The organism is Pseudomonas sp. LjRoot277, assembly GCF_964253845.1.
Taxonomy (GTDB): domain Bacteria; phylum Pseudomonadota; class Gammaproteobacteria; order Pseudomonadales; family Pseudomonadaceae; genus Aquipseudomonas.
In genome coordinates this window covers 171,273-626,444 of sequence record NZ_CAXURI020000001.1, presented here as the reverse complement: position 1 = coordinate 626,444, position 455,172 = coordinate 171,273, and the positions used below count along the sequence as shown (strand labels likewise).

The window sequence follows — 455,172 nt, the reverse complement described above, 5'->3', positions numbered from 1 at the left end:
GCAAAAACGACAGGGGGTTTGCCGAAAGCGTCAATCTGCGACAAAGGGTCGTCGACGGACGTCATGAGCCACCTGTTCAAGGGCCTGCGCATGGGCCAGAATTCGCGCCACTACTGGATGTTTCACTGGATGCTTTACTGGAATAAGGGGCGGCGGCGCAATGAAATCGATCTTCCTGGCTTTGGCACTGATAGCGACCGGCGTACACGCGGCTGAAGAATCCGACGATAACCCCTGCGACAAAGTCGAAAACGAAGTCCAGACCCTGGAATGCTCGGTCTACAGCAAAACCACCGCCGAAGACCTGCTGAAAGCCAACTACCAAAGCCTGACCGAGCGCATGCAAACGCTCTATGGCAAGAACCCGGCGCAACTGACCGACATCACCGCCAAGCTCAAGGCTGCTCAACAGCAGTGGTTGAAGACGCGAGATGCGGACTGTGCGGTTGAGGCGTTTCCGGCGACGAGCGGTAGCAAGGCATTCACGATTGCGCAGAATGATTGTGTCGCGCGGATGAGTGACGAGCGGTCGGAGTTTTTGGAGTCGATTGGGCAGGAGTAGAAACATACACATGGAGAATCATTTGATCCCACACGAAGTAGTCAGTCGCATCGTTGACGGTACTCTACCCATCAGGGCCTGGCGCGAACACCTGAACCTTACCCAGGATGAAGTGGCCAAACGCATGGGCATCTCCCAACCGGTCTTCGCCCAACAGGAGACCGTCGCCATGCCTCGCAAGGCGACCCGTGAGAAAATTGCCGCGGCTTTTGGCATCAACGCCGATCAGCTTGAGCTGTAAGCTGCGCGCCATCAGCCAGTTAAGGAATTCAAATGAAAATCTGCGGCATCGAAATCAAAGGCAGCGAAGCCATCATCGCCGTGGCCTCCCTCGACGATCAGGTCCTGAGCCATGTCGCCCTGGCCACCAAGAAAATCGCCCTCGAAGAGGACGACGAAGCCGCGAACGTCAAAGTGTTTGCCGCTCAGGTGGCGTCGTTTGTGCGCGAGAACGCCATCGACCGGATTGCGATCAAGAAGCGCAGCAAGAAAGGCGAGTTCGCCGGTGGACCGACCACGTTCAAGATTGAGGGTGTTTTCCAGTTGCTGGAAAATTGCGAGGTTACCCTGTTGTCGCCACAGACCATCAATGCGCAGAACAAGAAGTTCGACTTTGCACTGCCGGTTACGCTAAACAAATACCAGCATGAGGCTTACAAGACGGCTTGTTCAGCGTTGATTAGATCAGCTTCGTAACTGCTATTTTCAGCCCATATTGAAACATGGATGTTCACAATGATTGATGACGAAATAGATCGGGAACTTATCAAATTTATACACAACCCTCTTCAACAGGCGAGCTATCTGGATTCTTACATAGCGCAACTGAGCATAGTTTCAAAAAAACTTCTCAAACACCAACGCCTTCAACACCTCATCACATCGGAACAAACGAAGTTCATCATCGCTAAACTGTTGAAAATCCAACTGGAACATCTTCGAACAACCATTCAAGAACACATATTTGAAGACCCACTTCCTCCTGACGAAAGTATTCAGCAGCGATATATGAGAGTGATCAGCGATTACTTCAAGATCGGCATTGCGCTCACATCACGCCCTACTGAGCAAAAACAGGAAATATTAGAGCAGTTCACTGCCTCCAACACTTGGAGCAAACTGGTATATACCTGCAATCGAATATCAGAGAACCTGCATCTGGAAAGCAAACACAATCTATCAATCTTAAATCATAGCAAACTGTGGCTAGCCTACTACCTAAGTGAAGTTTTTTATTTTTTGTCACGCGGCCTGATGACCGCACGCTTTGCCAAGGGTATTATCACGATATCTCCGACCCCCGCTTTTGAGAAAAAGCTAAAAGCCCACTGGATATCAGAAACGTCAGAGTACAGTTCCAATCTATCAGATACTATAACCCTTATAGAAATGGCAAAGATATTTAAAGAATACGGCCATATCCCAACCGCTATCAGAGAACAGCTTATTAACTCAATGATGGATAAATGCTTATCCATACATGCTAATTATCTCTCCGAAAACCTGAAAGAACACCCAACTTATTTTTTCGTCCGCGAACTGGTTTATGTAGCATGCCACATCGAAATCAAGGCGATCCTTGGCAATCGAGAAACATCAAAATATGAACTGCTAAGCTACGTCCGAGCATCTACGATAAATGCGATGACGTCCGCGCTATCGAAAAACGATAAAACGCTATTGAATACAGCAAAGAATTTCATTGAGGTGCGCGCTGACTCATTCCTCCGTGGGGCTCTAGATTTCAAGTACGGGCTTAAAAAGCTTGTAGGATTCATGACAGAGTTCAACAAACAGCCCAAATACAACTTTCAGGGAATGCTCGGAGAAAACTTCGAGAAAGACTACATATCAAACTACATAAAAAACTTAAACAATCAAAATTTAAAGTGCTCGACGGATTCAAAGCCGAAAACAATGCACAAATAACAAGCTACGATATCGACCTCGTACTGCTAGACCAGAAACACAACAACTACTATTTCATACAAATAAAGTACAGATTAACTTCACAACCAACATACCTCTCAGAACAATGCCTATTGATGCAAGACAAAGAATTCAACAAAGGATACATCAAACAACTACTGACACTAAAAGAAAATCTCGACACCGATAGCATCCGGAAGAAACTTGCACGCCACAACCTCGCGGATGCGCGCACTGACAACAGTTTTTTCATACTGCTACACAACCTGCCCTTCCTAAATTTTTTTGAAACCAAAGGTATATATTTTTACGAGTGGAACCTATTTAGAAATATTTTGAAGAACGGGGAATTTGCAATTAAAAAAAATGACAGCTTTCAAACAGCTCACGCACTCACTGACCCACAGCTTCACAGAATAGAAAATATAGCTGACGAATATTTATCCAATATGACCACAAACACATCACTTGAAGAAAATTTCGAAATATATAGAAATGCTCACGCTGTTTTTGAGTTCAGCGATCTAAAATTCATATGCAAACATGTATAACCCGTTACCCAAATGAGTTATTTATGTCATTCGCTTAAAAAACCTTATTTAAGTGCCGATCCTCCCGCGGACACTTTGCAAACTTCGCCCGATAGCTTCGGGTGAAATACGACGGCGATTCAAACCCGCACGCGATACTCACTTCCAACACGCTCATGTCCGTCTGCCGCAACAGCTGCCGGGCCTTCTCCAGCCGCAAGCGCAAGTAAAAATTGCTCGGCGTGTCGTTCAAGTGCAGGCGAAACAGGCGTTCGAGCTGCCGTCGCGTCACCTTGATCGATTCGGCCAATTCCAGCGTACTCAGCGGTGGCTCGCTGTGCTGCTCCATCTCCCCAATCACATGCACCAGTTTCTTGTTGCTGATGCCATAACGCGTGGCGACTTCCATGCGCTGGTGGTCTTTGCGCGGACGGATGCGGCCGAGTACGAATTGTTCGCTGACCTGGATTGCCAGTTCCGGGCCGTGGGCCTGACTGATGAGGTCGAGCATCAGGTCGATGGAAGCGGTGCCGCCGGCGGAGGTAATACGTCGGCGGTCAATCTCGAACAGCTCCTGGGTGACGCTGAGCTGTGGATAGGACTCCTTGAACGCGTCGATGGCTTCCCAGTGCAGGGTCAAGCGGTGGCCGTCGAGCAGGCCGGCTTCGGCGAGGATGAAGCTACCGGTGTCGATGGCGCCGAGGGTCACGCCTTCGTTATCCAGGCGGCGCAGCCAGTGTTCCAGCGCGGGCGTGGCGAATTTCAGCGGTTCGAAACCGGCGACCACCAGCAGGGTTGCACCTTTCTTCAGCGGTTCCAGCGCCGCGTCGGCGTTGACCGACATGCCATTGCTGGCCAATACCGCCCCGCCGTCCGCACTGAGCACATGCCAGCGGTAGAGCTCGCCACGAAAGCGATTGGCGACTCGCAGCGGCTCGATGGCCGAGATAAATCCAATCGCCGAGAAACCCGGCATCAACATGAAGTAGAAATCCTGGGACATGGAGCGCACTCGATGGCAGGTAGCGAGAGGACGGGAAGCGTGTGGACGTTGATACGCCACTTGCCGGCGGCATTCAAGAGCGCAGGTCGCTGCAGTGCAAGAGCTGGTCGCCGCAGTGCGCTTTAGCGGGCCTTAAGCTGCGTAACTTGGCATCACCGGCGCAAAAAGACGACCGGACCCACAATAACGAACTGCCGAGGAACCTGAGATGAAACGACTGATCAGCAGCTGTGTTCTTGCACTCAGCGGTACCGCTTTCCTGAGCGCCAGCGTCATGGCGGCCGAACCTGCTTCATGCCAGAACGTGCGCATGGGCGTTGTGAACTGGACCGACGTGATCGCCACCAGTGCCATGACCCAAGTCCTGCTCGATGGCCTCGGCTACAACACCAAACAAACCAGCGCTTCACAGCAAATCATCTTCGCCGGGATCCGCGACCAGCGCCTGGACTTGTTCCTGGGCTACTGGAACCCGCTGATGACCCAGACCATCACCCCGTTCGTCGCGGCCAATCAGGTCAAGGTGCTTGAAGCGCCAAGCCTGAAAGACGCCCGCGCCACCCTCGCCGTACCGACTTACCTCGCCGACAAGGGCCTGAAAACCTTCGCCGACATCGCCAAGTTCGAGAAAGAACTGGGCGGCAAGATCTACGGTATCGAGCCTGGCTCGGGCGCCAACACCCAGATCAAGGCGATGATCGCCAAGAACCAGTTTGGCCTCGGCAAGTTCCAGTTGGTCGAGTCCAGTGAGGCCGGCATGCTCGCGGCGGTGGATCGCGCCGTGCGACGCAAAGAGGCTGTGGTGTTCTTCGGCTGGGCGCCGCACCCGATGAACGTCAACGTGCAAATGACTTACCTCACCGGCAGCGAAGACGCTCTCGGCCCGAACGAAGGCATGGCCACGGTCTGGACCGTCACCTCGCCAAACTACGCACAGCAATGCCCGAACATCGGCCGTTTGCTGAGCAACCTGACCTACACCGCCGAAGACGAGAGCCGGATGATGCAGCCGCTGCTGGATCACAAGGACGCCTTCGAATCGGCCAAGCAATGGCTGAAAGATCACCCGCAAGACAAGCAACGCTGGCTCGAAGGCGTGACCACCTTCGATGGCAAACCAGCGGCTGACAACCTGAAACTGACCACTAAATAAACCCGATTGAACCACCGACTCGCAGCCCGACAGGGCTGCGAACGGAATCATCACGCCTGCAAGGAACCCGCCTCATGAACCACGACGTCATCATCACCTGCGCACTCACCGGTGCTGGCGACACGACCAGCAAGAGCCCACACGTGCCGGTCACTCCGAAACAAATCGCCGCTGCCGCCGTGGAAGCCGCCAAGGCTGGCGCCACGGTCGTTCACTGCCACGTTCGTAACCCCGAAACCGGCAAATTCAGCCGTGATGTCGCGCTGTATCGCGAAGTGATGGAGCGCATCCGCGAGGCGGACGTCGACATCATCGTCAACCTCACCGCCGGCATGGGCGGCGACCTGGAAATCGGCGCGGGCGAGAACCCGATGGAGTTCGGCCCGAACACTGACCTGGTCGGCCCGCTGACCCGTCTGGCCCACGTCGAAGAACTGCTGCCGGAAATCTGCACCCTCGATTGCGGCACCCTGAACTTCGGCGACGGCGACACCATTTACGTTTCCACCCCGGCGCAGCTGCGCGCTGGCGCCAAACGCATTCAAGAGCTGGGCGTGAAGGCCGAGCTGGAAATCTTCGACACCGGTCACCTGTGGTTCGCCAAGCAGATGATCAAGGAAGGCTTGCTCGACGACCCGCTGTTCCAACTCTGCCTGGGCATCCCGTGGGGCGCGCCGGCTGACACCACCACCATGAAAGCCATGGTCGACAACCTGCCTGCCAATGCGGTCTGGGCCGGGTTCGGCATCGGTCGCATGCAAATGCCGATGGCTGCGCAAGCGGTGTTGCTCGGCGGCAACGTGCGGGTCGGTCTGGAAGACAACATCTGGCTGGACAAGGGCGTACTGGCGACCAACGGCCAACTGGTCGAACGCGCCTCGGAAATCCTCAGCCGTCTCGGCGCCCGTGTTCTGACGCCGGCTGAAGGCCGGGCAAAAATGGGCCTGACCAAGCGCGGTTAATCGACCTTTTCAAATTCTGGAATTGCCATGACTTTTATCACTGAAATCAAAACCTTCGCAGCCCTGGGCAGCGGTGTCATCGGCAGCGGTTGGGTGTCCCGCGCCCTCGCCCACGGCCTCGACGTGGTGGCCTGGGACCCGGCGCCCGGCGCCGAAGCCGCGCTGCGCAAACGCGTCGCCAATGCCTGGGGCGCTTTGGAGAAACAGGGCCTTGCGCCAGGCGCATCGCAGGATCGGTTGCGCTTTGTCGCCACCATTGAAGAATGCGTTTGCGACGCGGATTTCATTCAGGAAAGCGCCCCTGAGCGTCTGGACCTGAAACTGGAACTGCACAGCAAAATCAGCGCGGCGGCCAAGCCCAATGCCTTGATCGGTTCCAGTACTTCGGGGCTGTTGCCGAGCGAGTTCTACGAGAGTTCGACGCACCCGGAACGCTGCGTGGTCGGCCACCCGTTCAACCCGGTTTATCTGCTGCCGCTGGTGGAAGTGGTTGGCGGCAAAAACACCGCGCCGGAAGCTGTTCAAGCGGCAATGAAAGTGTATGAATCCTTGGGCATGCGTCCGCTGCATGTGCGCAAAGAAGTACCCGGTTTTATCGCCGACCGCTTGCTCGAAGCGCTGTGGCGTGAGGCGCTGCACCTGGTCAACGACGGTGTGGCGACCACCGGTGAAATCGATGATGCGATCCGCTTTGGCGCGGGTCTGCGCTGGTCGTTCATGGGTACGTTCTTGACCTATACCCTGGCGGGTGGCGATGCAGGCATGCGGCACTTCATGGCGCAATTCGGACCGGCGTTGCAGTTGCCGTGGACTTATTTGCCGGCGCCGGAGCTGACCGACAAGTTGATCGATGATGTGGTGGATGGCACCAGCGATCAGCTGGGCACGCACAGCATTTCGGCGCTGGAGCGCTATCGTGATGATTGCTTGCTGGCGGTGCTGGAGGCGGTTAAGACCACCAAAGAGAAGCATGGGATGGCCTTCAGCGAATAATAAGCCAGCAGGACCGGCCCCATCGCGAGCAGGCTCGCTCCCACACTAGATCTGCGTCGTTCACAGAACCAATGTGGGAGCGAGCTTGCTCGCGATGAGGCCATCCAGTCACCACACCATTTGGATCCCTCATCATGCCCGCCCTCACCACCTACCAAACCAAAATCATCCCCGACTGGGTCGACTACAACGGCCACCTGCGCGACGCCTTCTACCTGCTCATCTTCAGCTACGCCACCGACGCGCTGATGGATCGTCTGGGCATGGACAGCAACAACCGCGAAGCCAGCGGCAACTCGCTGTTCACCCTCGAACTGCACCTCAATTACCTGCACGAAGTGAAGCTCGACGCCGACGTCGAAGTGCACACCCAAATCATCGGTCACGACAGCAAACGCCTGCACCTCTATCACAGCCTGCATTTGGTAGGCGATGACAAGGAGCTGGCGGGCAACGAGCAAATGCTGCTGCACGTCGACCTCGCCGGGCCGCGCTCCGCACCGTTCAGCGAAGACACCTTGAGCAAGCTGCAAGCCATCGTCGCCGAGCAAACCGACCTTCCCGCCCCCGACTACATCGGCCGAGTGATCGCATTACCCCCTAAAAAATAACAAGGAGATCGCCATTGAACACCGCCGCCGCTTTTGCCGACTTCCGTACCTACCCGTTGATCAGCGCGTTGACCGCCGTACACACCCTGGCGGACCGAATTCAAGTGAAGTGGGCCGATGACCGTGTCAGCCCGTTTCATCATCAGTGGTTGCGGGACAACTGCCCGTGCCCGCTGTGCGTCTACACCGTCACCCGCGAACAAGTGCTGGAAATCGTCGACGTCGCCGAAAACCTGAAGCCCTCGAACGTCAGCATTGATGCCGAAGGCTGCCTGCGTGTCGATTGGCAGGACGGCCATCTCAGCCGCTTCGATCCTGGCTGGTTACGGGCCCACGCCTACGACGATGAGTCCCGCGCCGAACGCCGGGCCGCCAAGCCCAAAAGTCAGCTCTGGAACCATAATCTGAAGCTGCCGGTGTTCGACTACCAGGCGTTGATGAACGACAACGACGCCTTGCTGCAATGGCTGCTGGCCGTGCGCGACATCGGCCTGACTCAGGTCGGCGGTGTGCCCACCGAGCCGGGCTCGCTGAAGCTGATCGCCCAGCGAATTTCCTTCATCCGCGAGAGCAATTTTGGCGTGCTGTTCAACGTGCAATCCAAGGCTGATGCCGACAGCAATGCCTACACCGCTTTCAACCTGCCACTGCACAGCGATTTGCCAACCCGGGAGTTACAACCGGGGCTGCAGTTTCTGCATTGCCTGGTGAATGACGCCGAGGGTGGCGAGAGTATTTTCGTCGACGGTTTTGCCATTGCCGAAGCCTTGCGCGATGAAGATCCCGAGGCGTTCAAAAGCCTTTGCGAAATACCTGTGGAGTTCCGCAACAAAGACCGCCACAGCGACTACCGCTGTCTCGCGCCGATCATCGCGCTGGATGCCTTTGGGCAGGTTTCGGAAATCCGCATGGCGAATTTTCTGCGCGGTCCGTTCGATGCGTCGGCCGAGCAGATGCCCGCTCTCTATCACGCCTACCGCCGCTTTATTGCGATGACCCGGGAAACGCGATTCCGGGTGATGACGCGGCTAAACCCCGGCGAAATGTGGTGTTTCGACAACCGCCGCACCCTCCACGCCCGCAACGCCTTCGACCCCGCCACCGGCGCCCGGCATTTTCAGGGTTGCTATGTCGACCGTGATGAATTGTTGTCGCGCATCCTCGTCCTGCAGCGTTAAACCTCAGGCAAAAAAAACCCCGATCAAGCCGTGACAGGATCGGGGCAGAGGTGGGTACTGTTGAGGAGCCGTTGCGCGAGGGTGACCAAACCTTCGTGAAGCCAGCTGACTCCAGTGTGCCCACTCCTATCCGCAGCAAGTTAGCCGAAAACGACCTGTTCATAGGTATTGCGGCCATTGCGACAAATCGTCCTTGCCGCCACCCCGCACCCCTATGAGAATCGAACCACGACACCGTTCCCTGAAGAAGGATTGCGTCATGATGCACGCCGATTTGATTGACCAGGAAGACCTGTTGGGCCAGCTGAAATCGTTGGGTTTTCAAGTACCGAGTGGCTCTACAGCACAGCAGGCTTGCGAATGTGCAGTGCGAGGCTTGAACGATGAACGGGCGATGACGCTGCGGACCATGGTCAAGCAGATGTACACCAGCAGCGCGACCATTCTGCCGGCCGTGCGCCAGGCCATCGACAGGCAATTGCTGCCCGCGTTGGCGGAGTATCAACAGAGCCGTAGCGCCTGATAAACCGTCTTCGCGAGCAAGTCGAATCGTCGCACCGCCGCTCCCACATTTGACCGCATTCCCCCAGAGAGAACTCGGTTAAATGTGGGAGCGGGCTTGCTCGCGAAGCAGGCGCCTCGGTTTAGAGCCTTACGCTGGCAAACGTCGACTCGTTACGCGCCTGACTCAACGCCGACAACGGCCCGGACAACGGTGACAACACCAGTGCTTGCGGCAGCGGCATCATCGCCACTTGTTGCGTGGTGTTGGAACCTACGCGCTCGTCACGCGGCGGAATGCCGAAGTATTCGCGGTAGCACTTGGAGAAGTGCGGCGTGGACACGAAGCCACAAACAGACGCCACTTCGATGATCGACATCGGCGTTTGCTTGAGCAGCTGCCGGGCGCGGATCAAACGCAGTTTCAGGTAATAACGCGACGGCGAGCAGTGCAGGTATTTTTGGAACAGCCGCTCCAGTTGACGACGGGACACGGCGACATACACCGCCAGTTCGTCGAGGTCGATCGGCTCTTCCAGGTTGGCCTCCATCAGAGCAACGATTTCCTGCAACTTCGGCTGGTTAGTGCCGAGCATGTGCTTGAGCGGCACACGCTGGTGATCCTGCTCGTTGCGAATACGCTCGTAGACAAACATCTCCGAAATCGCGGCTGACAGTTCACGACCGTGATCGCGGCTGATCAGGTGCAGCATCATGTCCAGCGGCGCGGTGCCACCGGAGCTGGTGAAACGGTTACGGTCGAGGGTGAACAGGCGGGTACTCATGGCCACACGCGGGAAAGCTTCCTGCATCGAGGCCAGGCATTCCCAATGCACGCTGCAATCGAAACCATCCAGCAGGCCGGCGCACGCCAGGGCCCAGCTGCCAGTGCAGACCGCTCCGAGACGGCGCGACTGACGCGCTTGGCTTTGCAGCCACGAAACGTGTTCACGGGTAACAGTGCGCTGGATGCCGATACCGCCACAGACAATCACGGTGTCCAGGGGCGGCGCTTTGTGCATGGAGCAATCGGGGGTGATCTGCAGACCGTCACTGGCCCAGACCTGACCGCCGTCGACAGTAAGCGTGCTCCAGCGATACAGCTCGCGACCGGACAACTGGTTGGCCATACGCAGGGGTTCTACTGCGGAGGCCAGAGAAATAAGCGTGAAATTGTCCAGCAGCAAAAAGCCGATGGATTGAGGCGCACGGTTCTGGGGTTGGGCCCCGGAGTTGAACGTCGTCATCGCGGTATCTCCTCACACAAAGCGGGTGATGGCCTCAGGCGGAGGCTCTTGTTATTGCCATCGTTCTCGCGTGGGAGACGGGCTTTGTAATGACAGAGCAATTGCCATGCCTAAAGTTGAATGGCCGTTCAATAACTCCTGAAAACGACGTCGGAATGTGTCTATATATGACGCGCGCGGAGTGGGGGTTATAAGTGCCATTATCGGCGGGAGGCGCTCGGCCCCGTTGGGCGTGAGCAAATCGGTAGCACTTGTGGGAACAGGGCTACAGCGACCTGGTGAAGAGTGTCACCGCAAGCACGGGTGACAGGCGGTAGTGGCCAACCTGGATCCGTGATCCAGGTGAAGCCGCTTGTCTGTAAGCGACGCGCCAAAACGTGGCGCGTTTTGAATCGGGTGTTCACTTAGTGCGCAGTTTTGACTGGTCTGGTCTGGTGTGGCGAGGGAGCTTGCTCCCGCTCGGCTGCGCAGCAGTCGTAAAGATTTTAGGGCCGCTTCGCGCCCCAGCGGGAGCAAGCTCCCTCGCCACAAGTCAACTCGGTATCAGCACTCAACCGCGCTAACCGCCAACCCACCGCGCGATGTCTCTTTATATTTGTCATGCATATCGGCGCCGGTATCGCGCATCGTGCGGATCACCCGATCCAGCGAGATAAAGTGCTGACCGTCGCCACGTAGCGCCATCTGCGCCGCGTTGATCGCCTTCACCGCAGCAATCGCATTGCGCTCGATGCACGGCACTTGCACCAGCCCGCCCACCGGGTCGCAGGTCAGGCCGAGGTTGTGTTCCAGACCGATTTCCGCCGCGTTACACAGCTGCTCCGGTGTCGCCCCCAAAATCTCCGCCAGCCCGGCCGCAGCCATGGCGCAGGCCGAACCGACTTCGCCCTGGCAACCGACTTCAGCACCGGAAATCGAAGCGTTCTTCTTGCACAGAATCCCTACCGCCGCCGCACTGAGGAAATAGTCGACTACGTTGGCGTCGGTCACCACCTCGCTGAACTTCATAAAGTAGTGCAGCACCGCCGGAATGATCCCCGCCGCGCCATTGGTCGGCGCCGTGACCATGCGCCCGCCAGCGGCGTTTTCTTCGTTGACCGCCAGGGCGAACAGGTTGACCCATTCCATGGCGCTCAAGGTCGAGCCGATCACATTGGGCTTGTTCAGTTCTTGAAGGCTGCGGTGCAGTTTGGCCGCGCGACGACGCACATTCAGGCCACCGGGCAGAATGCCTTCGTGCTTGAGGCCTTGCTCCACGCAATCCTGCATGGCGCGCCAGAGTGTCATCAGGCCGGCGCGGATTTCCTCTTCGCTACGCCAGACTTTCTCGTTGGCCATCATCAACTCTGCAACGCGCAAGTTGTGCTGCTTGCAGAGGCTAAGCAGTTCGGCGGCGCTCGAGAAATCGTACGGCAGCACGGTGCGGTCCAGATCGACCACACCGCTGGAAGCCTGTGCCTCATCAACGACAAAACCACCGCCGATGGAATAGTAGGTGTCGCGATGCAGCTCGCCGTCATCACCTTCGACGATCAGCGTCATCGCGTTGGGGTGGAACGGCAGGTTCTCGTCGATCAAGCGCATGTCCCGGGCCCAGATGAACGGGACCGACAAACGACCGTCGAGCAACAGCGTGTGGGTTTCTCGCAGGGTTTCGATGCGAATGCCGATTTGCGACGGATCGATCGCGTCCGGCCATTCGCCCATCAGGCCCATGATCACTGCATTGTCGCTGCCGTGACCGATGCCGGTGGCCGACAACGAACCATAAAGCTGAACTTCGACGCGCCGTACTTGTTCCAAAAGACCCTGCTCACGCAAACCTTGCACGAACAACGCCGCGGCGCGCATAGGCCCCACGGTGTGCGAACTGGAAGGGCCGATGCCGATTTTGAACAGGTCGAAAACACTGATAGCCATTACTGCCGAACTCCTGGATGTGCCAACTCCAGACGCAAAAGCGCCCAGTGACGGAGCTGCTACGCTCAAGCTGCAATCCGCCGAGATGGCCGCATCATCAGGCTTTTGTCATGTCGTTCGACGTCCCACACCGACGCACTCATGCCCGCTAGCGCCGCAGGCCGCTTACGCAGTATTTTCGCCGTTTTTTTGCGGATCAGAGGGTCAAAGGGGGCTGAAAAAAGCTGTAAACGACGTCACCGACACTGGATGCGACCATCCCTGTACTGGTTACGACGCACCCTGTAGGCGTCAGATTTTCACTGGTACATGATCGTATCGACTCGATTGCAAGGCGCCGTGGTAGAGATGTCTCCAAAACGCCATCCAACCGCAACCTATAAGTGCGGTGGTCCAGTCGGAACACTGCCAAAAAAAACACCAAGGAGTCCATCCATGAAAGGTTCCCCGTCGTTGTTGTTGGCCGCCATGCTGAGTCTGCCGTTTCTGGCTCAAGCCGCCGAACCGGCTCAATGCAGCACCGTAAACTTCTCCGATGTCGGCTGGACTGACATTACTGTCACCACCGCCACCACCAGCGTCGTCCTCGATGCCCTCGGCTACAAGACCAAAACCACGATGATTTCCGTACCGGTGACCTACAAGTCCCTGGCCGACGGCAAGAACATGGACGTATTCCTGGGTAACTGGATGCCGACCATGGAAAACGACATCAAGGCCTACCGCGATGCCGGCACCGTGGACACCCTGCGCGCCAACCTGGAAAACGCAAAATACACACTCGCCGTCCCCGAAGAGTTGTATAACAAAGGTCTGAAAGATTTCGCCGACATCGCCAAGTTCAAGAAAGAACTCGACGGCAAGATCTACGGTATCGAACCAGGCAACGACGGCAACCGCCTGATCCAGAGCATGATCGACAAGAACGCCTTCGGCTTGAAAGATGCCGGCTTCAAGGTGGTCGAGTCCAGCGAGGCAGGCATGCTCTCGCAAGTCGATCGCGCCCAGCGCCGCAACACCGCCGTGGTGTTCCTGGGCTGGGAACCACACCCGATGAACACACGTTTCAAGATGAAGTACCTGACCGGCGGCGACGACTATTTCGGCCCGAACTTCGGTCAGGCAACCATCTACACCAACACCCGCAAGGGCTATGCGCAGGAATGCAGCAACGTCGGTCAGTTGCTGAAAAACCTGCAGTTCACGCTGAACATGGAAAGCACCCTGATGGGCAACGTCCTGGACGACAAAATGAAGCCTGACGCGGCCGCCAAGGCCTGGCTGAAAAAGAATCCACAGGTCCTCGATACCTGGCTCGCTGGCGTGACCACCATTGACGGTAAACCAGGCCTGGAGGCCGTGAAAGCCAAGCTCGCGCAGTAATCGCTTACGCCGGGCGAGTTCGCTCGCCCGGGCTGTTTATTTCCTTGCATGCGGACGTTCACTACCATGCTGATTGATCAGAAAATACCTTTAGGCCAGTACATCGCGGGCTTCGTTGAATGGTTGACGCAAAACGGCGCCAGCACCTTCGACGCAATCGCCGTGTCACTGGAAACGATGATCCACGGCGTGACTTTTGCGCTGACCTGGTTCAACCCGCTGGCATTGATCGGCCTCATCGCGCTACTGGCACACTTCATTCAACGAAAGTGGGGCCTGACCGTTTTTGTCATCGCCTCCTTCCTGCTGATCCTCAATCTGGGGTACTGGCAGGAAACCATGGAAACCCTTGCCCAGGTGTTGTTCGCCACCCTGGTCTGCGTGGTCATCGGCGTGCCGTTGGGCATCGTCGCCGCGCATAAACCGATGTTCTACACACTGATGCGTCCGGTGCTCGATCTGATGCAGACCGTACCGACCTTCGTGTACCTCATTCCTACCCTGACCCTCTTCGGTCTGGGTGTGGTCCCGGGTCTGATTTCTACGGTGGTGTTCGCGATTGCCGCACCTATCCGCCTGACTTACCTGGGTATTCGCGATGTCCCGGAAGAATTGATGGACGCTGGCAAGGCCTTTGGCTGCTCGCGACGTCAGCTGCTCTCGCGAATCGAACTGCCCCACGCCATGCCAAGCATCGCGGCCGGTATCACCCAGTGCATCATGCTGTCGTTGTCGATGGTGGTGATCGCGGCACTGGTGGGCGCCGATGGCCTGGGCAAACCCGTGGTCAACGCACTGAACACTGCTGATATCGCCCTGGGCTTCGAAGCAGGCCTGGCGATCGTACTGCTGGCGATCATGCTCGACCGTATCTGCAAACAACCCGAAGCCAAAGTAGGGGGTGACGCATGAGCATTATTCGCTTCGAAAACGTCGACGTAATCTTCTCCAAGGATCCACGCGAGGCACTCAAGCTGCTGGATCAAGGCATGACCCGTAACGAGATCCTGAAAAAGACCGGGCAGATCGTTGGGGTCGAAAAGGCCAGCCTGGACGTCGAAAAAGGTGAAATCTGCGTACTGATGGGCCTGTCCGGCTCCGGCAAGTCCAGTCTGCTGCGCTGCATCAACGGTCTCAACACCGTCAGCCGCGGCAAGCTGTTCGTCGAGCACGAAGGCAAGCAGATCGACATCGCCTCCTGCACCCCGGCAGAACTGAAAATGATGCGCACCAAGCGCATTGCGATGGTGTTCCAGAAGTTCGCCCTGATGCCTTGGTTGACGGTGCGCGAGAACATCAGTTTCGGTCTGGAAATGCAGGGTCGCCCTGAGAAAGAACGCCGCAAACTGGTGGATGACAAGCTTGAGCTGGTGGGCCTGACCCAATGGCGCAACAAGAAACCCAACGAGCTGTCCGGTGGTATGCAACAACGCGTGGGCCTGGCCCGTGCCCTGGCGATGGACGCCGACATCCTGCTGATGGACGAACCGTTCTCGGCACTCGACCCACTGATCCGCCAAGGCCTGCAAGACGAACTGCTGGAACTGCAACGCAAGCTGAGCAAGACCATCGTTTTCGTGAGCCACGACCTCGATGAAGCCCTGAAGCTCGGCAGCCGTATTGCAATCATGAAAGACGGCCGGATCATTCAGTACAGCAAGCCGGAAGAGATCGTGTTGAACCCGGCGGACGACTACGTGCGGACCTTCGTCGCCCACACCAATCCGCTGAACGTACTGTGCGGTCGCAGCCTGATGCGCACCCTGGACAACTGCAAACGCATCAACGGTTCGGTATGCCTCGATCCAGGTGGTGATTCCTGGCTGGACCTGGCCGAAGGCAACACCATCAAAGGCGCTCGCCAGAACGGCGCGAGCCTGGACCTGCAGAACTGGATCCCAGGGCAAGCGGTTGAAGGCTTGGGTCGTCGGCCAACACTGGTGGACTCGAACATCGGCATGCGCGATGCGCTGCAGATTCGTTATCAGACGGGTAATAAGCTGGTGCTGCACGACAACAACAAGGTTGTCGGGATTCTGGGTGACAGCGAGCTGTATCACGCACTGCTCGGCAAGAACCTGGGGTAAAGGCAACACACACAAAAACGCCGCGAGAAGATCGCGGCGTTTTTGTTAGTGCAGATATCAGGCTTGGAATGCTGATAACTGTGGCGAGGGAGCTTGCTCCCGCTTGAGTGCGCAGCACTCACAAATTCTTGGGGTCGCTTCGCAACCCAGCGGGAGCAAGCTCCCTCGCCACAACAGCTTTACCGCATCACTTCTGATCTCAGCTATAGACCCGGCCAAGGAGCTGCCGATGGCTTTCAAACTGATCGAGCACGTCACGGGTGATCTGATCCGAAGTGAAGCCCATCAAGTCGTAGTCCTGGCTGCCGTTGTGCAGGTACACCTCGGCGCGGTAGTAACGTGCACGCGGTTCATCAGCACTTTCCGCCGAAACCATGTCGCTCGCCGCCGCCAGATAGCCGTCCAGACTCACTTCGTAGACAAAAGGGTTGCCCTCTTCCATCTCGATTCGCAGGCCCATGCAACGCTTGGCCTTGCCCAGCAACGTTTGCACGTCCAGACCCTTGCCACGCAATTGCACCACGGCCTCTTCCAGCGCCGGGCTGACTTGCTTGTCCATGAAACGCTGAACAATCGACTGATTCGGCTGCAAGTCCAGCTGCGTCAAACGCTCGCTGAAACCACGACGACCGCGGGCTGCGAGCTCCGCTTGCTCCTGTTCGATCTGCACGTCCTGGCGCATCGCCTTGTGCAGGCCGAACATGAAGAACACCAGCACCACCGAGAACGGCAGACCGGCCAGCACCACCATGGTTTGCATGGCTTCGAAGTTACCGGCGAACAGCAGGCCGATGGTCACCAGCGTGATCACCGCCGACCAGAAGATCCGCAGCCAGTGCGGCGCATCTTCGTCGACGTTGCCGCCCTTGCACGAAAGGTTGGCCATCATCACCGCGCCGGAATCCGCCGGGGTCAGGAACAGCACGAAACCGACAAAGATCGACACGCCGATCACGATTTTCGACGCCGGGTAATGTTCAAGCAATTGGTAGATCGCCATCGACGGCTGTTCCAGCGCCGTCTTGCCAAGTTCCACCGCCCCGTGGTTCATCACCAGGTCAAGGGCCGAGTTGCCGAAGATCGACAGCCACGCCAGGGTGAAGCCCAGCGGGATCAGCAGCACGCCGGCCACCAGTTCACGCACCGTGCGACCACGGGAAATACGCGCGATGAACATACCCACGAATGGGGCCCAGGAAATCCACCACGCCCAGTAGAACAGGGTCCACAGGCCCAACCAACGGTCGGACTTCTCACTGTCGCCTTCGTACACATAGAGGTCGAAGGTCTTCAGCACCACGCCGTTCAGGTAGTCGCCGACGTTTTGCACGAAGCCATTAAGCAGGTGCAGGGTCGGGCCGAACAGCAGCACGAAAATCAGCAGACCACTGAACAGCACGATGTTCAGGTTGGACAGACGGCGGATGCCGTTTTCCACACCGGACACAGCCGCGATGGTCGCCACGGTGCTCATCACGATAATCACGATCAGCAGGTTGGTGTTGTTGTGTTCCATGCCGAACAGGTTTTCCAGCCCCGACGACACTTGCAGCGAACCAATCCCCAGGTTCGTCACCAGACCCAGCAGGGTCACGAACATGCCGAAGCCGTCTACCGCATGACCGGCCGCGCCTTTGACCCAACGCTCGCCGACCAGCGGATACAGCGCCGAACGCAACGCCAGCGGCTGGTTATGACGGTAAGCAAAGTAAGCAACGGCCAGGCCGACCAATGCGTAGATTGCCCAGCCATGCAGGCCCCAGTGCAGGAACGTCAGTTGAACCGCCTGACGTGCCGCGAGGTTACTGCCGGCCACGCCTTCCGGCGGATTGAAGTAGTGGTCCAGCGGCTCGGAAGCACCGAAGTACAGCAGCGAAATGCCGATACCCGACGAGAACAACATCCCCGCCCAAGCGCCGTAGCTGAAGTCCGGGGTGTCGTCCTTGCTGCCCAGTTTGAGCTTGCCGTAGGACGAAAACGCCAGGCCGACCACGAACACCAGATAAGCGGCAATCACCACCATGTAGTACCAGCCGAAGCTGCGGGACAACCAGGCCTGGGCAATACCGAGCAATCTGCCGGCCTCTTGCGGGGCGATGATCAGAATGGCGGTCAACAACAGAATCAACGCGGTAGAGGTGTAGAACACCCAACCGTTGACCGTCACCTTCTCGGGTGGGGTCTTTATTAGAGAGGCAGAACTCATGGCACAGATGCTCCAGGCAGTGCGAGAGAAAAACACAAGGCAACGCGTTACCCGACCAATCGCTTAGTTGGCAGCCGACCAGCGGGTGATATAAAGACAGCCCGAAAAAAGCCCGAAGCCCCTGAACGCCTGAGCGTGTGGGTTTCGAGCGTTTTCAGATGTCGTTTTTCCGCCAACTACATGTAGGAAAAACCTGTAGGCAGCGACGAATTGTCGCAGATCTTATTCTTTGTTGATTGAACGTTCAATCAAAACAAAATAGACTGGCCTTCAATCCGATAGACGTTTCACGTCCGCCGGAAGGCCTAAGGAGATGTGCAAGATGCCCAAGGTCGGTATGCAACCCATCCGCCGCCAGCAGTTGATCGAAGCCACGTTGCAGGCTGTCGATAAGGTCGGCATGGGGGACGCCAGCATTGCGCTGATCGCCCGTTTGGCCGGTGTCTCGAATGGCATCATCAGTCACTATTTTCAGGACAAGAACGGCCTGATCGCTGCCACGGCGCAGTATCTGATGAGTGTCCTCAGCGAGAACGTCACCGCGCGCCGTCAGGCGCTGGAGGACAGCAGCCCGCGGGCGCACCTCCAGGTGATTATCGAAGGCAACTTCGACGCCAGCCAGGTCAATGGCCCGGCAATGAAAACCTGGCTGGCCTTCTGGGCCACCAGCATGCACCACCCGTCTTTGCACAGGTTGCAGCGGATCAACGATCACCGTCTGTATTCCAACCTGTGCTGCCAGTTCCGCCGTGTATTGCCGCTCGATGACGCGCGCAGTGCAGCCCGCGGCCTGGCAGCCCTCATTGACGGTTTGTGGTTGCGCGGCGCGCTGTCGGGAGATGCTTTCGACACCGGGCAAGCGCACCAGATCGCTTACGAATACATGGATTTCCAACTGGCCAAGCAGGTGAGTTAGAGCACACAGAACCGCTCAGCACCTGAACCGCCACTGACCAGCGTTGCCAAGGCTTTACGGCACGCCCGGTGGTTAACGCCAACCAACTTATGCTCTTGCGAGGACTTTATGGCCCGTTTCGAACTGCAAAAACTCTACATCGATGGCGGCTACAGTGACGCCAGCAGCGACGCCACCTTCGAAGCCATCAACCCGGCTAACGGTGAAGTCCTCGCAACCGTACAACGTGCGACCCAGTCAGACGTTGAGCGCGCTGTAGTCAGCGCCGAAAAGGGCCAGAAAATCTGGGCCGCGATGACCGCCATGGAGCGTTCGCGCATCCTGCGTCGTGCCGTCGACATCCTGCGCGAGCGCAACGATGAACTGGCTGCCCTGGAAACCCTGGACACCGGCAAGTCGTTCTCCGAAACCAAGTACGTCGACATCGTCACCGGCGCTGACGTGCTGGAGTACTACGCAGGTCTGGTGCCGGCCATCGAAGGCGAGCAGATTCCACTGCGCACCACTTCTTTCGTCTACACCCGTCGCGAGCCGCTGGGCGTCGTGGCCGGTATCGGCGCGTGGAACTACCCGATCCAGATCGCCCTGTGGAAATCCGCACCTGCCCTGGCGGCCGGTAACGCAATGATCTTCAAGCCAAGCGAAGTCACTTCCCTGACCACGCTGAAACTGGCCGAGATCTACACCGAAGCAGGCCTGCCAGCAGGCGTGTTCAACGTGCTGACCGGCAGCGGCCGTGAAGTCGGCACCTGGTTGACCGAACACCCACGTATCGAAAAAATCTCCTTCACCGGCGGCACCGACACCGGCAAGAAGGTCATGGCAAGCGCTTCCGCCTCGTCGCTGAAAGACGTGACCATGGAACTGGGCGGCAAATCCCCGCTGATCATCTTCGACGACGCCGACCTCGATCGCGCCGCCGACACCGCCATGATGGCCAACTTCTACAGCTCCGGTCAGGTCTGCACCAACGGCACTCGCGTGTTCGTGCCAAGCCACCTGAAAGCCGCTTTCGAAGCCAAGATCGTTGAACGCGTTGCGCGCATCCGCGTTGGCAACCCGGAAGACGAGAACACCAACTTCGGTCCTTTGGTCAGCTTCGCCCACATGGAAAGCGTGCTGGGTTACATCGCCAAAGGTAAGGAAGAAGGCGCTCGCGTGCTGTGCGGCGGCGATCGTCTGACCGACGGCGAATTCGCCAAAGGCGCGTTCGTGGCACCGACCGTGTTCACCGACTGCACCGACGAGATGACCATCGTTCGCGAAGAAATCTTCGGCCCGGTGATGAGCATCCTGACTTACGAAACCGAAGAAGAAGTGATCCGTCGCGCCAACGACACCGAGTTCGGTTTGGCGGCTGGTGTCGTCACCAAAGACCTGAACCGCGCTCACCGCGTGATTCATCAACTGGAAGCCGGTATCTGCTGGATCAACGCCTGGGGCGAGTCCGACGCCAAGATGCCGGTCGGCGGCTACAAGCAGTCGGGCGTGGGTCGTGAGAACGGCATCAGCTCGCTGAACAACTTCACACGCATCAAATCGGTACAGGTCGAACTGGGCGATTACGCCTCGGTTTTCTAAGCCCCGGCTGAAAACCCTGTAGCAGCTGCCGAGGCACGAGGCTGCGTTGCGTGTCCGCAGGACCGCCCTCAGAGGGTCGCTGCGCGACCCAACGCAGCCTCGTTCCTCGGCAGCTGCTACAGGTGACCTGACCAACTTCAAAGAGGGTGCATTCAATGTCCCAAGAATTCGATTACATCATCATCGGTGCCGGCTCGGCCGGTAACACCCTGGCGACCCGTCTGACTGAAGACGAAGGCGTCACCGTCCTGCTGCTCGAAGCAGGCGGCCCGGACTACCGTATGGATTTTCGCACGCAAATGCCGGCTGCTTTGGCGTTCCCGCTGCAAGGTCGTCGCTACAACTGGGCCTACGAAACCGATCCAGAGCCACACATGGACGGTCGCCGGATGGAATGCGGTCGCGGCAAGGGCCTGGGTGGTTCTTCGCTGATCAACGGCATGTGCTACATCCGCGGCAACGCGATGGACTACGACAACTGGGCCAAACTGCCAGGTCTGGAAGACTGGGACTACCTGAACTGCCTGCCGTATTTCCGCAAGGCTGAAACCCGCGACATCGGCCCGAACGACTATCACGGTGGCGACGGTCCGGTCAGCGTGACCACGCCGAAAGCCGGCAATAACCCGCTGTTCCACGCGATGGTTGAAGCAGGCGTACAAGCCGGTTACCCGCGTACCGAAGACCTGAACGGTTACCAGCAGGAAGGTTTCGGCCCGATGGACCGCACCGTGACGCCGAACGGCCGTCGCGCCAGCACCGCTCGCGGTTACCTGGACATCGCCAAGAAGCGCTCGACCCTGACCATCGTCACCCACGCCCTGACTGACAAGATCCTGTTCGAAGGCAAGCGTGCGGTCGGCGTGCGTTACCTGATCGGCGCCGCTGAAGAACGCGTTGAAGCCCGTGCCCGCAAAGAAGTGCTGCTGTGCTCCGGCGCCATCGCTTCGCCGCAGATCCTGCAACGCTCCGGTGTCGGCCCGGCCGAGCTGCTGAAAAAACTCGACATTCCGGTGGTCCACGACCTGCCGGGCGTGGGTGAAAACCTGCAGGATCACCTCGAGTTGTACCTGCAATACGCCTGCACCCAACCGGTCTCGCTGTACCCCTCGCTGCTGCTGCACAACCAACCGGCCATCGGTGCCGAATGGCTGTTCAAAGGCACCGGCATCGGCGCCAGCAACCAGTTCGAAGCCGGCGGTTTCATCCGTACCCGTCCGGAATTCGATTGGCCGAACATCCAGTACCACTTCCTGCCGGTCGCGATTAACTACAACGGCAGCAACGGTGTGAAAGAGCACGGTTTCCAGGCACACATGGGTTCCATGCGTTCGCCGAGCCGTGGTCGCATCCAGGCCAAGTCCAAGGATCCGCGCGAGTACCCGAGCATCCTGTTCAACTACATGGCCACCGAGCAGGACTGGCAGGAATTCCGCGACGGCATCCGCCTGACCCGTGAAATCATGCAACAGCCGGCACTGGACGCTTTCCGTGGCCGCGAAATCAGCCCGGGTATCGACGTGCAAACTGATGAGCAGTTGGACAAGTTCATCCGCGAACACGCCGAAACCGCGTTCCACCCGTCCTGCTCGTGCAAGATGGGCACCGACGAAATGGCGGTGGTTGACGCTGAAGGTCGTGTGCACGGCATGCAGAGCCTGCGTGTGGTCGATGCCTCGATCATGCCGATCATCACCACCGGCAACCTGAACGCACCAACGATCATGATCGCCGAAAAAATCGCCGACAAGATCCGTGGTCGCAAGCCATTGCCGCGTAGCAAGGCTGCTTACTTCGTAGCCGGTGATGCTCCGGTGAAAGGCAAGCCGTTGCGTGATGTGAGCCTGACTGCTCAGTAATACAGCTACACCGCGGTGCTGCCTTCGCGAGCAAGCCCGCTCCCACAGGGGATCTTCAGTGAACACACATTCTGTGAACACCAAAGATCAAATGTGGGAGCGGCGGTGCGACGATTCGACTTGCTCGCGAAGGGGCCCGACCAAACGATACACATCCGCCTGACCCAACCTGGTAATCCTTTCCTACACCGCTCCGCGCTTGATCCTACCCCCCGCGCAGGCCTAATCTAGCGCCACGCAAACGTTTCACCCCCCTCGCAACATCGATACACCGCCACTCCATACCAAGGAGGTTCCCGAATGTTCGATTTCCATCCCCAGCTCAAGCAGCGCTTCGCTGCCTTGCGCACGGGCGCTGAATTCTTTTCGCTGCGTTATGTGCGCGAGTCCGGTCAGTACCTGTCGGTGCGCAAGAATGTCGCCGAACCTCCGAGCCTGAGCCGTGACGAAGGCGCGATGCTGACCGTTCGGGTCAACGGCGTCGAAGCCTATGCCGCGACCAACGACCTGTCGCAGTCCGGGCTGCAAGCAGCGCTGGAGCGAGCCGAGCAGCAAGCCCGCCGACTCAAGCCCCACGCCCTGCTCGACTTGCGCGAGCAAGCCGTCTCCAGCGACCGCGCCGACTACTTTTCGCCGAACTTTGACCAGCCCTTCCCGTCCCTGAGTGATTGCTACCAACTGCTCGGCGCCGAATCCGCGTCCGTGCCCAAGGATGAGCGACTGGTGAACTGGCAGGTGAGCATCGGCATCACTAACGTCGAGCAGATCTATCTCAACAGCGCCGGCGCCGAACTGCGCCAGGCCCAGCGTTTCGTCTACCCGAGCGTGGACGTCACTGCCTACGACGGCAACGACAGCCAGACCCGAACCCTGGGCCGCGAGAACTTCGGTCAACAGGGCGGTTTTGATGTGATCAGCCGCTGCGGCCTGGTCGGCGCCGGTCCGAAAATCGCCGATCAGGCGCTGCAATTGCTGCTGGCGCCGAACACCCCGAAAGGCCCGCGTGACCTTTTGTTGATGCCGGACCAGATGATGCTGCAGATCCACGAATCCATCGGTCACCCGCTGGAACTGGACCGTATCCTCGGTGATGAGCGCAATTACGCCGGCACCAGTTTCGTCAAGGCAGAAGACTTCGGCAGCCTGCAATACGGCTCCAAACTGCTCAACGTGACCTTCGACCCGGACATCCCCGAGCAGCTCGCCAGCTATGGCCATGACGACGACGGTACTGTCGCGAGCAAGCAATTCCTGATTAAAGAAGGCTTGCTGCTGCGCCCATTGGGCGGCGCGCTATCGCAATTCCGTGCCGGCATGGACGGTGTTGCCAACAGCCGCGCCTGCAGCTGGAACCGTCCGCCGATCGATCGCATGGCCAACCTGAACATCGAGCCCGGCGATCAACCGCTGGAGCAGATGATCGGCAACATCGAGCACGGGATTTTGATGAGCACCAACCGCTCGTGGTCCATCGACGATGCGCGCAACAAGTTCCAGTTCGGCTGTGAATGGGGCCAACTGATCGAAAACGGCGAACTCAAAGGCGTGGTCAAGAACCCGAACTACCGGGCGATTTCTGCGCAGTTCTGGAAAAGCCTCAGCGCCGTCGGCGATGCCAACTCCGTCAAGGTCCTGGGTACACCGAACTGCGGCAAGGGCGAACCTAATCAGGTGATCCGCGTCGGCCATGCGTCGCCGGCCTGTGTATTCAGCAATGTGGATGTGTTTGGGGGAGATGCCTGATGAGTACTTCAAAAGGTCAGGCCGATGCGTTCAAGGCCTTGGTCAATTGGCTGCGCGATGCGATTCGCGAACCGGAGCAATTCACTCTAAGTTACGCCGCGGAATCCTCGGCCTTCGTGCGCTTCAACCACGCCAAGGTTCGTCAGGCCGGTCAGGTGCAGCAGGCGAGCGTCGGTTTCAAACTGATCAACGACGGTCGCCATGCCGACCTGAACATCACCCTTTCCGGTGATGCGGAAGTCGACGTTCAGCGTCTGGCCGAAGGTCTGCAACAGTTGCGCGAAACCTTGCCGCTGCTGCCGCAGGATCCGTACCTGCTGCTCAACTACAACGGCTGGCAGAGCAAGAACGTTCAGGCGCATCCGCTACCGGACACTGAGCAAGTGGTCGCTGAAATCACCCAGGCGGCCGAAGGGCTGGACCTGGTGGGTTTCTACGCCGCAGGCCCGATCAGTCGCGGTTTCGCCAGTTCTTCGGGCGCGTTCGGCTGGCATCAGGCCAACAGCTTCAACTTCGATTTCAGCCTGTTCCATGACAACGGCCAGGCGGTGAAAGCCAGCTACGCCGGGCACGACTGGAACAGCGAAGGGTTTGCCAAGCGCTTTGCTCAGGCGCGCGAGCAGTTGGCGTTCCTCGGCAGACCGCAACACACCCTGGCGCCCGGTCAGTACCGCGCCTATCTGGCACCGGCAGCCCTGGGAGAAATCATGGACATGCTGGGCTGGGGTGGTTTCTCGGCGCAGTCGATTGCCAGCAAAAACAGCCCGCTGCAGAAGCTTTACGCGGGCGACAGTGCGTTCAGCCCGTTGGTGTCGGTCGATGAAAAGGTCAGCGGTTCGTTGAGCCCGGCATTCTCCGGCGAAGGTTATCCGCGCAGCGATCTGGGGTTGATCGTCAACGGCAAGGCTGGCGCGCAGATGGTCAGTTCACGCAGTGCAGCCGAGTACGGCCTGACCGCCAACGGTGCCAGCGGCGGTGAAATGCCGAGCGCAGTGAACATGGCGGCCGGCACGTTACCTGACGCAGAGATTCTCAAGCAATTGGGCACGGGCTTGTACATCAGCAACCTGTGGTACCTGAACTACTCCGATCAGCCGGCGGCACGCCTGACCGGCATGACGCGGTTTGCGACCTTCTGGGTCGAGAACGGCGAGATTCAGGCGCCGGTGAGTACGATGCGATTTGATGACAGTGCCTACAGTTTGCTGGGTTCGCAGCTGGAAGCGTTGACCGAGGAACGCGAGCTGATGTTGTCGGCCAGCACCTACAGCCAGCGGGCCACAGCGTCGGCGTTGTTGCCGGGTGCACTCGTCAGCCGATTGACCTTGACTCTGTAAACACAAAACCCTGTGGCGAGGGAGCTTGCTCCCTCGCCACAGAGATGATTGCCAGCCATGACCTTGCAATAACTTCAACCCACAAGAGGTCCCATGCCCAACCGCCCGCCTCTCGACGCTGTCACCGCCCGCTGGGTGCCGTGGGTCGTCGCCATCGCGTTCTTCATGCAATCCCTCGACGGGACCATCCTCAACACCGCCCTGCCCGCCATGGCCCGAGACTTGGCCGAAGACCCGTTGCGCATGCAGGGCGTGATCATCGCCTACATGCTCACCGTCGCCTTGCTGATCCCCGCCTCGGGCTGGATCGCCGACCGTTTCGGTACCAGGAAAATCTTCTTCGGCGCGATACTGCTGTTCAGCCTCGGCTCGTTGCTCTGCGCACTGTCGAGCACCCTGAGCCTGCTGATTGGCGCACGGGTGATTCAGGGCCTGGGCGGTGCGCTGATGTTGCCGGTCGGGCGACTCGTGGTGTTGCGCGCCTACCCTCGCTCGGATCTGGTGCGAATCATGGGTTTCATCACCATTCCCGGATTGCTCGGCCCGTTGATCGGCCCGACCATGGGCGGCTGGATGGTGGAATACCTGACCTGGCACTGGATCTTCCTGATCAACCTGCCGGTGGGCGCCGTCGGTTGTTACGCGGTGTGGAGATTTATCCCCGACCTGCGCGGCACCGAACGCACCCGCTTCGATAGCCTGGGCTTTTTACTGTTCGGCGCGGCGATGGTGCTGATCACCATCGCCATGGAAGGCCTCGGCGAGCTGCACCTGCCGCACTTACGGGTGATGTTGCTGCTGTTCGCCGGCATGGCCTGTCTGGCGGCGTATTGGTTGCGGGCCGGGCACATCGAAAATCCACTGTTCGCACCGTCGTTGTTCAAGACCCGGACGTTTGCCGTGGGCATCCTCGGCAACCTGTTCGCCCGACTGGGCAGCGGCGCCCTGCCGTTTCTCGTGCCGTTGCTGCTGCAAGTGGCGCTGGGTTACTCGCCGTCCCAGGCCGGGATGAGCATGCTGCCGCTGGCGGCGGCAGCGATGGTCGCCAAGTCGGTGGCGCGACCGCTGATCGAACGTTTGGGCTATCGCATCGTGCTGACCGGCAATACGTTGGCGCTGGGGCTAATGCTGGCGAGCATGGGCCTGGTCAGCGAGCAAACGCCGTACTGGTTGCTGTTGGTGATGCTATCGATTCTGGGGGCGATCAACTCCTTGCAGTTCACCGCAATGAACACCGTAACCCTGATCGACCTCGACGACGCCAGCGCCAGCAGCGGCAACAGCTTGCTGTCGGTGGTCGCGCAATTGTCCCTGAGCCTTGGCGTTGCCTGTGCCGGCGCCTTGCTTGGCGGCTTCACGGCGGAGATCGGCAACGACGGCGTGGACACGGTTTTGGGCGCGTTCCAGCTGACCTTTGTAACGGTCGGAATCATGGCGATGCTGGCCGCAACGATCTTTTCTCAGCTCTCAAAGGAAGACGGACGGCGCGTCAAGCGTCCGGAAGAGCACATAGAGCCTTAGGGCGAATGGCCACCGGGCTGGTACACTGCGCGACATTTTGTTTTGCAGGCCAGTCCCGTGACCACCATCGCCACCGCTTTTAATACTTTGCCGCTGTCCGCCGCCATGCTGGCTAACCTCGACTCTTTGGGTTATGCCGAGATGACGCCGATCCAGGCGCAAAGCTTGCCGGTGATCCTCAAGGGGATGGACCTGATCGCCCAGGCCAAGACCGGCAGCGGCAAGACCGCCGCCTTTGGTATCGGCCTGCTGAACCCGATCAATCCGCGCTTCTTCGGTTGCCAGGCGCTGGTCATTTGCCCGACTCGCGAACTGGCCGATCAGGTCGCCAAGGAACTCCGTCGTCTGGCCCGAGCCGAAGACAACATCAAGATCCTGACCTTGTGTGGCGGCGTGTCCTTCGGCCCGCAGATCGGCTCTCTGGAGCATGGCGCGCACATCATCGTCGGCACCCCGGGCCGCCTTCAGCAGCATTTGCGCAAAGGTTCGCTGGTGCTCCATGGCCTGAACACGCTGATCCTCGACGAAGCCGACCGCATGCTCGACATGGGTTTCTACGATTCCATCGAAGAAATCATTGCCCAGTGCCCGGAGCGTCGCCAGACCCTGCTGTTCTCCGCCACGTACCCGACGGGCATCAAGCAGTTGGCCGCGAAGTTCATGCGCAACCCTCAGATCGTGAAGGCCGAGGCGTTCCACGACGACACGCAGATCGAGCAGCGCTTCTACGAAATCTCCCCGGAAGAGCGCATGAGTGCCGTGACCAAAGTCCTCGGCCACTTCCGCCCAGCGTCCACCGTGGCGTTCTGCTTCACCAAGCAGCAGGTTCAGGAAACCGTCAATCACCTGACCTCCAAAGGCATTTCCGCCGTCGGCTTGCATGGCGATCTGGAACAGCGTGACCGTGACCAGGTACTGGCCATGTTCGCCAACCGCAGCACCTCGGTGCTGGTTGCTACCGACGTCGCCGCGCGCGGTCTGGACATCGATGCGCTGGACATGGTGATCAACGTCGAACTGGCCCGTGATTCGGAAATCCACATCCACCGTGTTGGCCGTACCGGTCGTGCTGGTGAGAAAGGTATTGCGATCAGCCTGGTCGCACCGTCCGAAGCGCACCGCGCCCAAGCCATCGAGCAACTGCAGAAGTCGCCGTTGAGCTGGGATCAGATCGACAACCTCACTTCCCAGGGCGGCGCACCGCTGCTGCCGGTGATGAGCACGCTGGTCATCGGCGCGGGCCGTAAAGACAAGGTGCGTCCGGGCGACATTCTTGGCGCACTGACGGGCGATGCGGGTATTCCGGGCGCTCAGGTTGGCAAAATCGCGATTTTCGACTTCCAGGCTTATGTGGCTGTGGAACGCGGGATCGCCAAGCAAGCCTTGCAGCGCCTGAATGACGGCAAGATCAAAGGCCGTTCGCTGCGCGTGCGTATTTTGTAAGGATTCTTCGACCCAACGAAGATCCCCTGTGGGAGCGGGCTTGCTCGCGAATGCAATCTGTCGGTCGGCTTAAATGTTGACTGACACACCGCTTTCGCGAGCAAGCCCGCTCCCACATTAGTTTTGTGGTGAAACAGAGAGGACACCGTTTTGCGCTCTACCGAAGTCGTGATCATTGGCGCTGGCGCCGCAGGTTTGATGTGTGCGCTGACCGCCGCCGGGCGCGGGCGCAAGGTGATGTTGCTCGACCATGCGAACAAGGCCGGCAAGAAAATCCTGATGTCGGGCGGTGGCCGCTGCAATTTCACCAACATGTACACCGAACCGAGCAATTTCCTCTCGCAGAACGAACACTTCTGCAAATCTGCCCTGGCCCGCTACACCCAGTGGGATTTCATCGGCTTGGTCGCCAAACACGGCGTGCCATACCACGAGAAGAAACTCGGCCAATTGTTCTGCGATAACAAATCCAGCGACATCCTTGAAATGCTGCTCAACGAGTGCGATCAGGTCGGCGTCAGCCTGCACCTGGACACCTCGATCCAGCACATCGAGAAAATGGAAAGCGGCTACCTGCTGCAAACCACCCTCGATCAGATCACCTGCGACTCCCTGGTCATCGCCACTGGCGGCTTGTCGATCCCGACGCTGGGTGCGACCGGTTTCGGTTATCAGGTGGCCAAGCAGTTCGGCCACGACTTGCTGCCGACCCGCGCCGGGCTGGTGCCGTTCACCATCACCGATCAGCTCAAGGAGCTTTGCACCGAGCTGTCCGGTACGTCGGTGGATTGCCTGGTGAGCTGCAATGACCAGAGTTTCCGCGAGAACATCCTGTTCACCCACCGCGGCCTCAGTGGTCCGGCGATTTTGCAGATTTCTTCGTTCTGGGAATCCGGCGATACGGTTGAGATCAATCTGATGCCGGACTATGACGTACCGAGCTGGCTGCAACAGCAGCAAGCCGAACGTCCGAACAGCGAGCTGAAAACCCTGCTCGGGGAAATCTTCACCAAGAAGATGGCCAACCTGCTGGCAGACAACTGGTTCGTCTCCAAACCGATGAAGCAGTACACCCACGCGGAAATTGCCGACATCGCCGAAAAACTGGCGAGCTGGAAAGTGGTTCCGGCCGGCACTGAAGGTTATCGCACCGCTGAAGTGACATTGGGCGGCGTCGATACCAACGAGGTGTCGTCCAAGACCATGGAATCACTGAAAAGCCCCGGCCTGTACTTCATCGGCGAAGTACTCGACGTGACCGGGCATCTGGGCGGTTTCAACTTCCAGTGGGCCTGGGCCTCCGGCTACGCTGCCGCGCAATTCGTCTGACCCGCACCGCTCCCCGCATGTAGGAGCTGTGTAGGAGCTGTCGAGTGAAACGAGGCTGCGATCTTTTGACTTTGCTTTTTAAAAACAAGATCAAAAAATCGCAGCCTCGTTTCACTCGACAGCTCCTACAGGGGATTTCATTTCAAGGTAATGTTTGCCAGGGAAGGAACAGATTTTGCTGTCAGATGTGATCGGCGCCATTGCGTCGGCGTCATTACTGGCTCAATTTAGCGTCATTGCCTCGGAAGGCCTTCGCACTTCATGTCATCGACCCCCTTTAGTCAGTCTCTGCGTCGCCTCTGGGCGCTGGATAAATTCAGCTACAGCGTGCGGGTGTTCATCGCCCTGACCGGCAGCATGGCGCTGTGTTGGTACAAGGATGAAATGGGGCTGCTGATCCCGCTGTTCCTCGGGATCATCGCCAGCGCCCTGGCCGAGACCGACGACAGTTGGCAAGGCCGCCTTAACGCACTGGCCGTGACGTTGGTGTGCTTCAGCGTCGCCGCCCTCTCCGTCGAATTGCTCTTCCCCTACCCCGTTATTTTTATCATCGCCCTGGCTATGGCCAGTTTCGGCCTGACCATGCTCGGCGCCTTGGGTGAACGCTATGGCGCGATTGCCTCGGCGACGTTGATTCTGTCGGTCTACACCATGATCGGCGTGGACCAGCGCGGCGGTGCAGTCACCGATTTCTGGCACGAACCGGTGCTGCTGGTGGCCGGTGCGGCCTGGTACGGTTTGCTCTCGGTGCTGTGGCAGGCGATGTTTTCCAATCAGCCGGTGCAGCAAAGCCTGGCGCGGTTGTTCCGCGAGTTGGGTTACTACCTGAAGCTGAAATCGTCGCTGTTCGAGCCGATCCGGCAGATGGACGTGGAAGCGCGCCGACTGGAACTGGCGCAGCAAAACGGCCGTGTCGTGGCCGCACTGAACGCCGCCAAGGAAATCATCCTGCACCGCGTCGGCAACGGTCGACCGGGCTCGAAACTCAGCCGTTACCTGAAGCTGTACTTCCTCGCTCAGGACATCCACGAGCGCGCCAGCTCCTCGCACTACCCTTACAACGCCCTGGCCGATGCTTTCTTTCACAGCGACGTGATGTTCCGCTGCCAGCGCTTGCTGCGCCAACAAGGCAAGGCCTGCCGGGCGCTGGCCGAGTCGATCCAGATGCGCCAGCCGTTCATCTATGACGCCAGCTTCGCCGAAGCCCTGAGCGACCTGCACGCCTCTCTCGAACATTTGCGCATTCAGAGCAACCCGGCCTGGCGCGGGCTGTTGCGATCGTTGCGGGCACTGGCGGCCAACCTCGGCACGCTCGATCGTTTGCTCAGCGATGCCAGCAACCCCGACGCCTTGGCCGATGCCACCGACAGCAGCCTGCTCGACCGTTCGCCACGTAACCTGAAGGATGTCTGGATACGCCTGCGCACGCAGCTGACACCGACGTCATTGCTGTTCCGTCACGCACTGCGTTTGCCCCTGGCCTTGAGCATCGGCTACGGGATGGTGCATTTGATCCACCCGTCTCAGGGTTACTGGATCATCCTCACCACGCTGTTTGTCTGCCAACCAAACTACGGCGCAACCCGCCGCAAACTCGGCCAACGAATCATCGGCACCGCCATCGGCCTGACCGTGGCCTGGGCGCTGTTCGATCTGTTTCCGAATCCCTTGGTCCAGTCATGCTTTGCGATCGCCGCCGGGGTGGTGTTCTTTATCAACCGCACCACCCGCTACACCTTGGCGACGGCCGCGATCACCTTGATGGTGCTGTTCTGCTTCAACCAGGTCGGGGATGGTTACGGGCTGTTCCTGCCGCGGTTGTTCGATACCTTGCTCGGCAGCCTGATCGCCGGGCTGGCGGTGTTCCTGTTCCTGCCGGACTGGCAGGGCCGACGCCTGAACAAAGTGCTGGCCAACACCCTGACCTGCAACAGCATTTACCTACGCCAGATCATGCAGCAATACGCAGCCGGCAAAAGCGACGACCTGGCGTATCGTCTGGCCCGACGCAATGCGCACAACGCTGACGCGGCACTGTCGACGACGCTCGCCAACATGCTGATGGAACCGGGGCATTTCCGTAAGGAAGCAGATGTCGGGTTCCGCTTCCTGGTGCTGTCGCACACCTTGCTCAGTTATTTGTCCGGACTGGGCGCACACCGGGAAACCCAGCTACCGCCCGACGTGCGCGAGCATTTGATCGACGGTGCCGGCGTGAGACTGGCCGCCAGCATCGATGAAATTGCCCAAGGGTTGGCGAGCAAACTGCCGATTGCGATTCAGAGCGATGAGGAAGAGGCACTGGCCAATACGCTTGAACAGATGCCGGACGAACTTGATGAAGGCCAACGGCTGGTGCAGACGCAATTGGCATTGATGTGCCGTCAGCTTGGGCCATTGCGGACGTTGGCAGCGCACCTCATCAAGGAAACGAGTGAGGATTGAGATCTGCGGTGGCTGAGCTTGCTCGCGATGAGGCCATCAGCCACACCTACAATCCGTGCTGTTCCATCAACCGCTGATAACTGCCATCCACTTTCATTGCCGCGATCTCGCGGTCGAAACCGGCGACGATCTGTTCATGCCTGGGGTTCTTCAGGCTGACCAGGATGTGCAGGCTGTTCTCGCTCAATGGCTTGGGCAAAAACTCCACAGCATTGCGCACCTTGGTTGATTCCCGGGCCAGGTAGTAACGCGCGACGTATTCGTCTTCCAGGGTCAATTTGACCCGGTCGGCGGCGACCATGCGCACCGCCATGGAGAAGCTGTGCACCGGGACTTTCTGCAGCGATACATCGTCATCGAACTCTGGCGAATAGGCGTAACCGCGCACCACCGCTATCGGGTAGGTATGCAGTTGTTGCAGGTTGTTGTATTCGATCGGCGTGTCTTTGCGCTTGAGAAAGCGCACACGGTTGAGCAGGTATTCGCCGGAAAACTGGCCAAGCTTCGTGCGCTCGTCGGTGTACCAGGCGTTGACCAACACGTCGTATCGACCCTCGCCAACCCCCAGCAAGGCCCGCGCCCAAGGCACTTGTTCAAAGTCACTGGCATAACCGGCCCGGGCCAGTGCTGTGCTGACGATGTCCGTGGCCAACCCACCGTTGACCAGCGTGGAGTCGGTAAAGGGCGGCCAGGCATCGGCTACCAAACGCAGCTTTTCCGCTGCCGCACTTTGAGTCAGCAACAGCAATCCGATCAAAGCAAAGGCTCGATGTAATCGCGGCATGCTAGAAAATCCTTAGCGGGCGGGACGCCCGACGTGTTTTCAGCCAAAACTCCAAGGCCCCCGTACTGCCAAACACAGGTGCCAACATTAGCTCATCGAAGCCACTGCACAGCGCTTCATCTCAGATTACACAAACAAGACAAGGCCGCGCGAAATGAATGATGGCATTTTGGCCTTTGTCACAGATTTCTCTGCCATAAAGACATCTTTCGCCTGGGCGCTTAGTATCGGAGCAACGATGTTCAAGGAGTGTGAAGATGACAATCGATTGGGTCTGCAAACACCACAGCGATCTGGGCAAAGAGCAGCTGTACGCCATTCTGCAGCTTCGTGCAGAGGTGTTTGTCGTTGAGCAGAAATGCGTCTATCAGGACATCGATGGCCAGGATCTGGAAGGTGACACCTGCCATTTAATGGCTTGGGACGGGGATCGACTGGTGGCGTACCTGCGGTTGCTCGACCCGGAGTTGCAGGGTGGCGACGTGGTCATCGGGCGGGTGATCATTGCCCCACAAGCGCGCGGTACAGGGCTTGGGCATGAGTTGATGGCGCAGGCGTTGAAGCAGGCTGAAAAGCGCTGGCCTGAAGTACCGATCTATCTCTCGGCCCAGGCGCATTTACAGGGGTATTACGCTAAATACGGGTTTGTGGTCGCGGGCGAGGAATTTCTCGAGGATGACATTCCGCATATCGGGATGCGCCGTCCCTGAGGGCCCTATCGCGAGCAAGCTCGCTCCCACAGGGGAACGCGGTCAATGTGGGAGCGAGCCTGCTCGCGATGACGTCAGCTCAGTCACCGCGTCAGTTCAGGGATACTCAAGCACCGCTTTGATCTGCCGAAGATTGCGCTCGATCCACCCCCGATCAATCGCCCCCCACTCACGAATCCGATAGCGCCCGGCATGATTGCGCGCTCCTTCTTCCTGCTGGAACTCGCAAACAATATCCAGATCCGCCAACGCTGCGATGGTGTCTTGCGCCGTGCGGCGGGGCATGCCGGTCACTTCGGTCAGCGCCGGGACGCTACTGGCCAGCCCGCTATCAATCAGGTACGCCACGTACAACCGACGATAGAAGCTGCTCTTGGTCTTGCTTACATCCATCTAAACACTCCCGGCTGCGATATTTTGATCTCTATTGCATATCCCGCCACGTCAGGTACACCCGCACATCGAACTCCACCTGGTGATACCCCGGCAACATGTGTTCGCAAAGCTTGTAAAACGCCTTGTTGTGATCCGACTCTTTAAAGTGCGCCAGTTCATGCACCACGATCATTTTCAGAAACTCGGCAGGTGCGTCCTTGAACAATGAAGCTACACGAATTTCTTTCTTGGCCTTGAGCTTGCCGCCCTGCACCCGGGATATCGCGGTGTGCAATCCGAGGGCGCGGTGGGTCAGGTCCAGGCGGTTGTCGAACAACACCTTATCGATGGCCGGGGCATTTCGCAGGTATTCCTGCTTGAGGTCCAGCGTATAGGTGTACAACGCCTTGTCGCTCTGCACCCGGTGTTTTTCCGGGTAACGCTGGCTCAGGTAGTCGCCCAGCCGACCGTCGGCGATCAGCTGGCGCACTTGGTCCTGCAGTGCTGCAGGATAGGCCTGGAGGTATTTCAACGCGGTCATTGGGGCGGCACGACACGATTCACGAAAAGGTCGCCAGTGTAGCGAATTCAGGCGGTCAGCGTGTTCCAGTCGAACGGCCGCACAAAGTCACCGACGTCCTCGGCCATCATCGGCCGTGCGACCAGAAACCCTTGCACGTACTCGCAACCATTGGCTTGCAGCCACTGATATTGCGCAACGGTTTCCACCCCTTCGGCAATCACCAGCATCCCGTACTCCTTGCACAACTCGATCACATTGCGCACCAGCGCCGCATCGCGTGAGGACTCCAGTAGCCGGGCAATCAAATGCCGGTCGAACTTGAGCGTGTCCAACTCCAGATCGCGCAGATGAGACAGCGAACACGGCCCGGAACCAAAGTCATCCAGGGCCACGCGCACACCCAGGTTACGCAGCAGGCGCAGCTGTTTACGGGTTTCCTCGGGGTTTTGCATCAAGGCCTCTTCTGTGACCTCGACTTCCAGATGGCGCGCCTGCAAACCATGGCGCTCCAGTACCTGGCGCAACTCGGTGACCAGATTGGGCATGCCGAACTGCGTGCTGCTCAAACTGACGCCCAGCACCAGGTCGTCGGCAAACACGGTTTCCCAGGCTTTTCGCTGGCTCGCCCCTTGTTGATAGATCCAGCTGCCCAGGTGACTGATCAACCGCGCCTCTTCCAGCAATGGCAAAAACAGCCCCGGTGGTACATCGCCGACGCTCGGGTGCTGCCAGCGGATCAGCGCTTCGAACCCGCGAGTCTGCCCGCTGGCAATGGCCACCTGCGGTTGATACACCAAATTGAAATCACGGTTCTCGATCGCCGCGCGCACACTTTCTTCGAGCATCAACCGCGAGCGTGCCCGGCCGTTCATTTCGTGATCGTAGAAACGATATTGCTGACGGCCGGCGCGCTTGGCTTCGTACATGGCGATGTCAGATGCGCGCAACAAACCGTCGAGATTGGAACCGCAATCCGGGTACGTCGCAATGCCGATGCTGGCGCCCAAGGCGATATCCAGACCATCGATCTGCTGACAGATCGACACCCGCTCAATCAGCTTCTCGGCGATTTTTGCTGCTTGCTCGGGGAACTCCAGATCCAGCAACGCGGTGAACTCATCACCGCCCATGCGCGCCAGAATGTCGAAGGGCCGCAGACAGGCCTTCAACTGCTCGGACACCCACCGCAGCACCCGGTCGCCGGCATCGTGACCGAGGGAGTCGTTGACCCGTTTGAAGCCGTCGAGGTCCAGATACAGCAGCACCCAGGCACTATCGGAGCGGTCGCCACGCAACAGCAGGTTTTCCGCCGTCTGGTAAAAGCCACGACGATTGAGCAGCCCGGTCAATGGGTCAGTGACCGCCTGGAACTCCAGTTGCTGATGCAGATGGCGCACCACCGACATGTCCAGCACCGTCACCACCATCGCATGTTGCTCGCTGGGCAACGGCGCGCAGGACAGCGCCACGGGCACCTGCTGGCCGGGCGCCGTACGCAGCAATGCATCATGCAGGCGCAGGATTTCGCCGCGTTTGTAACCGGCGAGCAGCTCGGAGTCGGCCCAGATAGGAATGTGCGGCTTTTGCAGGAAATCCAGGAATGCTTTGCCTTGCAGGTCTTGCAACGTGGCATTGAGCAGCCGCGACATCGCCGGATTGGCAAAGCGGATCAGACCGTCCTCACCGACCACCAGGATGCCTTCGGCGGCATTGTCGAGTACCGAGGCATTAAACGCGCGCGCGACCTCCAGATCGTGGCTCAGGCGCTGCAACGCACGGCGATTGCGCTGATGCTCGAGCAGCGCCTGGACTTTGGGCTTGAGAATTTGTGGGTCGAACGGTTTGAACAGGTAATCCACCGCACCACTGGCATAGCCCTTGATCACGGCGTCCTGGGACTGTTCGTTGGCGGTAAGGAAAATGATCGGCGTGAGGCAGGTTCGTTGGCTGCCGCGCATCAGGCGTGCCACTTCAAAACCGTCCATGCCCGGCATCTGCACATCCAGCAGCACCAGGTCGACATCGTGTTCGAGTAACAGACTGAGCGCCTCGAAGCCCGAGGCGGCGGTGATGACCTGCCAGTCCTGGCGCTGCAACAACGCGCGCATGCTGATCAGGTTTTCAGGGTAATCATCGACGATTAAAAGAATTGAACTGTCTTCAGCTGGCGTGGGTTGCGCGCATTCCATGCTGCTTCTCTTATGCGGGACGTCAGGCCGGGTTCTCGTGAAAACCGGACAAATACTAAGCCTTCACTCTAGACCGGGTTCCGCAAAAGCAGAAGCTATCAATACGCCATCATTTAACTAAAGCGTCCATTTGCCGACTAACGGTCGGCGCCACAGGCCCCTGAAACCGGGAAAGATGGCCTTTTAACAGGATTTTGACGTCACCCGTTTGTCATTTACGCATTAACAAATTGAACTTCTGCGATTATAAGGATTGCCCCCAAGGCGCGCGCCAGAGCTTCTGGAACGTGCGTGCAGCAAAAAATCCGTGGAAGCTTTTGTCTATGATCGATCTCGCAACCTGGAACCTCAGCGTTCCCGTCGGCAATCCGCCGTACACCGTTGAAACGTCAAAACTGGTGGATGGCTTCAAGGACCAATACTTCCACTCCGACACCGGCACCTTGTTTTTCTGGACCCCGGTCACCGGTTCTACAACTGAAAACGCAAAGTATCCCCGCACCGAACTTCGCGAAACCTACAGCAATGGCACCCTGAAAAACTGGCTCTACCCGGACGCCGACAATACCCTGCGTGCCACCCTGGCGGTGAACCAGGTACCGACCTCGGGCAAGATCGTCATTGGCCAGATCCACGCCTATGAAAGCCAGAAACCGATGGTGAAGCTCGAGTATCAGTACTCGACCAGCACACAGTCGGGCAACCTCGTCGCCAAGGTTCGTATGCACCCTGATGACGATGCCGCACGGATAATCACCATTGCTACCGGGGTGAAACTGGATCGGGAGTTTTCCTACCTCATCCACCTGAGCCCGGGCGGCGCGCTGGGCATCAGTGCGGCGGGCTACCAGTGGGACACCGAAATCAGCAAGACCTGGAGCGTCAAACCCCTGTACTTCAAGGCCGGGGCTTATGTTCAGGACAACACCGGGTACACCAGCGAAGGCGGGAAAGTGACGTTCAGCAAGCTGGATATTGATCACGACAAGTAACCCCTCACACCCCGGAACGCTCCCAAGAACAACTCGATCTCTGTAGCAGCTGCCGAGCCTGCGAGGCTGCGTCCGAGGACGAAGTCCTCGCAAGCCCGCAGAACCCGGTCTAACCGAATAAATGCGTTGTCTGATTTACGACTGCTCCGCAGCCGAACGCAGCCTCGCAAGCTCGACAGCTGCTACAAATCCCAGCGTCCGCAAAACTCGTAGGACCACTCCGACCGTGGCGAGGGAGCTTGCTCCCGCTGGGCTGCGAAGCAGCCCCAAACCCTGCTACGCAATTTCCTCAGACACACCGCAGTGCCCGGTTTTACGACGGCTGCGCCGCCGAACGGGACGATGCGGCGTTCCGACAAGTTCCCTCGCCACATAACCGGAAAGGCGTCCTACAGCCCGGTTGCGGCTACCCGAATCGCAGCCTAAAGTTGGCCTGTCGCTGACATCGTTGGCAACAGGGTTTCGCAGCCCTTACGGTACGAGTAGCTCTTCTTTAGATTCGAGGAAGATTTACTTATGAAAATGAACAATCCGCCCCGCCGCTTCACCCCCATGTCCCAATTCGCCACCGACTACCCCGTCCTGCTCATCGACAGCGACGCCCCGCTACGCGAACTCCACAATTGTGTCAGCAAACGCCTCACGCCGTTCTCAAATACCTCAACCTCATGGCCTGCACCAGCCTGCCGGACTATGCCGAGAACGACATCAACACCGTCACCAACATCGCCCGGATCATGGTTCAGGATGTAAGCGATGTGTTTCGGGTGATTGAGCAGCGGGGGTTTGATACGCCCAAGAATCAGTAGTCAATTTTCAGGCAATAAAAAACCCGCATCGCTGCGGGTTTTTTAATACCGGTAGTAACGCTTAAGGCTTAGTTGACCTTAGCGTTCAACTCACCCTTCAAATAACGCTGATACATCGCTTCCAACGAGATCGGCTTGATCTTCGAAGCATTACCCGCCGTACCAAACGCTTCATAACGTGCGATACACACATCACGCATTGCCGTCACGGTCGCGCCGAAGAACTTACGCGGATCAAACTCGCTCGGGTTGGTAGCCATCAGGCGACGCATCGCACCGGTGGATGCCAGACGCAGGTCGGTGTCGATGTTGACCTTGCGCACGCCGTGTTTGATGCCTTCGACGATTTCTTCAACCGGTACGCCGTAGGTTTCTTTGATGTCGCCGCCGTACTGGTTGATGATCGCCAGCCAGTCTTGCGGAACCGAAGACGAACCGTGCATCACCAGGTGGGTATTGGGGATGCGTTTGTGGATTTCTTTGATGCGGTCGATGGCCAGCACGTCGCCGGTAGGCGGCTTGGTGAACTTGTACGCGCCGTGGCTGGTGCCGATGGCGATGGCCAGGGCATCGACCTGGGTGCGTTTGACGAAGTCAGCGGCTTCTTCCGGGTCGGTCAGCATTTGGCTGTGATCCAGAACGCCTTCGGCGCCAATGCCGTCTTCTTCACCGGCCATGCCGGTTTCCAGCGAACCCAGGCAGCCCAGCTCGCCTTCTACCGATACGCCACAGGCGTGAGCCAGGGCTACAGTTTGTTGGGTGACGCGGATGTTGTAGTCGTAGTCGGTCGGGGTCTTGCCGTCTTCGCCCAGGGAACCGTCCATCATCACCGAGCTGAAGCCCAGTTGGATGGAGCGCTGGCAGACGTCAGGGCTGGTGCCGTGGTCCTGGTGCATGCACACCGGGATGTGCGGGAATTCTTCGATTGCCGCCAGGATCAGGTGACGCAGGAACGGTGCGCCGGCGTATTTGCGAGCACCGGCCGAAGCCTGGACGATCACCGGGGAGTCAGTCTTGTCAGCGGCTTCCATGATGGCGCGCATCTGCTCAAGGTTGTTGACGTTGAAGGCTGGAACGCCGTAGCCGAACTCGGCTGCGTGGTCCAGCATCTGGCGCATGCTGATAAGTGCCATTGTGTGTGTATCTCCCGGTTGAGGGTCGTTAATCGTGCCAGCCTGCCGTAGCGGCGGCGGCTATTCAAGTTATTGCAGATCGGGGGTCAGCCCTGCCTGCCAATTCGGTGTTGCCTCAATCTTGTGGCGTTACTGCGCTTTGCAACCGCGGCCGATCAAATCATTGGTGGCGACCCAGTACACCAGGCCTTCCTCACCTTTTACGTGAAACGCCAGCATGTCGTTGCTGTACAGCGAACCTTCGGCGCCCGGCTCATGCTTCAAGCGGTAGACCTGATCGGCACCGCCCAGGCGAACGTCGACTTCCTTGCGGCTTTCGTCGGTGTAGCGCCAGAGTACTTTGGCCTGACTGTCGCAGGTCCAGGTGGTCCAGCTGTCCGTCGATTCGGCAGGCTTGAACAGGTTCAAATTAGCGCAACCTGCCAGCAGAGCCAGCGCCGTAACGGCGATAAAACCTTTCATCCATGTTCCTCGACTGACGGCGCACGCCGCCAGCCCTGAGTAAAGTGTCAGACCCGTCAAGGGCAACCATGTTCCTTGGCCGGGGTCTGTGTCTCGTATTTGTCCAGGCCATCAGGCCCGGAACGCTTGTTGATCACCGGGTTGGTTTCGGCCTGCCAGTCGGCCTGGTAGCAGCCTTTTTCCTGTTCAGGCGTCTCGGACACCTTCGGAGCTTTCGGGTTACTCCCGCAAGCTGCCAGCGACCCCGCGATAATCAACAGCGCTAACGTTTTGACCATCTGAACACTCCTTCGCCTGGTCAAATGGGCGGCCTCAGGCCTTGGCCCGGCTTTCCAGGACTTCAACGGCCGGCAGAACCTTGCCTTCGACGAACTCGAGGAACGCGCCGCCACCGGTAGAAATGTAGGAGATCTGATCAGCAACGCCATATTTATCGATGGCGGCCAGGGTGTCGCCGCCGCCCGCGATGGAGAATGCCGAGCTTTCAGCGATGGCCTGGGCCAGCACTTTGGTGCCGTTACCGAACTGGTCGAATTCGAACACGCCCACCGGGCCGTTCCACAGGATGGTCTTGGACGACTTCAACAGCTCGGCGAAATTCGCCGCGGTCTGTGGGCCGATGTCCAGAATCATGTCGTCTGCGGCCACATCAGCGATCAGCTTGACGGTAGCGGTCGCGCTTTCAGCGAATTCCTTGGCAACCACGACGTCGATCGGCAGCGGCACGCTGACCTTGGCGGCGATGGCGCGAGCGGTGTCCAGCAGGTCCGGCTCGTACAGGGACTTGCCGACCGGGTGACCGGCAGCGGCCAGGAAGGTGTTGGCAATGCCGCCGCCGACGATCAGCTGGTTGCAGATCTGACTCAGGCTGTTCAGCACGTCGAGTTTGGTCGAAACCTTGGAGCCGGCAACAATGGCAGCCATTGGCTGAGCCGGGGCGCCCAGGGCTTTGCCCAGTGCGTCCAGTTCGGCAGCCAGCAACGGGCCAGCGGCGGCGACTTTGGCGAACTTGGCCACGCCATGGGTCGAACCCTCGGCGCGGTGAGCGGTGCCGAAGGCATCCATCACGAACACGTCGCACAGGGCGGCGTATTGCCGGGCCAGTTCGTCAGCGTTCTTTTTCTCGCCCTTGTTGAAGCGCACGTTTTCGAACAGCACGATGTCGCCGGCCTTCACGTCAACGCCGTTCAGGTAATCGGCGACCAGCGGCACTTCACGCCCCAGAGCCTTGCTCAGGTAATCAGCGACTGGCTTGAGGCTGTTCTCGGCCGAGAATTCGCCTTCGGTCGGACGGCCAAGGTGCGAGCAGACCATCACGGCCGCGCCTTTTTCCAGGGCCAGCTTGATGGTCGGCAGCGAGGCCAGGATTCGCGCATCGCTGGTGACAACACCGTCCTTGACTGGGACGTTGAGGTCTTCGCGGATCAGTACGCGCTTACCTTGCAGATCGAGGTCGGTCATCTTCAACACGGTCATGGGTCGCATTTCCTACTGTTTTGGAGAGGCAGCTGTTTGCAGATAGTGCTCTGCAACATCCAGCATTCGGTTGGCAAAACCCCATTCGTTGTCGAACCAGGCCAGGATGTTCACCAGCCGTGGGCCGGAAACTCGAGTCTGACTGGCATCGACGATGGCCGAATGTGGGTCATGGTTGAAATCACAACTGGCGTGAGGCAACTCGGTGTAGGCCAGAAGGCCCTTGAGCGGGCCAGCAGTGGCGGCCTCGCGCAAAATCCGGTTGACCTCGGTGGCGTCGGTATCGCTCACGGTCTGCATCGTAATGTCGAGGCAAGACACGTTAACCGTCGGCACCCGCACGGCTTTGGCCTGAATTCTCCCGGCAAGTTCCGGTAACAGGCGTTCGATGCCTCGTGCCAGACCAGTGGACACCGGAATCACTGACTGAAACGCCGAACGGGTGCGGCGCAAGTCTTCGTGATGATAGGCGTCGATCACCGGCTGATCGTTCATCGCCGAGTGAATGGTGGTGATCGATACGTATTCCAGACCAATGGCCTGATCCAGCAGGCGCAACAGCGGCACGCCACAGTTGGTGGTGCAGGACGCGTTGGACACCAGCAACTCATCACCGGTCAGGCAATCCTGGTTCACGCCGTAGACGATGGTGGCGTCGACATCCGCCTCGCTGGCCATCGGCTGGGAAAACAGCACGCGCGGCGCGCCGGCGTCGAGGAAACGCTGGCCGTCTTCACGGGTGTGGTAAGCGCCGGAGCATTCCAGCACCAGATCGACGCCCAGCGACGCCCAATCGATGCCTTCGGGGGTGGCACTGCGCAGGACCTTCACGCAGTCGCCATTAATATGCAGACAATCGCCGTCGACCTTCACTTCCCCGGGGAAACGCCCGTGAGTGGAGTCGAAGCGTGTCAGGTATTCGATGCTGGCCATGTCAGCCAGATCGTTGATCGCAACAATTTCAAACCCGGCCTTATCGCCTCGCTCAAACAACGCACGCAAGACGCAACGACCAATCCGGCCGTAGCCGTTGAGTGCAACTTTGTAAGGACGCGGTTGAGGCATGGGGTTCTCGATTACCGTGGTGAATCCGTTATTGCAGCGTTGCCCGGACTATCGCTTTCGCGAGCAAGCCCGCTCCCACATTGGAATGCATTTCCCTGTGGGAGCGGGCTTGCTCGCGAAGACGTCAGCCCGGACAACGCAACTGTCGGATTTAGTCTTCCAGCAGCTCTTCAGCCTGACCCAGGATGTTTTCCAGGGTGAAGCCGAACTCTTCGAACAAGGCAGGCGCAGGCGCCGACTCGCCGTAGGTGGTCATGCCGATCACGCGGCCTTCCAGGCCCACGTACTTGTACCAATAGTCCGCGTGCGAGGCTTCGATAGCGATACGGGCGCTGACCTGCAACGGCAGAACCTCTTGCTTGTAGCCGGCGTCCTGAGCATCGAACACGCTGGTGCAAGGCATCGAAACAACACGCACCTTGCGACCCTGTTCGGTCAGCTTGTCGTAGGCCTGAACCGCCAGGCCGACTTCCGAACCGGTAGAGATCAGGATCAGCTCAGGCTCGCCGTCGCAGTCCTTCAACACGTAACCGCCACGGGCGATGTCGGCGATCTGGAACGCATTGCGGGTTTGGTGCTGCAGGTTCTGACGCGAGAAAATCAGCGCCGAAGGGCCGTCCTTGCGTTCCAGAGCCATTTTCCAGCACACCGCCGATTCAACGGCATCGGCTGGACGCCAGGTGTCGAGGTTCGGCGTGCTGCGCAAGCTGGTCAATTGCTCGATCGGCTGGTGAGTCGGACCGTCTTCGCCCAGACCGATGGAGTCGTGGGTGTAGACGAACACGACACGCTGCTTCATCAGCGAGGCCATGCGCACGGCGTTGCGGGCGTATTCCATGAACATCAGGAAGGTCGCGCCGTAAGGCACCAGACCTCCGTGCAGGGTCACGCCGTTCATGATCGCGCTCATGCCGAACTCGCGAACGCCGTAGTACATGTAGTTGCCGCTGGCGTCTTCAGCCGTAACACCTTTGCAACCTTTCCACAGGGTCAGGTTGGAGCCGGCCAGGTCAGCGGAGCCACCCAGCAGTTCAGGCAGCAGCGGGCCGTAGGCATTCAATGCGTTCTGGCTGGCTTTACGGCTGGCGATGGTTTCGCCTTTGGCAGCGACTTCAGCAATATAAGCGGAGGCTTTTTCAGCGAAGTCTTCCGGCAGTTCGCCGCTCAGACGACGAATCAGCTCGTTGGCCAATTCAGGGAAGGCAGCAGAGTAGGCAGCGAAACGCTGATCCCATTCGGCTTCGGCCGCGCGACCGGTTTCCTTGGCGTCCCACTCGGCATAGATGTCGGCCGGGATTTCGAACGGACCGTGGTTCCATTTCAGAGCAGCACGGGTCAGAGCGATTTCCGCGTCACCCAGTGGGGCGCCGTGGCAGTCTTCCTTGCCTTGCTTGTTCGGCGAACCGAAACCGATGGTGGTCTTGCAGCAGATCAGGGTTGGCTGATCGCTTTTGCGCGCAGTTTCGATCGCGATCTTGATCTCTTCAGGATCGTGACCGTCGACGTTGCGGATCACCAGCCAGTTATAGGCTTCGAAACGCTTAGGCGTGTCGTCGGTGAACCAGCCTTCGACTTCGCCGTCGATGGAGATACCGTTGTCATCGTAGAAGGCGATCAGTTTGCTCAGGCCCAAAGTACCGGCCAGGGAGCCGACTTCGTGGGAAATGCCTTCCATCATGCAGCCATCACCCAGGAACACGTAGGTGTGGTGGTCGACAACGTTGTGGCCCGGACGGTTGAACTGCGCCGCCAGGACTTTTTCTGCGAGGGCAAAACCAACGGCGTTGGCCAGGCCTTGGCCCAGTGGACCGGTGGTGGTTTCAACGCCTGGGGTGTAGCCGAATTCCGGGTGACCCGGGGTGCGGCTGTGCAGTTGGCGGAAGTTCTTCAGGTCTTCGATCGACAGGTCGTAGCCGGTCAGGTGCAGCAGCGAGTAGATCAACATCGAACCGTGACCGTTGGACAGCACGAAGCGGTCACGGTCGGCGAACGATGGATTGCTCGGGTTGTGCTTCAGGTAGTCACGCCAAAGTACTTCGGCGATATCCGCCATACCCATAGGGGCACCGGGATGGCCGCTGTTGGCTTTTTGCACGGCATCCATGCTGAGGGCACGAATGGCGTTGGCACGCTCACGACGGCTGGGCATCGCTGTTCTCCTGCGGATATTGAATCGAGAGTGAATAAAACGAAACGGAAAAAAGGCGAGCATTTTCCCTCACCCACCCGCCTCGGGGCAATGACAGATAGTCATCTGAGGGCGTTTTTCCGGTGGATAAAGTCGCATTTGCCTGGTGAAACCTTTCCGCTGACGATTTGTAGAGTGACCCTTTCCCCGAGAAGTGCCATCTATCGAGCAATATCAAAACTTTTTGATATTGCTCTTGCGGTGTTTTCTGACCGTCACTAGACTGCTGGCCTTATGAATTTACGTGCGCCTTCCATTCGACCTGACGATTGCGATGAGCTGGCGGCCCTGTGCAAGGCCGGCGGCGATCCTCTGCGGCTGAATGTATTGCGCGCGCTGGCCAACGATTCGTTTGGCGTACTGGAGCTGGCGCAGATCTTTGGCATCGGCCAGTCCGGCATGAGTCATCACCTCAAGGTATTGGCCCAGGCCGATCTGGTGGCGACGCGCCGTGAAGGCAACGCGATTTTCTACCGTCGTGCCCTGCCCCACACCGACCTGCTGGGTGGCAAGCTGCATGCCGCGCTACTGGAAGAAGTGGACAACCTGACCCTGCCTGCCGAGGTGCAGTCGCGGATCGCTCAGGTCCATGGGCAACGAGCGGCGGCCAGCCAGGACTTTTTCTCACGGGTCGCGGAGAAGTTTCGCGCCCAGCAAGACTTGATCGCCGGCCTGCCGCAATACCGCGAAAGCGTGGTGACACTGCTCGACAAGCTGAGTTTCAGCGAAGGCGCCACGGCCATCGAAGTCGGCCCCGGAGATGGCGCATTTTTGCCGGAACTGGCGCGCCGCTTCACCCAGGTCACGGCGCTGGACAACAGCCCGGCGATGCTCGAACTGGCGCGCCAGGTTTGCGAACGTGAAACGCTGGCTAACGTCAGCCTGCAATTGGCCGATGCATTGAACGGTGTCCGCCTCAAGGCTGACTGCGTTGTACTGAACATGGTGCTGCACCATTTCGCCGCGCCGGCCGAAGCACTCAAGCACATGGCCGACTTGCTGCAACCGGGCGGTAGCCTGCTCGTGACAGAGTTATGTAGCCACAACCAGAGTTGGGCCAGGGAGGCCTGCGGTGATCTCTGGTTGGGGTTTGAACAGGACGATTTGGCCCGTTGGGCCACCGCTGCGGGACTCGTTCCCGGGGAAAGCCTCTATGTAGGCTTACGTAATGGTTTCCAGATCCAGGTCCGCCATTTTCAGCGACCGGCTGGCGACACTCACCATCGGTAAATTCAGGAAAAAATCGAGATGAGCGAATACTCCCTCTTCACCTCCGAGTCCGTGTCCGAAGGGCATCCGGACAAAATCGCCGACCAGATTTCCGATGCGGTGCTGGACGCCATCATTGCTGAAGACAAGTTCGCCCGTGTAGCGGTCGAGACCCTGGTAAAAACCGGCGTGGCAATCATCGCAGGTGAAGTCACCACGTCGGCCTGGGTCGACCTGGAAGAGATCGTGCGTAACGTCATTCTGGACATCGGCTACAACAGCTCCGATGTCGGCTTCGACGGCGCCACTTGCGGCGTGATGAACATCATCGGCAAGCAGTCCCCTGACATCAACCAGGGTGTCGACCGTGCCAAACCTGAAGATCAGGGCGCCGGCGACCAGGGCCTGATGTTCGGCTACGCCAGCAACGAAACCGACGTGCTGATGCCAGCACCGATCACCTTCTCGCACCAGCTGGTTCAGCGTCAGGCCGAAGCCCGTAAATCCGGCCTGCTGCCTTGGCTGCGCCCGGACGCCAAGTCGCAAGTGACTTGCCGTTACGAAGGCGGCAAGGTTGTCGGTATCGACGCCGTTGTACTGTCGACCCAGCACAACCCTGACGTGTCCTACAAAGACTTGCGCGAAGGCGTGATGGAACTGATCGTCAAGCACGTACTGCCTGCCGAGCTGCTGAGCAAAGACACCCAGTTCCACATCAACCCGACTGGCCAGTTCATCATTGGTGGCCCGGTAGGCGACTGCGGTCTGACCGGTCGCAAGATCATCGTTGACAGCTACGGCGGCATGGCCCGTCACGGCGGCGGCGCGTTCTCCGGCAAGGATCCATCGAAGGTTGACCGCTCGGCCGCCTACGCCGGTCGTTACGTAGCCAAGAACATCGTGGCAGCCGGCCTGGCCGAGCGTTGCGAGATTCAGGTTTCCTACGCGATCGGTGTTGCTCAGCCGACGTCGATCTCGTTGAACACCTTCGGCACCGGCAAAATCAGCGACGACAAAATCGTCAAACTGGTTCGCGAAGTGTTCGACCTGCGTCCATACGCAATCACCACCATGCTCGACCTGCTGCACCCGATGTACCAGGAAACCGCTGCGTACGGCCACTTCGGTCGCACCCCGGCTACCAAGACTGTGGGCGAAGACACTTTCACCACCTTCACCTGGGAAAAAACCGACCGCGCCGATTCCTTGCGCGCTGCTGCCGGCCTGTAAGACTTCCCCGGCGGTACCAAAAGCCCCGCACGGTTCGCCGTACGGGGCTTTTTATTGCGCGAAAATCTCTTGATCTTCCTGCCTCTCGAAACACACCGAAAAACATCCTCGCTACCGCCGCCCGAAAGCTGACTAACCTTGAAAGCATTCTCCCTGAGCAAGGATGCTCATGATGCTTCTGCGCCTGTTTTTCTGTTTTTTCCTGACCTTTCTTTGCCTGAGTTCAAACGCTGCCGAGTGCCCCGACTGGCCACCCGCACGCGCCCTGGACGAAATCACGTCACTGCAGAAACAAATCGATCTCTGGGACGACAGCTATCACCGGGGCGGCCGCTCATTGGTTGCCGATGAACTCTACGATCAGTCCCGTGCACGATTGACCGAATGGCGCACCTGTTTCGACCTGGCCCCATCCGCGGAACCGTTGCGTACCGCGGGCGGCACGACCGCTCACCCCATCGCCCACACAGGCCTGGAAAAACTCCGCGATGGTCGCGCCGTCGAAGCCTGGCTAAAAGGACGGAGCGATGTCTGGATTCAGCCCAAGATCGACGGCGTTGCGGTGACGCTGATCTACCGCAAAGGCCTGCTGACTCAGGCAATCAGCCGCGGTGACGGAATAAATGGCCAGGACTGGACGGCTTCGGCGCGCCAGATCGCCGCCATCCCCCAACAATTGCCAGAGCCGCTGGACCTGCTGCTGCAAGGTGAGCTCTATTGGCGCCTGACCGACCACGTACAGGCCCGTGCCGGCAGCCTCAATGCACGCGCCACAGTGGCCGGATTGATGGCCCGCAAAAAGTTAAGCACCGAGCAAGCCGCCGGGATCGGCCTGTTTGTCTGGGACTGGCCCCAAGGCCCGGCCAGTTTGCCCGCCCGCGTCGCAGCCCTGGATGAGTTAGGTTTCCCGAGTACCACACCTTACAGTCACTCGATCAAGGTATTTGCCGACGCAGAACGTTGGCGCGATCACTGGTATCGCTCGCCCCTGCCCTTCACCAGTGATGGCATCGTCCTGCGCCAGGATCAGCGCCCACCCGCCGAGCGCTGGCAGGCTAAACCGCCTTATTGGAGCGTCGCCTGGAAATACCCTTTTGCCCAGGCCCTGGCCGAGGTGCGCAAAGTCCATTTCAAGATTGGACGGACCGGACGAATCACCCCGGTACTGGAACTGACACCGGTAATGCTCGATGACCGGCAGATCAAGCGAGTCAGTGTGAGCTCGTTGCAACGCTGGGAAACACTGGACATCCGGCCCGGAGACCAGGTCGCCATCAGCCTGGCAGGCCTGACCATTCCCAGGCTTGACGGTGTCATGCTGCGCAGCACCCAACGCGCTGAATTGAGCGTACCGCTGGCGGAGGACTTTCATCATTTGAGTTGCTGGCAGCCGACACCGGGGTGCGAAAGCCAATTCCTCGCCCGACTGACCTGGCTCAGCGGCAAGCAGGGATTGGCCCTGCCCCATGTCGGCCCTGGCACTTGGGAGAAACTTTTCGAAACAGGCCGTCTGAATGGCCTGCTGGATTGGTTGACCCTCGATGCTCAAGAGCTTGCTAACATTGACGGCTTCGGCGAACGCAGCAGCGCTCGTCTTTTGAACAGTTTCAACAGTGCCCGACAACGCCCTTTCGCTCGCTGGCTCAAAGCCCTGGGTTTACCGCCGACCGGCCAGGCGCGACTTGCCGATTCATGGCAGGAACTGGCACAACGAAATATCGAACAATGGCAGGCAGAAGCCGGCATCGGCCCGGGACGCGCAGCGCAATTGAGCGCGTTTTTTCGCGACCCGCAGGTCCTGGCCTTGAGTGAAACATTACGTCTTGCGGGGATTGACGGTTTTTAGCGGCCGACGATGCCCGCCACCCGGGAACCCAATGGTGCCGCTGGGCTCAAACACCCCATCGCCACATCGACCCGATCGCTTTTTCACATGGAGCTTTTATGAAACTTCTTTCACCGCTCGCCCTGTTGACCCTTTGCAGCGTGCTGGCCGCTCCACTGATGGCCGCCGAAGAAGCTCCGGGCCTGACCGGCTGCGCCGCAAAGAAGCAGGGCATCATCAATCAGATTGAACTGGCCAAGTCTCACGGTAACGCCGATCAGCAGGCAGGCCTTGAAACGGCCCTGAGCGAAATCACTGCTCATTGCACCGATGCTTCCCTGAAGAAAGAACGGGAGAACAAGGTGCTCGACGCCAAGCACGAAGTCAGCAAGCGTCAGGCTGACCTCGACAAGGCCATGAAGAAAGGCGACGCCGAAAAGATCAACAAGCGCAAAGACAAACTCGCCGAGTCCCGCAAGGAACTGCAGAACGCACTCGATGAGCTGGACAAGTAAGGATCAGTTCAGGAATCAATGATCCCGAAACTCTTTATGGCAGGCACTGCAGGCATCTTCGACCTTCTGCACCGCCGGCCCAAGGTTACTGACCTTGTAAGGCTGAACCTTGCTGGCAATCACCAATTCACCGGTGGCGGCTTCAAGGGTGCGGGCCATGTCCTGGAAGTGTTCCTGTTTCTGCCAGACATCGCTCTTGGCGCTGGTGTGATCTTCTTCGCGCACCTGCGGAAAATGTTTCCAGGGTTCACGGGACAACGCATCGAGCTTCACGGCACCGTCAGCGAATTTCGGACCGTCAAACGGGATGCGACCACGCAACATGCCGCCCAGGTCTTCGCCGGTCTTGAGCATTTGCTTGAAGATCGCCTTGCGCTGGCCCAACGGCGAGTTGGGATCGACACCACCGCAGGCAGACAATGTCAGGCAGGCCAGCAATACAACAGAAAGTCTTTTAAGAGTCATGGTGGCTTCAGGTCACGGGAAACGGCGGCCAGTATCCTCGCGTCATCGGCAAAGACCAATAGCCCTATTATCAATACGGGTTGTTTGAGCGCATGGAGCACTCAGGCAACCGACAAAGGAATTACTCCATGATCAGCCGTTTCAAGGCATGGCGTCACAACCTCGCCTGGACCCTTCCGATGGTGGCCGTGCTTGCGGGCTGCACCGGTGGCGACAACAACACACCGAAAACCCACGCCCTGGCGACCTACTCCAGCGCCACCTGGGAAGCACTTCCGACGGTGTCCGACAACGACCTGGTCGCCGGCTTCGGTTCGTGGCGCAGCGCCTGCACCCGACTCAAAGCCGACCCGGTGTGGGGCTCGACGTGTGCGGCTTCCGCCAACGTGCCGCAAACCGCCAGCGACATTCGCGGCTTCCTCAAGCAGAACCTCGACGTCTACGGCCTGCGCGCCGCCAATGACAATCCCAACGGCTTGATCACCGGCTATTACGAGCCGGTCTACCCCGGCAGCCTGACCCAGACTGAAGTGGCGAACATCCCGGTGTACGGTGTGCCCGAGGACATGATCATCGTCTCTCTGGACAGCATCTACCCGGAACTCAAAGGCAAACGCCTGCGCGGACGACTCGAAGGTCGCGTGCTCAAGCCTTACGACGATGCGGCCACGATTGAAACCAAAGGGGTCAAGGCACCGATTGTTGCCTGGCTGACCGATCCGATGAACCTGCAATTCCTGCAAATCCAGGGCTCGGGTCGTATCCAGCTCGATGACGGCCGACAGTTGCGCATTGCGTATGCCGACCAGAACGGTCACCCGTATCGACCGATCGGCCGCTGGCTGGTGGACCAGGGCGAGCTGAAAAAAGAAGAAGTGACCATGGGCGCCATCAGCAATTGGGCCAAGGCCAATCCGACCCGTATTCCGGAACTGCTGGGCAGCAACCCCAGCTACGTATTCTTCACCCGCAACCCGGACAGCAACGAAGGGCCTCGCGGCTCGTTGAACGTACCGCTGACCGCCGGCTACAGCGCGGCGGTGGATCGCAAAGTGATTCCGCTGGGCAGTCTGTTGTGGTTATCGACCACCAAACCGGACGGTACCGCACTGGTACGCCCGGTTGCCGCTCAGGACACCGGCGGCGCAATTGCCGGCGAAGTCCGTGCGGACCTGTTCTGGGGCACAGGTGAGGCGGCCGGGCAATTGGCCGGCGACATGAAACAGCAGGGGCAAATCTGGATGCTCTGGCCTAAAGGCGCAGCGTTGCCTCAAGTGCCTCAGGTGACCGACAAGCTTTAAAGTCAAAAGATCGCTGGCTCGCCGCAAAATCGCGGATGAGCGTAGGAGCTGGCGAAGCCTGCGATCTTTTGAGCTTGCTCTTAAACAGAAACCACAAAAAAACTGACGATCAACCCCAGCCCCACCAACCACACCAGCGACCGCAAAATAGCCCAGTCAGCCAAGTAGCAAATGATGTACAGCAGCCGACTGGTGATGAACAACACCGCCAGCACATTGATCGTCACCAGTTCGGCATTGCCCGCCAGGTGCGCAACGATCACCGCCGCTGCGAACGCGGGAATCACTTCAAGACTGTTCAGATGCGCCGCATACGCGCGTCGGCCAAAACCATTCAGTGACTCAAGAAAGTCACGGGGATCATGGTTGTCTTTCAGCCTGAACCCGCCACTGGCCCTGGCGATGCCCGTGCAGATATAGGGCAGGAATATCGCGATCAAAATGCACCACAGAGCCACCGTCATAACGCATTCCCTTCTTCAAGTTTCAAGAGTCGAGCTCCAGTCAAAACTTCATCACCAGCATGCCGATCAGCACCAGCCCACAGGCCAAGAGCCGTGGCCTGCCAAAAGGTTCTTTCAGGTAACGCATGCCGAACAGCACCACCAGGATTACGCTGATCTCGCGCAATGCCGCCGCTTCGGCAATCGAGCCCAGCTGCATGGCCCACAGCACCAGAGCGTAGCTGAACAACACGCAAAACCCGACCGCCAACCCCAGTCGCCACTGCTCTCGCCAGAACAACATGAAGGCCGGTCGCTTACGCACCAGCGCCAGTAACGGAAACGGCCAAGCGCTGAGCAAGGTGACCCACACCAGGTAATCCAGCGGATGCGACCAGCGCCGCAACGCCTGGCCATCGATGAAGGTGTAGCAGCCGATGCACAGGCCGATCAACGCCACCACAGGCAGCATCGACCACGGCAATCGCGCACCACCGCCGCCCTGCCAGAGCAGGCACAGCATGCCGAACGGGATCAGCAGAATCCCGAAGATCTGCTGGTTCGTCAGCACTTCCCCGGCAAAAATCAGCGTCAGTGCCAGCACTACCAGCGGCGACAAGCCACGCATCAGCGGATAGACCAGCCCGAGATCACCAACCCGATAGGCCTGGATCAGCAAATAGCGATAGAGCAATTCAAACGCCGCCGACGCCAGAATCCACGGCCAGATGTCCAGGGGTGGCAACGCCACGAACGGCAGCATCAGCGCGACAAACAGCATTGCAACGCTGTCCATGCAGGCCACCACCAGCAGCCGTTCCGCACTGAATTTGATCAGGGTATTCCACGCCGCGTGCAACAGCGCCGCGACTAACACCAGTGCTGTTGCAAGCACGGCACACTCCTTATTTTGTCCCGCCCTCTACGAAGTTCAGCTGGATAATTGATTCGCCATAGGTCAGCAGCTGTTTATACTGCAAGCGACCACGCCGCACTCAGTTGCGCACAGGCTAATTCCAATAAATTTTTGCCACCGCCCGCTCTCGTCGAGAACGGGCGTCGGCATGCGCATGCCTGATCAGAGCGTCAAGACTACCGACAGAGACCTTGCGCATGCCACTCGCCTTGCTTGCCCTCGCTGTTGCCGCGTTCGGCATCGGCACCACTGAATTCGTCATCATGGGCTTGCTGCCCGATGTCGCCCGCGACCTCGCCGTGAGCATCCCTCACGCGGGCCTGCTGATCACCGGCTACGCGCTGGGCGTGGTGTTCGGTGCGCCGATCCTCGCGGTCGGCACCGCCAACATGCCGCGCAAAGCCACGCTGCTGGGCATGACGTTGATGTTCATCCTCGGTAACATTCTTTGCGCATTGGCGCCAAACTACGCCACGCTGATGGCCGCGCGAGTGGTCACCGCGCTCTGCCACGGTGCGTTCTTCGGCATCGGTTCGGTGGTCGCCGCCGGTTTGGTGGCACCGAACAAACGCGCCCAAGCGATTGCCATGATGTTCACCGGCCTGACGCTAGCCAATGTGCTGGGCGTGCCTTTGGGCACCGCGCTCGGGCAATACGCCGGCTGGCGCTCGACGTTCTGGGCGGTGTCGGTAATCGGCGTGATAGCCGCGATCGCGCAGTGGGTCTGGTTGCCGAAGGACATCGCCATGGACAAGGCCAACCTCGCCAGCGAGTTCAAAGTGCTGGGCAAGGTCAACGTGTTGCTGGCGCTGGGCATGAGCGTGCTGGCGTCGACCAGCCTGTTCAGCGTGTTCACTTACATTGCCCCTATCCTGCAAGACATCACCGGTGTCAGCCCGCATGGAATCACCATCATGCTGCTGCTATTCGGGGTCGGCTTGACCGCGGGCAGCATGCTCGGCGGTCGCTTGGCTGACAGTCGATTGCTGCCGTCGCTGGTGGGCATGGCGTTGGCCGTGCTGGTTGTGCTCGCCGCGTTCACACAGACCAGTCACTCGGTGATCCCGGCAGCGATTACGCTGGTGTTGTGGGGCATTTTTGCTTTTGCCCTGTGCCCGATTTTGCAATTGCTGATCATCGATCAGGCCCATGAAGCGCCGAATCTGGGTTCAACGTTGAACCAGAGCGCGTTCAACCTCGGCAACGCGGCAGGTGCGTGGATTGGTGGATTGGTGGTCGCCAGTGGTGCGGATCTGGCGGACTTGCCGTGGACCGGCGCGCTAGTCAGTGGCTTGACGGTGCTGACGGCGCTTTTCTACATCTATCTGCAACGTCGCGGCGTTGCTGCGGTCAATGTGTCCGGCTGAAAGATTGCATCATTGCTGAAACCGATCGCAGTCCTCGGCGTACTGCGGACCGCCAACGCATCCAAGCCTCTGAAAACCACCATCGTCGGCGAGTCGCTGTTCAACGATGGCACCGCCGTGGTGGTGTTCACCGTGCTGCTGGGCATCGCGCAACTCGGCGAAACCCCGACTGTCGGCGCCACGGCCATGCTGTTCGCCCACGAGGCGATTGGCGGCGGCCATGGCGAACTGCACGTCTCCGCTCCGATCGACCAAGGATGAGCCTGCGCCAGCGGCACAGGCCGAGCATCACTGACTACTTTTCGGTCTTCTGCGGGTCGGGCTCCTGGCCTTGATCCGTAGACTTCTTCGGTGGGCCACTCTCGCTGCGAATCTGCGCATGGCTGATCAGCGCGAAGATGAAGCTGCCGCCAATGATATTCCCCACCAGCGTCGGCCCGGCGAACACCAGCCAGAAATCCTTCCACGGCAACTCGCCGGCAAACACCAGATACGAGACCTCGGCCGAACCGACCACGATATGGGTGAAATCCCCCAGCGCCATGAGGTAGGTGATGAGGATGATGATCCACATCTTCGCGCTCTCCATGGACGGAATCATCCAGACCATGGTGGCGATCATCCAGCCTGACACAATGCCTTTGGCGAACATCTGGCTGGCGTCGTTCTCCATGATCTTGCGCCCGATATCGAGGAAGGCCAGGTCGGTCTTGCTGTCGAAAATCGGCAGATTCAGCATCACATACGCCACCAGCAACGTGCCGCAGAGGTTGCCCACCAGCACCACCGACCACAGGCGTAGCAATCGACCGAAATTACTCAGCGTGGGCTTGGTCATGATCGGCAGCACCGCCGTCAGGGTGTTCTCGGTGAACAACTGCTGACGGGCGAGAATCACCGCGAGAAAGCCTGCGCAGTAACCGAAACTGGCGATCACCTTGAAGCCTTCGCCGTCCGGCAGACGGGAATTGAGCAGCCCCATGGCCATCAGCGACAGACCCATGGTCAGGCCGGCGGCCAGCGCCGACCACCACAAGGCGGCGACACTGCGCTCGAGTTCCTGATCGCCCTGGGTGCGGATGATTTCGTGCAGCACCGCCGCCCGCGGTGGCTGGCTCTTTTCAACGTCGTGCTGTTCTTCAGGCGAGAGGTTCGGGGTCTTGCCGTCTTTTTGCGCGTCCATAAAGCTCCGGAACCCGTGGTGTGTCATGTAGGTACGACACGCAGGGTTCGGAGCTGTTCAGTGGTCGGCTAAATCATCGTTGACCGGTAGACCGCCTTCGACTTGCTCGCGAAGGGCGCACCGCCGATCTCACTCGCTGACGACATCATCCTTGAACTGGTCTTTGACGTATGTGATCTCGGTCCGGCCGTGCGGCGCTGGCAAGCCGTCTTCGCCCAGATTGACGAAGACAATCTTGTCCACCGTCAGGATGCTTTTGCGGGTGATCTTGTTACGCACTTCGCACTTCAGGGTGATGGAGGTGCGACCGAACTCGGTGGCGGTGATGCCCAGTTCGATGATATCGCCCTGGCGCGAGGCGCTGACGAAGTTGATCTCGGAAATGTACTTGGTGACCACACGCTGATTGCCCAACTGGACGATGGCGTAGATCGCCGCTTCTTCGTCGAGCCAGCGCAACAGGCTGCCGCCGAACAGCGTGCCGTTGGGGTTGAGGTCTTCGGGTTTTACCCATTTGCGGGTGTGGAAATTCATATTCACTCCTGAGCGTCTTGCCGAATGATGGAGGGCATCATGGCAGAGCCCGAACTAGAGCTCTATCAAGCATCGACTATGGTCTCGATTACCGTTCAGACATTGACCAACAGAAACGCTTTGGAAGTATCGCTCACACGGCTATAATCGCCACCGTTTCAAAACGGTCATCTTCGGTTGATACCGTTTTCCCGCCACCTGTCCGAGGGGCGCTGCAGCAGGTTCGACCTGTCAGGCTCGGATGGGGCGTTGCTTGACCGTCATCGGTCAGACACTAAACGCACAACGGCGCCCATTCGCATACATTACGAATGGAGGCTCATCATGAGCGCTGTTATCACGCCTGCAGATTTTACCGATTACAAAGTCGCCGACATGTCCCTGGCTGCCTGGGGCCGTCGCGAAACCATCATCGCCGAATCCGAAATGCCAGCCCTGATGGGTCTGCGCCGCAAATACGCCGGTGAGCAGCCGCTCAAAGGCGCGAAGATCCTCGGCTGCATCCACATGACCATTCAGACTGCCGTGCTGATCGAAACCCTGGTTGCCCTGGGTGCCGAAGTACGTTGGTCGTCCTGCAACATTTTCTCGACTCAGGACCAGGCCGCTGCTGCCATCGCCGCTGCCGGCATCGCGGTTTACGCCTGGAAAGGCGAGACCGAAGAAGAGTACGAGTGGTGCCTGGAGCAAACCATCCTCAAAGATGGCGCGCCTTGGGATGCCAACATGATCCTCGACGACGGCGGCGACCTGACCGAGTTGCTGCACAAGAAATACCCGGCGATCCTGGACCGCGTCCACGGCGTGACCGAAGAAACCACCACTGGCGTTCACCGCCTGCTGGACATGCTGGCCAAGGGCGAGCTGAAAATCCCGGCCATCAACGTCAACGACTCGGTGACCAAGAGCAAGAACGACAACAAGTACGGCTGCCGTCACAGCCTGAACGACGCGATCAAGCGTGGTACCGACCACCTGCTGTCCGGCAAGCAAGCGCTGGTCATCGGTTACGGTGACGTGGGCAAGGGTTCGGCCCAGTCCCTGCGTCAGGAAGGCATGATCGTTAAAGTCTCCGAAGTTGACCCGATCTGCGCCATGCAAGCCTGCATGGACGGTTACGAGCTGGTTTCGCCGTTCATCGACGGCATCAACAACGGTACTGAAGCAAGCATCGACAAAGCGCTGCTGGGCAAGATCGACCTGATCGTGACCACCACCGGCAACGTCAATGTTTGCGACTCGAACATGCTCAAAGCCCTGAAGAAGCGCGCTGTTGTCTGCAACATCGGCCACTTCGACAACGAAATCGACACTGCTTTCATGCGCAAGAACTGGGCATGGGAAGAAGTGAAGCCACAGGTTCACAAGATCCACCGTACCGGCCCTGGCGCATTCGACGCTCAGAACGACGACTACCTGATCCTGCTGGCCGAAGGCCGTCTGGTTAACCTGGGTAACGCAACCGGCCACCCAAGCCGCATCATGGACGGTTCGTTCGCCAACCAGGTTCTGGCTCAGATCTTCCTGTTCGGCCAGAAGTACGCCGACCTGTCGCCAGCCCAGAAAGCCGAGCGCCTGACCGTTGAAGTACTGCCGAAGAAACTCGACGAAGAAGTGGCCCTGGAAATGGTCCGCGGTTTCGGCGGCGTTGTGACTCAACTGACCAAGACCCAGGCCGACTACATCGGCGTGACCGTCGAAGGTCCGTTCAAGCCGCACGCTTACCGCTACTGATTGGACCCGGCGGGCTTTGCGCCCGCCGATCCTGACCAGGCGGACCGGCCATCACCGGCCCGCCTTTTGCGATTGCAAAGGGTATTCCCATGTCCGAAGACCGTCGCTACAGCTTTGAGTTCTTCCCTACGAAGACCGATGCTGGGCATGAAAAACTGATCGCCACTGCCCGTCATCTGGCGACCTACAATCCTGACTTCTTCTCCTGCACCTACGGCGCTGGCGGTTCGACTCGTGATCGCACCCTCAACACCGTGTTGCAGCTCGAAAGCGAAGTCAAAGTCCCTGCCGCACCGCATTTGTCCTGCGTGGGCGACAGCAAGGACGACTTGCGCGGCCTGCTGACCCAATACAAGGCGGCCGGCATCACCCGTATCGTTGCCCTGCGCGGTGACCTGCCTTCCGGCATGGGCATGGCCAGTGGCGAAATGCGCCACGCGAATGACCTGGTTGAATTCATTCGTGAAGAAACCGGCGATCATTTCCACATCGAAGTCGCCGCCTACCCGGAAATGCACCCGCAAGCGCGCAATTTCGAAGACGATCTGACCAACTTCGTGCGCAAGGCCAACGCTGGCGCCAACAGTGCGATCACCCAGTACTTCTTCAACGCCGACAGCTACTTCTACTTCGTCGAGCGTGTACGGGCGAAGGGCGTGAACATTCCGATCGTTCCGGGGATCATGCCGATCACCAACTACAGCAAGCTGGCGCGCTTCTCCGATGCCTGCGGTGCGGAAATCCCGCGCTGGATCCGCAAGCAGCTGGAAGCCTACGGCGACGACACCCAAAGCATTCAAGGCTTTGGTGAGCAAGTCATCACCGAGATGTGCGAACGCCTGCTGCAGGGTGGCGCTCCAGGGCTGCACTTCTACACGCTGAACCAGGCCGAACCGAGCCTGGCGGTGTGGAACAATCTGAAGTTGCCGCGCTAAAAGCCGTCAAAAGCAAGATCAAGAGATCGCAGGCTTCGCCAGCGCCTACATCGGGCGTGTTTAATCCTTGTAGGAGCTGGCGCAGGCTGCGATCTTTTGCTTTTAACGCCCTTTTATTGTGCAACACACACTGAGTTAGAGCTTCTGGATCCCGTTTCTGGCTCTTTCCGGTTTCTCGTCGTAATCTCAAGCCATGCCTTTGATCGCGCAGTTACTGACCGTGTTTCTTTTTACTTGCCTGAGCTTCGCCGCTCGGGGCGAGAAGCTGCGCATTGTCACTGAGCCCTGGGCGCCGTACGTGTATGAGGAAAACGGCAAATCCCTGGGACTGGACTACGAAACCACTGCCATCGTCTTCAAACGCCTGGGCATCGAAGTGGAATGGCAGTTCCTGCCGTGGAAACGCTGCCTGTCGATGCTCGAAACGGGCCAGGCAGACGGCGCGCTGGACATCTTCCACAGCGATGAGCGCGACGCCACCCTGCTTTATCCCGGCGAACCGCTGTCGGAAGTGGAGTTCGTGATGTTCTACGCCAATGAGCGGCCCTACCCTTTTCACACCCTGGCCGACCTGAAAGGGCTGACCATCGGCACTTCCCCGGGCTATCTGTACAGCCAGGACTTCAGCGAATCGACCCTGTTCACTCGCGAGCCGGCACCGACCCATGAGGCCAACTTCGGCAAACTGGTGCGCGGGCGGATCGACCTGCTGATCACTGATCGCCGGGTCGGACAGCACTTGCTCGACGAATTGGGCATCCGCGACAAGATTACCGAGAACCCGACCGTCATCAGTCACCAGAGCCAGTTCCTGGCAGTACGCCGCAACGCCGGCATGGACTTGTTGGTGCAGCGCTTCGGCGCCGAACTCAAACGCTTCAAGCGCGAGCCTGCGTACGCTGAATTGAGCGCCCGTTATGGCGCCGATCCGGCGGCCGAGGTAAAAACCACCAGAGCCACCGCCGCCAGCGGAAAAACCGTTGAGCAGCAGGAAAGCGGCGCGCAGTGATTGCTCTGTTATACTCCGGCCTTCCCGCCAGGCTCACGCCCGGACGCTCGGACTTGTTCAAGGCATCTCGACCCCGCTACAGCGCAGCTTTTCAGCCCGCGCGAGCACTCCAGATAAGCCTTCTTGGCCCAGCAGGACCGGACGGGATTGCGTTCCTCTTAAACGCCATTCGCGCCAGGCAAGACTCCCATTGGGCCAAGCCCTAACTAAAACAGGATTACTCATGTCCTTTGCTTCCCTCGGTCTCTCCGAGGCTTTAGTCCGCGCCATCGAGGCAGCGGGCTATACCGAGCCTACTCCGGTGCAACAGCGGGCTATTCCCGCCGTGTTGCAAGGTCGCGACCTGATGGTCGCGGCTCAGACAGGTACTGGTAAAACCGGCGGCTTCGCCCTTCCGATTCTGGAGCGGTTGTTCCCCAACGGTCACCCGGACAAATCCCAGCGTCACGGCCCGCGCCAACCGCGCGTACTGGTCCTGACCCCTACCCGCGAACTCGCGGCTCAAGTACACGAGAGCTTCAAGGTCTATGCCCGTGACCTGAAGTTCGTCAGCGCCTGCATCTTCGGCGGCGTCGGCATGAACCCGCAGGTTCAAGCCATGTCCCGCGGTGTTGACGTGCTGGTAGCCTGCCCCGGCCGCCTGCTCGACCTCGCCGGTCAAGGCAGCGTCGATTTGTCCCACGTGGAAATCCTCGTGCTGGACGAAGCCGACCGCATGCTCGACATGGGCTTCGTCCATGACGTGAAAAAGGTCCTCGCCCGTCTGCCGAGCAAACGCCAGAACCTGCTGTTCTCGGCGACTTTCTCCAAAGACATCACCGACCTCGCCGGCAAGCTGCTGCACAACCCGGAACGCATCGAAGTCACACCGCCGAACACCACGGTCGAGCGTATCGAACAGCGCGTATTCCGCCTGGCCGCCAGCCACAAGCGCTCGTTGCTGGCGCACCTGATCACCGCTGGCGCCTGGGAACAGGTGCTGGTGTTCACCCGCACCAAGCACGGCGCCAACCGCCTGGCCGAGTACCTGGACAAACACGGCCTCAGCGCCGTTGCAATCCACGGTAACAAGAGCCAGAACGCTCGCACCAAAGCCCTGGCCGACTTCAAGGCCGGCGAAGTGCGCATCCTGGTCGCCACCGACATCGCCGCTCGCGGCCTGGACATCGATCAGTTGCCACACGTGGTCAACTTCGAATTGCCAAACGTCGACGAAGATTACGTTCACCGTATCGGTCGTACCGGCCGTGCCGGTCGTTCGGGCGAGGCAATCTCGCTGGTCGCTCCGGACGAAGAAAAGCTGCTGAAAAGCATCGAACGCATGACCAAGCAGAAGATTGCCGACGGCAACCTGATGGGCTTCGATTCCAGCGCTGTAGAAGCCGAGAAACCAGAAGTCCGCGAGCGTCCGGATGTGCGTAACCCGCGCAACCCACGTGGCCCGCGCGGCGACGGTCCGAACGGCACTGGCGGTGGCGGCGGTCGTAAAGACAAAGGCAAGGACAAGGGCGGCAAGGAAAAACCTGCAGCCACTGGCCGTGGCGATCGCCCGGCGCGTGAACACAAGCCACGTGAAGGCACTCCGGCTCGCGAGCAACAGCGTCCAGCGCCACGCGCTGCTTCTGCAGACCGTGCTCCGGACGAGTTCCTGGACGACGATATCGATAACTTCGGTAACCGCGTCGACTACGTTCCTCAAGCCAAACCGGCTCAGGGCCGTGGTCGTCGTCCGGGTGCTCCGGCACAAGGCACGGCAGCTGGCGCAGGTGCTCCGCGCACCGGCGGCGCCAAGCCTCAGGGTCGTCAAAGCGGCCCTCGCAGCAGCGATGGCGCCACCACCGGCACGCCGCCGGCCAAGCGCAGCGGCCCACGCAACGGTGCTCCACGTGACGGCCAGGCCCGTCGCGAAGAGTCCCGCAACCGCCGCCCGGCTCGTGACGATCAGCCGCGTTCGGAACCGGCCGTGCAAAACCCGCGCGGCCCGGCACCGAAGATCATTCACAAGGAGTCGAAAACCGATCGTTTCCCGACTCCCGAGCAACTTGATCAACTGCCAGGCCGTCCACGCGGCGAGAAACCAGCGTTGCTGACCCGCAATCGCTGATTTAACGCTGATATGAAAAATGCCCCGGATCTCGCGATCCGGGGCATTTTTTTGGGCGCTGCAAACTGCTTTTGTAGGAGCTGGCGAAGGCTCGGGCCGCGTTCGGACGATCTTTATAAGATCAAAAGATCGCAGCCTGCGGCAGCTCCTACGGTCTCAGCATTACTTCGCTTTCACACCTTCAAACGTTACGTACAACTCGACCGCGTCGGACGCTGGACCCAGGTCTTTCTGCTTGCCGAAATCGGAACGCTTGATGCTGGTAGTGCCTTCGAAGCCGGCACGGTAGCCGCCCCATGGATCCTTGCCTTCACCCAGGAAAGTGGCCTTGACCACGACTGGCTTGGTCACGCCCAGCAGGGTCAGGTCACCGGTCACGTCAGCAGTGTCTTTACCCGCGGCGTTTTTACCGGTGGGTTTGACGCTGGTGGAAACGAACGTGGCTTTGGCGAACTTGCTCACATTCAGGAAATCACCGCTGGCGATGTGCTTATCGCGCTCGGCATGGTTGGTGAACACGCTGGCGGTGTTTACGTTGAACTCGATCTTGCTGGCTTCAGGCTTGGCAGCATCGAAGCTGAACTTGCCGTCGATGTCCTTGAAGGTACCGGTGATGAAGCTGTAGCCCAGGTGGCTGATCTTGAAGTCAACGAAGGCGTGCTGGCCTTCCTTGTCGACAACGTAGTCAGCTGCCATCACGTTAGCGGACAGCAGAGCAGAACCGATTGCCAGAGCGGCGAACGTCTTTTTCAACATGCTTTCTATTCCTTTGGAGTCGAGATTGAACATCAGGCTTTGCGCCCCAGCATTCGCGTCAGGGTCGCATCACGATCAATAAAGTGGTGTTTCAGTGCTGCCAACGCATGGAGACCGGAAAAAATTACCAGCGCCCAGGCCAGGTACAAATGAATCACACCGGCTGTGTCTGCCTGATCCGGTAGTCCGGATATCAGTGCAGGAACTTCAAACAGGCCAAACACCGGAATCCCGACACCGTCTGCGGTGGAAATCAGGTAACCGGCAATCATCACAGCGAACAGACTGAGGTACAGGAACGAGTGCCCGAACTTGGCGCCAATGCGCGTCATGCGGTTATAGCTTTCCAGTACTGGCGGCGGCGGGCTGATGAAACGCCACAGCACCCGTAGAACCATGACGGCTAACAACACCAGGCCAATGCTCTTGTGCAAGTCGGGCGCGTCTTTGCGCCAGGTGCTGTAGTAGTCGAGACCGACCATCCACAAGCCCAACGCAAACAGACCGAAGACCGCCAGCGCCACGCCCCAGTGCATGAAGATGCTGACCCAACCGTAGCGCGAAGAAGTATTACGTAGCTGCATTGCCCAAATCCTGTGAGAACTGCGAACAAGACTATCGAGTTATCTATCGAGTAAAAGCGGAAAATTTCGCTTTGAAATATCGAGAAATACGATGAAGAGTCTGAAATAGGCGAGTTAAGGAAAGATTAAAGATCCCTGTGTAAGAAAAAATGAAGTCCAACTAAAGAACACCTGCGCCTCAGGATTTATTCGATTCTTGATAGTGGTTTTTCTTCGGGCATAAAAAAACGCGGCATTTCTGCCGCGTTTTTTTAGTCCCAAAGCTTACTGCGCTTTAGTAACTGTCGCCGGAGTCGCAGCGGGCTTGGCCGCTACTTTCTTCGCCGGTTCAGCCTTCTTCGCCGGGGTCTTTTTAGCCTCGGCTTTGGCCGCAGGTTTTTTCACCGCTGCCTTGGCCGGGGCTTTTTTGGCGGGTTCGGCTTTCACCGGTGCCGCTGGTTTCGGCGCTTCGACCGGCGCTGGTACTGGGGCCGGCTCAGGTGTTGGAGCCGGTGCCGGAGCAACCGGTGCCACTGGCTCTGGCGCCTTGACCGGTGCCGGTTTGTCGTCAGAACCACCGAACAGGTTGGTGAAGAAGTTACCTTTCTTCGCCGCCACCGCGCCGGCCGCCGCAACGGTCGCTGCCGGAACAACCTTCGCCGGTTCAAACGACTTGCCGGCCGCCAGGTCTTCTACCTGACTGGCTGCCCGCTGACCGGTACGCAATGCGCCTTCCAGCGTGCCCGGGTACAAGGTATCAGTGTGTTCGCCGGCAAAGGCTACACGCTGAATCGGACGCTCCCACAGACGCCAGTACTTGCTGATCTGGCCAGGGCCGAACGCCAGGTAAGCGCCGCCCATCGATGGGTCGTTGCTGTAACGGCGGATCTCATAACCGGTGAACGAACCGCGTGCCTGTGGATAAAAGGCGTGCAGACGGATCAGCACCTGATCGGCGATCTGCTTGTCGCCGAAGGCCTGCATCACGCGCGCGTTGTCGCCGGACAGATTGATCACCACGTTGGCGCCGCCCTTCAGCGCCGGCTCAACCCACAACATGCCCAGACCGGTGTTGCTGTAGATCTCGCCGGTCATCCGCGCCTTGCTTTCCCACACGGGCGTCTTGAACTTCAACATGATCTGGTCGCGCCAACCGTAGTTGGTGCCCTTGATCGCGCCCATGTGCTGGGCATCCAGCGACGGCGTCATCTGGATCTTGTTCAGTGCACGCAGTGGCACGGCCACGACGACGTAGTCAGCCTGATAGCCAACGCTGCCGACTTTGACGGTCACACCGTCCTTGTCCTGGGTGATCGCCGAGACCGGAGAGCTGGTCTTGATGGTTTTCAGTTGTTTGACGAACGCCTGAGCCAACACCGGGCTACCGCCGAGCAGACGCGAAGCGCGCAGGTCACGGTCGGCAACGCCACGGTAAACGCGGCTTTGCTGTGCGAAGTACAGCAGCGACAGGCGCGACGGTTCGTCATAACGGGTACGAATCTGCTGATTCACCAACTGACGTGCCGTGGCTGGCAGATTCAGACGGTCGAGCCAGTTGGACACGTTGATCTGGTCCAGGGCGAACAGTGTGCTGTTGGCCGCCGGGTTCTGCGGGTCTTCGATCGAACGCGCCAGATCGTCCAGAGTCTTTTCGTAGCGTTTAAGCGCGTCGCTGGTAGCTGGCTGCTTGGTGGCCAGATCGGCGGCAGTGAAATACTCACCGTCAATCAGGTAGCCCGGTGTCCGCACGAACTCTGGGGCCGGCGTGGTGCTCAGCTTGAAGGTCGATACGTACTTGTTCAGAACCGGTTGGGTCTTGTCGTTGCCGATCCACTCACTGGTGGCCATGCCGGAGCGACCGCCCAAGCTCGGCTTGGCTTCCAGCAGGGTGACCTGCCAGCCCTTGTTTTGCAGTTCGTAAGCCGCGGTGAGGCCAGACAGCCCTCCGCCGATCACGATCGCCGTTTTATCCTTGGCCAGCGCAGACACGCTGAACAGCCCCAACATCACCAGCGCACAGGCGCGCAGCCAACCAGCAGACATTCAGCGAACTCCGGAAATACACGTAGGAAATAGCGGTTTTGCGAGTCAGACGACTCAAAGAACCGCGAAGAATACGTCAGGCATCAAAAGGCCGCCAGCGACGTCTATCCACCTATACAAAGTAGCTCAATCGACACAATGGGTTGTCCCCACGTCACGCATTGCATAGGCTTGCGCGATTGTTTGCCCGCGCACGTCGCGAGCCGCCTCGAGGAGACTGAAAATGGGCCTGAATAATCAGTGGATGCAACGCGATCTCGCGGTGTTGTGGCATCCCTGCACCCAGATGAAAGACCACGAACAGCTGCCGCTGATCCCGATCAAACGCGGTGAAGGCGTCTGGCTGGAAGACTTCGAAGGCAAACGCTACCTCGACGCCGTCAGCTCCTGGTGGGTCAACGTGTTTGGTCACGCCAACCCGCGGATCAACCAGCGCATCAAGGATCAGGTCGATCAGCTGGAGCACGTGATCCTTGCCGGTTTCAGCCATCAGCCAGTGATTGAGTTGTCCGAGCGCCTGGTGAAAATGACGCCGGAAGGCCTGACCCGGTGCTTCTACGCCGATAACGGGTCGTCCTGCATCGAAGTCGCGCTGAAAATGAGCTTTCACTATTGGCTCAACCGCGGCCAGCCGAACAAGAAGCGCTTCGTCACCCTGACCAACAGCTACCACGGCGAAACCATGGCGGCGATGTCGGTGGGCGATGTTCCGCTGTTCACCGAAACCTACAAGGCCCTTTTGCTGGACACCATCAAGGTGCCGAGCCCCGATTGCTACCTGCGTCCGGAAGGCATGAGCTGGGAAGAACATTCGCGCAACATGTTCGCCGCCATGGAACAAACCCTGGCCGAGAATCACGACACCGTCGCCGCAGTGATCGTCGAGCCGCTGATCCAGGGCGCCGGCGGCATGCGCATGTACCACCCGGTTTATCTGAAACTGCTGCGCGAAGCCTGCGACCGCTATGGCGTGCACCTGATCCACGACGAAATCGCCGTCGGCTTCGGCCGCACCGGGACGATGTTCGCCTGTGAACAGGCTGGCATCCGTCCGGACTTCCTCTGCCTGTCCAAGGCCCTGACCGGCGGTTACCTGCCGCTGGCGGCTTGTGTGACCACCGAAGATGTCTACAGCGCTTTCTACGACGACTACCCGACCCTGCGCGCCTTCCTGCACTCCCACAGCTACACCGGCAATCCGCTGGCGTGCGCGGCAGCCTTGGCGACGCTGGATATCTTCGAAGAAGACAACGTCATCGAGAACAACAAGGCGCTGGCTCAGCGCATGGCCAGCGCCACCGCGCATCTGGCCGATCACCCGAACGTTTCGGAAGTGCGTCAGACCGGCATGGTGCTGGCCATCGAGATGGTCAAGGACAAGGCCACCAAGGAAGCGTATCCATGGCAGGAACGTCGCGGCTTGAAAGTGTTCCAGCATGCGTTGGAGCGTGGTGCTTTACTTCGACCGTTGGGCAGCGTGGTGTACTTCCTGCCGCCGTACGTGATTACCCCGGAGCAGATCGATTTTCTGGCCGAAGTGGCCAGCGAAGGCATCGACATCGCGACTCGTGACAGCGTCAGCGTGGCGGTGCCGAAGGACTTCCACCCGGGCTTCCGAGATCCAGGCTAAAGACCAACGCAGTTCCCTGTGGCGAGGGGGTTTACCCCCGTTGGGTCGCGAAGCGGCCCTAAAAATGGGACTGCTGCGCAGTCCAACGGGGGTAAACCCCCTCGCCACAAAAGCAACTCCGATCCAATTTTTTAGAGACCCAGCATGAGACTGTCCCGCTTCTTTATCGACGCCCCCTTGAGCACCGGCGAACACGAGTTGCCTGAGGCCCAGGCCCATTACATCAGCCGCGTGTTGCGCATGGCCGAGGGTGATGCGTTGCAACTGTTCGACGGTTCGGGCCAGGAGTTTCGCGCCACGCTGGTGGAGGTCGGCAAGAAGCGCGTCGTGGTGCAGATCGATGAAAGCTTCGCCGGGCAGGTCGAGTCGCCATTGTCGATCCATCTCGGCCAGGGCTTGTCCCGTGGCGAGCGGATGGATTGGGCGATTCAGAAAGCCACCGAACTGGGGGTGACTGAAATCACCCCGATCTTCAGCGACCGCTGTGAAGTCCGGCTGAAAGATGAGCGCGCCGACAAACGCCTGATGCACTGGCGCCAGGTGGCAATCAGCGCTTGCGAGCAGTGTGGGCGTTCACGGGTGCCGGTGATTCACCCGCCGCTGCTGTTGGCGGATTGGTTGAAGCAGACGGAGGCCGAATTGAAACTGGTACTGCATCCGGTGGCCGAGCCGCTGGTGAGCCATGCGAAACCGGCGACGCTGGCGTTTTTGATCGGCCCGGAAGGCGGGTTGTCCGACGCTGAAGTCGAGCAGGCCAAGGCTGGCGGTTTTCACGCCGCCCGCCTCGGCCCTCGCGTGTTGCGCACCGAAACCGCGCCCGTCGTGGCATTGGCGGTAGCCCAACAGCTTTGGGGCGACTTCTAGGGCCTCTTCGCGAGCAAGCCCGCTCCCACTCTTGATCTCAGGTGTTCACAGATACTGTGTTGACCGCAGATCTAATGTGGGAGCGGGCTTGCTCGCGAAGGCCGGCGACGCGGTTTACAAGACATAAAAAACAAAAAAACTACTGCACCGGATCACTCACCGGTTTAGCGATGATTGCTTTCAGTTCGCTGGTCATCGGGAATTCCAGGTTCAGGCCTTTGGGTGGAATCGGTTGCTGGAACCAGCGCTGATAGATGCCATTGATCTCACCCGAACTGTACAGATCGGCGAGGGTCGAGTTCACCAACGCAAGAAACTGCGGATCATCCTTGCGCACCATGCAGCTGTAGATTTCCCGCGACTGCTCCTCACCCACCACAACCCAGTTATGCGGATCGCGAGCCTTGGCGCGTTCGCCGTAAAGCAGCGCGTCATCCATATAGAACGCCGCCGCCCGACCTGACTGCAGCATCTGGAACGCTTCGCCGTGGTCCTTGGCGCTGATCACGAACATATCGATCTTGTTATCGACGTTGTAGCTCTTCAGAAACCGCTCGTTGGTGGTGCCGGCGGTGGTCACGACGTTCTTGCCACGCAGGTCGGCGAAACTCTTGATGCCGCTGTCCTTCGCCGTGAGCAACTGACCCTTCACGTAGATAAACCCGTAGGAAAACGCCACTTGCTGCATGCGCTCGGCGGTCACGCCGGTGGAGCCGCACTCAAGGTCGACCGTGCCGTTTTGCACCAGCGGAATGCGCGTTTGCGAGGTCACCAGGTTGTACTTCACCTGCAGATCCGGCAGCTCAAGCTTCTGCTTGATTCGCTCGACAATCTTACTCGCCAGGTCCACCGAATAGCCCATCGGCTGCCCCGTGTGATCACCCACGTAAGAGAACGGCACCGACGCATCGCGATAGCCCAGCGTGATGCTCTTGGCATTGGCGACCTTGTTCAGCGTGCCGGTCAATGGCGCTTCGTTGGCCTGGACCTGACTGGCGAGCAGCAGGCCGAGGGTGCAGCCGATCAACGTGATTTTTTGCATTGTTATTCTCCGTTGTGGGTAGAGCGATTAGCGGCGGGCGGCGATCACGGTGATTTCCACCAGAACCTCTGGTCGGGCCAGTTGCGCTTGCAAGGTAGTGCGGGTCGGCGCGTTGCCCGGTGACAGCCACTGCGACCAGACCTCGTTCATGGCAGCGAAATCGCGGCCAATGTCGTTCAGGTAAATGGTCGCGTTGAGCAGATGATCCTTGTCACTGCCAGCTTCGGCCAACAACGCATCGATTTTCGCCAGCACCTCAGCGGTTTGGCCGGTGACGTCGGTGCTGTCACCCGGAACCTGTCCCGAGAGAAACACCAGATCGCCAAAGGTCACCGCGCCAGAGAGTCGGCTGTTGCTGTTGATTCGGTTGATGTTCATCGGTTTTTCCTTTTCAAGTCAGGCAACGCGGGGGGCGAGGCCCTGCATTTCGATTGAAGGTGCGCGCCGGGCGATCAACTCGCTGAGCACCCGGGCGCTGCCACAGGCCAGGGTAAAACCCAGGGCGCCATGGCCGAGGTTGAGCCACAGGTTGCGGTACGCCGTGGCGCCGATCAACGGCACGCCGCTGGGGGTGGCCGGGCGCATGCCGGCCCATTCGATGGCGGCGTCGTAATCGCCGGCATTGGGTAAGGTTTCCTGCGCCTGGCGCTTGATCAGCGCCAGCCGTTTGGGGTCGAGCGCCGTGTCGAAACCGACAATGTCGACCATCGCCGCCACGCGCAGCTGTTCACCGATGCGGGCGTAAACAATCTTGCGGTTGTAATCGGTGATGCTCAGCTCCGGCGCACGATGTTCGGCGCGGATGGGCAAGGTCAGGCTGTAGCCCTTGAGCGGGTACAGCGGCAGGTTCATGCCGGGCAGCGTCAACGCCGGACTGCGATGACCGGCGGCAATCACCAGTTGCTCGACCGCCAGCACCTGCGACCCCATTTCGACGGCCTGCACCGCGCCGTCCGCGTGGCGAATGCCGGTGACCTTGCGCCCGAGCAAAAACTCGCAACGCCCCGACGCCTGAAGCCGAGCCTGCAGTTGCTGGCAGAAAGCATGGCAATCGGCGACCTCTTCGTCAGGGGTATAAATCGCGCCCACAAACGGCGCCTCGGCCAGTGCAGGCTCCAACTGTGCGCATTCGGCCCGCGACAACACGTGCTGCTGTTGCGGATCGGCCAGGCCATGGCGCGCATGCTCAAAACTCGCGGTTTCACGAAATGTCACCAGTTTGCCGTTGCGTCGCCAGTCGAAACCGTCGAGGCGGTCTTCTTCGCGCCAGCCTTGCAGCGTGGCCTGGCTCAGCAGCGCCAGACGCAGCAGGTGCGCGCTGTTGCGCTGATTCACCGAGCGACGGCAGGCTGCCAGGAAGGACGCCATCCAGCGCCATTGCGCCGGGTCCAGGCGCGGGCGCAGCTTCAACGGCGAGTCACCGCGCAGCATCCAGCCAAGCGCCTGCAACGGTACGCCGGCATCGGCCAGTGGCGCGACGTAACGGTAGGACAACTGGCCGCCGTTGGCGAAACTGGTCTCGCTGCCCAGCGAGTCCCGGGCCTCGATCAGCGTCACGTCGATGCCGTCGCGAACCAGTGCGTAAGCCGTCGTCAGCCCGATGACGCCACCACCGATGATGCAAACCCGCTGAGCCATGTCTGTCCTTAACCGTTGTTGAAACAGACCTCAGATTAGGACCAGGTGACAGACCTTGAACAATGCTTAAAGATGCCTGACCCATAAACAAAGGTTATGGACTTGCCATGCGACTGCGACACATCGAGATTTTCCAGGCCATTCGCCAGACCGGTTCGGTCAGTGGCGCCGCGCAGTTGCTGCACGTGTCGCAGCCGGCGGTGAGCAAAGTGCTGCAACACGCCGAGCAGCAACTGGGCTTTCCGTTGTTCCTGCGGGTACGCGGTAAATTGCAGGCTACGCCCGAAGCCCTGGAGCTTGAGCGCGAGGTCGACAAGGTCACCGAAAGCCTGCAAGGCGTGCGACGCCTGGCCCAGAGCCTGCGGCGCGAGCCGGGTCACAGCGTACGGATCGGCGCGATCCCGGCGCTGGCCCTGTCGCTGCTGCCGCCGGCCATCAACGAGTGGACGCAACGCTACCCGGACATCGTCTGCGAATTGTCCAGCGCCCACAGCCGTGAGCTGATGCAGAACTTGTTGATGCGTGAAGTGGATGTCGCGCTGACCTTGCAGCCGCCGGATCATCCAGGCTTGAAGGCGCAAGTCTTGGCTTGCGGAGTTTTGGTGGCGCTGGCGCCGTTGGGCTATTGGACCGACGACGCCTTGGGCCAACCGTTGCCATTGATCGAACTGGCCGGTGCGCCGCTGATCGGCCTGTCCAGCGCCGACCCGTTGGCGGCCAGACTCGACAGCTACCTTGAGGCGGTCGATCCGCCGCCACGGGTTCGCATTGCCGTGCAGACCTATTCGCTGGCGCGGGCGATGGTTGAATCCGGTGCCGGGCTGGCGGTGATCGATCCGTTTACCGCGCTCGGCGCATCCTCCGCCACCACGGCGATTCGACCTCTGGCGCCAGCGTTACCGATCACGTTGTATGCGGTCACCCGCGCCGACGAACCGCCGCCCCACACTCTGAGCGACTTGTTGCAGGTGTTCAGCCGACGGGCGCAGGCACAACTGGACCGCTTGATCCCCTAGAGGCCTCAAAGGACATAAAACAGAATCGCCACGAAGTGCAGCAAACTCCCCGCGATCACAAACAGGTGCCAGATCCCGTGGGCATGGCGCAGGCGATGATCGAGGGCAAAAAAGATAATGCCCACGGTGTACAGCACGCCGCCCGACGCCAGCCAGGCGAAACCTGTACTGCCCAACGCCGCCAGTAACGGTTTGACCGCCACCAGCACGATCCAGCCCATCACCGCGTAAATCACGATCGACAGAATCCGCGCTTCCGAACGCGGTTTGATCTCTTGCAGGATACCGATCAGCGCCAGCCCCCAGACAATCCCGAACAGCGTCCAGCCCCACGGCCCGCGTAGCGTCACGAGACAGAATGGCGTGTAGCTGCCGGCAATCAGCAGGTAGATCGAAAAGTGATCGACCTTCTGCATGATCGCTTTCTTGCGCCCACGCACGCTGTGGTAAACGGTCGACGCGCTGTAAAGCACCAGCAAGGTAAACCCGTAGATCGCCACGCTGACGATCTTCCACGGGCTGCCATCCATGCTGGCGATCACCAGCATCCACACCACTCCAACAACCGCTGCCACCGCCCCGACCAGATGCGTCCAGGCGTTCAATCTTTCCCCGTGATACATGTGTTGCTCACCTCAAGATTCGTTGCAACATCGCGTAAGGCTCACGCCTGAAGGTTAAAAGCGCAATGTTTCAAAACACAAATCCCCCAAGAACCCACATACGTGCACAATCGAGCCATTCGAATAAGAGTCTGCATCATGCTGATCGATGAAGAGTTGACCCTGAAAAAACTCGAGGTGTTCCTGGCCTTCATGCGCACCGGTAACCTGGCCCGTGCCGCCGCCGAGTTGCAGACCAGCAATGTCAGCGTGCACCGGGCGATCCACTCCCTGGAAAGCGCCCTGCGCTGCCCGCTGTTCAAGCACGAAGGCCGCAATCTCACACCGCTGGAAAGCGCTTATGTGTTGGAAGAACGGGCGCAGAAGCTGATTCAGGACGTGGTCGAAACCGTGCGCCTGACCCGCGAAGCCGCCGGGTTCTCCGCCGAGCGCTTCAAGCTCGGCTCGCTGTATTCGCTGACGGTGAAGACCGTGCCGCAGCTGATCATGGGCCTGAAGATCCGCCGCAGCGAACTCAATATCGACCTGATCCTCGGCTCGAACTTCGACCTGCTGTACAAGCTCAAGAACATGGAAGTCGACGCGATCCTGGTGTCGCTGGACGAGAGCGTCAACGACCCGGACTGCGAGCAGATTCCACTGTTCTCCGACGACATCTTTCTCGCCACACCGGCGGATTCAAAGTTTGCCCAACGGACCGAAGTCGACCTTGCCGAAGTGCGCGACGAGACGTTCATTACGCTGACCCAGGGCTTTGCCACGCACCAGGACGGTAATCGGGTGTTCAAGCAGGCGGGGTTCGAACCGAAGGTGGCGATGCAGGTCAACGACATCTTCACTCTGCTGAGCATGGTCAGCTCGGGCGTGGGTTATGCGTTGCTGCCGGGACGGATTGCGGCGGTGTATGAGAACCGGGTGAAGCTGATTCCGTTGCAGGAAAAGTATCGGTTGCAGCAGCACATCGGGGTGGTGTTCTTGAAGGCCAAGGAGCGGGATCCGAATCTGCTGGCGTTGCTGGCTGAGTGTCGGATGTATGCGAATCGGAATGCTGCGGTGTGACTAAGAACCACCCCTCACCCCAGCCCTCTCCCCAGAGGGGAGAGGGGGAAAGGGAGCCGATCTCTAGCGCTTTCAGAACCTGAGTACGACTCAGATTTTTCAGGTCGATGTAGCTCCAAGAACAACTCGGTCAGTCCCCTCTACCCTTTGGGGAGAGGGTTAGGGTGAGGGGTGGTTTTCGAGCCCTACCCCACAATCCCGCGAACAATGAAGTACAGCAGCGAAGGCCCAAGCAAGCACCCAAGCCCGGTGTGAAACGTCGCCGTCAACGCGCCATAAGGCACCAACCGCCGATCCGTCGCCGCCAACCCGGCCGTCACACCGCTGACGGTGCCAGCCAACCCACCAAACACCATCGCCGAGCGCGGGTTATCCAGCCCCATCCAGCGCGCCGCCATCGGTGTGCCGACCATCACCAGAATCGCCTTGATCAACCCGGTGGCAATCGACAACGCGACCACATCCGAACTCGCGCCAATCGCCGCCCCGGTCACCGGCCCGACGATGTAGGTCACCGCACCCGCGCCGATGGTGGTCATGCTGATCGCATCGCGATAACCGAACACCCAGGCCATGCTCGCACCAACAATGAACGGCAGAATCGTGCCCAGCAGCAGCGCAATCACGCCGATCAAACCAGCCTTTTTCGCTTCGGTGGCCTGCACTTCAAACGCCGTGGCGACGATCGCAAAGTCCCGCAGCATGGCGCCGCCCATCAGACCGATGCCGGAAAACAGCGTCAAATCTGCCAGGCCTTTTTGCCCGCCAGTCAGGGTGCCGCCGACCCAGGCCAGAACAAGCCCAATCACAATGGCAATCGCCGAACCGTGAATCCGCCCAAACGTCAGGCGCTTGGACAGCACCACCGACACCCACATGATCACGCCGACGAACGCGAACGCCGTCACCAGACCGTTATGTTCCAGACCTTTTTCAATGAGATCCCACATATCAGCGACCTCCTACTGGAGTGCCAACCGGCGTGATGTCCGCCGGTTCATCGGGCAACGGTTCGCCTTTGTGAGTCCGGCTGATCAGCGCAATGGTGCAGCCGCAGATCACTACCGAACCAATCGCCGCGAGCACCGCCACCGGACCACCGTGCAGGGCGGTGACGACGTTCTGTTGCGCGGCCATCGCGACCACGACGGGAATGTACATGGCGCCCCAGAAACCGACGCCCATCTCGCAATCCTTGGTCATGCCGCCGCGTTTATGCATCCACAACCGCGCGCAGATCAGCAGGATCATCGCGATCCCGACGCCACCGACGTTTGATTTCACGCCCAGCAACACGCCGAGCATGTCCCCCACGATCACCCCTGCCAGCGTACAAATCGCCAACAGCGCCACACCATAAATAATCATTGTTGTTGTCCTCAAAGTGCATCGTCGAATGTTGTTTTTGTTGTTCGAAGGCCTGAGTCGGTGTTCTAGGGTTGGCGGCTTCCCTCCTCACGCAACAGCGCCTGCAAGGTATCGAGCCGCGCACCGTCGAAGGCAATCACGGTGCCCTGCTCGAACACCCGGCGCGCCAGCCCGGTCAGCACCGCACCGGGCGGCAGTTCGATCTGTAGTCGTACGCCGCGCTCGTAGGCGCTTTGTACCGTGCCGCGCCAATCCACCACGCGGCACATGTTGAACGCCAGGTCGTCGCGCAAGGCTTCCGTGTTGATAACAGGCCGGGCGCGACTGCCGCTCAGGTAACCCAGCGTCGGTGTTCTCAACTGCACCTTGGCGAAGGCTTTGGCCAGGGTTTTCGCCGGTGTTTCCAGCAGCGGGCAGTGGGACGGCACGCTGACGGCCAGACGTTTGGCCAGACCTGCACCGCGACTTTTCGCCAACTCGGCCACTGCTTTCATCGCGCCATCGCTGCCGGCAATGACCACCTGGTTATCGGCGTTGATGTTGGCCAGGTAAACCGGTGTTGCGTCGCTGTGAACTTGCGCGAGCAAGCCTTCCACTGTGGACAAATCCAGCCCCATGATCGCGGTCATGCCGTAACCCTGTGGATAAGCCTGCTGCATCAACTCACCGCGCAGGCTCACCAGATGCAGCGCATCGCTGAAACTCAAGGCGCCGGCGACCACCGCTGCCGGGTAAGCGCCGATGGACAATCCCGCCACGTAATCTGCCGTCATTAACAACTGTCGTGAAGCCGCGACGCCGGCGATCAGCAGGCAGAGCTGAACCGCTCTTGTCGACTTCAGCGCTTCGGCAGAATCCAGAAGAAAAGCGTCTTCCCCGAGGACTTCACTTGCCTCGATCACTGTTTCCACAGGCAAACGATGCAGCATGCCCGGCTGCTGCGCGCCCTGGCCGGGGAACACCAGCAAACTGCTCACGCTGCTTGCTCCTGTGGGTTCCAGGGATTGGTGACCAGACAGGCTTCACTGGCGTTTTTTAGCAGGACCCGTTTCGAGGGACCGGCCCATTCGCGCAGGGCGACAGCACCGAAAGGTGTCTGCAATTGCATGTCCACCTTGCAGAAAGACGCATCAAGCACCCTCAGCATTTCCTGTGCCTGAGAACGATCCAACGGCTGCGGTGTACGCAGGATCAAGTCGAGATCGCTGCCCTCATGCAATGCCTGAAAACCGCTGGCCAATTCAAACCCGGCGCTGCCGCTGACACCCCACACCCACTCACAGGAATCGAGCATCGGCCGCAGTTGATTGAGGGCGCGCACTGCCGGCAAGTCCCGATCAATCGAAACATGGCAAAGCGCTTCCGGCCGAACTTGACGCTGGATCGCATCGACCGACATCACCGTTGCAAAACGCTGCTCACGCAAGCGCCCACGCACCCCGACCGCGATGTGATCCGCCGCACTCAACGCACGCCGAACCACCACCGGTTGACCCGCACTGATCGACTCGATCACCCACGAAGGTGTATCCGCAGGCAACTGCTCCGGGGTCAGCCCCCAGAGCAGGTCGTGAGCCAGAAGCGTGTTCACCACTGCTCTCTCAGCAATTGGCGAACCTGACTCGACGCTGCACGGTTGCTCGCGCCCAAGCGGCTACTCAGGTCGCGCCCTTTCGCGGCAACATCGCCAATCGCCTGGTTCAGGCATTCAGTCACCCGCGTCACATCCGCCGCCGTCGGCTGCTCAATCTGTTCCACCGACAAGGTTTCCCAGAGCAAACCAAGGCTCGCGTAACTGTCGATGTCATACGCCATCGGCGGCACGCTGGCGGCCAGTGCTTCGAGTTCTTCGACGCTGCGCAACGTCACCCGCGCTGCCGACGCCTTGCCCATCGCATGAACCATCACGCCGGGATCGCGCAGGGCGATCAGCCGATTGGCCTGATACCCATGAGCCAGAAACGCCCCGGACATCGCCTTGCCCACCAGCAAACCGATCACGGCATGGCCGGCCAGTCGGGCGCGGGCATAACTGTCTGCCGCACCGGCCAAGGCCTGATGAATGCCGAGCGCTTCTTCGCGCCGACCGTAGGCCTGACTCGGCACGTCGACGATGGCGATCAAGGCACGTTTCTGCGGTTTATCCAGATCCGCCGCGATGACTTCATCCACGGCTTTGGCCAGTCCCCAACCTTCCAGCAAACCGACCTCGCCATTGCGGGCGCGGACGAAACGGTTGTCGGGATCAGCCACCACCGCGATAAAACGAACGGGCTGGTCACCCAAGACACCGTCGGCAACCATCAATGAAGCGGGTAAACCATCCACCGGTTTCGCGCCCGCACTCAAGGCGTTGAACCAGTTCAAACCTCTCAGGGAATACGAACTCATGAGCGCTCTCCTTGATACAGATCGCGAACCGTCGACGGCTCGATTTGCGGTTCGGCGTCCAGACGGGCCAGCCGTTGCAGGAACAGCTCGGCCTGACGGCTGCGTTGCTGTTCCGGCAAACCTTGCTTAAGCAATTCGCTGACCTGCTGCTGAACCTGCGCCACGTCGTCAGCGACAAAACGATCCACCAAACCGCTGGCGAAACGTTGCTCGCCACCGGTCAGGCTCCAGATGAAGGGACGATCACGGGAGTCGTATTCCTCAAGCCCGGCTTCCTGTTCGATCACTTGCGGACCGTTCAGGCCAAGCCGCGCTTCCTGAGTCACCAGCAAATAGCTGCACAACCCTGCGGCAATCGACATCCCGCCAAAGCAGCCGACGCTGCCCGCCACCACACCAACCACTGGCTGGTATTGGCGCAGATCGACAATCGCCGCATGAATATCGGCAATCGCCGCCAGCCCGAGATTGGCCTCCTGCAAACGCACGCCGCCGGTTTCCAGCAGCAACACGGCACGCGTGGGAATACCATTGCGGTTGTCTTCGGCGGCGAGTTCCAGCGCACCGGCAATCTTCGCCCCGCCGACCTCACCGAGGCTGCCACCCTGGAATGCACCTTCAATGGCGGCGATCACCACCGGCAAACCACCGATGCTGCCCTTGGCGATCACCACACCGTCATCGGCTTGCGGCACCACACCCTGGCGCGACAGCCATGGCGACATGACGCGCTGAAACGGGTCGAGTAATTCGCGGAAGGTGCCGGCGTCGAGCAAGGCCTTGGCACGTTGCCGGGCACCAAGTTCAACGAAGCTGTGTTTGTGGAGGAGATCAGTCATGGCCGATCTCCTCAAAGCCTTGTTCCAGACGCAAGCGCACCACACCCGGCGTCGCGCCGAAGTCGTGGATATCGATCGCCATCGCGGGCGGTGTCTGACCGTCGAACATCCGCGCAAACAGATGCTGCCAGCGTTGTTCGGCGCCGTTGACCGAGGTCTGCACCTTGATCGTCAGTTTGCCGGCCTGACCCGGTTCGATCAGCACTTCCAGATCGCCCGAGCCGACACAGCCCACCAGCGTCCGGCCGCGTGGCGGCTGCCCGGCGGGGAATTCAAAAGATAAGGTTTCCATCAGAAAGCTCCCTGGATGAGGCCGTCGCCAGACTCGATGCGGTCGATGAACAGGCAGGCTGCGAGTAAGTCAGCAGCACCGCCGGGCGAGGCATTCAACGCGATGAGTTGTTGGTCCAGCTCATGCAAACGACGGCGGCCGGCGAGGCTGGCACTGCCGCCCGCATCGAGCACGGCTTGGGCGCCGAGTTGCATGGTCTGCAGGCCTTGTTCGCCTGCGCGGTAGAGCACGCAGGTGTCGGCCAGATTCGTCATGATCGCCAGCAAGGCATCGAGGCGAGCGTTCTGCTCACCATGACCGGCGGCGCGGCTGCGTTTGAGTTGCGGCAGTGCGCGCTGGATCACTGCCGGGAAGCCGAGCTGGGCTTCTTCACGGGCACCGCGAGCGCCGTAACGTTGGACGACTTGCACACCGTGGCTCAGAGGACGCGGCGCGTAACGGTCGTCGAGCAAGGCCAGACGTGCGGCGCGCAAGGTAATGGCGCCTGCGCCAGTGGATTCAGGCTCCAGCGCAGTCGCCGCGACCAACAGACCCAAGGCCCAGATGGCGCCGCGATGGGTGTTCACGCCGCCCGTGGTGGCGAGCATCACTTCCTCGCCTTCACGACCGATCAGGCCAATCGCTTCGCGCAGCGGCAGACCGACCTCGCCGAACTCGATGGCCGCTTCCGCCATTTCCTTGAACGCAGGCCACAGGGACAGCGCCGAGGCGTGCATCAGCCCAAGGTGCAAATCGGTGTGCGCGCCATTGCCACGACGATCGACCAATGCCGGTTTCGGCGACAGGTCCGCTTCGTCGATCAGCACATCGACGGCCAGATCCGCCAACTGCTCAGCCAGGGACAGGGTTTTCGATTGCAGGTTAAATGCGTGCATTACCAGCTCCTGAACTTGGCGGGCGGGTTGTAGAGGCCACCGGACCACTCGACCAGATCGGCCACGCTTTTCGCCGCCAGCAGTTCGCGGGTGGCGTCGGTGCGGCGGATGCCGAGGTCTTCGGGCAAGGCGATCAGGCCTTCGCGGCGCATGCGCGCGGTGTCTTTCGGGTTGTGGCGCAGACCGATCACGGTGACTCCGGCAACGGCCGCGATCATCGCCTGACGTTCTTCCAGCGAACGCGCTTTGTAGAGATAGGCGATGCCTTCTTCAGTCAGCAGGTGAGTGACGTCGTCGCCGTAGATCATGATCGGCGCCAGCGGCATGCCGCTTTTCTTCGCCACTTCCACGGCGTCGAGGGTTTCGACGAAGGTCGGTTTGCCGCCCTCCTGGAAGGACTCGACCATTTGCACCACGAGTTTCTTGCCTCGCTCCAGTAGCGCTTCGGGCGCATCGTCATGGCGCATATCGAGCCAGGCCGGCGTGCCGTGACGGCGGCCGCGCGGGTCATGGCCCATGTTTGGCGCGCCGCCGAAACCGGCCAGGCGACCGCGTGTCACGGTGGAGGAATGGCCGTCGCCATCGACTTGCAGCGTCGCACCGATGAACAGGTCCACCGCGTATTGCCCGGCCAGTTGGCAGAACATCCGGTTGGAACGCAGGGAGCCATCGCGACCGGTGAAGAACACGTCGGGCCGGGCGGCGATGTAGTTTTCCATGCCCAATTCGGTGCCGAAGCAATGCACGCTTTCGACCCAACCGCTTTCGATGGCCGGGATCAAGGTTGGGTGCGGATTGAGCGTCCAGTTGCGGCAGATCTTGCCTTTAAGGCCGAGGGATTCGCCGTAGGTCGGCAGGATCAATTCGATGGCGGCGGTGTTGAAACCGATGCCGTGGTTCAGGGACTGGACGTTGTGTTTTTCGTAGATCCCGCGGATCGCCATCATCGCCATCAACACGTGCACAGGCTTGATGTGGCGCGGGTCGCGGGTGAACAGCGGTTCGATGTAGAACGGCTTGTCGGCCACCACCACGAAATCGACCCAGGAGGCCGGGATATCGACGCGGGGTAACTCGCTGACATCGTCCACCAGTTGATTGACCTGGACGATGACGATGCCGTCGCTAAAGGCGGCCGGTTCGATCAATGCCGGCGTATCTTCGGTGCTTGGGCCGGTGTAGATGTTGCCGGCGCGGTCGGCCATGAAACCGGCCGAGAGCACGACGTTGGGAATCAGGTCCACCACCAGCCGCGCATAGAGCTCGATGTAGGTGTGAATCGCGCCGATTTCCAGCAGACCATCTTCCAGCAACTGGCTGATCCGCAGGCTTTGGGTGCCGGCGAAAGAGAAGTCGAGCTTGCGGGCGATGCCGCGTTCAAACAGGTCCAGATGCTCGGAGCGTCCGACGCTGGGCATGATCATGTGCAGATCATGCAGCTTCGCGGGATCAGCCTTGGCCAGGGAGCGGGACAGAAAATCCGCCTGCTTCTGGTTATTGCCCTCCAGCACCACACGGTCGCCGGGCAGAATCAACGCCTCCAGCGCCGCAACGATTTTGTCGGTGGGTAAGACCACACCATCGGCGAGACCCCGTACCAGCTCGAGACGCCGCTGCTTTTCGCTGCGCCGCCGCGTCCATCGCGAGTCGGGGGATATTGTTGTTGTCATGACCACTCCACGGGTTCGCTGTCGTGGGAGTCACCTTAGGAGTGTTGGGTGGGGGGCATCAATCAAGCAGAGAGACGGATCGTTACGGTGACCGTAATGGTTTGAGATCTTCGCTGGGTCCCAGATCGACCCCTCACCCTAACCCTCTCCCCAAAGGGGCGAGGGGACTGACCGAGGTGTCTTTCGTTATACATCGACCTGAAAAACCGAGTCGAGCTCAGGTTACGAAAACCATGAAGATCTGCTCCCTTTCCCCCTCTCCCCCGTGGGGAGAGGGCTGGGGTGAGGGGTGGATTTCGAACACGCCTAGTTTTTGTGTTGAAACACCTGTTCTGAGAAAGCTCCACAGCAATCATCGACAAGTCCCAAAAAAGGACCAATCAATCCCTTTTTGGGACACTCTGCGTGGGAGCGATCAGGTCCGCGATGAACTGAAGGACGCCATCTGCTCCTGCACTCGAATCAGAAGCTGTTCAGCACTTTCCAATAGCTGCGCCAACAACGCCGGATCTTCATCCATATAGCCTTCGTACTCCGCCAGGTTTCGTCGCTCATGACACAGGGCGAATAGCCGAACCTGTACTTTGCCAATATCAGCGGTATGAACCAGGCACTGAAACACCAGATATCGCTTGTCTGAACGGTAGCCGCACAAGCGAAGAGCCGTCAGTGCAAGGGCATGGGCAGCGTTGTAAGCCAGGTCGAAACGACTCGCGAAGGAAAGCGAAGACGTTTGCGCGTCTTTCAATCGATCCACAGCCGAACGCATGAGCCCTTCGCATTCCTTGCGATCCGGCGGCTCAGCTTTCAGTCCGCCGCTACGTAACAGATTCTCCAGGTTCTCGTTGCTGCCCATCCTTGGACTCCAAAGGGTTTCCCCCCATCAGATTGATCTTGTCCTGCTGCGCTACCCGCACGACAAAACTATTTTCAGCCGCCAGTTTTGCGGCCCAGTCGCCGGGGGTGTAGAGCGTCGGGTTGAGGACGCGGCCCAGTTGTTCCTCCAGAGGCATGAGCCGCTCCATCACTTCACTGTAGTGGAGGCTTTCGCCGATCAGCATGAGATCAATGTCACTGGATGCGTTTGCCGAATCCTTGGCGATTGAACCGTACACAAATGCCCAGGTGATCTGTTCGGCAAAGGGTTGGAGCGCTTGGCGCAAAGGCTCGGCAATACCAAAGGTTTTGCGGGCGATGCCCAGCATTTCGGCATAGATCGGGCAGTCGGGATTGGCTTGATAGTGGGTCTGGTTGCCCTGACGGGTCATGGTCAGCACACCTGCCCGCTGCAATCGATCCAACTCGCGCATGAGGCTGCCTTTACCCACTTGAGCCCAGCGAGCGATCTCGTTGGCGTAAAAACTGCGGTCGGGTTTGCCGAACAACAAGCCCAGCACTTTTTGCTGAGTAGTCGTGAACAGGGCTTCGCTGAGGGAAAGGTTTTTCACAGTGGCAACCGATGAGTCCCAAAAAGGGAACGATAGGTCCCTTTTTGGGAATCTTCAACCTGTCGCGAGCCGAATGGGGTTTTGTGTTGAAAAGTTTGTCCGCAGGAACGGTGTGAGGCTACGCAGTCTGGCGTCGCTGCCTACAGCAATGCCGGAACCCGCTGACTGGTGCGGTTTTGCGTTGATCTTTATTGTTTCCGGGTCGCTGCCAATTCAGCGACCGGGTCTGGAAAACCCGAAGAACAGGATCAATGCACATGACATACTGCGGCGCTTTTTTTGCTTCGTAGTTCTAAGTTATGGCGGCTGTGCGTGGGAGACCTTCGGGTCTGCCGGGTTTGATCCTTTCTCGGTTTTTCCAGTCCGCGCACAGCTACCACCCTTTTCGTCTGGAAAACGAAAAACGGCAGCTCCATCACTACAAGGATCTTTGCCATGTTCAAACCAACTCCCAACCCGCCGGAAACCGACACCGGTTCCGACGCATCCCTCGAAGCCGAAAAACTCAAGGAAGCCGCCGACCGCGTCTTTTCCTACTACTTCCCACCCCATGAAAAACCGGGCAAGCGCCGCAAACATCACCTCTTCAGCGTTTCCCCCGATATCGACACCGAAGCCCTCCTGACCAATGCCTCCGAAGACCTGCTGTCCATCAGCGCCATTGCTGCCGATCTGGCGGACGATGTGGAAGGCTCACGCCGCTCTGTAGCCTTGGCGCTCAGCCGCATGGCGGATGGGGTGCAGTTGTTGGTGGAGCGGGCGCTGGATCATCATGAGTCGTTGCAGATGAAGGCTCGGGCCGGGGTTTAGCGCAGAAACCCTTGTGGCGAGGGAGCTTGCCCCGTTGGGTCGCGAAGCGGCCCCAAAACCTGTAACCGAGGTGTATCAGGTACACCGCACGCAATGGTTTTACGACTGCTGCGCAGCCGAACGGGGGCAAGCCCCCTCGCCACAGGGATCCGGTCAGACCAGACCCGCACTCACTAGCAGTTCTTCCAGCGCCAACAAATTCGGCACCTTGGCCACTTGCTCCCCCACCTGCACCGCCGCCTGTTCGAGCGAACACAACGGCACATCCACATAGCTCAACTGGCTATCAAGCTTGTAAGACCGCGGAATCCCCTGCACCAGCAGCGCAATGAATTTCAAATCGGGCCGCCCACCGAGAGCATTGAGGATGACAATCCGCGCCCGCTCACCGATGACGATTTTCTGCCCACACGCCGACTCAAAACTCAGCAACGGAATCTGCCGGTTCCGCCACATGACCCGCCCGAGGTACCACGGCGGCGTGTCGAGGTCGAAGGCGCTGGGTTGGTAATCAATAAGCTCCGCAACTGCGACATTGGGCAGGATCAGGTTGCGGTCAGCCAAGGGCAACAGCAGCCCGGTGAGGTTGCTGGTGCGGTGCTCAAGCATGGGTTTTGCTCCACAGGGTGATGCTTTCGAGCAGCACCGATTCCTGGTATGGCTTGCCGAGGTAGTCATTGACGCCGATGGCCATGGCGCGGTCGCGGTGTTTCTGGCCGGTGCGGGAGGTGATCATGATGATCGGCAGGTGTTGCAGACGTTCGTCGGCGCGTACCTGGGTCGCGACTTCGAAGCCGTCCATGCGCGGCATTTCGATGTCCAGCAGCATCAGGTCGGGCATGTGTTCTTCAAGCAACAGCATGGCGTCGACACCGTCCTTGGCGGTCAGCACATTCATGCCGTGACGTTCCAGCAGACGGCTGGTGACTTTGCGCACCGTGACCGAATCGTCGACCACCAACACCAGCAGTGGCTTGTGCGGCTCGACCTCCGCCTCCTGAGTCACTGGCTGTTGCGGCACACGGGCCTGCATGGCGCGGATCGGTGCCAGCAAATCGAGAATCAGCACCACCCGCCCATCGCCGAGAATCGTGGCCCCGGACAAACCCTGCACCGCCGCAAACTGCGGGCCGAGGCTTTTGACCACGATCTCGCGAGTGCCGGCCATGGAGTCGACTTGTACCGCGATGTGCCGCTCGTTGCATTGCACCAGCAACACCGGCAGCGGCAGGCTCTGGCCCAGCAGTTTCGGGCGGTGACTGGTTTTCAGCAGTTCGCCGAGGTAGCACAGTTCATAGTGTTGCCCGGCGTATTTGTAGGTCGGCGGATCGAGCCGGTAATGCCCTTCAAGCTCATTGGGCAGCACGCGAACGATGCCGTCGATGGTGTTCAGCGGGATCGCGTACTGATCATCAAAACACTGCACCATCAGCGCCCGGTTGACCGACACAGTGAACGGCAGGCGAATGCGGAAGTGCACGCCCTGCCCGGCCACAGAGTCGATGCTCATGCTGCCGCCGAGCTGCCGGACCTCTTCATGCACCACGTCCATGCCGACGCCGCGTCCGGAAATCTGGGTGATTTTCTCGGCGGTGGAGAACCCCGGTTGCAGGATGAATTGCAGGACATCGCGGTCGCTGATGTCGCTGTCCGGCGCCAGCAACCCGCGTTTGATCGCCTTGCGCCGCACCGCGTCCAGCGGCACGCCGGCACCGTCGTCGCGGATGTCGAAAATGATGTCGCCGCCCTCTCGCGACAGGTCGAGCGTGATTCGACCCTGAGCCGGTTTACCCGCCGCGATACGCACCTCGGCGGATTCCAGGCCATGATCCACGGCGTTGCGCAGCATGTGTTCCAACGGCGCGGCCATGCGTTCGAGGACGTTGCGGTCCATCTCGCCTTCGGCATTGCCGACGATGAATTCGACGTCCTTGCCCAGCTCGCTGGAGACTTGGCGGACGATCCGCTTCAAGCGCGGCAGCATCCGTTCGAACGGCACCATGCGCGTACGCATCAGGCCTTCCTGCAATTCGGTGTTGATGCGGCCCTGCTGTTGCAGCAGGTTTTCCGCGTCCTGATTGCGTCGGTCGAGGGTTTCCTTGAGGTCGAGCAAGTCGGAGGCGGATTCGAACAGCGCGCGCGACAGTTGCTGCAATTGTGAGTGGCGGTCCATTTCCAGCGGATCGAATTCTTCGTAGCCCAGGCGTTCGGCTTCGACTTGCTGACGACTGAGAATCCGCCCCTGAGTTTCAGTATCGAGACGACGCAACTGGTCGCGCATGCGCTCGATGGTGGTCTCCATCTCGCTCAGGGTCACGCGTGCATCATTGACCTGTTGTTCGATCCGGCCACGGAAAATCGACGTTTCGCCGGCCAGATTGACCAGATCGTCGAGCAGTTCTGCCGAGACCTTGACCATGTCCGCGCCGGCATCGGGTTGCAGTGCGGGCGTCTCGATTTTCGGTGTTGCGGACGCCACGACCGGTGCCGGTGCTTCGGGCACGGCCGGATGACTGAAGTTCTTGATCGCGTCGATCAGTTGATCGGCGGACGGCAATGGCTGACCGGCACGGGTCGCGTCGAGCATCTGCGCCAGTCGGTCGTGGCTGCTTTGCAACAAGCCGAACAACGCGGCGGTGGGTTGCAGTACGCCAGCCGACAGGCCTTCGTAGAGGAATTCCAGTTCATGGGCGAGGTCACCGATCGGCGCGATTTCCACCATCCGCGCGCCACCCTTGAGGGTGTGCAGGTCACGCAATAGGGTTTCCACTTCCTGACGATTCGACGGCTCGGCCTGCCAGCGCACCAGCGCCGCGCCGGAGTTTTCGATGATGTCGAAACCTTCCTCAAGGAAGATCTCCAGCAGCTCCGGATCATGGCCCGGTGAATCCTCGTTCCGTGCCGGTTCGACCGTTTCAACAGCGCTGGCGTTGCCCTGGCGAAACTCGCGAATGGCCTCGATCAGCTCACCCGGATCGCCCAATGGCCGCTGGTACTGCAACTGATCAAGCAGCTGCGCGAGCCGGTCATGACTGTGTTGCAGCAGGTGCGCCAAGGCTTCGTTGTAGGCGTAACGGCGGTCCACCAGCCCTTCGTAAAGGCTTTCCAGTTCATGGGCCAGATCGCCGACCGGCTCGACCTCGGCCATCCGCGCACCGCCCTTGAGGGTGTGCAAATCTCGCTGCAACGACAACAGCGGCGCGGCGTTGTCCGGGTCGCTCAGCCAGCGTTGCAAGGCCTGGCCGGCGCTTTCGAGGATATCCACCGCCTCTTCGAGGAAGATCGAAACGATCTCATCGTCCAGCTCAACCTGGGTCGCGGTCTGTTCCAGCTCAGCCGTGGCGCTGCCCAGTTCCCGGATGCTCAACGTGCGGCTGCCATCGCTGCGAATCAGCCCCATCGCCGACGGATCCAGGCTCTCATCGAGCAACCCGCGCAAGGCCCGAATGCGTTCCGGTTGCGGGCTGACTTCCTGGCCGGCGGCCAGTTCGTCGAGCATGTTGATCAGCGCTTCATGGGCACTTTGCGCCTCGTTGAAAAACGCCTCGCTGACCGCCAGGCTGCTTTCTTCCACCGCGCCGTAGAGGTCGAGCAAGGCTTCGCAGAGTTCATCCACCGGATGCAGATCAGCCAGGTGCGCGCCTTCGCCGAGGGTGGTCAATTCGTCCAGCAATGCGCTGAGTTCCTGCCGCTCGCCGGGATGTTGCTGCCAGCGTTGCAACAGGCTTTCGGCGTCGAGCAGGATGTCCATGCCTTTCGCGAGGAAGTTGTTGATCAGTTGCGGATCACGCTTGATGCGCAACCCGGTATTCGGTGAACTCAGGAGCGTTTCCAGACGCTCGGCCAGCAACGCCTGGGTTCGCTCGATCAATGAGCGGGCGCCGGGAATCTCGGCCAACGGGTCGGTTTTGAGCTGTCGCAACCCGAGACGGAACAGTCCTTCGGCTTCGAGTAACAGTTCGACTTCGTCCAGGTCGAGGGCGAGCAGGTGCGCCTTGTACTCACGGGCCAGTTGATCCAGCGGCGTTGCCAGCTCGGCGATCGGCAATACGCCAGCCATTGAGGCGCTGCCCTTGAGGGTGTGCAGCGCCCGCTGCAACTCGTCGCTGGCCTGCAATGGCACGTGCTCGGCGGCTTGATCGAGGAAGCGGTTGAGGCTGCCCAAATGGGTTTCGGCTTCGTTGCGGAAGATCTCGAGCAGCAGCGGATCGAGGGCGGCGACGTCTTGTGCGTCCTCGTCGGGTATCGGCCCATTGCCCTTGGCCAAGGCGTGGGCGCGTGCGGCCAATTGGTCAACGTCGTTGCGCTGGCGCTGGGCATGGTGGGCAAATTCGGCCACCAGTTCCGGCAGCAGATTCAGCGCATCGCCCAGCAGTTGTTGCACCGCTGGCCCCGGCGGAACGCTGCGTTCCAGCACGCGGTTGAGCAGGTTTTCCACCGCCCAGGCCAGTTCGCCCAGCACCAAAGCGCGGACCATCCGGCCACTGCCTTTCAACGTATGAAACGCCCGGCGCAGTTCGCTCAGGGCCGACTTGCTCTCGGGATCGGCCGACCAGCGCGGCAGGTACTCGCGGAGGATTTCCAGGACTTCATCGGTTTCTTCGAGGAACACTTCCCGCAGCTCATCGTCCACCGGTTCTTCACCGGTGGGCGGCGGCAACAGGCTTCCCGGGGTCGTCAGGGCGGGCGGGTTGATGGAGGACACGGGGCTGGCCAATACATCGGCCAGTGACTGGACGGTCTCAGGGTCATCCAGTTCCTGCAGATCCTGCATGACCTGCGCTTCACTCGGGCTGAGCACATCTTCAAGCACCGGCACCTGTTGCTCGATGGGGAAAAAGCCGAGTGAGGCCAGGCTTTTTTCCGCGACGTCGAGCAACTTTTCGCCCGGCGCTTCGGGGTCGTCGCTGAGGCGCTCCAGGTAATACTCGATGCTGGTGATGACGTCGGCCAGGCTGTCCAGTTCCTGCCAACCGGGATGATCCGGATCGAGCAGCAGGTGCTCGCGGATAAAGTGGTTGCACGTTTCGATCAGGCTCGCCGCACGGCTCAACGGAATCATCGCCAGCGCACCGCGCACCTGGGTCAGCAACGCCGGCAATGGCTGCAAGTGCTGGCGATCCCAGTCGGCGTCAATGTAGTCGACGATCATGTCCTTGGCCTGTTGCAGGCAGATGCGCGCTTCCTTGATCACGATCTGATGGATCTGGGTCAGGTCGGTGGTCGGCAGGCGGCTGTCTTCCTGGCTTTCCGGCTCGACGGTGCCGACCATGCCGGCGAGGGTCGCTTCGACGTAGAGCAAGGCACCGGCGACGTCCATCAGGATCGCGTCGTTGGGCTCACGCTGGCCCTGGGCGAGGCTGAGCACCACCGCCAGTTGGTCGATGATGACCTTGCGTGGCTGGCCGAAACCGAGCACCGCCAGGGTGTCGGCGATTTGCCGCAGGGGCGCCAGCAAGCTTTCGAGGTCCGAGGTGTGCTGGCGGTCGCTGCGCACGAACAGGTCCAGGCGTTCCTTGACCCGCACCAGCTCTTCACACAAAGCGGCCAACACCGAGCGCATGGCATCGCGGTCGGGACCGGCCAGCCGTGCTCGTTCTTCGTCGACCATTGCGCTGTCAGGCAGCGCGTCGTCCAGTCCGTAGCGATCTTTCATGGTCAGCATCTGCCCGGTGGGATGTTCGGCCTTGGCAATGTAGAACAGCAAACTCTTGAGTAACTCTAGCGGTGCTGGCTGATTGATTCCGGGCATGCCCTGTTCGAGCAGGCGCTTCAGTTCTTTGTCAGCCTCCTTGAACAGACTGCGCAACGCCGGACTGTTGGCAATCGAGCCGCCGCGCATGCCTTCGACCAGCGCCGAGGCGACTTGCCACAACGGGCTCAAGGGCGCGTTGCCGCACAGCCCCTCGAGGCGCGCAAAAACCTTGGTCAGGTAACCGAGATTGGTTTCGCCGTCCTGCTCACGCAGCAGTCCGACCAGGGCCATCTGCAACATCTGCCGCAACTTGCGCAGCACATTGGGTAAATCCGCCGGTTCCAGCAGTGCCAGCGACTCTTCGTCCAGGGGCGGCAGGTCCGGCAATTGCGGGCTGAACAGGCTGGTTTCCGACAACAGGCTTTCGCCACGGGCGCTGCGCAGGTCGTTGATCAATGGCAACACCACCAGCGGCAGGTCACGGCGCGCACCTTGCACCCGGTCGAGGTAAATCGGCAGCTGCCCAAGGGCTTGCAGCAACAGGTGGAGCGTCTCATCGCGATGACTGACGCGGTTCTGTTGCAAGGCGGAGGTCAGATGTTCCATCTCTTCGGCGAGCAGCGCCGCGCCGTAGAACTCGACCATCTGCAAACTGCCGTGAACCTGATGGATGCACGCCAGGCATTCACTGAGCGCGTGCGTCGCCTGCGGGTCATCAAGCAACGTTTCAATCGCCTGGTGAGCCACTTTCAGCGTTTCGGCAATCTCGCCTTTGACCCACTCGAGGGCCACATAGTCGTGCCGATCACCCATAACCACTCCACTCATAATTCGCGCGCCTCAAGGCGCATCACACTTTATCCGCAGCCTGCGCCTTGGCGGCCGGCAAGGTGAAACCGGATACCGAACGCCGCAGCTGGCTGGCCATTTTCGCCAGGTTGCCAATGCTCTCGGCGGTGGCGGTGGAGCCGGACGAGGTCTGCGTGGTGATCTGCTGGATCACGTTCATCGTCAGGGAAATCTGACCGGCCGAAGACGTCTGTTGCTGTGCTGCGTTAGAAATACTCTGGATCAACGCGGCGAGGGTCTTCGACACGCCTTCGATTTCTTCCAGGGCCACTCCGGCATCCTGCGCCAGACGAGCGCCACGCACCACTTCGGTGGTGGTCTGCTCCATGGAAATCACTGCTTCGTTGGTGTCGGTCTGAATCGCCCGCACCAGGGTTTCGATCTGCCGGGTGGCGGCGGACGAGCGCTCGGCCAGCCGCTGGACTTCATCGGCGACCACCGCAAAACCGCGCCCGGCATCACCGGCCATGGAGGCCTGGATCGCCGCGTTGAGCGCAAGGATGTTGGTCTGGTCGGCAATGTCATCGATCAGGCTGACAATGTCGCCGATTTCCTGAGAGGACTCGCCGAGGCGTTTGATGCGCTTGGCGGTGTCCTGAATCTGCTCGCGAATATTGTCCATGCCGTGGATGGTGTTGTGCACCACCTCGTTGCCCTTGTTGGCGATTTCCACCGAACGCTCGGCCACCGCCGACGATTCCGCGGCGTTGGCCGAGACCTGATCGATGGACTGGGCCATGTCGTTGATCGCGGTGGAGGCTTCGGCAATCTGCTGTGCCTGATGCTCCGAGGCCTGGGCCAGGTGCATGGCGGTGGCCTGGGTTTCCTGCACGGCGGCGGCGACCTGGCCAGCGGTGAGGTTGATGGTCGCTACGAGATCGCGCAGTTGGTCCACGGAATAGTTGATCGAGTCAGCGATGGTTCCGGTGAAGTCTTCGGTCACCGAGGCGGTCACGGTCAGGTCGCCGTCCGCCAGGTCTTCGATCTCGTCGAGCAGGCGCATGATCGCGTTCTGGTTGCGCTCGTTCTTCTCGGCCGTTTCGCGCAGCTGACGATTGGTTTCACGGACCATCACCAAGCCAATGAGGATGATCGACATCAGCGCCAACAGGCCCAACACATAGCCGCCAATGGTGTCGGTGTTGCGCCCACGGGCCAGGTTTTCGAAACCGCCGGCCAGGTGCGAGGCTTCCTCGAGCAGGGTCTGCGACAGGGTGAAAATTTGGGTGGCCGACTCGCGGACCTTGAACAGCTCCGGCGAGGTTTCGAGGATCTCATCCACCGAACCCGAGACGAACTCGAACAACTCAGAAATCTCGATCAACCGCGCGCGAGCATCGCGGTCTTCGACCTGACTGACTTTCAGTGACGGATTGCCCTGGAGCATGCCGTTGAGTACCTGGCCGAATCGCGCCGCATCACGACCGAAGGCGTCGGCGGCCTGCTGCGAGTTTTCATCACCGGACAGCACGGTGTTCACCGCACCGAGAATCCGCTCAGCCAATAGCGACTGGCGCTGCGCCATGGCCACCTGCGCGGCCGGGGCACCGCGCTGGAGGAGCGTTTCGACGACTTTTTCGTACTCGACCTGCAACTGCGGCACGGTTTCGGCCAGGGTCGCGGCGACTTGATGCAACGACAGCACGGTCTGCTCGCTGGAGAGGATCGCGTCGGTGTTTTTCAACAGACGTTCCCAGTCCAGCTGCACGGCGCGCATTTCCGGGCGCACGGTGGACGGCGCCGGCGGCAGGCCGGTGGCGGGATCGCCTTTCTTCAGATAGCCCCAGCGTTGGGCAAAGTCATTGCGCGCATCGCTCAGCAGCTTGAACGCCGCCGCCTTGCCGGCAGCAGCTTCGGTGGCGTTCTTGGCAATGCGCTGGGACAGCACGCGCAGCTCACCGGCGTGGCCGATGTACTGTTTGTCGTACGTGGCCTGGGTGTTGAGGTACGCGAAGTTGGCGAACAGCAGCATGATGAAGACGATCAGCGCGATGAACAGCGCGATGATCTGTGACCGGCTGCGCGACCCTTCTGGCTTGCCTGTTTTTGCTTTTATCATCGGTCCTCGCCTGTTAACCACACCTGTGAACCTTGCCGAGAACCCTGTGGGAGCTGGCTTGCTCGCGAAAGCGGTCATTCATTCGACATCAATGCTGACTGACCCACCGCCTTCGCGAGCAAGCCCGCTCCCACATTGGATCTGCGTCATTCCGTTTACAGCGCTACGTGCATGAAGCTTTGTGACTGCACCAACGCATACGGGCTGAACACCTGCCAGGTCTGCTCGCGCTGAAACCGGCCTTTGATGAACGGTGCAATCGGGCCGCTCAAGGTATCTACCGGTTCCAGGCTGTCCTGGGCAAAGTGCTGCAAGCCGAAAACCTCATCGACCATCAACCCGGTAAACACCTCGTTATGCTCCACCACCAATACCCGGCGCTGCTTGCGCACGGCTGACAGCTCATGCCCGAAGAAGCCGCACAAATCGATGATCGGCAACAGGCGCCCGCGCAGATTGGCCACGCCCTTGACCCAGGGTCTGACCCCTGGCAGCTGGGTGAACCGAGGCTCGTGCAACACTTCGCTGACCTCGCCCATCGGCGCGACGTACCAGTGCTCGCCCAGACGGAAGCCGATGCCGCTCCAGCTGTCTTGCCGGGTCGGCTGGGACGGCAAGTCCGCCGCCAGCAGACGACAACGCTGGTCGATCTGCAGCAGCAGTTCGAAAGCCGTCAGCGACTCGGTCATGGCTGGACGATCAACCGGCCAGCACGTTGTTCAGGGTTTTGATCAGGGTTTCTTCGTCGACCGGTTTGGTCAGGTAGTCCTTGGCGCCCTGGCGGGTGCCCCAGACTTTGTCGGTTTCCTGATCCTTGGTGGTAATGATGATCACCGGGATGTGCCCGGTTTCCGGGTCTTTGGTCAGTTGACGGGTCGCCTGGAAACCATTGAGGCCAGGCATGACGATGTCCATTAGCACCGCGTCAGGTTTTTCCTGACGGGCCAGGGCCACGCCGTCGGCGCCGTTTTCGGCTTTCAACACTTCATGACCGTGCTTTTCCAGCATGCCGGTCAGTTTGTACATTTCGGTCGGCGAATCATCGACGATCAGAATACGTGCCATGGTCTTCCCCATTCTTGTCGACGCCGGGCCCGCTGGCCGAGCGTCACTGTGCGTGTCCTACTGCGGCAAAACGGCGGCGAAGCCCGGTACATGGGCCTGGATCGCGTTCAGCAGTTCTTCCTTGCTGAAAGGCTTGGTCAAAAACTGGTCGGAGCCGACGATGCGCCCCTTGGCCTTGTCGAACAGCCCATCCTTGGACGACAGCATAATCACTGGCGTGGACTTGAACGCACTGTTGTTCTTGATTAAAGCGCAGGTCTGATAACCATCCAGACGCGGCATCATGATGTCGACAAAGATGATGCCGGGGTGATTGTCAGCAATCTTGGCCAAGGCATCGAAACCATCAATGGCGGTGATCACTTCACACCCCACGTTTTTCAAAAGCGTTTCGGCAGTGCGGCGAATCGTTTTCGAATCGTCGATCACCATGACCTTCAAGGCGCTGGAATGCTGTTCCATAAATGCTCTGCCGTCGCCTTTGCGAATCAAATTGTCCATTTCCGATAACCGGAGGCTCGAAACCCTTGATGTTCAAGGGCCAGCGCGATATGGCAGCCTTTTTAGCACAGTCTCCAAAACCAATCTATCGGCCAACCCTGGCAGTGGTTTTTCCTTGACCGGGAACACACTCAGCGCCACTCTGACGCCACTTTTGCAGGTCACTGCGACCCACCCAATTTCGAGGAAAAACCCATGAGCGTTCGCGTCGGGATTGTCATGGACCCTATCGCCAGCATCTCCTATAAAAAGGATAGCTCGCTGGCCATGCTGCTGGCCGCACAGAAGCGCGGCTGGGAACTGTTCTATATGGAACAGGGCGATTTGTACCAGGCTGAAGGCGAGGCGCGGGCGCGGATGCGTCCGTTGAAAGTCTTCGCCAACCCGGAAAAATGGTTCGAACTCGACGCCGAGACCGACGCGCTGCTGAGCGATCTGGACGTGATCCTGATGCGCAAGGATCCGCCGTTCGACATGGAATTCGTCTACTCCACTTACCTGCTGGAGCAAGCCGAACGCGCTGGCGTGCTGGTAGTCAACAAGCCGCAAAGCCTGCGTGACTGCAACGAAAAACTGTTCGCCACGCTGTTCCCGCAGTGCACGCCGCCGACCATCGTCAGCCGTCGCCCGGACGTACTGCGTGAATTCGCCGATCACCACGGCGACGTGATCCTCAAGCCGCTGGACGGCATGGGCGGCTCGTCGATCTTCCGTCACACCGCTGGCCACCCGAACCTGTCGGTGATCCTCGAAACCCTGACCCTGCATGGCAAACAGCAGATCATGATCCAGGGTTACCTGCCGGCAATCGTCGATGGCGACAAGCGCATCCTGATGATCGACGGCGAGCCGGTGGATTACTGCCTGGCGCGAATTCCGGCCGCCGGTGAAACCCGTGGCAACCTCGCCGCCGGTGGCCGTGGCGAAGCCCGTCCGCTGACCGAGAAAGATCGCTGGATCGCCGCACAAGTCGGCCCGACCCTGCGCGAAAAAGGCCTGTTGTTCGTCGGTCTGGACGTGATCGGCGAACATCTGACGGAAATCAACGTCACCAGCCCGACCTGCATTCGCGAGATTGATAACGCGTTTGGCACCGACATCGGCGGCCTGCTGATGGATGCCATCGATCAGAAGCTCAAGGCCCGTTGATATAGAACAGCCAAGAAACGACCAACATTGCGTTATCATCCGCGGCCTGTGAAAAACGCGATGTTGGTTTTTTTGTCATGACGCTCCCGTCCGATCTGCCCGCTGAACTCGCCCATCGTGGCGTGCGCCCGGCTGATCGCCTCGGTTTTACCCTGTTTCTCGCGGCGCTGATTCACCTGGCCTTGCTGTTGGGCGTCGGTTTTACGATGGTCGAACCCAAGCAAATCAGCAAAACCCTGGAAATCACCCTCGCCACCTTTAAAAGCGAAAAGAAGCCTGAGAAAGCCGATTTTCTCGCTCAAGAGAATCAGCAAGGCAGCGGCACCCTGGATAAAAAGGCAATTCCCAAGACCACCGAGGTCGCGCCTTTCCAGGACAACAAGGTGCAGAACGTCACGCCACCGCCAGCGGCCAAGCCTCAAGTGCAGGAAGCCGCCCCCAAGGCAGCCGTGACGACCGTCGCGCCCAAGCCGAAAAAGGCCGCGGCCAAAACCGAAGAACCCAAGCCCGTCACCAAACCCGCAGTCGCCGCGCCGACGTTCGACAGTGAACAGCTGTCCAGCGACATCGCCAGCCTGGAAGCGGAACTGGCCAACGAACAACAGCTGTACGCCAAGCGCCCGCGTATCCACCGCCTGAGCGCCGCGTCGACCATGCGCGACAAGGGCGCCTGGTATAAGGACGAGTGGCGCAAGAAGGTCGAGCGCATCGGTAATCTGAATTACCCCGACGAAGCGCGACGCAAGCAGATCTACGGCAATTTGCGCCTGATGGTTTCGATCAACCGCGACGGCTCGCTCTTTGAAGTGCTGGTGCTGGAGTCGTCCGGACAACCGCTGCTGGATCAGGCGGCGCAGCGCATCGTGCGGCTGGCGGCGCCGTTTTCACCGTTTACCGGGGATTTGTCGGATATCGATCGTCTGGAAATCATCCGGACCTGGAAGTTTGCCCGCGGGGACAGACTCTCCAGCAACTGACACCCCACAAATCCCTGTGGGAGCGGGCTTGCTCGCGAATGCGGTCAATCATTCAACATTGATGTCGACTGACACGACGCCTTCGCGAGCAAGCCCGCTCCCACATTTGACCTGTGCCGACTGCCAAATTGCGCCATCCTCAGCTTGTCAGTTCGCCCCTCCAACGCCACACTAGCGCTCATGAAGAACGTCAGCCCCAGCTACCTCAAGCATCAATTCCTGATCGCCATGCCTCACATGGTCGACCCGAACTTTGCGCACACCTTGACCTACATCGTCGAGCACACGGCCAATGGTGCCATGGGCCTGGTGGTCAATCGTCCGCAAGACCTCAACCTGGCCGATATCCTCGAGCAATTGCGCCCCGACATCGAACCGCCGGTGCTCTGCCAGCATGTGCCGATCTTCATCGGCGGCCCGGTGCAGACCGATCGTGGTTTTGTCCTGCACCCCTCGGGGCAGAGTTATCAGGCCACCGTCGAGCTTGATGAGAAACTGGCCCTGTCGACCTCCCAGGATGTGCTGTTCGCCATCGCCGACGGCGTCGGTCCGGCGAAAAGCCTGATCGCCCTCGGATACGCTGGCTGGGAAGCCGGGCAGCTGGAAGCCGAACTGGCCCAGAACGCCTGGCTGACCTGCCCGTTCGATGCCGATATTTTGTTCAACACCAGCAGCGAACTGCGCCTGGAAGCAGCGGCCAAGCACCTGGGCGTCAATCTCAGCCTGCTGACCAGCCAGGCGGGACACTCCTGATGGCCCTGCGCCTTATTTTGGGTTTCGACTACGGCACCAAACAGATCGGCGTTGCGGTCGGCCAGGTGATTACCGGCCAGGCCCGCGAGCTGTGCACCTTGAAGGCACAAAACGGTATTCCCGACTGGAATCAGGTCGAAGCCCTGATTAAAGAGTGGAAACCCGATGCCGTGGTGGTTGGCCTGCCCTTGAACATGGACGGCACGCCGAGCGACATGTGCCTGCGCGCCGAGAAATTCGCCCGCCGCCTCAATGGCCGCTACAACCTGCCCTTCTATACCCACGATGAACGCCTGACCACCTTCGAAGCCAAGGGTGAACGGCGTGATCGTGGCGGACAAAAGGGCAGCTACCGCGACAACCCGGTGGACGCCATCGCCGCCGCCCTGCTGCTGCAAGGCTGGCTCGACGAAAACACCGCACTGTTCGAATCCTGAAGAGCCGCAACAAGCGTCTCTACTTAGCTACAACCCGAGCCACCTCTCCAGCAGAACCCGGCTCGGGCCCAAGAAGGAGCAACCATGAGCCTGCCCAATCCCGCCGAACTGATCAGCCAGATGGCGACCCGTCTCAAGGCGCACCTGGAACACCGTGGCATCAGCGAGCCGCGCTACATCGGCATTCGTACCGGTGGCGTCTGGGTCGCCCAGGCGTTGCTCGATGAACTGGGCAGCGATTCGCCTCTTGGCACCCTGGACGTCTCCTTCTACCGCGACGACTTCAGCCAGAACGGCCTGCACCCACAAGTGCGCCCGTCCGCCCTGCCGTTCGAGATCGAAGGTCAGCACCTGGTGCTGATCGACGACGTGCTGATGAGCGGCCGGACCATCCGCGCCGCCCTCAATGAGCTGTTCGACTACGGCCGCCCGGCCAGCGTGACATTGGTGTGCCTGCTGGACCTGGACGCCGGCGAGCTGCCGATCCGCCCGAATGTGGTCGGCGCGACCCTGTCGCTGGCCGCCCACGAACGGGTGAAACTGTCCGGCCCGGAACTCAAGCTCGAACTGCAAGACCTCGCCCTTTAATTCGCCCTATTGAGAGTCCCCCTCGCGATGACGCCTCTAGAAACCAAGCGCCCGCTGCAGCTCAATGATCAGGGCCAGCTGCGCCACTTCCTCTCGCTCGACGGTTTGCGCCGCGAGCTGCTGACGGAAATCCTCGACACCGCCGACTCGTTCCTCGAAGTCGGCGCCCGGGCGGTGAAGAAAGTCCCGTTGCTGCGCGGCAAGACCGTGTGCAACGTGTTCTTCGAGAACTCCACCCGCACCCGCACCACCTTCGAACTGGCCGCCCAGCGGCTGTCGGCGGACGTGATCACCCTGAACGTGTCCACGTCGTCGGCGAGCAAGGGCGAAACCCTGCTCGACACCCTGCGCAACCTGGAAGCCATGGCCGCCGACATGTTCGTCGTGCGTCACGGTGATTCCGGCGCGGCGCACTTCATCGCCGAACATGTCTGCCCGCAAGTGGCGATCATCAACGGCGGCGACGGCCGTCACGCCCACCCGACCCAGGGCATGCTCGACATGCTCACCATCCGTCGGCACAAGGGCGGCTTCGAAAACCTTTCGGTGGCTATCGTCGGCGACATCCTGCACTCGCGGGTGGCGCGCTCGAACATGCTGGCGCTGAAAACCCTCGGTTGCCCGGACATCCGCGTGATCGCGCCGAAAACCCTGCTGCCGATCGGCATCGAGCAATACGGCGTGAAGGTTTACACCGACATGACCGAAGGCCTGAAAGACGTCGACGTGGTGATCATGCTGCGCCTGCAGCGTGAGCGCATGACTGGCGGCCTGCTACCGAGCGAAGGTGAGTTCTACCGCCTGTTCGGCCTGACCACCGCGCGCCTGGCCGGGGCCAAACCGGATTGCATCGTTATGCACCCAGGGCCGATCAACCGCGGCGTGGAAATTGAGTCGGCGGTGGCCGACGGCCCGCACTCGGTCATCCTCAATCAAGTCACCTACGGCATCGCGATTCGTATGGCCGTGCTGTCCATGGCCATGAGCGGGCAGACTGCGCAACGTCAATTCGAGCAAGGCCAATTCGAGCAGGAGAAAGCCCAGTGAAGCTCAGCATTCTCGGCGCCCGCGTCATCGATCCGGCCAGCGGCCTGGATCAAGTTACTGATATCCATATTGAAGCCTGCAAGATCATTGCCCTTGGCGCCGCGCCGGCCGGTTTTGTCGCCGTCGATACCCTCGACGCCAAAGGCCTGGTCGCCGCCCCTGGGCTGGTTGACCTGAACGTCGCCCTGCGCGAGCCGGGCTACAGCCGTAAAGGCTCAATCGTCAGCGAAACCCGCGCCGCCGCGGCCGGTGGTGTCACCAGCCTGTGCTGCCCACCGAAAACCAAACCGGTGCTGGACACCTCGGCCGTGGCCGAATTGATCCTCGACCGCGCCCGCGAGGCCGGCAACACCAAGGTGTTCCCGATCGGCGCCCTGAGCAAAGGCCTGGACGGCGAACAGCTGGCCGAGCTGGTCGCCTTGCGCGATGCCGGTTGCGTGGCTTTCGGCAACGGCCTGGACAGCTTCCGCAATACCCGCACGCTGTGCCGGGCGCTGGAATACGCCGCAACATTCGACCTGACGGTGATTTTCAACTCTCAGGACCATGATCTGGCCGAAGGTGGCCTGGCCCACGAAGGCCCGACCGCCAGCTTCCTCGGTTTGCCGGGTATTCCCGAAACCGCCGAAACCGTGGCCCTCGCGCGGGATCTGCTGCTGGTCGAGCAAAGTGGCGTGCGCGCGCACTTCAGCCAGCTCACCAGCGCCCGTGGCGTGGCGCTGATCGCTCAGGCCCAGGCTCGCGGCCTGCCGGTGACGGCCGATGTCGCCCTGTATCAGCTGATCCTGACCGACGAAGCGCTGATCGACTTCAGCAGCCTCTATCACGTCCAGCCGCCGCTGCGCACCCGCGCCGACCGCGATGGCCTGCGTGAAGCGGTGAAATCGGGTGTGGTCTCGGCCATTTCCAGTCATCACCAACCCCACGAGCGGGACGCCAAACTGGCGCCGTTCGGGGCCACCGAGCCAGGCATCAGCAGCGTTGAATTGCTGCTGCCGTTGGCGATGACGCTGGTGGAAGACGGTTTACTGGACCTGCCAACGCTGTTGGCGCGCTTGAGCACCGGACCTGCCGAGGCATTGCGCCTGCCGGCGGGCAAACTGGCGGTAGGTGGACCGGCGGACATCGTGCTGTTCGATCCGGCGGCTTCGACCGTGGCTGGTGAGACCTGGCTGTCCAAGGGTGAAAACTGCCCGTTCATTGGCCACAGCCTGCCGGGCGTGGTGCGTTACACCCTGGTGGATGGACGCATTAGCCACCAGGCGTAAGAATGTGGCGAGGGAGCTTGCTCCCGTTGGGTCGCGAAGCGACCCCAAAACAGGTCTGCTGCGCAGCCCAGCGGGAGCAAGCTCCCTCGCCACAATTTACTGGAAGGCACCTCTGTTCTGGGCGTTGCGAATCGACACCTGGTCATTCAGCGTCCAGAAGTCATACAGCACCCCCAGAAAGAACACCCCGCCCGTCACCAGGTACAGCAATCCGCTGATCCACTTCCCCTGATACATCCGGTGTACGCCGAATACCCCCAGAAACGTCAGCAGAATCCACGCCACGTTGTACTCGATAGGCCCGGCGGTAAAACGCAGGTCCGCTTCACGATCCATGGCCGGGATCAGAAACACGTCGATCAGCCAACCGATACCCAACAAACCGAAGGTGAAGAACCAGATCGTCCCCGTCACTGGCTTGCCGTAATAGAAGCGGTGAGCGCCGGTAAAACCGAAAATCCACAGCAGGTAACCGATCACTTTGCTGTGCGTGTCTTGATGCGAAACGGGCTGTTGATAGGTGTTCATGAAGGACCTCGATTCACACGATAGATAAATATTCTTTAAATCTTTGTGACTTTTTTACAGGTTGCCGACGTATGGCAAATGCTACCTTGTGTCCCGTCAAAGCCTTGTACCACAAGCGTTGTGTCCGACAATCGCGTCTATTTTCCGCTTATTTGGTTCCGTTGACCCCAAGGTTGAATCGACCAACGGCCTCAGAAGGGCCAAAAAAGCTGTTATAAAGTTGCGCGCTAACTTATATGAGCCTTGCCTAATGCGTCCATTTTTCAAGACATGGCTAACCATTTGCCTTTTGATGCCACTGGCCGCCCACGCCACCAATCGTGAGCAACGTCTTCCTAACGTTAATGGTTACACCCAAAAATCCCATGTTTCTGCTCCTTCGAGCAAAAACAAACAGACCGTAAAACACGCTCCACAACTGAGCAGCAAAAGCAGCCTGGTTCCGCCGATGGCGACCAAGGAAAGCAGCAATGTGCTGAGCCGCGCAGTCAACGTCCTCGGTACACCCTACCGTTGGGGCGGCAGCAGCCCAAGTAAAGGGTTCGACTGCAGTGGCCTGGTGAAATACGCGTTCAACGACGCCACGTTTGACCTGCCGCGCACTTCCAACGCCATGGCCAGCGGTCATGGGGAGAAAGTCGATCGCAAGGATCTGAAGCCTGGCGACCTGATTTTCTTCAACATCAAGAGCCGTCGGGTCAATCACGTTGCCATCTACCTGGGCAACGACCGCTTCATCCACGCACCACGTCGTGGCAAGTCGGTGACCATCGACACGCTGAAGAAACCCTACTGGGAAAGCCACTACGTGGTTGCCAAGCGGGTTATGCCGAAAGAGAAGAACACCCTGCAGGTTGTTCAGCGCTGATTTGAAGCAAGATCAAAAGATCGCAGGCTGCGATCTTTTGCTTTTAAGCCTCAAAAACCATCCGGCGTGCGCGCCTTCTCCCGCGCATGCTCGCGGCTGATCAAGCCCTTGCTTACCAGCTCCTTCAAGCACATATCCAGCGTCTGCATCCCCAGGTTTCCCCCGGTCTGAATCGACGAGTACATCTGCGCCACTTTGTCTTCGCGGATCAGGTTACGGATCGCTGACGTGCCGAGCATGATTTCGTGGGCCGCGATCCGCCCGCCGCCGATCTTCTTGACCAACGTCTGCGATACCACCGCCAGCAACGATTCGGACAGCATCGAACGAACCATCGATTTCTCGTCCCCCGGAAACACGTCCACCACCCGGTCGATGGTTTTCGCCGCCGAGGTCGTGTGCAGCGTGCCAAACACCAGATGCCCGGTTTCGGCGGCGGTCAACGCCAGGCGAATGGTCTCCAGATCCCGCATCTCCCCCACCAGAATCACGTCCGGGTCCTCCCGCAGGGCCGAGCGCAGAGCCGTGGCAAAGCTGCGCGTATCACGATGGACTTCACGCTGATTGATCAAGCATTTGCGTGACTCGTGGACGAACTCGATCGGGTCTTCGATGGTGAGGATGTGCTGATGGCGATGGGTGTTCAGGTGATCGATCATCGCCGCCAGGGTGGTGGATTTGCCGGAACCGGTCGGACCGGTCACCAGCACCAGCCCTCGCGGCGCTTCGGTAATCTTGCGAAACACTTCCCCCATACCGAGGTCGTCCATGCTCAGGACCTTGGACGGAATGGTCCGGAACACCGCGCCAGCACCGCGATTGTGGTTGAACGCGTTAACCCGAAAACGCGCCACGCCGGGCACGTCAAAGGAGAAGTCGGTCTCCAGGTGCTTCTCGAAGTCCACCCGCTGCGTGTCGTTCATGATGTCGTAGATCAGCGCCTGCACCTGTTTGTGGTCCAGGGCTGGCAGGTTGATGCGCCGCACATCGCCGTCGACGCGGATCATCGGTGGCAGGCCGGCAGACAGATGCAAGTCGGACGAGCCCTGTTTCGCGCTGAAAGCCAGCAGCTCAGTGATATCCATAGCGTTCCTCAATTCCAGTAGAATGCCGCGAACCTTCAGCCGCCGGCGCCTCTTGATGTCCACGATAGCAGACAACATTGCTCAGGTTAGTTCACGCATCCACGCCGCTGCCGTCGCCGCAAAACGCGACGAAGACAGCGTCCAGCTGCTGGCTGTGAGCAAGACCAAGCCCGCCGAAGCCCTGCGCGAAGCGTATGCCGCCGGGCTGCGCGACTTTGGCGAGAACTACCTGCAGGAAGCCCTGAGCAAACAGCTCGAATTGACCGACCTGCCCTTGATCTGGCACTTCATCGGCCCCATTCAATCGAACAAGACTCGCGCTATCGCCGAGCACTTCGCCTGGGTGCATTCCGTGGATCGTTTGAAAATCGCACAACGCCTGTCCGAACAACGTCCTGCCGATTTGCCCCCACTGAACATCTGCATCCAGGTCAACGTCAGCGGTGAAGCCAGCAAGTCCGGCTGCACCCCGGCCGACCTGCCGGCCCTGGCCAATGCCATCAGCGAACTGCCGCGCATCAAGCTGCGCGGGTTGATGGCAATCCCCGAGCCAACCGAAGATCGCGCCGCCCAGGACGCTGCTTTTGCCGCCGTACAAAGCCTGCAAGCCAGCCTGAGCCTGCCGCTCGACACACTTTCCATGGGCATGAGCCACGACCTCGAGTCAGCCATCGCCCAAGGCGCCAACTGGGTCCGTATCGGTACGGCCCTGTTTGGTGCCCGCGACTACGGCCAGCCTTGAAAAATGGCTGACTCCTCTCTTTATAAGGACCTGACATGAGCAAGACTCGTATTGCCTTTATCGGTGCCGGCAACATGGCAGCCAGCCTGATCGGCGGCCTGCGCGCCAAAGGTCTGGACGCCGCGCAGATCCGCGCCAGCGATCCGGGCGCTGAAACCCGCGCTCGCGTGAACGCTGAACACGGTATCGAGGCGTTCGCCGACAACGCCGACGCCATTCAGGGCGTGGACGTGATCGTGCTGGCGGTCAAACCCCAAGCGATGAAAGCCGTCTGCGAAGCGCTTCGCCCAAGCCTCAAGCCGAATCAACTGGTGGTCTCGATTGCGGCCGGCATCACCTGCGCCAGCATGAACAACTGGCTCGGCGCCCAACCGATCGTGCGTTGCATGCCCAACACCCCGGCGCTGCTGCGTCAGGGCGTAAGCGGCTTGTTCGCCACGGCTGAAGTGAACAACGAGCAACGTAAACAGGCGCAAGAACTGCTGTCCGCCGTCGGCATCGCACTGTGGCTGGATGAAGAGCAACAACTGGACGCGGTCACCGCCGTCTCCGGCTCGGGCCCTGCGTACTTCTTCCTGCTGATCGAAGCCATGACCGCCGCAGGTGTGAAGCTCGGTCTGCCAGCAGACATCGCCGCACAACTGACCCTGCAAACCGCTTTGGGCGCTGCTCACATGGCCGTGGCCAGTGACGTCGACGCTGCGGAACTGCGTCGCCGCGTGACCTCGCCTGCGGGCACGACGGAAGCGGCGATCAAGTCGTTCCAGGCCGGCGGCTTCGAAGCCCTGGTAGAAAAAGCACTTGGCGCCGCGGCGCATCGCTCGGCCGAGATGGCCGAACAATTGGGTCAATAAGGAGCCTTACATGATTGGATTGAACACTGCAGCGGTCTACGTGCTGCAAACCCTCGGCAGCCTGTACCTGCTGATCGTGTTGCTGCGCTTTGTGCTGCAACTGGTACGCGCGAACTTCTACAACCCGCTCTGCCAGTTCGCTGTGAAAGCCACCCAGCCGCTGCTCAAGCCGTTGCGCCGGATCATCCCGAGCATGTTCGGCCTGGACATGTCCTCGCTGGTGCTGGCGATCCTCGTGCAACTGGCGCTGATGGCCCTGACCCTGCTGCTGACTTACGGCACCACCGGTAACCCGCTGCAATTGCTGATCTGGTCGCTGATTGGCGTGACAGCGCTGTTCCTGAAGATTTTCTTCTTTGCCCTGATCATCAGCGTGATCCTGTCCTGGGTCGCACCGGGCAGCCATAACCCTGGCGCCGAGCTGGTGAACCAGATCTGCGAACCAGCCCTGGCGCCGTTCCGCAAGATCCTGCCAAACCTTGGCGGCCTGGATATCTCGCCGATCCTGGCGTTCATGGCGCTCAAGCTGATCGACATGCTGGTGATCAACAACCTCGCCGCCATGACGATGATGCCGGAAATCCTCCGTTTGCTGATCTGACCCGGTGAGCTACTTTCGCTGGGACGGTGATGACCTGATTCTGGAGTGTCACTTGCAACCGGCGGCCCGCAGCGATGATTTCTGCGGGCTGCATGGGGATCGATTGAAGATCCGCCTGACGGCACCGCCGGTTGAAGGCAAGGCCAATGCGTATTTGATGGCGTTTCTGGCCAAGGCGTTCGGGGTGTCCAAGAGTCAGGTGAGCTTGATTAGCGGCGAGTTGAACCGGCAGAAGCGGGTGCGGATTTGTTCGCCGAAGAAGTTGCCGGAGTTGCCGGGTTTGGTGATGCGTTCGCTTTGATTGTGTGTCGCTTCATTAAGCCACCCCTCACCCCAGCCCTCTCCCCATAGGGGAGAGGGGAAAGGGAGCAGATCGGGGACTTTTCAGAACCTGAGTTCGACTCAATATTTCAGGTCGATGTAGCTTGGCCAAACACCTCGGTCAGTCCCCTCTACCCTCTGGGGAGAGGGTTAGGGTGAGGGGGCGATCCAATGCCGAGCACCCATTTCCCAAACACCCCGGCCTTTGCTTGCCGCTAACCCCACCGGTCTTTAGACTTACGCCTCATTTCAACGAGAGCAGGGTCGATGCCAGCTGCCTTTCCCCCCGATTCTGTTGGTCTGGTGACGCCGCAAGTGGCGCACTTCAGTGAACCCCTGGCCTTGGCCTGCGGCCGTTCGCTCCCAGCTTATGACCTGATCTATGAAACCTACGGCACGCTGAACGCCGCGGCGAGCAACGCCGTGCTGATCTGCCACGCCTTGTCGGGTCACCATCACGCTGCCGGCTTCCACAGCCCCGACGACCGCAAACCCGGTTGGTGGGACAGCTGCATCGGGCCTGGCAAGCCGATCGACACCCACAAATTCTTCGTGGTCAGCCTGAACAACCTCGGCGGTTGCAACGGCTCTACCGGCCCGAGCAGCACCAACCCGGAAACCGGCAAGCCGTTCGGTGCCGACTTCCCGGTGTTGACCGTAGAAGACTGGGTTCACAGCCAGGCGCGCCTGGCAGACCTGCTCGGCATCGGCCAATGGGCCGCCGTGATCGGCGGCAGCCTCGGCGGCATGCAGGCCATGCAGTGGAGCATCACGTACCCGGATCGCATTCGCCACTGCCTGGCCATCGCCTCGGCCCCCAAGCTGTCGGCGCAGAACATTGCCTTCAACGAAGTGGCGCGCCAGGCAATCCTCACCGACCCCGAATTCCACGGCGGTTCATTCCAGGAAGCGGGCGTGATCCCCAAGCGCGGCTTGATGCTGGCGCGAATGGTCGGGCACATCACGTACCTGTCCGACGACTCCATGGGCGAGAAATTCGGCCGGGGCCTGAAGAGCGAGAAGCTCAACTACGACTTCCACAGCGTCGAGTTCCAGGTCGAAAGCTACCTGCGTTATCAGGGCGAAGAGTTCTCCGGGCGCTTCGACGCCAACACGTACCTGCTGATGACCAAGGCGCTGGACTACTTCGATCCGGCGGCGAACTTCGACGATGACCTGGCGAAAACCTTCGCCAACGCCCAGGCCAAGTTCTGCGTGATGTCCTTCACCACCGACTGGCGCTTCTCCCCTGCCCGCTCGCGGGAACTGGTGGACGCGCTGATGGCGGCCAAGAAAGACGTCTGCTACCTCGAGATCGACGCTCCGCAAGGCCACGACGCCTTCCTGATTCCGATCCCGCGCTACTTGCAGGCATTCAGCAATTACATGAACCGCATTACGTTGTGAGAAAGCCATGAGAGCTGATCTGGAAATCATCCAGGAATGGATCCCCGCCGGCAGCCGCGTGCTCGACCTCGGTTGTGGCGATGGCGAATTGCTGACCTGGCTGCGCGATAACAAGCAAGTCACCGGCTATGGCCTGGAAAACGACCCGGAGAACATCGCCGAGTGCGTGGCCAAGGGCATCAACGTGATTGAGCAGGACCTGGACAAGGGCCTGGGCAACTTTGCCAGCAACAGCTTCGACGTCGTGGTCATGACCCAGGCGCTGCAAGCCGTGCATTACCCGGACAGAATCCTCGACGAAATGCTGCGCGTCGGTCGCCAGTGCATCATCACCTTCCCCAACTTCGGTCACTGGCGCTGCCGCTGGTACCTGGCGAGCAAGGGCCGGATGCCGGTGTCCGATTTTCTGCCGTACACCTGGTACAACACGCCGAACATCCACTTTTGCACCTTCGAAGACTTTGAAGCGTTGTGTCGCGAACGTGAAGCCAGGGTCATTGATCGGCTTGCCGTGGATCAACAGCATCGGCACGGGTGGGCCAGTAAGCTATGGCCTAATCTGTTAGGTGAGATCGGTATTTACCGTGTCAGCAGCCCCGGGCTGCAGGATCACAAGGTCGCTGTCTGAACCACGACATTCCAAGGAGAACGAACATGGGTCGTCTAGCGCTGTTTTTACTCACTGCCTGCCTGAGCGTCACCGCCATGGCCGCCGACGTCATCAAAGGCGAGCGCAAGGAAACCTTTGGCGACGTGACGGTGCACTACAACACCTTCAACTCCACCTTCCTGACACCCGACATTGCCAAAGCGGCCGGGCTGACGCGGAGCAAGAACCAGGGTGTGATAAACGTCTCCGTGCTCAAGGATGGCAAACCACTGACCGCTGAAGTCAGCGGATCGGTGAAAGACCTGACCAGCCAGACCGTGCCGTTGAAGTTCAAACAGATCACTGAACAAGGCGCGATCTACTACATCGCCCAGTTCCCGGTCGATCAACAGGAAGTCCGCACCTTCGACATCAAGGTGCAGAACGGCGATAAAATCAACACCATCAATTTCAACCAAGAGCTCTTCCCCGGCGAATGATCAACTTCACGCAACTCGTACTGGCCAGCCACAACGCCGGCAAACTCAAGGAACTTCAGGCCATGCTCGGCGAATCGGTGCAACTGCGCTCGATCGGCGAGTTCAGCAGCGTCGAACCTGAAGAAACCGGCCTGTCATTCGTCGAAAACGCCATCCTCAAGGCCCGCAATGCCGCGCGCATCTCCGGCCTGCCGGCGCTGGCCGACGATTCGGGGTTGGCCGTCGATTTCCTCGGCGGTGCGCCGGGTATCTACTCGGCTCGTTATGCCGATGGTCAGGGCGATGCGGCGAACAACGCCAAACTGCTCGACGTATTGAAGGACGTGCCGGAAGCCGAACGCGGCGCGCAGTTCGTCTGTGTGCTGGCGCTGGTGCGTCATGCCGACGATCCGTTGCCGATTATCTGCGAAGGCCTGTGGCACGGGCGCATCCTGCCGGAAGCCAGCGGCGAACACGGTTTCGGTTACGATCCGCTGTTCTGGGTGCCGGAGCGCGATTGCTCCAGCGCCGAGTTGAGCCCGAGCGACAAGAACCTCATCAGCCACCGCGCCCGTGCAATGGATCTGCTGCGCCAGCGTCTGGGCCTGAAATGATCCATGACTCATCCGCATCGCCGCTGATCTTCGGCGGCGATGCCCAATCGCCTCGGGCCGCCCTGCCGGTACTGCCGCCCTTGGCGTTGTACATCCACATCCCGTGGTGTGTGCGCAAATGCCCTTATTGCGACTTCAATTCCCACACCGCCAGCCCGGTGCTGCCGGAAGAAGAATATGTGGACGCGCTGCTGGCCGACCTCGATCAGGACCTGCATGCGGTTTACGGCCGTGAGCTGAGTTCGATCTTCTTTGGTGGCGGCACGCCGAGCCTGTTCAGCGCTGAAGCCCTGGGCCGTTTGCTCAAAGGCGTCGAGCAACGCATTCCGTTCGCCAGCGACATCGAAATCACTCTGGAGGCCAATCCGGGAACGTTCGAGCAAGAGAAGTTCGTCGCCTACCGGGCGCTGGGCATCAATCGCCTGTCGATCGGCATCCAGAGCTTTCAGGAAGAGAAACTCAAGGCCCTGGGGCGGATTCACAACGGTGACGAAGCGGTACGTGCCGCCGGCATGGCCCGTCAGGCCGGGTTCGACAACTTCAATCTGGACTTGATGCACGGTTTACCCGATCAGTCCCTGGACGACGCCCTGAGCGACCTGCGCCAGGCCATCGCCCTGAAGCCGACCCACTTGTCCTGGTATCAGCTAACCCTGGAGCCGAACACGGTGTTCTGGAACCAGCCGCCGACGCTGCCGGAAGACGACACGCTGTGGGACATTCAGGAGGCCGGGCAGGCGCTGTTGGCCGAGCACGGTTACGCGCAATACGAAGTCTCGGCGTATGCCCAGCCCGGCCGTCCGGCGCGGCATAACCTCAATTACTGGAGTTTCGGCGACTTCATCGGCATCGGTGCCGGGGCTCACGGCAAACTCAGCCACCCGGACGGGCGCATCGTCCGCACCTGGAAGACCCGCTTGCCGAAGGACTACCTCAACCCGGCCAAAAGCTTCAAGGCTGGGGAGAAAGCCCTGACCAATGAAGAACTGCCGTTCGAGTTCCTGATGAACGCGCTACGCCTGACCGAGGGCGTGGAATCGCGGCTGTATCCGGAACGCACCGGGATGACCCTGGAAAGCCTCGCCGAACACCGCCGCGAAGCCGAACAAAGCGGCTTGTTGCAGGTCGAACCGTCACGTCTGGCGGCCACCGAGCGCGGACACCTGTTTCTCAATGACTTGCTGCAGACATTTCTGAGCTGATTTCAGCCTTAAGGGAAAACGAATGGATTTGATACTCGACCTGCTCGCCACCGCGTCCCGCTGGAGCCGTAGCAACCTGTCTGAAATCGCTCTGGCACTGGTGGGCTGCCTGCTGGTGTTGTTTGGCGCCGATATCAAAGGCTGGGTCGACCAACGCCTGGGCAGCATCGCTGGCGCCTTGCGCGTCCCGCTGATGGCCCTGCTGTGCATGATCGGCAGCGGCGTCGCGCTGATCTATGCCACGCCGTGGATCATCAAAGGCCTGAGCCAGTTCAACAACTACAGCCTGGCGCCGGTGTTGTTGGTGGTGCTGGTGCTCATCGGTGTCGTCGCCGATCGCCGCTAAATTTCGAACACACCCAAAAACAAATGTGGGAGCGGGCTTGCTCGCGAAAGCGGTAGATCATTCAACAGTGATGTTGACTGATACGACGCCTTCGCGAGCAAGCCCGCTCCCACATTGGGTATTGCGTAGGGTTTAGGACTGTTTTTCGAACTTCAAATCCCACACGCCATGCCCAAGACGTTCGCCGCGGCGTTCGAACTTGGTGATCGGGCGCTCGGCCGGGCGCGGCACGCATTTGCCATCTTCGGCCAGGTTGCGATAACCCGGCGCCACGTTCATCACTTCCAGCATGTACTCGGCGTACGGTTCCCAGTCAGTGGCCATGTGCAGCACACCGCCGACCTTCAACTTGCTGCGCACCAGTTCAGCGAACGACGCCTGAACGATACGGCGCTTGTGGTGGCGACTCTTGTGCCACGGGTCCGGGAAAAACAGCATCAGGCGATCGAGGCTGTTGTCAGCCACGCAGCGATTGAGCACTTCGATCGCGTCGCAATCGTAGACCCGCAGGTTGGTCAGGCCCTGAGTCAGCACGCCATTGAGCAGCGCGCCAACACCCGGGCGGTGCACTTCCACGCCGATGAAATCCTGCTCCGGCGAAGCCGCGGCCATTTCCAGCAGCGAATGGCCCATGCCAAAACCGATTTCCAGCGAGCGCGGTGCCGAACGACCGAACACCTGATCGAAGTCCACCGGCGCATCGGCCAGAGGCAACACGAACAGCGGCGTGCCCTGCTCCAGACCTTTTTGCTGGCCTTCGGTCATGCGCCCGGCGCGCATCACGAAACTCTTGATGCGGCGGTGTTGGCGCTCTTCGCCTTCTTCCGGCTGGATAGGCGTTTCGTTTGATTCAGTCATCAATGGCTCTTACTTGATCAGACCATCCAGCGGCGAGGAGGCGCTGGCATAGAGTTTTTTCGGCATGCGGCCGGCGAGGTAGGCCAAACGACCTGCAACGATGGCGTGTTTCATGGCTTCAGCCATCATGATCGGCTGCTGGGCATGGGCGATGGCCGAGTTCATCAGCACCGCTTCGCAACCCAGTTCCATGGCGATGGTGGCGTCGGAGGCGGTACCGACACCGGCATCCACCAGCACCGGGATCTTGGCTTCTTCGAGGATGATCTGCAGGTTGTACGGGTTGCAGATCCCCAGGCCCGTGCCGATCAGGCCGGCCAGCGGCATCACCGCGATAACGCCGATTTCCGCCAGTTGACGGGCGATGATCGGGTCATCGCTGGTGTAGACCATCACGTCGAAACCTTCCTTGACCAGCACTTCAGCGGCCTTGAGGGTTTCGATCACGTTGGGGAACAGGGTTTTCTGATCCGCCAGCACTTCCAGCTTCACCAGGTTGTGGCCACCGAGCAGCTCACGGGCCAGGCGGCAGGTGCGCACAGCCTCGGTAGCGTCGAAGCAACCGGCGGTGTTAGGCAGGAAGGTGTAGCGATCCGGCGACAGGACTTCGAGCAGGTTCGGTTCGCCCGGGTTCTGGCCGAGGTTGGTGCGGCGCACGGCGAAGGTGACGATCTCGGCACCCGAGGCTTCGATGGCCAGGCGGGTTTCTTCCATGTCGCGGTACTTGCCGGTGCCTACCAGCAAACGCGACTGGTAAGTACGACCGGCCAGGACGAAGGGCTTGTCGCTACGAACGATGCTCATGGGAAATCCTCTGTAGGGGTGAGGTTCTTGCAGAATTCTGTGCCCTTGCGGGCCGGGCGACTAGCCGCCGCCGATGGCGTGTACCACTTCGACGGAATCGCCGTCATTCAGCGTGGTGTCCGCATGCTGGCTGCGCGGGACGATATCCAGATTGAGTTCGACCGCCACCCGGCGTCCGGTCAGTTCCAGACGGGTCAGCAGGGCCGCAACGGTTTCGCCGTCGGGCAGTTCAAGGGATTCGCCGTTCAACTGAATGCGCATACCGAATGCCGCCATCATTTTTAGGGGCTGGCATTCTAGCCCGATCAGTCTTGGCGACCCAAGCCATTCGTCATGAAATGGACCACCCGGTCAGCTCAACCGCCAGGCGGCAAGCCCCAGGCAGAACCAGCCGACCAGAAATGCCAGGCCGCCGAAGGGGGTGATGATCCCAAGCTTGCTGACGCCGGTCATGGTCAACAGGTACAGACTGCCGGAAAACAGCAGGATGCCGACGACAAACGATACTCCCGCCCAGGTGATCAGGCGCCCGGAAATTTGCGTGGCCAGCAGCGCAACGCCCAGCAATGCCAATGTGTGCACCAACTGATAGGTCACGCCGGTGTGGAAAATTGCCAGGTACTCGGGCGTCAGGCGGCTTTTCAAGCCATGGGCAGCGAACGCGCCAAGGGCAACGCCGGTGAAGCCGAAGAAAGCGGCCAGCATCAGAAAGCCACGCAGCATGAAGAACTCCAGTCAGACTCGATCCACAGGGTCTGTATAATGGCCCGCTCAACGGGTTCGGCCAAGCCATCTCTATGCTGCGTATATTTTTGCGACGATTCACGAAGGCCCTGCTCTGGTTCGCGGGTGGCAGCGTATTGCTGGTGCTGATCTTTCGCGTGGTACCGCCACCGGGAACCGCGTTGATGGTCGAGCGCAAGGTCGAATCCTGGTTCGACGGCGAGCCCATTGATCTGCAACGCACCTGGAAACCCTGGGATGAAATTTCCGATGACCTGAAAGTCGCGGTGATTGCCGGCGAAGATCAGAAATTCCCGGAGCATTGGGGCTTTGACTTTGGCGCGATCCAGGCCGCACTGGCCCACAACGAACTCGGCGGAACGATTCGCGGCGCCAGCACCCTGAGCCAGCAGGTCTCGAAGAATCTGTTTCTGTGGTCCGGCCGCAGCTGGTTGCGCAAAGGCCTGGAAGCCTGGTTTACCGGACTGATCGAAGTGTTCTGGCCCAAGCAGCGAATTCTCGAGGTCTACCTCAACAGCGTTGAGTGGGATGACGGTGTGTTTGGCGCTGAAGCAGCAGCCAGGCATCACTTTGGCGTCGGCGCTCGCTCGCTGTCTCGCCAGCAGACCAGCTTGCTGGCTGCGGTGCTGCCTAACCCGCGGGTGTGGAGCGCCAGTCATCCAACTAACTACGTCGCACGGCGAGCGGGATGGATTCGGCAACAGATGAGTCAGCTCGGTGGCGATAGCTACCTTGTAGGGATCAATGATTCACGCCGCGCACCTTGGGCTCAGTGACCTTTTGATGCGCAAACAAAAACGCCCCGATCAATGATCGGGGCGTTTTTTTATGCCTGAGCTGCGGTTAGGCGGCGATCGACAACTTGAGCTTGTTCATCGCGCTCTTCTCGAGCTGACGAATACGCTCGGCCGACACGTTGTACTTCTGCGCCAGGTCATGCAGTGTGGCTTTTTCTTCCGCCAGCCAGCGCTGGTAGAGGATGTCACGGCTGCGGTCGTCCAGCACTTCAAGCGCTTCGTGCAGGTTGTGGTTCGAGTTGTCGCTCCAATCGGCATCTTCCAGTTGACGGGCCGGGTCGTACCGGTGGTCTTCCAGATAGTTGGCTGGCGATTGAAAAGCACTGTCGTCGTCCGCTTCCGCGGCCGGATCGAAGGCCATGTCATGGCCGGTCAGGCGACTTTCCATCTCACGCACTTCCCGAGGCTCTACACCGAGGCTTTCCGCCACACGGTGGACTTCCTCGTTGTTCAGCCACGCCAGACGTTTCTTCTGGCTGCGCAGGTTGAAGAACAGCTTGCGCTGGGCCTTGGTGGTCGCGACTTTCACAATGCGCCAGTTGCGCAGGATGAACTCGTGGATTTCCGCCTTGATCCAGTGCACAGCGAACGAAACCAGGCGCACACCCATTTCAGGGTTGAAGCGCTTCACGGCCTTCATCAGGCCGACGTTGCCTTCCTGGATCAGGTCAGCCTGAGCCAGACCGTAGCCGGAATAGCTACGGGCGATATGTACGACAAAACGCAGGTGGGCGAGCACCATCTGCCGAGCCGCCCCCAAATCCTGCTCATAATAGAGACTCTCGGCCAGTTCACGCTCCTGCTCCGGCGTCAGCAATGGAATGCTGTTCACGGTGTGCACATAGGCCTCCAGGTTCGCACCCGGGACCAGAGCATATGCAGGTTGCAAAGAATTGGTCATACGAAAAAACCTCCGACTTACATAACTCGTGCAGTTCAGCACTGCGAAAATTGACCGGAAACCGAAAGACAAGTTCCCATAAACGCTGAAAGGTCAATACGAGCAAAATGATATTACTTTGGCGCAAGCTCCCGCAGGTGGCGTGCGACTGCAATCCATGCACCGATATACCCCAACAGCACCGCGCCAAGCAAGAGCGACAGACCGTCGGCAACTGGCACTCCGGCCAGCGCAAAATCACTGCCGTACAAACCGGCCAGCCCAACCACCGCGTCGTTCAGCCAATCAAGGCCGAACGCCAATACGCCCCAGGAAAGAATCCCCGCACCGAAGCCATAAAGCGCACCCATATACAGAAAGGGCCTGCGCACATAGCTGTCAGTGCCGCCGACGAGTTTAATCACTTCTATCTCTGTGCGGCGGTTTTCAATATGAAGACGAATGGTATTGCCTATCACCAAAAGTAATGCAGAAACCAGAAGCACGGTCAGACCGAAGACAAAACGGTCACCCAGCTTGAGGATGGCTGCCAGACGCTCGACCCAGACTAGATCAAGTTGCGCCTGTTGTACCTTCGGCAGTTCGGAAAGTTTTTGTCGTAATGCTTCAAGCGCCGGCTTGTCGACTTCGTTCGGGGTGACCAGCACCACGCCTGGCAGCGGGTTTTCCGGCAGTTCCTTGAGCGCCTCGCCCAGACCGGACTGCTGCTGGAACTCTTCCAGCGCCTGATCGCGGCCGACATATTCAGCATCAGCTACGCCAGGCATGCCTTTGATCTGCTCGCGCAACGACTCGCCTTCAGCGGGGCTGGCCTCGATTTGCAGGTACAGGGAAATCTGCGCCGCACGCTGCCAGGAACCGCCGAGACGCTCGACGTTACTTAGCAAAAGTGACAGGCCCATTGGCAAACTCAGGGCAACCGCCATCACCAGGCAGGTGAAGAAGCTACCGATTGGCTGCTTGCCCAAACGACGCAAGCTATCGAGCAGGCTGGCGCGATGACTCTCGACCCAGGCACGGAACAGTGTGGCGAAATCCGGGCCGTCATCATCGTCGCGTTTCTTCTGCGGTTGCTGATCGGCGGCCTTCGGGGCCACGCGCTCGGAAACCTTGGGGCTACGTGTCGCACTCATACGCCGGCCTCCCCGTCACCGATCAATCGGCCGCGCTGCAGGGTCAGCATGCGGTGGCGCATGCGGGCGATCAGTGCCAGATCGTGGCTGGCGATCAGCACGCTGGTGCCCAGACGATTGATGTCTTCGAACACGCCCATGATTTCGGCCGCCAGACGCGGGTCGAGGTTACCGGTCGGTTCGTCCGCCAGCAGCAAGGCCGGGCGGTGAACGATGGCGCGGGCGATGCCGACGCGCTGTTGCTGACCAGTGGACAGATCGCCAGGGTACAAATCGGTCTTGTCCGACAGCGCCACGCGCTCCAGCGCCGAATCCACGCGCTTGGTGATCTCGGCCTTGGACAGCCCAAGGATCTGCAAGGGCAGCGCGATATTGTTGAACACCGTGCGATCGAACAGTAATTGGTGGTTCTGGAACACCACGCCGATCTGCCGCCGCAAGTACGGGATCTGCGCATTGCTGATGGTGCTCAGGTCTTGCCCGGCCAACAGCAATTTGCCGGTGGTTGGACGCTCCATTGCCAGCAGCAGGCGCAACAAGGTGCTTTTACCGGCGCCAGAATGGCCGGTCACAAACAAAAACTCGCCCCGACGGACTCGAAAGCTCAGCTCATGCAAGCCGACATGACCATTCGGGTAGCGCTTACCGACCTGTTCGAAACGAATCATGAACGCTCCCGCTCGGCAAACAATGCCTGGACAAAGGGTTCTGCTTCAAAAGTACGCAAATCATCGATGCCTTCACCGACGCCGATGTAGCGAATCGGCAGGCCAAACTGCTTGGCGAGGGCGAAAATCACCCCGCCTTTGGCGGTGCCATCGAGCTTGGTCAGCGCCAGGCCGGTCAGTTCGACGGTCTGGTTGAATTGTTTGGCCTGGCTGATCGCGTTCTGGCCAGTGCCGGCATCGAGCACCAACAGCACCTCGTGAGGCGCGTCGGCGTCGAGCTTGCTAATCACCCGACGAACCTTCTTCAGCTCTTCCATCAAGTTGTCTTTGGTGTGCAAACGACCGGCGGTGTCGGCGATCAGCACGTCAATGCCACGGGCCTTGGCGGCTTGCACGGCGTCGAAGATAACTGAAGCCGAGTCAGCGCCGGTGTGCTGGGCGATGACCGGGATCTTGTTGCGCTCGCCCCAGACCTGCAATTGCTCGACGGCGGCGGCGCGGAAGGTATCGCCGGCCGCGAGCATGACTTTCTTGCCTTCGAGCTGCAGCTTCTTCGCCAATTTGCCGATGGTGGTGGTCTTGCCGGCGCCGTTGACGCCGACGACCAGAATCACGAACGGCTTGTTCTGCGAAGTGATTTTCAGCGGTTGCTCGACGGGTTTGAGCATCGCCGCCAGTTCCGCTTGCAGGGACTTGTACAGCGCATCGGCATCGGCCAGTTCTTTGCGAGCGACCTTCTGGGTCAGACGCTGAATGATCACCGAAGTCGCCTCGACGCCCACGTCGGCGGTCAACAGGCGGGTTTCGATGTCTTCGAGCAGCTCGTCATCGATGATCTTCTTGCCCAGGAACAGGCTGGCCATGCCTTCGCCGATGCTGGCGCTGGTCTTGGACAAACCCTGTTTCAGGCGGGCGAAGAAACCGGCTTTGGTTTCTTCTGTACGCACGGGCCCGGCAGGCGCTTCGACGGGAACGACAGGTGCGGCGGCAACGGGAGCGACGGGAGCGATGGCCGGAGCCGGCGCTTGGACAACCGGAGCAACCGGAGCAACGAATGCGGGCACCACAGATTCCGGAACAACCGGCTCAGGCTCAACCACCACTGGCGCAACAACCGGCTCAACCACTGGCGCTTGAACGGGCTCAGGAGCAAAGGCAGTCGGCGCTGGAATCGGCGGTGTAACGTGCGGCGCCAGATCATCTTCAACCAATGCCACCGGCTCTTCCGCCACGGGCAACGTCAGCCATGGCTCGGCAACGGGCGTGAGCGGCACCTGGGTCACGACTTCGGCGACAACATCAGGCTCAGGCTCGATGGCCGTTTGCAGCACCGGCTCAGCGATCGGCAGGACAACCGGCGCGGGCTCTTCTTCTATTACCGGCGCAGGCGTGGGCTCAGGAAGTGGCTGTGGCTGTTCGACGACGGGTTCCTGCGGCTTTTTGCGCAGCCATCCGAACAGGCTTTTCTTCTCGCCAGCCGCAGCTGGGGCTTTCTTGTCGTCGTTGGAACCAAACATGGAGGACGGCTATCTCACGGTAGCGACGCGCCAAAGGCGCCTCGGCAAATAAATTTTCGATGCAGAACAGACTGCGATTGACCCAGCTTGTTCACGCGCAACATTTTGTCGAGGTACAAACAGCACCTCAAAGGTCGACTAATACGAAGGACTGGAACGGCATCGTCGGCGAAAACGCAGAGTTTAGCTGACAAACTCAAAGCTTCAGCCGTAAACCCAAACAACCTGCTGACCGATCAAAGGCCTGATAGGCGTGGCCGCCAGTAAAACGGATCAGTATCCTAGCACCCTCTCGCCCGCCGACGCTAAGACCAAGCGGGCAGCCCCAAAGGTTTAAAAACGAATGAATGCTCTAGCCCGCCGCGCTGCAGGCCTGCTGCTCAGCACAGTTTGTCTGCCCCTCTCGGCCCTGGCTGCCGATCCACAACCCACTCACGAATTCACCCTCGATAACGGCCTGAAGGTCGTCGTGCGCGAAGACCATCGTGCGCCGGTGGTGGTTTCCCAAGTCTGGTACAAGGTCGGCTCAAGCTACGAGACCCCGGGTCAGACCGGTTTGTCCCACGCCTTGGAACACATGATGTTCAAGGGCAGCGAGAAAGTCGGCCCTGGCGAAGCGTCGCTGATCCTGCGCGACCTCGGTGCCGAAGAGAACGCGTTCACCAGCGACGACTTCACGGCGTATTACCAGGTGCTGGCCCGCGACCGTCTGGGCGTGGCCTTCGAGCTGGAGGCCGACCGCATGGCCAGCCTGCGTCTGCCGGCCGACGAGTTCGCCCGCGAGATCGAAGTCATTAAAGAAGAACGTCGCCTGCGCACCGACGACAAGCCGATGTCCAAGGCTTACGAACGCTTCAAGGCCATGGCCTACCCGGCCAGCGGTTACCACACGCCGACCATCGGCTGGATGGCTGACCTGGACCGCATGAAAGTCGAAGAGCTGCGCCACTGGTACCAATCCTGGTATGTGCCGAACAACGCCACGTTGGTGGTGGTCGGTGACGTGACCCCGGACGAGGTCAAAACCCTGGCCCAGCGTTACTTCGGCCCGATCGCCAAACGTGACGTGCCGTCCGCGAAAATCCCGCTGGAACTGGCCGAACCCGGCGAACGGCAGATCACCCTGCACGTGCAGACCCAACTGCCAAGCCTGATGCTGGGCTTCAACGTGCCGAGCATCGCCACCGCCGAAGACAAACGCTCGGTCAATGCCTTGCGCCTGATCTCCGCCCTGCTCGACGGCGGCTACAGCGGACGTATCCCGACACAACTGGAGCGCGGCGAAGAGCTGGTCTCCGGCGGTTCGTCGAGTTACGACGCCTATACCCGTGGCGACAGCCTGTTCACCTTGTCGGCAACGCCCAATACTCAGAAAAACAAAACCATGGCCCAGGCTGAAGCTGGCCTGTGGAAACTGCTTGAACAGTTGAAAACCACCGCGCCGTCCGCTGAAGAACTGGAACGAGTGCGGGCTCAAGTGATTGCCGGCCTGGTTTTCGAGCGTGACTCGATCACCAGCCAGGCCACCGCCATTGGCCAATTGGAAACCGTCGGCCTGTCGTGGAAGCTGATGGACACCGAACTCGCTGACCTGGAAAGCGTGACCCCGCAAGACATCCAGAAAGCCGCCAAGCTGTATTTCACCCGCGAACGTCTCAGCGTCGCCCATGTATTGCCGGAGGAGACGACTCATGAGTGAGCGTAAAAAACCGCGCCTGGTCCTGATGGGCCTGATCGCTGTCGCCTTGATCGGGTCTGCCGCGTTCTACTTCTCAAAGACCGACGAATCCAAGGCCAGCGAAGCCCTCGACAAGGCCAAGGCCAGCCAGAAACTGCAATCGCTGGCCGAACTCGACGGCAAGGCGCCAAGCCACCGCACCCTGGACGTGCAGACCTGGAAAACCGCCGAGGGCGCCAAGGTGCTGTTCGTTGAAGCCCGGGAGCTGCCGATGTTCGACATGCGCCTGATCTTCGCCGCCGGCAGCAGCCAGGACGGCGACGCACCCGGCCTCTCCGTGCTGACCAATGCCATGCTCAACGAAGGTGTGGCCGGCAAAGATGTCGGCGCCATCGCTCAGGGCTTCGAAGGCCTGGGCGCAGATTTCGGCAACGGCGCATTTAAGGACATGGCACTGGCTTCCCTGCGCAGCCTCAGCGCCGCGGACAAACGCGAGCCGGCCCTGAAGTTGTTCTCTGAAGTCGTCGGCAAACCGACCTTCCCTGCCGATTCCTTTGCGCGCATCAAGAACCAGATGCTCGCCGGTTTCGAATACCAGAAGCAGAACCCGGGCAAACTGGCGAGCCTGGAGCTGATGAACCGTCTGTACGGCGATCACCCGTACGCGCACTCCAGCGACGGCACGGCGAAAACCGTTCCAGCGATCACACTGGCTCAACTGAAAGCGTTCCATGAGAAGGCCTATGCGGCTGGCAACGTGGTGATTGCGCTGGTGGGCGACCTGTCTCGTGCCGAGGCGGAGGCGATTGCTGCGCAAGTCTCCAGCGCGCTGCCAAAAGGCCCGGAGCTGGCGAAAATCCCGCAACCTGTGGAACCGAAAGCCAGCATCGGTCACATCGAGTTTCCGTCCAAGCAGACCAACCTGATGCTCGCGCAATTGGGCATCGACCGTGACGACCCGGACTACGCGGCACTGTCCATGGGTAACCAGATCCTTGGCGGCGGTGGCTTCGGCACCCGGTTGATGAGCGAAGTGCGCGAGAAGCGCGGCCTGACTTATGGCGTGTATTCGGGCTTCACCCCGATGCAGGCTCGCGGCCCGTTCATGATCAATCTGCAAACCCGCGCCGAGATGAGCGAAGGCACGCTGAAACTGGTGCAGGACGTGCTCGCCGACTACCTTAAAACCGGCCCGACCCAGAAAGAACTCGACGACGCCAAGCGTGAACTGGCTGGCAGCTTCCCGCTGTCCACCGCCAGCAACGCCGATATCGTCGGCCAACTCGGCGCCATGGGTTTCTACAACCTGCCGCTGAGTTATCTGGATGACTTTATGCGCGAGTCCCAGAGCCTGACGGTCGAGCAGGTCAAAACCGCACTGAACAAACACTTGAGCACGGACAAAATGGTCATCGTCAGCGCTGGCCCGACCGTGCCGCAAAAGCCGTTACCGGCCCCCACTGATAAACCTGCCGAGCGACCGCTCGGGGTTCCGGAGCATTAATGGCCACTCGTCCTAAAAAACCCGTACACAACGTCCATAACGGCGTGAACCAACTGCGCATCATCGGCGGTGAATGGGGCAGCCGAAAGCTGAGCTTCCCGGATGCACCGGGCCTGCGCCCTACCCCGGACCGGGTGCGTGAAACCCTGTTCAACTGGCTCGCGCCTTATGTCGCTGGCGCCAAGGTTCTGGACCCGTTCGCCGGCAGCGGCGCGTTGTTCCTTGAAGCCTTGTCCCGTGGCGCGGCCATGGGTCAGGCACTGGACGCCAGTAACATCGCGGTCGCCAGCATCAAGGAGCATCTGGGCACGCTGCGCTGCACCACCGGCCAGATTCAGACCGCCGATGCCCTGCGCTACCTGGAAACCCAGACAGCGACTGCTTACGACGTGGTGTTCCTCGATCCGCCGTTCAACCAGAACCTGTTGCCGGGTGTTTGCGCATTACTTGAAGAGCGTCAGTGGCTGGCCGACGAAGCTTGGATCTACACTGAAAGCGAGAATGCGCCATCGAGCCTTGGCTTACCAGGCAACTGGCGCCTGCACCGGGAGCAGAAATCCGGGCGGGTGTATTACGCGTTGTGGCAACGTATGGCAGAGATTGCCGGTTAATCAACCGGCCTGAAAAAGGTGCGCGCCTCAAGCGAGGCTCGCACCGCTGCATCGAGAACCATCGTGCCCCAAACGCCAGAACGCTTCACTCCCGCCTTCGGCCTCGGCAACCCGCACTTGCAAACCTTGTGGGGACCGCTGTGGCGCAAAACCACGCACATCGAACGCCAGCGCGAACGCTTGTGGCTTGAGGATGGCGACTTTCTCGATCTCGACTGGCACGGCCCGCACAGCGCCGATGCGCCACTGGTGCTGGTGTTGCACGGCCTGACCGGTTCTTCGAATTCGCCTTACGTGGCCGGAGTGCAGAAAGCGCTGGGTGCCCAAGGCTGGGCCAGCGTCGCACTGAACTGGCGCGGCTGTTCGGGCGAGCCGAATCTGCTTCCACGTAGCTACCATTCCGGCGCCAGTGAAGACCTGGCCGAAACCATCAAACACCTGAAGGCCCAACGACCACTCGCGCCGTTGTATGCGGTCGGTTATTCCATGGGCGGCAATGTGTTGCTCAAGCACTTGGGCGAATCCGGCAGCAATAGTGGCGTGGTCGGTGCGGTGGCGGTGTCGGTGCCGTTTCGTCTCGATCAATGCGCCGACCGTATCGGCCAGGGTTTCTCCAAGGTCTATCAGGCGCATTTCATGCGCGAGATGGTGGCCTACATCAAGAATAAACAGCGCCAGTTCCAGCACGATGGGCGCGAGGAAGGACTGGCGGCACTGGCTGCGCTGGGCTCGCTGGAGAACCTGCGCACGTTCTGGGATTTCGATGGCCGAGTCACCGCGCCGCTGAACGGTTTTGCCGATGCCAAGGATTACTATGACCGCGCCTCAAGTCGCTATTTCCTTGGCGAAATTCGTACGCCAACCCTGATCATTCAAGCGGCCGATGACCCGTTTATATTTCCTCATAGCCTGCCGCACGCCGACGAATTGTCCGCCTCCACTCAATTCGAGTTACAGACCAAGGGTGGGCATGTCGGCTTCGTCGAGGGTTCGTTCCGGCAACCGGGTTACTACCTGGAACGCCGCATCCCGCAGTGGTTGACCGCCGTGGGTCGTCAGTAAAGCCATGGACGTCGATCAGGGCGAGTCGATCCGATTCTGGCAAACAGCGCCGTTGGCCGGCGTCGAGTTATTGTCCGCACGCTACATCGAACACCGTTTCGCGCCCCATGTGCATGACGGTTACGTGATCGGCATGATCATGGCTGGCGCCCAGCGCTATCGTTATCGCGGTGCCGAGCACCTGGCCGGTAGCGGCACGCTGGTGCTGATCAATCCGGACGAACTGCACACCGGCCATAAAGGCACGGAGGAGGGTTGGTTGTATCGGGCGTTCTATCCGGACAGCGGTCAGATTCTCTCGCTACTCGATGAACTGGAACTGCCGACCAACGACTTGCCAGCATTTGGCGCCACGCTGTATCGCGATCCGGATCTGGTGAAGGGTTTCTGCCAACTGCATCGTCTACTGGAAAGTCCGTCCACTGCCCTGCAACAACAAACGGTCTGGCGGGAAATGATGCTGTCGCTGCTGCAACGGCACGCGGCCGTGCCGATTGCCGGCAAGCCGGGCAAGGAACATCGCGCGGTGACGCTGGCCAAGGATCTGTTGCAAGCACAATTGGCGACGCCGCCTTCGCTGGAAGAACTGGCAGCGGCAGTCAATCTTTCGCCCTTCCACTTCGCCCGGGTGTTCCGCCGCGCCACGGGCATGCCGCCACACACCTGGCTGATGCAGCAGCGCATCGCTCGGGCGCGGGCGCTGTTACAGAGCGGTTGTTTGCCGCTGGAAGTGGCGACGCAGTTGGGGTTTGCTGACCAGAGTCATCTGAGTCGGCAATTCAAGCAGGTTTACGGCGTGGGACCGGGCGCGTATCGCAGCGCCCGACTTTAGAATCAAAGGATCGCAGCCTGCGGCAGCTCCTACAGGTGTACACATTCCACTGTAGGAGTTGCCGCAGGCTGCGATCTTTTGATCTTCATTCGCCGATGGCGATGCCGTGCGCAGGATCGTTGATCCACTCGCTCCATGAACCGGCATACAACGAGCCCAACGGATAACCCGCCAGGCACAGCGCGAACAGGTTGTGACAGGCCGTCACGCCAGAACCGCAGTACGCCACCAGATCGGTCGGCGAACGATCACCGAGCTTCGCAGCAAAACGCTGCTTGAGCTGATCCGCCGGCAGAAAACGCCCGTCGCTGCCCAGGTTGTCGGTGAACGCCGCACATTGCGCGCCAGGGATGTGCCCGGCAATCGGGTCGATCGGTTCTACTTCGCCCTTGAAACGCGGCAAGCCGCGGGCATCGAGCAGGGTCAGCGCAGGCTGGCCGAGACGTTTCTGGAGCTGTTCGGCGCTCAAGACCAGCGCGTTGTCCGGCGACCCCGTGAAGGTGCCACGCTCAATCTGCGGCGCATCAAGACTCAGGGGCAAACCGGCCGCGTGCCAAGCCTTGAGCCCGCCATCGAGAATAAACACGCCGTCACGTTTGCCCAGCCAGGCCAGCAACCACCAGGCCCGCGCCGCGTACGCACCCGGACCGTCGTCGTACAAAATCACGTCGCTGTCGGCGTTGACGCCCCAGGCTTGCAGACGTTCGATCAGTTTTTCAGGTTCAGGCAGCGGATGACGCCCGGTCACCCCCTTGACCACTGTCCCGCTCAAATCACGCTCAAGATCGGCAAAGCTCGACCCTGCGATATGCCCTTCGGCATAACTGCGTTGACCGTAATCCGGGTCTTCGAGGGCAAAACGACAATCCAGAATCACCAGCCCCGGCTGCTCCTTTTTCAGGTCCAACGCTTGCGGGCTGATCAGTTGCGCAATGGGCATAACGGGCTCCTGTGATTAAGTCTGTTTTGAATCCTACTGCACTTCTTCCAGCGCTTGGGCCAGCGGCACGTAAAACTCCTCGAACAACGCGTTTACCGCGGCGCGAGATTGATCCGTGACGAAACCGGCCTCAAGCACCAGCACTTGATACACGCCTCGCTTGATGGCCTGTTCGCTCAGGTGATTGGAATTTTCACGCGTGGTGCACAGAAAACGCACCCAGGATGTCAGGATGATCCAGGCATTGAGCGTCAGGGATTCGATCTGAACCTTGTCCATTTGCAGGATGCCGGCCTCGACGAAGCCCGCGTAAATGTGCGTGCCATGGATCAGGCAGCGTTGGGAAAAGCGCCGATAACGGGCGGCCAGTTCCGGATCACTGTCGAGCAAATGCTCCAGATCGCGGTGCAAAAACCGGTAGCGCCACATGGCGGCCAGCAATTCCTGGAGGTAGAAGCGCTTGTCTTCGACCGTGGCGGCACGACCCTGGGGCGGGCGCAGGAAGCTGTCCACCAGGCTTTCGTACTCACTGAACAGCACGGCGATGATCGCCTGCTTATTGGGGAAGTGGTAGTACAGGTTGCCCGGGGAAATTTCCATATGGGCAGCAATGTGGTTGGTGCTGATGCTGCGCTCACCCTGCTGATTGAACAGCTCCAGGCTGTTCTGCACGATGCGCTCGCTGGTTTTGATCCGAGGGGCCATGGCTTGGGCTTTAATTCAAAGTGCGTTGACCGGCATCTTACGACCTATCTGCGAGTGGATAAAACAAAGCTGCACCAGGATGTCATTTGACTTTCTAGAGCATAGACTCTAAAAAGTCCCTCATTACAATAAATCCGGAGCCGACCATGACTGCTGACATCGCCTACCTGCAGAACCTTCAGCAGCCATTGGAAGAGCTCCAGACCCTGTTCGACGCCCAACGCGCGGCGTATGCCGCCAACCCGATGCCGCCCGCCGCCCAGCGCCAGCAATGGCTGAAAGCCCTGCGCGATCTGTTGAGCAATGAGCGTCAGGCATTGATCGATGCCATCAGCCAGGATTTCAGCCATCGCAGCGCCGATGAAACCCTGCTCGCCGAACTGATGCCCAGCCTGCACGGTATTCACTACGCCAGTCAGCACCTCAGAGGCTGGATGAAAGCGTCGAAGCGCAAGGTCGGGATTGCCTTTCAACCCGCGGCAGCCAAAGTCGTTTATCAACCTTTGGGTGTGGTCGGGGTGATCGTACCGTGGAACTACCCGCTGTATCTGGCCATCGGGCCATTGGTCGGCGCGTTGTCGGCAGGCAATCGGGTGATGCTCAAGCTCAGCGAATCGACCCCCGCCACCGGTTTGTTGCTCAAGGAACTGCTGGGCCGAATCTTCCCGCAAGACCTGGTCTGCGTGGTACTGGGCGAAGCCGATATCGGTGTGGCGTTCTCCAGATTGCGTTTCGATCACCTGCTGTTCACTGGCGCCACCAGCATCGGCAAACATGTGATGCGTGCGGCGGCCGAAAACCTGACCCCGGTGACCCTCGAACTTGGCGGCAAATCCCCGGCCATCGTGTCCCTCGACGTGCCGCTCAAGGACGCTGCCGAACGCATCGCCTTCGGCAAGACGCTCAACGCCGGGCAGACCTGCGTGGCCCCGGACTATGTGCTGGTGCCGGAAGATCGCGTAGGCGCTTTCGTCGAAGCCTATCGTCAGGCGGTTCGCGGGTTTTATCCGACCTTGACCGACAACCCGGACTACACAGCGATCATCAATGACCGGCAACTCGCGCGCCTCAACGGCTACATCAGCGACGCCACCAGCAAGGGCGCGCTGCTGATTCCATTGTTCGACAAGGGCCAGGGGCGCCGCATGAGTCACAGCCTGCTGCTCAACGTCAGCAACGACATGATGGTGATGCAGGACGAAATCTTCGGTCCACTGTTGCCGATCGTTCCGTACAAGGATCTGGATCAGGCCTTTGCCTACATCAATCAACGACCTCGTCCGCTGGCCCTGTATTACTTCGGCTACGACAAGCGTGAGCAACACCGCGTACTTCACGAAACCCATTCCGGCGGCGTGTGCCTGAACGACACCCTGCTGCACGTCGCTCAGGACGATATGCCATTTGGCGGGATCGGCGCCTCGGGCATGGGCCATTACCACGGCCACGAAGGTTTCCTGACCTTCAGCAAAGCCAAAGGTGTGCTGATCAAACAGCGGTTCAATGCGGCGAAATTGATCTACCCGCCGTACGGAAAATCCATTCAGAAGCTGATTCAGAAGCTGTTTATCCGCTAACGATCGTCCCCTTCGGGTAATAACAATAATGAGCCCAAGTCTGTCCGATACACCCGCGCTGTCACGGCGCGGCTTGCTTAAGTTCAGCCTGGGAGCCAGCGCGTTTCTCGCCACCGCCGGTTTGGGCGCGAGCCTCAGCGGTTGCTCATCGAGCTTGCCGGCCAGCGGTTTCGCGATTCTGCGCAGCGGTGACTTGCTGTTTCTGCGGGCACTGATTCCGGTGATGCTCGACGGCGCTGTGGCCGTTGAAAAAATGCCGACGGCCGTCGGTGAAACCCTGCACTGCCTGGATAACGGCCTGAATCATTTGTCACCGGAAATGCTCAAGTTGACCCGGCAGTTGTTCGATGTGCTGGGAATGGCCGTGACTCGCGGACCTCTGACCGGGATCTGGGGCAGTTGGGAAAACGCCAGTGCCGACGAGATCCGGCACTTTCTCGATCGCTGGGAAAACAGCTCGTTGAGCTTGCTGCGCATGGGCCACAGCTCGTTGCTGCAACTGGTGATGATGGCGAGGTATAGCCGGGCGGAATCGTGGGCGCATTGCGGGTATCCCGGACCGCCAACGGTCTGAAACCGCAGCGCGCCCTTCGCGAGCAAGCCCGCTCCCACAGGGGACCGCGTATACCCATGTGGGAGCGGGCTTGCTCGCGAAGGCGTCAGCCGCCTCACCACTGCATCCAAAACATAACAACAAGAGCCCCTGAAGATGCCCGTACCCGATCCGTTCCGCGAAGGCCTGGCCCGTGGCTGGAAAACCTATAACGGTTCACAACTGACCCAGGACCTGACCCTCGAAGCGGACGTGGCGATTATCGGCAGCGGTGCGGGCGGTGGCACCACCGCCGAAATCCTCAGCGCCGCGGGCTACAAGGTATTGCTGATCGAGGAAGGCCCACTGAGGACCAGCAGCGACTTCAAGATGCTCGAAGACCAGGCCTATACCAGCCTCTATCAGGAAGGTATCGGCCGCATGAGCAAAGACGGCGCAATCACCATCCTTCAGGGCCGGGCGGTGGGCGGCACAACGCTGATCAACTGGACCTCAAGCTTTCGCACGCCGGACCCGACCCTCGACCACTGGGCCAAGGAACACGGCGTCAAAGGCCACACGCCGGCCGAGATGGCGCCGTGGTTCGAGAAAATGGAGCAACGCCTGGGCGTCGCCCCGTGGATGATCCCGCCCAACGCCAACAACGACGTGATCCGCAAAGGCTGCGAAAAACTCGGCTACGCCTGGCATGTGATCCCGCGCAACGTGCGTGGCTGCTGGAACCTTGGCTACTGCGGCATGGGTTGCCCGACCAACGCCAAGCAATCGATGCTGGTCACGACCATTCCGGCGGCCCTGGAAAAGGGTGGCGAGTTGCTCTATCTGGCTCGTGCCGAAAAGCTCTTGATCAGCGGCGACAAGGTCACGGGCTTGCACTGCGTAGCGATGGACGACCGCTGCGTCGCGCCTACCGGACACACGATCACGGTCAAGGCGCGGCATTACGTGCTGGCCGGTGGCGGGATCAACAGCCCGGCGCTGCTCATGCGCTCCGAGGCACCGGATCCGCACAAACGGCTGGGCAAACGGACTTTTCTACACCTGGTGAACATGTCGGCCGGGCTGTTCGACGAGGTGATCAACCCGTTTTATGGCGCGCCACAGTCGATCTATTCCGACCATTTCCAATGGCAGAACGGCACCACCGGAAAAATGTCTTACAAACTCGAAGTGCCGCCGCTGCACCCGGCACTGGCCACGACCCTGCTCGGCGGTTTCGGCAAGGAAAACGCCCAGCACATGGAAAACCTGCCCCACACCCACGCCATGTTGGCGTTGCTGCGGGACGGCTTTCACCCGGACAGCCCCGGCGGCAGCGTCGAGTTGCGCGGTGACGGCACGCCGGTGCTCGACTATCAGGTTTCACCCTATGCCTGGGACGGATTGCGCCGGGCGTTCCACAGCATGGCCGAGATCCAGTTCGCGGGCGGTGCCAATGCGGTGATGCCAATGCACGCCGACGCTCGCTACGTAAAAACCCTGGCCGAAGCGCGCACGCTGATCGACGGCCTGAACCTTGAGCTGTATCGCACACGCCTGGGCAGCGCCCATGTGATGGGCGGTTGTGCCATGGGTGAGGACCCGAAAAACGCCGTGACCGACAGCCTCGGCCGGTACCATCAGCTAAGCAATCTGTCGATTCATGATGGCTCGCTGTTCCCCACCAGCATTGGCGCAAACCCGCAATTGTCGGTCTACGGGCTGACGGCGCAGCTGGCAACTTCTTTGGCCGAACGTTTGAAAAACCCATGAAAATGGAGAATATTCCAATCGGCTGTAGTGCTTTCTTACCCAAAAGGCGACTTGGCCGACCGGGAAGGCTGCGATACCATCCGACTCCCCAACGGACTCCCGCCAGGACGACGCGATGAACCGAGTGTTGTACCCAGGTACCTTCGACCCTATTACCAAGGGCCATGGCGATCTGGTCGAACGCGCCGCGCGCCTGTTCGATCATGTGATCATCGCCGTCGCCGCCAGCCCGAAGAAAAACCCGTTGTTTCCCCTGGAACAGCGTGTGGCGCTGGCCCGCGAGGTCACTAAACATCTGCCCAACGTTGAAGTCGTCGGCTTCTCGACGTTGCTGGCGCATTTCGCCAAAGAGAAGAACGCCAACGTGTTCCTGCGTGGTTTGCGAGCGGTGTCGGACTTCGAATACGAATTCCAACTGGCCAACATGAACCGTCAGCTGGCGCCGGATGTGGAAAGTCTGTTTCTTACCCCGTCCGAACGTTATTCGTACATTTCTTCGACGCTGGTCCGTGAAATTGCAGCCCTGGGCGGCGATATCACCAAGTTCGTCCACCCTGCGGTGGCGGACGCCCTGACCGAACGCTTCAAGAAGTAACAACCGCTCAAGCGGCGCCCGCGTGCACTGTGGGCGCCAATGCGGCACAATTGTGCGCATTGGTTTATTGCGCCCGGGCCTTCCGCCCTGGCTGGAGTTAGCATGTCCCTGATCATCACCGACGATTGCATCAACTGCGACGTCTGCGAACCCGAGTGTCCGAACGCCGCCATCTCCCAGGGCGAAGAGATCTACGTGATCGACCCGAACCTGTGCACCCAGTGCGTCGGCCACTACGACGAACCTCAGTGCCAGCAAGTGTGCCCGGTGGATTGCATTCCGCTGGACGAAGCGCATCCGGAGACTGAAGAGCAGTTGATGGAGAAGTACAAGAAGATTACTGGCAAAGCTTGAATCTGAGGTTTTTGTAGCGCTTATTCGGGCCTCTTCGCGAGCAAGCCCGCTCCCACAGTTGATCGCGATCTAATGTGGGAGCGGGCTTGCTCGCGAAGACGTCATCAGCCACACCGAAGATCCAACTGAATCACTCCCTCTGCTCAAACCCTTCTCCAATACACCCCAGGCACCGCACGAACGCCGCTTTCGCCGGGTCGACCACCAACGCCTGCCCCGCATCGCCGACACCGCCGCCCAACGCGGTAAATGGCAACGACACCACAAACGCCCCCGCACCGATCACTGTTGCCACGACCAACAAAGGTCGGGCAATCAGCAAATCGCCGAGCATGGCGTACGCCGGGGGATTCTGGATGGTGTAACGCGGGTCGCCGCTGCCCGTGTTTGCTGCCAGCGCTGGCGCACCGACGCTCAGCAGCAAAACGACGACAAGGGTTCGAAACAGGTTCATGGCACGGTCCTTGGGCTAGGCAGTCAGAACACTGACTATAGACCGTAGGCGTATCAGCTCTGGCAGCGCGGGCAAAAGACGCTGGCGCGCTGCCCCAGCTTCACTTCCCGCAACTCCGTGCCACAGACCTTGCAGGGCGCACCGCCACGGCCGTACACGAACAGTTCCTGCTGGAAATAACCCGGCTGACCGTCACCGCCGATAAAGTCGCGCAGCGTGGTGCCGCCGCGCTCGATAGCGGCCGCCAGGATGCGTTTGATCTCGATCGCCAGTTTCAGATAACGCCCCCGAGAGATGCTCTTGGCCTCACGACGCGGGTCGATACCTGCCGCGAACAACGCTTCGGTGGCGTAGATATTGCCCACGCCGACCACCACCGCGTTGTCCATGATGAACGGTTTGACCGCCATGGATCGCCCGCGGGACTGCTGGAACAAGCGTTCGCCGTCGAACAGGTCGGTCAACGGCTCCGGCCCCAGGCGAATCAACAATTCGTGGTTGAGCGGATCGAGGCTCCAGAGCATCGCGCCAAACCGGCGCGGGTCGGTGTAACGCAAGGCCAGACCGGATTCCAGTTCGATGTCCACATGCTCATGCTTGGCCACCGGTGTGCCGATTTCCACCAGACGCAGATTTCCCGACATCCCTAAATGGCTGATCAGCGTGCCGACTTCGGCATTAATCAGCAGGTACTTCGCGCGTCGCTCCACCAGCACGATGCGCTGGCCGGACAGCCGCACATCCAGGTCTTCGGGAATCGGCCAGCGCAAGCGCCGCTCACGCACGATCACCCGACTGACGCGCTGGCCTTCCAGGTGCGGCGCAATCCCGCGGCGGGTGGTTTCGACTTCAGGCAGTTCCGGCATGGTACTCTCGAATCAGGCTGTGCAACGCTCAGCGGTGAGCGCTAAGGTCACGAATTGTTTGTTTGAGGGTCTCGAAGTCGTAGTCCGAGAGCCCGACATAATCGAGAACCAGTGGTGCGATGCTGTTCCATTCGTGGTCATCACGCTGGTTGCCCAGCACCCGGAAGGACGCACAAATGTGCTCGGCCATTTTCAGGATCGCCAGCAGGTTTTTCACCTGACTGTTGCGCGACGACTCATCGCTGAAGATCGCCAATGCATTGTGGTGATTGGCGATGGCGGCGGTCACATGCTCCGGCAGACGCCAGGATTTGGCGGTGTAATAACCCACCACTGCATGATTGGTATTGAACACCCGATTCTCGGTGTCCACCACCCGGCATTCGGCGCTGGCACTGGCATAGGCCTCTTCCAGAACGGTCATGTAGTTGGGGAAACGCTGGAGCATCAGCGGCACGCCGCAGTCATGGAACAGGCCCAACGCGTACGCTTCATCGCCGGCCTGGGTGCCAATGCGCTTGGCCAGGGTCAGGCAGGTCATCGCCACGTCCTGGGCGGTGTCCCAGAAACGATTCAAGGTAACGATGGTGTCGTCGTTCATCTCGCCCTTGATCGACTGCGCGTTGATCAGGTTGATGATCGAGCGGCTGCCCAGCAGATTCACCGCACGCTGAATCGAGGCAATCTTGTTGCTCAAGCCGTAATACGGCGAGTTGACGATTTTCAACAAGGCGCCAGAGAGGCCCGGGTCCTGGGAGATCAGCTTCGCGATCACTTCCAGATCCGGATCGGGCATGTACTGTTCCATCTGCAAATCCACCATGATTTGCGGCTGGGCCGGCACGCTGATGCCTTGCAGGGACTGTTGAATCTGTTCGGAAGTCAGCTCTGGGGACATAAGTACACACTCTGGGACAGGCGGCGATTCTAACCCTTATAAAGTTGGATCCGACACCCTGGCCGGGCCTTCGCCTGAAGTTTCATCAAATGCCTGACCTTCCTCACCGCATGTCCATCCGCCAAACCGTGGCCGTGCGCAACACGCTATACTCCCGCTCTTTTTTCCGGAGCGACGTCATGTCCCTGCCTAGCCTGCGCCTCAAAGCCAACGCCGACCGTCGCCTGCGAAACGGCCACTTGTGGGTCTACAGCAACGAAATCGATGTAGCCGCTACTCCTTTGCACGGCTTCAAGGCCGGCGACCAGGCGATCCTCGAAGCAGCCAGCGGCAAGCCGCTGGGCATCGTTGCCATGAGCCCGAACAACCTGATCTGCGCCCGCCTCTTGTCGCGCGACATCAAGTTGCCGCTGGACAAGTCGCTGCTGGTGCACCGCCTGAACGTCGCGCTGTCCCTGCGTGATCGCCTGTTCGACAAGCCGTTCTATCGCCTGGTCTACGGCGATTCCGACCTGCTGCCAGGTCTGGTAGTCGACCGTTTCGGCGACATCCTGGTGGTACAGATCGCTTCGGCAACCATGGAAGCCCATAAAGAAGACGTGATCGCAGCGCTGACCCAAGTGATCAAGCCTAGCGGCATTCTGTTCAAGAACGACTCCGCTGCCCGTGATGCCGAAGGCCTCAACCGCTACGTCGAAACCGTGTTCGGCCTGGTGCCGGAGTGGGTTGCCCTGGAAGAAAACGGCGTGAAATTCGAAGCACCCGTCATCCAGGGACAGAAAACCGGCTGGTTCTACGACCACCGCATGAACCGCGCACGCCTGGCACCTTATGCCAAAGGCAAGCGCGTGCTGGACCTGTACAGCTACATCGGCGGCTGGGGCGTGCAAGCGGCTGCGTTCGGCGCCAGTGAAGTGTTCTGCGTCGATGCGTCGGCCTTCGCCCTCGACGGCGTCGAGCGCAACGCCGCGCTGAACGGTTTCGCCGACAAGATGACCTGCATTGAAGGTGACGTGTTCGAAGCCCTGAAAGAGCTGAAAGCCAGCGAAGAGCGTTTCGACGTGATCGTTGCCGATCCTCCGGCGTTCATCAAACGCAAGAAAGACATGAAGAACGGTGAAGGCGCCTACCGTCGCCTGAACGAGCAAGCCATGCGCCTGCTCAGCAAGGACGGCATCCTGGTCAGCGCTTCGTGCTCGATGCACCTGCCGGAAGACGATCTGCAGAACATTCTGCTGACCAGCGCCCGTCACTTGGACCGCAACATCCAGATGCTGGAGCGCGGCGGTCAGGGCCCGGATCACCCGGTTCACCCGGCCATTGCCGAAACCCGCTACATCAAGAGCATCACCTGCCGTCTGCTGCCAAACAGCTGATTACGCTGGTTTGACGGGGAGCCAGCCGGCTCCCCGTTCTGTTTTCTGTTATTGAATTCTCCAACTTCCTACTCCAGCAGTCTTAATGACTTGCAGGACGTTTCGCTGTGTCTTTTATTTTAGCGGACAGAACTTACAAGATTCATCCAACCCTCAGATCGATCCGACAAAATTACTGGAACATTCCTACCTGATTCCCCCTTGATAAGAACTCATTACAAACTATGATTAAGTCGTCACAACGGAGTGACACTCACTATCAATTACAAGGAGTTAAAAACATGAAAGCAATTACTCTGGAAGCTAACAAAATCGCTAACCTGGCTTTTCTGGTTGCGCCAAAAGCCCGCTAAGTAAATGAAGCGCTGGGGAGTGCCGGCTACCCAGCGCCTTCTATGGCAAAGACCAGAGTGAATCGCCAATCATGCAGATAAACCCTTATATATTCATACTTCCTCGCACGCCCGACCAAATAGTCTGGGATTACAAGAACCACAAACAGTTCGAATTGAACCTTGAATATTCAACCCGCCTTGCACACCTTATCGACAACCCTGAAAAGTTTGATGACAACAACATAATAGACACGCAACTCCTGAGCGCGGGAATACTCACAACGTCAATACAAGACACCCTTGAATGGGGCTGGGATGAACTGTCGAAGATATTTCATATCGGCACCAAGAACATTCCTTGTGATTATGTCCCCCAAGATATTAATGAATGGTCGAGACACTATCTGGACCATTGCGCCGAAGTACTGGCCACTCCTGCCCCGGAGGTCAGACTCACAGAACGCCCGACAAGCGAGCGGATCGCCCTGCCCCAACCTTCCTGCCTGCCGCAAAGCGCACTTGCAAAGACCTTGATCGACCGAAAGACCTGTCGCTCCTTCACGGGTGAAGGGGTTTCTCTCGACGATGTGGGCACTCTTTTGTATTTGTCCCTTGGCTATCTACGTGAGCGCGACAACGACATCGACGAAACCATCGCGGAAGGTCTTGGCGCGCGGCGCAGCAGTCCATCCGGTGGCGGGCTGAATGCCTGCGAAGGTTTTCTGCATGTTCAGAACGTCAGCGGCCTGAATCCCGGGCTCTACGCCTATCACCCCGACGAACATGCGTTGAGCTTCGTCAATCCGGTGCCTGACTCGCCCTTGGGCCAGTTGTTGTGTGGGCAGCATTTCATCAACAACCTGCCAGTCGGCCTGTTCATCACCGCTCGCTTCGACAAACTGTGGTGGAAATATGAACACTCGCGGGCCTACCGAATGGCTTACGTCGAGGCAGGTCATATTTCCCAGACCTTTCAACTGGTGGCCACCGCACTCGGGTTCAGCACCTGGCTGACCGGTGCGTTGGCGGACGATCAGGTCGAAACGTTGCTGGGGATCGAGGACAGCGCCGAACAACCGTTGTTTTTTGTGGGTTGCGGCCAGAGTGACGGGCAAGTGATGTGCAAGGAATTAAAAGCACTGCTAAGCAGTCGAGGCTCACAACAATGACCGGGCCCCGCACAGACGACCTGTCACTGCCCGACGCCTGGGCACAGCGCTTCACCCTCGGCGACTGGAACACCCGAGCCTCGGTACGCACCAGCGAGCACACCTATCAATTGCCATCAGATCTGGAACGGCAACTGGAAACACGACACTGGTTCCCGCCCGCCTTTCTGTCCTACCTGAATCACCCGGCCATCGAAGCAGCCGGTAGCGCGATCACTCATCGACTATCGGCAAACCATCTGGTGTATTTCCTCGACTACACCACCCGGCTCGAACATCGAATCGTCAACCGCTCCGTGGAAACCATCGTCCACGATGAGCTCGGTGCGTCCATCCCCCGACGGATGAAAACGGCCGCCCTCCAGCTGTACACCGATGAGGGTTATCACGCCCTGTTCTCCAATAGTCTCGCCGAGCAGATAGCCGACCTTTACGGCATGACCCAACGCCCGGCGATGCCACACCGCATTACCCGACTGAACACCCTGCTTGGCCACACCCCAGACAGGCATAAGGCACTGGCCTGGTTTCTCGTCGGCTTCGTGTCCGAGACCATCATCGCCAGGGAGCTGCTCGAGGTTTGTCGCAACGAGCTGGTGTCCAGCGTCCAGGAAATGCTCAGGGACCACCTCACCGACGAGGCCCGACACAGTCGTTTTTTTTGCGAAGTGTTCCATTATCTGTGGCTGACCCTGAACAGCAGCCAACGCACGTTCGCCGCGAAGTTGCTGGTGGACATCATCCTGATGTTCTTTGAGGTCGATGAGCGATGGCTGAAGGAAAGCCTGAACAGCGTGGGCCTCGGGGAGAGTTGCGTCGCACAAATCCTCAGTGCCCTGATCGGCCCGCAAGCCTGCCTTCAGCGCGCCCGATCAGGTGCAGGCGCGACGCTACAGGCAATGGAAAAGGCAGGTTTTTTCGACCTGCCTTTTAACCAGCAGCTCTTCGCACAGGCAGGACTTGTCGATGGATGAAGGAAAATCTGCGGTCAGTGTCAAACACCGCCGCTCTGCGATCACCCTGTTAATGACCATGGTGATGCTCGGGGTCTTCCCTCTGGATGTTCTGTTGCCATCGTTCCCGGCGCTGGCCGAACACTTCCGGACCACGCCAGGCGACATCGCGTTTTCCATCAGCCTGTTTGCCATCGGGATCGCACTTTCCCAACTACTGGTCGGGCCGCTCTCGGATGTCATCGGGCGCAAAAGTCTGCTGTTGGCGGGAATGGCGGTCTCGATTGTCGGTGCGACGGGTTGCGTGCTGTCCACCGACTACGCCTGGTTCCTGATGTTCCGGGTGGTGCAGGCCATCGGCTGCGGTTGCTTCGTACTCTCGCAGGCGCTGGTCCAGGACCTGTTCGACGGCAAGGAGCGGGATCAACTGCGGATTCTGATGGTCACCGCCAGCGGAATCTTCATTTCCGTCTCGCCACTGGCTGGCACCCTGTTGCAACAGGCACTGGACTGGCCCGCAAGCTTCATTGTCTTTATTGCCCTCGCCGCCGCCGTGTTCCTTAAGGCCTGCTTCTTTCTTGAAAACCGGCACACCGCCACAACCCCGCGCCGAAGCATTCTTCAGTCCTACCGGTGCGTCTGTCGCGATGCGGGTTTCCTCGGCTATTGGCTGATCGCCGCAATCGCCTTCACCTGCCACTTTTCCTTCATTGTCATCTCGCCCCTGATCTTCATGGAGCAGTTGCAGCTTTCGGCCTACAAGTTTTCCCTGACACTGCTGCTGTATGGCGTGGCCTACATCGTCGGCGGCATCGTCGCTCGAGTCCTGGCTGGGCGGATCTCACCCAATACACAGATCATTGTTGGTTTGAGCCTGATCTTCTTTTCGGGGCTGGTAATGCTCATGCTCTCAAACACGATGGGGCTGTCGACCCTGACGGTGCTGATCCCGATGATTGTCTGCACCGCTGGCACCACCATCGCCAGGCCAGTCGCCACCTCGAAGGCGATGGAGGTTTTTCCGGACATGGCCGGTACCTCGGCGTCGGCCGGGAACACACTGATATTCATCTTCGGTGGCCTGATCAGCGCCCTGATCAACCTGAGTCCCTTCGAACTGCAACTGACGCTGGCCCTCAGCTTCATCGCCTTGAGCAGCGTCGGGCTGGTCATGATCTGTCGCATCCGCCTACGCAACCCGGCCTTGAGCAAAGCCTGAGGCAGTGGGTCCGGTGTCATTGCTCCTCAGGTTCGGGGACCAGCGAAAGCGTACCTATTTGAACGTTCTTGAAGCGCGGCTCGATGATTTCGACCTCTCCCGCACGCAGCTGGTCAAGGTTCTGCGGCGTGACATTCGCGCCCTGGAGCACGGTGACATATTGCCACTCACCGTCGGCGGCACGTTTATAGAGGAACGTCCTGTGGTCCCACGGCTGTTGATTGAATTGCAGCACTTCGGCTTGACCATCACCGTCCAGGTCGGCCGCCCACATCACGCATCCGTCATCCTGGCACTGACGCTTTTTGCTGTTGAGGCCGACAAATTGCTCGCTGCCGTCCACTTTCGGCCCCACCCATTCAATGTTCACGGGTGTCGGTTCCGCCGGCGGGTACGTAAAGGTGGTTTCACCGGGCGTTTGTTTCATCTGGGCGCGCAGCACCTCTCGCGCGGGCGCATCGAGAATTTCATTGCGTTCAAGCCGCTCGGACAATGCCTCGAATTGCTGCCGTCCAGACACGCCGAGCCCGTTTCGCAAGTAGTTGGTATCGAACGTCAACACCGACGTGCGGCCATCGAGCAAGCGTCGCACCTGATCCCGTGCGCTGAACGATTGCGCATTGAGCCAAGGTGTATTGATCAGCACCAACACCACGCACACTGCCAGGGCAAGGGCCGGGTTACTGCGCCGCAGACCCTCCAGCCATTGGGTCTTGCGTTGCACCACGGCCCACGTCGCGGCCAGGCTATACGCCGCGATGACCGCGACCAGCAACAGGCTGACAAACCGCCGGGGCGACAGGCCGTACTGCTCAACCCGCAGCCAGCTTGAGTACCCGGCCACCGCCACCAGCACCGGCCAGCAAAGCAAACCCGCCTCGACACAGCGCATCAGCCACGCCGGATAAGGCTGAGCCTGACGCCCGTCCTGAAACACCCCATTGAGCAAAAAAAGATACGTCCCCACCAAACACAACAAAATCGGGGTCGAGTAGCCGGTGGCCCAGATCTGTTGCAAGCCGGTAAAGGGAAGCGTCACGGTAAACAAAACGGTAATGAGCGTGATCATCGGCAACAGAAAATGACACGCCGCGAGGAAGACACCCCGCAGCATGCCGATGACTTTTTCGTTGCGCAGCCCCAGGCGCATGGTCAGGGAAAACACCACCGGCCCACTCAGGCAAAAAAACATCGGGGAACTGAACAGCTCGGCAAAGAACCCGATGCCCAGCATGAGAAACAGCTTGCTCCAGAGCAGAAGCAGCAAACCAAATACACTGGTTAGCGTCAGTGCAAAAAACACCACGAACACATGGCTCCAGGCGTACTGGAACAGATCGTCGTAGCGCCAGCTGCGGCCTTCACCGGAAGGCCAACTGGCCAGAAACGCACACACCACGTAACACAGCGGCACGCTGGTCAACAGCCAAGTGTTCGTCAGCCAGTGATTGCCATACTCCATCGCGGACACCAGGACCCAGCTGCTGATTGACATCGTCAACACGCAAAACACCAGCGTCAGCGCCAGAACCCTCGGGTTTCTGAGTTTAGGACCGAGCAATTGCAAAAACAGGCCACCCACCAACACCAGCGTCAGGCTTGCCGCCAGCACCCCCGCGCCCAAGGTCTTGAGTGATTCGAACTGCCAGAACACTAACCCTTGGCACAGGCCGGTCAGCAGGTAAAACCACAACGAACGATTCAACAGCGACATTCCAATTCCTTTTGGTGGGGTTGCGCGAGGCCGGGCAGTTTAGCCAAGCGTCCGGTGCGGTGATATCCCCACAAAGCGATTGCTCACCTACCGATGGTCATCCCACACGTTCCGTCAGCGCTGGATCACCCTTTTCCGGCATTCCCTCCTGACGCCAGCCGTGTAGAATCGCGACATTCATCGCCAGTCATCCCCCGGCGGGTTTATGAGCTCAAGCTGAAGCGCGCGGCGATCCCGCAAAGTTATCGGCAACTTCCGGACACACGGCCATTTCTGAGTGTTCCAGACGTCAATAGAAGCTCACTTCCCTTTTGATACCTGATTAGCCGCCCGGAGTGCTTCATGCCTGATTACCGCTCGAAAACATCCACCCATGGCCGCAACATGGCCGGCGCCCGCGCACTGTGGCGCGCAACGGGGATGAAAGATGACGACTTCAAAAAGCCGATCATCGCCATTGCCAACTCCTTCACCCAGTTCGTACCGGGCCACGTCCACCTCAAGGACCTGGGCCAACTGGTCGCCCGCGAAATCGAACGCGCCGGCGGTGTAGCCAAAGAATTCAACACCATCGCCGTGGATGACGGCATCGCCATGGGCCACGACGGCATGCTGTATTCGCTGCCGAGCCGCGAGATCATCGCCGACTCCGTCGAATACATGGTCAACGCTCACTGCGCCGATGCGATCGTCTGCATCTCCAACTGCGACAAGATCACCCCTGGCATGCTGATGGCTGCCCTGCGCCTGAACATCCCGGTGATCTTCGTTTCCGGCGGCCCGATGGAAGCCGGCAAGACCAAACTGGCCAGCCACGGTCTCGACCTCGTCGACGCCATGGTGATCGCCGCCGATTCCAGCGCTTCTGACGAGAAAGTCGCTGAGTACGAGCGCAGCGCCTGCCCGACCTGCGGTTCGTGCTCCGGCATGTTCACCGCCAACTCGATGAACTGCCTGGTCGAAGCCCTGGGCCTGGCATTACCGGGCAACGGTTCGACCCTCGCCACCCACAGCGACCGCGAACAGCTGTTCCTGCAGGCCGGCCGTACCATCGTCGATCTGTGCAAGCGTTACTACGGCGACAACGATGAGTCGGTATTGCCGCGCAACATCGCCAACTTCAAGGCGTTCGAAAACGCCATGACCCTGGACATCGCCATGGGTGGTTCCACCAACACCATCCTGCACTTGCTGGCCGCGGCTCAGGAAGCCGAGATCGATTTCGACCTGCGCGACATCGACCGTCTCTCCCGTCACGTGCCGCAACTGTGCAAAGTCGCGCCGAACATCCAGAAGTACCACATGGAAGACGTGCACCGCGCCGGCGGGATCTTCAGCATCCTCGGCTCGCTGGCCCGTGGCGGCCTGCTGCACACCGACCTGCCGACCGTGCACAGCAAGACCCTGGCCGAAGGCATCGCCAAGTGGGACATCACCCAGACCGACGACGAAGCGGTGCATCACTTCTTCAAGGCCGGTCCGGCGGGCATCCCGACGCAAACCGCGTTCAGCCAGTCGACCCGTTGGGAAACCCTGGACGACGATCGTGAAAACGGCTGCATCCGTAGCGTCGAACACGCTTACTCGAAAGAAGGCGGCCTGGCCGTTCTCTACGGCAACATCGCGCTGGACGGCTGCGTGGTGAAAACCGCCGGCGTCGACGAGTCGATCCACGTCTTCGAAGGTAACGCGAAGATCTTCGAAAGCCAGGACAGCGCCGTACGCGGCATCCTCGCTGACGAAGTGAAGGCCGGCGACATCGTGATCATTCGTTACGAAGGCCCGAAAGGCGGCCCGGGCATGCAGGAAATGCTGTACCCGACGTCGTACCTGAAATCCAAAGGCCTGGGCAAAGCTTGCGCCCTGCTCACCGATGGTCGCTTCTCCGGCGGCACCTCGGGCCTGTCCATCGGCCACGCTTCGCCAGAAGCGGCGGCGGGTGGCGCGATTGGTCTGGTGCAGGATGGCGACAAAGTGCTGATCGACATTCCGAACCGCTCGATCAACCTGTTGATCAGCGACGAAGAAATGGCCGGCCGTCGTGCCGAGCAGGATCAGAAGGGCTGGAAGCCTGTGGAAAAACGTCCACGCAAGGTGACCACCGCACTAAAGGCCTACGCCCTGTTGGCGACCAGCGCCGACAAGGGTGCTGTGCGTAACAAGGCGATGCTCGACGGGCTCTAAGCGTCAGTCGCAGAAATAAAAATGCCCCGCCAAGTGCGGGGCATTTTTGTTGTACTCGGTTAAATGTGGGAGCGGGCTTGCTCGCGAAAGCGGTCTGACATTCAACATTGATGTTGAAAGTTCTGGCCCCTTCGCGAGCAAGCCCGCTCCCACATTTGGATCTTTGGTGCTTACTGGATTTCTTCTGGCTTCACGATCACCCAGTTCTTGTCCGCCGTGACCTGCAACCCTTCCTTGGCCTGAGCTGCGGCGTGCTTGGCCATCATGCCGTTAATCTGGGTCATGTATTTGTCTTTGCGGTTGACCCACAAGTGGATGCCGCCCTTGGCCACATCGACGCTGTGGAACAGCATGAAGCCATCGCTGGTTGGCGTATCACCGCCGACCAGCACCGGTTTTTTCCACTCATCGATGTAAGTCAGGATCGCCGCCTGCTTGCCCGCCATCCAGGTTGCCGGGGTCCACAGGTATGGAGTCAGTTCAAGGCCGAGGTTAGCCTTCTCGTCATACTTGCCCGCGGTGATCTGCTTGCGCGCCGTGGTCAGCTCGCCGGTCTTCGGGTCCTTGAGCAACAAGCTCACGCCGATCACGTTCTGCGGTTTGACGTTGTAGCCGTACTTAGGATCGGCAGCGACCATCCGCACCAGTTCTTCGGAGGCAGCGGTCATCACGTAGACCTCGATGCCGTTCTCCATCAGCTTGTTGTAGAGCTCTTTCTGGCCGGTGAAGATTTTCGGCGGGTTGACGTCGAGCTTCTTGACCACGTCGCCTTCGTAATACGTCGCCGGCACCGGTTTACCGGACGCCATCAACTCATCGACGTAGCCTTTGAGTTCCTGGAGGGTGAAGCCGGAGAACACTTGGGCGACCCATGGATAGCAGACCATGTCGTCGACTTCGCAGAGGCGATAGTAGTAACTGAACAGGCTTTCCTTGTGGTCGGCAGTGTCTTTGAACGGCATCAGTTTCAGGGAGGGGTCGAGTTTCTCGCGGGTGATCAGGCCCTTGTTTTCCATGAACGGCAGCAAAGACTCTTCGAGGTCGTAGCGGTAACTGGTGTTGTCCATGTCGAACACCGCGTAGTTACCTTTGTTGGCGTTGGCGGCAATCATTGCGTCCAGCGCCTTGGCCTGATCGGCTGGCCAATGCTTCAAATCCGTGGCGAATACCTGGCCGGCAAGGCCCAGGCAGAGTGCAGCGACCAGAAATTTCGGTGCGAGCTTCATCGGCATACTTCCCTTATTAAAAGACCCTGAATCAAAGAGATCGACGCTATCAAATTAATATGACACCTCTCGTCTACCTGCGACCGCTAACGTGCCTATTGCGCCAGCTGCATCTCTGTCAGCGACACTCGCTTATTCCAAAAACGACAGTATTCAGATGTTTTTGATATTAATTCATTAGATATCAAGCTGTTAGGCTTGCCGGTTCGCGGCTGCCCCGGAAGGTAGCTGGCACAAGTCTTTATCGGAGTTCCAATGAATCTGCCGCCGATCCTCAATCTGCTGGTGTTCCTCGCCCTGCTCTTTGGCCTGGCGCAAACCCGTCACACCACCTGGAGCCTGGCGAAAAAAGTCCTGCTCGCGTTGGTGCTGGGCGTGGTGTTCGGTGTGGCTCTGCACACCGTTTACGGTGCCGGCAACCCGGTACTGAAAGCCTCGATCGGCTGGTTCGATCTGGTGGGCAACGGTTACGTGCAGTTGCTGCAAATGATCGTGATCCCGCTGGTGTTTGCCTCGATCCTCAGCGCCGTGGCCCGTCTGCACAACGCCTCGTCGCTGGGCAAGATCAGCTTCCTGACCCTCAGCACGCTGTTGTTCAGCACCGCCATCGCGGCGCTGATCGGTATCGGTTTGACCAACCTGTTTGGTCTGACCGCCGAAGGCCTGGTGGCCGGCACTCAGGAAATGGCGCGTCTGCAAACCATCCAGACCGACTACGCGGGCAAGGTTGCCGACCTGAATGTGCCGCAGCTGTTGCTGTCGTTCATTCCACAGAACCCGTTCGCCGACCTCGCTCGCGCCAAGCCGACCTCGATCATCAGCGTGGTGATTTTTGCTGCGTTCCTTGGGGTCGCGGCGCTGCAACTGCTGAAAGATGATGTCGAAAAAGGTCAGAAAGTGGTCAACGCCATCGACACCCTGCAAGCCTGGGTGATGCGCCTGGTGCGTCTGGTGATGAAGCTGACCCCGTACGGTGTATTGGCGCTGATGACCAAAGTGGTCGCCGGCTCCAACCTGCAGGACATCATCAAACTCGGCAGTTTCGTGGTGGTTTCCTACATCGGGCTGGGCCTGATGTTCGTGGTCCATGGCTTGCTGGTTTCAGCCGCTGGGATCAACCCGCTGCGCTTTTACCGCAAGATCTGGCCGGTACTGACGTTTGCTTTCACCAGCCGCTCCAGCGCCGCGACCATTCCGCTGAGCATCGAAGCCCAGACCAGCCGTTTGGGTATTCCACAGTCCATCGCCAGTTTCGCCGCGTCGTTTGGCGCGACCATTGGCCAGAACGGTTGTGCCGGTCTGTACCCGGCGATGTTGGCAGTGATGGTTGCGCCGACTGTGGGCATCAACCCGCTGGACCCGCTGTGGATCGCGACGCTGGTGGCGATTGTGACGCTGAGTTCGGCCGGTGTGGCCGGCGTGGGCGGTGGCGCGACGTTTGCCGCGTTGATCGTGTTGCCGGCGATGGGTTTGCCGGTGTCACTGGTGGCGTTGCTGATTTCGGTTGAGCCGCTGATTGATATGGGCCGTACGGCGTTGAACGTGAGTGGTTCGATTACCGCCGGTGCGATCACCAGCCAGATCATGCAGCAGACCGATAAAGAGCTGCTGGATGCGGATGAGCATTCGGAGTTGGCTCAGGCTTAAGTAGCGCCTGATAGTCCGCCTTCGCGAGCAAGCCCGCTCCCACATTGGTCCTGCGGTGTACATAGAATTTATGAACACCCGAGATCAACTGTGGGAGCGGGCTTGCTCGCGAAGCTTTTAGGCCTTTTCCCACACTTCGAAGTTGTACGCAGGCTTGTCGCCTTCAGCAGGATTCGGGGTGTTGGACACCAGTTTCCACTGGCCCGGATCAAACTCCGGAAACCACGCATCCCCTTCCGGGCTCAGCGCCACACGCGTCAAATACAGCCGATCAGCCTGCGCCATCCCCTGCGCATACAACTGCGCCCCACCAATCAGCATCAGCTCATCGACGCCCTGTTCCCGAGCCCACTCTTCAGCGCGAACAACGGCAGCCTCCAGCGACGGATAAACCTCCGCGCCTTCCAACAGCAGATCCGTCTGACGGCTGACCACGATGTTCAACCGCCCCGGCAACGGGCGACCGAGGGAATCCCAGGTCTTGCGACCCATGATGATCGGCTTGCCCAGGGTGGTGGCCTTGAAGTATTTGAAGTCCCCCGGCAAGTGCCAGGGCATGCTGTTGTCGACGCCGATCACACGGTTTTCACCGAAGGCTGCAATCAGGCTGAGGGGGAGTGATTTAGTCATGCCGGCGAGGATACCAGAGCCTCCCGTACCCCGATAAGCGCCACAGCGGTTATGCTCACCGTTCAATTGAGCGACGGGATGCCGCGTGACTGAACTGACTCCACTGCAAAACCTCTGGCTGACCGAGACGGTGCGCCTGCGTGAAGAACACGCCGGTCCCCTGGATGATCTGGAAGCCAACCGACTGGCCCGCAGCGCGGGCGGTGATCTGCCGACACGCATTCAACGCCGTGCCCTGTGGCTGGCCGAGCGCGATGGACTGACCAGCGCCCTCAAACATTGGCTGCAAGGTGCGCGGCTGGCACTGTTGGTGCTGGCTGTTCTCGCCGTCGCCAGCGGCGCCGGTCTGGCGTTTGCCGCGTTGGGCGACGGACAAACTCCGGTGAATGTGTTCTGGGCCTTGGGCAGCCTGCTCGGCCTCAACCTGATTCTGTTGCTGAGCTGGGCATTGGGCCTGGTCTTCGCTGGCGAACACGGCACCACCCTCGGCCGCTTATGGATATGGCTCAGCGAAAAACTCGCTCGCGATGCCAAAGCTGCACAACTGGCGCCGGCCCTGCTGCTCTTGCTGCAACGACAGAAACTCAATCGCTGGGCGGTCGGTGTACTGGTCAACGGTTTGTGGTTGTTGGCGATGCTCAGTGCGCTGGTGATGCTGTTGATGCTGATGGCGACCCGGCGTTACGGCTTCGTCTGGGAAACCACGCTCCTGGGCGGCGACACCTTCGTCGCCATGACCCAGGCCCTCAGTGCCCTGCCGACCATGCTTGGTTTCAACGTACCGACGGTGGAGATGATCCGCGCCAGCGGCGATGCCGCGCTGAACATCGAAAGCGCCCGTCAGGCCTGGGCAACATGGCTGGTCGGCGTGCTGGTGGCCTACGGCGTTTTGCCGCGACTGTTGCTGGCGCTGTTTTGCCTGTGGCGCTGGAAAATCGGGCAAGCGGCATTACGTCTGGATTTGAACCTGCCCGGTTATGCCCAACTGCGCGAACGGTTGATGCCGACCAGTGAACGCCTGGGCATCAGCGACGCTGCGCCAGAGCAATTGCATCGTATTGAAAGCGGAGTCAGCGACCTGCAAAGCGATGGCGCATTGTTGGTCGCCATCGAGCTGGACGATCAACGCCCCTGGCCGCCGCAATTACCGAAAACCGTGGGCAACGCCGGGATTCTCGACAGTCGCGAATCGCGGCACAAACTCCTCGAACAGCTGAGCCGCTTCCCCCCGGCCCGTCTGGCCATCGCTTGCGATCCGCGACGTTCGCCGGACCGCGGCAGTCTGGCACTGATCGCCGAACTGGCCCGCAGTGCCAGCGCCACCCGCATCTGGCTGCTGCAAGCCCCGCCGGGCGAAGCGCTGGACGCCGAACGGCTGGGTGACTGGCACGTGGCGTTGCAACAGCTGGACTTGCCGTTCGCCGATTGCGCTCCACTGAATTGGCTGGAAAGCGGTCATGACTAATCCATGGAAAGCGCCCTTGAAGCTCGCGGTAGTCGGCCACACCAACGTCGGCAAAACCTCATTGCTGCGAACGCTGACCCGCGATGTCGGCTTCGGCGAAGTCTCCCATCGCCCCAGCACCACCCGCCACGTCGAAGGCGCGCGGTTGTCGGTGGACGGCGAGCCGTTGCTCGATCTCTATGACACCCCCGGCCTGGAAGACGCCATCGCCTTGCTCGACTACCTCGAACGTCTGGAACGACCGGGTGAACGCCTCGACGGCCCGGCGCGTCTGGCGCGTTTCCTTGAAGGCAGCGAAGCCCGGCAGCGTTTCGAACAGGAAGCCAAGGTGCTGCGGCAACTGCTGACCTGCGACGCCGGTCTCTACGTGATCGACGCCCGGGAACCGGTGCTGGCCAAGTACCGCGACGAACTGGAAGTGTTGGCCAGCTGCGGCAAACCGCTGCTGCCGGTGCTGAATTTCGTCAGCAGCGCCAACCACCGCGAGCCGGATTGGCGCGAAGCGTTGGCGCGTCTGGGCTTGCACGCCTTGGTGCGCTTCGACAGCGTTGCACCGCCGGAGGATGGCGAACGTCGACTGTATGAAAGCCTCGCGCTGCTGCTGGAAAACGCCCGCCCGCAACTGGAACGTCTGATCGCCGATCAACAAGCCCAACGCCAGGCCCGGCAACAGAGTGCGGCGCGGCTGATTGCCGAATTATTGATCGACTGCGCCGCGTGCCGACGTAGCGTGGTCAGCGAAGCCGAGCAAGAACAGCAAGCCATCAACGAACTGCGCAAAGCGGTTCGACAGCGGGAACAACGCTGCGTCGAAGCCCTGCTCAAGCTCTATGCCTTCCGCCCACAGGACGCGGCGGCCAGCGATCTGCCACTGCTCGATGGCCGCTGGGGTGACGACCTGTTCAACCCGGAGACCCTGAAACAGCTCGGCGTACGAGTCGGTGGCGGTATCGCGGCCGGCGCGGCAGCCGGGGCCGGGGTCGATTTGTTGGTGGGCGGCCTGACCCTTGGCGCAGCGGCACTGGCCGGCGCAATTGCCGGCGGTGCCCTGCAAACAGCCCGCAGTTACGGCGGCCGCTTGCTGGGCAAGATCAAGGGCCAGCGAGAGCTAACCGTTGACGACAGCGTGCTGCGGCTATTGGCATTGCGTCAGCGGCAACTGCTGCAAGCGCTCAATGCGCGTGGGCATGCGGCGATGGACAGCATTCAGGTGGCCACACCCCAGGACAAATCCTGGCGCGAAGGCAAACTGCCCGAGGCACTGAACAAGGCTCGGGCGCATCCGCAGTGGTCGTCGCTCAATGCGCATCCGAAGTTGAATCAGGCGGAGCGACAGGAGCAGGTGGAGGTGCTGGCGCAGCAGCTGTAAACCTTGGTGACTGAGGTGTTTGGGCTGGCCCCATCGCGAGCAAGCTCGCTCCCACATTGAAATGCGTTCGTCTGTGGGAGCGAGCCTGCTCGCGAAGGCAGCGCCTCGGTCTCGCTGCGTCAGCTACCAGCCGAGCTTCAAAAATTCTCGCACCAGCGACGCGACTCGTCGCCGATCCGTGCGATCAGCACGCCCGTCGTTGTCCACATCCGAACTCAATATCAGCTCAAAATCCCCATCATTATCAAGATCACGGGCAGCTGCTTTATAGGCAATCGTCTGCCCTTCATGAAAATGCAGTCGCACTGTTTCCGGCGTGCCATCACCGCCTGGATTTTCCGAGAAGATCCGTAAGTGGCGCTCCTCGCCTTGCCCCTCGTTGTACCAGGCACACTTCAAATACGTCTTGCCGAAGGTCTTGAGCCACCGAAGTTCAGCGTCCGTTGCCTCACGCTGTAAATGATCACTTTCAGAAAACCGGTAACGCACGATTCCATCCTGCCCTTGACCGATCGGCGCTTGGGCGATCACTTTCAAGTAGCGCGTCCTCGCGCTCACTTCCATTTGAACTTCAGGTAAGTGGCGCTCAGCAACGACACCAAACCACGGTCCAGTGCATCAATATCGCCATCGTTATCCACATCAAAGTGGATCGACCAGTCCAGTGTGCCGTTGTTATCCGTGTCGTAGGCAGCTGCAGTGTGGGTCAACGTCTTGTCGGTCGGTTTCCCGTTGCCTTCGTGAAAATGCAAACGCACGGTATCCGGGCTGCCATCTTCGGCAAAATCCTCGGCGAAGATCTTCAGATAGCGTTTTGTGGAAGCACCGGGATTGAACCAGTTGAGTTTGAGACAGGCATTGGCGAAGGTTTTCAGCAGACGCTGGTCCACACTGTTTTCCCTGCCGTCATTAGTGACATCGCCCATTTTGTAATCGACGTTGCCATCGGCGTCGAAATCCAGAGCAAAGGCTTTGTTGACCAGAACATCTTCGCCTGGCGTACAAGCAGATTCATAGAACTGCAGTAACACAGAGTCTGCCAAGCCGTTGCCGATTCGATCCTGAACGGTGACTTTCAAATAGCGCATGAGCATTCCTTGCCAATTAAAGAAGCTCAAACACTAACGACTCCACCGCGTTGCGCGCCATGGCGCCAATTCGCCGCGAGGGGTAGGGAATTTCGCTAAACATTGCCCGTAGAGTGATCAGTGAACGAAGGGCATTCCCCCTGGACCAGTAGCGCCGCTGCTTTCACCTTCAGCACTTCAAGATCAATCAGCGGCACGTTCATCTCCTTGGCTTGTTCATCCCACTGACGCATGCGCAAACTGACCCCACATAACGGATCGCGCTCGAACGCCTCAGCCTCGCCAACCGTCATCACCCCACCCTGATACGCCAGCGTCCGGCGGCTGGCTTCGCTCAAGCGCTCGTAATACCCCGATTCCTTCAGCGTCAGGTAACGCTTGGCCTGAACGTGATATTCCACCAGCCGCGCCATGCGCTCGCTGAAACCTGCGCGGCGCAAATAATCCGCACCTAACAGCTCGTGACTGACCACGCCGAAGCCGCCCATGTTCTCGGCACTCTCTGCGCAGATATGCCCGATGTCATGGAAGAACGCCGCCAGCACCACTTCGTCATCGAAGCCCTCGGCCATGGCCAGTTCGGCGGACTGTGACATGTGCTCGATCTGCGACACCGGCTCGCCGATGTAATCGCTGTCGCCAAAGCGCTCGTACAGCGCGAATACCTCGGCGATCACTTGCTCATTGCGGTCCATCAACGCTCTCCCAACAACGCCGCTACATTACGTTCAGCCATCGCCGGCCCGACGCTCATGCCGACACCGGTATGCATCAGTGCCACGCTCACACCCGGCATCGGACGTAGAAACGAGAACGGCCCCGGCCCACGAGAACCATAGACACCCTGCCAGCGTTCCACCACTTGCACCTTGCAGCCCAGGGTGTGTTCCGCGAGCTCAATCATCCAGTTGTCCACCTGTTCGGCATTGAATGGCGACGGATCGCGGCCGTAATGGTGGGAGTCGCCGATGATTAATTCGCCATAAGGTGTTGGGCTGATCAGCAGGTGAATGCCGTTTTCATGCAGGTGCGGTTCGTCTCGCAGAATCTGCGCCTGCACCGCCGCCGCTTCCGGCAGATCGGCGAAGGCGCCGTAGTGCACGCAGCTCAAACCGGTGAGCAACGCGTGTTGCAGGTTGAGGTTGATTTGCGGTCGAGCGCGGAGCATTTGCAGGCGGCAGATTTGCGGGTTGAGTTCGGCGATCGGCTCGGCCAGCAGCGTCTGATAATCGTGGCCGGAACAGACGATGATCTGTTCGGCGCTGAAGGATCCGGCGGTGCTGTGCAAGCGGCCGGGCTCGATGTCGCGCGCCAAGGTGGAGAAGTGAAACGCGACGCCGAGTTCGCGGCGCAGGTAGTCGATCAGCGCTGGAATCGCTTCGCGGGAATACAGTTGCTGATCGTCCATGCCGTGCAACGCGGCGCGGTGATGGCTGAATTGGCCGCGGTACAAATCGCGCAATGCAGCGCCGCGCAGCAGGTCGACGCGGTAACCGTGTTCCACGGCGCGACCGGCGCAGAAGGCTTCCAGCAGGTGTTCTTCGGCTTCGGTGCGGGCGAAAAGGTACGAGCCGTTGCGCTTGAGTTGCAAGCCGGCGAGTTGCGCCCATTGGCCCCAGATTTCGCGACTGGCCTTGGCCAGCTCGAGCATCGGGCCTGGTGGTTGGCCTGTTACCAGAGCCTGACCGAAGTTGCGTACCGATGCGCCTAAGGGGGTTTCGCTGCGTTCGAAAACGGTGACTTTCAGACCGCGCCTGGCGGCGGCGTAAGCGTGGGACAGGCCGAGAATGCCCGCGCCGACGATCAGCATGTCGTTGTTGTGTGTCATGAAGATAATCCCGCTTTTTGTGGCGAGGGAGCTTGCTCCCGCTGGGGCGCGTAGCGCCCACCCTCTCTATCTGAAAAGAAGGGGCCTGCTGCGCAGTCCAGCGGGAGCAAGCTCCCTCGCCACAAGGTGTGAGTCAGTTACTTGGCAGCCACTTTCTCGGACTTGCCGTCATAGCGTTTGCGCCACTCGGTCAGGATTTCGTCGCGATTCTTCGACGCCCAGGCGAAGTCGTTCTTGATCAATCGCTGCTCATAATCCGCCGGCAATTCAGTCTGCGGCTTGGCAATACCCGGTTGCGCGAGCACGGCGAAGTTCTCTTTATAAAGCTCCATCGCCGCTGGACTGGCAGAGAAGTCAGCCAGTTTCTTCGCGGCCTCTTCGTGCGGCGTGCCCTTGATCACAGCAGTCGCTTCGATCTCCCAGCCCAGACCTTCTTTCGGCAGGATGATGTCCAGCGGCGCGCCTTGGCGTTTCAGCTGAACGGCCGGGTATTCAAAGGAAATGCCGATCGGGAATTCACCGGCCGCCGCTAATTTGCACGGCTTGGAACCGGAGTGAACGTACTGGCCGATGTTCTGGTGCAGGTCGTCCATGTACTGCCAGCCCTGCTTCTCGCCGAAGGTTTGCAGCCAGGCACTGACGTCAAGGAAACCGGTACCGGACGAGGCCGGGTTCGGCATCACGATCTTGCCTTTGTACTCAGGCTTGGTCAGGTCCTGCCAGCTAACGGGTTTGCTCAGGCCCTGCTTTTCGGCTTCGACGGTGTTGAAGCAAATGGTCGCGGCCCAGACGTCCATGCCGACCCAGGCTGGCGGGTTGGCGGCGTCGCGGTAGTTGCCGCCGATCTTGCCCAGGTCCTTCGGCGCGTAGCTTTGCAGCATGCCTTGCTGATCGAGGATCGCCAGGCTTGAAGCCGCCAGGCCCCAGACTGCGTCAGCCTGCGGACGGGCTTTTTCAGCCAGCAGTTTGGCGGTGATGATGCCGGTGGAATCGCGCACCCACTTGATCTCGACGTCCGGGTTGGCCTTTTCGAAAGCCTCTTTATAGGTCTTCAGTTGTTCGGCTTCGAGGGCGGTGTACACCGTCAACTCGGTTTTCGCCGCGAAGGCGTTCAGGCTGAAAGCGGTGAGGACAGCAGCGGCCAGGGCCAGGGGCTTGAACATGATCTTTTCCTGTTTTTGAGTTGAGGGGCTTTCTGTTTTAGGAGCAGCGAATCAATTGCCTGGCGCGGTCTGCCGCCAGGCCTGGGAGCGGCGCAACAAACCGCGCGACGCCCAGGCCAGCAGCAGGGACACGCCCGCCGAGGTGAACAGAATCAAAGTCGACATCGCCGCCGCGCCGCCGACGTTGCCGGCATCGTCCATGTTCAGCACCGCCACCGCCGCGAGGATGGTGTCGGGGCTGTAGAGGAAGATCGCCGCCGAAACGGTGGTCATGGCCGAGACGAACAGGTAGCGCACGATGTCCAGCAGCGCCGGCAGACAGATCGGCACGGTGACGCGCAGGTAATGCCGATACAGCGGCGCCTTGAGCGACAGCGCAGCGGCTTCGAATTCGGCATCGAGTTGGCGCAGCGCGGTGGTGGCGGTCATTTGCGCGGTGGTCAAATAGTGAGCAATGGTGCAGACCACCAGCAGGGTCATGGTCCCGTAGAGCACATGCAGCGGGTTGCCGGTGAGGTTGAAGAAGAAGACGTAACCCAGGCCCAGCACCAGACCCGGCACCGCCATCGGTACGAAACTGAGCATGCGCAGTGTCAGATTCAGCCCGCGCTGACCCTTGGTTTTTTCCATCAGGTACGCGCCGGTGAAGATCAGCACGCTGCCGATCAGCGCCGTGCACAACGCCATCTTCACGCTGTTGCCGTAGGCCAGCCAGCCACCGCCCGCCGTGTCGTTGAACTGGTAATGATTGAGCGACAGCGACAGGTTGTACGGCCAGAATTTCACCAGCGACGAATACACCGCCATGCCGAACACCAGCAGCAACACCGCGCAGATCAGCAGCACGATGGCCAGGTAGCAACCGTCCCGCAGTTTCGACGGCGCCGGTTGAAAGACCTGCGCCCGGCCGCTCATGGAGTCGCCGTGACGGCGACGCAACCAGGCGTCGACCCCGAAGCTGAACAGCGCCGGCAGCAGCAGGACCATGCCGATCAACGCGCCGCGACCGAATTGTTGCTGGCCGACCACGGCTTTGTAGGCTTCCAGCGCCAGCACCTGATAATCACCACCGACCACCACAGGCACGCCGAAGTCGGTGATGGTCAAGGTGAACACCAGACAGAACGCCGCGAACACAGCCTGACGGGTTGCCGGCCAAGTGATGCTGCGAAAAGCTTTCGCCGGACTGGCGCCCATGCTGGAGGCAGCATCGAAGAGTCGCGCATCCGCCAGGGACAGCGCCGACAGCAGAATCATCAGCGCGTGTGGGAAGGTGTAGATGACCTCACCGAGAACAATCCCCCAGAAGCCGTAGATATTGTCCGAAAGCAAACCGCGCAGCATGCCTTGGTTGCCGAACAGATAAACCAGCGCAATACCCGGCAACATCGACGGCGCCATCAGCGGCAACAGCGACATGCCGCGCCAAATGCCTTTGCCTGGAATCAATGTGCGTTGCAGCGCGTAGGCAAACAGGTAGGCCAGCGGTACGACAATCGCTGCGACGCTGAGGGAAACCTTCAGGCTGTTGCCCAGCAACCAATGGAAATTGGCACTGGTCACCAGTTCACGGGCGGCCACCAGACCGCCGCCCTGCCCGGCTTCCGAGCTGAAGCCGCGCCAGAAGATCGCCAGCAACGGCATCAGTACCGCAACGCCGAGCAACACCAGCAAAAGGACTTTGCCTCCGACCACGAACACCCGATCGCCGATTTCGGCACGGGAGGTCTGCCGAACCTGCTTGTGCGGTATCGGCAGCGCGAGGTTCGCGCTCATCAGGCAAACACCTGCAGGCTGCGCGGTGGCAAGGCGACCATGATCTGCTGGGCGCCGAGGCGTGGCATGGCTTCTGGCGCCAGTTCCGCCAGCAATGCATGGCCTGGCAGTTGATCGAGTTCGAAGCTCATGCGGCAGCGGTTGCCGAGGAAGGTGATCTCGCGAACCTTGGCCGGGAACAGGTTTTCTTCATGCACGGGCGGGTTGACGTTGATCGCTTCCGGGCGGCAGAACAAACGGCCGGACGCGGTTTTGGCGCTGCCGTCGGCCAGGCGCATGTTCATCCCGCCGACTTGGGCATGGCTGTCGCTGCTGCGCTGGAATGGCAGCCAGTTGCCCTGACCGACGAACTCCGCCACAAACGGTGTGGCCGGGCGATCGTAGATTTCCTGCGGCGTGGCGTATTGCTCGACCTTGCCGTTGTTCATCACGGCAATACGGTCGGCCATCAGCATGGCTTCGTCCTGGTTGTGGGTGACCATCAGGGTGGTGATGCCGAGGTTGCGCTGCAGTTGGCGCAGTTCGGTGCACAGATGCTCGCGGACCCGGGCATCGAGCGCCGACATCGGTTCGTCCAACAGCAGCAACGAAGGCGCCGGCGCCAAGGCCCGAGCCAGTGCGACGCGCTGCTGTTGGCCGCCGGACAATTGGCCGGGGTACTTTTTCTCACTGCCGATCAGGCCGACCAGTTCCAGCATCTGACCGACACGCTTGCGCACTTCATCGCGACCACTGCCGGCGAGGCCGTAGGCGATGTTCGCTTCGACGGTGAGATTGGGAAACAGCGCGTAGGACTGAAACAGAATGCCGTAGTCCCGAGCCTGAGGCGCCAGGTGGGAAACGTCGCGATCGCCGAGGTACAACTCGCCGCTGTCCTGCTTCTCAAGACCGGCGATGCAGCGCAGCAAGGTGGTTTTTCCGCAGCCCGACGGACCGAGCAAACACACCAGTTCGCCGGCCGCCACGTCGAGGGAAACGTTATCCAGCGCGGTGAAGGCGCCGAAGCGTTTCTGCACGCCACGCACTTTCATCGGGGCGCCGGGGTTGGTCAAGGCAGTTGCGATCGAGTGGTTCATGGACAGACCTCATCAAGCAGATGAAGGCCATCCTGGACTTGTAATGCGTCCGTCATGTGGCAGTGAGGCAAAAACGGCTGATAGTGGTATTCAGGGATTTGGGTTGGATGGAACGAACAATGAATAACCTGTGGCGAGGGAGCTTGCTCCCGTTGGGCTGCGAAGCGGCCCCTCTCTCTACCTGAAAAGAAGGGGCCTGCTGCGCAGTCCAGCGGGAGCAAGCTCCCTCGCCACAGGGATCTATGCCGGAGCCATTTCCTGCGCCAACCCCAGAAACGCCGCCGGCAGCCGCGCGCCTTTTCGCTCCTTGAGGCAGTACAAATACTCGGGAATCTGCGGCGCATTCTCGATGGTCAGCACGCGCAGTTGCGGATCATGCGGCACTTCCTGACGGGCAATGATGCTGATGCCGATGTTGCGCAGCACCGCCTCACGGATCGACTCACGGCTGCCAATCTCCAGTAGCGGCCCGAAACTCACCCCGGCGCTGGCCAGCAATTCCTCGGTCAGACGTCGAGTGGTCGAGCCCGACTCGCGCATCAATAGCGTATGCCCGGCCAATGCACTCAGAGGAACATGCTCGTGGACCGCCAGCGGATGATTGCGATGCACCGCCAGCACCAGCGGATCGCTGCCGAGCACCCGGCGAATCAGCCGCGCATCCTCCAGTAACTGCGAAGACGCAGCGATATCGACCCGGTAATCCTCCAGCGCTTCAAGCACCTGCTGGGAGTTGCCGATTTCCACCGACACTTCCACCTGCGGCAAGCGCTCGCGAAAGGTCTTCACCAGATCGAGGATGTAGTACGGAGCGGTAGCGGCGATGCGCAACGTGCCTTGGACCTGACCGCCGTTACGCAGGAAAAACTCAATGTCGGCTTCCTGCTGCAACAGCGCCTTGACCATCGGCAGCAACCGCGCGCCTTCATCGCTGACGCTGAGGCGGCGGCCACCACGGTAGAACAATTCAACCGAGTACTGACTTTCCAGATTGCGAATCTGCGTGGTCACCGTGGGTTGGCTCAGACCGAGTTTTTTCGCCGCCAGGGTAATGCTGCCCAGACGGGCAACCATGTAAAACGCCTTCAGCTCGGCACTCAGCACACCCTTTCCTCATCGCTTATTTGCGCAACAGGCGCAAACCGTTGAACACCACCAACAGGCTCACGCCCATGTCGGCGAACACCGCCATCCACATGGTGGCGATCCCGGCGAAGGTTACCCCAAGAAAGATCGCTTTGATGACCAATGCCAGGGCGATGTTCTGTTTGAGGATGCTCGAGGTTTGCCGGGACAGCCGGATGAAGGTCGGAATCTTGCGCAGATCATCGTCCATCAGGGCGACATCGGCGGTCTCAATGGCGGTATCGGTGCCCGCCGCCGCCATGGCAAAACCGATCTCGGCTCGCGCCAGCGCCGGAGCATCGTTGATGCCGTCGCCGACCATGCCGACGTTATGGCCCCGTGCATAAAGGGCGTCGATGGCTTGCAGTTTGTCGGTCGGCAGCAGATCGCCCTTTGCCTCGTCGATGCCGACTTGCGCGGCAATCGCCTGAGCGGTGTGGACGTTGTCACCGGTGAGCATCAGGGTTTTGATGCCCAGCTCGTGCAGTTGCTGGATCGCCTCGCGGCTGGACTCTTTCACGGTGTCGGCCACGGCGAACAGCGCCAGCGGGCCGGATTTGTCGAGCAGCAGCACCACGGACTTGCCCTGTTTCTCCAGCGCGAACAGCTTTTCCTCCAGCGCAGGCGAACACAAGTTCAGTTCTTCCACCAAACGGTGATTACCCAAATGGTAAACCTGACCGTTAATTTCGCCGCGCACACCGCGACCGGCCAGCGCCTCAAAGTTATCCACAGTCAGCGGTGCGAGTTGTTTATCCACAGCCGCGTTGGCGATGGCCAACGACACCGGGTGATCAGAGCGACCGGCCAGCGCTGCCGCAATCGCCGGAGCTGATGCGTCAGCGGTTGGATCAAGCGACAGGTAATCGGTCTGCACCGGTTTGCCGTGCGTGATCGTGCCGGTCTTGTCCAACGCCAGGTAATCGAGCTTGTAACCGCCCTCCAGATAGACGCCGCCCTTCACCAGAATGCCTTTGCGCGCCGCCGCCGCGAGGCCGCTGACGATGGTCACTGGTGTAGAAATTACCAGCGCACATGGGCACGCAACTACCAACAACACCAGCGCCCGGTAGATCCAGTCGAACCACAACGCGCCCATAAACAGTGGCGGAATCACCGCCACTGCGAGCGCGAGGATAAACACTGCGGGCGTATAGATTTTCGAGAAGCTGTCGACGAAACGCTGGGTCGGCGCCCGCGCGCCCTGGGCCTGTTCCACGGCGTGGATGATTCGCGCCAGGGTCGAGTTGTTGGCCGCTGCGGTTACCGAGTACTCCAGGGAACCGGCCTGGTTGATGGTGCCGGCGAAGACTTTGTCACCGACAGTCTTCTCAACCGGCAGGCTTTCACCGGTGATCGGCGCCTGATCGATGGTTGAACTGCCCGAAACCACTTCACCGTCCAGACCAATCCGCTCACCGGGACGCACTCGAACACGTGCGCCCAGCTCGATGGTTTTAACGTCCTGAGCGATCCAACGACCGTCGGCCTGCTGCACAGTGGCCTGTTCCGGGGTCATCTGCATCAGGCCGCCGATGGCGTTGCGCGCCCGGTCCAGAGACTTGGCTTCGATCAACTCGGCCACGGTGAACAAGAACATCACCATCGCCGCTTCCGGCCACTGGCCGATAAGGATCGCGCCGGTCACCGCGATGCTCATCAGCGCGTTGATGTTCAGGTTGAGGTTTTTAAGCGCGATCCAGCCCTTTTTATAGGTGCCGAGGCCGCCGCTGAGGATCGAGATCAACGCAATGACCGCCACAACCCAGTTCGGCGCGGCGCTGGTGAAGTGGATCACTTCGGCGGCGAGTGCGCCGATACCGGACAGAGCCAAGGGCCACCAGAGCTTTTTCTCGGGGACCGGTGCTGACGGTTCAGCGCCCTGCTCCAGCGACTCGGCCTGCATGCCGAGGGACTTGATGGCGTCGATGATCGGCGCGGTGCTCGGCAAGTCATGGGTGACGCCCAACACGCGGTTGATGAGGTTGAATTCCAGTTGCTGCACGCCCACGAGTTTGCCGAGTTTGTTCTCGATCAGTGTCTGCTCGGTCGGGCAATCCATGGCGTCGATGCGGAAACTGCTCAGCCGCGCGCCAGCCGTTGGGGTTTCGCTGAGTTTGATCAGCGACGGCGCCGCCACTTTTGAGGAACAGCAGGAATCCCCGTGGCCGCCGTGGTCATGTTTCTTCTGCACAGGCTGCAGTTTGAGATCGTGATCATGCCCGTCTTCGGGTTTGTGCGTGTGAAGGGAATCGCTCATTGGGTCGCGTCCGGAAAGGTGCCTGTTGCCAAGTAAAGACCCTGTAGCCACTATAGGGTCAAGCACCTATTTGGAGATTGCCGTCATGAAAATCGGAGAACTGGCCAAACTCACTGACTGCGCCGTGGAAACCATCCGCTACTACGAGCGCGAAAACCTGCTGCCGGAGCCGGCCCGCAGCGACGGCAACTACCGCGTCTACACCCAGGCTCATGCCGAGCGCCTGACTTTCATCCGCAACTGCCGCACGCTCGACATGACGCTGGAAGAAATCCGCAGCCTGCTGGCCCTGCGCGACAGCCCGCAGGATCAGTGTGAAAGCGTGAATGCGTTGATCGACGAACACATTCATCACGTCAAGGCGCGGATCGATGGGTTGATGGCGTTGCAGACACAACTGCTCGACCTGCGCCAACGTTGCAGCGAAGGGCCGGATATTGATCAGTGCGGGATTTTGCAGCGGTTGGAGGTCAGCGGCGGGGTTGTGGCGACGGAGGTTGAGCATTCCCATGTTGGCCGCAGTCACGGGCATTAAGAACGCCACAAAACCCTGTGGGAGCGGGCTTGCTCGCGAATGCGGTGTGTCAGACAACATCTCTGTCGACTGACACTCCCTCTTCGCGAGCAAGCCCGCTCCCACATTTGGTCGGTGTTGAGGGCTAGACCGCCATCGGCGCGGTCATTGGGGCGTGGTGCTCGTAGCCTTCCAGCGAGAAATCGCTCGGCTCGATCAACTCCAGCCATTCCGGCTGATACACACCGGTCTTGGCAAACTCCGGCACACGATCACTAATCACCAGTTTCGGCATCGGGAACGGCTCGCGCTTGAGCTGTTCATTCAGCATGTCCAAATGGTTTTCATAGACGTGGGCATCACCGATGAAATAGGTGAACCAGCGCGGCGTGTAGCCGGTCAGGCGACCGATCAGGCTCAGCAGCGCGGCGCCTTCGGTGAGGTTGAACGGCGTGCCCAGGCCCAGATCGTTCGAACGGATGTAGAGGGTCAGGGAGATTTCCTTCGTTTCGACGTTCGGGTGGAACTGGTACAGCAAGTGGCACGGTGGCAAAGCCATTTCATCGAGCTGGGCGACGTTCCAGCCGTGGAACAAGATGCGGCGGCTGCCCGGGTCTTTGATGATGGTGTCGACGCACTGGCGGATCTGGTCGATCGCCTTGTACAGCACCACATAAGCTTGGCCGTCCTCTTCGCCTTCAGCAATCTGACGATAACCTTGGCTCAGAGTCTGTTCGATGGCGGCCTGGTTGCTGACCAGGATCTGCTTGTACGCCGGCCATTTGCGCCATTGCACGCCGTAGATCTCGCCGAGGTCGTCTTCGCCCTGACGGAACGGGTTGGCCAGCCACTGGGCGTTTTCGTTGGCGTTCTGATCCCAGACCTTGCAGCCCAGCGCACGGAATTCAGCGGCGTTGTTCACCCCGCGCAGAAAACCACACATCTCGCCGATGGCCGATTTGAAGGCCATCTTGCGCGTGGTGATCGCCGGGAAACCTTCCTTCAGGTCATACCGCAGCATCGCGCCAGGGAAGCTGATGGTGTTCACGCCGGTACGGTTGGCCTGTTTGGTGCCGTTCTTGATGACGTGGGCGACCAGTTCGAGATATTGCTTCATGAGTTACCTGTGTCCTTGAACCCGGGACCGTCGCCCCGGGGTTCGAATTTATACGGCCGCCGCCGGAGCCGCCGGTGCACGGTGATACGCCAGCCAGATCAGGTACAGACCGCCGACGATCATCGGTACGCACAGTACCTGACCCATGGTCAGCCAGTTCCAGGCCAGATAGCCCAGTTGCGCGTCCGGTACGCGGACGAATTCGACGATGAAACGGAAGATGCCATAGAACAGCGCGAACATCCCGGACACCGCCATGGTCGGCCGCGGCTTGCGCGAGAACAACCAGAGAATGGCGAACAGCGCGACGCCTTCGAGGGCGAACTGATACAGCTGCGACGGGTGACGCGCCAGTTGCGCCGGATCGGTCGGGAAGACCATCGCCCACGGCACATCGGTGGCCTTGCCCCACAACTCGGCGTTGATGAAGTTGCCGATACGTCCGGCGCCCAGACCGATCGGCACCATCGGTGCGACGAAGTCCATCAGCTGGAAGAACGACTTGCCGTTCTTTTTACCGAACCACAACGCGGCCAACATCACGCCGATGAACCCGCCGTGGAACGACATGCCGCCCTTCCACACTTCAAAGATCAACAGCGGGTTGGCGAGGTAAGCACTCAGATCATAGAACAGCACATAGCCCAAGCGGCCGCCGAGAATGACCCCCATCGACATCCAGAACACCATGTCGGAGAGTTTCTCTTTACTCCAGGTCGGGTCGAAGCGGTTCAACCGGCGCGATGCCAGCAGCCAGGCGCCGCCGATGCCGATCAGGTACATCAAGCCGTACCAGTGGATTTTCAGCGGACCGATGGCCAATGCCACCGGGTCGATCTGCGGGTAAGGCAGCATTGCGACTCCTTGTTAGAGTTGAAACTTTCAAAATTCCCGGGCGACGCTGTCACGTCAGGATTAAGTCAGGATTGCGGTACACGTCAGAGCAAGAAGTTCAGGCCCACGCAGAACAGCAAAGCGGCGAACAGTCTCTTCAGCAATTTCGGCGACAGGCTGTGGGCCAGTCGTGCGCCGAGTCGGGCGAAGAACATGCTGGTCAGGGCGATCCCCAGCAACGCCGGCAAATAAACAAAACCGAGACTATGGGCCGGTAGCAATGGATCGTGCCAGCCCAGAATCATGAAAAATAATGCACTGGACAAGGCAATCGGCAGACCGCAGGCGGATGAAGTTGCCACGGCTTGCTGCATCGGTACGCTGCGCCAGGTCAGAAACGGCACCGTCAGCGAGCCGCCGCCAATCCCGAAAATCGCCGAGGCCCAGCCAATCACACTGCCGGCCACGGTCAGACCGACTTTACCCGGCACCGTTCGGCTAGCCTTGGGTTTGACGTCCAGCGCCAGTTGCGCAGCGATGACCAGCGCGAAGACGCCAATGATTTTCTGCAAGTTGGGCCCGGAGATCGCTTCAGCCGTCAGCGCGCCGAAACCGGCACCAATGAGAATACCGAGGGTCATCCAGGCAAAAATCGGCCAACGCACAGCACCGCGGCGGTGATGTTCGCGGATCGCATTGACCGAGGTAAATATGATTGTCGCCAGGGACGTGCCGACCGCCAGGTGCGTGAGGATCGACGGATCGAACCCTTGCAGCTTGAAGCTGTAGACCAGCACCGGAACGATAATGATCCCGCCGCCGACCCCGAACAGCCCGGCCAGCACACCTGCGCAGGCGCCGAGCGCCAGATAGAGCAGAAATTCCATGCGCATCCCCAAATGAGAGCGGCATGGTAACGGATGCATGGCCTCAAGCTCCACTGGATGGCGATGGATACCCACACGATGACTGAGTAGAGTGGGCAGAAAACACACAAGGACTACCTTATGTGCCTGATTGTTTTCGCCTGGCGACCGGGTCACGCCCAGCCGCTGATCGTGGCGGCCAACCGCGACGAATTCTATGCCCGGCCCAGCCTGCCTCTGGCGCAATGGCCCGAAGCACCGCACGTCCATGCCGGTCGCGATCTGGAGGCGGGAGGCACCTGGCTCGGTGTTGGCGCCAATGGGCGCTTCGCCGCGCTCACCAACATCCGCGATCCGCATCAGCCGCCCGCACGCAAGTCGCGAGGTGAACTGGTGGCGCGATTCCTGACCGGCGACATGTCGATAGATGACTACTTGGCGGACGTTGTCGGACGTTCGCTGGAATATGCCGGATTTAACCTGCTGGTCGGCAATGCCAACGAACTGTGGCACTTCAATGCCCGGGAGACTGAGCCGGTGATGCTGCCACCGGGAGTTTATGGTTTGTCGAATGCGGGGCTGGATACGCCGTGGCCGAAACTGCTCAAGGCACGGGCAGCGCTGGAGGAGGTGCTGGACGATCCGCAACCCCAGGCTTTATTAGCGTTGCTGAATGATCCGCAGACGGCGCCATTTGCCGAACTGCCGGATACCGGGGTCGGGTTGGCGACCGAGACGTTGCTGTCGAGCGTGTTTATTGCCAGTCCGACTTATGGGACGCGAGCGAGTACGGCGTTGATTGTTCAGGCGGATGGGACGCGGTGGATGGTTGAGCGGAGTTTCGGGCCGTATGGCGGGCATTTGGGGGAGGTAGAGGTGCGGGTTTAGATTGTGAGGTGTCAGTTAGAACCACCCCTCACCCTAACCCTCTCCCCAGGGGGTAGAGGGGACTGACCGAGGTGTCTTTCGCTATCCATCGACCTGAAATATCGAGTCGAACTCAGACTTTGAAGACGATAGAGATCGGCCCCCTTTCCCCCTCTCCCCGCTGGGGAGAGGGGTCGATTTTAGAGTCGCCGCAGGTTTAGAGAGTCTTCGCCGAAGCCGGATTAATCATCCGCGCCAACCCAAGGTTCTTCAGCGCCAGTTGCAGCGAGCTGTGGATAACTTGCGGGTTGTCGATGGTCATCAGTTCGGCGAGCAATTCCCTGGCTTTGCTCAGGTTGATCTGACGCAGCATCCACTTCACTTTCGGCAAGTTGGTGGCGTTCATCGACAGGCTGTCGAAGCCCATCGCCATCAACAGCACCGCCGCCGCCGGATCGCCAGCCATCTCACCGCAGATACTCACTGGCTTGCCTTCGGCATGAGCATCACGCACCACGCTCTGAAGGGCTTGCAGCACCGCTGGGTGCAGGTAGTCGTAGAGATCGGCTACCCGCGGGTTGTTTCGATCCACCGCCAACAAGTACTGGGTCAGGTCGTTGGAGCCGACCGACAGGAAGTCCACTTGCCGCGCCAGTTCCTTGGTCTGATAAACCGCCGCCGGAATTTCGATCATCACGCCGATCGGCGGCATAGGCACGTCGCAGCCTTCGTCGCGGACTTCGCCCCAGGCCCGGTGAATCAGGTGCAGGGCTTCTTCCAGTTCGTGAGTGCCGGAGATCATCGGCAGCAGGATCCGCAGGTTGTTCAAGCCTTCGCTGGCCTTGAGCATGGCGCGGGTCTGCACCAGGAAGATTTCCGGGTGGTCGAGCGTGACGCGAATACCGCGCCAGCCGAGGAACGGGTTGTCTTCCTTGATCGGGAAGTACGACAGCGACTTGTCGCCACCAATGTCCAGGCTGCGCATGGTCACCGGTTGCGGGTGGAACGCGGCGAGCTGCTCGCGATAAATCGCCAACTGCTCTTTTTCACTCGGGAAGCGCTGGTTGATCATGAACGGCACTTCGGTGCGGTACAGACCGACGCCTTCAGCGCCACGCTTCTGCGCCCGCGCCACGTCCGCCAGCAGGCCGGTGTTGACCCACAGCGGCATGCGGTGGCCATCGAGGGTCACGCACGGCAAGTCACGCAGTGCATCCAGCCCGAGGGCCAGTTGCTTCTCTTCCTCGACCACTTCGGCGAACTGCTTGCGCAGCACTTCGCTGGGGTTGGTGTAGACCTCGCCGTGGTAGCCGTCGACGATCATCTGGATGCCGTCGACCTTGGAATACGGCAAGTCGACCAGGCCCATCACTGTCGGGATACCCATGGCTCGCGCCAGGATCGCCACGTGGGAGTTGCCGGAACCGAGTACCGACACCAGACCGACCAGCTTGCCTTCCGGCACTTCGCCAAGCATTGCCGGCGTCAGTTCTTCGCTGATCAGGATGGTGTTGTCAGGGTAAACCAGGGTCTGTTGACGCTCTTCCTGCAGATAAGCCAGCAAGCGCCGACCAAGGTCTTTGACGTCGGAGGCGCGCTCACGCAGGTAGGCGTCGTCCATCAATTCGAAACGGTTGACGTGTTCGGTGACCACCTGACGCAACGCGCCCTGGGCCCACTGACCGGTCTTGATCACGGTGGTGATTTCGCTGCCGAGCGAGGCATCGTCGAGCATCATCAAGTAGACATCGAACAGCGCGCGCTCTTCCGGGCGCAACTGGTTCGCCAGCTTGGCGGACAAGGCGCGCATGTCGGCGCGCACGCCTTCGATGGCGGTCTTGAACAACCCAAGTTCGGCGGTGATGTCGGTGATGGTCTTGTCGGGCACCACATCCAGATCGGCCGGCGGCAGCATGACCACCGCAGTACCGACCGCCGCACCCGGTGAACCCGGTACGCCGATGAACTTGGCTTCCTGAATGCCCTTGCCCTGACGCCCCAGGCCCCGGATCGAACCGGTGGCTTCGGCGTGGGCGATAACGCCGGCAAGCTGCGCGCTCATGGTCACGAGGAAGGCTTCTTCACCCTCATCGAACTGCCGACGTTCTTTTTGCTGAATGACCAACACGCCGACGACGCGGCGGTGGTGAATGATCGGCGCCCCGAGGAATGAGGCGTAGCGCTCTTCACCGGTCTCGGCGAAGTAGCGGTAGCGCGGGTGATCCGCGGCATTTTCGAGGTTCAGGGGTTCTTCACGCGTGCCGACCAGGCCAACCAGACCTTCGTTGGGTGCCATGCTGACTTTGCCGATCGAGCGCTTGTTCAAGCCCTCGGTGGCCATCAGCACGAAGCGGTTGGTCTCAGGGTCAAGCAGATAGACCGAGCAGACCTGGCTGCCCATGGCCTCTTTGACGCGCAACACAATAATCCCCAACGCCGCCTTGAGATCCTTGGCGGAGTTAACTTCCTGGACGATCTTGCGCAGCGTATTGAGCATGGCTCGGGGTCGAACTCCGTCGTCAGTCGCGCGATAAAAGGCGCGGGGCAAGCTCTTTGAGAGCGCGTCGATACACTTCGCGCTTGAATGTCACCACCTGGCCCAACGGATACCAATAACTGACCCAGCGCCAGCCATCGAATTCCGGTTTACCGGTCAAATCCATCCGCACCCGCTGCTCGTTGGAGACCAGGCGCAGGAGAAACCATTTCTGTTTCTGGCCGATGCACAGCGGCTGGCTGTGCGTGCGGACCAGACGTTGCGGCAAACGATAGCGCAACCAGCCCCGGGTGCAGGCGAGAATTTCAACATCTTCGCGCTCAAGACCCACTTCTTCGTTCAACTCGCGGTACAAGGCGTCTTCCGGCGTCTCCTGGGGGTTGATCCCGCCCTGTGGAAACTGCCAGGCATCTTGATTGATACGGCGAGCCCATAGCACCTGTCCGGCATCATTCGTGAGAATGATCCCGACATTGGGGCGGAAACCATCGGGGTCGATCACGGCAACAACCTCGCAAACGCATGTCGCCGCATTGTTCCACAAAGGTTGTGATAGCAGCAACGAGCCGGTCTACCTTATGTGCACTCTTGTGAAAAGTCCGTATTCTGGACGCCTTTCTACAGACTTTTCAGCGAGTAACTGCAATGCGGCTGGCTTTATTCGACTTGGACAACACGCTCTTGGGCGGTGACAGTGACCACGCCTGGGGCGATTACCTGTGCGAACGCGGCTTCCTCGACGCCGTCGCCTACAAGGCGCGCAACGATGAGTTCTATCAGGATTACCTGGCCGGCAAGCTGGATAACGATGCCTACCTGAACTTTTGCCTGGAAGTCCTCGGCCGCACCGAGATGGCCACGCTGGATCAATGGCATCTGGATTACATGCGCGATTGCATTGAGCCGATCGTGTTGCCCAAGGGTCTCGAACTGCTGGCCAAGCACCGCGAGGCCGGCGACAAACTGGTGATCATCACCGCGACCAACCGTTTTGTTACCGGGCCGATTGCCCAGCGTCTGGGCGTCGAAACCCTGATCGCCACGGAATGTGAAATGGTTGATGGCCGCTATACCGGACGCAGCACCGACGTCCCGTGCTTCCGTGAAGGCAAGGTGACGCGGTTGAATCGCTGGCTGGAAGAGACCGGGTATTCGTTGGAGGGCAGCTATTTCTACAGCGACTCGATGAATGATTTTCCGCTGCTGGAGCGGGTGACGCATCCGGTTGCAGTCGATCCGGACCCGAATTTGCGCACCGAAGCCGAGAAGCGTGGCTGGCCGGTAATGTCTCTGCGCGACTGATATCGCCTGTAGCAGCTGCCGAGGTACGAGGCTGCGTTGGGCTGCGCAGCGGCCCCCGGGGGCGGTCCTGCGGACACGCAACGCAGCCTCGTACCTCGGCAGCTGCTACAGATTCCGCGCTAAACCGGCTTGGCGCCCATCAACCCCGCAATGGCGATAAAACAGACGAAACTGAACAGTGCGAGTGCGAAGGTGAACTTGCCGTTGCCTCCCGGAGCAGTGCGCAACTTGTTAAGCCGCACCAGCAACCAGAACCAGCCCAACGCCGCGACGGTGTAAAGCACGCTGGACACCAGCAACCAGGTCTGCCCCAGCGGCCAGCCCACCAGATGCACCATCCACCAGCCGGTAAACGGCATGCTCAGCAGCGCCAGCCCCATGACCAGCCAGATAAACACCCGCGGCCGCTGCAACGTACGCGCGTGAGCCGTTGCGTCACCATTACGGCGCGTGCGCCAGACCCAGATCGCCAGACCCAGTGCGCTGACCAGCAGCAACACCGTCGCCACCATATGAGCGACTTTCAGGGCGGTTAACGTTTCCATTGTTCGATTTCCTTATGGTCTGGCCATCAGCGTAGCCGCTCAGCCGAGAAACAGCTGATAGGCCGGGTTGTCACTTTCGTCCCAATACGGGTAGCCGATTTCTTCCAGCGCTGCGGGCACCAGGTGGCGTTCATCGTGAGGCACTTGCAGGCCCGCGACCACACGACCATCCGCCGCGCCATGGTTGCGGTAGTGGAACATCGAGATGTTCCAGCGCCCGCCGAGCTTGTTGAGGAAGTTGAACAGCGCGCCCGGGCGCTCCGGGAATTCGAAGCGCAGAATCACTTCATCAACCACATGAGCCGCACGGCCGCCGACCATGTGGCGGATGTGCAACTTGGCCAATTCGTTGTCGGTCAGGTCGAGCACCGGGAAACCCTGCTCGGTCAGGCTGGCCAGCAGCGCACTGCGCGGATCGTTTTCCGGGTGCGTCTGCACGCCAACAAAGATGTGCGCCTCGCTGCCGGTGTTGTAGCGGTAGTTGAATTCGGTGATCTGGCGCTTGCCGATGGCTTCACAGAACGCCTTGAAGCTGCCCGGTTTCTCGGGGATGGTCACGGCAATGATGGCTTCGCGACCCTCGCCCAGTTCGGCGCGCTCGGCAACGTGGCGCAGGCGGTCGAAGTTGACGTTGGCGCCAGAGTCGATGGCCACAAAGGTGTGACCGGTGACGCCGCGTTGCTCGACGTATTTCTTGATCCCGGCCACGCCCAATGCGCCGGCAGGTTCAGTGATCGAGCGGGTATCGTCGTAGATGTCCTTGATCGCCGCACAGATTTCATCGGTGCTGACGGTGATCACTTCATCGACATAGTCTTTGCAGATATCAAAGGTGTGCTGACCGATCTGCGCCACTGCGACGCCATCGGCGAAGAGACCCACGGTCGGCAGGATCACGCGCTCGCCAGCGGCCATGGCGGCTTGCAGGCAGTTGGAATCGTCCGGCTCGACGCCGATGATTTTGATTTCAGGCCGCAAGTACTTCACGTACGCCGCGATGCCGGCGATCAATCCGCCACCGCCCACCGGGACGAAGATCGCGTCCAGACGGCCAGGGTGCTGGCGCAGAATCTCCATCGCCACCGTGCCCTGCCCGGCAATGGTGTGGGGATCGTCGTAAGGGTGGATGTAGACGTAGCCTTTTTCGTCGACCAGTTTCAGCGAGTAAGCCAGGGCTTCCGGAAACGAATCCCCGTGCAGCACCACTTTGCCGCCACGGGAACGCACGCCTTCGACTTTGATTTCCGGGGTGGTCTTGGGCATCACGATGGTCGCTTTCACGCCCAACACTTTCGCCGCCAGGGCCAGGCCTTGCGCGTGGTTGCCCGCGGAAGCAGTGACGACACCGCGAGCACGCTCTTCATCGGAAAGCTGGGTGAGCTTGTTGTAGGCGCCACGAATCTTGAACGAGAACACCGGCTGCAAGTCTTCGCGCTTGAGCCAAATGTTGTTGCCCAGCCGCTCGGAGAGCTGGCGGGCAGTCTGCAATGGGGTTTCTACGGCAACGTCATAAACGCGCGAGGTGAGGATCTTTTTGACGTACTGTTCGAGCATCGGAAAGCATCACTGAGCGGGTTGGGCAGGGCCAAGGAGTCTAACCCGGCTTTCGGGCGGGCGACCACACGAATCAAGAGGTTTTAGCCCGGCATGGGGCTATAATGCCGGCCTTTCCGTTCTCCCCTTGCCCGCTTCGGAGCCCGCATGACCCAGGATCAACTCAAACAGGCAGTGGCTCAGGCCGCCGTCGACTTCATCCTTCCGAAACTCGACGACAAGAGCATCGTCGGGGTCGGCACCGGCTCCACCGCCAACTGCTTCATCGACGCACTGGCCAAGCACAAAGGCGCGTTCGACGGCGCGGTCGCCAGTTCCGAAGCCACCGCTGCCCGCCTCAAGGGCCACGGCATTCCGGTGTATGAGCTGAACACCGTCAGCGACCTGGAGTTCTACGTCGACGGCGCCGACGAAAGCGACGAGCACCTGAACCTGATCAAGGGCGGCGGCGCAGCCCTGACCCGCGAGAAGATTGTGGCGGCCGTGGCCAAGACCTTCATCTGCATCGCCGACGCCAGCAAACTGGTGCCGGTACTCGGCGCGTTCCCGCTGCCGGTGGAAGTGATCCCGATGGCCCGCAGCCACGTGGCCCGCGAACTGGTGAAGCTGGGCGGCGACCCGGTCTACCGTGAAGGCGTGCTGACCGACAACGGCAACATCATACTCGACGTGTTCAACATGCAGATCACCAACCCGGTGGAGCTGGAGACGCAGATCAACGCCATCGTCGGCGTGGTCACCAATGGGCTGTTCGCGGCACGTCCGGCGGATTTGCTGCTGCTGGGCACCAGCGAAGGCGTGAAAACCCTGCGCGCCCAATAATCAGACACGCAGATAAACCTGTGGGAGCGAGCCTGCTCGCGATAGCGGTCTTTCAGTCAACATCTCTATCGACTGACACGGCCTCATCGCGAGCAGGCTCGCTCCCACATTGGTTTTGGGGCGTTTGTCAGGGTTGTGCTAGTTTTTTGAAGACGTAGAACAGGTTCGGCTCGCTCACCAGGTACATCGTGCCGTCGTCATCCATGGCGATCCCTTCTGCTTGTGGCACTGTCTTCTGCAACCCCTGACGCCCCTTGCTCAGTGACAGGGTACTCAGCGGTCGCCCGCCCACATCCAGTTCCAGAATCAGCCGCGACTCATCCGACAACGCCAGCAAATGGCCGCTGCGCTCGTCGTATTGCAGGCTCGACAGGTCCGTCACGAACATCCCGGCATCGCGCTTGGGGTTGTTCACTACGTGCACTGCGTAGGATTTTTCCGGGTTGTAATGGGGAAAGCCGTGCACTTCGTAGATCAGCATCGGGTCGCGTTCCTTGGCGACAAACAACCGCTTGCCCACCGAGTCGTAAGCGAGACCTTCGAAGCCCTTGTTGCCGCTCATGTGTACGCCAAGGGTCATCTGCTCGGCATCCGCTGCGTCGAGGAACGTTGTGTCGCTCTCCAGATGAATCTTGATCAGCCGCTGCTGACGCTCGTCAGTGATCACGTAAGTGTCGGCGCTGATGAATTCCACGGCTTCAGGGTCGCCAAACCCGATCAGCGCAATGCGTCGAATAATCTGGCCGTCCAGCGACAGTTCGATCAGCTCTGAGTTTTTGTTGGTGACGGTGAACAGGCTTTTGCGCACCGGATCGAAGGTCAGCGCCGAAACATCGTCGGCCAGCCCGACAATGACTCGCGCCTCGACCGCTACCTGGTACTGATCCAGACCGATGGACTGACCGTTCATGGGCTGCCAAAGGGTGTGCAGGTTGAACCAGGCGCGCTCGAACAGGCGCAGGTACTGGCCGGCCGCAACCAGCGCGATCAACGCTATGACCGACAGGATCAAAAGCAGAGGCTTGGGGCGGGCAAGTCGACGCATTCAGGCCTTATTTCTGCTTTTCGAAGCGATAGAACAGGTTCGGCTCACTCACCATGTACAGCGTGCCCGCCTCGTCCATGGTCACGCCTTCGGCGCGAGGAATGGTCTTCTTCAAACCATTGAAGCCGCCCAGCAAGGTCATGAAACTGACCTGCTCGCCCTTCTCGTCCAGCTCCAGCAACAAGTGGGAGTCGGCAGACAGCACCAGGGTATGCCCGGTGCGCGGGTCGATGGCCAGCGCCGAGAGGTTGCGGATGTCCAGTTCATCACTGGTGAGTTTTTGCTTGTCGCCCTTCAGGCTCTGGCTGCCATCGCTTTTCCAGCTAAACAGTGCTGGCGGACGCTCTTCACCCAGCAGGATTTGCTGATTGCGCGAATCCCAGACGATGGCTTCGAAGGCCTTGTTCTGGTCTTTCGAAGGACCGAGGTCGTATTTCGGGAAGTCAGCGATGTTCAGCTCGCGGGTATCGGCATCGACCTTGACGATGGAGAGCATGTGTTCGCGCTCATCGACGATGGCCAGCAAACCGTTGCCCATCACAGTCACGCCTTCCGGGTTGCTCCAGCCCACCAGCGGCATCTTGCGCAGCACGTCACCCTGCAATGTCAGCTCTACGAGGAACGGGTTCTTGCCCATGACCGAGAACAGGGTTTTGGTTTGAGGGTTGTAGGCCAGGTCCGACGCTTCGTCCTTTTCCATGCCCGGCAGCAGTTTGGCGTCGATCACTGCCCGGTAATCCGGTAGCCAGACACTCTGCTGACGTTCGGCGGGGCTTTCGAAACGCTCCAGCACCCAAAGCACACCACGGTCATCCCAATGCATCGCAAACGCGAGGCCATACGCGGCAGCGGCTACCAGCAAAAGCCAGGAATACCAACGCAGGACAAAGCGCGAGCGGCGGGCAGTTTTAAGCTTGGGCAGTGGTTGGGTGACCATCGAGGGATGCGTTCCAGAAATTCAGGCTAAGGGTAATAGCACAATTGGGACCGGCTAAGACGCCGCAAGTCCCGGAATTATCCGGACGAGATGTGAAAAAAACGGGAAATGGCGGGAAAGCCCTGCATGGGCAGCCAAGATCAAAAGATCGTCCGAACGCGGCCCGAACCTGCGGCAGCTCCTACAGAGATTGGTGTAGGAGCTGCCGCAGGCTGCGATCTTTTGCTTTTTTAGCGGACGCTGCTGGTGAAGCTGCTGGCGCCTGGCAATTCAATCACCAGTTCGTCACCGACATTCAGCGGACCGACGCCAACCGGCGTACCCGTCAGGATCACGTCACCGGCCTGCAGCGAGAAGCAGCCGGCCATGTGCTGGATCATCGGCACGATCGGGTTGAGCATTGCGCTGCTGTTGCCATCCTGGCGCACTTCGCCGTTGATGGTCAGGCGGATGCCAATGTCGGTCAGGTCAGCGAACGTGCTGCCGGACACGAACGGCGCAATCACCGCCGCACCGTCGAAGGACTTGGCGATTTCCCACGGCAGGCCCTTGGCTTTCAGCTCGGCCTGCTTGTCGCGCAGGGTCAGGTCCAGGGCCGGGGCGAAACCGGAGATGGCATCCAGCACTTCTTCACGGCTCGGTTTGGTCGACAACGGCTTGCCGATCAACACCGCGATTTCCGCTTCGTAATGAACCGAACCACGCTCGGTCGGAATGCTGAAACCACCTTCCAGCGGCACCACGCAACTGCCCGGCTTGATGAACAGCAGCGGCTCGGTAGGCACCGGGTTGTCCAGTTCCTTGGCGTGTTCGGCGTAGTTACGGCCAATGCACACCACTTTCCCCAGCGGGAAGTGAATACGCGTACCGTCGACATACTGGTGCTGATAGCTCATTACCGACTCCTGTTTCGTAGCTCTTAAATTCAAAAGTCAAACAGCGAAAATTTTGCCCGGGTTCATGATGCCGTTCGGGTCGAACACCGCTTTGACGGCTTTCATGTACTCGATCTCGACCGGCGAGCGGCTGTAGGTCAAGTAGTCACGCTTGGTCATGCCCACGCCATGTTCGGCGGAAATCGAACCGTTGTACTTCTCGACGGTTTCGAACACCCACTTGTTGACGGTCGCGCACTTGGCGAAGAACTCGTCCTTGCTCAGGTTTTCCGGCTTGAGGATGTTCAAGTGCAGGTTGCCGTCGCCGATGTGGCCGAACCAGACGATTTCGAAATCCGGGTAGTGTTCGCCGACGATCGCGTCGATTTCCTTCAGGAACGCCGGGACTTTCGACACAGTGACCGAAATGTCGTTCTTGTACGGCGTCCAGTGGGAAATGGTTTCGGAGATGTATTCGCGCAGCTTCCAAAGATTTTGCAGCTGGGTTTCGCTCTGGCTCATCACGCCGTCCAGCACCCAGCCCTGCTCGACGCAGTGCTCGAAGGTTTCCAGGGCGTGGTTGGCCACTTCTTCGGTGGTCGCTTCGAATTCCAGCAATGCGTAGAACGGGCAATCTGTTTCGAATGGCGCCGGAACATCGCCACGAGCCATGATTTTGGCCAGGGCTTTATCGGAGAAGAATTCGAAGGCAGTCAGGTCGAGCTTGCTCTGGAACGCGTGCAACACCGGCATGATCGAGTCGAAATCGGCCGTGCCGAGGACCATGGCGGTGAGGTTTTTCGGGGCACGGTCCAGACGCATGGTGGCTTCGACCACGAAACCGAGGGTGCCTTCAGCGCCGATGAACAGCTGACGCAGGTCGTAACCGGTGGCGTTCTTGATCAGGTCTTTGTTCAGTTCCAGCAAATCGCCTTTGCCGGTGACCACTTTCATGCCAGCGACCCAGTTACGGGTCATGCCGTAGCGAATCACCTTGATCCCGCCGGCATTGGTGCCGATATTGCCGCCAATCTGGCTCGAACCTGCCGAAGCGAAGTCCACCGGGTAATACAGGCCTTTTTCTTCGGCGACGTTCTGCAGGTGTTCGGTGACTACGCCCGGCTGGCAGACCGCGGTGCGGTCGGTCATGTTCACGTCAAGGATCTGGTTCATGTAGTCGAAGGACACAACGACTTCGCCATTGGCGGCCACGGCAGCGGCGGACAGCCCGGTGCGACCGCCGGACGGTACCAGCGCAATTTTGTGCTCATTGGCCCAACGGACAATGGCCTGGACTTGCTCGGTGGTCTTGGGGAACACGATGGCGGTCGGGGCCGGGGCGAAATGCTTGGTCCAATCCTTACCGTAAGCATTCAGGGAGTCGGCATCGGTCAGCACCTTGCCAGGCTCAACCAGGGTCTTCAGCTCTTCAATCAGGGCAGGATTGGTCATCGACAGAACTCTCGAACAATTCATGGTCATCCTGAGAACGCTTCACGTCGCAGGAATGAGTGTTTAGCGGGGTGCATATGCTAGCATACCGACCCCGCAGGATAGTGCCCAACGGCTATTCTGTGGCGACGGCTTTCCTGCCGTCCGGGTCAGCGTCTGCTGGCTATTTCCTGCCATTTTTCTCCGGGATACAGGTTTACGCAGATGAGCAAGACTTCTCTCGATAAGAGCAAGATCAAGTTCCTTCTTCTCGAAGGCGTCCACCAATCGGCTGTCGACGTCCTCAAGTCGGCGGGCTACACCAGCATCGAGTACCTCACAGGTTCTCTGCCGGAAGCCCAGCTGAAGGAAAAGATCGCTGATGCTCACTTCATCGGCATTCGCTCCCGCACTCAACTGACCGAAGAGATCTTCGATCACGCGAAGAAACTGGTCGCTGTCGGCTGTTTCTGCATCGGCACCAACCAGGTTGACCTTAATGCTGCCCGCGAACGCGGCATCGCAGTGTTCAACGCTCCGTACTCCAACACTCGCTCCGTTGCCGAGCTGGTGCTGGCCGAAGCGATCCTGTTGCTGCGCGGCATCCCTGAGAAGAACGCTTCCTGCCACCGTGGCGGTTGGATCAAGAGCGCAGCCAACTCCTTCGAAATCCGTGGCAAGAAGCTCGGCATCGTCGGTTACGGCTCGATCGGTACTCAACTGTCGGTCCTGGCTGAAGGCCTGGGCATGCAGGTGTACTTCTACGACACCGTGACCAAGCTGCCATTGGGCAACGCGACTCAGGTCGGTAACCTGACCGAGCTGCTGGGCATGTCCGACATCGTCACCCTGCACGTTCCGGAAACCGCAGCGACCCAGTGGATGATCGGCGAGAAAGAAATCCGTGCGATCAAGAAGGGCGGCATTCTGATCAACGCGGCTCGCGGCACTGTTGTTGAACTGCAAGCGCTGGCGGACGCGATCAAGGACAAGCACCTGATCGGCGCGGCCATCGACGTATTCCCGGTAGAGCCTCGCTCCAACGAAGAAGAGTTCGAAAGCCCGCTGCGTGGCCTGGACAACGTGATCCTGACCCCGCACATCGGCGGTTCTACCGCTGAAGCGCAAGCCAACATCGGTCTGGAAGTGGCTGAGAAACTGGTCAAGTACAGCGACAACGGTACCTCGGTGTCCTCGGTCAACTTCCCGGAAGTGGCCCTGCCGGCTCACCCTGGCAAGCACCGTCTGCTGCACATCCACGAGAACATTCCGGGTGTGATGAGCGAGATCAACAAGGTCTTCGCCGAAAACGGCATCAACATTTCCGGTCAGTTCCTGCAGACCAACGAGAAAGTCGGCTACGTCGTGATCGACGTCGACGCCGATTACTCGGAAATGGCCCAAGAGAAGCTGCAGCACATCAACGGCACCATTCGTTGCCGCGTGTTGTTCTGATAGTGACTTGAGCGACAAAAAAAGGAGACCTTCGGGTCTCCTTTTTCATGGGCGCGACTGATGTTACTTAACGTTGACGGTGATTTTCTCCGACACGATCGGCGGATCGAACGGCATGTGGCCGCTATCGCCCAGTTCCAGCTGCAAGGTGTGTTTGCCCGGCGTCAACGTTACTTCAGCCTGGGTCTGCGCCTTGCCGAAATGCAGGTGGTTGGCATCGTTGGGGATCGGCGCACCGGCGGCTGGCAGTTCATCGACATCGATCAGCAAGTGGTGATGGCCGGTGTTCTTGGTGACATCGCCCGCTGGCGCCAGCGCAATGTTCTCGACAGCGAACTTGACGACGACGGTTTGCGGAACACTAGCTCCGTCCGCAGGAGAAACGATGGACACTTCTGCACCTTTGGGAGCCGGTGTAGCAGCCGTTGCCAGCATCGAAGCACCCATCAACAGGCCAGCCAATGCTGCTCGTGACATAAAGGTTTTCATTCTCTTCTCCAGTTTTTCCGTAAAATCCGCGTGGCCATGACAACTTCATGGCCATTCGTTGTCGAAGGCACTCGACAACCATAGCAAAGCGAGCCTGAATCAGAGCATCGCGATAAATGAATTCAAGGAGTGACCATGCGTTTTTTGCCTGGCCTGATCTGCCTGCTACCCCTTCTGAGCCCTTTGGCTCATGCCGAACTGATTGACGATGTAAACGACCGAGGCGAATTGCGTATTGCCCTTGAGGCTAATACACCGCCCTTCAATTTCAAGGAAGACGGCAAACTTACGGGTTTCGAAGTCGAATTGGGGCAACTGCTGGCTGACGAACTGGACGTACGGGCCGACTTCGTCGTTACCGATTCCAGCGATCTGTTGCAAGGTGTTGAATCCGGCAAGTACGACGTCGCCATCAACCACATAGCAATGACCCCGGACCTCGAGGATCGTTTCGACTTCAGCGAACCTTACATTCACACCAACGCGCAATTGATCGCGCAGAAGGAAGAGCCACGCTCAATCCTGCTGGTGCAATCGCTGACTGAAGAAAAGCCAAAAGACCGCTCGCCGGTTAGCCTGGCGATTCCGTTTCAGAAAGGTAACCCGGCGTTTCATGCCAGCCTGGAGAACGCGCTACAGCGGATCAAGGCGGATGGGCGATTGGAGGCACTGGAACAGAAGTGGTTGGGGGCGGATACGGGTGTGGCGCCCAAGCCTTAAGAATTTTGTCGCTCTTTAGATCCAGCCCCTCACCCTAACCCTCTCCCCAAGGGGTAGAGGGGACTGACCGAGGTGTTTGGAGCTATCCATCGACCTGAAAAATCGTGTCGATTATGGATTCAGTAAAAATCGTTCAGGTCGCGAAATTTCTTCAGTTCCCCTCGATCAGTCCCCTCGCCCCTCGCCCCTCGGGGAGAGGGTTAGGGTGAGGGGGATGGATTCTGGATCAGCCCAAAGCATCCAAAGCCACCGCTGCCTCAACCAACTCCAGCTCACTGAAGACTTGTACGCCATGGCGCCTGAGCAACGCCGCAGTCACGCCCTCGCCACTCACCTTCACACCACTGAACGTCCCGTCATACGTCAACAAATTCCCGCAAGACGGGCTGTTGGCCTTGAGCACGGCAATGCGGATGCCGTGCTTTTGCACCAGCTCCAACGCCTGATACGCCCCCGAGAGAAACTCGGCGCTGACGTCCTCGCCCTCGGTGGTGAACACTGAGGCGTGGCCATCAAGCACTTCACCACCCTGCCCGCCCGGAATCTCTGCCGCCGCCCTCGGCGTCGGCAACCCGCCAGCAACTTCCGGACACAACGGCACCACCCGACCTTCATCAAGCCACTGCTGAAGTTGATCGAACGGCCCACTGGCCCCTCCGTCGTAACGTACGCGGTGGCCCAGCAGACAGCGGCTTACCAGAATTTTTTGCATGATCAGAACGGCTCGTTGCCACGCCGCCGGAACCAGCCGGTCAACGACAGGCGATCCCGGGTCGCGGGCAGGACTTCGTGGGGCACTTCACCCGACAGAAACACCACCAGACATCCGCCGGCGGGCACCACATCATGTTCGACGCCTTCACCCAGGTACATACGCAACTGGCCGCCGTGCTCGGGCAGCCAGGCGTCATTGAGATAGACCACCGCCGACACCGTGCGCCGGTCGTCGTCGCGGAAACGGTCGACATGCTTGAGGTAGAACGCGCCGGGCGGGTACAGCGCGAAATGGCTTTCGAAATCTTCCAGGCCCAGAAACAAACCGCGATTCATCGCCTCGCGCAAGCTGTCCATCAAATCCAGATAGCTGTCGCACGCCAACGCCTGGCCGGGCTCGATCCACTGGATATGGTCGCCGCGAATCCCCTCGCGAATCTCGGATGTTGCCCCTCGACCCACGGCGGCCGGGGCCAATTCGCCCTCGGCAGCACGTTTACGGCACTCAGCCGCCAGTTCCCGGGTCAGACCCAGAGGAAGGAAAATATTCTGCTGCGACCAGCCGTGCTCAGCCAGGTCGTCGACGATACGTAACAGCAGCGGGTGATCAGAGGGTATTCGCATGCCGCGCATAGTATTCCTGTGCCTGAAAATCCGACAGAGCCGCGCAGCGGGTTGATACGAATTCTCGACAAGGACGAATGCCACACGGAGAATAGTCGCCTGCTGACAGGAGTCCCTATGCGCCGTTTGCTTTTTTCACTGTTGATGTTCTGTGTATTGCCCGCTTGGGCAGACGGCCACGACCAGTTGTACAAGGTCGCCGGTTGGCCAGAACAACGCGCGCATTTCAATGACGCTCTTTCGGCCGCTCAGCAGCGGTACCAGAACAGCCTGCCGCCGGCAGTGTTCCAGGCGCTGGTGAATAACAGCAATCAGCGCTTTGCCCCCCAAGCGGTGGACCAGCGCGCCGAAGCGCAATTGCGCGAGACCCTCGCCGATCCAAAACCTGCGCTGACGTTCTTTCAGTCACCCTTGGGCAAGAAAATCGTGGCCGCCGAATTGCTCGCGACCCGTCGCGATCAGCTGGCAAAAAACGCCAAGGGTTTACCCAGGATCCAGGCCAGCGACAGCCGCATGCTGATCATCGGCCATCTGGCCCAGGCCTTGCCCGCTCGCGAGGCTGGCGCGGAAGTCAGCCTGGCGATTGCCGGCGTCGCGGCCGACAGCCTCAGTTCGATGATCCCCGGCCTGCTCGGCGGTGGTCAGGCTCAAGGCATGTTGAACGGTCAGCGTCAGCGCTTGATGGACCAGATCGGCAGCGACCTGAACAACACGCTGTTGTATGTCTATCGCGACCTGTCGGATGAAGAACTGGAAGAGTTCGCGACCTTCGCCGAGTCCACCGAGGGCAAGGCTTATTACCAGGCAGCATTGGCAGCGATTCGCGCAGGGCTGGCGGTGGGGCAGGATACTTCAAGTCTTCGCCAGTGATATTCGGCGCCTGAAAGGGCCCCTTCGCGAGCAAGCCCGCTCCCACAGTGACCGAGTACGTCTGAACAACTCGGTCACTGTGGGAGCGGGCTTGCTCGCGAAGGGGCCGCCACAGCCGCTAAAGATTCCGGCCTTTAATCCGCTTCGTCAAAAACCCGAAATACTCCCGCCGCAACGCCTGCGTCTCATTCGCCAGGTGATGCCGCGCCTCAGGCAACATCAACACCTGCGGCCGATCGAACTTGCTCCGCAATACTTCAAGGTTATGCTCCCAGTCCACGGTCATGTCCGCCTGCCCCTGCACAATCAGCGGTCGCCGCATGCTGTACGGTGCGGCTTCGATGCGTTTGATCCAGCGCGCCAACGCACCGACCCAGGCGGTCGGCAAACGGAGCGGCTGCAACGGATCGGCTTGCAGGAACGGCAGAAAATCCGGGTCGTTGGAGTTCTCGCTGAAGCGCCGGGCGATGGCTTTGACGAAAGGCTTGAGCAGGTAATAGCTGAGTTGCGACCAACCCCAGGCCCGCGGCCTTACCAACGGCGACAGCAGAATGACCTGACCTTGCGCCGGACTGCTGGCGCCCTGATTGAGCACATGATCGATCACGATCGCGCCGCCAGTGCTTTGCCCGCACAAGTGCCACGGCTGCGGCAGATCGAGGGATTGCGCTTCGGTGAACAACCCTTGCAGCGTGTCCTGATACTCGGTGAAATCCTTGATGCTGGCCCGTTCGCCACTGGACAGCCCGTGTCCCGGCAGGTCGCAGGCAATCACCGCGAAATTCTGATCCAGCGCCCATTCGATCACATGCCGGTAAAGCCCGGTGTGATCGTAAAAACCGTGGAACAAAAACAGCGTCGCCTTCGCCCGCTCGGGCCACCAGACCTGGCTGACCACTTCATAACCATCGACCGCGAAACGTCCAAGGCCACTGCGCACGTTGCGACCCGCAAAATCCAGCCCGTAGAAACGCTGGTAAGCCAGCGCTTCCACCGACAGCGGCTGCCAGTCGGCCAGCGGCCGCAGGCTGGCACGCAGATGATCGGAGTCGAAAGTGGCAGACATGAGCAATTCCAGAACGCGAAACGGACTTTATGGGCCTGCGATATTCATCTGTTGGGGCAAGCATGGCAAGCTAGCGCACCTTCGAGGACTGAAATCCATGCGCTCGCCCTACCGCGCCACACTGCTTGCCAGCCTGCTCGCCCTCGTGTGTGCCGGCGTGCTGTGGGCTGCTTACGACTGGTTTGAGGGGCGCTACTTGCGAGCATTCAGCGAGCACACCGCGGTGTTCTCCGGCGACCCGCTGCGCCTGCCCGACAATCTCGCCGGCCCCGGCGCCATCCGCCTCGTGCACTTCTGGGACCCGGCCTGCCCGTGCAACGTCGGCAACCAACAACACTTGAGCGAACTGGTTGAGCACTATGCACCGCAAGGCGTGGAGTTTTATGCGGTACAAAAGCCTGGCAGCCACGGTCAGTTACCGAGCACCTTAAGCAGCCTGAAAAGCATCGCCGTCCTGCCAGGCTCCGAACAGATTCCCGCCAGCCCGGCCGTCGCGATCTGGGATCGCAGCGGCAAACTGGCGTATTTCGGCCCGTACAGCGAAGGCCTGACCTGCAATTCGAGTAACAGCTTTATCGAACCGATTCTGCAAGCGTTGAGCGAAGGCCGCGCGGTGAGTGCCACGCACACACTGGCCGTGGGTTGTTACTGCCCGTGGCCCGTCGACGCAGTGAAGTAAGGCGGACAGGAGACGCGAATCCCTCCTAAGTGCGATGGCCATGTCGCCAAGCCGTGTTAAACAGTGGCGCCAGGGAACTGCAGCCACTGATAACAACAAGGAATCACCATGAAACGTAGCCTGACCGTCCTCGCCCTGCTGGTTGCCGCGCTCGCCGCAGGTGCAGGCTGGTACGTTTTCAGCAAGCAGCCGACACGCCAGGGCATGGTGGAGCTGCAACACCTGCAAGGTTCGGTCACCGTGCGCTACGACGAGCGCGGCATCCCGCACATCCGCGCCGAGAACGAAACCGACCTGTACCGTGCGCTCGGGTACGTGCACGCCCAGGACCGGCTGTTTCAGATGGAAGCCCTGCGCCGCCTCGCCCGGGGTGAACTGGCCGAAGTCCTGGGCCCGAAACTGCTCGACACCGACAAGCTGATGCGCAGCCTGCGCATTCGCGAACGTGCCGACATCTACCTGGCGAACATGGACAAACAGTCGCCGGCCTTTATCGCCATGCAAGCCTATCTGGATGGCATCAACCAGTATCAGGACAGCCATCCAAAACCTGCGGAGTTTGATGTACTGGGCATCCCCAAACGCCCGTTCACCGCCCAAGACACCATCTGCATCACCGGTTACATGGCCTACAGTTTTGCCGCAGCGTTTCGCACCGAACCGTTGCTGACCTACGTGCGCGATCAGTTGGGCGCCAACTACCTGAACGTCTTCGATCTCGACTGGCAGCCCAAGGGCGTGCTGGCGAAAAACCGCAGCGGTGCCCTGCCACCCCTCGCCAGTACCGACTGGAAAGACCTCAACGCCCTCGCCCGTCTCAGCGAACAGGCACTGGCCGACAACGGTTTGCCGCAGTTTGAGGGCAGCAATGCCTGGGCCGTCTCCGGTAGTCGGACCAAAAGCGGCAAACCGCTGTTGGCCGGCGACCCGCATATCCGTTTTTCCGCGCCGTCGGTGTGGTATGAAGCGCAGCTCTCGGCGCCCGGTTTTGAGCTCTACGGCCACTATCAGGCATTGATGCCGTTCGCCTCTCTCGGGATGAACCGCGACTTCGGCTGGAGCATCACCATGTTCCAGAACGACGACCTGGACCTGATCGCCGAAAAGGTCAACCCAGACAACCCCAATCAGGTCTGGTATCGCGGCAAGTGGGTGGACATGGTGACCAGCGAACAGCAGATCGCGGTCAAGGGCCAGGCACCGGTGACACTGGTGCTGCGCCAGTCGCCCCACGGGCCGATCGTCAACGATGCGCTGGGCAGCAGCGTCGGTAAAACCCCGATCGCCATGTGGTGGGGTTTTCTCGAAAGCCAGAATCCGATCCTTGAGGGCTTCTACCAGCTCAACCGCGCCGACACCCTGGCCAAGGCGCGCAGTGCCTCCGCAAAGGTTCAGGCGCCGGGTCTGAACATCGTCTGGGCCAACGCCAAGGGCGACATCGGCTGGTGGGCAGCGGCGCAATTGCCGAAACGTCCGGCGGGTGTGCGTCCGGGGTTCATTCTCGATGGCAGCACCGCCGACGCGGACAAGGAAGGTTTTTACCCGTTCAGCGCCAACCCACAGGAAGAGAATCCGGCACGCGGTTACATCGTCTCGGCCAACTTCCAGCCAGTGTCGCCGACCGGCATGGAGATTCCCGGTTACTACAACCTGGCCGATCGAGGTCAGCAGCTCAATCGCCAACTCAGCGACAAAACCATCAAGTGGGATCTGGACGCCAGCCAGAAGCTGCAACTGGGCACCACCACCGCCTACGGCCCGCGCCTGTTGGCGCCTTTGTTACCGGTATTGCGTGAGGTGGTGAGTGATCCCGCCGAACTCAAACTGGTCGAGCAACTGGCCCAGTGGAAAGGCGACTACCCGCTCGATTCCACCAGCGCCACGCTGTTCAACCAGTTCCTGTTCAACCTGGCTGACGCGACGATGCACGATGAGCTGGGCAATGACTTCTTCGAGACGTTGCTGTCGACCCGGGTGATTGATTCTGCACTGCCTCGCCTGGCCGCAACGGCCGATTCACCGTGGTGGGACAACCGCAACACCCTCGGCAAGGAAACCCGCGCCGATACGGTCAAGGTTGCCTGGCAGGCGAGCATTGCTCACCTCAAAACCACCCTCGGCGCCGATTTCGCGCAATGGCAGTGGGGCAAGGCGCACACGCTAACGCATGGCCATCCGCTGGGGCAGCAAAAGCCGCTGGACCGTATCTTCAATGTCGGCCCGTTCGCGGCACCTGGCACTCACGAAGTACCGAACAACCTTTCGGCCAAAATCGGCCCGGCGCCGTGGCCAGTAACTTATGGTCCTTCGACCCGCCGCCTGATCGACTTCGCCGACCCGACCCACAGCCTGACCGTCAACCCCGTTGGCCAGAGCGGCGTACCGTTCGACAGCCACTATGACGACCAGGCTGAGGCGTACATCGAAGGGATCTACTACCAGGCGCATCTCAATGATGAAGAAGTCACCGCCAACACGCGGAGTACGTTGAAGCTGTTGCCGGCGCGGGCTGCGCAATAGATTTTCGTTGGCCGGGCTGACGCCTTCGCGAGCAAGCCCGCTCCCACATTGAACCGTGTCTGCCTGGGCAACTCGGTCAACTGTGGGAGCGGGCTTGCTCGCGAAGAGGCCCTGACAGGCAACAAAAGTAATGGCTCAAACCATCGCCGCAAAGTTCAGCCTGAACTGCTGTGGCGTCACGCCCAGCCTGCGGTTGAACACACTGCGCATGTGCTGGGCATCGCGAAATCCGCACTGATAAGCCACGGTCTTCAGCGGCGAGTGGGTGCTTTCAAGCAGCACCCGCGCTGCGTCCACTCTGGCCCGTTCGACGAATTCCGCCGGGGTGATTTTCGCCTCTTTGGTAAACACCCTGGAAAAGTTGCGGGCGCTCATGTTGGCGGCGTTGGCCAGGTCGGCAATCGTCAGATCGCCCGTCAGGTTGGCCAACACGTAGAGCTGCGCCAACGCCACCGCCGAAGTGGGTTCGGCGTGTGGCGTGAGGAATGGGCTGAACTGTGACTGCCCGCCCGAGCGCTGAGTGAACACCACCAGTCGCTTTGCCACACTCAGCGCTACTTCCGGCCCGTGATCCCTGGCCAGCAGGTACAGCGACAGATCAATCCCGGCCGTGACACCCGCCGAGGTGTAGAGCTCGCCGTCCTCCACGTAAAGGCGATCCGCCTCGACCTGAGTCGACGGGCACAACTGCGCCAGCGCCGCGGCGTCGCCCCAGTGGGTGGTGACCGTTCGCCCTTCCAGCAATCCGGCCCTGGCGAGCATGAACGCGCCGTTGCAGATCGAACCAAAGCGTTGCGCCTGCGCGCAGGCATCGCGCAGCCAGGCATCGAATGCCGCACCGAAATCCATGAACGGCAACTGCGGCCCACCGGCCACCAGCAGCAAGTCATAGGCCTCCAGTGCTTCACTGAAATGCCGATGGGCATTGAGCGACAAACCGTTGGAACACGCCATCATCCCGCGCTCGACGCCGATCACCTCCAGTCGATAGTGATCGGCCGGCTCAAGGAAACGATTGGCTTCGCAAAACACATCCATGGGACCGGTGACGTCCAGAGACTGAACGCCGGCGAAGACCACGATGGCAACGGTTTTACTCATGGCTCAATTGCCTCTATGGATCACGCTTACCTGTGGCGAGGGAGCTTGCTCCCGCTCGGTTGCGCAGCAATCGCAAAACCGCCAGACACTGTGCGCCTGACAAAACTCGGTTGTAAATCTTGGGGCCGCTTCGCAGCCCAGCGGGAGCAAGCTCCCTCGCCACAAAAGCGTGCTCATCGACAGCAACCCTAGCCAATCCGTGACCAACAAGCGAGGTTGGCACGATATGCATGCTCATTGGCCGGGATCGCAGCCATGGATCGATTGTCCGGTTTCGGGTGCGCGGACAGACTGATCCCATCAGCGCCGCCACGGCGTTCCCCACGAGGACAGCACCATGAGCAGCACCATCGCCGGTATCAAAATCCCTGACAGCGCGTTGGCCAAGGCCACCACGGAATACATTCGCGACGTCGAATCAGACCTGTTGTATCACCACTCGCGTCGGGTGTTTCTGTTCGGCGCCTTGAGCGGTGAACGCAAGCAACTGGCCTACAACCCCGAACTGTTGTACGTCGGCGCGATGTTCCATGACTTGGGTTTGGTGGAGGGTCATCGCACTGACGACGAGCGTTTCGAAGTCGATAGCGCCAACGCTGCCAAAGCGTTCCTCAAACCTTACGGTTTGTCCGACGACGATATCGAGCAAGTGTGGCTATCGATTGCTCTGCACACCACACCGGGCGTGCCGCAACATTTGCGGCCAAACGTGGCGCTGGTCACCGCTGGTGTCGAAATGGATGTGCTGGGCATCGATTACGCGGCGTTCCCCAGCGCGCAACGCGAAGAAGTGGTGCATGCCCACCCGCGTGGCGAAGGGTTCAAGGAGTGCATCCTGTGTGCGTTCGCCAATGGCTTCAAACACAAGCCGGACACCACTTTCGGCACCGTAAACGCGGATGTGCTGGTCGACAGTGAGCCGGGGTTCAAGCCGATGAACTTCGTCGAGATTATCCGCAAATCCCCTTGGGTGGCATAAACCAATGTGGGAGCGGGCTTGCTCGCGAAAGCGGTGTGTCAGTCAACATGGATGTTGAATGTCAGTCCGCCTTCGCGAGCAAGCCCGCTCCCACATTGGATCTGGGTTGACCACACTGTTGTGGTCAACCCGGCATTACTTCAAGCAGCTTCCGGCGCCTGCTGGGCGCGACGCACGTCCGGTTGTTTCCAGGAGTCGGCAGCGCCTTCTTCGATCGCCTGCTGAATCGCGCGTTTGCGACTTTCTTCGGCACGACGGCTGAAGAACCAGACCAGGAAGGTCATCAGCGATACCGCCAGCAAAATCAGACTGGCCACGGCGTTGATCTCGGGTTTCACGCCCAGACGCACCGCCGAGAACACTTCCATCGGCAGGGTCGTGGAACCCGGACCGGACACGAAGCTCGCCAACACCAGGTCATCCAGCGACAGCGCGAACGACATCATGCCGCCGGCCCCCAACGATGGTGCGATCATCGGGATGGTGATCAGGAAGAACACCTTCCACGGCCGCGCACCAAGGTCCATGGCCGCTTCTTCGATGGACAGGTCCAGCTCACGCAAGCGCGCCGAGACCACCACCGCCACATACGCCGCACAGAACGTGGTGTGGGCGATCCAGATGGTGATGATGCCGCGCTCCTGCGGCCAACCGATCATCTGCGCCATCGCCACGAACAGCAGCAACAGCGACAGACCGGTGATCACTTCGGGCATCACCAGCGGCGCGGTGACCAGGCCACCGAACAGCGTGCGACCTTTGAAGCGGGTGATACGGGTCAGGACGAACGCGGCCAATGTACCCAGCGCCACCGCCGCCACCGCCGTGTAGCAGGCGATTTCCAGCGAGCGCACCACCGAGCCCATCAGTTGGGTGTTGTCCATCAAGCCGACGTACCACTTGATCGACCAGCCGCCCCACACCGTCACCAGTTTCGAGGCGTTGAACGAATAGATCACCAGGATCAGCATCGGCGCGTAGATGAACAGCAAACCCAGCACCAGCATCAAGCTTGAGAAACGGAAGCGCTTCATTCTTTACCCTCCATTTCTTTGGCCTGACTGCGGTTGAACAGAATGATCGGCACAATCAGGATCGCCAGCATCACCACCGCCAGGGCAGACGCCACCGGCCAGTCACGGTTGTTGAAGAACTCTTGCCAGAGCACTTTACCGATCATCAGGGTTTCCGGGCCGCCGAGCAGTTCCGGGATCACGAACTCGCCCACCACTGGAATGAATACCAGCATGCAGCCCGCGACGATGCCGTTCTTGGACAGCGGAATGGTGATTTTCCAGAAGCTGTTGAAGGTGCTCGAGCCCAGGTCAGATGCGGCTTCCAGCAAGCTGGCGTCGTGTTTCACCAGGTTGGCGTAGAGCGGCAGGATCATGAACGGCAGGTACGAATAAACGACGCCGATGTACACCGCGAGGTTGGTGTTGAGGATCTGCAGCGGTTCGTCGATCCAGCCCATGCTCATCAGGAAACCATTGAGCAGACCGTTGTTGCTGAGGATGCCCATCCACGCATAAACGCGGATCAGGATCGCGGTCCAGGTCGGCATCATGATCAGCAGCACGAGTACCGTTTGCAGCTCTTTGCGGGCACTGGCAATGGCGTAGGCCATCGGGTAGCCGATCAGCAAACAGAGGATGGTGCTGATCAGCGCCATCTTCAACGAGCCGAGGTAGGCGGCGATGTACAACTCGTCGCCGGCCAGCATCGCGTAGTTGCTCAGGTTAAGCAGCAACTGCACTTTTTGGTCGAGGTAGCTGTAGATCTCGGTGTACGGCGGAATGGCCACGTCGGCTTCGGCGAAGCTGATCTTCAGGACGATGAAGAACGGCAACATGAAGAACATGAACAGCCAGATGAACGGAACCCCGATGACCAACTGGCGGCCACCGGGAATTATTCGATTGAGACGGCGTTTGAGTTTGCGCATGTTCATGAGCGAAGTACCACGCCGCTGTCGTCTTCCCAATACACGTAGACCTGGTCACCCCAGGTTGGGCGCTGACCGCGGCGCTCGGCGTTGGCGACGAAAGACTGGACGATCTTGCCGCTCGGCAGTTCGACGTAGAACACCGAGTGGCCACCGAGGTAGGCGATGTCGTGCACCTTGCCGCTGGACCAGTTGTATTCGCAGGTTGGCATGGTCGGCGTCACCAGCAGTTTTTCCGGACGGATCGCGTAGGTCACGGATTTGTCCTGCACCGACGTGCTGATGCCGTGGCCCACGTAAATCTGACGGTCCAGGTCCTTGCAGGTGATGGTCGCGTGACCTTCGGCGTCGTCGATCACTTCACCGTCGAAGATGTTGACGTTGCCGATGAACTCGCAGACCAGACGGCTGGTCGGGGTTTCGTAGATGTCGATCGGGCTGCCGATCTGGGCGATCCAGCCCAGGTGCATGATCGCGATGCGCTCGGCCATGGTCATGGCCTCTTCCTGGTCGTGGGTCACCATGACGCAGGTTACGCCGACCCGCTCGATGATCTCGACAAGCTCAAGCTGCATTTGCGAACGCAGCTTCTTGTCCAGAGCACCCATCGGTTCGTCGAGCAGCAACAGCTTCGGTCGCTTGGCCAGGGAACGCGCCAGGGCCACACGCTGACGCTGGCCACCGGACAACTGATGCGGCTTACGCTTGGCGTATTGCGTCATCTGAACCAGCTTGAGCATGTCCGCGACACGGGCATCGACTTCAGCTGCGGGGATTTTGTCCTGCTTGAGGCCGAACGCGATGTTCTGCGCCACGGTCATGTGCGGGAACAAGGCGTAGGACTGGAACATCATGTTGATCGGCCGCTCGTACGGCGGCATGTCGGTGATGTCTACGCCATCGAGGAAAATGCGCCCCTCCGTGGGCCGTTCGAAGCCTGCGAGCATACGCAGCAACGTGGATTTGCCCGATCCCGAACCGCCGAGCAGGGCGAAAATCTCGCCTTTCTTGATTTCCAGGGACACGTCGTCCACGGCAATCGTCTCGTCGAACTTCTTCGTGACCCGGTCGATTTTGACCAACACCTGTTTAGGTGATTGGTCGCCCTCGAGGGCTTTCTTATAGGCGCCGGAGGCAACTGCCATTTACGAAACTCCCAGAAAAAAAGAGTGCAGTTCGCTCAAGGTGAGCCAACCTTGGATAGTTTGAGCCTTGTAGCTATTTACCCGACTTGACCTTGGTCCAGCTGCGGGTCATCAAACGTTGAATGTTTGGTGGTAACTCGATAGACACGTAAGTCTTGTCGAGAACGGCTTGCGGTGGATAAACCGATTCGTCGGTGCGAATGGACTGTTCCATCAGTGTGTCCGACCCTGGGTTAGGGTTGGCGTAACCCACGGAATCACTGACCTGGGCGATCACGTCGGGTTTCAGCAAATAGTTGATGAAGGCGTGCGCTTCTTTCACGTTGGCCGAGTCTTTTGGAATCGCCAGCATGTCGAACCACAGCGCACCGCCTTCCTTCGGAATCGAGTAGGCGATGTTCACGCCTTTCTTCGCTTCAGCCGCACGATTGCGGGCCTGGAACATGTCGCCGGAGAAACCGATGGCGATACAAATGTCGCCGTTGGCCAGGTCCGCGATGTATTTGGAGGAGTGGAAGTAGGTCACGTAAGGCCGCACTGCCAGCAACTTGGCTTCAGCCTTCTTGTAATCTTCGGGGTTGGTGCTGTTGGCATCGAGGCCCATGTAATTGAGGACGGTGGGCATCATTTCATCAGCGGAGTCGAGGAACGCTACGCCGCAGCTGTGCAGTTTCTTGATGTTCTCCGGTTCGAATACCGCAGCCCAGGAATCGATCTTGTCGACGCCCAGCACAGCCTTGATTTTGTCGACGTTGTAACCGATGCCATTGGTGCCCCACAGGTACGGCACGGCGTACAGGTTGCCCGGATCGTTCTGCTCCAGCCGCTTCAGTAATACGGGGTCGAGGTTCAAGTAGTTCGGCAACTTCGACTTGTCGAGTTTCTGGAACGCACCGGCCTTGATCTGCTTGCCAAGGAAGTGGTTGGACGGCACGACCACGTCATAACCGGTACGCCCGGCCAGCAACTTGCCTTCCAGGGTTTCGTTGGAATCAAAGACGTCATACACCGGTTTGATGCCGGTTTCTTTCTGGAAGTCGGCCAGGGTGGTCTCGCCGATGTAATCCGACCAGTTATAAATATGCACAGTGCCAGCGGCCTGGACACTAACGGCAAGCGTCAGTCCGGCGCCGACCAGCAGTGCATTGCGCAACAAAGAAAAAATAGGCACGTCGAGGTCCTCTAAAATTAGTTGGGCCCAAGTTGCCCCGCGTTACATGACAGCCATGGCTGCCTGGCAACAAAACCGGCGCGCAACTTACCCTCGAAAAACCGTTCCAGCAAAACTTTTATGCAGATACCTGTAGCAGCCTGCGGCAGCTGCTACAGGGTTTTACTTACTTACCGGATTTGATCTTGGTCCAGCTGCGAGTCATGATCCGCTGGGTCGCGGCCGGCAAGTCGGCAATCGCGTACAGCTTGGCCAGCACGTCCGCTGGCGGGTAGATGCCTGGGTCGGCGGTGATTTCTTTATCGACCAATGCGGTGGCGGCCGCGTTACCGTTCGGGAAGCGTACGGCGTTGGTGATCTCAGCCATGATTTCCGGCTTCTGCAGGAAGGTCATGAACTTGTAGGCGCCTTCGACGTTTTCGGCATCTTTAGGGATGGCGACCATGTCGTAGAAGCTACCTGCACCTTCTTTCGGAATGTTGTAGCTGACCTTCACCTTGTCACCGGCTTCAGCCGCGCGGGACTTGGCCTGGTAGATGTCACCCGAGTAACCCACGGCCACGCAGATGTTGCCGTTGGCCAGGTCGGAGATGTACTTGGACGAGTGGAAGTAGCCCACCGAAGGACGAATCTTCAGGAACAGTGCTTCGGCTTCGGCCAGTTGTTTTTTGTCCTGGCTGTCGGTTGGATAGCCCAGGTAGTGCAACGCCACCGGAATCATCTCGGTTGGCGAATCGAGGAAGCTGATACCACACGACTTCAACTTGGCGGCGTTTTCAGGTTTGAACAGCAGGTCCCAGGAATTGGTTGGCGCATCGGCCCCCAGTGCAGCCTTGACCTTCTCGGCGTTGAAGCCGATACCGATCGAACCCCACATGTACGGGAAAGCGTGTTCGTTGCCCGGGTCGCTCACCGATACTGCTTTAAGCAGGTCAGTGTTCAGGTTCTTCCAGTTAGGCAGCTTGGACTTGTCGAGCTTCTGGTAAACGCCGGCCTTGATCTGCTTGGCCAGGAAGTTGTTCGACGGTACGACGATGTCGTAGCCGGACTTGCCTGCCAGCAACTTGGCCTCCAGGGTTTCGTTACTGTCGAATACGTCGTAAACAACCTTGATCCCCGACTCGGCTTCGAACTTCTTGACGGTATCCGGTGCGATGTAATCGGACCAGTTGTACACGTGAAGAACTTTGTCGTCCGCCTGAACTGCGCCCGCCATCACGCCCATCAGGGACATGGCGAGGAGGGTCTTGCCAGCTATCTTCATACCTAATGCCTTCATGGGTAATGCTCCAATTTTTCTTTTTAACCACGTGTTCAGCGGCCTTTCCCGGGCACCCGAACAACCGGTAGTCTGGCAAGATCCAAGGCAGGCTTTCAAGGAAAGACCCATCCTTTGTTTGCGCTGAGCGAAATGCGAACTTCGCACCCCGCTCAGAGCCTAGCACTTAGCCCTGCAATGCACTCAGGGTCAGGTCCAGACACTTGCGTGCCTTGGTCACCAACTCATCGATTTCAGCCGGTGTAATCACCAGTGGCGGAGCAATGATCATGGTGTCGCCCACGGCGCGCATGATCAGGCCGTTCTCGAAGCAGAACGTGCGGCAAATCATGCCAGCGCCCTTGCCTTCGTAACGCTTGCGAGTGGCCTTGTCCTGCACCAGCTCGATCGCCCCCAGCAGACCCACCCCACGCACTTCACCCACCAGGGGATGATCGTTCAGTTCCCGTAGACGCTTTTGCAAATAGGGTGCCGTTTCTGCATGAACGCGCTCGATAATTTTTTCTTCGCGCAGGATGCGGATGTTCTCCAGTGCCACCGCAGCGGCCACCGGGTGCCCGGAATAGGTGAAGCCGTGGTTGAAATCGCCACCTTCGTTGAGCACCGCCACCACTTCGTCACGCACGATCAGGCCACCCATCGGGATGTAGCCGGACGTCAGGCCTTTGGCGATGGTCATCATGTCGGGCTTGAGGTCGTAGAAATCGCTACCGAACCACTCACCGGTACGGCCGAAACCACAGATCACTTCGTCAGCCACGAACAGGATGTCGTACTTGGCGAGGATTTCCTTGATGCGCGGCCAGTAGGTGTCTGGCGGAATGATCACGCCGCCGGCACCCTGGATCGGCTCGGCAATAAAGGCACCGACGTTGTCCACGCCGACTTCCAGAATCTTCTCTTCCAGCTGATTGGCCGCCCAGATACCGAACTCTTCCGGTGTCATCTCGCCGCCTTCAGCGAACCAGTACGGCTGCGCGATGTGGACGATGCCCGGGATCGGCAAGTCGCCTTGTTCGTGCATGTACGTCATGCCGCCCAGGCTCGCGCCGGCCACGGTGGAACCGTGATAACCGTTTTTGCGGCTGATGATGACTTTCTTCTTCGGCTGGCCCTTGATCGCCCAGTAGTGGCGAACCATACGCAGCATGGTGTCGTTGCCTTCAGAGCCGGAACCGGTGAAGAACACGTGGTTCATGCCTTGTGGCGCGATGTCGGAGATGGCCTTGGCCAGTTCCAGCACCGGCGGGTGAGCGGTCTGGAAGAACAGGTTGTAATAAGGCAATTCGCGCATTTGTTTACTGGCGGCATCGGCCAGTTCATCGCGACCGTAACCGATCGCCACGCACCACAGGCCGGCCATGCCGTCGAGGATCTTGTTGCCTTCGCTGTCCCAGAGGTAAACGCCCTTGGCGTTGGTGATGATCCGCGGGCCTTTCTCTTTCAGCTGCTTGAAGTCGCTGAACGGGGCCAGGTGGTGATCGTTGCTCAGGGTTTGCCATTCACGGGTTTTCGGGTTGTTGCTGGTCATGCGAATCTCCTTAAAAAAATCAGGTGAAAGCGCCGCCCAATAACGGCGGCGCCCGGCGCATCAGACGGCGAAGAGCAGGAATTCCCGCTCCCACGAACTGATCACGCGCTTGAAGTTTTCATGCTCGGCCCGCTTGACCGCGACGTAGCCAGTGATGAATTTCTTGCCCAGGTATTTCTCGATGGTCGCGCTGTGTTCCATGCGTTCCAGCGCGTCTTCGATGGTCAGTGGCAGGCGCAGGTTGCGGCGTTCATAGCCACGGCCCACCACCGGCGCACTCGGGTTCAAGCCTTCGACCATGCCGATGTAACCGCAGAGCAGGCTCGCGGCAATCGCCAGGTACGGGTTGGCGTCGGCGCCCGGCAGGCGGTTTTCCACCCGACGGTTTTGCGGCCCGGCATCCGGAACCCGCAGGCCCACGGTGCGGTTCTCTTCGCCCCACTCCACGTTCACCGGTGCCGAAGTGTCCGGCAGGAAGCGGCGGAACGAGTTGACGTTAGGCGCGAACAGCGGCAACAGCTCGGGGATCAGTTTCTGCAAACCACCGATGTGGTTCAGGAACAACTGGCTCATGGTCCCGTCTTCGTTGGAGAAGACGTTCTTGCCGGTCTCCATGTCGATGATGCTCTGGTGCAAGTGCATCGCACTGCCCGGCTCGCCGGTCATGGGCTTGGCCATGAACGTCGCCGCCACGTCGTGCTTGAGCGCGGCTTCGCGCATGGTCCGTTTGAACACCAGGATCTGGTCGGCCAGGGACAGGGCATCGCCGTGACGGAAGTTGATTTCCATCTGCGCCGTGCCGTCCTCGTGGATCAACGTGTCGAGGTCCAGCTCCTGCAATTCGCACCAGTCGTAGACGTCTTCGAACAGCGGATCGAATTCGTTCGCCGCTTCAATAGAAAACGACTGGCGACCGGTTTCCGGGCGACCGGAACGGCCAACCGGCGGTTGCAGCGGGAAGTCCGGGTCTTCGCAGCGTTTGGTCAGGTAGAACTCCATTTCTGGCGCCACAATCGGCTGCCAGCCCTTGTCGGAATAGAGTTTCAGCACCTTTTTGAGTACGTTGCGCGGCGACAGCTCGATCGGGTTGCCTTGCTTGTCGTAGGTGTCGTGGATCACCTGAGCGGTGGGCTCGATGGCCCAAGGCACCAGGAATACCGCGTTCTGGTCGGGGCGGCAGATCATGTCGATGTCGGCCGGGTCGAGCAGTTCGTAATAGATGTCGTCTTCGACATAGTCGCCGGTCACGGTCTGCAACAGAACGCTCTCGGGCAGGCGCATGCCTTTTTCGGCAATGAACTTGTTGGTCGGCGAGATCTTGCCCCGGGTGATCCCGGTCAAGTCGGCGATCATGCATTCGACTTCTGTGATCTTGTGGTCTTTCAACCAATCGGTGAGCTGGTCGAGGTTGTTACTCATAAATGCCTCTTAGGCTGAGTTTCCTGACTCTTATAAGTCAGGCGTTGTTTGACGCATCGGCGTCGCGTTGTAATGCGTGCTTACGGCAGGCATCGCCAAATGCCTGGAAGATCGCAAGGTAATCCGGGTTTGAGCTTACCTGCCATTCGGGATGCCATTGCACTCCTAAAGCAAAACCATTGCCCTGCGGGACCGATACAGCCTCGATCAACCCGTCAGGAGCCAAAGCCTCGACGCAAAGGCCCGGCGCCAGACGTTCAACGCCCTGACCATGAATCGAATTGACCTGTATCTCACTCGCCAGGCCCAGACCTGCAAGCACACCACCCGGTTGAATGTGCACCGGGTGACTTGGCGCATACTGTCCTTCAAGCGGTAGGCTATCGTCTTCACGGTGATCCATGAATGGACCGGCTTCGTGGACTTTTTGATGCAGGCTGCCGCCGAACGCCACATTCATTTCCTGGAAGCCGCGGCAAATACCGAGCACGGGAATGCCGGCCTCGACTGCGGCGCGGATCAACGGGAGGGTGGTGGCATCGCGTGCAGAATCATGAGCAGTGCCCGGCGCGCTGGCTGGGCCGCTATAGTGAAACGGTTCTATATTGGAAGGAGAGCCTGTAAAGAGGATGCCATCCAGACCGTCCAGAATATCGGACGGTGCCAGCAAATCGGCCAGGGACGGAAGAATCACCGGCAGGCCCTTGGCCGCTGAGGCCACGGCGCGGACGTACTTGTCGCCACTGATGTGATAAGCATGCAGACCGATCTGCTTAGAGCAGGCGGTGACGCCGATTAACGGCAGGCGAGACATGAAGCACCCCGGTATTATTGGTGTTATGGGTTTGAATCGAGCTTAGCCTTGTTCATTTTTTTACACAACACCCCCGTAAAAAATACAACACGGCCCGCTCAAGCCCGCAGACGCTAAAGCGCTCAAAGGCATAAAAACGCCCCAAAGTGCCTCAAAAAAGCCCCAAGGGTGCTTTTTTAGGGCAAAAAAGGCCTCGCTTGACTTCGGCATGCCGTTCGGGTTGACTGGAATCCGAAGAGATCAATGATTGATATTTTTAACAACAAAGGTGTTGCATCATGTCGGTACCCCCGCGTGCCGTTCAGCTTAACGAAGCGAACGCGTTCCTTAAGGAACATCCTGAGGTTCTGTACGTTGACCTTCTGATTGCGGATATGAATGGTGTGGTGCGCGGCAAGCGCATTGAACGCACCAGCCTCCACAAGGTTTACGAGAAAGGCATCAACCTGCCGGCCTCTCTATTTGCTCTGGATATCAATGGCTCGACGGTGGAAAGCACCGGCCTGGGCCTGGACATCGGCGATGCTGACCGAATCTGCTATCCAATCCCTGACACCCTGTGCAATGAGCCTTGGCAGAAGCGCCCTACCGCGCAACTGTTAATGACCATGCACGAACTTGAAGGTGAACCTTTCTTCGCGGATCCCCGTGAAGTTCTGCGTCAAGTTGTTGCCAAGTTCGACGAGATGGGTCTGACCATCTGCGCCGCGTTCGAACTGGAGTTCTACCTGATCGACCAGGAGAACGTAAACGGTCGCCCACAACCGCCTCGCTCGCCGATCTCCGGCAAACGCCCGCATTCGACACAGGTTTACCTGATCGACGACCTCGACGAATACGTCGACTGCCTCCAGGACATTCTGGAAGGTGCGAAAGAGCAAGGCATCCCTGCCGACGCGATCGTCAAGGAAAGTGCCCCGGCGCAGTTCGAAGTGAACCTGCACCACGTTGCCGACCCGATCAAGGCCTGCGACTACGCGGTCCTGCTCAAGCGTCTGATCAAAAACATCGCCTACGACCATGAAATGGACACCACCTTCATGGCCAAGCCTTACCCGGGCCAGGCGGGCAACGGTCTGCACGTCCACATCTCGATTCTTGATAAAGACGGCAAAAACATTTTTGCCAGTGAGGATCCCGAGCAGAACGCCGCACTGCGTCACGCGATCGGCGGTGTGCTCGAGACCCTACCGGCGCAGATGGCTTTCCTCTGCCCGAACGTCAACTCCTACCGTCGTTTCGGCGCACAGTTCTACGTGCCGAATGCACCGTGCTGGGGTCTGGACAACCGTACTGTTGCGGTACGTGTGCCAACCGGTTCCGCCGACGCGGTCCGTCTGGAACACCGTGTTGCCGGTGCCGATGCCAACCCGTACCTGCTGATGGCTTCGGTCCTGGCAGGCGTGCACCACGGCCTGACCAACAAGATCGAGCCGGGCGCACCCGTGGAAGGCAACTCCTACGAGCAGAACGAGCAAAGCCTGCCGAACAACCTGCGCGATGCATTGCGCGAGCTGGACGACAGCGAAGTCATGGCCAAGTACATCGATCCGAAATACATCGATATCTTCGTCGCGTGTAAAGAGAGCGAGCTGGAGGAGTTCGAACACTCCATCTCCGACCTCGAGTACAACTGGTACCTGCATACCGTGTAAGCGGTTGCAGTAAAAACAACGCCATCGGTCGCCAAGGCCGATGGCGTTTTTTTATGACCGCCACCTCTCCCTGTGGCGAGGGAGCTTGCTCCCGCTGGAGGCCGAAGGACTCCTTTAATCCGAAATGCGGTTCTGTCAGGCACACCGCATCGACCGTTTTGGGGTCGCTTCGCGAACCAGCGGGAGCAAGCTCCCTCGCCACAGGGGACTGCAGGCACCACAGGGGATATGGAACATCTGCCCGCTCTGCGTACAATGCCCGCTGCCCCGCAGGAGACTTCAATGACGCGCACCGCCACCATTCGCAAACCCCGCGCTCGCAGCCAGGCCCGGATCGATTCAATACTCGATGCCGCCCGCACGCTGCTGGCTGCCGAGGGCGTGGCCAGTCTGTCGATCTATAGCGTCGCCGAACGCGCAGAGATCCCGCCCTCCTCCGTCTACCACTTCTTTGCCAGCGTCCCGGCGCTGCTCGAAGCCCTGACAGCCGATGTCCATGCTGCGTTCCGTGCCTGCCTGCAAGCGCCCATCGACCACGAAGCCCTCAACGGCTGGCGCGATCTGTCGCGACTGGTGGAGCAACGCATGCTCGCGATCTACAGCGAAGACGCCGCCGCCCGCCAGCTCATTCTTGCCCAGCACGGGTTGACCGAAGTCACCCAGGCCGACCGTCAGCACGACATCGAACTCGGCGACCTGATGCACAAACTCTTCGATCATCACTTCGAGTTGCCGACGCTGCCGAACGATGTCGATGTGTTTGCCCTGGCCATGGAGCTCGGCGACCGCGTCTATGCGCGCTCGGTGCAACAACACGGACAGATCACCCCACGCATGGCTGAAGAAGGGATGCGGGTGTTTGATGCTTATCTTGGGCTGTATTTGCCGCCGTACCTGCCCAAGCGCACCGTTTGATTATTCGCTGACCATCCCGGCCTGCTCGCGATAGCCGCACCGCTGATTTACCGGAAAACACGCATAAAAAACCCCGAAGGGCTTACACCCTTCGGGGTCGTTGTTTGCGCACGCGCTTACAACTTGGCGATCGACACCTCGGTGGATTTCACAAACGCGATCACTTCGCTGCCGACCACCAGCTCCAGCTCTTTCACCGAACGAGTGGTGATCACCGAGGTGACGATGCCGGAAGCGGTCTGCACGTCGATTTCGGACAGCACGTCGCCGAGTACGATTTCCTTGATGGAGCCTTTGAACTGGTTACGAACGTTGATGGCTTTGATCGTCATGATGTTGATTCCTGTCGTTGGATAAGGCTTGAGTTATTGAGCCCAACGCAATTGCGTAGGCAATGGTGAAACAGGTTCTGGTGCCGGCGGTTCGCCGGGCAACGCCAGCACGCGATTGAGGACTTCGGTTTCCAGCGCCGCCAGCCGATGGGAGCCACGAACCCGAGGGCGCGGCAGCTCAACGTGCAGGTCGAGGCCGACTTCGCCCTCTTCGATCAGGATCACCCGATCGGCAATCGACACCGCTTCACTGACGTCGTGGGTGACCAGCAACACGGTGAAACCGTGCTTCTGCCAGAGCCGTTCGATCAGCTGCTGCATTTCAATTCGGGTCAGTGCATCCAGCGCGCCCAGCGGTTCATCCAGCAACAGCAAACGCGGTTGATGGATCAGCGCGCGGGCCAGGGCCACACGTTGCTTTTGCCCGCCGGACAAGGCGGCCGGCCATTCATTGGCGCGGTCGGCCAGACCGACCGACTCCAGGGCTTCCAGCGCTTGTGGCCGCCAATTGCCCTTCAGCCCGAGGCCGACGTTGTCGATGACCTTTTTCCATGGCAGCAGGCGTGCTTCCTGGAACATCAATCGGGTGTCTTGCCGCGCCTCACTCAGCGGCGCGGAACCGGCCAGCAATTCACCGCCCGTGGGTTTGTCGAGACCGGCGAGCAAGCGCAGCAAGGTACTTTTGCCGCAACCGCTACGACCGACCACGGCGACAAACTGACCGGCCGGGATGTGCAGGTCGATATCACGCAGCACCTGCCGCGCACCGAAGGTTTTTTGCAGTTTGCGTACCGCCAGCGGAATCCCGCGCAGCAGGCGTGGAGGTTGTTGAGCCGTCATGCCGCACCTCCTTTAACAACCTGATAGGCCGGGTGCCAGCGCAACCACACGCGTTCAAGTCCACGGGCCGCGAGGTCGGCGAGTTTGCCGAGCACGGCGTACAAGAGAATCGCCAGCACCACCACGTCGGTCTGCAAGAACTCCCGGGCATTCATTGCCAGGTAGCCGATGCCGGAGCTGGCGGAAATGGTTTCCGCGACGATCAACGTCAACCACATGAAGCCCAGCGCGAACCGCACGCCGACCAGAATCGAAGGCAGCGCGCCCGGCAGAATCACCTGACGGAACAGGCTGAAACCGGACAAGCCATAACTGCGGGACATTTCCACCAGCGCCGGATCGACGTTGCGGATGCCGTGATAGGTGTTGAGGTAGATCGGGAACAACGTGCCCAATGCCACCAGGAAAATCTTCGCCGACTCATCGATGCCAAACCACAGGATCACCAGTGGAATCAGCGCCAGGTGCGGCACGTTGCGGATCATCTGCACCGAACTGTCGAGCAGGCGTTCGCCCCATTTCGACAGGCCGGTGATGAAGCCCAAGGTCAGACCGATGCTGCCGCCGATGGCGAAACCCAGCGCTGCACGCCAACCGCTGATCGCCAGGTGCGTCCAGATTTCACCGCTGCGCACCAGGCTGACGCCGGCTTCGATGACGGCAATTGGCGCCGGCAGAATCCGTGTCGACAACCAGCCCGCCGACACCGACAACTGCCACACCGCCAGCAGCAACACCGGCAACGCCCAGGGCGCAAGGTTATGGATAAGTTTCTTCATGGCGCGCCTCAGCTCTGCGACGCGGCTTTGGGGAGGATGTCGTTGGCGACCATCTCACCAAACGGGCTGACGTAACCGGCGCTTTTCGGCAACTCCGGACGTTCGATGTCCAAGTGCGGGAACAGCAATTCGGCGACGCGGTACGACTCTTCCAGGTGTGGGTAACCGGAGAAGATGAACGTGTCGATGCCCAGGTCCGCGTATTCCTTCACGCGGGCGGCCACAGTTGGACCATCGCCCACCAATGCTGTACCGGCACCGCCACGCACCAGGCCGACGCCGGCCCACAGATTGGGGCTGACTTCCAGGTTGTCGCGGCTGCCGCCATGCAGCGCGGCCATGCGTTGCTGACCGACCGAGTCGAAGCGCGCCAGAGAAGCCTGGGCGCGAGCGATGGTGTCGTCGTCCAGATGAGAGATCAGCCGATCCGCCGCTTGCCAGGCTTCGGCATTGGTTTCACGAACGATCACATGCAAGCGAATGCCGAAGCGCACGGTGCGACCGAGCTTTGCCGCTTTGGCTCGAACCTGTTCGATTTTTTCCGCAACCGCGGCCGGTGGTTCGCCCCAGGTCAGGACCATTTCGACCTGCTCTGCCGCGAGGTCTTGCGCCGCTTCCGAAGAACCGCCGAAGTACAGGGGCGGACGCGGTTGCTGAATCGGCGGGTAGAGCAACTTCGCGCCCTTCACGCTGATGTGCTGACCGTCGTAATCGACGGTTTCGCCTTCCAGCACGCGGCGCCAGATGCGGGTGAATTCCACCGAGGCTTGATAGCGCTCTTCGTGGGTCAGGAACAAACCGTCGCCGGCCAATTCTTCCGGATCACCGCCGGTTACCAGGTTGAACAACGCACGGCCGCCGGACAGGCGATCCAGCGTCGCGGCCTGACGCGCTGCCACCGTCGGGGAAATGATCCCGGGGCGCAGGGCGACGAGGAATTTCAAACGCTGGGTCACCGGGATCAGCGACGCGGCCACCAGCCACGAGTCTTCGCAAGAGCGACCCGTAGGAATCAGCACCCCGCCGAAGCCCAGACGATCCGCCGCTTGCGCGACTTGTTGCAGATAACCGTGGTCGACGGCGCGAGCGCCTTCGGCGGTGCCAAGGTAATGGCCGTCGCCGTGGGTAGGCAGGAACCAGAAGATATTGAGGCTCATGGAGTGGACTCCTTAGGAAATCAAATTACTGCGCTTGGGCAACGGCCGCCGGTGGCGTCCAGATCACGTCTTTGATGCTCAGCGGCTTTGGAATCAGCTTGAGCTGATAGAAGGTGTCAGCAATTTTCTGTTGCGCGGCGACCACTTCAGGCGTGAGGAACAGCGCACCGTAGCCCTGGCGTTTCATCGAGGTCAGGGTGATGTCCGCTGGCAGGCCAATCAGTGGCGAGACTTGTTTGGTCACGTCTTCAGGATTGGCCTTGGACCATTCGCCCACGGCGCGCACTTCTTCCACCAGAGTCTTGATCACCTCCCGATTTTTCTGCGCATAAGGCTTGGTAGCGAGGTAGAACTGATGGTTGTCGACGATGCCTTGGCCATCGCGCAGGGTGCGTGCCTGCAGCTGTTGTTCGGCGGCGGCCTGGTACGGGTCCCAGATCACCCAGGCATCGACGCTGCCACGTTCGAACGCAGCGCGGGCATCGGCCGGCGGCAGGAATACGGTCTGGATGTCGGTGTATTTGAGGCCGGCATCTTCCAGTGCGCGGACCAACAGGTAGTGCACGTTGGAGCCTTTGTTCAGGACGACTTTCTTGCCCTTGAGGTCCTGCACCGATTTGATCGCCGAGTCCTTCGGCACCAGGATCGCTTCGCTGTGTGGCGCTGGTGGTTCGTAGGCGACGTAGAGCAGATCGGCGCCGGCTGCTTGAGCGAATACCGGTGGCGTTTCACCCGTAACGCCGAAGTCGATGGAGCCGACGTTCAGGCCTTCGAGCAGTTGCGGGCCGCCGGGGAATTCAGTCCATTGCACGTCCACGCCTTGGGCGGCGAGGCGTTTTTCGAGTGTGCCTTTGGCTTTGAGCAGCACTAAAGTGCCGTACTTCTGATAACCGATTCTTAGCGTCTCGGCTTGAGCTTGAGTAATGGCGCCGAAGGTTACAGCCGCAGCAAACAGAGCGACCAGACCACGACGCAAAATGACAGTGCGCATGGCGCTCTCCTTTTTGCAGTTGGGTTTTGGCTGCACCTGCTTGGCCGTTGGCGGCTGAGTAAGGTGAGTACTTCAAATTGGGGTAAGGCTTAAATGCTCCAGCGAGCACTCAACAAACGTTCATTCAACAGGTTCGGATCGATCGGCTTGGGCCGTCGGGCCATGGCGCTGAAAAACAGCTCCAGTGATTCATTCAGTCTTTCTTCCAGCTCCGGTGCCAACTGCGCCTGGACGCTACCTTCGCCGTAAGCGATCTGGCTGTCTACGGCGAAAATCCCGTGAAGCATTTCCTGGGCTTTCAACGCCGACAGTACTGGCTTGAGTGCGTAATCCACCGCCAACATGTGAGCGATGCTGCCGCCGGTGGCCATTGGCAAAACCACCTTGTGGGCCAGGGCACGCTCGGGCAGCAGGTCCAGCACGGTTTTCAATGCGCCGGAGAACGACGCTTTGTAGACCGGCGTTGCGATCAGCAGGCCATCGGCGTTTTCAATCTGTTGCAGCAGGTCGATCACCTTCGGGCTGTCGAAGCGTGCATGCAGCAAGTCTTCGGCCGGGAAGTCCCGCACCTGGTAACTCACCACTTCTACACCTTGCTCCTGCAACCAGCGTTGGGAGCGCTCCAGCAGCACCCCGGAACGGGAGCGTTGGCTGGGACTGCCACCGAGTGAGACGACCAGCATTCAGACGATTCCTTGAACGGTGTTGGCGATTCGCAGTTTGCGATCTCGCCTTGATGGAAGTGACCTTAACAGGTGATTGTTATATCTATAAATCATATTTATTCATTTGGTTATGCGTTTTAGAGATATGCAATTGCCTTTTCCGGGCGAAAAAAAAGGCCGTCGAAACGGCCTGAAATCCCCTGCATCGTGGTTCTGTAGTGGTCGGACTTACGCCATCGCGAGCAGGCTCACTCCTACATTTGAGATGCACTCCCCCTGTAGGAGTGAGCCTGCTCGCGATGGCGGCATCAGCCACACCGTAAATGTTGATGACTTAGCGATTCGGTTGCGGCGTCAGGCGCAGGTACGGTTTCACCGCGCGATAGCCCTTGGGAAAGCGCTTCTTGATTTCGTCTTCGTCCTTGAGCGACGGCACGATCACTACTTCATCACCGTCCTGCCAGTTGGCCGGGGTGGCCACCTTGTAGTTGTCGGTAAGTTGCAGCGAATCGATCACGCGCAGAATTTCATGGAAGTTACGGCCGGTGCTCGCCGGGTAGGTGATGGTCAGCCGAACCTTTTTGTTCGGGTCGATCACGAACAGCGAACGCACGGTCAGGGTGTCGTTGGCATTGGGATGGATCAGGTCGTAGAGGTCCGAGACCTTGCGGTCGGCGTCGGCGAGGATGGGGAAGTTGACGAGGGTGTTCTGGGTTTCGTTGATGTCTTCGATCCACTTGTGGTGCGAGTCCACCGGATCAACCGACAAGGCGATGGCTTTCACGCCGCGCTGCGCAAACTCGTCCTTGAGCTTGGCAGTGAAGCCCAACTCGGTGGTGCACACCGGGGTGAAGTCCGCCGGGTGGGAAAACAGCACGCCCCAGCTATCGCCCAGCCATTCGTGGAAACGGAGGGTGCCGGCGCTGGAATCCTGTTCAAAGTCGGGGGCGATATCGCCCAGTCTGAGGCTCATGGTGCTGCTCCTGGTGAGTGCTTGTTGAGGTCAACTGTGCCTGCATTTCTTATTCATTAAAAAGAATAGATATCGATTTACTTAGATCGTAATTGAATATTAAAAATGTGTTCATTGGACCTCGGCGATGATCGGGAGGACTATCGCTCACAAGGTTCGAGAAGGCCTTGAGTTGCTGCACAAAGAGGGAAATTTCGAGGAGGGTTTACGGGGGTGAGCCTGACTTGAAAACGCAAAAGCCCCGCCCGGCGAGATGCCGGGCGGGGCTTTTTTTCAGCGGTTACGCGAGCGCTATTACAGCAGCGGGATCGAGTAGCTGACGATCAGGCGGTTTTCGTCCTGCGAACGAGTGCTCGGCAGGTCGGTACGCCACATAGCGTTTTTCCACATGACACCAAGGTTTTTCAGCGGGCCTTCTGGTACGACGTAACCCAGAGTCAGGTCGCGTTCCCACTCGGAAGCACCGTTAGCCAACTCGCCACCGCGAGCGTTGACGGTATCAATGTCATCACCTTTCAGGTAGATCAGACCGGCCGTCAGACCTGGTACACCGACCTTGGCAAAGTCATACGAGTAGCGTGCTTGCCAAGTGCGCTCGCCGGCACGGGCGAACTTCTGGATCTGCATGTCGGTAGTCAGGTAAGCCGAAGCGCCGTCACCCTGGTTCAAGTAAGGGAAGTCGCTGCTACCGTTGCTGACCTGATAGCCGCCGCCGAAGGTGTGGCCGGCAACGGTATACAGGAACAGGCCGCTATACAGGTTGTTGTCGACCTTGCCTTTACCGTTTGGCGCATTGTAGTTGCCAGAGGTGAAGTAGTTGGCGTCGTGACCGTTGGCACCGTCATCCCGGCTGTTGAAGTAGCGCAGGTCGGATTTCAGAACGCCCGGGCCGATTGCCCAGTTGTGAACCAGACCCAGGAAGTGCTGCTTGTAGAAATCTTCCAGGTTGCCGTAGTAGTACTGGGCAGTCAGGTCTTTGGTGATTTTGTAGTCACCGCCACCGTAGATGAACTTGTTGCTGTCACGGAAGCTAGTACCGCGCGTGTTCGCACCAGCAATCGACAACTCTTCGTTGTTGCTGGAGTTACGGCCCTTGGCGTGCTCGATCTGACCACCGACCAGTGTAAGGTCCTTGATCTCGCCCGAAGTGATCTGGCCACCCTGGAAGGTTTGTGGCAGCAGACGACCGTCGTTGGTCACGATTACCGGGTTCTTCGGCTGCAGGGTACCCAGCTTCAGTTCAGTCTGGGAGATCTTGGCTTTGGCAGTCAGGCCCAGGCTGGAGAAGTTATCCACCGCTTGGCCGTTGGACTCGCTTGGGAAAACAGTGCCGCCATAAGCGGGACCAGGGGAGCCATTGGCGGTAACGTTGCCATTAGTGCCGCCGCCCGAATCCAGACGCACACCCAGCAGGCCGATGGCGTCGATACCGAAGCCGACAGTGCCTTGGGTATAACCGGAAGTGAAGCGCAGATCGAAGCCTTGGCCCCACTCTTCGTTTCTGCTTGGATCGGCAGTGCCGTCACGGTAATCCGTGTTGATGTAGAAGTTACGCAGCCCCAAAGTAGCTTTGCTGTCTTCGATGAAACCGGCGGCGCCTGCCTGCTGCGCCAAAACCCCTACGGCCACAGCCAGGGCCAAGGTGGACTTGTTCATTTGTTTCGCTCCTATCGTTTCTAATTTTTGAGGTCCTGGGTCGAATGCCCTGGATCCTGAAATGCTCGGTGAGTGCCAGACCGTATGATTACGGAGATGGCCTGACCCTTGTGATTTTGGCCCGCATAATAAACACAAAAAGAATTATTTCATCATTTTTCATGCCATTCAGGAATATAGCTTCGCGTTATTACTCTGAGTCGGGACACAAGGTATCGGCTCTTAAGCCACCCACTTTAGGCGTTTGTCTTAAAAGCTAAAAAGAATAAAAAATTACTATGTAAGCTCTTTTTGGAATATTAAGAAAAACACAAAAAAAACCTCGCCGGCAGGCGAGGCTTTTTCTGACAGCTATTACAAGAAGCTGTAGGTGTAGTTGAAGATCAGACGGGTCTGGTCCTGGCTGGCGATACCGGTATCGCTACCACGGTAAGTGCCATGACGCAGTGTTGTGCCGAAGCCTTTGAGTACGCCTTGCTGGATGGTGTAGTCCACACGCAGGTCGCGTTCCCACTCGGACTGATCAGGGCTGGTACCGTTTTTGGCCTTGATGTTATCGCCATACAGGTAGGCGGCCGAGGCTTTCAGACCTGGCACACCCAACGCAGCGAAGTCGTAGGAGTACTGACCGAACGTGGTGTTTTCACCGGCCCGGACAAAGCCGTTGATCATGGAATCGGTGAACAGGTAGAAGCTCGCGCCACCCGCTTCTTCGCTGCGACGGTTGTCATTCACAACGCTACCCTGGTTCAGGTAGACGAAACCGCCGTCATCATTGACGCGTTGATGACCCAGCAGGAACGCGTTGCCACCCAGGGTGTAGGTGAACATTGCGCTCCAGGTCTTGTTGTCGACCTCACCCGGGGTCTTGGCGTAACCACCGTTGTTGTTGAACTGATAGCCCGCATCGCCGTTCTTGCCATCGGAACCGCTATCGAAGTAGCGCAGGTCCGTCTTGAAGGACTGATTGGTACCAATCGGCCAGACATGTACCAGACCCAGGAAGTCCTGTTTGTAGTAGTCCTTCAGATTCGCATGGTAGTACTGCAGAGTCAGGTCTTTGGTGACCTTCCAGTCGGCACCGGCGTAACGGAACTGGTTGCTCTCCTCGGTACCACCAGCCACGGCCAGACCGGTGCTGTTGGAAGAGGCGCGACCTGCCGCGTGCTCCAACTGACCAACGTTGAAGGTAACGTTGTCGATTTCCTTCGAGGAGATCGTGCCACCCTCAAAGGTCTGTGGCAGCACACGGCTGTCGTTCGCGACCAGAATCGGCATGTTCGGTTGCAACGCGCCGCCCAAGTGGGCCTCGGTCTTGGAGAAGCGTGCCTTTACGTTAGCTGCCGCGCGGCTCCACTCACTCGCCGCCGAACCATCGGAGTCGCTTGGGAAGAATGAGCTCGGGTACGGGTGATGCCCCTTGCCGCCGTCCAGATGGATACCGACCAGTGCTTGAGCGTCGATACCGAAGCCGACAGTACCTTGGGTGAAACCGGACAGATAATCAAATTTGAGGCCTTCAGCGGTCTCTTTCTGATCGGCACCGCCGTCACGGTTATCGTTGTTGAAATACATAGTGCGGGAACTGACGGAAGCTTTGCTGTCTTCCAGGAAACCCGCGGCGCCTGCCTGCTGCGCCAAAACCCCGACGGCCACGGCTACACCCAGAGCCAAGGTGGACTTGTTCATTGTTTCACTCCTCTCGTTTCTAATTCTTGTGTTCCTGGCCCTGGGTCGTATGCCCGGGATCCTAAGATGCGCGATTAGCGCCAGACCGTGACTCACAAGTCAATCGTAACTTTGTGTGTCTACGACCATAGTCTAATCCCCAGTAAATTCGCTCCTTGCCGGGCCATAAACCCAAAAAGAATCACCCAATTCTTTTTCATACCCTTTAGGAATTAAGCTCCGCACTACTCCTTGAGCCGGAACACGGGCGCCGGCTCATAAGCTAATTCCTAAAGGGTATTTGTTAGCCTTTTTTTAGATCGATTGGCGTTGACGCAATTCACGATCAATCCCTATCGAAAGGCAGCGCCATGACGACCAACGCGCACTATCCGGTTCAATTGTTACAGTTTGTGTATCGCTAATACTATCTTTTGGCGCTCACGCGGCGAACCTCACGATCGGTTATCAAACCGGCATCGACCCCAGCAAAGTCCCCAAGCAGACGGACTGTACGAGAAAACCATAGGCCAGAAAATTGACTGGCGTCGTTTCAATAGCGGCCAGGAAGTGGTTACTGCCATTGCTTCCGGCGATGTGCAGATTGGCAACCTCGGTTCAAGTCCGCTGGCAGCCGCTGCTGGTGCGTTTGTGCATAAGGACCGCTGACTCGGTACCAGTGCAAAAATCGCCAAACTGACCGGAGCCAATGTCGTCGATGTGCCGGAGTTGCTAGCCGGCTCCACGTTCCCGGATGCTAAAGCCCAACAGACCACCGCGCTGCTGGACGGCGGCACGGCCAAGGCGATTGGCGAGACGGCGAAGTTCTTGAAGGAACAAGGGAAGGTTGAAACGGTGCTGCCGGATTATTCGCCGTATGTCAGCACAAAGTACGTCACGGAATAAGACGCGAAACCTGTGGCGAGGGAGCTTGCTCCCGCTGGAGGCCGAAGGACTCCCTGTATCAGCGATACGGTTCTGTCAGGCACACCGCATCGACCGGTTTTGGGGCCGCTTCGCAACCCAGCGGGAGCAAGCTCCCTCGCCACAAAAACTTGCGGTTACAGGGTTTTTTCGAAGATCTTCGAATTACGCTGATAGTTGTACAGCGACGCCCGCGCCGACGGCAGGCGCTCTACGCTGCTCGGCACGAACCCACGCTCGCGAAACCAGTGAGCGGTCCGGGTCGTCAGGACGAACAAGGTTTTCAGCCCCTGCGCCCGGGCGCGGGTTTCGATGCGCTCCAGCAACTCATCACCACGACCGCCATGGCGATACTCCGGGTTCACCGCCAGACACGCCAACTCGCCCGCATCCGAATCAGCAATCTGATACAGCGCCGCACACGCGATGATCATGCCTTCGCGTTCGACCACACTGAACTGCTCGATCTCACGCTCCAGCACCTCACGGGAACGGCGCACCAGAATGCCCTGCTCTTCCAGCGGGCTGATCAAGTCCAGCAAACCACCGACGTCTTCGATTGCCGCTTCGCGCACAACCTCAAATTGCTCCTGGGCCACCAGCGTACCGCCACCGTCACGGGTGAACAGTTCGGTCAGCAGCGCGCCGTCTTCGGCGTAGCTGACGATATGACTGCGAGCCACGCCACCACGGCAGGCCTCAGCGGCCGCATCCAACAGCTCAGCCTGATAGTTGCTGCCCAGGCGCTGCAGATGCGCCGGCACTTGTTGCGGGCGCAACTCACGAACCAGACGACCATTTTCATCGATCAGCCCCAGGTCGGCGCCGAACAACAGCAGCTTGTCCGCCCCCAGATCGATGGCGGCGCGGGTGGCGACGTCTTCGCAGGCGAGGTTGAAAATCTCACCGGTCGGCGAGTAACCCAGTGGCGACAACAGCACGATGGAGCGTTCATCCAGCAGACGATTGATGCCCTTGCGGTCGACCCGACGCACTTCGCCGGTGTGGTGATAGTCGACACCTTCGAGCACGCCGATCGGCCGCGCCGTGACCAGATTGCCGCTGGCCACTCGCAGGCGCGAGCCCTGCATTGGCGATGAAGCCATGTCCATGGACAGCCGCGCTTCGATGGCGATACGCAGCTGACCCACCGCATCGATCACACACTCCAGCGTCGCGGCATCGGTGATGCGCATCCCGTGGTGGTAATGCGGGGTCAGGCCGCGCGCAGCCAGGCGGGTTTCAATTTGCGGACGGGAACCGTGAACCAGCACCAGTCGCACACCCAAGCTGTGCAACAGCACCAGGTCGTGGACGATATTGCCGAAGTTCGGGTGCTCCACGCCGTCGCCGGGCAGCATGACGACGAAGGTGCAATCGCGGTGGGCATTGATGTAAGGCGAAGCGTGACGAAGCCAATTAACGTATTCGGGCATGAACCTGGGCCTGTAATAAATAGCAGCCAAAAAATGGGCGAAACAGAAAACGCACAGCGGGCTGATGGTTATCGTCGGAACAGGCTTGGCGACACGCGCGCTCTCCTCATGAATACGGGTTGGGACACGGGCGATTTATACGAGAGGCGCCGGTGTCAGGCAGTAATGTTCAATCAGTTGACGTAATAGATGCACCGTAGGCTGCAAACGTGACATTTCGAGGTATTCCCCCGGTTGGTGCGCACAGGCGATGTCGCCAGGGCCGAGCACCAGGGTTTCGCAGCCAAGACGCTGAAGATAAGGCGCTTCGGTGCCGAACGCCACTGCTTCGGCACGATGGCCGGTGAGCTTTTCCGCGACCCGGACCAATTCGGCGTCCTCAGCCTGCTCGAACGGCGGCACTTCGGGGAACAGCGGCGCGTAATCGATCTTCACCTGATGCCACTCGGCAATGGGCTTGAGCTTCTGCAGAATCTCCGCGCGCAGGGCATTGGGGTCCATGCCCGGCAACGGGCGCAGATCAAACTCCAGCGAACACTGACCGCAAATACGGTTGGGGTTATCGCCGCCATGGATGCAGCCGAAATTCAGGGTCGGCATCGGCACACTGAACTGTGGATTACGGAACTCACGCTGCCACGCCAACCGCAAACCGCGCAGCTCACCGATGGCATCGTGCATGGCTTCGAGGGCGCTGTGGCCGAGGCGCGGATCCGAGGAGTGGCCGCTCTGACCAAGGATGTCGATGCGCTCCATCATGATGCCTTTGTGCATGCGGATCGGCTTGAGCCCGGTCGGCTCGCCGATCACCGCCGCACGACCCAGCGGACGCCCGGCTTCGGCCAGGGCGCGGGCGCCGGACATCGAGCTTTCTTCATCACAGGTAGCGAGGATCAACAGCGGTTGTTTGAACGGCTGATCGAGCAGAGGAATGACGGCTTCGATGGCCAGCGCGAAAAAGCCCTTCATGTCGCAACTGCCCAGCCCCACCCAGCGGCCATCGACTTCGGTCAGCTTCAGCGGATCGGTCTGCCACAGCGCACCATCGAACGGCACCGTGTCGCTGTGACCGGCCAGCACCAAGCCACCGGGACCGGAACCAAAACTGGCCAGCAGATTGAATTTGCCGGAGCTGACCTGCTGGATGTCGCAGGTAAAACCCAGATCGCCGAGCCACGTCGCCAGTAAATCAATCACCGGACGGTTGCTTTGATCGAGGCTGGCCTGCGTACAGCTGACGGACGGCGCAGCGATCAGCGCAGCGAACTGATCTTTCATGGACGGCAAAAGCATCGCTGACTCCCAACTCCCGATTTGAACTCCATCATAGAACCATCCGGCGACAGGAATAAACCGCCGCGGCGCGTAGGACGGATGAGTCCTGTACACTGCACGACCTTGGCAGCCACACATTCCCCCGGCTGCGCTCCCGATCCTGGATTTTCCGGCCATGCAGAAAGAAACCGAAATCAAACTCCGCGTCAGCCGAGAAACTCTCGCTGCCCTGCGCGAGCACCCGCTCCTGAAAAAACGCAACAAAAGTGGCTGGGAACGCCGTGAGTTGATGAACCAGTACTTCGACACGCCCGAGCGCGACCTGGCCCGCGCCAAGGTTGCCCTGCGCCTGCGCCGCGATGGCGAAGAAGTGATTCAGACCCTCAAGACCCGTGGCCATAGCGTCGCCGGTTTGTCCGAGCGTAACGAATACGACTGGAACCTGCCCAAAGCCAAGCTCGACGTGAAGAAACTCGACGGCGAATGCTGGCCCGAAGAGCTGGCCGAGCTGGACAAGAAAACCCTGAAGGCGATTTTCACCACCGATTTCGTTCGCGAACGCGCTGAAATCGCCTGGGGCCGTGGCAAGACCAAAGTGGTCATCGAAGCCGCGCTGGACCTCGGCCACGTGGTGGTCGGCAAGCAGAAAGAAGAAATCTGCGAGCTGGAACTTGAACTGCGCGAAGGCGAGCCGGCCGCTCTGCTGGAACTGGCCGCCGAACTGGCCGCGACCCTGGCCCTGATGCCATGTGACATCAGCAAAGCCGAGCGCGGTTATCGCTTGTACGACGCCAACAGCTATTCGTTGAGCCTGCCGGCGCCACAGATCACCGCTGAAACCCCGCTGGACGATGCTTTCGCCGCGCTGAGCTGGCACTTGCTGAGCAGCAGCCAGCGCCTGGCCGAGCAGTATCGCTTCAATGGCCACTGGCGCCTGTTGCAGGACTGGGTCGAAAACCTGGCTGAATTGCGCGCGTTGCTGAGCAGCCTGGGCCAAGCCGCGCCACGTCAATCGACGCACGATCTGCGCGTCGCGCTGGATGCCTTGCTCGAAGACTGGCGTCCGCTGGTGCAAGCCGGTGTCGACGACGAAGATGTGCGCAAAGCCGCGCCGGAGCAGTTCCTCGAAGAACTGGAAGATCCGCGCTGGGGCTTGTTCTCGCTGAACACTTCGCGCTGGTTGCTGGCCCGCACTTGGGCGGCTGATCGCAACGTCCGTGGCAATCGCCAGGGCGCTGCGCAATTGGGCAGTTGGTTGCCGCGTTTGTTGGGCGAGGAAGCGACTTCCCTGCAACTGCAGCGTTATCAGCAACAGCCGGAAGACCTGGCCGAGCAACTGCCGCGCATCGAGCGCATCCAGGCCTGGCTGCACCATGCCCGCAACGTGCTGGATATCCCGGAAATGGATCGACTGTACGGTGAGCTGAAACTATTGGCGCAACTGGCTAATGAGCCGATCACCGATGAATCGCTGGATGCGCGCAAGCAGCAGGCGATCGCGGTGTATCAGAATCGTGCGTGGAAAATGCTGCTGCGCATGTAAATCCCTGTGGCGAGGGAGCTTGCTCCCGCTGGACTGCGCAGCAGGCCCATATTTTGGGGCTGCTTCGCTGCCCAGCGGGAGCAAGCTCCCTCGCCACAAAAGCACTCTGCCAGCGCTACACCGGCAAACTCGTCGTGGATTTGATTTCCGACAACGCCACGATCGAGTTCACCTCCTGAATCCCCGGCACCATCGACAGCTTCTCGAAGAAGAACCGCTCATACGCCTCAATGTCCGCCGTCACAATCCGCAACAAGAAATCCACCGACCCCATCAGCACATAACATTCCAGCACTTCGGGAAAGCCGCGAATCGCCTCGGTGAATTCGGTGAAGTTCGAACGCCCGTGAGCATTGAGTTTGATTTCGGCGAAGATCTGCGTGTTAAGCCCGATCTTTTTCCGGTCGAGCAAGGTCACTTGCCCGCGAATGATCCCCTCCTCCTTCATCCGCTGTATCCGCCGCCAGCACGGCGACTGCGACAACCCCACCTGTTCTGCAATCTGCGCGCTGGAGAGCGAAGCGTCCTCTTGCAGCAACGCGAGTATCTTGCGGTCGTAGCCATCCAGCTCGCTATGCATAAAAAAACCTTTGATTGATAACTTACCGAATCAAGCAATTCAAACAATCGCCAATAAGCCCAATCATAGATAAGAAATGCCCGGCACCGAATGTAAAAATTCCTCCAGTGATTTTGGAGACCGACCATGCCGCATCTAGAAGCCGTCAACACCCAGCACACCCGCGCCGATGTCTGGAACGTCAGCAACGCCCACTGCCGCGTTCACTATCAAATGCTGGCCGAGGCCGAACCGGATCTGCTGTGCCGAGTGCTCAATCTGTTCGCCTTGCAGTTTCTGACGCCGCAACAGGTCAACGTGCAGCGGATGGACGATCTGCTGTCGATCGACATCGTGATGGACGGCCTGAGCTGGCATCGCGCCCAGGTAATCGCGGAAAAATTACGTAACCTGATCAGCGTCTGTTCGGTTGAGCTGCAAGCGGCTGATTGCGCGTGGGATGAACCGGCTCAGGCGGCAGGCTGAAAAAACTCGACACGGCTTCGTCGCGTAGTGGCCCAACGGTCTGCGGCTCCGCGACTATCCTTTGCGAACTGTTGTTCATGAGGAGCCCGCATGTCCGTTCAACTTGCCATTCAGGACCGCTGGCTGGATCTCAATGATTTGCTGCGTGAACTGGTCGCCCAAGGTTTCATCAGTCAGGACTCGGCCGAACACGCGCTCAATGCTCGACGCCGTCACGCCGCGAATGGCCAGATGCACCCGCTGGAATTCATCGCCAGCCAACTTCTGGACGATCTCAGCCGTCCCGGCAAACACCTCGACCTGGAAAGCCTGACGCTTTGGCTGTCACAGCAGGCCGGCCAGCCTTATCTGCGTATCGACCCGCTGAAAATCAACGTGGCGGCGATTACGCCGCTGATGTCCTACGCCTTCGCCCAGCGTCACAAGATTCTTGCGGTGTCCATCGACCGAGACGCAGTCACCGTGGCCAGCGCCCAGCCCTACGTCACCGGCTGGGAAGCCGACCTGACCCACGTGCTGAAACTGCCGATCAAGCGTGTGGTGGCCAACCCGGTCGACATCCAGCGCTTCAGCGTGGAGTTCTTCCGCCTGGCCAAATCGGTCAGCGGCGCGACCAATGCCGATCAGCAGATGAACACGCTGGGCAATTTCGAACAGTTGCTCAACCTCGGCGCCAGCGACCAGGAACCGGACGCCAACGACGCGCACATCGTCAACATCGTCGACTGGTTGTTCCAGTACGCGTTCCAGCAACGCGCCAGCGATATCCACATCGAGCCGCGGCGCGAACAAGGCACGGTGCGCTTTCGCATCGACGGCGTGCTGCACAATGTCTATCAATTCCCGCCGCAAGTGACCATGGCCATCGTCAGCCGCCTGAAAAGCCTCGGGCGGATGAACGTCGCGGAAAAACGCAAACCCCAGGACGGCCGGGTCAAGACCAAAACCCCGGACGGTGGTGAAGTCGAGCTGCGGCTGTCGACATTGCCTACCGCATTCGGCGAAAAAATGGTCATGCGGATATTCGATCCGGAAGTACTGCTCAAGGACTTTGATCAGTTGGGCTTCTCCGCCGACGACCTGCGCCGCTGGCAAGACATGACGAGCCAGCCCAACGGCATCATCCTGGTCACCGGCCCGACCGGTTCCGGCAAGACCACCACGCTGTACACCACCCTGAAAAAACTGGCGACGCCGGAGGTCAACCTCTGCACCATCGAAGACCCGATCGAAATGGTCGAGCCGGCGTTCAACCAGATGCAGGTCCAACACAACATCGATCTGACCTTCGCCGCCGGTGTGCGCGCGCTGATGCGACAAGACCCGGACATCATCATGATCGGTGAGATCCGAGATCTGGAAACCGCTGAAATGGCGATCCAGGCTGCGCTCACAGGCCACTTGGTGCTGTCGACGCTGCACACCAACGATGCGCCGAGCGCGATCAGCCGCTTGCTGGAACTGGGCGTGCCGCATTACCTGATCAAAGCCACGGTACTTGGCGTCATGGCCCAGCGCCTGGTCCGCACCTTGTGCCCGCATTGCAAGGCGCCGCTGACCCTGGGTGAAGAAGACTGGCAAACCTTGACCCGGCCCTGGCAGGCACCGTTGCCGAACAATGCGCATCGCGCCATCGGTTGCCTGGAATGCCGCGATACCGGTTACCGCGGCCGCGCCGGGGTCTACGAAATCATGCAACTGACGGACGGCGTCAAAGCGCTGATCAACCCCGACACCGATTTGCTGGCGGTGCGGCGTCAGGCGTTCAAGGAAGGCATGCGCAGTTTGCGGCTGTCAGGGGCGCAAAAAGTCGCAGCGGGTTTCACGACGGTTGAGGAGGTGCTGCGAGTAACGCCGCAGAGCGAACAAAAGTAGGCGCGGCCTGTCATGGAACTCGATTGGGGAATTGGCAATCCAACGCCGTAGTTAACCCAGTGGAGTCACCCAATATGCGTTTCAAACTTGCTATCGCTACCATCGCCTTGTTGTCCCTTCCTGTCGGTTCGGCGATGGCCGATAGCTTTTGGCGTAACGTCATCTCATCCGGTGCGACCACCGGTTCGACCTACCTGACCTTCAAGGATAACAAGCTGATCGTCGCCGCCCAGGACGATGCCGGCAGCTTTGTCGCCAGTGACGGCGGCATTCGCGGTCCATACCTGGAGGCCGCGATGCAGAAAGTCCGCGCCGACAACCCTGGCCTGCAAGCCACGGACATGGAACTGGCGAACGCGATCCTGGCGAAGAATGCCGTTGCTTCGAATTAAGATTTACTGCTGAACAAAAATGCCGCTCTCAATGAGCGGCATTTTTTTGAACCAGAGAAATTGCACGGCTATTTCCTACGCACGCTAACGCCAAAACCCTGACATACAGACGAGTTTTCACCGACCTTCTGATGAAAGCTCCGATATGAGCGCCAGACGTGCGAACTCAAACTTTGTCGATTCGGATTACCCCACGAGCGAATCGACTCACATGAAAAAACCAGTCTTATCTTTACTTCTGCTGGCCGCCTACAGTCACGTTTCCCACGCGGAAGGCCTGTACGGCTCGATAAAAATCCAGAGTGTCCAGCAAGACCTTGCCGACGCCCTGCTCACAAGTCCCAGGGTGAACAACCGTATCGTCAGTCCGGAGCGCAACAAAGATGTCGGCGGCTCCGTTGCGCTCGGCTATGAGTTCACAGGTGGATGGCGCCTGGAAAGCGAGTACACCATCAAGCAGGACTCGGAGTTCAAGAGTTACTGGGCGCCATTCAACGCCAACGTCAACAACATGCAGGTCTCATCCAAACGCCTGATGTTCAATGCCTATAAGGACTTCCCCTTGACCCAAAGCCTATCGCTGTACGCCATGGCCGGCGCAGGCGTGGCCCATATCAATTCCGAAGGCTATCAGTCCAACCCTTCACGTCGATTTGCCAACAATACCCAAAACAATTTCGCTTACTCCCTGGGCGTCGGTGCAGACCTCAAATTGACCCGGCAAATTACCGTTGGCACCGGCTACCGCTATGTCGACATGGGTAAGGTTGAAACCGGCTATAACACCTTCGCCAACCGCATCAATGCGCAGGACGAACAACTAAAGGGCAAGCTTCGAGAGCAGAATCTTTACGTTGAAGCGCGGATGTCGTTCTGATTCATGACTCAAAAAAATGCCGCTCTCCATGAGCGGCATTTTTTGCCCGAATACAAAACGGTGTGTCAGCGGTAATCATCCACCGGGACGCAAGCGCAAAACAGATTGCGGTCACCGTAGACGTTGTCCACCCGGTTCACCACCGGCCAGTACTTATGCGCCTTGGTGTGAGCATCCGGCGTCACCGCCTGCTGGATGCTGTAGGACCGCTCCCAAATCCCGGTGATATCCGCCAGGGTATGCGGTGAACGTTTCAGCGGGTTGTCATCGGCCGGCCAGTTGCCGTTCTGCACCTCGGTGATTTCCGCACGGATACTCAGCATCGCCCCGATAAACCGGTCCAGCTCCGCCTTCGATTCACTTTCGGTGGGCTCAACCATCAACGTCCCCGGCACCGGAAACGACATGGTCGGCGCATGGAAGCCATAGTCCATCAGCCGCTTGGCGACGTCCTCCTCGCTGATCCCGGTCAGCGCCTTGAGTGGCCGCAGGTCAAGAATGCATTCGTGAGCCACCCGCTCGTTGCGTCCGGTGTAAAGCACCGGGAACGCACCGGACAAGTGCTGCGCCAGGTAATTCGCGGCGAGGATCGCCACCTCACTGGCATCCGCCAATTGCGGCCCCATCATCGCGATGTACATCCAGCTGATCGGCAGGATGCTCGCACTGCCCCAGGGCGCTGCGCTGACTGCGCCGTTTTGCGCTAGCGGCCCTTCGATCGGCACCACCGGGTGATTGGCCACAAACGGCGCCAGATGCGCCCGCACACCAATCGGCCCCATGCCCGGCCCGCCGCCACCATGGGGAATACAGAAAGTCTTGTGCAGGTTCATGTGGGACACGTCGGCGCCAATGTCCGCCGGGCGCGCCAGTCCGACCTGAGCGTTGAGGTTGGCGCCATCCATGTACACCTGGCCGCCGTGGCTGTGGATAACTTCGCAGATTTCGCTGATGCCTTCCTCGTACACGCCGTGGGTCGAAGGATACGTCGCCATCAGGCAGGCGAGTTTGTCTCCGGCCTCTGCGGCTTTGCCTTTGAGGTCATCCAGATCAACGTTGCCCGCCTCGTCGCATTCGACGATCACCACCCGCATACCGGCCATCTGCGCCGACGCCGGGTTGGTGCCGTGGGCCGAGGACGGGATCAGGCAGATATCCCGCGCGCCCTCATGACGACTCTCGTGATATTTGCGGATCGCCAGCAACCCGGCGTACTCGCCTTGGGCGCCGGAGTTGGGTTGCATGCAGATCGCGTCGAAACCGGTAATCGCGCAGAGCCAGCGCTCCAGCTCTTCGATCATCAACGAGTAACCCACCGCCTGCTCTTTCGGCACAAACGGGTGCAGGTTGGCGAACTGCGGCCACGTGATCGGGATCATCTCGCTGGTGGCATTGAGTTTCATGGTGCAAGAGCCCAGCGGGATCATCGATTGATTGAGCGCCAGGTCCTTGTTCTCCAGTTGCTTGAGGTAGCGCAGCATCTCGGTTTCGCTGTGATGGGCGCTGAACACCGGGTGACGCAGATAAGACGAGGTGCGCAGCAGACCTGCGGGAATGCCGGAAGCAAGGGTTTCAGCGTCCAGTTCATCGACGTTAAGCCCATGATCGGAACCGAGGAACACATCAAACAACTTCGCGACGGTGGACTCGTCAGAGGTTTCGTCGAGGCTCAGCCCCAACTGCCCGCGCCCGAGGATGCGCAAATTGATCTGTGCGGCCTGGGCGCTTTCGATGATTGCCGTCTGAGTACCACCGACCTCCAGCGTCAGCGTGTCGAAAAAGTGTGTGTTGAGGCGGGTGATGCCGTGGCGCTCCAGGCCAGCGGCGAGGATGCTGGTCAGCCGATGGACGCGTTGGGCAATGCGTTTGAGCCCTTCCGGACCGTGGTAGACCGCATAGAAACTGGCAATGTTGGCCAGCAGCACCTGAGCGGTGCAAATGTTCGAGTTAGCCTTCTCCCGACGGATATGTTGCTCGCGGGTTTGCAGGGCCATGCGCAAAGCGACGTTGCCGCGAGCGTCCTTCGACACGCCGATGATCCGCCCGGGAATCGCCCGCTTGTACTCATCGCGACTGGCAAAAAACGCCGCGTGAGGGCCGCCGTAACCCATGGGCACGCCGAAACGCTGGGATGAACCGAACACCACGTCGGCGCCCAACTCCCCCGGCGGCGTCAGTAACAGCAGACTCAGCAGATCGGTAGCGACACACGCCAAGGCTTGCTGCGCATGCAGATGATCGATCAACGGACGAAGATCGCGGATCTCGCCGTGGGTGTCGGGATATTGCAGGAGCGCGCCGAACACCTGGTGCTGTTTCAAGTTATCCACAGTGTCGATGATCAGCTCGAAGCCGAACCCTTCTGCTCGGGTCTGCACCACGGAAATGGTCTGCGGATGACAGTTTTCGTCGACGAAGAACAGATTGCTTCTGGACTTGGCGACACGCTTGGCCAGTGCCATGGCTTCCGCCGCCGCCGTGGCTTCGTCCAGCAGCGAGGCGTTGGCCAGTTCCAGGCCCGTGAGGTCGATGGTCAATTGCTGGAAGTTCAACAGCGCTTCGAGCCGGCCCTGGGCAATCTCTGGTTGATACGGCGTGTACGCGGTGTACCAACCAGGATTTTCCAGCACGTTGCGCACAATGACAGTCGGCGTGAGGGTGCCGTGGTAGCCCATGCCGATCAGGCTGGTCCAGACCTGGTTTTGCTCGGCGTAACCGCGCAGTTTGGCCAGCGCGGCTTCTTCGTCGAGCGCGGGTGGCAGGTCGAGCGGCCTGTTCAGGCGGATTCCCGGCGGCACCGTCTGCTCGATCAACTCGACCCGGCTACCGAGGCCGAGGCTGTCGAGCATCGCCTGTTGCTCGGCGGCATCGGGCCCGAGGTGGCGGCGAAGGAAGGCATTGGGGTCGCGTAACTGGCTCAAGGACGGCAACTGGGACATGACGGGCTCTCTCTTGACTGGCGCTCAACGTCGATGCAACACGGTCAAACCAGCATAGCAGTCGATGCCACAGAGCCCTTGAAGATCAAAAGATCGTGATAATGAAAAAGCCCCGACAAGTCGGGGCTTTGGGGATGACGCTTAAGGCTTACTCGCCGATGGCGGCCTTGTAGGCCATCGCGTCGAGCAGGTTGTTCAGCTCAGAGGTATCGCTTGGCTCGAGTTTGAATATCCAGCTGTCATAAGGCGCGCTGTTGAGCAGTTCCGGGTTGCTGGCCAATTCTTCGTTAACGGCAATGACTGTACCGGAAACTGGCGAATAGATATCCGACGCGGCCTTGACCGACTCGACGACACCCGCAGCCTCACCGGCAGCGAACACTTTGCCGATTTCCGGCAGCTCAACGAACACTACGTCACCCAAGGCTTCCTGAGCATGGTCTGAAATACCCACTTTCACGCCGCCATCATGGTCTAGACGGGCCCATTCGTGACTTTCGGCAAAACGCAGGTCGACAGGGATTTCGCTCATGTTCTGTGTCCTCAAGAAAAATGTCAGCGGTCATTGCCCGCCAAAAAAAGTTAGATCAAGGTTTTACCGTGGCGTACGAAGGTCGGTTTGACCACTCGGACCGGGTACCACTTGCCACGGATTTCCACTTCAGCGCGGTCGGCGGTAGCCACCGGCACGCGCGCCAGTGCAATCGACTTGCTAAGCGTAGGAGAGAAACTACCACTGGTGATCTCCCCTTCGCCAACATTGGCGATGCGGACCACTTGGTGAGCGCGCAAAACCCCACGCTCCTCAAGGACCAGACCGACCAGTTTGTGCTGCACGCCACCCGCCCGCTCGGCTTCAAGAGCGCTGCGACCGATGAACTGGCGAGTGGCCGGTTCCCAGGCAATGCTCCAGGCCATGTTGGAGGCCAGCGGTGAAACGTCTTGGTGAATGTCCTGACCGTAGAGGTTCATGCCGGCTTCGACCCGCAGAGTATCGCGCGCCCCGAGGCCGATCGGCGAGATGCCCGCGCCCACCAGATCGTTGAAGAATCCTGGCGCTTGATTGGCCGGCAGAACGATTTCCAGGCCATCTTCGCCGGTGTAACCGGTGCGCGCGATGAACCAGTCACCATCGGCCTGGCCTTCGAAGGGCTTGAGCATCTGAATCAGGTTGCCGCGGGACTGGGTCACCAGTTCGGAGATTTTGTGCCGGGCCTGAGGACCTTGAATGGCCAGCATCGCCAACTCGGAGCGTTCGTTGAGCTGCACCTTGAAACCATCGAGGTGAGCCTGCATCCAGGCCAGATCCTGATTACGGGTGGAGGCGTTGACCACCAGCCGATAACCATCGTCGAGACGATAGACGATCATGTCGTCGACGATGCCGCCGCGCTCGTTGAGCATGGTGCTGTACAAGGCACGGCCAGGGCTGTGCAGACGTTCGACGTCATTGGCCAGCAAATGCTGGAGCCAGGCCTTGGCCTGAGGGCCGCTGACATCGATCACGGTCATGTGGGATACATCGAAAACCCCGCAATCGCGACGCACCTGATGGTGTTCCTCGACCTGCGAGCCGTAATGCAAAGGCATATCCCAACCGCCAAAATCGACCATCTTCGCGCCGAGGGCGAGATGAAGGTCATACAGAGGCGTGCGCTGTCCCATGGGTTTCTCCTTCCGGGCGTGGCGAAGGTGCGGGCCGGTGCTGCACGGGGTGAAAGCCTTGAAATAAAAGGCTTTCAGCCGATTTCAGCTACCTGGTCCGTAGGACGGACCGCACCGAATGCGGCGCATTGTAGCCTCAAGGTGTAGGACTGGCACCTAGGCGTTTCGATGCGCCGAACGTCGAATCAATCCGATGACCGGTAACAGCCCGACCAAAACCAGGGTCAGTGCCGGCAACGAGGCCCTCGCCCACTCGCCTTCGCTGGTCATTTCGAAGATCCGCACCGCCAGCGTATCCCAGCCAAACGGGCGCATCAGAAGGGTCGCGGGCATTTCCTTGAGCACATCGACGAACACCAGCAACGCGGCGCTCAACGTTCCTGGCAGCAACAACGGCAGATACACTTTGAAAAACAGTCGTGGCCCACTGACGCCAAGGCTACGTGCCGCTTCGGGCAAAGATGGCCGTATTCGCGCCAGACTGCTTTCCAGCGGCCCATAAGCCACCGCGATGAAACGCACCAGATAGGCCAGCAACAACGCCGAGAGGCTGCCCAGCAACAATGGCTTGCCGGCGCCGCCCAACCAACCCGATAACGGGATCACCAGTTCGCGGTCCAGGTAACTGAACGCCAGCATGATCGACACCGCCAGCACCGAACCCGGCAAGGCGTAACCGAGGTTGGCCAGGCTGATGCCGGAGCGGATCGCTCGGGTCGGGGCCTGGCGCCGGGCAAATGCCAGCACTAAAGCAACACTGACGGTGATCAGCGCCGCCATGCCGCCCAGGTACAACGTATGGACGATCAACCCTGCGTAACGCTCATCCAGGTCGAAGCGCCCGCGCTGCCAGAACCACACCACCAGTTGAAGCACTGGAATGACGAAAGCGCAGGCGAACACCAGACCGCACCAACTCATGGCTGCCAGCGCCTTGAAACCGCGCAGGTGATACAGCGCCTTGACCCGAGGTCGTTCGTTGCTCGCACGGTTGGCCCCGCGAGCACGGCGCTCGCCGTACAGCACGACCATCACCACCAGCAGCAACAGGCTGGCCAATTGCGCGGCGGTGGAGAGACTGAAAAATCCGTACCAGGTCTTGTAGATGGCGGTCGTGAACGTGTCGAAGTTGAACACCGACACCGCACCGAAATCCGCCAGGGTTTCCATCAGCGCCAGCGCCACGCCAGCGCCGATGGCCGGGCGTGCCATGGGCAGCGCAACTCGCCAGAACGCTTGCCACGGGGATTGCCCCAGGACGCGCGCCGCTTCCATCAGGCCTTTGCCCTGAGCCAGGAACGCGGTTCGCGCCAACAGATAAACGTAGGGATAGAAGACCAGCACCAGGACCAGAATCACACCACCGGTGGAGCGCACGCGCGGCAACCTCAAGCCCGTGCCGAACCATTCGCGCAACAGGGTTTGCACGGGGCCGGCAAAATCCAGCAGGCCGACGAAGACGAATGCCAGCACGTAGGCGGGAATGGCAAATGGCAGCATCAGCGCCCAGTCCAGCCAACGCCGACCGGGGAATTCGCAGAGGCTGGTGAGCCAGGCGAGGCTCACGCCCAAGAGCGTTACGCCGATACCGACACCGAGTACCAGGTTCAGGGTATTGCCCAGCAGGCGTGGCATCTGGGTATCCCAAAGATGGGACCAGATTTGATGATCGATGGTTTGCCATGACAACAGCAAAACGCTAATTGGCAGCAGGACCAGCGCAGCGATAGCGAAGACCAGGGGATACCAGCGGCGTTGGGCGGGGTGGGCCACGTTAAGGTCTCTGAGACGGTGAGTTTGGTGTCTGGGCTCAAGATCGCCCCCTCACCCTAACCCTCTCCCCAAAGGGGCGAGGGGACTGACCGCGGCGTTTGGTTGAAATCCTGCGACCTGAAATTTCAAAGTCGAACTCAGGAATTGAAAAGCATAAAGATCTGCTCCCTTTCCCCCTCTCCCCCGTGGGGAGAGGGATGGGCGGGCGGCGTTCCGATGAGGGGTGGATCTTGATGCTAACGAAAGAATACCGCCAGAGTCAGTTCCAACCCGCCCGATCCATCATCCGAATCGCTTCAGCCTGACGCTTGCCGGCAATTTCCACAGGCAGCGTATCCGCCACAAACTTGCCCCAGCTCGCCACTTCTGCGGAAGGCTGAACCGCAGGGTTGGCCGGGAACTCCTGGTTCACGTCAGCAAAGATCTTCTGTGCTTCAGGCGTGGTCATCCATTCCACCAGGGCCTTGGCCGCTTCCGGGTGCGGGGCGTGTTTGGTCAGGCCGATGCCCGACAGGTTCACGTGTACGCCACGGTCGCCCTGGTTCGGCCAGAACAGCTTCACCGCCAGATCAGGCTTCTGCTTGTGCAGGCGACCGTAGTAGTACGTGTTAACGATACCGACGTCGCATTGACCCGCGTTGATGGCTTCCAGCACCGCGATGTCATCCGAGAACACATCGGTGGACAGGTTACTCACCCAGCCCTTGAGAATCTTCTCGGTTTTGTCGGCGCCATGGACTTCAATCATGGTGGCAGTGAGGGACTGGTTGTAGACCTTCTTCGCCGTGCGCAGGCACAGGCGGCCTTCCCAGTTCTTGTCGGCCAGACCTTCGTAGGTGGTCAACTCACCGGGTTTCACCCGATCGGTGGAGTAGGCGATGGTTCGCGCCCGCAGGCTCAGGCCAGTCCAGGCATGGGCGGATGAGCGGTATTGCAGCGGGATGTTGGCGTCGATCACCTTGGAAGTGAACGGTTGCAGGATGCCCATTTGCTCGGCCTGCCAGAGGTTGCCGGCGTCGACAGTCAGCAGAAGGTCAGCGGTGGCATTCTCGCCCTCGGCCTTGATCCGCTGCATCAGCGGCGCTTCCTTGTCGGTGATGAACTTCACCTGCACGCCGGTTTTCGCGGTGTAGGCATCGAAGACCGGCTTGATCAGCTCGTCGATACGCGAGGAGTAAACCACCACCTCGTCAACGGCCTGGGCAGCAGTGCTGCCAATCAGGGTCAGGGCGAGTGCGGTCAGTAGACGCTTCGGTACCAGCATGGGAGCGATCTCTCGATTAAAAAATTGAAGCCAAATGATATGGACTCACATTTACCTTCTCAATCGAACAGTTCGCGGAGGAGTTACCAGATGTTGCACAGGTTGGGATGTGTGGTGGATGTACCGACGTCTTCGCGAGCAAGCCCGCTCCCACATGGGAATGTATTTCAACTGTGGGAGCGGCGGTGCGACGATTCGACTTGCTCGCGAAGGGGCCATCAGACGCAGGGAAGATTCAGGCCTTGGCGAGAGCCGGCAAATCCCCGATCAATCCCAGCGCCTCACGCACGAACAGCGCCTTGGCTTCGGGCATCCGGTCGACCATCTTCAACCCGGCATTGCGCAACCAGCGCACCGGCAACGGATCAGCCTGGAACAAGCGTTCGAAGCCTTCCATCGCCGCCATCAACGCCAGGTTGTGGGGCATGCGCCGACGTTCGTAACGGCTGAGCACTTTCACATCCGCCAGACGCTCGCCACGCGTGGCCGCTTGCAACAGCACTTCGGCCAGCACGGCGGCATCGAGGAAACCGAGATTCACGCCCTGCCCGGCCAGCGGGTGAATGGTGTGCGCTGCGTCGCCGATCAACGCCAAACCTTCAGCCACATAGCGCTTGGCATGACGCTGCCGCAGCGGTACGCACAGACGCGGGTCTGCGCTGATCACTGTGCCCAGTCGGCCTTCGAAGGCCCGCTCCAGCTCTTTGCAGAAACCGTCGTCATCCAGCGCCATCAGGCGTTCGGCTTCGCTCGGCGTGGTCGACCAGACGATCGAACACCAATCCTGCTGACCGTCACGCTCCAGCGGCAGAAACGCCAGCGGACCGTTGTCGGTGAAGCGCTGCCACGCGGTCAGTTGATGAGGTTTGGCGCTGCGCACACTGGTGACAATCGCGTGGTGCATATAGTCCCACTCGCGCGTCGCCATACCGGTCAGACGCCGAACGGCGGAATTAGCGCCATCCGCCGCGATCACCAAAGGTGCACGCAAGGTGCGGCCATCGGCCAGGGTCAGCAACCAGTCGTCGCCGGAACGACGCATTTGCTCCAGGCGCGCGTTGGCCAACATTCCGAGATCGCAGTCGTGCAAGCGGTCGAGCAAGGCGTCCTGAACCACGCGGTTCTCGACGATATGCCCCAGCACATCGGCATGCACACTCGCTGCCGAAAAATGGATTTGCCCGGTGCCGCTGCCGTCCCAAACCTGCATGTCGGTGTAGGGACTGCTGCGCCGATTGGCGATGCCGTCCCAGACGCCCAGACGTTCAAGAATCCGCTGGCTGGCAGTCGATAAGGCGCTCACTCGCGGCTCGAACGAAGCCTGGGCATCGAAGGGTTTGACGCTCATGGGGCTGCCGTCCAGCAGCAGGACTTCCAGCCCGCTGTCCTGCAACGCCAGCGCCAGGGCGCTGCCGACCATTCCGGCCCCGACAATCAGCAGATCTGCGCGCATTTCCATGCTTTAAGCCTGTCTCGCTTGCGGCTTGAGCCGCGTATAAAGGGATTTTCCGACCGCCACTTAAGCATCGGGACGCGTACCCAAACCCATGGCCTGCCGCGCGAACCAGCGCTTGGCCGGCGGCAACAGATCCAGCCCAAGCAGACCGATATTACGGCCCAGGGAAACCAATGGTTGAGTGCTGCCGAACAAACGGGTGACCTGATCGGAGAAGCCCACGGTCAGGTTCTGATCCAGACGCTGACGCTCGCGGTAGGCCTGCAAGGTCGCAAAGTCTCCGGGAGATGTTTCGCTGGTCAACAACGCATCGGCCAACGCTTGAGCATCACGCAAGGACAGGTTGAAACCTTGCCCTGCAATCGGGTGCAGGCTGTGGGCAGCATTGCCGAGAATCGCCAGATGCGGACGCACCTGCTCTTCGGCCTCGATCAATGTCAGCGGGTACAAATGCCGCGCGCCAACCTGCTTCAAAGTGCCGAGGCGATAACCGAACACGCCTTGCAACTCGCTGAGGAAGCTCTTTTCATCGAGGGCCGCCAGCCGTTGCGCGTCCATGCCCAATCGAGTCCAGACCAGTGCGCAGCGGTTTTCCGGCAATGGCAACAAGGCCATCGGCCCGTCATCGGTGAAACGCTCGAAGGCCATGCCGTTGTGCGCTTCACTCGGTGTGATGTTGGCAATCAACGCGCTCTGGTTGTACGGGCGCTTTTTGATGCCGATCCCCAGTTGCTCGCGCAGGCCGGAACGGCCGCCATCAGCCAGCACCGCGAGATCGCATTCCAGAGTGGTTTCGTCGTTGAGGGTCAGGCGATAGCCATCGATCAGCGGCTCCATGCGCGTGACTTCCGCCGGGCAACGCCAGCTGATCACGTCCTTGTCCAGACCCTGCCAGAGGCATTGGCCGAGCCAGGCGTTTTCCACCACATAACCCAGCGCCGGAACGCCCTCTTCCATTGCCGACAATCGCGCGGTGGAGAAGCGCCCACGGTCGGACACATGAATTTGCTTGATCGGCTCGGCGCGGCGGGAGATTTCCTGCCACACGCCCAACCGTTGATAAATCTGCTTGGCGCCGTAAGACAACGCCGAAGAGCGGGCGTCGTAGCTCGGTTGATAAGTGTCGCCGGGGGCGAACGGTTCGATCAGCACGATCTTCCAGCCACGAGCCTTGGCTCCGGCCTGCAGTGCCAACGCCAGGCTGGCGCCGACCAGACCACCACCGATGATTGCCAGATTGACTCGACTCATGCCGCTTGTGTCCGCGCGGCGGCCATCAAGGCCTCGATCTCGGCGACCGTTTTCGGCACACCTTTGGTCAGGATTTCACAGCCGGTTTTGGTGACCACTACGTCGTCCTCGATGCGCACGCCAATGCCGCGCCATTTCTTCGCCACGTTCTGGTTGCCCGGGGCAATGTAGATGCCCGGTTCCACGGTCAGCGCCATGCCGACTTCCAGCACGCGCCATTCGCCGCCGACCTTGTATTCGCCGACATCATGCACATCCATGCCCAGCCAGTGACCGGCGCGGTGCATGTAAAACGCTTTATAGGCTTCGCTGGCGATCAACTCGTCGACGTCGCCCTGCAACAGCCCCAATTTCACCAACCCGGCAGTAATCACCCGGACCGTGGCTTCGTGAGCCTGATTCCAGTGTTTGTCCGGGGCGATTTCCGCAAATGCAGCTTCTTGCGACGCCAGCACCAACTCGTAGATTGCCTTCTGTTCCGCTGAATACTTGCCGTTGACCGGCCAGGTGCGGGTGATGTCGCTGGCGTAGCAGTCGATCTCGCAACCGGCATCGATCAATACCAGATCGCCGTCCTTGAGCACCGAGTCATTCTGCTGGTAATGCAGGATGCAGCTGTTGCGCCCAGCGGCGACGATCGAGCCGTAGGCCGGCATTTTCGCCCCGCCCTTGCGGAACTCGTAGTCGAGCTCGGCTTCGAGACTGAACTCATGCAACCCGGCCCGGCAGGCCTGCATCGCGCGGATGTGTGCCTGGGCGGAAATCCGTGCGGCTTCGCGCATCACTTTCACTTCTGCCGCCGATTTATACAGGCGCATGTCGTGAAGCAGATGATCCAGGGCAACGAATTCGTTCGGCGGCTGGGCGCCGAGGTGCGCTTTAGAGCGGATCACGTTGATCCAGTCCATCAGGTGCCGGTCGAATTCCGGGTTGCTGCCCATGGCCGAATACACCCGGTCGCGACCTTCGATCAGGCCCGGCAGGATGTCGTCGATGTCGGTGATGGGGAAGGCGTCGTCGGCGCCAAAGTCGCGAATCGCGCCTTCCTGCCCGGCGCGCAGGCCGTCCCACAGCTCCCGTTCGGCATTGCGTTCACGGCAGAACAGGATGTATTCGCCATGTAAACGCCCAGGCATCAAAACGATGACCGCCTGAGGCTCGGGAAAACCGCTGAGGTACTGGAAGTCGCTGTCTTGACGGTAGACGTGCTCGACGTCGCGGTTGCGGATCGCAACGGCGGCGGCGGGCAGGATGGCAATGCTGTTGGGTTCCATCTGCGCCATCAGGGCCTTGCGGCGACGGCTGTATTCCGATTTCGGGATATGAATCATGGGCAGATGGCTTTCCCTGGCACGCGATTAATGCAACGACGGTTTGGCGGCAGCCGGCGCGTCCGGCTTTTTGTTCTCGGTGAACAGCAGCAGCGGCGCGACGCGCAGGTACTCCATCACTTCCATGTAATCGCTTTCGCCGTCGTCGGACTCTTCCAGGGCGTCTTGCACCTGTGAAATAGCCGCCAGGTCCTGAAGTACTTCCGTGGCCTCGGTGCTCAGCATGCTGCTGTCACGGCAGTTCAGGCCGAAACCGCTGAGGAAACCCTGGCACCATTGGCCCAGTGCGGCGGCGCGGTCGGCCAGTGGCTCGTCATCGGTCGGCAGCAGCAGAACGACAGTCACGTCGTCGCCGGTGAGCTCGCCCTTGACCATCTCCTGCAAGCCGATCAAGGCGTTGCGGACATTATCCTGCGGCTCGCTTTCGAGCAGCTCGGCGGCATCAATCAGCCAGCCTTCGGCATCGAAACCGGCACCGGCGCAACTGCGGCCGAGCAACAGGCCATGCAGTTCGGCAGGCGAGACATTATGACCGCTGGAAGTCAGCAGTTTGGCGAAGGCTTGGTACGGGGAATTCTGAATGGGCATGGGCAGCTAGGCGCCAGACGGCGCTATGTCTAGAATGAAGGCCTTGTATCCTACATCGACAGACTCGCCAAGACTATTAAAGGCTGTCCGCCAGCTACCACCCATCAAGCACAATTTCAGTGGACACAATGGAAGACACCGACCTGCAAGCTCTGATGGCCAGACTCGAACTGCTAATTAGTCGGGTCGAGCAACTAAAGAGTCAAAACGGACTCTTACTAGCTCAGGAAAAGACCTGGCGCGAGGAACGCGCTCACCTCATTGAAAAGAACGAAATCGCCCGGCGTAAGGTCGAATCAATGATTTCGCGCCTCAAGGCCCTGGAGCAAGACTCATGAGTTCAAGCAATAGCGTTACCGTGCAGATCCTCGATAAAGAATATTCGATCATCTGCCCGCAGGAAGAGCGCAGCAACCTGGTGAGCGCCGCTCGTTACCTGGACGGCAAGATGCGCGAAATCCGCAGCAGCGGCAAAGTCATCGGCGCCGATCGCATCGCCGTGATGGCCGCCCTGAACATCACGCACGATCTCCTGCACAAGGAAGAACGCCCGGATGTACAGGCCAGCGGCTCGACCCGTGAGCAGGTTCGCGACCTGCTGGATCGCGTCGATCTGGTGCTCGCCACCGATCCGGACGTCACCAAGGGCTGAAACGCGAAACCGCTTGGGGTATACTCGCAAAACTCCCTGGGGTGCTTGCCAGTTGGCGATGTCCCTGAGCCGATTTGCTATACCCTGGAGGTTGCACGTTGGGCTGGTGTGCATGTCCGCTAGACGGAAAGCCTTAAAGCCTACTGCATCTTCCACCTTGAACTTTCGGGTTCAAGGGCTAAGTCGACAGCGGTACATCCGGGGAGCCTGATTCCAGTCCGATGCCGGTTTAAATACCGGCATCGGCTTTTTTACGGGTACGCTTTGTGTACTTGCCCTTCTGAAGCCCGAATCCATGACCGAACCTGCGCTGCTGCCCCGCCCGCAACTTCGACGCATGCTGCGCAAGGCCCGCCGCGCACTGACACCCAGTCAGCAACGCCAGGCCGCTCGCGGGCTGTACAAGCAATTGGCCCAGCAACCGCTGTTTCGCCGCGCAAAACATATCTCTCTGTATCTGCCCACTGACGGTGAAATCGACCCGCGTGTTTTGCTGCGTGCCGCTCAACGTCGGGGCAAGGCGACTTATCTGCCGGTGCTCAGCGCCTGGCCACGAACCAAAATGGTGTTCCAGCGGATTCGTCCCGGCGAAAAACTCAAACCCAACCGCTTTCGTATTCTCGAACCCCGGCACAACCTCGCCCGGCAACGCAAAGTCTGGGCGCTTGATCTGGTGTTGTTGCCATTGGTGGGATTTGACGATGTCGGTGGACGCCTGGGCATGGGCGGTGGTTTCTATGATCGAAGCCTGGCGTACCTGGCACGACGTAAAAACTGGCGCAAGCCGACGCTATTGGGGCTGGCCCATGAATGTCAGAAGGTCGAACGATTGGCTCAAGCGAGCTGGGATGTGCCGTTGCAGGGAACGGTGACAGACAAGGCGCGGTATTTTGCCGGCTAGACGCCACTGGAATCAGCGGCGTCCGAAGACAGTTTCAGCGTTTGAAGGCCGACGGCTGTTGTTGCTGCGCGATTTCGATCGGAGCGTCGGTCTTGTTGCTCCACAGGCTTTGGGCATAGCCAGTGGTCACGACGCCGAGGCCGAACAAAATAACCAATATCCATAGTAAATCCGGTTTGCGTTTCATCGATTGCCCCCCAAAGGCACATCAACACGATGACAGCAGCGGTTTCCGTTGTAGGTGTAGGCCGTGCAGCAGCGTCAAGCTTAGAAGGCCGGCATTTTGCGACAACGTGAACCGACACGCAAACGCTGGCGTCAACCGACCGTCGGTTTGTCATAAGATTCCCCGACAACTTGCCCACCCACTTCGCAAGGAGCAAAAACCATGGCTTATTGGCTGATGAAATCCGAGCCCGACGAACTCTCGATCAAGGGTCTGGAGACGCTTGGCAAAGCGCGCTGGGACGGGGTTCGCAACTACCAGGCGCGTAATTTTCTGCGGGCCATGGCCGTGGGCGACGAGTTTTTCTTCTATCACTCAAGCTGCCCCGAACCGGGGATCGCCGGGATCGGAAAGATCGTCGAAGCCGCGTATCCGGACCCGACGGCGCTGGAGCCGGAGAGTCATTACTACGATCCGAAGGCCACGGCAGAGAAAAACGCCTGGAGCGCGATCGATGTCGCGCATGTCGAGACGTTTCCCAACGTGCTTAAGCTGGATTATCTGAAACAGCAGGCGGCGCTGGCCGAGATGCCGCTGGTGCAGAAAGGCTCGCGACTGTCGGTGATGCCGGTGACGGCCGAGCAGTGGGCGGCGGTGATTGCATTACGGACTTAAGCCATGCAGTGACTGCATGATTGCCATCGCGAGCAGGCTCGCTCCCACAGGGGATCTTCAGTGAATGCAGATCCATTGTGGGAGCGAGCTTGCTCGCGATGAAGCCGGTCAGGACAACGAAAGCCTTACTGGATAATGAGGTTGTTGAACAACAGATCCTCAACCACCGGCTTGCCGGTTTCGTCATTCATGATTTGCTGGGTCTGCTTAAGGGCTTCCTGACGCAGCTTTTCCTTGGCCTCGACGTTGTTCATCGCTTCAGTCGTCTGCTGGGCGAACAACGCCACCAGTTGATTACGAATCAACGGCTCATTGGCTTTCACCAGTTTGGTCGCCTCCTCACCGGTCACTCGCAATGCCACATCGGCCTTGTAGACCTTGAGCTTCGGCGTGCCGTCCAGCCCGTAGTTGCCCACGAACGGCGGGCTCAGGGTGATGTAATTGACCTTCGGAGCTGCACCTTCTTTGGCTTCTTCGGCCATCGCTGCCACAGGCAGAGACAGGGCCAGCAACAACATGATCCACGCTTTCACAATTCGCTCCTTATCCGGTTTGCGGCCTAGCATAACGACCCGCCGCTCAAGCACAAGCTTATGGCTGACTATCAGGGCCGGGCATGCTCGTTGACCCATCGACTCACACACCTACACTTATCGGCCATCACTCCCAAAGGAATAGCCCTGATGAAAGCCGTGCTGTGCAAAGCCTTCGGCCCTGCCGAATCGCTGGTGCTGGAAGACGTCGCCAGTCCTGTCGCGAAGAAGAATGAAATCCTGCTGGATGTGCACGCCGCCGGGGTGAATTTCCCGGACACGTTGATCATCGAGGGCAAATATCAGTTCAAGCCGCCCTTCCCGTTTTCCCCGGGCGGCGAAGCGGCTGGCGTGGTCAGCGAAGTAGGCGAAAAGCTCAGCCACCTCAAGGTCGGCGATCGGGTCATGGCGCTGACCGGCTGGGGCAGTTTCGCCGAACAGGTCGCGGTACCGAGCTACAACGTGCTGCCCATTCCGCCATCGATGGACTTCAACACCGCCGCCGCGTTCAGCATGACTTACGGCACTTCGATGCACGCGCTCAAGCAACGGGGCAACCTGCAACCGGGTGAAACCTTGCTGGTACTCGGCGCTTCCGGCGGTGTCGGTCTGGCCGCCGTGGAAATCGGCAAAGCCATGGGCGCCCGCGTGATCGCCGCCGCCAGCAGCGCCGAAAAACTCGCCGTGGCCAAGGCTGCCGGTGCCGATGAGCTGATCAACTACAGCGAAACCAGCCTCAAGGACGAAATCAAGCGCCTGACCGATGGCCAGGGCGCCGATGTGATCTACGATCCGGTGGGCGGCGATCTGTTCGACCAGGCCATCCGCGCCATTGCGTGGAACGGCCGCCTTCTGGTGGTGGGCTTTGCCAGCGGTCGCATCCCCGAACTCCCCGTGAACCTCGCGTTGCTCAAAGGTGCAGCCGTGGTCGGCGTGTTCTGGGGCTCCTTCGCCCAGCGCCAGCCTCAAGACAACGCGGCGAACTTCCAGCAATTGTTTGGCTGGTTCGCCGAGGGCAAGTTGAAGCCGTTGGTGTCGCAGGTGTATCCACTGAGCAATGCGGCGCAGGCGATCAATGATCTTGGCCAGCGCAAAGCGGTTGGGAAGGTGGTGGTTCAGGTTCGTTGAGCCGAAGCGGTCTGGGCTCCGAGAGGTTGTTCAGACCGCTTTTTATTGGTTTTTTGCTAGAGCAAATTGCGGATGTCTTGAGGTAAAAAACTCATGTATCTGCGCATAGGGTTGTTCAGGCAGTTCCTGGCGATGGTCGGCGCACGCTTGTTCCGCTTGGCGATCATTTCTAGACGCTGCTCATTTGAAAGTTGCTTTTGGAAGAATGAGTTTGAAAGATAGGCACGGGTGAAGTGAAACGGCGCTGTATCTGCCAACGCATACTCCGGCGCATGAACAAATTTCTCGTTGACCTCCCGACACTTCACTTCTTTGAGCCATTGATTGACGTCACTTGGCATATCCAGACGAAACACCATCGGCGCCCTGACTTCCTGCTCCGCCGGCTTGTTCTCTTCGACCCTCCAAGGCTTGAATCGCCACTGCTCTACCGCAACCCTGGCTGCTTCGGCCAACTCAGGATGATTGCTTTGTAGAATATTCACCTTGGTAACCGAACCGTCGGCCTTGACGATAAAGCTGACTTGGATGTCCCCGATTATCCCGGCCCGTTGAAGCTGGCTCGGATATATCGGCTTGGGATTGTGCTCAGGTATCAGAAAAACCTCACCAGCCCTGCTAACAATGGACACCACAACCAACAGCAAGCACGCCAACCACCGCATAACCTCTCCCTTCGCGACTGAACCGCCAGACTTGGCATCAGCGCATAGGTTAAAGCTCAAGCAGCCAAAACTGAACGCCATGGCTTCCTGTTCCCACGCAGGACATTTCCCAAGCCCTCGCCCTACGTTGCGCGAAAAAAGCCGCATGAAGGCTCGCAAGTAACGATTCCCACAACGCCCTACATTTATACCTGAGCGACATGTTCATAAAAGAACATGCAATCTCCAGCATTTCCGCTATTTGGCCGATGCGAACCGGTGCTATTTTCGGTAACGAAACTGTAACATTCGCATCCGCAGTCAAAACAAGAAATCTGGAGCTCTTGAATGTTTGCTTTCTTTCGTCCTGCCGCACATCAGGCTCCATTGCCTGAAGAAAAAATTGATGACACGTACAAACGCCTTCGCTGGCAGATCTTCGCCGGGATATTCATTGGGTATGCGGGTTACTACCTGCTGCGCAAGAACTTCACCCTGGCGTTCCCTGACCTGATTGCCCAAGGCTACACAAAGGGTCAACTGGGCGTGGCCATGTCGGCGATTGCAATCGCCTACGGTCTGTCCAAGTTTTTGATGGGCATCGTGTCCGACCGCTCCAACCCGCGTTACTTCCTGCCCTTTGGCCTGGTAGTTTCCGCCGGGGTCATGTTCGTGTTCGGTTTCGCACCTTGGGCAACGTCCAGCGTGACCATGATGTTCATCCTGTTGTTCATCAACGGCTGGGCGCAAGGCATGGGCTGGCCGCCGAGCGGGCGGACCATGGTGCATTGGTGGTCGCAGAAAGAACGCGGCCAGGTGGTGTCGGTGTGGAACACTGCACATAACGTGGGCGGCGGTTTGATCGGCCCACTGGCGATTCTCGGCATGGGCTGGTTCAACGACTGGCACAGCAAGTTCTACGTACCTGCCGCCGTGGCGCTTCTGGTCGCCGTGTTTGCCTTCATTGTGATGCGTGATACACCGCAATCGACCGGCCTACCGCCAATCGAGAAATACAAAAACGATTACCCGGACGGCTACGACGCCAGCCACGAAGAGGAATTCAGCGCCAAGGACATCTTCGTCAAATACGTGCTGCGCAACAAAATGCTCTGGTTCATCGCCCTGGCCAACGTCTTCGTCTACCTGCTGCGCTACGGCATCCTCGACTGGGCGCCGACCTACCTCAAAGAGGTCAAGCACTTCGATTTCGACAAGACGTCGTGGGCTTACTTCCTGTACGAGTGGGCCGGTATTCCGGGCACGCTGTTGTGCGGCTGGATGTCGGACAAAATCTTCCGTGGCAACCGTGGCCTGACCGGCATGGTGTTCATGGCGTTGGTGACCGTTGCGACGATCGTGTACTGGCTGAATCCGCCGGGCAACCCGATGATCGACATGATTTCGCTGTTCGCCATCGGCTTCCTGATCTACGGCCCGGTGATGCTGGTCGGCTTGCAGGCGCTGGAGTTGGTGCCGAAGAAAGCCGCCGGTACTGCCGCAGGCTTTACCGGTCTGTTCGGCTATCTGGGTGGTTCAGTCGCGGCCAGTGCTTTGATGGGTTACACCGTGGACTATTTCGGCTGGGATGGCGGTTTCATTCTGTTGGTCGTTGCCTGCCTGCTGGCGATGGCGTTCCTCGCGCCCACGCTGGGCCACAAAAACGTCGCCAGTCAGAGTCGCGAAGCAATCGCCTGATCGGCCTTTGATTTGCAGCGCTTGAGCCGCGCCTCCAGATTCCGGTCTGGCATGGCGTGGCTACGCAGGGCGTGGGCGGTCTGCTCGACATAATCGCGAGTAGTGCCGTAACGCCCGCAAGCGTTTTCGAACACGTGGCTCAGCACGTGATCCGGCAAGTTGCCCGCATAGCTGGGCAGATGCCGCTCCAATACAAACCCCAACGCCTGAACCTGACTTCCGTCTTCAAGACGGCAGTTGAGCCAGTGTGGGCGATAGGACGGGAATGGCATTTCGCGCTGCCAAAGTGCGTAAAGGGAGGCTTCAAGTTGTTCTTCAGGCAAGCGATAGGCGAAGCCGCTGCAAGAACCACCGCGATCCAGGCCGAACACCAGCCCAGGCACTTCGGGTGTGCCGCGATGTTCGTGGGACCACAAATACAAACCGCGATGGTAGCCATGCACACGACCACGCACTCGCTCCACCGCTGCACATTCGGGACGCCAGATCAGCGAACCGTAAGCGAACAGCCACACCGGCCCGCCCTTGTGGCGCGCCATCGTCGACTGCATTGAGCTGAGCAATTGTTCGTGCGTGAGCTGCGGCCCCAGATCGAGCCGCGGAGGGTAAGCCAGATTCAAAAAAGCAGATTCAATGGCGCTCATGGCGATTAGCGTTCAGCTCCCCGCGGGTGAAGAATTACTTAATAGAACGCACCGCTGTAACAATAAGGCACATATGTTTTAAGGCAATTTAAGTGCCATGGCACAGTTCTTAAATATTTGCCTGGATGACATATAACCTACCGGCATTTATATAATTCTATAAATACCGATCGGCTATATAGGGAGTTATAACGATTAGAAGCGGGGATCAAGATCGCGGATCAAGATCGAGGCGCGTATGCAAATACATCCGCGCGCATTTGATGAGCGTCCATCCCGGCTTCGACCAACGCATCCAGCGTGCCGTAGACCATGGCCGGAGAGCCGCTGGCGTAGACATGCAAGGGTTTCAGATCCGGGAAGTCTTCACACACCGCCTCATGCAACATCCCGCAGCGCCCCTGCCAGCCGCATTGATCGCTGACGACTTTATGCAGGAATAGATTGGGCAGTTTCAGCCATTCATCCCAATGTTCGATGGCATAAAAATCTTCAGGACGACGCACACCCCAATACAGATGCACCGGATGTTTGAAGCCCGTTGCACGGCAATGTTCGATCAGGCTATGGATCTGGCCCATGCCGGTGCCCGCAGCGATCAGCACCAGCGGACCCTCCGGCAGTTCCGCCAGATGGGTGTCGCCGAACGGCATTTCGATCCGCACCATCGGGTTGCGTTGCAACTGGTCGATCAGGCTCAGCGCACTGCTTTCGCGCGCCAGCACATGAATTTCCAGATCGCGCCCGCCATGTGGCGCCGAGGCCAGGGAGAACGCGGATTTCTCGCCGTTCTCGCGCTCGATCATCAGGTACTGACCGGCGTGATAGCGCGGCGGCTTGCCGGCCGGCGCTCGCAGACGCACACGCCAGGTATCGCCGCCGACGTCCCTGCATTCAATGACCTGACACGACAAGCTGCGCACCGGCAATTCTCCCAGCGCGAGCACGCCATCCCACAGCACGATGCAGTCTTCCAGCGGCTCTGCAATGCAAGTGTAGAACTCGCCATGGTCGCGCACACCGCCTTCCTGTTCGACCCGCCCTTCCACCAGCAGTGCGGCGCACACGTGGCAATTACCGTTTCGACAGCTTTGCGGGCATTCATAGCCCAAACGCCGCGCGCCATCGAGAATCCGCTCGCCGGGCAGAATCTTTAGCACTGCTCCGGAGGGCTGCAAGGTTACACGCATCAATCTATTCCTAACTGATTCCAGATGGCATCGATCCGCTGGGTAACGGCTTCGTCCTTGACGATCACCCGGCCCCACTCGCGAGTGGTTTCGCCCGGCCATTTATGCGTGGCATCGAGCCCCATCTTCGAACCCAGGCCGGAAACCGGCGAGGCGAAGTCCAGGTAATCGATCGGCGTGTTGTCGATCATCACCGTGTCGCGCTTGGGGTCCATGCGCGTGGTGATGGCCCAGATCACGTCGTTCCAGTCGCGCGCGTTGATATCGTCGTCTGTGACGATAACGAACTTGGTGTACATGAACTGTCGCAAAAACGACCAGACACCGAGCATTACCCGCTTGGCATGGCCGGGATACGACTTCTTCATGGTCACGATGGCCATGCGGTACGAGCAGCCTTCGGGCGGCAGGTAGAAGTCGGTGATCTCGGGGAACTGCTTCTGCAGTATCGGCACGAACACTTCGTTCAGCGCCACGCCGAGAATCGCCGGTTCATCCGGTGGACGGCCGGTGTAGGTGCTGTGATAAATCGGTTTGATCCGGTGGGTGATGCGCTCGACGGTGAACACCGGGAAGCTGTCGACTTCGTTGTAGTAGCCGGTGTGGTCGCCGTATGGACCTTCGTCAGCCATTTCGCCCGGATGGATCACGCCTTCAAGGATGATCTCGGCGGTCGCCGGAACCTGCAAGTCGTTGCCACGGCATTTCACCAGCTCGGTGCGGTTGCCGCGCAACAGGCCGGCGAAAGCGTATTCGGAGAGGCTGTCCGGCACAGGAGTCACCGCGCCGAGAATGGTCGCCGGGTCAGCACCCAGCGCCACGGACACCGGGAACGGCTGGCCAGGATGCTTCTCGCACCACTCGCGGTAATCCAGCGCGCCGCCACGGTGGCTCAGCCAGCGCATGATGACCTTGTTGCGGCCAATCACTTGCTGACGGTAGATACCGAGGTTCTGGCGATCCTTGTTCGGACCTTTGGTGACGGTCAGACCCCAGGTGATCAGCGGGCCGACGTCGCCCGGCCAGCAGGTCTGCACCGGCAGCATCGCGAGGTCGACGTCGTCGCCTTCGATGACCACTTCCTGGCACACCGCGTCTTTGACGACTTTCGGTGCCATGGCGATGATCTTGCGGAAGATCGGCAGCTTGGACCAGGCATCCTTCAGGCCTTTCGGCGGCTCGGGTTCCTTGAGGAACGCCAGCAGCTTGCCGATCTCGCGCAATTCGCTGACCGCTTCTGCGCCCATGCCCAGCGCCACGCGCTCAGGGGTGCCGAACAGGTTGCCGAGTACCGGGATGTCATAACCCGTCGGCTTTTCGAAAAGCAGGGCCGGACCTTTGGCACGCAGGGTGCGGTCGCAGACCTCGGTCATTTCGAGTACTGGGGACACCGGAACCTGGATGCGCTTGAGTTCGCCGCGCTTTTCCAGGCCGCTGATAAAGTCGCGCAAGTCGCGATACTGCATGCGTGAGCCTCGTATTGGCCGTGCCGTTCGGGGGTGGCAGTTTAGCGCCGAACCCCTCTATTCAGAACCACGAACTGCCGGTTCATCAAAAATCAGATAGCAAAAAGCCGGGTTTCCCCGGCTTTTGCTGACTTTCTGCGATTTACTTGCGTTTCATCGACAGGAAGAACTCATCGTTGGTCTTGGTCGTTTTCAGCTTGTCGACCAGGAACTCGATGGCAGCGATTTCGTCCATCGGGTGCAGCAGCTTGCGAAGGATCCACATGCGCTGCAACTCGTCGTCGGCAGTCAGCAACTCTTCGCGGCGGGTGCCGGAACGGTTGATGTTGATGGCCGGGAAGACGCGTTTTTCAGCGATACGACGATCCAGCGGCAGTTCCATGTTGCCCGTGCCTTTGAATTCTTCGTAGATCACTTCGTCCATCTTCGAGCCGGTTTCAACCAGCGCGGTGGCGATGATGGTCAGCGAACCGCCTTCTTCGATGTTCCGCGCGGCGCCGAAGAAACGTTTCGGTTTCTCCAGGGCATGGGCATCGACACCACCGGTGAGCACTTTGCCGGAGCTCGGGATCACGGTGTTGTAGGCGCGAGCCAGACGGGTGATGGAGTCAAGCAGGATCACCACGTCCTTCTTGTGTTCGACCAGGCGCTTGGCCTTCTCGATCACCATTTCGGCAACCTGCACGTGGCGGGTTGGCGGCTCATCGAACGTCGAGGCAACCACTTCGCCGCGCACGGTGCGCTGCATTTCGGTTACTTCTTCCGGACGTTCGTCGATCAGCAATACGATCAGATGAACTTCAGGATTGTTACGCGCGATGTTGGCTGCGATGTTCTGCAGCATGATGGTTTTACCGGCTTTCGGCGGTGCAACGATCAGACCGCGCTGGCCTTTGCCGATCGGGGCGCACAGGTCGATGACACGACCGGTCAAGTCTTCGGTGGATCCGTTGCCGGCTTCCATCTTCATGCGCACGGTCGGGAACAGCGGGGTCAGGTTCTCGAAGAGAATCTTGTTTTTCGCGTTCTCGGGACGATCGTAGTTGATCGTGTCGACCTTGAGCAGCGCGAAATAACGCTCGCCTTCCTTTGGAGGACGGATCTTGCCAACGATGGTGTCACCGGTGCGCAAGTTGAAGCGACGGATCTGACTCGGCGAGACGTAGATATCGTCTGGGCCGGCGAGATAGGAAGCGTCAGCGGAGCGAAGGAAGCCGAAGCCGTCCTGGAGAATCTCCAGCACGCCATCACCGGAGATTTCCTCGCCGCTTTTAGCGTGCTTTTTGAGCAGGGAGAAAATCACGTCCTGCTTGCGCGAACGGGCCATATTTTCTATGCCCATCTGTTCGGCCAATTCGAGCAGTTCGGTAATCGGCTTTTGCTTGAGTTCAGTCAGATTCATATAGGAATGACGTAATCATTTATGGAGGGGGGGAAATTAAGCTTTTGGCTTAATGAGGCCGCGCCGCAGAGAAGGCGACAGGATCGCGTACTTATTCGAAAAGGAGTGCGTCGGCGACGGCTAGCAGGGGGCAGTGGAGAAACCAGTGCGGGGCCGAATGTACCACCTGAGTTTCGGAGCGTCTAGCCCTCAATAACGAAAAGGCCCCGCGATGTGCGGGGCCTTTTTGATGACGCTTTAAACGACGCTTAGATGTTGGCGTCGAGGAAGGCAGCCAGTTGCGACTTCGACAGTGCGCCGACCTTGGTCGCTTCAACGTTGCCGTTCTTGAACAGCATCAGAGTCGGGATACCACGCACGCCATGCTTGGCCGGGGTTTCCTGGTTTTCGTCGATGTTCAGTTTGGCAACGGTCAGCTTGCCTTTGTAGGTTTCAGCAATTTCGTCCAGAACAGGAGCGATCATTTTGCAAGGGCCGCACCACTCAGCCCAGTAGTCGACCAGTACAGCGCCTTCGGCCTTGAGGACGTCGACGTCGAAGCTAGCGTCGGTGACGTGTTTAATAAGATCGCTGCTCATGGAAGTCTCCAGGTTGTAAGCAAAAAAACGTGGCCCATCATAGCCGCCCTTCCCTCGTTCAGGAAGGTGCAGATGATTGAGTCTCGCTATGGTGCCGCATGAGTTTGGGTATAGCCCAAGTCACGAGGTGGCGGGAGCGACGAAGGCAATTCCGGTGCGCAGTGCCGCGTTACGCACATGTTCGTGCATGGCCTTCTGCGCTGCGCCGGACGCCCGCCGGGCTAGCGCACGAAGGATTTTGCGGTGTTCCTGCCAGGTTTCCATGGCCCGCTCGGCCCGGATGAACGGTAGTTTCTGGCTCTCTAGAAAGATGTCGGCGCTGGCAGTCAGGATGCTGAGCATCGCCTGATTGCCGCTCGCCAGCAGGATGCGTCGGTGAAATTCGAAATCCAGTCGCGCCGCGGCCTCGAAGTCGCCGGCCTTCAATTCGATGCGCATGGCGGCGACGTTATCTTCCAGTGCATCGAGCTCGTGAGTACTCAGGGTCACCGCCGCCAAACCGGCCGCAAAGCCTTCCAGGGCATAGCGCAACTGAAAGATGTCCAGCGGCGAGGCTTGCGCCGCAAATGGCCAACTCAGCGTCGCATCACCTCGCGGCAAATCAACCGGCGACTGCACGAACACACCTTTGCCAGGCTGGATGCTGATCACCCCCAACGCACTCAATGACGACAACGCTTCGCGCAACGACGCCCGACTGACCCCCAATTGCACCGCCAAATCCCGTTGCGAGGGCAAGGCATCCCCAGGCCCGAAGCCCTGTTCGGTGATCAGTTTACGGATGGCTTGCAGCGCCACTTCAGGTACGGCGCGGGAGATCGAGTTCATGGTTTTTCAGACGAACCAGGCCAATGAGCGGTTAGTTGTAAAGCTATTCGCGACGCCCGGCAAGTCGTGCCCCATGGGGGTTCGGAGATTTTCATGGATGCGCTATCGGGGTGCGAAACGCCGCTCAACTGTTCAGACCAGTAAGACCGAGAAACATCAGCAAAACCGTGGCCTTGCGCCCCCAAAACCCGATGTTGGCACGGCCCATGCTCTGTCGATCCGCAGAATTCACTTCTCGCCGATTCGGAGATTTGCCATGACCCAGCGTTACAGCGCCCTCCTCGCAGCCCTGTTTGCCAGCCTGATGCTGAGCCAGGCGCCCGCCCACGCCGACGGTCTGGAGGATGTGGTCAAGCGCGGCGTCCTCAAGGTGGCCGTGCCTCAGGACTTTCCGCCCTTCGGCTCGGTCGGCCCGGACATGAAACCGCGCGGCCTCGATATCGACACCGCCAAGCTGCTGGCCGACCAACTCAAGGTCAAACTCGAACTGACGCCGGTCAACAGCACCAACCGCATCCCGTTCCTGACCACCGGCAAAGTCGATCTGGTGATCTCCAGCCTCGGCAAGAACCCCGAGCGCGAGAAAGTCATCGACTTCTCCCGTGCCTACGCGCCGTTCTACCTCGCCGTATTCGGTCCGCCAGACGCCAGCATCAAAAGCCTGGACGACCTCAAGGGCAAAACCATCAGCGTCACCCGTGGCGCCATCGAAGACATCGAGCTGACCAAAGTCGCGCCCGAAGGCGTGACCATCAAGCGCTTCGAAGACAACAACTCGACCATCGCCGCTTACCTCGCCGGGCAAGTTGACCTGATCGCCAGTGGCAACGTGGTGATGGTGACCATCAGCGAACGCAACCCGAAACGCATTCCGGCGCTGAAAGTGAAGCTCAAGGATTCGCCGGTCTACGTCGGTGTGAACAAAAACGAGCCGGCGCTGCTGGACAAGGTCAACCAGATCCTCGCCACCGCCAAGACCGACGGCGCGCTGGAGAAGAACTCCCGGACCTGGCTCAAAGAGCCGCTGCCAGCCGATCTCTGATCGTCGTTGCGGAGACTGAACATGGCTTATCAGTTCGATTTCATACCGGTGGTGCAAAACACCGACCTGCTGCTGCGCGGTGCGCTGTTCACCCTTGAACTGACGGCCATCGGCGCGGTGCTCGGGGTGGGTCTGGGCATCGTCGGGGCGCTGGTGCGGGCGTGGAACATCCGCCCGTTCGCCGGCATTTTTGGGGTCTATGTCGAGTTGATCCGCAACACGCCGTTTCTGGTGCAGTTGTTTTTCATCTTCTTCGGCCTGCCGTCACTGGGTGTGCAGATTTCGGAATGGCAGGCGGCGGTGCTGGCGATGGTGATCAACCTGGGCGCTTATTCCACCGAGATCATCCGTGCCGGCATTCAAGCAATACCTCGAGGACAGCTTGAAGCCGCTGCGGCGCTGGCAATGTCGCGTTTCGAAGCCTTTCGCCACGTGGTGCTGCTGCCGGCGCTGGGCAAGGTCTGGCCGGCATTGAGCAGCCAGATCATCATCGTGATGCTGGGTTCGGCGGTCTGCTCGCAGATCGCCACCGAAGAGCTGAGCTTCGCCGCCAACTTCATTCAGTCGCGCAACTTCCGCGCCTTTGAAACCTACGCCCTGACCACGCTGGTCTACCTGTGCATGGCGCTAATGATCCGCCAGTTGCTGAACTGGATTGGCCGCCGTTTTGTCGCAAGGAGCAGCCTATGAGCGATTTCACGTTCTGGGATGTCGTGCGCAACCTGCTCACCGGCCTGCAATGGACCCTGGCGCTGTCGCTGGTGGCGTTTATCGGTGGCGGACTGATCGGCTTGCTGATCATGGTCATGCGGATCTCGAAAAAATCCCTGCCGCGCAGCTTCGCCCGCACTTACATCGAGCTGTTCCAGGGCACGCCGCTGTTGATGCAGCTGTTTCTGGTGTTCTTCGGCGTGGCGTTGGCCGGGGTGGAGATTTCGCCGTGGATGGCCGCGGCGATTGCCCTGACGCTGTTCACCAGCGCCTACCTGGCGGAGATCTGGCGCGGTTGCGTCGAATCGATCCCCAACGGCCAGTGGGAAGCCTCGTCGAGCCTGGCCCTGAATCCGCTGGAGCAACTGCGTTACGTGATCCTGCCGCAAGCGCTACGGATCGCCGTAGCTCCGACGGTGGGTTTCTCGGTGCAAGTGGTCAAAGGCACCGCCGTCACCTCGATCATCGGCTTCACCGAACTGACCAAGACCGGCGGCATGCTCGCCAACGCAACCTTCGAACCGTTCATGGTCTACGGCCTCGTGGCCCTCGGTTATTTCCTGCTCTGCTACCCCTTGTCCCTCAGTGCCCGCTACCTGGAAAGGAGACTGCATGCCTCTGCTTAGAATCTCGGCCCTGCATAAATATTACGGCGACCACCACGTGCTCAAAGGCATCGACCTGAGTGTCGAGGAAGGCCAGGTCGTGGCGATCATCGGCCGCAGCGGCTCGGGAAAATCCACGTTGCTGCGCACCCTCAATGGCCTGGAATCGATCAACGACGGCGTGATTGAAGTCGACGGCGAATACCTCGACGCCGCCCGTGCCGATCTGCGCAGCTTGCGACAGAAAGTCGGGATGGTGTTTCAGCAGTTCAACCTGTTCCCGCACCTGACGGTCGGCGAGAACGTGATGCTCGCGCCGCAAGTGGTGCAGAAAGCGCCAAAAGCCAAAGCAGCCGAACTGGCGCGGGAGATGTTGGAACGGGTCGGGCTGGGGGAAAAATTCGATGCCTTCCCGGATCGATTGTCTGGCGGGCAGCAACAGCGAGTGGCGATTGCCCGGGCGCTGGCGATGTCGCCGAAGGTCTTGCTGTGCGATGAGATTACCTCGGCGCTGGACCCGGAATTGGTCAATGAAGTGCTGAGCGTGGTCCGGCAACTGGCCAAGGAAGGGATGACGTTGATTATGGTCACCCATGAGATGCGTTTTGCCCGGGAGGTTGGGGACAAATTGGTGTTCATGCATCAGGGCAAGGTGCATGAGGTCGGGGATCCGAAGATGCTGTTCGCCAATCCGCAAACGGCGGAGCTGGCGAATTTCATTGGGACAGTGGAAGCAGCCGGTTAAGGCTTTTGTGGCGAGGGGGCTTGCCCCCGTTGGGCTACGAAGTAGCCCCAAAACCATTCACATCGACTCCAGATAGACCTCGCATGCAGGTTTTACGACTGCTGCGCAGCCGAACGGGGGCAAGCCCCCTCGCCACAGGGGTGAGCTGGATCAAGGCTTTGAACACTGCGCGTTGGCGGCAGCGTTTGATCGTGGCACGATGTCGAGGTTATCGACCGAGACCCCCTGACCATGCCGCAATCCCAAGCCAAGAATCTGTCCCTGATCGCCGCAATCGACCTGGGCTCCAACAGCTTTCACATGGTCGTGGCCAAGGCCCAGAACGGCGAAATCCGTATTCTCGAACGACTCGGGGAGAAGGTTCAGCTGGCCGCCGGCATCGACGATGAGCGTCAGCTCAGTGAAGAATCCATGCAACGCGGGCTCGATTGCCTGAAGCGTTTCGCCCAACTGATCAGCGGTATGCCGACCGGCGCCGTGCGGATCGTCGGCACCAACGCCTTGCGTGAAGCCCGTAACCGTGGCGAATTTATCCGCCGCGCTGAAGAAATTCTCGGCCACCCGGTGGAAGTCATCTCCGGCCGTGAAGAAGCGCGCCTGATCTACCTCGGCGTGTCCCACACCCTCGCCGACACCCCGGGCAAACGCCTGGTGGCCGACATCGGCGGCGGCAGTACCGAATTCATCATCGGCCAGCGCTTCGAACCGCTGCTGCGCGAAAGCCTGCAAATGGGCTGCGTCAGCTACACCCAGCGCTATTTCAAGGACGGCAAGATCACCCCGGCCCGCTACGCCCAGGCGTACACGGCGGCGCGGCTGGAGATCATGAGCATCGAACACGCCCTGCATCGCCTGACCTGGGATGAAGCCATCGGCTCCTCGGGCACCATCCGCGCCATCGGCCTGGCGCTGAAGGCCGGTGGTCATGGCACGGGCGAGGTGAACGCCCAAGGCCTGGCCTGGCTCAAGCGCAAGCTGATCAAGCTCGGTGATGTCGAGAAGATCGACTTCGAAGGCATCAAGCCTGACCGCCGGGCGATCTTCCCGGCGGGCCTGGCGATTCTCGAAGCGATCTTCGACGCACTCGAGCTGCAACGCATGGACCACTGTGAAGGCGCCCTGCGCGAAGGCGTGCTCTATGACCTGTTGGGCCGTCATCATCACGAAGACGTCCGCGAGCGCACCCTCAGCTCGTTGATGGAGCGTTATCACGTCGATCTGGAACAAGCGGTGCGCGTTGAGCGCAAGGCGCTGCATGCCTTCGATCAAGTGGCTGAGGATTGGGATCTGGATGACGGCGTATGGCGCGAACTGCTGGGCTGGGCCGCCAAGGTCCATGAAGTGGGCCTGGACATCGCTCACTATCACTACCACAAGCACGGCGCGTACTTGATCGAGCACTCGGACCTGGCCGGGTTCTCCCGTGAAGACCAACTGATGCTCGCGCTACTGGTGCGTGGCCACCGACGCAATATCCCCCGGGACAAGTTTGCCGACTTCGGCGATGAAGGCATCAAGCTGATTCGCCTGTGCGTGCTGCTGCGTTTTGCAATTCTGTTCCATCACATCCGCGGCACCCAGGAAATGCCTCAGGTCGTGCTGCAAGCCAATGGCGACAGCCTGGATGTGTTGTTCCCGGAAAACTGGCTGGACGAAAACCAGCTGACTCAGGCCGACTTCGGTCTGGAGGCGGAATGGCTGACCCGCGTTGGCTTCGTGCTCAACGTCCGCTAAAAACTGGAGCGAGCACAATCACTGTGGCGAGGGAGCTTGCTCCCGTTGGACTGCGTAGCAGTCGCTCTTTTTGGGGGCGCTTCGCACCCCAGCGGGAGCAAGCTCCCTCGCCACAGGTATGTAGTTAAAACAAAAATGGCGATCCGCAGGGATCGCCATTTTTTTAGCCGATGTTTGCGTTATCGGACCGCCAGAATCGGGCTACCCAAACGCTCCAGCAGTGTTGCCTGGGCGCTGCGCGGGTTCTGGTTGCCGGTCGGCGTGTTGCGGATGTAACGGCCGTCCGCCTGCAAGCTCCAGCTGTGGGTGTTATCGGTGAGATAAAGCTCCAGCTCTTTCTTGACCCGCAAGATCAGCTTCTTGCCCTCGACCGGGAAGCAAGTCTCGACGCGCTTGTCGAGGTTGCGCTCCATCCAGTCGGCGCTGGACAGGAACATCTGCTCTTCGCCGCCATTGAGGAAGTAGAAGACCCGGGTGTGCTCCAGGAAGCGACCGATGATCGAGCGCACGTGGATGTTGTGCGAAACCCCGGCGATGCCCGGACGCAGGCAGCACATGCCGCGCACCACCAGATCGATACGCACCCCGGACTGACTGGCCTTGTACAGCGCGCGGATGATCTTCGGATCGGTCAGCGAGTTGAACTTGGCGATGATGTGCGCCGGTTTGCCGTCGAGGGCGAACTGGGTCTCCCGGGCAATCATGTCGAGCATGCCCTTCTTCAGCGTGAACGGCGCGTGCAGCAGCTTCTTCATGCGCAGGGTTTTACCCATGCCGATCAGCTGGCTGAACAGTTTGCCGACGTCTTCGCACAAGGCGTCATCCGAGGTCAGCAAGCTGTAGTCGGTGTACAGACGGGCGTTGGCCGCGTGGTAGTTGCCGGTCCCCAAGTGGGCGTAACGGACAATCTCGCCAGCCTCACGACGCAAGATCAGCATCATCTTGGCGTGGGTCTTGAAGCCGACCACGCCATAGATCACCACCGCACCGGCCGCTTGCAGACGGCTGGCCAGTTGCAGGTTGGACTCTTCGTCGAACCGCGCACGCAACTCGATCACCGCAGTGACTTCCTTGCCGTTACGCGCCGCATCGACCAGCGCATCTACGATTTCCGAGTTGGCGCCGGAGCGGTACAGGGTCTGACGGACCGCCAATACATGCGGGTCCTTGGCAGCCTGGCGCAGCAGGTCGACCACCGGAGTGAAGGACTCGAACGGGTGCAGCAACAGGATGTCCTGCTTGCTGATCACGCTGAAGATGTTCTCGCTGTTCTGCAGCAGTTTCGGGATCTGCGGGGTGAACGGCGTGTATTGCAGCGCTCGCTGGCTGTCCAGACCGGTGATGCTGAACAGGCGGGTCAGGTTGACCGGACCGTTGACCTGATACAGCTCGGTCTCGTGCAGGTTGAACTGCTTGAGCAAGTAGTCGGACAGGTGTTTCGGGCACGTGTCGGCGACTTCCAGGCGCACCGCATCACCGTAGCGACGCGAGAACAACTCACCGCGCAGGGCGCGGGCCAGGTCTTCTACATCTTCGGTGTCGACGGCGAGGTCGGCGTTTCGGGTCAGACGGAACTGGTAGCAGCCCTTGACCTTCATGCCCTGGAACAGGTCATCGGCGTGAGCGTGGATCATCGACGACAGGAACACGTAGTTGTCGCCCGAGCCGCCCACTTCTTCCGGCAACTTGATGACCCGCGGCAGCAGACGTGGCGCCGGGATGATCGCCAGACCGGAATCGCGGCCGAAGGCGTCGATACCTTCGAGCTCGACGATGAAGTTCAGGCTCTTGTTCACCAGCAACGGGAACGGGTGCGTCGGGTCGAGGCCGATCGGGGTAATGATCGGCGCGATCTCGTCGCGGAAATAGCGGCGCACCCAGGTTTTGATCTTGGTGGTCCAGTGACGCCGACGGATGAAGCGGACCTGATGCTTTTCCAGTTCCGGCAACAGAATGTCGTTGAGGATCGCGTACTGGCGGTCGACGTGACCGTGCACCAGTTCGCTGATGCGCGCCAGAGCCTGGTGCGGTTGCAAGCCATCGGCGCCGGCCTGTTCACGGGCGAAGGTGATCTGCTTCTTCAGGCCGGCCACACGAATCTCGAAGAACTCGTCCAGGTTGCTGGAGAAGATCAGCAGAAACTTCAGCCGCTCCAGCAACGGGTAGGATTCATCCAGCGCCTGCTCCAGCACGCGGATGTTGAACTGCAGTTGCGAGAGCTCGCGATGGATGTACAGGCTGCTGTCATCCAGGCCGGGAATGGCAATCGCTGGCGCCGCTATTACGGGCTCGGCCACCACCGCGGGTGGAGCAGGCTCCAGTTCCGGCGGGGTTTCGGCGATTTGCTCCACCACAGGTTGAGCATCTTTTACGGCAACTTCAGTGAGTACTTCGGTATTCATCGAATGTTCCTGGGAGGGCTATTTTTGCTCTCGTAACAATTGAGCAGCACGGACGGCAAAGTAAGTCAGGATGCCATCAGCGCCTGCACGTTTAAAAGCGGTCAGGGATTCGAGGATAACCCCTTCGCTCAACCAGCCATTCTGGATCGCCGCCATGTGCATGGCATATTCACCGCTGACCTGATAAACAAAGGTCGGCACTTTAAATTCTTCTTTGACCCGGTAGAGGATGTCCAGATACGGCATGCCTGGCTTGACCATGACCATGTCCGCGCCTTCTGACAAGTCCGCTGCCACTTCGTGCAGGGCTTCGTTGCTGTTGGCCGGGTCCATCTGATAGGAGGCCTTGTTGGCCTTGCCCAGGTTCAGCGCCGAACCGACCGCATCGCGGAACGGGCCGTAATAGGCGCTGGCGTACTTCGCCGAGTAGGCCATGATCCGCACGTTGACGTGGTCGGCCAGCTCCAGCGCTTCGCGGATCGCCTGGATGCGACCGTCCATCATGTCCGACGGGGCCACCACCTGAGCGCCGGCTTCGGCGTGGGACAGCGCCTGCTTGACCAGTGCGTCGACGGTGATGTCGTTCTGCACGTAGCCTTCTTCGTCGAGGATACCGTCCTGCCCGTGGGTGGTGAACGGGTCCAGGGCGACATCGGTGATCACACCCAGCTCAGGGAACTGCGCCCGCAATGCGCGAGTGGCGCGCTGGGCAATGCCGTTGGGGTTCCAGGCTTCGGCGGCGTCCAGCGACTTGAGCTCCGGCGGCGTCACCGGGAACAACGCCAACGCCGGAATCCCCAGCTCGACCCATTTGGCCGCTTCTTCAAGCAACAGATCGATGGTCAGGCGCTCGACACCCGGCATCGAGGCCACCGCTTCGCGACGGTTTTCACCGTCCAGCACGAACACCGGCAGGATCAGATCGTCGACGGTCAGAACGTTTTCACGGACCAGTCGACGCGAAAAATCATCACGACGGTTGCGACGCAGGCGGGTTGCTGGAAACAAACGGTTGGCGGGGGTAAAGCTCACGGCAGACTCCTGAGCCCGCGCTGGCGGGCGAGCGTGACAGTTATAAGCGGCCATTATGACCAACGTATGACAGTTGTGTGCATCCCTGCGTCACGTAGCCGCATTCCATTGTCCTTGTAGGAAATGTTCACGTCGAGACACATTTGGACACTTTCATGAATGTTCCCGAAGGGTTAGGCTGCGCGTTCATTTCGCCAGCATCCAGACAATGCTCCAACAATTTCTTCAGGAATTCGGCTACTTCGCCCTCTTTCTCGGCACGTTTTTCGAAGGCGAAACCATTCTGGTGCTCGCAGGCTTCCTCGCGTTCCGCGGATACATGGACCTCAAAGTGGTCATGATCGTGGCGTTCCTCGGCAGTTATGCCGGTGATCAGCTGTGGTATTTCCTGGGGCGCAAGCACGGCCGCAAGTTGCTGGCGCGCAAACCGCGCTGGCAATTGATGGGTGACCGGGCCCTGGAACACATCCGCAGGCACCCGGACATCTGGGTACTGAGCTTCCGCTTTGTCTATGGCCTGCGCACGGTGATGCCGGTGGCAATCGGCCTGTCGGGCTATCCGCCGGGACGTTATCTGCTGCTCAACGGGATTGGTGCCGCGATCTGGGCCGCCGCGCTGGCTGCCGCCGCGTATCACTTCGGTGCGGTGCTCGAAGGCATGCTTGGCAGCGTCAAGAAGTACGAGCTGTGGGTGCTTGGCGCCCTGCTGATACTGGGCTTTTGCCTGTGGTTGCGCCGACGCCTCAAGAACGCCCGTCTGGCGAAGAAGATCTACGCCGACGAGCAGGCCTTGAAAGCAGAACAAGCCAAAACCAACGAACCTACGACGCCAGTCGAGTGAAACGGTTTCTGCAACAGTAGAGACCGATACCGCTGAGCAGGCTGTAACTCAGCAGGCCGACCCAGCCCACCGCGCTGGCCGGCCACAGCCCAACGACTGGCGCCAGCCACACCAGCGGCACATTCGACGCCAGGCGCAGCAGCTCCAGCTTCAGCGCCCACGGGCGATTCTCCAGGGCCACGCCCAACGTAAACAAACCCAGCGCCACGGCACTCCAGCCGAGTACCAGCGCGGCGGTTGGCAAACTCTGCTCCAGGTTCATCAAGTAGCTGCCCAGCGCGATGTAGACGCAGAACTGCAACACGACGTAAAGCTGCTGACGCCCGTCCAGCGGCACCTCGAATTTACGGAACTGACTCAGGTCTGGCTTGTTCATCGGGTACCTGGCCGCCACATCCGTCGGCCGCCAACCGGTGCGCATGAACCAGATGCGCAGCTTGTCCCATTTGCTTTGCGCACGCCGCGCGTCATCCCACAGCTGCGCATAGAACTGCACGTTCGCCCACAACGGATTCCAGCTCGCCAGCGGCGTGGTGACGCCGAAAATCACCGGTTCGTTGTCGTCCTCTTCCTGGAACGAGCCGAATAGACGGTCCCAAATAATGAACACCCCGCCGTAGTTGCGATCCATGTAGAGAGCGTTCTGTGCATGGTGAGCGCGATGATTGGACGGCGTGACGAAGAACCACTCGAACCAGCCGAGCTTGGGAATGTGTTTGGTATGCACCCAGAATTGGTACAGCAAGTTCAGCGAGGCGACGCTGATGAACACCAGCAGCGGCACGCCGAGCACGGCCATCGGCAGGTAGAAGATCCAGCTCAGCAGGAAGCCGGTACTGGTCTGGCGCAGCGCCGTGGAAAGGTTGTAGTCCTCGCTCTGGTGATGCACCGAATGCGCCGCCCAGAGGATGTTGCGTTCATGGCCCATGCGATGCAGCCAGTAGTAGCAGAAGTCGTAGAGGACAAAGGCGAAAACCCAGACCCAAACACTGTCGGCCGAGAGCTCGAACAGCGCCAGGTGCTTGAGAGCAAACGCATACGTCACCAGGCCGACGCCTTTGGTCAACAGGCCGGTGGTCGTCGACAGCACGCCGGTGCTCATGCTGTTGATCGCGTCCGCCACGCGATAATTGCTCACTCCGCGCCAACGGTCGGCCAGCAGTTCGACGGCAATCAGCACAAAGAAAAACGGCACCGCATACAGAATGAAGTCCATGACGCGCCCTGATCGGAATCTTGAGGACAGATCCTAGGTGTAGCCGCGAATTAACCCTATGGCAACGAGTGACAAATTAGTGGACATTTAACGCCATGAATCTGGAGAAAAGCCCATGAGCAAAAAAATTGCAGTGATCCTATCCGGCTGTGGCGTGTACGACGGCGCCGAGATCCACGAAAGCGTGATCACCCTGCTGCGTCTGGACCAGCGGGGTGCTCAGGTGCAGTGTTTCGCACCGAACATCGCGCAGCTGCACGTGATCAATCACCTGACCGGCGAAGAAATGCCCGAGTCGCGCAACGTACTGGTGGAATCGGCGCGGATCGCCCGAGGCAACATCAAGGATATCCGCGAAGCGGACGTGGAAGACTTCGATGCGCTGATCGTTCCGGGCGGTTTCGGGGCGGCCAAAAACCTGTCGAACTTTGCCGTCGAAGGCGCCGGCTGCACCGTGCAACCGGAAGTCCTGGCGCTGGCTGAAGCCTTTGCCGAGGCCGGCAAACCGGTCGGGCTGATCTGCATCTCGCCGGCGCTCGCGGCGAAGATCTATGGACCGGGCGTGACCTGCACCATCGGCAACGACGCCGATACTGCCGCCGCCATGAACAAGATGGGCGCTACCCACGCAGACTGCGCGGTAACTGACATCGTTGAGGACAAAGCACGCAAACTGGTCAGCACCCCGGCGTACATGCTGGCGCAATCGATCAGCGAAGCGGCATCCGGCATCAACAAACTGGTCGACCGCGTTCTGGAACTGACCCACGAAAACGACGCCTGACACAGTTCAAATGTGGGAGCGGGCTTGCTCGCGAAGGCGGAGTGTCAGTCGACATCAATGTTGAATGTCAGGGCCTCTTCGCGAGCAAGTCGAATCGTCGCACCGCCGCTCCCACATTGATCCCAGCTTGGCTCAGGCTTTGCGGGATAGCCGCGTGAGGATCCGGTCCAGCGCATTGGCAAACGCCTGCTTCTCACGCTCGCCAAACGGCGCTGGCCCGCCGCTCATCTGCCCCTGTTCACGGAGATCGGTAAACAGGTTACGCACCGCCAATCGATCGCCCATGTTCTGCGCATCGAACTCTTTGCCCCGTGGATCCAGCGCCGCAACGCCCTTTTTCACCAGACGGTCGGCCAGCGGCACATCGCTGCAGATCACCAATTCGCCGGGGACCGCGTGTTCCACCAGGTAGTCGTCGGCGGCATCCGGACCGCTTGGCACCACGATCAGTTTCACCAGGGCCAAACCCGGTTTGATCTGCGGCTGTCCGGCCACCAACACCACTTCGAACTGGCGCTTGAGGGCGAACTTCACCACCAGATCCTTGGCCGCCCGAGGGCAGGCGTCGGCATCGATCCAGACACGCATTTTTTTACCTCTTGTGGATCACTCGGATCAGGAAACCTGCACCCGCCGCTTCTCAGCCAGCCGACTACGGCTATACAGCACAATGATCGCGATAATCGCCACCGCCTGCGCACTCAGCGAATACGCATCAGCGTGGATCCCCAGCCAGTCGAAGTCAAAGAACGGCACCGGCCGGGTGCCGAAAATCCCGGCTTCCTGCAACGCCTTCACGCCATGCCCGGCAAACACCACGGACAACGCACACAACAGACCGGCGTTGATACTGAAAAACAGCGACAGCGGCAGCTTCGCCGAGCCACGCAGAATCACCCAGGCCAGCCCCACCAACAACACCAACGCCGTCGCACCACCCGCCAGTACCGCGTTATGGCCCGCTGGACCTGCCTGCAGCCACAAAGTCTCGTAGAACAGAATCACTTCAAACAGTTCGCGATACACCGAGAAGAACGCCAGCGTCGCAAACCCGAAACGCCCACCGCCGCCCACCAGGCTGCTCTTGATGTAATCCTGCCAGGCCGCTGCGTGACGACGGTCGTGCATCCACACGCCGAGCCAAAGCACCATGACGGCGGCAAACAACGCCGTCGCACCTTCCAGCAATTCGCGCTGCGAGCCGCTGACATCGATCACGTACGCCGCCAGCGCCCAGGTCCCGAGACCGGCCAGCAGCGCCAGACCCCAGCCGGCGTTGACACTGCGCACTGCTGATTGTTGGCCGGTGTTGCGCAGGAACGCGAGGATCGCCGCCAGCACCAGAATTGCTTCCAGGCCTTCGCGCAACAGAATCAACAAACCGGAGATGTAGCTCAGGGACCAGCTCAAGCCATCGCTGCCCAGCAGGCCGGCAGACGTCTTCAACTTGGTCTTGGCCGCATCCAGTCGCTCCTGAACCTGGGCCACCGGCAAACCGTCTTGCAACGACTGACGGTAAGCCATCAGCGATTTTTCAGTGTCTTTACGCACATTGGCGTCGACGTTATCCAGAGAACTTTCGACCAGTTCGAAACCCTCCAGATAAGCCGCCACCGACAGGTCATAAGCCTGATCGTGATCACCCGCACGATAGGCAGCGATGCTCTTGTCCAGGGTCGCGGCGGTGTAGTCGAGCAACTGCGCCGGACCACGCTTGACCAGCGGCGGTTGTGCCCGCTGCGCACGGAAGGTCGCCGCCGCTTGCGGACCCTCGGCAACCTGCACTTCTGCGGGAGTCTGACGGGCCAGGTCGGCGATGTTGTAGGTCTTCTCGGCTTTTGCAGCAGCCGGATCGGCGCTGAAGCTGGCGATGTAGGTCGCCAGGTCCCACCGCTGACGATCGTCCAGCTGATCGGCGAAGGCCGGCATGTCGGTGCCTTCGACACCAAGGCCCAGGGTGCTGTAGATCGCGTAGAGGCTCAGGTGATCCAGCCGCGCCGCATCACGCAGATTGGACGGTGGCGGCATCAGACCGACACCCGCCGGGCCATCCCCGGCACCCGCGTCGCCGTGGCACACCGAACAATGCTGAGCGTACAACGGCGCACCACGGGTCGGATCCGGCGTAATGATCGGCGCCTGACTGACTTCATAGGTCACCGCCAGCTTCGCGCCGAGTTGCCGTGCCTGACGGCCGACGTCCGCGCCGTCCTGACGCGCAGTGATCGCGTTGCGCAGCGTGCTGACGCCCTGCTCCAGCCCGGCTTTTTCCGGTTTGGCCGGCATTGCGGCGATCAAGCCTTGCAGCGCCTTGATAAATTCCAGCTGCTCTTGGTATTCGGACTCATTAATGACCTTGTCCGCTTGCACCGTTTCCGGGTAATCCGCACCGATGTAATCGAGCAAATGCAGCGCTTGCGGCGCGCCTTCCACGGTGTCGGCCAGCAGGTTGAAACTGCACAGGGCAAACAACGGCAACATCAGCCAGGCCAGAAAACGGGACGGGGCAGTCATGAATGAATCTCAATTGGAAATACGAAGTAACACATTGTTCACTTCCAATGACTTTCACTCAAGCTTTGTATGCGGCAGCCGCTGGAGTACAGGAACAAAGTGCCATCATCCAAGTCTATAAGTTGCCGCCTCATGGCGGCTTGTTTTCAAGGAAGACATACCGCAAATGGCCACCCGCCTGCGCTTCATATTTGTACTCAGTGCCTGTTTGCTACTGAGCGGCTGTCCCACCCTGCGTGACTACAACGCGGAGCTGGGAGAAACACTCGAGTATTTCAAGGCCGGGCAGCTCGACGGTGCGGTTGCCGTACTCGACCGCAACAATCCCATTCCCCCGGGCGACTTGCTTTACCACTTCGAAAAAGGCGAATTGCTGCGCCTCACCGGCAATTTCCCCGACAGTTATCAACATTGGGACTACGCCGACCGGTTGATCGAAGGGTGGGACAATTCGCCCATGTTCGTCCCCTTCAAAAAATTCACCGAGTTCAACAGTTACAGCGCCAACGACAAGGTGCGCTTATACGATGGCTACGATTTCGAGAGAGTCGCCCTGACTACGCAAATGGCCCTGATGCTGCTCTCCGGCTCTGAAACGGAACTGGCGCGCGTCATGATCAAGAAAACCCACGAGCGCGAAGCAACCATTGCCGACAAACGTGACAAGCAATACCTGGAACTGGAAAACCAGGCGAAGGAAGAAGGGGCCGCGATGAAATTCCAGGACCTTCAGGGCTACCCGGTAGCGACCCTCGACGCCCCCGAAGTGATCGCGCTGAAGAACAGCTACCAGAGTGCGTTCAGCCATTACCTCGCCGGCTTCATTTATGAATCGTTGAACGAGAAAGACCTCGCCGCGCCGGGCTATCGCCAGGCCATCGAGCTGCGCCCCAATACGCCGCTGCTCGAACAAGCCTTGCGCAACCTGGCCAAATCCCCGCTGAAGGCGGGCGAGGCCGACGTTCTGCTGATCGTGCAAACCGGCCTGGCGCCGGCGCGCAGCTCGGTGCGGGTGCCGATTTCGGTGGACGTCGAAGGTGAAACCTACATCACCAACATGTCGTTCCCGATCCTCCTCCCCGACACCTCCACGCCACCGGTGGACTTCATCATGGTGGACGGCAAAAAACACAAGCTGACATTGCTCAACAGCTTTGGTGATATGTCGCGTCGCACCTTGCGTGATGACATGCCGGGTATTATCCAGCGCACGCTCCATCGTGCCCGGTCCAATGTCGAATACCTGGCCTATCTGAAAAAGCACAGACCCGAAAAGCTTGAGGAAACGCTCCTGCAGCAGCTTCAACGCGAGGATGCCGATACCCGCGGCTGGCGTACGTTGCCGGACAAGACGCTGGTCGCCCGCCTGCGGCTCAAGAAAGGCCTGCATCAACTGACGCTGCCCAACGCGCCGGACGCTGCACCGGTCAGGTTCAAGCTGGATCAGACACATCAAGCCTTCAGCCTGCGCGCGGTGGGTGACCGCCGATTCGCCGCCGATGTTGCCCTGCAGATCGATACCCTTCCCGCACCGCAGGCTGCAATCAGCCTTGCCCAACCTTGAACGGAGATTTTCATGAGATTGAAATGCTTCGCCGTTGTCGCGCTGGCCCTGTTGGCCGGTTGCGCCACCCCGCCACCTCCGCCGGAACCGGGCAGTGCCGCCAGCAAAGTCATGGCCACCGGACCGATCGAGAACGTGGCCATCGGCCCGATGCGCATGGCCAGGGAAAACGGTTTCCTGACCATCAACACGCAGTTGAGCAACACCGACACCCACAACCGAACGCTGTATTACCGCTATCTTTGGCTGGGACCGGAAGGCTTTCCCGTGGCCGAAGCCGACACCTGGAAAAGCCTGACCCTGTATGCCGAGCAGACCAGCTTCCTGCCGGCCATCGCTCCCGTGCCCCAAGCCGTGGATTTCCGCCTGGAGATCAATACGCCGTGAACCGACCACTTGAGACCTTGCCCATGTTTGTACGCGTTTCGCTCCTTGCCCTGGCTGCGCTGCTGATCGGTGGCTGTGCCGAAAACCGCTCGCCGGTATTGGGCAGTGGCAACATCAGCTATGGCGACCCGAAAGCCGTGGAACTGGTCACCAACGAATTCGGCTCGACCGACCTGCAGATGATCGCGCAAAGCATGACCCGTTCCCTGGCCCAGTCCGGCGTTCTGAAAGGTCGCCCGGTGGTTCAGGTGTACGACGTGATGAACAAGACCAGCGAGTACATCGACACCCGGGAAATCACCACGTCGATCAAAACGCAGCTGATGCACTCCGGCACCGCGCGTTTTGCCAGCGACAACACCGATATGCAAAGCCAGGTTGATCAGCTCAAGCTGCAAAACCAGAGCGGCCTGTACAAGAAAAGCACCGTGGCCAAAACCGGCAACATGATCGCCGCCCGATATCGTCTGGAAGGCTCGATCAGCTCCATCGTCAAGCGCAGCAACGATTACAAGGACGTCTTCTACAAATTCAGCCTGCAATTGATCGACGTCGAAAGCGGGCTGGCGGAGTGGATGGACGAGAAAGAAATCCGCAAGACCACGGAGCGCTGAGCAATGCGTGTATGGATTGGCATCATGGCGCTGGCTTGCGCCGTTGGCGCCCAGGCAGCGCCGAAAATCGCGGTGACCGACTTGGCTTATGAAGCGAGCGTGGATCAATACGTTCACGTGATCTCGGCCCGGGACAATCATCAGCAGGACTATTACGGCACCAGTGGCTCGTCCAGTTATGACGAGTACACGACGCAGAACAGCTATCTGGAACAGACCGAAATCAGGCGTTTCAGTGGTGACATCAAAGGTCAGATGCTCAAGACCGGGATGTTCCAGCTGATTCAGGGCACGCCGTACACCTCCAGCGCTAAAAGCGATGTGTATGACGTGATCAAACGCATCAAGGCCGGCCACTTCAAGGGTGCCGACTACGTGCTGTTCGGCACGCTGTCGGACATCGACTTCACCCAGGACATGAACGAACTGGCCAATACCGACAGCTATTCGGCAGTGCTGGCACTGACTTTGGTGGCCGACTTCAGCCTGATCAACACCAGGACTTACGAGATAACGTCGGCCTTTACCGCCATGGGCGAGGCTCAAGACACCAAACTGGTGAACGACCGGGATATCCACGTTTCATTGAACCGCCCGCGGGTGGTGCGTGAAGTTTCCCGGTCTCTGGGCGAGGATGTGGCCCGACAATTGAGCGAACAGATCGGGGATGGAAGTTATGAGCCGTCAGGACAACCGGAGCCGCGCAATGACCTGCCACCGGATACCGCGCCGGTCATCCTGCGCTGATCCGTAAAACAAAAAAGGCGACCCCAAGGGTCGCCTTTTTTGTGCCCAGCGGTTTTACACCACCGCTTTGCGCAGCGTCGCCATGAATGCCGCCGCACCAATGAACAGTCCGGCAAACGTGCGGTTCATGCGTCTCTGCTGCTTGGGCGTGCGCAACATCCGCAGCACCTTCGATGCAAGTCCGGTGTAACCGGCCATGACGATCAGGTCGACGCAGATCATGGTCACACCGAGGATCAGGTACTGCGCCACCAGCGGTGCATGCGGATCAATGAATTGCGGCAGCACCGCGAGCATGAACACCAACGCCTTGGGATTGCTGACATTCACCAGGAAACCCCGGAACACCAGCGCCATCGGCTTGCCGATTTGCCGGACGGCCGCGTCGTCGCTCATGTCATTGGGCAGTGCGCGCCATTGCTTGACCGCCAGGTAAACCAGATAGGCCACGCCAAACCATTTGATCGCGTAGAAAGCGGTGGCCGACGCCGCGAGGATTGCACCAACACCGGCGGCGACAATCGCAATCTGTAGCGCCAGGCCCAGTTGCAGGCCCAGGGCGTTCCAATAACCGCGCCAGAAACCGTATCGCAGACCGCTGGACATCGACGCAATGGCGCCGGCACCGGGAGACAGACTGATCACCCAGCAGGCGGCAAAAAACGCCAGCCATGTTTGAAGCACCATCGCACACCTCGACTCAGACTCGTGACAGATGTCTAAGCTAATGCGGCTTTGGGCCGATGACTACCGATTTTTTGCAGGACAGAACAGCTGCCGACCAGCGTGGTCGGCATTTCGGCTACTTTTCGAAACCGTTGGAAGGGAATACATCGCTGCCGCGCCAGCGTCGAACCGAGCGCTGGAAGAACAGGCTATTGGGCACTTGCACCATGGCGCTGCCGGTACCGAGTTCTTCGGCTTCGATCAGCGTGGTGTAGAGCAGATTGATCGCAACGACCCGGCCTTTGACGCCAGGCTTGTCGGTGGTGTCCACCAACTCGACCACGTCACCGAGGCGGAACGGGCCGACGGTGAAGATCAGGATTGCGCACAACAGATTCGAGAGCACGCTCCACATGGCGAAGAACGCCACTGCCGCTACCGCGACAAACCCGGACAACGCGGTCCAGAGCACCGTCGCCGATACCCCGAGGCGTTCCAGGACGAAGATCAGCGCGCTGCCCATGATCAGCCAGCGCAAACCACCACGCAGCGGCATCAGAAATTGTGGCGGAAACGGATAGCGCTCGCCCAGACGCGTCAGGCACTTGGCCACGAAGCGCTGAGCGATGTAGCCCGCCAACAAGATCAGCAGGATTTGCCCAAAGAGCCACAGAGGCTCGATCCACACGGCAGGCAATGGCAGCTTGAAGGCTTCCATCAAGACAGCGCCTCCAGCTCCGCCTGCATGCTTTCAAGCAATTCCAGCGCTTCCATCCAGGCTTCTTCCAGCTCGGCTTCACGGACCTTCAGCTTGGCCTGTTCGGCCAACAGATCACGCAAGTCGTTTTTGCGCGCTGGCTCGTAAATGTCGCTGTCGCCGAGGCTGGCATCGATCTTCGCCAGTTTCTCGTGCAGTTTGCCCAGCTCGGCTTCGAGCTTGTCAGCCTCGCGCTTGTGCGGTGCCAGTTGCTGACGCAACGCGGCCGCCGCCTGGCGCTGGGCCTTCTTGTCGGTCTTGTCCGGATTGACCGGCGTATTGCTGACCGGGGCGTTGCGCTGACGGTAGTCCACCAGCCAACGGGTGTAGTCTTCCAGGTCGCCGTCGAATTCCTCGACCTTGCCGTCCGCCACCAGATAGAAATTGTCGGTGGTGCTTTTGAGCAAATGGCGATCGTGGGAGACCACCAGTACCGCGCCGCTGAACTCCTGAAGGGCCATGGTCAGCGCGAGGCGCATTTCCAGGTCCAGGTGGTTGGTCGGTTCGTCGAGCAGCAGCAGGTTCGGCCGGCCCCAGGCGATCAACGCCAGCGCCAGACGGGCCTTTTCGCCACCGGAGAAGTTCAGCACCGGCTCATCGATCCGCGCGCCGCGGAAGTCGAAACCACCGAGGAAGTCGCGCAGGGTCTGCTCGCGCTCGGTCGGCGCCAGGCGCTGCATGTGCAGCAATGGGCTGGCCTTGGAGTCGAGTGAGTCCAGTTGATGCTGGGCGAAGTAGCCGACGACGGTGTTCTCGCCACGGGTCAGTCGGCCGGACAAAGGCTCGAGTTCACCGGCAAGGTTTTTGATCAGGGTCGATTTACCGGCACCGTTCGGGCCGAGCAAACCGATCCGCGCACCGGGAGTCAGTTGCAGCTTGACCTTCTCCAGCACGGCTCTCTCGCCGTAACCCAGTCGGGCGTCGGAGAGGTCAATCAACGGGCTGGAGATTTTCACTGATTCGCGGAAAACGAAATCGAATGGCGAATCGACGTGGGCGGCGGACAGTTCTTCCATCCGCTCCAGCGCCTTGATCCGGCTCTGGGCCTGACGGGCCTTGGTGGCCTGGGCCTTGAAGCGGGCGATGTAGCTTTCCATGTGCGCACGTTGCGCCTGCTGCTTCTCGTAGGCCTGCTGTTGCTGGGCCAGGCGTTCGGCACGGGCGCGTTCGAAGGCGCTGTAACCACCGCGATACAGGGTGATCTTGCGCTGATCGACGTGGGCTACGTGATCGACTACGGCATCGAGGAAGTCCCGGTCGTGGGAAATCAGCATCAAGGTGCCGGGATAGCTTTTGAGCCATTCTTCGAGCCAGATGATGGCGTCGAGGTCCAAGTGGTTGGTCGGTTCGTCGAGCAACAACAAGTCCGAGGGGCACATCAAAGCCTGCGCCAGGTTCAGACGCATCCGCCAACCACCAGAGAAATCTCCTACCTGGCGATCCATCTGTTCATTGGTGAACCCAAGGCCGGCCAGCAACTTGCGGGCCCGGGCGTCGGCGGTGTAACCGTCGGCGCTGTCGAGTTCCGAGTGCAGCCGGGCCTGAGCGGTACCGTCATGGGCCGCTTCGGCTGCGGCGAGGTCGCGTTGCACCTCGCGCAGGCGCAGGTCGCCATCGAGCACATAGTCGACCGCCACCCGATCGAGAGTGTCGATCTCCTGGCGCATGTGGGCGATGCGCCAGTCCGCCGGCAGGAAGCAATCACCCGAGTCCGGGTGCAGGTCACCCAGAAGCAAGGCGAACAGGCTCGATTTGCCGGCGCCGTTGGCACCGATGAGGCCGGCTTTGTGGCCGGCGTGCAGGGTCAGCTCGGCGTCTTCTAGCAGACGTTGCGGGCCACGCTGTAAAGTCAGGTTCTGAAGTCGAATCATAATGGCGGCGGAGTCTACCAGCTTCGCTCGCAACTGGCGCGAGTAGCACTATGTCCTCTGACCTGTGGAGCTTTTCCCTTAGTACTTACGCCCGTCCCGGCGTTGAACCCGCATGCCTGCGATTGCAGTCGGCGGGTATCAATGTGTGCTTGCTGCTCTGCGGGCTGTGGCTGGGAGAACGTGGCGTCGCCTGTAACGAACACCGATTGCAGCGACTGCGTAGCGTGGCCGAGCCGTGGGATGCAGACGTGGTGCGCCCGCTGCGAGCCTTGCGGGTGAATTGGAAAGTCGTCGCCGCCGACGATGGCGAACTGAATGCTTTGCGCGAGCAAGTGAAGGCACTCGAACTGGAGGCCGAGCGACATCTGTTGGTGCGACTGGAACGAGCGGCGTTGAGTTGGCCGCAGGGTGAGGAGACCGATCTATCGGCCTGGCTGGAAGGTGTAGCGGCAGACACCGCCCACCTGCACCGCGACGCGCTGCATCAGCTGCGCGTCGCGGTAAGCAGCACTTAGGAAGCGCTGGTTGGGGTGGTTGCTGCGATCGATGCGGCGGCCGGCGTTGGCGCTGGCGTGGCTGTCGAGGTGGCTGCTGCTAAAGCAGACGTTGCTGCCGGAGCCGGGTTGGCTGGCTTGGCAACTGGCGCGGCAGCCGGCTTGGCAACTGGCGCGGCGGCCGGCTTGGCGGCAACCGGTTTTTTCACTGCTGGTTTTGCAGCTGGCTTGGCGGCTGGTTTTGCAGCCGGTTTGGCAGCGGCAGGTTTGGCGGCTGGTTTCGCTGCAGCAGGTTTTGCAGCAGCAGTTTTGGCAGCCGGTCTGGCTGCAGCTTTTGCAGCTGGCTTGGCAGCAGTTTTAGTCGCGACTGATTTCGCGGCAGGCTTGGCAGCAGGTTTCGCAGCGGCTGTTTTTGCAGCCGGTTTTGCGGCCGGTTTGGCAGCTGCTTTCGCCGCTGCAGTTTTCGCCACCGCCGGTTTGGCAGCAGCAGTTCTTGCAGCCGGTTTAGCGGCAGCTGTTTTGGCAGCGGCTGGCTTGGCGGCAGGTTTGGCGGCGGCTGTTTTTGCAGCCGGTTTTGCAGCGCTAGCAGCGACTGGTTTTTTTGCCGCAGGTTTAGCGGCAAGTTTTGCTGCGGCTTTCACCGGTGCTTTGGCAGCCGGTTTGGCAGCAGGCTTGGCCGGTGCTTTTGCAGCAGCCGGTTTGGCAGCGGCTTTCTTGGCAGGAGCCGCAGCAGGCTTGGCCGAACGCAGGGACAACGCCTTGCCGACAGCCTCTTGTACACGACCGACGCCCTGGGCCAGTTTCAGGCTTTCTTGAGCATCGCGCTTGAGTTGCAGAATGTAGCTGCGAGTTTCGGATTGACGATCCTTGAGGGCATCGAGCAGGTCCTCAAGCTCCTTCACCGCGCCCTTGGCTTTGGCTTGTGCCTTGGCCTTGCCGGCCGCCGCAGCGTCCTGCAATTTGGTACGGGAGTTGTGCAGTTTTTCTTGCGCTTTTCCGCGTTGCTTTTCCAATTTGGCGAGCAGTTTTTCAGCATCAGCCAAGGCTTGGGAACAAGCGTTTTCCAGATGCTCGAGCAAGCTGCCCGAGAGTTGTTGGAGTAAGTGCAACGGAGTATTTACAGGCTTCTTGGTGGCCGACATGGTTTACCTCCTGGCTGACGTGGGTGCGGCTCATACTAGACCTCTGCTGCTACCGCCGCTAGGGCATGTTGACAGTATCCAAAGCGCGACGTTGCAACGGATTGAAATTCTTCTGCGCCTGCGTAAAACCAGTTCACCGTAGAGCACATTCACACTGGCATAATCCCCCGCATCTCAGGTTGGAGAGTGCCCATGTCGCGCTACCTTTTTTTATCACTGTGCGTGTTTTTTTCTGTGGCCCAGGCCGCCGAAAAAACCAAAGAAAATGACACTCATGATCTCTCTTACAGCCTGGGCGCGAGTCTGGGCGAACGCCTGCGCCAGGAGGTTCCAGATCTGCAACTTCAGGCGCTGATCCAAGGCTTGCAACAAGCCTATCAAGGCAAACCCCTGGCGCTGAAAGATGAGCAGATCGAACAGATTCTTGCCGAGCACGAAGCCCAGGTCGCCTTGCAACCGACCCTGCCGCAAAGCGAAGTCGCCCTCGAAAAAGAGCAGGCTTTTCTCGCCGAGGAAAAAGCCAGACCGGGCGTTCGTGAGCTGGCCGATGGAATATTGCTGACGGAGTTGGCGCCAGGCACTGGCGCCAAAGCTGGCCCCAACGGCAAAGTCCAGGTGCTGTATATCGGTCGCCTTCCCGACGGCACGGTGTTCGATCAGAACAGTCAGCCGCAGTGGTTCAGTCTCGACAGTGTGATTAGCGGATGGCGCAGCGCGTTGCAGCAAATGCCGGTCGGTGCGAAATGGCGCCTGGTGATTCCATCGGCCGAAGCCTATGGCGCCGAGGGTGCCGGCGACCTGATTGCGCCGTTCACACCACTGGTATTCGAAGTCGAATTGCGCGGTGCCACAAGCTGAATACCGGACACGAAAAACGGCGCGCATAGCGCACCGTTTTTGGAGGTCTTGCAGGAAGGGGGTTCAAGCCTGAACCGGGTCCTCTTCCTTGTGAGCGGTGTGCAGCACTTCGATCAGGCAGTCTTCCAGTTCGAAGCGCTCGTGCAACAGGCCACCCAGTTCTTTGAATTTCTCTGCCACGCACTGACCTGCATCACACAGGTCATTGAACGCGAGCAGCTTCTCGGTGATGACGTCGATGCGAGGGTAGATGGTCTCGGCCAACTCCAGTCCGCGAGTGTCACCAAAGGCCTTGGCTTCGCCGGTCAGCTGTTCGTAGATCTCGAAGTGCCCGGCAGACACGTAATCTACCAGCACGCCGCAGAACTCCTGCAACGGCTTGCGGTTCTCACCCAGCGCCTCAGGCTTGGCGCCGAGAGCATCATAGGCCCGAACCAGTTCGTGACGCTCCTGCAACCAGCGATCGATCAGCAGATGCACTCCACCCCAACGTTCCTGAGCATTCTGACAACTTTCGAGCATGGTGATCTCTCTTCCCTTGTGGGTCATGCTGCCCTACACCCGTCGCCACACTTGAAGGTCAAGTATCGGCCAGGCAGAGCGTCATTCGAGCAACATAATTCCAATGACACGTGCGGGCCAGATTATGCCCGCGCGACAATGGCTTCAAGGTACGCAGGAGATAAAGTTCATACAAGTGTTTAATCACCCGCCAGCGCCCGGTGCGACGAACCGCCGTTGAGCGGTCGCAGACAGGCTTTCCAGACAACGCGCAGCAGCTGATAAATTCCCAGAATTGTCATCGCCATGAAGAACAGCAGACTCCATTCAGGAATGCTCAGGTCGAACAGTGTCCAGGAAATCTCCGCGCACTCCGCCTCCCCTTTAAACATCTGTGTCACCTGGCAAAACCAGGGCATGTCCTCGTACTGAACAGCCAGATTAGGCGGGCACGTCAACAGCTGATGCGCTGGATCGCTCTGCAGCAATACCTGCCGCCACGCCGTGACCGTACCCGCCAGACTGCAAAACAGCCCGAGCAGCCAATACAGGAAAGACCCGAAGCGGCCCGGCCCATGCACCGAAGCCACCAGGCAGATACCCGTGAACAACGCGAGGCAAAAGCGCTGCAACAGGCACAACCCGCAAGGCTTGAGGCCGACCGCATATTCCAGGTAATAGGACACGCCCAGGGCCAGGGCACCTGCAATGAAAGCCATGAAAAACAAGGAGCGTGAGCAGGCCAAAGACATGGCATTTCCGTAACAGTAGAGACAGGCGGTTACGGTAGAGGAAAGCGCTGCAGCCTTTCAAGGCAGGCCAGCGGGGACACTTCAACAGAAGTGTAGGGAATTCCCGACAGGAACGAGAGGATTAGGTGTAGTCCTCTGTAGGACTCTGCCGTTGACGGACTACAAAGGTAAAATTCCGGCAGTTTGCAGGCGACGGGATCGCTCCTTCGAAGCGACCCGTCGTCCACTCTTCAAGCATGAACAGGAACCGGCAACGGTGCCGCCAGCAAGCGCTCGTCCAACAAGCCCAAGCCCTCCTGGAACAACTGATTGCTGCGTTCTGTGTCACCCAGCTGCGCCAGCAGCCGCGCCAGTTCCGCGCAGGCTTCCGGGTTGCGCTGCACTCGCAGGCTGCTCTCCAGATAGTCCCGGGCCTTGCCCCAAAGGCTGCTTTGCAGACACAAGCGCCCCAAGGTCAGCAACAGGCTTGGGTCGGCCGGATGCTCCTTGAGCCAGCCCTCGGCGGTGTGCAGTTGACGTGCCGGATCACTGCCGCGAACGAGTCCGTAGAGGCGCGCCAGATGACTGTCGTAGTTGCGCTTGAGCGCCGTTCGCAGGATCTCCTCGGCCTCGACCTGAGCACCCAGTTGCCGAAGTTGCTCGGCATAAGCGAGCACCAGTTGCGGCTCCTGACGCTGAGCTGAGGTCAACTGCTGCCAGGCGCGATTGAGCGATTGCAAGCCTACCGTCCCGTCTTCTTCCTGATGCGCCGCCAGGGACAGGTTCTCACCCCAGGCCCGGCGTTCCAGTTCGACCAGCTCGGCCGGCGGCAGGACCTTGTCCTTGCGTAGCTCCGGCAGCAGACGAATCACCGCCGACCAATCGCCCCGCTGTTGGTGCAAGCGCTGCAACTGGCGCAAGGTCTGGACGTTGCGAGGATGACGCTCGTGCATGGCTTGCAGGGTCACCAGGGCGCCTTCGGTATCGCCGCGGTCAGTCTGTAATTGCGCGTGGCTAAGGGCAATCGCCAACTCTGCCTGGGGTTGTCGCTCCAGAGCGCGCTCCAGCAGGTTGTCGCTTTCCTCGTATTGACCTTGTTCGTTCGCGGCCCGGGCAGCGCCGAGGTAGTAAAGCAAAGGCTGGCGCTCGGCTTCCGCTGCCCGATGCAGATGACGCTGCGCACTGGCCCAGCGACCTTCGGCCAGATCCAGCTGACCGTGTTCAATCGCCACCTGCACACGGCGACTGCGATTGCGTCGCGACCAGGGATTGACCACACCGCTGGAGGTCGTCACCAATTCGATCAACGCCTTGATGCCCCAGAACACCAGCCAGAGCACGGCGACCAACGCCAGGGTTGCCCACAGGCTCGACTCATAGCGAAAGCTTTTGTAGGCGATCAGCACGTAACCGGAATGCTCGGCAATCGCCAGCCCCAGCGCGGCAGCCGCGGCGATTACCAGGAAGATGATCACATAGAGGCGCTTCATGGTGCTGCCTCCTGAGCGGTGTCCGAGGCAGGTTTGGCCATCGGTTTGATTGAGTCCTCGGCGTTGACATTACGCCGCTCCAGATACCCCTGAACCGCACTCAGCGTGCCGGTCAGGTCTGGCGTGACAACGGTGACCGGTTGCTTGCTCAACTCGCCAACCTGCTCAAGCATCACTTTGCTCTGAGGGTTGTCCGGGTTGAAGTTGCCCTTGAGCACGTCCCGCGCCTCGGCAAGCGCCTGGGTATAAACCGCGGCCTGGCCATTGAGCGCGGCCCATTGCGCCTGCTCCAGCGCCAGGCTCAGAGCCAGGCGCACCTGGCTCAGGCTCTGCCCGGCCAGCAACGGACGCACATTCTTGTCGGCATTGAAGTCGATGCGGATGTAGCGCGAGACCTGATCCCACCATTGCGCCCAGCGACTGGCGCCGTCGCCATCGGCGGTGAGCCCCAGCAGGGATTCACCACGATCCTTGTACTCGGGCGCCAGCTCGGTGAGGCTGATCACCTGATCGCGCAGCGCCCCAAGTCGCAGGAACAGACCGGTGCGATCCGGCTGTTGGGTGCTACGCAATGCCACCAACGTTTTGGCCACTTGCTCGCGAGCGGCAAAAGAGCCCGGGTCGTTCTGTTCGCGCAGAATTTCATCGGCGCCCTGCACCAAAGCCTGGGCACTGCTGATGTCCTGCAACGCGGAAAGTCGCAGGCTGGCCAGACGCAGCAGATGCTCGGCCTCGGCCAGGCGCCAATCCTTGCGGCTGGCGCCGAGAACCGTTTCCAGACGTTGATTCAAGCGTTGCTGATCGCCTTGAAGTTGAGTAACCAAACGACTGCGTGCATCGAGCTCGGCGGCGGCAGGCATTTGTTCCAGGCGAGCAGTCAGGCGTTGTTCATTGAGCTTCAGGTCCTGCGCCTGATCGTTCAATGCCTGGACCTGACTCAACTGCAGTTGAGTATTGGCTTGCAGGTGACGCACCTGCCAGACTCCCCAACCACCCACCGCAACACCCGCAGCGCCCAGCAGCAGCGCGACGATTGCCAGCCCATTGCCTCGGCGCTGCACTGCAGCAGGTGGCCCGGTTTCAACCGGTGCTTCAACCGGTGCATCGAGCACTGGCTGGACGTCATCTTTAGGCAAGGCTGTTTCGCTCACGTATCCATCCTTTGCATTAGAGAACGGGTCCGGGATGCTCCCGTAACGCCGTCAGCAAAGCCGCGGCACTGGCGCCACGACAATCCACAACTGTTTGGGCCCCGGCGGCACGTGCCAGCTCGGCGACCCTGGGGCTTGGAACAAACAACGGCAACCGCGCCAATTGCGGCCAGGCATCGCCGGCCAATTGATGCAGGTGCTCAAAACCCTGCCCACTGCTGACCACCAGCCCGTTCAAGCGTTCCGCTTCGATCAGGTCAGGCAGCGCTGCCGGCGGGTAGTGCGGCAGGTCGCGGCGGTACAACTCCAGATACTCGACACTAGCACCAAGCTCGCGCAAACGCTCAGCCAGCAACTCGCGCCCACCCTCCCCGCGCATGATCAGCACGCGTGGATCGGGCCGTGCGATTGCCTCGCGCAACTGAGGAAGTTCAAGCAAGGCTTCGCTGTCATCGCCATCCACCGGGAAGCTGATGTCCAACCCGCGATCCTCGAGGATCTGCGCGGTGGCTGCGCCCACGCTGAACCACTTCAAACGAGGGGGTTGCGGCCGATACCGGTCGAGCAGATCCACGGCAATTCTGGCGGCCGGCTTGCTGACCACGATCACCGCGCAGTAGCGATCCAGCCCCAGAATCACCTCGCGCATTGTGTCAGAGGCAGGAATCGGCTCGATCTCCAAAAGCGGCAAACTGCTGCTGAAAATCCCCTTTTCGGTCAAAAAACTGCTCAGCGCCGCCGACTCATCCGCGGGACGCGTCAGCAGCAGGCGCCAGCCCGTCACTCGTGACCTGCCTCGCCGTAGACTGCTTTCAGAATGTCGTTGGCGCCTTGACTCAGCAGGTCTTCAGCCACTTGCACGCCCAGGGCCTCGGCGTCGCTGCGTGGCGCACGAGCCTCGGCGCTGAGCAGCAGACCGCCGTTCGGATCACCGACAAGACCACGCAACCAGATCTGCTCGCCTTCAAGCACCGCATAGCAGGCGATGGGCACTTGGCAGCCGCCATTCAAATGTTTGTTGAGAGCACGTTCGGCGGTCACGCGGATCGCAGTGTCCTGGTGATGCAGCGGTGCCAACAGCGCGTGAATTTCGCTGTCGACGCTGCGGCATTCGATGCCCACCGCGCCTTGGCCACCGGCCGGCAGACTGTCGTCGACACTGATGGCCGAGGTAATCCGATCTTCAAAGCCGAGACGAATCAGGCCGGCAGCAGCGAGGATAATGGCGTCATATTCGCCGGCATCGAGCTTGGCCAGGCGCGTGTTGACGTTGCCGCGCAGGAAGCGAATCTCCAGGTCCGGACGACGGGTCAGCAACTGGGCCTGACGGCGCAGGCTGGAGGTGCCGACGATGCTGCCTTGCGGCAATTCGTCCAGGCTGGCGTAGGTGTTGGAAACGAAGGCATCACGCGGGTCTTCTCGCTCGCAGATGCAAAACAGACCGAGGCCTTCAGGAAAGTCCATCGGCACGTCTTTCATCGAGTGCACGGCGATGTCGGCTTCGTTTTCCAGCAGCGCGGTTTCCAGTTCTTTGACGAACAGGCCCTTGCCGCCGATTTTCGACAGTGGCGAGTCGAGCAACTTGTCACCGCGACTGACCATGGGCACCAACGTCACGAGCAGACCCGGATGGGCCTCTTCCAGACGGGCTTTGACGTATTCGGCCTGCCACAGGGCGAGTGCACTTTTACGGGTGGCGATGCGGATTTCGCGAGAGGACATGGATCAATCCGTACTGAATAGATACGGCGGATAATAACAGCTCAGCCAAATCCACTTTGACTTGTATCAGGTATTGCCTGGCCTCCCTGGCCCCGGATGTCCGGCAATCGGGTGTGAAATACGCCTGTGAGCGGCGAATTAAAGCTGCTGCATCATTTTGCGCACGCCGGCCACATGCCGTCGGCTGACGATCAGGGCGTCGCCGTTCAAGCCTTTGAGGAACAGCTGAAAATGCCCCAGAGGCGTGCGTTGCAGGCGTTCGATGCGTTCGCGGGCGACCAGCGCGTTGCGGTGGATTCGCACGAAGCGATCGCCAAATTCATCTTCAAGGGCCTTGAGTGGCTCATCCAGCAGCACTTCGCCGCCTTCGTGGCGCAAGGTCACGTATTTGTGATCCGCAATGAAGTAGACCACCTGTCCCAACGGGATCAATTCGATACCTTTACGGGTACGGGCGCTGATGTGGCTGCGCGGGCCGCTGCCACTTTCGGCGGCGGGACGGGTCAGGGCCGCGAGCTGGACGCGATTGGGCCGCTCGGCTTTTTTCAACGCTTCATGCAATTGTTCTGTACGCACAGGTTTCACCAGATAGCCTACGGCGCTGGCCTGTAAGGCTTCCACGGCAAATTCATCGGGCCCTGTGCAAAACACCACGGCGGGCGGGGTTTCGCGTTCGCACAATCGTGCAGCCACTTGCAGGCCATCGAGGCCCGGCATGCCGATATCGAGCAGCACGATATCGGGTTTGTGGCTGTCGATCAGAGCCAACGCCTCATCGCCGTTCGTGGCGCTAGGCTCCAGGACACTGTATCCCTCGAGTTCGCCAACCATTCGGCTCAGGCGCTCGCGGGCAAGGGGTTCGTCATCAACGATCAGGACATTCATATTGCGCTGGATTCCTGCGTGAGTCTCGCACAAGGATAGCGTAGACAGGTGAAGTGACGTCCGTCACCGCGATCCACGCTAAGACTAGCGCGAGGGCCAAAAAGTGCCGCCCGACCGACGGCTAAATTTTTATCTGTCGTGCGTTTGGCGGCCCAGGCCCGCGTTGGCGAGGCATCGCCGTAGGGTTTGTTGATACACAATATGAACACCCCCTCTTCTTATAGTCAGCTGCAGCGTCTGGAAGTGCGCTGATCCTACTGTCCAACTGTAGACGGTTGCCGGCACGATATTGCTCAATTGAAAAATATCGTTGCGCGAATCCCCTCGGCGTTGATTCGAGTATGGACCGCCGCCTGAGAAAAAAACGTATCGACCAGTGTCAGCGACAGGATTGGCAACCCTGTTATTATCCGCGACAGCTTTCTACGCCATCTTTCTTCAGCCGACACGAGCGAATTCATGAGCACTGACAAGACCAATCAGTCCTGGGGCGGCCGCTTCAGTGAACCCGTCGACGCCTTCGTCGCCCGCTTCACCGCCTCCGTCACTTTCGACCAGCGCCTGTATCGCCACGACATCATGGGCTCGATCGCTCACGCCACAATGCTGGCCAAGGTCGGCGTGCTGACCGATGCCGAGCGCGACAGCATCACCGATGGCCTGAAGACCATCCAGGGTGAAATCGAGGCCGGCCAGTTCGACTGGCGCATCGACCTCGAAGACGTGCACATGAACATCGAGGCGCGTCTGACCGACCGCATCGGCGTCACCGGTAAAAAGCTGCACACCGGTCGCAGCCGTAATGACCAGGTCGCCACCGACATCCGCCTGTGGCTGCGTGACGAGATCGACCTGATCCTGAGCGAAATCACCCGCCTGCAAAAAGGCTTGCTGGAGCAGGCCGAACGCGAAGCCGGCAGCATCATGCCGGGCTTCACTCACCTGCAAACCGCGCAGCCGGTGACCTTCGGGCACCACATGCTGGCCTGGTTCGAAATGCTCAGCCGCGACTACGAGCGCCTGGTCGACTGCCGCAAACGTACCAACCGCATGCCACTGGGCAGCGCCGCACTGGCGGGCACCACCTACCCGATCGACCGCGAATTCACCGCCCAACTGTTGGGCTTCGACGCTGTTGGTGGTAACTCACTGGACAACGTGTCCGATCGTGACTTCGCCATCGAGTTCTGCTCGGCCGCGAGCATCGCGATGATGCACTTGTCGCGCTTCTCCGAAGAGCTGGTGCTGTGGACCAGCGCGCAGTTCCAGTTCATCGATCTCCCGGACCGTTTCTGCACCGGCAGCTCGATCATGCCGCAAAAGAAAAACCCGGACGTTCCAGAGCTGGTGCGTGGCAAGACCGGCCGCGTATTCGGCGCGCTGATGGGCCTGCTGACCCTGATGAAAGGCCAGCCACTGGCCTACAACAAGGACAACCAGGAAGACAAAGAGCCGCTGTTCGACGCCGCCGACACGTTGCGCGACTCGCTGCGGGCCTTTGCCGACATGATCCCGGCGATCAAACCCAAGCACGCGATGATGCGTGAAGCAGCCCTGCGCGGTTTCTCCACCGCCACCGACCTGGCCGACTACCTGGTTCGCCGCGGTCTGCCGTTCCGTGACTGCCACGAAATCGTTGGCCATGCCGTGAAGTACGGCGTGGAAAGCGGTAAAGACCTGGCGGAAATGAGCCTGGAAGAACTGCGCAAGTTCAGCGACCAGATCGACCAGGACGTGTTTGCCGTGCTGACCCTGGAAGGCTCGGTGAATGCCCGTGACCATATCGGCGGGACTGCGCCGGCACAGGTCAAGAAGGCTGTGGCTCGCGGTCAGGCATTGCTCGCCAGCCGCTAAACCGCCAAAAGCTTCGCGAGCAAGTCGAATCGTCGCACCGCCGCTCCCACATTTGGAATGCGTTCTCCCTGTGGGAGCGGGCTTGCTCGCGAAAGCGGTCTTGAAGACGCTGCAAAAACCTACTTCTTGGACGCGACCATCGCCAAAAACGCAGGCATTGCCGCTTCCTTGTCCTTTGCAATCCGCTGCACATTCGGATTCTGCCCCAGACGCTCCAGCAGCGCCTTGGCCGCCGGCATCTCGGCCAGCAAATCCAGGTCAAACAGCTTCTGCGCCACCGCACAGGCCAGCGGCACGCTGTAGAGGAAATACAAATCCGCAATGCTCAGGCTGTCGCCTGCCACATAAGGGGCGAACTTGCCGTGCCTGCCCAGTGAGGCAAACCCCAGCAGCAACTCGGCTTTGGTCTTGTCCTTGATCGCATCCGGCACCGTCATGCCGAAAAATGCTTCGCCGTAGCAGGCTCGCCCCGGCAATTCGATGTACAGCTCGATTTCCTTGGCCAGTGCCAGGACCTGCGCCCGCTCAAAGGGATCGCTCGGCAACAGCCGCGTGCCTTTCTGGCTGTGCTCGAGGTATTCGAGAATCACGCTGGTTTCGTTGACGAAACCCTGTTCGACGCCCAGCACCGGCACCTTCCCGCGCGGGCTGATGGCTAACGCCTCGGCGCTCGGCCCCGGGTAAAACAGCACCTCTTCAAACGGCAGTCCCTTCTCGAGCAACGCCAGCTTGACCATGTTGTAGTAGTTGCTGACGGAAAATCCATAAAGCTTGAGCATCACATAGCCTCCAGGCCGTGCGGGGTTGGCAGGTGCCTCTTATAGAACGCCGCGACGTTTCTTGCCAGCAGCATCACAGCGCTGAATGCAGGTAAACTGGCCGCCTTAACTTGAGGAGCCTGCCATGAGCGAGCCAACCCCCGGCATCAACAACGACGACATCGACGAAGAAGAGTTCGCCGAAAACACCCTGGTCGAAGCCATCGAAAACCAGATCGAAAGCGACAACCCGCCAGCCGCCAAGGCGACCTTCAACAAGCTGACATTGGTGGGTTACGAGCGTGAAGAAATCCTCAATCTGATGGCCCACGTTCTGGCGGTGGAAATCGACGCGATCCTCGAAGAAGACCGCGCGTTCAACACCGAATGGTACGAAGCTGCGTTGCGTGCATTGCCAGAGTTGCCGCCGGAAAAGAAATAAAATCAAAGATCGCACCTGCTGAAGGTTGCGATCTTTTTCATTTCAGACAACCGTTTCTCAGACCCTGACTACACTGTATCCACCCCGCTGCCGCACCACCCACCGGGGAATGCTTCCCAAGGCGAAAAAACCCTGTCGCGAGCACTGGACATGCCGCCCGAGTGGGATCACCTTAGGGACGCTGTCGTCCAATTCCTAGAAAGTCTGGAGTCCTTATGTCGCTTACCCCTGAGTTGGTTGCCGAACTGGAAATCCTCGCACTCTTCAACCTGGACAGTTCCCAGGAAGGTTTGAAAATTCATCAGACCGCTGCCCCGAAAGCCATTGCCGCCGCCCAACGCCTGTTCGACAAAGAACTGATCACTCAGCCCGATGGCGGTTATCTGACCAGCCTGGGCCGTGACGCCGCGCAAAATGTGCAAACCGTTCTGACCATTCTCAACGTCCGGGAAACTGCCTGAGCATTACCGTAGCGCCCACGGAAACCCCTGCTACGGGATTTCCGCGGGCACATTTCGTTACCTGCCCTGTTGCCTGCCGTCGCCCCGCGATAAAAATCTGACGCCAGAAAAACAAAATCAGCTTAAAAGTCCTGGAGCCGAGGCGCTAAACTGCCCTCATCCGCAGACACCCACGTCTGAGCCCCGCGAGCCGGTTTGAGCTGACATGACCCGCCACCATGAAATCCGCCCCGATCTGGACGAGGGAATCGACCGCAAGGTTCTCAGCCAACTGCGCGCACGTTTTCTGAAGCTCAATGAAGGCCGTATGGCCCGCGCCATGGAAGGGTTGTCGACCCGCCAGCAAGCGGTACTGACCCTGTTGCCGCTGTTTTTCCACGTCAATCATCCGCTGTTGCCGGGGTACGTTTCGGGCAGCACGCCAGCCGGGCTGTCGAATTACGAACCCGATGCCAACACCCTCGCCGAAGCCCAGCGCCTGACCCGCTCGTTTTCCTATAAGCCCCGCCATGGCAGCAATCCGCCGCGACCAATTCACGGCCTGTTCCTGATGGGCAGCCTCGGCACCCTCGCCCAGGCCGACCAAAGCGACATGGACGTGTGGGTCTGTCATGGGCCGGACTTGAGCGAAAGCGAGCTCACTGAGCTGCGCAAAAAATGCCAGCTCCTCGAAATCTGGGCCGCTAGCCAAGGCGCCGAGGCGCATTTTTTCCTGATCGACCCGACCCGTTTCGTACGCGGTGAACGTGATGCGCAACTGAGCTCGGAAGACTGCGGCACCACCCAGCACTATTTGCTACTGGACGAGTTTTATCGCACCGCGATCTGGCTGGCCGGACGCACGCCCATCTGGTGGCTGGTGCCGGTCTACGAAGAAGCGAGCTACGACCGTTACACCCACACGCTGATGTCCAAGCGCTTCATCCGTGCCGACGAAACCCTGGACCTGGGGCATCTGGCCTATATCCCGCCTGGCGAATACATCGGCGCCGGACTCTGGCAGTTGTTCAAGGGCATCGAGTCGCCGTACAAATCGGTACTCAAACTTCTGCTGACCGAGGTCTATGCCAGCGAACACCCCAAGGTTCATTGCCTGAGCCTGCGCTTCAAGCAAGCGGTGTTTGCCAATCGGCTCGACCTTGATGAGCTGGACCCGTACGTCGTGGTCTACCGACGCATCGAGGAATACCTGACCGCCCGTGGCGAGCCGGAACGGCTGGAGCTGGTACGCCGGGCGTTGTACCTGAAGGTCAATCGCAAACTCACCGGCAGCACCAGTCGCACTCAGAGCTGGCAGCGTTCGTTGCTCAAACGCCTGGCCCACGAATGGCAGTGGGACCATCGTCAACTGGCCCTCCTCGACAGCCGCAGCCAGTGGAAAGTCCGTCAGGTCGGCTCTGAACGAAGGGCCTTGGTCAACGAACTCAATTACAGCTACCGCTTCCTGACCCAGTTCGCCCGCAACGAACAGACCGCCAGCCTGATCAACAAGCGCGACCTCAACGTGCTGGGTCGACGGCTGTACGCGGCTTTCGAGCGCAAGGCCGACAAGGTCGAGTTCATCAACCCTGGCATCGCCCCGGATCTGGCCGAAGATACCCTCACGCTGGTGCATGCGCCGAACAAAAAAGAATCGGGTCAAACTCAGTGGGGTTTGTACAACGGCAGCCTGACGGCCCTCGAATGGGAGCATTTCGCACCGATCAAGCGCAGCCGCCAATTGCTGGAACTGCTGACCTGGTGTCACCGCAATGGCGTGATCGACAGCAGCACTCGCCTGGCCTTGCATCCTGGCAGCAGCGATTTGAGCGAGTTCGAGCTGTTCAACCTGCTCGGCAGCCTGCAACAGAGCATCGTCCTGCCGCTGACGACCGTCGCCGAAGAACCGTTGCTGCGCGCCAGCGAGCCGAGCGAAGTGCTGATTCTGGTGAACGTCGGCGTCGATCCACTCAAGCACCACCGCGACCTGAACATCCTGATGACCACCGAGCGCACCGATTCCCTCAGTTACGCCGGCGTCCGGGAAAACCTGGTGCTGACCCTGGATCAGGTCACGCTCAATAGTTGGAACGAAGTGCTGGTCAACCGCTTCGACGGCCCTCACGCGCTGCTCGACTGCGTGCGTGATTACCTCAACAACCTGCCCGGCGGGCTACAACAACCCACGTTGCGGGTTCGGTGCTTCTGCCACAACCGCGCACAGTTTATTGCCCGGCGGGTCGAAGAGATCCTCGACACCGCGCAGAATCTGCTGTTAAGCAAACTCAATCATCGCTACCTGATTCAGGTCCAGCAGCACTACCACGTGCTGGAGCTGGTGCCCGGCCAGGTCAATCATGTCGCCCTCGCCACGCTGCCGGCGCTGGTCGATTACCTGGGCGAAGAGCGGCCAAGCTACAGCCCACTGCACCTGGACCCGATGGCACTGGAAGACCACGACCTGGCGCTGGTCCTGCCGATGGGCCAGCCCGATTGCATTCAGGTGTTCTACCGGATCAACGAATACCACGCCGACCTGTACGTGCTGGATGAATTCAATGCCCTGTGGCAGCAGCGCTTGCCCTACCACGACGAGCAAAGCCTGCTGGTGCCGCTGCAACGTTTCCTGCAATCGATCCAGTACCGTCGCGACGCCTTGCTGCCGATGGACGTCGCCCAGCCGTTGAGCCTGGACACCTTGTATTACCAACTGCTGCCCTCCGGCCCCGTGCGGGCGCGTCGGGTCGAAGCTCGGCCAGCGCCGCAAACCCCGGTCAACAAACCGTTCTACGACGTGCAGGCGATTGTCGGCAAAGCCGCACCGGGACAGGTGCAGGTCACGTTGTATTGCAATCAGCGGGAATTTTCAGAGCTGGAACATGGCGACCAACTGTTCAGCGTGGTCGCCCGGGAAATCGTCGAGCAGCGCCGTGAAACCGAACGCTATCGCTGCTACATCACCGACCTGGACCTGTCGGGCCTGCTCGGTGATGGTCAGAGTTCAAGCATTTTGTATTTGCGCTACAAGGCTGACCTGGAGCGCGCATTGAACGAGGCGCTCGAGCAGGTCTGAGGGGTTTATTCCGGAAAGTGGCCGCCCTCGGCCGGCTGCGATTCGACTTCCAGCAAGGTCAGTTTGAGGGTCTTGCCGCCTGGAGCCGGCCAGTCGATGTGCTGACCCACCTTAAGGCCGAGCAAGGCACTGCCCACTGGCGCCAGAATGGAAATCTTGCCTTCGTCGGCATTGGCATCCTTCGGATAAACCAGCGTCAGGTGATAGTCCTTGCCGCTGCCTTCTTCGCGGCAATGTACGCGGGAATTCATGGTCACGACATCGGCGGGTACTTCATCGTGACCGACCAGGGTATCGGCGCGGTCCAGCTCGGTTTGCAGCGCGATAACGCCCGGCAGCGTGTCATCCAGGCTGTCGATCAGGCGCTCCAGACGTTGCACGTCCAGACGGGTAAGGGTGATTGAAGGTGCGGTCATGATTTGGGCAGACTCCTTTCTTCTGCACAGAAAAAGCAAAACCCCGCCAGAAAAAGGCGGGGTTTTCACGAGCCTCGATGGGTTGAGGCGTTTCTCGACACTATCACAGCTCAATAAATATACAAGTCAGGCCCCGTCGACCTGTTTGCGCTGTGTAGCCTGGGCGCAGATAACCCGCCGCCGATCGTCATCGGCCGAGCGCCATTCGCGGATGTCTTCGACATGGCGAAAACACCCAAGGCAGACCTTCTGCTCATCCAGCCGACACACGCCGCTGCACGGCGAAGCCACCGCCGGGCTGACATTGCTGTAGAGCGGTTTGGGCGGACGAACGGGCACAGGCTGGGTCACGATCTCACAGGCCTTCGAAATCGAGTTCGACGTCAGCCTGCTGCTTGACGATGCGCTCGAGCATCTCGCCGAGTTGTTCGTCGCTCTTGTCACACATCCAGCGCTTGCTCTCTTCGTCGTAATCGAAGTGGAACCCGCCGGACACGGCCGCCAGCCACAGCTGCCGCAGCGGTTCCTGACGGCTGAAGATCAACTGGCTGCCGTTTTCGAACTTGACGGTGAGCACACCGGCCGAGCTCTCCAGATCGATATCCAGGTCACACTCGTCAAAAATATCTTCCAGCGTCTGCTGGGTGGCATCGACCAGGTCGTGGAAACGGGCTTCAGTCAAACTCATTGCGGGAACCTCAAAAAGTGTCTACTCACGCTCAAGCGCCGCAAGATACGGCCGAGCCCCGGTGATTGCAAAGGATAACGACCAAGGGCCCGATAGCGTTACGAAATATCCACGTACGGCGCAGGACAAGTTACCGCGCTACGGTCCAAGCCCCGCCGGACGGGAGCCCCGTCGCATAGGCAAGCTGCCGGGTGGCCGGTATACTCCGGCGCAATTAATGCATTTTCAAGGATTTCGCCATGAAGCGCCTGATCTCTTCCCTTGCTGCGCTCGCTTCGCTCGTCGCTTTTGTCAGCTTATTATCGGCCTGTGGTCAAAAAGGCCCGCTGTACCTGCCCGATGACAGCCAGGATCCTGCCGAGCAGGCCAAGTCGTCACAGCAATCTCCGTCGAAAGCACACAAGCACGACGTCTACCAATAAGGGAACGCCATGGACGCTTTTAACTACCGTGACGGCGAGCTGTTCGCGGAAGGTGTTGCCCTGTCCGCCATCGCCGAACGCTTTGGCACACCGACCTACGTCTACTCCCGTGCGCACATCGAAGCCCAGTACCTGGCATTCGCCGATGCGCTGGCCGGCATGCCGCACCTGGTCTGCTTTGCGGTCAAGGCCAACTCCAACCTGGGTGTTCTGAATGTCCTGGCGCGTTTGGGCGCCGGTTTCGACATCGTCTCCCGTGGCGAGCTGGAACGCGTACTGGCCGCTGGCGGCAGCGCCGACAAAATCGTTTTCTCCGGTGTCGGCAAGACCCGTGACGACATGCGTCGTGCCCTGGAAGTCGGCGTGCACTGCTTCAACGTCGAATCCACCGATGAGCTGGAACGTCTGCAAGTGGTCGCTGCCGAGCTGGGCGTTCGCGCGCCGATCTCGCTGCGCGTGAACCCGGATGTCGACGCTGGCACCCACCCGTACATTTCCACCGGTCTTAAAGAGAACAAGTTCGGCATCGCCATCGCTGACGCCGAAGACGTATACATCCGCGCCGCCCAACTGCCAAACCTGGAAGTGGTCGGTGTCGATTGCCACATCGGTTCACAACTGACCACCCTGCCACCCTTCATCGACGCCCTCGACCGCCTGCTGGGCCTGGTCGACCGCCTCGGCGATTGCGGCATTTACCTGCGCCACATCGATCTCGGTGGTGGTTTGGGCGTGCGTTATCGCGATGAAGAGCCGCCATTGGCTGCCGACTACATCAAAGCCGTGCGCGAGCGTCTCGACGGTCGTGACCTGGCGCTGGTATTTGAGCCGGGCCGCTTCATCGTCGCCAACGCCGGCGTGCTGCTGACCCAGGTCGAGTACCTCAAGCACACCGAACACAAAGACTTCGCCATCGTCGACGCGGCCATGAACGACCTGATCCGCCCGGCGCTGTACCAGGCCTGGATGGACGTCACCGCCGTGCGCCCGCGCAATTCCGCTGCCCGCGCCTACGACATCGTCGGACCGATCTGCGAGACCGGCGACTTCCTGGCCAAGGATCGTCAGCTGGCCCTGGAAGAAGGCGACCTGCTGGCCGTGCATTCGGCCGGTGCCTACGGGTTTGTCATGAGTTCCAACTACAACACCCGCGGCCGTGCCGCTGAAGTGTTGGTGGACGGTGATCAGGCATTTGAAGTGCGTCGCCGTGAGACGGTAGCCGAGTTGTTTGCTGGCGAAAGCCTGCTGCCGGAGTAAAACCATGCTGCTGCGTTTTACCAAGATGCACGGCCTGGGCAATGACTTCATGGTCCTTGACCTGGTCAGCCAGCATGCGCACATCCTGCCCAAACACGCCAAGCAATGGGGCGATCGGCATACGGGTATCGGTTTCGACCAGTTGCTGATCGTCGAAGCGCCCAGCAACCCGGACGTGGATTTCCGCTACCGGATCTTCAACGCCGACGGCTCCGAAGTGGAACAGTGCGGCAACGGTGCGCGCTGTTTCGCTCGCTTCGTGCTCGACAAGCGCCTGACCGCGAAGCGGCAGATCCGCGTCGAGACCAAAAGCGGCATCATCGAACTGGATATCCGCAGCGACGGGCAGATCGGTGTCAACATGGGCGCACCGCGCCTGGTGCCGGCCGACATTCCATTTGAAGCGCCGGAGCAGGCCACGAGCTATCAGGTTGACGTCGACGGCACCCTGGTCGATCTGGCCGCCGTGTCCATGGGCAACCCCCATGCCGTGCTGCGGGTCAGCGACATCAACAATGCACCGGTGCATGAACTGGGGCCGAAAATCGAAAACCATCCGCGCTTCCCGGCGCGGGTCAATGTCGGTTTTCTCCAGGTCATCGACCGAAGCCGCGCGCAGTTGCGCGTCTGGGAGCGCGGGACCGGGGAAACCCAGGCTTGCGGAACCGGCGCCTGCGCTGCCGCAGTGGCCGCGATCAGCCAGGGGTGGATGGATTCGCCGCTTTTGATCGACCTGCCCGGCGGGCGTTTGTCCATTGAATGGGCAGGCCCTGGCCAACCGGTCATGATGACCGGCCCGGCAGTGCGCGTTTATGAAGGACAAGTGCGTCTTTGAGAGAGTCGAATCCATGAAAGATAAGCCCCAGGTTCCCGCCCTACAGCCCGACGAATCCCCTTCCGAAAGCCTTGAGGCGGCGGCGATTGCCGCGTACCTGGAGGCTCATCCGGATTTCTTCGTCGAGCATGAAGAACTGCTCGCCACCTTGCGCATTCCGCACCAGCGCGGCGACACCATTTCGCTGGTCGAACGCCAGATGTCCATCCTGCGCGACCGCAATATCGAGCTGCGTCATCGCCTCTCGCACTTGATGGACGTGGCCCGCGACAACGATCGCCTTTTCGACAAGACCCGCCGCCTGATTCTCGCACTGATGGACGCCACCAGCCTGGAAGACGTGGTGATCAGCGTCGAAGACAGTCTGCGCCAGGACTTTCAGGTGCCTTTCGTCAGCCTGATCCTGCTGGGTGACAACCCGATGCCGGTCGGCCGTTGGGTCACGCATGCCGACGCGCAAACGGCCATCGGCGGCTTGCTCTCGGAAGACAAAAGCGTCAGCGGCAGCCTGCGTGAACACGAACTGGACTTCCTGTTTGGCGAAGAACAGCGCAAGCAGATCGGTTCCACCGCCGTCGTCGCCATCAGCTACCAGGGCATCCACGGCGTCCTGGCCATCGCCAGCCGTGACCCGCAGCACTACAAGAGTTCGGTGGGCACGCTGTTCCTCAGCTACATCGCCGAAGTCATGGGCCGCGTGCTGCCACGGGTCAACACCTCCCTGCGCTCGGTACGCTGATGATGGAACGGCAACTGGACGCTTACTGCGAACACCTGCGCAGTGAGCGGCAGGTGTCGCCTCATACGCTGTACGCCTACCGCCGCGACCTCGACAAAGTGCTGGGCTGGTGCGTCAAACAGAACATCAGCAGTTGGGCCGCCCTGGACATCCAGCGTCTGCGCAGCCTGATCGCTCGCCTGCATTCACAGGGCCAATCGTCCCGCAGCCTGGCACGGCTGCTGTCGGCGGTGCGCGGGCTCTATCACTATCTGAACCGCGAAGGCCTCTGCGACCACGACCCGGCCAACGGCCTGGCACCGCCGAAGGGCGAACGTCGGCTGCCAAAAACCCTCGATACCGACCGCGCGCTGCAACTACTTGAGGGCGCGGTGGAGGATGATTTTCTGGCGCGTCGGGATCAGGCGATACTGGAGCTGTTCTATTCCTCGGGTTTGCGGCTGTCGGAACTGACCGGGCTCAATCTGGATCAGCTGGACCTGGCCGACGGCATGGTTCAAGTACTCGGCAAGGGCAGCAAGACCCGACTGCTGCCGGTCGGCAAAAAAGCTCGCGAAGCGCTGGAGTTGTGGCTGCCGCTACGGGCCATGACCAATCCCGCGGACGACGCGGTGTTTGTCAGCCAGCAAGGCCGGCGCCTCGGCCCACGGGCGATTCAGGTGCGGGTTAAAGCCGCTGGCGAGCGCGAACTGGGGCAGAACCTGCATCCGCACATGCTGCGACACTCCTTCGCCAGCCATTTGCTGGAGTCCTCCCAGGACCTGCGGGCGGTGCAGGAATTGCTCGGCCACTCGGACATCAAAACCACCCAGATCTACACCCACCTGGACTTCCAGCACCTGGCGACGGTTTACGACAGCGCCCATCCAAGGGCCAAACGCATCAAAGGCGATGAGTCATGAGAATTCAATTGATCACCTTCGACCTCGACGACACCCTGTGGGATACCGCGCCGGTGATCGTCAGCGCCGAAGCCGTATTGCGTGAATGGCTGACCGAGCATGCACCGAATCTGGGCGCCGTGCCGGTGGAGCATTTGTGGGCGATTCGAGAGCGGATCCTCAGCAGCGAACCAAGCCTCAAGCACCGCATCAGCGCCCTGCGTCGCCGAGTCTTGTTCCACGCGCTGGAAGAGGCCGGTTACGACCAGGGTCAGGCCTCAGACCTGGCCGATCAGAGTTTTGAAGTGTTTCTACATGCCCGGCATCAGCTGGAAATCTTCCCGGAAGTACAACCGACCCTGGAGACGCTGGCCAATCACTATGCCCTCGGCGTGGTCACCAATGGCAACGCCGATGTGCGCCGCTTAGGGCTGGCGGATTACTTCAAGTTTGCCTTGTGCGCCGAAGACATCGGCATCGGCAAACCGGATGCGCGACTGTTTCATGAGGCGTTGCAGCGTGGTGGTGCGACGGCCGAGACGGCCGTGCATATCGGCGATCATCCGGGTGACGACATTGCTGGCGCCCAGCAGGCGGGATTGCGGGCGATCTGGTTTAACCCGGCAGGCAAGGTTTGGGAAGCCGAGAAGGCACCGGATGCCGAGATCCGCAGCCTGAGCGAGTTGCCGGCGTTGCTGGCCCTTTGGAACGCCCAACACTAACCCTGAGATCACCGATATTCCCCTTGTGGGAGTGAGCCTGCTCGCGATAGCGGAGTGACATTCAGTATTTATATTGCCTGACACACCGCTATCGCGAGCAGGCTCACTCCCACAGGGGATCGACGCAGGCCCAAGATTTTTGTTTCACCCATGAAAAAGCCCGCAGCGACGGCGGGCTTTTTCAGCAAGCAAGTAGCAGGCTCAGATAGGCCGGCTGCCGTACTTGTTGTCAGGCTTCTTGGGCGGATCGGCGACCACATTGGCCTCCACTTCCTGCACCTTGCCGCCCTTGGCCAGGAACTCTTCCATGGCCCGCGCCAGAGCATCACGCTCCTTGTTTTTTGCTTCGACGCTCGGCAGCTCATCGACCGATACCGCTGCCTTGGCTTTGCCTTTGGCGGTCGGAACGGGCGCTTCACCGCCATCGTCGTCAGCAACGTCTTCCGCTGCTGTTTCCAGACCTTCTTCGGTTTCGTCGTCGTCGCCTACTTCGAGGTCGTCGTTTTCCAGATCATCGTCGCTCATGTTCTACCTCATGACTTGCGAAAAGCAGATTAGTTATAGCCCAGCTTCGCCGTCTGTCGAAGGCCGCTGGAAAAAATTCTACAACCGCTGGCAACCAGCGGTTTATGCCTCTTCACCGTGCACGGTGGCGAGGACTTTACGGGCACCGCCAAAATCACGGTGCTCGCCCAGATAAACGCCTTGCCAGGTCCCCAGCGCCAGTCGGCCTGCCGAAATCGGCAAACTGAGCTGACAGCCAAGCACGCTGGCCTTGAAGTGCGCCGGGAGGTCGTCCAGGCCTTCGTCGTTATGCTCATAGCCGTCTGCTCCTTGTGGGATCAGACGATTGAAAAATCGTTCGAAGTCGCGACGTACCGCCGGATCGGCGTTCTCGTTGATGGTCAACGACGCCGAGGTATGCTGCAGCCACAAATGCAACAGACCGACCCGACATGCCTTGAGTTCAGGCAGGCCGGCGAGTAACTCGTCCGTTACCAGATGAAAGCCCCGGGGCCTCGCCCGCAGGGTAATCAGAGTCTGTTGCCACATACAGTTCTCCGCACGTTCGGGGCGCATTCTAGCGCGCTCTGGGAAAAAACAAAGGCCCTAATATTCCTTCAATCATGTAAGCCATTGGCCGCGGAAAAACGCTCGTCGTAAACGCCACTAAACATGTACGAAAAAACCTTTCAGCAGTTCCTTCACTGACAAACTCCAGACAAAAAAATGCCCGGCAAGCCGGGCATTTTTTTTGTGCGTACTTACAAGTTGTAGCCGCGTTCGTTGTGGAGTGCCAGATCGATGCCGACAGCCTCTTCTTCTTCGGTGATACGCAGACCCATGACAGCGTCCAGGACCTTGAGGATGATGAAGGTGACGATTGCGGTGTAGATCACCGTGAAGCCCACGCCTTTGCACTGAATCCAGACTTGTGCGGCGATGTCGGTGACGGTGCCGAAGCCGCCCAGCGACGGTGCAGCGAAGACACCGGTCAGGATCGCGCCGAGGATACCGCCGATACCGTGAACGCCGAAGGCGTCCAGGGAGTCGTCATAGCCGAGTTTGCGTTTCAGGGTGGTGGCGCAGAAGAAGCACACCACGCCGGCTGCCAGACCGATGACCAGAGCGCCCATCGGGCCCACGGTGCCAGCGGCTGGGGTGATTGCAACCAGACCGGCCACAACACCCGAAGCGATACCCAAGGCACTTGGTTTACCGTGAGTGATCCACTCGGCGAACATCCAGCCCAATGCAGCGGCGGCGGTTGCGATCTGGGTCACCAGCATCGCCATGCCGGCAGTGCCGTTGGCGGCTGCGGCGGAACCGGCGTTGAAGCCGAACCAGCCAAACCACAGCATGGCCGCGCCCATCAGGGTGTAACCGAGGTTGTGCGGCGCCATCGGGGTGGTCGGGAAGCCTTTGCGTTTGCCCAGTACCAGGCAGGCAATCAGACCGGCCACACCGGCGTTGATGTGCACCACGGTGCCGCCAGCGAAGTCCAGCACACCCCAGTCCCACAACAGGCCGCCGTTACCGGACCAGACCATGTGCGCGATAGGTGCATAAACCAAGGTGAACCAGACGCCCATGAAGATCAGCATGGCGGAGAACTTCATCCGCTCGGCGAAGGCACCGACGATCAGCGCAGGGGTGATGATGGCGAAGGTCATCTGGAAGGTGACGAACACCGCCTCAGGGAACAGCGCCGCAGGGCCGGTCAGGCTCGCTGGCGTGACACCGGCGAGGAACGCCTTGCCCATGCCACCGAAGAACGAGTTGAAGTTGATGACGCCCTGTTCCATGCCGGTGGTGTCGAACGCGATGCTGTAGCCATAAATGACCCACAGGATGCTGATCAGACCGGTAATGGCGAAGCACTGCATCATCACGGAAAGAATGTTTTTGGAGCGAACCATGCCGCCGTAGAACAGCGCGAGGCCGGGAATGGTCATGAACAGCACGAGGGCTGTCGAGGTCATCATCCAGGCAGTGTCGCCGGAATTGAGGACTGGGGCTGCCACTTCGTCTGCCGCCATAGCCAGGCTGGGCATTACGAGGGACAACAGGGCTCCTAGCCCTGCGAATTTACGCAGAGTCATATTGTTTTCTCCTGGGGCGTTGGGTTTGTGGCGGCTTAGATTGCGTCGGTATCGGTTTCGCCGGTACGGATGCGAATCGCCTGTTCCAGATTGACCACGAAGATCTTGCCGTCCCCGATCTTGCCGGTGTTGGCAGCCTTGGTTATCGCCTCGATAACCCGGTCCAGATCCTTGTCGTCAATGGCGACATCGATCTTCACCTTTGGCAGGAAATCGACCACGTACTCCGCGCCGCGGTACAGCTCGGTGTGACCCTTCTGCCGACCGAAGCCTTTGACTTCAGTAACGGTAATGCCCTGCACGCCGATCTCGGACAGCGACTCGCGTACGTCGTCCAGTTTGAACGGCTTGATGATGGCAGTGACTAGCTTCATGAAAACTCTCTCCCGAATTGGTGGACTTGCCCCAGGAAAACAAACCCGACTCAAGTCTAAGCGCAGTGCCTGGCTTTGTAACGCATCGTCGGCCTTACCTGCCCGTCCGACGCCTGCTAACCACTCCGCACGAAACACTTCCCCCGTTCCGCTTGGCGCACTGCATTCGTCACAGCGACTGCATCAGTGCATGGGTCACTACCGACTAAGCAGAAAGCTTGCCATCTCGCCAAAACCCACTGATTTCAAGCCTTTGGCCGCTGCTGCAAGCTCCTCCGCGCAAATGACCCGACGTATACGCACAACAACAGTGCGCGGCCGCCCGTCCGCATGCGCGAAAAGCGTGCACCCCTGGCGGCGAGATTGACTATAGACACTGCGTGATACACTGCCCGCCATTGTTGACAGGACATTTCCCATGCTCGCACCCAAAGACTTCCTCGATGCCCTGAGCGGCACCGCCTCCCGCCTCTTCAGCGGCGACACCCCACTGCCGAAAAGCGAAATCGAAAGCCAGTTCAAGGCGCTGTTGCAGAGCGGCTTCAGCAAGCTGGATCTGGTGAGCCGGGAAGAGTTTGATAGCCAGATGGTCGTGCTTGCACGGACCCGTGCACGGTTGGAGAGTCTTGAAGCGAAGGTGGCGGAGCTTGAAGCGAAGCTGAATCCGCCTGCCGAGTAACCCTCCCCTCGATCGCGCCTGCTCCGCGTGGGCATCCGCCTGAAAGATCTATGCTGCATTCGATATGCAGGCCGTTTCAAATACTCAGCTAAAGCCCTGGCCGTTGCGACCGATAGCATTGCAACAACGCATAAACGGTGACGACCTTGCAGTCGTTAACTGGCGGAAAGTTCTCATGAGCATGGGTGGGCAATCGACTGGCCAACCTGTGCGAAAAATCAGACTCACTATCAAGTTTTGAGCGACTTCTGACGGCTGCCTCTCCGAGAGCCATGGTTCTGTAAAAGCAAAAGAAGAATGGAGCTTTTAATGTCGTTACCTGAAGATTTTTCCCCCGCTAAATACTTAGAGCTTCACCCCGATGTCAGCAGGGCAGGGTACGATCCGGCCGATCACTACTTGAGATTCGGTTTGATGGAAGGGCGCGCTTACAAGGGTGACGCGCGTTACGTTGCAGAGAAAGAATACAATCCGCTGCATCCGAAAATCGAAGGCGCTTATCAATACGACGGGCTGGCTTCCAAACACAATCATGACTTCATGGTTGATCCCGCCTTTATGTCGGCCTATGGTCGCGGCGTCGCCGCAGCGGGCGGCGATTATAAATGGTTCTGGAGAGTTCATCTGGGGCTTTGGGCCGCAAGGTCAGCAGCCAAGTACACCGGAGACTTCGTGGAGTGTGGCGTGAATCGTGGCTTCTTGAGCTCCGCGATCATGCATGACCTGGATTGGAACAACACCGGAAGAACCTTTTATCTATTGGACACTTTTGCCGGTCTTGATGAACGTTACTTGTCGGATGACGAAAGGACCGCGGGCGTCTTTGAGCGCAATCGCAAAGAGCTCGCGTCTGGTTTTTACACAACCAATCTCGACTCGGTGAAACAAAATTTTGCAGAGTGGCCCAATGCAAAAATTATTCAGGGCAGCATTCCGGATACTCTTTCCCAGATTGAATCAGACCGAATTGCGTTTTTGCACATTGACTTGAACTGCACTATTCCAGAAGTCGCTGCCATTGATTACTTGTGGGATCGCCTGGTGTCTGGAGCATTTGTTTTGCTGGATGATTACGCCTATTTTGGCTATCAACCTCAAAAGGAAGGCATGGATGAATGGGCTGCAAAAATGAACCTGTCGATTGCAAGCTTACCGACCGGTCAAGGTCTATTGATCAAACCCTGAGCAACTGGACAATCTGATGTCCCTTCCATGGAAACCGCCTGACTGGCGGTTTTTTTTCGCCCTGCCGGGCCTTCACAGCGTGCGGTCACGCAGAGCCGACTTTGTCTTGAGATTCGCGTCGAAACATTCAGCGCAAATTTGAAGGCCAGGTTTTCATGCCAGCGCTCTACCTCCCGTCTACCCTTCAAGAAACCGCAGGAAGCGGTCTCGTCAGCTCAAGGAATGATCATGTCTCTGGCCATCGTTCACAGTCGCGCCCAGATTGGTGTGGAGGCGCCCGCCGTCACCGTAGAAGTCCATCTGGCCAACGGCTTGCCGTCGCTGACGATGGTCGGTTTACCCGAAGCGGCAGTGAAGGAAAGCAAGGATCGAGTACGCAGTGCGATCATCAACTCAGGCCTGCAATTCCCGGCACGCCGCATCACCTTGAATCTCGCGCCCGCCGACTTGCCAAAAGACGGCGGGCGCTTCGATCTGGCGATTGCCTTGGGGATTCTGGCAGCCAGCGTGCAGGTGCCGACTCTGACGCTGGATGATGTGGAGTGCTTGGGGGAGTTGGCGCTCTCAGGCGCCGTGCGGGCAGTTCGGGGGGTATTGCCGGCAGCGCTCGCCGCGCGCAAGGCCGGGCGTTCTTTGATGGTGCCACGGGCGAATGCCGAGGAGGCGTGCCTGGCTTCGGGGTTGAAGGTGATTGCGGTGGATCATTTGCTCGAAGCGGTCGCGCATTTCAATGGCCACACGCCGGTTGAACCTTATGTGTCCAATGGATTGCTCTACGCCAGCAAACCCTATCCCGATTTGAATGAAGTGCAGGGCCAACTCGCGGCCAAGCGTGCGCTGCTGATTGCGGCGGCGGGTGCTCATAATTTGTTGTTCAGTGGACCGCCGGGCACGGGAAAAACCCTGCTGGCGAGCCGTTTGCCGGGGCTGTTGCCACCCTTGGCCGAGAACGAAGCGCTGGAAGTCGCGGCGATTCAATCGGTCACCAGTTGTGTACCGCTGAGTCATTGGCCGCAGCGTCCCTTCAGACAACCCCACCACTCTGCCTCAGGTGCGGCGCTGGTAGGCGGCGGATCGAAACCGCAACCCGGCGAAATCACCCTCGCCCACCATGGCGTTCTATTCCTGGATGAGCTGCCGGAATTTGATCGCAAAGTATTGGAGGTTTTAAGGGAGCCTCTGGAGTCCGGGCACATCGTGATTTCCCGCGCCCGTGACCGCGTACGATTCCCGGCGCGATTTCAGTTGGTTGCCGCGATGAATCCCTGCCCTTGTGGATACCTTGGCGAGCCGAGCGGCCGCTGCTCTTGTACGCCGGACATGGTCCAGCGCTACCGCAACAAACTGTCGGGCCCGCTGCTGGATCGCATCGACCTGCACCTGACCGTCGCGCGGGAAGCTACGGCGCTGAACCCAGCGCCGAAAGCCGGCGACGATACGGCCACTGCCGCTGTTCTGGTCGCCGATGCACGAGAACGGCAACACAAACGCCAGGGCTGCGCCAACGCCTTTCTCGATCTGCCAGGCCTGCGCCGCCACTGCTACTTATCCACAGTCGACGAAACCTGGCTGGAAACTGCGTGTGAACGACTGACTTTGTCGCTGAGGTCAGCCCATCGACTGCTCAAAGTGGCGCGCACCCTAGCGGACCTTGAGCAAGTCGACGGCATCACCCGCGAGCATCTGGCCGAAGCGCTGCAATACCGGCCGAGCACAAATTAGCGGGGATTATTCCTTGGTGAGATCCACCAACGGCGTTTGCCGCACCTCAGTCTGCCGCCCGCCCTGAATCTCGTTCACTCGCTTCAACGCGTTATCCACAGCCCCCTTGTCTGCCAGCAAGCTGTAGCTGATCTGGAACTGCTTCTGCTCCTTGGCCGCAATCGTCGGCACCAGATTCAGCGGTCGTTGATACCGACGGTTGTAGGAAAAGCTCGTTCCTGGCTCAAGACCCGTGACATAGCCCTGCCCTTGGGTGTCCGTGTTTTTCCACAGCGAGAACACCGGCAACTGTTGAGTATTGAAACCCACGGAAACCCCAAGGCTGCCCGCCTTGTTATGCAGCACGGTCAGGGTGTCACCCTTGGCATCGGCATACGGCACGACGTTGTAAACCGTCTCGTCGTAGTCCTTGGTCGGCGCGCGATAGGTTTGCCAGTCCGGCAGATCCCCTTTGGCCTTGTCGTTGAACGGCGAGACCTGTTTCACCGGTGCGGCGAAACGGGCGCCCTGCTCCAGGAATGGGGTGCTGAAGTTGCTGTGGTACAGCGCCTGGTATTCCTTCGGATAATCGCCATTGTTGGTGAGGGTATCGTTGAGGGCGAACGCTACGCTGCCGGGCTCGGTGACCAGTTCGGTCGCGACGGAGAAGTCGACTTTCTTGAATGCCTGCTCTTTCAGTTCGCCGCGCAGGGTGATTGCATACGGTGGTTTTTCATCGATGTGCAGGGTGACTTTGTTCGCGGGGATGTTGGCGGCGCGGCCGTGCAGGGTCAGCAATTCACCATTGTCCATGCCGGGGTGGCCGACCCATTCATAGCCACAGCGGGTGACCAGTTCATTGAAACCTTCCAGCCAGCCCAGCCCGCCGCGACCGTTGAGTTCGATGAAGGACGGGTTGACCACTTCCTTGACCGGCGAATCCCAGCCCATGCGCACATTGCCGACCGACGCCTGCAGGACGTTCATCCCGCGGGTCGGCACTACCGAGAGTTTCATGTTGCCGTTATCGATGTCGACGATGCTGACGCCCTCTTGCCGACCGCCGTGCAAGGTGCGAAGGGTCACGGAGAAGGGTTTGCCGGTTTTTACCCCCAATTGCTGGCTGGTGATCTGCCAGTTTTGGGAAGCTTTGTCGGTGTCGAGCAGGACGTAATCCCAGGCCATGGCGTGGGAAGCAGCGGACAACGCGCTAAAGGCAACGACGAGTTTGAGCGGATTCATGGGTAAGCCTTTCTTGGAGTTGTGCATTTTTTATAACGCTGATGAAACGATTCATCAAGCTTAAAAAGCACACCTCTGAGCCTTCCCGAGTCAATTCACATTGACCTCATGCAACCTCCGTACACTTACGCTAGTCTCATACGGTTTTGAACCTCCGGCAGATTGACGGCGACATCATTATGACATTAAGGTCGCCAGCTAATTGCAGGAGCAAGAACAGACACCTTTGTCTGTCATTTTTGCGCAACAGAACATAGGGAGTTTGAATGCGCGGGGCACTATTACGCAGCGGTAAGAGCGGGTCATTCACTGCCCTGGGCGAAACAGGTCAACCGGTATACCGGGCGGCCCTGCAATTGCGCGAAGCCATTCGCCGCAAAAACCCTGAAATGGTCGATCATCTGGCCATCCCTCAAAGCGATGAGCTCGGTAACCAGATCGACTGGTACAGCGGCCTCGACGGCGATGTGATCCCGTGGAGCAGTGCGACCGAAGAAGAACGCGCCCCTGCCCGCCGCCAACTTGAAGCGCTGAAGACCGCGCTCGACGAATTGAGCCAGCGTTTCCTGGGCACTGATTCCGGCGAACAGCAGCAAGGCGACAAAGCCGTGTTCGGCAAGCTGCTCAAGCGTGTGATTCATTTCCCCGACGAAAACTTCGTCTATCTGGTGCAAGGCAAACCGGTGCTGACCTTTTGGGGTTTCGAGCATTCCGGTACCGGCAATCGCGATCCTCTGCACTGCCTCTATCAAGTTCCGCCCGCGTTTACGCTGCCACCCGTGGTCGAAGCCGCGCCCGTGGTTGCGCCCGTCGTGCCGGTGGTTGCTCGTCCGTGGTGGCGGCGCTGGTGGTGGTGGCTGTTGCTGCTGCCGTTCCTGCTGCTGCTTTTGTGGCTGTTGCTCGGTCTGCGTGGTTGCGTCCCGATTCCGTTGGTGGCGGTAGACCTGCTGCCTGAGGGCATTGTGCCGGTGGAAAAACAGCTGGAAGAGCCGCAACTGACCGGCAATGTCACGACGCTCAATGGCGTTCCTGTGACGGGCACCGTTGTAGGCTCCACCACGGGAACCGGCACCGCTGTGACCGGAACGAATGGCGTGGAAGCGCCGGCCGTCGAGGGTAACGAGGCTGATGCCGCACCGGCAGACCTGGCCAAAGACCCAGCCAAAGACCCGGCAGCCGAAGCCCCAACCGCGCCACCCGAGAACAAAACCGCGCCGCCGGATGTCACATCGCCCGAAGCAGAAAAATCCGCCGCCGCAAAACCCGGCCCTCCCCTGAGCATTCCGCCAGACGCCGCCGACGGTGCCGCCAAGTTCCTCGACGGCCAGTTCCGCGCCGGTGCCGGTATTCAGGACCGCCGGACCGGCAAACCCCTGCGTCTGGAATACCAGCTCAAGGACGGTAAGGGCGAAGTCACCGTACATCAGGCCGACGGCACCAAATGCAGCGGGCCGGTGAGCGCTACCATGAAGGGTGGCAGCCTGGCTATCGACAGTCAGGGCCAGGCCGTGTGTGGCGATGGCAGCACTTACGACATGCCCAAGGTCAACTGCCGCAAAGGGGCGACCACAGTCGCAGACTGCACCGGCGGTTACGGAAAAGAACAATTCCCCATGTCCATGCGGCACGTGGCCGAATAAAAACGGAATAACCCGACATGTTGCCTGAAGTCACCCAATTCGAAGACACCGTCACGCTGGTCAGCGACACCGGCATCCAGTTCATGGATTTCGCGCTACGCCTGGATCCTCGCAAGGAACCGGCCGGCGAGTTCGCGCCGATGATCAGCGGGCTGATCTGCCGCTTGGCATACAACGAAGAGAAAGACTTCTTTTTCTACGAACCTGAACCGGAAAAGGTCGAGAAAGCCAAACCTGCGTTCAGCGTCGACATGAAAAGCAGCCTCGAGTTGCTGGACGGTGTCTGGCTGCCGACCCCGTTTTTCCGCTTCATGCCGCCGCATCGTTTCGACGAAGGTCCGACCAACTGGTCGCGCATGCGTCTGGTGAAGCTGGCGACGCCCGACATCGACGGCAACACCCACCGCCTGACGATGGCGTTCGACAGCCGCGTGATGCCCAAGCGTGACGGCACCGCCTACCTGGCGCCGAACGAAGAAGACATCAGCTCCGGCGTGTCTTTCAAACTGGCGACCAAGGCCAGCGAAACCCGCTGGTTCCTGGCGCAGCCGTGGGTCAACGAGTGGCTGCTGGAAGTGTTCAACGAGGGCAATGCCCACCGCTCGCGCGCAGAGCTGGACACCGACATCCGCGCCAACTATCACCTGGCGCACTACCTCAACTTGCTCAGCCTGTTGAGCAAGCCATCAGCCGCCCAGCAGTCGACGGCCCGTGCAAAAGTTGAAATCCCCGAGCTGAAAGTAGTCGCCAACGACAGCAATGGCCTGGTCAAGCCGATTCCGGTGGACCTGGTGCTGGACGTCGGCAACTCGCGCACCTGCGGCATCCTGATCGAGAACCACGGTCAGGCAGGCTCCGGACTGAAGCAAAACTACGTGCTGGAACTGCGCGACCTGATCACCCCCGAACACACTTACAACCTGCCGTTCGAAAGCCGCGTGGAATTCGCCCAGGCGTATTTCGGCAAGGACCACTGCTCGGTCAAGAGCGGCCGTCACGATGCGTTCCAATGGGCGACGATTGCCCGCGTCGGCAATGAGGCCAGCCGCCTGGCCAGCCGTCGTCGCGGCACCGAAGGGTCCACTGGCCTGTCCAGCCCGAAACGCTATCTGTGGGACGAAAACGCCTACGGCCACGGCTGGCGCTTCAACTGTTCGTACATCAAGACCGATAACGAGCCGTACGCCACGGCCGCACCGTTCTCGCACCTGATCAATGAAACCGGCGAGGCGCTTTACAGCCTCGAAGAAGACGATCGTCTGCCGGTGTTCATGCCGCGTTACTCGCGCAGCTCGCTGATGACCTTCATGCTCGCCGAAGTGCTGGCCCAGGCGCTGTCGCAAATCAACAGCCCGGCCCAGCGTTCACGCCAGGGTCATACCCGCGTACCGCGCCAGCTCAACAGCATCACCCTGACCGTGCCGCCGGGCATGCCGCAGGCCGAGCGCAGCATCCTCAACGAACGCATGCTGCAAGCCATCGGCCTGGTGTGGAAAAGCCTCGGCTGGCACGCCGGCGAGGAAGACCCGCATCAGGATCAGGCCGTCAGCCCGCGCACGCCGATCCCGAGCATCCGCGTGGAATGGGACGAAGCCTCCTGCGGCCAGTTGGTGTACCTGTACACCGAGGTCAACGAGAACTTCGCCGGTCACCCGGAAGAGTTTTTCGACACCATCGCCCGCCCCGACAAGACCGACCGCGAACGCATCACCCTGGCAACCATCGACATCGGCGGCGGCACCACCGACCTGGTGATCACCGACTATCGCCTAGACCGCGCCGGCAACACCGGCAGCGGCAGCAACGTGCACATCGTGCCCGAGCAGCGTTTTCGCGATGGCTTCAAAGTGGCCGGCGATGACATCCTGCTGGACGTGATTCAGGACTTCATCCTGCCGAGCTTCGAAAAAGCCTTGCAGAACGCCGGCGTGAAAGCCCCGGACTCGCTGATGTCACGCCTGTGTGGCGATGAATCGGTCAGCGCCCAGGACATGATTCTGCGCCAGCAACTGAACCTGCAGGTGTTCGCACCGCTGGGTCTGGCGCTGCTCAAGGCGTACGAGCATTACGATCCGCAAGTGCCGCAAGAAGTCACCCCGCAAAGCTACCGCCAATTGCTCGGCGACAATGCGATCAGCCAGACCGTGCTCGACTACGTCAACGCCGCCGTGCGCCGCGATGTCGGCGGTCAGAGCGGTTTCGACCTGTATGACGCGCCGATCAGTTTCGACCTGCAGAAGCTCCACGCCGCGTTCCTCAACGACCAAATCAACATCACCAAGATTCTCGGTGCGCTGTGTGAAGTGGTCGCGCATTACCCGTGCGATGTCTTGCTGCTGACCGGCCGCCCTTCGCGCCTGCCCGGCATCCAGGCGTTCATTCGCAAGGTACTGCCGCTGCCACCGGGGCGCATTCTGGCGCTGCAAAACTACCGCACCGGCGGCTGGTATCCGTTCCACAAGAACGGCCGGATCGACGACCCGAAAAGCACCGCGTCGGTGGGCGCCATGCTCTGCCTGTTGTGCGCCAACCACAGCGTGCCGAACTTCTACTTCCGTGCTTCGGCGCTCAAGCCGTATTCGACCGTCAAGCACATCGGCGTCATTGACCTGAACAACGTGATCAAGGATGCCGACGTGCTGTACCGCGACATCCAGTCCGAAGACTACAAAATCAAGCTTCCGGAAATCGGCGTTGGCGATGCCGCCGACACACCACAACTGGAAATGCGCGGCGATCTGCGCCTCGGTTTCCGTCAGTTGGCCGCTGATCGCTGGGCCGCCTCGCCGCTGTATACCTTGCGGTTCACCAAGGCCGGTCGGGAGAAGTTTTCCCGGGCGATCGGTGAAAATGGCAGCGCGCCGCTGCTCAAGGTGCGGTTCGAGGTCAAACCGGCGGACAAATACACGCGCAAGCAGGATCTGGTCAGCGACCGCCTCTCGGTTCGCGACATCGAATCCAACAGTAACAACGTCAACTTCAACCCGCGCAGCGACCTCGAGCTGGAACTCAACACCATGCTCGACGCCGGCCTGAGCGAGACCAAGTACTGGCTCGACAGTGGAAGTGTGAAACGCAAATGAATGATCTGACCCCCGATCAAACTCAGCTCTCTGCCAGTTGGGCCGCTGTTTATAACGGTGCCGGTCAGGCTCTGGACTGGATTGGCCAGACGCGCGGCAACGCGCCGCGCCTGGACAGCGAAGCCGACAACCTGAACATCCGCCTGCACCGTGCCCGCAACCTGGCTCAAAGCCTCGGTCGCGTGGCCTGCACGCCGATGACCATCGGCTTTTTCGGCTTGTCCCAGGCCGGCAAGTCCTACCTGATTTCTGCCCTCGCGGCCGGTCAGAACGGCAAACTGGAAACCGATTTCGGTGGCCAGCGCCTGGACTTCATCAAGCACATCAACCCGGTGGGTGGCGGCAAGGAAGCCACCGGCCTGGTGACGCGCTTCAGCCGTCGCGCCACGCCGAGCCAGGATCCGCAGTTCCCGGTCGAGCTGACCCTGTTCAAGGAAATCGAGCTGGCGAAAATTCTGGCCAACTCCTGGTTCAAGGATTTCGACCTTGAACGGATTTCCTACGAGATCGACGAAGAACGCATCCTGCGCGTGCTGAAACCGTTCGAAGGTCGGGAAACCGGGCCGCTGCAACCGGGTGTCAACGCCGACGATCTGGTGTCGCTGTGGGATTACCTGCGGGACAACTTCCGCAATTCGGTGAAGAAACTCGAACACCTGTATTGGCCCACGGCGTTGCAACTGGCGCCACGGCTGAATTTCCAGGAACGTGCCGAGCTGTTTTCAATCCTGTGGGGTGAGCAAAGCGAACTGACGCGCGTGTACCAGCAACTGGCCGGCACGCTGCACAAGCTGGGCCTGCCCGAGACCGTGTTCGCCCCGCTGCATGCCTTGGTGAGTTTCGAAAACGACACTTACAGCCAGCGCGACAGCATCATGAACGTCGACATCCTCGAGCGCTTCGGCAGCCCGCTGGACTTGCCGATCGACGTGCGGCCCCAGGTCGACGGACGCCTGCAAAACAGTCAGGGCATTGCGGTTGCGCAATTGGCGGCACTGACCGCCGAGATGACCTTCGGCCTGATCGAAGCCCCGGCGGACGACATCGTCAACCAGGTCGACTTGCTGGACTTCCCCGGTTATCGCGGGCGCAAGAAACTGCACGAGATCGCCGACTCCAACGACCCGCAATCCGCCACCAAGGACAACTCCGTTTCGCAGCTGATCCTGCGTGGCAAGGTCGCCTACCTGTTCGAACGCTACACCGATAACCAGGAAATGAACGCGCTGGTGGTCTGCACCGGCTCGACCAAGCAGAGCGACGTCAACGACGTCGGCCCGGTGCTGACGCGCTGGATCGAAAAGACCCAAGGCGCCGACTCGGCCGCTCGCAGCAAGCGCGACACTGGTCTGATCTGGGCGCTGACCATGCTCGACCTGCGCATCACCAACTCCCTGAGCCTGACGCCTGATCAGTACGACGAGAGCTGGAACGGCATGGTCAAGCTGACCATGCTGGAGCGCTTCGGCAGCTTGAGCTGGATGAACGACTGGGCCGGTACGCCGTTCCAGAACACCTTCCTGGTGCGCAAACCGCGCATGGACGCGGCGTTCATCGAACAAGACGCGACGGGTGCCGAAACCGGCCTCAATGCCAGCTACCAGGAGCGCGTCGACGCCCTGGGTACAAGCTTTGCCGGCAACGACCTGGTGTGCAAACACATCCACGATCCTGCCAACGCCTGGAAAGAAATGCTGCGCAACGATGACGGTGGCATCAGCCACTTCAGCGGTAGTTTCAAGGGCGTAGCCAATATCGAATTCAAACTGCAGCGCATCCGCGAGCAATTGAGCGAATGCCTCGAAGGCCTGACCACTCATGGCCTGAGTACCTGGTACCACGCCGACGGCGACGGTGCCGCTGCCGCCAAGAAAGCCCAGGCGCAGATGATTCTGTCCGGCCTGGGACGTCGTCCGGCGGTACTCGGCGAGTTGATCGATCAACTCGACATGCCGAGTGAAGAGGTCCGCGACCTGTACCTCAGTGGCGTGTACGAAACTGATGACGAGTCGGCCGCGAACGATGAGCCAGTCGCCCCGACACCGAGCCAGAGCCTGTATGGCAACGACGCCGGTTTCGATTTCGATTTTGGTGACGACACGAGCCCTGACACGCCGGTCAGCAGCAACACCGGCACCCCGGCACCCGAACTGCAAAGCAACGAGCACCGTTTCGCCAAAGCCGCGTTCAAGGCCTGGATCGCACACCTGCGTGAACTGACCACCCGCCAAAGCCTGCTCAACCTGCTCGGTCTGGAAAAGGCCTTGTTGGAAGCGGTGGTCGACGAACTGATCACCGCCGGTTATCGCCAGGACTTGCCGGGGCAACTGAGCCGCGCAGTCCTCAAACGTGCACAAAGTGGCGCGCGGCGCGATCAACTGGTCGAGCGCCAGGTCCTGGAAGTGCAACGGGTGCTGCGCGATTTCGTGTCGTGGTTCGGCTACCTGCAGAAGCCGGTGAGCGAGCGTCCGAACAGTCGCGCCGGAACCAAGGCGCCGCTGTTCTCGTTCTACACCGACATCAGTCCCGGACAAGTGCCCGTATTGTCGGCGCAACCGGCGAATCAGGCGCAGCGGTATCTCGGCGACTGGCTCTCGGGCCTGGCCTACATCACGCAGGACAACGCCGGCCATGGTGCCGGTCGCGAAATCACCCCTGAACAGAATGAACGGCTGGGCCAAGTGCTCACAGCCTTCACAGCGAGATAAGCAATGCCAATTCGTGTCGACCTGCTCGCGTTAGAGCCCAATGTGCCTGGCCAGGCCCGCCTCACTGTGAAGAAATGGCAGGGTGGCGAGGAACAGCTGGAGTTTTCCATTCAGCGTAACCAGGACGGTTTTTACCTCCAGGACCACAAGGCCTGGAGCAACAATCCATTCTGGTTCAAGGTCTCGCGCTTCAACGTCACGGCCAGCGGCGAAGGGCTGGAAGCGCAGGTCGGCCCGGACGTGGTCGACCCGCTGCTGGAAGGCGGCGCCAACTCGCAATTCCAGATCGAACTGCGCGAACAGAGCCAAGGTCACGCCGACAAAGGCGTGGTTCGGCCAGGTGTTGGCGTGTTGCCGTCCACGGCCGGCGGCCAGACGCGCTCGACCTACGGCGGCGCCGATCTGACGGCGCCGAGTGCACCGGCACCGGAAATCCCGGAAATCCCGGAGCTGCCTGAACTGGTCCTGTCCACCGCCGAGCCCGAAGTGGAATTGGAGTCGGTACTCACCGAGCGCGACTACACGCCGTCTCCCGCACCGGTGAAGAAAAGCAACAAAGGCCTGATCGGCCTATTGATTGTCGTGTTGTTGCTGCTGGCAGCGGGCGGCGGATTCTGGTTTTACAAACGCACTCCGGCGCCAGCCCCGGTGGCCGCAGCCCCTGCCGGCGCACCGGCCGGCGCTGACACTCAAGCCTGCACCCTCGAGAGCATGAACAGCCTGCCCGAATTGACCTTCGTCCAGACCTGCATCAAGGCTGCGCCCGACAGTGCCAAGTTGCTGGAGATCATCAACCAGGCCAAGGCCGGCAAACACTGCGGCGTCGCCCAGCGCTTGTACGCCAACCGTGCCCAGGCCGGTGACGCGCTGATCGCCAACGCTTATGCCCGCGAATACGACCCTAAATACCTGAAAGCCAGCGAGTGTTTCCCAGTCGCGGACAACGCCACTGCCGCCTATTGGTACGAAACGATCCTCACCCAGGACCCGAACAACGCCGAAGCCAAACAGCGTTTCGAGGAGTTGCAGAAGTGATGCGTTCGCCCCTGAGTCGATTCCTGTTGAGCGGTGCCACGTTGCTGGCGCTGTGCATTAGCCCGTTGTCCCAGGCCGATGACAAACCGCTGATCCAGGCCGGTAAAAAGACCTTGTTCCAGCGCGTGCTGACCACCCCGGGCTGCAAGCTCAGCCCGACGGCGGGCGGTGCCGCAGGTGACGCACAACCGGTCTTCAGCCGCTTTTATGTGTACGAGCGTGCTCAAGCGGCGAATGCCGAGTGGCTGAAAGTCGGCCCCGACAGCTACGGCAAAACCATTGGCTGGCTTCCTGCCAGCTGCACCACCGACTGGAAGATGCAGCTGACACTTGCCTTCACCAACCCGGCCAACCGCGACCGGTTGCTGTTCTTCAAGGACCGCGCCACCGTCGAAGGCATCCTCGATGCGCCGGACCCGGTCAGCAAAGTCGCGCCGCTGCGGGCCACGCTGAAAAAGGGCAAACAAGCACCGGGCGTACTGGCCGAAGAACCTGAATACTTCGTCGACCTGCAAAAGCAGTTCTACCTGCTGCCGGTGCTCAGTGGCGAAGAAGTCATGACCGAAAGCGGTTTCCGCACGCGCCTGCTCAATGTCGCTTCGGTCAGCAAGCCGGATGACAAGAACGCCAAGGGCGGCGGTGCTGCCAACAGCGCTGCCGGTGGCAAGGAAGCCGAAGACAAAACGGCCAGCCAACTGAAAGAATTCAGTGCGGCGGTGGTGTTTGTCATCGACTCGACGATTTCGATGGACCCGTACATTGACCGTACTCGTGAGGCGATCCGCAAGGTTTATCAGCGGATCGAAGCGCAGAACCTCGGCAAGCAGGTCAAGTTCGGCATGGTGGCTTTCCGCTCCAACACCCAGGCGGTGCCGGGGCTGGAATACACCACCAAGATGTACGCCGACCCTACCAAGGTGAAAGACAGCGCCGACTTTTTCGCCAAGATCGCCGACCTCAAACAGGCCACCGTCTCGAGCAGCAGCTTCGATGAGGACTCATTTGCCGGCGTCATGGAGAGCATCGACAAGGTCGACTGGAGCCAGTTCGGTGCGCGCTACGTGGTGTTGATCACCGATGCGGGCGCCATCGAGGGCGACGACAAACTGTCGAAGACCGGGTTGAGCGCAGCGCAGGTGCGTATCGAGGCCGCCAATCCGGGCGTAGCTATCTATACGCTGCACTTGAAAACCCCAGCCGGGGCCAAGGACCACACCAAGGCCGAGGCGCAGTACCGGGACCTGTCGACTTACCCTGGCACCAACACCTCGCTGTACTACCCGGTAAATGCGGGCGATGTGCAGGAGTTCGGCCGCAAGGTCGATGCACTGGCCGCCGCAATCACGACGCAGGTGAAAGCCGCCTACATGGGCGAAGACGCCATCGGCAGCGCGGCGAACGCCAAGCAGGACCCGGCCGAGAAGAAAATGCTCGAAGACGCGGCACTGATCGGCCACGCCATGCAACTCGCCTATCTGGGCGAGAAGACCAACAGCAAGGCGCCACCGGTGTTCAAGGCGTGGATCACCGACCGCGACCTGATCAAGCAGAACATCCCGACCACCGATGTGCGGGTGCTGCTGACCAAATCCCAGCTCAGCGACTTGAGCGACGTGATGAAGCAGATCCTCGACGCCGCCAACGAAGGCCTGATTTCGCCGACGGAAATGTTCGAGCGCCTGCGTTCGGTCGCTGCGACCATGGGCGCCGACCCGAATCAGCTCAAGCAGAACAGCAACGCCAAACTGGCGGACATGGGTGTGCTCGGCGAGTACCTCGAAGACCTGCCGTATCAGAGCGAAGTATTGAACCTGGACGAAGAAACCTGGAAGAGCTGGGATGGCCTGGCGCAGGAGAAATTCATCCGCACGCTCAATACCAAGCTGCGGCACTACCAGCGTTACAACGCTGACGTCGACCGCTGGGTTGCTTTAGCCAAGGACAGCGATGCGCGGGACAACGTGTACCCCGTGCCACTCGAAATGATGCCTTAACGAGACGCTGATGCTCGATATCAAGAACTTGCTGGTGCGCCGTGGTGACGGCGCGTTGGCCCATCACGTGCGCCTGCCGCATTTGCAGGTCGGTGCCGGAGAAATCCTCGCCATCACCGGCGAGAGCGGCAGCGGCAAAAGCACGCTGCTCGAAGCCATCGGCCTGTTGCTGGCGCCGGTCGAGCTCGAGCGCTTTCGGCTGGGCGCAACCCACGATCAGGACATCGCCCAACTGCTTGCCAGCGATGACCAGCCAGCCTTGGCGGCGGTGCGCTCCCGGCATTTGGGCTTCATTTTGCAGAGTGGCGGCTTGCTGCCGTTTCTGAGCGTGCGCGACAACATCAGCCTGCCGCGCCGTTTGCTCGGGATGTCGGTGAAGAGCGAGCACATCGACCACGCCGTTGACGTGTTGCGCCTGCAAGGGTTGCTGGATAAACAACCTCAGGCCTTGTCGATCGGCGAACGCCAGCGCGTTGCCTGTGTGCGCGCCATTGCCCATGAACCGCTGCTGCTGTTGGCCGACGAACCGACCGCCGCGCTCGACCCTCACAGCGCCCGGCGTTTGTTCGAATTGCTGCTGAGCCTGGTGTCGAACATGGGCCTGAGTGCCCTCGTCGTGTCCCATGACTGGGCCTTGCTGAAGGATTTCGGCTTGCCGCGCCTCGGCGCTATCAGCCGCCAGGGAGAGACTCTGTTTGAACCGATGGACTGATCGCTTGCGCCTGCTGGGCTCACTGGCGCTGCAAGACCTCTGGCACGACCGCAAGGTCTCGCTGTGCATCGCCGCCTCCCTGGTGGCGGTGATCGCGCCGTTGCTGCTGCTGTTCGGGCTCAAGCACGGGGTGGTCAGCCAGTTGCAGGACGAACTGCTGCGCGACCCACGCAACCTTGAAGTGAAGATGCTCAGCAACGGCAACTACGACACGGCCTGGATCGAGCGTTTGCGCCTGCGCCCCGAAACCGGTTTTGCCCTCGGCCAGACGCGCTCGCTGAATACCCAGGCTGACCTGCTGATCGGCATGCAACGGTTTGTCGAAGGTGCAGAAATAATCGCCACCGAGCCGGGCGACCCACAACTGAACCTGGCGCCGCTCAACCCGGTCGGCAATCAAGTGATCCTCAGCGCCCGCGCTGCGCAACGCTTGCAGGCCAAGGTCGGCGACAGCGTGCAGCTGCGGGCGTTGCGTCGCCTGGAAGGTGTCAATGAACGCGGCGAGATGACGCTGACGGTGCTGGCAGTGCTCGACGGCGCCCGCTTCGGCCGCGCTGCCGGGTTTGTCGCCCCGCCGCTGTTGCTGGATCTGGAGCGCTTTCGCGACGGTTATCAGGTCAGTGGGTTCGGCGTTGACACCGGCAAGCCTCAGGGCAATCTGCAACCGCTGTATGCCCGCGCCCGTGTGTATGCGCGCGACATCGATCAGGTCGCGCCGCTGGAGCACTGGCTCAACGAACAACACATCGAAACCTCGAGCCGGCTGGCCGACATCGATAACGTCAAAGCCATCAACCATGTGCTGGGGCTGATCTTCGGCGTGATCGCCGTGGCGGCGCTGATCGGCTGCGTGGCGTCGATGGTCGGCGCGTTCCTGGCCAACATCGACCGCAAACGCAAAAGCCTCGCGGTCCTGCGTCTGCTGGGTTTCAAGCGCCGGGCCGTCGGCGGTTTCGTGGTCTTGCAGGCGCTGGTGCTGAGCCTTGCGGGCTACGTCGGCGGGCTGGGGTTTTATGCCGTCGGCAGTCATTTGTTCGACTACCTGCTCGGCAGCAGCCAGGCCACCGGCACCTTCGTTTGCCACATCACTGTCTGGCATGGCTTTGCCGCCCTGCTCCTGACCTTTCTGGTCGCCGCATTGGTGGCCGTGATCGGCGCCCTGCGAGCCATCAACATCCAACCTGCGGAGAGTCTGCGTGAGCTATAAACGTTTTGGCTTGCTGTTGCCCCTGAGCCTCGGCTACCTGCTCGACGCCTCGGCGGCGGGCTGGGAAGAGAAATTTTACAACCCGATGCCGGATGCCGCCGACGTGGTGCTGCCGATGCCCTGCGAAGGCTCCATGGTATTTCGCAAGGTGTTCATTCCGGTGGCCGGCCCGCTCGACGACTATCCGATCAACATCGGTCAGGACGGCGCGGAATACGGCTACGTCGAACAGACCCGACCGACCTTTATCGCCGGCAGTTTCACTGGCGCGAAAAACGACAAATCCCGCTACTACCTGATGGCCAAGTACGAAATGAGTCAGTTGCAATACGCTGCGCTGACCGAAGCAACCTGCCCCACCGCCGCCACCAAAATGCGCGTGCCGCAAACGGCGGTGAGTTGGGTGCAAGCCATCGACGCCGCCGACAAATACAACCTGTGGCTGCGCAAAAACGCTGCCGGCAAATTGCCGAAAGAAGACGGCGCGCTGGGCTTCCTGCGCCTGCCGACGGAAGTCGAGTGGGAGTTCGCCGCTCGCGGCGGCCTGGAAGTCGGCGCGGCGGAATTTCGCGACACGCGTTACCCGATGCCCGACGGCATCAACGCTTACGAGTGGTTCGCCGGGGCGCAATCGTCCAACGGCAAAGTGCAGTTGTCCGGCCTGCAAAAACCCAATCCATTGGGCCTGCACGACATGCTCGGCAACGTCGACGAGATGATGTTCGAACCGTTTCGCCTGAACAAACTCGACCGCCAGCACGGCCAGGCCGGCGGCTACGTCGTGCGTGGCGGCAACTACCTGACCGCGCAGGCCGACCTGCGAACTGCGTTGCGCAAGGAAGAGCCGTATTACAACGCCGACGGTCAGGTGAAAAACAAAACTACCGGCCTGCGACTGGTGCTGGTCTCCCCGACCCTCACCTCTCGCGAACGGGTCGCCAGCATCGAAAGCAGCTGGAAGAAACTCGGCACCGGCAGCAAGGAAACCGAATCCGCCGACAAAGGCACCGTGCAATCTCTGAACAGCCTGGCCTCGGGCGTCGAAGACAAAGCGCTCAAGGAAAAACTCCAGGCGCTGGAAAACCAGCTGCGCGCCAGTAACCAGCAGCAGGAAGAAACCCGTGACCAGGCGATTCGCGCCAGCCTCAATCTGGGCGCATTCTTGTGCACCAAGATGCTAGACGACGGCCAGTACGTGGACTTCCTGCAAAAAAACTACAAACTTAATTGCGAAGCCGCGGACAAAGATGCGAGCTGCGACATGCGCAAAGGCAAGCTCGACGAGCAGAAGGATCGCCTGCACAAACTCAGCCGCTACTATGCCAGCAGCCTGGTGGAATCGGCGACCTTGTACGGCCAGCCATTGCTTGAAACGCAGGTCCCGGTGATGGAAGAAATCATCACCCGCAACAAACAGCTGCAAGACCTCAAACCTTACTTGCGCACCCACTGGGCCAATCAGAAGACGTTCCTGCAAAAGCAGAAGATCGACACTGAAGCCTGGCTGAACAGCTGCAAAACCGTCACTCAATAACAACATGCCCACACCGTCACCTAGGAGTTTCACCATGTCGCGCAGCCTTTGGACTCGCTTCAAGCTACAGATCGCTTTCGTACTCGCCGGCAGCCTGCTGCTGACCGGTTGCGCCAACACCGGTAGCTCCATGCTCGGCGACAGCGACGGGACCGACCCGCGCCTGACCCAGGGTCAAGACGCAGAGTTCTTCAGCAAGTCCGGCTACCAGGCCTGCGCCGTCGGTGCCGGTGCCGGCATCCTCGCTTGCGCGCTGTCCAACAGCAGCAACAAAGCCGTGTGCGCCGTTGCCGCCGGTATTACCGCGTGTGGCGTGGCCATGGGCGCGAACTACTACCTGGATCAGCGTCGCAGCGAATACTCCGACACCACCACCCGCCTGGCTAAAATGAACAGCGACGTCGAACGAGACACCCAGAACGTGATCGCCCGTACCGAGACCGCTCAGCAAGTGATCAAAGATGACCAGGCGCAAATCGCCCAGATCAAAAAGGACATCGCCAACAAGAAAGTCGACAAGACCAAGGCCCAGGTGCAAATCGCCGAGATCGATTCGAACATCGCGCGCCTGCGTAAAGACCTCGGCAACATGCGCGTCAAAGTCACCGAGTACACCAAAGTGGCAGACGCCGAGCGTGCACAAGGTGCCGCCGGCGCCGAGATCAAGCAGGTGGACATGAACATTATGAAAATGAACCAGAAAGTCGCTGCCCTGCAGAAGGAAGTCGACGGTCTGTACAGCCAACGCTCCGCAATCACCCTGGGCTAAGCACATGACGCTACGACAACTGGCGGTCCTCACTGCCGTCCTGGCCTTGAGCGGTTGCGCGACCAAGCCGGGCGAATGCGATGCGACCAATCGCGACAGCAGCATGCTGACCAAGATGAACTGCGACTACTCCGGTGGCTACAGCGATCAGGTCAAGCAGAAGGAACTGGCCCTGAGCGAGTCCCGTCAGCAAAACGCAATGTTCCGAAAGGTGTACGAGGACATTCAGGCCCAGCAACTCAGCACGAAAACCGACCTGGCGAGCCAGCAGAAATCCCAGGCGGCGCTGAATCAGTCGCTGGGGCAACTGCTGACCTCACTCAAGGCCCGGCGCGGCAATGAAAGCCAGGTGCAGAAGCAGATTGCCGGCCTCGAGCAGCAGCTCAAGGCTTCGCAAGCGGCGCCAATGGCCAAATCAACGCCAGCGACGCTGGCGGCCAAGCAGCAAGAACTGAAGGCGCTGCAGAAGAAGGTCAACCAGCTGCAATTCAGCCTCGGCTACGAAGAGTAACTTTTCACCCCGCAGGCCTCCCGACGGAGGCCTGCACTTTTTCAGGAATCGTCGTCATGCAGCGGGTCATCAGGGATGCGCAAGCCACACCGGAGGGGATGAGTGCGCTGCAAGCCAAAGTCGCCCTCATCCAGAAACACTTTCCGCCGACCGTCGCCAGCCTGTTTGCCATCCCGCGGATGGGCAGCGGCGACGTGCTGGAATGGTGGACCGAACTGGGTGGCCAACCCACGCCCTACGCCGACCTCAACGAGGACGCGCAACGACGTTTGCTGGAAACCTATGAAGTGCGTCAGACGTCCCTCGGACAGCTGGCGGACGAACTGCAAAAACGCGGTCAACCGACGGAAGCGCAAGACCTGCGCAGCCTGCTCGGCACGCCGGAGCTGGACAAACTCTACAGCCTCAACGGTGAGCCGTTGGTGGTGCGCTGGAACCTGCGTCCGCCCAAACCGATCGTGCCGCCGGTGGTTCCAGTGGTGCCGGTTGTTCCGCCGTCGCGCCGTGGCTGGTGGATCGCGGCGGCCTTGCTTGCGCTGCTGTTGCTGCTGCTGGCGCTGTGGCTCTGGTGGTTCCTGCACCGTGAACCGGTTGTCGTGGTTCCACCGGTAGCGCCGGTAGCGCCAGTGGTGACGCCAGTGGAAAAACCGGTCGAGCCGGTACCCGAGCCTGTCGTGGAACCGGAACCTGCTCCAGCACCAGAACCAGTACCCGCGCCAGAACCGGTACCGCCACCCAAGCCGGTCCCACCACCAAAACCGGTAGTGGCCGCGCCGCCACCGCCACCGCCGCCACCTCCAGCCCCGACGCTGGACAACTACGCGTGCCGTAAAAAAGCGCCTGATGCCGTGCCCCCGCAATTTGTGGTGGTACTCGACACCTCGGGTTCGATGGATTTGAACATCAAGTCGGTGAAATCCGATGAGGACTGGTTCTTCGGCAATGAGATGAACAAGTACCTGGACCCGAACCGCACCATGCAGATCTTCGCCAAGCCCAGCCGCATGGACGTCGCCAAGGACTCGTTGGCCGGCATGATCAATGGGCTGGACCCGAAGATCGACACGCGCCTGATCACCTTCGCCGGTTGCGAAAGAACACCGGACCAGGGCGTGTTCAAGTTTGGCGACCGCCCGCGGCTGATCAACGGGATTCGCGGTCTGGTTCCCAACGATGGCACACCACTGGCCGACAGCCTGGCCTACGCCGCCAGCAAGGTCGACGGGCGCAATAACGATGCAGTGATCGTGATGTTCGTCGACGGCGAGGACGGTTGCGATAAAGACGCCTGCGCCGTGTCCCGCCAAATCGCCAGGGAACAACCGCGTCTGCGGGTTAACGTGGTGAAAATCGGCGCCGGTGGCCCGTCGCGCTGCATCGCCGAAAACACCGGTGGCAGGGTTTACAACAGCACCAATGCGGCTGAATTGGCCAAACAGTTGAAACTGGCGAGCAAGGAAGTATCGAGCAATGCCAAGTGTGACTAGCTTGGGGGCAGATCCTGAATTGAGGTGACCCCATCGCGAGCAAGCCCGCTCCCACATTAGATCGGTGGTGAACACAAAATTTGTGATCACTGGAGATCAAATGTGGGAGCGGGCTTGCTCGCGAAAGCTATTTCAAAGGCGCCTCAACGAAACCGGTCAACCTCGTGACGCAAGTCCGCCGCGAGCTTCTCCAGCTCTTTGGCCGTCACCGCCAGATTGGATACCACTTCACGCTGCTCACTGTTCGCCAGAGCAATGCTTTGCAGGTTGCTGCTGAGCAAGGTGGCGGTACTGCTCTGCTCCTGAGTCGCGGTGGTGATCGCCGCGAATTGCTGACCGGCAGAACGACTTTGCTCATCGATCCGTGCCAGGGCACTGGCGACGTTGGCGTTGCGCGACAGGCCTTCCTGCATCAATACGTTGCCCTGCTCCATGGTGCTAATGGCGTTACCGGTTTCCAGCTGAATGCTCTGGATCATCCCGGAAATTTCATCTGTCGCCTGGCGGGTACGCGAAGCCAGGTTGCGAACTTCATCGGCCACGACCGCAAAACCACGACCCTGCTCGCCGGCACGAGCGGCTTCGATGGCGGCGTTGAGCGCCAGCAGGTTGGTTTGATCGGCAATCGAGGTAATCACACCGACAATGCCGCCGATTTCCTGGGAGCGCTGACCCAAGGTATTGATCACCGTCGCCGTGCTGTTCAGCGCGCCAGCGATTTGCTCCAGGGACGAGGACGCTTCGTCCATCGACGTACGACCGATCTGGGTTTGCTGTGCGTTTTCCTGGGCCAAACGCTGAGTACTGCCCATGTTGTCGGCGATGTTCAGGGACGTAGCGCTGAACTCTTCCACGGCGCCGGCCATGCTGGTGATTTCGCCCGACTGCTGCTCCATCCCTTCATAGGCGCCACCGGAAAGACCGGACAAGGCCTGGGCGCGGCTGTTGACCTCTTGCGAGGCCTTGCGGATGTGCTCGACCATGGTCGACAGCGCTTGGCTCATCTGGTTGAAGGCGCGGGCCAGCTGACCGATTTCGTCATTGCTCGATACGTTCAGACGCACGCTCAAATCACCGGCGCCCAAGGCTTCGGCCTGACGCACCAGATCACCCAGCGGCGCGAGTTTGCTGCGCAACAGCCAGACGGCCGAACCCACAGCGATCAACATTGCCAGCAGACTGCCAATCGCCAATTGAATGCCGACACTCCAGGTCACGGCACGGATTTCAGTTTTCGGCATGCTCGCCACGACCGACCATGGGCCGCCTTCAAACGGTACGGCAATGCTGTAGAAATCTTCGGACTTGTCACTCCAGAACTCGCCCGTGCCCGGCGTCTTCGCCAAGCCAACGATGGTCGGAGCCGCCTGATCCAGCGCTTGTACGCCCGCGATCGGCACCAGCCATTTGCTCTGTTCATCCAGCAGCGCCAGGGAACCGGTCTGGCCGATACGGAAACGCTTGAGGTTGGCGAACTGCGCGTTCTGCGCGTCGGTGTAGTCGAATCCTACGAACAGAACGGCAATCACCTTACCGCCGCTGTCACGTACGGGGGTGTACTGAGTCATGTAGGAGCGTTCGAACAGCAGGGCGCGACCGACGTAGGCCTGCCCCGCCATCAAGCGGGCATAGGCCGGGTTCGCGTGATCGAGCAGCGTGCCGATGGCCCGGCTGCCGTCCTGTTTGCTCAGGGACGTGCTGACCCGGATGAAGTCTTCGCCGCTACGCACAAACACCGTCGCAACGCCGGCGGTCATTTGCTTGAACTCGTCCACTTCCTTGAAATTGTTGTTCAGCACTTCGCTGCCCAGGTGCAGCCCCGGCGTCTGCGCGCCCGCTACCGCCACCGGTTCATCCGGGTGCACGCTCAAACCGGCGCTGAAGCGCTTCTCGAACAGACCGCTGAGGCGCTGCGTGCTTTCACGCAACGTGCCGTGAAAGGTGCTCAACTGATCGGCCAGCAACCGGGCTTCACTGGCCAGGTGCTCTTCGCGCGTGGCGAGGTTGGCGCTGTCCAGCGAACGCAGGGCGAACACGGTACTGCCGCTGATGACAATCGCCAGTATCACGGCAAGCGCAAAACCAAGCTGTGAGGCGATCCGGGCACGAGGTTGAGACATGACAGCTCCTGGCCGAGTGACCGGATCCTCCTTGATCTGGCTGCACACTCAGCAAAATTCTAATAATGGGAATTGCGTCGAACCTGCACGAAGGTTCCACCTGAATTTTCGGCGGAAAATCTGAATACTTGAGTAATTAGCCGGGATATGGCTCAAGGCCGCCATTGCGGCGGCTCTATCGATTCAGCCCAAGTGTTGAACGTCGGGCAATTCCATTGCTCGGGCTTCGCCTTGCAGGAAGTCGCTGAGCCTGCGCAAACGTTCACCACCGGGGCGAGTTTTCGGCCAAACCAGGTAATATTTCTCACCGCTGGCGACGGCCGTCGGCCACGGCAGACTCAGACGTCCCTGAGCCACATCTTCCGCCACCATCAGCAGATCGCCCATGGACACGCCATAACCTCGGGCGGCGGCGATCATGCCCAGTTCCAGCGTGTCGAACACCTGCCCGCCCTTGAGCGACACCTGATCCGCCAGTCCCATGCGTTCCAGCCAACTGCGCCAGTCGCGACGATCCGGTGTCGGGTGCAGCAGTTCGGCATTGGCCAACCGTGCGACATCCCACGGTTGATCCTGCAGAAGATTAGGTGCGCCGACTGGAATCAGCTCTTCCGGGAACAGGAAACTCGCCTCCCAGTCCGGCGGGAAATTTCCGTTGCTGAGAATGACAGCGCAGTCGAACGGTTCATGGTTGAAGTCCACCGAGTCGACGTCCATCCAGGCGCTGGTCAATTGCACCTCGTTGCCCGGTTGCAGGTGCCGAAAGCGGCTGAGCCGTGCCAGCAGCCAGCGCATGGTCAGGGTCGACGGCGCTTTCATGCGCAGGATGTCATCTTCGGCGCGCAAGGTATTGCAGGCCCGCTCCAGGGCGGTGAAGCCTTCTCGAATGCCGGGCAGGATCAGCCGCGCCGACTCGGTCAGTTGCAGATTGCGTCCGCTGCGGTGAAACAGCCGACAGGCAAAATGCTCTTCGAGCGTACGAATGTGCCGGCTGACCGCGCTTTGGGTGATCGACAGTTCTTCAGCAGCGCGGGTAAACGAACTGTGCCGCGCCGCCGCTTCGAATGCGCGCAGGGCATACAAGGGAGGAAGACGACGGGACATCGGGAAAGCTCCTATAGCGAGATTCGGTCACCCTAGCAGAAACTCTCCAGCATGAGTTTGAATCATGCAACCCATCCTTTTTATCCCTTTGTGCAAACCCCGTAGAGCGCCGAGAATCGACGCTTTCCTGTCCCTCTTTAATTATCGAGCGTGATGACCATGCAGCATCCAGCACGTACCGAACTCTGGGCCATCCTGCGGCTGTCGGGGCCGTTGATTGCCTCGCAGTTGGCGCACATGCTGATGGTCCTCACCGACACCTTGATGATGGCGCGCCTGAGTCCAGAGGCGCTGGCCGGTGGCGGTCTGGGCGCAGCGACTTACTCGTTCGTGTCGATTTTCTGCATTGGCGTGATCGCCGCGGTCGGCACCCTCGTGGCCATCCGTCAGGGAGCCGGCGACATCGTCGGCGCCACCAGGCTGACCCAGGCCGGGTTATGGCTGGCGTGGTTGATGGCGTTGGTGGCCGGGCTGCTGCTGTGGAACCTCAAACCGGTGTTGCTGCTGTTCGGCCAGACCGAAACCAATGTCCACGCGGCCGGTCAGTTCCTGCTGATCCTGCCGTTCGCCCTGCCCGGCTACCTGAGCTTCATGGCCCTGCGCGGCTTCACCAGCGCCATTGGCCGCGCGACGCCAGTGATGGTCATCAGCCTCAGCGGCACCGTGGCCAACTTCCTGCTGAATTACGCGTTGATAACCGGCATGTTCGGCCTGCCGAAACTGGGGCTGATGGGCATCGGGCTGGTCACCGCTGTTGTCGCCAACTGCATGGCGCTGGCGCTGGCCTGGCACATCCGTCGACATCCGGCCTACGACGCTTTTCCCTTGCGTCAGGGCCTGTCGCGACCTGACCGTCAATACCTCAAGGAACTGTGGCGCCTGGGACTGCCGATTGGTGGCACCTACGCGGTGGAAGTCGGACTGTTTGCGTTCGCCGCGCTGTGCATGGGCACCATGGGCAGTACGCAAATGGGCGCACACCAGATTGCCCTGCAAATCGTCTCGGTAGCATTCATGGTTCCGGCGGGGATTTCCTATGCGATAACCATGCGCATCGGCCAGCACTACGGCGCCGGGCAACTGCTGAATGCACGGCTGGCCGGACGGGTCGGCATCGCCTTTGGCGCGGCGGCGATGCTGGCCTTCGCCATGGTCTTCTGGTTGCTGCCGAATCAGTTGATCGGTTTGTTCCTGGACCACAACGACCCGGCGTTTCGCGACGTCATCAACCTGGCTGTGAGCCTGTTGGCGGTCGCCGCGTGGTTCGAGCTGTTCGACGGCACGCAAACCATCGCCATGGGCTGCATTCGCGGGCTCAAGGATGCCAAGACCACGTTCCTGGTGGGTTTGGGCTGCTATTGGCTGATTGGCGCGCCAGCCGCCTGGTGGATGGCCTTCCATTTGAATTGGGGGCCGACAGGCGTCTGGTGGGGATTGGCGCTGGGACTGGCGTGCGCGGCGGTGAGCCTGACGCTGGCGTTTGAGTGGAAGATGAAAAAGATGATCCGTCGGGAGCCTGCGCCGCGGAATAGTTTCCCGGTCGCCCAGCCGGACTGAGATCCCTTGTGGGAGCGGGCTTGCTCGCGAAGGCGGTGTGTCAGTCGACATTGATGTTGACTGACACGGCCTCTTCGCGAGCAAGCCCGCTCCCACATTTGTCCGTGGTTAGTTCACGACTTCCAGTGCAGGCTGCTGACTGCTGCCAAAGCTCAAATACTCAACCAGCTCCGCCAGCGGCAACGGCTTGCTGATCAAATACCCTTGCACCTGATCGCAGCCAAACCCGCGCAACAGATCCAGTTGCTCCGGCGTTTCTACGCCTTCGGCGACCACTTCAAGATTGAGGTTGTGCGCCAGATTGATCATCGCGTGGACCAGTTTGCGATTCTCTTCGCGCTGTTCCATGCCGCCGACAAAGCTCTTGTCGACCTTCAACAACGCAATCGGCAGGCTGTTGAGGTGCACAAACGAAGAGAAACCGGTGCCGAAGTCGTCCAGGGAAAAGCGCACACCCAGACGCCCCAACGCATCCATGGTCTGTTTGACCAGATCGCTGCGGCGCATCACCGCGGTTTCAGTCAGTTCGAACTCCAGCCATTGCGCATCGACGCCGCGCTCGGCAATCAACCGACTCAGTGTCGAGAGTAACTGGCTGTCCTGAAACTGCCGGAACGACAGGTTGATCGCCATGTGCAACGCCGGCAAACCCCGTTCACGCAACGCTTGCATGTCGCGCAAGGCGCGGGAAATCACCCAGTAACCGAGCGGCACTATCAAGCCGCTCTGCTCGGCCAGCGGCACGAATTCGCTGGGTGGCAGCAAGCCGCGCTCGCCATGACGCCAGCGCACCAAGGCTTCGAGACCGACGATCTGCCCGTCCTCAAGGTTCAGGCGTGGCTGGTAATGCAGTTCCAGTTCATCCCGGCGCAACGCCCGGCGCAGCTCGCTTTCGAGGTCGGCTATGCTGCGGGCATTGCGATTGATGCGTTCGTTGAAGATGTGGAAGGTACAGCCCTGAGTACTTTTGGCCTGCTGCATGGCGATGTGTGCGTGCCACATCAGCGGGTCGGCGCCGGCCTGGGCCCGGGCGTGGGCGATGCCCAGGCTGGAACCGATCAACAGGCTTTCGCCGTCGACCCAGTAAGGCTCGGCCAGCGCTTCGGTAATGCGCTCGGCCATCCATTCGGCGCGCTGAGGCGCGCGGCGGGTGTCGATCAGCAGGGCGAACTCATCACTGCCCAGTCGGGCCAACTGATCGCTGGCCTCAAGCTGGCTTTTCAGCCGTGCGACCACTTGCAAGATCAACCGGTCACCGGCCTGGTGGCCGAGGGCATCGTTGGCGTGACGGAAGTTGTCGAGATCAAGGTGACCGAGGGCCAGCCCGCGGCCGTCGTTTTCCGCCAGGCGTGCCGCCAGCAAGGTCTGGAAACCCTGGCGGTTGGCGATGCCGGTCAGCGGATCTTGCTCGGCCAGGCGCTGCAGGGTGTTTTCCAGCAGGCCGCGCTCACGCACATGGCGCAGGCACCGGCGCAACATGCCGGGATCAAGGTGATCGCGTACCAGCCAGTCGCTCACCCCATCGGGCGGCGCCAGTGGTTCATGCTCGAGCAGCAATACCGTCGGCAGGCTGCAACGGCCAGGTAGAGGTTGAAGCGCTGGAGTCGTCAACAACACCGCACCGCGGTTGTCATCGAACAGACTGCTGACCGACTCCCAGCTCGGCGCGCTGATCAGCACGGTCGAGCTCCCCATCGGAGCCAGACACTCGCGCAACAACGCTGCCCACGCTGGCTCTTCGGCCAGTAGCAGCAAACGCAAGGGTTCGACAGGCGTAGACAAGCTAGCTCCCTAGACTCTGCAAAGATGTAGGCGGCGGCATTATGCAGCGCCGATAACCAATGACCAAATGACACCGGTTAACAAACGCGGCTTTGTATCCGGAATTACGAACATTAGACGCAAACTCACCGCGCATCCTGCGTGAAAGTATCAAAACCGGCAAATATAGATAGCGTGCTGCGTCACAAGTCGGAGAGAGCAGCACAATTCGCTGAGCCTGTTAAAATGCCGGCCCATTTCGCAAACGACTCCCTGATTTCATATGTCCCGACTCAATCCCCGGCAGCAAGAAGCCGTGAGCTACGTCGGCGGCCCTCTTTTGGTGCTCGCCGGCGCAGGCTCCGGCAAGACCAGCGTGATCACGCGCAAGATCGCCCACCTGATCCAGACCTGTGGCATCCGCGCCCAGTACATCGTCGCCATGACCTTTACCAACAAGGCCGCGCGCGAGATGAAGGAACGGGTCGGCACCCTGCTCAAGGGCGGCGAAGGCCGCGGCCTGACCGTCTGCACCTTCCACAATCTGGGCCTGAACATCATCCGCAAGGAACATGTGCGGCTGGGCTACAAGCCGGGTTTCTCGATCTTCGACGAGACCGATGTCAAAGCCTTGATGACCGACATCATGCAGAAGGAATACTCGGGCGACGACGGCGTCGACGAGATCAAGAACATGATCGGCTCGTGGAAAAACGACCTGATCCTGCCGCCCGAAGCCCTGGAAAACGCGCGCAACCCCAAGGAACAGACCGCCGCCATCGTCTACACCCACTATCAGCGCACGCTCAAGGCGTTCAACGCGGTGGACTTCGACGACCTGATCCTGCTGCCGGTGAAGCTGTTCCAGGAACACGCCGACATCCTCGAAAAATGGCAGAACAAAGTCCGCTACCTGCTGGTGGACGAATACCAGGACACCAACGCCAGCCAGTATTTGCTGGTGAAGCTGCTCATCGGCATACGCAACCAGTTCACTGTGGTGGGCGATGACGACCAGTCGATTTATGCCTGGCGCGGCGCGCGGCCGGAAAACCTGATGCTGCTCAAGGACGATTACCCGTCCCTGAAAGTGGTGATGCTGGAGCAAAACTATCGCTCCACCAGCCGCATCCTGCGTTGCGCCAACGTGCTGATCTCGAACAACCCGCACGAATTCGAAAAGCAGCTGTGGAGCGAGATGGGCCACGGCGACGAGATCCGCGTGATCCGTTGCCGCAACGAAGACGCCGAAGCCGAGCGCGTGGCCGTGGAACTGCTGACCCTGCACTTGCGCACGGATCGGCCCTACAGCGATTTTGCGATCCTGTATCGCGGTAACTACCAGGCCAAGCTGATCGAGCTGAAGCTGCAACACCACCAGATTCCGTATCGACTTTCCGGCGGCAACAGCTTTTTCGGACGTCAGGAAGTGAAAGACCTGATGGCCTACTTCCGCCTGATCGTGAACCCCGACGACGACAACGCCTTCCTGCGGGTGATCAACGTCCCACGCCGGGAGATCGGTTCGACCACGCTGGAAAAGCTCGGCAACTACGCCACCGAACGCAAAATCTCGATGTACGCCGCCACCGACGAAATCGGTCTGGGCGAACATCTGGATACGCGCTTCACCGATCGTCTGTCGCGCTTCAAGCGCTTCATGGACAAGGTCCGCGAGCAATGCGCCGGCGAAGACCCGATCTCGGCGCTGCGCAGCATGGTCATGGACATCGACTACGAGAACTGGCTGCGCACCAACAGCTCCAGCGACAAGGCCGCCGACTACCGCATGGGTAACGTCTGGTTCCTGATCGAGGCGTTGAAGAACACCCTCGAAAAAGACGAAGAAGGCGAGATGACCGTCGAAGACGCCATCGGCAAACTCGTCCTGCGCGACATGCTGGAACGTCAGCAGGAAGAGGAAGACGGCGCCGAAGGTGTGCAGATGATGACCTTGCACGCCTCCAAAGGCCTGGAATTTCCTTACGTGTTCATCATGGGCATGGAAGAGGAAATCCTCCCGCACCGCTCCAGTATCGAAGCCGACACCATCGAAGAAGAACGTCGGCTGGCCTACGTGGGCATTACCCGCGCACGTCAGACCCTGGCCTTCACCTTCGCCGCCAAGCGTAAGCAATACGGCGAGATCATCGACTGCGCGCCGAGCCGCTTCCTCGATGAGCTGCCACCGGACGACCTGGCCTGGGAAGGCACCGACGACACACCCGTCGAAGTCAAAGCCGTTCGCGGGAATACCGCATTGGCGGATATACGCGCGATGTTAAAGCGCTAGAATCGACTACTTTTTAACCAGCCTTAGACGCATAGCCGTCCTTAGAGGAACGCTTCATGGAAGCACTGCACAAGAAAATCCGCGAAGAAGGCATCGTGCTTTCCGACCAGGTCCTGAAAGTCGACGCCTTTCTGAACCACCAGATCGACCCGGCCCTGATGAAGCTGATCGGCGACGAATTCGCCACGTTGTTCAAGGATTCGGGCATCACCAAGATTGTCACCATCGAAGCCTCGGGCATTGCACCGGCGATCATGACCGGTCTGAACCTCGGCGTGCCGGTGATTTTTGCGCGCAAGCATCAGTCCCTGACCCTGACCGAAAACCTGCTGTCGGCGACCGTTTACTCGTTCACCAAGCAGACCGAAAGCACCGTGGCGATTTCCCCGCGCCACCTGACCAGCAGCGACCGCGTGCTGATCATCGATGACTTTTTGGCCAACGGTAAGGCGTCGCAAGCGCTGATCTCGATCATCAAACAGGCCGGCGCTACCGTCGCGGGTTTGGGTATCGTGATCGAGAAGTCGTTCCAGGGCGGCCGTGCGGAACTGGACGCGCAAGGTTATCGCGTTGAATCCCTGGCTCGCGTGCAGTCGCTGAAGGATGGCGTTGTAACCTTCATCGAGTAACCAGCAGCACCGCATTTCCCCTGTGGGAGCCAGCCTGCTGGCTCCCACAGTTGGTTTTGCGTTGGGCGTTATTGCGTGGTGGCTTTCAGGCCGGTGAGCAACAGCCGCTGAAACAAATCCTCTTTTAGCCCTTCCGGGTTGGTCAGCTTCATCCGCTCCAGATGTTCGGGAAACGATGAAGGTTCTGGCGCATCCAGCGCGGCCTTGCCCAGTTCCAGAATCTCCGTGAGCTTGAACTTGCTCTTCAACCAGTTCAGCGCCCGCAATAGGTCCTTCTCCTCAGCGGTGAAGTCACAGCCCAACGGATACTCCGGAAACAACTGCGGATGCCGCGCCTGAATGACCTGCAAACGCTGCGGACTGTTGTCGGCAAACCGTGGATCGATACGGAAATGCTTCGGTAACTTGCCGACGGCCTGAGCCTGTTCGATCAACCCCGGCTGGAAACGTGAGTCGCTGATGTTCAGCAACGCCTCGATCACCGCCGCATCGGTCTTGCCCCGCAGATCGGCGATACCGTACTCGGTGACCACGATGTCTCGCAGGTGTCGCGGGATTGTGCAATGGCCATACTCCCAGACGATGTTCGAACTGACCTCACCACCCGACTCGCGCCAGCTGCGCAGGAGCAGCACCGAACGCGCGCCCTCCAGTGCATGGCCTTGGGCGACGAAGTTGTATTGCCCGCCGACACCGCTGAGTACTCGCCCGTCTTCGAGCTGATCCGATACGGCTGCGCCAAGCAGGGTCATCGTGAAGGCGGTGTTGATGAAACGTGCATCGAGGCGCTGCAAGCGTTTAAGTTCTTCCTGACCGTAGAGCTCATTGATGTAGCTGATGCGGGTCATGTTGAACTCAAGCCGCTTGCTGTGCGGCAGCTCGCGCAGGCGCTCATAGAAACTGCGCGGCCCAAGAAAAAAACCGCCATGCACCGATATGCCGTCAGTCTGCGCGGCTTCGTCCAGCGTGCCGGCATTCGCCTGTTGCTGGGTCGGCACATCCGGATAGACCTTGCGCCGCACGATCCCGGCATCGGCCAGCACCAGCAAGCCGTTGACGAACATTTCGCTGCAACCATACAGGCCTTTGGCGAAAGGTTCGACGCCGCCTTCGCGGTCGATGAGTTGCGCCCACTGGCTGAGATTGACGTCCGCCAGCAACGCCTTGTAACCGTCATTGTCGGCCTGCCGCGCCAGCAGCGCAGCGGTCAGCGCATCGCCCATGGCACCGATGCCAATCTGCAAGGTGCCGCCGTCGCGCACCAGCGTGCTGGCGTGCAGCCCGATGAAGTGATCCTGGAAACCCACCGGCATGTTCGGCGTGGAGAACAGTGTGGTGCTGTCCTTTTCGTCGATCAGCAGGTCGAACGTGTCGATACCGATTTCGGCATCGCCCGGCATGTACGGCAAATCGTTGTGCACCTGGCCCACCAGCAGGATCGTCTCCCCCGCCGCCCTACGCTTGGCGATCATCGGGAACAAGTCGAGGGTGATGTCCGGGTTGCAGCTCAGGCTCAGGCGGTCGGGATGTTCGCTGTGGCTGGCCACCAATTGCGCCACCAGGTTCAACCCGGCGGCGTTGATGTCTCGAGCGGCGTGGCTGTAATTGCTGCTGACGTAATCCTGCTGGGCCTGTGCGCTGTGGAGCAGGCTGCCGGGCTGCATGAAAAATTGCTGGACATGGATGTTGGACGGCAGGCTGTCGCGATGCAGGTCGGCGAGGAAATCCAGTTCCGGATAATCGCCGAAAACCCGCTCGATGAAGGGTTCGAGAAAACGCTTTTGCAAACCGTCGCCCAAAGAAGGACGGCCCAGGCACAGGGCGGTGTAGATCGTCAGCTGCCGTTCGGGCAACTGCGCGATGCGTTGAAACAGCGCGTTGACGAAGTGGTTGGGTTTGCCCAGACCGAGGGGCAGGCCCATGTGGATATGCGCCGGCAACCGTGCCAGGACATCATCGACCGCTTGCTCGATAGAACACAGCTGCACCATCTGATCCTCCCTTACATTCCGTGAATTGGGGTTGGATCGAGCTTGCCGGGTCTTTGCTGCAATGAACAGTCTCAGGCGTAAATCGCAGGCACAAAAAAGCCGCTCGAAAGCGGCTTTTTGATGAAGATGGAGGCTTATTTCAGGCCGGACATCTTCTGGATGGCGCCTTTGAGCTCGGCGTCTGCGCAATCGGCGCAGGTGCCTTTTGGAGGCATTGCATTGAGGCCGGAGATTGCTTTCGCCAGTAAACCGTCAACACCGCCTTCCTTCTTGGCGCGCTCGCCCCAAGCGGCAGCATCACCGATTTTCGGCGCGCCCAACAGGCCGGTGCCGTGGCAAGCGTTGCAATGTTTGGCAATCACTTCGTCAGGAGTTTTGGCACCACCACCGCCGCCAGCAGAAGCAGCGACTTCCATCCCCTTGCACTCTTTACCCTGAACGCAAACCTGGCCGACTGGCTCAAGGCGTTTAGCAATTTCGTCGTTGGTCGCAGCTTGTGCGCTGACTGCCCAAAGGGCCAATACGGTTGCTGGTACGGCCAGCATTTTCATAATTAGATTCACGCGTTCACCCTCAATGGTGGCTAGTCACGCCCACGGCCACGGTTCGCAGGCGGGCGCAAGTATAACGATAAGCCCGCCACACTGAAACAACCCTAAAGTCGAAGGGGTCTTATGCGTGGCGGAAAAACAACTCGGGCACCTCCGCAATGCTCGCGGGACGCCTCTTTTCTTAGAAATTCGCTGGAGTCGCTGCGCTGATTAGTCGCGCTGGCGCATCGAACGGATTACGGAAACGGTGCGGTTTAGTACTTTCAAAGTAGTAGCTGTCGCCGGCTTCGAGCACAAAAGTTTCAAGCCCCACCACCAGTTCAAGCCGACCTTCAAGCAGAATCCCGGTTTCCTCGCCCTCATGGGTGAGCATCTCGTCACCGGTGTCGGCGCCTGGCGGGTAGATTTCGTTGAGGAACGCGATGGCCCGACTCGGATGAGCCCTGCCGACCAGTTTCATGGTCACTGCGCCATCGGAAATATCGATCAGCTCGTTGGCTTTGTAGACGATCTGAGTCGGTTTTTCCTGCAGGATCTCTTCGGAAAAGAACTCGACCATGGACATGGGAATCCCGCCCAGTACCTTCCTCAGCGAACTGATCGAGGGGCTGACGCTGTTCTTCTCGATCATCGAAATGGTGCTGTTGGTGACGCCCGCGCGTTTGGCGAGTTCACGCTGGGAAAGTCCTTTGAGCTTACGGATGGATTGCAGTCGTTCACCGACGTCCAATGCTGGAGCCTCCAGGGATTCAGGTTGTTGGAATATTGAGCGTTATCATGGCGACAGCGTTCAGTATTTACAACACTTGGACCTGAATCCTGTTCGGCGAAGCGACTTTCGGTCGGCGTGCTTTGACCTAAGCCCCGGAATAGAGCATTGGCACCCGGCGCAGGTTGCAGAAGATCTGGTAAGGAATCGTGCCCGCAGCCGCGGCCACGTCACTGGCGAGTATGTTTTTGCCCCACAACTCGACGGTCGAACCGAGGCCGGCTTGCGGCACATCGGTCAGGTCAATGCAGAGCATGTCCATCGACACCCGGCCAATCAACTGGCTGCGCTGCCCGGCAACCATCACGGGCGTTCCTGTCGGTGCCTGACGTGGGTAGCCATCGGCGTAACCCATGGCCACCACGCCCACGCGCATCGGTTTCTGGGTGATGAATGTGGCGCCGTAACCGATCGGCTCGCCGGCCGGCAGTTCACGCACGCAAATCACTTTCGATTCGAGGGTCATCACCGGTTGCAGGCGGGACGCCACGGCGTTGGCTTCTTCAAACGGAGTCGCGCCGTAGAGCATGATGCCCGGGCGAACCCAGTCACTGGGAATCTGTGGCCAACCGAGCACTGCCGGCGAGTTGCGCAGGCTGACTTCAGCCGATAAGCCCTGACGCGCCGCTTCGAACACCGCGACCTGCTCGGTACTGGCCTGGCTGTGCAGCTCATCGGCCCGGGCGAAGTGGCTCATCAGTACAATCTTCGCCACCTTGCCGCTGACCAGCAGCCGTTGATAGCCCGCCTGATAATCCTTTGGATGCAAGCCCACCCGATGCATGCCCGAATCGAGCTTGAGCCAGACCGTGATCGGCTTGCTCAGTGCAGCGTTCTCGATGGCTTCGAGCTGCCACAGCGAATGCACCACACACCAGAAGTCATGCTCGACGATCAGCGACAACTCATCGGCTTCAAAAAAACCTTCCAGCAACAACACCGGCGCACGAATGCCGGCAGCTCGCAGCTCCAACGCTTCTTCGATGCAAGCCACGGCAAACCCGTCCGCCTCGGCTTCCAGCGCCTGGGCGCAACGCACCGCGCCATGACCGTAGGCATCGGCCTTGATCACCGCGAGGGCCTTGGCCCCCGTGACTTCACGGGCGATTTGGTAGTTGTGACGCAGGGCTTGAAGGTCGATCAGGGCACGGGCTGGACGCATGGCGGCAGACTTCTAGGCGGTCATGGGAAGAAAAACCGGCGCTGGCTGACGGCGTGAACCGCCAGTAGCACCGGGAGAGGGATTTTTCAGACGGGTTTATGGCAGAGCGGCGACAACCGACAGCTCAACCAGGATTTCCGGTTCGCACAACTTCGATTCAACGGTGGCACGGGCCGGTGCGACGCCTTTTGGCAGCCACTTGTCCCAGACCGCGTTCATGCCTTCAAAGTGTGCATCAATGTCTTTCAAGTAAATCGTCACCGACAGCAAACGGCTCTTGTCGGTCCCGGCCAGATCCAGCAAACGCTCGATGTTGGCAAGCGTTTCACGGGTCTGCTGTTCAATCCCGGCGTTCATATCGTCGCCGACTTGCCCTGCCAGATACACGGTACCGCTGTGGACTACGATCTGGCTCATGCGCTCATTGGTGAGCTGGCGCTGGATTGACATGTTTTGCAGACTCCTGAAGTTTTTTTCCATAACGGGAAATATCGAGGCCTTCGGCGCTGATTTGCGGCGTTTTCTTCGCCATCAGATCGGCCAGCAAGCGACCGGAACCGCACGCCATGGTCCAACCAAGCGTGCCGTGACCCGTGTTCAAAAACAGATTGCTGAACGGCGTAGCACCCACGATCGGCGTGCCGTCCGGAGTGGTCGGACGCAGACCGGTCCAGAAACTGGCCTGGGCCAGATCGCCGCCCTGAGGATAGAGGTCGTTGACGATCATCTCCAGGGTTTCGCGCCGACGCGGGTTCAGCGACAGGTCAAAACCGGCTATTTCAGCCATGCCACCGACGCGGATGCGGTTGTCGAAACGGGTGATTGCGACCTTGTAGGTCTCGTCGAGGATAGTCGAGGTCGGAGCCATCGCCGGGTTGGTGATCGGCACGGTCAGGGAGTAACCCTTGAGCGGATACACCGGCGCCTTGATGCCCAGCGGCTTGAGCAGTTGCGGCGAGTAGCTGCCGAGCGCCAGCACGTAGCGGTCGGCGGTTTCCAGCTTGCCGTCGATCCATACGCCGTTGATGCGATCACCGGCGTAGTCGAGGCGTTGAATGTCCTGGTCGAAGCGGAATTCCACACCGAGGTTCGCAGCCATTTCCGCGAGCTTGGTCGTGAACATCTGGCAGTCGCCGGTCTGGTCGTTCGGCAGGCGCAGGGCACCGGCGAGGATGTTGGTGACGCTGGCCAGCGCCGGCTCAACGCGGGCAATGCCGGCGCGGTCGAGCAGTTCGAACGGCACGCCGGATTCTTTCAGCACGGCAATGTCTTTCCAGGCGCCGTCGAGTTGAGCCTGGGTGCGGAACAATTGGGTCGTACCGAGGCTGCGGCCTTCGTAGGCAATGCCGGTTTCGGCGCGCAATTCGTCGAGGCAGTCACGGCTGTACTCGGACAGGCGGACCATGCGCTCCTTGTTCACCGCATAACGGCTAGCGGTGCAGTTGCGCAGCATCTGCGCCATCCACAGGTATTGGTCGATGTCGGCGGTGGCCTTGATCGCCAGCGGCGCGTGGCGCTGCAACAGCCACTTGATGGCCTTGAGCGGCACGCCCGGTGCGGCCCACGGCGAGGCATAACCCGGCGAAACCTGCCCGGCGTTGGCGAAACTGGTCTCCATGGCAGCGGCCGGCTGACGGTCCACCACCACCACTTCAAACCCGGCACGCGCCAGATAGTAAGCACTGGTGGTACCGATGACGCCGCTACCCAAGACCATAACGCGCATTTTCATATCCCTCATCGCGGCTTGCCGCTGACGTTCGTAGTTGTCGAGCATTGATGTGCGCAGTGTAAAAAAGATTAGGCAGTGCTTTTCACTATATAAGTGCCTATATTTGGCGAGAATTCTCGGCAAAAACGCTTTTCACGGAGGCGCATCCCCTATGCGTACCAACACTCAGACCAAACGTGAGCTGGACAAGATCGACCGCAACATCCTGCGGATCCTGCAAGCGGACGGGCGTATCTCCTTCACCGAACTGGGGGAAAAGGTCGGGCTCTCGACCACGCCGTGTACCGAGCGGGTCCGGCGGCTGGAGCGCGAAGGGATCATCATGGGCTACAACGCCCGGCTCAATCCGCAGCACCTCAAGGGTAGTCTTCTGGTATTCGTCGAGATCAGCCTCGACTACAAATCCGGCGATACTTTCGAAGAGTTCCGACGCGCGGTCCTGAAGCTTCCCCACGTGCTGGAGTGCCATTTGGTGTCAGGGGATTTCGACTATCTGGTGAAAGCGCGGATTTCCGAGATGGCCTCGTACCGCAAGTTGCTGGGCGACATCCTGCTCAAGCTGCCGCATGTGCGCGAATCCAAGAGCTACATCGTGATGGAAGAGGTTAAGGAGAGTTTGAGCCTGCCGATTCCGGATTGAAGATCTTTTGGCTGGCGACGCCTAAACCAGAACCTGCCGCGTCGAAGCCATGTACTCATGAATCTGCTTCTCGACCCGCGGATGTATCAGCTCAACCGGCCCCCGCCCATTCGGGCACGGCAAGGTCTTGGTGGTGCCGAACAACCGGCAGATCAGCGGCCGCTCGTCATACACGGTGCAGCCGTTCGGCCCGAGGTGCACACAGTTGAGCTCATCCATCGCCGCATCCTGCTCGGCGCGGGTCTTGCGCGGCAGGCGGGACATTTCTTCCGGTGAGGTGGTCACCGGCCCACAGCAGTCATGGCAGCCGGGCACGCACTCGAACGAGGGAATCTGCTGCCGTAGCGTGCGAATTTTCTGACTGTTGCAGCTCATCGAAGCGGTGACCAAAAGCGAAATAGAGCGGGATTCTGACGGAAAAACCCCGATCCAGACAGCACCAACCGACCAGTGTTGCCCGTGTCCGAAGGTCCGGCTTATGCTCCGTCAAATTTTCTAAACACAAGAATCAGGAACACGCACATGAATGCCCGTGCTCAGCAACCGGCCCCGAACCACCAGCACCCTGCTTCTTACTACGCCGCCAGCAGCCTGCCGCAGCCCGATCATCCGGTGCTCACAGCTGACTTGGTGGCTGACGTGTGCGTGGTCGGTGGCGGGTTTTCCGGGTTGAACACGGCGCTCGAACTGGCCGAACGTGGCTTCAGTGTGATCCTGCTCGAAGCCCACAAAATCGGTTGGGGCGCCAGCGGACGCAATGGCGGGCAGTTGATTCGTGGCGTCGGCCATGGCCTCGATCAGTTCGCTAACGTGGTCGGTGCGGACGGCGTGCGTCAGATGAAACTCATGGGACTGGAAGCGGTGGAAATCGTCCGACAGCGCGTCGAGCGTTTTCAGATCCCTTGCGACCTGACTTGGGGCTATTGCGATTTGGCGAACAAGCCCCGGGACCTCGAAGGTTTTGCCGAAGACGCCGAGGAGCTGCGCAGTCTCGGTTACCGTTACGAAACCCGGCTGCTGCAAGCCAGTGAAATGCATTCCGTTGTGGGTTCCGACCGTTACGTCGGCGGTTTGATCGACATGGGCTCGGGGCATCTGCACCCGCTGAACCTGGCACTGGGCGAAGCGGCGGCCGCCCAGCAGTTGGGGGTGAAGCTGTTCGAACAATCGGCAGTCACCCGCATCGATCATGGCCCCGAGGTCAAGGTCCATACCGCCCAGGGCTCGGTTCGCGCCAAAACGCTGGTGCTGGGCTGCAACGCCTACCTCAATGAACTCAATCCCGAACTCGGCGGCAAGGTGCTGCCCGCCGGCAGCTACATCATCGCTACCGAACCGTTGAGTGAAGCGCTGGCTCACTCGCTGCTGCCGCAGAACATGGCGGTCTGCGATCAACGGGTGGCGCTGGATTACTACCGGCTCTCGGCGGACCGACGCTTGCTGTTTGGCGGCGCCTGTCACTATTCCGGTCGCGACCCGAAGGACATCGCCGCCTACATGCGGCCGAAGATGCTGGAGGTTTTCCCGCAACTGGCCGGGGTGAAGATCGACTATCAATGGGGCGGGATGATCGGCATCGGCGCCAACCGTCTGCCGCAGATCGGCCGGCTCAAGGATCAGCCGAATGTGTATTACGCCCAGGCTTATTCCGGTCATGGCGTGAATGCCACGCACCTCGCGGGGAAGTTGTTGGCTGAGGCTATCAGTGGTCAGCAGGGTGGTGGGTTTGATCTGTTTGCAAAGGTGCCGCATATCACGTTCCCTGGCGGCAAGCATTTGCGCTCGCCATTGTTGGCGTTGGGAATGTTGTGGCATCGGCTTAAGGAGTTGGTCTGAAAGAACAGTGGCGTTCTTTCGGACGTCTTCGCGAGCAAGTCGAATCGTCGCACCGCCGCTCCCACATTAGATTCTCAGTGAACACAGATTTTGTGTTCGGCAACGATCAAATGTGGGAGCGGGCTTGCTCGCGAATCGGTTCAAAGAACACCGCAAGATTCAGATCCGCCAGAACGGTTTAAGCCCCTCCTCCCGCGCCTGCTCCCGACTCAACCCGACATCCCTCAGTTGCTCAGTCGTGAGCTCCAGCAACACCTTGCGCGTGTGCAGACGATGCCAGAACAGACCCCAGCGACTCAGGCCGGTCGGTGCGTTGCGCATGACCGCCTCGCGTGCGCCGTTGATTTGCCCTGCCGCCAGTTCCTGACTGTGTAACGTCAGCCGCACATCGCTCAAGCCGTTCATTTTGATTGCTCCTGTTTACTTGGGTAGCTAGAGCTTTCATGATGCGCGGACGGAAAAAAGCATTACAGATTCAACAAGACTGTATTAACCCCATACAGATTTTGCATTTCAGCGTCTGAATTCCCTATTTTCGACCCATCTGTACTGGTAAGCCAAATAACCCACACCGAGACTGCGCCATGACCCTTTACGTCAACCTCGCCGAACTACTTGGTACGCGTATCGAACAGGGCTTCTATCGCCCCGGTGACCGGCTGCCGTCGGTGCGGGCGTTGAGTGTTGAACACGGCGTCAGCCTGAGCACGGTGCAGCAGGCCTATCGCGTGCTGGAAGACAGCGGCCTGGCGACACCCAAACCCAAGTCGGGTTACTTTGTACCGGTGGGTCGCGAACTGCCGGAGCTTCCGGTAATTGGTCGCCCGGCCCAGCGTCCGGTGGATATTTCCCAGTGGGATCAAGTGCTGGAACTGATCCGCGCCGTCCCGCGCAAGGATGTGGTGCAACTGGGCCGCGGCATGCCGGACATCACCACGCCGACCATGAAACCGCTGCTGCGCAGCCTGGCGCGAATCAGCCGGCGGCAGGACATGCCCGGTCTGTATTACGACAACATCTACGGCACCCTCGAACTGCGCGAACAGATTGCCCGTCTGCTGCTGGATTCCGGCTGCCAATTGACAGCCCACGACTTGGTGATCACTACCGGTTGCCACGAAGCGCTGTCCACCAGTATTCGCGCCATCTGCGAGCCGGGGGATATTGTGGCTGTGGACTCGCCGAGCTTTCACGGCGCCATGCAGACCCTCAAAGGCTTGGGCATGAAAGCCCTGGAAATCCCTACCGACCCGCTCACCGGGATCAGCCTTGATGCCCTCGAACTGGCCTTGGAACAATGGCCGATCAAAGCCATACAGTTGACCCCCAACTGCAACAACCCGCTGGGCTACATCATGCCGGAGTCGCGCAAACGCGCGTTGTTGACACTTGCACAGCGCTTCGACGTGGCGATCATCGAGGACGATGTGTATGGCGAACTGGCCTACACCTACCCGCGTCCGCGCACGATCAAATCCTTCGACGAAGACGGCCGCGTCCTGCTTTGCAGCTCGTTTTCCAAGACCCTGGCGCCGGGACTGCGCATTGGTTGGGTGGCACCGGGACGGTATCTGGAACGGGTGCTGCACATGAAATACATCAGCACCGGCTCCACCGCACCGCAACCGCAGATCGCGATTGCCGAATTTCTCAAGTCCGGGCACTTCGAACCGCATTTGCGGCGGATGCGCACCCAATACCAACGCAATCGCGACGTGATGATCGATTGGGTCAGCCGCTATTTTCCGGCCGGTACCCGAGCCAGTCGTCCCCAGGGCAGCTTCATGCTCTGGGTCGAGCTGCCGGAGGGTTTCGACACCCTGAAACTGAATCGTGCACTGCACGATCAAGGCGTACAGATTGCCGTCGGCAGTATCTTTTCCGCCTCCGGCAAATACCGCAATTGCCTGCGGATGAACTACGCTGCCAAAACAACCCCGCAGATCGAAGAAGCAGTGCGCAAGGTCGGTGCGATGGCAATCAAACTGCTAGCGGAAACCGACTGACCTTTCTTCGGGATGCGGCGTCCATATGCTAACTGCCACCACCCGGAATACGCTCCGTGAGAATCAGACAGCCCTTGCTTGCTACTCTGTTACTCGCCTCGCTCCTTGGTGGTTGCACGACACTCAATGTCCCTAGCGAACCGAGTCAGGCCCTACCGGCAACGGACTCGGCCTTCGGCCGCTCGATCCAGGCACAGGCCGCCCCCCATCAGGGCCGATCGGGTTTTCGCTTGCTCTCTGATAGCGCCGAGGCCTTCACCGCCCGCGCCGAGCTGATTCGCAACGCCCAAAGCAGCCTCGATCTGCAGTACTACATCGTCCATGACGGCATCAGCACACGAATACTGGTGAGCGAGCTGCTCAATGCCGCCGACCGTGGCGTGCGAGTGCGGATTCTGCTCGACGACACCACCAGCGATGGTCTGGACAGGATCATTGCGACCCTTGCCGCACATCCGAAGATTCAGATCCGCGTGTTCAACCCGCTACATCTGGGCCGCAGCACCGTCGTTACGCGAACCATGGGCCGGCTCTTCAACCTGTCGCTGCAACACCGGCGCATGCACAACAAACTGTGGGTGGCGGACAACTGCGCGGCGATCGTTGGCGGGCGCAACCTGGGGGACGAGTATTTCGATGCCAAGCCCAACCTCAATTTCACCGACATCGACATGCTCAGTGTCGGCCCGGTTGCAGAGCAGTTGGGGCACAGCTTCGACCAGTACTGGAACAGTGCCCTGAGCAAGCCGATCGAACAGTTTCTCTCGACCAAGCCGACAGCCAAGGATCTGAGAAACACCCGGACTCGGCTGGACGAATCCCTGGAGGAAACGCGTAAACAGAACCACGCGCTTTATCAGCAGTTGATGGCCTACACCACTCACCCGCGTTTGGATGTCTGGCGCCGAGAGCTGATCTGGGCCTGGAACCAGGCGTTGTGGGACTCACCGAGCAAGGTGCTGTCCAAGGGTGAGCCGGAGCCGTACTTGCAGCTGACCACCCAGTTGGCGCCCGAGCTCAATGGGGTCAGCAAGGAGCTGATCATGGTCTCGCCCTACATCGTACCCACCCAACCGGGTCAGGTGTATCTGACCGGTCGCGCCGATGCCGGCGTGTCGGTGAGTTTGCTGACCAATTCACTGGAAGCCACCGACGTACCCGCTACGCACGGTGGTTACGCACCTTATCGCAAAGCCTTGCTGGAGCACGGCGTGCAATTGTTCGAATTGCGTCGTCAGCCCGGCGACAACGGTGGTAGCGGCAGCGGACCGAGCCTGTTTCACAGCAGGAGCAGCTCCTCCCGTAGTTCCGACTCCAGCCTGCACAGCAAGGCGATGATTTTCGACCGACAGAAAGCCTTCATCGGGTCGTTCAATTTCGACCCGCGCTCGGTGCTGTGGAACACCGAAGTCGGGGTCCTGGTGGACAACCCGCAGCTCGCCGGACGGGTGCGCGAATTGGCACTGGAGGGAATGGCGCCGCCCCTCAGCTATCAGGCCCGGCTGGAAAAGGGTCAGATCGTCTGGGTCACCGAAGATGACGGCAAGCTGCACACGCTGACCAAAGAACCGGGAAGTTGGTGGCAGCATTTCAATTCATGGCTCAGCAGCATGGTCGGCATGGAGCGGATGTTGTAGCTTAAATTGCCAGGATCGCAGCCTTCGGACGATCTTTTGATCTATGCCGGCTGCACCACACCAAACGCCCCCTGCCGCGATACCAGAATCACCAACCCCAGCGCACCCGCCGCCATCAGCAGCGGCAACGCATGCCCGCTGATCCACTGACTACCGGCACCGGCCGCCAGCGGCCCGACCAGGCAACCGATACCCCACAGCTGCGCGATATGCGCATTGGCGCGCACCAGTGCATCGTCGCGATAACGCTCGCCGATCAGGATCAGCGACAAGGTGAACAAACCACCGGCACTGGCACCGAACAACACCCACAACGGCCAGATCAACAACGTGTCGATCAACAACGGGATGGCCAGGCTCGATATCAACAGGATCACCGCACACCCGGTGAACAACGTACGTCGCGACAAGCGATCAGCCAGCGCGCCAATCGGTAATTGCAGCAAGGCATCACCGACCACTACCGTGCTGACCATCGCCAACGCAATTTCCGTGGTAAAGCCCTGACGCAGGCAATAAACCGGCAACAACGTCAGGATCATCGCTTCGAACGCCGCGAACAGCGACACCGCCCAAGCAATCGCCGGCAGGCCACGACAGAAACCCAGCAAGTCGCTGAAGGTCACGCTGCTGGCTTCACTGGCCGGTGCGCCGCTGCGACCCAGCAACAGGAACGGTGCCGCCATCAGCAACCCGACACCGACCCAGAATCCGTAATCGTGCTCGGTGCCCACAACGCCAAGCAGCAACGGCCCGGCCAGCTGACTCAGCGCATAGCTGCTGCCATACAGCGCCACCAATCGCCCGCGCCACTCTTCAACCACAAGCTGGTTGATCCAGCTTTCGCCAAGGATGAAGACGAGGGTCAGGATCACCCCGATCATCAGCCGCAGTACCAACCAAATCGGATAGCTCGGCAACAGCGCCAGCAACCCGATGGACAACGCCCCGGCCCACAGGCACAAACGCATCAGATTGGCTGTGCCCAGACGTGCGGCCAGATGGCTGGAGATCTTTGCCCCCAGCAATACGCCAATGGCTGGCATCGCAGCCATCACACCGATGGCGAACGAGCCGTAACCCCAGCCTTCCAGGCGAAACGACACCAACGGCATGCTGACGCCCAGCGCCAGGCCGACACTCAAGACAGACGCCAACACGGCGAAATAAGTCGCCCAACGCATTTCCCACGCTCCTGTGGATTGTTATTTTTTACAGGTCATACAAAGCAAATGTGGGAGCGGGCTTGCTCGCGAAGAGGCCATCACATCCAACATCTTCGTTGGCTGTTACGGCGCCTTCGCGAGCAAGCCCGCTCCCACAAGGGATCTGCGTCGTTCAGGAGTCCGATTGGTTGCCGGGCTCCTTCACTGGCTTACAACTTGATCCAGGTCGCCTTCAGCTCGGTGTACTTGTCGAACGCGTGCAGCGACTTGTCGCGACCGTTGCCGGACTGCTTGAAACCACCGAACGGGGCCGTCATGTCGCCGCCGTCATACTGGTTGACCCACACGCTACCGGCGCGCAATGCCTTGGCAGTCAGGTGGGCCTTGGAAATATCCTTGGTCCACACTGCTGCGGCCAAGCCGTAAGGGGTGTCGTTGGCAATCGCAATGGCTTCTTCGGCGGTATCGAAAGTGATCACCGACAGCACTGGGCCGAAGATTTCTTCCTGAGCGATTTTCATCGCGTTGCTGACGCCGTCGAAAATGGTCGGCTCAACGTAGGTGCCACCGGTTTCCTGAAGAATGCGCTTGCCGCCTGCCACCAGTTTGGCACCGTCGGTGTGGCCGGATTCGATGTAGGACAGCACGGTGTTCATCTGTTGGGTATCCACCAGCGCGCCGACATTGGTCGCCGGGTCCAGCGGGTTCCCCGGTTTCCAGGTTTTGAGGGCCTCGATCACCAGCGGCAGGAATTTATCCTTGATCGAACGCTCCACCAACAGGCGCGAGCCGGCGGTGCAGACTTCGCCCTGGTTGAAGGCGATGGCGCCGGCAGCCGATTCAGCGGCAGCTTGCAAGTCCGGCGCATCGGCGAACACGATGTTCGGGCTCTTGCCGCCGGCTTCGAGCCAGACGCGTTTCATGTTCGATTCGCCGGAGTAGATCAGCAGTTGCTTGGCGATTTTGGTCGAACCGGTGAACACCAGGGTGTCTACATCATTGTGCAGGGCCAGGGCCTTGCCGACGGTGTGACCGTAACCTGGCAGGACGTTCAACACGCCTTTCGGGATGCCGGCCTCAACGGCCAGCGCAGCGATGCGGATGGCGGTCAGCGGCGATTTTTCGGATGGCTTGAGGATCACCGAGTTACCGGTGGACAGCGCCGGGCCGAGTTTCCAGCACGCCATCATCAGCGGGAAGTTCCACGGCACGATCGCGCCGACTACGCCGACCGGTTCGCGGGTCACCAGACCCAGCTGGTCATGGGGAGTCGCGGCCACTTCGTCGTAGATCTTGTCGATGGCTTCACCGCTCCAGCTCAAGGCTTGCGCCGCGCCTGGAACATCGATGTACAGGGAATCGCTGATTGGCTTGCCCATGTCCAGGGTTTCAAGCAGGGCCAGCTCTTCGGCGTGCTGTTTCAGCAGGCCGGCGAAACGGATCATGGTGGCTTTGCGTTTGGTCGGCGCCAGACGCGACCAGACGCCGGAATTGAAGGTGGAGCGAGCGTTTTCAACAGCGCGCTGGGCGTCGGCGGCGTCACAGCTGGCAATCTTGCCCAGCAGACGGCCATCGACCGGGCTGATGCACTCGAAGGTCTCGGCGGAGACAGCATCGGTGTATTCGCCATTGATGTAGGCGCGGCCTTCGATCTTCAGATCGCGAGCCCGTTGCTCCCAATCGGCACGAGTCAGGGTGGTCATACGAGTGTCCTCCTCTTATTGAATACGAACGCTCCACGGTCTTCGCGGGCGCTGTCAGGAATTCTGCCCGGCCAGCCTGCTGTTTCGGCCCAAGGCAACTGCCACCCTAAACCAGTGGCCGGGGTTGTTTCAATATATTTGACACAAGGTCGGCAAACGGCCTTGCGGTGTTCATTTTAATAAACATAGACTTTGGACTTTTCAGGCAATCACGGGAAATTACAACAATGAATATCCAGGATGTCGTCGACTTCAGCCAGGCCACGACCGCGCCCGAGCGCTATCGACCAGACCCGACGAAAGTCCTCAAGGGCGATCCCGAGCAAGCGGTGTACAACCACTACAACAGCCCGTGCGGCCAGCTGAACGCCGGCGTATGGGAAGGCGACGTCGGGCAATGGACGGTGAACTTCACCGAACATGAATACTGCGAAATCGTTCAAGGGGTTTCGGTACTACGCGACAACGACGGCAACAGCAAAACCCTGCGCGCGGGTGACCGCTTCGTGATCCCGGCCGGTTTCCGAGGTACCTGGGAGGTATTGGAGCCGTGCCGCAAAATCTATGTGGCGTTTGAACAGAAGGCTTGAAACCTTTCTCGAGGCCACAAAAAAGGCCCGTATCTCGCGATACGGGCCTTTTTCGTAAGAGGGAAAAATCAATTACTTGATTTTGCCTTCTTTGTAGATCACGTGCTTGCGAACAACCGGATCAAATTTCTTGATCTCGATTTTGTCCGGAGTAGTGCGCTTGTTCTTGTCGGTAGTGTAGAAGTGACCAGTACCGGCGCTCGAAATCAAACGAATCAATTCACGCATGATTAGCTCCCTTAGATCTTGCCAGCTTTGCGGATTTCGGCCAGCACGACAGTGATGCCACGCTTGTCGATGATACGCATGCCTTTGGCAGATACGCGCAGACGCACGAAACGTTTCTCTTCTTCAACCCAGAAGCGGTGATGCTGCAGGTTCGGCAGGAAACGACGACGGGTTTTGTTGTTTGCGTGGGAAATGTTATTCCCAGTCACCGGACCCTTACCGGTAACTTGACATACTCTCGACATGCCTCAGCCCTCTAAAACCACATGCCCAACCCGGCATGGGTTGGCCGCTTAATCTCTCAGTCATTTGGCGCCAGGCGCCGCGTTTCTTTAGAGGTCTTACCGGCTACACCTACAGTGAAGGAACCGGGCCCCTAGAAAAGAGCGCTGCTTTATACCAGAAAGACTGGAGAGCAACAACATTCCGTGTGCACAGACTTAATAAAAACCCCGTTTTTCTGGCTCGGAGCGCCTTGGATAAAGGCTATCGTCGATGAAGACCGCTCGTCGCAGAGAATCGGCCAACAGGCCAATCCAGGGTTTTGCTCAACCGGTACTCACCGAAAACAATCGCCTATAGTCCCCTTAAAATGAAAAAGGGGATAGTCATTTACAAAAGAGCCCACTAGGGTAAGCCTTTTCCAGACTGCACTTGCAGATGGGCCTTCGATCTGTAAAGGAATCCGACCATGCGCCTCGCTGCCCTACCGTTGTTGCTCGCCCCTCTTCTGCTGAGCCCATTGGCCCATGCCGCCGCTCTGAGCGTTTGCACTGAGGCAAGCCCGGAAGGGTTCGACGTGGTGCAATACAACTCGCTGACCACCACCAACGCCTCGGCCGACGTGCTGATGAACAGTCTGGTGGACTTCGATACCGCCAGCGGCAAAGTGGTCGCCAGCCTCGCCGACAGCTGGGAAGTCACGCCCGACGGCCTGACCTATGTCTTCAAATTGCACCCGCAGGTGAAGTTTCACCGCACCGAATATTTCAGCCCGACGCGTGACCTGACCGCCGAAGACGTGAAGTTCAGCTTCGACCGCATGCTCGACCCGGCAAACCCTTGGCACAAAGTCGCCCAAAGCGGCTTCCCGCACGCCCAGTCGATGCAGTTGCCAGCATTGATCAAGAAAATCGACGCGCTGGACCCGCTGACAGTGCGCTTCACCCTCGATCACCCAGACTCGACCTTCCTCGCGACGCTGAGCATGGGCTTCGCCTCGATCTACTCCGCCGAATATGCCGACAAACTGATGAAGGCCGGCACCCCGGAAAAGCTCAACAGCCAGCCAATCGGCAGCGGGCCGTTCATCTTCACGCGCTTCCAGAAAGATGCCTCGATCCGCTACAAGGCCAACCCGGACTACTTCCGCGGCAAGCCTTCGGTGGATCCGCTGATTTTCGCCATCACCCCTGACGCCAACGTGCGTTTGCAGAAATTGCGCCGCAACGAGTGCCAGATCGCCCTGTCGCCCAAGCCTCTGGACGTACAGGCAGCGCTGAAAGAACCGACCCTGAAAGTGGAAAAGACTGACGCCTTCATGACCGCGTTCGTCGGCATCAACAGCCAGCATCCGCCGCTGGACAAGCCTGAAGTGCGCCAGGCGATCAACCTCGCGTTCGACAAGGCCAACTACGTCAAAGCCGTGTTCGAAGACACCGCCGAACCTGCCAATGGTCCATACCCGCCGAACACCTGGAGCTATGCCAAAGGCCTGCCGGGTTATCCGCACGACGTCGAAAAAGCCAAAGCCCTCATGGCGAAGGCCGGGCTCAAGGACGGTTTCCAGACCACCATCTGGACCCGACCTTCTGGCAGTCTGCTCAACCCGAACCCGAGCCTCAGCGCGCAAATGCTGCAATCGGACCTCGCGGAAATCGGCATCCAGGCCGAGATTCGGGTGATCGAGTGGGGCGAACTGATTCGCCGTGCCAAGGCCGGTGAACACGATCTGTTGTTCATGGGCTGGGCCGGCGACAACGGTGACCCGGACAACTTCCTCACGCCGCAGTTTTCCTGCGCCGCGGTCAAATCCGGCACCAACTTCGCACGCTACTGCAACCAGGACCTGGACAAGCTGATCAGCGCCGGCAAGACCACCGGCGAGCAAGGTGTGCGCACCAAGCTCTACGAACAGGCCCAGGCACAGATCCAGCAGCAGGCGCTGTGGCTGCCGCTGGCCCACCCGACCGCCTTCGCGCTGACGCGCAAGGACGTTGAGGGCTATCAAGTGAGCCCGTTCGGCCGCCAGGATTACTCGAAGGTCAACCTCAAGTAATCAGCGTCACCACCAAGCCCGCTCCCACATGGGTTTTCGTCGCTCACTACATCCACCCATACTCAGCCATGGACAGCGGATCGCCGTCACCGATGATGAAATGGTCGAGCACCCGCACATCGATCAGGTCCAGCGCCTCTTGCAGGCGCTTGGTCAGCGTTCGGTCGGCTTGACTGGGGTTGGTATTACCCGACGGATGGTTATGGCAGAGGATCAGCGCTGCGGCGTTGTGGGCCAACGCGCGTTTAACCACTTGCCTCGGATAGACACTGGTGCTGTCGATGGATCCGCGAAACAGCACTTCAAAGGTCAGCACTTGATGCCTGGAATCCAAAAACAGACAGCCGAACACCTCGTGAGGCTCATGGCGCAACATTGACTTCAGGTAATCACGAACCGCCTGCGGATTTTCCAGCGCCGATTTTTGGCGCGCACGTTCGGCCAAATGCCGCCGGCTCATTTCCTGGACCGCTTGCAACTGAGCGAATTTCGCCGGCCCGAGCCCCAACTGCCGGCTGAATGCTGCCTGATCGGCCTCGAGCAGTGAGCGCAGGCTGCCAAACCGACTCAACAGGTGTCGCGCCAGATCTACCGCGCTTTTACCCGACACACCCGTTCGTAAAAAAATCGCCAGCAGTTCGGCGTCCGAAAGGCTCCCCGAGCCCAACTCAAGCAACCTCTCCCGCGGCCGTTCCGCCGCGGGCCAATCACGAATACTCATAGCACCTCCCTGGTCTGTGGGCGCCGCTGTTCCGTAGCGGTCGCTGTGATATCGTAGCCCATCTTTTTTGCGGGCGATTTCACTCCTGGGGAGGGGGTATCGCCATGCAGTCATCAACGAAATGAAAGGCAGACCTATGCAGCGGCTGTATCGGAAACGCATCGTTCTGGGCGTCGGCGGCGGCATTGCTGCCTACAAGAGCGCCGACCTGGTTCGCCGACTGATCGACCAGGGCGCCGAAGTGCGCGTGGTCATGACCCGTGGCGGCAGCGAGTTCATCACCCCGCTGACCATGCAGGCCTTGTCCGGCCACCCGGTCCACCTCGACCTGCTGGACCCTGCGGCAGAAGCCGCGATGGGCCACATCGAGCTGGCCAAATGGGCCGACATGGTGCTGATCGCCCCCGCCACCGCAGACCTTATCGCCCGCCTGGCCCAAGGCATTGCCGACGACCTGCTGACCACTTTGGTGCTGGCCACCGATGCCGTGGTCGCCGTTGCCCCGGCGATGAACCAGGCCATGTGGCGCGACCCGGCGACCCAGGCCAACCTGCAAACCCTCGAAAGCCGTGGCCTGAAAACCTTTGGCCCAGCCTCCGGCAGCCAGGCCTGTGGCGACGTCGGCATGGGCCGCATGCTCGAAGCCACCGACCTCGCCCAGTGCGCGGCGGACTGCTTCCAGCGTCAGGCGCTGACCGGTAAACACGTGCTGATCACCGCCGGCCCGACCCAGGAAAACATCGACCCGGTGCGCTACATCACCAACCACAGCTCCGGAAAAATGGGCTTTGCCCTGGCCGAAGCCGCGGTGGAAGCCGGCGCCCGCGTAACGCTGATCACCGGCCCGGTGCACCTGCCGACCCCGGATCGCGTCACGCGCATCGACGTGGTCAGTGCTCGTGACATGCTTGCCGCCTGCGAAGCCGCGATCCCTTGCGACCTGTTCATCGCCTCGGCAGCGGTCGCGGATTACCGCCCGGAAGTCGTCGCCCCACAGAAACTCAAGAAAGACCCCACGAACGGCGACGGCTTGTTGCTACAGATGGTGCGCAACCCGGACATCCTGGCCACCATCGCCACTCGCCCTGACCGTCCGTTCAGTGTCGGTTTCGCCGCCGAAACCGAACACCTGCTCGACTATGCTGCACGCAAGTTGAAAGACAAGAACCTCGATTTGATCGTCGCCAACGACGTCGCCAACCCGAGTATTGGCTTCAACAGTGAAGAAAACGCCTGCAGCGTGATCGACCGCCAGTTACACGCCACACTTTTCGCCCAGACCAGCAAGAGCAAGATTGCCCGCCAGCTGATCACTTTTATCGCCGAACGTCTGAACCAGGTTTAATTTACATGCACACTTTGCAAGCCAAGATCCTCGACCCTCGCATCGGTACCGAATTCCCGCTGCCGCAGTACGCCACGCCAGGCTCCGCCGGCCTCGACCTGCGCGCCATGCTGGAAAAAGACACCATCATCAAGCCGGGCGAAACCCTCCTGATTCCTACCGGCCTGTCGGTGTACATCGGTGATCCAGGCCTGGCGGCGCTGATTCTGCCGCGCTCGGGCCTGGGCCATAAGCACGGCATCGTGTTGGGCAACCTGGTCGGCCTGATCGACTCCGATTATCAAGGCCCGCTGATGGTGTCGTGCTGGAACCGTGGCCAGACCGAATTCACCATGGTCGTTGGCGAACGTTTGGCCCAGTTGGTGCTGGTACCAGTGGTTCAAGCGCATTTCGAGATGGTCGAAGAGTTCGTTGAAACCGAGCGCGGCACCGGCGGCTTCGGCCACTCCGGCACCAAATGACCCGGTAGAAGCGCTAAACCCCTGTAGGAGCTGCCGAAGGCTGCGATCTTTTGACTTTAAAGACCAAGATCAAAAGATCGCAGCCTTCGGCAGCTCCTACAGGGGACAAGCTTGCTCTCCACAAAATCAAATTGTCATCTGCAAGGTTTAGCCCCGAAAATCAAGGCATTGGCTGGTCATTACCTCGCAAACGCAGGTGTCATGGCCTTTACACACCACGAACTCTCAGTGGAAAACGCCGTCATACCCTTCAGTTTGAACCGGCCGACGAGTTCTTCGCGGCAGGTCCAGCCACTTTCGAGATGGAGCATTCCTACAGATGAGCACCCCAGCCCAAGTCGCACCCAAGTTCCCCGACAGCATCTTCCGCGCCTACGACATTCGCGGCACCGTCCCGGAGTTCTTGAACGCTGAAACCGCTTATTGGCTCGGTCGCGCCATCGGCTCCCAGAGCCTGGCCCAGGACGAACCCAACGTGTCCGTCGGCCGTGACGGTCGCCTGTCCGGTCCAGAACTGGTCGAACAACTGATCAAAGGCCTCGCCGACAGCGGTTGCCACGTCAGCGACGTCGGCCTGGTGCCAACGCCTGCGCTGTACTACGCCGCCAACGTGCTGGCCGGCAAATCCGGCGTGATGCTCACCGGCAGCCACAACCCGTCGAACTACAACGGCTTCAAGATCGTCATCGCTGGCGACACCTTGGCCAACGAACAGATCCAGGCCCTGCACGAACGCCTCAAGACCAACAACCTGAGCAGCGGCAAGGGCAGCATCACCCAGGTCGAGATCCTCGACCGCTACAACACCGAAATCGTCCAGGACATCAAACTGGCTCGCCGCCTCAAAGTCGTGGTCGACTGCGGTAACGGCGCGGCCGGCGTGATCGCCCCGCAACTGATCGAAGCCCTGAACTGCGAAGTCATCCCGCTGTTCTGCGACGTCGACGGCAACTTCCCGAATCACCACCCGGACCCAGGCAAGCCTGAAAACCTCGTGGACCTGATCGCCAAGGTCAAGGAAACCAACGCTGACCTGGGCCTGGCCTTCGACGGCGACGGCGACCGCGTCGGCGTGGTGACCAACACCGGCAGCATCGTTTACCCGGACCGCCTGCTGATGCTGTTCGCCCGTGACGTGCTGGCGCGCAACGCTGACGCGGAGATCATCTTCGACGTCAAATGCACCCGTCGCCTGACGCCGCTGATCAAGGAATACGGCGGCCGTCCGCTAATGTGGAAGACCGGTCACTCGTTGATCAAAAAGAAAATGAAACAAACCGGCGCCCTGCTGGCCGGCGAAATGAGCGGCCACATCTTCTTCAAGGAGCGCTGGTTCGGTTTCGACGACGGCATTTACAGCGCCGCTCGTCTGCTGGAGATCCTCAGCAAAGAAAAATCCACCGCGGAAGAGCTGTTTGCGACCTTCCCGAACGATATTTCTACGCCGGAAATCAATATCCATGTGACCGAAGAGAGCAAATTCAGCATCATTGATGCTCTGCACGACGCGAAGTGGGGCGAAGGCGCCGACCTGACCACCATTGACGGCGTGCGAGTCGACTACGCCAAAGGCTGGGGCCTGGTGCGCGCGTCCAACACCACACCGGTGCTGGTGCTGCGCTTCGAGGCCGATGACGAGGCTGAACTGCAGCGCATCAAGGACGTTTTCCACGTCCAACTGAAGCGTGTTGCACCTGATCTCCAATTACCGTTTTGATTTAACGAAGCACCCGGAGCCCTGAATGACCCTCGAACGCGAAGCCGCCGCCAACACCGCCAAGGTCCTGTCCGAAGCGCTGCCTTACATTCGCCGCTATGTCGGCAAGACGCTGGTGATCAAATACGGCGGCAACGCGATGGAAAGCGAGGAGCTGAAAACCGGCTTCGCCCGCGACATCGTGCTGATGAAAGCCGTCGGCATAAACCCGGTGGTGGTTCACGGCGGCGGCCCGCAAATCGGCGATCTGCTCAAGCGTCTGTCGATCGAGAGCCACTTCATCGATGGCATGCGCGTGACTGACGCGCAGACCATGGACGTGGTGGAAATGGTCCTCGGCGGCCAGGTGAACAAGGACATCGTCAACCTGATCAACCGTCATGGCGGCAGCGCCATCGGCCTGACCGGTAAAGACGCCGAGCTGATTCGTGCGAAGAAACTCACCGTTACCCGCCAGACACCGGAGATGACTCAACCTGAAATCATCGACATCGGCCAAGTGGGCGAAGTGGTCGGGATCAACACCGACTTGCTGAACCTGCTGGTCAAAGGCGACTTCATCCCGGTCATCGCGCCAATCGGTGTCGGCGCCAACGGCGAGTCGTACAACATCAACGCCGACCTGGTGGCCGGTAAAGTTGCCGAAGCGCTGAAGGCTGAAAAGCTGATGCTGCTGACCAACATCGCCGGCCTGATGGACAAGTCGGGCACGGTCCTGACCGGCCTGACGACTCAACAGGTCGACGATCTGATCGCCGACGGCACCATCTACGGTGGCATGCTGCCGAAGATCCGTTGCGCGCTGGAAGCCGTGCAAGGCGGCGTAGGCAGCTCGCTGATCATCGATGGTCGAGTGCCGAATGCGATTCTTCTGGAAATCTTCACCGACACCGGTGTGGGCACCTTGATCAGCAATCGCAAGCGTCACTGATTCAAGAACATCAAAAGATCGCACCCTTCTGCGGCACCTACGGATGTACGAATATTCCGTAGGAGCTGACGAAGTCTGCGATCTTTTTTATGCGCGCAGGAAATGCCTGACCTGATAAAGCGAAACGTCCGACATCACGCCAGCACTAGTCCGCATAGGATCTTCCCTGTATCCACAGGAGATCTTCCCCATGCAAAAAGACCACGCTCCCTACGGCAGTGATGTTTCAGCAGGCACTTACGAGTGCGCAGACTGCGGGCGCGAATACACCAATCAGTCAAAGACTTCGCTTCCGCCGTGTCCAGACTTCAAACCAAGCACCCACGTACTTAATGGCTGGAATATCCTGACCGGCCAAGGTGACGCCGTGGCAGATCCGTATCCAAACAAGCCTTCCAAGTAATCGCGGGGGTCTGAACCATGCAGATCTCGTTCACGATTGACGCCCAGGTATTCGACCTCGAGCAAAGGGAGCCGGTCAAAAAGACCTTGAGGATCTCCGACCACGAAATCGCCCACGCCCTGCAGCGAATCGCCAAGGCGAGCCTGACCGAATACTTGAAAATGCTGGTAGAAGGCGGCATGCCGAGTCGGGCCGATGAAGCGAAACAGGACCGCTTGCTGTATCTGATTCAAAGCTACTTCGGGCAGACATTGCCGACCGAATCCCAGATATCGACGATTTTTCAGCTGACCCAGAGCCAAAGCAAAACCCTGCTGAAAAACACGGTTTCGCGCTTTCGTAATCAGCTGGACGACATTCTGCAGCACAGCATGCGAGCCGTGATCGAGTCTGCGGAACATGCGCAGACGGTGTACCTGGTGGTGATCAGTTCGGACGTCATTCGTGACGAGCTGAACATGCTGATCACACAGAACGAACCGACCTTCAAACCCATCACAAAACGTAAAGGCAGCGCCGGGCAGTTCGAAATCAGTGAGGATTCCCACGACTTGCTGTGCAGGACGCTTGGCCTGAATGCCGTTCAGTGACATTGTCGCGGTCAGCGGTTTGCTGCTGACCCTGACCACTTTCATGTTCAACCTGGCGTGGCCGAGACTGCATGAAGCACTGGAGCTGGATGAAAGCCAAACTGGCCCGCTCGCCAGAAAACGTAGCCGAAAAAAGGTAACGAACGTTTTGTTCGCCTGCGCCCTCCCTCTCACCAGCGCCTTCCTGGCGCTGTTTTACGTCAACCTTCCTGCTGCGGTGAGAATCATGGGCAGCAGCACGCTGGATCTTTGGGACTTTGACGTGGATCGCACACTTTACGTGATGGTTGTGTTTGCACTAATGGTGTTTGCGCTGTTCAACGCCCGGTTAACCCTGCGCCTGTGTGGGAAATGGCGCAGCCTGCGTTAATCGCCAGATGAAAAAAAGGCCCTGTAAAAACAGGGCCTTTGCGTTAAACGCCGAACTGCGCGCGGTAGGCTTCAACCGCCGGCAGGTGTTGCTTGAGCTGCGGATCGTCAGCCAGGAATTCGAGCACCTGGTTCAGCGAAACAATGCTGATCACCGGAATACCGAAGTCACGCTCCACTTCCTGGATGGCCGACAACTCGCCGTTGCCACGCTCCTGACGGTTCAGGGCAATGAGCACGCCCGCAGCCTTCGCCCCTTCCTGGGAAGCGATGATCTGCATCACCTCGCGGATGGCAGTGCCAGCGGTGATGACGTCGTCGATGATCAGCACGTCGCCGGTCAACGGTGCGCCGACCAGACTGCCGCCTTCGCCGTGAGCCTTGGCTTCCTTGCGGTTGAAGCACCACGGCAGGTCACGGCCATGATGTTCGGCCAGGGCCACAGCGGTGGTCGCCGCCAAAGGGATGCCTTTGTAGGCCGGACCGAACAACACGTCGAACGCAATACCACTCTCGACGATGGCTGCCGCATAGAAACGACCCAGCTGCGCAAGGGCCGACCCCGAGTTGAACAGGCCGGCATTGAAGAAGTAAGGACTGGTGCGCCCGGACTTCAGGGTGAACTCGCCGAAGCGCAAAACGCCGCGATCGATGGCAAAACGAATGAAATCGCGCTGATACGCTTGCATGAAAAAAACCCCAAATACCACGGATTTAGCTAATTAGGTTGACGCCGTGTATCATACACGCACGCGATTTTTGGGGCCATTTATGCGGATCATCAGTGTGAACGTCAATGGTATTCAGGCTGCAGTGGAGCGAGGTTTGCTCAGTTGGCTGCAAGCACAGAATGCCGACGTCATCTGCCTGCAGGACACCCGCGCCTCCGCCTTTGAACTGGACGATCCAGCTTTCCAACTGGATGGCTACTTCCTTTATGCCTGCGAAGCCGAAGTTCCCGCCCAAGGTGGCGTGGCTTTGTATTCGCGGCTGCAACCGAAGGCAGTCATCAGCGGTCTCGGCTTCGAGACAGCCGACCGCTACGGGCGCTACCTGCAAGCCGATTTCGACAAGGTCAGCATCGCGACCTTACTGCTCCCTTCGGGGCAGAACGGCGATGAAGACTTGAACCAGAAGTTCAAGCTAATGGACGATTTCGCCCGTTACCTGGATAAACAGCGACGCAAACGTCGCGAGTACATTTACTGTGGCTCGCTGTACGTGGCACAACAGAAGCTGGATATCAAAAACTGGCGTGACAGCCAGCAATCCCCGGGCTTCCTGGCACCTGAACGTGCCTGGATGGACGAGATTGTCGGCAACATGGGCTATGTCGATGCCCTGCGCGAAGTCAGCCGTGAAGGCGACCAGTACAGCTGGTGGCCGGATAACGAACAGGCTGAAATGCTCAACCTCGGTTGGCGTTTCGACTATCAGTTGCTGACGCCGGGCCTGCGTCGCTTCGTACGTAGCGCACGCTTGCCACGTCAGCCACGGTTCTCGCAACATGCACCGCTGATCGTGGACTACGACTGGACGCTGACCATCTAAGCGTCGTTTCGCAGACACAAAAAAGCCGACATCAACTGTCGGCTTTTTTGTGGACAACGATTTATTTGATCAACCGCCAGGTGAACGGATACCGGTAAGGCACCCCTTCATTGGCCTTCACGCCGCCGATGATGGTCAGCACCAGCGCACCGATCGCCAACAGACCGAACAGGAAGAACCCGACGATCACCACCATCAGCAGGAAGCAGATGGCGGAGGCAATGGCGACGGTGATCTGAAAGTTCAGCGCCTCCTTGCCTTGAGCATCAACAAACGGGTCCATCTCGCGCTTCATCTGCCAAAGAATCAGCGGGCCGATCAGCGTACCGAACGGAATCCAGATCCCCAGCAAGGCGGACAGGTGACAAAACATCGCCCACTGCCGAACCTCTTTGCTCGGGGTGGGAAGCAGCTGTTGCTCGTCACTCATGGCGTCCTCCTTGCGTGGTGCGGTCCGATCAGTCGGCCAGTGCAGCCTTTTGCAGCTCGAAGATTTCGCTCATGCCTTTCTTCGCTAACTCAAGCATAGCGTTCAGTTCTTCCGGCTGGAACGGAGCGCCTTCGGCAGTGCCCTGGACTTCGATAAAACCACCCGTGCTGGTCATCACCACATTCAGGTCGGTCTCGGCGGCCGAGTCTTCCAGGTAGTCAAGGTCGAGTACCGGCTCACCCTGATACATGCCCACCGATACGGCAGCGATCATTTGCTTCAGCGGGTCGCCGCCTTTCAGGCCGCCGCGCTTCTTGATCACTTTCAAGGCATCGACCAGTGCAACCATGGCGCCGGTGATGGACGCGGTGCGGGTGCCGCCGTCAGCCTGGATCACGTCGCAGTCGACGTACAGGGTGACGTCGCCCAGCTTGGACATGTCCAGCGAAGCGCGCAGGGAACGACCGATCAGACGCTGGATTTCCAGGGTGCGGCCGCCTTGCTTGCCGCGGCTCGCTTCACGCTGGTTACGCTCGCCAGTGGCGCGCGGCAGCATGCCGTATTCAGCGGTCAACCAGCCCTGGCCCTGACCTTTGAGGAAGCGCGGCACGCCGTTCTCGACGCTGACGGTGCAGATGACTTTGGTATCACCGAACTCGACCAGTACAGATCCCTCGGCGTGTTTGGTGTAGTTGCGGGTAATGCGGATCGAGCGGAGCTGATCGGCAGCGCGACCACTTGGACGTTTCATAGGGAATACCTGTACGGGGGACGGAAAACTGCGGAGCATTATAGAGCCGCAGGGCCACGAGTGGGCACTTCTAAAAAATCCCCCGACGACTGAAGGCCCTGAACAGCGCTTTGCCGACGACCTGCAGCCCTTTGTCACACCGTGTGTTTGGGCGCATTCGCCCCACTGCGCTACAATCCTGCGCCTTTGCTGCCTCTGGGCTTAAATTCATATAGATCAGGCCTGCGAAACCTTTGGTAACGCATGAACCTGCATTGCGAGGTACCTCCATGGTGCACAGCATGACCGCCTTTGCCCGCGTCGAAAAAGCCGGCGCCCAAGGCACCCTGAGCTGGGAACTGCGCTCGGTCAACAGCCGCTACCTGGAGCCGCACCTGCGTCTGCCGGAGTCCTTTCGCGACCTCGAAGGCGCGGTCCGCGAAGCACTTCGCCAGGGAATCTCGCGCGGCAAGCTCGAATGCACCCTGCGCTTTACCGAAGAAAATACCGACAAACCACTGCAAGTGGACCGCGAGCGCGCCGCGCAATTGGTCGCCGCCGCCGAGACCATCGCCGGCCTGATCAAGAATCCGGCCGCGCTGAACCCGCTGGAAGTCCTGGCCTGGCCGGGCGTGCTGGTGGGCGATGCGACCGACCCGCAAGCCTTGAATGCCGAAGCCCTGGCGCTGTTCAACGAAGGCCTGAAAGAACTCAAGGCCGGCCGCGAGCGCGAAGGCGCGGAGCTGGCGCGGTTGATCAATGATCGCCTGACCTCCATTGAAGAAGACGTGGTGACCCTGCGTGAACTGGTCCCGCAGATGCTTGCCACCCAGCGCCAGAAAGTCCTCGACCGCTTTGCCGACATGAAGGCCGAGATGGACCCGCAGCGGCTGGAGCAGGAAATGGTCATGCTCGCCCAAAAGAGCGACGTCGCCGAAGAACTGGATCGCCTGAGCACTCACATCATTGAAGTTCGCCGGGTGCTCAAATCCGGTGGCGCTGCCGGTCGGCGCCTGGACTTCCTGATGCAGGAACTCAACCGCGAAGCGAACACACTGGGCTCCAAAGCCTTCGACCCGCGCAGCACCCAGGCGGCGGTCAACCTCAAAGTGTTGATCGAGCAGATGCGCGAACAAGTGCAGAATATTGAGTAAGGCAAACCCCACATGACCCACAGCACCGGCACCCTGTACATCATTTCCGCACCTTCGGGCGCGGGCAAGAGCAGCCTGGTCAAGGCCCTGACCGACGCTGATCAGGAGATCCGCGTCTCCGTCTCCCACACCACCCGCGCCATGCGCCCCGGTGAAGTGAACGGCGTGAACTATCACTTCGTCGAACGCAGCGAGTTCGTGAAGATGATCGAGCATGGGGATTTCCTCGAGCGCGCCGAAGTGTTCGGCAATCTCTACGGCACTTCGCAAAGCCACCTGCAGCAGACCCTGGATGAGGGCCACGACCTGATTCTGGAAATCGACTGGCAAGGCGCCGAGCAAGTGCGCAAGTTGATGCCTCAGGCCCGTTCGATCTTCATTCTGCCGCCGTCCCTTCAGGCCTTGCATCAGCGCCTGACCAATCGCGGCCAGGACAGCGACGAGATCATCGATGGCCGGATGCGCGAAGCCGTCAGCGAAATGAGCCACTACGTCGACTACGATTATCTGATCATCAACGACGATTTCGCCCACGCACTGCGCGATTTGCAGGCAATTTTCCGTGCCAATCAGCTGCATCAGAAGCGTCAGCAGCAGCGTAACGGAAAACTTTTGGCCGAATTGCTGGGTTAAACAGCTCTTCCCAAAACCGCTGCAAGGGCTTTACATTGGCACTTGCAGCGCGTTGAAGGGCTTGGTCAAAAAATCAGCGCTTCCCTAATCGCTGGTGATTTTTTAAACTGTTGAGTCCGCTCGCCCAACCGGGCAGCGCGCATATTGCATTCGCTCCGAGGAATACCATGGCCCGCGTAACCGTTGAAGATTGCCTAAACCACGTGGAAAACCGCTTTGAGCTGGTCATGCTGTCTACCAAGCGTGCCCGTCAACTGGCCACCGGCGGCAAAGAGCCACTGGTTCAGTGGGAAAACGACAAGCCTACCGTTGTAGCCTTGCGTGAAATCGCTGAAGGCCTGATGAGCTACGAGTTCATCGCCAACGCTGAAATCGTCGAAGACGAACCGCTGTTCGCAGCGTTCGAGGACGAGTCCAACGAGGCAGTCTAAGCCATGCCTGGTCGACGTAGCACGGCGCGGGGTCACAGCGAACGGCAGGATTCATCATGCCGAGCATAGACGCCCTCGCCGATCGCTTATCGACCTACCTCGGCAAGGACCAGGTCAACCTGGTCCGCCGAGCGTACTTCTACGCCGAACAAGCCCACGACGGCCAACGCCGCCGTAGTGGCGAGGCGTACGTCACGCACCCACTCGCGGTTGCGAATATTCTTGCCGACATGCACATGGACCATCAGAGCCTGATGGCTGCGATGCTGCATGACGTGATCGAAGACACCGGTATTGCCAAGGAAGCGCTGCAAGCGCAGTTCGGTGAAACCGTGGCCGAACTGGTCGACGGGGTCAGCAAACTGACCCAGATGAACTTCGAGACCAAAGCCGAAGCCCAAGCCGAAAACTTCCAGAAAATGGCCATGGCCATGGCCCGCGACATTCGCGTGATCCTGGTCAAACTGGCCGACCGCCTGCACAACATGCGGACCCTGGAAGTCCTGTCCGGCGAAAAACGCCGACGGATCGCCAAGGAAACCCTGGAAATCTATGCGCCCATCGCCAACCGGCTGGGCATGCACGCCATCCGCATAGAATTCGAAGACCTCGGCTTCAAGGCGATGCACCCGATGCGTTCCGCACGGATCAACCAGGCGGTCAAACGCGCCCGGGGCAATCGCAAGGAAATCGTCAACAAGATCGAAGAGTCCCTCAGTCACTGCCTGGCCATCGACGAAATCCAGGGCGAAGTCAGTGGTCGCCAGAAACACCTCTACGGCATCTACAAGAAAATGCGCGGCAAGCGTCGGGCCTTCAACGAGATCATGGACGTCTACGCGTTCCGGATCATCGTCGACAAGGTCGATACCTGCTACCGCGTACTGGGTGCTGTGCATAACTTGTACAAACCGTTGCCGGGGCGCTTCAAGGATTACATCGCGATCCCCAAGGCCAACGGCTACCAGTCGCTGCACACCACGCTGTTCGGTATGCACGGTGTACCGATCGAGATTCAGATCCGCACCCGTGAAATGGAAGAGATGGCCAACAACGGCATCGCCGCCCATTGGCTCTATAAATCCAGTGGCGATGAGCAGCCAAAAGGCACTCATGCCCGCGCCCGCCAGTGGGTCAAAGGCGTGCTGGAGATGCAGCAACGGGCCGGCAACTCGCTGGAATTCATCGAGAGCGTGAAGATCGACCTGTTCCCGGACGAGGTCTACGTGTTCACGCCCAAAGGCCGGATCATGGAGCTACCGAAAGGCTCCACGGCGGTCGATTTCGCTTACGCAGTGCACACCGACGTGGGCAACAGCTGCATTGCCTGCCGGATCAATCGTCGTCTCGCACCGCTGTCCGAACCGCTGCAAAGCGGCTCCACGGTCGAGATCGTCAGCGCCCCCGGGGCACGACCGAATCCGGCGTGGCTCAACTTCGTGGTCACCGGCAAGGCGCGGACTCACATCCGCCATGCGCTGAAACTGCAACGCCGCTCCGAATCCATCAGCCTCGGCGAACGCCTGCTGAACAAGGTTCTTAACGGCTTCGACAGCTCGCTGGAGAAAGTCGCAGCCGAGCGCGTCAAGGCGATGCTCACCGAGTACCGCCTGGAACTGATCGAAGACCTGCTTGAAGACATCGGGCTGGGCAATCGCATGGCTTACGTGGTCGCCCGCCGACTGCTTGGCGAAGGCGAACAGCTGCCGAGCGCGGAAGGCCCGCTGGCGATTCGCGGCACCGAAGGCCTGGTACTCAGTTACGCCAAGTGCTGCACGCCGATTCCGGGCGACCCGATTGTCGGCCACCTGTCTGCGGGCAAAGGCATGGTCGTGCACCTGGACAACTGCCGCAATATCAGCGAAATCCGCCACAACCCGGAAAAATGCATCCAGCTCTCGTGGGCCAAGGATGTCACCGGCGAATTCAATGTCGAGCTGCGCGTCGAACTGGAACACCAGCGCGGCCTGATCGCTCTGCTGGCCAGCAGCGTCAACGCGGCCGACGGCAATATCGAAAAAATCAGCATGGACGAACGCGATGGTCGCATCAGCGTGGTCCAACTGGTGGTCAGCGTGCACGACCGCGTGCACCTGGCCCGCGTGATCAAGAAACTGCGTGCCCTGACCGGGGTGATTCGCATCACTCGCATGCGTGCGTAAGCCACTCATTACAAGGAGTCATTCATGACCAAAACAGTTATTACCAGCGACAAGGCCCCGGCCGCCATCGGCACTTATTCCCAGGCGATCAAGGCCGGCAACACCGTTTACATGTCGGGTCAAATTCCTCTGGACCCAAAAACCATGGAACTGGTTGAAGGCTTCGAAGCCCAGACCGTCCAGGTGTTCGAGAACCTCAAAGCCGTGGCTGAAGCCGCTGGCGGTTCGTTCAAGGACATCGTCAAACTGAACATTTTCCTCACCGACCTGAGCCACTTCGCCAAGGTCAACGAGATCATGGGCAAGTACTTTGACCAGCCTTACCCTGCCCGCGCCGCCATCGGCGTAGCGGCCCTGCCAAAGGGTTCGCAGGTTGAGATGGATGCCATTCTGGTCATCGAGTAAATGCGTACGGCGCAGCCTTTAAAGGGCTGCGCTGACCGATCTTGTAAAGAAAGGGTTCTGAAAGGATTCCAAAATGCGCAAAGCGCTAGCTCTCTCGCTGGTCGCCCTACTCTTGGGCGGTTGTGCCAGCAACCCTGCCGACCGCGACATCAGCGGCACCTGGATCAATCAGGTGGCAATCAATGCTGCAGCCAAAGGCGGCCCCCTGCGCGAAGCGCTCCAGGCCTATGGTCCAAACCTGGAATGGGACGTCAACACCAAGGCTGGTCAGGCCCGCTACACCAATGGTTTTGAAAACGTCGACGGCAAGCTGCTGGGTGAAGAGTCCGGCGCCTGGAAAGTCGACTTTTATGGCAGCTCCGCCAGCGAGCTGAAGCGTGACGGCAAGCAACTGAGCCAGGTCGCCAGCGACAATGAGCCGGAGCAAGTCTTCGACCGCGCGCAGGTTACGGTGCCGGACGGCGCACCGGTGGGTGCCAGTTTCGAACGCGCACTGTATTCGGCCTACATGGGCGGCAGCTGGAAAGTCGTCAGCGGTCCCGGTGAAGGCAATACCGTGCAATTCCAGGCTGACGGCCAGGTTGCCGGCCTGCCAGGGGCGGATCGCTATGCCCTGTGTCTGGCGGGCGATTGCGCGTCGATGAGCGGCGGCAACGACAACATGTGGCTGCAACTCAACGGCCAGGGCAATACCTGGATCTTTGCGCGCAAGGGCAAAGAGCTGGAGATCTTCCAGACCATGAACACCGCTCAGGCGGACGAGATGCCACAGTTCACTCCGAGTGAGCGCAAATGGTTGCTCGAAAAGCAGTAACCCGGCCATAAGGCCAACGCATGATCAATGTGGGAGCGAGCTTGCTCCCACATTTGGTTTGTGGTGACAGGAAGTCAGCTGCGGCCTTCAAGGATCGCGGCGTAGCCTTCGCGATAGCTTGGGTACTTCGGCGTCCAGCCCAAGGCTTTCGCCCGAGCATTGCTGCATCGCTTACTGCCAGTGCGACGCACGCTCGCGTCTTCGGCCCATTCGGTCACGCCCAGATACTCACGCAACCAGCCCACCACTTCGGCCAGCGGCGCAGGCGCATCGTCCACACCAATGTAGACGTCATCCAGCGCCACACCGCGACGATCCGCTTCAAGCAGGCACGCCATCAACCCCGCCGCATCGTCGGCGTGAATGCGATTGCCGTACAACGGTGGATCGACGGCCACGCGATAACCCCGACGCACCTGCGTCAACAACCGTTCGCGCCCCGGACCGTAAATGCCGGTCAAACGTACGATGCTGGCCGGGATGCCGCTATCGAGCGCCACTTGCTCCGCCTCTAGCATCAAACGACCCGAATAGCCTGTTGCAATGGTCGGCGAAGTCTCATCGATCCACTCGCCATCCTGCTGGCCATACACACTGCTGCTGGAAACAAACAGCAGGCGATCGGGCACCTGCCCGTAATCGTCCAGCCACTCCAGCACATGCTTCAAGCCCTGAACATAAGCGGCGCGATAACCGGCTTCATCGTGATCGGTGGCGGCCGCGCAATACACCAGGTAATCCACCGCACCGACTGGCCAGGTCGCTGGACAGTCTTCATTGAACAAGTCACCGGCAACGCCAATTACCCCCTTGGGCAGTCGTGAGACGTCACGCCTCAGGCCATGAACCTCCCACCCACAAGCCAGCAATTGCGTAGCCAGACGACTACCAACATCACCACAGCCGGCGATCAAAACAGAAGGCGCGGACATCAGAAAACTCCCATCAGAAAGGCACAGACTAGCGCCGGCAAAGGACGAGCGGCTAGCAATGAAGGAAAAAAAGATACTCTATTACTTTTGTTAACAAGAATTACTTGCAATAATGCCTGCCACTTTTGTTCTCGGCCTCACGAGGCCTGGAAGAACATTTACCGTCTTTTTCTCTCAGGTCCGGCCAGCATGACACGCAATCAATTCCCCGCTTCGCCAACCAAACGACCTCGCGCCTGGAGCGCGGTGGCCGCCCTGCTGCTCAGCCTGATGCTGGCACCGACCGCCGCTTTCGCTGACGCACAAGCGCCAGCCGCTCCGGCAGCCACTGCTGCTCCAGCTCCTGCCGCTCATGTTACCCCGGCTGCGACCGACCCGGCCCAAGCCGTAGACACCACTGCCGAAGACGTTCCGGAAGTCCTCGAAGCCGACAACACCCTGGGCATGGCCCACGACCTGTCGCCGTGGGGCATGTACCAGAACGCCGACATCATCGTGAAAATCGTGATGATCGGTCTGGCCATCGCCTCGATCATCACCTGGACCATCTGGATCGCCAAAGGCTTCGAGCTGATGGGCGCCAAGCGTCGTCTGCGCACCGAAATCGTCCACCTGAAAAAAGCCACCACCCTTAGAGAAGCCAGTGTGACAGCCACCAAGCAAGGCACCCTCGCCAATTTGCTGGTGCATGACGCCCTGGAAGAGATGCGTTTGTCGGTCAACAGCCGCGAGAAAGAAGGCATCAAGGAACGCGTCGCCTTCCGCCTTGAGCGTCTGGTTGCGGCCTGCGGTCGCAATATGAGCAGCGGCACTGGCGTGCTCGCCACCATCGGTTCCACCGCGCCGTTCGTCGGCCTGTTCGGTACCGTGTGGGGCATCATGAACAGCTTCATCGGTATCGCCAAAACCCAGACCACCAACCTCGCCGTCGTGGCTCCCGGCATCGCCGAAGCCCTGCTGGCAACCGCGTTGGGTCTGGTTGCAGCGATTCCGGCCGTAGTGATCTACAACGTATTTGCCCGCTCCATTGCCGGTTACAAGGCGCAAGTATCCGATGCCTCGGCTGAAGTCCTGCTGCTGGTCAGCCGTGACCTCGATCACCTGCCGACCACCGAGCGCTCCGCGCAACCGCACATGGTCAAAGTAGGGTAATCAGCCATGGGCTTGCATTTGAAAGAAGGCGCAGACGACGATCTGGCCGAGAACCACGAAATCAACGTCACACCGTTCATTGACGTGATGCTGGTGCTGTTGATCATCTTCATGGTGGCAGCCCCGCTCGCCACCGTGGACATCAAGGTCGACCTGCCGGCCTCCAGCGCCAAACCGGCGCCACGGCCAGAGAAACCGGTGTTCCTCAGCGTCAAGGCTGACCAACGCCTGTTCCTCGGCGAAGACGAAGTGAAAGCCGAAGCACTCGGCGCCACCCTCGACGCCAGGACCAAAGGCAAGAAAGACACGACGATCTTCTTCCAGGCCGATAAAGGCGTGGATTACGGCGACCTGATGAGCGTGATGGACAACCTGCGCTCTGCCGGTTACCTGAAGGTGGGTCTGGTCGGACTCGAGACGGCAGCCAAGAAATGATCACGACGCGCCAAAAGCTGACGCGTTACAGCGGGAGCCTGGCCGTGGTGCTGGGTGTCCATGCGCTAGCCATTGCGCTGGCGCTGAACTGGACGTCGCGCCCACCGATCGAGCTGCCGCCGCAGGCGATGATGGTCGAATTGGCGCCGGTTCCGGCACCGCCACCGCCGGCACCGCCGAAGGTCATAACGCCGCCACAGCCACCCGCCCCGGTGGAAGAACTGCCGATACCGAAGCTGGCTGAAGTGCCGAAGGCCGAGATCGCCGTGCCGAAACCGGTCAAACCCAAGCCAAAGCCTCAACCGCCCAAGCCTGTGGAGAAAAAGCCGGAACCGCCTAAAGAGAAGCCGTCCGAGGAAAAACCGAGCGACGCGCAACCGACTCGGGCGCCAACGGAGAAATCCGCTCAGCCGGCACCAGGCCCATCACCGGCGCAGCAAGCGGCCAAGGCCAGTTGGCAAGGCACCCTGCTCGCTCACTTGGCCAAGTACAAGAAATACCCGGCCAGTGCACAGGCGCGGGGCAAGGAAGGCATGAACCGTCTGCGCTTCGTGGTGGATGCCGAAGGCAACGTGTTGTCGTTCGAACTGGTGGGCGGTTCTGGTACTGCCGATCTGGACCGGGCCACCCTGGAAATGATCCGCCGCGCCCAACCGCTGCCAAAGCCACCGGCCGACATGTTGACCAACGGCGCCATCGAAATCGTTGCACCGTTTGTTTACTCGCTGGAAAAACGCCGGCGCTAAACCGCCGCAGATCCCCATGTGGGAGCGGGCTTGCTCGCGAAGAGGCCAGAATATTCAGCATCTATGTTGACTGACACACCGCTTTCGCGAGCAAGCCCGCTCCCACAGGGTTATGTATCAACCATAAAAGGCACCCGAAAAGGTGCCTTTTGCATATCCGCCAGCGGCAAACCTGCTTTGCCCTGTGTCACTCAACACACTCAGTCTGATAACGTGCGTCTATCGATTGCAGCCGGTATGCTTGGCTCGCAACTTCATGGACGCTTGCTATGACTCTTACAGAATTACGCTACATCGTTACCCTCGCCCAAGAGCAGCACTTCGGCCACGCGGCCGAGCGTTGCCACGTCAGTCAGCCGACCCTGTCGGTGGGCGTGAAAAAGCTTGAAGACGAACTCGGTGTGCTGATTTTCGAGCGCAGCAAGAGTGCCGTGCGCCTGACCCCGGTCGGCGAAGGCATTGTCGCCCAGGCGCAGAAAGTGCTGGAACAGGCCCAAGGCATCCGCGAACTGGCCCAGGCCGGCAAGAACCAGCTGACCGCCCCGCTGAAAGTCGGCGCCATCTACACCGTCGGCCCGTACCTGTTTCCGCACCTGATTCCACAACTGCACCGGGTCGCCCCGCAGATGCCGTTGTACATCGAAGAAAACTTCACCCACGTGCTGCGCGACAAACTGCGCAACGGCGAGCTCGACGCGATCATCATCGCCCTGCCGTTCAACGAAGCCGACGTGCTGACCCTCCAGCTCTACGACGAGCCGTTCTACGTCCTGATGCCGGCCCAGCACCCGTGGACCCAAAAAGAATCCATCGACGCCGCCCTGCTCAACGACAAGAGCCTGCTGCTGCTCGGTGAAGGCCACTGCTTCCGCGATCAAGTGCTGGAAGCCTGCCCGACCCTGGCCAAAGGCAACGACGGCGCCAAGCACACCACGGTGGAATCCAGCTCCCTGGAAACCATCCGCCACATGGTTGCGTCCGGCCTCGGCATCTCGATCCTGCCGCTGTCGGCAGTCGACAGCCATCACTACGCCCCCGGCGTGATCGAAGTGCGTCCACTGACGCCTCCGGTGCCGTTCCGCACCGTGGCCATCGCCTGGCGCGCGAGCTTCCCGCGGCCGAAGGCGATTGAAATCCTTGCTGACTCCATTCGCCTGTGCTCGGTGGCCAAGCCGCAAGCACCGGTGGTTGCGGCCTAAGTCGCTGCCATGACCGAGTTGTCGCAAGTGTCGGTGACGGCACTCAAGGGTGTCGGCGAAGCCATGGCCGAGAAGTTGGCCAAGGTCGGCCTGGAGAATCTCCAGGACGTGCTGTTCCACTTGCCGCTGCGCTATCAGGACCGCACGCGCGTGGTCCCGATCGGCCATTTGCGACCGGGCCAGGACGCCGTGATCGAAGGCACCGTCAGCGGCGCCGATGTGGTCATGGGCCGCCGCCGCAGCCTGGTGGTGCGCCTGCAGGACGGCACCGGCGGGCTCAGCCTGCGTTTCTACCATTTCAGCAACGCCCAGAAAGAAGGCCTCAAACGCGGCACGCGCATTCGCTGCTACGGCGAAGCACGGCCCGGTGCGTCGGGACTGGAAATCTATCACCCGGAATACCGCGCCATCACCGGCGACGAGCCGCCGCCGGTGGACGAAACCCTGACGCCGGTTTACCCGCTCACCGAAGGCCTGACTCAACAGCGCTTGCGCCAACTGTGCATGCAAACACTGACGATGCTCGGCCCCACCAGCCTGCCCGACTGGCTGCCGAATGAACTGGCGCGGGACTATCAACTGGCGTCGCTGGCCGATGCGATCCGCTACCTGCACCACCCGCCGGCCGATGCCGACGTCGACGAACTCGCCCTCGGTCATCACTGGGCGCAGCACCGTCTGGCCTTCGAAGAACTGCTGACCCATCAACTGTCCCAGCAGCGTCTGCGCGAGAGCATGCGCTCCCTGCGCGCCCCGGCGATGCCGAAAGCCAGCAAGCTGCCGGCCCAGTATCTGGCCAACCTCGGTTTCACTCCGACCGGCGCCCAGCAGCGCGTCGGCAACGAAATCGCCTACGACCTCAGTCAGCACGAGCCCATGTTGCGGTTGATTCAGGGCGACGTGGGCGCAGGTAAAACCGTGGTCGCTGCCCTCGCCGCGTTGCAGGCGCTGGAGGCCGGATATCAAGTGGCGCTGATGGCGCCCACCGAAATCCTCGCCGAGCAGCACTTCATCACCTTCAAGCGTTGGCTCGAACCGCTGGGCATCGAAGTCGCGTGGCTGGCCGGCAAGCTCAAAGGCAAGAACCGCGTGGCCGCACTGGAGCAGATCGCCAACGGCACACCGATGGTGGTCGGCACCCACGCGCTATTCCAGGACGAAGTGCAGTTCAAAAACCTCGCGCTGGCGATCATCGACGAACAACACCGCTTCGGCGTGCAGCAACGGCTGGCGTTGCGGCAGAAAGGTGTTGGCGGGCGGATGTGTCCGCATCAGCTGATCATGACCGCCACACCGATTCCCCGGACGCTGGCCATGAGCGCCTACGCCGACCTCGACACCTCGATCCTCGACGAACTACCGCCCGGTCGAACCCCGGTGAACACCGTGCTGATCACCGATACCCGGCGCGTCGAAGTCATCGAACGGGTGCGCGGCGCCTGTGCCGAAGGGCGTCAGGCCTATTGGGTGTGCACGCTGATTGAAGAGTCGGAAGAGCTGACCTGCCAGGCCGCCGAAACCACTTACGAAGACCTCACCGCCGCCCTCGGCGAGTTGAAGGTCGGACTGATCCACGGCCGCATGAAGCCCGTCGAGAAAGCCGCGGTAATGGCCGAATTCAAGGCCGGCAACCTGCAACTGCTGGTCGCCACCACGGTGATTGAAGTCGGCGTCGACGTGCCCAACGCCAGCCTGATGATCATCGAAAACCCGGAACGCCTCGGCCTCGCGCAACTGCATCAGTTGCGCGGCCGCGTCGGTCGGGGCAGCGCCGCCAGCCATTGCGTGCTGCTTTACCATCCGCCGCTGTCACAGATCGGTCGTCAGCGGTTGGGCATCATGCGCGAAACCAACGACGGGTTTGTCATCGCCGAAAAAGACCTCGAACTGCGCGGTCCTGGCGAAATGCTCGGTACGCGTCAAACCGGCCTGCTGCAATTCAAGGTCGCCGACCTGATGCGCGACGCCGATCTGCTGCCCGCCGTGCGCGACGCCGCCCAGGCGCTGCTGGAACGCTGGCCGGATCACGTCAGCCCGTTGCTCGACCGCTGGCTACGTCATGGGCAGCAATACGGCCAAGTGTGAGCACCGTCGCAGTTTCTGAACCACCGTTCTGAGCAAGCTGGTTATACTCCTGCCATTGTTTTAAAACGGATACAGACCATGACCGAAGTTGCCCTCGCACCCGCCACCCCGCACGCTTCGTCGGTTATTCGGCTGATGCTGGGCAAACTGGGTATCGCCTACGAAGAAGTCCTCGACCATCACGGCCTGAACGCCGCACGCAAAGTGCAGGCTGTTCTGCTTGATGACGCCGTGGGCACGCTCATGGTGCTGTTCCCACAGAGCCAATTGCTGGACCTCAATCGCCTCGCCGAACTGACCGGCCGTCGCCTCACCGCCGTGTCCACCGAACGCCTGGTAAAAATGCTCGGCAAACACAACCTGAGCCTGCTGCCCGGCATGCCGGCGCTCACCAGTTCACCGTGCCTGTATGAAGAAAGCCTGCTGCGCGAGCCGAAGTTGCTGATCAACTCGGGCGAGCCGGGCGTGTTGCTGGAGATCACCAGCGAAGACTTCAAGACCATGCTGACCAAGTCCAGCGCCGCCAACTTCGGCGAAGCGCTGATCAGCATTCGCCCGAACCTCGACCGCCCCCACGATGACCGTGAGGAAATCACCCAGGCTGTTCAAGCGTTCACCGCACGGCGCATCCAGCAACGCCTGGAAGAGACCATCGAGATTCCGCCGCTGGCCGAGACCGCGCAGAAAATCATCAAACTGCGCGTCGACCCCAACGCCACCATCGACGACATCACCGGCGTCGTCGAAACCGACCCGGCCCTGGCCGCACAAGTCGTGAGCTGGGCAGCGTCGCCGTACTACGCCTCGCCGGGCAAGATTCGCTCAGTAGAAGACGCCATCGTGCGGGTGCTGGGCTTCGACCTGGTGATCAACCTGGCGCTGGGCCTGGCCCTGGGCAAAACCCTGAGCCTGCCCAAGGACCATCCGCAACACACCACGCCGTATTGGCAGCAATCGATCTACACCGCCGCCGTCATCGAAGGCCTGACCCGCGCCATGCCGCGCGCCCAGCGCCCGGAAGCCGGCCTGACCTACCTCGCCGGCCTGCTGCACAACTTCGGTTACTTGCTGCTGGCCCACGTCTTCCCGCCGCACTTCTCGCTGATCTGCCGTCACCTGGAGGTCAACCCGCACCTGTGCCACAGCTATGTCGAGCAACACTTGCTGGGCATCAGCCGTGAACAGATCGGCTCGTGGCTGATGCGCTACTGGGACATGCCCGAAGAACTGGCTACGGCGCTGCGCTTCCAGCACGACCCGGGCTACGACGGCGACTACGCCGAGTACCCAAACCTCGTGTGCCTGGCGGTACGTTTGCTGCGTAGCCGTGGCATCGGCTCCGGCCCGGATGAAGACATCCCGGATGCGTTGCTGGAACGCGTAGGCCTGACTCGCGACAAAGCCAACGACGTCGTCAGCAAAGTCCTCGAAGCTGAAGTGCTGCTGCGTGAACTGGCTTCGCAATTCACTCAAGTCTAAAAAGCATCGCGGGCAAGCCACGCTCCCACAGGATTTACGCGATCCCTGTGGGAGCGGGCTTGCCCGCGATGAATCCCCCCCGATCCAACTGAATCACCACAACCCTGTGGCGAGGGGACTTGTCCCCGTTCGGCTGCGCAGCAGTCGCAAATCCATTCAAAGTGGTGTGCCAGATAAAACCGGGATCCCAGGTTTCAGGGCCGCTTCGCAGCCCAACGGGGACAAGTCCCCTCGCCACAGGGTTAGTCATCGACCTCAAGCCTTGGCTTTAGCCTTCGCCTTCCTCGGCTTCAAATACTTGGTCAACCCCTGGAACCAGATCACCAGCGCCGGGTTGCCCTTGATCTGAATCGACTTGTCCTGAATCCCCGTCATAAACGCCAACTGCTTGTTCTTCGCCTGCATCGTGGCAAAGCCATACGCCGCATCTTTAAAGGCAATCGCAAACGCCGGCTCGGCATACACGCCGGACTTGCTGGTAATTCGCTGATTCTTCACAAAGAAATGCCGCGCCACTTTCCCGTCCAGGGTCTGTAGCTGGAACACCAACTCCTTGTCACCCAACTGCTGCTGAAATGCAGGATTAGTCCGACTGGACTTACCCATCAACAAACCCAGCATCCACAGAAGAAAACGAAATTTCATGCGCACAGCCTCAAAAGGAAAATGAACGGCCGGCGCAGTGTAGCGGCTTCAAGCAAGAACGCCACTGTCTGGTTGCGTTAGAAGAAGATGCAGGTCTTTTTGACGCCAATGACTACCAAGTCACGCCAACCTGATCGTTCCCACGCGCAGCAAAGGAATGCATCCCGTGACGCTCCGCGTCACCTCTCGGCACCTTCCCTACACCTGAAGAAACACAATCCTGTAGGAGCTGCCGAAGGCTGCGATCTTTTGATCTTGATCCCCTCAAACCTCTCAGACATTTCCTTCAACACGCCGGGCTGTCCGTGAACTAGGCAGTCTTCGGTATCGCCGATAGTCTTTGGTGGTCGCCGCAAATCGGTGACACGGACGTGCAAGTCCGAATCCAGGTGCGCAATTGCTTATGGCTATTCGTCGAGCGTTTTCCTATGCTCGCGGATCGTTATGGCGGCTGTGCGTCGGAGACCTTCGGGTCTGCCGGTTCCTGGATCGGTCTTGCACACCAACGCACAGCTGCCACCTCTTTCGAAGTGCAAAGCGAAACGGTGTCAGTCTCTTTATTCCAGGAGATACATCTATGATCAAGCCAACACCGAATCCTCCAGAACACGAAGACACATCTCCCTACGAATCCCTCGATTCGAAGAAACTCCACGAAGCCGCCGAGCGCGCCCTAGATCTTCACCTCGGCACACCTTCGGATAAAAAACCTAAGCGTCGCAATGGCGACCTCTTCATCGTCGCTCCCGACCTCCACACCGAAATCCTCCTGGCCAACGCCTCGGAAGACCTGCTATCCATCAGCGCCATCGCCGCTGACCTGGCCGACAGTGTAGAAGGCTCACGCCGCTCCGTCGCACTGGCACTCAGCAGAATGGCGGTCGGTGTGCATCTGTTAGTGGAGCGAGCGCTGGATCACATTGATTCGCCGAATCCGGCGGAGCATCGGGCTAAGGTGTAGAAAAACCGCGAATCGAAAAAGGGGACTTGGCGTCCCCTTTCCTGCATTAACGTTGAGGAAATGTGGTCATGCACGATTTAGCCTCATTCATTTCCCAGTAAGTGCTGACAAGAGCTTTCTGCCTGCTATCTATACGGAGATTGACAAAGCCATCACCACAATCAGGAAGTATTTCCTTGAAAAAAACAGCTTCCGGCTGATACACAAAAATCCGGTGAATGGTATATGTGCCCATCCCATCATCGATCTGCCAAACAGCAAAATCCTTCATACCATCGAAATTAAAATCGTCTACCTGAATATGTAGTTTTTTAAGCGCCTCAAAATCGATTGTCCTAGATTCGGCATGGGTATCACCTTCAACGCCGATCGTTAAAGTTGAACCGTCCAACACAAGAGTTGCTTCGACCTTTTTAACTGGGTTGAAAGTCGTTACTTCGGCATAAGCTGGAGCATTCCATAACAACACAAGCAATGGCATCACAAGATTTTTAAACCGCACTTTATTACCTCACCGAGTTGCATTGAAGACTTTATTTACAGATCAAGAGCACAAATAAATTTTTCACTTTTCGTTCAGACGAGCTAGCGAAACAAATACCTAATCATTCGCCACATCCAACTTTATAGCCTGAAAAGCTGCTTTAATATCAGAAAGCTTAGGATCAGCAATATCAGTTGATCGAGGAACACAAACGGAAAATGTCACAGTTGATTTACCTACACCCGCCAAACCGTAAAAACAGTCAAATCTCAATCCAGAACTGGCAATCGAAAATTTTTCCCTGGCTGCGTTAATGTCCTCTTCCGAACTCCATAGCATAAAAGGCGACATTACTACTCGAAGCGATGCAGTTCCGGATGCAGTCAATTGTTCAAGGCTAACTTTCCCTTCTTCGTTGGTCTGTCGTATCACATCATCTACGGCGTAGTTGTAAATGTAATTACCCTTCCCGTCAAATCGTGCTGTATCTTTAAGTCGCGCTTCAAATGGAACAGGCTCGATAATAAAAACGTTTTCTTCTGTCAAAATATCTGGATTCAATTTTATCTTCGACGCAAACTCACCATAACAAATATTATTCTCAGCCCTGAACTCCACACTAAACCCTGGCACTTCCGGGATTGAAACACCGCATGCGCTTAATGGTTTCGCACTAACTGCACTGGAAAGCAGGATAGATAATGCAAGACCGATACCTACAGCACCTGCCTTCATTACAACCAAACCATTTGAGCTCATATTGCTTTGTTTTCGGAATGATCCATCTGCACGGCTGTCGATCCAGTATAGTTTCTCGCGTACTCAACCAGGTCTCTTGGATAGATCAGATGATCGACTCTACTGTCATCGACTTCGTAAAGAAAAGCGATGGCCGCAGCCTCAAAAGCCCAGTATCCAAAATAGCTACCGTCATCACCATCAATACTTAAGTGCGTATCATGCCAACTTGTTTGCAGTTCGCCGAACGAGGAATACCACTGAGAGCAGTACTCATTTAAAAGTTTTGACGCCTCATCTTTGTTTTCGGCATAAATTGATCGAATCAGCAACGTATATACTGGGTGAAACCACTCATCTATATCCACTCTTCCAGGAAGAGCTTTACGCAGCAAATCCTCATACAAGGTATCTTCGCCGTCAAAGCCTGCTGCATCAGTTAATAATACAAACCGAGCTAGCAGATCGTTGCGATGCAATAAAATGCACAAGCTTAGGATTTGAACGAATTCCTCATAATCACTCGGCGACTCGTCCAGATTCAAAGGTGAGATGTTAGTTATACCTTCGTAGCTGGCCAAGGCCCTTTGATAGGCTTCAAAAGCCACCACCACTTTCTCAAGAGGTTTAATCAAGGCCTCGACGGGCTCGCCTGCCGTATATCTAATTATCAGAGCCTCTAATGAATCCTGCTTAATCTCATAGGCTTTTAAGGAAGCTTCCTGACCCGGAAAATCTTCCTCTATTCCATGAGAAGCCCAATAAACTTCTGAAGCGTCATAAAATTCGACAAGGGTTTTGTAATAGCTTTGCGTAATGAACTGCTGTCTTTTTTTCATTTTTTGTAGGCATCCAGCCCGTTTTCCTGCAAGAAATACCAACCTCAACAAGGGACGTTCGTTAAGTTGGTCGTCACAAAGTTTCGTGCATAGTCGACCAAATCCTTAGGGTAGACGATGACAAAAGCATTTAATTACGGCGCTCTTAAAGTCTGCGTATGCTGCTGTAGAAAAAACGTTACACCCGCGAAGAAAGCTACAAACGCTTTCATTTCAGTTCCCCTTTAATTTTTTTAAGAAAAGGGGGCGGATTTATTTATCGATAGATAACGGGCAAAGTTACCCCAAAAACAAACTTGTCCCATTTTTCTACCCAACTCCCTTTAACCTCACTTATCTTGACTCGCCTTCATACAGCTTCGTGTCTGGATTGAAGCGCCAAAGATGGGGAGTAGTCAGTGGCTTTCCATCTCTGTGCATAATTTGATCTTGCTTATCTCTATTATAAGAATAGATTTGAATGTCTTTATATGGAATGTTTTTTGGATGGCTATCTAGAACTTTTACGCCGGCAAAATAGTCACCTCCCACATTCCTCAGAAAACCTTGGCACTGAACTAAAAACCCGTAAGTAAAATCACCACTAGAACCTGCACTAGAATATGAAAGAAAAATAAAGTCCTTCACTCCATCACCATTGAAGTCTTCGTTATAGACGATTTTCCCCTCCTCAATTGAAAATTTTTCCCCCTCAACCCGTGAAAGCATATCGGTTGTGCGTGAATTCTCGGTCCATTGGGACAAAAAATGCTTAGGCCCTTCCGTGGGATAACAGACATCTACAGGGGCAGCGCGAACAGCGGTAGCAAAGAAAGCAAGCACGAAAAAGTACTTCATATTAATTCTCCAAGACAAACGTATTTCGACCAGTTCTAACCGAGCCTTGAGCTTCACTGGCACCAAAAATTATGGCCCCAGTAATCGTATTGTTCAGCCCCTGTAAAGTCGAAAGCAATTCTGCCGTTAATGCCGATTCGTGCGCGGCTCCCCAGCTAGCAATCGGTAGCTGCCAATTTATCCCAGTGGAACCGTTTATTGTACTTTGAAGGACAGCGCGAAGCCTGTTATTCGGAGGATCACCAACAACATGAGAAGGACGCCAAACATGCCAGCGCAGAAGTATGGCTACTGCCTTTTCGGAAGTGTAGATATTTCCTATAGTACTGTTAACCGTTGCCCCACCAACTTGGAAGCCAATGGGGTCAGTCAATATTTCCTTCAGTCGAAGTTTGGCCATGGACCACATTGCAGCCCTATATCCAGGAATAGTGCGAGCAGCCATACTCAAGCGATAAAACCAATGCCATGTCTTTAAATAGTGAGCCTCATCCTGGGAGTTACCTAAACTCGTAAATTCACTGTCAGCGTGAGTCGATTGGGAAATCGCATAAGAATCATTAGTAAGCTTTACCCAGCCGGAGTAGGTCATGGTATTCGAGTCATACAGGCTAGGATTACTCCATTCTTTAGCTGGATATAAACCAAAATCACCAAATACTTTTTTGAAGATTTCTAGATTATGGTTTTTTAGAAATGCAATGAAGCCAACAAACTCACCCTTTCCGTAAGCGTTTGCTCCAAAATGACCCATGGTCCAATGGCAGGGGCCGCCAGAAATTAGAGCATTATCCCAAGCATTTAGTACGTCAAAACGACCAAAACATTCTGCTTCCGCAACCACCCTTATCGTTCGATAAGTCGACAGGATCGGGCTATTAACTTGCGTCGGATTAAAAGGTGAGCCGGTTATATTTTCTATCGTCATTTCAGTCTGAGATGACCAACTATGCGCTTTTCCCGAATTTGGACCACCATAAGTACCGCTCTGATAGTCGCCCACTGCGTGGTATTCCGCTTGAGCGCGACCATCAGGGAAAGAAAAGTAACTACTGAAGTCCCTGACTACAACTCTGGGCGGTCCCTCGGTAAAGCTATCGTGAGCCCATATATTGCAACCTTTAGGAGCCAAATCAACCCTAGCCCCCGCAGTTATCTTCCAAGCCTCAAAAACAACCGGACATCTATAATCATTGTCCAACCAATACTCTATCGCTGCTCGGGTTTTCTCATTTACCACACCACTTATTGGACCAATATATTTTGCAGCATTCACTACTGACTTAAGACTATCAACATAATAAGTCACAGGCCCAACAGTAGTTCCGCTAACGGACGGAGACTTTCCGGCCTTAGCGACAATACCTGCTGAGCCGTCGTAATAAACATCTAAGTTATTTATTCGTACGGGAGAACCAGCCTGATCCAACAGAAGCTGGCCTTTTTTTTCATCTCTCACACTCGCAATTTGTGTCATTGAGGCATATATCTGAAATTCCCGAACGGCCCATTCGGTTCTAGGCCCGAAGTCCCCAGTGGGTTTTCCGAGAACAGAGAACCCTAAGCTAATCAGGTCTTCTTGAAGCTTTCTCACGTGCTCTGGCACTGCCAAAGCCGCGCTGGTTCCAGAAGTTGCCACAGCTGTTTCGGCAATGGCGACGGTAATTGGTGGATTGTTAATTCCCCCCCAGCGCGGAGGTGTATTCTGGGCGGGTTTTCCGTCGTGATCACCGCGACAAAGATCAAAATTCTCGTAAATCATTGCGTACTCCCTTATGCAATATGCTGTTCTTCGAGACGCTTAATATCGCTGGAAGAAAGATAATCTTTATCTGCCAACTCACACGAGCGATGGAAACACCGGGTTGCGTACTTTGTTTTTGGACCATTATCACCGTCGATTTTTCCATTATAGAAGCCGAGGTTTTTAAGGCGAGACTGAAGCCCTTTGACGTCCGAAGCGTCCGACTGCGCTTTTAAATCGAGCTCCCATACCCATGGCTGCGATTCTGTGCCGAAAGGATAGAAAGTAAGCTTGCCCTTCTTTGCACCCGGTGGAACTGACTGATCTACAAACCCGTCACCCGAAGTCGTGCCCTTATAAGTTATGCCTTCCACCTCCAACGTATAGGGTTGTCCGGCGATTCCTTTTTTGTCATATGGACGTTTCATCTGAATACGGAAACTCTTTTTTTCAGACTCTACGGGTGGCGGTGGCACCGCATTCAACAACGCCTGATCCATCAAACTCCCCGCCTTATCCTTATCCGCAGCCCCCGGCAACACCGGCGGTTTAATCCCGATCCCGGTCCCCGATCCCGCCGAACCGCCAGCGTTGATTTTGATCACCGGCCCAACCACGGTAATTCCACCCGCATCCAGCTTGATAAAACTCCCCCCGGCCTTAACCGTGAGCTCCATCCCCGCCTCAATAACAATCTTGTCCCCAGCCTTCAGATGAATCTCTTTCCCAACGCTAGTCAGCTGCGCAGTCCCCAACTTCACATGCTGGTTCTGCCCAATCGTCAGGTGGTCATCCATCCGCGCTTCAGTCTTGCGATCCGCAATCGTGGTCCGATGTTCCTCAGCCTTCAGCTCGGTGTAGGTGTTCTTCACAACCGTGTCGTGGCGTTCGTTACCCACGCGAATCTTCTGATCATGCTCAATGTTTTCATCCCAATCCCGCTGGGCATGGATGAAAATCTGCTCCGCGCCTTTCTTGTCTTCAATCCGCAGTTCATTAAACCCGCCGCCACCCGGTGAGCTGAGGGTTTTGAACACGGTGCGAGTCTTGTTCGCCGGCAATTCGTACGGAACCTGGTTTTCCTTGTGGTACAGGCAACCGGTCACCAGCGGCTGATCGGGGTCCCCTTCAAGGAAGGTAACCAGCACTTCCATCCCGATACGCGGAATGACGATGGCGCCATAACGATCGCCGGCCCAGCTCGATGAGACGCGCATCCAGCAGCTGGTTTTGTCATCAGCCAACCCTTCGCGGTCCCAGTGGAATTGCACCTTGATCCGGCCATATTGATCGCAGTGAATTTCTTCACCTTTGGGGCCGGTGACCATAGCGGTCTGGCTGCCGAGTACACGCGGCTTCGGATGTTCCAGCGCTGGGCGATAGAACACGTCCCACGGGGTGGCGAGGAAGCGGTTGCGGTAGCCCTGGTGGAAGTCGTCTTTGTTGTCGGTGGTGTCGCTGGTCACCGATTCTTCGAGGACTTGCGGTTGTTTGCCTTCGTGGAAGATTTCGGTGAGCAGCCACAGGTCGTTCCACTCGGTGCGTGGGTGGTCGGACATTTCCAGGAAGTGGCCGCTGATCAACCTCGTTTGATCGCCGTGGCCTTCGGCCTGGCGGTAGTCGGCGCGGTGGCGTTCGAGGGCGCGTTGGCTGAGGAATTTGCCGCGCGCGCGGTCGATGAAGCGGCCGGGGTAGTCGTAGTCTTCGAGGTCCGGTTCGGTGCTTTCACCGTCGGGTTTGTACGCGGCTTCGAGTTGCAGGCGTGGTTTTTCAAAGTCGTAGTCGCGGCGGGTGATGCGGCCGGTGCGGGTTTCCAGGCGCAGTTTGAAGCCTTTGATCACCGGTTCGTCGGCGACCATGCCGCTGCCTTGGACATAGGCGGTGGGCTGGCCGAGTTTCGGGAACACAGTCTGATCGTCGCCGAACACCAACAGATGACCTTTGGAACTGTGCTGGAAGTGGTAGTGGATGCCTTCTTCTTCGCACAGGCGCTGGACGAAATGCAGGTCGGTTTCGTCGTACTGCACGCAGTAGTCGCGATCCGGGCAGGGCTGGCTTAGCTGGAATTTGTAGGCGTTGCCCTTGATGCCGTGTTCATCGAGGATCAGCGCGATGATTTTCGGCGCCGACATCTGCTGGTAGATGCGCTGGTTGGTGCGGTGGTGCAGGTATTGCAGTTGCGGCACCAGGGAGATTTTGTAGCGGGTCAGGCGTTTGCCGGCATCGCCTTGGGCGACGCGGTAGATCTGGCCGTGGATGCCGCTACCCTGTGGATCGAACGCCAAAAAGGCCTGCTTGTGCAGGAGCTTTTCCAGGTCCAGATCGGGGTTTTCGCTGACCAGTTCCAGGTCGAAGCGATACGGCTGGCTGATGCCTTCGGTGCCGGTGAACGACAGCACTTGCAGGTCGCCGACGTAGTCTTCGACGGTCAGGCTGAAATGCGTTTCGTTGGAAGGGTTAAACATTGTTTGCTCCCTGTTCGGTAGTCATCCGTTACGCCCGACGTCGCAGACGTTGCAGCCAAGTCGATGTGGCGCCCATAGCGTCACGCAGTTGGGCGGCAGTGATCGTTCGATCTGCCGCATTGAATGCCAGCGCCGTTCGCAGTGCTGGCCAGCAGTGTTTCGGGAGATTCCTGGGGGCGTGCAGCTCGCGTTCGAGGTGGCCGTCGCGGGCCTCGGTCGAGGGCAAGCGGCGGAACGGGTGTTTGCCGCCCGCCAATTCGTAGAGCACGCAGGCCACGCCATAGACGTCCGCACTGGCCGACAGCGGCTGGCCTTCGAGCAGTTCGGGGGCGGCGTAGCCGGGGGTCCAGGCGTTGAAGCGGTTGCGGCTCAGGTGTGGCAGGCCGGGCAAGATGCCCTCCTCGGCCTGGCCCAGACCGAAGTCGAACAGGCGCACGCCTTCTTCGCTGAGCATCACATTGCTTGGCTTCATGTCACCGTGCAGCACGCCGCGAGCGTGGGCGAAGGCCAGCGCGTCGAGCAGCGGCAGCGCGATGTCGCGCAGTTCTTTCCACGGCAGGCCCAGTGGCCGCTCGCAGAGTAATTTGTCCAGGGTCAGCCCACGCATGAGTTCCATGGTGATGAAGGCGCGCTGGCAGTCGGTGTCCACTTCAAAGCTGTGCAAACGCAGCACGTTGTCGTGGCGCAGGCGTCGGGTCAGGGCGAACTCGCTGTAGAGCAAGGCACTGGCGTCCGGCGATTCGGCAAATTCTTCGCTGAGGATTTTCAGCGCGATGTAAGGGTCGGGGTCGCCGAACTGTTCGCTCAGCAAGTCCCTTGCGCGGTAAACCGCGCCCATGCCGCCGGCACCGAGCAGGCGCTCGATGCGGTAACGGCCTGCCAGCACGTCCGGCATTTCGCCGACGCCGGCCTTGGTAGGCGCCAGTGCGGGCTCTGCTTTGTGCGACTTGGCGAACGCAAAGTAAGTCAGGTTATTGGCTTCCTCGTCGGTCACCAGCAGGTCGTCGAGCGGCGGCATGAGTTCAGTCATTTTCGGATCACCACGGCAGTCAGATTGTCCCGAGCCGAGCCACGCAAAGCGCCGTCGAACAGACGCTCCAGCGCAACGTGCGGCGCGGTCAGGCTCAGGGCGTTGCCCAAGGCATCGGTGCTTAAGCCCTGGTACAAACCGTCGCTGCACAACAGAAACGTATCGCCGGGGTAAACCTCGAGTTCGAGCACGTCCAGCGTCAGCACATCGGCAGCCCCGACCGCGCGGGTCAGGGCATGGGCCGAAGGATGCGCACGGGCGTCCTCGACGCTCATGTTTTGCTCGTCGATGAGTTGCTGTTGCAGCGAATGGTCCTTGGACAGCTGATACAAACGCTGGCCACGCCACAGGTAGCAACGGCTGTCGCCGGCCCAGATGCAGGCCGCGCGATTACCTTCCACCAGCAGCGCCACCACGGTGCTGCCCATGATGCTGTCGTGGCGCCCGGCCGTGACGGTCAACTCCTGACCCAAGCGACGGTTGAGCCAGTGCAGGCACTGGCGGATGCCTTTGAGTCGTTCGTCGAAGTCGTCCTGCACCGGCAATTCCGCCAGGCTGGCGACGATCAACTGGCTGGCGATGTCGCCACCCTGATGACCGCCCATGCCATCCGCGACCACCCACAGCCCCTGCTGTGGACAGTCCAGAAAAGCATCTTCGTTGCGCGCCCGAACCTTGCCCGGATCGGTACGCGCAGCGCTGCGCCAGGGACTGGCAACCAGCATCAGAGCTGCACCGGCATACGGAAGGTACGCAGCACGCCCATGTCGAACGGGTTCGGTGTGCGCTGGCTGCTAAGCAGGTAATTGGCGCGCAGGCCGCCTACGTCAGCTTTGAGCACCAGCACATCGCGACCGCTCAGGTACTCCGTCTGCATCAGGTCGAACAGACGGAACAGCGACCATGGGCCGGTGTTCTTCTCGATGCCGATCGGACGGCCGGCCATTTTGTCGAGGACCAGGCTGGTGCGACCGTCTTCAGCATCGGTCGGCCATTTGAACGACACCGGCACGATCGGGCCGTGGCGGTATTCGATGGTCTTGTCACCAAACTTGAACTCGGAACGGCTGACGGCCGGGTCGAGGGTGTACGGCTCCAGTTTGAACTGCACTTGCGGTTCGGCCGGATTGATTGAGAAGAAGCTCTGGCGAATCACTTGTGCCGCTGCCATCTGGTCGAGGTAGACCTTGGAGATCGGCATGCTGTGACCGTCGATGCTGCGCAGACGGTAGTTGCCTGGATCGCCACTCACGAACGGACGCATGTAGGTATCAAAGAAGCGATCGTTGATGCCCTGCGCCTTGAAGAACTCGCGGAAGTCGCTGATCGCAACGTCGCTGGTGCTGTGGGCGCTGAACGGGTAACGCTTGTTGATCGCCTTGCCGTAGAAGCTGTACAGCTCGGTCTGATAACGCTGGTTCAGGTACTGGTAGGAATCGTTCAGCACCAGACGCCAGGTGTCTTCAGCCAGTACGTTGAACCACACGCTGACCGGACGTGGCAGACGGTTCGAGGCATTGCGCAAGTTGCTCAGCGCATCACGCTGGCCGCTCATACGGGTCTTGGCCATTTCGAACGCAGCCTGTTCCGGCGCGCTGGCACGAGCGAGGCTCGCCAGTTGCAGTTGCAGGTCGTTGAGTGCCGTCAGGGCCGGGGTCAAATCAGCGGCCGGGCCGTTGTTGTCATCCAGCAAACGGTGCAGCGGTTCGAAGCGGCGTTGCAGGGATTTCTTCGCGGTGTCGGGCAGGTTCTTGGTCATGTCTGCGGCTTTGTCAGCCGCAGCCGCCGCGAGTTTGCCAAGCTTGCCGCCCTTCTCGCCCAGTTTGTCCGCCGCCTCGGCCGCTTCATCAGCGCTGTCGGCGATCACCGGGAAACGGGTGTTTTCGCGTACTTCCACCAGCAGTTGCAGCACGGGCGAGTTGGCGGATGTCAGGCCCGCCAGTTGCTCGGCGCCCTCACTGAAGTCGCTGATTGGAGGCAATGCCACCTGGCCGACCGCTTCGCTCCAGAAGTTGGCGTAGTCGCGGAAGTACAGTTGCTCCAGTTCGACCATCAGGCGACGCAAGTCCATGCCGCTGATGCCCGAGCCTTCGCCCAGCACCCAGTTGTCGCGCAGGATATCGGTGACCAGCGCAGAGCCCTGAACCGAGAAGTACTGCTGATAACCCTGTTGGGTGTAGAACCCCGGGATCACATATTCGGTGCCGACAAACAGCGCACCCTGTGGGCCCAAGTGTTGGCTCAAACGGTACTCCGGCAGGTTGCGGGCCTGCTCGCGCAGCATCCGGTAAACCACGTTGGCCAGCGACTCGCTGCGTAACACCTGACGCGCCTGGGCCACCAGTTGATCGTTCAGCGGATAGATAAACGGCTGCTTGAGCAAACGCTCGAAGTGCGTGTTCAAACCGTTCTGCACGGCAGTGTTGCCGGCGTAACGCTGGGACCATTCGGTGGCCACCCAATCCTTGAGCCACGGGCTGTCGCGACGGTCTTTCATGTTCAACATCAGGTACGCACGCAGGCTGTTGAGCAGGCGTTCGCGGTCCTTCATGTTGGCGCGGATCTGCCCTTCCAGCAGGGTCGCAACCTTCGGCAGCAGTTGCTTTTCAAGCTCACGCTCGTAGGCCTCCTTGACCACCGGGTTGACCTCTTCGCCTTGGTACAGGCCGCCACGTTCGTGGTACGACACGTCACCTTTTTTCGGGAAGACCTGAGTCGCCGCGTAGCTGGTGTCGAGGGTTTTGAGTACTGCCATGGAATCATCACGCGCGGTCAGGGCCGAGCGCTGTTGAGTCCAGTTTTGAGCCAGGTTACGCAGGTTTTCCAGACGCTCGTAGTTGGCCGAAAATCCGCCCGCCCACAGCATGCCGAACAGCGCCAGTGCCGCCAAAGCGCCTACGTAGAGGGCACGTTGGCCCCAATGGATGCGGCTGCGTTCGCGCTTGTCCAGACCCGCCAGATCGGCTTCCGGGAAGATAACGCGGCTCAACAAATGGTGGATGAAGCGCGAACGACCGCTGCGCAAGGTCGGCAGCACGCCAGCGTTCATGCCCAGATTGGCGCCGATGCCGGCGGTGGTCTGGTCCATCTCTTGAGTCAGGTGCGGTGCGCTGGTCAGGTAGAAACCGCGCAACTGGCTGACACGCTGGTAACGGTTGCCGGTGAACGCCATGTCGACGAACAGGCACAGGCGCTCGCCGATCTGCCCCAGTTGATGCGGGAAGTCGAGGATGCGGCCACGGCGCTGGGTGTCGCGCTCCTGGTGCATGCGCATGATCACTTGGCTGTTCAGGCGACGCAGCAGCTCTTCAAACTCGGCGCGCAGCACGGCGACGTCGGTGCCGCTCTGCTCTTTGCGGAAACTGGTGCCGAGTACTTGATCGCTTTCTTCGCGGGTCAGTTGATCGAAGAACTCGTCGAAACCGAGCAGCTTGTCAGCCTTGCTCAGCACCAGATAAACCGGCACATCGACGTGCAGTTTTTGATGCACGTCTTGCAGACGGGCACGCACCTGGCGAGCCAGGGTGTCGAGGTCTTGCTCGGTGTTGCCCAGCAGCATTTCCACCGGAATGGTCACCAGCACGCCGTTCAACGGACGGTTGCGGCGACGCTTGCGCAGCAGGTCGAGCAAGGTGCTCCAGGCGCTGCCATCGACTTCGGCATCCGGCTGGGTCAGGTAACGCCCGGCGGTGTCGATCAGCACACCGTGGTCGGCGAAATACCAGTCGCAATGACGGGTGCCGAGGGTGTCGCGGGTCAGTTTGCGGTCGATCTTGTTGATCGGAAACTCAAGGCCCGAGAAGTCCAGCAAACTGGTCTTGCCGCTGCCCTGCGGGCCGATCAGCAAGTACCAAGGCAAATCACTGCGCCAGCGTTCGCTGCGACCGCGATAGAGGCTCGAGGTCTTCAGGGTTTTCAACGCGTCCTTGAAGCGCACGCGAAGCTCTTTCTGCTCTTCGTCGATCAACTCTTCACGGCGGATACGATCCTGGCCGTCTTCGGTGTCTTCGATGGCTTTCTTGCGTACGCCAGCGCGCCAGCTGACGAAGACCATGGTCAGGCCCCAGATCAGGAACAGCACACTGATGGTCAGCAGGCGGGAGGTCGAACCTTCCCAGAACTTGTAGTCATTGACCGCCAGCAGCGGCCCGACGAACCACACCAGCAGCGCGACGAACAGCACCAGCAGCAAGGTCCAGACCCAGGTCTGACGCAAGAATGCGCCGACTTTCTTGAAAAACTTTTTCATCACACGTCCCTGTTTACGGCTGCGACTGCGGCTGGACCGCGGCCGGATCTAGCTGCTGATAAGGTTGCAGAACGGTTTCGCGTTGCTCGCCCAGTACCCAGGCAAAGCCCGAATACATCACCAACAGGCAAACCACGGTGAACAGCACCACCATCCACGCCGGCACGATGCGCACCAGGCTGCGGCGCTGATCGTTCAAGCCTTCCCAATGCGGCGACAGCTCACGTGGCACGTCGCCGCGAAGTTGGCGAATCTGGCGATACAAGGCGTCGCGGATGCCTTCGAGCTCGAGCATGCCGCGCGCTTGCACGCGGTACTTGCCTTCGAAACCCAGCGACAGGCACAGGTACATCAGCTCCAGCATCGGCAGGTGCTTGACCGGGTTTTTCGACAGGCGATCCAGCAGCTGGAAGAACTTCTCGCCGCCGAAAGTTTCGTTGTGGAAGCTGCTGAGCAGGCTCATCTGCGACCACTCGCTTTCGTTGCCCCATGGCGTGGTCACGACGGCTTCGTCGACCACGGTGCAGAGCACGTAACGGGCGGCCATCACCTGGCTGCTTTCGGCGCCGTTGTGCAGCGCCCGCACTTCAAACAGTTTCAGTCCGGCCGTCAGTCGCTCGTTGAGCGCGTACATGTCTTCGCGGGTGTCGCTGTGCTTGAGTCGCACCACTTCCGACAACAAGTCAGACGCCGCTGCGACCAGCGAATTGAGGCTGATGTTGAACGCTTCAGCCGGGCGTAAACGCGCGGCGTAGATCATCCGCTCTTCCAGCTGTTCAAAACGCGGCGGTGCGGCGAAATCGGTCAGCGGGCTCGAAGCAGGGCCGTGGCCCTGGCGGTCGAGCAGGACGGTTTTATCGTCCTGGGTATGTTCCATGTCCTTGATCATGTCGGTCAGTTCCTGATGGCCCAGAATTTCAGTTCAAGCTCGGCGAATTCGCCGGACACGTGGAACGCGAAGCCGCCGGAGCGCTCGAGTTGTGCCAGGTCTTCGGAACTGAGTTCGAGAATGAAATAGGTTTTGTTGGAGTGGAACGCGATCTGCCGCGGGGCCACCGGCAACGGTTTGACCTTGATTCCAGGCAGATGCAGGTTGACCAGTTGGCGGATGCGCTCCACCGGGCCGACCTTGAGGTGCGCCGGCAAACGATGGCGCAGTTCTTCGGAGTCGCAGTTGGCGCTGGCCGCGAGCACGAACGAGGCCGAGCCCAGCAGTTTGTGGTCGTGCAACGGCGAGACGATGATCCCGTACTGACGCGCTTGCAGGACCAGTTCGATGGCGTGCTGTTCGAGCACCATCGACAGCACCTGACGAATCGCTTCCATCAATTTGCGGAAGCTCGCGCCCTGGTCGCTGTGCTGGTAACGGCTGTCCAGACGCGGGCGTTTACTGTCGCTGGAGAAGGTCGCCAGATCGCCGAGCATGGTCAGCAGCGTGCGGTACAACTCTTCCGGGTGAACCTGCTCCAGGCCGAGGTAGTGACGCAGCAGCAGTTCGGTGCGGTTGATCAGTTGCAGCATCATGAAGTCGCCGACTTCCGCGCCACCGACTTTGCCGTTCGAGCGGATGCGTTCAGCGATGGTGTCGCCCCGGTGGCCGAGCATGCTGATCACTTCTTTCAAGCACGACAGCAGGTAGCTGGACGAGTGCGCCTGAATGTAGGTCGGCACGAAATCCGGGTCGAGGCTGATCACGCCGTCGGGCGTGGTGTCGAGCACTTCGCAGATCTTCAGTTTCACGTAGGCCTGGTCGCTCTGCTGCTCGCCGAGCAACAGTTTGAAGTCCGGGCGGCCGCAGCTGACCTGGCTGGCGGAGTCGTCGCCGGCGTTGGAATCGGCGACTTCCGCTTCGTACGCGGTGTAGCGCGCCAGCACGTCGGATTGCTCCGGACGGCGCGACTCGATGTGGTTGCCGGTGACCAGCGGCAGCGCCAGGTAGATCGGCGTGTTACCGGTGTTCGGCGGTACGTCGAGGGCCAGCGGTTCGGTGTTGCCGCCGAGTTCGAACAGGCTGCCGTCCGGCAGAATCCCCGAGGCCTGGCTGATCACCAGTTTGCCCATGTTGAGGAACTGCAGGTCGATGTCCAGGTTCAGGAAGCCCCAGGTGTAGCTGCCCAGCAACTGCGTGCGGGTCTTCATCTGGTGGTCGTAGTAGCGATCGTTGTGCTGGAAGTGCTGCGGGCGCAGCAGCATGCCTTCCTGCCAAATCACTTTATGGGAATTCATGATCAGTCATCCGCCTTGGCGAGCGTTTCGTTGCTGTTGCGAATACCGGCCTGGTCGAGGGTCAGATCAGCGTCGGTGACTTCCACCGGGGTGACTTGCACCGTGTAGCGCCATTTGGTTTCCGGCAGATCGCGGTAGGCGGCGAGGATGCCGACGTAGCGACTGCCCTCCTCCACGCTGAGTTTCATCTCCACGGTTTCACCTGGACGCAACTCGATTTCTTCGCTGGCCACCAGGTCCGGGGCCAGGGATTCCTTGGCGCGCTCGTACAGGCTGAAGAAGTCAGCGTTCTCGAACGTCACCGGGTGCTTGAGCTCGAACAGACGCACAACGATCGGCGACGGACGCCCGTTGAGGTCCGGGTTCAGCTGATCGCTGGCGGTCAGCTTCAGGTTGAGCTTGGTGACGTGGGAATACGGCGACAGCGACGAGCAGCCGGCCAGCAGCACCAGGGCCGCGAACGCCGTCAGCGTCTTGAAAAAAGCGGTCGAGCAGCGAGACATGCGCATCATCCTTGGTGGTCGGTGTGAAGGGTGGAAATCAGGCGGATCTGTTCTTCGTAGGCCTGAGCGAAGTCGCGAGCCAGCAGGCGCTCGCTCCAGTCATCGTCCTGACGCAGGGCCTGGTGATAACGACCGTAGGCTCTCCAGCGACTGCCGGACGTGGCGAGCAAAGGCTTGTTGTCGCGCTCGAAACGCAGGGTCAACTGCTGTGGCGAAAAGTGTTCCAGCGTGCCGCGTACGGCGGCGCGGCTGGCCGTCAGCAAGGCCACCTGATGCGCCTGCAAATCGCGGAACGCACGGGAGATCGCCTGCTCGGCCGGCAACTGGCCCGGCTTGTTCGGCTGCAACAAAATGCCCAACGCTTCGCCGGCATCGACGGCAAATTTCAGCGGGTTCTTTTGGGTGCCTTGCACGGTGGTCTGGGCCAGACGCAGTTCGTTTTTCAGTTCGCTGCGGGTGCGCAGGCTCTGCTGCAAACCGCCGACGCTTTGCTTGAGCAGGCGTGCAGCGTTCAGCGCCAGGGCTTCGCGGGCGTCGTGGTCGAGGCCTTTGAGGTCCACGCCCAGCGCCGCACCGAAGTGTTCCCAGAAACCTTCACTCTGACGCTCGACCGCTTTGGGCGGTGGCGCGGGCGCTGGCTCTGCCGGGGCGTTGATCAGCTCCGGCACCATCAGGCTTTCCATGTCGATGCGCGCATAGTCGGCGCGCTGACGGGTGTCCTCGATAGTCGTACTCGGGGAGATCAGTTCGTCGATTTCCGAATACACGCGCTCTTGCTGATCGAGGGCGTTGAGCGGGTCGAGATCGAGAAACGCATCGTCCGGAATGATGCTGCCTGCTGCTTGCGGACGGCCGACTTCAACGTCGAAGGTCGCCGGGTCGCGCACCAGCCGCGCACGGATCTCGAAGTCACCCAGCACGTAGACACTGCCGTGCTCGATACGCATCGCTTCGCCCTTGCGCAGGCGCGCGCCGCTTTCGCTGTCCTGGATACCGTTGCTGCTGGTATCGGTCAGGAAAAACGTGCCTTCGCGGTAGCTGATCACCGCGTGGTGATTGGACAGGTGACGCTTGCGGTCCGGGATGATCCAGTCGCAATCCTCACCCCGACCGATCACGCCACCGGCCTGTTTGAAGGTCTTCTGGCACAAATCCGTGGGCACGAACTGCTTGGTGTTGAGCATTTCGAAAACCAGTTCCATGGTGATACTCCTTGCGGTCACTTGCCGCGATTGACCGCCTGCGGATCACCCAATGGGCGATAGGTGTTGTCGTTGTATTTGTAATTGCCGCTACAGCCGCCGAGGCCGCATAGAACGACGAGGGTCAACAGGACGGCTTGCCAGTGACGAACAGACATCAGAGGGTCTCCAGGGGTAGACAAAGTACAAAGCGCCGACCCGTTTGGGCGGCGCTGTTAGAAGCGGATGAGGTGAAGCCGAGAGCTCTAGTCCGGGACATTGAGCACTGCCTTTGTGGCGAGGGGACTTGTCCCCGTTGGGTCGCGAAGCGGCCCCAAAACCGGCCACCCCCGTTTATTCAGGTAAACCGCATTTACCGGACTGCGACTGCTGCGCAGCCGAACGGGGACAAGTCCCCTCGCCACAGGAAGCTCGCTCACTGCAGGAAACTTCCTCACCACAGGGAATGCGCTGGCCACAGGTGGCATTCCAACCAAGTTGCAGAAATCGAGATCAACCATCGAAATCACCCAAATTGATATTCAGGCGCCCGAGGCGATACAGCAGCGTGCGGCGTGGCAGCCCGAGTTCGCGGGCGGCGAGGGTCTGGTTGCCGTCGTTTTTGCGCAGGCAATCGAGCAACAGGCTGCGTTCGACCTGCTCCAGGCGTTCGCGCAAGTTCAGGCCGCTGCTGTCTTCCGGCATGGCTTCCATGCGCAGAGAGAAATGTTCGGCCAGTAACTCACCGCCCTCGCACAGCAGCACCGCGCGCTCGACCAGGCCTTTGAGTTCACGCACGTTGCCGGGGAAGGCATAACCGGACAGGTGATCCAGCGCAGCATCGGACCAACTCACGGCGTCCCGTTGCAAGAACGAGCACGCCTTGTCGGCGAAGTGCCGGGCCAGGTCGAGGATGTCGCCTTCGCGCTGACGCAGGGCCGGCAACTCGATCGGAAATTGCGCGAGGCGGTAGTACAAGTCCTCGCGGAATTTGCCTTCGCTGACCAGCACCGACAAATCCCGGTGAGTCGCGGCGATGATGCGCACATCGATCTTGTGGGTGTCGTTGGAGCCCAGCGGGCGGATCTCGCCTTCCTGCAGAACCCGCAACAGCTTGGCTTGCAGGGACAACGGCATGTCGCCGATTTCATCGAGCAGCAAGGTGCCGCCGTTGGCCGCGTCGAACAGCCCGGCACGGTCGCGATCGGCACCGGTGAACGCACCTTTGCGGTAGCCGAACAATTCGCTTTCCAGCAGGTTCTCGGGGAACGCCGCGCAGTTCTGCACGATGAACGCCTGGGAACGGCGCGGGCCACAATCGTGAATCGCGCGCGCGACCACTTCCTTGCCGGTGCCGGTTTCGCCACGCAGCAGCACGGTATACGGGCTGTGCAGGACTTTGCTGATCAGCGAATAGGTCTGGCGCATGGCCGAACTCTTGCCGATCAAACCGTAACCGCTGGCGCTCGGGACGCTGACCTTCGCCGGTCGTGCATCACCGGTCGGCTGACGCAAACGTTGCAGCAAATGCAGTTGGCCAAGCACGAACGAACCGAGTTGCCCAAGGGAATCGGCAAAGCCTTGCAAGTCGATGTGCCGGCGACTGGCGCACAGCAATAAGCCTTCGACAGCTTTCTGCTGATTGACCAGCGGCACGCACAGCAGCGACTGCCAAGGCGTGGCCTGAGGCGGCAGGAAACTGGTTTCGTGCAGGCTGCCGCTCAACTCGCTGAGGCACACCACGCGGTTCTGGCACAGGGCGAATTGCAGCAGTTGTTCACCGTTGTAATCCGCCGGCAGGCTCGCCGCTTCCCGAGGTTGCAGGATGCCGTTGAGGCATTCGGCGTTCATCCCCAGGCACGTGTGAGTCGCGTCCAGCAGGTACAGCTGAGTCAACTCGCAACCGCTGAGTTCGGCCAAGCCGCGCACGAAGTCACCCAGCAGCGCAGCACCGTCCGCCGCGCGCGACAGGCTGGCGAATTGCGCCAGCAAGGCTTCGGCATAGACCAGCGGCTGCGGCACTTGAGTGAACATCACACCCACCTCAGGCGAACTCGCACGTCACGCTGGCGTTGCCGTCGAGCGTCGCGTGGACACGCTTGAGGCTTTCACCCGTGGCCATCGCATCGAGCAAGCGGTCGGCCACCAGCGGCAGCACGTGCAGGTCGAGCAAATGGTCGATCAGGCGCGCGCCACTGTCGCTTTGGGTGCAGCGTTCGGCCAGGTGATCGACGAGGTCTTGCGAGTAAGTGAAATCCAGCTGACGACGGTTCAGGCGCTCGCCCAGACGGCCGAGTTTGATTTCGATCAGCTCGCGCAGCACCGGGCCACCGACCGGGTAGTAAGGCACGACGCGCATGCGCGCCAGCAGCGCCGGTTTGAAGTGTTTGCTCAGCACCGGGCGGATGGTTTCTTCAAGGACTTCGGCCGACGGCCGCGCGCCGTTTTCACAGAGCTCGGCGATGCGGTCGCTGCCCAGGTTCGAAGTCATCAGGATCAGCGTGTTGCGGAAGTCGATCTCACGCCCTTCGCCGTCGTTGGCCACGCCTTTGTCGAAGATTTGGTAGAACAGGTTCAGCACGTCCGGGTCAGCTTTCTCGACTTCATCGAGCAGCACCACCGAGTACGGTTTCTGCCGCACGGCTTCGGTGAGCATGCCGCCCTCGCCATAACCGACGTAGCCCGGCGGCGCACCGATCAGGCGCGAGACGGTGTGTTTCTCCTGGAACTCGGACATGTTGATGGTGGTGATGAAACGATCGCCGCCGTACAGCAAGTCCGCCAGGGCCAGCGCGGTTTCGGTCTTGCCGACGCCGCTCGGGCCGACCAGCAGGAACACGCCGACCGGTGCATCAGGTTTGTTCAGGCCGGCAGCGGTGGCGCGCATCGAGCGGTCCAGTGCGTGAACGGCTTGTTCCTGACCGCGAATGCGCGTGCGCAAGTCGGTGGCGAAGCTCGCGACCTTGGCGTTGTGCTCGCGGGCCAGTTGCGCCAATGGCACGCCGGTCCAGGCGCTGATCACTTCGGCCACCAGACGCGGGCAGACTTCGAAGCTCACCAGACGCTCTTTGACCTGAAGCTCGGTCAGCGCTTTGTGAGTTTCGTTGAGTGCGCTTTCCAGCGTTTCGACGCTTTGCGCTTCGTCCACCGGCAGCGTTTCGATCACGGTGCCCTCGGCATCTTCTTCAACCGTGACAGTAGGATCGACGGCGGCAGCTTCGCGGGCCTTGGCCAGTTGCTGACGCAGGTCCAGCAGGCGCTCGGCCAGTTCTTTCTGTTCGGTCCACAGCGCTTCGAGGGCGACCATTTCATCTTCGGCTTCGGCCAGACGACCTTCCAAAGCGTCCAGCGCTTCGCGATCGATCAGCAGACCGGCCTCGGCATCACGGCGCAGCGCCTGACGCTGACGGCCACCTTCAGCCAGTTCGCCACGCAAGCGTTCGAGGCTTTCCGGGGCAGCGGCGAGGCTGATGCGTACGCGTGCGCACGCGGTGTCGAGGACGTCGACGGCTTTGTCCGGCAGCTGGCGACCTGCGAGATAGCGAGCAGACAACTCGGCCGCCGCAACCACTGCGTCATCGCGCAGGTAGATGCCGTGGCTCTTCTCGTAAACCTGAGCCAGGCCACGCAGGATGGTCACCGCTTCGCTGACGGTCGGTTCGTGCAGTTGCACCGGTTGGAAACGACGGGCCAGGGCCGGGTCTTTTTCGAAGTACTTCTTGTACTCCGCCCACGTGGTGGCGGCGATGGTGCGCAACTCGCCACGGGCCAGGGCTGGCTTGAGCAGGTTGGCCGCGTCGGAACCGCCGGCATTGCCGCCCGCGCCAATCAGTGTGTGAGCTTCGTCGATGAACAGGATGATCGGTTTCGGCGAGGCTTTGACTTCGTCGATCACGCCTTTGAGGCGGCGTTCAAACTCACCTTTGACGCTGGCGCCCGCCTGCAACAGGCCCATGTCCAGCGACAGCAACTCAACGCCTTTCAAGACTTGCGGCACTTCACCGGCCGCGATGCGCGAGGCCAGGCCTTCTACAATGGCGGTTTTACCGACGCCGGCTTCACCGACCACAATTGGGTTGTTTTTGCGGCGACGGGCGAGGATGTCGACCATCTGACGGATCGCGCCGTCGCGGCACAGCACCGGATCGAGTTTGCCGTCGCGGGCCTGTTGGGTCAGGTTGTGGGTGAAGCGCTGCAGCAGCGATTCGCCCGGCACGGCAGGTTTGCCCGTCGCCGGTTGTTCTTTCTGCGACAGGGCGAATTCTTTCAGGCGCTCGATGTTCAGTTTGGCCAGCAACGACTGGTAGCGGCTACCGGCGTAGCGCATCGGGTTGCGCAACAGCGCGAGGATCAACGCGGCTTGCTCGACCTGGCTCTGGCCCAGTTCAAGGTTGGCCACCAGCAACGCATCTTGCAGCCACTGCACCAGTTCCGGAGCGAACACCGGGTTGCGCGAAGCGCTGTGCTCGACCCGCGATTGCAACGCGGCGCTCAGCTCACCGGCATCCACTTCGGCGTCTTGCAGCGCGCGTGCGAGCAAGCCTTGCGGGCGCTCCAGCAAGCCCAGCAGCAAGTCTTCGACGAGGATCTTGCTGCCGCCACGGGCGACGCAGCGTTCGGCCGAACTTTCCAGGTCACGACGGGTTTCGGCATCCAGCGCCTGGATAAGTTGTTGCAGGTCTACGTTGATCATTGGTCATCTGTCCTTAATGAATTTTGCTGCCCAGGGTCACCACGCCGTCCGCTTTTTCGCGGCCGAGCCAACTGGTCCATCCCAGGCGACAGGCGTTCTGCTCACCGATGCGCAGTTCGCGGATTTCTTCCTGTCGCAGCACCAGGCGAATGTCGTAATCGAGCGGGTCACGCAGGGTGAACCGCACCAGCGCGCAGAGCGGCTGGTAGCCGAAACCGATCGGCAGGAATTCGTGGAAACGTTGCCAGTCGAGTTCGCGGATGTGGATACGGAATTTGCCGCTGCGGTCGCGCACGTGTTCGCCCAGCACCAGGTCTTCGCCGAGCAGGCTGTTGGCGCGGCCCAAGCGATTGCGCTGCTCGTCGAGGATTTCGACGCGGCGCTCGATGCATTGCTCGATGGTCAGTTCGGCGTGTTTGAAGTAGTAACGCAGCACCGCTTCGATCAGCGCCGCCGAGTGCGCCCGCAGGCTGAGCAAACCGAGGTACGGCAGCAGGCGTTTCCAGTTGAGTTCCTTGGCCTTGCGGATCTCTTCGCCACCGAGGCCGATCAATGCAAACAGCTGCGAAGAAAACGGGTCGAGGGCACCGCTCTGGAAGCTTGCGCGGTAGCGGTATTTTTTCCAGATCGGCAGCATCAGCCGTTGCAGGCGATGGTGAAACAGGTCGAGGAAGTTGCGGGTCGGGTTGCCGTCTTCGCTGTCGCCCAAAGCCTGCTCGCCGTAGAACGCCGGCAGTGGCGAACCGGAACCGACCAGGCCGATCAGGTTGAAACGCAGACGCGCGCGCATCTGCCCGTGCTCTTCGAAAAACTCCACGCGATCGACGTCACTGCCGGGGAAACCCAGGCTCGGATTGGCCTGGAATTCCAGCTGGTCATACAGATCATCTTCGCTCAGGTACGGGTGCGCCTCGCGCAGCCGGTCAACCACCAGCAGCACGGCCTGAAACAGCGAGTACTCGCGTATTACCCGGGTCAGCCCGCTTAAAGCAGGGGTTGCAGACCCATACGTGGTGTCCATTGGTACACCTCTCCCTGTGTGCTTTTTACTCGCAGCTCGTGGTACGAGTTGAGACTGGCGTAAAGCGCGAAAAACTCGTTAAGAACCGAAGCGAAAACGAACAGGTCGCCCTCGCCGATATACCCTTCCGGGTCGATGGTCAGCTCGGTGCGCAACCCGCGTACCGGCAACCCGCGGTGCAAGCGGTCGACGTGTTGGTGTTTGATCGACTTGAGCCCGCCCAGCAGGCGCTTGCTGACTTTTTCAGCGTGTTGGTCGTAGTAGCGCGGCAGGTCGTAGGTTTCAAGAATCACCTTCAACGCATTGACGTCCGCCAGCGACAGATAGTTAAGCGACATGTTGCTGATCAGCTTCCAGAGGAAGTCACGGTTCAGCGGCGGCGCATAACTGGGCGTGGCCGGTGTGATGTTGCGGAAACTGAGGAACTCCGGCGTCTCTTCGCAGGCCACGCAGATGTCGCCGAGCTTGAGCTTGCGCGGCAGGTTCTGGTTGGTGCACATCAGCTCGATCGACAGGGTTTCGTGGGCTTCGGTGTGGCGAATGCCAAAGCTCAGGTAAGTGTCGAGGCCATCATGCAACAGGGACGAACGCTGACGGATGCTGTAATGCGGACGGCTGTTGGGCACGTCGAAACTCGGGTCGTGCTCGAACGATTCGAACGGCACGTACTCCTGATAACCAAGGCCGCCGGGCTTCCAGCCGGTGACGTTTTCCACCGAAAACACACCGCAGTTCTGCAGATCGTATTCGGCTGGCAGCAGCAGGTATTCGTCTTGCTTGCCGTCGAGGCGGATCGGCAGTGCATCGTGCTTGAACAGGTTGACGATGGGCGTGCAGTAGAGCTTCACGTTGTCCAGCGTCGGACGCATCCGCATGATGCCGCTCTTGCGAATGTCGAAGCGCAATTCGAGGCCGCGCATTTGCTTCAGCGTGTCTTCCGGCAGGGCTTTGAGCAGGTCCAGACCGTTGACGTCGACAAACAGGAATTTATCCTGGAAGGCGAAATATTCCTGCAAGTAGCGGTAGCCGCGGAAGGTGTTCAGCGGATACGGGATCAACGCCTCTTCTTCGGCGAAACCCACCGGCTGCACGCGGTCGCCGGGCATCTTGAACGCCATCGGCGTGCCGTTGACGCCGTTGATGGGCTTGCCGGCGCCGTCCAGCGGGATCAGCTCGATGCCTTCCAGGTTGCGCAACAGGCTCAGGTAAAGCATCTGGCTGATGTAGCGCTCACCGGCGAAGTGCAGACGCAGACGGCTCAGCTCCAGCTCACCGAGGTGACCGTCAGCGCTCATCTCCAGACGCAGGCTCAACAGCGAACCGTCGCCTTTCACCGAGTAATTCAGCGCGGCCAGATCCAGCGGCAAGACTTCAGTCGGGTAGCAGGTACGGAAACGGCAACGCACGTCATCGATCGGCACACTCTCAACCGGCGTGTCGCGCTCGACCATCAACGCCGGCCCGGAACGCTTGAGCGGGTCGAACTGCAAAATGCTGAACGCCGGCAGCGGGCGCATGTAGTTGGGCCACAGCAAATGCATCAGCGAATGGCTGAGCTCCGGCAACTCGTCGTCGAGCTTCTGACGCAGGCGGCCGGTCAGGAACGCAAAGCCTTCCAGCAACCGCTCCACGTCCGGATCCCGCCCGGCCTGGCCGAGGAAAGGCGCCAACGCCGGGCTACGCTCGGCGAATCGACGACCTAACTGGCGAAGTGCGGTGAGTTCGCTTTGGTAGTAGTGGTTAAAGGACACGGGGGGTTACCTGTTTGTCGTTTTTGCAAAATTTTTCAGAGCCGGAACATCCAACAACTGCGTGCGTCATGGGCAAAAAGAACGGTCATCGACAGTCCATGAGCGCACGGCTTTTTCTTCGACCTTCTCAACCCGCGCCAAAGCCGTGCGTAGCGCTTGCCCATCAATGGTTTTGACGGCACTGGCGCTTTTTATCGACAGGCTGTACTGGTCGCTTATCTGGCCCGACACGTCCTTGCCCGCCGACGTGTAGTTGGCGATGGACCGGCGCTCGTCAGGGCTCAACGTAAAGCTGCGGGGCTGATCGTCATAGTTGGAGTCATGGGCCAGGGACAGCTCCAGCGGTACTCCGCAGGTGTTGAGCAGGTACACATCGTTGCGGTAGACCTGCTGCGCAGCGCAGGCCGTCAATGACACGAAGAAGGCAAAAAAACCGGTCCACTTAAACATCGAATCCATCCTTGGCAGCTTCATGGGCAGAACGATGCATCGTTGATTGTCCAGGAGCTGATATCGCCTTGTCTCACCGGTGTTTTGCCTTCAAGGGCCGCTCTTAATGCCTGCGCATGAATGACCTTCGAGACACTAGCGGTGTTGATCAGCAGTTCATAATCATCGGCAATGCGCACCACCGAGTCTTTGTCATACGAGATATAGCTGCCGATGATTTGTCGGGCGCCGACCGGCGCGACATAGTCGCCAACAGACGGTCCCCAGTTCGAAAAATGCGAAACCTTCAGCGTCAGGGGACTAGCGCAGCTGTTCTGCAGATAGATTTCGTCACGGAAAAGCTGCTGCGAGGTGCAGGCAGTCAGCGGGAACAGCAATGCTGCGCAGCCGATGTACTTAATCATCGAATTCGACCCGGGCCAGCCAGAGAAGGCTTTTGACGTCTTGTTCGGAGGCGACGGTGCGGCTCAGCCTATCGGCCGTGGGCGCGCGGTAGTCGCTAAAGTACTCCATGACATCGACTTCACCTGTCAGCGGATCGTCATGATTCGGCGTTGGATTTTGCATCAGGCTTGAAGAGCCTTTGTGCGTCCACGAATAAGTAGGAACTATCCCGCCACCGTATTCGTTGAGAATCAAATGGCCTAACTCATGAGCCGACGTTTCCTTGAACTGTTCTTTGGCGTAGTTCTTCGCGACTTCCAAGGGGCTACGACGTTGAACAACATAACTGTCATAGGCGAAGCCCATGTTGTGATAAAGCTTTCTGGCAATCGCCAGACTGGTAGAACGTCCGAAGTCCTTGGACAACGAATCAATCAGTGGGAAGTTTCCAGCTTTCGGTGTGGCATTGATGTCGGCTTTGACCGTAACTTTGTAAGCACCCTTGCCGGTCGTGATCCCACTGGCAATACCACCGGCCCGCGAGCCATTACGCGACCAATAGAGCTCGATCCCTTCCTTGGCCCAACCCAGTAATGTGTTGAACGGCGTCGGCGCCAGGCCCGGGGTAGAACCACTGCTGCCGCCATCGGAGAAGCTCGGCCGCAACACGACATCAACCGTCTTCGCACTCCGATCAACCCGAACATCAACCCACTTCACTTCTTGCGCCGAGCACTCAAGCGTCAGATCGGTGACCTGTTGTTCGCCGCCCTGAGTCGCGGTCAATCGCACCTTCAGGTTCGGGCTTTTCAGAACACGGGTGTCGAGAATGCCGGCGGTGTCGTAGCCATCCCACTGCCATGAGTGCTCACCAGTCGGCAGGAACGCTGCGGTATTGGGTTCGGCGTAGATCAACTTTTCGCCGTCCAGCACTTCCAGCTTCACGGTGTCGGCAGCGGCCTTGCGGTTGTCGATGAGGAAGTCGATCAGCTCACGGTTTTTCGTGGCACCGCTTTTGATTTCATCGTAATCCGGGACCTCCAGCGGCGTCAGAACCGAGTTGCCGCCAGACTTCAGTTTCAGCAGGTAATCGAGCTTCTTTTCATCAGCGCTGACTTCTGGAATCAGTGCCGCGACCACAGCACCCAGCGCGGTCGCAACAATCCCGGAGAACGACGCCGCCGAATGCGAATTCCCGATAATCACCGTCCCGGACCCGGCCGTAACCTTGTTGCCATGAGTTCCAACGGAATCCACCGTCGCAGCCGGTTTCCCGTTGATCAAAACCGTCGTCGCCAACCCGCCCGACATCGCACCACCACACGCCGAGGCATCGCCTTGGCGGGCGGCCGCGAGGCCGTCGAAGAAGACGTCGCCGGAACCGGCGACAATCGGGTTGGTGCCGTGACCGGGGAGCGGGCAAGCGGTGGGGTCGGTGACGCGGGCTGCGGGTTTGCCGGACATCGGAGTCTCCTTAGTTGACCTTCACTTGACCGCTACCATCCAGGCGCGCGGCGAAACTGACCTGACGCTTGAAACCATCAACTTCCAGCAAGCCTTCGATGCTGAAGGACAGGCGAAGCTGATCGTGGTCACGCGGCAGGGAAATGACACGCACATTGCTCAGGCGTGGCTCGTAGGCTTCGATGAAATTTTCGATGGCCAGACGGGCCTGACTCAGGGAGTCGTGCAGGCTCAGACGCATGTCATTGAGATCGGGTAGCCCGTAATCGGACAGCGTTTGCACGCTGCCCGCACGGGTGCTGAGCATCTTGGCCAGATGGGCAGCCACGGACGCCATGGCGGAGACCTCGCGGCTCCAGCCGACGCGTTTGTCCGCGTCGCCACCCAGGCGTTCGAAAAGGCTGCCGTATCCAGTCATGAGTTAGCCCCGCTTACTCTTTGTCCAGCTTGCCAACCAGCGACAGGGTGAAATCGGCACCCATGTACTTGAAGTGCGGGCGCACGTTCAGGCTGACGCGGTACCAGCCAGGCTCGCCTTCGACATCGCTGACGATGATCTGGGCAGCGCGCAGTGGACGACGGCCACGGACTTCGGCGCTTGGGTTTTCCTGGTCGGCCACGTACTGGCGGATCCACTTGTTCAGTTCCAGCTCGAGGTCGGTGCGTTCTTTCCACGAACCGAGTTGCTCGCGCTGCAGCACTTTCAAGTAGTGAGCCAGGCGGTTGACGATCATCATGTACGGCAGTTGCGTGCCGAGCTTGTAGTTCAGCTCTGCCGCCTTGCCTTCTGCGCTGATGCCGAAGAACTTCGGCTTCTGCACCGAGCTTGCGGAGAAGAACGCCGCGTTGTCGGAGCCTTTGCGCATGGTCAGGGAGATGAAGCCTTCCTCGGCCAGTTCGTATTCACGACGGTCGCTAACCAGAACCTCGGTAGGAATCTTGGTTTCGATTTCGCCCATGCTTTCGAAGTGGTGCAACGGCAGGTCTTCAACCGCGCCACCGCTCTGCGGGCCGATGATGTTCGGGCACCAGCGGAATTTGGCGAAGCTGTCGGTCAACTTGGTGCCGAACGCGTAGGCAGTGTTGCCCCACAGGTAATGCTCGTGGCTGTTGGCGACGGTTTCTTTGTACACGAACGATTTGACCGGGTTTTCTTCCGGGTCGTACGGGTTACGCAGCAGGAAACGCGGCACGGTCAGGCCAACGTAACGGGAGTCTTCCGACTGGCGGAAGCTCTGCCATTTGGCGAATTGCGGGCCTTCGAAGTGATCTTTCAGATCCTTCAGGTCCGGCAGACCGGTGAAGCTTTCCAGACCGAAGAATTTCGGGCCGGCAGCCGCGATGAACGGCGCGTGGGACATGCAGGCAACGCTGGACACGTACTGCATCAGTTTCACGTCCGGCGAGCTTGGGGACATGAAGTAGTTAGCGATGATCGCGCCAACCGGCTGACCACCGAACTGACCGTATTCAGCGGTGTAGATGTGCTTGTACAGGCCCGATTGCATCACTTCTGGCGAATCTTCGAAATCGTCCAGCAGGTCCTCTTTGGAGACGTTGAGGATTTCGATCTTGATGTTTTCGCGGAAGTTGGTGCGGTCGACCAGCAATTGCAGACCGCGCCACGACGATTCCAGGGACTGGAAGGCCGGGTGGTGCAGAATTTCATCCATCTGGCGGCTGAGCTTGGCATCGATCTCGGCGATCATGCGGTCAACCATGGCCTTCTTGACTGGCTCACCGTTGTTCTGCGGCTTGAGCAGCTCTTCGATGAAGGCCGACACACCGCGCTTGGCGATGTCGTAGGCTTCGTCGTCCGGCGTCAGGCGGGTTTCGGCGATGATGCTGTCGAGAATGCTGTATTCGCCGTTCTCGTTGCTCTTTTGCTGTGCTGCGCTAGTGCTCATTGTGTTGGCTTCCTTGGCTGATGGAGACTCAGGCGTCCTGGGCTGCGGCGTTCAAGCCCAGCTCACCCAGTACGCGACCGCGGGATTCGTCGTCGGCGAGCACGCCTTCGATGGCTTTGCGGAACGCAGGCGCGTTACCCAGCGGACCTTTGAGGGCCACCAGCGCGTCGCGCAGTTCCATCAGTTTTTTCAGCTCAGGCACTTGCTCGACCAGGCTGGCCGGGTTGAAGTCCTTCATCGAGTTGACGCGCAATTTCACGGCCAATTCTTCAGTGTCGCCTTCTTCCTGAAGACGGTTCGGTACGCTCAACGTCAGCTGCAGCTCTTGCTTGGCCAGCACTTCGTCGAAGGTCATCTTGTCGATGCTGATCGGCTTGCGATCTTCGACTTTACGTTCGTCCTTGCGGTGGGTGTAGTCACCGATTGCCAGTAGTTTCAACGGCAGTTCAATCTCTTCCTGAGCACCACCGGTGGCAGGTTTGAAAGTGACGTTGATGCGTTCCTTGGGGGCTACCGAGCCTTCTTTGGCCATGGCTATTCTCCTTGCGGTTGTGGCCCTGGGGCCTATTCGAGTACCACTTCGAGATCGAGGTGGCACAGCCTGCGATAAATCTCTTCCTTGCGTTCACGTACGGCATGGTTCTGCGGTAACAACTCGCAGCAGCTATGCAGTAAATGCAGCACTTCCAGCGCAAGATCGGGCTCCCAGGCGTTCAGGCCTGAGTCCTGTAATGTTTGGTCCAGGGTTTCGAGTTGGGTCTTGGCCAGTTCGTATTTCTTGGCCATGAAGCACAGCCGCGCGAGGGCGAACTGCCAGAAGAATCGGACGCGTCCGCCGTGGGCGCTTTGCAGGCCTTGCTTGAGGATCTGCACGGCGGCCTTGAGGCCGTCCTTGCGCAGGATCGGCAAGACTTCTTCCAGGGCCAGTTCCCAGGCCGGCTGACTGTCGGCGACTTCGACCTTGCGCGGCGCACTGGCGCTTTGCAGGTGCGGCATGACGTGGGCGCTGACCCAGGCGCGGGTCGCCGGATCGGCAAACGGGGCGCCGTCATGGAATCGCAATTCGATGATGCCGGGCAGGCGCTGAATCAAAAGCGCGAAGTGGATTTCCACTTCGCGCATAGACATCTCGGCGTTGAGCCCCTGGAGGCACTCCCAGACCATTCGCTGGCCATCGAACCAGAACGGCGCCTTCGCCAGGCTCGCCTCCAGTTCCACCAGCAAGTCAGCGTATTTGGCGTGGTCGTAACGGTCCTGGTAGGCCTTGAGCTTGTCGGCTGGCAACCCGCGCAGAACGGTGATCTGCTCGGCGTTGCGCTCGGGCACCGCATCGATGGGCAACCACAACAGTGTGCGATTGAGGCGCAAGGCGCGCAGGTCGGTGGCTTTCTGCTTGAGCCACCAGGCACACAACGGTCGCGCGCTTTCCTGTTGGGCGCGCAGGGCCTTGTGGGCTTCTTTCTCGTTATCGATCGGTGCGCCGGGGGTGAACAGCTGCGTGGCGACTTGTTTGACCTGGGCCACGGCAGCCCCGACCACGCCGGGTTCTGGCTGGTTGTCGGCGGCGCGCTGAACCATGTTTTTCAAGCGGCGGGAGATCGGCAGCAGCAACGGCGCATCGTCGCCCAAGTGCGCGGTGCAAGCGGCATCGAGACCTTCAAGGTGTTCGACCAGCCGCCGGAACATCGGCAACTGCTCTTTGATCGCGACGTTTTCGGTCAGCACCTGCTCAAGACGCGGTACCAACCAACTGATGGCAGCGGAGCGGGTGCGGGCCTTGTTCGGGTGGACTTCGGCCCAGTGGCTTTCGCACAGGTAGTGCAGCAAACCGAGGCCGGCCAGCAGTCCCTGGAATGATTCGCGCTGGTACAGCGCCCAGGTCAGCCAGGCGCCAACCCGCAAATCCTTGGACTGGGTGCGCAGCAGGTTTTCACTGTTTTCGCGGATTTTCAGCCAGTCGATCTGACCGCTTTCGTGCATGGATTGGGCTTTGCCCAGCTCGCTTTCCAGCGCCTCATATTCGCTCGAAAAGCGAACGTCCTCGCCCGCGAAATTCTCTTTGGAAACAGAGGCTTTTGCGAGTTCGAGGTAATGAGCGGAAAGTTTGCTTGAGTAGGACATCCATGGCCTTTAATTAGGATTACAGTCATACGTCTATTGGAGTTCCAACGACGCGAGACAGTATCAAAGAGCTGCGATGAGTCTCATCCAATTGAGTTCGTGCTCTTTCAAGTGCGCGCATCGTACTCACGATGATGGCCACTAGCAAGCATCTGGTTAAACAACAAGACGAAGCGTCTCTATTGCTCGTAGGTGAATTCCTTATATATCGCAAGGGATTCCCTGATATCAGTTTAATATTTCCTCACCTGACGTATCGATCGGAAAGCACCGACTTAGAGCCGTCGCCGTCAATCAACCGCGGTCGCTGCCGATTGAATCGCTGCCACGCGTCTGAATCATGACAACAATAAAAATTATTAAATGTAGGAGGCTTCCGAAAGTCGCTGTCATCTTTCAACAAATTGGAGCGACAACAGCCCGCATGAAAAGTGCCACTATAATGATGGCACCCCATACACAAAACAAAGTTCCACATTGGAACTTTCGGTATCGCGGAAATTTCATATCGGGTTTTAAGGAGTGCCTACATTTCCGATGGTTAAACACCGCTCAATTGCGCGTGTTTAAAACGCCTCAAGGTTACTTCCTGCAAGCTACAACACCTTGCGCCGTTGCCTACGGCTACGCCAGAATCCGCCGGCTTGTGCGCCTTGGGGCTGGTCGGTAACTTGGTTCCTGTCACTGCCCATCAGTGATCGGGTTTAGCAGCCCGTGGTTGTTAGTGAGGTGCATAGCGTTTCCTTCAGTCAGGTATTCATATCCCTGCACTTGATGGTGGCTGTGCGTGGGGCGCCCTAGGGCGCGCCGGTTTGCTAACTCCCCGGTCTGCTAACCCGCGCACAGCCGCCACCCATCGTTTAGCAGCGACGTGTGAACGGCTCCATTTCAGGAGCTAGCAAATGTTCAAAGTCACACCCAACCCACCCGACACCGATCCGGTCTCTCCCTACGAAAGCCCCGATTCAAACAAACTCAGCGAAGCCGCCGAGCGCGCCCTCGACCATCACTTCCCGCCAGCCGACCCCAAACCACCAAAACGCAACGGCCAGCTCTTCAGCGTCTGCTCGGGCATCAACCCTGAAACCCTGCTCGCCAATGCCTCGGAAGATTTGCTGTCCATCAGCGCCATCGCCGCCAACCTCGCCGACGATGTGGACGGCTCACGCCGCTCCGTAGCCCTGGCGCTCAGCCGCATGGCTGACGGCGTGCATTTGTTGGTGGAGCGAACACTGGATTATCTGGATGAGCCGGAGATGGCGGCGATTTTCGCCAAGCAACAAAGCCGCGTCATTTAATCCGCCACCCATAAAAAAATGGGCACCCAACCTCGTTGGCGTGCCCATTTTTTATCCCGCTCCCGCGCTACGCGGGAAGTCGGTGCGTGTTACGGATTAACGCTGTCTTTCAACGATTTGCCTGGCTTGAACGCAACGGTGTTGCTGGCCTTGATTTTGACGGGCTCACCGGTTTGCGGGTTTTTGCCGGTACGGGCACCGCGGTGGCGTTGCAGGAAGGTACCGAAGCCCACCAGCGTGACGCTGTCCTTGCGGTGCAGAGCGCCGGTGATTTCTTCGAGAACGGCGTTGAGAACGCGGTTGGCCTGCTCTTTGGTGAGGTCTGCTTTTTCAGCAATTGCAGCGGCGAGTTCTGGTTTACGCATTAGTGAAGCCCCTTTGACGGTTTTTTGTTGTTATGTCCGTGCTGTTCTCGTTGGAACAGCGCCCAAAGCGCCGCAGATGCTCTACTCTGCGGCAGACGGGAGTGAGGATGGCACGCAGCGAAGAGCCGCGCCAGTCTCGGCGCGACCTTTGTAAGGGCAAAAGAGGGGTGATTCCGACAGAACGACCGGTATTTACGCCAGCAGTGCCGGAAGCTCTTTGTTCAGGGCCAGTTTTTCCATCACCGCCGCGCCTGTCAGGGCATAACCCAGCAGTTTGCCGCTGGCATCGCGGCACACTACTTTGATGTCCGCGCCCTGCCCTTCGACCGTCCAGACGCCCTCCAAACCCCGTGGCGGCGGTGAAACCACCAATGGGCAGACCGGCGTTTTAACGGTGATGGGCATCGGGCCATAACTCACCGCCGTCGGGTTTCCGGCGAGGGTCTGGGCCAGCGCTCTCGCACAGCTCATGAGGGGCATCACGTACAACAGATTCAGCCCATCGACTTCGGCGCAGTCGCCCAAGGCATAGATATTGGCGTGGGAGGTTTTCAGCTGACGATCGACCACCACGCCGCGATTGACCTGCACACCGGCCGCCGCCGCCAGGTCGATGCGCGGACGCAGACCGATGGCCGACACCACCACATCGCAAGGGATCACCTGGCCATCGGACAAGTGCGCTTCCAGTCCGTCAGCAACGCGCTGCAAGCGATTGAGCACCGGCCCGAGGTGGAAGCGTGCGCCCAGGCTTTCCAGCCCGGCCTGGACCGCAGCGGCCGCCGCCGGGTGCAACAGGGTCGGCATGACCTGCTCGCACGGTGCAACCAGTTGCACCTCATAGCCACCAAGGATCAGGTCGTTGGCGAACTCGCAGCCGATCAGACCGGCGCCCAGCAACAACACCCGACGCTTGCCGGCCGCCGCTGCGCGAAAACGTGCGTAATCTTCCAGATCGTTGATCGGGAAGACTGCGTCAGCCGCGTCGCCTTCGATCGGCACTCGCACGGTTTCCGCGCCCCAGGCGAGGATCAGGTCACGGTAAAACACCGCTTCCTCACCGATCCACAAGCGCTTGTGGCCAGGGTCGATGCCGCTGATGCGCGTGTGCGTACGCACTTCGGCCTTCAATTGCTCGGCCATGGCGCCGGGTTCGGCCATGCTCAGGCCGTCGGCGTCTTTGTTTTTGCCGAAGCCGGTGGAGAGCATCGGCTTGGAGTAGGAGCGTCCGTCATCGGCAGTAATCAGCAGCAGCGGGGTTTCGCCATCGAGTTTGCGAAACTCCCGGGCCAGGTTGTAGCCAGCCAGCCCGGTACCGACGATCACGACAGGTGCGTTCATTCCTTACTCCTCTAATTGTTTTAAGCAGCGATTTCGATCATTTCGAAATCCATCTTGCCCACGCCGCAGTCCGGGCACAGCCAGTCTTCCGGTACGTCTTGCCACAGTGTGCCCGGCGCAATGCCGTCGTCCGGCCAGCCTTCGGCTTCGTTATAGATCAGGCCACAGACCACACATTGCCACTTTTTCATTGGGTTCATCCTCAGGATTCAGGCTTATTGCCGGCGCGAACGGTCGATGGTTGGAGCGCTGCCGTCCGGCTCAGCGCGTTTTGTACTGATCGGGCCCGGCAGATGCAAGCCTGTTCGACGCAATGGCCGGCCGGATCAATCAAAATCACAGGCTGACATGGTAAGCTCGCCGCCTCATTTGCTGCCAATAATGACTCACTGTGCCGCACTCAAAATCCCCTGCCGCGACCCCGCTTTGGCTCCCTCGAAGCCAACTGACGCCCCTCCCCGACATGTCTACGCTCGACTGGCTGTTCGACGAAGGCTCTTTGACCCGACGGCTGATCCGTTTGTCGAATGACGGTTTCAGCGTCACGCCACTCTTCGAAGGCTGGCAACCGCTGCGCGCCGACGAATGTGCCGCGCTGGACTTGGCCGAAGGCAGCGAGGGCTGGGTGCGCGAGGTGTATCTGCGCGGCCACGGCGAAGCCTGGGTGTTTGCCCGCAGCGTGGCGGCGCGCAGTGCGTTGCAGGGCGACGGGTTGCACATGGACGAATTGGGCAGCCGCTCCCTGGGCGAATTGCTGTTTTGCGATCAGGCATTTCAACGGCGCGTCATTGAGGTTTGTCACTATCCTCAGGAGTGGCTGCCGATGGAGTCCCGGGCACCTGAGCTGTGGGGCCGCCGTTCGCGTTTCGACCGCGGCGCCTTGAGCGTGCTGGTGGCCGAAATTTTCTTGCCGACCTTGTGGAACGCTACTCGCGCCCATCCGGAGAATTGCTGATGTATCAGAGCCTGCTCAAGTCCCTGAATCACTTGAATCCACGGGCCTGGGATTTCATTCAGCTGACCCGCATGGACAAACCGATCGGCATTTATCTGCTGCTGTGGCCGACCTTGTGGGCACTGTGGATTGCCGGCAAAGGGTCGCCCTCGTTGGCCAACATCGTTATTTTCGTCCTCGGTGTGGTGCTGACCCGCGCCGGCGGCTGCGTGATCAACGATTGGGCGGACCGCAAGGTCGACGGCTACGTGAAACGCACCGAACAGCGGCCATTGGTGAGCGGCAAGATCAGTTCCAAAGAAGCGCTGGTGTTCTTCGCGCTGCTGATGGGCGTGAGTTTCCTGCTGGTGTTGTGCACCAATGCGGCAACGGTTTGGCTGTCGTTCGGTGGCTTGGCGCTGGCCTTCACTTACCCGTTCATGAAGCGCTACACCTATTACCCACAAGTGGTGCTCGGCGCGGCGTTCTCCTGGGGGATGCCAATGGCGTTCACCGCCGAAACCGGTGAACTGCCGGCGGCGGCGTGGTTGTTGTGGATCGCCAATCTGATGTGGACGGTGGCCTACGACACCTATTACGCCATGACCGACCGCGACGACGATTTGAAGATCGGCGTGAAATCCACGGCGATTCTGTTTGGTGATGCGGACCGGATGATCATCCTGATCCTGCAAGGGTTGGCGTTGGGTTGCCTGCTGCTGGCCGGGTCGAAATTCGAGCTCGGTGGCTGGTTCCACTTGGGATTGTTGGCGGCGGCAGGCTGTTTTGCGTGGGAGTTCTGGTACACCCGCGGCAAGGACCGGATGCGTTGCTTCAAGGCGTTTCTGCACAACCACTGGGCCGGGTTGGCGATTTTTGTCGGGATTGTGCTGGATTACGCGTTGCATTGACCGTTGGAAAAGATCGCAGCCTGCGCCAGCTCCAACAGGGGGATGGAGCGACCGCAGGCTGTGAACTGTTTACGGCACAGGCGAATCGCTTATTTATGCTCGCGCATGACGTGCCAGACGTCCTTCATATTGTCGCCTGCCATGTCACCGGGTTTTTTGTCCTTCATGAACATGTAAAGCGGCTTGCCGTCATAGGCCCACTGCATCTTACCGTCGTCACGCTTGATCGTGCTCCACTTGCCTTCGGGCTTGGCGCCCGCCGGCGCCATCATTGGTGGCCAGTATTCAGCGCACTCGCCGTTGCACATCGACTTACCGCCTGAGTCCTTGTCGTATGTGTACACCGTCATGCCCTTGTGATCGACCATCATCCCGTCTTTCATCATCGCCGGCTCGGCGGCGAAGGCCAGTGTCGGCAGCGTTAGCGCAGCCGTGACCAGCAGAGCCTTCCAGGTTTGAGCAATGTGTTTCATGGAAACCTTCCTTTTGTGGTTGTCAGGATTCGGAATTAGAGCTTAGTTCAGGATCATGACAATCGCCGGGCGACTAAAATACTGTCACACGACTGCAATAATTCCGTTATCTAATGCGGCGCAAGACAGTTAAATGACAAGAGGATTAAGGCATGGTTGGCAGGAGCATTCTGATCGTCGACGACGAAGCGCCCATTCGCGAAATGATCGCCGTTGCGTTGGAAATGGCCGGCTATGACTGCATGGAGGCTGAGAACTCGCAGCAGGCCCACGCCATCATTGTCGACCGCAAGCCGGACCTGATCCTGCTCGACTGGATGCTGCCCGGCACGTCCGGCATCGAGCTGGCCCGACGCCTCAAGCGCGATGAGCTGACCGGGGACATCCCGATTATCATGCTCACCGCCAAGGGTGAAGAGGACAACAAGATCCAGGGCCTGGAAGTCGGTGCCGATGACTACATCACCAAACCCTTTTCCCCACGTGAGCTGGTTGCGCGCCTGAAGGCCGTACTGCGCCGTGCCGGTCCTACCGATGGCGAGACGCCGATCGAAGTCGGCGGCCTGCTGCTGGACCCGATCAGCCACCGCGTGACCATCGACGGCAAACCCGCCGAGATGGGCCCGACCGAATACCGCCTGCTGCAATTCTTCATGACCCACCAGGAACGTGCCTACACCCGTGGCCAGTTGCTGGACCAGGTCTGGGGCGGCAACGTCTATGTTGAAGAGCGCACCGTCGACGTGCACATCCGCCGCCTGCGCAAAGCCCTCGGCGATGCTTACGAAAATCTGGTACAAACCGTGCGCGGCACCGGCTACCGGTTCTCCACCAAGGCCTGATCCGGGCCTTTCCCGCCCGACAAGCTGACAAGGACGCGCGTTCAAGTGAACCAAAACTGGCATGGCACCCTGATCCGCCACATGCTGCTGCTGGTCACCGCCTGCCTGGTGATCGGCCTGATTACCGGCTATTACGGCTGGAGCCTCGCCGCGGGCCTGGGCCTTTATCTGGCCTGGACGCTCAAGCAACTGCTGCGTCTGCACGAATGGCTGCGCCTGCACAAATCCGATGAAGCACCGCCCGATGGCTATGGCCTGTGGGGCGAAGTGTTCGACAGCATTTACCACCTGCAGCGTCGCGACCAACGTGTGCGCGGGCGTCTGCAAGCGGTGATCGACCGGGTCCAGGAGTCGACTGCAGCGCTGAAAGACGCAGTGATCATGCTCGACAGCGACGGCAACCTCGAATGGTGGAACCGCGCCGCCGAAACGCTGCTCGGCCTCAAGACACCACAAGACAGCGGTCAGCCGGTGACCAACCTGGTGCGCCATCCGCGCTTCAAGGAATACTTCGAGCAGGACAGCTATGCCGAGCCGCTGGAAATCCCGTCACCGATCAATGATCGCCTGCGCATTCAGCTGTACATCACCCGCTACGGCAACAACGAACACTTGATGCTGGTGCGCGACGTGACGCGTATCCATCAACTGGAACAGATGCGCAAAGACTTCATCGCCAACGTCTCCCATGAACTGCGCACGCCGTTGACGGTGATTTGCGGCTATCTGGAAACCCTGCTCGACAACGTCGAGGACGTGAACCCGCGCTGGTCCCGTGCCTTGCAGCAGATGCAGCAGCAAGGTGGGCGCATGCAGACCTTGCTCAACGATTTGCTGCTGTTGGCCAAACTGGAAGCCACTGATTACCCGTCGGACAACCAGCCGGTGGCCATCGACGGCTTGCTGCAATCGATCAAGAGCGACGCTCAGCAACTGTCCGCCCAGCGCAATCAGAAGATCACCCTGGAAGCCGACCCGACGATTCTCCTCAAGGGCAGCGAAGCCGAGTTGCGCAGCGCGTTTTCCAATCTGGTGTTCAACGCAGTGAAATACACCCCGGCCGAGGGCAATATCCGCATTCGCTGGTGGGGTGATGAGCAAGGCGCACACCTGAGCGTGCAGGATTCCGGGATCGGCATCGACAGCAAACACCTGCCGCGCCTGACCGAACGCTTCTACCGCGTCGATTCCAGCCGCAACTCCAACACCGGCGGCACAGGGCTCGGGCTGGCGATCGTCAAACACGTGCTGCTGCGCCACCGCGCGCGGATGGAAATCAGCAGTGTGCCGGGCCACGGCAGCACGTTTACCTGCCATTTTGCGCCGGCCCAGGTCACCAAATCCCGGGTCATCAGCGCCGCCGACTGATACCGGCCGGCACGCGCCACTAGTCAATCACTTGGTCAGCCGCTACATTGGCTGACTTGTGCCTGCCCTTCAGGCGCACTTTTTTCTTTCCTTTCGAATACACGGAACCCGCAAAACTCCATCATGGACCCTTCCCCTGGCTTGACCCTCGCGACACTCTTCGCCGATTTCGGCATGATTCTTTTTGCTTTGATCCTGGTTTTGCTCAACGGCTTTTTCGTTGCGGCGGAATTCGCCATGGTCAAATTGCGCTCGACCCGGGTCGAGGCCATCGCTGATAAAAACGGCTGGCGCGGACACATCCTGCGCACCGTTCACAGTCAGCTCGATGCTTACCTGTCGGCGTGCCAATTGGGTATCACCCTCGCCTCCCTCGGCCTCGGCTGGGTCGGTGAGCCGGCGTTCGCGCACATCCTCGAGCCGATCCTTGAAGCCGTCGGCGTGCAGTCGGCCGAAGTGATCAAAGGCGTGTCGTTCTTCGCCGCGTTCTTCGTCATCTCGTACCTGCACATCGTGGTCGGTGAGTTGGCCCCGAAATCCTGGGCCATCCGCAAACCCGAGCTGCTGTCGCTCTGGACCGCCGTGCCGCTGTACCTGTTCTACTGGGCCATGTACCCGGCCATTTACCTGCTCAACGCCAGCGCCAACACGATCCTGCGGATCGCCGGCCAAGGTGAACCCGGCCCTCATCACGAGCACCATTACAGCCGTGAAGAACTGAAACTGATCCTGCACTCCAGCCGTGGCCAGGACCCGAGCGACCAAGGCATGCGCGTTTTGGCCTCCGCGGTGGAAATGGGCGAGCTGGAAGTGGTCGACTGGGCCAATTCCCGGGAAGACCTGGTGACGCTGGAATTCAACGCGCCGCTGAAGGAAATCCTGGCGATGTTCCGTCGCCACAAGTTCAGCCGTTATCCGGTGTACGACAGCGATCGTCAGGAGTTCGTCGGCCTGCTGCACATCAAGGATTTGCTGCTGGAACTGGCAGCCCTTGACCACATTCCCGAGTCGTTCAACCTCGCCGAACTAACCCGGCCGCTGGAGCGTGTTTCGCGCCATATGCCGCTGTCGCAGTTGCTGGAACAGTTCCGCAAAGGCGGTTCGCACTTCGCCGTGGTTGAAGAGGCCGACGGCAACATCATCGGCTACCTGACCATGGAAGACGTGCTGGAAGTACTGGTCGGCGACATTCAGGACGAACACCGCAAGGCTGAACGCGGGATCCTCGCGTACCAGCCGGGCAAGCTGCTGGTGCGCGGCGACACGCCGCTGTTCAAGGTCGAGCGCCTGCTGGGCATCGATCTGGACCACATCGAAGCCGAAACCCTCGCCGGGCTGGTCTACGAAACCCTGAAACGGGTGCCGGAAGAGGAAGAAGTGCTGGAAGTCGAAGGCTTGCGGATCATCATCAAGAAGATGAAAGGGCCGAAGATCATTCTGGCCAAGGTGTTGATGCTCGATTAATCCGCAGATCCGGATCCGCGTCGATCCCTTCGCGAGCAAGCCCGCTCCCACATTGGAATGCATTTCAAATGTGGGAGCGGCGGTGCGGCGGTCCGACTTGCTCGCGAAGGCGTCAGAACAGGCAACACCTCACTGTTTGCCGAGCGCAAAGTTTGGCAGGCTGCCCACCGGTTGATTGAACTGGTACGGGATCGACACCAGCCCCAACCCGGTATTGCGCTGCACCACGAAATGCAGGTGCGGCCCGCTGCTGTTGCCGGTATTGCCCGACAAGGCCAGCGGACTTCCTACCGACACCCGCTGCCCCTCGCGAACGCTCACCGAACCTCGCTTGAGGTGCAGGTACACGCCCATCGTCCCGTCATCGTGCAGCACCCGCACGAAATTACCCGACGGATCGGTGCCGCGCCCGGTCTGGGCATTCTCGGTTTTCACCACCACACCGCCTCGCGCCGCAATGATCTGCGTGCCTTCGGGCATGGCGATGTCCATGGCGTAGCGGTTCTTGGGACCAAAGTGGCTGTATTGACCGTTGGCGCCCTGACTCAACCGAAACGGCCCGCCACGCCACGGCAGCGGGTACCGATAGGCCATGGTGGCGCCTGAGGGGTCGCCCAGGGAGTATTCAAATTTTGGGGTATACGCGAGCGGCCTTTCGGGCTTCGTGGCCGTGAGCAACGCCAGACGAATACTGCTGCGTGCCGGCATCACCCGGCGAATCGGCCGGCTTGGCGCACCACTGACGTTCTTCAGCCCGCCGAAGCTCAACTCGATTTCTACCGGCGCATACAGGTCATTGCGCACGTAAACGCTGTCCACGCCCTTCTTCTTCGTGATGACGACGTACACCTGGCGCTCAAGATTCTCGACCATGCGATCACGAAAAACGAACACCTTGGAGCCCGCCGTGGGGCGGTCGCTGTAGGAGACCACGCCACTGGCGTCGGTGGACTTGTAGATCGTCATGGCCATCGCCGAGGCGGATGCCATGAAAAGACCGCAGAAAAACAGCAGGCGCGCGAGCATGGGCAAGATTCTGTCGAGTAAGGCCTGGGTAGGAGCCTAGCAGCTGCAATGGACCCGGGTAGTCGACAGATGTTTCAAAATGGGCCGTTCAGCGGATGTGCGGTGAATTCGAAGGCCTCATCGCGAGCAAGCTCGCGATGGCGGCCTAACAGACGATACCGAACTTAAGCGCCGGGTACGAAATGCTTCTGCGCCGTACCACGCGCTATCAACCGGGAGATGTAGTCGAGCTTCTGCGCATCCTGGTCGACGAAGCGGAAGGTCAGTTGCAACCAGTCGCTGTCGGGCTTCGGCTCGTGGGCGACGATGGCGTGCAGGTAGCCGTTCAGACGGGCGGTTTCGGCGTTATCGCCCTGTTCCAGGTCGAGCACGGCGCTGTCGAGCACTTGCGGCAGGGAGTCGGTGCGTTTCACCACCAGCAGTGCTTCCTTGAGACTCAAGGCCTTGATCACACATTGCTGAATGCCGTTCGGCAGGCGCAGTTGGCCCTGACCACGACCGCCCGTTGGCGCTGCGGAGGACGCTGGAGGCTTGATCGGCGGGCTGTTGAGCAGACCGCGAGACGGAGCAGCCGCCGGGGCCGGCGCGGCGGCGGCAGGTTTGGCGAACGGGTTGACCGGCGCCGCTGCTGGCGCGACCACGGCAGCCTTGCCGCCGGTCAATGCGCTCAGGGAATCGTTGCCGAACGCCGAGTTCATTTTGGTCGGCGCGCTGTTCATCAAGGTGTCGAGCTTGCCCACTTTGTTCAGGGCCTGCTTGACCTTGGTCAGCAGTTGCTCGTTGGTGAACGGCTTGCTGACGTAGCCTGAAACCCCGGCCTGGATCGCCTGGACGACGTTCTCTTTATCGCCACGGCTGGTCACCATCACGAACGGCATGGTCTTGAGGTTGTCCTGCTCGCGGCACCAGGTCAGCAGCTCCAGGCCGGACATTTCCGGCATTTCCCAGTCGCACAGGACCAGGTCGAACGCTTCCCGAGCCAGCAAGGCCTGAGCCTTCTTGCCGTTAACCGCGTCTTCGATCCGGATCCCCGGGAAGTAGTTGCGCAAGCACTTCTTCACCAGGTCACGAATGAACGACGCGTCGTCCACGACCAACACACTGACCTTACTCATCCATCACCCCTTTAAAAAATCCCGGCAAGCATACCGCTTTGCTGATGGCACATTGCCAAAAACCTTCAGTCACGCCGGGACTTTTCGTTCGCGGGTGCTGCTTTCGAATTCATCAACCACAAACAAAAACGCCCGGCCAAAAGGCCGGGCGCTTTTCTCAGGCAATCTTACTTATCGTCAGCTTTGCCCGGAACATTAGCGGTTTCGCCACTTGTGCCTTCAACTTCTTCTTTCATGCGCTTGAGGCCCAGGTGACGCACGTCGGTGCCGCGCACCAGGTAAATCACCAGCTCCGAGATATTGCGTGCGTGGTCGCCGATCCGTTCCAGCGAACGCAGCACCCAAATGATGCTCAAGACCCGCGAGATAGAGCGCGGGTCTTCCATCATGTAGGTGGCGAGCTCACGCAACGCGGTTTTGTATTCGCGGTCGATGATCTTGTCGTACTGGGCCACCGACAACGCCAGGTCGGCGTCGAAACGGGCAAAGGCGTCCAGCGCATCGCGAACCATGTTGCGGACCTGGTCGCCGATGTGGCGAACCTCGACGTAACCCCGTGGGGCTTCGCCTTCTTCGCACAACTGGATGGCACGACGGGCGATCTTGGTCGCTTCGTCACCGATACGTTCCAGGTCGATCACCGACTTGGAGATGCTGATGATCAAACGCAAGTCCGACGCTGCCGGCTGACGACGGGCCAGAATGCGCAGGCATTCTTCGTCGATGTTGCGTTCCATCTGGTTGATCTGATCGTCGATCTCGCGAACCTGCTGGGCCAGGCCGGAGTCGGCCTCGATCAGCGCGGTCACCGCGTCGTTGACCTGCTTTTCCACTAGCCCGCCCATGGCCAGGAGGTGGCTGCGCACTTCCTCGAGCTCAGCGTTGAACTGCGCGGAGATGTGATGGGTAAGGCCTTCTTTACTAATCATGTTGGCGTCCTTGGAGCGTCCGGTAAGGTGCGGTGGACCGCAGCGTCAGTTCAGTGAGCAACAACAGCTTCCTAGCCGTAGCGACCCGTGATGTAGTCTTCGGTCTGCTTCTTCGCCGGATTGGTGAACAGGGTGTCGGTGTCGCCGAATTCCACCAGTTTGCCCATGTACATGAACGCCGTGTAATCGGAAACCCGCGCGGCCTGTTGCATGTTGTGGGTCACGATGACGATGGTGAACTTCGATTTCAGTTCGTAGATCAGCTCTTCGACTTTCAGCGTGGAGATCGGGTCGAGTGCCGAGCACGGTTCGTCGAGCAGCAGCACCTCCGGCTCCACAGCGATGGTGCGAGCGATCACCAGACGTTGTTGCTGACCGCCGGACAGGCCAAGTGCCGACTCGTGCAGACGATCTTTGACTTCGTCCCACAGTGCCGCGCCTTTCAACGCCCACTCGACGGCTTCGTCGAGTACGCGTTTTTTGTTGATGCCCTGGATGCGCAGGCCGTAGACCACGTTCTCGTAGATGGTTTTCGGGAACGGGTTCGGCTTCTGGAACACCATGCCCACGCGACGACGCAACTCGGCTACGTCTTCGCCCTTACGGTAAATGTTGTTGCCGTAGAGGTTGATCTCGCCTTCGACACGGCAGCCATCCACCAGGTCGTTCATGCGGTTGAAGGTGCGCAGCAGCGTGGACTTGCCGCAACCGGACGGGCCGATGAAGGCGGTCACGCGCTGTTTCGGGATGTTCATGCTGACGTCGTACAGCGCTTGTTTGTCGCCGTAGAACAGGCTCAGGCCCGGCACTTCAATGGCCACGGTTTCCTGTTCGAGACTCAGGCTCTGTTTGTCGCGGCCCAGCGCCGACATGTTGATGCCGTGGGTATGTGCTTCGTGCTGCATGGGAGGCTCCCTGTGCTAACAAATTCGGTTCAGTGAGCGGCTGGCATTGAGGCCAGCAGCCCATTCAATTTTTGCGGCAGCTATCAGCTATCCAGCGCTTTGTATTTTTCGCGCAGGTGGTTACGGATATAGACGGCCGACAGGTTAAGCGTGGCGATCACCAGCACCAGCAGCAACGCCGTGGCATACACCAGCGGCCGCGCGGCTTCGACGTTCGGGCTCTGGAAGCCGACGTCATAAATATGGAAGCCCAGGTGCATGATCTTCTGGTCCAGGTGCAAGTACGGGTAGTTGCCATCCACCGGCAGCGACGGCGCCAGTTTCACCACACCTACCAGCATCAGCGGCGCCACTTCACCCGCGGCGCGAGCCACGGCGAGGATCATGCCGGTCATCATCGCCGGGCTAGCCATCGGCAGTACGATCTTCCACAAGGTTTCAGCCTTGGTTGCGCCGAGGGCCAACGAGCCTTCGCGCACGGTGCGAGGAATCCGCGCCAGACCTTCTTCCGTGGCCACGATCACCACCGGCACCGCCAGCAACGCCAGGGTCAGGGACGCCCAGAGCAGACCCGGCGTGCCAAAGGTCGGCGCCGGCAGCGCTTCAGGGAAGAACAACCGGTCGACTGAACCACCCAACACATAAACAAAGAAGCCCAGACCGAACACGCCGTAAACGATCGCAGGAACGCCCGCCAGGTTGTTCACGGCAATGCGGATCAAGCGAGTCATGGTGTTCTGTTTCGCATATTCACGCAGGTAAACCGCTGCCAACACGCCGAACGGCGTCACGATCATCGCCATGATCAACGTCATCATCACGGTGCCGAAAATCGCCGGGAAGATCCCGCCTTCGGTGTTCGCTTCACGCGGGTCGTCGCTCAAGAACTCCCAGACCTTGCTGAAGTAGAAGCCGATCTTGGTGAAGGTGTTCATGCCGTTCGGCTGGTAGGCGTGAACCACTTTGCCAATGCCGATTTCGATCTCTTTGCCGTTGGCATCGCGGGCCGTCAGGCTGTCGCGGTTGAACTGGGCGTGCAGGTCGTTCAGGCGAGCTTCGATGTCCTGATAACGAGCGTTCAGTTCGGCGCGCTCGGACTCCATGTCCGCTTGCGCGGTAGCGTCCATCGTGCCGGTCAGTTCCAGCTTGCGACCGTGCAGGCGCACGCGCTCGAGGCCGGCGTTGATTGCGCCAATGTCGGTTTTTTCCAGGCTCTTGAGCTGTGCGGCAAGCTGGTTGACGCGAGCGACACGGGCCTGCAGCTCAGGCCATGCAGCTTCACCTTCAGCGATGACCTTGCCGTCCTGTTTGACGTTGACCAGGTAGCCGTAGAAGTTGCCCCACTCACGACGCTCGATGGTCATCAGCTCTGGCGGGGTCGTTTGGTTAGTCAGCCACTCGCCGACGATCCAGGTGAAGTCGGTGCCGTTCAGGTCACGGTTGCCGACCTTGATCAGCTCGCGGGTCATGAACTCCGGGCCCTGATCGGGCACCGGCAGGCCAGCGCTTTTCAGGCGCTCGCGCGGCACTTCTTCTTTCTGCACCACTTCGCCGATGACGAGATGGTTGGCCTGGCCCGGCACGTCGTAACTGGCGTGCACCAGGTCCGCCGGCCAGAAATGGCCCAGACCGCGCACGGCAATCACTGCCAGCAAGCCAATGGTCATGATGACCGCGATGGACACCGCGCCACCGCTGATCCAGACGCCGGGGGCGCCGCTCTTGAACCATCCTTTCAGGGAGTTCTGTTTCACAGACTTCTACCTTTCTTAAAGCGACGAGTATTTCTTGCGCAGACGCTGACGAATCAGTTCCGCGAGGGTGTTCATGACGAAGGTGAACATCAGCAGCACCAGCGCCGAGAGGAACAGCACGCGGTAGTGGCTGCCGCCGACTTCCGATTCGGGCATTTCCACCGCAACGTTGGCCGCCAGGGTGCGCAGGCCTTCGAACAGGTTCATTTCCATGACTGGCGTGTTACCGGTGGCCATCAGTACGATCATGGTTTCACCGACCGCACGGCCCATGCCGATCATCAGCGCCGAGAAAATGCCCGGGCTGGCGGTCAGGATCACCACGCGAGTCATGGTCTGCCATGGCGTGGCACCGAGGGCCAGAGAACCGAGGGTCAAACCGCGAGGCACGCTGAACACGGCGTCTTCGGCGATGGAGTAGATGTTCGGGATGACCGCGAAGCCCATGGCCAGACCGACCACCAGAGCGTTGCGCTGGTCGTAAGTGATGCCCAGGTCGTGGGAGATCCACATGCGCATGTCGCCGCCGAAGAACCAGGTTTCCATGTACGGGCTCATGTACAGCGAGAGCCAGCCCACAAACAGGATCACCGGGATCAGGATCGCGCTTTCCCAGCCTTCCGGCACTTTCAGGCGGATCGATTCAGGCAAGCGGCTGAAGGTGAAACCCGCTACCAGAATGCCTATCGGCAAGAGCATCAGCAGGCTGAAAATGCCTGGCAAGTGCCCTTCCACATACGGTGCGAGGAACAGACCAGCGAAGAAGCCGAGGATCACCGTCGGCATCGCTTCCATCAGTTCGATCACCGGTTTGACCTTGCGGCGCATGCCCGGGGCCATGAAGTACGCGGTGTAGATGGCGGCGGCAACGGCCAGAGGCGCGGCCAGCAGCATGGCGTAGAACGCGGCTTTCAAAGTGCCGAAGGTCAGCGGAGACAAGCTCAGCTTGGGTTCGAAGTCGGTGTTGGCGGCGGTCGATTGCCAGACGTATTTAGGCTCGTCGTAGTTCTCGTACCAGACCTTGCTCCACAACGCGCTCCACGACACTTCCGGGTGCGGGTTGTCGAGCAGCAACGGTTGAATCTTGCCGCCCGCCTCCACGATCACCCGGTTGGCCCGTGGCGACAGACCGAAAATGCCTTGGCCATCGACCACCTGATCCACCAACAAGGTGCGGTGGGCGGTGCTGTGGAACACGCCGAGCTTGCCGGACGCGTCGAGCGCGATGAAGCCTTTGCGACGTTCTTCAGCGGTGATTTCAACGATCGGCGCCGTGCCCATCTGGAAGTTACGAATCTGCTTCAGACGCAGTTCGCCATCGTGGTCGCGGGCCATGAACCATTGGGCCAGACCGCCCTTGGAATCGCCGAGGATCAGCGAGATCCCGCCCACCAGTTGAGTACTGGCAGTGATTTGCGCTTCGCCATCATCCAGCAGTTTGTAGCGACCGTTGAGGCTCTTGTCGCGCAGGCTGAACACGTCGGCCTGGGCGCGACCGTTAATCACGTACAGCCATTGCTGACGCGGGTCGACGAAGATGTTCTTCACCGGCTCGGTCATCTGCGGCAGATCGATGCGCTTCTGCTCGTTGGTGATTTCGCCGGTCATCATGTTTTCTTCGCTAGTCAGCGACAAAACATTGAGCTGCGAACCGGTGGAACCGACCAGCATCAGCGTCGTATCGGTGGCGTTGAGGCTGACGTGCTCCAAGGCTCCGCCCGCCTCGTTCAGCGCAATCGGCGTTTCGCCGTACGGGTATTCGATGGCCGGCGAGATGGTTTTTTTGCCGTCCGGGTAGCTGACTTTATAAGTGTGACGGAACACCAGCGCCTGGCCGTTGGACAAGCCCACCACCACCAATGGATGGCCTGGTTGGTCTTCGCCGATGGAGGTCACGGTAGTGCCGGCCGGAATCGACAGATCGACACGCTTGAGTTCAGCGCCACTGTCGATATCGAAGAACAGGGCCTGGCCCTTGTCGGAAACCCGCATGGCGACCTGGTTCTGCTCTTCCAGGGAGATCATCAACGGCTTGCCTGCGTCTTGCATCCAGGCGGGCGTGATGGCGTCCTTGGCGGTCAGGTCGGCGCCCTGAAACAGGGGCGCGACAACGTAAGCGAGGAAGAAAAAGATCAGCGTGATCGCGCCGAGAACGGCGAGGCCGCCCACAAGGACGTACCAGCGGGTCAGGCGATCTTTGAGCGCGCGGATGCGGCGCTTGCGTTGCAGCTCAGGCGTATTGAAGTCAATTCGCTTGGGGGGATTAGTAGTCATGGTGGAATTGGCCAGATCATTCATTCGCACACCCTAGCGATCCTGTATGACAGAAAGATGACAATGCAGTGACGCAACAAATCCGCCGCCTGTGGGAACTGGCAGCGGACTGAAAATTTGGGGGTATGTGGGAGCGGGCTTGCTCGCGAAAGGGCCGTCACTTTCAACATCAATGTCGATTGATCCACCGCTTTCGCGAGCAAGCCCGCTCCCACATTGAGTCCGGGATTACCCCGGACTCAGGGTTTTACTTTTTTGCGACTTCAGCGCCGCCTTCCTGCAGACCCAGGTCAGCCAGTGCTTTTGCAGCAACCTTGGCCGGCAGTGGGATGTAGCCGTCTTTCACTACAACTTCCTGGCCCTGTTTGGACAGAACCAGTTTCACGAACTCGGCTTCCAGCGGGGCCAGAGGCTTGTTCGGGGCTTTGTTGACGTAAACGTAGAGGAAACGCGACAGCGGGTACTTGCCGTTCAGGGCGTTTTCTTCGGTGTCTTCGATGAATTCAGTGGTGCCTTTTTTGGCCAGAGCCACAGTCTTCACGCTAGCGGTTTTGTAGCCGATGCCCGAGTAACCGATGCCGTTCAGCGAGGAGCTGATCGACTGCACGACCGAAGCCGAGCCTGGTTGTTCGTTGACGTTTGGCTTGTAGTCGCCTTTGCACAGGGCTTCTTCTTTGAAGTAGCCGTAGGTGCCGGATACCGAGTTACGACCGAACAGTTGAACTGGCTTGTTGGCCAGGTCGCCGGTCACGCCCAGGTCACCCCAGGTTTTCACGTCGGTTTTAGCGCCGCACAGACGAGTCGAGGAGAAGATCGCGTCGACTTGTTCCATGGTCAGGTGCTGGATCGGGTTGTCTTTGTGAACGAAGACAGCCAGGGCGTCCACGGCAACCGGGATAGCGGTTGGCTTGTAGCCGTACTTCTGCTCGAAGGCAGCCAGTTCGGTGTCCTTCATCTTGCGGCTCATCGGGCCCAGGTTAGAGGTGCCTTCAGTCAGCGCAGGTGGCGCAGTGGCGGAGCCAGCGGCCTGAATCTGGATGTTTACGTTCGGGTATTCTTTTTTGTAGTTCTCAGCCCACAGGGTCATGAGGTTGGCCAGGGTATCGGAGCCGACGCTGGACAGGTTGCCCGACACACCAGTGGTTTTGGTGTAGCTCGGGATAGCAGGGTCAACAGCGGCAACCGCGTTGGCAGTCGCAACGCCAGCAGCGACAAAAGTCATTGCCGCCATCAAACGCTTCAGTTTCATGCCTTACTCCTAGCAGATAGGTGTGTTAAGTCGGGGCCAAGTATCAGCAGGCCGTGTGAACACTCTATGGCTGAAATATGACAATTGGATGAAAGGCCAGCATTCAAAACGCAGATGCCCTGCCCCGTCAAAGCAAGGTTGACAAATCAAAACTAAAATATAGCATCGTCAACCACGAGAGGAACTCATGATCAACGACCGAATTCGCCGCGCTCGCCTACTGCGCGGCATGTCCTTGGAGGCTCTGGCGCTCCAGCTTGGAGACATCACCAAGCAAGCCCTCAGCAAATACGAGAAGGGGTTAAGTGCCCCGAACTCGGCGCGTCTGCTGCAAATGGCCAAAGTACTGCAGGTCAATCCTGAATACTTCTTCCGTGCGGATGCCGTTCCGCTTGCCCCCCTTGAGTTTCGAAAACTCGCGAAAATGCCGAAGTATCGCCAGATTCAGGTCGAAGAGCAGATTCGCGAGCACCTTGAACGCTATATGGCTCTGGAGGAATGCTTCGACCCAGTCGACATCCAGACTCCAGCCACCCCGGCGCAAATGCTGCCCGTTTCTTCTATCGAAGATGCCGAGCAAGCCGCCGAGTCCCTTAGGAACTTCTGGGGAATTGGTAGCGACCCCATCTCCAACCTGACCGAACAGCTGGAAGAGCACAGCATCAAGGTCGCGATGCTTATGGGACCGGATGACTTCGACGGAGCCTGCGCCGCCACCAGTGACGGCCGCCACGTCTTGATTGCACTGAATACCGAGCGCCCAGGTGAACGCATACGCTTCACCGCAGCACATGAACTGGGTCATTGGGTCATGCAATTACCCGATGACATGCCTGAACGGGATAAAGAAAACTGTTGCCACCGTTTCGCAGGCGCCTTCCTCTACCCGGCCAAAGGTGTAACCAGCGACTTCGGTAACCATCCTCGCTCACGGGTCCATCCTCGTGAGTTGTTGATCGCCAAGCGCCAATACGGGATTTCGATGCATGCAGCATTGAGGCGTCTCAAGGATCTGAACCTCCTTAGCGACAGTGGATACAAATCCCTCACCATCCAGTTCAGCGCGAACGGCTGGCGCAAGGCCGAACCCGAGCCCTTGCCATGCAAACCACCGCAACGTTTTGAATCTTTGGTGTTCTGGGGGCTAGCGGAAGGGTTGATCACCAAATCCCGCGCAGCCGAACTTCTACGCAAACCAGTGAGCGCTCTTGACCCCAATTTTCTGGGCTCACTGGAGAGTGCATGAGTCTGATCTACATCAGCGATACGAATATCTGGATCGACTTCAGAAATGCCGGACTGCTGGAGCAGATGTTCAGACTGCCATTCACTCTTTGCTGCACAGATTTCGTGTTGCATGAACTCGAAGATTTCCCCCATGACGAATTACTCGGTCGGGGATTGATTGTTGAGTCGTTCGACGAGTCAGGGGTTACCAAGCTGTTCAGTCTCAAAATAGAGCACAACAACAGCTCATTAGCCGATGTGTCGTGCTATCTGCTCGCACAAAAAACAGGTCGGCCGTTGCTCACCGGAGATGGCAAGCTGAGGCGTCAAGCGCAGAGGGATGGCTTACAAGTGCATGGCGCACTCTGGCTACTCGATTTGATGGTGGAGCATCAGGTCCTTCAACCGAAGCACGCTGCGGATGCTCTGGACCATATGCTTGAGCATGGAGCACGTTTACCAACGGGCGAATGTGGGGCAAGGCTTTCGCACTGGCGAAAGCCTTAACAACTGGCGGTCTAGCGCTATCGGCCCTTCTTCCAGAGGTAGGCGCCCACCAGAACCCCGACACCGCAAATGATTGCCACATAATAGGCAGGCCCCAACGGGCTTTCCTTGAGCAGCAAGGTGACAACCATCGGGGTCAGGCCGCCGAAGATGGCGTAGGCCAGGTTGTAGGAGAACGACAGCCCGCTGAAGCGCACCACCGCCGGGAAGGCTTTGACCATCACATACGGCACTGCACCGATGGTGCCGACCAGCAAGCCGGTCAGGGCGTACATCGGGAACAGCCAGTCCGGGTGGTTGAACAGGCTGTGGTAGAAGGTCCACGAACTGATCAGCAACGCAGCACTGCCGTACACGAAGATACGACCTGCACCGAAGCGGTCAGCCAGTGCACCGGAGGCGACGCAGCCCAGGCTCAGAAACACGATCGCCAGGCTGTTGGCCTGCAACGCGGTGGTTGGCGAGAAGTGGTAGACAGTCTGCAGCACGGTCGGGGTCATGAGGATGACCACGATGATGCCGGCGGACAGCAGCCAGGTCAGCAGCATGGAAATCAGGATCGCCCCGCGATGGTCGCGCAACACGGCGCGCAGCGGCACTTCTTCAGCCAGAGCCTTGCGCAGTTGCAGCTCGGCGAATACCGGCGTCTCGTGCAACCAGCGGCGCAGGTAAACCGAGAACAGGCCGAATACGCCACCCAACAGGAACGGAATCCGCCAGGCGTAATCCGAGACTTCAACCGGGGTGTAAATGCTGTTGATCGCGGTGGCGACCAGCGAGCCCAGCAGGATACCGGCCGTCAGGCCGCAGGTCAGGGTGCCGCAGGCGTAGCCGATGTGTCGGTGCGGCACGTGTTCGGAAACGAATACCCACGCGCCCGGCACTTCACCGCCAATCGCAGCGCCTTGAATCACCCGCATCAGCAGCAACAGGATCGGCGCCCACATCCCGATCTGCGCATAAGTCGGCAGCAAACCCATGATCAGGGTCGGCACCGCCATCATGAAAATGCTCAGGGTGAACATCTTCTTGCGTCCCAGCAGGTCGCCGAAGTGCGCCATGACGATGCCGCCCAGTGGCCGCGCCAGGTAGCCGGCGGCAAAGATCCCGAAGGTCTGCATCAAGCGCAGCCACTCGGGCATGTCGGCCGGGAAGAACAGCTTGCCGACCACCGTGGCGAAGAACACGAAGATGATGAAATCGTAAAACTCCAGCGCACCGCCCAGGGCAGACAGTGACAAAGTCTTGTAGTCGCTGCGGGTCAGCGGACGTGCGGATTGGGTTGGCTGCGCGATGCTCGAGGGCGCTGTGGTCATGGCAAGGCTTCTCTTATAGTCGGATCTGCAACCCCAACAACGCTGGCTGAGGCTTGGGCAGGTCCGGCACGATAGCAAATTGTTCGAAAAAGCACATAGAGGTGCGTATTTGACGGTCGAAATGAGAACCGGACGGTCGTCTCGGAGTCTACCGATCGATATACTCGCAATCCTGCACCTGCTTGTAAGGGGTTGCTGTGCGAAAACGTCGTTGGCACCCGCCAGCCGATTTCGCAGAGTTTCCCTTTAGGCGCCTTACGAAAAACGTGACGAACGTAGTATGTTCGGGGCTGAATCGTTTTTCCAAGACGGCTATTCACCCGCTACACCTATGAAGAGTCACGGGTCAGAGGCACCCCCGGCATGATAGAGCTCGAACAAGAAGATCCGATCCCGCAAGGCGACCTTGCCCTGCAAATTACCGCGCTCCCCCGCGAAACCAACGGCTTTGGCGATATTTTCGGCGGTTGGCTGGTGTCGCAGATGGATTTGGCCGGCACCGCAATGGCCAGCAAAGTCGCGGGTGGCCGCGTGGCTACGGTTGCGATCGACCGCATGGCATTTCTGGTTCCGGTAGCGGTGGGCGCTCAGCTCTCCTTCTATACCCAGGCGCTGGAAATCGGCCGCAGCTCGATTCAGATGATGGTCGAAGTCTGGAGTGACGATCCGCTGTCCAGCGAATGGCGTAAGGTGACTGAAGCCGTATTTGTGTTCGTCGCCATCGACGGCAGCGGTCGCACCCGTTCGGTTCCGCCTAGAGCTCGTTAAACACTACGACCTTTCTGCGGTCCATTGCAGTCATTGTTCCTGATCGAGAGTTGCCCATGAGTACGCCCAACGTTGAAGCCGTGAAACTGGATGAACTGAACTGCTGGCGCATCCGCCACGGTCAGGCCGAATTGCTGGTTGCCCAGCAGGGCGCGCACATCCTCAGTTATCAAGTGGCCGGGCAACCGCCGCTGATCTGGCTCAACGACGAGGCCGTGTTCAAGACTGGCAAGAGCATCCGCGCCGGGGTTCCGGTGTGCTGGCCGTGGTTTGGTAACTTGCCGCGCAACCCGCAGAGCGTTCAGGCGATGCGCATCAGCAACGAAGCGCCGACCGCCCACGGGCTGGTAAGGGCGATGGACTGGGAACTGGGCGGCATTGAAACCGAGGGCGAAAGCCTGAAGGTGGAGTTTGTTCTGCCTTACCCTGAAGGCGGTTTGCCAGGCTGGCCGCATCAAGTGGATTTGAAGCTGAGCATTCGTCTGGATGAGCAACTGCACATCAGCCTGACCAGCCACAACCAAGGCACTGACAACGTCACCATCAGCCAGGCACTGCACAGCTATTTCGCGGTCAGCGATGTACGCGAAGTGCGTGTCGAAGGACTGGATGGCTTGAGTTACATCGAAACCCTGGACGACTGGAAAACCGTCACTCAGACCGGCGATCTGCGTTTTGTCGGCGAGACCGATCGTATCTATCTCAATACCCCGGCGAAGCTGAGCATTGTCGATCCGACCTGGGAACGGCGCATCGAGCTGACCAGCAGCGGTTCACGCTCGGCGGTGATCTGGAATCCGTGGATTGAACGCGCTGTGGCGTTCAGCGACATGGCCGACGATGGCTGGCAGCGGATGCTGTGCATTGAAACGGCGAATGTGATGGATGATGTGGTGACGCTGGCGCCGGGTGCGAGTCATACCCTGGGTGTCAGCATCGGTAGCAAGCCTCTATAAGCAACACCCCAGAACCAATGTGGGAGCGGGCTTGCTCGCGAAGGCGGTGTAACAGTCAACGATGATGTTGAATGTTATGGCCTCTTCGCGAGCAAGCCCGCTCCCACATTTGGTTTGTGCCAGGCCTACTGGCGCTTTACAGATCCGACTCTTTGACCACCCGCACCTTCGCCGCATCCAGCGCATACGCGGCATCCGCCAGGTCGTTGTTGACCTTCTCGATCTTCAGCGTGCCGGTCACCCACAGCGGTGTATAGATGTCATTCAGCTTCAAACCTTTCGGATAACGCACCAACACCAATTGATTAGGTGGCGGTGGCGGCACGTGGATGCAGGCGCCCGGATACGGCACGAGGAAGAACAGCGTGCTGCGGCCCTGGGCGTCGGACTCCAGCGGCACCGGATAACCACCGATGCGGATGTTCTTGTCGTTCATCGACGGCACGGTTTTGGTCGAATACATCACCGCCGGTAAACCCTTGCTCTGCTTCATGCCACCCTTTTCGGTAAAGGTGCCATTGGCTTCGGGGGAGTTGTGGTCGATTTCGGGCATGGCCTCGAGGGCTTTCTGGTCCGACTTGGGCATCAGTTCAAGCCAGTCGGTTTCCGGCAGTTCGCCGGCATGGGCGAGGCCCGAGCCCAGTAAAAGGAAAGTCAGTAAAAGACGGCGCATGGAGGTGCTCGGCAAAGGAAAGGTCGGTGCAACGCCGAGCATTCTAGCCCGCTCTGCGTGCGGCGCAGAGGGGGCTTTGTCGCTTTGGATCAGTTCTTTTTGATCAAACCGTAGATCACCAGCAACACCACCGCGCCAACCAGCGCACCGATGAAGCCTGCGCCTTGACCGGCCTGGTAGATGCCCAGAGCCTGGCCGCCGTAAGTGGCCGCCAACGAACCGCCGATACCGAGCAGGATGGTCATGATCCAGCCCATGCTGTCATCGCCCGGTTTCAGGAACCGTGCCAGCAGGCCGACGATCAAGCCGATAAAGATGGTTCCGATAATTCCCATGGCATTTCCCTCTGATTGAATGGCAATGCCCAAAGCCTAGTCAGACTTTGGCATCCTGCCATGAGAGAACGGCGGGCCCTGAATGGTTCCGCCGTTGCCAGATGAAACTATTCGGCGATGAGTGCTTCGACCTTCAGGATCTGCGCAGCCAACGTCTCGCGGTCTGCACAGCGCAGATTCGCGTGACCGACCTTGCGGCCGACCTTGAAAGCCTTGCCGTAGTGATGCAAATGGCAGTCGTCGATCGCAATCACTTTTTCTACTGGCGGCACGACACCGATGAAGTTGAGCATCGCGCTCTCGCCGACCTTGGCCGTCGAACCCAGCGGCAGACCGGCAACGGCCCGCAGGTGGTTTTCGAACTGGCTGCACTCGGCACCTTCAGTGGTCCAGTGACCCGAGTTGTGGACCCGCGGGGCGATTTCGTTGGCCTTGAGGCCACCGTCGACTTCAAAGAACTCGAACGCCATCACGCCAACGTAGTTCAGCTGCTTGAGCACACGGCTGGAATAGTCTTCCGCCAAGGCTTGCAGCGGGTGGTCGGTGCTGGCCACGGACAGTTTGAGGATGCCGCTGTCGTGGGTGTTGTGAACCAACGGATAAAATTTGGTCTCACCATCGCGAGCGCGCACGGCGATCAACGAGACTTCACCGGTGAACGGCACGAAACCTTCCAACAGGCAGGCCACGCTGCCCAGTTCGGCGAAGGTGCCGGCGACATCTTCAGGCTTGCGCAGGACCTTCTGGCCCTTGCCGTCGTAACCCAGGGTGCGGGTTTTCAGCACGGCCGGCAGACCGATGGAAGCCACGGCAGCATCCAGATCGGATTGCGATTGAATGTCAGCGAACGCCGGGGTGGGAATCCCCAGGTCCTTGAACATGCTCTTCTCGAACCAGCGATCACGGGCGATGCGCAGGGCTTCGGCGCTCGGGTAGACCGGGACGAATTGCGACAGGAAGGCCACGGTTTCGGCCGGGACGCTTTCGAACTCGAAAGTCACCAGATCGACTTCATCGGCCAGCTGACGCAGGTGATCCTGATCGCCGTAATCGGCCCGCAGGTGTTCGCCCAACGCGGCTGCGCAAGCATCCGGAGCGGGGTCCAGGAAAGCGAAGTTCATGCCCAGCGGAGTGCCCGCCAGCGCCAACATGCGACCCAACTGGCCGCCACCGATTACACCGATCTTCATCGTCAACAACCTCAGGCGATGCGTGGGTCTGGATTTTCCAGGACGCTGTCTGTCTGCTCAGCACGGAATTTTTTCAGCACCGCGTGGAACTGCGGGCGCTTGGCGCCGAGGATGCTCGCCGAGAGCAGTGCTGCGTTGATCGCGCCAGCCTTGCCGATGGCCAGGGTGGCGACCGGAATACCCGCGGGCATCTGCACGATAGACAGCAGCGAATCGACGCCCGAGAGCATCGACGACTGCACCGGCACGCCCAGTACCGGCAGGTGGGTCTTGGCCGCACACATGCCTGGCAAGTGAGCCGCGCCGCCGGCACCGGCGATGATCACCTCGATGCCACGCGCCTCGGCCTCTTCGGCGTACTGGAACAGCAGGTCCGGGGTGCGGTGGGCAGAGACCACTTTCACCTCGTAAGGAATGCCGAGCTTTTCCAGCATATCGGCGGTGTGGCTAAGGGTGGACCAATCGGACTTGGAGCCCATGATCACGCCAACCAGTGCACTCATCGTCGTGCCTCTTCTCTCTGGGCGCCCGCAGGCGCGTCAAAAAACAACAAGCCACGCAAAATGCGTGGCTTGATTGTACGAATTATGGCCGGACGAACCGGCCGAAGGCCGCGCAGTATACCTCAATGAAGCAGATAAACAGCCCCCATAGCGACCATCTGTCATTCGGCGCAAAGTGCCGGTTTTATTGACTCCGAGGTCAGCGAAAGATCAACACAAATCCCCCTGTGGGAGCGGGCTTGCTCGCGAATGCGCTGGATCAGGCAACATTGATCTCGACTGACACACCGCATTCGCGAGCAAGCCCGCTCCCACATTGGATCTTCATTGGTCTCAGATACCCGTCGTGCCTTGGGCTGCGCCGCCTTCCAGCTTGCGCCATAACAACCGCACGTTCGCCTTGCGCACCAACGCGCAGCGGTACAGGCGAATCTCCAGCGGTACATGCCATTGCGGGCCGCCGCAAACCACCAGTTCACCACGAGCCAGTTCGGCACGCACGCTGAGCCGCGGCACCCAGGCAATGCCCAATCCTTCCAGTGCCATGCTTTTAAGGCTGTCGGCCATGGCGGTTTCGTAAATGGTGGTGAAGCGCAGCGCACGCTGGCGCAGCAGCATGTTCACCGAACGCCCGAGAAATGCACCGGCGCTGTAGGCGAGCAGCGGCACACTGCCTTCGCCTTCCAGATCGAACAGTGGCTTGCCCTCGGCGTCCGCCGCGCAGACCGGAAGCATTTCAGTGTCGCCAAGGTGCAGCGACGGGAAGATTTCCGGGTCCATCTGCATCGCGGCATCCGGGTCGTAGAACGCCAGCATCAGATCGCAACCGCCTTCACGCAGGGCATGCACGGCATCACCGACGTTGGTTGCCACCAGGCGCGTCGCGATGTTCAGGCCTTCGTTACGCAACTGCGCGATCCAGCGCGGGAAGAACCCCAACGCCAGGGAGTGAGCGGCGGCGACCTGCATCACCTCGCCCTGCCCGCCTTCCAGGTGATGAAGGTGACGCAACACTTCACCGAGCTGCTCGACCACCGTCCGCGCGGTGACCAGAAACAACTGCCCCGCCGCCGTCAGCTCGATCGGCGTGCGCGAGCGATTGACCAGGGTCAGCCCCAGCGCGGCTTCAAGGCTGCGGATCCGTCGACTGAACGCCGGCTGAGTCACGAAGCGTCGTTCGGCAGCCTGGGAGAAGCTGCGGGTGGCGGCCAGAGCACTAAAGTCCTCCAGCCATTTACTTTCAAGGTTCATCACGGCCTCCCGGACACGCACCAATTTAGGTCACACGCTCGCCGCAGACACGGCGTCACACGGGCATTATGCCGAATGTGCATAGGCTAGTGTTTAACAGCATTGGCCCAAAATTCTCCACAAGCCTAGCATTTGCAGTGTTCCGGCACAGACCGGGTCCATATCGAGATGATTTCTATCATGTCCTCCGCTGCATCTTTCCGCACAGAAAAAGACCTGCTTGGCGTACTCGAAGTACCTGCTCAAGCGTATTACGGCATCCAGACCCTGCGAGCGGTGAACAACTTCCGTCTCTCCGGCGTTCCGATTTCGCATTACCCGAAGCTTGTTGTCGGCCTGGCAATGGTCAAACAGGCCGCCGCTGACGCCAACCGCGAACTGGGTCACCTGAGCGAAGCCAAGCACGCTGCCATCAGCGAAGCCTGTGCACGTTTGATCCGCGGCGATTTCCACGAAGAGTTCGTGGTGGACATGATTCAAGGCGGCGCTGGCACTTCAACCAACATGAATGCCAACGAAGTCATCGCCAACATCGCGCTGGAGGCCATGGGCCACCAGAAGGGCGAATACCAATACCTGCACCCGAACAACGACGTGAACATGGCGCAGTCGACCAACGACGCCTACCCGACCGCGATCCGTCTGGGTCTGCTGCTGGGTCACGACGCGCTGCTGGCCAGCCTCGACAGCCTGATCCAGGCGTTCGCCGCCAAGGGTGTTGAGTTCAGCCACGTATTGAAGATGGGCCGTACCCAGCTGCAAGACGCCGTGCCGATGACCCTGGGCCAAGAATTCCGTGCCTTCGCCACCACATTGAGCGAAGACCTGGCACGTCTGAAAACACTGGCACCTGAACTGCTGACCGAAGTGAACCTGGGCGGCACCGCGATCGGTACCGGCATCAACGCCGACCCGCGCTACCAGCACCTGGCCGTTGAGCGTCTGGCACTGATCAGCGGTCAACCGCTGGTTCCAGCCGCCGACCTGATCGAAGCCACCTCCGACATGGGCGCCTTCGTACTGTTCTCCGGCATGCTCAAGCGCACCGCGGTCAAGCTGTCGAAGATCTGCAACGACCTGCGCCTGCTGTCCAGCGGCCCACGCACCGGCATCAACGAAATCAACCTGCCAGCGCGTCAGCCAGGCAGCTCGATCATGCCCGGCAAGGTCAACCCGGTTATCCCGGAAGCGGTTAACCAGGTGGCGTTCCAGATCATCGGCAACGACCTGGCGCTGACCATCGCAGCCGAAGGCGGCCAACTGCAACTGAACGTGATGGAGCCGCTGATCGCGTTCAAGATCTTCGACTCGATCCGCCTGCTGCAACGCGCCATGGACATGCTGCGCGAGCACTGCATCGTCGGCATCACCGCCAACGAAGAGCGTTGCCGTGAACTGGTCGAACACTCGATCGGCCTGGTCACCGCACTGAACCCGTACATCGGCTATGAAAACGCCACCCGCATCGCCCGTATCGCCCTCGAAAGCGGCCGTGGCGTGCTGGAACTGGTGCGTGAAGAAGGCTTGCTCGACGACGAAATGCTCGCCGACATCCTGCGCCCGGAAAACATGATTGCTCCGCGTCTGGTGCCTCTGAAGGCTTAACCGAACGCAACACCGGCGCTTGCTCTTTTAACGAAGAGCACGAAGCGCCACGCTCACCAGGTCGAGGGACTAGACACCTCTCACCTTTTGAGGGCTTGGGGATGTATTCCCCAAGCCCTTTTTTTTAACCCTTTTGCGGATAGCGAATATGTCTGACACCGCAAAGATCGCAGCCTTCGGCAGCTCCTACAGCATTTGATGTACACCCTGTAGGAGCTGCCGAAGGCTGCGATCTTTTGATCCTGGCAGCACCTCGTTTCGATTCATGCACCACAACCGTGCAGACGGACGACACGCTCATAGGTATAGTGCCGCCCCTCTTCGCGTGAGCGGTCGTCGGTAACGAGGCCCAAACCCATGCGAAACCCGAACTAATAACAAACCCGCAATATGAAATCGGGACGAACCTTCGCCTCACCTGTTTTGCCGCGCGCAATCCGGTGTAACGCGATGTTTCTGACCGCCCAACATTTGCCTACACAAAAAACAGCGAGGAATAATCCATGCTCGAAGTCATTAACGACTTCCTCTCAGGGAAAGTACTGATCGTGCTCATTGTCGGGCTCGGTAGCTACTTCACGATCCGCTCGCGTTTCGTTCAATTGCGCCACTTCTTCCACATGTTTGCGGTGTTCCGCGACAGCCTGAAAAGCAGTGCCGGTCAACTCAGTTCGTTCCAGGCCTTGATGCTCAGCCTCGCCGGCCGCGTCGGTGCGGGTAACATCGCCGGGGTCGGTATCGCCGTAACCTTGGGTGGTCCGGGTGCGGTGTTCTGGATGTGGGTGACCGCGCTGGTCGGCATGTCCAGCAGCTTCTTCGAATGCTCCCTCGGCCAGCTCTACAAGCGCTGCGACTCCGACGGCACGTACCGTGGCGGCCCGTCCTACTACATCCAGCACGGCCTGCAGAAACGCTGGCTGGGCATGATCATGGCGTTCCTGCTGCTGATCACCTTCGGCTTCGCCTTCAACGGCCTGCAATCCCACGCCGTGACCCACTCGCTGAACAACGCTTTCGGCCTCGACACCACTTACACCGGCCTGGCCCTGGCGGTGTTGCTGGGTCTGGTGTTCATCGGTGGGATCAAGCGCATCGCCAAGGTCGCTGACCTGCTGGTGCCGGTGAAAACCCTGGTGTACATCGGCGTGACCATCTACGTGATCGTCCTGCAATTCGACCACGTTCCAGCGATGCTGATGACCATCGTCAAAAGCGCCTTCGGTCTCGACCAGGCCTTCGGCGGCCTGATCGGCAGCGCCATCGTCATGGGCGTGAAGCGCGGCGTGTTCGCCAACGAAGCAGGCCTGGGCAGTGCGCCGAACGTGGCCGCAGTCGCGTCGGTCGAACACCCGGTGTCACAAGGCGTGGTTCAGGCGTTCAGCGTGTTCCTCGACACCTTCGTGATCTGCACCTGCACCGCGTTGCTGATCCTGCTCTCGGGCTTCTACACCCCGGGCTTCGAAGGCGACGGTATTGCCCTGACCCAGAACTCCCTGGCCGCCGTGGTCGGTGACTGGGGCCGGAGCTTCATCTCCGTGGCCCTGTCGTTGTTCGTGTTCACCTCGATCCTCTACAACTACTACCTGGGCGAGAGCAACCTGCGCTTCCTGATCGGTGAAAACCGCAAGGCGCTGATCGGCTACCGCGCATTGGTACTGGCGCTGATCTTCTGGGGTGCAATCGAGAACCTGGGCACGGTGTTCGCCTTCGCCGACATCACCATGACCCTGCTGGCTTTCGTGAACCTGATCGCGCTGTTCCTGCTGTTCAAGGTCGGCATGCGCATCCTGCGTGACTACGATGACCAGCGCGCGGCCGGCATCAAGACGCCCGTGTTCGATTCGAGCAAATTCCCGGATCTGGACTTGGACCTGAAAGCCTGGCCAGCCAATCCGCCAGCGGCCGCCACCAAGGCTGAAGCCGAGTCGCAAGGCGTACCCGCAGCGCAACGCTGATCGGTTAAAGTGCGCAATCCCCTGTGGGAGCGGGCTTGCTCGCGAAGAGGGAGTGTCAGGCGACATTGATGTTGGCTGATACACCGCTTTCGCGAGCAAGCCCGCTCCCACATTAGGAATGTCATCGTTCTCGGAGACCCCCCATGAATTCCTCGACCTTCCCTGCCGCCCAGCACGTCATGGTGCTCTACACCGGCGGCACCATCGGAATGCAAGCCAGTGCTCACGGCCTGGCCCCAGCGTCCGGTTTCGAAGCCCGGATGCGCGAATATCTGCACAGCCAGCCTGACCTTGTCGTGCCGCAATGGCGCTTTCGCGAGATGTCGCCGCTGATCGACAGCGCCAACATGAGCCCGGCTTACTGGCAGCAACTGCGTGAAGCGGTGGTCGACGCCGTCGATGTCCAGGGCTGCGACAGCGTGCTGATCCTGCACGGCACCGACACCCTCGCCTACAGCGCTGCGGCCATGAGTTTTCAGTTGCTCGGCCTGCATGCCCGCGTGGTGTTCACCGGTTCCATGCTGCCGGCCGGCGTAGCCGACAGCGATGCCTGGGAAAACCTCAGTGGCGCGCTGGTTGCCCTCGGCCAAGGCCTTGCACCGGGCGTTCATCTGTACTTCCACGGCGAACTACTGGACCCGACCCGTTGCGCGAAGGTGCGCAGTTTCGGTCGTCATCCGTTCAAGCGTCTTGAGCGTCAAGGTGGCGGTGAGAAGGCTTCTTCAATACCGGCATCGCTGACCTACAACCAGCCCAAGCAATTGGCGAAAGTCGCTGTGCTGCCGCTGTTCCCCGGCATCGGCGCCGAGATACTGAACGGCCTGCTCGACAGCGGCATTCAGGGCCTGGTGCTGGAGTGCTACGGCAGCGGCACCGGACCGAGCGACAATCCAGAATTCCTCGCCAGCCTGGAACGGGCGCGGGACAAGGGTGTTGTGGTGGTAGCCGTCACCCAATGCCATGAAGGTGGCGTCGAGCTGGATGTTTACGAGGCTGGCAGTCGGTTGCGCGGCGTGGGCGTGCTGTCGGGTGGTGGCATGACCCGTGAAGCCGCGTTCGGCAAGTTGCATGGCTTGCTGGGTGCCGGGCTCGAAACCGCTGAAGTGCGGCGCCTTGTAGAACTCGACCTGTGCGGCGAACTAATCTGACACCTCAACGCGCCTGTAGGAGCTGTCGAGTGAAACGAGGCTGCGATCTTTTGATCCTGAAAAACAAGATCAAAAGATCGCAGCCTCGTTTCACTCGACAGCTCCTACAGGGTTTCCCGCTCGGCATGTAACTTGCTGCCGTTCCAGCATCCCAAGGCTGGAACACCCCATGCTCCATTCCCACCTCACCACCCTCAACGCTGTCTCTCTGGTGCTCAACGCCTTTAAGGCCGAGGGCTTGTCCAGCGAAGCGCTGCTGGCCGGCAGCGGCATCAGCGCGGCGGATCTGAGCCGGGCGGACACGCGCATCACCACCAATCAGGAGATGCAGGTCTGCGCCAACGCCGTCGCGCTCAAGCGTGACATCGGCCTGGAACTGGGCCGGCGAATGCATGTTTCGTCCTACGGCATGCTCGGGTACGCCTTACTCACCAGCGCCACTTTAGGTGACGCCTTGCGGCTGGCACTGCACTATCCGGCGCTATTAGGAACACTGTTCGAGTTGAGCCTGGAAGAGGATAACGAGCGCATCTGGCTCACCGCTGGCGACTATCGGGAAAACCCTGCGCTGGCGCCATTCAATGTCGAGTTTTGCCTGGTTTCGATGAAGGTCACTTGTGAAGACCTGCTCGGCCAACCGTTGCCGCTGCTTGGCGCCCGCTTCGAATACCCGGCACCGGACTATCAGGCACGCTACACCGAACGTTTCGATTGCCCCTTGCAGTTCGACGCTGCGTCCAACGCCTTTGCCTTCGACAAAGCCTGGCTGGAGCACCCCCTGCCTCTGGCCGACGCCATCACCCATCAAGCCATGGCCGAACGCTGCCGCAAACAGAACACCGAGTTCACGGGACGCCAGGTGTGGCTGGGACGAATCCGCCAGCTACTCAGCGCGCAGTTGAATGCGGCGCCCGGCCTCGAAGGTTTGGCCGAACAGATGAATTGCTCGGCGCGCACCTTGCGTCGGCACCTGAATGACCTGGGTTGCAGCTATCAGGAATTGCTTGATGAGCTGCGGTTCGAGCAGGCCAAACGCATGCTCTGCGAGGACCAACTGCCGATCTATCGGATTGCAGAAGCGCTGGGGTTCAGCGAGACCGCGAGCTTCCGTCATGCGTTTGTGCGCTGGAGTGGGGTAGCGCCAAGTCAGTTCAGGCCCTGACCCACCCCTGTGGCGAGGGAGCTTGCTCCCTCGCCACAGGGGGGGCGAATTCCGGTCAATTCTTTTGGCCATATCGATCCCCTTTTGGCCTTTCCTGCCGTTCTCTCAAACGCCGCGCGCCGCAAGACTGTGTTCAACCGAAACAGCCTGCGGAGAACAAGAAATGCTGACGATCTACTCGGACGATCACCACCTGCACCACGGCCGTTGCGAATTGATGGACGGGCAACTGATGCCCTGCTTCGAAATGCCTTCGCGAGCCGACCATGTTCTGCAGCGCGTGCAGTACCGCGACCTCGGTCCGGTCGAAGCGCCGCAGGATTTCGGCCTCGACCCGATCGCGCGCGTCCACAGCCGCGACTACCTCGACTTCTTCAAAGGTGCCTGGGCACGCTGGACCGAATTCGGCACCGACGGCGACTTGCTGCCTTACACCTGGCCGGCCCGCACCCTGCGCCGAATCATGCCCACCAGCCTGCACGGCCAGCTCGGCTATTACAGCTTCGACGGCGGCGCACCGATTACAGCCGGCACCTGGCAAGCAGCGTACAGCGCGGCGCAAGTCGCGTTGACTGCTCAAGCCGTCATTCAACGCGGCGCCCGCAGTGCCTTCGCCCTGTGTCGTCCACCGGGACACCACGCCGCCAGCGATTTGATGGGCGGTTATTGCTACCTCAACAACGCCGCCATCGCTGCGCAGGCGTTCCTCGATCAGGGCCACAAAAAAGTCGCGATCCTCGACGTCGATTACCACCACGGCAACGGCACCCAATCGATTTTCTACGAGCGCAGCGACGTGCTGTTCACCTCGATCCACGGGCATCCGGAAGCCGAGTTCCCGTTCTTCCTCGGCTATGAAGATGAGCTGGGTGAAGGGGCCGGCGAAGGCTTCAACTTCAACTACCCTTTGCCGGCCGGTAGCGGCTGGGACAGTTGGAGCGCCGCGCTGGAACAAGCCTGCAAAGAGATCGAAAAGTACGGCGCCGATATCGTCGTCGTATCCCTGGGCGTCGATACGTTCAAGGACGATCCGATCTCCCAGTTCAAGCTCGACAGCCCGGATTACCTGGCCATGGGCGCACGCATCGCCGGCCTCGGCAAGCCGACGCTGTTCGTGATGGAAGGCGGCTACGCGGTAGAAGAAATCGGCATCAATGCCGTGAACGTTCTCGAAGGTTTTGAAAGCGCCCAATGAGGAATTAGAACAATGATCAGTCTCAAGCGTTTTATCGCTCCTACCCTGTGTGCCACGGTGCTCAGTGGCGCCGTTCATGCTGAAGAGCGAACGTTGCGCGTCTACAACTGGTTCGACTACATCACCCCCAAAGCGCTGGAAGACTTCAAGGCCCAGAACACCCAGACCAAACTGGTCTACGACATCTTCGACACCAATGAAGCGCTGGAGGCCAAGTTGCTGACCGGCAACTCCGGCTATGACGTGGTCGTGCCGTCCAACGTATTCCTTGCCAAGCAGATCGAGGCCGGTGTGTTCCAGCCACTGGATCGCAGCAAATTGCCGAACTGGAACCACCTCGATCCCAAGCTGATGAAGCTGATCGAAGCCAACGATCCGGGCAACAAATTTGCCGTGCCGTACATGTACGGGACCATCCTGATCGGCTTCAACCCGGACAAGATCAAGGCTGCGTTGGGTGACAACGCACCGGTGGACAGCTGGGACCTGATCTTCAAGGAAGAGAACATCAGCAAGCTCAAGCAGTGCGGCGTGGCCCTGCTCGACTCGCCGTCAGAGATCCTTCCATTGGCCCTGCAACACCTCGGCCTGGACCCCAACAGCAAGAAACCGGCGGACTACGAAAAGGCTGAAGCGCTGTTGATGAAGATCCGTCCGTACGTCACCTACTTCCATTCCTCGAAGTACATGGCCGACATCGCCAACGGTGACATCTGCGTCGCGGTCGGTTATTCCGGCAGCTTCTCCCAGGCAGCGAACCGCGCCAAGGAAGCCAAGAACGGCGTGATCGTCGACATGCGCCTGCCGAAAGAAGGCGCGCCGATCTGGTTCGACATGCTCTCGATCCCCAAAGGCGCGAAGAACCCGGAAGACGCCTACACCTTCATCAACTACTTGTTGCAGCCGCAGGTGATTGCACCGGTCAGCGACTTCGTCGGCTACCCGAACCCGAACAAGGACGCCACCGAAATGGTCGACCCGGCGATCCGCAACAACCCGAACCTGTACCCGACCGAAACGGCGATGAGCACGCTTTACACCCTGCAACCGCTGCCCCGCGATGCCGAACGGGCACGGACCCGGGCCTGGACCAAGATCAAGTCCGGGACCTGAAACCTGACTGAAGTCCTCGACCTCAGGGCCGCCAGGCCTTTTGCAATCGCCCGAGCGCTGCGATGATCGCCGCCTCGGGCACCGCCGCAAAGCCCAGCACCAGCCCGGCGCGTTGATCCACAGTGTTTTTCGAATCCGGTAGCCAGTAACTGCTCAGGCCATTGATCTCGACATCGACGCTGGCGGCGGCTTCAATCAGTTCGCGTTCTCGGGCCTGAGTGTCGACCGCCACCGTCAGGTGCAGCCCTGCCGCCACACTGGGCAGGCTGCCCACCCCTGGAATATCCGAAGGCCAGTTGGCCAGAAGCGTATTGCGGCGACTCAACGCAGCGCGGCGCATGCGGCGAATGTGCCGCTGGAAATGCCCGGCCGCCATGAACTCGGCCATGACGGCCTGGGTACTCACCTCGGAATGCCGCACATCGACCGCGCGACGCTGGGCGAAAGCGTCCACCAATGCCGGTGGCAGCACCAGATAGCCCAAGCGCAATGCCGGGAAAGCCACTTTGCCGAACGTGCCGACGTAGAGCACCCGCCCGTGACGATCAAGCGCAGCCAGCGGTGCCAGTGGCGCGCCGCTGTAACGATACTCGCCATCGTAATCATCCTCGACGATCCAACCCTCGGTTCGCTCGGCCCAGGCCAACAACTCCAGCCGCCGCGCCAGACTCATCACCACCCCGGTCGGGTACTGATGCGACGGCGTGACATAGGCCAATCGACAATCGTTGAGCCCATTCAATTCGCTGCAGTCGATGCCCTCGCTGTCCACCGCCACCCCGTGCAATCGCGCACCGGCCACGGCGAACGCATGACCCGCCGCCCGATACCCCGGATTCTCGATCGCCACGCCATCGCCCGGCTCTACCAGCAGCTGTGCACAAAGGCTAATCCCCTGCTGCGCGCCACTGGTGATCACTATTTGCTCAGCCGTGCACTGCATCCCCCGGGAGCTGCGCAAATACGCAGCAATCAGGCCGCGCAAGCGCGCATCGCCCGCCGGATCGCCGTAACACAGCTGCTGGAGATCCGGTTTACGCCAGAAAGCCGCATTCAGCTTGGCCCAGACCTCGAAAGGGAACAGATCAAAAGCCGGAACACCCACACGAAATGCGCGGGGCGGACCGATGGGAGGCAGGGCCAAATGGTTCCTTTCAACCCGCCCCAATGCGCCGCTGTGGATAACTTTGCTGGATGAAACCACAGGTAAATCCAACCAGTTTGTGGATAAGGCTGTGGATAACCCTGTTGACAACCCTGTGGATACTTTTGTGGATAGTTTTTTCACCGGTAACACTGATTGAGGCAATTGCGCGACATACGTCCCGTCCCCCACGCGTCCTTCAATAAAGCCCTCGGCGTAAAGCTGATCGTAGGCCCGGACCACGCTGTTTCGGGAAATCGACAACGCCGCCGCCAGATCGCGACTGGCCGGTAATCGCGTACCGCTGGCCAGACGACCGTCGAGCACTCGCACCCGCAAGGCCTGATAGAGCTGACGACTCAACCCCTGACGGCGATCGAGTTCGATACCCGCCGGGTTGAATGACAAGGACAGTGGCTCGCTGGTCATGGCAATGGACCTATGAAATTGGTCGTTAATGGCTCTTACAACAGACCATTAGCCTGCCTAGGATGCAGGCATTCGCCAAGGAAAATCTCCATGTACACGCCAAGCAGCTTTGCCATAGATGATTTGCATGAACTGCACCAGCAGATACTCGGCACCCGCCTCGCTGTGTTGGTCACACACGGGGAACAAGGTCTGCAAGCCAGCCATTTGCCGCTGCTGTTGAGTTCAGACCAGGGCCCGAATGGCACCCTTTATGGACACTTCGCCAAGGCCAATCCGCAATGGAAGGAACTGCAGAACGGCGCCGAAGCCCTGGTGATTTTTACCGGCGCCGACGCTTACGTCAGCCCGGGGTTTTACCCGAGCAAAGCCGAGCACGGCAAAGTGGTGCCGACCTGGAACTACGTCGCCGTGCACGCGTACGGCACGGCCGAAGTGTTCACCGATGCCGATCGCCTGCGCACGCTGGTCAGCGCGCTGACTGATCGTCATGAAGCGGGTCGCGCCAGTCCATGGAAAGTCGCCGATGCCCCCGCCGACTACATTGACGGGATGCTCAAGGCCATCGTCGGTTTTGCCTTGCCTATCCAGCGCCTGGAAGGCAAGCGCAAGCTCAGCCAGAACCGCAACGCTGCAGACATCGCCGGTGTGCGTGAGGGGCTTGCTGCCAGCCCTGATGTGCACGACCAGGCCCTCGCCCACTTGATGCGTTAAGGAACGAACATGAGTCAGATCGACATCCGCCAGGTCACCGACGACGACCACGCCGCCTGGTTGCCCTTGTGGCAAGCGTACCTGCGTTTCTACAACACCGAACTGCCTGAGGACGTAACTCAAAGCACCTGGCAGCGCCTGCTCGACCCGAGCGAACCGACCCATGCCGCGCTGGCCTGGGCCGATGGCAAAGCGGTGGGCATGGTGCACTTCATCTACCATCGTTCGAACTGGAGCATCGAAAACTCCTGCTACCTGCAAGACCTGTTGGTAACACCAGAGACCCGCGGCACTGGCGTCGGCCGACAGTTGATCGAATTCGTTTACGCGACAGCCAAAGAGGACGGTTGCTGCAAGGTCCACTGGCTGACCCACGAAACCAACGCCACCGCGATCCAGCTCTACGAGCGCATCGCCGAACGCCCCGGTTTCATCCAGTTTCGCAAAGCCATTTAAGGTTCAAGGAGAGCAACATGTCGACTTCACTTGCCGACTGGAAAGGCGTTCCGGCACCGTCGGTACAAACCCTCGAAGGGCGTTTCATCCGCCTGGAAAAACTCGACCCGGCGCGTCACGCTGACGGTTTGTGGGAGGCTCTGCAAGGCCCGGGTGCCGACCCGAAACTCTGGGACTATTTGCCTTATGGTCCTTTCCCGGAGCGCAGCGTGTTCAACGATTGGCTGAACAATCATGCGGCCAATAGCGACCCGTATTTCTTCAGCGTGATCGACCGAGCCAGCGGCGATGTGCAAGGCATCCTCAGCTTGATGTCGATTGTTCCTTCACAAGGTCGGATCGAGATCGGCCATGTCACTTTCGGTGCGCCAATGCAGCGCTCACCGAAAAGTACCGAGGCGGTTTATTTGCTGGCCAAGGAATCCTTTGCGCTGGGTTATCGCCGTCTGGAGTGGAAGTGCAACAACGGCAACGCCCGCTCCAAGTACGCGGCCGAGCGTCTGGGGTTCAGTTTTGAAGGCGTGTTTCGTCAGCACATGGTGGTCAAGGGGCAGAATCGGGATACGGCGTGGTATTCGATTCTGGACTCGGAATGGCCGGCGATCGGGGCGGGGTTTGAGCGCTGGCTGTCCGATGAGAACCAGGCGGATTCGGGGCAGGTGAAAACCCTGGCGGAGTGCCGCAGGTGATCTTCAGCGCCTGAACGGACGCCTTCGTCGGAACGCCGCCCGGAGCAAGCCCGCTCCCACACTGGATTGGGGCGGATCACAATTTTGTGGTCAATCCAAAACCCTGTGGGAGCGGGCTTGCTCGCGAATGGCTTCACGCTAATTTCTGGGCCAGCACTGCGATGTGCTCCGGCCCGATCCCGCAGCAACCGCCCAAATGACTGGCGCCGCGTTTTTTCCAATCCGCCGCCCACTGCAAGTAACCCGGCGGATCAAGGTCTTCACGCAACGGGTCCAGACCGTCATTGGCCGTGGCCTCTTTCGGTTGCGGCGGGAAGGCATTGGCGTACGCACCGATGTGAATCTTCACCCCTAAACGCTCGAAGGTTTCCCGCGCGGCATCAATCGCGGCACCGATCACTTCCGGCTGGCTGCAGTTGAACAGCAACGTCTTGACGCCCAGCTCAGCCGCCACGGCTGCGGCGTCAGCCACAGGCTCGCCCGAACGCAAGCGCGGCACTTCGTCCGTGTCCTCATCCTTCAGGGTAAACGACAGCCAGAACGGCTTGCCGTCCGTTGGCAGACCGGCATGGATCGCTCGCGCTTCAACGATCGAACTCTGGGTTTCTGCCAGCCACAGATCGACATGAGGTGCCAGACCCTTCACCAGTGGCGCCAACAATTCAGTCGCCCGAGCAGCGTCGAAAAGGTCCGGACGATAGGACCCAAACAGCGGCGGCAATGAACCGGCCACACGCACCGCTTTGCCCGAAGCCTCTACAGCGCGCCGAGCCAGTTCACCGGCCAACGCCGCGAGCGCCTGCCCTTCTGCTGCAAAACGCTCTTCGCCAATATGAAACGGCACCACCGCATAACTGTTGCTGGTGATCACGTTCGCACCGCTTTCGATATAAGCCGTGTGCACCGCCTCTACCGCTTGCGGCGCTTCGCTCAAGGCCAGCGCCGACCACTCGGGCTGCCTGAACGGCGCACCTCGGCGTTGCAGCTCGCGACCCATGCCGCCATCCAGAATTACTGTGCTTGCTGCACCCATATGCTTTTCACTCATAAGCTTATGAAAATAACTCACTATCAGAGTCGTTCTTATAACTATTTAATACGCACCATCCGGTTAATAACAACCTCTTTTTTATCAGGGATCGACTGTGAAATTCCAACCACTCCTGGCCCTCGGCCTGACGATTCTCGCTGCCTCCACCCAAGCCTTTGGCGGCGCCACGCTGGATCGCGTCGAAAAAAAGAAAGAGCTCGTGGGCGTGTTGATGGAAAGCTATCCACCCTTCTCGTTCCTCAATGATCAGAACCAGCTCGATGGATTCGACGTCGACGTGGCCAAGGCCGTGGCAGACAAACTGGGCGTCAAACTGCGCCTCGAAACCCCGTCCTGGGACGTGATCGCTGCCGGCCGCTGGAGTGGTCGCTACGACATCTGCATCTGCTCCATGACCCCGAGCAAGGCCCGCGCAGAGGTCTTCGACTTCCCGGTCGAGTACTACGCCTCGCCAGCCGTGATCGTGGTCAACGCCAAGGACGACAGCATCCACAGTGCCAAAGACCTGAGTGGCAAGAAAGTCGGCCTCACCAGCGCCTCCAGCTATGAAAGCTACCTGAACAAAAACCTGGTGATCGAGGGCGCCGAAGACACCCAGCTGCAGTACCCGTTCGAGGACGTGCAGATCGCGCCGTATGACACCGACAATGTCGCCTTTCAGGACCTCGGCCTGGGTGCTGGCGTGCGGCTGGACGCGATCCTCACCAACCTTGTCACCGCCCAACCGCGCCTGACCGAAGACAAACGCTTCAAGCTCGCCGGCGAGCCGCTGTACTCGGAGCCGAACTCGGTGGCCATTGAAAAAGGCGATGCCCAGTGGGACGCCAAAGTGCGTGACGTCTTCGCTCAGCTCAAACAGGACGGCACCCTGAGCAAGCTCTCGCAGAAATGGATCGGCGCCGACATCAGCAAATGACTTCTTTCCCCAAACCTCCTCAGCCGCCACAACCGGTGGCTGAGTCGCTATTGCAACGGATCTTCGGTTTCCGCACGCGGCTGTACCTGACGTGGGCAGCGATGCTCGGGTTGTTCGCCAGCTTCTTCCTGAGCTTCGACCTGAAGTTCTCGATCATCCTCGACAAACTGCCGAACCTGATCGGTCTGCACTTGGCACCCAACGGCTTTTTGCAGGGTGCGGCGCTGACGTTGTTCTTGTGCCTGTGCTCGATCGTGACCTCCTCGCTGCTGGGCTTCATCACCGCCCTGGCGCGGCTGTCGAAAAGCGCAGTGGCCTTCGGAATCGCAAGCTTCTATGCCTCATTCTTTCGTGGCACACCGCTGCTGATCCAGATCCTGCTGATCTACCTCGGCCTGCCACAACTCGGCATCGTTCCCGGCGCCATCGCCGCCGGCATCATCGCCCTGTCGCTCAACTACGGCGCGTACCTTAGCGAAATCTTCCGCGCCGGCATCCTCGGCGTCCCCCACGGCCAACGCGAAGCGTCCCTGGCCCTGGGCATGCGCGAAACCGTGATCTTCTGGCGCGTCACCCTGCCCCAGGCCATGCGCACCATCATCCCGCCAACCACCAACCAATTCATCTCGATGCTCAAAGACTCGTCGCTGATCTCGGTGATGGGGGTTTGGGAGGTGATGTTTCTGGCGCAATCGTATGGACGGTCGAGCTATCGCTACATCGAAATGCTGACGACGGCGGCGGTGATTTATTGGGTGATGTCGATCGGGTTGGAGCTGATTCAGGCGAGGATGGAGCGGCATTATGGGAAGGCGTATTTGAGCCGTAGTTAGCGAAAGGCAGATGAGTTTCCGAGTTGCGATAGCCGACCATGTCTCGATTTGTTGTAAGAAAAAGCGTCAGCCCGAACGGGTAAAAACAACCTTCCTCATTAGGCTGGCAATTTTCTACACAACCTTCTGACAACCCCCGCAAGCCTGCGGGAAGCAGCTGACATCGGTACCTATAGCCTCTCTCTTAGAGTTTGGCCTCCTGTCAAAAGAGGCCGTACTCGATGCCCGTTCAACACAAATACCGTCCAAAACACCTGGCGCTGGCCATTGCGCTTGCGCTGGGTTGCGCTGAAATTTCGCTTGCCCAGCAAGTATCCATCGATGACACCATTCCTTCGGGTGCAACGCCGGAGCAGCTCATAGCGGCGCTGGACGCATTTATAAATGATCCAGACACCCTCAAGAATCCCATCAACAGAGCAGCGGATGGTACTGATCGGACATTCGGCGATGGAGATGATCTGGTCATTGTGTCCGGCCGCGGCGTCCTTTCCGGATTTATCGACGGCGGTGACGGTGTCAACTTCCTGCAACTCGATACCGCGAGCGGTGGCACGTTAGGCGAGAGTCGTCGTTTTGAAGGACTGGAGCTCAAACGAAGCACTTGGACCATGAATAGTTCCGGTGATTTCAATACCGGTGTCTTGATACGTCCAAAAGCAACGCTAATAAATAATGGACATATCCAGGGTGGGGCGTTGACCCAAGGAACGCTTGTCAACAACGGAGAGATTGGCGGCGGAGCGACCGTGCAATCAGGAGGTTTCCTGAACAACCCAGGAACTATCGAAGGTGACGTCGTCATCAATGAAAAAGGTGCTTTCGCGGGCAACGGTATAACGGGTTCCCTGAGGGTAAACGGAAAGCTTTCTGTCGACAGTTTGCACGGCGCACCGAAAGTTAAAGGTAACTTGGATCTCTCAAAAACTGCCGAGCTAACCTACGAGGTCAATGCCGACCGCAAAAGTGAAACGATAATAGTCGATGGCACCGCCAGCCTTGGCGGCGCCACACTGAACATCGTTGCAGCACCGGGTGAATACCCGCTAATCAGCGAAAAAAACATCCTTATTGCCAATAAAGTCGAAGGGGAATTTGGAAAAGTCCTCAACAACCTTGCCTTTTTAACGCCCAAGCTCAAATACGAAGAAAAGACTGTCGACCTGATCTTCGTCCGTAACGATGTGACGATCGAGAGTGTCGCAACCACGGATAACGGGAAGGAAGTAGCCCAAAGCATTGAAGAGCCAATGGACATAGCACAAGCCCCCTCCGTCGCTGAAACTCCGAATCCACCTGCAAGTGCCGACACATCCGTTCCGGTCTCCACACCGACAACCACCGCTGAAAAACCTTCGACAGCCGCAATACCACCTACCACCGACCAGCCCGTCACAGCCTCAACTCCACCCCCAGCGACCAATTCCGTCGCCACAGTGCCAAAGGCATCCAGCCCCACAAACGCTGCTGTCGCAGTCCTGCTCAGCGCTGACATACAAACGGCATCTGTTGCCATCGAACAGCTGGCTGGCGGCCAGAACGCCAACCTTGCGAAAGCGACCCTGAACAGTGACAGCCCAATCAGCGCGACCATGCTCTCGGCGATGCGTCAGCTGGACAGCGCCAGTAGCTACAGCAAATCCACCAGGCGCAATGCACCACGCCTGGCCGCCGGCAGCGAAGACAATGGCCGAGTCTGGCTTCAAGCATTGGGTCACGGCGGGACGCTGGATCGCGATTACGACGCTCTGAAACACACAACCCACGGCCTGGTACTGGGAGCGGATTGGGGCATCGAGGAGGACTGGCGCATCGGGGTGATGAGCGGCAAATCCGAAACGCGCCTGGACAGCCGCGGACTCGACGGCGATCTCGACAGCTGGCATTTGGGAGCTTATGCCCTACGTCAAAACGGACCAATGTCCCTGCGCCTGGGCGCGACCTATAGCAGCCACGACGGCAGCACTAAACGCCGGGTTGCCTTCAAAGGTTTCAGCGACCGCCCCGAAGGCCGTTACGATGCCAACACCCAGCAGGCCTTTGCGGAATTGGGTTACAACCTGGGACGGGCGAACGTCAGCATCGAGCCGTTTGCCAGCCTGGGCTACCAACGTTATCAGCGCGACACTTACACAGAAAAAGGTGGCGCCGCGGCACTGAAGGTACACGGTCAAACGCAGAACAATTTGAACAGCGCATTCGGCCTGCGGCTGGCGAAGCTCAACACGCTGGATAACGGCATGCAACTGACGCCGCGGTTCAGTGCCGGCTGGAAACACACTTACGGGGACGTCTATAGCGATACCCGCCAACGATTGGTGACGGGCGGAAAAAACTTCACCGTTTCCGGCGCGCCGCTGGATCGTGACAGTCTGCGGGTCGATGCAGGGCTGGACCTTGGATTGTCAGCAAAACACACCCTGGGAGTCGGCCTCACTGGCGAGATCGGCACCGACAGCCGAAACCACGGCGTCACGGGTCAGTGGCGAATGAGTTTCTAACAGCCACAAACCCGGGGCGAAAAAAAAGGGGAGCACATGCCCCCCCGAGGTTAAAAGCGGTGTATCGAGGCTGTTAACTCAGCCTTCGATCTCGATCAGGATTTCGCCCGGGTTCACCCGGTCGCCCTTGGCCACGTGGATGGCGGTGACTTTGCCGGCGATGGCCGCCTGCACTTCGGTTTCCATCTTCATCGCTTCGGTGATCAGCACGGCCTGGCCGGCTTTCACGGTGTCGCCTTCCTTGACCAGCACGTCGACGATGTTGCCCGGCATGGTGGTGCTGACGTGGCCCGGTGCAGTGGCTTGCTTGCGCTTGCTGCTGCCGCCGCTGACGAATTCGTTGAGCGGTTCGAACACCACTTCTTCCGGCATGCCGTCGATAGACAGGTAGAAGTGACGCTTGCCTTCAGCCTTGACGCCGACACCGGTGATGTCGACGCGGTAGGTTTCGCCGTGGACGTCGATGACGAACTCGGTCGGCACGCCTTCGCCACCGGCCGAGGTCACACCGCCGGCTTCAGGAATCGGCAGCAGCACTTCTGGAGTCAGGGTGCCGGCAGCGCGTTCTTCGAGGAACTTGCGACCGATGTCCGGGAACATGGCGTAGGTCAGCACGTCTTCTTCAGACTTGGCCACGGTGCCGATTTCGGCACGCAGTTTGGTCATCTCCGGCTTGAGCAGGTCAGCCGGACGCACGTCGATCACTTCTTCGCTGCCGATGGCCTGGCGACGCAGTTTTTCGTTCACGGTGCCCGGCGCTTTGCCATAGCCGCCTTGCAGGTAAAGCTTCACTTCGTTGGTGATGGTCTTGTAGCGCTCGCCGGCCAGCACGTTGAAGAACGCCTGGGTGCCGACGATCTGCGAGGTCGGGGTCACCAGCGGCGGAAAGCCAAGGTCTTCACGAACGCGCGGGATTTCGGCCAGCACTTCGCTCATGCGGTTCAGGGCGCCCTGCTCTTTCAACTGGTTGGCCAGGTTGGAAATCATCCCGCCCGGTACCTGGTTGACTTGAACGCGGGTGTCGACGGCGGTGAACTCGCTTTCGAACTGGTGGTACTTTTTGCGCACGGCGTAGAAGTACAGACCGATCTCTTGCAGCAGTTCCAGGTTCAGGCCGGTGTCGAACTCGCTGCCTTTAAGGGCGGCGACCATCGATTCGGTGCCCGGGTGGCTGGTGCCCCAGGCGAAGCTGGAGATCGCGGTGTCGATGTGGTCGGCCCCGTTTTCGATGGCCTTCATTTGGCACATCGCGGCCAGACCAGCGGTGTCGTGCGAGTGAATGAACACTGGCAGCGATTGCTCGGATTTCAACGCCTTGACCAGTTCGCCAGTGGCGTACGGAGTCAGCAGGCCGGCCATGTCCTTGATCGCCACCGAGTCGCAACCCATGGCTTCCATCTGCTTGGCTTGCGCCACGAATGCCTCGATGGTGTGCACCGGGCTGGTGGTGTAGGCGATGGTGCCTTGAGCGTGTTTGCCGGCGGCTTTCACCGCTTCGATGGCGACTCGCAGGTTACGTACGTCGTTCATGGCGTCGAAGATGCGGAACACATCGATGCCATTGACCGCGGCCTTGGCGACGAAGGCTTTGACCACGTCGTCGCTGTAGTGGCGGTAACCCAGCAGGTTCTGGCCACGCAGGAGCATTTGCAGGCGAGTGTTAGGCAGCGCCGCGCGCAGTTGACGCAAGCGCTCCCACGGATCTTCTTTCAGAAAGCGTACGCAGGCGTCGAAGGTCGCGCCGCCCCAGCATTCCAGCGACCAGTAGCCGACTTTGTCGAGCTTGTCGCAGATCGGCAGCATGTCTTCGGTGCGCATGCGGGTCGCGAGCAGCGATTGGTGGGCGTCGCGCAGGATTGTGTCGGTAACGTAGATTTGTTTGCTCATTGTTCTATTCCTCACAGGCCTGCGTGGGCGGCGATGGCGGCGGCGATGGCCAGGGCCAGCTCTTCGGGTTTGCGCTTGATCGAGTAGTTGGTCAGTTCAGGGTGGCTTTCAACGAAGCTGGTGTTGAACTGACCGCTACGGAATTCCGGATTACGCAGGATTTCCTGGTAGTACGCGGCGGTGGTCTTGACCCCTTGCAGACGCATGTCGTCCAAGGCGCGCAAGCCACGGTCCATCGCCTCTTCCCACGTCAGCGCCCAGACCACCAGTTTCAGGCACATGGAGTCGTAGAACGGCGGAATGGTGTAACCGGTGTAAATCGCCGTGTCAGTGCGCACGCCGGGGCCGCCGGGTGCGTAGTAACGGGTGATTTTGCCAAAGCTCGGCAGGAAGTTGTTTTTCGGGTCTTCGGCGTTGATCCGGAATTGCAGCGCGAAACCGCGGTGCTGGATATCTTCCTGTTTCACCGAAAGCGGGAGGCCTGACGCGATGCGAATCTGCTCGCGAACGATGTCGATGCCGGTGATTTCTTCGGTGATGGTGTGTTCCACCTGCACCCGGGTGTTCATCTCCATGAAGTACACCTCGCCCTCGGCGAGCAGGAACTCCACGGTACCGGCGTTCTCGTAACCCACGGCCTTGGCTGCGCGCACCGACAGGTCGCCGATGTAGGCGCGCTGTTCAGGGGTCAGTTGCGGGCTCGGGGCGATCTCGATGAGCTTCTGGTTGCGACGCTGGATCGAACAATCACGCTCGAACAGGTGCACCACGTTGCCAAAGCTGTCGCCGAGGATCTGCGCTTCGATGTGTTTCGGATTGACGATGCATTTTTCCAGGAACACTTCCGCCGAACCAAAGGCCTTGGTGGCTTCGGAAATGACCCGCGGGAATGCTTGTTCAAGTTCTTCCCGGCTGTCGCAGCGACGGATACCACGGCCACCACCACCGGAAGTCGCCTTGAGCATCACTGGATAGCCGATGCGGTCGCCTTCGATCAAAGCTTCCGCGATATCCGCGACGTTGCCTTCGGTCCCCGGGGTGACGGGTACGCCAGCCTTGATCATGCTGCGACGGGCTTCAGTCTTGTCGCCCATGCGGCGAATCACTTCAGCCGATGGACCGATGAACTTGATGCCGCGCTCTGCGCAGATATCTGCCAGTTCAGCGTTTTCCGAGAGGAAACCGTAGCCGGGGTGCAGCGCATCGCAACCGGTTTCTACCGCCAGATTCACCAGCTTGCGCGCATTCAGGTAACCGGCCAGTGGCTCGGCACCAATGCTGTGGGCCTCGTCCGCGCGTTTCACATGCAACGCATGGCGGTCGGCGTCGGAATAGATCGCGACCGAGCGAATGCCCATCTCGGCGCAGGCACGCACGATTCGTACGGCAATCTCACCACGGTTGGCGATCAGGATCTTTTTTATCACTTGGAGGTTCCCTTGAGCCGGTGGTACCCACGACCTGCTAGACCAGGTCGACGCGTGACCAAATGTTTCGATTCAGTCGCAGCCCCACACTAGCCCCCACAAGGGATTAACAAAAATGAATAATAATTGGGTCAGGCATAAGCAAAGACTTATAGTTGACTCATCAGCCTGCGGTGAGAGCGCCTAAAAAATGCGTAAGTCCTTGATGCGTATGACATTGCGCCAATTACAGATCTTCAATGAAGTCTGTGATTTGCGGTCCTACAGCCGCGCAGCCGACGAAATGTCTCTCACACAACCTGCCGTGAGCCTACAGATTCGTCAACTTGAAGAGCTGATTGGTCAGCCTTTGTTCGATTACGTCGGCAAAAAGCTCTACATGACCGAGGCAGCCGAAGCCCTTCAACGCGCCAGCCGGGACATTTTCGGACGCCTGGAAAACCTCGACATGCAGCTTTCAGACATGCAGGGATCGCTGCAAGGACAGCTGAAACTGGCGGTGGAATCCAGCGCCAAGTATTTCGTGCCGCACCTGTTTGCCGCGTTCAAGCGCCAGCATCCGGAAGTGAACCTGCAACTGACGGTGGTCAATCGCGGGCAGGTCATTCGACGACTGTCGGACAACCGCGACGACCTGGTGATCATGTCCATGGTGCCGCAGGACATGGGGCTGGAGTTCTTGCCATTCCTCAACAACCCGATCGTTGCCGTGGCGCCACCGGATCATCCGCTGTGCCACATGGGCCCGCTGCGTTTGCAGGATCTTGAACCCTACACACTGCTGATGCGCGAATCCGGCTCCGGGACGCGGCTGGCTTGCGAAGAATATTTCAAAGAGAAGCGCGTGCACTTCAACCAGACCCAGGAAGTCTCGTCAGCCGAAGCCCAGCGTGAATGTGTGCTGGCGGGTCTGGGCGTGGCGCTGTTGACGCGTCACGCCCTCAACCTTGAGTTGGCGACCGGCGGATTGATCGAGTTGCCGGTCGAAGAGCTGCCGCTGTACCGCAGCTGGTGCCTGGTGCAAGCCAAGGCGAAACGACTGTCACCGGTGGCGCACGCGTTCCTTGCGTTTATTCGCAGCGAGCGTGTGCAGATCAGCGTGCTGGTTGAGCGTTTCGACGGGAAGTTGCCGGTGCCGCCTGCCAGTAGTTGAGCTCCAGCTCAGGGAAATCACCGATCTCGGCCAGCAGTTGGCGACGTTCGCAGCGATCTTCGATAGCGCGGCGAAATTCCATGCGGCGCTGGTCTTCCTGCTGACGACGGGTTCTGGTGGCGCTGTTGCGTTCTTCGTAGGGCTGGGCCATTTCGAGTCTCCCAAGGCGATTACGGGAGTTTCAAGATAGGCGCGCGGGATGACGGTTTGGCGGCGGGTGGGTTACAGGGATGTGAATGTTTGTTGAGCGCTGCCGTACCTGTGGCGAGGGAGCTTGCTCCCGCTGGGTCGCGAAGCGGCCCTAAGATTTTGCGACTGCTGCGCAGCCGAGCGGGAGCAAGCTCCCTCGCCACAATTCCAGCAGAATCAATCGTCCAGCGCTTTTACCGACTTGGGTGACAGCCGCAAGCTGCGCAGGCTGCGCTTGACGCTCTTGAGGTGATTGACCAGGCTCGGCCCGCGCGCCATGGCCACGCCCATCGCCAACACGTCGATCACCACCAGGTGGGCGATGCGCGAGGTCAGCGGCGTATAGATCTCGGTGTCTTCGTGCACGTCGATCGCCAGGTTGACGGTCGACAGTTCGGCCAACGGTGTCTGGCTCGGGCACAAGGTAATCAGCGAAGCGCCGCTTTCGCGCACCAGATTCGCGGTGATCAACAGGTCCTTGGAACGCCCGGACTGGGAAATACAGATCGCCACGTCGGTCGGTTTCAACGTGACCGCCGACATCGCCTGCATGTGCGGGTCGGAATACGCCGCCGCCGTCAGCAACAAACGGAAGAACTTGTGCTGGGCATCGGCCGCCACAGCACCCGAAGCACCAAAGCCATAGAACTCGACCCGCTGGGCCTGCGACATGAGCGACACAGCCCGCTGCAACTCCACCGGATCGAGCTTCTCACGAACCTCCATCAGGGTGTGCAGGGTGGTGTCGAAGATTTTCAGGCTGTAGTCAGCGACCGAGTCGTCTTCATGAATCGCGAACTGCCCGAAGCTCGCGCCGGCAGCCAGGCTCTGTGCCAGCTTCAGCTTCAAGTCCTGGAAACCGGAACAACCGATGGCGCGGCAGAACCGCACGATGGTCGGTTCGCTGATGCCCACGTTGTGGGCCAGGTCGGCCATGGAGCTGTGCATCACCGCCGCAGGATCAAGCAGCACGTGGTCGGCGACCTTGAGCTCCGACTTGCGTAAGAGGTGGCGTGACTGGGCGATGTGTTGCAGCAGATTCAAAGGGCTGGACTCTTTGTTATTGGCAGGTGCCGGGGATGTAGCACGCTTGTAGTTATACTACATGAATCGGCTTTTTGCCTGCTCAATGCGTAACTCGATGTCCCCATTTCACGCCACATGCGCTCCATGTAGCCCTTACAAGGGTTTCGCGTCCGCACGCAACAGCGCCGCCAGGCCATCGGCCTCGACCGGGCGGCTAATCAAATAGCCCTGCACTTCATCGCAGTGCTCTGCTTTCAAAAACTCCAACTGCTCTGCCCGCTCCACACCCTCAGCCACCACTTTGAGCGACAGGCCGTGCGCCATGGCAATGATTGCCCGGGTGATCGCCGCATCCTCGCTGCCCTCCCCCAGACCGCGGATAAACGCCTGATCTATCTTCACGTAATCCACGGGGATGCGCTTGAGGTAGCTCAAGGACGAATAACCCGTGCCGAAATCGTCAATCGCCAGTTTCACGCCCAGATCGCGCAATTGCTGGAAGGTCGAGATGATGTGCTCGACGCTGTCCAGCAACTGACTTTCGGTGAGTTCCAGCTCCAGGTAGTGCGGCGCCAGACCGGTTTCTTCCAGCACCTGACGCACCAGGCTGACCAGTTTGCCCTGACGCAATTGATGCACCGACAGATTGACCGACACCCGTATCGGTTCAAGCCCCTGACGCTGCCACTCACAGGCTTGCCAGCAAGCCTGACGCAGCACGAACTCGCCGATCGGGCCGATCAACCCGGTTTCCTCGGCCAGGCCGATGAAGTCCCCCGGCGGCACGCGGCCCATGGTCGGGTGATCCCAACGCACCAGCGCCTCGGCGGCATTCAACCGCCCCGTGGCGAGGCACAGTTTCGGTTGGTAAAACACCTTCAGCTGCTTCTCTTCGATGGCCTTACGCAGCTGATTTTCCAGCTGCAAGCGCTCCAGCGTGCTGGCTTGCAGGCTGTCGGTGTAGAACTGGAAGTTATTTCCGCCCAGATGCTTGGCGTGCTGCATGGCCATATTTGACTGATGGACCAGCGCGGAAATTTCTCGCGCGTTGTCCGGCAACATACTGATGCCCATGGACGCGCTAACCACCAGTTCATGGCCCTCGACAGTGATCGGCAAACGCAGCTTGGTCGACAGTCGGGTCGCCACCCGCGCCAGGCTCGACAGGTTGCCGTAGGCATTGAACAACACGGCAAACTCATCGCCGGATAAGCGAGCGATGGTGTCCGCTTCAGGCAACGCATTGACCAGCCGCCGAGCCATTTTCTGCAAGAGCTGGTCGGCGATTTCATGGCCAAGGCTGTCATTGAGCAGCTTGAAGCGATCCAGATTGATGTGCAGCAACGCCAGACTGCGGTAGCCGCCCTGGCGCACCCGCTGATGAGCTTCGCTTAGCCGTTCGCGGAATAGAGAACGGTTGGCCAGGCCCGTTAATTCGTCGTAATGCGCCAGGTAACGCATGCGCTCTTCAGATTCGCGCCGTGCCGACAGATCGGCGAAGAAGCCTACAATATGGCTCACATTTCCCCGAGCATCGCGCACAGCGTTCAGTTGCAACCATTGCGGATACAACTCGCCATTCTTGCGGGTTTCTACCAGCTCGCCCTGCCAACTGCCGTGCTGCTCCAGCGCCTGATGAATCGCCGTGTAGTGCCGGCGGGCATCCCGGCTGCACGGCAACTCGACCACGTTGCGTCCGATCATGTCTTCAATTTCATAGCCTGTGACTCGGCTGAAGGCCTGGTTGACCGCGATCAGCGCGTAATTCGGATCGAAAATCACGATGCCTTCGCTGGCGGCTTCGAACACCGTCGCGGCCAGTTGCCGTTGCTCCTCGAGAGCTTTGCTGTCGCTGATGTCGCGACGGGTACCGACCATACGGATCACCCGGCCATTTTCGCCGCGCTCAACCGCTCGACCTCGGTCCTCGATCCAGACCCAATGGCCATCGCCGTGGCGCACGCGGTACTCAATCTGATAATCCTCGCTGCGGCCCTTCAGATGCTCGACCAGCGCACGCTTGAGCGACGGCAAGTCATCGGGGTGCAGGCGCGGCTTGAGGTGGCGAAGCATCGCCGTCACGAATTCCGGCTCCAGGCCGAACAACTCCTGAAGATGGGTGTGATGGACTTCGTCGGTTTGCAGGTTCCAGTCCCACAACCCGAGTTCACTGGCCTTCAACGCCAGCGCCAGACGCGCTTCACTCTTGCTCAGGGCCTGATTGGCGGCGTCCAGCTCCAGGCTGCGCTGGGCAACACGGCTTTCCAGCTCGATCTGAATTTGCCGCAACTCGTCTTCGGCACGACGGCGCTGGTCGATTTCCTTGGCCAGCTTTTGATTGAGTTGGTCGCTGCAGCTTTGAGCCTGCTGCAAGTGCTCGATCAGTGCCTGATTCTGGAAGCGCCGCAACAGTCCGCTATCGATGAGCCGATTGACCTGCCAGGCGACCACACTCAATGCGCCCAGCAAAATCAGGCCGAACCAGCCCCAGCCCTGATCTTGCTCATCGCCGCCCCAGAACAGATAGCCGATGGCCGGTAACAGACAGGGCAAGGTAAAGGACAGGAACGCCGGCAGGCTGACCGCGTAGGCAACGCTGGCAGAAAGGGCTGCGGCACCAATCAGGCCGAACACCCAGGCTTGTTGCATGAAGTTATCGGCGGGTACTAGCGCAATGCCGGCGCCGGCCAAGGTCAGGCCGGTCATGGCCGAACCCAGCAAAAACATGCGGCGCCAGATCGGATGGGCCTGACGGTTGGGTATCGCCGAATCGAAGGCCGCGACTTGAATCACCCGCAACGCCACCAGCGACAACAGCCACACCAGCCAGACGCTGACCAGGAAGTAGCGCTGCGGACTCCAAAGCAAGCCAGCGCAGACCAGACCATTGATCAACATGAATAATGTGGGCAGCAATGAGCCCTGATAAAGCAGACGCGTGCGTTCGACCGCCATTTCCATGGCGTACTGTTTGCGGATAACCCGGGGCTCCACAACGGGGCCCGACAGGTCGGTGCTGAGGGTCATAGGCAATGTTCTTGTTCTTATAATGGTGAGCATGAGCCCGAAACGTCGACGGAGCATACACAAGCAAATGCCCGGACCAAACTGCTCCAGATCATAAAATCGACAAAAACTGCAGCCCCCCATACCCGCTGAAAAGCCTCGGAGCGAGCCCCGCCACCGCCTGTAGCCAGTGACCGACCGGTCGTCATCCGTGCTTCTTTCATCGGCTAATGCAAAGCTCGGTTTGCCCGGTGTGACGGCGCACCCTAGAATGCCCCGATGCGCGATGATCTCTCCCTTCTGCTGAACTCCCTCAACGATGCCCAACGCCAGGCCGTAGCTGCCCGCGTGGGTCGTCAGTTGGTCCTGGCCGGTGCTGGTTCCGGTAAAACCCGAGTGCTGGTGCACCGTATCGCCTGGTTGATCCAGGTCGAAAACGCCTCGCCCCACTCCATCCTGTCGGTGACCTTCACCAATAAGGCCGCTGCCGAGATGCGTCATCGCATCGAGCAGCTGATGGGTATCAACCCGGCCGGCATGTGGGTCGGCACCTTCCACGGCCTGGCGCACCGCTTGTTGCGGGCGCACTGGCAGGAAGCCGGCCTGAGCCAGACTTTCCAGATTCTCGACAGCGACGACCAGCAACGGCTGGTCAAGCGGGTGATCCGCGAGCTGGGCCTGGACGAGCAACGCTGGCCGGCCCGTCAGGCCCAGTGGTTCATCAACGGGCAGAAAGACGAAGGTCTGCGTCCGCAACACATTCAAGCCAGCGGCGATCTGTTTCTGGCAACCATGCGCAGCATTTATGAAGCCTATGAGGCTGCGTGCCTGCGCGCTGGCGTGATCGATTTCTCCGAACTGCTGCTGCGCGCCCTCGACTTGTGGCGCGATCACCCGGGCTTGCTGGCTCATTATCAGAAACGCTTCCGGCACATTTTGGTGGACGAGTTCCAGGACACCAACGCCGTGCAGTACGCCTGGTTGCGTCTGCTGGCCAAGGGCGGCGACAGCCTGATGGTGGTCGGCGACGACGATCAGTCGATCTATGGCTGGCGCGGCGCGAAAATCGAAAACATCTATCAGTATTCCGACGATTTTCCAGATGCCGAAACCATTCGTCTGGAGCAGAACTACCGCTCCACCGCCGGCATCCTCAAAGCGGCCAACGCCCTGATCGCCAATAACACCGGACGCATGGGCAAAGAGCTGTGGACCGACGGCGGCGAAGGCGAAGCGATCAACCTGTACGCCGCGTTCAACGAACACGATGAAGCACGTTACGTGGTGGAAACCATCGAAAGCGCGCTGAAAACCGGCTTGGCCCGCAGCGACATCGCGATTTTGTACCGCTCCAACGCCCAATCACGCGTTTTGGAAGAAGCCTTGCTGCGTGAGCGCATTCCGTACCGCATCTATGGCGGTCAGCGCTTCTTCGAACGGGCAGAAATCAAAAACGCCATGGCCTACCTGCGCTTGCTGGAAGGTCGCGGCAACGATGCAGCGCTGGAGCGGGTGATCAACGTTCCGGCCCGCGGTATCGGTGAGAAAACCGTAGAAGCGATCCGCGACCATGCCCGTCACAGCGATGTGTCGATGTGGGAAGCCATGCGCCTGCTGGTCGCCAATAAAGGCCTGACCGGTCGCGCTGCTGGCGCGCTCGGTGCCTTTATCGAGTTGATCGAGAACCTCGCCGCCAAGTGCATGGAAATGCCGCTGCATCTGATGACCCAGACCGTCATCGAGCAGTCGGGGCTGATCGCCTACCACGAAGCGGAAAAAGGCGAGAAAGGCCAAGCCAGGGTAGAAAACCTTGAGGAACTGGTCAGCGCCGCACGCAACTTCGAAAACGCTGAAGAAGACGAAGACCTGACGCCATTGGCGGCGTTCCTCGGTCATGCGTCGCTGGAAGCCGGGGACACTCAGGCTGACGAGCACGAAGACAGCATTCAGTTGATGACCTTGCACAGCGCCAAGGGTCTGGAATTCCCTTATGTGTTCCTGGTGGGCATGGAAGAAGGTCTGTTCCCGCACAAGATGAGCCTTGAAGAACCGGGTCGTCTTGAAGAGGAGCGCCGTTTGGCCTACGTCGGTATCACCCGGGCGATGCAGAATCTGGTGATGACCTATGCTGAAACCCGACGCCTGTACGGCAGCGAGACTTACAACAAGGTGTCGCGTTTCGTACGTGAAGTGCCGAAAGGCCTTATCCAGGAAGTGCGGCTGTCCAACAGCGTCAGCCGTCCGTTCGGCGGTGGCCAGCAGCAGAGCTCCAGCAGCCTGTTTGGCGGTAGCGAGATTCCGGACACCGGCTTCAGCCTCGGCCAGGCCGTACGGCATTCGGTGTTTGGCGACGGTGTGATCCTGAACTTCGAAGGTGCCGGGGCTCAGGCTCGGGTGCAGGTGAACTTCAGCGAAGGCAGCAAGTGGCTGATGCTGGGCTACGCGAAGCTGGAAGCTATTTAGTCAGGCCTGATCGTTCCCACGCTCTGCGTGGGAATGCATCCCGTGACGCTCCGCGTCACAGTGGACGCAGAGCGTCCATGGCGGCGTTACCACGCAGAGCGTGGGAACGATCTATCCGCGCTGCGCCCGTTGCGGGCATTCCTACAGAACTTATCCACTTGTCTTACAGACCAAAGTTAACAGGCCTTATTGCGCTGACTGAAGCTGAACACAACCTGTCAGGCAAAAGCCCGAAACACTCTGCCGCTAGCCAGTAACTCTTCAGCTGTGCAACATGGCGCGCGTGCCATCCACAAATGGGAATTCCCTTTATGAAACGTTTTCTTAGCATCGCCATGGCGTTGTGCATCGGCCTGACGATGAGCCTCGACGCCAACGCCAAGCGCTTTGGTGGCGGCAAGAGCTCCGGCGCTGCGCCGACTCACCAGACCAGCCAAATGGCTCCTTCTTCTGCTGCAGGCGGCGCTGCTGCCACTGCGGGCGCGGCCGGTGCCGCTGGCGCTGCCGCCAAGGCCGGCGGTGCTTCGCGCTGGCTCGGCCCTCTGGCCGGCATCGCGGCCGGTGGCCTGTTGGCCTCCATGTTCATGGGCGGCGGCTTCCAGGGCATGCAGATCTTCGACATCCTGATCATGGCGGTTATTGCCTTCTTGGTCTTCCGTTTCATCGCCGCTCGTCGTCGCAAGCAGCAGGAGCACATGGCTCCAGCTGGCGCACCGATGCAGCGTGAAGTGTTCGAGCAGAAACCAGCAGCCATGGGTTCGATCTTCGGCGGCTCGGCAGCACCGGTTGCCGCTCGTCCGGTAATCAATGCTCCGGCCTGGTTCAATGAGAAGAACTTCATTGAAGCGGCCCGCAACCACTTCCAGTCCCTGCAGCAACACTGGGACGCCAACGAAATGGACAAGATCGCCGAGTTCGTGACCCCGCAACTGCTGGAGTTCCTCAAGCGCGAACGTGCCGATCTGGGCGACGGTTTCCAGTCCACCTACATTGATAACCTCAATGTTCAACTGGACGGCGTAGATGACCGTGCCGACAAGACCATCGCCACCCTGACCTTCACCGGTGTGTCGAAGACCTCGCGTTTCGACCAGGGCGAAGTGTTCAGCGAAAGCTGGAACATGGAACGTCCGCAGGGCGAGAACCAGCCTTGGCTGGTCGCCGGTATCCGCCAGAACGGCTGATCCCCACTGCGTTAAGCATGCTGTAATGAAAACCCCGGCCTTGGCCGGGGTTTTCTATTTCGCGGTTGCATCTATAGCGAGCTACTGTATAAACCGCCCCAACTAAACCGCGCCATCAAGCAAGAGGATCCCGGACGTGGAAGAAATCATCGAACAACTGCGTGAAGCCAACGAACCGGTACCGGTCCCCTTGGAGTTACCCGACGAAGATCAATTGGTGGAAATCGAAGAACAGCTGTTCATCGACATTCCATTCGTCTTCAGAGAATTTTTGCTGACCGTCAGCGACGTCGTCTACGGCAGCCTGGAGCCGGTGACTGTTACCGACCCGCAATCCCACACCTACCTGCCGGACGTTGCCGCCAACGCCTGGGATGCGGGTGTTGATCGCAGCATGATTCCGATCTGCCAGGACGGTGACAACTACTACCTGGTCGAAGAAGACGGCACCGTGGTGCTGTGGTTGGCCGAAGAAGAGCTGATCGCCGAAGAAACCTGGGAATCGGTGTGGCACTGGGCGCGGGATGTCTGGCTGGAAAGCTAAGACGCCTGACGCGCCACAGGGTTAATGCCCGGACGAATCCTTGTGGTTGTCCAATGTTTCGAGCAACGCCACCTGCATCCGCGTGTGCACGCGGATGAACCAGCGCCAGAGCAGCGCCGCTACAGCGGCCGCGACGACGACGATCAGCACCAGCAACTTGTTGGTCGGCAGAATACTGGCCGACAAGGCTGCCAGCAGCAGGAAAATCACTAGTAGCGAAAGGATCGGGATCACTTCGGCGATCACCCGACGCACTCGCTGCGTGTGGCGGCCGGCCATCTCCGGCTTCACGCCCATCTCCGCCAACAGCATCGAGAGCGCCTTGAGCTTGCGATAGGCGGCGATCAGGAACGGCAGCGACAACAGCAACGCCCCACCCCAGATCAACGCTTTCTGCCAGCTCGGGCCACTGATCCAGTCTTGCAGGTAAGTGGACATGCGCTCGGCGAAATAAGCGCCCGAGAAGAAGATCGCAATCACCAGCGCCAGATTGACGCCCACCTGCAACAGAATCCGCCGAATCATCGACGCCAACAGCGCGCCCTCGCCCTGAGGCTGGATGCTGCGCAGCCATTCGCCGTACATCCCCAATACCCTGCCCAGTCGCTTCGGCACCACCGCGGCAAGCTTGATCGACAGCGGATCAGCCGCGCGGATCAGGTAGGGCGTCAGCAACGTGGTGATCACCGAGACGACTACGGCGACCGGATAAAGGAAGTTGCTGGTGACCTGCAACGTCATGCCCAGCGCCGCGATGATGAAAGAAAATTCGCCAATCTGCGAAAGCCCCATCCCGACGCGAAGTGAGGTGCGTCCATCATTGCCAGCGATAAAGGCGCCAAGACCGCAAGAAAACATCTTGCCCAGCACCACGGCCACGGTGATCACCGCAATCGGCCACGCGTATTGCAGCAGGATCATCGGATCGAGCATCAGCCCAATGGCGACAAAGAAGATCGCACTGAACAGGTCGCGAACCGGTTCGATCAAGCGCTCGATTTTCAGCAATTGCCGGGATTCAGCCATGATCGCGCCAATCAGGAAGGCACCGAGCACCATGCTGTACTCAAGTTTGACCACCAGCAAACAGAAGCCGAAACACAGCCCCAATACAGTGATCAGCAGCATTTCATTACTTTCGAACTTCGCCACGTAAGCCAGCAATCGCGGCACCAACAGGATGCCGATGACCAGTGCGACAATCATGAACAGCGAGAGCTTGCCGACCGTGGAAAACACTTCGCCGGAACTGACCGTGCCGCTGACCGCGATGCTCGACAGCAAGGCGATGATGCCGATGCCGAGGATATCTTCAACGATCAGCACACCGAAAATCAGCTGCGCGAAGCGCTCGTTCTTCATTTTCAGATCGTTGAGCGCCTTGACGATGATGGTGGTTGAGGAAATCGCCAGGATCGCGCCAAGGAACAGCGAGTCCATGGTGTTCCAATCGAACCAGCGACCGATCTCGTAGCCGATCCAGATCATCAGCACGATTTCTAGGAACGCCGCGATGAACGCCGTGGCGCCGACCTTGAACAGCTTGCGCAGGCTGAACTCCAGGCCCAGGCAGAACATCAGGAAAATCACCCCGAGTTCGGCAAGGGTTTTAATGGTTTCTTCATCGTGGATCAGGCTGAACGGCGGGGTGTGCGGACCGATGATGAAGCCGGCGACGATGTAGCCGAGTACCACCGGTTGTTTGAAGCGATGAAACAGCACGGTCACCACACCCGCGATCAACATGATCACTGCCAGATCTTGAATAAAACTGATGGCATGCATGGTGTGGGGCTCCTTAAGGGGGACTTTTGGAGGTTAACACCACGACTTCCGCTGCAAAGGCGGTGCAATATATGGAAACAGATCGATCCGGGCGTGACGGCAGCCACCCGCCCGGCGTCCCGATAACTGTTGGTTTGAAAAAGCTGACAAGGCGCCCGCAGAGGTGCCGCCCTCCCGAAATTCTGCCTTGAACCGTGAGAACGCTATGGAACCCGGAAACGCACAACTGTCGATGACGGTATTGATGACCCCCGACATGGCCAACTTCTCTGGCAATGTCCACGGCGGTACCTTGCTCAAGTACCTCGACGAAGTGGCCTACGCCTGTGCCAGCCGTTATGCCGGCCGCTACGTGGTGACCCTGTCGGTGGATCAGGTGATTTTCCGCGAGCCGATTCATGTCGGCGAACTGGTGACCTTTCTGGCCTCGGTCAATTACACCGGCAACACCTCCATGGAGGTGGGCATCAAAGTGGTGACCGAAAACATCCGCGAGCGCTCGGTGCGCCACACCAACAGCTGCTTCTTCACCATGGTCGCAGTGGATGACGACCGCAAACCGGCTGCTGTCCCGCCACTGCAACCGCAGAACAGCGAAGACAAACGCCGCTACATGCAAGCTCAGCAACGTCGGCAGATTCGTCAGGAACTGGAAAAGCGTTATCAGGACATCAAGGGCGACGCCTGAGCTGTTCAGTGAGCTTGATGTCGTTCGTTAGATAGTCTTCGCGAGCAAGCCCGCTCCCACACGGGATCTGCTGTGAACACAAAATTTGTGTACGACGGAGACCAAATGTGGGAGCGGGCTTGCTCGCGAATGGGTTCAACGCGGAACTCAGAGACTGATCGCCGTCGCCTCGAACCGCACCCGTGGATGGGCAATCCGGTCCTGAGCCCGTACCAGTTCCAGCTCATAGCTGGAGCAAGCCTGGGTTTCCAGCAGCACTTCATGCACCGCCGACGCAGCGAATTCGAAAGCCGCCACCAGGCTATCGCCCAACAGCACGCGAGCCAGAAACAGTCCGGAGGTCAGGTCGCCGACGCCCACCGGCTGACGCGGGAACGCCAGCAGCGGACGGCGCAGATGCCAGCAGTCTTCGGCCGTCACCAGCAACATCTCGAAAACATCCCCCGGTTTACCGGGATAGTCCAGATGCTTGACCAGCACAGCCTTCGGACCACGCGCCAGCAACGCTCGCGCCATGGCCAGGCAATCGAACAACGATTGCGGCTTGCGCCCCGAAAAGCTGTCCAGCTCCAGCTGGTTGGGGCACATGAAGTCCGCCACGGCAGCCGCCTCCTCCAGCAGGAAATCGCTAACTTCCGCGGGCACGCTGCAACCCTTCTCCGGATGGCCCATCACCGGGTCACACAGATACAGTGCCTTGGGATTCATCGACTTGATCCGCGCCACACCTGTCAGGATCGCCCGGCCCTGGGCAGCACTGCCGAGATAGCCGGACAATACCGCGTCGCAGTTGCCCAGCTCGCCAATCGCCGCGATGCCTTCGACCAGATCGGGAATCTGATGCGGCGCCAGCACTTCACCGGCCCATTGGCCGTACTGGGTGTGGTTGGAGAACTGCACCGTATTGAGCGGCCAGACATTCACCCCGACCCGCTGCATCGGGAAAACCGCGGCGCTGTTGCCAGCGTGGCCGAACACCACGTGGGACTGGATGGCGAGCAGATGGGGCGTACGTTTCATGCGGTGAGTTTTCCGTCAAACGATTGAAATTCAAGCCGCGCAGTATGCGACTAAACGCAGCCTGTACGACAGACCGGCGACGCAGTTAAGCTGACACTATCTTGTTGGAGCAACGTGTTGATGCTGACCCTTGGAAATATCTTCGTCCTGATGCTGCTTGCCACCGGTGGCGCGTGGGTGTGGCACAACCATGGCTTGCGCGAGCGTGCGCTGGAGCGGGTCAAGCTGCATTGCGCAAAGCTCGGAATCGAGCTGCTGGACGGCAACGTGGCCTTGAAGAAGATTGCGTTCATTAAAGACGCTAACGGCCGGCGGCGCCTCGCCCGTGTGTATAACTTCGAATTCACCGTGACCGGTGAAAGCCGTCACAACGGCACCATCACCCAGTTCGGCGCTCACAGTGCGCAGATTGAGCTGGCGCCCTACCCAATGCCGTTCGACGACACGCCTGCGGTGACCGATGTAGTGAAACCGCGCGCTGAGGTCATCGAGATGAGCCAGTGGCGGCAAGAACACACTAAATGGCGTCCTTGATTCAAGTCGGGCTCGACCGGCAGTCGGCTAGATCTCTTTGCAATGAATCAACATCCTGCGGCTCACTGAAAATCAGCTCGATGCGCGAATCACGCCGCCATTCGCTGGGCTGCCAGTCCAGCGCCGAGTTTTCCAGCGCATTCGCCGAAACCCACCCGTCGACGCTGTGGATAACCAGTTTCGCCCGCCGCCAGGCAAGGCTTTCAAGCCAACGGCCAACGAGCGTCGCATCGAAAGCCTGACTTGGATGCCAGCGCCACCCAACACTCCAGCCGCCCTCCTGTTCCTGGCTCAAGCAAATTGGCAGCACAGGATCGGTCCAGATGGCCGGCAACTGCGCCAATCCTTTGGGTGCAACAAAGTTATCCACACCCGCTACAGCCTGAACCCCAAACCCCGGCAACTCACTCAATGGCAACGCGGCTTGCTGCGTCCAGTACAACGGACGCGCCGGCAACTGTGCAGCGATTCGCTGGCGATCAGCGTCGTCGATATTTTCGGCTTTATTCATCAGCAATAGCCCGGTGCTCTTGAGCGCTTCCTGTTGCGCCACCGGCAGCGGTTTGCCGGCAGCAAGTGCCTGGGCGTCCAGCACCAGCACGCAGGGTTGAACAGCCAACACGCCTTGCCACGGCGCCTCACTCAATTGCCGGAGCAATTGCGCCGGATGTCCAAGCCCGGAGGGCTCGATGAACAGCCGATCCGGCCGCGCCTTGCGCAGCAAACGCCCGAGGCCGATCTGAAACGGCGCACCATTCACGCAACACAAACACCCCCCGGCCACTTCACCCAGTGCGATACCATCGGTGTCCTGGGTCAGCAACGCAGCGTCGAGGCCAATCTGACCGAACTCGTTGATCAGCACCGCCCAACGCTCATTCGCCGGCCGCTGCGCCAGCAGGTGCTTGATCAGGCTGGTCTTGCCGGCACCCAAGGGGCCAGCAATGACGTGCGTGGGAATATTCTGCAACATGGTCGATGTGTTCTGAGGAGGTAAGGATGCGGTTGATGGGATTGTCGTTGCTCCTGGCGCTCATGTCCGGCGACGCACTGGCCCAGGCTTGCGTGGTACATAGCACGGCAGCGCGACTCGACGTGAAAGTCTGCCAGCAGAACCGCAACATCCCGGAAAAGCTATTCGCCGATGGTTTCTGCCAGCCGAACCTTCCTGGCCAGAAAGTCGAAGTGCAGTACGTCGACCAATGCCCCACCGGTGCGTTCGGCGTGTGCAGCAACGCCCAAGTCGCCAATATGCCTTACCGGCAGGATATTCACTATTACGGCGTAGCCACGGATGCGGCGTATTTGAAGCCGTTTTGCGAAGCCCAGAGCCAGGGAACCTGGCTCAAGCCGTGAGCTGCTAGCTCAGCCAGTCGAGCGTCAGGATCAACCGCCGCTCACCGGACGCAAGCTGTGGCGAGCGATGAATAAGGCCGAAGCCTTCGTTGCCATGCCATTTCTCGCCTTTGAGCAACGCGACTTCGCCGCTGGCGATCTGCTCGATCAGCGGACCGTCCTGGGGTTCGGCTTCGGCGTTGCCCAATTGTCGGCGATCCATCGCACCTTCCTTCAGCCACTGGCTGCCGATCCCGCAATACGTGGTGATCAGCCGCACCGGCACATGATCGACGTGGAAACGCGGGCACATGGCCTTGTCCAGGACCCGCAGGCGCAGGCCGATACGCTTGGCGCCCAGCAAACAGGCGAAAGCACTGACCAGCCAGGAGGCGTCGGCGATGAAACCTTCGTAACCTTCGAGATCACTGAAACCTGAGGCTAATCCATGAAGATTGGGTTCGCTGTCATCGCTGGGCAGTTCCAGGACCAGCGACTCGGCCAACGGCTCGTTCAGGGACAGCAGCAAACGCCCGAAATCAGCGATGTGCGCCGGCAGTTGGCGCTGCCAAACGGTGAGGTTTACGCCGTCATCCAGTATTCGGGTCAACGCTTGCGGCGTCTCACCTTGAACCTGATAAATGATCGGCCGTAGTTTCAGACTGGGTGCCAACATCAGGCTGCAGCCTCTTCATGCCATGGGCCAAATGGATCTGGCAGTAGTCGCCAGCCCTCGATGCCTAACGCCATTTCATCGTCGGTCAGCAGGCAACTGTCGAGTTCAGCGGTGAGTTGCGCGAAGTCGATGTTCTGGCCGATGAACACCAGTTCCTGGCGGCAATCGCCAGTGGTTGCGGTCCAGTTTTCCATGATCCCGGCGGTGCTTTCTTCGTCCTGCGGCCACTGGGTTTTCGGCACGAAACGCCACCAGCGTCCGGCGAAACCATGGCGCATCAATCCACCGGCCTGAGACCAGCTGCCGGCGTCCATGTGCTTGCTGGCCAGCCAGAAGAAACCCTTGGAGCGCAGCAGTTTGCCGTTCACCCACGGGCGGTCGATGAAGCTGAAAAAGCGCTGCGGATGAAACGGTCGGCGGGCTCGGTAGGCTGTCGAGGCGATGCCATATTCCTCGGTTTCCGGCACGTGTTCGCCACGCAGTTCCTGTAACCAGCCCGGCGCCTGCGCGGCCTTTTCGAAGTCGAAACGGCCGGTATTGAGGATCTTCGCCAAGGGAATTTCACCCATGACCATCGGGATAATTTCCGCCTGGGCGTTAAGCCGCTCAAGGATCGCGATCAGCTCCTGGCGTTCGCTGCTGCTGATCAAGTCGATCTTGCTGATCAGAATCACGTCGGCGAATTCGATCTGCTCGATCAACAGGTCGGTGATCGAGCGTTCGTCCTCTTCACCCAAGGTTTCACCACGGGATGCGAGGCTTTCGGCGGCCTGATAATCGAGCAGGAAGTTCATGCCATCGACCACGGTGACCATGGTGTCGAGCCGGGCGATGTCGGCCAGGCTCTGCCCTTCTTCATCGCGGAAGGTGAAGGTTTCCGCCACGGGCAGCGGCTCGGAAATGCCTGTGGACTCGATCAATAAATAATCAAAGCGACCCTCCTTGGCGAGTTTGCTCACTTCTTCCAACAAGTCTTCGCGCAAGGTGCAGCAGATGCATCCATTGCTCATCTCCACCAGTTTTTCTTCCGCGCGGTTCAGGCTGACATCGCGCTGGACTTCGCCGCCATCGATGTTGATTTCGCTCATATCATTGACGATCACGGCGACGCGCAGCTTCTCGCGATTGCGCAGCACGTAGTTGAGCAGCGTACTTTTGCCAGCGCCGAGAAAGCCCGACAGGACGGTTACGGGGAGACGATTGGGCATCAGGTATTCCTCACAGAGATGCCCGGTTGCAGTGTCGGGCTTAAGTTGATGTTATAGTATAACAACACAATCAAGCCACTCTCCTCTTGCCCACGATGACAAAGGGCACGATGCTCACGCCCGTTCGGTCCATGAGAAATCCTATGCGTGTAGCCCTGAAAATAGCGCTGATGAGCGTTTCGCTGCTGGTCGCTGTCGATGCCTGGGCGCAAATTCCGAGCCTGGCCAAATGCACCCGAAGCGCCAATCTGCTGGCCTGCGTGGATGGCGACGGCAACGCCTACAGCGTCAACACCGTCGGAAACACGATCTATCTGCGGGGTTTCGAAGCAGCCGGAAAACGCCATTGGGCGCAGACCAACAGTCGCTACGGACAACTCACGTTCTTCACTGGGCTCGCTTCCGATGGCGAGGCCTGGGTCGGCTACAACCGTCGCGTCGGCTGGACCACGATCAATCGGTTTTCCAGTTCCGGTGGCAGCAGTGGCAAGTTCACCTGTAGCCGAATTACGGGATGTTAGGCCTGGGATTTTTTCTGCTCTTGCTGCCAAGCGATGTAGCTGTTTACCGGCGGATTTTTCTGGAAATAGCGCTGTAAACCTTCGAATAAACCATCGGCTACGGCCTGCTGGTGGCGCGCGGTGACCAGTCGCTGACTGTCGCGAGCGTTGGAGATGAAGCCGGTTTCCACCAGGATCGACGGCACGTCCGGCGACTTCAGCACCGCAAATCCCGCTTGTTCCACACGCTTCTGATGCAATGTGGTGATGCCAGCCAGACTGCCGAGCACCGTGCTGCCCAACTGCAAACTGGCGGCGAGGGTTGCGTTCATCGACATGTCGAGAATCACCCCGGCGAGCATCGGGTCCTTGTCCTTGAGGTTGAGCAGGCTGGTAGCGCCCAGCAGGTCTGCGCCGTTCTCTCGTTGCGCCATGAAACGCGCCGTCGCCGACGTTGCTCCACCCTCGGACAGGCAGTAGACCGAAGCGCCCGACGCGGTGAGACGCGGCGCCGCATCGGCATGCACCGAGATGAACATGTCGGCGTTGTGCTTGCGAGCGATCTCCACACGCTTGCGCAACGGGACGAAGAAGTCGTCGTTGCGCACCAGTTTCACGTCGAAGCCCTTCTCGCGTTTCAGCCGTTTGGCCAATAGCTGGGCGATGGACAGCACCACGTCTTTCTCACGCTCACCTTTGGCGCCGACCGCGCCGGGGTCTTTGCCGCCGTGACCGGGGTCGACCACGACGATGATGTCGCGCTTGGGGTGAGCCTTGTCGATCGACGCCTCGGGCGCAGCCGCCATTTGTAACGGAGCAGCAGTCTTCAGATCGAGTACCAGTCGATGTCCCTGACCGTCCTGTGGCGGCAGCAAAAAACTGGCGAGCTGCACCGGGCCGCTGAGGTCGAGGACGATCCGCGTATCGCCAACGCCAAATTGTCCGGAGCGGATAGAGCGAATCACAGTGTTGCTGAGCGCCAACTGACTGAAGTCGCCACTGAGGCTGGCGCCACTCAGATCGATGATCAGCCGTTCTGGAGCGCTCAGGGAAAACGTCTTGTATTGCACCGGCCCGCTCAGATCGAACACCAATCGCAACTTGTCATCCGAACGCCAGAGCCGCGCATTGCGAATTTGTGTGGCCGAGACGCCAAACGGTAAAGCGAAGGCCGCGCTGGCCAGGATCAAGTTCAACAACTGACGTCTGTGCATGATGAAAGCCTGTTCATGAAAAAGGCATGGTCGATTTTAATGTAATAACATAACATACAGAATCGACTCCCACGATGGACCTGCTCATGAATGCGCTGACTCTGCCGGATATCGCCGCGCAGGCCTCACGCCAAGCCCTGCCACTCGACTGGGTGGGCATGTGCGGCATTGCTCTTCCTGTTTTATTCGATGGCCAACGAATGAGTGCAAAGGCCGATGCGGGCGTTAGCCTCGACGATGGAGAGGCGCGCGGTATTCATATGTCGCGGCTGTACTTGGCGCTGGAAATGCTTGAGGGAGAAAACCTGACACCCGCCTTGTTGCGGCAAGTTTTGCAAAGTTTTCTCGAGACGCATGAAGGTCTGTCCAACAGCGCGTACTTAAAAATCCACACCGATTTACTGTTAAAAAGACCGGCGCTGGTCAGTCCATTGGCCGGCTGGAAAACCTATCCAGTAAGCATCGAAGCACGTTTGAAAAACGCAATGTTCCACGTGGAACTAAAAATCGACGTGCCTTATTCCTCGACTTGCCCGTGTTCGGCCGCGCTTTCCCGGCAGTTGATTCAACAGCAATTCATCGATGACTTCGCCAACAAGCCGTTGCAACACGCCGACGTATTGACTTGGCTCGGCTCCACAAAAGGCATCGTCGCAACGCCTCACAGCCAACGGAGCACTGCGAGATTGCGGCTTCGAGTGGATGACTACCTGGATGACTTGCCGCTGATCGCGATCATCAACGACGCCGAAGCAGCCCTCGGCACCGCCGTACAAACCGCCGTAAAACGCGCCGACGAACAAGCCTTCGCGTTGGCCAACGGTCAGAACCTGATGTTCTGCGAAGACGCCGCCCGCCGTTTGAACCTGGCGCTGAAACGCTCCCCTGGCATCAACGCCTTCCACCTACGAGTCGTCCACGCGGAAAGCCTCCACGCCCACGATGCCGTCGCCGAAAGCCGTTGGAACTGGGAGGCCGCATGATTCATTGCCAAGCCTTGCGATGGGGCGCACCTGGCCAGCCACTGACTCCACCCGTGGATTTCGAACTGGCCAAAGGAAGTCTGACCGCCGTAATCGGTGCGAACGGTTCCGGTAAAAGCAGCCTGCTGAAAGTCATCGCGGGTTTGCAAAAACCGCTGACCGGCAAAGTCATCCTGGAGGTTCCACGCAAGGGCAAGCTCTCGTTCCTGCCTCAGCAACAACACCTGGACCGCCAATTCCCCATCAGCTTGCAAGAGTTAGTCGCCGCCGGTTTCTGGGGTAGCACGCAGTCTCCCGAGATACGCAGACAACGCCTCAAAGCCGTACTGGAAAACTGGTGCCTGAGCGGACTGGAACAGCGCCCGTTGATGGCCTTGTCCGGCGGCGAATTACAGCGTGCCCTGCTCGCCCGTTTGAGCCTCGCGGATTCGCCACTGCTGTTGCTCGACGAACCCCACGCCGCCCTCGACGAACTCGGTCAGGCGCTGCTCTGGAAACACATCCACGCCTGGCATGCCGAAGGCCGAACCCAGCTGATCGTGTGCCATGACCTGGCCGCCGTTCGCCAACACATTCCTCAAACGTTGCTGATCAAAAGCACCGGCTGCGTCATCGGGTCGAGCGTTGATCTGATCCATCAACAACCACATGCGCGGGTGGCCTGATGCTCGCGGCCGCTCATCTTTGGCAACCGTTCCACGAGTTCGTGTTTATGCGCCGAGCGCTGCTGGGTGGATTGGTCCTGGCGTGCAGCACGGCACCGTTGGGCGTGTTTTTGATCCTGCGACGTATGAGCCTGATCGGCGACGCCGTGGCTCACGGCATTCTGCCGGGGGCCGCTTTGGGCTTCTGGTTCGCCGGATTGAGTCTGCCGGCGCTGACCGTCGGCGGCCTCGGTGCCGGTCTCGGCATGGCTGGACTCGCCGCCTGGATCACCCGTCGCACCGGCCTGCGGGAAGACGCCAGTCTCGCCGCGATCTACCCGATATCCCTTGCCTGCGGTGTGCTGATCCTCGGCATCGCCGGCAAACGTCTGGACCTGTTGCACCTGTTGTTTGGCTCGGCCCTGGCAGTCGATGGCCCGACGTTGACCGGTATGCTCTGGGTCTCCGGCTTCAGCCTGATCGCCATGGCGTTCATCTACAAACCACTGTTGCTGGACACCCTCGACCCACTCTTTCTGCAAACCGTCAGCCGACTTGGTCCCTTGGCTCACGGCGTATTTCTAACCCTGGTGGTGCTGAATCTGGTGATCGGTTTTCAAGCCATCGGCGCGCTGATGGTGGTCGGTTTGATGATGTTGCCCGCCGCCGCTTCTCGCTTCTGGAGTCGTCGCTTACCGACGTTGATGGCCATCGCCGCCCTGCTCGGCTGCCTCTCGGTGTGGCTCGGACTGTTGCTGTCGTTCTACTACTCACTGCCCAGTGGCCCGGCGATCGTGCTGGTGGCTGGCGGTTTGTATCTGCTGTCCGTGGTGTTCGGATCGGTGCACGGTTTGCTGCGCCGCCCGCCTTTGCTCACATCCCAATGAGGTGTTACCCGATGCGCGTTCTACTCGTGCTGTTCAGTTTGCTGCTGTCGATGTCGCTGTCTGCTGCGGAAAAACTTCAGGTAGTCACCAGTTTCAGCATCCTCGCGGACATGACCCATCAAGTCGGCGGCGACCATATCCAGATCACCAACATGGTCGGCCCGGATGCCGATGCTCACACGTACGAGCCGACCCCGGACGACGCCAAGGCGTTGCTCAAAGCCAAACTCATCATCAAAAACGGCTTGGGTTTCGAGCCTTGGCTGGACCGTCTGGTGACCAGCACCGAGACCAAAGCGCCATTGATCAGCGCGAGTCGCGGCGTCATCCCGCGCTCCCTGGATGAAGATGGCGAGACGATTCCCGACCCGCACGCTTGGCACAATCTGGCGAACGCTGAGCTGTATATCAGCAACATCACCAAGGCGCTGATCGCCGCTGACCCGACGAACAAAGCCGACTACGAACGCAACAGTCAGACCTACCTGAAACAGATCTACGCGCTGCTTGCCGACGCCAAGGTCAAACTCGGTTCGCTGCCACCGGGCAATCGCAAAATCGTGACGTCCCATGACGCCTTCGGTTATCTCGGTCAGGCTTATGGCATCGACTTCATGGCCCCTCAAGGCCTGTCCACCGAGCGCGAA

The 455,172-nt window shown here is 59.7% G+C and carries 424 protein-coding genes, 1 other RNA gene, 8 pseudogenes and 1 riboswitch (1 of these 434 cut by a window edge); of the genes and pseudogenes, 206 read left to right on the top strand and 227 right to left on the bottom strand.

The genetic code is table 11. The features are described from left to right. The first annotated feature begins 160 nt into the window (after positions 1-160). From ACSQ87_RS02980 to ACSQ87_RS02960, 5 genes and pseudogenes are all read left to right on the top strand, one after another. Positions 161-562, top strand: coding sequence for a lysozyme inhibitor LprI family protein (locus ACSQ87_RS02980; protein ID WP_150658441.1), 402 nt, complete (start codon positions 161-163; stop codon positions 560-562). A 10-nt stretch (positions 563-572) separates the two neighbouring features. After that, a pseudogene (locus tag ACSQ87_RS02975) lies at positions 573-803 on the top strand (helix-turn-helix domain-containing protein); the annotation flags it as partial. 32 nt (positions 804-835) lie between these two features. Beyond that, a complete protein-coding gene (locus tag ACSQ87_RS02970) occupies positions 836-1,258 on the top strand; it encodes a DUF3010 family protein (protein ID WP_223431226.1) in 423 nt (140 codons plus the stop codon). Positions 1,259-1,297: 39 nt separating this feature from the next. Beyond that, positions 1,298-2,491 carry a hypothetical protein gene (locus ACSQ87_RS02965; RefSeq protein WP_436273329.1) on the top strand — a complete coding sequence of 398 codons (1,194 nt, stop codon included), beginning with the start codon at positions 1,298-1,300 and terminating at the stop codon, positions 2,489-2,491. 116 nt (positions 2,492-2,607) lie between these two features. After that, positions 2,608-3,042 carry a hypothetical protein gene (locus tag ACSQ87_RS02960; RefSeq protein ID WP_436273328.1) on the top strand — a complete coding sequence of 145 codons (435 nt, stop codon included), beginning with the start codon at positions 2,608-2,610 and terminating at the stop codon, positions 3,040-3,042. A 34-nt stretch (positions 3,043-3,076) separates the two neighbouring features. Here ACSQ87_RS02960 and ACSQ87_RS02955 read toward each other — a convergent pair whose 3' ends face one another. Beyond that, complete coding sequence (locus tag ACSQ87_RS02955; RefSeq protein WP_223431224.1) at positions 3,077-4,024, bottom strand: GlxA family transcriptional regulator; 948 nt, start codon at positions 4,022-4,024, stop codon at positions 3,077-3,079. A 208-nt stretch (positions 4,025-4,232) separates the two neighbouring features. Between ACSQ87_RS02955 and choX the strand changes: the two genes are divergently transcribed. The 6 genes from choX (at position 4,233) to ACSQ87_RS02925 (ending at position 9,444) form a co-directional block, all read left to right on the top strand. Further along, entirely contained in the window at positions 4,233-5,177 is a 945-nt protein-coding gene (choX, locus tag ACSQ87_RS02950) for a choline ABC transporter substrate-binding protein (protein WP_150658437.1), read from the top strand. A gap of 74 nt (positions 5,178-5,251) precedes the next feature. Then, complete coding sequence (locus ACSQ87_RS02945; protein ID WP_140674841.1) at positions 5,252-6,139, top strand: 3-keto-5-aminohexanoate cleavage protein; 888 nt, start codon at positions 5,252-5,254, stop codon at positions 6,137-6,139. 27 nt (positions 6,140-6,166) lie between these two features. Beyond that, complete coding sequence (locus ACSQ87_RS02940) at positions 6,167-7,132, top strand: L-carnitine dehydrogenase (protein ID WP_436273327.1); 966 nt, start codon at positions 6,167-6,169, stop codon at positions 7,130-7,132. A gap of 134 nt (positions 7,133-7,266) precedes the next feature. Then, positions 7,267-7,743, top strand: a complete 477-nt coding sequence (locus ACSQ87_RS02935) for a thioesterase family protein (RefSeq protein WP_436273326.1) — start codon at positions 7,267-7,269, stop codon at positions 7,741-7,743. Between the two features lie 14 nt (positions 7,744-7,757). Then, positions 7,758-8,921: a gamma-butyrobetaine dioxygenase gene (locus tag ACSQ87_RS02930; protein ID WP_436273325.1), complete on the top strand. Its 1,164-nt coding sequence runs from the start codon at positions 7,758-7,760 to the stop codon at positions 8,919-8,921. A gap of 259 nt (positions 8,922-9,180) precedes the next feature. Next, positions 9,181-9,444: a hypothetical protein gene (locus tag ACSQ87_RS02925; RefSeq protein WP_150658433.1), complete on the top strand. Its 264-nt coding sequence runs from the start codon at positions 9,181-9,183 to the stop codon at positions 9,442-9,444. 121 nt (positions 9,445-9,565) lie between these two features. Here ACSQ87_RS02925 and ACSQ87_RS02920 read toward each other — a convergent pair whose 3' ends face one another. Together ACSQ87_RS02920 and ACSQ87_RS02915 are read right to left on the bottom strand one after the other, a co-directional pair. Continuing rightward, positions 9,566-10,669, bottom strand: coding sequence for a GlxA family transcriptional regulator (locus ACSQ87_RS02920; protein WP_033060353.1), 1,104 nt, complete (start codon positions 10,667-10,669; stop codon positions 9,566-9,568). Between the two features lie 543 nt (positions 10,670-11,212). Then, positions 11,213-12,589: an L-serine ammonia-lyase gene (locus tag ACSQ87_RS02915; protein WP_046045295.1), complete on the bottom strand. Its 1,377-nt coding sequence runs from the start codon at positions 12,587-12,589 to the stop codon at positions 11,213-11,215. A 435-nt stretch (positions 12,590-13,024) separates the two neighbouring features. On the opposite strand from ACSQ87_RS02915, the gene ACSQ87_RS02910 reads away from it, so the two are divergent. The 3 genes from ACSQ87_RS02910 to choV all read left to right on the top strand — a co-directional run bounded on the left by ACSQ87_RS02910 (position 13,025) and on the right by choV (position 16,059). Then, entirely contained in the window at positions 13,025-13,972 is a 948-nt protein-coding gene (locus ACSQ87_RS02910; RefSeq protein ID WP_223431219.1) for a choline ABC transporter substrate-binding protein, read from the top strand. 66 nt (positions 13,973-14,038) lie between these two features. After that, positions 14,039-14,884, top strand: coding sequence for a choline ABC transporter permease subunit (gene choW, locus ACSQ87_RS02905; protein WP_008151932.1), 846 nt, complete (start codon positions 14,039-14,041; stop codon positions 14,882-14,884). Then, positions 14,881-16,059, top strand: a complete 1,179-nt coding sequence (choV, locus tag ACSQ87_RS02900; RefSeq protein WP_090178813.1) for a choline ABC transporter ATP-binding protein — start codon at positions 14,881-14,883, stop codon at positions 16,057-16,059. Before choW ends, choV begins: the two co-directional genes overlap by 4 nt. A 199-nt stretch (positions 16,060-16,258) precedes the next feature. Here the strand turns inward: choV and ACSQ87_RS02895 are convergent, their stop codons facing one another. Then, complete coding sequence (locus ACSQ87_RS02895) at positions 16,259-18,208, bottom strand: BCCT family transporter (protein ID WP_223431235.1); 1,950 nt, start codon at positions 18,206-18,208, stop codon at positions 16,259-16,261. 379 nt (positions 18,209-18,587) lie between these two features. Between ACSQ87_RS02895 and betI the strand changes: the two genes are divergently transcribed. The 9 genes from betI (at position 18,588) to yccS (ending at position 32,439) form a co-directional block, all read left to right on the top strand. Further along, complete coding sequence (gene betI, locus ACSQ87_RS02890) at positions 18,588-19,181, top strand: transcriptional regulator BetI (protein ID WP_223431218.1); 594 nt, start codon at positions 18,588-18,590, stop codon at positions 19,179-19,181. Between the two features lie 108 nt (positions 19,182-19,289). Beyond that, positions 19,290-20,762, top strand: a complete 1,473-nt coding sequence (betB, locus tag ACSQ87_RS02885; protein WP_223431217.1) for a betaine-aldehyde dehydrogenase — start codon at positions 19,290-19,292, stop codon at positions 20,760-20,762. 155 nt (positions 20,763-20,917) lie between these two features. Continuing rightward, positions 20,918-22,621, top strand: coding sequence for a choline dehydrogenase (gene betA, locus ACSQ87_RS02880; protein ID WP_223431216.1), 1,704 nt, complete (start codon positions 20,918-20,920; stop codon positions 22,619-22,621). A 300-nt stretch (positions 22,622-22,921) separates the two neighbouring features. Continuing rightward, positions 22,922-24,364: a TldD/PmbA family protein gene (locus tag ACSQ87_RS02875; protein ID WP_436273324.1), complete on the top strand. Its 1,443-nt coding sequence runs from the start codon at positions 22,922-22,924 to the stop codon at positions 24,362-24,364. Continuing rightward, on the top strand, positions 24,364-25,701 hold the full coding sequence (locus ACSQ87_RS02870) for a TldD/PmbA family protein (protein ID WP_436273323.1): 1,338 nt from the start codon (positions 24,364-24,366) through the stop codon (positions 25,699-25,701). Before ACSQ87_RS02875 ends, ACSQ87_RS02870 begins: the two co-directional genes overlap by 1 nt. Before the next feature lie 93 nt (positions 25,702-25,794). Then, positions 25,795-27,222, top strand: a complete 1,428-nt coding sequence (gene mdtD, locus ACSQ87_RS02865) for a multidrug transporter subunit MdtD (protein WP_436273322.1) — start codon at positions 25,795-25,797, stop codon at positions 27,220-27,222. A gap of 57 nt (positions 27,223-27,279) precedes the next feature. Further along, on the top strand, positions 27,280-28,665 hold the full coding sequence (dbpA, locus tag ACSQ87_RS02860; protein ID WP_436273321.1) for an ATP-dependent RNA helicase DbpA: 1,386 nt from the start codon (positions 27,280-27,282) through the stop codon (positions 28,663-28,665). Between the two features lie 150 nt (positions 28,666-28,815). After that, positions 28,816-29,994, top strand: coding sequence for an NAD(P)/FAD-dependent oxidoreductase (locus ACSQ87_RS02855; RefSeq protein WP_436273320.1), 1,179 nt, complete (start codon positions 28,816-28,818; stop codon positions 29,992-29,994). Positions 29,995-30,255: 261 nt separating this feature from the next. Continuing rightward, positions 30,256-32,439, top strand: coding sequence for a YccS family putative transporter (gene yccS, locus ACSQ87_RS02850; RefSeq protein ID WP_223431210.1), 2,184 nt, complete (start codon positions 30,256-30,258; stop codon positions 32,437-32,439). Between the two features lie 46 nt (positions 32,440-32,485). Here the strand turns inward: yccS and ACSQ87_RS02845 are convergent, their stop codons facing one another. Continuing rightward, complete coding sequence (locus ACSQ87_RS02845; protein WP_223431209.1) at positions 32,486-33,223, bottom strand: substrate-binding periplasmic protein; 738 nt, start codon at positions 33,221-33,223, stop codon at positions 32,486-32,488. Between the two features lie 257 nt (positions 33,224-33,480). On the opposite strand from ACSQ87_RS02845, the gene ACSQ87_RS02840 reads away from it, so the two are divergent. Then, positions 33,481-33,933: a GNAT family N-acetyltransferase gene (locus tag ACSQ87_RS02840; protein ID WP_150658419.1), complete on the top strand. Its 453-nt coding sequence runs from the start codon at positions 33,481-33,483 to the stop codon at positions 33,931-33,933. Between the two features lie 96 nt (positions 33,934-34,029). Here ACSQ87_RS02840 and ACSQ87_RS02835 read toward each other — a convergent pair whose 3' ends face one another. Genes ACSQ87_RS02835 through ACSQ87_RS02825 form a run of 3 tightly spaced genes read right to left on the bottom strand, consistent with a single transcriptional unit; the run spans position 34,030 to position 37,020 of the window. After that, entirely contained in the window at positions 34,030-34,326 is a 297-nt protein-coding gene (locus ACSQ87_RS02835; RefSeq protein WP_008151963.1) for a winged helix-turn-helix domain-containing protein, read from the bottom strand. Positions 34,327-34,357: 31 nt separating this feature from the next. Beyond that, on the bottom strand, positions 34,358-34,849 hold the full coding sequence (locus ACSQ87_RS02830) for a M48 metallopeptidase family protein (protein WP_008151965.1): 492 nt from the start codon (positions 34,847-34,849) through the stop codon (positions 34,358-34,360). 47 nt (positions 34,850-34,896) lie between these two features. Continuing rightward, the gene (locus tag ACSQ87_RS02825; protein WP_223431206.1) at positions 34,897-37,020 is read right to left on the bottom strand and encodes a putative bifunctional diguanylate cyclase/phosphodiesterase; all 2,124 of its coding nucleotides are present in this window, start codon (positions 37,018-37,020) and stop codon (positions 34,897-34,899) included. Positions 37,021-37,343: 323 nt separating this feature from the next. Here ACSQ87_RS02825 and ACSQ87_RS02820 point away from each other — a divergent pair, with 323 nt between their 5' ends. Together ACSQ87_RS02820 and ACSQ87_RS02815 are read left to right on the top strand one after the other, a co-directional pair. After that, the gene (locus tag ACSQ87_RS02820; protein WP_436273319.1) at positions 37,344-38,012 is read left to right on the top strand and encodes a polysaccharide lyase family 7 protein; all 669 of its coding nucleotides are present in this window, start codon (positions 37,344-37,346) and stop codon (positions 38,010-38,012) included. A 516-nt stretch (positions 38,013-38,528) separates the two neighbouring features. After that, positions 38,529-38,821: pseudogene (locus tag ACSQ87_RS02815) on the top strand (fructose-bisphosphate aldolase). Between the two features lie 68 nt (positions 38,822-38,889). Here ACSQ87_RS02815 and fba read toward each other — a convergent pair. The 6 genes from fba to tkt all read right to left on the bottom strand — a co-directional run bounded on the left by fba (position 38,890) and on the right by tkt (position 45,106). Beyond that, positions 38,890-39,954 (bottom strand): class II fructose-bisphosphate aldolase, encoded by a 1,065-nt coding sequence (gene fba / locus ACSQ87_RS02810; protein WP_046045276.1) that lies wholly within the window; start codon positions 39,952-39,954, stop codon positions 38,890-38,892. 129 nt (positions 39,955-40,083) lie between these two features. Continuing rightward, positions 40,084-40,416, bottom strand: coding sequence for an MliC family protein (locus ACSQ87_RS02805; protein ID WP_223431203.1), 333 nt, complete (start codon positions 40,414-40,416; stop codon positions 40,084-40,086). A gap of 56 nt (positions 40,417-40,472) precedes the next feature. Beyond that, positions 40,473-40,694 carry a hypothetical protein gene (locus tag ACSQ87_RS02800; RefSeq protein ID WP_436273318.1) on the bottom strand — a complete coding sequence of 74 codons (222 nt, stop codon included), beginning with the start codon at positions 40,692-40,694 and terminating at the stop codon, positions 40,473-40,475. 34 nt (positions 40,695-40,728) lie between these two features. Further along, a complete protein-coding gene (locus tag ACSQ87_RS02795; RefSeq protein ID WP_436273317.1) occupies positions 40,729-41,892 on the bottom strand; it encodes a phosphoglycerate kinase in 1,164 nt (387 codons plus the stop codon). Positions 41,893-41,904: 12 nt separating this feature from the next. Beyond that, entirely contained in the window at positions 41,905-42,957 is a 1,053-nt protein-coding gene (gene epd, locus ACSQ87_RS02790; RefSeq protein ID WP_056739030.1) for an erythrose-4-phosphate dehydrogenase, read from the bottom strand. Between the two features lie 151 nt (positions 42,958-43,108). Continuing rightward, positions 43,109-45,106: a transketolase gene (gene tkt / locus ACSQ87_RS02785; protein ID WP_095127125.1), complete on the bottom strand. Its 1,998-nt coding sequence runs from the start codon at positions 45,104-45,106 to the stop codon at positions 43,109-43,111. Positions 45,107-45,379: 273 nt separating this feature from the next. Here tkt and ACSQ87_RS02780 point away from each other — a divergent pair, with 273 nt between their 5' ends. From ACSQ87_RS02780 to ACSQ87_RS02765, 4 genes are all read left to right on the top strand, one after another. Next, complete coding sequence (locus ACSQ87_RS02780) at positions 45,380-46,375, top strand: ArsR/SmtB family transcription factor (RefSeq protein WP_436273316.1); 996 nt, start codon at positions 45,380-45,382, stop codon at positions 46,373-46,375. Positions 46,376-46,393: 18 nt separating this feature from the next. Then, positions 46,394-47,584: a methionine adenosyltransferase gene (gene metK, locus ACSQ87_RS02775; RefSeq protein WP_046045269.1), complete on the top strand. Its 1,191-nt coding sequence runs from the start codon at positions 46,394-46,396 to the stop codon at positions 47,582-47,584. Positions 47,585-47,756: 172 nt separating this feature from the next. Beyond that, positions 47,757-49,430, top strand: a complete 1,674-nt coding sequence (ligB, locus tag ACSQ87_RS02770; RefSeq protein ID WP_436275075.1) for an NAD-dependent DNA ligase LigB — start codon at positions 47,757-47,759, stop codon at positions 49,428-49,430. A 98-nt stretch (positions 49,431-49,528) separates the two neighbouring features. After that, positions 49,529-49,924, top strand: coding sequence for a DUF1090 domain-containing protein (locus ACSQ87_RS02765; protein WP_223431200.1), 396 nt, complete (start codon positions 49,529-49,531; stop codon positions 49,922-49,924). A 15-nt stretch (positions 49,925-49,939) separates the two neighbouring features. On the opposite strand, the gene ACSQ87_RS02760 is transcribed toward ACSQ87_RS02765, so the two are convergent. After that, the gene (locus ACSQ87_RS02760) at positions 49,940-50,389 is read right to left on the bottom strand and encodes a c-type cytochrome (protein WP_095127121.1); all 450 of its coding nucleotides are present in this window, start codon (positions 50,387-50,389) and stop codon (positions 49,940-49,942) included. Between the two features lie 128 nt (positions 50,390-50,517). Between ACSQ87_RS02760 and mltA the strand changes: the two genes are divergently transcribed. Continuing rightward, positions 50,518-51,690, top strand: a complete 1,173-nt coding sequence (gene mltA / locus ACSQ87_RS02755; RefSeq protein ID WP_436273315.1) for a murein transglycosylase A — start codon at positions 50,518-50,520, stop codon at positions 51,688-51,690. Positions 51,691-51,770: 80 nt separating this feature from the next. Here mltA and ACSQ87_RS02750 read toward each other — a convergent pair whose 3' ends face one another. After that, complete coding sequence (locus ACSQ87_RS02750) at positions 51,771-52,154, bottom strand: MAPEG family protein (RefSeq protein WP_223431197.1); 384 nt, start codon at positions 52,152-52,154, stop codon at positions 51,771-51,773. A gap of 40 nt (positions 52,155-52,194) precedes the next feature. After that, on the bottom strand, positions 52,195-53,028 hold the full coding sequence (locus ACSQ87_RS02745) for an EamA family transporter (protein ID WP_008152002.1): 834 nt from the start codon (positions 53,026-53,028) through the stop codon (positions 52,195-52,197). 218 nt (positions 53,029-53,246) lie between these two features. Between ACSQ87_RS02745 and ACSQ87_RS02740 the strand changes: the two genes are divergently transcribed. Both ACSQ87_RS02740 and ACSQ87_RS02735 read left to right on the top strand, forming a co-directional pair. After that, positions 53,247-54,416, top strand: coding sequence for an MFS transporter (locus ACSQ87_RS02740; RefSeq protein WP_436273314.1), 1,170 nt, complete (start codon positions 53,247-53,249; stop codon positions 54,414-54,416). A 21-nt stretch (positions 54,417-54,437) separates the two neighbouring features. After that, positions 54,438-54,632: pseudogene (locus tag ACSQ87_RS02735) on the top strand (cation:proton antiporter domain-containing protein); the annotation flags it as partial. Positions 54,633-54,711: 79 nt separating this feature from the next. Here ACSQ87_RS02735 and ACSQ87_RS02730 read toward each other — a convergent pair. Both ACSQ87_RS02730 and ACSQ87_RS02725 read right to left on the bottom strand, forming a co-directional pair. Further along, positions 54,712-55,599, bottom strand: coding sequence for a formate/nitrite transporter family protein (locus ACSQ87_RS02730; protein ID WP_223431195.1), 888 nt, complete (start codon positions 55,597-55,599; stop codon positions 54,712-54,714). A gap of 129 nt (positions 55,600-55,728) precedes the next feature. Continuing rightward, positions 55,729-56,133 carry an acyl-CoA thioesterase gene (locus ACSQ87_RS02725; protein ID WP_317851613.1) on the bottom strand — a complete coding sequence of 135 codons (405 nt, stop codon included), beginning with the start codon at positions 56,131-56,133 and terminating at the stop codon, positions 55,729-55,731. A gap of 198 nt (positions 56,134-56,331) precedes the next feature. After that, a riboswitch (S-adenosyl-L-homocysteine riboswitch) is annotated at positions 56,332-56,434 on the top strand. A gap of 23 nt (positions 56,435-56,457) precedes the next feature. On the opposite strand from ACSQ87_RS02725, the gene ahcY reads away from it, so the two are divergent. The 4 genes from ahcY to ACSQ87_RS02705 all read left to right on the top strand — a co-directional run bounded on the left by ahcY (position 56,458) and on the right by ACSQ87_RS02705 (position 61,915). Beyond that, positions 56,458-57,867 (top strand): adenosylhomocysteinase, encoded by a 1,410-nt coding sequence (gene ahcY / locus ACSQ87_RS02720; RefSeq protein WP_133835625.1) that lies wholly within the window; start codon positions 56,458-56,460, stop codon positions 57,865-57,867. An 89-nt stretch (positions 57,868-57,956) separates the two neighbouring features. Beyond that, entirely contained in the window at positions 57,957-58,802 is an 846-nt protein-coding gene (gene metF, locus ACSQ87_RS02715; protein WP_436273313.1) for a methylenetetrahydrofolate reductase [NAD(P)H], read from the top strand. Positions 58,803-58,995: 193 nt separating this feature from the next. Further along, positions 58,996-59,811, top strand: a complete 816-nt coding sequence (locus ACSQ87_RS02710; RefSeq protein ID WP_223431193.1) for a substrate-binding periplasmic protein — start codon at positions 58,996-58,998, stop codon at positions 59,809-59,811. A 223-nt stretch (positions 59,812-60,034) separates the two neighbouring features. Beyond that, on the top strand, positions 60,035-61,915 hold the full coding sequence (locus tag ACSQ87_RS02705; protein ID WP_436273312.1) for a DEAD/DEAH box helicase: 1,881 nt from the start codon (positions 60,035-60,037) through the stop codon (positions 61,913-61,915). 162 nt (positions 61,916-62,077) lie between these two features. Here ACSQ87_RS02705 and ACSQ87_RS02700 read toward each other — a convergent pair whose 3' ends face one another. From ACSQ87_RS02700 to ACSQ87_RS02690, 3 genes are all read right to left on the bottom strand, one after another. Then, entirely contained in the window at positions 62,078-62,704 is a 627-nt protein-coding gene (locus ACSQ87_RS02700; RefSeq protein WP_223431191.1) for a YceI family protein, read from the bottom strand. After that, positions 62,704-63,255, bottom strand: a complete 552-nt coding sequence (locus ACSQ87_RS02695; RefSeq protein ID WP_223431190.1) for a cytochrome b — start codon at positions 63,253-63,255, stop codon at positions 62,704-62,706. Before ACSQ87_RS02695 ends, ACSQ87_RS02700 begins: the two co-directional genes overlap by 1 nt. A gap of 264 nt (positions 63,256-63,519) precedes the next feature. After that, positions 63,520-65,277 (bottom strand): flavin monoamine oxidase family protein, encoded by a 1,758-nt coding sequence (locus ACSQ87_RS02690; protein ID WP_436273311.1) that lies wholly within the window; start codon positions 65,275-65,277, stop codon positions 63,520-63,522. 223 nt (positions 65,278-65,500) lie between these two features. On the opposite strand from ACSQ87_RS02690, the gene ACSQ87_RS02685 reads away from it, so the two are divergent. Further along, complete coding sequence (locus ACSQ87_RS02685; protein WP_150658396.1) at positions 65,501-66,907, top strand: adenosylmethionine--8-amino-7-oxononanoate transaminase; 1,407 nt, start codon at positions 65,501-65,503, stop codon at positions 66,905-66,907. A 144-nt stretch (positions 66,908-67,051) separates the two neighbouring features. Next, entirely contained in the window at positions 67,052-67,771 is a 720-nt protein-coding gene (locus tag ACSQ87_RS02680; RefSeq protein WP_436273310.1) for a 16S rRNA (uracil(1498)-N(3))-methyltransferase, read from the top strand. Positions 67,772-67,910: 139 nt separating this feature from the next. On the opposite strand, the gene ACSQ87_RS02675 is transcribed toward ACSQ87_RS02680, so the two are convergent. From ACSQ87_RS02675 to ACSQ87_RS02665, 3 genes are read right to left on the bottom strand one after another with little or no spacing between them, the layout of a single operon-like run. Further along, entirely contained in the window at positions 67,911-68,813 is a 903-nt protein-coding gene (locus ACSQ87_RS02675) for a transporter substrate-binding domain-containing protein (RefSeq protein WP_223431186.1), read from the bottom strand. A 27-nt stretch (positions 68,814-68,840) separates the two neighbouring features. After that, the gene (locus ACSQ87_RS02670; RefSeq protein ID WP_149628292.1) at positions 68,841-69,191 is read right to left on the bottom strand and encodes a RidA family protein; all 351 of its coding nucleotides are present in this window, start codon (positions 69,189-69,191) and stop codon (positions 68,841-68,843) included. A gap of 18 nt (positions 69,192-69,209) precedes the next feature. Next, a complete protein-coding gene (locus ACSQ87_RS02665) occupies positions 69,210-70,451 on the bottom strand; it encodes a D-amino acid dehydrogenase (RefSeq protein ID WP_436273309.1) in 1,242 nt (413 codons plus the stop codon). A 107-nt stretch (positions 70,452-70,558) separates the two neighbouring features. Here ACSQ87_RS02665 and ACSQ87_RS02660 point away from each other — a divergent pair, with 107 nt between their 5' ends. Then, complete coding sequence (locus ACSQ87_RS02660; RefSeq protein WP_436273308.1) at positions 70,559-71,467, top strand: LysR family transcriptional regulator; 909 nt, start codon at positions 70,559-70,561, stop codon at positions 71,465-71,467. Positions 71,468-71,472: 5 nt separating this feature from the next. On the opposite strand, the gene trhA is transcribed toward ACSQ87_RS02660, so the two are convergent. After that, a complete protein-coding gene (gene trhA, locus ACSQ87_RS02655) occupies positions 71,473-72,090 on the bottom strand; it encodes a PAQR family membrane homeostasis protein TrhA (RefSeq protein WP_415758773.1) in 618 nt (205 codons plus the stop codon). Positions 72,091-72,228: 138 nt separating this feature from the next. Between trhA and ACSQ87_RS02650 the strand changes: the two genes are divergently transcribed. Further along, positions 72,229-73,149 (top strand): LysR family transcriptional regulator, encoded by a 921-nt coding sequence (locus ACSQ87_RS02650; RefSeq protein WP_033060436.1) that lies wholly within the window; start codon positions 72,229-72,231, stop codon positions 73,147-73,149. A gap of 185 nt (positions 73,150-73,334) precedes the next feature. Here ACSQ87_RS02650 and madM read toward each other — a convergent pair whose 3' ends face one another. From madM to ACSQ87_RS02595, 11 genes are all read right to left on the bottom strand, one after another. After that, a complete protein-coding gene (madM, locus tag ACSQ87_RS02645; protein WP_223431181.1) occupies positions 73,335-74,099 on the bottom strand; it encodes a malonate transporter subunit MadM in 765 nt (254 codons plus the stop codon). A gap of 1 nt (position 74,100) precedes the next feature. Further along, a complete protein-coding gene (gene madL / locus ACSQ87_RS02640) occupies positions 74,101-74,517 on the bottom strand; it encodes a malonate transporter subunit MadL (protein ID WP_223431180.1) in 417 nt (138 codons plus the stop codon). 65 nt (positions 74,518-74,582) lie between these two features. Beyond that, complete coding sequence (mdcH, locus tag ACSQ87_RS02635; RefSeq protein ID WP_436273307.1) at positions 74,583-75,494, bottom strand: malonate decarboxylase subunit epsilon; 912 nt, start codon at positions 75,492-75,494, stop codon at positions 74,583-74,585. Further along, positions 75,491-76,111 carry a malonate decarboxylase holo-ACP synthase gene (locus ACSQ87_RS02630; RefSeq protein WP_436273306.1) on the bottom strand — a complete coding sequence of 207 codons (621 nt, stop codon included), beginning with the start codon at positions 76,109-76,111 and terminating at the stop codon, positions 75,491-75,493. Before ACSQ87_RS02630 ends, mdcH begins: the two co-directional genes overlap by 4 nt. Further along, positions 76,105-76,908: a biotin-independent malonate decarboxylase subunit gamma gene (gene mdcE, locus ACSQ87_RS02625; protein ID WP_436273305.1), complete on the bottom strand. Its 804-nt coding sequence runs from the start codon at positions 76,906-76,908 to the stop codon at positions 76,105-76,107. Before mdcE ends, ACSQ87_RS02630 begins: the two co-directional genes overlap by 7 nt. Beyond that, a complete protein-coding gene (locus ACSQ87_RS02620; protein WP_436273304.1) occupies positions 76,905-77,747 on the bottom strand; it encodes a biotin-independent malonate decarboxylase subunit beta in 843 nt (280 codons plus the stop codon). Before ACSQ87_RS02620 ends, mdcE begins: the two co-directional genes overlap by 4 nt. Beyond that, positions 77,740-78,039, bottom strand: coding sequence for a malonate decarboxylase subunit delta (locus ACSQ87_RS02615; RefSeq protein WP_008026217.1), 300 nt, complete (start codon positions 78,037-78,039; stop codon positions 77,740-77,742). Before ACSQ87_RS02615 ends, ACSQ87_RS02620 begins: the two co-directional genes overlap by 8 nt. After that, entirely contained in the window at positions 78,039-78,914 is an 876-nt protein-coding gene (locus tag ACSQ87_RS02610) for a triphosphoribosyl-dephospho-CoA synthase (RefSeq protein WP_436273303.1), read from the bottom strand. Before ACSQ87_RS02610 ends, ACSQ87_RS02615 begins: the two co-directional genes overlap by 1 nt. Beyond that, the gene (gene mdcA / locus ACSQ87_RS02605; RefSeq protein WP_436273302.1) at positions 78,914-80,584 is read right to left on the bottom strand and encodes a malonate decarboxylase subunit alpha; all 1,671 of its coding nucleotides are present in this window, start codon (positions 80,582-80,584) and stop codon (positions 78,914-78,916) included. Before mdcA ends, ACSQ87_RS02610 begins: the two co-directional genes overlap by 1 nt. Positions 80,585-80,999: 415 nt before the next feature. Next, a complete protein-coding gene (locus ACSQ87_RS02600; RefSeq protein ID WP_111452973.1) occupies positions 81,000-81,440 on the bottom strand; it encodes a hypothetical protein in 441 nt (146 codons plus the stop codon). Then, positions 81,403-82,032 (bottom strand): transcriptional regulator, encoded by a 630-nt coding sequence (locus tag ACSQ87_RS02595; RefSeq protein ID WP_436273301.1) that lies wholly within the window; start codon positions 82,030-82,032, stop codon positions 81,403-81,405. Before ACSQ87_RS02595 ends, ACSQ87_RS02600 begins: the two co-directional genes overlap by 38 nt. 435 nt (positions 82,033-82,467) lie before the next feature. Between ACSQ87_RS02595 and ACSQ87_RS02590 the strand changes: the two genes are divergently transcribed. Further along, entirely contained in the window at positions 82,468-82,842 is a 375-nt protein-coding gene (locus ACSQ87_RS02590) for a DUF6124 family protein (RefSeq protein ID WP_150658382.1), read from the top strand. 153 nt (positions 82,843-82,995) lie between these two features. On the opposite strand, the gene ACSQ87_RS02585 is transcribed toward ACSQ87_RS02590, so the two are convergent. From ACSQ87_RS02585 to pilG, 6 genes are all read right to left on the bottom strand, one after another. After that, on the bottom strand, positions 82,996-83,451 hold the full coding sequence (locus ACSQ87_RS02585) for a chemotaxis protein CheW (protein ID WP_046053659.1): 456 nt from the start codon (positions 83,449-83,451) through the stop codon (positions 82,996-82,998). Continuing rightward, positions 83,444-89,350, bottom strand: a complete 5,907-nt coding sequence (locus ACSQ87_RS02580) for an Hpt domain-containing protein (RefSeq protein WP_436275074.1) — start codon at positions 89,348-89,350, stop codon at positions 83,444-83,446. Before ACSQ87_RS02580 ends, ACSQ87_RS02585 begins: the two co-directional genes overlap by 8 nt. A 37-nt stretch (positions 89,351-89,387) precedes the next feature. Next, positions 89,388-91,445 (bottom strand): methyl-accepting chemotaxis protein, encoded by a 2,058-nt coding sequence (locus ACSQ87_RS02575; RefSeq protein WP_223431170.1) that lies wholly within the window; start codon positions 91,443-91,445, stop codon positions 89,388-89,390. A 155-nt stretch (positions 91,446-91,600) separates the two neighbouring features. Beyond that, the gene (locus ACSQ87_RS02570) at positions 91,601-92,134 is read right to left on the bottom strand and encodes a chemotaxis protein CheW (protein WP_223431169.1); all 534 of its coding nucleotides are present in this window, start codon (positions 92,132-92,134) and stop codon (positions 91,601-91,603) included. Between the two features lie 10 nt (positions 92,135-92,144). Next, complete coding sequence (gene pilH, locus ACSQ87_RS02565) at positions 92,145-92,510, bottom strand: twitching motility response regulator PilH (RefSeq protein ID WP_008068134.1); 366 nt, start codon at positions 92,508-92,510, stop codon at positions 92,145-92,147. A gap of 57 nt (positions 92,511-92,567) precedes the next feature. Next, on the bottom strand, positions 92,568-92,972 hold the full coding sequence (gene pilG / locus ACSQ87_RS02560) for a twitching motility response regulator PilG (RefSeq protein ID WP_008152601.1): 405 nt from the start codon (positions 92,970-92,972) through the stop codon (positions 92,568-92,570). 234 nt (positions 92,973-93,206) lie between these two features. On the opposite strand from pilG, the gene gshB reads away from it, so the two are divergent. The 7 genes from gshB to ACSQ87_RS02525 all read left to right on the top strand — a co-directional run bounded on the left by gshB (position 93,207) and on the right by ACSQ87_RS02525 (position 99,230). Continuing rightward, positions 93,207-94,160, top strand: a complete 954-nt coding sequence (gene gshB / locus ACSQ87_RS02555) for a glutathione synthase (protein ID WP_140675026.1) — start codon at positions 93,207-93,209, stop codon at positions 94,158-94,160. 77 nt (positions 94,161-94,237) lie between these two features. Continuing rightward, positions 94,238-95,137: an energy transducer TonB gene (locus ACSQ87_RS02550; RefSeq protein ID WP_223431168.1), complete on the top strand. Its 900-nt coding sequence runs from the start codon at positions 94,238-94,240 to the stop codon at positions 95,135-95,137. Between the two features lie 180 nt (positions 95,138-95,317). After that, a complete protein-coding gene (locus tag ACSQ87_RS02545; RefSeq protein WP_150658376.1) occupies positions 95,318-95,890 on the top strand; it encodes a YqgE/AlgH family protein in 573 nt (190 codons plus the stop codon). Continuing rightward, entirely contained in the window at positions 95,890-96,327 is a 438-nt protein-coding gene (ruvX, locus tag ACSQ87_RS02540; protein WP_005792259.1) for a Holliday junction resolvase RuvX, read from the top strand. The genes ACSQ87_RS02545 and ruvX overlap by 1 nt, the downstream gene beginning before the upstream one ends. 84 nt (positions 96,328-96,411) lie before the next feature. Further along, positions 96,412-96,915, top strand: a complete 504-nt coding sequence (pyrR, locus tag ACSQ87_RS02535) for a bifunctional pyr operon transcriptional regulator/uracil phosphoribosyltransferase PyrR (RefSeq protein ID WP_008152613.1) — start codon at positions 96,412-96,414, stop codon at positions 96,913-96,915. 27 nt (positions 96,916-96,942) lie between these two features. Next, positions 96,943-97,962, top strand: a complete 1,020-nt coding sequence (locus tag ACSQ87_RS02530) for an aspartate carbamoyltransferase catalytic subunit (RefSeq protein WP_223431167.1) — start codon at positions 96,943-96,945, stop codon at positions 97,960-97,962. After that, positions 97,959-99,230: a dihydroorotase gene (locus tag ACSQ87_RS02525; RefSeq protein WP_008152614.1), complete on the top strand. Its 1,272-nt coding sequence runs from the start codon at positions 97,959-97,961 to the stop codon at positions 99,228-99,230. Before ACSQ87_RS02530 ends, ACSQ87_RS02525 begins: the two co-directional genes overlap by 4 nt. Before the next feature lie 96 nt (positions 99,231-99,326). Here ACSQ87_RS02525 and ACSQ87_RS02520 read toward each other — a convergent pair whose 3' ends face one another. Then, positions 99,327-99,758: an NINE protein gene (locus ACSQ87_RS02520; protein WP_046045230.1), complete on the bottom strand. Its 432-nt coding sequence runs from the start codon at positions 99,756-99,758 to the stop codon at positions 99,327-99,329. A 250-nt stretch (positions 99,759-100,008) separates the two neighbouring features. On the opposite strand from ACSQ87_RS02520, the gene ACSQ87_RS02515 reads away from it, so the two are divergent. Then, entirely contained in the window at positions 100,009-100,626 is a 618-nt protein-coding gene (locus tag ACSQ87_RS02515; RefSeq protein WP_436273300.1) for a C40 family peptidase, read from the top strand. Between the two features lie 50 nt (positions 100,627-100,676). Here the strand turns inward: ACSQ87_RS02515 and ACSQ87_RS02510 are convergent, their stop codons facing one another. Continuing rightward, positions 100,677-101,711 carry a type IV pilus twitching motility protein PilT gene (locus ACSQ87_RS02510; RefSeq protein ID WP_436273299.1) on the bottom strand — a complete coding sequence of 345 codons (1,035 nt, stop codon included), beginning with the start codon at positions 101,709-101,711 and terminating at the stop codon, positions 100,677-100,679. A 55-nt stretch (positions 101,712-101,766) separates the two neighbouring features. On the opposite strand from ACSQ87_RS02510, the gene ACSQ87_RS02505 reads away from it, so the two are divergent. The 10 genes from ACSQ87_RS02505 to ACSQ87_RS02460 all read left to right on the top strand — a co-directional run bounded on the left by ACSQ87_RS02505 (position 101,767) and on the right by ACSQ87_RS02460 (position 108,866). Next, a complete protein-coding gene (locus ACSQ87_RS02505; protein ID WP_223431166.1) occupies positions 101,767-102,453 on the top strand; it encodes a YggS family pyridoxal phosphate-dependent enzyme in 687 nt (228 codons plus the stop codon). A gap of 35 nt (positions 102,454-102,488) precedes the next feature. After that, positions 102,489-103,307: a pyrroline-5-carboxylate reductase gene (proC, locus tag ACSQ87_RS02500; protein ID WP_223431165.1), complete on the top strand. Its 819-nt coding sequence runs from the start codon at positions 102,489-102,491 to the stop codon at positions 103,305-103,307. A 10-nt stretch (positions 103,308-103,317) separates the two neighbouring features. Next, positions 103,318-103,908: a YggT family protein gene (locus ACSQ87_RS02495; RefSeq protein WP_150658372.1), complete on the top strand. Its 591-nt coding sequence runs from the start codon at positions 103,318-103,320 to the stop codon at positions 103,906-103,908. Positions 103,909-103,912: 4 nt separating this feature from the next. Then, positions 103,913-104,209 (top strand): DUF167 domain-containing protein, encoded by a 297-nt coding sequence (locus tag ACSQ87_RS02490; protein ID WP_436273298.1) that lies wholly within the window; start codon positions 103,913-103,915, stop codon positions 104,207-104,209. 287 nt (positions 104,210-104,496) lie between these two features. After that, positions 104,497-105,636 (top strand): homoserine O-succinyltransferase MetX, encoded by a 1,140-nt coding sequence (gene metX, locus ACSQ87_RS02485; protein WP_436273297.1) that lies wholly within the window; start codon positions 104,497-104,499, stop codon positions 105,634-105,636. A gap of 7 nt (positions 105,637-105,643) precedes the next feature. Further along, positions 105,644-106,264 carry a methionine biosynthesis protein MetW gene (gene metW / locus ACSQ87_RS02480; RefSeq protein WP_223431162.1) on the top strand — a complete coding sequence of 207 codons (621 nt, stop codon included), beginning with the start codon at positions 105,644-105,646 and terminating at the stop codon, positions 106,262-106,264. Positions 106,265-106,290: 26 nt separating this feature from the next. Further along, entirely contained in the window at positions 106,291-106,725 is a 435-nt protein-coding gene (locus tag ACSQ87_RS02475) for a DUF4426 domain-containing protein (protein WP_150658369.1), read from the top strand. Then, positions 106,722-107,318, top strand: a complete 597-nt coding sequence (rdgB, locus tag ACSQ87_RS02470) for an RdgB/HAM1 family non-canonical purine NTP pyrophosphatase (protein ID WP_223431161.1) — start codon at positions 106,722-106,724, stop codon at positions 107,316-107,318. The genes ACSQ87_RS02475 and rdgB overlap by 4 nt, the downstream gene beginning before the upstream one ends. Continuing rightward, positions 107,315-108,520, top strand: coding sequence for a radical SAM family heme chaperone HemW (gene hemW, locus ACSQ87_RS02465; RefSeq protein ID WP_436273296.1), 1,206 nt, complete (start codon positions 107,315-107,317; stop codon positions 108,518-108,520). The genes rdgB and hemW overlap by 4 nt, the downstream gene beginning before the upstream one ends. A 22-nt stretch (positions 108,521-108,542) precedes the next feature. Beyond that, complete coding sequence (locus ACSQ87_RS02460) at positions 108,543-108,866, top strand: DUF3392 domain-containing protein (RefSeq protein WP_046045220.1); 324 nt, start codon at positions 108,543-108,545, stop codon at positions 108,864-108,866. A 132-nt stretch (positions 108,867-108,998) separates the two neighbouring features. Here ACSQ87_RS02460 and trmB read toward each other — a convergent pair whose 3' ends face one another. The 4 genes from trmB to ACSQ87_RS02440 all read right to left on the bottom strand — a co-directional run bounded on the left by trmB (position 108,999) and on the right by ACSQ87_RS02440 (position 111,251). Next, positions 108,999-109,724 (bottom strand): tRNA (guanosine(46)-N7)-methyltransferase TrmB, encoded by a 726-nt coding sequence (gene trmB / locus ACSQ87_RS02455; protein WP_150658366.1) that lies wholly within the window; start codon positions 109,722-109,724, stop codon positions 108,999-109,001. A gap of 9 nt (positions 109,725-109,733) precedes the next feature. Then, positions 109,734-110,528 (bottom strand): thiazole synthase, encoded by a 795-nt coding sequence (locus ACSQ87_RS02450; protein ID WP_008068101.1) that lies wholly within the window; start codon positions 110,526-110,528, stop codon positions 109,734-109,736. Positions 110,529-110,588: 60 nt separating this feature from the next. After that, positions 110,589-110,789 carry a sulfur carrier protein ThiS gene (gene thiS, locus ACSQ87_RS02445; RefSeq protein WP_008026157.1) on the bottom strand — a complete coding sequence of 67 codons (201 nt, stop codon included), beginning with the start codon at positions 110,787-110,789 and terminating at the stop codon, positions 110,589-110,591. Between the two features lie 90 nt (positions 110,790-110,879). Further along, positions 110,880-111,251 carry a DUF423 domain-containing protein gene (locus ACSQ87_RS02440; protein WP_223431160.1) on the bottom strand — a complete coding sequence of 124 codons (372 nt, stop codon included), beginning with the start codon at positions 111,249-111,251 and terminating at the stop codon, positions 110,880-110,882. Between the two features lie 74 nt (positions 111,252-111,325). Here ACSQ87_RS02440 and mtgA point away from each other — a divergent pair, with 74 nt between their 5' ends. Next, positions 111,326-112,048: a monofunctional biosynthetic peptidoglycan transglycosylase gene (mtgA, locus tag ACSQ87_RS02435; protein ID WP_223431159.1), complete on the top strand. Its 723-nt coding sequence runs from the start codon at positions 111,326-111,328 to the stop codon at positions 112,046-112,048. A gap of 67 nt (positions 112,049-112,115) precedes the next feature. Here mtgA and rpoH read toward each other — a convergent pair whose 3' ends face one another. The 4 genes from rpoH to ftsY all read right to left on the bottom strand — a co-directional run bounded on the left by rpoH (position 112,116) and on the right by ftsY (position 116,288). After that, a complete protein-coding gene (rpoH, locus tag ACSQ87_RS02430) occupies positions 112,116-112,970 on the bottom strand; it encodes an RNA polymerase sigma factor RpoH (protein ID WP_007897890.1) in 855 nt (284 codons plus the stop codon). Between the two features lie 113 nt (positions 112,971-113,083). Continuing rightward, entirely contained in the window at positions 113,084-114,103 is a 1,020-nt protein-coding gene (gene ftsX / locus ACSQ87_RS02425) for a permease-like cell division protein FtsX (protein WP_436273295.1), read from the bottom strand. After that, positions 114,100-114,771: a cell division ATP-binding protein FtsE gene (gene ftsE, locus ACSQ87_RS02420; RefSeq protein WP_056738938.1), complete on the bottom strand. Its 672-nt coding sequence runs from the start codon at positions 114,769-114,771 to the stop codon at positions 114,100-114,102. The genes ftsX and ftsE overlap by 4 nt, the downstream gene beginning before the upstream one ends. Next, positions 114,768-116,288 (bottom strand): signal recognition particle-docking protein FtsY, encoded by a 1,521-nt coding sequence (gene ftsY / locus ACSQ87_RS02415; RefSeq protein WP_436273294.1) that lies wholly within the window; start codon positions 116,286-116,288, stop codon positions 114,768-114,770. Before ftsY ends, ftsE begins: the two co-directional genes overlap by 4 nt. A 343-nt stretch (positions 116,289-116,631) precedes the next feature. On the opposite strand from ftsY, the gene ACSQ87_RS02410 reads away from it, so the two are divergent. From ACSQ87_RS02410 to ACSQ87_RS02390, 5 genes are all read left to right on the top strand, one after another. Beyond that, positions 116,632-117,987, top strand: a complete 1,356-nt coding sequence (locus tag ACSQ87_RS02410; RefSeq protein ID WP_150658361.1) for a M16 family metallopeptidase — start codon at positions 116,632-116,634, stop codon at positions 117,985-117,987. Beyond that, positions 117,980-119,470: a M16 family metallopeptidase gene (locus tag ACSQ87_RS02405; RefSeq protein WP_436273293.1), complete on the top strand. Its 1,491-nt coding sequence runs from the start codon at positions 117,980-117,982 to the stop codon at positions 119,468-119,470. The genes ACSQ87_RS02410 and ACSQ87_RS02405 overlap by 8 nt, the downstream gene beginning before the upstream one ends. Further along, positions 119,470-120,081 carry a 16S rRNA (guanine(966)-N(2))-methyltransferase RsmD gene (rsmD, locus tag ACSQ87_RS02400; RefSeq protein ID WP_046053684.1) on the top strand — a complete coding sequence of 204 codons (612 nt, stop codon included), beginning with the start codon at positions 119,470-119,472 and terminating at the stop codon, positions 120,079-120,081. Before ACSQ87_RS02405 ends, rsmD begins: the two co-directional genes overlap by 1 nt. 63 nt (positions 120,082-120,144) lie before the next feature. Next, a complete protein-coding gene (locus tag ACSQ87_RS02395; protein ID WP_436273292.1) occupies positions 120,145-121,143 on the top strand; it encodes a hydrolase in 999 nt (332 codons plus the stop codon). A gap of 4 nt (positions 121,144-121,147) precedes the next feature. Further along, complete coding sequence (locus tag ACSQ87_RS02390; protein WP_436273291.1) at positions 121,148-121,975, top strand: AraC family ligand binding domain-containing protein; 828 nt, start codon at positions 121,148-121,150, stop codon at positions 121,973-121,975. A gap of 85 nt (positions 121,976-122,060) precedes the next feature. On the opposite strand, the gene ACSQ87_RS02385 is transcribed toward ACSQ87_RS02390, so the two are convergent. Further along, the gene (locus tag ACSQ87_RS02385) at positions 122,061-122,915 is read right to left on the bottom strand and encodes a sulfurtransferase (RefSeq protein WP_436273290.1); all 855 of its coding nucleotides are present in this window, start codon (positions 122,913-122,915) and stop codon (positions 122,061-122,063) included. A 33-nt stretch (positions 122,916-122,948) separates the two neighbouring features. After that, positions 122,949-123,620 carry a TetR/AcrR family transcriptional regulator gene (locus ACSQ87_RS02380; RefSeq protein WP_095127066.1) on the bottom strand — a complete coding sequence of 224 codons (672 nt, stop codon included), beginning with the start codon at positions 123,618-123,620 and terminating at the stop codon, positions 122,949-122,951. Between the two features lie 146 nt (positions 123,621-123,766). Between ACSQ87_RS02380 and ACSQ87_RS02375 the strand changes: the two genes are divergently transcribed. The 5 genes from ACSQ87_RS02375 to ACSQ87_RS02355 all read left to right on the top strand — a co-directional run bounded on the left by ACSQ87_RS02375 (position 123,767) and on the right by ACSQ87_RS02355 (position 128,451). Continuing rightward, positions 123,767-125,197: a coniferyl aldehyde dehydrogenase gene (locus ACSQ87_RS02375; RefSeq protein ID WP_436273289.1), complete on the top strand. Its 1,431-nt coding sequence runs from the start codon at positions 123,767-123,769 to the stop codon at positions 125,195-125,197. A 28-nt stretch (positions 125,198-125,225) separates the two neighbouring features. Continuing rightward, complete coding sequence (locus tag ACSQ87_RS02370; protein WP_436273288.1) at positions 125,226-125,771, top strand: twin-arginine translocation pathway signal protein; 546 nt, start codon at positions 125,226-125,228, stop codon at positions 125,769-125,771. A gap of 135 nt (positions 125,772-125,906) precedes the next feature. Continuing rightward, a complete protein-coding gene (locus ACSQ87_RS02365) occupies positions 125,907-127,502 on the top strand; it encodes a GMC family oxidoreductase N-terminal domain-containing protein (protein WP_436273287.1) in 1,596 nt (531 codons plus the stop codon). Positions 127,503-127,617: 115 nt separating this feature from the next. Beyond that, positions 127,618-128,097, top strand: coding sequence for a pantetheine-phosphate adenylyltransferase (gene coaD / locus ACSQ87_RS02360; RefSeq protein WP_074871700.1), 480 nt, complete (start codon positions 127,618-127,620; stop codon positions 128,095-128,097). Positions 128,098-128,199: 102 nt separating this feature from the next. Next, on the top strand, positions 128,200-128,451 hold the full coding sequence (locus ACSQ87_RS02355; RefSeq protein ID WP_223429450.1) for a YfhL family 4Fe-4S dicluster ferredoxin: 252 nt from the start codon (positions 128,200-128,202) through the stop codon (positions 128,449-128,451). Between the two features lie 130 nt (positions 128,452-128,581). Here the strand turns inward: ACSQ87_RS02355 and ACSQ87_RS02350 are convergent, their stop codons facing one another. Genes ACSQ87_RS02350 through ACSQ87_RS02340 form a run of 3 tightly spaced genes read right to left on the bottom strand, consistent with a single transcriptional unit; the run spans position 128,582 to position 130,615 of the window. After that, positions 128,582-128,905 carry a multidrug transporter gene (locus tag ACSQ87_RS02350; protein WP_129440299.1) on the bottom strand — a complete coding sequence of 108 codons (324 nt, stop codon included), beginning with the start codon at positions 128,903-128,905 and terminating at the stop codon, positions 128,582-128,584. Positions 128,906-128,958: 53 nt separating this feature from the next. Further along, positions 128,959-129,771, bottom strand: a complete 813-nt coding sequence (mutM, locus tag ACSQ87_RS02345) for a bifunctional DNA-formamidopyrimidine glycosylase/DNA-(apurinic or apyrimidinic site) lyase (protein ID WP_008150567.1) — start codon at positions 129,769-129,771, stop codon at positions 128,959-128,961. A gap of 28 nt (positions 129,772-129,799) precedes the next feature. After that, positions 129,800-130,615, bottom strand: a complete 816-nt coding sequence (locus tag ACSQ87_RS02340; RefSeq protein ID WP_436275073.1) for an HDOD domain-containing protein — start codon at positions 130,613-130,615, stop codon at positions 129,800-129,802. Between the two features lie 233 nt (positions 130,616-130,848). On the opposite strand from ACSQ87_RS02340, the gene ACSQ87_RS02335 reads away from it, so the two are divergent. From ACSQ87_RS02335 to ACSQ87_RS02320, 4 genes are all read left to right on the top strand, one after another. Then, positions 130,849-132,045, top strand: coding sequence for a class I SAM-dependent rRNA methyltransferase (locus ACSQ87_RS02335; protein ID WP_033060516.1), 1,197 nt, complete (start codon positions 130,849-130,851; stop codon positions 132,043-132,045). Between the two features lie 424 nt (positions 132,046-132,469). Then, the gene (locus tag ACSQ87_RS02330) at positions 132,470-133,549 is read left to right on the top strand and encodes a SagB family peptide dehydrogenase (protein WP_436273286.1); all 1,080 of its coding nucleotides are present in this window, start codon (positions 132,470-132,472) and stop codon (positions 133,547-133,549) included. Beyond that, positions 133,546-134,523 carry a diiron oxygenase gene (locus ACSQ87_RS02325; RefSeq protein WP_436273285.1) on the top strand — a complete coding sequence of 326 codons (978 nt, stop codon included), beginning with the start codon at positions 133,546-133,548 and terminating at the stop codon, positions 134,521-134,523. Before ACSQ87_RS02330 ends, ACSQ87_RS02325 begins: the two co-directional genes overlap by 4 nt. After that, positions 134,516-135,721 carry a multidrug effflux MFS transporter gene (locus ACSQ87_RS02320; protein ID WP_436273284.1) on the top strand — a complete coding sequence of 402 codons (1,206 nt, stop codon included), beginning with the start codon at positions 134,516-134,518 and terminating at the stop codon, positions 135,719-135,721. Before ACSQ87_RS02325 ends, ACSQ87_RS02320 begins: the two co-directional genes overlap by 8 nt. A 16-nt stretch (positions 135,722-135,737) precedes the next feature. On the opposite strand, the gene ACSQ87_RS02315 is transcribed toward ACSQ87_RS02320, so the two are convergent. Continuing rightward, positions 135,738-137,435, bottom strand: coding sequence for a DUF4153 domain-containing protein (locus tag ACSQ87_RS02315; RefSeq protein WP_436273283.1), 1,698 nt, complete (start codon positions 137,433-137,435; stop codon positions 135,738-135,740). 342 nt (positions 137,436-137,777) lie between these two features. Here ACSQ87_RS02315 and ilvD point away from each other — a divergent pair, with 342 nt between their 5' ends. Beyond that, positions 137,778-139,619: a dihydroxy-acid dehydratase gene (gene ilvD, locus ACSQ87_RS02310; protein WP_436273282.1), complete on the top strand. Its 1,842-nt coding sequence runs from the start codon at positions 137,778-137,780 to the stop codon at positions 139,617-139,619. Between the two features lie 170 nt (positions 139,620-139,789). Here ilvD and ACSQ87_RS02305 read toward each other — a convergent pair whose 3' ends face one another. Next, entirely contained in the window at positions 139,790-140,845 is a 1,056-nt protein-coding gene (locus ACSQ87_RS02305; RefSeq protein WP_223429455.1) for a haloacid dehalogenase-like hydrolase, read from the bottom strand. Between the two features lie 255 nt (positions 140,846-141,100). On the opposite strand from ACSQ87_RS02305, the gene ACSQ87_RS02300 reads away from it, so the two are divergent. Further along, positions 141,101-142,492, top strand: coding sequence for an L-cystine transporter (locus tag ACSQ87_RS02300; protein WP_436273281.1), 1,392 nt, complete (start codon positions 141,101-141,103; stop codon positions 142,490-142,492). Positions 142,493-142,609: 117 nt separating this feature from the next. Here ACSQ87_RS02300 and ACSQ87_RS02295 read toward each other — a convergent pair whose 3' ends face one another. After that, positions 142,610-143,122 (bottom strand): dihydrofolate reductase, encoded by a 513-nt coding sequence (locus tag ACSQ87_RS02295; RefSeq protein ID WP_436273280.1) that lies wholly within the window; start codon positions 143,120-143,122, stop codon positions 142,610-142,612. Positions 143,123-143,207: 85 nt separating this feature from the next. Here ACSQ87_RS02295 and ACSQ87_RS02290 point away from each other — a divergent pair, with 85 nt between their 5' ends. Next, entirely contained in the window at positions 143,208-144,587 is a 1,380-nt protein-coding gene (locus ACSQ87_RS02290) for a DUF2868 domain-containing protein (protein WP_436273279.1), read from the top strand. Beyond that, entirely contained in the window at positions 144,580-145,956 is a 1,377-nt protein-coding gene (locus ACSQ87_RS02285; RefSeq protein ID WP_436273278.1) for a GTPase/DUF3482 domain-containing protein, read from the top strand. The genes ACSQ87_RS02290 and ACSQ87_RS02285 overlap by 8 nt, the downstream gene beginning before the upstream one ends. A gap of 123 nt (positions 145,957-146,079) precedes the next feature. On the opposite strand, the gene ACSQ87_RS02280 is transcribed toward ACSQ87_RS02285, so the two are convergent. The 9 genes from ACSQ87_RS02280 to ACSQ87_RS02240 form a co-directional block, all read right to left on the bottom strand. Further along, positions 146,080-146,487, bottom strand: a complete 408-nt coding sequence (locus tag ACSQ87_RS02280) for a hypothetical protein (protein ID WP_224789273.1) — start codon at positions 146,485-146,487, stop codon at positions 146,080-146,082. A gap of 23 nt (positions 146,488-146,510) precedes the next feature. Further along, the gene (locus tag ACSQ87_RS02275) at positions 146,511-147,044 is read right to left on the bottom strand and encodes a hypothetical protein (RefSeq protein ID WP_436273277.1); all 534 of its coding nucleotides are present in this window, start codon (positions 147,042-147,044) and stop codon (positions 146,511-146,513) included. A gap of 95 nt (positions 147,045-147,139) precedes the next feature. Next, complete coding sequence (locus ACSQ87_RS02270; protein WP_436273276.1) at positions 147,140-147,739, bottom strand: phosphonate degradation HD-domain oxygenase; 600 nt, start codon at positions 147,737-147,739, stop codon at positions 147,140-147,142. Further along, positions 147,739-148,872: a TIGR03364 family FAD-dependent oxidoreductase gene (locus tag ACSQ87_RS02265; protein WP_436273275.1), complete on the bottom strand. Its 1,134-nt coding sequence runs from the start codon at positions 148,870-148,872 to the stop codon at positions 147,739-147,741. Before ACSQ87_RS02265 ends, ACSQ87_RS02270 begins: the two co-directional genes overlap by 1 nt. Positions 148,873-149,009: 137 nt before the next feature. Then, a complete protein-coding gene (locus ACSQ87_RS02260) occupies positions 149,010-150,035 on the bottom strand; it encodes a putative 2-aminoethylphosphonate ABC transporter substrate-binding protein (RefSeq protein ID WP_150659029.1) in 1,026 nt (341 codons plus the stop codon). Between the two features lie 51 nt (positions 150,036-150,086). Beyond that, the gene (locus tag ACSQ87_RS02255) at positions 150,087-151,811 is read right to left on the bottom strand and encodes a putative 2-aminoethylphosphonate ABC transporter permease subunit (RefSeq protein WP_223429463.1); all 1,725 of its coding nucleotides are present in this window, start codon (positions 151,809-151,811) and stop codon (positions 150,087-150,089) included. Continuing rightward, positions 151,811-152,887, bottom strand: a complete 1,077-nt coding sequence (locus tag ACSQ87_RS02250; protein ID WP_095127046.1) for a putative 2-aminoethylphosphonate ABC transporter ATP-binding protein — start codon at positions 152,885-152,887, stop codon at positions 151,811-151,813. Before ACSQ87_RS02250 ends, ACSQ87_RS02255 begins: the two co-directional genes overlap by 1 nt. A 240-nt stretch (positions 152,888-153,127) precedes the next feature. Continuing rightward, complete coding sequence (locus tag ACSQ87_RS02245; protein WP_436273274.1) at positions 153,128-153,991, bottom strand: LysR family transcriptional regulator; 864 nt, start codon at positions 153,989-153,991, stop codon at positions 153,128-153,130. A 16-nt stretch (positions 153,992-154,007) separates the two neighbouring features. After that, the gene (locus tag ACSQ87_RS02240; protein WP_436273273.1) at positions 154,008-156,272 is read right to left on the bottom strand and encodes a heavy metal translocating P-type ATPase; all 2,265 of its coding nucleotides are present in this window, start codon (positions 156,270-156,272) and stop codon (positions 154,008-154,010) included. Positions 156,273-156,357: 85 nt separating this feature from the next. Here ACSQ87_RS02240 and cadR point away from each other — a divergent pair, with 85 nt between their 5' ends. Continuing rightward, on the top strand, positions 156,358-156,807 hold the full coding sequence (gene cadR, locus ACSQ87_RS02235; protein ID WP_056738877.1) for a Cd(II)/Pb(II)-responsive transcriptional regulator: 450 nt from the start codon (positions 156,358-156,360) through the stop codon (positions 156,805-156,807). Between the two features lie 124 nt (positions 156,808-156,931). On the opposite strand, the gene ACSQ87_RS02230 is transcribed toward cadR, so the two are convergent. The 3 genes from ACSQ87_RS02230 to ACSQ87_RS02220 form a co-directional block, all read right to left on the bottom strand. After that, positions 156,932-157,903, bottom strand: a complete 972-nt coding sequence (locus ACSQ87_RS02230; protein ID WP_436273272.1) for a thymidylate synthase — start codon at positions 157,901-157,903, stop codon at positions 156,932-156,934. A 48-nt stretch (positions 157,904-157,951) separates the two neighbouring features. Further along, entirely contained in the window at positions 157,952-158,758 is an 807-nt protein-coding gene (gene lgt / locus ACSQ87_RS02225) for a prolipoprotein diacylglyceryl transferase (RefSeq protein WP_150659035.1), read from the bottom strand. Positions 158,759-158,841: 83 nt separating this feature from the next. Next, complete coding sequence (locus ACSQ87_RS02220; protein WP_347802492.1) at positions 158,842-159,624, bottom strand: sulfite exporter TauE/SafE family protein; 783 nt, start codon at positions 159,622-159,624, stop codon at positions 158,842-158,844. Positions 159,625-159,744: 120 nt separating this feature from the next. On the opposite strand from ACSQ87_RS02220, the gene ACSQ87_RS02215 reads away from it, so the two are divergent. Then, positions 159,745-160,491: an NRDE family protein gene (locus ACSQ87_RS02215; RefSeq protein WP_223429467.1), complete on the top strand. Its 747-nt coding sequence runs from the start codon at positions 159,745-159,747 to the stop codon at positions 160,489-160,491. A gap of 196 nt (positions 160,492-160,687) precedes the next feature. On the opposite strand, the gene ptsP is transcribed toward ACSQ87_RS02215, so the two are convergent. Together ptsP and ACSQ87_RS02205 are read right to left on the bottom strand one after the other, a co-directional pair. After that, positions 160,688-162,967 carry a phosphoenolpyruvate--protein phosphotransferase gene (ptsP, locus tag ACSQ87_RS02210; protein ID WP_150659037.1) on the bottom strand — a complete coding sequence of 760 codons (2,280 nt, stop codon included), beginning with the start codon at positions 162,965-162,967 and terminating at the stop codon, positions 160,688-160,690. Between the two features lie 22 nt (positions 162,968-162,989). Further along, positions 162,990-163,469, bottom strand: coding sequence for an RNA pyrophosphohydrolase (locus tag ACSQ87_RS02205; protein WP_008150514.1), 480 nt, complete (start codon positions 163,467-163,469; stop codon positions 162,990-162,992). Positions 163,470-163,612: 143 nt separating this feature from the next. On the opposite strand from ACSQ87_RS02205, the gene ACSQ87_RS02200 reads away from it, so the two are divergent. Further along, positions 163,613-164,269: an HAD family hydrolase gene (locus ACSQ87_RS02200; protein ID WP_436273271.1), complete on the top strand. Its 657-nt coding sequence runs from the start codon at positions 163,613-163,615 to the stop codon at positions 164,267-164,269. Positions 164,270-164,388: 119 nt separating this feature from the next. Here the strand turns inward: ACSQ87_RS02200 and ACSQ87_RS02195 are convergent, their stop codons facing one another. Continuing rightward, the gene (locus tag ACSQ87_RS02195) at positions 164,389-164,814 is read right to left on the bottom strand and encodes a DUF2269 domain-containing protein (RefSeq protein WP_436273270.1); all 426 of its coding nucleotides are present in this window, start codon (positions 164,812-164,814) and stop codon (positions 164,389-164,391) included. Between the two features lie 39 nt (positions 164,815-164,853). Further along, entirely contained in the window at positions 164,854-166,368 is a 1,515-nt protein-coding gene (ilvA, locus tag ACSQ87_RS02190; protein ID WP_150659040.1) for a threonine ammonia-lyase, biosynthetic, read from the bottom strand. Positions 166,369-166,515: 147 nt separating this feature from the next. Between ilvA and rpiA the strand changes: the two genes are divergently transcribed. Further along, positions 166,516-167,190 (top strand): ribose-5-phosphate isomerase RpiA, encoded by a 675-nt coding sequence (gene rpiA / locus ACSQ87_RS02185; protein WP_111448403.1) that lies wholly within the window; start codon positions 166,516-166,518, stop codon positions 167,188-167,190. A gap of 127 nt (positions 167,191-167,317) precedes the next feature. On the opposite strand, the gene ACSQ87_RS02180 is transcribed toward rpiA, so the two are convergent. The 4 genes from ACSQ87_RS02180 to ACSQ87_RS02165 form a co-directional block, all read right to left on the bottom strand. Then, on the bottom strand, positions 167,318-168,235 hold the full coding sequence (locus ACSQ87_RS02180) for an SdiA-regulated domain-containing protein (protein WP_436273269.1): 918 nt from the start codon (positions 168,233-168,235) through the stop codon (positions 167,318-167,320). 7 nt (positions 168,236-168,242) lie between these two features. After that, positions 168,243-169,172 carry an SdiA-regulated domain-containing protein gene (locus tag ACSQ87_RS02175; protein ID WP_436273268.1) on the bottom strand — a complete coding sequence of 310 codons (930 nt, stop codon included), beginning with the start codon at positions 169,170-169,172 and terminating at the stop codon, positions 168,243-168,245. A gap of 230 nt (positions 169,173-169,402) precedes the next feature. After that, positions 169,403-170,068, bottom strand: coding sequence for a fumarylacetoacetate hydrolase family protein (locus tag ACSQ87_RS02170; protein ID WP_046053735.1), 666 nt, complete (start codon positions 170,066-170,068; stop codon positions 169,403-169,405). 36 nt (positions 170,069-170,104) lie between these two features. After that, a complete protein-coding gene (locus ACSQ87_RS02165) occupies positions 170,105-171,499 on the bottom strand; it encodes an FAD-binding oxidoreductase (RefSeq protein WP_436273267.1) in 1,395 nt (464 codons plus the stop codon). Positions 171,500-171,703: 204 nt separating this feature from the next. Between ACSQ87_RS02165 and serA the strand changes: the two genes are divergently transcribed. Further along, positions 171,704-172,933 carry a phosphoglycerate dehydrogenase gene (gene serA / locus ACSQ87_RS02160; RefSeq protein WP_223429473.1) on the top strand — a complete coding sequence of 410 codons (1,230 nt, stop codon included), beginning with the start codon at positions 171,704-171,706 and terminating at the stop codon, positions 172,931-172,933. Positions 172,934-172,996: 63 nt separating this feature from the next. Here the strand turns inward: serA and ACSQ87_RS02155 are convergent, their stop codons facing one another. Beyond that, positions 172,997-173,422, bottom strand: a complete 426-nt coding sequence (locus tag ACSQ87_RS02155; RefSeq protein ID WP_223429474.1) for a DUF4399 domain-containing protein — start codon at positions 173,420-173,422, stop codon at positions 172,997-172,999. A gap of 135 nt (positions 173,423-173,557) precedes the next feature. Here ACSQ87_RS02155 and ACSQ87_RS02150 point away from each other — a divergent pair, with 135 nt between their 5' ends. Next, a complete protein-coding gene (locus ACSQ87_RS02150) occupies positions 173,558-174,142 on the top strand; it encodes a transporter substrate-binding domain-containing protein (protein ID WP_223429475.1) in 585 nt (194 codons plus the stop codon). Between the two features lie 226 nt (positions 174,143-174,368). On the opposite strand, the gene ACSQ87_RS02145 is transcribed toward ACSQ87_RS02150, so the two are convergent. Then, positions 174,369-174,854: a DUF523 domain-containing protein gene (locus ACSQ87_RS02145; protein ID WP_223429476.1), complete on the bottom strand. Its 486-nt coding sequence runs from the start codon at positions 174,852-174,854 to the stop codon at positions 174,369-174,371. Positions 174,855-174,856: 2 nt separating this feature from the next. Further along, on the bottom strand, positions 174,857-175,489 hold the full coding sequence (locus tag ACSQ87_RS02140) for a 2OG-Fe(II) oxygenase (protein WP_223429477.1): 633 nt from the start codon (positions 175,487-175,489) through the stop codon (positions 174,857-174,859). Between the two features lie 108 nt (positions 175,490-175,597). Here ACSQ87_RS02140 and ACSQ87_RS02135 point away from each other — a divergent pair, with 108 nt between their 5' ends. Continuing rightward, positions 175,598-176,350, top strand: a complete 753-nt coding sequence (locus ACSQ87_RS02135; RefSeq protein WP_436273266.1) for a DUF2059 domain-containing protein — start codon at positions 175,598-175,600, stop codon at positions 176,348-176,350. 118 nt (positions 176,351-176,468) lie between these two features. Here ACSQ87_RS02135 and ACSQ87_RS02130 read toward each other — a convergent pair whose 3' ends face one another. Continuing rightward, positions 176,469-177,416, bottom strand: a complete 948-nt coding sequence (locus tag ACSQ87_RS02130) for an alpha/beta hydrolase (RefSeq protein ID WP_223429479.1) — start codon at positions 177,414-177,416, stop codon at positions 176,469-176,471. 97 nt (positions 177,417-177,513) lie between these two features. Here ACSQ87_RS02130 and ACSQ87_RS02125 point away from each other — a divergent pair, with 97 nt between their 5' ends. Both ACSQ87_RS02125 and ACSQ87_RS02120 read left to right on the top strand, forming a co-directional pair. Next, positions 177,514-178,095 carry a DUF6436 domain-containing protein gene (locus tag ACSQ87_RS02125; protein ID WP_436273265.1) on the top strand — a complete coding sequence of 194 codons (582 nt, stop codon included), beginning with the start codon at positions 177,514-177,516 and terminating at the stop codon, positions 178,093-178,095. A gap of 108 nt (positions 178,096-178,203) precedes the next feature. Next, the gene (locus tag ACSQ87_RS02120; protein ID WP_436273264.1) at positions 178,204-180,615 is read left to right on the top strand and encodes a penicillin acylase family protein; all 2,412 of its coding nucleotides are present in this window, start codon (positions 178,204-178,206) and stop codon (positions 180,613-180,615) included. 135 nt (positions 180,616-180,750) lie between these two features. Here the strand turns inward: ACSQ87_RS02120 and ACSQ87_RS02115 are convergent, their stop codons facing one another. After that, positions 180,751-181,716 carry a GlxA family transcriptional regulator gene (locus ACSQ87_RS02115; protein WP_436273263.1) on the bottom strand — a complete coding sequence of 322 codons (966 nt, stop codon included), beginning with the start codon at positions 181,714-181,716 and terminating at the stop codon, positions 180,751-180,753. Positions 181,717-182,053: 337 nt separating this feature from the next. Here ACSQ87_RS02115 and ACSQ87_RS02110 point away from each other — a divergent pair, with 337 nt between their 5' ends. Then, the gene (locus ACSQ87_RS02110; protein WP_046045159.1) at positions 182,054-182,695 is read left to right on the top strand and encodes an HD domain-containing protein; all 642 of its coding nucleotides are present in this window, start codon (positions 182,054-182,056) and stop codon (positions 182,693-182,695) included. Positions 182,696-182,835: 140 nt separating this feature from the next. On the opposite strand, the gene ACSQ87_RS02105 is transcribed toward ACSQ87_RS02110, so the two are convergent. The 8 genes from ACSQ87_RS02105 to ACSQ87_RS02070 form a co-directional block, all read right to left on the bottom strand. Then, the gene (locus tag ACSQ87_RS02105) at positions 182,836-183,729 is read right to left on the bottom strand and encodes an ABC transporter permease subunit (protein ID WP_150659053.1); all 894 of its coding nucleotides are present in this window, start codon (positions 183,727-183,729) and stop codon (positions 182,836-182,838) included. After that, positions 183,726-184,607 (bottom strand): ABC transporter permease subunit, encoded by an 882-nt coding sequence (locus ACSQ87_RS02100; protein WP_223429611.1) that lies wholly within the window; start codon positions 184,605-184,607, stop codon positions 183,726-183,728. Before ACSQ87_RS02100 ends, ACSQ87_RS02105 begins: the two co-directional genes overlap by 4 nt. 35 nt (positions 184,608-184,642) lie before the next feature. Further along, a complete protein-coding gene (locus ACSQ87_RS02095) occupies positions 184,643-185,785 on the bottom strand; it encodes an ABC transporter ATP-binding protein (RefSeq protein ID WP_008150457.1) in 1,143 nt (380 codons plus the stop codon). Positions 185,786-185,858: 73 nt separating this feature from the next. Next, positions 185,859-186,956, bottom strand: coding sequence for a polyamine ABC transporter substrate-binding protein (locus ACSQ87_RS02090; RefSeq protein WP_436273262.1), 1,098 nt, complete (start codon positions 186,954-186,956; stop codon positions 185,859-185,861). Positions 186,957-187,122: 166 nt separating this feature from the next. Further along, positions 187,123-188,220 carry a polyamine ABC transporter substrate-binding protein gene (locus ACSQ87_RS02085; protein WP_223429612.1) on the bottom strand — a complete coding sequence of 366 codons (1,098 nt, stop codon included), beginning with the start codon at positions 188,218-188,220 and terminating at the stop codon, positions 187,123-187,125. A gap of 181 nt (positions 188,221-188,401) precedes the next feature. After that, positions 188,402-189,766 carry an aspartate aminotransferase family protein gene (locus ACSQ87_RS02080; protein WP_223429483.1) on the bottom strand — a complete coding sequence of 455 codons (1,365 nt, stop codon included), beginning with the start codon at positions 189,764-189,766 and terminating at the stop codon, positions 188,402-188,404. A gap of 60 nt (positions 189,767-189,826) precedes the next feature. Further along, positions 189,827-191,185: a glutamine synthetase family protein gene (locus ACSQ87_RS02075; protein ID WP_436273261.1), complete on the bottom strand. Its 1,359-nt coding sequence runs from the start codon at positions 191,183-191,185 to the stop codon at positions 189,827-189,829. A 37-nt stretch (positions 191,186-191,222) separates the two neighbouring features. Continuing rightward, a complete protein-coding gene (locus tag ACSQ87_RS02070) occupies positions 191,223-191,999 on the bottom strand; it encodes a gamma-glutamyl-gamma-aminobutyrate hydrolase family protein (protein WP_436273260.1) in 777 nt (258 codons plus the stop codon). Between the two features lie 278 nt (positions 192,000-192,277). Between ACSQ87_RS02070 and ACSQ87_RS02065 the strand changes: the two genes are divergently transcribed. Continuing rightward, positions 192,278-193,654, top strand: a complete 1,377-nt coding sequence (locus tag ACSQ87_RS02065; RefSeq protein WP_008150449.1) for a glutamine synthetase family protein — start codon at positions 192,278-192,280, stop codon at positions 193,652-193,654. A gap of 282 nt (positions 193,655-193,936) precedes the next feature. Then, on the top strand, positions 193,937-194,569 hold the full coding sequence (locus ACSQ87_RS02060; RefSeq protein ID WP_436273259.1) for a TetR/AcrR family transcriptional regulator: 633 nt from the start codon (positions 193,937-193,939) through the stop codon (positions 194,567-194,569). Between the two features lie 116 nt (positions 194,570-194,685). On the opposite strand, the gene ACSQ87_RS02055 is transcribed toward ACSQ87_RS02060, so the two are convergent. From ACSQ87_RS02055 to ACSQ87_RS02015, 9 genes are all read right to left on the bottom strand, one after another. Further along, positions 194,686-194,901, bottom strand: a complete 216-nt coding sequence (locus ACSQ87_RS02055; protein WP_003229256.1) for a TOBE domain-containing protein — start codon at positions 194,899-194,901, stop codon at positions 194,686-194,688. A gap of 33 nt (positions 194,902-194,934) precedes the next feature. Continuing rightward, positions 194,935-195,741 (bottom strand): aliphatic sulfonates ABC transporter ATP-binding protein, encoded by an 807-nt coding sequence (ssuB, locus tag ACSQ87_RS02050; protein WP_223429486.1) that lies wholly within the window; start codon positions 195,739-195,741, stop codon positions 194,935-194,937. Next, positions 195,738-196,520 (bottom strand): aliphatic sulfonate ABC transporter permease SsuC, encoded by a 783-nt coding sequence (gene ssuC / locus ACSQ87_RS02045; RefSeq protein ID WP_008150441.1) that lies wholly within the window; start codon positions 196,518-196,520, stop codon positions 195,738-195,740. The genes ssuB and ssuC overlap by 4 nt, the downstream gene beginning before the upstream one ends. A gap of 8 nt (positions 196,521-196,528) precedes the next feature. Further along, entirely contained in the window at positions 196,529-197,677 is a 1,149-nt protein-coding gene (ssuD, locus tag ACSQ87_RS02040) for an FMNH2-dependent alkanesulfonate monooxygenase (protein WP_008026018.1), read from the bottom strand. A 25-nt stretch (positions 197,678-197,702) separates the two neighbouring features. Further along, positions 197,703-198,668, bottom strand: a complete 966-nt coding sequence (locus ACSQ87_RS02035; RefSeq protein ID WP_436273258.1) for a sulfonate ABC transporter substrate-binding protein — start codon at positions 198,666-198,668, stop codon at positions 197,703-197,705. Between the two features lie 89 nt (positions 198,669-198,757). Then, positions 198,758-199,351, bottom strand: a complete 594-nt coding sequence (ssuE, locus tag ACSQ87_RS02030; protein WP_008150435.1) for an NADPH-dependent FMN reductase — start codon at positions 199,349-199,351, stop codon at positions 198,758-198,760. Positions 199,352-199,667: 316 nt separating this feature from the next. Then, positions 199,668-200,306 carry a peroxiredoxin gene (locus ACSQ87_RS02025; RefSeq protein ID WP_129440176.1) on the bottom strand — a complete coding sequence of 213 codons (639 nt, stop codon included), beginning with the start codon at positions 200,304-200,306 and terminating at the stop codon, positions 199,668-199,670. A 294-nt stretch (positions 200,307-200,600) separates the two neighbouring features. Further along, on the bottom strand, positions 200,601-201,962 hold the full coding sequence (locus ACSQ87_RS02020; protein WP_223429489.1) for an OprD family porin: 1,362 nt from the start codon (positions 201,960-201,962) through the stop codon (positions 200,601-200,603). A gap of 354 nt (positions 201,963-202,316) precedes the next feature. Continuing rightward, a complete protein-coding gene (locus tag ACSQ87_RS02015) occupies positions 202,317-203,651 on the bottom strand; it encodes an OprD family porin (RefSeq protein ID WP_223429490.1) in 1,335 nt (444 codons plus the stop codon). A gap of 379 nt (positions 203,652-204,030) precedes the next feature. Here ACSQ87_RS02015 and tauA point away from each other — a divergent pair. Together tauA and ACSQ87_RS02005 are read left to right on the top strand one after the other, a co-directional pair. Then, positions 204,031-204,269, top strand: a pseudogene (gene tauA / locus ACSQ87_RS02010) (taurine ABC transporter substrate-binding protein); the annotation flags it as partial. Positions 204,270-204,350: 81 nt separating this feature from the next. Then, a complete protein-coding gene (locus ACSQ87_RS02005; RefSeq protein ID WP_223429491.1) occupies positions 204,351-204,536 on the top strand; it encodes a hypothetical protein in 186 nt (61 codons plus the stop codon). 155 nt (positions 204,537-204,691) lie between these two features. Here the strand turns inward: ACSQ87_RS02005 and argA are convergent, their stop codons facing one another. Continuing rightward, entirely contained in the window at positions 204,692-205,990 is a 1,299-nt protein-coding gene (gene argA, locus ACSQ87_RS02000) for an amino-acid N-acetyltransferase (RefSeq protein WP_008026003.1), read from the bottom strand. 135 nt (positions 205,991-206,125) lie between these two features. Continuing rightward, a complete protein-coding gene (argE, locus tag ACSQ87_RS01995; RefSeq protein WP_223429492.1) occupies positions 206,126-207,283 on the bottom strand; it encodes an acetylornithine deacetylase in 1,158 nt (385 codons plus the stop codon). A gap of 157 nt (positions 207,284-207,440) precedes the next feature. Here argE and ACSQ87_RS01990 point away from each other — a divergent pair, with 157 nt between their 5' ends. Further along, on the top strand, positions 207,441-208,808 hold the full coding sequence (locus ACSQ87_RS01990) for a CYTH domain-containing protein (protein ID WP_223429493.1): 1,368 nt from the start codon (positions 207,441-207,443) through the stop codon (positions 208,806-208,808). A gap of 115 nt (positions 208,809-208,923) precedes the next feature. On the opposite strand, the gene ACSQ87_RS01985 is transcribed toward ACSQ87_RS01990, so the two are convergent. Continuing rightward, complete coding sequence (locus ACSQ87_RS01985) at positions 208,924-209,388, bottom strand: Lrp/AsnC family transcriptional regulator (RefSeq protein WP_046045137.1); 465 nt, start codon at positions 209,386-209,388, stop codon at positions 208,924-208,926. A gap of 126 nt (positions 209,389-209,514) precedes the next feature. Between ACSQ87_RS01985 and ACSQ87_RS01980 the strand changes: the two genes are divergently transcribed. From ACSQ87_RS01980 to ACSQ87_RS01965, 4 genes are all read left to right on the top strand, one after another. Next, a complete protein-coding gene (locus ACSQ87_RS01980) occupies positions 209,515-209,853 on the top strand; it encodes a hypothetical protein (RefSeq protein ID WP_223429494.1) in 339 nt (112 codons plus the stop codon). 90 nt (positions 209,854-209,943) lie between these two features. After that, positions 209,944-211,728 (top strand): GspE/PulE family protein, encoded by a 1,785-nt coding sequence (locus ACSQ87_RS01975; protein ID WP_223429495.1) that lies wholly within the window; start codon positions 209,944-209,946, stop codon positions 211,726-211,728. 74 nt (positions 211,729-211,802) lie between these two features. Beyond that, positions 211,803-212,120 carry a DUF2388 domain-containing protein gene (locus ACSQ87_RS01970; protein WP_223429496.1) on the top strand — a complete coding sequence of 106 codons (318 nt, stop codon included), beginning with the start codon at positions 211,803-211,805 and terminating at the stop codon, positions 212,118-212,120. Positions 212,121-212,331: 211 nt separating this feature from the next. Further along, the gene (locus ACSQ87_RS01965) at positions 212,332-212,997 is read left to right on the top strand and encodes an outer membrane protein (RefSeq protein ID WP_223429497.1); all 666 of its coding nucleotides are present in this window, start codon (positions 212,332-212,334) and stop codon (positions 212,995-212,997) included. Between the two features lie 65 nt (positions 212,998-213,062). Here the strand turns inward: ACSQ87_RS01965 and gcvP are convergent, their stop codons facing one another. From gcvP to ACSQ87_RS01920, 9 genes are all read right to left on the bottom strand, one after another. Then, complete coding sequence (gene gcvP, locus ACSQ87_RS01960; protein WP_436273257.1) at positions 213,063-215,936, bottom strand: aminomethyl-transferring glycine dehydrogenase; 2,874 nt, start codon at positions 215,934-215,936, stop codon at positions 213,063-213,065. Between the two features lie 148 nt (positions 215,937-216,084). Continuing rightward, complete coding sequence (gcvH, locus tag ACSQ87_RS01955; RefSeq protein WP_095126998.1) at positions 216,085-216,468, bottom strand: glycine cleavage system protein GcvH; 384 nt, start codon at positions 216,466-216,468, stop codon at positions 216,085-216,087. A gap of 50 nt (positions 216,469-216,518) precedes the next feature. Next, a complete protein-coding gene (gene gcvT / locus ACSQ87_RS01950) occupies positions 216,519-217,601 on the bottom strand; it encodes a glycine cleavage system aminomethyltransferase GcvT (RefSeq protein ID WP_150657614.1) in 1,083 nt (360 codons plus the stop codon). Positions 217,602-217,757: 156 nt separating this feature from the next. Then, positions 217,758-219,374, bottom strand: a complete 1,617-nt coding sequence (locus ACSQ87_RS01945; RefSeq protein ID WP_436273256.1) for an ABC transporter permease — start codon at positions 219,372-219,374, stop codon at positions 217,758-217,760. Between the two features lie 259 nt (positions 219,375-219,633). After that, a complete protein-coding gene (locus ACSQ87_RS01940) occupies positions 219,634-220,638 on the bottom strand; it encodes an extracellular solute-binding protein (protein WP_223429500.1) in 1,005 nt (334 codons plus the stop codon). Positions 220,639-220,873: 235 nt separating this feature from the next. After that, complete coding sequence (locus ACSQ87_RS01935; RefSeq protein WP_436275072.1) at positions 220,874-222,091, bottom strand: 2-octaprenyl-3-methyl-6-methoxy-1,4-benzoquinol hydroxylase; 1,218 nt, start codon at positions 222,089-222,091, stop codon at positions 220,874-220,876. A 66-nt stretch (positions 222,092-222,157) separates the two neighbouring features. After that, a complete protein-coding gene (gene ubiH, locus ACSQ87_RS01930) occupies positions 222,158-223,345 on the bottom strand; it encodes a 2-octaprenyl-6-methoxyphenyl hydroxylase (protein ID WP_046045127.1) in 1,188 nt (395 codons plus the stop codon). Continuing rightward, complete coding sequence (pepP, locus tag ACSQ87_RS01925; protein WP_223429501.1) at positions 223,342-224,676, bottom strand: Xaa-Pro aminopeptidase; 1,335 nt, start codon at positions 224,674-224,676, stop codon at positions 223,342-223,344. Before pepP ends, ubiH begins: the two co-directional genes overlap by 4 nt. Positions 224,677-224,703: 27 nt before the next feature. Next, positions 224,704-225,264, bottom strand: a complete 561-nt coding sequence (locus ACSQ87_RS01920; protein ID WP_008150369.1) for a YecA family protein — start codon at positions 225,262-225,264, stop codon at positions 224,704-224,706. Between the two features lie 128 nt (positions 225,265-225,392). Between ACSQ87_RS01920 and ACSQ87_RS01915 the strand changes: the two genes are divergently transcribed. The 4 genes from ACSQ87_RS01915 to ACSQ87_RS01900 all read left to right on the top strand — a co-directional run bounded on the left by ACSQ87_RS01915 (position 225,393) and on the right by ACSQ87_RS01900 (position 226,817). Next, complete coding sequence (locus tag ACSQ87_RS01915; RefSeq protein ID WP_007942437.1) at positions 225,393-225,602, top strand: TIGR02449 family protein; 210 nt, start codon at positions 225,393-225,395, stop codon at positions 225,600-225,602. Then, a complete protein-coding gene (locus tag ACSQ87_RS01910) occupies positions 225,599-225,916 on the top strand; it encodes a cell division protein ZapA (protein ID WP_007942435.1) in 318 nt (105 codons plus the stop codon). Before ACSQ87_RS01915 ends, ACSQ87_RS01910 begins: the two co-directional genes overlap by 4 nt. 30 nt (positions 225,917-225,946) lie before the next feature. After that, positions 225,947-226,125, top strand: a non-coding RNA gene (ssrS, locus tag ACSQ87_RS01905) — 6S RNA. 86 nt (positions 226,126-226,211) lie between these two features. Beyond that, positions 226,212-226,817, top strand: coding sequence for a 5-formyltetrahydrofolate cyclo-ligase (locus tag ACSQ87_RS01900; protein WP_140675317.1), 606 nt, complete (start codon positions 226,212-226,214; stop codon positions 226,815-226,817). Between the two features lie 34 nt (positions 226,818-226,851). Here the strand turns inward: ACSQ87_RS01900 and ACSQ87_RS01895 are convergent, their stop codons facing one another. After that, a complete protein-coding gene (locus tag ACSQ87_RS01895) occupies positions 226,852-227,004 on the bottom strand; it encodes a hypothetical protein (RefSeq protein ID WP_008024268.1) in 153 nt (50 codons plus the stop codon). 201 nt (positions 227,005-227,205) lie between these two features. On the opposite strand from ACSQ87_RS01895, the gene ACSQ87_RS01890 reads away from it, so the two are divergent. Beyond that, complete coding sequence (locus tag ACSQ87_RS01890; RefSeq protein WP_436273255.1) at positions 227,206-227,658, top strand: EVE domain-containing protein; 453 nt, start codon at positions 227,206-227,208, stop codon at positions 227,656-227,658. Positions 227,659-227,783: 125 nt separating this feature from the next. On the opposite strand, the gene ACSQ87_RS01885 is transcribed toward ACSQ87_RS01890, so the two are convergent. Continuing rightward, positions 227,784-228,191: a flagellar basal body-associated protein FliL gene (locus ACSQ87_RS01885; RefSeq protein ID WP_436273254.1), complete on the bottom strand. Its 408-nt coding sequence runs from the start codon at positions 228,189-228,191 to the stop codon at positions 227,784-227,786. Between the two features lie 150 nt (positions 228,192-228,341). Between ACSQ87_RS01885 and ACSQ87_RS01880 the strand changes: the two genes are divergently transcribed. Further along, positions 228,342-229,319: an NADPH:quinone oxidoreductase family protein gene (locus ACSQ87_RS01880; RefSeq protein ID WP_436273253.1), complete on the top strand. Its 978-nt coding sequence runs from the start codon at positions 228,342-228,344 to the stop codon at positions 229,317-229,319. Positions 229,320-229,375: 56 nt separating this feature from the next. Here the strand turns inward: ACSQ87_RS01880 and ACSQ87_RS01875 are convergent, their stop codons facing one another. Further along, positions 229,376-230,065, bottom strand: coding sequence for an energy transducer TonB (locus ACSQ87_RS01875; protein WP_436273252.1), 690 nt, complete (start codon positions 230,063-230,065; stop codon positions 229,376-229,378). Positions 230,066-230,311: 246 nt separating this feature from the next. On the opposite strand from ACSQ87_RS01875, the gene glpT reads away from it, so the two are divergent. Continuing rightward, positions 230,312-231,661: a glycerol-3-phosphate transporter gene (gene glpT, locus ACSQ87_RS01870; RefSeq protein WP_223429505.1), complete on the top strand. Its 1,350-nt coding sequence runs from the start codon at positions 230,312-230,314 to the stop codon at positions 231,659-231,661. On the opposite strand, the gene ACSQ87_RS01865 is transcribed toward glpT, so the two are convergent. The 6 genes from ACSQ87_RS01865 to ACSQ87_RS01840 form a co-directional block, all read right to left on the bottom strand. Beyond that, positions 231,637-232,305, bottom strand: a complete 669-nt coding sequence (locus ACSQ87_RS01865) for a gamma-glutamylcyclotransferase (RefSeq protein WP_129440131.1) — start codon at positions 232,303-232,305, stop codon at positions 231,637-231,639. The two genes, glpT and ACSQ87_RS01865, sit on opposite strands and share 25 nt — an antisense overlap. Before the next feature lie 221 nt (positions 232,306-232,526). Continuing rightward, complete coding sequence (locus ACSQ87_RS01860; protein ID WP_436273251.1) at positions 232,527-233,495, bottom strand: CDP-6-deoxy-delta-3,4-glucoseen reductase; 969 nt, start codon at positions 233,493-233,495, stop codon at positions 232,527-232,529. Continuing rightward, positions 233,495-234,961, bottom strand: a complete 1,467-nt coding sequence (gene ubiD, locus ACSQ87_RS01855) for a 4-hydroxy-3-polyprenylbenzoate decarboxylase (protein ID WP_056738783.1) — start codon at positions 234,959-234,961, stop codon at positions 233,495-233,497. The genes ACSQ87_RS01860 and ubiD overlap by 1 nt, the downstream gene beginning before the upstream one ends. A 142-nt stretch (positions 234,962-235,103) precedes the next feature. Then, on the bottom strand, positions 235,104-236,363 hold the full coding sequence (rho, locus tag ACSQ87_RS01850) for a transcription termination factor Rho (RefSeq protein WP_007942421.1): 1,260 nt from the start codon (positions 236,361-236,363) through the stop codon (positions 235,104-235,106). Between the two features lie 248 nt (positions 236,364-236,611). Beyond that, a complete protein-coding gene (gene trxA, locus ACSQ87_RS01845) occupies positions 236,612-236,941 on the bottom strand; it encodes a thioredoxin TrxA (RefSeq protein ID WP_008150340.1) in 330 nt (109 codons plus the stop codon). Between the two features lie 120 nt (positions 236,942-237,061). Then, positions 237,062-237,769 (bottom strand): FadR/GntR family transcriptional regulator, encoded by a 708-nt coding sequence (locus tag ACSQ87_RS01840; RefSeq protein ID WP_436273250.1) that lies wholly within the window; start codon positions 237,767-237,769, stop codon positions 237,062-237,064. 256 nt (positions 237,770-238,025) lie between these two features. Between ACSQ87_RS01840 and ACSQ87_RS01835 the strand changes: the two genes are divergently transcribed. The 5 genes from ACSQ87_RS01835 to ppx all read left to right on the top strand — a co-directional run bounded on the left by ACSQ87_RS01835 (position 238,026) and on the right by ppx (position 242,606). Beyond that, a complete protein-coding gene (locus ACSQ87_RS01835; protein WP_033060641.1) occupies positions 238,026-238,811 on the top strand; it encodes a transporter substrate-binding domain-containing protein in 786 nt (261 codons plus the stop codon). Positions 238,812-238,832: 21 nt separating this feature from the next. Then, a complete protein-coding gene (locus ACSQ87_RS01830) occupies positions 238,833-239,501 on the top strand; it encodes an amino acid ABC transporter permease (protein WP_436273249.1) in 669 nt (222 codons plus the stop codon). Continuing rightward, a complete protein-coding gene (locus tag ACSQ87_RS01825) occupies positions 239,498-240,148 on the top strand; it encodes an amino acid ABC transporter permease (RefSeq protein ID WP_033060645.1) in 651 nt (216 codons plus the stop codon). Before ACSQ87_RS01830 ends, ACSQ87_RS01825 begins: the two co-directional genes overlap by 4 nt. After that, positions 240,135-240,872, top strand: coding sequence for an amino acid ABC transporter ATP-binding protein (locus ACSQ87_RS01820; protein ID WP_436273248.1), 738 nt, complete (start codon positions 240,135-240,137; stop codon positions 240,870-240,872). Before ACSQ87_RS01825 ends, ACSQ87_RS01820 begins: the two co-directional genes overlap by 14 nt. 231 nt (positions 240,873-241,103) lie before the next feature. Next, positions 241,104-242,606, top strand: a complete 1,503-nt coding sequence (gene ppx, locus ACSQ87_RS01815) for an exopolyphosphatase (RefSeq protein ID WP_223429510.1) — start codon at positions 241,104-241,106, stop codon at positions 242,604-242,606. A gap of 179 nt (positions 242,607-242,785) precedes the next feature. Here the strand turns inward: ppx and ppk1 are convergent, their stop codons facing one another. Both ppk1 and hemB read right to left on the bottom strand, forming a co-directional pair. Further along, a complete protein-coding gene (gene ppk1 / locus ACSQ87_RS01810; RefSeq protein WP_223429511.1) occupies positions 242,786-245,008 on the bottom strand; it encodes a polyphosphate kinase 1 in 2,223 nt (740 codons plus the stop codon). Between the two features lie 18 nt (positions 245,009-245,026). Further along, the gene (gene hemB / locus ACSQ87_RS01805; RefSeq protein ID WP_008150323.1) at positions 245,027-246,040 is read right to left on the bottom strand and encodes a porphobilinogen synthase; all 1,014 of its coding nucleotides are present in this window, start codon (positions 246,038-246,040) and stop codon (positions 245,027-245,029) included. A gap of 208 nt (positions 246,041-246,248) precedes the next feature. On the opposite strand from hemB, the gene ACSQ87_RS01800 reads away from it, so the two are divergent. Continuing rightward, complete coding sequence (locus ACSQ87_RS01800) at positions 246,249-246,881, top strand: DedA family protein (protein WP_008150321.1); 633 nt, start codon at positions 246,249-246,251, stop codon at positions 246,879-246,881. Here the strand turns inward: ACSQ87_RS01800 and ACSQ87_RS01795 are convergent. Next, positions 246,862-248,097, bottom strand: coding sequence for a sterol desaturase family protein (locus tag ACSQ87_RS01795; RefSeq protein ID WP_436273247.1), 1,236 nt, complete (start codon positions 248,095-248,097; stop codon positions 246,862-246,864). The two genes, ACSQ87_RS01800 and ACSQ87_RS01795, sit on opposite strands and share 20 nt — an antisense overlap. A gap of 115 nt (positions 248,098-248,212) precedes the next feature. Between ACSQ87_RS01795 and elbB the strand changes: the two genes are divergently transcribed. Further along, positions 248,213-248,881, top strand: coding sequence for an isoprenoid biosynthesis glyoxalase ElbB (gene elbB, locus ACSQ87_RS01790; RefSeq protein WP_033060653.1), 669 nt, complete (start codon positions 248,213-248,215; stop codon positions 248,879-248,881). Positions 248,882-249,013: 132 nt separating this feature from the next. Here the strand turns inward: elbB and ACSQ87_RS01785 are convergent, their stop codons facing one another. Then, a complete protein-coding gene (locus tag ACSQ87_RS01785) occupies positions 249,014-249,469 on the bottom strand; it encodes a YaiI/YqxD family protein (RefSeq protein ID WP_150632076.1) in 456 nt (151 codons plus the stop codon). 27 nt (positions 249,470-249,496) lie between these two features. Further along, on the bottom strand, positions 249,497-251,395 hold the full coding sequence (locus ACSQ87_RS01780) for an FTR1 family protein (protein ID WP_436273246.1): 1,899 nt from the start codon (positions 251,393-251,395) through the stop codon (positions 249,497-249,499). A 166-nt stretch (positions 251,396-251,561) separates the two neighbouring features. Here ACSQ87_RS01780 and ACSQ87_RS01775 point away from each other — a divergent pair, with 166 nt between their 5' ends. Genes ACSQ87_RS01775 through ACSQ87_RS01760 form a run of 4 tightly spaced genes read left to right on the top strand, consistent with a single transcriptional unit; the run spans position 251,562 to position 254,707 of the window. Continuing rightward, complete coding sequence (locus tag ACSQ87_RS01775; RefSeq protein WP_223429516.1) at positions 251,562-252,959, top strand: COG3014 family protein; 1,398 nt, start codon at positions 251,562-251,564, stop codon at positions 252,957-252,959. 12 nt (positions 252,960-252,971) lie between these two features. Beyond that, a complete protein-coding gene (locus ACSQ87_RS01770; RefSeq protein WP_223429517.1) occupies positions 252,972-253,346 on the top strand; it encodes a YcfL family protein in 375 nt (124 codons plus the stop codon). Positions 253,347-253,369: 23 nt separating this feature from the next. Further along, a complete protein-coding gene (gene lpoB, locus ACSQ87_RS01765) occupies positions 253,370-253,960 on the top strand; it encodes a penicillin-binding protein activator LpoB (RefSeq protein ID WP_008150305.1) in 591 nt (196 codons plus the stop codon). Between the two features lie 3 nt (positions 253,961-253,963). Next, positions 253,964-254,707 carry a penicillin-binding protein activator LpoB gene (locus ACSQ87_RS01760; RefSeq protein ID WP_436273245.1) on the top strand — a complete coding sequence of 248 codons (744 nt, stop codon included), beginning with the start codon at positions 253,964-253,966 and terminating at the stop codon, positions 254,705-254,707. 54 nt (positions 254,708-254,761) lie between these two features. Here ACSQ87_RS01760 and ACSQ87_RS01755 read toward each other — a convergent pair whose 3' ends face one another. The 3 genes from ACSQ87_RS01755 to ACSQ87_RS01745 all read right to left on the bottom strand — a co-directional run bounded on the left by ACSQ87_RS01755 (position 254,762) and on the right by ACSQ87_RS01745 (position 258,001). Beyond that, positions 254,762-255,394: a LysE family transporter gene (locus tag ACSQ87_RS01755; protein WP_223429519.1), complete on the bottom strand. Its 633-nt coding sequence runs from the start codon at positions 255,392-255,394 to the stop codon at positions 254,762-254,764. Positions 255,395-255,509: 115 nt separating this feature from the next. Beyond that, positions 255,510-256,091, bottom strand: coding sequence for a mechanosensitive ion channel family protein (locus ACSQ87_RS01750; RefSeq protein WP_223429520.1), 582 nt, complete (start codon positions 256,089-256,091; stop codon positions 255,510-255,512). Continuing rightward, complete coding sequence (locus ACSQ87_RS01745; protein WP_033060660.1) at positions 256,091-258,001, bottom strand: ATP-binding cassette domain-containing protein; 1,911 nt, start codon at positions 257,999-258,001, stop codon at positions 256,091-256,093. The genes ACSQ87_RS01750 and ACSQ87_RS01745 overlap by 1 nt, the downstream gene beginning before the upstream one ends. Positions 258,002-258,051: 50 nt before the next feature. On the opposite strand from ACSQ87_RS01745, the gene ACSQ87_RS01740 reads away from it, so the two are divergent. Then, entirely contained in the window at positions 258,052-258,516 is a 465-nt protein-coding gene (locus ACSQ87_RS01740) for a TIGR02444 family protein (RefSeq protein WP_436273244.1), read from the top strand. On the opposite strand, the gene ACSQ87_RS01735 is transcribed toward ACSQ87_RS01740, so the two are convergent. Next, positions 258,513-259,637: an AlgP family protein gene (locus ACSQ87_RS01735; protein ID WP_436273243.1), complete on the bottom strand. Its 1,125-nt coding sequence runs from the start codon at positions 259,635-259,637 to the stop codon at positions 258,513-258,515. The genes ACSQ87_RS01740 and ACSQ87_RS01735 overlap by 4 nt on opposite strands. A 192-nt stretch (positions 259,638-259,829) precedes the next feature. Here ACSQ87_RS01735 and ACSQ87_RS01730 point away from each other — a divergent pair, with 192 nt between their 5' ends. After that, positions 259,830-260,495 (top strand): FKBP-type peptidyl-prolyl cis-trans isomerase, encoded by a 666-nt coding sequence (locus ACSQ87_RS01730; protein ID WP_436273242.1) that lies wholly within the window; start codon positions 259,830-259,832, stop codon positions 260,493-260,495. Positions 260,496-260,558: 63 nt separating this feature from the next. Here ACSQ87_RS01730 and ACSQ87_RS01725 read toward each other — a convergent pair whose 3' ends face one another. From ACSQ87_RS01725 to ACSQ87_RS01690, 8 genes and pseudogenes are all read right to left on the bottom strand, one after another. After that, positions 260,559-261,017: an Rsd/AlgQ family anti-sigma factor gene (locus tag ACSQ87_RS01725; protein WP_033053386.1), complete on the bottom strand. Its 459-nt coding sequence runs from the start codon at positions 261,015-261,017 to the stop codon at positions 260,559-260,561. A 179-nt stretch (positions 261,018-261,196) separates the two neighbouring features. After that, positions 261,197-261,748, bottom strand: a complete 552-nt coding sequence (locus tag ACSQ87_RS01720; protein ID WP_223429524.1) for a disulfide bond formation protein B — start codon at positions 261,746-261,748, stop codon at positions 261,197-261,199. Positions 261,749-261,978: 230 nt separating this feature from the next. Further along, positions 261,979-263,217 carry a heme biosynthesis protein HemY gene (locus ACSQ87_RS01715; RefSeq protein WP_436273241.1) on the bottom strand — a complete coding sequence of 413 codons (1,239 nt, stop codon included), beginning with the start codon at positions 263,215-263,217 and terminating at the stop codon, positions 261,979-261,981. Beyond that, positions 263,214-264,368, bottom strand: a complete 1,155-nt coding sequence (locus ACSQ87_RS01710) for a uroporphyrinogen-III C-methyltransferase (protein WP_436273240.1) — start codon at positions 264,366-264,368, stop codon at positions 263,214-263,216. The genes ACSQ87_RS01715 and ACSQ87_RS01710 overlap by 4 nt, the downstream gene beginning before the upstream one ends. A gap of 16 nt (positions 264,369-264,384) precedes the next feature. Beyond that, positions 264,385-265,152, bottom strand: coding sequence for a uroporphyrinogen-III synthase (locus ACSQ87_RS01705; RefSeq protein ID WP_436273239.1), 768 nt, complete (start codon positions 265,150-265,152; stop codon positions 264,385-264,387). Beyond that, the gene (hemC, locus tag ACSQ87_RS01700) at positions 265,149-266,090 is read right to left on the bottom strand and encodes a hydroxymethylbilane synthase (protein ID WP_056738742.1); all 942 of its coding nucleotides are present in this window, start codon (positions 266,088-266,090) and stop codon (positions 265,149-265,151) included. Before hemC ends, ACSQ87_RS01705 begins: the two co-directional genes overlap by 4 nt. 138 nt (positions 266,091-266,228) lie before the next feature. Next, complete coding sequence (locus ACSQ87_RS01695; RefSeq protein WP_046045093.1) at positions 266,229-266,975, bottom strand: LytR/AlgR family response regulator transcription factor; 747 nt, start codon at positions 266,973-266,975, stop codon at positions 266,229-266,231. Further along, positions 266,972-267,291: pseudogene (locus ACSQ87_RS01690) on the bottom strand (sensor histidine kinase); the annotation flags it as partial. The pseudogene ACSQ87_RS01690 and the gene ACSQ87_RS01695, both read right to left, overlap by 4 nt. A 143-nt stretch (positions 267,292-267,434) precedes the next feature. Here ACSQ87_RS01690 and argH point away from each other — a divergent pair. Next, entirely contained in the window at positions 267,435-268,829 is a 1,395-nt protein-coding gene (gene argH, locus ACSQ87_RS01685; RefSeq protein ID WP_010465079.1) for an argininosuccinate lyase, read from the top strand. A gap of 119 nt (positions 268,830-268,948) precedes the next feature. Here the strand turns inward: argH and ACSQ87_RS01680 are convergent, their stop codons facing one another. Next, positions 268,949-269,608 (bottom strand): glutathione S-transferase family protein, encoded by a 660-nt coding sequence (locus tag ACSQ87_RS01680; RefSeq protein ID WP_436273238.1) that lies wholly within the window; start codon positions 269,606-269,608, stop codon positions 268,949-268,951. A 124-nt stretch (positions 269,609-269,732) separates the two neighbouring features. On the opposite strand from ACSQ87_RS01680, the gene ACSQ87_RS01675 reads away from it, so the two are divergent. The 3 genes from ACSQ87_RS01675 to ACSQ87_RS01665 all read left to right on the top strand — a co-directional run bounded on the left by ACSQ87_RS01675 (position 269,733) and on the right by ACSQ87_RS01665 (position 273,542). Beyond that, a complete protein-coding gene (locus ACSQ87_RS01675; protein ID WP_046045090.1) occupies positions 269,733-270,029 on the top strand; it encodes a hypothetical protein in 297 nt (98 codons plus the stop codon). Positions 270,030-270,244: 215 nt separating this feature from the next. Beyond that, the gene (locus tag ACSQ87_RS01670) at positions 270,245-270,490 is read left to right on the top strand and encodes a TIGR02647 family protein (RefSeq protein WP_008150272.1); all 246 of its coding nucleotides are present in this window, start codon (positions 270,245-270,247) and stop codon (positions 270,488-270,490) included. A gap of 205 nt (positions 270,491-270,695) precedes the next feature. Further along, positions 270,696-273,542 carry a class I adenylate cyclase gene (locus ACSQ87_RS01665; protein ID WP_436273237.1) on the top strand — a complete coding sequence of 949 codons (2,847 nt, stop codon included), beginning with the start codon at positions 270,696-270,698 and terminating at the stop codon, positions 273,540-273,542. A 5-nt stretch (positions 273,543-273,547) separates the two neighbouring features. Here the strand turns inward: ACSQ87_RS01665 and rnk are convergent, their stop codons facing one another. From rnk to cyaY, 3 genes are all read right to left on the bottom strand, one after another. After that, positions 273,548-273,958, bottom strand: a complete 411-nt coding sequence (rnk, locus tag ACSQ87_RS01660; RefSeq protein WP_046045088.1) for a nucleoside diphosphate kinase regulator — start codon at positions 273,956-273,958, stop codon at positions 273,548-273,550. A 126-nt stretch (positions 273,959-274,084) separates the two neighbouring features. Continuing rightward, the gene (locus ACSQ87_RS01655) at positions 274,085-274,309 is read right to left on the bottom strand and encodes a DUF1289 domain-containing protein (protein ID WP_150657861.1); all 225 of its coding nucleotides are present in this window, start codon (positions 274,307-274,309) and stop codon (positions 274,085-274,087) included. Positions 274,310-274,313: 4 nt separating this feature from the next. After that, entirely contained in the window at positions 274,314-274,646 is a 333-nt protein-coding gene (gene cyaY / locus ACSQ87_RS01650; RefSeq protein ID WP_223429530.1) for an iron donor protein CyaY, read from the bottom strand. 239 nt (positions 274,647-274,885) lie between these two features. On the opposite strand from cyaY, the gene lptM reads away from it, so the two are divergent. The 6 genes from lptM to ACSQ87_RS01620 are packed head-to-tail and all read left to right on the top strand — an operon-like array spanning position 274,886 to position 279,502. Beyond that, complete coding sequence (gene lptM / locus ACSQ87_RS01645) at positions 274,886-275,068, top strand: LPS translocon maturation chaperone LptM (protein ID WP_223429531.1); 183 nt, start codon at positions 274,886-274,888, stop codon at positions 275,066-275,068. A gap of 9 nt (positions 275,069-275,077) precedes the next feature. Continuing rightward, the gene (lysA, locus tag ACSQ87_RS01640) at positions 275,078-276,325 is read left to right on the top strand and encodes a diaminopimelate decarboxylase (protein ID WP_223429532.1); all 1,248 of its coding nucleotides are present in this window, start codon (positions 275,078-275,080) and stop codon (positions 276,323-276,325) included. Between the two features lie 4 nt (positions 276,326-276,329). Beyond that, complete coding sequence (dapF, locus tag ACSQ87_RS01635) at positions 276,330-277,160, top strand: diaminopimelate epimerase (RefSeq protein ID WP_436273236.1); 831 nt, start codon at positions 276,330-276,332, stop codon at positions 277,158-277,160. Between the two features lie 13 nt (positions 277,161-277,173). Then, positions 277,174-277,899 carry a DUF484 family protein gene (locus tag ACSQ87_RS01630; protein WP_046045082.1) on the top strand — a complete coding sequence of 242 codons (726 nt, stop codon included), beginning with the start codon at positions 277,174-277,176 and terminating at the stop codon, positions 277,897-277,899. Between the two features lie 2 nt (positions 277,900-277,901). Then, positions 277,902-278,801 carry a tyrosine recombinase XerC gene (gene xerC / locus ACSQ87_RS01625; protein WP_008150257.1) on the top strand — a complete coding sequence of 300 codons (900 nt, stop codon included), beginning with the start codon at positions 277,902-277,904 and terminating at the stop codon, positions 278,799-278,801. Further along, the gene (locus ACSQ87_RS01620) at positions 278,798-279,502 is read left to right on the top strand and encodes an HAD family hydrolase (RefSeq protein ID WP_223429535.1); all 705 of its coding nucleotides are present in this window, start codon (positions 278,798-278,800) and stop codon (positions 279,500-279,502) included. Before xerC ends, ACSQ87_RS01620 begins: the two co-directional genes overlap by 4 nt. A gap of 201 nt (positions 279,503-279,703) precedes the next feature. Here ACSQ87_RS01620 and sutA read toward each other — a convergent pair whose 3' ends face one another. The 4 genes from sutA to glnK all read right to left on the bottom strand — a co-directional run bounded on the left by sutA (position 279,704) and on the right by glnK (position 282,479). Next, positions 279,704-280,027, bottom strand: coding sequence for a transcriptional regulator SutA (sutA, locus tag ACSQ87_RS01615; RefSeq protein ID WP_046045079.1), 324 nt, complete (start codon positions 280,025-280,027; stop codon positions 279,704-279,706). Between the two features lie 102 nt (positions 280,028-280,129). Further along, the gene (locus tag ACSQ87_RS01610; protein ID WP_111448318.1) at positions 280,130-280,555 is read right to left on the bottom strand and encodes a secondary thiamine-phosphate synthase enzyme YjbQ; all 426 of its coding nucleotides are present in this window, start codon (positions 280,553-280,555) and stop codon (positions 280,130-280,132) included. A gap of 212 nt (positions 280,556-280,767) precedes the next feature. Further along, entirely contained in the window at positions 280,768-282,105 is a 1,338-nt protein-coding gene (locus ACSQ87_RS01605) for an ammonium transporter (protein ID WP_436273235.1), read from the bottom strand. A 35-nt stretch (positions 282,106-282,140) separates the two neighbouring features. Next, positions 282,141-282,479, bottom strand: a complete 339-nt coding sequence (gene glnK / locus ACSQ87_RS01600; RefSeq protein ID WP_002555808.1) for a P-II family nitrogen regulator — start codon at positions 282,477-282,479, stop codon at positions 282,141-282,143. Positions 282,480-282,897: 418 nt separating this feature from the next. On the opposite strand from glnK, the gene ACSQ87_RS01595 reads away from it, so the two are divergent. From ACSQ87_RS01595 to ACSQ87_RS01585, 3 genes are all read left to right on the top strand, one after another. After that, a complete protein-coding gene (locus ACSQ87_RS01595) occupies positions 282,898-283,158 on the top strand; it encodes an accessory factor UbiK family protein (protein ID WP_008076132.1) in 261 nt (86 codons plus the stop codon). A gap of 309 nt (positions 283,159-283,467) precedes the next feature. Next, on the top strand, positions 283,468-284,343 hold the full coding sequence (locus ACSQ87_RS01590; protein WP_223429537.1) for a TylF/MycF/NovP-related O-methyltransferase: 876 nt from the start codon (positions 283,468-283,470) through the stop codon (positions 284,341-284,343). Positions 284,344-284,571: 228 nt separating this feature from the next. After that, entirely contained in the window at positions 284,572-286,065 is a 1,494-nt protein-coding gene (locus ACSQ87_RS01585; RefSeq protein ID WP_223429538.1) for a YifB family Mg chelatase-like AAA ATPase, read from the top strand. Positions 286,066-286,071: 6 nt separating this feature from the next. Here the strand turns inward: ACSQ87_RS01585 and ACSQ87_RS01580 are convergent, their stop codons facing one another. After that, positions 286,072-287,286 (bottom strand): aldose 1-epimerase family protein, encoded by a 1,215-nt coding sequence (locus ACSQ87_RS01580; protein ID WP_223429539.1) that lies wholly within the window; start codon positions 287,284-287,286, stop codon positions 286,072-286,074. A 266-nt stretch (positions 287,287-287,552) separates the two neighbouring features. Here ACSQ87_RS01580 and ACSQ87_RS01575 point away from each other — a divergent pair, with 266 nt between their 5' ends. Genes ACSQ87_RS01575 through ACSQ87_RS01525 form a run of 11 tightly spaced genes read left to right on the top strand, consistent with a single transcriptional unit; the run spans position 287,553 to position 303,966 of the window. After that, positions 287,553-288,926: an SrfA family protein gene (locus tag ACSQ87_RS01575; RefSeq protein WP_223429540.1), complete on the top strand. Its 1,374-nt coding sequence runs from the start codon at positions 287,553-287,555 to the stop codon at positions 288,924-288,926. Between the two features lie 17 nt (positions 288,927-288,943). Further along, positions 288,944-292,009 carry a virulence factor SrfB gene (locus ACSQ87_RS01570; protein WP_436273234.1) on the top strand — a complete coding sequence of 1,022 codons (3,066 nt, stop codon included), beginning with the start codon at positions 288,944-288,946 and terminating at the stop codon, positions 292,007-292,009. Next, positions 292,006-294,717: a putative virulence factor gene (locus ACSQ87_RS01565; RefSeq protein ID WP_223429542.1), complete on the top strand. Its 2,712-nt coding sequence runs from the start codon at positions 292,006-292,008 to the stop codon at positions 294,715-294,717. Before ACSQ87_RS01570 ends, ACSQ87_RS01565 begins: the two co-directional genes overlap by 4 nt. 3 nt (positions 294,718-294,720) lie before the next feature. Continuing rightward, complete coding sequence (locus tag ACSQ87_RS01560) at positions 294,721-295,752, top strand: hypothetical protein (protein ID WP_223429543.1); 1,032 nt, start codon at positions 294,721-294,723, stop codon at positions 295,750-295,752. Next, complete coding sequence (locus tag ACSQ87_RS01555) at positions 295,752-297,746, top strand: vWA domain-containing protein (protein WP_436273233.1); 1,995 nt, start codon at positions 295,752-295,754, stop codon at positions 297,744-297,746. Before ACSQ87_RS01560 ends, ACSQ87_RS01555 begins: the two co-directional genes overlap by 1 nt. A 10-nt stretch (positions 297,747-297,756) precedes the next feature. Then, positions 297,757-298,458: an ABC transporter ATP-binding protein gene (locus ACSQ87_RS01550; protein ID WP_056738715.1), complete on the top strand. Its 702-nt coding sequence runs from the start codon at positions 297,757-297,759 to the stop codon at positions 298,456-298,458. Then, positions 298,442-299,665, top strand: coding sequence for an ABC transporter permease (locus ACSQ87_RS01545; RefSeq protein WP_436273232.1), 1,224 nt, complete (start codon positions 298,442-298,444; stop codon positions 299,663-299,665). Before ACSQ87_RS01550 ends, ACSQ87_RS01545 begins: the two co-directional genes overlap by 17 nt. After that, positions 299,655-301,199 (top strand): SUMF1/EgtB/PvdO family nonheme iron enzyme, encoded by a 1,545-nt coding sequence (locus ACSQ87_RS01540; RefSeq protein WP_436273231.1) that lies wholly within the window; start codon positions 299,655-299,657, stop codon positions 301,197-301,199. The genes ACSQ87_RS01545 and ACSQ87_RS01540 overlap by 11 nt, the downstream gene beginning before the upstream one ends. A gap of 34 nt (positions 301,200-301,233) precedes the next feature. Further along, a complete protein-coding gene (locus ACSQ87_RS01535) occupies positions 301,234-301,968 on the top strand; it encodes a hypothetical protein (RefSeq protein WP_223429547.1) in 735 nt (244 codons plus the stop codon). 4 nt (positions 301,969-301,972) lie between these two features. Continuing rightward, the gene (locus tag ACSQ87_RS01530; RefSeq protein WP_150657666.1) at positions 301,973-302,479 is read left to right on the top strand and encodes a hypothetical protein; all 507 of its coding nucleotides are present in this window, start codon (positions 301,973-301,975) and stop codon (positions 302,477-302,479) included. 56 nt (positions 302,480-302,535) lie between these two features. Continuing rightward, positions 302,536-303,966 (top strand): vWA domain-containing protein, encoded by a 1,431-nt coding sequence (locus tag ACSQ87_RS01525; RefSeq protein ID WP_436273230.1) that lies wholly within the window; start codon positions 302,536-302,538, stop codon positions 303,964-303,966. A 143-nt stretch (positions 303,967-304,109) separates the two neighbouring features. Here ACSQ87_RS01525 and ACSQ87_RS01520 read toward each other — a convergent pair whose 3' ends face one another. After that, entirely contained in the window at positions 304,110-306,086 is a 1,977-nt protein-coding gene (locus ACSQ87_RS01520; RefSeq protein WP_436273229.1) for a methyl-accepting chemotaxis protein, read from the bottom strand. A gap of 183 nt (positions 306,087-306,269) precedes the next feature. Continuing rightward, positions 306,270-307,190 carry a LysR substrate-binding domain-containing protein gene (locus ACSQ87_RS01515; protein ID WP_046045061.1) on the bottom strand — a complete coding sequence of 307 codons (921 nt, stop codon included), beginning with the start codon at positions 307,188-307,190 and terminating at the stop codon, positions 306,270-306,272. 159 nt (positions 307,191-307,349) lie between these two features. Between ACSQ87_RS01515 and ACSQ87_RS01510 the strand changes: the two genes are divergently transcribed. After that, on the top strand, positions 307,350-308,747 hold the full coding sequence (locus ACSQ87_RS01510; RefSeq protein WP_223429550.1) for a NorM family multidrug efflux MATE transporter: 1,398 nt from the start codon (positions 307,350-307,352) through the stop codon (positions 308,745-308,747). A gap of 108 nt (positions 308,748-308,855) precedes the next feature. On the opposite strand, the gene ACSQ87_RS01505 is transcribed toward ACSQ87_RS01510, so the two are convergent. After that, positions 308,856-310,529, bottom strand: coding sequence for a putative bifunctional diguanylate cyclase/phosphodiesterase (locus ACSQ87_RS01505; protein ID WP_223429551.1), 1,674 nt, complete (start codon positions 310,527-310,529; stop codon positions 308,856-308,858). 262 nt (positions 310,530-310,791) lie between these two features. Here ACSQ87_RS01505 and rep point away from each other — a divergent pair, with 262 nt between their 5' ends. Next, positions 310,792-312,801, top strand: coding sequence for a DNA helicase Rep (rep, locus tag ACSQ87_RS01500; protein ID WP_150657671.1), 2,010 nt, complete (start codon positions 310,792-310,794; stop codon positions 312,799-312,801). Positions 312,802-312,857: 56 nt separating this feature from the next. Then, a complete protein-coding gene (locus ACSQ87_RS01495) occupies positions 312,858-313,430 on the top strand; it encodes a xanthine phosphoribosyltransferase (RefSeq protein WP_007934646.1) in 573 nt (190 codons plus the stop codon). A gap of 68 nt (positions 313,431-313,498) precedes the next feature. Here ACSQ87_RS01495 and ACSQ87_RS01490 read toward each other — a convergent pair whose 3' ends face one another. The 6 genes from ACSQ87_RS01490 to dadA all read right to left on the bottom strand — a co-directional run bounded on the left by ACSQ87_RS01490 (position 313,499) and on the right by dadA (position 319,629). Then, a complete protein-coding gene (locus ACSQ87_RS01490) occupies positions 313,499-315,421 on the bottom strand; it encodes an acetyl-CoA hydrolase/transferase C-terminal domain-containing protein (protein ID WP_436273228.1) in 1,923 nt (640 codons plus the stop codon). A 134-nt stretch (positions 315,422-315,555) separates the two neighbouring features. After that, positions 315,556-315,972 carry a c-type cytochrome gene (locus ACSQ87_RS01485; protein WP_111448290.1) on the bottom strand — a complete coding sequence of 139 codons (417 nt, stop codon included), beginning with the start codon at positions 315,970-315,972 and terminating at the stop codon, positions 315,556-315,558. 181 nt (positions 315,973-316,153) lie between these two features. Then, the gene (locus tag ACSQ87_RS01480) at positions 316,154-316,702 is read right to left on the bottom strand and encodes a cupin domain-containing protein (protein WP_008150195.1); all 549 of its coding nucleotides are present in this window, start codon (positions 316,700-316,702) and stop codon (positions 316,154-316,156) included. A gap of 127 nt (positions 316,703-316,829) precedes the next feature. Next, positions 316,830-317,903: an alanine racemase gene (alr, locus tag ACSQ87_RS01475; RefSeq protein WP_436273227.1), complete on the bottom strand. Its 1,074-nt coding sequence runs from the start codon at positions 317,901-317,903 to the stop codon at positions 316,830-316,832. A gap of 96 nt (positions 317,904-317,999) precedes the next feature. Further along, positions 318,000-318,353: a RidA family protein gene (locus ACSQ87_RS01470; protein WP_008150191.1), complete on the bottom strand. Its 354-nt coding sequence runs from the start codon at positions 318,351-318,353 to the stop codon at positions 318,000-318,002. Further along, a complete protein-coding gene (gene dadA, locus ACSQ87_RS01465) occupies positions 318,325-319,629 on the bottom strand; it encodes a D-amino acid dehydrogenase (protein ID WP_436273226.1) in 1,305 nt (434 codons plus the stop codon). The genes ACSQ87_RS01470 and dadA overlap by 29 nt, the downstream gene beginning before the upstream one ends. 157 nt (positions 319,630-319,786) lie before the next feature. Here dadA and ACSQ87_RS01460 point away from each other — a divergent pair, with 157 nt between their 5' ends. Beyond that, complete coding sequence (locus ACSQ87_RS01460; RefSeq protein WP_003177284.1) at positions 319,787-320,275, top strand: Lrp/AsnC ligand binding domain-containing protein; 489 nt, start codon at positions 319,787-319,789, stop codon at positions 320,273-320,275. Positions 320,276-320,296: 21 nt separating this feature from the next. On the opposite strand, the gene ACSQ87_RS01455 is transcribed toward ACSQ87_RS01460, so the two are convergent. After that, positions 320,297-320,650 carry a YkgJ family cysteine cluster protein gene (locus tag ACSQ87_RS01455; protein WP_007947437.1) on the bottom strand — a complete coding sequence of 118 codons (354 nt, stop codon included), beginning with the start codon at positions 320,648-320,650 and terminating at the stop codon, positions 320,297-320,299. A gap of 147 nt (positions 320,651-320,797) precedes the next feature. Here ACSQ87_RS01455 and ACSQ87_RS01450 point away from each other — a divergent pair, with 147 nt between their 5' ends. Further along, on the top strand, positions 320,798-322,111 hold the full coding sequence (locus ACSQ87_RS01450; protein WP_436273225.1) for an NAD(P)/FAD-dependent oxidoreductase: 1,314 nt from the start codon (positions 320,798-320,800) through the stop codon (positions 322,109-322,111). Between the two features lie 159 nt (positions 322,112-322,270). Here ACSQ87_RS01450 and ACSQ87_RS01445 read toward each other — a convergent pair whose 3' ends face one another. After that, on the bottom strand, positions 322,271-322,516 hold the full coding sequence (locus tag ACSQ87_RS01445) for a DUF1127 domain-containing protein (RefSeq protein ID WP_223429557.1): 246 nt from the start codon (positions 322,514-322,516) through the stop codon (positions 322,271-322,273). Between the two features lie 179 nt (positions 322,517-322,695). Between ACSQ87_RS01445 and ACSQ87_RS01440 the strand changes: the two genes are divergently transcribed. Beyond that, positions 322,696-324,117, top strand: coding sequence for a PLP-dependent aminotransferase family protein (locus tag ACSQ87_RS01440; protein WP_223429558.1), 1,422 nt, complete (start codon positions 322,696-322,698; stop codon positions 324,115-324,117). 56 nt (positions 324,118-324,173) lie between these two features. Continuing rightward, the gene (locus ACSQ87_RS01435; protein WP_436273224.1) at positions 324,174-325,754 is read left to right on the top strand and encodes a phospholipase D family protein; all 1,581 of its coding nucleotides are present in this window, start codon (positions 324,174-324,176) and stop codon (positions 325,752-325,754) included. A 41-nt stretch (positions 325,755-325,795) separates the two neighbouring features. On the opposite strand, the gene ACSQ87_RS01430 is transcribed toward ACSQ87_RS01435, so the two are convergent. Beyond that, entirely contained in the window at positions 325,796-326,938 is a 1,143-nt protein-coding gene (locus ACSQ87_RS01430; RefSeq protein WP_436273223.1) for an MFS transporter, read from the bottom strand. A 191-nt stretch (positions 326,939-327,129) separates the two neighbouring features. Then, positions 327,130-328,623 carry an aldehyde dehydrogenase gene (locus ACSQ87_RS01425; protein WP_223429561.1) on the bottom strand — a complete coding sequence of 498 codons (1,494 nt, stop codon included), beginning with the start codon at positions 328,621-328,623 and terminating at the stop codon, positions 327,130-327,132. 227 nt (positions 328,624-328,850) lie between these two features. Between ACSQ87_RS01425 and ACSQ87_RS01420 the strand changes: the two genes are divergently transcribed. Continuing rightward, the gene (locus ACSQ87_RS01420; protein ID WP_046045049.1) at positions 328,851-329,213 is read left to right on the top strand and encodes a cupin domain-containing protein; all 363 of its coding nucleotides are present in this window, start codon (positions 328,851-328,853) and stop codon (positions 329,211-329,213) included. A gap of 72 nt (positions 329,214-329,285) precedes the next feature. Here the strand turns inward: ACSQ87_RS01420 and rpmG are convergent, their stop codons facing one another. Continuing rightward, positions 329,286-329,441 (bottom strand): 50S ribosomal protein L33, encoded by a 156-nt coding sequence (gene rpmG / locus ACSQ87_RS01415; RefSeq protein ID WP_007894709.1) that lies wholly within the window; start codon positions 329,439-329,441, stop codon positions 329,286-329,288. Between the two features lie 11 nt (positions 329,442-329,452). Beyond that, positions 329,453-329,686: a 50S ribosomal protein L28 gene (gene rpmB / locus ACSQ87_RS01410; protein WP_007894701.1), complete on the bottom strand. Its 234-nt coding sequence runs from the start codon at positions 329,684-329,686 to the stop codon at positions 329,453-329,455. 446 nt (positions 329,687-330,132) lie between these two features. Between rpmB and ACSQ87_RS01405 the strand changes: the two genes are divergently transcribed. After that, a complete protein-coding gene (locus ACSQ87_RS01405; protein ID WP_223429562.1) occupies positions 330,133-331,719 on the top strand; it encodes an ABC transporter substrate-binding protein in 1,587 nt (528 codons plus the stop codon). 46 nt (positions 331,720-331,765) lie between these two features. Here the strand turns inward: ACSQ87_RS01405 and radC are convergent, their stop codons facing one another. Continuing rightward, the gene (gene radC / locus ACSQ87_RS01400) at positions 331,766-332,440 is read right to left on the bottom strand and encodes a RadC family protein (protein WP_223429563.1); all 675 of its coding nucleotides are present in this window, start codon (positions 332,438-332,440) and stop codon (positions 331,766-331,768) included. 136 nt (positions 332,441-332,576) lie between these two features. On the opposite strand from radC, the gene coaBC reads away from it, so the two are divergent. The 7 genes and pseudogenes from coaBC (at position 332,577) to ACSQ87_RS01365 (ending at position 338,257) form a co-directional block, all read left to right on the top strand. Further along, positions 332,577-333,785 (top strand): bifunctional phosphopantothenoylcysteine decarboxylase/phosphopantothenate--cysteine ligase CoaBC, encoded by a 1,209-nt coding sequence (gene coaBC, locus ACSQ87_RS01395; protein WP_436273222.1) that lies wholly within the window; start codon positions 332,577-332,579, stop codon positions 333,783-333,785. A gap of 5 nt (positions 333,786-333,790) precedes the next feature. After that, positions 333,791-334,246 (top strand): dUTP diphosphatase, encoded by a 456-nt coding sequence (gene dut / locus ACSQ87_RS01390; RefSeq protein ID WP_436273221.1) that lies wholly within the window; start codon positions 333,791-333,793, stop codon positions 334,244-334,246. A 340-nt stretch (positions 334,247-334,586) separates the two neighbouring features. Continuing rightward, positions 334,587-335,963, top strand: a pseudogene (locus tag ACSQ87_RS01385) (phosphomannomutase/phosphoglucomutase); the annotation flags it as partial. 25 nt (positions 335,964-335,988) lie between these two features. After that, the gene (gene argB, locus ACSQ87_RS01380; RefSeq protein WP_008007602.1) at positions 335,989-336,894 is read left to right on the top strand and encodes an acetylglutamate kinase; all 906 of its coding nucleotides are present in this window, start codon (positions 335,989-335,991) and stop codon (positions 336,892-336,894) included. A 190-nt stretch (positions 336,895-337,084) separates the two neighbouring features. Further along, on the top strand, positions 337,085-337,297 hold the full coding sequence (locus ACSQ87_RS01375; RefSeq protein WP_436273220.1) for a hypothetical protein: 213 nt from the start codon (positions 337,085-337,087) through the stop codon (positions 337,295-337,297). Between the two features lie 17 nt (positions 337,298-337,314). Beyond that, complete coding sequence (locus tag ACSQ87_RS01370) at positions 337,315-337,887, top strand: hypothetical protein (RefSeq protein WP_436273219.1); 573 nt, start codon at positions 337,315-337,317, stop codon at positions 337,885-337,887. Further along, the gene (locus ACSQ87_RS01365; protein WP_436273218.1) at positions 337,874-338,257 is read left to right on the top strand and encodes a hypothetical protein; all 384 of its coding nucleotides are present in this window, start codon (positions 337,874-337,876) and stop codon (positions 338,255-338,257) included. Before ACSQ87_RS01370 ends, ACSQ87_RS01365 begins: the two co-directional genes overlap by 14 nt. A 43-nt stretch (positions 338,258-338,300) precedes the next feature. Here ACSQ87_RS01365 and pyrE read toward each other — a convergent pair whose 3' ends face one another. After that, positions 338,301-338,945, bottom strand: a complete 645-nt coding sequence (gene pyrE / locus ACSQ87_RS01360; RefSeq protein WP_123581096.1) for an orotate phosphoribosyltransferase — start codon at positions 338,943-338,945, stop codon at positions 338,301-338,303. An 82-nt stretch (positions 338,946-339,027) separates the two neighbouring features. Here pyrE and ACSQ87_RS01355 point away from each other — a divergent pair, with 82 nt between their 5' ends. After that, positions 339,028-339,807 carry an exodeoxyribonuclease III gene (locus ACSQ87_RS01355; RefSeq protein WP_007934608.1) on the top strand — a complete coding sequence of 260 codons (780 nt, stop codon included), beginning with the start codon at positions 339,028-339,030 and terminating at the stop codon, positions 339,805-339,807. A 61-nt stretch (positions 339,808-339,868) separates the two neighbouring features. Here ACSQ87_RS01355 and ACSQ87_RS01350 read toward each other — a convergent pair whose 3' ends face one another. After that, a complete protein-coding gene (locus ACSQ87_RS01350; RefSeq protein ID WP_095126911.1) occupies positions 339,869-340,237 on the bottom strand; it encodes a DUF4870 domain-containing protein in 369 nt (122 codons plus the stop codon). A 28-nt stretch (positions 340,238-340,265) separates the two neighbouring features. Beyond that, entirely contained in the window at positions 340,266-340,988 is a 723-nt protein-coding gene (gene rph, locus ACSQ87_RS01345) for a ribonuclease PH (protein ID WP_046045041.1), read from the bottom strand. 269 nt (positions 340,989-341,257) lie between these two features. Between rph and ACSQ87_RS01340 the strand changes: the two genes are divergently transcribed. The 6 genes from ACSQ87_RS01340 (at position 341,258) to ACSQ87_RS01315 (ending at position 346,566) form a co-directional block, all read left to right on the top strand. Next, the gene (locus ACSQ87_RS01340; protein ID WP_008150145.1) at positions 341,258-342,121 is read left to right on the top strand and encodes a YicC/YloC family endoribonuclease; all 864 of its coding nucleotides are present in this window, start codon (positions 341,258-341,260) and stop codon (positions 342,119-342,121) included. 12 nt (positions 342,122-342,133) lie between these two features. Then, positions 342,134-342,754: a guanylate kinase gene (gmk, locus tag ACSQ87_RS01335; RefSeq protein WP_033059345.1), complete on the top strand. Its 621-nt coding sequence runs from the start codon at positions 342,134-342,136 to the stop codon at positions 342,752-342,754. 167 nt (positions 342,755-342,921) lie between these two features. Next, positions 342,922-343,185: a DNA-directed RNA polymerase subunit omega gene (rpoZ, locus tag ACSQ87_RS01330; protein ID WP_007894670.1), complete on the top strand. Its 264-nt coding sequence runs from the start codon at positions 342,922-342,924 to the stop codon at positions 343,183-343,185. A 56-nt stretch (positions 343,186-343,241) separates the two neighbouring features. Next, positions 343,242-345,347 (top strand): bifunctional GTP diphosphokinase/guanosine-3',5'-bis pyrophosphate 3'-pyrophosphohydrolase, encoded by a 2,106-nt coding sequence (gene spoT, locus ACSQ87_RS01325; RefSeq protein ID WP_008150141.1) that lies wholly within the window; start codon positions 343,242-343,244, stop codon positions 345,345-345,347. Between the two features lie 24 nt (positions 345,348-345,371). After that, complete coding sequence (locus ACSQ87_RS01320) at positions 345,372-345,752, top strand: RidA family protein (RefSeq protein WP_003229509.1); 381 nt, start codon at positions 345,372-345,374, stop codon at positions 345,750-345,752. Between the two features lie 73 nt (positions 345,753-345,825). Continuing rightward, a complete protein-coding gene (locus ACSQ87_RS01315) occupies positions 345,826-346,566 on the top strand; it encodes a hypothetical protein (RefSeq protein WP_436273217.1) in 741 nt (246 codons plus the stop codon). Positions 346,567-346,640: 74 nt separating this feature from the next. On the opposite strand, the gene ACSQ87_RS01310 is transcribed toward ACSQ87_RS01315, so the two are convergent. Beyond that, positions 346,641-347,498 (bottom strand): SDR family oxidoreductase, encoded by an 858-nt coding sequence (locus tag ACSQ87_RS01310; RefSeq protein WP_223429572.1) that lies wholly within the window; start codon positions 347,496-347,498, stop codon positions 346,641-346,643. A 189-nt stretch (positions 347,499-347,687) separates the two neighbouring features. Between ACSQ87_RS01310 and exbB the strand changes: the two genes are divergently transcribed. The 6 genes from exbB (at position 347,688) to ACSQ87_RS01280 (ending at position 354,594) form a co-directional block, all read left to right on the top strand. Then, complete coding sequence (exbB, locus tag ACSQ87_RS01305; protein WP_150657688.1) at positions 347,688-348,650, top strand: tonB-system energizer ExbB; 963 nt, start codon at positions 347,688-347,690, stop codon at positions 348,648-348,650. A 6-nt stretch (positions 348,651-348,656) separates the two neighbouring features. Beyond that, on the top strand, positions 348,657-349,085 hold the full coding sequence (gene exbD, locus ACSQ87_RS01300; RefSeq protein WP_095126905.1) for a TonB system transport protein ExbD: 429 nt from the start codon (positions 348,657-348,659) through the stop codon (positions 349,083-349,085). Continuing rightward, a complete protein-coding gene (locus ACSQ87_RS01295; protein WP_095126904.1) occupies positions 349,082-349,831 on the top strand; it encodes a TonB family protein in 750 nt (249 codons plus the stop codon). Before exbD ends, ACSQ87_RS01295 begins: the two co-directional genes overlap by 4 nt. Before the next feature lie 269 nt (positions 349,832-350,100). After that, on the top strand, positions 350,101-351,030 hold the full coding sequence (locus ACSQ87_RS01290; RefSeq protein WP_008150125.1) for a hydrogen peroxide-inducible genes activator: 930 nt from the start codon (positions 350,101-350,103) through the stop codon (positions 351,028-351,030). Positions 351,031-351,039: 9 nt separating this feature from the next. After that, positions 351,040-353,115, top strand: coding sequence for an ATP-dependent DNA helicase RecG (gene recG / locus ACSQ87_RS01285; protein WP_436273216.1), 2,076 nt, complete (start codon positions 351,040-351,042; stop codon positions 353,113-353,115). 78 nt (positions 353,116-353,193) lie between these two features. Beyond that, the gene (locus ACSQ87_RS01280) at positions 353,194-354,594 is read left to right on the top strand and encodes an aminoacyl-tRNA deacylase and HDOD domain-containing protein (RefSeq protein ID WP_436273215.1); all 1,401 of its coding nucleotides are present in this window, start codon (positions 353,194-353,196) and stop codon (positions 354,592-354,594) included. Positions 354,595-354,849: 255 nt separating this feature from the next. Here ACSQ87_RS01280 and ACSQ87_RS01275 read toward each other — a convergent pair whose 3' ends face one another. After that, on the bottom strand, positions 354,850-355,239 hold the full coding sequence (locus ACSQ87_RS01275) for a helicase (protein WP_436273214.1): 390 nt from the start codon (positions 355,237-355,239) through the stop codon (positions 354,850-354,852). Positions 355,240-355,816: 577 nt separating this feature from the next. On the opposite strand from ACSQ87_RS01275, the gene ACSQ87_RS01270 reads away from it, so the two are divergent. Continuing rightward, positions 355,817-356,200: a DUF6124 family protein gene (locus ACSQ87_RS01270; protein ID WP_436273213.1), complete on the top strand. Its 384-nt coding sequence runs from the start codon at positions 355,817-355,819 to the stop codon at positions 356,198-356,200. A 46-nt stretch (positions 356,201-356,246) separates the two neighbouring features. Here the strand turns inward: ACSQ87_RS01270 and ACSQ87_RS01265 are convergent, their stop codons facing one another. The 26 genes and pseudogenes from ACSQ87_RS01265 to tssA form a co-directional block, all read right to left on the bottom strand. Further along, positions 356,247-356,702 (bottom strand): XAC2610-related protein, encoded by a 456-nt coding sequence (locus ACSQ87_RS01265; protein ID WP_436273212.1) that lies wholly within the window; start codon positions 356,700-356,702, stop codon positions 356,247-356,249. A 99-nt stretch (positions 356,703-356,801) separates the two neighbouring features. After that, the gene (locus ACSQ87_RS01260) at positions 356,802-357,419 is read right to left on the bottom strand and encodes a hypothetical protein (RefSeq protein ID WP_436273211.1); all 618 of its coding nucleotides are present in this window, start codon (positions 357,417-357,419) and stop codon (positions 356,802-356,804) included. A gap of 20 nt (positions 357,420-357,439) precedes the next feature. Next, positions 357,440-358,261 carry a PoNe immunity protein domain-containing protein gene (locus ACSQ87_RS01255; protein ID WP_436273210.1) on the bottom strand — a complete coding sequence of 274 codons (822 nt, stop codon included), beginning with the start codon at positions 358,259-358,261 and terminating at the stop codon, positions 357,440-357,442. Between the two features lie 333 nt (positions 358,262-358,594). Beyond that, the gene (locus ACSQ87_RS01250) at positions 358,595-359,098 is read right to left on the bottom strand and encodes a hypothetical protein (RefSeq protein ID WP_436273209.1); all 504 of its coding nucleotides are present in this window, start codon (positions 359,096-359,098) and stop codon (positions 358,595-358,597) included. Position 359,099: 1 nt separating this feature from the next. Next, positions 359,100-360,860: a peptidoglycan-binding domain-containing protein gene (locus ACSQ87_RS01245; RefSeq protein ID WP_436273208.1), complete on the bottom strand. Its 1,761-nt coding sequence runs from the start codon at positions 360,858-360,860 to the stop codon at positions 359,100-359,102. Positions 360,861-360,871: 11 nt separating this feature from the next. Beyond that, complete coding sequence (locus ACSQ87_RS01240) at positions 360,872-361,270, bottom strand: peptidoglycan-binding domain-containing protein (RefSeq protein WP_436275071.1); 399 nt, start codon at positions 361,268-361,270, stop codon at positions 360,872-360,874. Between the two features lie 9 nt (positions 361,271-361,279). Then, positions 361,280-363,307 (bottom strand): annotated as a pseudogene (gene tssI, locus ACSQ87_RS01235) (type VI secretion system tip protein TssI/VgrG); the annotation flags it as partial. A gap of 28 nt (positions 363,308-363,335) precedes the next feature. After that, entirely contained in the window at positions 363,336-364,337 is a 1,002-nt protein-coding gene (locus tag ACSQ87_RS01230) for a serine/threonine-protein kinase (protein WP_436273207.1), read from the bottom strand. After that, positions 364,334-365,062, bottom strand: a complete 729-nt coding sequence (locus tag ACSQ87_RS01225) for a PP2C family protein-serine/threonine phosphatase (RefSeq protein WP_309675623.1) — start codon at positions 365,060-365,062, stop codon at positions 364,334-364,336. The genes ACSQ87_RS01230 and ACSQ87_RS01225 overlap by 4 nt, the downstream gene beginning before the upstream one ends. Beyond that, positions 365,062-368,586 carry a type VI secretion system membrane subunit TssM gene (tssM, locus tag ACSQ87_RS01220; protein WP_436273206.1) on the bottom strand — a complete coding sequence of 1,175 codons (3,525 nt, stop codon included), beginning with the start codon at positions 368,584-368,586 and terminating at the stop codon, positions 365,062-365,064. The genes ACSQ87_RS01225 and tssM overlap by 1 nt, the downstream gene beginning before the upstream one ends. A gap of 13 nt (positions 368,587-368,599) precedes the next feature. Then, complete coding sequence (gene icmH, locus ACSQ87_RS01215) at positions 368,600-369,475, bottom strand: type IVB secretion system protein IcmH/DotU (protein WP_436273205.1); 876 nt, start codon at positions 369,473-369,475, stop codon at positions 368,600-368,602. Positions 369,476-369,480: 5 nt separating this feature from the next. Next, positions 369,481-370,812 carry a type VI secretion system baseplate subunit TssK gene (gene tssK / locus ACSQ87_RS01210; RefSeq protein WP_046045022.1) on the bottom strand — a complete coding sequence of 444 codons (1,332 nt, stop codon included), beginning with the start codon at positions 370,810-370,812 and terminating at the stop codon, positions 369,481-369,483. 2 nt (positions 370,813-370,814) lie between these two features. Next, positions 370,815-371,315, bottom strand: coding sequence for a type VI secretion system lipoprotein TssJ (tssJ, locus tag ACSQ87_RS01205; protein WP_008150089.1), 501 nt, complete (start codon positions 371,313-371,315; stop codon positions 370,815-370,817). A gap of 5 nt (positions 371,316-371,320) precedes the next feature. Further along, positions 371,321-372,517, bottom strand: coding sequence for a type VI secretion system-associated FHA domain protein TagH (gene tagH, locus ACSQ87_RS01200; RefSeq protein ID WP_046045021.1), 1,197 nt, complete (start codon positions 372,515-372,517; stop codon positions 371,321-371,323). Between the two features lie 17 nt (positions 372,518-372,534). After that, complete coding sequence (locus ACSQ87_RS01195; protein WP_008150087.1) at positions 372,535-372,675, bottom strand: hypothetical protein; 141 nt, start codon at positions 372,673-372,675, stop codon at positions 372,535-372,537. Between the two features lie 334 nt (positions 372,676-373,009). Beyond that, positions 373,010-374,530: a sigma-54 interaction domain-containing protein gene (locus ACSQ87_RS01190; RefSeq protein WP_436273204.1), complete on the bottom strand. Its 1,521-nt coding sequence runs from the start codon at positions 374,528-374,530 to the stop codon at positions 373,010-373,012. 10 nt (positions 374,531-374,540) lie between these two features. Beyond that, entirely contained in the window at positions 374,541-377,189 is a 2,649-nt protein-coding gene (gene tssH / locus ACSQ87_RS01185) for a type VI secretion system ATPase TssH (RefSeq protein ID WP_436273203.1), read from the bottom strand. Positions 377,190-377,202: 13 nt separating this feature from the next. Further along, positions 377,203-378,210: a type VI secretion system baseplate subunit TssG gene (gene tssG / locus ACSQ87_RS01180; protein ID WP_223429590.1), complete on the bottom strand. Its 1,008-nt coding sequence runs from the start codon at positions 378,208-378,210 to the stop codon at positions 377,203-377,205. Continuing rightward, positions 378,174-379,961, bottom strand: coding sequence for a type VI secretion system baseplate subunit TssF (gene tssF / locus ACSQ87_RS01175; RefSeq protein ID WP_223429591.1), 1,788 nt, complete (start codon positions 379,959-379,961; stop codon positions 378,174-378,176). Before tssF ends, tssG begins: the two co-directional genes overlap by 37 nt. A gap of 66 nt (positions 379,962-380,027) precedes the next feature. Continuing rightward, positions 380,028-380,411: a hypothetical protein gene (locus ACSQ87_RS01170; RefSeq protein ID WP_223429592.1), complete on the bottom strand. Its 384-nt coding sequence runs from the start codon at positions 380,409-380,411 to the stop codon at positions 380,028-380,030. A gap of 20 nt (positions 380,412-380,431) precedes the next feature. Further along, a complete protein-coding gene (locus ACSQ87_RS01165; RefSeq protein ID WP_223429593.1) occupies positions 380,432-380,815 on the bottom strand; it encodes a hypothetical protein in 384 nt (127 codons plus the stop codon). A 1,150-nt stretch (positions 380,816-381,965) separates the two neighbouring features. Beyond that, a pseudogene (locus ACSQ87_RS01160) lies at positions 381,966-382,259 on the bottom strand (PAAR domain-containing protein); the annotation flags it as partial. Positions 382,260-382,269: 10 nt separating this feature from the next. Further along, the gene (gene tssE / locus ACSQ87_RS01155; RefSeq protein ID WP_008150080.1) at positions 382,270-382,677 is read right to left on the bottom strand and encodes a type VI secretion system baseplate subunit TssE; all 408 of its coding nucleotides are present in this window, start codon (positions 382,675-382,677) and stop codon (positions 382,270-382,272) included. 13 nt (positions 382,678-382,690) lie between these two features. Beyond that, a complete protein-coding gene (tssC, locus tag ACSQ87_RS01150) occupies positions 382,691-384,166 on the bottom strand; it encodes a type VI secretion system contractile sheath large subunit (protein WP_223429595.1) in 1,476 nt (491 codons plus the stop codon). Between the two features lie 28 nt (positions 384,167-384,194). Beyond that, positions 384,195-384,698 carry a type VI secretion system contractile sheath small subunit gene (gene tssB, locus ACSQ87_RS01145; RefSeq protein ID WP_046045012.1) on the bottom strand — a complete coding sequence of 168 codons (504 nt, stop codon included), beginning with the start codon at positions 384,696-384,698 and terminating at the stop codon, positions 384,195-384,197. 32 nt (positions 384,699-384,730) lie between these two features. After that, the gene (tssA, locus tag ACSQ87_RS01140; RefSeq protein WP_436273202.1) at positions 384,731-386,287 is read right to left on the bottom strand and encodes a type VI secretion system protein TssA; all 1,557 of its coding nucleotides are present in this window, start codon (positions 386,285-386,287) and stop codon (positions 384,731-384,733) included. Between the two features lie 902 nt (positions 386,288-387,189). Between tssA and ACSQ87_RS01135 the strand changes: the two genes are divergently transcribed. After that, entirely contained in the window at positions 387,190-387,585 is a 396-nt protein-coding gene (locus ACSQ87_RS01135) for a DUF6124 family protein (RefSeq protein ID WP_436273201.1), read from the top strand. 89 nt (positions 387,586-387,674) lie between these two features. Here ACSQ87_RS01135 and ACSQ87_RS01130 read toward each other — a convergent pair whose 3' ends face one another. The 3 genes from ACSQ87_RS01130 to ACSQ87_RS01120 all read right to left on the bottom strand — a co-directional run bounded on the left by ACSQ87_RS01130 (position 387,675) and on the right by ACSQ87_RS01120 (position 389,482). After that, positions 387,675-387,950 (bottom strand): HU family DNA-binding protein, encoded by a 276-nt coding sequence (locus tag ACSQ87_RS01130; RefSeq protein WP_003213368.1) that lies wholly within the window; start codon positions 387,948-387,950, stop codon positions 387,675-387,677. A 192-nt stretch (positions 387,951-388,142) separates the two neighbouring features. Then, on the bottom strand, positions 388,143-389,291 hold the full coding sequence (locus ACSQ87_RS01125; RefSeq protein WP_436273200.1) for an NAD(P)/FAD-dependent oxidoreductase: 1,149 nt from the start codon (positions 389,289-389,291) through the stop codon (positions 388,143-388,145). A gap of 20 nt (positions 389,292-389,311) precedes the next feature. Beyond that, positions 389,312-389,482: a rubredoxin gene (locus tag ACSQ87_RS01120; protein ID WP_046045006.1), complete on the bottom strand. Its 171-nt coding sequence runs from the start codon at positions 389,480-389,482 to the stop codon at positions 389,312-389,314. Positions 389,483-389,682: 200 nt separating this feature from the next. Between ACSQ87_RS01120 and ACSQ87_RS01115 the strand changes: the two genes are divergently transcribed. Both ACSQ87_RS01115 and ubiA read left to right on the top strand, forming a co-directional pair. Next, entirely contained in the window at positions 389,683-390,246 is a 564-nt protein-coding gene (locus tag ACSQ87_RS01115; RefSeq protein ID WP_223429599.1) for a chorismate--pyruvate lyase family protein, read from the top strand. Further along, positions 390,246-391,136, top strand: a complete 891-nt coding sequence (gene ubiA / locus ACSQ87_RS01110; protein WP_436273199.1) for a 4-hydroxybenzoate octaprenyltransferase — start codon at positions 390,246-390,248, stop codon at positions 391,134-391,136. The genes ACSQ87_RS01115 and ubiA overlap by 1 nt, the downstream gene beginning before the upstream one ends. A gap of 89 nt (positions 391,137-391,225) precedes the next feature. On the opposite strand, the gene ACSQ87_RS01105 is transcribed toward ubiA, so the two are convergent. After that, positions 391,226-391,609 carry a COG4315 family predicted lipoprotein gene (locus ACSQ87_RS01105; RefSeq protein WP_150657718.1) on the bottom strand — a complete coding sequence of 128 codons (384 nt, stop codon included), beginning with the start codon at positions 391,607-391,609 and terminating at the stop codon, positions 391,226-391,228. A 152-nt stretch (positions 391,610-391,761) separates the two neighbouring features. Here ACSQ87_RS01105 and phoB point away from each other — a divergent pair, with 152 nt between their 5' ends. From phoB to ACSQ87_RS01090, 3 genes are all read left to right on the top strand, one after another. Next, on the top strand, positions 391,762-392,451 hold the full coding sequence (phoB, locus tag ACSQ87_RS01100; RefSeq protein WP_046045002.1) for a phosphate regulon transcriptional regulator PhoB: 690 nt from the start codon (positions 391,762-391,764) through the stop codon (positions 392,449-392,451). Positions 392,452-392,532: 81 nt separating this feature from the next. Further along, on the top strand, positions 392,533-393,819 hold the full coding sequence (gene phoR / locus ACSQ87_RS01095; protein ID WP_263288501.1) for a phosphate regulon sensor histidine kinase PhoR: 1,287 nt from the start codon (positions 392,533-392,535) through the stop codon (positions 393,817-393,819). A 123-nt stretch (positions 393,820-393,942) separates the two neighbouring features. Next, entirely contained in the window at positions 393,943-395,283 is a 1,341-nt protein-coding gene (locus tag ACSQ87_RS01090) for a hemolysin family protein (protein WP_223429602.1), read from the top strand. A gap of 129 nt (positions 395,284-395,412) precedes the next feature. Here ACSQ87_RS01090 and ACSQ87_RS01085 read toward each other — a convergent pair whose 3' ends face one another. From ACSQ87_RS01085 to ACSQ87_RS01055, 7 genes are all read right to left on the bottom strand, one after another. Then, positions 395,413-396,309, bottom strand: coding sequence for a peptidoglycan DD-metalloendopeptidase family protein (locus ACSQ87_RS01085; RefSeq protein ID WP_436273198.1), 897 nt, complete (start codon positions 396,307-396,309; stop codon positions 395,413-395,415). Between the two features lie 164 nt (positions 396,310-396,473). After that, complete coding sequence (locus tag ACSQ87_RS01080; protein ID WP_046044999.1) at positions 396,474-397,424, bottom strand: response regulator; 951 nt, start codon at positions 397,422-397,424, stop codon at positions 396,474-396,476. Between the two features lie 167 nt (positions 397,425-397,591). Beyond that, complete coding sequence (gene phoU / locus ACSQ87_RS01075) at positions 397,592-398,353, bottom strand: phosphate signaling complex protein PhoU (protein WP_008150055.1); 762 nt, start codon at positions 398,351-398,353, stop codon at positions 397,592-397,594. 71 nt (positions 398,354-398,424) lie between these two features. After that, complete coding sequence (pstB, locus tag ACSQ87_RS01070; RefSeq protein WP_046044998.1) at positions 398,425-399,258, bottom strand: phosphate ABC transporter ATP-binding protein PstB; 834 nt, start codon at positions 399,256-399,258, stop codon at positions 398,425-398,427. A gap of 83 nt (positions 399,259-399,341) precedes the next feature. Beyond that, the gene (pstA, locus tag ACSQ87_RS01065; RefSeq protein WP_223429604.1) at positions 399,342-401,012 is read right to left on the bottom strand and encodes a phosphate ABC transporter permease PstA; all 1,671 of its coding nucleotides are present in this window, start codon (positions 401,010-401,012) and stop codon (positions 399,342-399,344) included. 15 nt (positions 401,013-401,027) lie between these two features. Next, on the bottom strand, positions 401,028-403,061 hold the full coding sequence (locus ACSQ87_RS01060) for an ABC transporter permease subunit (protein WP_436275070.1): 2,034 nt from the start codon (positions 403,059-403,061) through the stop codon (positions 401,028-401,030). 472 nt (positions 403,062-403,533) lie between these two features. Then, positions 403,534-404,535: a phosphate ABC transporter substrate-binding protein PstS gene (locus tag ACSQ87_RS01055; RefSeq protein ID WP_223429605.1), complete on the bottom strand. Its 1,002-nt coding sequence runs from the start codon at positions 404,533-404,535 to the stop codon at positions 403,534-403,536. A gap of 187 nt (positions 404,536-404,722) precedes the next feature. Here ACSQ87_RS01055 and ACSQ87_RS01050 point away from each other — a divergent pair, with 187 nt between their 5' ends. Both ACSQ87_RS01050 and ACSQ87_RS01045 read left to right on the top strand, forming a co-directional pair. Further along, entirely contained in the window at positions 404,723-405,781 is a 1,059-nt protein-coding gene (locus ACSQ87_RS01050) for a helix-turn-helix domain-containing protein (protein WP_436273197.1), read from the top strand. Continuing rightward, positions 405,778-406,269: a type II toxin-antitoxin system VapC family toxin gene (locus ACSQ87_RS01045; RefSeq protein ID WP_436273196.1), complete on the top strand. Its 492-nt coding sequence runs from the start codon at positions 405,778-405,780 to the stop codon at positions 406,267-406,269. The genes ACSQ87_RS01050 and ACSQ87_RS01045 overlap by 4 nt, the downstream gene beginning before the upstream one ends. 17 nt (positions 406,270-406,286) lie before the next feature. On the opposite strand, the gene ACSQ87_RS01040 is transcribed toward ACSQ87_RS01045, so the two are convergent. After that, positions 406,287-407,585: an MFS transporter gene (locus ACSQ87_RS01040; protein ID WP_436273195.1), complete on the bottom strand. Its 1,299-nt coding sequence runs from the start codon at positions 407,583-407,585 to the stop codon at positions 406,287-406,289. A gap of 363 nt (positions 407,586-407,948) precedes the next feature. Between ACSQ87_RS01040 and ACSQ87_RS01035 the strand changes: the two genes are divergently transcribed. Beyond that, entirely contained in the window at positions 407,949-408,353 is a 405-nt protein-coding gene (locus ACSQ87_RS01035; RefSeq protein WP_003177184.1) for an acyl-CoA thioesterase, read from the top strand. Between the two features lie 56 nt (positions 408,354-408,409). After that, positions 408,410-409,309 carry a D-hexose-6-phosphate mutarotase gene (locus ACSQ87_RS01030; protein ID WP_436273194.1) on the top strand — a complete coding sequence of 300 codons (900 nt, stop codon included), beginning with the start codon at positions 408,410-408,412 and terminating at the stop codon, positions 409,307-409,309. A gap of 136 nt (positions 409,310-409,445) precedes the next feature. On the opposite strand, the gene ACSQ87_RS01025 is transcribed toward ACSQ87_RS01030, so the two are convergent. The 5 genes from ACSQ87_RS01025 to ACSQ87_RS01005 all read right to left on the bottom strand — a co-directional run bounded on the left by ACSQ87_RS01025 (position 409,446) and on the right by ACSQ87_RS01005 (position 413,261). Then, complete coding sequence (locus ACSQ87_RS01025) at positions 409,446-409,982, bottom strand: DUF3299 domain-containing protein (protein WP_436273193.1); 537 nt, start codon at positions 409,980-409,982, stop codon at positions 409,446-409,448. A gap of 89 nt (positions 409,983-410,071) precedes the next feature. Continuing rightward, positions 410,072-410,317: a GlsB/YeaQ/YmgE family stress response membrane protein gene (locus tag ACSQ87_RS01020; RefSeq protein WP_008030708.1), complete on the bottom strand. Its 246-nt coding sequence runs from the start codon at positions 410,315-410,317 to the stop codon at positions 410,072-410,074. Positions 410,318-410,424: 107 nt separating this feature from the next. Then, on the bottom strand, positions 410,425-411,507 hold the full coding sequence (locus ACSQ87_RS01015) for a 5-(carboxyamino)imidazole ribonucleotide synthase (protein WP_436273192.1): 1,083 nt from the start codon (positions 411,505-411,507) through the stop codon (positions 410,425-410,427). An 11-nt stretch (positions 411,508-411,518) separates the two neighbouring features. Then, the gene (purE, locus tag ACSQ87_RS01010) at positions 411,519-412,010 is read right to left on the bottom strand and encodes a 5-(carboxyamino)imidazole ribonucleotide mutase (protein ID WP_046044990.1); all 492 of its coding nucleotides are present in this window, start codon (positions 412,008-412,010) and stop codon (positions 411,519-411,521) included. Between the two features lie 333 nt (positions 412,011-412,343). Beyond that, positions 412,344-413,261 carry a LysR substrate-binding domain-containing protein gene (locus ACSQ87_RS01005; RefSeq protein WP_436273191.1) on the bottom strand — a complete coding sequence of 306 codons (918 nt, stop codon included), beginning with the start codon at positions 413,259-413,261 and terminating at the stop codon, positions 412,344-412,346. A gap of 180 nt (positions 413,262-413,441) precedes the next feature. Between ACSQ87_RS01005 and aspA the strand changes: the two genes are divergently transcribed. The 6 genes from aspA (at position 413,442) to ACSQ87_RS00975 (ending at position 421,439) form a co-directional block, all read left to right on the top strand. Next, positions 413,442-414,866, top strand: a complete 1,425-nt coding sequence (aspA, locus tag ACSQ87_RS01000; RefSeq protein ID WP_033059267.1) for an aspartate ammonia-lyase — start codon at positions 413,442-413,444, stop codon at positions 414,864-414,866. 503 nt (positions 414,867-415,369) lie between these two features. Beyond that, positions 415,370-416,821: an alanine/glycine:cation symporter family protein gene (locus ACSQ87_RS00995; protein ID WP_436273190.1), complete on the top strand. Its 1,452-nt coding sequence runs from the start codon at positions 415,370-415,372 to the stop codon at positions 416,819-416,821. 143 nt (positions 416,822-416,964) lie between these two features. Further along, the gene (locus ACSQ87_RS00990) at positions 416,965-417,969 is read left to right on the top strand and encodes an asparaginase (RefSeq protein WP_436273189.1); all 1,005 of its coding nucleotides are present in this window, start codon (positions 416,965-416,967) and stop codon (positions 417,967-417,969) included. Between the two features lie 169 nt (positions 417,970-418,138). Next, positions 418,139-419,131, top strand: a complete 993-nt coding sequence (locus tag ACSQ87_RS00985; RefSeq protein ID WP_436273188.1) for an AraC family transcriptional regulator — start codon at positions 418,139-418,141, stop codon at positions 419,129-419,131. A gap of 163 nt (positions 419,132-419,294) precedes the next feature. After that, on the top strand, positions 419,295-420,326 hold the full coding sequence (locus tag ACSQ87_RS00980; RefSeq protein WP_046053901.1) for a histone deacetylase family protein: 1,032 nt from the start codon (positions 419,295-419,297) through the stop codon (positions 420,324-420,326). Between the two features lie 12 nt (positions 420,327-420,338). Further along, complete coding sequence (locus ACSQ87_RS00975; protein WP_436273187.1) at positions 420,339-421,439, top strand: polyamine ABC transporter substrate-binding protein; 1,101 nt, start codon at positions 420,339-420,341, stop codon at positions 421,437-421,439. Between the two features lie 22 nt (positions 421,440-421,461). Here ACSQ87_RS00975 and ACSQ87_RS00970 read toward each other — a convergent pair whose 3' ends face one another. Further along, entirely contained in the window at positions 421,462-423,012 is a 1,551-nt protein-coding gene (locus tag ACSQ87_RS00970) for a PLP-dependent aminotransferase family protein (RefSeq protein ID WP_436273186.1), read from the bottom strand. A gap of 90 nt (positions 423,013-423,102) precedes the next feature. On the opposite strand from ACSQ87_RS00970, the gene ACSQ87_RS00965 reads away from it, so the two are divergent. From ACSQ87_RS00965 to ACSQ87_RS00955, 3 genes are read left to right on the top strand one after another with little or no spacing between them, the layout of a single operon-like run. Continuing rightward, on the top strand, positions 423,103-423,726 hold the full coding sequence (locus tag ACSQ87_RS00965) for an FMN-binding negative transcriptional regulator (protein WP_436273185.1): 624 nt from the start codon (positions 423,103-423,105) through the stop codon (positions 423,724-423,726). Between the two features lie 9 nt (positions 423,727-423,735). After that, positions 423,736-424,182, top strand: a complete 447-nt coding sequence (locus tag ACSQ87_RS00960; protein ID WP_223431312.1) for a GNAT family N-acetyltransferase — start codon at positions 423,736-423,738, stop codon at positions 424,180-424,182. Between the two features lie 17 nt (positions 424,183-424,199). Then, positions 424,200-424,871 carry a GNAT family N-acetyltransferase gene (locus ACSQ87_RS00955; protein ID WP_436273184.1) on the top strand — a complete coding sequence of 224 codons (672 nt, stop codon included), beginning with the start codon at positions 424,200-424,202 and terminating at the stop codon, positions 424,869-424,871. 133 nt (positions 424,872-425,004) lie between these two features. On the opposite strand, the gene ACSQ87_RS00950 is transcribed toward ACSQ87_RS00955, so the two are convergent. Next, a complete protein-coding gene (locus ACSQ87_RS00950; RefSeq protein WP_436273183.1) occupies positions 425,005-425,904 on the bottom strand; it encodes a homocysteine S-methyltransferase family protein in 900 nt (299 codons plus the stop codon). 112 nt (positions 425,905-426,016) lie between these two features. On the opposite strand from ACSQ87_RS00950, the gene ACSQ87_RS00945 reads away from it, so the two are divergent. The 3 genes from ACSQ87_RS00945 to ACSQ87_RS00935 all read left to right on the top strand — a co-directional run bounded on the left by ACSQ87_RS00945 (position 426,017) and on the right by ACSQ87_RS00935 (position 430,172). Then, the gene (locus ACSQ87_RS00945) at positions 426,017-426,838 is read left to right on the top strand and encodes an ABC transporter substrate-binding protein (protein ID WP_033059249.1); all 822 of its coding nucleotides are present in this window, start codon (positions 426,017-426,019) and stop codon (positions 426,836-426,838) included. Continuing rightward, on the top strand, positions 426,835-427,671 hold the full coding sequence (locus ACSQ87_RS00940; protein ID WP_046044976.1) for an amino acid ABC transporter permease: 837 nt from the start codon (positions 426,835-426,837) through the stop codon (positions 427,669-427,671). The genes ACSQ87_RS00945 and ACSQ87_RS00940 overlap by 4 nt, the downstream gene beginning before the upstream one ends. 221 nt (positions 427,672-427,892) lie before the next feature. Then, a complete protein-coding gene (locus ACSQ87_RS00935; protein ID WP_436273182.1) occupies positions 427,893-430,172 on the top strand; it encodes an autotransporter outer membrane beta-barrel domain-containing protein in 2,280 nt (759 codons plus the stop codon). A 78-nt stretch (positions 430,173-430,250) separates the two neighbouring features. Here ACSQ87_RS00935 and oadA read toward each other — a convergent pair whose 3' ends face one another. Both oadA and ACSQ87_RS00925 read right to left on the bottom strand, forming a co-directional pair. Next, positions 430,251-432,059 carry a sodium-extruding oxaloacetate decarboxylase subunit alpha gene (oadA, locus tag ACSQ87_RS00930; RefSeq protein ID WP_223431316.1) on the bottom strand — a complete coding sequence of 603 codons (1,809 nt, stop codon included), beginning with the start codon at positions 432,057-432,059 and terminating at the stop codon, positions 430,251-430,253. A gap of 11 nt (positions 432,060-432,070) precedes the next feature. Continuing rightward, positions 432,071-433,486, bottom strand: coding sequence for an acetyl-CoA carboxylase biotin carboxylase subunit (locus tag ACSQ87_RS00925; protein WP_008156643.1), 1,416 nt, complete (start codon positions 433,484-433,486; stop codon positions 432,071-432,073). Between the two features lie 190 nt (positions 433,487-433,676). Between ACSQ87_RS00925 and ACSQ87_RS00920 the strand changes: the two genes are divergently transcribed. Next, positions 433,677-434,639, top strand: a complete 963-nt coding sequence (locus tag ACSQ87_RS00920; RefSeq protein ID WP_046044972.1) for a LysR family transcriptional regulator — start codon at positions 433,677-433,679, stop codon at positions 434,637-434,639. Here the strand turns inward: ACSQ87_RS00920 and ACSQ87_RS00915 are convergent. From ACSQ87_RS00915 to ACSQ87_RS00905, 3 genes are all read right to left on the bottom strand, one after another. After that, a complete protein-coding gene (locus ACSQ87_RS00915; RefSeq protein WP_223431317.1) occupies positions 434,581-434,790 on the bottom strand; it encodes a PA3496 family putative envelope integrity protein in 210 nt (69 codons plus the stop codon). The genes ACSQ87_RS00920 and ACSQ87_RS00915 overlap by 59 nt on opposite strands. Before the next feature lie 215 nt (positions 434,791-435,005). Further along, positions 435,006-435,872 carry a transcriptional regulator HexR gene (hexR, locus tag ACSQ87_RS00910; protein ID WP_008156648.1) on the bottom strand — a complete coding sequence of 289 codons (867 nt, stop codon included), beginning with the start codon at positions 435,870-435,872 and terminating at the stop codon, positions 435,006-435,008. Between the two features lie 135 nt (positions 435,873-436,007). Further along, a complete protein-coding gene (locus ACSQ87_RS00905; RefSeq protein WP_436273181.1) occupies positions 436,008-438,881 on the bottom strand; it encodes an EAL domain-containing protein in 2,874 nt (957 codons plus the stop codon). A gap of 258 nt (positions 438,882-439,139) precedes the next feature. Here ACSQ87_RS00905 and uvrD point away from each other — a divergent pair, with 258 nt between their 5' ends. From uvrD to ACSQ87_RS00890, 3 genes are all read left to right on the top strand, one after another. Then, a complete protein-coding gene (gene uvrD / locus ACSQ87_RS00900) occupies positions 439,140-441,323 on the top strand; it encodes a DNA helicase II (protein WP_056738578.1) in 2,184 nt (727 codons plus the stop codon). 311 nt (positions 441,324-441,634) lie between these two features. Then, the gene (locus ACSQ87_RS00895) at positions 441,635-442,507 is read left to right on the top strand and encodes a Tim44 domain-containing protein (RefSeq protein ID WP_348131669.1); all 873 of its coding nucleotides are present in this window, start codon (positions 441,635-441,637) and stop codon (positions 442,505-442,507) included. A gap of 136 nt (positions 442,508-442,643) precedes the next feature. Further along, complete coding sequence (locus ACSQ87_RS00890) at positions 442,644-443,051, top strand: SMI1/KNR4 family protein (protein ID WP_008156656.1); 408 nt, start codon at positions 442,644-442,646, stop codon at positions 443,049-443,051. A 21-nt stretch (positions 443,052-443,072) separates the two neighbouring features. On the opposite strand, the gene ACSQ87_RS00885 is transcribed toward ACSQ87_RS00890, so the two are convergent. Beyond that, positions 443,073-444,836 carry a cation:proton antiporter gene (locus ACSQ87_RS00885; RefSeq protein ID WP_436273180.1) on the bottom strand — a complete coding sequence of 588 codons (1,764 nt, stop codon included), beginning with the start codon at positions 444,834-444,836 and terminating at the stop codon, positions 443,073-443,075. A 205-nt stretch (positions 444,837-445,041) separates the two neighbouring features. On the opposite strand from ACSQ87_RS00885, the gene ACSQ87_RS00880 reads away from it, so the two are divergent. Then, complete coding sequence (locus tag ACSQ87_RS00880) at positions 445,042-445,524, top strand: acyl-CoA thioesterase (protein WP_223431321.1); 483 nt, start codon at positions 445,042-445,044, stop codon at positions 445,522-445,524. A gap of 147 nt (positions 445,525-445,671) precedes the next feature. Here the strand turns inward: ACSQ87_RS00880 and pdxY are convergent, their stop codons facing one another. Then, the gene (gene pdxY, locus ACSQ87_RS00875) at positions 445,672-446,544 is read right to left on the bottom strand and encodes a pyridoxal kinase PdxY (RefSeq protein ID WP_436273179.1); all 873 of its coding nucleotides are present in this window, start codon (positions 446,542-446,544) and stop codon (positions 445,672-445,674) included. Positions 446,545-446,664: 120 nt separating this feature from the next. Here pdxY and ACSQ87_RS00870 point away from each other — a divergent pair, with 120 nt between their 5' ends. Continuing rightward, positions 446,665-447,078 (top strand): DUF3301 domain-containing protein, encoded by a 414-nt coding sequence (locus ACSQ87_RS00870; protein ID WP_223431322.1) that lies wholly within the window; start codon positions 446,665-446,667, stop codon positions 447,076-447,078. Between the two features lies 1 nt (position 447,079). Here the strand turns inward: ACSQ87_RS00870 and ACSQ87_RS00865 are convergent, their stop codons facing one another. Continuing rightward, positions 447,080-448,051, bottom strand: a complete 972-nt coding sequence (locus ACSQ87_RS00865) for a CobW family GTP-binding protein (protein ID WP_223431323.1) — start codon at positions 448,049-448,051, stop codon at positions 447,080-447,082. A gap of 26 nt (positions 448,052-448,077) precedes the next feature. Between ACSQ87_RS00865 and ACSQ87_RS00860 the strand changes: the two genes are divergently transcribed. After that, positions 448,078-448,434 (top strand): NADH:ubiquinone oxidoreductase, encoded by a 357-nt coding sequence (locus ACSQ87_RS00860; protein ID WP_436273178.1) that lies wholly within the window; start codon positions 448,078-448,080, stop codon positions 448,432-448,434. 4 nt (positions 448,435-448,438) lie between these two features. Here the strand turns inward: ACSQ87_RS00860 and ACSQ87_RS00855 are convergent, their stop codons facing one another. Both ACSQ87_RS00855 and zigA read right to left on the bottom strand, forming a co-directional pair. Then, positions 448,439-449,089 carry a DUF1826 domain-containing protein gene (locus ACSQ87_RS00855; RefSeq protein WP_436273177.1) on the bottom strand — a complete coding sequence of 217 codons (651 nt, stop codon included), beginning with the start codon at positions 449,087-449,089 and terminating at the stop codon, positions 448,439-448,441. Next, on the bottom strand, positions 449,089-450,297 hold the full coding sequence (gene zigA, locus ACSQ87_RS00850; protein WP_223431325.1) for a zinc metallochaperone GTPase ZigA: 1,209 nt from the start codon (positions 450,295-450,297) through the stop codon (positions 449,089-449,091). Before zigA ends, ACSQ87_RS00855 begins: the two co-directional genes overlap by 1 nt. A gap of 143 nt (positions 450,298-450,440) precedes the next feature. On the opposite strand from zigA, the gene ACSQ87_RS00845 reads away from it, so the two are divergent. Beyond that, positions 450,441-450,818 carry a glutamine synthetase gene (locus ACSQ87_RS00845; RefSeq protein WP_436273176.1) on the top strand — a complete coding sequence of 126 codons (378 nt, stop codon included), beginning with the start codon at positions 450,441-450,443 and terminating at the stop codon, positions 450,816-450,818. On the opposite strand, the gene ACSQ87_RS00840 is transcribed toward ACSQ87_RS00845, so the two are convergent. Further along, the gene (locus tag ACSQ87_RS00840) at positions 450,815-452,011 is read right to left on the bottom strand and encodes an N-acetylmuramoyl-L-alanine amidase (RefSeq protein ID WP_436273175.1); all 1,197 of its coding nucleotides are present in this window, start codon (positions 452,009-452,011) and stop codon (positions 450,815-450,817) included. The two genes, ACSQ87_RS00845 and ACSQ87_RS00840, sit on opposite strands and share 4 nt — an antisense overlap. 86 nt (positions 452,012-452,097) lie before the next feature. Between ACSQ87_RS00840 and folE2 the strand changes: the two genes are divergently transcribed. The 4 genes in view from folE2 to ACSQ87_RS00820 are tightly spaced (at most 11 nt apart) and all read left to right on the top strand, a layout consistent with a single transcriptional unit that may run on beyond the window. Beyond that, a complete protein-coding gene (folE2, locus tag ACSQ87_RS00835; protein ID WP_436273174.1) occupies positions 452,098-452,994 on the top strand; it encodes a GTP cyclohydrolase FolE2 in 897 nt (298 codons plus the stop codon). After that, the gene (locus tag ACSQ87_RS00830; protein ID WP_436273173.1) at positions 452,991-453,659 is read left to right on the top strand and encodes a metal ABC transporter ATP-binding protein; all 669 of its coding nucleotides are present in this window, start codon (positions 452,991-452,993) and stop codon (positions 453,657-453,659) included. The genes folE2 and ACSQ87_RS00830 overlap by 4 nt, the downstream gene beginning before the upstream one ends. Further along, positions 453,659-454,525 carry a metal ABC transporter permease gene (locus ACSQ87_RS00825; protein WP_436273172.1) on the top strand — a complete coding sequence of 289 codons (867 nt, stop codon included), beginning with the start codon at positions 453,659-453,661 and terminating at the stop codon, positions 454,523-454,525. The genes ACSQ87_RS00830 and ACSQ87_RS00825 overlap by 1 nt, the downstream gene beginning before the upstream one ends. An 11-nt stretch (positions 454,526-454,536) precedes the next feature. Beyond that, on the top strand, positions 454,537-455,172 hold the 5' portion of the coding sequence (locus ACSQ87_RS00820; protein WP_436273171.1) for a metal ABC transporter substrate-binding protein. 240 nt of this gene lie beyond the right edge of the window; 636 of the gene's 876 nt are visible here — the first part of the coding sequence; it begins with the start codon at positions 454,537-454,539; its stop codon lies beyond the right edge, outside the window.

Bases quoted from the DNA above. Each gene is read 5' to 3' on its own strand.
- ACSQ87_RS02980 (WP_150658441.1), top strand. From the start codon at position 161: ATGAAATCGATCTTCCTGGCTTTGGCACTGATAGCGACCGGCGTACAC.
- ACSQ87_RS02970 (WP_223431226.1), top strand. From the start codon at position 836: ATGAAAATCTGCGGCATCGAAATCAAAGGCAGCGAAGCCATCATCGCC.
- ACSQ87_RS02965 (WP_436273329.1), top strand. From the start codon at position 1,298: ATGATTGATGACGAAATAGATCGGGAACTTATCAAATTTATACACAAC.
- ACSQ87_RS02960 (WP_436273328.1), top strand. From the start codon at position 2,608: ATGCAAGACAAAGAATTCAACAAAGGATACATCAAACAACTACTGACA.
- ACSQ87_RS02955 (WP_223431224.1), bottom strand. From the start codon at position 4,024: ATGTCCCAGGATTTCTACTTCATGTTGATGCCGGGTTTCTCGGCGATT.
- choX (WP_150658437.1), top strand. From the start codon at position 4,233: ATGAAACGACTGATCAGCAGCTGTGTTCTTGCACTCAGCGGTACCGCT.
- ACSQ87_RS02945 (WP_140674841.1), top strand. From the start codon at position 5,252: ATGAACCACGACGTCATCATCACCTGCGCACTCACCGGTGCTGGCGAC.
- ACSQ87_RS02940 (WP_436273327.1), top strand. From the start codon at position 6,167: ATGACTTTTATCACTGAAATCAAAACCTTCGCAGCCCTGGGCAGCGGT.
- ACSQ87_RS02935 (WP_436273326.1), top strand. From the start codon at position 7,267: ATGCCCGCCCTCACCACCTACCAAACCAAAATCATCCCCGACTGGGTC.
- ACSQ87_RS02925 (WP_150658433.1), top strand. From the start codon at position 9,181: ATGATGCACGCCGATTTGATTGACCAGGAAGACCTGTTGGGCCAGCTG.
- ACSQ87_RS02920 (WP_033060353.1), bottom strand. From the start codon at position 10,669: ATGACGACGTTCAACTCCGGGGCCCAACCCCAGAACCGTGCGCCTCAA.
- ACSQ87_RS02915 (WP_046045295.1), bottom strand. From the start codon at position 12,589: ATGGCTATCAGTGTTTTCGACCTGTTCAAAATCGGCATCGGCCCTTCC.
- ACSQ87_RS02910 (WP_223431219.1), top strand. From the start codon at position 13,025: ATGAAAGGTTCCCCGTCGTTGTTGTTGGCCGCCATGCTGAGTCTGCCG.
- choW (WP_008151932.1), top strand. From the start codon at position 14,039: ATGCTGATTGATCAGAAAATACCTTTAGGCCAGTACATCGCGGGCTTC.
- choV (WP_090178813.1), top strand. From the start codon at position 14,881: ATGAGCATTATTCGCTTCGAAAACGTCGACGTAATCTTCTCCAAGGAT.
- betI (WP_223431218.1), top strand. From the start codon at position 18,588: ATGCCCAAGGTCGGTATGCAACCCATCCGCCGCCAGCAGTTGATCGAA.
- betB (WP_223431217.1), top strand. From the start codon at position 19,290: ATGGCCCGTTTCGAACTGCAAAAACTCTACATCGATGGCGGCTACAGT.
- betA (WP_223431216.1), top strand. From the start codon at position 20,918: ATGTCCCAAGAATTCGATTACATCATCATCGGTGCCGGCTCGGCCGGT.
- ACSQ87_RS02875 (WP_436273324.1), top strand. From the start codon at position 22,922: ATGTTCGATTTCCATCCCCAGCTCAAGCAGCGCTTCGCTGCCTTGCGC.
- ACSQ87_RS02870 (WP_436273323.1), top strand. From the start codon at position 24,364: ATGAGTACTTCAAAAGGTCAGGCCGATGCGTTCAAGGCCTTGGTCAAT.
- mdtD (WP_436273322.1), top strand. From the start codon at position 25,795: ATGCCCAACCGCCCGCCTCTCGACGCTGTCACCGCCCGCTGGGTGCCG.
- yccS (WP_223431210.1), top strand. From the start codon at position 30,256: ATGTCATCGACCCCCTTTAGTCAGTCTCTGCGTCGCCTCTGGGCGCTG.
- ACSQ87_RS02845 (WP_223431209.1), bottom strand. From the start codon at position 33,223: ATGCCGCGATTACATCGAGCCTTTGCTTTGATCGGATTGCTGTTGCTG.
- ACSQ87_RS02840 (WP_150658419.1), top strand. From the start codon at position 33,481: ATGACAATCGATTGGGTCTGCAAACACCACAGCGATCTGGGCAAAGAG.
- ACSQ87_RS02835 (WP_008151963.1), bottom strand. From the start codon at position 34,326: ATGGATGTAAGCAAGACCAAGAGCAGCTTCTATCGTCGGTTGTACGTG.
- ACSQ87_RS02830 (WP_008151965.1), bottom strand. From the start codon at position 34,849: ATGACCGCGTTGAAATACCTCCAGGCCTATCCTGCAGCACTGCAGGAC.
- ACSQ87_RS02825 (WP_223431206.1), bottom strand. From the start codon at position 37,020: ATGGAATGCGCGCAACCCACGCCAGCTGAAGACAGTTCAATTCTTTTA.
- ACSQ87_RS02820 (WP_436273319.1), top strand. From the start codon at position 37,344: ATGATCGATCTCGCAACCTGGAACCTCAGCGTTCCCGTCGGCAATCCG.
- fba (WP_046045276.1), bottom strand. From the start codon at position 39,954: ATGGCACTTATCAGCATGCGCCAGATGCTGGACCACGCAGCCGAGTTC.
- ACSQ87_RS02805 (WP_223431203.1), bottom strand. From the start codon at position 40,416: ATGAAAGGTTTTATCGCCGTTACGGCGCTGGCTCTGCTGGCAGGTTGC.
- ACSQ87_RS02800 (WP_436273318.1), bottom strand. From the start codon at position 40,694: ATGGTCAAAACGTTAGCGCTGTTGATTATCGCGGGGTCGCTGGCAGCT.
- ACSQ87_RS02795 (WP_436273317.1), bottom strand. From the start codon at position 41,892: ATGACCGTGTTGAAGATGACCGACCTCGATCTGCAAGGTAAGCGCGTA.
- epd (WP_056739030.1), bottom strand. From the start codon at position 42,957: ATGCCTCAACCGCGTCCTTACAAAGTTGCACTCAACGGCTACGGCCGG.
- tkt (WP_095127125.1), bottom strand. From the start codon at position 45,106: ATGCCCAGCCGTCGTGAGCGTGCCAACGCCATTCGTGCCCTCAGCATG.
- ACSQ87_RS02780 (WP_436273316.1), top strand. From the start codon at position 45,380: ATGAATTTACGTGCGCCTTCCATTCGACCTGACGATTGCGATGAGCTG.
- metK (WP_046045269.1), top strand. From the start codon at position 46,394: ATGAGCGAATACTCCCTCTTCACCTCCGAGTCCGTGTCCGAAGGGCAT.
- ligB (WP_436275075.1), top strand. From the start codon at position 47,757: ATGCTTCTGCGCCTGTTTTTCTGTTTTTTCCTGACCTTTCTTTGCCTG.
- ACSQ87_RS02765 (WP_223431200.1), top strand. From the start codon at position 49,529: ATGAAACTTCTTTCACCGCTCGCCCTGTTGACCCTTTGCAGCGTGCTG.
- ACSQ87_RS02760 (WP_095127121.1), bottom strand. From the start codon at position 50,389: ATGACTCTTAAAAGACTTTCTGTTGTATTGCTGGCCTGCCTGACATTG.
- mltA (WP_436273315.1), top strand. From the start codon at position 50,518: ATGATCAGCCGTTTCAAGGCATGGCGTCACAACCTCGCCTGGACCCTT.
- ACSQ87_RS02750 (WP_223431197.1), bottom strand. From the start codon at position 52,154: ATGACGGTGGCTCTGTGGTGCATTTTGATCGCGATATTCCTGCCCTAT.
- ACSQ87_RS02740 (WP_436273314.1), top strand. From the start codon at position 53,247: ATGCCACTCGCCTTGCTTGCCCTCGCTGTTGCCGCGTTCGGCATCGGC.
- ACSQ87_RS02730 (WP_223431195.1), bottom strand. From the start codon at position 55,599: ATGGACGCGCAAAAAGACGGCAAGACCCCGAACCTCTCGCCTGAAGAA.
- ACSQ87_RS02725 (WP_317851613.1), bottom strand. From the start codon at position 56,133: ATGAATTTCCACACCCGCAAATGGGTAAAACCCGAAGACCTCAACCCC.
- ahcY (WP_133835625.1), top strand. From the start codon at position 56,458: ATGAGCGCTGTTATCACGCCTGCAGATTTTACCGATTACAAAGTCGCC.
- metF (WP_436273313.1), top strand. From the start codon at position 57,957: ATGTCCGAAGACCGTCGCTACAGCTTTGAGTTCTTCCCTACGAAGACC.
- ACSQ87_RS02710 (WP_223431193.1), top strand. From the start codon at position 58,996: ATGCCTTTGATCGCGCAGTTACTGACCGTGTTTCTTTTTACTTGCCTG.
- ACSQ87_RS02705 (WP_436273312.1), top strand. From the start codon at position 60,035: ATGTCCTTTGCTTCCCTCGGTCTCTCCGAGGCTTTAGTCCGCGCCATC.
- ACSQ87_RS02700 (WP_223431191.1), bottom strand. From the start codon at position 62,704: ATGTTCAATCTCGACTCCAAAGGAATAGAAAGCATGTTGAAAAAGACG.
- ACSQ87_RS02695 (WP_223431190.1), bottom strand. From the start codon at position 63,255: ATGCAGCTACGTAATACTTCTTCGCGCTACGGTTGGGTCAGCATCTTC.
- ACSQ87_RS02690 (WP_436273311.1), bottom strand. From the start codon at position 65,277: ATGTCTGCTGGTTGGCTGCGCGCCTGTGCGCTGGTGATGTTGGGGCTG.
- ACSQ87_RS02685 (WP_150658396.1), top strand. From the start codon at position 65,501: ATGGGCCTGAATAATCAGTGGATGCAACGCGATCTCGCGGTGTTGTGG.
- ACSQ87_RS02680 (WP_436273310.1), top strand. From the start codon at position 67,052: ATGAGACTGTCCCGCTTCTTTATCGACGCCCCCTTGAGCACCGGCGAA.
- ACSQ87_RS02675 (WP_223431186.1), bottom strand. From the start codon at position 68,813: ATGCAAAAAATCACGTTGATCGGCTGCACCCTCGGCCTGCTGCTCGCC.
- ACSQ87_RS02670 (WP_149628292.1), bottom strand. From the start codon at position 69,191: ATGAACATCAACCGAATCAACAGCAACAGCCGACTCTCTGGCGCGGTG.
- ACSQ87_RS02665 (WP_436273309.1), bottom strand. From the start codon at position 70,451: ATGGCTCAGCGGGTTTGCATCATCGGTGGTGGCGTCATCGGGCTGACG.
- ACSQ87_RS02660 (WP_436273308.1), top strand. From the start codon at position 70,559: ATGCGACTGCGACACATCGAGATTTTCCAGGCCATTCGCCAGACCGGT.
- trhA (WP_415758773.1), bottom strand. From the start codon at position 72,090: ATGTATCACGGGGAAAGATTGAACGCCTGGACGCATCTGGTCGGGGCG.
- ACSQ87_RS02650 (WP_033060436.1), top strand. From the start codon at position 72,229: ATGCTGATCGATGAAGAGTTGACCCTGAAAAAACTCGAGGTGTTCCTG.
- madM (WP_223431181.1), bottom strand. From the start codon at position 74,099: ATGTGGGATCTCATTGAAAAAGGTCTGGAACATAACGGTCTGGTGACG.
- madL (WP_223431180.1), bottom strand. From the start codon at position 74,517: ATGATTATTTATGGTGTGGCGCTGTTGGCGATTTGTACGCTGGCAGGG.
- mdcE (WP_436273305.1), bottom strand. From the start codon at position 76,908: ATGAGTTCGTATTCCCTGAGAGGTTTGAACTGGTTCAACGCCTTGAGT.
- ACSQ87_RS02620 (WP_436273304.1), bottom strand. From the start codon at position 77,747: ATGACTGATCTCCTCCACAAACACAGCTTCGTTGAACTTGGTGCCCGG.
- ACSQ87_RS02615 (WP_008026217.1), bottom strand. From the start codon at position 78,039: ATGGAAACCTTATCTTTTGAATTCCCCGCCGGGCAGCCGCCACGCGGC.
- ACSQ87_RS02610 (WP_436273303.1), bottom strand. From the start codon at position 78,914: ATGCACGCATTTAACCTGCAATCGAAAACCCTGTCCCTGGCTGAGCAG.
- mdcA (WP_436273302.1), bottom strand. From the start codon at position 80,584: ATGACAACAACAATATCCCCCGACTCGCGATGGACGCGGCGGCGCAGC.
- ACSQ87_RS02600 (WP_111452973.1), bottom strand. From the start codon at position 81,440: ATGGGCAGCAACGAGAACCTGGAGAATCTGTTACGTAGCGGCGGACTG.
- ACSQ87_RS02590 (WP_150658382.1), top strand. From the start codon at position 82,468: ATGTTCAAACCAACTCCCAACCCGCCGGAAACCGACACCGGTTCCGAC.
- ACSQ87_RS02585 (WP_046053659.1), bottom strand. From the start codon at position 83,451: ATGCTTGAGCACCGCACCAGCAACCTCACCGGGCTGCTGTTGCCCTTG.
- ACSQ87_RS02580 (WP_436275074.1), bottom strand. From the start codon at position 89,350: ATGGGTGATCGGCACGACTATGTGGCCCTCGAGTGGGTCAAAGGCGAG.
- ACSQ87_RS02575 (WP_223431170.1), bottom strand. From the start codon at position 91,445: ATGATAAAAGCAAAAACAGGCAAGCCAGAAGGGTCGCGCAGCCGGTCA.
- ACSQ87_RS02570 (WP_223431169.1), bottom strand. From the start codon at position 92,134: ATGACCGAGTCGCTGACGGCTTTCGAACTGCTGCTGCAGATCGACCAG.
- pilH (WP_008068134.1), bottom strand. From the start codon at position 92,510: ATGGCACGTATTCTGATCGTCGATGATTCGCCGACCGAAATGTACAAA.
- pilG (WP_008152601.1), bottom strand. From the start codon at position 92,972: ATGGAACAGCATTCCAGCGCCTTGAAGGTCATGGTGATCGACGATTCG.
- gshB (WP_140675026.1), top strand. From the start codon at position 93,207: ATGAGCGTTCGCGTCGGGATTGTCATGGACCCTATCGCCAGCATCTCC.
- ACSQ87_RS02550 (WP_223431168.1), top strand. From the start codon at position 94,238: ATGACGCTCCCGTCCGATCTGCCCGCTGAACTCGCCCATCGTGGCGTG.
- ACSQ87_RS02545 (WP_150658376.1), top strand. From the start codon at position 95,318: ATGAAGAACGTCAGCCCCAGCTACCTCAAGCATCAATTCCTGATCGCC.
- ruvX (WP_005792259.1), top strand. From the start codon at position 95,890: ATGGCCCTGCGCCTTATTTTGGGTTTCGACTACGGCACCAAACAGATC.
- pyrR (WP_008152613.1), top strand. From the start codon at position 96,412: ATGAGCCTGCCCAATCCCGCCGAACTGATCAGCCAGATGGCGACCCGT.
- ACSQ87_RS02530 (WP_223431167.1), top strand. From the start codon at position 96,943: ATGACGCCTCTAGAAACCAAGCGCCCGCTGCAGCTCAATGATCAGGGC.
- ACSQ87_RS02520 (WP_046045230.1), bottom strand. From the start codon at position 99,758: ATGAACACCTATCAACAGCCCGTTTCGCATCAAGACACGCACAGCAAA.
- ACSQ87_RS02515 (WP_436273300.1), top strand. From the start codon at position 100,009: ATGCGTCCATTTTTCAAGACATGGCTAACCATTTGCCTTTTGATGCCA.
- ACSQ87_RS02510 (WP_436273299.1), bottom strand. From the start codon at position 101,711: ATGGATATCACTGAGCTGCTGGCTTTCAGCGCGAAACAGGGCTCGTCC.
- ACSQ87_RS02505 (WP_223431166.1), top strand. From the start codon at position 101,767: ATGTCCACGATAGCAGACAACATTGCTCAGGTTAGTTCACGCATCCAC.
- proC (WP_223431165.1), top strand. From the start codon at position 102,489: ATGAGCAAGACTCGTATTGCCTTTATCGGTGCCGGCAACATGGCAGCC.
- ACSQ87_RS02495 (WP_150658372.1), top strand. From the start codon at position 103,318: ATGATTGGATTGAACACTGCAGCGGTCTACGTGCTGCAAACCCTCGGC.
- metX (WP_436273297.1), top strand. From the start codon at position 104,497: ATGCCAGCTGCCTTTCCCCCCGATTCTGTTGGTCTGGTGACGCCGCAA.
- metW (WP_223431162.1), top strand. From the start codon at position 105,644: ATGAGAGCTGATCTGGAAATCATCCAGGAATGGATCCCCGCCGGCAGC.
- ACSQ87_RS02475 (WP_150658369.1), top strand. From the start codon at position 106,291: ATGGGTCGTCTAGCGCTGTTTTTACTCACTGCCTGCCTGAGCGTCACC.
- rdgB (WP_223431161.1), top strand. From the start codon at position 106,722: ATGATCAACTTCACGCAACTCGTACTGGCCAGCCACAACGCCGGCAAA.
- hemW (WP_436273296.1), top strand. From the start codon at position 107,315: ATGATCCATGACTCATCCGCATCGCCGCTGATCTTCGGCGGCGATGCC.
- ACSQ87_RS02460 (WP_046045220.1), top strand. From the start codon at position 108,543: ATGGATTTGATACTCGACCTGCTCGCCACCGCGTCCCGCTGGAGCCGT.
- trmB (WP_150658366.1), bottom strand. From the start codon at position 109,724: ATGACTGAATCAAACGAAACGCCTATCCAGCCGGAAGAAGGCGAAGAG.
- ACSQ87_RS02450 (WP_008068101.1), bottom strand. From the start codon at position 110,528: ATGAGCATCGTTCGTAGCGACAAGCCCTTCGTCCTGGCCGGTCGTACT.
- thiS (WP_008026157.1), bottom strand. From the start codon at position 110,789: ATGCGCATTCAGTTGAACGGCGAATCCCTTGAACTGCCCGACGGCGAA.
- ACSQ87_RS02440 (WP_223431160.1), bottom strand. From the start codon at position 111,251: ATGCTGCGTGGCTTTCTGATGCTGGCCGCTTTCTTCGGCTTCACCGGC.
- mtgA (WP_223431159.1), top strand. From the start codon at position 111,326: ATGCTGCGTATATTTTTGCGACGATTCACGAAGGCCCTGCTCTGGTTC.
- rpoH (WP_007897890.1), bottom strand. From the start codon at position 112,970: ATGACCAATTCTTTGCAACCTGCATATGCTCTGGTCCCGGGTGCGAAC.
- ftsX (WP_436273295.1), bottom strand. From the start codon at position 114,103: ATGAGTGCGACACGTAGCCCCAAGGTTTCCGAGCGCGTGGCCCCGAAG.
- ftsE (WP_056738938.1), bottom strand. From the start codon at position 114,771: ATGATTCGTTTCGAACAGGTCGGTAAGCGCTACCCGAATGGTCATGTC.
- ftsY (WP_436273294.1), bottom strand. From the start codon at position 116,288: ATGTTTGGTTCCAACGACGACAAGAAAGCCCCAGCTGCGGCTGGCGAG.
- ACSQ87_RS02410 (WP_150658361.1), top strand. From the start codon at position 116,632: ATGAATGCTCTAGCCCGCCGCGCTGCAGGCCTGCTGCTCAGCACAGTT.
- ACSQ87_RS02405 (WP_436273293.1), top strand. From the start codon at position 117,980: ATGAGTGAGCGTAAAAAACCGCGCCTGGTCCTGATGGGCCTGATCGCT.
- rsmD (WP_046053684.1), top strand. From the start codon at position 119,470: ATGGCCACTCGTCCTAAAAAACCCGTACACAACGTCCATAACGGCGTG.
- ACSQ87_RS02390 (WP_436273291.1), top strand. From the start codon at position 121,148: ATGGACGTCGATCAGGGCGAGTCGATCCGATTCTGGCAAACAGCGCCG.
- ACSQ87_RS02385 (WP_436273290.1), bottom strand. From the start codon at position 122,915: ATGCCCATTGCGCAACTGATCAGCCCGCAAGCGTTGGACCTGAAAAAG.
- ACSQ87_RS02380 (WP_095127066.1), bottom strand. From the start codon at position 123,620: ATGGCCCCTCGGATCAAAACCAGCGAGCGCATCGTGCAGAACAGCCTG.
- ACSQ87_RS02375 (WP_436273289.1), top strand. From the start codon at position 123,767: ATGACTGCTGACATCGCCTACCTGCAGAACCTTCAGCAGCCATTGGAA.
- ACSQ87_RS02370 (WP_436273288.1), top strand. From the start codon at position 125,226: ATGAGCCCAAGTCTGTCCGATACACCCGCGCTGTCACGGCGCGGCTTG.
- ACSQ87_RS02365 (WP_436273287.1), top strand. From the start codon at position 125,907: ATGCCCGTACCCGATCCGTTCCGCGAAGGCCTGGCCCGTGGCTGGAAA.
- coaD (WP_074871700.1), top strand. From the start codon at position 127,618: ATGAACCGAGTGTTGTACCCAGGTACCTTCGACCCTATTACCAAGGGC.
- ACSQ87_RS02355 (WP_223429450.1), top strand. From the start codon at position 128,200: ATGTCCCTGATCATCACCGACGATTGCATCAACTGCGACGTCTGCGAA.
- ACSQ87_RS02350 (WP_129440299.1), bottom strand. From the start codon at position 128,905: ATGAACCTGTTTCGAACCCTTGTCGTCGTTTTGCTGCTGAGCGTCGGT.
- mutM (WP_008150567.1), bottom strand. From the start codon at position 129,771: ATGCCGGAACTGCCTGAAGTCGAAACCACCCGCCGCGGGATTGCGCCG.
- ACSQ87_RS02335 (WP_033060516.1), top strand. From the start codon at position 130,849: ATGTCCCTGCCTAGCCTGCGCCTCAAAGCCAACGCCGACCGTCGCCTG.
- ACSQ87_RS02330 (WP_436273286.1), top strand. From the start codon at position 132,470: ATGCAGATAAACCCTTATATATTCATACTTCCTCGCACGCCCGACCAA.
- ACSQ87_RS02325 (WP_436273285.1), top strand. From the start codon at position 133,546: ATGACCGGGCCCCGCACAGACGACCTGTCACTGCCCGACGCCTGGGCA.
- ACSQ87_RS02320 (WP_436273284.1), top strand. From the start codon at position 134,516: ATGGATGAAGGAAAATCTGCGGTCAGTGTCAAACACCGCCGCTCTGCG.
- ACSQ87_RS02315 (WP_436273283.1), bottom strand. From the start codon at position 137,435: ATGTCGCTGTTGAATCGTTCGTTGTGGTTTTACCTGCTGACCGGCCTG.
- ilvD (WP_436273282.1), top strand. From the start codon at position 137,778: ATGCCTGATTACCGCTCGAAAACATCCACCCATGGCCGCAACATGGCC.
- ACSQ87_RS02305 (WP_223429455.1), bottom strand. From the start codon at position 140,845: ATGAAGCTCGCACCGAAATTTCTGGTCGCTGCACTCTGCCTGGGCCTT.
- ACSQ87_RS02300 (WP_436273281.1), top strand. From the start codon at position 141,101: ATGAATCTGCCGCCGATCCTCAATCTGCTGGTGTTCCTCGCCCTGCTC.
- ACSQ87_RS02295 (WP_436273280.1), bottom strand. From the start codon at position 143,122: ATGACTAAATCACTCCCCCTCAGCCTGATTGCAGCCTTCGGTGAAAAC.
- ACSQ87_RS02285 (WP_436273278.1), top strand. From the start codon at position 144,580: ATGACTAATCCATGGAAAGCGCCCTTGAAGCTCGCGGTAGTCGGCCAC.
- ACSQ87_RS02275 (WP_436273277.1), bottom strand. From the start codon at position 147,044: ATGCGCTATTTGAAAGTCACCGTTCAGGATCGAATCGGCAACGGCTTG.
- ACSQ87_RS02270 (WP_436273276.1), bottom strand. From the start codon at position 147,739: ATGGACCGCAATGAGCAAGTGATCGCCGAGGTATTCGCGCTGTACGAG.
- ACSQ87_RS02265 (WP_436273275.1), bottom strand. From the start codon at position 148,872: ATGACACACAACAACGACATGCTGATCGTCGGCGCGGGCATTCTCGGC.
- ACSQ87_RS02260 (WP_150659029.1), bottom strand. From the start codon at position 150,035: ATGTTCAAGCCCCTGGCCCTGGCCGCTGCTGTCCTCACCGCTTTCAGC.
- ACSQ87_RS02255 (WP_223429463.1), bottom strand. From the start codon at position 151,811: ATGAGCGCGAACCTCGCGCTGCCGATACCGCACAAGCAGGTTCGGCAG.
- ACSQ87_RS02250 (WP_095127046.1), bottom strand. From the start codon at position 152,887: ATGAACCACTCGATCGCAACTGCCTTGACCAACCCCGGCGCCCCGATG.
- ACSQ87_RS02240 (WP_436273273.1), bottom strand. From the start codon at position 156,272: ATGAGCGATTCCCTTCACACGCACAAACCCGAAGACGGGCATGATCAC.
- cadR (WP_056738877.1), top strand. From the start codon at position 156,358: ATGAAAATCGGAGAACTGGCCAAACTCACTGACTGCGCCGTGGAAACC.
- ACSQ87_RS02230 (WP_436273272.1), bottom strand. From the start codon at position 157,903: ATGAAGCAATATCTCGAACTGGTCGCCCACGTCATCAAGAACGGCACC.
- lgt (WP_150659035.1), bottom strand. From the start codon at position 158,758: ATGCTGCCTTACCCGCAGATCGACCCGGTGGCATTGGCCATCGGTCCG.
- ACSQ87_RS02220 (WP_347802492.1), bottom strand. From the start codon at position 159,624: ATGGAATTTCTGCTCTATCTGGCGCTCGGCGCCTGCGCAGGTGTGCTG.
- ACSQ87_RS02215 (WP_223429467.1), top strand. From the start codon at position 159,745: ATGTGCCTGATTGTTTTCGCCTGGCGACCGGGTCACGCCCAGCCGCTG.
- ptsP (WP_150659037.1), bottom strand. From the start codon at position 162,967: ATGCTCAATACGCTGCGCAAGATCGTCCAGGAAGTTAACTCCGCCAAG.
- ACSQ87_RS02200 (WP_436273271.1), top strand. From the start codon at position 163,613: ATGCGGCTGGCTTTATTCGACTTGGACAACACGCTCTTGGGCGGTGAC.
- ACSQ87_RS02195 (WP_436273270.1), bottom strand. From the start codon at position 164,814: ATGGAAACGTTAACCGCCCTGAAAGTCGCTCATATGGTGGCGACGGTG.
- ilvA (WP_150659040.1), bottom strand. From the start codon at position 166,368: ATGCTCGAACAGTACGTCAAAAAGATCCTCACCTCGCGCGTTTATGAC.
- rpiA (WP_111448403.1), top strand. From the start codon at position 166,516: ATGACCCAGGATCAACTCAAACAGGCAGTGGCTCAGGCCGCCGTCGAC.
- ACSQ87_RS02180 (WP_436273269.1), bottom strand. From the start codon at position 168,235: ATGCGTCGACTTGCCCGCCCCAAGCCTCTGCTTTTGATCCTGTCGGTC.
- ACSQ87_RS02175 (WP_436273268.1), bottom strand. From the start codon at position 169,172: ATGGTCACCCAACCACTGCCCAAGCTTAAAACTGCCCGCCGCTCGCGC.
- ACSQ87_RS02170 (WP_046053735.1), bottom strand. From the start codon at position 170,068: ATGAGCTATCAGCACCAGTATGTCGACGGTACGCGTATTCACTTCCCG.
- ACSQ87_RS02165 (WP_436273267.1), bottom strand. From the start codon at position 171,499: ATGACCAATCCTGCCCTGATTGAAGAGCTGAAGACCCTGGTTGAGCCT.
- serA (WP_223429473.1), top strand. From the start codon at position 171,704: ATGAGCAAGACTTCTCTCGATAAGAGCAAGATCAAGTTCCTTCTTCTC.
- ACSQ87_RS02155 (WP_223429474.1), bottom strand. From the start codon at position 173,422: ATGAAAACCTTTATGTCACGAGCAGCATTGGCTGGCCTGTTGATGGGT.
- ACSQ87_RS02150 (WP_223429475.1), top strand. From the start codon at position 173,558: ATGCGTTTTTTGCCTGGCCTGATCTGCCTGCTACCCCTTCTGAGCCCT.
- ACSQ87_RS02145 (WP_223429476.1), bottom strand. From the start codon at position 174,854: ATGCAAAAAATTCTGGTAAGCCGCTGTCTGCTGGGCCACCGCGTACGT.
- ACSQ87_RS02140 (WP_223429477.1), bottom strand. From the start codon at position 175,489: ATGCGCGGCATGCGAATACCCTCTGATCACCCGCTGCTGTTACGTATC.
- ACSQ87_RS02135 (WP_436273266.1), top strand. From the start codon at position 175,598: ATGCGCCGTTTGCTTTTTTCACTGTTGATGTTCTGTGTATTGCCCGCT.
- ACSQ87_RS02130 (WP_223429479.1), bottom strand. From the start codon at position 177,416: ATGTCTGCCACTTTCGACTCCGATCATCTGCGTGCCAGCCTGCGGCCG.
- ACSQ87_RS02125 (WP_436273265.1), top strand. From the start codon at position 177,514: ATGCGCTCGCCCTACCGCGCCACACTGCTTGCCAGCCTGCTCGCCCTC.
- ACSQ87_RS02120 (WP_436273264.1), top strand. From the start codon at position 178,204: ATGAAACGTAGCCTGACCGTCCTCGCCCTGCTGGTTGCCGCGCTCGCC.
- ACSQ87_RS02115 (WP_436273263.1), bottom strand. From the start codon at position 181,716: ATGAGTAAAACCGTTGCCATCGTGGTCTTCGCCGGCGTTCAGTCTCTG.
- ACSQ87_RS02110 (WP_046045159.1), top strand. From the start codon at position 182,054: ATGAGCAGCACCATCGCCGGTATCAAAATCCCTGACAGCGCGTTGGCC.
- ACSQ87_RS02105 (WP_150659053.1), bottom strand. From the start codon at position 183,729: ATGAAGCGCTTCCGTTTCTCAAGCTTGATGCTGGTGCTGGGTTTGCTG.
- ACSQ87_RS02095 (WP_008150457.1), bottom strand. From the start codon at position 185,785: ATGGCAGTTGCCTCCGGCGCCTATAAGAAAGCCCTCGAGGGCGACCAA.
- ACSQ87_RS02085 (WP_223429612.1), bottom strand. From the start codon at position 188,220: ATGAAGATAGCTGGCAAGACCCTCCTCGCCATGTCCCTGATGGGCGTG.
- ACSQ87_RS02080 (WP_223429483.1), bottom strand. From the start codon at position 189,766: ATGACCAGCAACAACCCGAAAACCCGTGAATGGCAAACCCTGAGCAAC.
- ACSQ87_RS02075 (WP_436273261.1), bottom strand. From the start codon at position 191,185: ATGAGTAACAACCTCGACCAGCTCACCGATTGGTTGAAAGACCACAAG.
- ACSQ87_RS02070 (WP_436273260.1), bottom strand. From the start codon at position 191,999: ATGTCTCGCCTGCCGTTAATCGGCGTCACCGCCTGCTCTAAGCAGATC.
- ACSQ87_RS02065 (WP_008150449.1), top strand. From the start codon at position 192,278: ATGTCGGTACCCCCGCGTGCCGTTCAGCTTAACGAAGCGAACGCGTTC.
- ACSQ87_RS02060 (WP_436273259.1), top strand. From the start codon at position 193,937: ATGACGCGCACCGCCACCATTCGCAAACCCCGCGCTCGCAGCCAGGCC.
- ACSQ87_RS02055 (WP_003229256.1), bottom strand. From the start codon at position 194,901: ATGACGATCAAAGCCATCAACGTTCGTAACCAGTTCAAAGGCTCCATC.
- ssuB (WP_223429486.1), bottom strand. From the start codon at position 195,741: ATGACGGCTCAACAACCTCCACGCCTGCTGCGCGGGATTCCGCTGGCG.
- ssuC (WP_008150441.1), bottom strand. From the start codon at position 196,520: ATGAAGAAACTTATCCATAACCTTGCGCCCTGGGCGTTGCCGGTGTTG.
- ssuD (WP_008026018.1), bottom strand. From the start codon at position 197,677: ATGAGCCTCAATATCTTCTGGTTCCTGCCTACCCACGGCGACGGCCAT.
- ACSQ87_RS02035 (WP_436273258.1), bottom strand. From the start codon at position 198,668: ATGCGCACTGTCATTTTGCGTCGTGGTCTGGTCGCTCTGTTTGCTGCG.
- ssuE (WP_008150435.1), bottom strand. From the start codon at position 199,351: ATGCTGGTCGTCTCACTCGGTGGCAGTCCCAGCCAACGCTCCCGTTCC.
- ACSQ87_RS02025 (WP_129440176.1), bottom strand. From the start codon at position 200,306: ATGAGCCTCAGACTGGGCGATATCGCCCCCGACTTTGAACAGGATTCC.
- ACSQ87_RS02020 (WP_223429489.1), bottom strand. From the start codon at position 201,962: ATGAACAAGTCCACCTTGGCCCTGGCTGTGGCCGTAGGGGTTTTGGCG.
- ACSQ87_RS02015 (WP_223429490.1), bottom strand. From the start codon at position 203,651: ATGAACAAGTCCACCTTGGCTCTGGGTGTAGCCGTGGCCGTCGGGGTT.
- argA (WP_008026003.1), bottom strand. From the start codon at position 205,990: ATGCCCGAATACGTTAATTGGCTTCGTCACGCTTCGCCTTACATCAAT.
- argE (WP_223429492.1), bottom strand. From the start codon at position 207,283: ATGCTTTTGCCGTCCATGAAAGATCAGTTCGCTGCGCTGATCGCTGCG.
- ACSQ87_RS01990 (WP_223429493.1), top strand. From the start codon at position 207,441: ATGCAGAAAGAAACCGAAATCAAACTCCGCGTCAGCCGAGAAACTCTC.
- ACSQ87_RS01985 (WP_046045137.1), bottom strand. From the start codon at position 209,388: ATGCATAGCGAGCTGGATGGCTACGACCGCAAGATACTCGCGTTGCTG.
- ACSQ87_RS01980 (WP_223429494.1), top strand. From the start codon at position 209,515: ATGCCGCATCTAGAAGCCGTCAACACCCAGCACACCCGCGCCGATGTC.
- ACSQ87_RS01975 (WP_223429495.1), top strand. From the start codon at position 209,944: ATGTCCGTTCAACTTGCCATTCAGGACCGCTGGCTGGATCTCAATGAT.
- ACSQ87_RS01970 (WP_223429496.1), top strand. From the start codon at position 211,803: ATGCGTTTCAAACTTGCTATCGCTACCATCGCCTTGTTGTCCCTTCCT.
- ACSQ87_RS01965 (WP_223429497.1), top strand. From the start codon at position 212,332: ATGAAAAAACCAGTCTTATCTTTACTTCTGCTGGCCGCCTACAGTCAC.
- gcvP (WP_436273257.1), bottom strand. From the start codon at position 215,936: ATGTCCCAGTTGCCGTCCTTGAGCCAGTTACGCGACCCCAATGCCTTC.
- gcvH (WP_095126998.1), bottom strand. From the start codon at position 216,468: ATGAGCGAAATCCCTGTCGACCTGCGTTTTGCCGAAAGTCACGAATGG.
- gcvT (WP_150657614.1), bottom strand. From the start codon at position 217,601: ATGGGACAGCGCACGCCTCTGTATGACCTTCATCTCGCCCTCGGCGCG.
- ACSQ87_RS01940 (WP_223429500.1), bottom strand. From the start codon at position 220,638: ATGCTGGTACCGAAGCGTCTACTGACCGCACTCGCCCTGACCCTGATT.
- ACSQ87_RS01935 (WP_436275072.1), bottom strand. From the start codon at position 222,091: ATGCGCGCAGATCTGCTGATTGTCGGGGCCGGAATGGTCGGCAGCGCC.
- ubiH (WP_046045127.1), bottom strand. From the start codon at position 223,345: ATGAGTCGAGTCAATCTGGCAATCATCGGTGGTGGTCTGGTCGGCGCC.
- pepP (WP_223429501.1), bottom strand. From the start codon at position 224,676: ATGATTCATATCCCGAAATCGGAATACAGCCGTCGCCGCAAGGCCCTG.
- ACSQ87_RS01920 (WP_008150369.1), bottom strand. From the start codon at position 225,264: ATGCCCATTCAGAATTCCCCGTACCAAGCCTTCGCCAAACTGCTGACT.
- ACSQ87_RS01915 (WP_007942437.1), top strand. From the start codon at position 225,393: ATGGAAGACACCGACCTGCAAGCTCTGATGGCCAGACTCGAACTGCTA.
- ACSQ87_RS01910 (WP_007942435.1), top strand. From the start codon at position 225,599: ATGAGTTCAAGCAATAGCGTTACCGTGCAGATCCTCGATAAAGAATAT.
- ACSQ87_RS01900 (WP_140675317.1), top strand. From the start codon at position 226,212: ATGACCGAACCTGCGCTGCTGCCCCGCCCGCAACTTCGACGCATGCTG.
- ACSQ87_RS01895 (WP_008024268.1), bottom strand. From the start codon at position 227,004: ATGAAACGCAAACCGGATTTACTATGGATATTGGTTATTTTGTTCGGC.
- ACSQ87_RS01890 (WP_436273255.1), top strand. From the start codon at position 227,206: ATGGCTTATTGGCTGATGAAATCCGAGCCCGACGAACTCTCGATCAAG.
- ACSQ87_RS01880 (WP_436273253.1), top strand. From the start codon at position 228,342: ATGAAAGCCGTGCTGTGCAAAGCCTTCGGCCCTGCCGAATCGCTGGTG.
- ACSQ87_RS01875 (WP_436273252.1), bottom strand. From the start codon at position 230,065: ATGGCGTTCAGTTTTGGCTGCTTGAGCTTTAACCTATGCGCTGATGCC.
- glpT (WP_223429505.1), top strand. From the start codon at position 230,312: ATGTTTGCTTTCTTTCGTCCTGCCGCACATCAGGCTCCATTGCCTGAA.
- ACSQ87_RS01865 (WP_129440131.1), bottom strand. From the start codon at position 232,305: ATGAGCGCCATTGAATCTGCTTTTTTGAATCTGGCTTACCCTCCGCGG.
- ACSQ87_RS01860 (WP_436273251.1), bottom strand. From the start codon at position 233,495: ATGCGTGTAACCTTGCAGCCCTCCGGAGCAGTGCTAAAGATTCTGCCC.
- ubiD (WP_056738783.1), bottom strand. From the start codon at position 234,961: ATGCAGTATCGCGACTTGCGCGACTTTATCAGCGGCCTGGAAAAGCGC.
- rho (WP_007942421.1), bottom strand. From the start codon at position 236,363: ATGAATCTGACTGAACTCAAGCAAAAGCCGATTACCGAACTGCTCGAA.
- trxA (WP_008150340.1), bottom strand. From the start codon at position 236,941: ATGAGCAGCGATCTTATTAAACACGTCACCGACGCTAGCTTCGACGTC.
- ACSQ87_RS01840 (WP_436273250.1), bottom strand. From the start codon at position 237,769: ATGAACTCGATCTCCCGCGCCGTACCTGAAGTGGCGCTGCAAGCCATC.
- ACSQ87_RS01835 (WP_033060641.1), top strand. From the start codon at position 238,026: ATGACCCAGCGTTACAGCGCCCTCCTCGCAGCCCTGTTTGCCAGCCTG.
- ACSQ87_RS01830 (WP_436273249.1), top strand. From the start codon at position 238,833: ATGGCTTATCAGTTCGATTTCATACCGGTGGTGCAAAACACCGACCTG.
- ACSQ87_RS01825 (WP_033060645.1), top strand. From the start codon at position 239,498: ATGAGCGATTTCACGTTCTGGGATGTCGTGCGCAACCTGCTCACCGGC.
- ACSQ87_RS01820 (WP_436273248.1), top strand. From the start codon at position 240,135: ATGCCTCTGCTTAGAATCTCGGCCCTGCATAAATATTACGGCGACCAC.
- ppx (WP_223429510.1), top strand. From the start codon at position 241,104: ATGCCGCAATCCCAAGCCAAGAATCTGTCCCTGATCGCCGCAATCGAC.
- ppk1 (WP_223429511.1), bottom strand. From the start codon at position 245,008: ATGAATACCGAAGTACTCACTGAAGTTGCCGTAAAAGATGCTCAACCT.
- ACSQ87_RS01800 (WP_008150321.1), top strand. From the start codon at position 246,249: ATGCTCCAACAATTTCTTCAGGAATTCGGCTACTTCGCCCTCTTTCTC.
- ACSQ87_RS01795 (WP_436273247.1), bottom strand. From the start codon at position 248,097: ATGGACTTCATTCTGTATGCGGTGCCGTTTTTCTTTGTGCTGATTGCC.
- elbB (WP_033060653.1), top strand. From the start codon at position 248,213: ATGAGCAAAAAAATTGCAGTGATCCTATCCGGCTGTGGCGTGTACGAC.
- ACSQ87_RS01785 (WP_150632076.1), bottom strand. From the start codon at position 249,469: ATGCGTGTCTGGATCGATGCCGACGCCTGCCCTCGGGCGGCCAAGGAT.
- ACSQ87_RS01780 (WP_436273246.1), bottom strand. From the start codon at position 251,395: ATGACTGCCCCGTCCCGTTTTCTGGCCTGGCTGATGTTGCCGTTGTTT.
- ACSQ87_RS01775 (WP_223429516.1), top strand. From the start codon at position 251,562: ATGGCCACCCGCCTGCGCTTCATATTTGTACTCAGTGCCTGTTTGCTA.
- ACSQ87_RS01770 (WP_223429517.1), top strand. From the start codon at position 252,972: ATGAGATTGAAATGCTTCGCCGTTGTCGCGCTGGCCCTGTTGGCCGGT.
- lpoB (WP_008150305.1), top strand. From the start codon at position 253,370: ATGTTTGTACGCGTTTCGCTCCTTGCCCTGGCTGCGCTGCTGATCGGT.
- ACSQ87_RS01760 (WP_436273245.1), top strand. From the start codon at position 253,964: ATGCGTGTATGGATTGGCATCATGGCGCTGGCTTGCGCCGTTGGCGCC.
- ACSQ87_RS01755 (WP_223429519.1), bottom strand. From the start codon at position 255,394: ATGGTGCTTCAAACATGGCTGGCGTTTTTTGCCGCCTGCTGGGTGATC.
- ACSQ87_RS01750 (WP_223429520.1), bottom strand. From the start codon at position 256,091: ATGGAAGCCTTCAAGCTGCCATTGCCTGCCGTGTGGATCGAGCCTCTG.
- ACSQ87_RS01745 (WP_033060660.1), bottom strand. From the start codon at position 258,001: ATGATTCGACTTCAGAACCTGACTTTACAGCGTGGCCCGCAACGTCTG.
- ACSQ87_RS01740 (WP_436273244.1), top strand. From the start codon at position 258,052: ATGTCCTCTGACCTGTGGAGCTTTTCCCTTAGTACTTACGCCCGTCCC.
- ACSQ87_RS01735 (WP_436273243.1), bottom strand. From the start codon at position 259,637: ATGTCGGCCACCAAGAAGCCTGTAAATACTCCGTTGCACTTACTCCAA.
- ACSQ87_RS01730 (WP_436273242.1), top strand. From the start codon at position 259,830: ATGTCGCGCTACCTTTTTTTATCACTGTGCGTGTTTTTTTCTGTGGCC.
- ACSQ87_RS01725 (WP_033053386.1), bottom strand. From the start codon at position 261,017: ATGCTCGAAAGTTGTCAGAATGCTCAGGAACGTTGGGGTGGAGTGCAT.
- ACSQ87_RS01720 (WP_223429524.1), bottom strand. From the start codon at position 261,748: ATGTCTTTGGCCTGCTCACGCTCCTTGTTTTTCATGGCTTTCATTGCA.
- ACSQ87_RS01715 (WP_436273241.1), bottom strand. From the start codon at position 263,217: ATGAAGCGCCTCTATGTGATCATCTTCCTGGTAATCGCCGCGGCTGCC.
- hemC (WP_056738742.1), bottom strand. From the start codon at position 266,090: ATGTCCTCTCGCGAAATCCGCATCGCCACCCGTAAAAGTGCACTCGCC.
- ACSQ87_RS01695 (WP_046045093.1), bottom strand. From the start codon at position 266,975: ATGAATGTCCTGATCGTTGATGACGAACCCCTTGCCCGCGAGCGCCTG.
- argH (WP_010465079.1), top strand. From the start codon at position 267,435: ATGAGCACTGACAAGACCAATCAGTCCTGGGGCGGCCGCTTCAGTGAA.
- ACSQ87_RS01680 (WP_436273238.1), bottom strand. From the start codon at position 269,608: ATGCTCAAGCTTTATGGATTTTCCGTCAGCAACTACTACAACATGGTC.
- ACSQ87_RS01675 (WP_046045090.1), top strand. From the start codon at position 269,733: ATGAGCGAGCCAACCCCCGGCATCAACAACGACGACATCGACGAAGAA.
- ACSQ87_RS01670 (WP_008150272.1), top strand. From the start codon at position 270,245: ATGTCGCTTACCCCTGAGTTGGTTGCCGAACTGGAAATCCTCGCACTC.
- ACSQ87_RS01665 (WP_436273237.1), top strand. From the start codon at position 270,696: ATGACCCGCCACCATGAAATCCGCCCCGATCTGGACGAGGGAATCGAC.
- rnk (WP_046045088.1), bottom strand. From the start codon at position 273,958: ATGACCGCACCTTCAATCACCCTTACCCGTCTGGACGTGCAACGTCTG.
- cyaY (WP_223429530.1), bottom strand. From the start codon at position 274,646: ATGAGTTTGACTGAAGCCCGTTTCCACGACCTGGTCGATGCCACCCAG.
- lptM (WP_223429531.1), top strand. From the start codon at position 274,886: ATGAAGCGCCTGATCTCTTCCCTTGCTGCGCTCGCTTCGCTCGTCGCT.
- lysA (WP_223429532.1), top strand. From the start codon at position 275,078: ATGGACGCTTTTAACTACCGTGACGGCGAGCTGTTCGCGGAAGGTGTT.
- dapF (WP_436273236.1), top strand. From the start codon at position 276,330: ATGCTGCTGCGTTTTACCAAGATGCACGGCCTGGGCAATGACTTCATG.
- ACSQ87_RS01630 (WP_046045082.1), top strand. From the start codon at position 277,174: ATGAAAGATAAGCCCCAGGTTCCCGCCCTACAGCCCGACGAATCCCCT.
- xerC (WP_008150257.1), top strand. From the start codon at position 277,902: ATGGAACGGCAACTGGACGCTTACTGCGAACACCTGCGCAGTGAGCGG.
- ACSQ87_RS01620 (WP_223429535.1), top strand. From the start codon at position 278,798: ATGAGAATTCAATTGATCACCTTCGACCTCGACGACACCCTGTGGGAT.
- sutA (WP_046045079.1), bottom strand. From the start codon at position 280,027: ATGAGCGACGATGATCTGGAAAACGACGACCTCGAAGTAGGCGACGAC.
- ACSQ87_RS01610 (WP_111448318.1), bottom strand. From the start codon at position 280,555: ATGTGGCAACAGACTCTGATTACCCTGCGGGCGAGGCCCCGGGGCTTT.
- ACSQ87_RS01605 (WP_436273235.1), bottom strand. From the start codon at position 282,105: ATGACTCTGCGTAAATTCGCAGGGCTAGGAGCCCTGTTGTCCCTCGTA.
- glnK (WP_002555808.1), bottom strand. From the start codon at position 282,479: ATGAAGCTAGTCACTGCCATCATCAAGCCGTTCAAACTGGACGACGTA.
- ACSQ87_RS01595 (WP_008076132.1), top strand. From the start codon at position 282,898: ATGCTCGCACCCAAAGACTTCCTCGATGCCCTGAGCGGCACCGCCTCC.
- ACSQ87_RS01590 (WP_223429537.1), top strand. From the start codon at position 283,468: ATGTCGTTACCTGAAGATTTTTCCCCCGCTAAATACTTAGAGCTTCAC.
- ACSQ87_RS01585 (WP_223429538.1), top strand. From the start codon at position 284,572: ATGTCTCTGGCCATCGTTCACAGTCGCGCCCAGATTGGTGTGGAGGCG.
- ACSQ87_RS01580 (WP_223429539.1), bottom strand. From the start codon at position 287,286: ATGAATCCGCTCAAACTCGTCGTTGCCTTTAGCGCGTTGTCCGCTGCT.
- ACSQ87_RS01575 (WP_223429540.1), top strand. From the start codon at position 287,553: ATGCGCGGGGCACTATTACGCAGCGGTAAGAGCGGGTCATTCACTGCC.
- ACSQ87_RS01570 (WP_436273234.1), top strand. From the start codon at position 288,944: ATGTTGCCTGAAGTCACCCAATTCGAAGACACCGTCACGCTGGTCAGC.
- ACSQ87_RS01565 (WP_223429542.1), top strand. From the start codon at position 292,006: ATGAATGATCTGACCCCCGATCAAACTCAGCTCTCTGCCAGTTGGGCC.
- ACSQ87_RS01560 (WP_223429543.1), top strand. From the start codon at position 294,721: ATGCCAATTCGTGTCGACCTGCTCGCGTTAGAGCCCAATGTGCCTGGC.
- ACSQ87_RS01555 (WP_436273233.1), top strand. From the start codon at position 295,752: ATGCGTTCGCCCCTGAGTCGATTCCTGTTGAGCGGTGCCACGTTGCTG.
- ACSQ87_RS01550 (WP_056738715.1), top strand. From the start codon at position 297,757: ATGCTCGATATCAAGAACTTGCTGGTGCGCCGTGGTGACGGCGCGTTG.
- ACSQ87_RS01535 (WP_223429547.1), top strand. From the start codon at position 301,234: ATGTCGCGCAGCCTTTGGACTCGCTTCAAGCTACAGATCGCTTTCGTA.
- ACSQ87_RS01530 (WP_150657666.1), top strand. From the start codon at position 301,973: ATGACGCTACGACAACTGGCGGTCCTCACTGCCGTCCTGGCCTTGAGC.
- ACSQ87_RS01525 (WP_436273230.1), top strand. From the start codon at position 302,536: ATGCAGCGGGTCATCAGGGATGCGCAAGCCACACCGGAGGGGATGAGT.
- ACSQ87_RS01520 (WP_436273229.1), bottom strand. From the start codon at position 306,086: ATGTCTCAACCTCGTGCCCGGATCGCCTCACAGCTTGGTTTTGCGCTT.
- ACSQ87_RS01515 (WP_046045061.1), bottom strand. From the start codon at position 307,190: ATGTCCCGTCGTCTTCCTCCCTTGTATGCCCTGCGCGCATTCGAAGCG.
- ACSQ87_RS01510 (WP_223429550.1), top strand. From the start codon at position 307,350: ATGCAGCATCCAGCACGTACCGAACTCTGGGCCATCCTGCGGCTGTCG.
- rep (WP_150657671.1), top strand. From the start codon at position 310,792: ATGTCCCGACTCAATCCCCGGCAGCAAGAAGCCGTGAGCTACGTCGGC.
- ACSQ87_RS01495 (WP_007934646.1), top strand. From the start codon at position 312,858: ATGGAAGCACTGCACAAGAAAATCCGCGAAGAAGGCATCGTGCTTTCC.
- ACSQ87_RS01490 (WP_436273228.1), bottom strand. From the start codon at position 315,421: ATGGTGCAGCTGTGTTCTATCGAGCAAGCGGTCGATGATGTCCTGGCA.
- ACSQ87_RS01485 (WP_111448290.1), bottom strand. From the start codon at position 315,972: ATGAAAATGCTGGCCGTACCAGCAACCGTATTGGCCCTTTGGGCAGTC.
- alr (WP_436273227.1), bottom strand. From the start codon at position 317,903: ATGCGTCCAGCCCGTGCCCTGATCGACCTTCAAGCCCTGCGTCACAAC.
- ACSQ87_RS01470 (WP_008150191.1), bottom strand. From the start codon at position 318,353: ATGTCAATCCAGCGCCAGCTCACCAATGAGCGCATGAGCCAGATCGTA.
- dadA (WP_436273226.1), bottom strand. From the start codon at position 319,629: ATGCGCGTTATGGTCTTGGGTAGCGGCGTCATCGGTACCACCAGTGCT.
- ACSQ87_RS01460 (WP_003177284.1), top strand. From the start codon at position 319,787: ATGCGTACCAACACTCAGACCAAACGTGAGCTGGACAAGATCGACCGC.
- ACSQ87_RS01455 (WP_007947437.1), bottom strand. From the start codon at position 320,650: ATGAGCTGCAACAGTCAGAAAATTCGCACGCTACGGCAGCAGATTCCC.
- ACSQ87_RS01450 (WP_436273225.1), top strand. From the start codon at position 320,798: ATGAATGCCCGTGCTCAGCAACCGGCCCCGAACCACCAGCACCCTGCT.
- ACSQ87_RS01445 (WP_223429557.1), bottom strand. From the start codon at position 322,516: ATGAACGGCTTGAGCGATGTGCGGCTGACGTTACACAGTCAGGAACTG.
- ACSQ87_RS01440 (WP_223429558.1), top strand. From the start codon at position 322,696: ATGACCCTTTACGTCAACCTCGCCGAACTACTTGGTACGCGTATCGAA.
- ACSQ87_RS01430 (WP_436273223.1), bottom strand. From the start codon at position 326,938: ATGCGTTGGGCGACTTATTTCGCCGTGTTGGCGTCTGTCTTGAGTGTC.
- ACSQ87_RS01425 (WP_223429561.1), bottom strand. From the start codon at position 328,623: ATGACCACCCTGACTCGTGCCGATTGGGAGCAACGGGCTCGCGATCTG.
- ACSQ87_RS01420 (WP_046045049.1), top strand. From the start codon at position 328,851: ATGAATATCCAGGATGTCGTCGACTTCAGCCAGGCCACGACCGCGCCC.
- rpmG (WP_007894709.1), bottom strand. From the start codon at position 329,441: ATGCGTGAATTGATTCGTTTGATTTCGAGCGCCGGTACTGGTCACTTC.
- rpmB (WP_007894701.1), bottom strand. From the start codon at position 329,686: ATGTCGAGAGTATGTCAAGTTACCGGTAAGGGTCCGGTGACTGGGAAT.
- ACSQ87_RS01405 (WP_223429562.1), top strand. From the start codon at position 330,133: ATGCGCCTCGCTGCCCTACCGTTGTTGCTCGCCCCTCTTCTGCTGAGC.
- radC (WP_223429563.1), bottom strand. From the start codon at position 332,440: ATGAGTATTCGTGATTGGCCCGCGGCGGAACGGCCGCGGGAGAGGTTG.
- coaBC (WP_436273222.1), top strand. From the start codon at position 332,577: ATGCAGCGGCTGTATCGGAAACGCATCGTTCTGGGCGTCGGCGGCGGC.
- dut (WP_436273221.1), top strand. From the start codon at position 333,791: ATGCACACTTTGCAAGCCAAGATCCTCGACCCTCGCATCGGTACCGAA.
- argB (WP_008007602.1), top strand. From the start codon at position 335,989: ATGACCCTCGAACGCGAAGCCGCCGCCAACACCGCCAAGGTCCTGTCC.
- ACSQ87_RS01375 (WP_436273220.1), top strand. From the start codon at position 337,085: ATGCAAAAAGACCACGCTCCCTACGGCAGTGATGTTTCAGCAGGCACT.
- ACSQ87_RS01370 (WP_436273219.1), top strand. From the start codon at position 337,315: ATGCAGATCTCGTTCACGATTGACGCCCAGGTATTCGACCTCGAGCAA.
- ACSQ87_RS01365 (WP_436273218.1), top strand. From the start codon at position 337,874: ATGCCGTTCAGTGACATTGTCGCGGTCAGCGGTTTGCTGCTGACCCTG.
- pyrE (WP_123581096.1), bottom strand. From the start codon at position 338,945: ATGCAAGCGTATCAGCGCGATTTCATTCGTTTTGCCATCGATCGCGGC.
- ACSQ87_RS01355 (WP_007934608.1), top strand. From the start codon at position 339,028: ATGCGGATCATCAGTGTGAACGTCAATGGTATTCAGGCTGCAGTGGAG.
- ACSQ87_RS01350 (WP_095126911.1), bottom strand. From the start codon at position 340,237: ATGAGTGACGAGCAACAGCTGCTTCCCACCCCGAGCAAAGAGGTTCGG.
- rph (WP_046045041.1), bottom strand. From the start codon at position 340,988: ATGAAACGTCCAAGTGGTCGCGCTGCCGATCAGCTCCGCTCGATCCGC.
- ACSQ87_RS01340 (WP_008150145.1), top strand. From the start codon at position 341,258: ATGGTGCACAGCATGACCGCCTTTGCCCGCGTCGAAAAAGCCGGCGCC.
- gmk (WP_033059345.1), top strand. From the start codon at position 342,134: ATGACCCACAGCACCGGCACCCTGTACATCATTTCCGCACCTTCGGGC.
- rpoZ (WP_007894670.1), top strand. From the start codon at position 342,922: ATGGCCCGCGTAACCGTTGAAGATTGCCTAAACCACGTGGAAAACCGC.
- spoT (WP_008150141.1), top strand. From the start codon at position 343,242: ATGCCGAGCATAGACGCCCTCGCCGATCGCTTATCGACCTACCTCGGC.
- ACSQ87_RS01320 (WP_003229509.1), top strand. From the start codon at position 345,372: ATGACCAAAACAGTTATTACCAGCGACAAGGCCCCGGCCGCCATCGGC.
- ACSQ87_RS01315 (WP_436273217.1), top strand. From the start codon at position 345,826: ATGCGCAAAGCGCTAGCTCTCTCGCTGGTCGCCCTACTCTTGGGCGGT.
- ACSQ87_RS01310 (WP_223429572.1), bottom strand. From the start codon at position 347,498: ATGTCCGCGCCTTCTGTTTTGATCGCCGGCTGTGGTGATGTTGGTAGT.
- exbB (WP_150657688.1), top strand. From the start codon at position 347,688: ATGACACGCAATCAATTCCCCGCTTCGCCAACCAAACGACCTCGCGCC.
- exbD (WP_095126905.1), top strand. From the start codon at position 348,657: ATGGGCTTGCATTTGAAAGAAGGCGCAGACGACGATCTGGCCGAGAAC.
- ACSQ87_RS01295 (WP_095126904.1), top strand. From the start codon at position 349,082: ATGATCACGACGCGCCAAAAGCTGACGCGTTACAGCGGGAGCCTGGCC.
- ACSQ87_RS01290 (WP_008150125.1), top strand. From the start codon at position 350,101: ATGACTCTTACAGAATTACGCTACATCGTTACCCTCGCCCAAGAGCAG.
- recG (WP_436273216.1), top strand. From the start codon at position 351,040: ATGACCGAGTTGTCGCAAGTGTCGGTGACGGCACTCAAGGGTGTCGGC.
- ACSQ87_RS01280 (WP_436273215.1), top strand. From the start codon at position 353,194: ATGACCGAAGTTGCCCTCGCACCCGCCACCCCGCACGCTTCGTCGGTT.
- ACSQ87_RS01275 (WP_436273214.1), bottom strand. From the start codon at position 355,239: ATGAAATTTCGTTTTCTTCTGTGGATGCTGGGTTTGTTGATGGGTAAG.
- ACSQ87_RS01270 (WP_436273213.1), top strand. From the start codon at position 355,817: ATGATCAAGCCAACACCGAATCCTCCAGAACACGAAGACACATCTCCC.
- ACSQ87_RS01260 (WP_436273211.1), bottom strand. From the start codon at position 357,419: ATGAAGGCAGGTGCTGTAGGTATCGGTCTTGCATTATCTATCCTGCTT.
- ACSQ87_RS01255 (WP_436273210.1), bottom strand. From the start codon at position 358,261: ATGAAAAAAAGACAGCAGTTCATTACGCAAAGCTATTACAAAACCCTT.
- ACSQ87_RS01250 (WP_436273209.1), bottom strand. From the start codon at position 359,098: ATGAAGTACTTTTTCGTGCTTGCTTTCTTTGCTACCGCTGTTCGCGCT.
- ACSQ87_RS01245 (WP_436273208.1), bottom strand. From the start codon at position 360,860: ATGATTTACGAGAATTTTGATCTTTGTCGCGGTGATCACGACGGAAAA.
- ACSQ87_RS01240 (WP_436275071.1), bottom strand. From the start codon at position 361,270: ATGAAACGTCCATATGACAAAAAAGGAATCGCCGGACAACCCTATACG.
- ACSQ87_RS01230 (WP_436273207.1), bottom strand. From the start codon at position 364,337: ATGACTGAACTCATGCCGCCGCTCGACGACCTGCTGGTGACCGACGAG.
- ACSQ87_RS01225 (WP_309675623.1), bottom strand. From the start codon at position 365,062: ATGCTGGTTGCCAGTCCCTGGCGCAGCGCTGCGCGTACCGATCCGGGC.
- tssM (WP_436273206.1), bottom strand. From the start codon at position 368,586: ATGAAAAAGTTTTTCAAGAAAGTCGGCGCATTCTTGCGTCAGACCTGG.
- icmH (WP_436273205.1), bottom strand. From the start codon at position 369,475: ATGATCAAGGACATGGAACATACCCAGGACGATAAAACCGTCCTGCTC.
- tssK (WP_046045022.1), bottom strand. From the start codon at position 370,812: ATGAATTCCCATAAAGTGATTTGGCAGGAAGGCATGCTGCTGCGCCCG.
- tssJ (WP_008150089.1), bottom strand. From the start codon at position 371,315: ATGTCTCGCTGCTCGACCGCTTTTTTCAAGACGCTGACGGCGTTCGCG.
- tagH (WP_046045021.1), bottom strand. From the start codon at position 372,517: ATGGAACTGGTTTTCGAAATGCTCAACACCAAGCAGTTCGTGCCCACG.
- ACSQ87_RS01195 (WP_008150087.1), bottom strand. From the start codon at position 372,675: ATGTCTGTTCGTCACTGGCAAGCCGTCCTGTTGACCCTCGTCGTTCTA.
- ACSQ87_RS01190 (WP_436273204.1), bottom strand. From the start codon at position 374,530: ATGTTCACTCAAGTGCCGCAGCCGCTGGTCTATGCCGAAGCCTTGCTG.
- tssH (WP_436273203.1), bottom strand. From the start codon at position 377,189: ATGATCAACGTAGACCTGCAACAACTTATCCAGGCGCTGGATGCCGAA.
- tssG (WP_223429590.1), bottom strand. From the start codon at position 378,210: ATGGACACCACGTATGGGTCTGCAACCCCTGCTTTAAGCGGGCTGACC.
- ACSQ87_RS01170 (WP_223429592.1), bottom strand. From the start codon at position 380,411: ATGTTTAAGTGGACCGGTTTTTTTGCCTTCTTCGTGTCATTGACGGCC.
- ACSQ87_RS01165 (WP_223429593.1), bottom strand. From the start codon at position 380,815: ATGATTAAGTACATCGGCTGCGCAGCATTGCTGTTCCCGCTGACTGCC.
- tssE (WP_008150080.1), bottom strand. From the start codon at position 382,677: ATGACTGGATACGGCAGCCTTTTCGAACGCCTGGGTGGCGACGCGGAC.
- tssC (WP_223429595.1), bottom strand. From the start codon at position 384,166: ATGAGCACTAGCGCAGCACAGCAAAAGAGCAACGAGAACGGCGAATAC.
- tssB (WP_046045012.1), bottom strand. From the start codon at position 384,698: ATGGCCAAAGAAGGCTCGGTAGCCCCCAAGGAACGCATCAACGTCACT.
- tssA (WP_436273202.1), bottom strand. From the start codon at position 386,287: ATGTCCTACTCAAGCAAACTTTCCGCTCATTACCTCGAACTCGCAAAA.
- ACSQ87_RS01135 (WP_436273201.1), top strand. From the start codon at position 387,190: ATGTTCAAAGTCACACCCAACCCACCCGACACCGATCCGGTCTCTCCC.
- ACSQ87_RS01130 (WP_003213368.1), bottom strand. From the start codon at position 387,950: ATGCGTAAACCAGAACTCGCCGCTGCAATTGCTGAAAAAGCAGACCTC.
- ACSQ87_RS01125 (WP_436273200.1), bottom strand. From the start codon at position 389,291: ATGAACGCACCTGTCGTGATCGTCGGTACCGGGCTGGCTGGCTACAAC.
- ACSQ87_RS01120 (WP_046045006.1), bottom strand. From the start codon at position 389,482: ATGAAAAAGTGGCAATGTGTGGTCTGTGGCCTGATCTATAACGAAGCC.
- ubiA (WP_436273199.1), top strand. From the start codon at position 390,246: ATGTATCAGAGCCTGCTCAAGTCCCTGAATCACTTGAATCCACGGGCC.
- ACSQ87_RS01105 (WP_150657718.1), bottom strand. From the start codon at position 391,609: ATGAAACACATTGCTCAAACCTGGAAGGCTCTGCTGGTCACGGCTGCG.
- phoB (WP_046045002.1), top strand. From the start codon at position 391,762: ATGGTTGGCAGGAGCATTCTGATCGTCGACGACGAAGCGCCCATTCGC.
- phoR (WP_263288501.1), top strand. From the start codon at position 392,533: ATGCTGCTGCTGGTCACCGCCTGCCTGGTGATCGGCCTGATTACCGGC.
- ACSQ87_RS01090 (WP_223429602.1), top strand. From the start codon at position 393,943: ATGGACCCTTCCCCTGGCTTGACCCTCGCGACACTCTTCGCCGATTTC.
- ACSQ87_RS01085 (WP_436273198.1), bottom strand. From the start codon at position 396,309: ATGCTCGCGCGCCTGCTGTTTTTCTGCGGTCTTTTCATGGCATCCGCC.
- ACSQ87_RS01080 (WP_046044999.1), bottom strand. From the start codon at position 397,424: ATGAGTAAGGTCAGTGTGTTGGTCGTGGACGACGCGTCGTTCATTCGT.
- phoU (WP_008150055.1), bottom strand. From the start codon at position 398,353: ATGATTAGTAAAGAAGGCCTTACCCATCACATCTCCGCGCAGTTCAAC.
- pstB (WP_046044998.1), bottom strand. From the start codon at position 399,258: ATGCAGCACGAAGCACATACCCACGGCATCAACATGTCGGCGCTGGGC.
- ACSQ87_RS01060 (WP_436275070.1), bottom strand. From the start codon at position 403,061: ATGCAAGACGCAGGCAAGCCGTTGATGATCTCCCTGGAAGAGCAGAAC.
- ACSQ87_RS01055 (WP_223429605.1), bottom strand. From the start codon at position 404,535: ATGAAACTGAAGCGTTTGATGGCGGCAATGACTTTTGTCGCTGCTGGC.
- ACSQ87_RS01050 (WP_436273197.1), top strand. From the start codon at position 404,723: ATGATCAACGACCGAATTCGCCGCGCTCGCCTACTGCGCGGCATGTCC.
- ACSQ87_RS01045 (WP_436273196.1), top strand. From the start codon at position 405,778: ATGAGTCTGATCTACATCAGCGATACGAATATCTGGATCGACTTCAGA.
- ACSQ87_RS01040 (WP_436273195.1), bottom strand. From the start codon at position 407,585: ATGACCACAGCGCCCTCGAGCATCGCGCAGCCAACCCAATCCGCACGT.
- ACSQ87_RS01035 (WP_003177184.1), top strand. From the start codon at position 407,949: ATGATAGAGCTCGAACAAGAAGATCCGATCCCGCAAGGCGACCTTGCC.
- ACSQ87_RS01030 (WP_436273194.1), top strand. From the start codon at position 408,410: ATGAGTACGCCCAACGTTGAAGCCGTGAAACTGGATGAACTGAACTGC.
- ACSQ87_RS01025 (WP_436273193.1), bottom strand. From the start codon at position 409,982: ATGCGCCGTCTTTTACTGACTTTCCTTTTACTGGGCTCGGGCCTCGCC.
- ACSQ87_RS01020 (WP_008030708.1), bottom strand. From the start codon at position 410,317: ATGGGAATTATCGGAACCATCTTTATCGGCTTGATCGTCGGCCTGCTG.
- ACSQ87_RS01015 (WP_436273192.1), bottom strand. From the start codon at position 411,507: ATGAAGATCGGTGTAATCGGTGGCGGCCAGTTGGGTCGCATGTTGGCG.
- purE (WP_046044990.1), bottom strand. From the start codon at position 412,010: ATGAGTGCACTGGTTGGCGTGATCATGGGCTCCAAGTCCGATTGGTCC.
- ACSQ87_RS01005 (WP_436273191.1), bottom strand. From the start codon at position 413,261: ATGAACCTTGAAAGTAAATGGCTGGAGGACTTTAGTGCTCTGGCCGCC.
- aspA (WP_033059267.1), top strand. From the start codon at position 413,442: ATGTCCTCCGCTGCATCTTTCCGCACAGAAAAAGACCTGCTTGGCGTA.
- ACSQ87_RS00995 (WP_436273190.1), top strand. From the start codon at position 415,370: ATGCTCGAAGTCATTAACGACTTCCTCTCAGGGAAAGTACTGATCGTG.
- ACSQ87_RS00990 (WP_436273189.1), top strand. From the start codon at position 416,965: ATGAATTCCTCGACCTTCCCTGCCGCCCAGCACGTCATGGTGCTCTAC.
- ACSQ87_RS00985 (WP_436273188.1), top strand. From the start codon at position 418,139: ATGCTCCATTCCCACCTCACCACCCTCAACGCTGTCTCTCTGGTGCTC.
- ACSQ87_RS00980 (WP_046053901.1), top strand. From the start codon at position 419,295: ATGCTGACGATCTACTCGGACGATCACCACCTGCACCACGGCCGTTGC.
- ACSQ87_RS00975 (WP_436273187.1), top strand. From the start codon at position 420,339: ATGATCAGTCTCAAGCGTTTTATCGCTCCTACCCTGTGTGCCACGGTG.
- ACSQ87_RS00970 (WP_436273186.1), bottom strand. From the start codon at position 423,012: ATGACCAGCGAGCCACTGTCCTTGTCATTCAACCCGGCGGGTATCGAA.
- ACSQ87_RS00965 (WP_436273185.1), top strand. From the start codon at position 423,103: ATGTACACGCCAAGCAGCTTTGCCATAGATGATTTGCATGAACTGCAC.
- ACSQ87_RS00960 (WP_223431312.1), top strand. From the start codon at position 423,736: ATGAGTCAGATCGACATCCGCCAGGTCACCGACGACGACCACGCCGCC.
- ACSQ87_RS00955 (WP_436273184.1), top strand. From the start codon at position 424,200: ATGTCGACTTCACTTGCCGACTGGAAAGGCGTTCCGGCACCGTCGGTA.
- ACSQ87_RS00950 (WP_436273183.1), bottom strand. From the start codon at position 425,904: ATGGGTGCAGCAAGCACAGTAATTCTGGATGGCGGCATGGGTCGCGAG.
- ACSQ87_RS00940 (WP_046044976.1), top strand. From the start codon at position 426,835: ATGACTTCTTTCCCCAAACCTCCTCAGCCGCCACAACCGGTGGCTGAG.
- ACSQ87_RS00935 (WP_436273182.1), top strand. From the start codon at position 427,893: ATGCCCGTTCAACACAAATACCGTCCAAAACACCTGGCGCTGGCCATT.
- oadA (WP_223431316.1), bottom strand. From the start codon at position 432,059: ATGAGCAAACAAATCTACGTTACCGACACAATCCTGCGCGACGCCCAC.
- ACSQ87_RS00920 (WP_046044972.1), top strand. From the start codon at position 433,677: ATGCGTAAGTCCTTGATGCGTATGACATTGCGCCAATTACAGATCTTC.
- ACSQ87_RS00915 (WP_223431317.1), bottom strand. From the start codon at position 434,790: ATGGCCCAGCCCTACGAAGAACGCAACAGCGCCACCAGAACCCGTCGT.
- ACSQ87_RS00905 (WP_436273181.1), bottom strand. From the start codon at position 438,881: ATGACCCTCAGCACCGACCTGTCGGGCCCCGTTGTGGAGCCCCGGGTT.
- uvrD (WP_056738578.1), top strand. From the start codon at position 439,140: ATGCGCGATGATCTCTCCCTTCTGCTGAACTCCCTCAACGATGCCCAA.
- ACSQ87_RS00895 (WP_348131669.1), top strand. From the start codon at position 441,635: ATGAAACGTTTTCTTAGCATCGCCATGGCGTTGTGCATCGGCCTGACG.
- ACSQ87_RS00885 (WP_436273180.1), bottom strand. From the start codon at position 444,836: ATGCATGCCATCAGTTTTATTCAAGATCTGGCAGTGATCATGTTGATC.
- ACSQ87_RS00880 (WP_223431321.1), top strand. From the start codon at position 445,042: ATGGAACCCGGAAACGCACAACTGTCGATGACGGTATTGATGACCCCC.
- pdxY (WP_436273179.1), bottom strand. From the start codon at position 446,544: ATGAAACGTACGCCCCATCTGCTCGCCATCCAGTCCCACGTGGTGTTC.
- ACSQ87_RS00870 (WP_223431322.1), top strand. From the start codon at position 446,665: ATGCTGACCCTTGGAAATATCTTCGTCCTGATGCTGCTTGCCACCGGT.
- ACSQ87_RS00865 (WP_223431323.1), bottom strand. From the start codon at position 448,051: ATGTTGCAGAATATTCCCACGCACGTCATTGCTGGCCCCTTGGGTGCC.
- ACSQ87_RS00860 (WP_436273178.1), top strand. From the start codon at position 448,078: ATGCGGTTGATGGGATTGTCGTTGCTCCTGGCGCTCATGTCCGGCGAC.
- ACSQ87_RS00855 (WP_436273177.1), bottom strand. From the start codon at position 449,089: ATGTTGGCACCCAGTCTGAAACTACGGCCGATCATTTATCAGGTTCAA.
- zigA (WP_223431325.1), bottom strand. From the start codon at position 450,297: ATGCCCAATCGTCTCCCCGTAACCGTCCTGTCGGGCTTTCTCGGCGCT.
- ACSQ87_RS00845 (WP_436273176.1), top strand. From the start codon at position 450,441: ATGCGTGTAGCCCTGAAAATAGCGCTGATGAGCGTTTCGCTGCTGGTC.
- ACSQ87_RS00840 (WP_436273175.1), bottom strand. From the start codon at position 452,011: ATGCACAGACGTCAGTTGTTGAACTTGATCCTGGCCAGCGCGGCCTTC.
- folE2 (WP_436273174.1), top strand. From the start codon at position 452,098: ATGAATGCGCTGACTCTGCCGGATATCGCCGCGCAGGCCTCACGCCAA.
- ACSQ87_RS00830 (WP_436273173.1), top strand. From the start codon at position 452,991: ATGATTCATTGCCAAGCCTTGCGATGGGGCGCACCTGGCCAGCCACTG.
- ACSQ87_RS00825 (WP_436273172.1), top strand. From the start codon at position 453,659: ATGCTCGCGGCCGCTCATCTTTGGCAACCGTTCCACGAGTTCGTGTTT.